This is a genomic window from Streptomyces sp. NPDC111628 (assembly GCF_055635195.1).
Genome location: NZ_JBVKBZ010000007.1, coordinates 1 through 453,774, shown reverse-complemented (window position 1 = coordinate 453,774; position 453,774 = coordinate 1). Strand labels below are relative to the sequence as shown.

Sequence of the window (453,774 nt, the reverse complement as noted above, 5' to 3'; positions counted from 1 at the left end):
GCTTCGCCTCCAACGCGCTGTGGTGGGCCGAGTCCGTCCGTGCGCGACGGGTCGTCGCCGCTCCCTTCGGCGACGTCGGAGTGCCGGTCGTCGACCCGGCGGACATCGCCGCGGTGGCGGCGGCCTGCCTGCTGGAGGACCGGCACACCGGCGGGGCCTACGAGCTGACCGGCCCGGAGGTGATCACTCCGCGCGGGCAGACGGAGGCCCTCGCCGCCGCGCTGGGCTCGCCCGTGGCCTTCCACGAGCTGACCCGGGAGGAGGCCAGGACCGCCATGGCCCAGAGCATGCCGGCGGAGCTCGCCGACGACACCCTCGACATCCTCGGCAACCCGAGCCCGGCGGAGCTGCGCGTCAGCCCGGACATCGAGCGGGTCCTGGGCCGGGCCCCGCGGCCCTTCGCCGACTGGGCGGCCCGCAACGCCGACGCGTTCCGCTGAGGGGCGCCGGTCCGGGGCGGCAGCGCGGTACTAGTAGGGCGCCCGGAAGTTGATGTAACCGAGCAGCACGATCACCGCGGCCACACAGCCGAGCACCACGACGGTGGACACCCACGACGACCGGCGCCGTGAGCCCACGTGGTCGGGTTCGGCGCGGAAGGGGACCGGGCCGGGAGGGTTCTCCTTCCAGCGCGCGGCGAGCATCCGGGCGCGCGCCGAGGGCTCCTTGTGCTCGGCACCCTCCGCCCACCTCAGGTCGTACTCGCGCTCCTCGTCGTCGCGATCCGGCATCTCCGGCACTCTCCCCGTCCCCCCGACGTCAATCCGACTCGAACAACCGTGTCAGTAGACATGATCCCGGCCCGTCCGCACGCTGTGAAGGGTTTTCGGCCACGCACGACGGCGCCCCCGCCCCCGGGAAACGGGGACGGGGGCGCCGGTCAGCCGGTCGGTTCACCGGTCGAGGGGTCGATCACACGTCGAAGTACATCTCGAACTCGTGCGGGTGCGGACGCAGCTGCAGCGGCGCGATCTCGTTGGCGCGCTTGAAGTCGATCCACGTCTCGATCAGGTCCGGCGTGAACACGTCGCCCTGGAGCAGGAACTCGTGGTCGGCCTCCAGGCGGTCGAGGACCGCGCCCAGCGAGGTCGGGACCTGCGCCACGTTCGCGTGCTCCTCGGGAGCCAGCTCGTAGAGGTCCTTGTCGATCGGCTCGGCCGGCTCGATCTTGTTCTTGATGCCGTCCAGGCCCGCGAGCAGCAGCGCAGAGAACGCCAGGTACGGGTTGCCGGAGGCGTCCGGGGCGCGGAACTCGACGCGCTTGGCCTTCGGGTTCGAGCCCGTGATCGGGATGCGCATCGCGGCCGAGCGGTTGCGCTGCGAGTACACCAGGTTCACCGGCGCCTCGAAGCCCGGCACCAGGCGGTGGTAGGAGTTCACCGTCGGGTTGGTGAAGGCCAGCAGCGACGGGGCGTGCTTGAGGATGCCGCCGATGTAGTAGCGGGCGGTGTCCGACAGACCGGCGTAGCCCTGCTCGTCGTAGAAGAGCGGCTCGCCGCCCGACCACAGCGACTGGTGGACGTGCATGCCCGAGCCGTTGTCACCGAAGATCGGCTTCGGCATGAAGGTCGCCGTCTTGCCGTTCTTCCACGCCACGTTCTTCACGATGTACTTGAAGAGCTGGAGGTCGTCCGCGGCCGCGAGCAGCGTGTTGAACTTGTAGTTGATCTCCGCCTGGCCGGCGGTGCCCACCTCGTGGTGCTGGCGCTCGACCTGGAGGCCGGACCGCTCCAGCTCCAGGGAGATCTCGGCGCGCAGGTCGGCGAAGTGGTCGACCGGCGGGACCGGGAAGTAGCCGCCCTTGTAGCGGACCTTGTAACCGCGGTTGTCCTCCAGCGCACCGGTGTTCCAGGCGCCGGCCTCGGAGTCGATGTGGTAGAAGGACTCGTTCTCGCGGGTGGCGAAGCGGACGGAGTCGAAGACGTAGAACTCGGCCTCGGGACCGAAGAACGCCGTGTCGGCGATGCCCGTGGACGCCAGGTACGCCTCGGCCTTCTTCGCCACGTTCCGCGGGTCGCGGGAGTACTGCTCACCCGTGATCGGGTCGTGGATGAAGAAGTTGATGTTGAGGGTCTTGTCCCGGCGGAACGGGTCGACGCGCGCGGTGGACAGGTCGGGGCGCAGGGACATGTCCGACTCGTGGATGGCCTGGAAGCCGCGGATCGAGGATCCGTCGAAGGCCTGCTCGGCGTCGGGGTCGAACGCCGTGGCGGGCAGCGTGAAGTGCTGCATGACGCCCGGCAGGTCGCAGAACCGGACATCGACGAACTTGACGTCCTCGTCCGCGATGAACTTCTTGACGTCGTCGGCGTTCTGGAACATCCAGCTCCTCCTACTCCCGACCGTCCCGCCGGGTTGGTAGATCGTTCGTGCGGCCAGTGCGGGTGGCACACGCTTCCTCGACCCTAGGGACGGGTGATTTCTCGGGCGTGACCCATTTGTTTCGCAGAAGTTAACCGGCTCCCTGCCCAGCCTAGGCCGGATCGGGGGCCCGCACACCCCGCCGTTCCCGGTACGTATACGGGCGCAGTACCGTGTTCGGGTGGACAACAGGCAAGCAATCGGATCGTGGCTCTCCGGCCCCCGCGCGGCCGTGGAAGAGGCCGGCGCCGATCTCGGGCACCGCGGCGAGCAGCTCGGTCTGCCCGCGGAGGGACCGGGTTCGATCGCCCGCCCGGGCAGGCGGCTCGGCGCCCTGGCCGTCGACTGGGCCCTGTGCTCCCTGATCGCATACGGCCTGATCACGGGCAGCTACGGGCAGACGGCGAGCAACTGGGCCCTGCTGATCTTCTTCGTGCTGAGTGTGCTGACCGTCGGCACGGTGGGCTTCACCCCGGGCAAGCGCCTGTTCGGCCTGCGCGTCGTGGACCTCGCCACGGGCCGCCCCAGCCCGCTGCGCGCCCTGCTCCGCTCGGTCCTGCTGTGCCTCGCGCTCCCGGCGCTGATCTGGGACCGCGACGGCCGGGGCCTGCACGACCGGCTGGCGCGCACCGTGGAAGTCCGGATCTGACACCCACGCACCCAAGACGCCGCCAAGCGCCACGACGCCGGTACGGCGATGGGGGCGGCCCGATCACTCGGGCCGCCCCCATCGCCGTACCGGCGTTTTGGAGTCCTACGGGTCGGCGCTGGTCAGCGCTGCTTGGGGTTGCCGCCCCTCGGCATCCGCATGCCCTTCGGCATCGGGCCCTTGGGCAGCGGCATGTTGCTCATCAGGTCGCCCAGGGCGCGCAGCCGGTCGTTGGTCACGGTGACCTGCGGGCCGCTCAGGACGCGCGGGAGCTTGAGCATGGTCGTGCGCAGCTTCTTCAGCTGGACCTGCCCCTCGCCGGTGCCCACGAGCAGGTCGTGCACGGGGACGTCGGCGACGATGCGGTTCATCTTCTTCTTCTCGGCCGCGAGCAGGGACTTCACCCGGTTCGGGTTGCCCTCCGCGACGAGCACGATGCCGGCCTTGCCGACCGCTCGGTGCACCACGTCCTGGTTGCGGTTCATCGCCACCGCGGGGGTCGTCGTCCAGCCCCGGCCGATGTTGTCCAGCACGGCCGCCGCAGCGCCCGGCTGTCCCTCCATCTGACCGAAGGCCGCCCGCTCGGCCCGGCGCCCGAAGACGATCGCCGTCGCGAGGAAGGCGAGCAGCACGCCCAGGATGCCGAGATAGATGGGGTGACCGATCAAGAAACCGATCGCGAGGAGGACACCGAAGACGACGATGCCGACACCCGCGAGCACAAGACCGATCTTCTTGTCGGCCTTGCGGGTCATCTTGTAGGTCTGAGCGATCTGCTTCAGTCGCCCGGGATTCGCAGCGTCCGCTGCAGGTTCCTTCCTCGCCATGGCACGAAGTCTACGTGCCCCCGAAAGCGCCGACGACGGCAGTGCCCGGCCGTGCCCGTCGGGGGTGGAGCGGGACGCGGTCAGGGACGGCCGGCGACGGACTGCCGCAGCGCGCGCTCGGTCTCGATCCGGTCCTTGGCGCGGCGGCGGTCCTCCAGGACGGAGTTCCAGGCGTTGCGCCGGGCGGTGCGCTGGCCGCCGCTCATCAGCAGCGACTCGACGGCCCGCAGGGCGGTGGTGAACGACGGGATGGCGGTGGCGCGGACGGCGGTGGGGCGAACGGGCGCGGCCTGCATCGTGGAGGTCCCCCCTCGGTACGGCTCCGGGTACGGAGACGGGTGTACGTGATGGTGTACGTGCTGTGATTCCAGGGTCACTGATTGGTGTTACCAGGGCGTGACCCGCCGGTCAAACGCACATGAAGCCGAGTCGCCGGGTCCCGGAACGGGCTCGCGGCCCCGACCGGTGCCCTCATCAGCGAGGACGGTCGGGGCCGCGGAGTATCGGCCATTACTGGCCAGTAGTGACTTGTGCGGGAATTCACACGGTGGCGGACCGGCGCTGCTCCATGGCCATTCCGTAGAGCCGTCCGGCCCGGTAGGACGAGCGGACCAGCGGGCCCGACATCACACCGGAGAAGCCGATCTGCTCGGCCTCCTCCTTCAGCTCCACGAACTCCTGCGGCTTGACCCAGCGCTCCACGGGGTGGTGGCGCACGGACGGACGCAGGTACTGCGTGATGGTGATCAGCTCGCAGCCGGCCTCGTGCAGCTGCTTCAGCGCCTCGCTGATCTCCTCACGGGTCTCGCCCATGCCGAGAATCAGGTTCGACTTGGTGATCAGGCCGAAGTCGCGGGCGTCCGTGATGACCTTCAGGGACCGCTCGTAGCGGAAGCCCGGGCGGATGCGCTTGAAGATCCGCGGGACGGTCTCGACGTTGTGCGCGAAGACCTCGGGGCGGGACTCGAAGACCTCCCGGAGCAGCTCCGGAACGGCGTTGAAGTCGGGGGCCAGCAGCTCGACCTTGGTGCGGCCGGCCTCGCGGCCGGCGGTCTGCTGGTGGATCTGGCGCACCGTCTCGGCGTACAGCCACGCGCCGCCGTCGGGGAGGTCGTCGCGGGCGACGCCGGTGATGGTGGCGTAGTTCAGGTCCATGGTGACCACGGACTCGCCGACGCGGCGCGGCTCGTCGCGGTCGAGCGCCTCGGGCTTGCCGGTGTCGATCTGGCAGAAGTCGCAGCGCCGGGTGCACTGGTCGCCGCCGATGAGGAAGGTCGCCTCGCGGTCCTCCCAGCACTCGTAGATGTTGGGACAGCCGGCTTCCTGGCAGACCGTGTGCAGGCCCTCGCCCTTCACGAGGTTCTGCATCTTGGTGTACTCGGGGCCCATTTTCGCCCGCGTCTTGATCCACTCGGGCTTGCGCTCGATGGGGGTCTGGCTGTTGCGGACCTCCAGGCGCAGCATCTTGCGTCCGTCGGGTGCGACTGCGGACACGACCGGCTCCCTAGCGTTTGATTCTTCGGCGCCTTTAAGCGTACGCCCGTTGATTTGAATGCCCGGCGAGGGTGCTGGCCTCTGGGGGCTGCCGCCCCCAGGCCCCCGCTTCGGCCCTGAACGGGCCTCGTCCTCAAACGCCGGACGGGCTGGTTTTATGCCGCCGGGGCCTTCTCGATCACCCGCGGCTTCAGGTCCGCGTTCTCCAGGACGTCGCGCAGGTGGCGCTCCGCCACCGGGAGGACCTCCTCGATGGTCACGTCGCGGCCGAGTTCGTTCGCCAGGGAGGCGACGCCCGCGTCGCGGATGCCGCAGGGGATGATCTTGTCGAACCACTTGTTGTCGGGGTTCACGTTCAGCGCGAAGCCGTGCATCGTGACGCCCTTGGCGACCCGGATGCCGATCGCGGCGATCTTGCGGTCCTCGCGGCGCTGGCCCGCGTTGGACGGGGCGTAGTCGGGGCCGTTGAGGCGGGGGTCGAACTCGTCGTCCGTCAGGCGCGGGTCGAAGTCCAGGGAGAGTCCGCCGAGCGCGGGACGCCGCTCGACCGGGTCGCCGAGGATCCAGACCCCGCTGCGGCCCTCCACCCGGGAGGTCTCCAGGCCGAACTCCGCGCAGGTGCGGATCAGGGCCTCCTCCAGGCGGCGGACGTGGGCCACCACGTCGACCGGGCGCGGGAGCTTCTGGATGGGGTAGCCCACCAGCTGGCCCGGGCCGTGCCAGGTGATCTTGCCGCCGCGGTCCACGTCGATCACCGGGGTGCCGTCCAGTGGACGCTCGCTGTCCTCGGTGCGCCGGCCGGCGGTGTAGACCGGCGGGTGTTCGAGGAGCAGCACGGTGTCGGGGACCTCGTCGACGAACCGCGCGGTGTGCACCCGGCGCTGTTCGTCCCACGCCTCCTGGTACTCGACGCGATCGGCACCGAACCCCATCCGGACGAAGCGCAGCTCACTCACGGCACGTGCCTCCCTGCAAGGTCGTAAGGCACGAAGCGTGCCCACGCCACTGTACGACCGCCCGCGCGCCGTCAGCCGGGCGGGCGATTCTCACACGATCGGATGAATGCCGGGCGAATTGTGCGATCGGGTGCTTACTCTCCGCTACATTCACGCCGTTCACGAGGCCATAAGGGCTGCTCACAGGCGCTCCGGGCAATCGAACGCCCGGAAGGCAGGAGACCGCACCGCACCATGACGGAACGACCCGCGCAGCGCACCCCCAACCGCCAGCTCGCCGCGCTCATCGCCGAAGCGGGGTTCTCGAACGCGGGTCTCGCGCGTCGCGTCGACCAGCTCGGACTCGAACACGGCCTGGACCTCAGATATGACAAGACGTCCGTCACCCGGTGGCTGCGCGGCCAGCAGCCCCGCGGCACCACCCCGGCCCTGATCGCCGAGGTCTTCACCCGGCGCCTGGGTCGCCGCCTGACCGCCCAGGACCTCGGCCTGGACGCCTGCGCGCCCGTCTACGCGGGCCTGGAGTTCGCCGGCAGCCCGGAGGAGGCGGTCGACATCGTCGGCGGTCTGTGGCGCAAGGACTCCGGCAGCCACGCCGAGCTGCGGAAGATCGCCTTCACCCCGGCCGGACTCGTCGTGCCCAGCCGCGACTGGCTGATCGGCCGGCCCGACGAGAAGGTGGCCCGCGTCGAGGTGCCCGTCCGGATTCCCGCGCAGGGCCGCCCGGCGACCCCGCGGCTCGCCGTCCCGCTCGACCCGTCCAGGCGCCGGGCCCCGGCCGACCGCGGCCCCGGCCAGAAGGTCAGCGGGGGCGACCTCGCCGCGCTGCGCTCCGTCGGCGAGCTGTTCCGCAGCCTCGACGACCGGTACGGCGGCGGACACGCCCGCCAGGCCCTCGTGCGCTATCTGGAGCACGAGCTGGAGCCGATGCTGCGCGGCACCTACGGCGAGCAGACCGGCCGCCGCCTCTTCGCCGCCGCCGCCGACCTGACCCGGCTCGCCGGCTGGACCTCGTACGACATCGCCGCGCACGGCCTCGCCCAGCGCTACTTCGTGCAGGCGCTGCGGCTGTCGCAGGCGGCCGGGGACCGGGCGTACGGCTCGTACGTGCTGGTCACCATGAGCCGGCAGGCCGTCTACCTGGGCCACGGGCGCGAGGCCGTGCAGCTCGCGCGGGTGGCGCAGCAGGGCGTGGGGACCTCCGCGCCGCCGGTCGTGCAGACCCTGCTGCACGCCGCCGAGGCGCGGGCGCACGGCCTGCTCGGCGAGGTGCGGGCCTGCACCGCCGCCCTCGTCCGGGCCGAGCGGGCGCTGGAGGCCGCCCGGCCCGGCGACGAGGTGCCGCACTGGGCGCGCTTCTTCGACGAGGCGCAGCTCGCCGACGAGTTCGGGCACTGCCACCGCGACCTCCAGCAGTTCCGCGCCGCCGCCCAGCACGCGGAACGCTCGCTGCAACTGCGCGCCCCCGTCTACGCCCGCAGCCGGCTGTTCTGCCGGGTCGTCCTCGCCACCGCCCGGCTCGGCCTCGGCGAGCTCGACCAGGCCTGCCAGCTGGCCGCCGAGGCGGCGGGGCAGGCCGCCGAGATGCGCTCGGTACGCGCCGCGGAGTACGTCCGCGACTTCGAGCGCCGCCTGGAGCCCTACCGGGACGCCGCCCCGGTACGGGGGTACCGCGACAAGGTGGCCGCCCTGGGGTAGCGCCGGTCCGGGCGGGACACCCTCTAGGCCGCGTGGGCCGTCGCCGTCGGCTCCGCCGAGTGCATCGGACGGCCCGCGCCGAGGTCCCTCAGGATCGCCGCCGAGGCCCGGTGGCCCGAGTGCAGGGCGCCCTGGGCGGTGCTGGTGTCGCGGTGGTCGCCGCACACGTACAGCCCGGCCAGCAGCCGTACCGGCCTGCGTGGATCGTGCGGCGGGCGCATCGCGGGCACCGCCTCGGGCGTGTGGTGCACGGCGAGGGTCTCCCAGCGGGCGGTCGGGGTGCCGTAGAGGCGGGACAGGTGGATGCGTACGGCGGTGTCCAGGTCGGGCGGGGGAGGGCCGAGGACCGTCGAGGAGACCAGGGTGCGGCCGGCGGGCGCGCGGGACGGGTCCACCTGGCTGACCTGTGCCGTGTGGGCCACCGGGCCGCCCCGGTCGGCGTCGAGCAGCAGGGCCGCGCCGGTGGTCGTCGGCTCGTCGGTCGTGTGGTGGACCACCGTCACCGGGTGGAAGTCCGGCACCCTCAGCCCCGGCAGCAGTCCGGCCGCGGCGCGGGCGTCGGTCGCCACGAGCACCGCCCGGCAGCGGACGACGCCGTGCTCCGCGGTGGTCACCGCGTTGGTCGCGACCGAGGTGACGCGGACTCCGGTGTGCACGGTGCCCGGCGGCAGGGACCGCGCCATGTGCTCCGGCAGGGCCTCGGCGCCGCCCTCGGGGAGCGCGAGCCGTCCGCCGGCGAAGGCGCGCAGCGCGAGGTCCGCGCACCGGCTGGACGTCGTGAGGTCCGGGTCGTACAGCAGGGCGGCGAGCAGGGGGCGCAGGAAGCCGTCGATCGTGCGGGCCGGCAGCCCGCGGGCCGCCAGCGCCCGGGCGGCGGGTAGCTCCGGCCGGGCCAGCAGCCGTTCGGCCGGCGTGTGCGCGAGCCGGGCCAGCGCGGCACCGAGCCGGGCCTGGTCCACGGCGGTGCCGAGCGGCGCGCCGGCGCGGGTGCGGGGCGCGGCGGCGGGCCTGCCGGACGTGCCGGGCGCGTTCACCGTGCGCCGGGGCGCGGGCATTGAGCGGGGGGCGCTCGCGAGGGCGCGCACCGCATGGAGTGCGCCCCGTGCGCTCCGTACGCCCGACGGGGCGCCCGCGTGATGGTGGCGGCCCTCGCTGTGCAGCAGGACCCCGGGGGCGAAGGGCAGCAGCGCGAGGCCGTCGAGCCCGGGGGTGCGGCGCAGTTCGGGATACGCCGTGGACAGCAACTGTCCGATTCTGTCGAGCCGGAAACCGTCGACCTTCTCGGTGGCCATCCGGCCGCCCACCGCATGGGCGGCCTCCAGGACCGTGGTCGTCACTCCTGCGCTGGTCAGCCGTTGCGCCGCGGCGAGTCCGGCGATCCCGGCCCCCACGACGACGACGTCCGCCTGGTACGCGGGCTCAAGCACGTGCCCCTCCTCGAGGTTGCGCGGCCGCTGGAGACGTCATGCCCCCAACCGGCTTGAGGAATACTCGAGTTCGAGACGAGGTTAGGGCGCGAAACGGTCAACGGGAATCGCCCGGGGGCAGCACACGGTCGCACAGCGGTCGCATGTGGGTGCGATATGGCTATCGAGCGGTCGGCGTGCGTCGGCGCGTGGATCACAGCGCCGCGCGGATCGCGCCGTCGATCTCCGGGAACGCGAAGCGGAAGCCCGACTCCACGAGGCGGGCCGGGAGGACCCGGGCGCTGCCGAGGACGTCGCCCGCCATCTCGCCGAGCGCGGCGCGCAGGACCGGCGCGGGCACCGCGAACGGCGCCGGGCGGTGCAGCACCCGGCCCATGGCCACCGTCACCTCACGGTTCGTCACCGGCTGAGGGGCGGTCAGGTTGAAGGGGCCGGAGAGGTCGTCCCGGTCCAGGAGATGCCGGATCGCCGCCACCTCGTCGTGCAGCGCGACGAAGGACCAGTACTGCGACCCGTCGCCCATCCGCCCGCCGAGCCCCGCCCGGAAGAGCGGGAAGAGCCGTCCCCAGGCGCCTCCCCGGCGCGCGACGACCAGACCCGTGCGCGTGAACACCGTCCGCACGCCCGCCTCCTGCGCGGGGGCCGCCGCGGCCTCCCACTCCACGCACAGGCCCGGCAGGAATCCCTCGCCCGGCGGCGCGCTCTCGTCCACGGGGCGGTCGCCGGTCTCCCCGTAGTAGCCCATCGCGCTGCCGTTCACGAAGACCCGCGGCGGCCGCTCCAGCGCGGCGACGGCCTCCGCGAGCGCCGTCGTGCCGTGCACCCGGCTGCTCCGGATGACGGTCTTGTACGCGTCGGTCCAGCGGCGGTCGCCCACCCCGGCCCCGGCCAGATTGACCACCGCGTCGCAGCCCTCCAGCGCGGCGGCGTCCACCCGCCCGTTCTCGGGGTCCCAGCGGACCTCGTCCGGGCCCTCGGGTGCGCGCCGCACCAGGCGCACCACCCGGTGCCCGTCCGCGGTCAGGGACCGCGCCAGGGCGCCGCCGATCAGACCGGACGCTCCGGCCACCGCGATGCGGGAACGGTCCCTGGCTGGGCGTCCGTTGTTCATGTGCCCACCGTTCTTGTGCTCGCCGTTCATGTGCTCACCGTTCATGTGGCCGCTGCCGGTGTGTCCGTCGTCCGTGTGCCCGTCGTCCATGTGCCTGCCATCCGTGTGTCCGTTGCCCATGTGTCCGTCGGCTATGTGTGCGCCGCCCACGTGTCTGTCCGCCGTGGGCCCATCCTGCCGGGTGGCCCCGGAAAATCCCCGGACCGGGCCCCGGCACCGCGTCGTACAGTGATCGCCATGCCAGCCCCGCACATACGCCGCGCCAGGTCCGAGGACGAGCACCCGCTGCGCCGGATCGACCTCGAGACCTGGTCCTACCTGCACGCCGTCTCGCCCCCGCCGGGACCGGACGACCCCTTCTTCCGTGACACCTGCGGGCCCGACGCCCACCTGGTCGCCGAACTCGACGGCGCCGTCGTCGGCTACGTCCGCCTCGGATTTCCGACCCCGCTGGCCTCCAACACCCACGTCCGCCAGATCCGCGGTCTCGCCGTCGCCGGCGCGGCCCGCGGCCACGGCGTGGGGCGGGCACTGGTCCGGGCCGCCGTCGAGGAGGCCCGGCACGAGGGCTTCCGCCGCATCACCCTGCGGGTCCTCGGCCACAACACGGCCGCCCGGGGCCTCTACGAGTCGGAGGGCTTCGTCGTGGAGGGCGTACAGCCCGAGGAGTTCCACCTCGACGGCCGGTACGTCGACGACGTGCTGATGGGACAGATGCTGACCGCGCTCACTTCGTGACCGCGCTCACGACGTGACCGGCTCGCCCGTGTCCACCGCCCGGGTGGCGTCCGCCGCGTCGCGTGCCTCGGGGGCCACCTCGGCCGCCGTCAGCGCGTAGCCGGTCTCCGCGTCGGAGGTGGAACGGGCGAACACCACCCCGTACACCCGGCCGTCGGTGGTCAGCAGCGGTCCGCCCGAGTTGCCGGGGCGGACCGTGGAACGGATCGAGTAGATCTCCCGGGTCACGTTCTCGTCGTTGTAGATGTTCTGGCCGGTGGCGCGGATCCGGTTGGCCACCGTCGCCGCCCGCAGATCCAGGTCGCCGTTCTGCGGATAGCCCGCCACCACCGCGGCGTCGCCCCGCGCGGCGTCCTGGTCGAACCGCAGCACCGGCGCGCTCAGGTCCGGGACGTACAGCACCGCCACGTCCTTGTCCGGGTCGAACAGCACCACCCGCGCCTCGTGCGCCGGGCCCACGCCGCCCACCCGCACACTCGGGTCGTCGATGCCCGCCACCACGTGGGCGTTGGTCATCACGTGCTCCGGCGCGTACACGAAGCCGCTGCCCTCCCGGCCCTGGGTGCCGGTCACGCCCTCCACCTTCACCGTGCTGAGCTTGGCCGCGCGGGTGGCCGCCGCCGTCACGCTGTCGCCGGAGGGTTCGGCGACCTCGGCGGCCGACTCGTTCTCGAACGGGTTGAAGACCTGCGGGAACCCGGCGTCGGCCAGCGCGGACGTCGCCCGGGCGAACCACGCCGGGGTGGTGTCCGGCATCACCCGCTGCACCGCCCCCAACAGCGTCGAGTCCCGGATCGCCGACGTGAGCAGCGAGGACGAGGAGGCCGCGAGCACGCTCGCCGCCACCCACGCCACGATCAGCGCCGCCGCCGAGTTCGCGACCGCGCCGCCGACCCCGTCGGCCACCCGGAGCGGGCCCGCGGCTATTTCTCCGCGCAGTCGCAGCGCGAGCCGCCCCGCCAGTTCGTGGCCCGCCATCGCAGGCAGCAGCACCGTGACCACCGCGACCACCGTCGCCGCCGTCGAGCCCCGCTCCACCAGGTCCATCACCCACGGCAGGACCCACACGCCGAGCGCCGCACCACCCACGAAGCCCGCCAGCGACACACAGCCGGCCACCAGGCCGCGCCGGTAGCCGGAGACCGCGTAGGCCAGCACCACCAGCGCCAGCACGATGTCGAGCAGGTCCACGCGAACCGCCTTTCTGCCGCCCCGGGACCCTCAGTACGTGCCGTACCGGGCCGATGATCAGCCTGATGCGCACGACTGTCCGGAAAGCGGCCACCTGTGCGAGCGAGTGTGTGCGGGCCGGTCAAGGGTGAAACGCCGTGCACCGGGACGATGGTTCCACCGGGTGGCACAGCACACATCGCGGACAGAGCGGATCCGCCGGACAGTAGGACCATGCGAGTCTTCCGAGGACCGCGCCGGGCCCGGGAGCGACGGGCCGCCCGCATACCTGGCGCCGTGCGTCTGCCGGCCGCCGTGCGGGCGCTGCTCGGCGCCCTGCCCGGGCTGGCCGCCGTCGCCGCGCTCTTCCTGTGCGCGAACGGTGTGGAACGGGCGGCGGACGCCGATGCCGAGGCCGTTCCGGCCGCCGCCACCGACCGGTACGCCGCGCCCCGGCCCGACATCGTGCCCCGGTCGGTCTGGCTGGGCGACGCCGCCCGCGCCCAGCCCGCCCCGCGCTACGACGACAAGGTGATCGCCGTCTTCGTCCACCACACGGACACGCCCAACGGCTACGACTGCGCCGACGTGCCGGCCATCCTCCGCGGGGTGTACCAGGGCCAGACCGGTGCCCGGGACTGGGACGACATCGGCTACAACTTCGTCGTCGACCGCTGCGGCACCGTCTACGAGGGCCGCGCCGGCGGCATCGACCGGCCCGTCACCGGCGCCCACACCCAGGGCTTCAACCACCGCACCACCGGGATCGCCGCCCTCGGCACCTACACCGCCGGGGTGCCCGTGCCCGACGAGCTGACCGACGCGATCGCCGCGGTGGCCGCCTGGAAGCTCGGCGAGACCGGCACCGACCCGCGCGCGAAGGTCGCCCTGGTCTCCAGCAACGGCCTCAGCCGCTACGCCGCGGGCGCCACCGCCACGCTGCCCGCCGTCGCGGGGCACGACGACGGCTACCAGACCAGCTGTCCGGGCGCGGCGCTCACCGCCCGCCTCGCGGACATCCGGGACACGGCGGCCCGCCTCCAGGGCCGGGCCTGACCGCCCGGTCGGGCGGTGCGCCCCGGTCCCCGCGTCACTCCGGTCCGAACCTCGCCCACACGCGGGGCAGGCGCTCGGCGAGGGCGCGGTCGTTCTCCAGGTCGATCGGTGCGCCCAGCGGTTCGGCGGGCGCGGGCGCGATGCCCAGGTCCGGGGCGACGGTGCCGGTGAGCTGCTCGTAGGCCTCGTCGGCCGCGTAGCCCAGCTCCTCGCCGTCGCCGTCCAGCTCCTCGTCGAAGTCGTCCAGCAGCTCGGCGAGCGAGTCGGGCTCGTGCACCGCGCCCTCGTACACCTCGCGGCCCTGGCCGATCAGCCAGCACCGGAAGAAGTCGAAGGCGTCGTCGCTCGCCCCGCCGAGCAGCACCCACGCGGCACCCCACAGGTCCCAGGTGCAGGCGCGGTTGTAGCGGGCCTCGAAGTGGCGGGCGAAGTCGAGCACCAGGTCCGGGTCCATGCCGAGCAGCCGCTCCACGAGCAGGTCGGCCTGGTCCTCGGGATCGCCGTCGGCGCGCTGCCGGGCGGCGTCGATCAGCTCCCAGAACTCCGTCTCGTCCATCACGGGTCCAGCATCGGCCCTGGGCGGGGGCGGCGCACGCGGAGTGCGGCGGATCGTTATGTGCCGGTCGTCACCGGCCGCTCGTCAGGTGCCCGCGGGGGACCCGCCCGCGTACAACCCCGCCAGCCGCCGCGCATCCCGCGCGAACCGCTCCCGCAGCCCCGCCGGCGCCAGCACCTCCACCTCCGGCCCCAACCCCCTGAGCTGCGCATGCGCGACCTCCTCCGACTCCACCGGAAGCGCCACCGTCACCCAGCCGTCCGCGTCCGGCGCGCCCGCCGCCTCCAGCGCCTCCCGGGCCGACAGCGCGTCGACCGCGTACGGCAGCCCGCGCACCCCCCGCTCCGACAGTCGCACCACGACCTCGGCCCGCAGGATCGACCGCGCGAACTGCTCGGCCCGCTCGGTCCAGAACGCGGGCAGGTCGAAGCCGTCGTCCCGGACGAAACGTTCCTCGGCCGCCTCCACCGCGGTGAACCGGTCGATGCGGTACACGCGGAAGGGTCCCTCGCCCGCCGATCCCGCGACCCGCGCGCACAGGTACCAGACCCCGGCCTTCAGCACGAGCCCGTACGGCTCCAGCTCCCGGACGACCTCGTCCGCCCCGCGCCGGTAGCGCGCGGCGACGCGCCGGTCGTCCCAGACCGCGTCCGCCACCGCGGGCAGCAGCTCGGGCGTCTCCGGCTCGCGGAACCAGTTCGGTGCGTCCAGGTGGAACCGCTGGGCCGCCGTACGGGAGGCGTCCCGCAGGGAGGGGAGCAGGGCCGCCGACACCTTCAGGCGGGCCGCCGAGGCCGCGTCCTCCAGGCCCATCTCGCGCAGCGCCCCGGGAACCCCGGACAGGAACAGTGCCTCCGCCTCGCCCCGGGCCAGCCCGGTCAGCCGGGTGCGGTAGCCGCCGACCAGACGGTAGCCGCCGGCCCGCCCCCGCTCCGCGTACACCGGCACGCCCGCCTCCGACAGCGCCTGCGCGTCCCGTGTCACGGTCCGCTCCGACACCTCCAGCTCCCGGGCCAGCTCGGCGGCGGTCATGGTCGGGCGGGACTGGAGGAGCAGCACCATCTTGATGAGGCGGGCAGCGCGCATTCCCACATGATGCAGGAGGCGCGGAAGGCCCCCGCCGGGGGCGGGGGCCTTCCGTTCGTCGTGACTCGCCGCTACAGGCCGTAGCGCTCGCGCGCCTCCTTCACGGCCGTCGCCTTCACCTCGCCCCGCCGGGCGAGCTGGGCCAGGGCCGCGACCACGATGGACTCGGCGTCCACGCCGAAGTGGCGACGGGCGGCGTCACGGGTGTCCGAGAGGCCGAAGCCGTCGGCACCGAGCGACGAGTAGTCCTGCTCGACCCACTGCGCGATCTGGTCCGGGACCTGGCGCATGTAGTCGGAGACCGCGAGCACCGGACTCTCGGCGCCCTGGAGCGCCCGGCGGACGTACGGCACCCGGTCCTCGCCGCGCAGCAGCGCCGCGTCGGCGTCCATGGCGTCCCGGCGCAGCTCCGTCCAGGAGGTCGCGGACCACACGTCGGCGGCCACGCCCCACTCCTCGGCGAGCAGCCGCTGCGCCTTGAGCGTCCAGTGGATCGCCGTGCCGGAGCCGAGGAGCTGGATGCGCGGGGCGTTCGCGGCCGGGGTCAGGCCCGCCGTCTCCGCGGTGTTGAAGCGGTACAGGCCCTTGACGATGCCCTCGTCCACACCGGACGGCTTGGCCGGCTGCGGCATCGGCTCGTTGTAGACCGTCAGGTAGTAGAAGACGTTCGGGTCCTCGCCCGGGGCCGCCTCGCCGTACATGCGGCGCAGACCGTCCTTGACGATCGCCGCGATCTCGTACGCGAACGCCGGGTCGTAGGAGAGGGCGGCGGGGTTGGTCGCCGCGATGGCGGGGGAGTGGCCGTCCGCGTGCTGGAGGCCCTCACCGGTGAGGGTGGTGCGGCCCGCGGTGGCGCCCACCAGGAAGCCGCGGCCGAGCTGGTCGCCGAGCTGCCACATCTGGTCGGCCGTGCGCTGCCAGCCGAACATCGAGTAGAAGATGTAGAACGGGATCATCGCCTCGCCGTGCGTCGCGTACGCGGTGGACGCGGCGATGAAGTCGGCCATCGAGCCGGCCTCGGTGATGCCCTCGTTGAGGATCTGGCCGTTCTTGGCTTCCTTGTAGTACATCAGCTGGTCGCGGTCGACCGGCTCGTACGTCTGGCCCTTGGGCGAGTAGATGCCCAGGGACGGGAAGAGGCTCTCCATGCCGAAGGTACGGGCCTCGTCCGGGACGATCGGCACCCAGCGCTTGCCGGTCTCCTTGTCGCGGACCAGGTCCTTGACCAGGCGGACGAAGGCCATGGTCGTCGCGACGTTCTGCGAGCCGGAGCCCTTGTCGAAGGACGCGAACGCCTTGTCGGCCGGGGCGGGCAGCGGTGCGAGGGGGTGCACGCGGCGGGCCGGGGCGGGACCGCCGAGGGCGGCGCGGCGCTCCTGGAGGTAGCGGACCTCGGGGGAGTCGGCGCCCGGGTGGCCGTAGGGGACCACGCCGTCGACGAAGGCGCTGTCCGCGATCGGCAGGCCGAGCAGGTCGCGCATGTCCTTGAACTCGTCCACCGAGAGCTTCTTCATCTGGTGGTTGGCGTTCTTGGACGCGAAGCCGCGGCCGAGGGTGTGGCCCTTGACCGTCTGGGCCAGGATCACGGTCGGCGCGCCCTTGTGGGCGAGCGCGGCGCGGTAGGCGGCGTACACCTTGCGGGACTCGTGACCGCCGCGGGAGAAGTGGAAGCAGTCGAGGATCTTGTCGTCGGACAGGAGCTTCGCCATCTCGGCGAGCTGCGGGTCCTTGTTGAAGAAGTCCTCGCGGATGTAGGCGGCGTCGCGGGTCTGGTACGTCTGGACCTGTGCGTCCGGTACCTCGCGCAGGCGGCGTACGAGGGCGCCGGTGGTGTCGAGCTGGAACAGCTCGTCCCAGGCCGTGCCCCACAGCGACTTGATCACGTTCCAGCCGGCGCCGCGGAACTGGGCCTCCAGCTCCTGCACGATCTTGAAGTTGGCGCGGACCGGACCGTCGAGGCGCTGCAGGTTGCAGTTGATGACGAAGGTCAGGTTGTCCAGGCCCTCGCGGGAGGCGAGGGTGAGCGCGGTGGTGGACTCCGGCTCGTCCATCTCGCCGTCGCCGAGGAACGCCCACACGTGGGAGTTCGACAGGTCCTTGATGCCGCGGCTGGTCAGGTAGCGGTTGAACCGCGCCTGGTAGATCGCGGAGATCGGGCCGAGACCCATGGAGACGGTGGGGAACTCCCACAGCCAGGGCAGCCGGCGCGGGTGCGGGTAGGACGGCAGGCCGTTGCCGCCGGCCTCGCGGCGGAAGTTGTCCAGCTGCTCCTCGGACAGGCGCCCGTCGAGGAAGGCACGGGCGTAGATGCCGGGGGAGGCGTGGCCCTGGACGTAGAGCTGGTCGCCGGAGCCGTCACCCTCCTTGCCCTTGAAGAAGTGGTTGAAGCCCGTCTCGTAGAGCCAGGCCGCGGAGGCGAAGGTGGCGATGTGGCCGCCGACGCCGTACTTGCTGCCGCGGGTCACCATCGCCGCCGCGTTCCAGCGGTTCCAGGCGGTGATCCGCTGCTCCATCGCCTCGTCGCCGTCCACGGTGGGCTCGTCGGCGGTCGGGATGGAGTTGACGTAGTCGGTCTCCAGCAGCTTCGGCAGCGCCAGGCCCGCGCCCTCGGCGCGCTCCAGCGTGCGGCGCATCAGGTACGCGGCACGGTGCGGCCCGGCCGCCTGGGTGACGGCGTCCAGGGAGGCCTGCCACTCGGCGGTCTCCTCGGGGTCGCGGTCCGGGAGCTGGTCGAGCTCGCTCGGCTGGATGGCTTTGGGGTCGGTCGTCATGTCGCCGCCTTCCTCAGTCGAAGGGGGTTCCCTCATCGGCAAGGGTTCGGGGGTGCCCTAGGTCTTTGGCAGGACAGGGCTGTGGGCTTGGGTGGAAGCCCGTCTGTGACTGTAACTCGCTGATCGATGATCGATCAAAGGGTTGAGGGGCAAAACCTCTTGATCACGAGAAAGTCGGCACGGGGTGCCTCCGGCGGTGGCACGGGGTGACCTTGAAGTCGGGGGTTTGTGCAGGTGAGCGCGGTGCAGCTCGGGTGGTTCGGCTGTGTGGCGGCTGCGCCCCTGGGAACGGCTGCGCCGTTCTCCAGGAGCGCGGGGAACTGCGCAAACCGGGGGTCTGGGGGCGGAGCCCCCAGGGACGGGACGGGAAGGGGCGGCGGGGGCGAAGAAGAACTAGGGGCGCGGCGCGCAGCCCAGGACGTGGGACTTGACGATCTCCGGGATCCGGGGGTCCCGGCGGCGAAACGCAGCCACCAGCTCCTCGTGCTCCTCCGCGTACGACTGCTGCACCGTCCCCAGCCACCGTATCGACAGCGCCGTGAACACCTCGATCCCCAGCCCCTCCCACGTGTGCAGCAGCACCGAGTTGCCCGCCGCCCGCACCAGCTCCCGGTGGAAGCCCACCGTGTGCCGCACCTGACCGGTGCCGTCGGAGACCCGGTCGGCCTCGTACAGCGCGGCGACGTGCGGCTCCAGGGCCGAGCAGTCCAGGGCGAGCCGGTCCGCCGCCAGCTCGGCCGCGATGGCCTCCAGGCCGGCCCGGACGGGGTAACTCTCCTCCAGGTCGGCGGCGGTCAGGTTCCGCACCCGCACGCCCTTGTTCGGCGCCGACTCGATCAGCCGCAGCGACTCCAGCTCCCGCAGCGCCTCCCGCACCGGCGTCTGGCTGACCTCCAGCTCGGTCGCGATCCGCCGCTCCACGATCCGCTCGCCCGGCTGCCAGCGCCCGCTGATGATCCCTTCCAGGATGTGCTCGCGGATCTGTTCGCGCAGCGAGTGGACGACGGGCGCGGTCATGAGAGCTCCTTCGGGAGAGGGCCCCTTCGGCCCCCTGGGGGACTGACGTTTAGACAATACGGTCGTCACGGGGGGCGGGAAGGGCGCACGGGGGCGCTTTGACGCAGGTGAGACGAGACTTACACAGCGTGCCCCGGTCGAAACACGGCGGTGCCCCCGCCCGGAAAGCTCCGGGCGGGGGCACCGTACAGGCCCACTGGCGAGGGTGACTACAGGCCGAGCTCGACCTCGAACTCGCCCGCCTCCAGGATCGCCTTGACCGCCGTCAGGTAGCGGGCGGCGTCGGCGCCGTCCACCAGACGGTGGTCGTAGGACAGGGTCAGGTACGTCATGTCGCGGACGCCGATGACCGGGCCGTCCTCCGTCTCGATGACCGCCGGACGCTTGACCGTGGCACCGATGCCGAGGATGGCGACCTGGCCCGGCGGCACGATGATCGTGTCGAACAGCGCGCCGCGCGAACCGGTGTTGCTGATGGTGAAGGTCGCACCGGCCAGCTCGTCCGGGCTGATCCTGCTGGCCCGCACCTTGCCCGCCAGTTCGGCGGTCGCCTTGGCGATGCCGGCCAGGTTCAGGTCACCGGCGTGCTTGATGACCGGGGTCATCAGGCCCTTCTCGGAGTCCACCGCGATACCGATGTTCTCGGTGTCGAAGTAGGTGATGGTCCCCTCGGCCTCGTTGATCTTGGCGTTGACCGGGGCGTGGGCCTTGAGGGCCTGCGCCGCCGCCTTGACGAAGAACGGCATCGGCGAGAGCTTGACGCCCTCGCGCGCCGCGAACGCGTCCTTGGCACGGGCGCGCAGCTTCATCAGACGCGTGACGTCGACCTCGACGACCGACGACAGCTGGGCCTGCTCGTGCAGCGCCTTGACCATGTTGTCGCCGATGACCTTGCGGATGCGTGGCATCTTGACGGTCTGGCCACGCAGCGGGGAGGCCTCCAGGACGGGAGCCTTCTTCGCCGCGGGCGCGGCCGGGGCGGCGGCCGGAGCCGGGGCGGCCTTCGCGGCCTCGGCGGCCGCGACGACGTCCTGCTTGCGGATACGGCCACCGACGCCGGTGCCCTTGACGGTGGACAGGTCGACGCCGTTCTCGGCGGCGAGCTTGCGCACCAGCGGGGTGACGTAGGCGCCGTCGTCCACCGGCTGGGCGGCGGCCGGGGCAGCCGGAGCGGCGGCCGGGGCCGGCGCGGGCGCCGGGGCGGCGGGCTGCGGAGCCGAAGCCGGCGGCGCCTGCGGGGCAGGGGCGGCCGGAGCCGGAGCGGCCTGCGCGGGAGCCGGGGCCGCCGGAGCCGGGGTGGGCTCGGGCTGGGCCGGGGCCGCGGGGGCTGCCGGGGCAGCCGCCGGAGCGGCACCCGCGGCACCGATGACGGCGAGCTTGGCGCCGACCTCGGCCGTCTCGTCCTCGCCGACCACGATCTCCAGCAGGGTGCCGGAGGCGGGGGCCGGGATCTCGGTGTCGACCTTGTCGGTCGAGACCTCGAGCAGCGGCTCGTCCTCCTCGACGCTGTCACCGACCGACTTCAGCCAGCGGGTGACGGTGCCCTCGGTGACGGACTCGCCGAGCGCGGGCAGGACCACGTCCGTGCCCTCGGCGGAGCCGCCGGCCGCGGCGTCGGCGGTGGGAGCGGGCGCCGGGGCGGCCTGCTCGGTGGAGGGCGCGGCCGCGGCGGGCTCGGGGGCCGGCTCGGCCGCCTCAGCCACAGGCCGGGTGGCGTCAGCCGCACCGGAGCCGTCGTCGATCAGCGCCAGCTCGGCGCCGACCTCGACGGTCTCGTCCTCGGCGACCTTGATGGAGGACAGCACGCCGGAGGCAGGGGCCGGGATCTCGGTGTCGACCTTGTCGGTCGAGACCTCGAGCAACGGCTCGTCGGCCTCGACGCGCTCACCCTCGGCCTTCAGCCAGCGGGTGACGGTGCCCTCGGTGACGCTCTCGCCGAGCGCCGGAAGGGTTACGGAAACCGCCATGGTTTCGGTTGCTCCTTACGAAATTGCGGAAGTCTGTGTCGTCGCGCCCGAAGACCGAAGCGGTCAGTCGTGCATGTGGAGCGGCTTGCCGGCCAGCGCCAGGTGGGCCTCGCCGAGCGCCTCGTTCTGCGTCGGGTGGGCGTGGATGAGCTGGGCCACCTCGGCCGGCAGCGCCTCCCAGTTGTAGATCAGCTGCGCCTCGCCGACCTGCTCGCCCATGCGGTCGCCGACCATGTGGACGCCGACCACGGCACCGTCCTTGACCTGGACCAGCTTGATCTCGCCCGCGGTCTTCAGGATGCGGCTCTTGCCGTTGCCACCGAGGGGGAACTTGATGGAGACGACCTTGTCCGCGCCGTAGACCTCCTTCGCCCTGGCCTCGGTGAGACCGACGGAGGCGACCTCCGGGTGGCAGTACGTCACCCGCGGCACGCCGTCGTAGTCGACCGGGACGGTCTTCAGGCCGGCGAGCCGCTCCGCCACCAGGATGCCCTCGGCGAAGCCGACGTGCGCGAGCTGGAGGGTGGGGACGAGGTCACCGACGGCGGAGACGGTCGGGACGTTGGTCCGCATGTACTCGTCGACGAGGACGAAGCCGCGGTCCGTCGCGACGCCGTTCTCCTCGTAGCCCAGGCCCTGCGAGACCGGGCCGCGGCCGATGGCGACGAGCAGGACCTCGGCCTCGAACTCCTTGCCGTCGGCGAGGGTGACCTTGACGCCGTCCTGGGTGTACTCGGCCTTCTGGAAGAAGGTGCCCAGGTTGAACTTGATGCCCCGCTTGCGGAAGGCGCGCTCCAGGAGCTTGGAGCTGTTCTCGTCCTCGACCGGGACGAGGTGCTTCAGGCCCTCGATGACCGTGACCTCGGAGCCGAAGGACTTCCACGCGGAGGCGAACTCGACGCCGATGACGCCGCCGCCCAGCACGATCGCGGACTTCGGCACGCGGTCGAGCGTGAGGGCGTGGTCCGAGGAGATGATCCGGTTGCCGTCGATCTCCAGGCCCGGCAGCGTCTTCGGCACGGAGCCGGTCGCCAGCAGGATGTGGCGGCCCTCGACGCGCTGACCGTTGACATCGACCGAGGTGGGGGAGGAGAGCCGGCCCTCACCCTCGATGTAGGTGATCTTGCGGGAGGCGACCAGACCCTGCAGCCCCTTGTACAGGCCGGCGATCACCTCGTCCTTGTACTTGTGCACACCGGCCATGTCGACGCCCTCGAAGGACGTCTTGACGCCGAACTGCTCGCTCTCGCGGGACTGGTCGGCGACCTCGCCCGCGTGGAGCAGGGCCTTGGTGGGAATGCAACCGTTGTGCAGGCAGGTGCCGCCGAGCTTGTTCTTCTCGATCAGGGCGACGTCCAGGCCCAGCTGCGCCCCGCGCAGTGCCGCGGCATAACCACCGCTGCCACCGCCGAGGATCACTAGGTCGAAAACGGTGCTGGCGTCGTTCGCCACGTCACGTCCTCCATGCATGTGCGCCACGCCGGTCTCCAGTGACCGGTCGGCGGCTGGTGTCCGGCCGCTCATTGTTCTCGGCCCTTGGGTGGGCCCTGTCCTGCCGGGCTCCATCTTCGCACTTGTGAGAGGCGAACGAGACGTGGGGCCGGGGTGTGAGACGCCCCACGTTCAAGCTCGTCCCCCACACTATGACCGGCTCCCCGCCCGAACTGTGACGGACCCCCGACCCACGACCCCACCGGCCCGCGCTCCCTCTTCGCCGACGCCGGGGCAGCCGACCAAGGGGCGCGGGGCTGTGTCCGATCTGCGGCTCCGCCGCGTGGGCGCGACAGTCAGCGGTACTTCTTGGCCGACGCCGGGACAGCCAACCAAGGGGCGCGGGGCTGTGTCCGATCTGCGGCTCCGCCGCGTGGGCGCGACAAGCCACGACGGGCCCGCAGCCGCACAACCACCCGCACCCCCGAGTTCTCAGGCGTACGTCAGCCGAGATCGCCGAGGGCAACCCGCTCGGCAACCCGCACCAGCGTCCGCACCGCCGTCCCCGTACCGCCCTTCGGGGTGTACCCGAACGGCCCGCCCTCGTTGAAGGCCGGACCCGCGATGTCCAGGTGCGCCCAGGTGATGCCCTCGCCGACGAACTCCCGCAGGAACAGACCGGCCACCAGACCGCCGCCCATCCGCTCGCCCATGTTCGCGATGTCCGCGGTCGGCGAGTCCATGCCCTTGCGCAGGTGCTCCGGCAGCGGCATCGGCCACGCCGGCTCGCCGGACTCCTCCGCCGCCTCGTGCACCGCGGAGCGGAACGCGTCGTCGTTCGCCATGATCCCGTACGTGCGGCTGCCCAGCGCCAGCATCATCGCGCCCGTCAGCGTCGCCACGTCGATGATCGCGTCCGGCTTCTCCTGCGAGGCCGCCCACAGCGCGTCGGCGAGCACCAGGCGGCCCTCCGCGTCGGTGTTGAGCACCTCCACCGTCTTGCCGCTGTACATGCGCAGCACGTCGCCCGGGCGCGTCGCGGAGCCCGACGGCATGTTCTCGGCCAGCGCCAGCCAGCCGGTCACGTTGACCTCGAGGCCGAGCCGCGCGGCGGAGACCACCGCGGCGAACACGGCGGCGGCACCGGCCATGTCGCACTTCATCGTCTCGTTGTGCCCGGCCGGCTTCAGCGAGATGCCGCCCGAGTCGTACGTGATGCCCTTGCCGACGAAGGCGAGGGACTTCTTCGCCTTGGGCGAGGTGTACGACAGCTTCACCAGCCGCGGACCCGACGCCGAACCGGCGCCGACGCCGAGGATGCCGCCGTAGCCGCCCTTGGTGAGCGCCTTCTCGTCGAGCACCTGCACCTTGATGCCGTGCTCCTTGGCGGCCGCCTGCGCCACCGCCGCGAAGGCCTCCGGGTCGAGGTCGTTCGGCGGGGTGTTGACCAGGTCGCGGGCGCGGTTCAGCTCCTCCGCGACGGCCGCGGCGCGCTCGATCGCCGCCTTGTACGCCTTGTCGCGGGGCTTGCCGCCGAGCAGCGCGGCCTCCGCCAGCGGGGCCTTGCCGTTGCCGTTGGCCTTCGCCTTGGCACCCTTGGCCTCCGTGGCCGACGCCTTGTACGCGTCGAAGGAGTACGCGCCGAGCAGCAGGCCCTCGGCGACGACACCGGCGTCGGCGGCGTCGGCGAGCGGCAGGGCGAAGGCGGCCTTCTTGGCACCGGCCAGGGCGCGGGCGGCCGCGCCGGCGGCCCGGCGCAGCGCCTCGGGGTCGAAACCGGCGTCCTTCTCGGGCTCGGCACCGAGGCCCACCGCCACCACGACGGGCGCCTTGAAGCCGGACGGAGCGGGCAGCTTCGTCACCTCGCCCTCGGCACCGGAGGCGCCGAGGGTCTCCAGGACGGCGGCGAGCCGGCCGTCGTACGCCTTGTCCACGGCCTCGGCGCCCGGGGCGACGGACGGGCCGCCTGCGCCCTTGGCGACGCCGATCACGATCGCGTCGGCCCGGAGGCCGGGCGCCGCGGCGGTGGAGAGAGTGAGAGCAGTCACGGTGGTGAAATCTCGCTTCCGTATGAAGTCTGGTGTGGCCGAATGCGGGTGGGTCGACCGGGCCCGACATCCGACCCTAGATCCCTCCTGCGATGCGGTCCTCGCCTGGGCAGGCGAACACTCGGCACGAGCCTACGCTCGCGCCCGGCCGCGCTCCCTCCCGCGGGGCCGTGGTTTCCTCGCGGCTGTGCGGGTGGGAGATCATTCCGGGGGCATGCCGCCCGCCCCTCCCGCACCCTGGAGCACTTCCCGTGAGACGCCCGGTCCTGCCGACAGCCCTTCTCCTGCTGCTGCTTGCCGGCTGCACGTCGGACCCCGGCGGTGACGGCGGTGACGGCGACGGCGAGGCCGCCGGCCACTGGCGGCCGACGCCCGGCACCGCCTGGCAGTGGCAGCTCAGCGGCAGGCTCGACACCTCCGTCGACGTACCGGTCTACGACATCGACGGCTTCGACCACGGCAAGGCCACGGTCGCGGGCCTGCACGAGGACGGGCGCAAGGTCGTCTGCTACGTCTCCACCGGCGCCTGGGAGGACTTCCGGCCCGACGCCGACGCGTTCCCGGCGGCGGTGCTGGGCAAGGGCAACGGCTGGGAGGGCGAGCGGTGGCTGGACATCCGTGCGACGGACGTCCTGGAGCCGCTGATGGCCGAGCGCCTCGACATGTGCCGCGACAAGGGCTTCGACGCCGTGGAGCCGGACAACATGGACGGCTACAAGAACGACACCGGCTTCCCGCTCACCGGCGACGACCAGCTCCGCTACAACCGGCTGATCGCGAAGCTCGCCCACGACCGCGGGATGGCCGTCGGCCTGAAGAACGACCTGGACCAGATCCCGGAACTGGTCGACGACTTCGACTTCGCCGTCAACGAACAGTGCGCCCAGTACGGCGAGTGCGCCGACAACCAGCCGTTCATCGACGCGGACAAGGCGGTCTTCCACGTCGAGTACGAGCTGCCGACCGAGCGCTTCTGCGCCGACTCGCGCGAGCTGCGGCTCAGTTCGATGCTGAAGAAGTACGCACTGGATGCGTGGCGGGAAGCCTGCTGAGCCCGTGAGCCCGTGAGCCCGCGGCTCAACCGAGGACGAGGACCACGAGCGCGGTGGTGGCGGCCGTCTCCGCGACGCCGCCGAAGACGTCGCCCGTGACGCCGCCGAAGCGGCGGACGCAGTGGCGCAGCAGGAGTTCGGCGGCGGCGACCGCGCATCCGACGGCGAGCGCCGTGCGCAGTGCGTCGTACGGGCCCAGGTACGCGCCCGCGGCTGCGCCTGCCAGCGTGACGGCCGCCGTCGCGGCCAGCGCCCCGCCGGCCGGGACCACCCCGGCGACCGCCGCGCCCAGGCCCTCCGGGCGGGCGGCGGGTACTCCGGTCCGGGCCGCGGTCGTGAGCGCCAGCCGGGCGGCGGTCGCCGACACCACGGCGGCGAGCGCGCCCCGCGCCCATGAGCCGTCGTAGGCCTGCGCGAGGGCGGCCACTTGGGCGAGGAGCGTGAACAGCAGGGTGAGCACGCCGAACGGTCCGATGTCCGACTGCTTCATGATCCGCAGGGCGTCCTCGGCGGGCTTGCCGCTGCCCAGTCCGTCGGCGGTGTCGGCCAGTCCGTCCAGGTGCAGTCCACGCGTGAGTACGGCGGGAACGGCGGCCGTGGCGACGGCGGCGAGCAGGCTCCCCGCGCCCAGGGCGAGCAGCAGCAGCCCGAGGCCCGCCGCGGCGACGCCCACCGCCAGTCCGGCCAGCGGCGCGCACAGCATGCCGCCGCGCGCGGCGTCCCGGTCCCAGCGGGTCACCTTGACCGGGAGCACGGTGAGGGTGCCGAAGGCGAAACGGAGGCCGTCGGGGGAGGGGGTCCTGAGCACCGGCGCAGACTACCCGGCGGTCGGCGGGGTGTGGGCGGGCGCTGGGGATAAAGTGCGCATATGGGAGATTGGTGGCAGCGCAACATCATGGAACCGGGCAAGCTGCCGCTGCTCCTCGCACTGGCGGCGTTCGTGCTGACGTTCGCGATCACCCGGGTCATCACCCGTCTGATCCGGGCGGGCAAGGGGCCCTTCGGGAACGTCAAGGCGGGCGGGGTGCACATCCACCACGTCGTCCCGGGGGTCGTGCTCACCGTCGTCGGCGGCTTCGGCGCGGTCGCGGGGGGCCGGCACGGGGTCTGGTCGGCGCTCGCGGCGGTGGTCTTCGGCATCGGGGCGGGGCTGGTGCTGGACGAGTTCGCGCTGATCCTGCACCTCGACGACGTGTACTGGAGCGAGGCCGGGCGCAAGAGCGTGGAGGTCGTGGTGGTCACCGCGGCCCTGGTCGGGCTGGTCCTCGCGGGCTTCACGCCCTTCGGCGTCGACGGCATGTCCCAGGACGAGTTGCAGGACCGTACGAACGTCATCGCGACGGTCGCGGGGAACTTCCTGTTCTCCCTCCTCGCCCTGGCCAAGGGCAAGGCACGGCTGGCGATCTTCGGGGTGATCGTGCCCCTGATCGCCCTGATCGGCGCGGTTCGCCTGGCCCGGCCCGGCTCTCCGTGGGCCCGCCGGTTCTACGCCCGCCGGCCGCGGGCCCGCGCGCGGGCCCGGCTGCGCGCCGCCCGCCACGACCGCCGCTGGTCCGGCCCACGCCGCGTGGTCCAGGACTGGATCGGCGGCCGCCCGGACCCCCGGTGACGACCCCTGGGCCGGGCAGCCGCCGCCCCCCCCACTGCGGGCAGTCGCCGCCCACCCCCCGCCGCCGCTGCGGGCAGTCGTGCCGCTGGGGCGGCACGGGTGGGCGCAGCGGCACCCCGTAAGCGCCGGGCCGCGTCAGCCTCGCGCCCGCACCCACGCCCGGGCACCGGGTGCAACGCCGGGCGCGCGACCCACGCCGGGGGACCAAGCCACCCCGGTCCACCGAACCGCGTTCACTCGCCCCCGGTCGCGGCCTCACCGTCGGAGACCTGCGGCAGCTCTGCCGCCAAGGACGCCGCCGCCTGGACCAGGGGCAGCGCCAGCAGTCCACCCGCGCCCTCGCCCACCTTCACGCCCTGGGACAGCAGCGGCTCCATCGCCATCCGGTCCAGCGCCTTGGCCTGGCCCGGCTCCCCGCTGTCGTGCGCGGCCAGCCACCAGTCCGGCGCCCGGAAGGCGACCCGCTGTCCGACCAGCGCGCACGCGGCCGTCACGACGCCGTCCAGGATCACCGGCACCTTCCGCACCGCGCTCTGCAACAGGAAGCCCGTCATGGCGGTGAGGTCCGCGCCGCCGACCGTGGCGAGGAGCTGCAACTGGTCGCCGAGGACCGGACGCGCGCGGCGCAGCGCGTCGCGGATCGCCGCGCACTTGCGCATCCAGGCCAGGTCGTCGATCGGCAGCCCGCCCCGGCCGGTGACGACCGACGCGTCCGTCCCGCACAGCGCGGCCACCAGCGTCCCCGCCGCCGTCGTACCGCCCACGCTCACGTCGCCCAGCACCACCAGGTCGGTGCCCGAGTCCGCCTCCTCGTCGGCCACCGCCATCCCGGCGCGGAAGGCGGCCTCCGCCTCATCGAGGGTCAGCGCGTCCTCGATGTCGATACGCCCCCCGGCCCGGCGCACCCGGTGCCCGGCGACCTCCGCCGGCAGCTTCTCCGGGTCGCAGTCCAGGGCCATGTCGACGACCCGCACGGGTACGTCCAGGCGCCTGGCCAGCACCGACACCGGACGGCCGCCCTCCAGCACCTCGCGCACCAGCTCACCGGCACCGCCCGCGGGCCGCGCCGACACGCCCAGCTCGGCGACCTTGTGGTCGCCGGCGAAGAGCACCACCCGGGGACGTACGACGGGGCGTACCGGTACGGCGGACTGGGCCGCCGACAGCCACTCGCCCAGGTCGTCGAGGCGGCCCAGCGATCCGGGCGGGACGACCTGACGCTCCCGGCGCGCCTCAGCGTCGCGACGTACCCCGCCGTCGGGGCGCTCGATCAGGTCGGTGAAGTCGTCGAGATTCAGCGAGCTCATTCGCCGAACAGTACCGGCCCCGGTCGAACGCGAAGGAGGGCCCGTGGGCGGGACGTCCGGGCGGCGTCGTTGCGCCCCGGATCGCGCTCACCTACGTAACGTTTTGCCTGGAATGTCTTACGTGCCCGTGTACGTCTCGTGTCGGGAGCCGCTCGTGTCCGCAACCTCCGCCCCCTCGGTGCCTCCCGTCCCCCCGTACGGGCCGTACCGCGAGGACTGCCCCTGGTGCGGCTCGCGGCGGCTGCGGGCCCGGCTGCGCGGTGACGGGCCGCGGCAGGGAGCACCCCACCGGTCTCCGGTCGAGCGGTGTGCGGACTGCCGGCACGTCTTCCGGAACCCGCCGCTCACCCCCGGCCCCGAGCACCCCCTGGTCCGGGCCGGTGTCCGGCTCAGACACCGGCTGGCCGCCCGTGCGCTGTTGCGCCACTGTCCCGAGCCCGAGAGCTGGCTGGACATCGGCACCGGGGACGCCGACTTCCCCCGGACCGCCCGTACGTACTTCCCGTACACCGCGTTCGACGGCCTGGACGTCACCCACCGCGTGCTGCGGGCCCGTGCCGTCGAGCGGGTCGAGGAGGCGTTCGTCGGGCGGCCGGCGGATCCGCACATCGCGGCCCGGCTGCGGGAACGCTACGACGTCGTGAGCCTCTTCCAGTATCTGGAGCGCGTTGCCGACCCCCGGGCGGAGCTGCGGGCCGCGCTGCGGGTGCTGCGGCCCGGCGGGCATCTGCTCGTCGACGTGGCCGACCCGCGTCGGCTGCTGCCCGTCCACCCCGTCGGACTGGGCGCCGAACTCGTGGCCCAGGGCTGCACGGTCCTCACGGGCGCCCGGGGGCACCGCGTCGTCGCGCGCAAGGACGGCTCAGCCCCGTAGCACCAGCGCCTGGCCCGCCACCACCAGCAGCACCTGCTCGCACTCGGCCGCGAACGCCGCGTTCAGGCGGCCGAGTTCGTCGCGGTAGCGGCGGCCGGACGCCGTGGCCGGGACGATGCCCGAACCGACCTCGTTCGACACCGCCACCAGCGTGCGGCGGGTGGTGCGGACCGCCTCCGTCAGTTCCCGCACCCGGTCCCTCAGCGCCCGTTCGCCACCGTCGGCCCACTCCTCGTCGTCCCACGCGCCGACCGTGTCCATCGCGTCCGTCAGCCACAGGGACAGGCAGTCGACGAGGAGGGGCGGGCCCTCGTCCTTCAGGAGGGGGACCAGGTCGCAGGTCTCGGCGGTCCGCCAGGAACCGGGGCGGCGCTCCCGGTGCGCGCCGACCCGGGCCGCCCATTCGGTGTCGCCGTTCCGGGAGCCGCCGGTGGCCACGTAGAGAACGCCGGGAAAGGACTCCAGCCGGCGTTCCGCCTCCACCGACTTGCCCGACCGGGCACCGCCCAGGACGAGGGTGCGCCGCGGGACGTCGGGCACGTCCTCGTACGAGCCCACCGCCAGCGTCGTGCCGTCCGGCACCGCCCGCGCGCCCGCCGCCGCGAGCCGCCGCGCCAGCTCCCGGCCCGGCGGCACGTCGTGGTCCAGGTGGACGGCGACGACGTCCGTCGTCGGGCCCGCCGCTCCCACCGCCCGCAGCCGCGCCAGCGCGTCCGGCCGCCCCACGACGTCCGCGAGGACCAGGTCGTACGGCTCCGCGGGCTCCTCCAGGCCCGCCGGGGCGCCGCCCGGCGGCACGTAGAGGAGCCGCCCGCCGTCGGGTCCCGTCACGGCGTAACCCGTGCCCGGCGCGTCCAGCGCCACCGCCCGCACCCGGTGCCCGGTCAGCAGCGCCAGCTCCCGGCCGTCCGGCACCCGGCCCGGCTGCGGCAGCCCGGCCGGCACCTCCACGGCGGGGCCGTCGTGCGGGTGGGAGAGCAGCACCTGCCGTACGCCGGCCAGGGAGTGCCCGGCCCTCGCGGCGGCGAACGCGGCGCCGGGCGTCAGGTCGAGCAGCAGCGCGCCGTCCACCAGCAGCGCGGTCGCCGCACGCGCGTCCTCGCCCTGCGCCGCGGCACAGGCCGCGCAGGGACAGTCGGGGCGGGGGAGTCCCGCGGGGGCACCGGTGCCGAGCAGAGTCACGTCCACGCACCGATTTTCGCCGGTCGCCGGGCGACATGCGCGCCCGAGTCCCCCGAGGAGCGGGCGCCGCGACCGTTCTCGTCCCCGGGGTCCCCCTCCGGGGCCTTCTCCCCGGGCCTTCTACGGTGCGCCCGGTTCAGCGCATAGGCTGCGGGCGGAGAGCGGATCAAGATCCGGCTTCCGCTCTGCATGTGCTCACATCTTGGAGGCGTACATGGCGGCATGGACGTGGCGGTTCGAGACGGCCGACGGGACGGAGGTCCAGCCCGCGGTGCAGCCCGAGGAGTTCACCACGCAAGGGGACGCCGAGTCCTGGATCGGGGAGCAGTGGAAGGACCTCCAGGCGGGCGGCACCGACCAGGTGCGGCTCTTCGAGGACTCCACCGAGATCTACGGCCCGATGAGCCTGCACGCCGAGGAGGCGGAGGCCGATGCCGAGGCCGAGGCGGGGACCGAGGCCTGAGGCCCGGGGGCGGGGGCGGCTCCGCCCCCGTCACTGCTCGCCGAGCGTCACCTCGGCGGTGTGCTCCTTGCCGTCCCGGGTGTACGTCACCTTCGTCCGGTCGCCCGGCCGCATCGACGCCAGCGCCTCGGACAGCGAGGTGATGGTGGTGATGTCCGTGTCCCCGAGCTTGACGACGACGTCCCCGGGACGCAGCCCGGCGTCGTCGGCGGCCCCGCCGTCACTCACCTCCACGACGGCCACCCCGGCCGGGCGGTAGCTGTCGTCGACGACCGTACGGGCGGTGATGCCCAGCGCGGCGCGGCCGGAGTCGGTCACCTTGCCGTCCTTGACGATCTGCCCGGCCACCGTCGACACCATCGACGCCGGGATCGCGAACCCGATGCCGGGCGCCGCGCTGTCGCCGAGGCCCGGGTCGGTCGCCGCCAGCGTCGGGATGCCGATCACCTGCCCGTCCAGGTTCACCAGGGCGCCCCCGCTGTTGCCGGGGTTGATGGCCGCCGACGTCTGCACCATGTTGGCGATGGTCGCGCCCGTGCCGCCCCCGCTGCTGCCCTCCGTCACGGTCCGCCCGGTCCCCGACACGATGCCCTGCGTCACGCTGGAGGACAGACCGAGCGGCGAACCCATCGCCAGCACGATCTGCCCGACCTCGACCTTCGCGGAGTCCCCGAAGCGGGCCGGCTTCATGCCCTCGGGCACCTTGTCCAGCTTGATGACCGCCAGGTCCTGCTCCGGGTAGGAGGAGACCAGCTTCGCGGTCAGGGCGCCCTCGGCGCGGGCCGTCGTCACCCGGAAGGACTTGCCGTCCCCGACGACGTGCGCGTTGGTGACGACGTGCCCCTTGTCGTCGTACACGACCCCCGACCCCAGGGAGTCGCCCGCCTGGATCTGTACGACCGACGGCAGTACGTCCTTGATCACCCGCTCGTAGTCGGCCTCCAGCTCACTGGCCGCGCGCGGCGCCGCGGCCTGCGCCGTGTCGCCCTCCCGCGCGCTGCCCGAACCCCGGTCCGCCCCCGCACCGGCGTCGGAACAGCCGGTCGCGAGCAACAGGGCGCAGGCCGGAACGGCCACCGGAGCGAGCAGACGGCGCAGACGGGTGCGGGAAGTGTCCATGGCCCGAGTCTCACCGCGCCCCCGGCGCCCGGCGCCCGGTGCACACCCGAACGGGCGCCGCGGCCGGGCGGGTGGTGGTGCCTCGCCCTCGTCTGCCTCGCAGCTGCACGCCCCCCGCTCGGGTCGGCAGCAAGGCACTGTCGCCCCGAGCCGGCCCGATCCGGACGACAGCCCCTAGCCGCGCACCCCGCACAGGTGCAGCAGCGCCGCGACCGAGCGGTACGGGTCCGTCCTGCCGGCCCGCTCCTCGGCGGCCAGCAGGGCCTCGAGGCCGGCGGGGGGCGCGGCCCCGTCGGGCGCCGTGTCCGTGAAGACCCGTACGCCGTACCAGGTGTGCAGCGGTGCGCCGATGCCCGCGAGCTTCGCCGTCAGCGTCGCCAGCCGGTCCGCGCGGACGTCGAGGCCCAGGCGGTTGCGGTAGTTCGTGGTGTCGAAGGCGGCCAGCGCGCCCGGCCAGTCGCCGTGCAGGCCGGGGCGCAGCGCGAGCGCGTCGCCGTTGCGCACCACGAGCGACAGCAGGCCGCCGGGTGCGAGCATCCGGGCCAGCCCCGCCAGCAGCGGGTCGGGTTCCTCGACGTACATGAGCACGCCGTGGCACAGCACCACGTCGAAGCTGCCCGGCAGGAAGTGCACGCCGGTGTCCCGGCCGTCGCCCTCGACGATCCGCATCCGCTCCCGGATGCCCTCGGGCTGGCCGGCCAGGGCGTCGCGCGCGGCGGCGATCATCGTCGCGTCCCGCTCCACGCCGGTCACCTGGTGCCCGGCCCGTGCCAGCCGCAGCGCCTGGGTGCCCTGGCCCATTCCGACGTCGAGCACGCGCAGCCGCCGGCCGACGGCGAAACGCCCGGCTATCTGCTCGTCCAGCTGCCGGGCCACCAGCTCCTGCCGTACGACGTTGCGGAGCCCGGACAGTCCCGCTGTCCAGGTCTCGGCCGCGCCCTCGGTGAACGGCGTCGTGCTCAGGGCCGCTCCCCGCGCTTGACCTGGGGCTTGGGCAGCCGCAGCCGGCGCATCTGGAGCGAGCGCATCAGCGCGTACGCGACCGCACCGCGGCGGCGCTCGTCCGGGAAGCGCTCGGCGAGCCGCTTCTTCAGCCGGAAGCCGGTGACGATCGAGTCCACCACGATCAGCACGATCACGACCAGCCACAGCAGCAGCGCGACGTTCTGCAGGGAGGCCACGCGGATCATGCTCAGCACGAGGATGATCACGGCCATCGGCAGGAAGTACTCCGCGATGTTGAACCGCGAGTCGACGAAGTCGCGGGCGAACTTGCGGACCGGGCCCTTGTCGCGGGCCGGCAGGTACCGCTCGTCGCCCTTCGCGAGGGCCTCGCGCTGCCGGGCCATCGCGGTCCGCCGCTCCTCGCGCTGGCGCTTGGAGGCGTCCTTGCGGGTCATCGGCGTATTGGCGACGCTGCGGCGCTGGGACTGGGCCGCACTGCGCTTGGGCGTGGGCCTTCCCTTGGGGGCCTGCGGGTCACGGGGCTGATTGGAGTCGGTCACCTGCGCGCTGACGGCGCTCTGGGCCTTCTCATCCTTGGCACGGCTACGGAACACAAAACCCAAGGGTACGGGGTGCGGGGGTGTGGACCCCAGTCCGGCGGGGAACGATCCGGCAACGCCGGTCGTCTGTATGGGGACAGAGCGGATGTACGGAGCGGATGCCGCGTACAACCCGGGACACCGGGATTTTCCGGACAACCCCGGGGAGCACCTACTCCCTGCGCCGGACGGGGAACGTACGCAGTCGTCCTTGGGGATGAGCGCATCCGTCCCCGAACAGTGCGGTAATGGATGCAGGGCCCGTACTGTGGGTTCTGTTGCAGTCGCTGGAGCTGGAGTCGGTCAGAAGGGGGCGCGCGAAGCCCATGAGCGGTGTCATGAAGCGTATGGGGATGATCTTCCGCGCGAAGGCCAACAAGGCCCTTGACCGGGCCGAGGACCCGCGCGAAACCCTCGATTACTCGTACCAGAAACAGCTGGAGCTGCTGCAGAAGGTGCGCCGCGGCGTCGCCGACGTGGCGACCAGCCGCAAGCGACTGGAGCTGCAGCTCAACCAGCTCCAGTCCCAGTCGGGCAAGCTGGAGGACCAGGGCCGCAAGGCGCTGGCGCTGGGCCGCGAGGACCTGGCCCGCGAGGCGCTCTCCCGGCGCGCCGCGCTCCAGCAGCAGGTCACCGACCTGGAGACGCAGCACGCCACCCTCCAGGGCGAGGAGGAGAAGCTCACCCTTGCGGCCCAGCGCCTCCAGGCCAAGGTGGACGCCTTCCGCACGAAGAAGGAGACCATCAAGGCCACCTACACGGCGGCCCAGGCGCAGACCCGCATCGGCGAGGCGTTCTCCGGCATCTCCGAGGAGATGGGCGACGTCGGCCTGGCCATCCAGCGGGCCGAGGACAAGACCGCCCAGCTCCAGGCCCGGGCCGGCGCCATCGACGAGCTGCTCGCCTCCGGCGCCCTCGACGACCAGTCCGGCATGCACAAGGACGACATCCAGGCCGAGCTGGACCGGCTCTCCGGTGGTACGGATGTAGAGCTGGAACTGCAGCGGATGAAGGCCGAGCTGGCCGGGGGCTCCACCTCCGACCGCCAGGCCATCGAGGGCGGCCAGGGAGAGGGCCAGGCCTCCTCGCAGTCCCAGCAGCAGCCGCAGGACACCCCGCGCTTCGACAAGCAGTAGCCCACGGCTAGGAGGGCCGACATGATCGTACGGATCATGGGGGAGGGACAGCTGACGCTGGCCGACGGCCGGCTCGGTGAGCTGAACAAGCTGGACGACGAACTCCTGGCCGAGATGGAGAACGGCGACGGCCCCGGCTTCCGCGCGACCCTCCAGGCCCTCCTGGCCAAGGTCCGCGAACTGGGCGAGCCGCTCCCGGACGACACCCTGGAGCCGTCCGACCTCATCCTCCCCTCCCCGGACGCCACCCTGGAGGAGGTCCAGGAGCTCCTGAGCGACGACGGCCTCATCCCGGGCGGCGCGTGAGGGACACGGGTGGTTGGTTCTGCGCCTGGTGACGCAGGTCGGCAATCACAGCCCGTCCGGCGTTTGAGGACGAGGCCCTGCAGGCCGAAGCGGGGGTCCGGGGGCGCAGCCCCCGGCCAACGCCCACTGAATGCGGGCCCACTCAAAAGACACCCCGACTCCAGCTACCGTAAAAAACCGTGAGCACCCTCGCCAGAGCCCGCTGCGTCTTCGGCGCCCATCCCTCCACCATGGACACCGCCCTCGCGGTGGTCGTCCTGGTCTGCATGGTCGCCGGTTCCTTCGTGGACCCGCACGGACCGGAGGGCGTCAGCTGGGGGCTGCGCACCCCCGACGCGCTCAGTCTCGCCCTCATGACCGCCGGCGCGGCCGCGCTCGCCTTCCGGCGCCGCCAGCCGATGGCGGTCCTCGTCGTCACGGGCTGCGTCTCCGTCGTCGAGAGCACCACCGGCGACCCGCGCGCCCCGGTGGTCATGTCGGCCGTCATCGCCCTCTACACCGTCGCCGCCTCCACCGACCGGCCCACCACCTGGCGGGTCGGCCTGCTCACCATGACCGTGCTCACCGGCGCCGCCATGCTGGCCGGCCCCCTGCCCTGGTACGCGCAGGAGAACCTCGCCGTCTTCGCCTGGACCGGCATCGGCGCCACCGCCGGGGACGCCGTCCGCAGCCGCCGCGCCTTCGTGCAGGCCATCCGGGACCGGGCGGAGAAGGCCGAGCGCACCCGGGAGGAGGAGGCGCGCCGCCGGGTGGCCGAGGAACGGCTGCGCATCGCCCGCGACCTGCACGACGTGGTCGCCCACCACATCGCCCTGGTCAACGTGCAGGCCGGGGTCGCCTCGCACGTCATGGACAAGCGGCCCGACCAGGCCAAGGAGGCGCTCGCCCACGTACGGGAGGCCAGCCGTTCCGCGCTGGACGAGCTGCGGGCCACCGTCGGTCTGCTCCGCCAGTCGGGCGACCCGGAGGCACCGACCGAGCCCGCCCCGGGCCTTGCCCGCCTCGACGACCTCGTCGGCACCTTCCACCACGCCGGACTGCGGGTCGAGGTGGCCCGCACCGACCAGGGCACCGAACTGCCCGCCGCCGTCGACCTGGCCGCCTACCGCATCATCCAGGAGGCGCTGACCAACGTGCAGAAGCACGCGGGTCGGCAGGCGAAGGCCGAGGTCAGCGTCGTACGGGTCGGGCCGGACATCGAGGTGACCGTGCTGGACGACGGCACCTCGGAGGGCGAGGCCGCCGATCTCCCCGCCGAGGGCGGCGGACACGGGCTGCTCGGCATGCGCGAGCGCGTCACCGCCGTGCGCGGCACCCTCACCACCGGTCCCCGCTACGGAGGCGGTTTCCGCGTGCATGCGATCCTTCCGGTCAGGAACCGCACCGACGCCGCCACCGACGCCACCAAGGACCCCGTATGACGATCCGTGTCCTGCTCGCCGACGACCAGGCGCTGCTGCGCAGCGCCTTCAGGGTGCTGGTCGACTCCGAGCCCGACATGGAGGTGGTGGGGGAGGCGTCCGACGGCGCGGAGGCGGCCCGGATGGCCGCCGAGCAGCGGGCCGACGTGGTGCTGATGGACATCCGGATGCCCGGCACGGACGGTCTCGCCGCCACCCGCATGATCAGCGCCGACCCGTCCCTCGCCCACGTCCGCGTGGTCATACTGACCACCTTCGAGGTCGACGACTACGTGGTGCAGTCGCTGCGCGCCGGCGCCTCCGGCTTCCTCGGCAAGGGCTCCGAGCCCGAGGAACTGCTCAGCGCGATCCGGGTCGCGGCCGGGGGCGAGGCGCTGCTGTCGCCGACCGCCACCAAGGGGCTGATCGCCCGCTTCCTCGCCCAGCAGGACACCACCGACGAGGACCGCGACCCGGCCCGCGCCGAGCGTCTCGAGTCACTCACCGTGCGTGAGCGCGAGGTCCTGGTCCAGGTGGCCGGCGGGCACTCCAACGACGAGATCGCCGAGCGCCTCGAGGTCAGCCCGCTCACCGTGAAGACCCACGTCAACCGGGCCATGGCCAAGCTGGGCGCCCGCGACCGGGCCCAGCTGGTCGTCATCGCCTACGAATCCGGGCTGGTCCGTCCAAGGGTGGAGTGACCTCTACCCGCGTGTACTGCGGAGGGAGTAGGCGCGGGATAAGGAAATGGACCTGGGGCCTAGGGATACGGGGCCACCCATGGCCCAGGGTGTTGGGGTGGGCGCTCAGCTGTGTGCCCGCGACCGGCGCTGCCATGTGCCCCGTCCCCCGCTCGGCCACAGAAGAGAGACCCTGATCCATGTCCTGGCTGTCGAGATTCAGCCTCGCGCAACGGGCCCTGATAGGCCTGATGTCGATCGTCGCGCTCGTCTTCGGCGCGATCGCCATCCCCCAGCTCAAGCAGCAGCTGCTGCCCACCATCGAACTGCCCATGGTGTCCGTGCTGGCTCCGTACCAGGGCGCCTCGCCGGACGTGGTCGAGAAGCAGGTCGTCGAGCCGATCGAGGACAGCCTCGAGGCCGTCGACGGGATCTCGGGCGTCACCTCCACGGCCAGTGAGGGCAACGCCGTCCTCATGGCGTCCTTCGACTACGGCCCGAACACCCAGCAGCTCGTCGCCGACGTCCAGCAGGCCGTGAACCGGGCCCGTGCCCAGCTCCCGGACGACGTGGACCCGCAGGTCATCTCCGGCTCGACGGACGACATCCCGACCGTCGTCCTCGCCGTGACCTCGGACCAGGACCAGCAGGCGCTGGCCGACCAGCTCGACAAGACGGTCGTCTCCGAGCTGAAGGACATCGACGGCGTCGCCCAGGTCGTCGTCGACGGCGTCCGCGACGTCCAGGTCACGGTCACGCCGGACCCGGCGAAGCTGGCCGCGGCCGAGGTGGGCCCGCAGGCGCTCGCCCAGTCCCTCCAGGCGGGCGGCGCGACCGTCCCGGCCGGTTCCTTCGACGAGGGCGGCGCCAACCGCACCGTCCAGGTCGGCGGCGGCTTCACCTCCGTGAAGCAGATCCAGGACCTCATGATCACCGGCGAGGGCGTCGACAAGCCGGTCCGCCTCGGCGACGTCGCCACCGTCAAGGAGGAGGAGGCCAAGGCCGACTCCCTGACCCGCACCAACGGCAAGCCGTCCCTCGCGGTCGCCGTGACGATGGACCACGACGGCAGCGCGGTCTCCATCTCGAACGCCGTCGAGGACAAGCTCCCCGACCTGCGCGAGCAGCTCGGTTCCGGCGCGACCCTCACGGTCGTCAGCGACCAGGGCCCGGCCGTCTCCAAGGCCATCTCCGGCCTGACCACGGAGGGCGGGCTCGGTCTGCTCTTCGCCGTGCTGGTCATCCTGGTCTTCCTGGCGTCGATCCGCTCCACCCTGGTCACCGCGGTCTCCATCCCGCTGTCGGTGGTGCTGGCGCTGATCGTCCTGTGGACGCGCGACCTGTCGCTCAACATGCTGACGCTGGGCGCGCTGACCATCGCCATCGGCCGCGTCGTCGACGACTCGATCGTGGTCCTGGAGAACATCAAGCGGCACCTCGGCTACGGCGAGGAGCGCAAGGACGCCATCCTGGGCGCCGTCCGCGAGGTCGCCGGAGCGGTCACCTCGTCCACGCTCACCACCGTCGCCGTGTTCCTGCCGATCGGTCTGGTCGGCGGCATGGTCGGCGAGCTGTTCGGCTCCTTCAGCCTCACCGTCACCGCGGCGCTCCTCGCGTCCCTGCTGGTGTCGCTGACGGTCGTCCCGGTGCTGTCGTACTGGTTCCTGCGGCCCCCGAAGGGCACCCCCGAGGACGCGGCCGAGGCCCGCAGGCTGGCCGAGGAGAAGGAGGCCAAGAGCCGCCTCCAGCGCTTCTACGTCCCCGTGCTGCGCTTCGCCACCCGCCGCCGCCTGACCAGTGTGGCCATCGCGATCGTCGTGCTGGTCGGCACCTTCGGCATGGCGCCGCTGCTGAAGACCAACTTCTTCGACCAGGGCGAGCAGAAGGTCCTCAGCGTCAAGCAGGAGCTGAAGCCCGGCACCAGCCTCGGCGCGACCGACGAGCAGGCCGCGAAGGTCGAGAAGCTCCTCGGCGACACCGAGGGCGTCAAGGACTACCAGGTCACCATCGGCTCGTCCGGCTTCATGGCCGCCTTCGGCGGCGGCACGGACACCAACCAGGCCTCGTACCAGCTGATGCTGGAGGACTCGGCGAACGCCGAGGACGTCCAGGACCACATCGAGGACGGGCTGGCGAAGCTCGGCGACGGCATCGGCACCACCACGATCGCCGCCGGTGACGGCTTCGGCAGCCAGGACCTGAGCGTCGTCGTCAAGGCGGCCGACGGGCAGGTGCTCCGCAACGCCGCCGAGCAGGTCCGCAAGACCGTCGCGGGCCTCGACGACGTCACCGACGTCACCAGCGACCTGGCGCAGAGCGTGCCGCGCATCTCGGTCAAGGCCAACGCGAAGGCCGCCGACGCCGGGTTCACCGACCAGACCCTCGGCGCGGCCGTCGCCCAGGCGGTGCGCGGCACCCCGGCGGCCAAGGCGACCCTGGACGACACCGAGCGTGACGTCGTCATCAAGTCGGCGCAGCCCGCCCGGACGATGGCCGAGCTGAAGGCCCTGAACCTGGGCCCGGCCAGGCTCGGCGACATCGCCACCGTGCAGTTGGTGGACGGCCCGGTCTCGATGACCCGCATCGACGGACAGCGTGCGGCGACCATCACCGCCAAGCCGACCGGCGACAACACCGGCGCGGTCGGCGCGGACCTCCAGTCGAAGATCGACGGCCTGGACCTGCCGGCCGGCGCCACCGCCGAGATCGGCGGCGTCACCGCGGACCAGGACGAGGCCTTCGTCAACCTGGGCCTGGCCATGCTCGCGGCGATCGCCATCGTGTTCATGCTGCTGGTCGGCACCTTCCGGTCGCTGGCCCAGCCGCTGATCCTGCTGGTGTCCATCCCGTTCGCGGCGACCGGCGCGATCGGCCTGCTGATCGCCACGGGCACCCCGATGGGCGTCCCGGCGATGATCGGCATGCTGATGCTGATCGGCATCGTGGTCACCAACGCGATCGTGCTGATCGACCTGATCAACCAGTACCGCAAGCAGGGCTACGGCGTCGTCGAGGCCGTCGTCGAGGGCGGCCGCCACCGCCTCCGCCCGATCCTCATGACGGCCCTGGCGACGATCTTCGCCCTCCTCCCGATGGCGCTGGGCGTCACCGGCGAGGGCGGCTTCATCGCCCAGCCGCTCGCGGTGGTGGTGATCGGCGGCCTGATCACCTCGACCCTGCTGACCCTCCTCCTGGTCCCGACCCTCTACGCGATGCTGGAGCTCCGCAAGGAGCGCCGCGCGAAGAAGCGGGCCGCGAAGAAGGGCGGCGGCGACGTGCCGCCGCAGCCGGAGGCGTCGGACGAGCCGGAGCCGGCGCAGGTCTGACGGCGGCGGCAGAACGCAGGAGGGTGTCCCCACCGTCCGGTGGGGACACCCTCCGTGCTTCTCGCGCGGCAGGAACCGCCTACGGCAGCGCCAGCATGCGCTCCAGGGCCAGCTTCGCGAAGGCCTCGGTCTCCTTGTCGACCTCGATGCGGTTGACCAGGGTGCCCTCTGCGAGGGACTCCAGCGTCCAGACCAGGTGGGGGAGGTCGATGCGGTTCATGGTCGAGCAGAAGCAGACCGTCTTGTCGAGGAAGACGATCTCCTTGTCCTCGTCGGCGAAACGGTTCGCCAGGCGGCGGACCAGGTTCAGCTCGGTCCCGATGGCCCACTTGGAACCGGCCGGGGCCGCCTCCAGGGCCTTGATGATGTACTCGGTCGAGCCGACGTAGTCCGCCGCCGCGACGACCTCGTGCTTGCACTCCGGGTGCACCAGGACGTTCACGCCCGGTATGCGCTCGCGCACGTCGTTGACCGAGTCGAGGCTGAAGCGGCCGTGCACCGAGCAGTGGCCCCGCCACAGGATCATCTTCGCGTCGCGCAGCTCCTCGGCCGTCAGCCCGCCGTTCGGCCGGTGCGGGTTGTAGACGACGCAGTCCTCCAGGGACATGCCCAGGTCCCGCACCGCCGTGTTGCGGCCCAGGTGCTGGTCGGGCAGGAAGAGGACCTTCTCGCCCTGCTCGAACGCCCAGTTCAGGGCGCGCTCGGCGTTGGAGGAGGTGCAGATGGTGCCGCCGTGCTTGCCGGTGAACGCCTTGATGTCCGCCGACGAGTTCATGTACGACACGGGCACGACCTGCTCGGCGATCCCGGCCTCGGTCAGCACGTCCCAGCACTCGGCGACCTGCTCGGCGGTGGCCATGTCGGCCATGGAGCACCCGGCCGCCAGGTCGGGCAGGACCACCTTCTGGTCGTCCGAGGTCAGGATGTCGGCCGACTCCGCCATGAAGTGCACACCGCAGAAGACGATGTACTCGGCCTCCGGACGCGCCGCCGCGTCCTTGGCCAGCTTGAAGGAGTCGCCCGTGACGTCGGCGAACTGGATGACCTCGTCGCGCTGGTAGTGGTGACCGAGCACGAAGACCTTGTCACCGAGCTTCTCCTTGGCCGCACGGGCGCGGGCGACCAGGTCCGGGTCGGAGGGCGAGGGCAGGTCACCGGGACACTCCACACCGCGCTCGCTCCTCGGGTCGGCCTCGCGGCCGAGCAGCAGCAGGGCGAGGGGCGTCGGCTGTACGTCGAGCTCCTGGGTTTGGGCGGTGGTCACGACACGCACCCTTTCTACTTTCGTCGACCCTTTTCGTCGAACTGACGCTATATATCATAACCGGTTCACGTCACTTTGACGATGCCGATAGTGTCGGTGTGACATGAATCCCGGTGCCCGGGCGGCCTTCCACAGCCGCTGACCGTCTGCGCGGGCATGTGCGAGCATGAAGGGAACGCCGAGGACAAAGACTCGGTCCCGCCCGGAATGAATCCGCGGCTCCGTCGGTTGAACCGTCGGCAAGCAGTCTCCGTACAACCCGGGAGAGATGTAGATGTCCGTATCGGACGAGACCACCACCGTCACCGACGGCATCATCCTGACCGACGCCGCCGCGTCGAAGGTCAAGGCGCTGCTCGACCAGGAAGGCCGCGACGACCTCGCGCTGCGCGTCGCCGTCCAGCCCGGCGGCTGCTCCGGCCTGCGTTACCAGCTCTTCTTCGACGAGCGTTCCCTCGACGGCGACGTGGTCAAGGACTTCGGCGGCGTCAAGGTCACCACCGACCGCATGAGCGCCCCGTACCTGGGCGGCGCCACCGTCGACTTCGTGGACAGCATCGAGAAGCAGGGCTTCACGATCGACAACCCGAACGCGACCGGCTCCTGCGCCTGCGGCGACTCCTTCAGCTGACAAGCCGAGCCGGGCGGGCACCCGCCTGCGAGAAGGGCGGCGGCCCGGGGTTCCTCCCCGGGCCGCCGCCCTTCTGCTCTGTCACGTCGTGGGTGTCACCGGGCCCCGGACGGCGCCGGCAGCCGCGCGCCCGGCTTGTGCACCGGGACGTCCTTGCCGTCCGAGCCCACGACCGTCCGGTCGCCGAGCGGCTCGTCGAGCGGCACCGTCCGCTCGTACTCCTTGGCGATCAGGATGCAGACCTGGTCCGGATGCGGGGTCTCGGTCACCGTGACGGTCACCTTCCCGCCGCTCTCCTTCGCCTTCGCGTCGTAGTCGGAGCACACGCCGCCCGTGAAGTGCACGGTCAGCTCGCCGTCCGCGGCCGTGTAGCCGCTCACGTGGACGTCCCGCGGCTCCCCGGGCCTGGCGGTCGGCTCGTCCGGGGCCGACGGGGAGGTGGGTGGCGTGGCCGGGGCCGCCGTGGTCAGGAACCTCGGCTCGACCGCCGGATACGTGACCGTTACCGCGTCCCGCGCCCCCGGCGCCCGCACCTCGAACAGCCAGGACGGCACCAGCGTCTGCTGTCCCCGTACCGGATGCGCGGCCAGCCCGAACACCGCGTCCTCGACCGTGGCGGTCTGCCGCTTCCCCGTCCCGGGCTGCTCCGGAGCACTGGCCGGCGGCCCGCAGGGCGTGTCCGCCCCGTCCTGATGCGGTACGGGACTCGCGCAGCCGCCGATGCCCCCGACCCCACCGGCGCCCGCACCGGATCCGGCACCCGGCGTGTTCAGCAGCGCCAGCGTCTCCTCCGCGTTCAGGACGGGGTACGTGTCCCCCTTGACCGGCGCCTTCACCCGGCCGCTGCCGCCGACCACCTCGCCCTGCGCCCCGACGACGATCCCCGTCGTCCAGCCGTACGAGGGCAGCCCGCCCACCTCGGGTTCCGCGTTCACGGCCCGCCCGGCGCCCATGACCTGGCTCGCGTCGAGCTTGGCGTCGTCCTGGCCCAGCGCCTTCAGCACCGGTGCCGCCGCCTTCTTCGCGGCCGCCTCGCCCACCGGGTTCCCGTCGGCGGAGGGAGCCTTGCAGACGGGCCCCTTCCTGCAGTTGTCGGTGCCGGGTGCGTAGCGGTGGAAGGTCCAGGTGCCCGGCGCCTGACGGCTCACCGTGAGCAGCGGCCCGGACCCGTCCTTCGCGTTGCCGACCTTCCACGCCTCGCCCTGGGTGCGGGGCGCGCCCTCGACGCCCAGCGCCTCGGCCAGCCGGGCCACCTCGGCCTCGGTGACGTCGCCCTTCGCCCGGTACACGGGCGCCGAGCCGGGTCCCTCGGGGAGCGGCCCGTCGGCGCGGTAGGTGACGCCGTACGGGTCGGGCTCGCCCGGCGCGATGCCGTTCGAGCCGCCCTCCGGGGACGACGCTCCGTGGTCGTCCAGGGGGAGCGGCGGGGGAGTGCCGTCGCCCGAGGCTCCGGACGCCGTACCGCCGTCCGGGTCACCGTCGGCGGCGGACGTGGCCACGTAGGCACCGCCGGCCCCGACGAGCAGCACCGCGGCGGCGACCGACGCGACCGCGACCGCCCGGGGGCGCCGCCGCGCGGGACGCCCGCCGCCCGCCTCGTCGGCGGCGTCGTCGTTGTCGGGTCGCTCGGTGTTCACCGCATCGCTCCTTCGGCTGTTACTGGGGACAGCGATGGGACGCGGTGGGGCGGGATCCGGTTCCCGGCGACGGCACGCGTCGCCCGAACGGCCGTGCGGCAGCCCGGCGGCGCTCAGTCGCCGTAGTCGGACATCGCGTCCAGCAACCGGGCCGAGGCCGGCGGCACCCGGACGCCGTGGATGAGGGCGAGCGGCACCGGCCGGGCGGCGGCGCCGGCCGGCGCCGACCAGCGCGGAGTCATCCGGGCGCAGTCACCGCGCAGCGACGCCAGGTCGCCGTCCAGGTCGGCCGGAGCGGGGTCGACGGTCCTCAGGTTCGTCATAACAGAACCGTAGGCACGTCCCGTGTCGCGAAGAAAGTTGTACTACCGGGTAGTTTCGCCTGCTTCAGCCTGGCGGCGCCGCCGGGTAGCGTGAACCGTCAACCCGCCTCCCCTCAGGAGAGAGTCCACGCCGTGCGCATCGCAGTCACCGGCTCCATCGCCACCGACCACCTCATGACCTTCCCCGGCCGCTTCTCGGACCAGCTCGTCGCGGACCAGCTGCACACGGTCTCGCTCTCCTTCCTGGTCGACCAGCTGGACGTACGCCGGGGCGGCGTAGCCGCGAACATCGCCTTCGGCATGGGTCAGCTCGGCACCCGGCCGGTCCTGGTCGGCGCGGCCGGCTCGGACTTCGACGAGTACCGGGCCTGGCTGGACCGGCACGGCGTCGACACCGGCTCGGTCCGCATCTCCGAGACCCTGCACACCGCCCGCTTCGTCTGCACCACGGACGCCGACCACAACCAGATCGGCTCCTTCTACACGGGCGCGATGAGCGAGGCCCGCCTCATCGAGCTGAAGACCGTCGCCGACCGGGTGGGCGGCCTCGACCTGGTCTCCATCGGCGCCGACGACCCGGAGGCGATGCTCCGGCACACCGAGGAGTGCCGCACCCGGTCCATCCCCTTCGCCGCCGACTTCTCCCAGCAGATCGCCCGGATGAACGGCGACGAGATCCGGATACTGCTGGACGGGGCGACCTACCTCTTCTCCAACGAGTACGAGAAGGGGCTCATCGAGACCAAGACCGGCTGGAGCGACGCCGAGATCCTCGACCGGGTCGGCCACCGCGTCACCACCCTCGGTGCGCGGGGCGTGCGCATCGAGCGGGCCGGCGGGGAGACCATCGAGGTCGGCGTCCCCGACGAGGAGCGCAAGGCCGACCCCACGGGCGTCGGCGACGCCTTCCGCGCGGGGTTCCTGTCGGGACTGGCGTGGGATGTCTCGCTGGAGCGGGCGGCGCAGATCGGCTGCATGCTGGCGACGCTCGTCATCGAGACGGTCGGTACGCAGGAGTACCAGCTGCGGCGCGGGCACTTCATGGAGCGGTTCACGAAGGCGTACGGGGACGAGGCCGCGGGGGAGGTTCAGGCGCACCTGGGCTGAATTCGGGGGGGGGCGACTATTCGGTTGCCTCGCGGGGAGCGTTGTCGTGTGCGGGTGCGTGGGGGCTGGTCGCGCCCACGCGGCGGAGCCGCACATCGACAGGGCCCCGCGCCCCTTAGGGGCGTCAGCTGACCCGGCGAACCAAGTACGCGCTTCCCCGTTCCGTCTTCTCCTCGCCCACGTACTCCTGGCCCCGCATCTCGCACCACGCCGGGATGTCCAGGCGGGCCGCCTCGTCGTCGGAGAGGACGCGGACGATGCCGCCGACGGGGACGTCACCGATGACCTTGGCGAGTTCGATCACCGGGATGGGGCAGCGCCGGCCGATCGCGTCCACGACGAGGTCGCCCCCGGTCCGCGGGGCGGCCTCCGTGGCCGCCGGCGCCCCCAGCTTCTCGCGCACCGCGGCCACCGTGCCCGGCAGCACCTCCAGGAACCGCTCGACGTCCTCGGCCGGGGTCCCCTGCGGCAGCGACACCCGGACGTTGCCCTCGCTGAGCACCCCCATCGCCCGCAGGACGTGGCTCGGCGTCAGCGTGCTGCTCGTGCAGGACGATCCGGACGACACGGAGAAGCCGGCACGGTCCAGCTCGTGCAGCAGGGTCTCCCCGTCGACATAGAGACACGAGAAGGTGACGACGCCGGGCAGCCGGCGCGAGGGATCGCCGACCACCTCCACGTCCGGCACCAGCTCAGGCACCCGGGACCGGATCCGCTCCGTCAGCTCCCGCAGCCGGGCCGCCTCCGCCGCCGCCTCGGCCCGCACCGCCCGCAGCGACGCCGCCGCGGCCACGATCGCCGGCAGGTTCTCGAACCCGGGCGCCCGCCCCGACTCCCGCTCGTCCCCGGGCCCTTGGGGCGCGAACCGGACCCCCTTGCGCACGGCGAGCAGCCCCACTCCCGAGGGTCCGCCCCACTTGTGGGCGCTGCCCGTCAACAACGACCAGTCGCCCTCCACCCGCCCCCAGCCCAGCGACTGGGCCGCGTCCACCAGCAGCGGCACCCCAGCCGCCCGGCAGGCCTCCGCCACCCGGGACACCGGCTGCTCGGTGCCCACCTCGTGGTTGGCCGACTGGAGACAGGCCAGCGCCGTGTCCTCGCGCAGGGCCGCCGCGTACGCCTCGGGATCCACCGCGCCCGTGCGGTCCACGCCCACCTGCGTGACACTCCCGCCGTCGGCCTCGTGCGCCTCGGCCGCATGCAGTACGGAGGAGTGTTCGACGGCTGACACGATCAGGTGGCGTCCGACGCGCCGCCGCCCGGCCAGCGCCCCCGCCACCCCTGAATGCACCGCCCGCGTCCCCGAAGGAGTGAACACCAACTCGTCCGGCCGACACCCCACGCACTCGGCCGCCGCCTCCCGAGCGGCATCGAGCAACAACCGCGCCCGCCGCCCCTCGCGGTACAGCCGAGCAGGATCGGCCCACCCCTCGTCAAGAGACGCCAACAGCGCCTGCCGGGCGACGGGATGAAGGGGAGCAGCGGAAGCAGCATCGAAGTAGGCCACACGCCAACGCTAGAACGCCGGGGACTGCATCGCCCCGTGAGGGGCGCGGGGAACGGCGCGAACAACCACGACGTACCGTCAGCCGCCAACGAAACCGCACCTCCCCGCCCCGTAGGCGCCCCCGTCCCACCCTTTCCGGGTGACCCCCGGCGCGTATGCCACCCTCCCCGCGACCCCCCGGAGGGCGTCGGCTAGGGTTTGGTCCGCATAAACATCAAACCCCTGCCCGACGCAGGGCGGCGACCGACCAGCGAGAAGGCAGGCCGCAGCCAACCGCGCGGGCGAGACTCTCGGGAAGGCGCTACGTGAGTCCCAACGGCTCCGACCGCTCGCCGCGGCGCCCGATGCGGCGGAAGCTGCTGCAGGCACTGACCGCGGGCCTGGTCCTGGCGACCGCCACCGGTTGCACATACGAGGACTTCCCCCGCCTCGGCATGCCCACCCCCACCACGGAAGAGGCTCCGCGGATCCTCTCCCTGTGGCAGGGCTCATGGGCAGCCGCGCTGGCCACCGGCGTGCTGGTGTGGGGCCTGATCCTGTGGAGTGTCTTCTTCCACCGGCGCAGCCGCACCAAGGTCGAGGTCCCTCCGCAGACCAGGTACAACCTGCCCATCGAGGCGCTGTACACCATGGTTCCGCTCGTCATCGTCTCGGTGCTGTTCTACTTCACCGCGCGTGACGAGTCCGATCTCATGAGCCTCAAGAAGAAGCCCGACCTCACGGTCAACGTGGTCGGCTTCCAGTGGAGCTGGTGCTTCAACCACATCGAGGACGTCCCGGGCTCCACCGGCGACGCCAAGACCTCCAAGGAACTGGCCGGCATCCCGGACCGGTTCATCGAGGACTTCCCGGCCGACGCCGGCGGTGTCTACGACTGCGGTACCCCCGGCACGGAGAACCCGCAGACCGGCAACCCCGGCCCGACCCTCTGGCTCCCCAAGGGCAAGACGGTCCGCTTCGTCCTGACCTCGCGTGACGTCATCCACTCCTTCTGGGTGGTGCCGTTCCTCATGAAGCAGGACGTGATTCCGGGCCACACCAACGCCTTCGAGGTGACCCCCAACAAGGAGGGGACCTTCCTGGGCAAGTGCGCCGAACTGTGCGGCGTGGACCACTCCCGGATGCTGTTCAACGTCAAGGTCGTCTCCCCGGAGCGCTACGAGCAGCACCTCCAGGACCTCGCGAAGAAGGGGCAGACCGGTTACGTTCCCGCGGGCATCGCTCAGACGAGCCACGAGAAGAACCGGGAGACGAACAACCTGTGAGCATCCTCAACGAACCCCAGGGTGCCTCGGCAGCGGAGGACTCGTACGAGAACGAGCTGCCGGTACGGCGCAAGCAGCCCGGCAACGTGGTCATCAAGTGGTTGACGACCACCGACCACAAGACGATCGGCACGCTGTATCTGGTGACGTCGTTCGCGTTCTTCGTGATCGGCGGCGTCATGGCGCTCTTCATGCGCGCCGAACTCGCTCGGCCCGGTCTGCAGATCATGTCGAACGAGCAGTTCAACCAGGCGTTCACGATGCACGGCACGATCATGCTGCTGATGTTCGCGACGCCGCTGTTCGCGGGCTTCACGAACTGGATCATGCCGCTGCAGATCGGCGCGCCCGACGTGGCGTTCCCCCGGCTGAACATGTTCGCCTACTGGCTGTACCTGTTCGGCTCGACCATCGCGGTGGGCGGGTTCCTGACCCCGCAGGGCGCGGCCGACTTCGGCTGGTTCGCCTACTCGCCGCTGTCCGACGCGGTGCACTCGCCCGGTATCGGCGGTGACCTGTGGATCATGGGTCTGGCCTTCTCCGGCTTCGGCACCATCCTCGGCTCGGTCAACTTCATCACCACGATCATCTGCATGCGTGCCCCCGGCATGACCATGTTCCGCATGCCGATCTTCACCTGGAACGTCCTGCTGACCGCGGTGCTGGTCCTGCTGGCCTTCCCGGTGCTGGCCGCGGCCCTGTTCGCGCTGGAGGCCGACCGCAAGTTCGGCGCCCACATCTTCGACGCGTCCAACGGCGGAGCCTTGCTGTGGCAACACCTCTTCTGGTTCTTCGGGCATCCAGAGGTGTACATCATCGCCTTGCCGTTCTTCGGCATCGTCAGTGAGATCATCCCGGTCTTCTCCCGCAAGCCGATGTTCGGCTACATGGGTCTGATCGGCGCGACGATCGCGATCGCGGGTCTGTCGGTGACGGTGTGGGCCCACCACATGTACGTCACGGGCGGCGTGCTATTGCCGTTCTTCTCCTTCATGACCTTCCTGATCGCGGTCCCGACCGGCGTGAAGTTCTTCAACTGGCTCGGCACCATGTGGAAGGGATCGTTGTCCTTCGAGACACCGATGCTCTGGTCCGTCGGCTTCCTGATCACCTTCCTCTTCGGTGGTCTGACCGGCGTCATCCTCGCCTCGCCGCCGCTGGACTTCCACGTCTCGGACTCGTACTTCGTGGTGGCGCACTTCCACTACGTGGTGTTCGGCACCGTGGTGTTCGCGATGTTCGCCGGCTTCCACTTCTGGTGGCCGAAGTTCACCGGCAAGATGCTGGACGAGCGTCTCGGCAAGATCACCTTCTGGACGCTGTTCGTCGGCTTCCACGGCACGTTCCTGGTCCAGCACTGGCTGGGCGCCGAGGGCATGCCGCGCCGCTACGCCGACTACCTGGCGGCGGACGGCTTCACCGCCCTGAACACGATCTCGTCGATCAGCTCGTTCCTGCTGGGCATGTCGATACTGCCGTTCTTCTACAACATCTGGAAGACCGCCAAGTACGGCAAGAAGATCGAGGTCGACGACCCCTGGGGCTACGGCCGTTCGCTGGAGTGGGCGACCTCCTGCCCGCCGCCGCGGCACAACTTCCTCACGCTGCCGCGCATCCGCAGCGAATCGCCCGCGTTCGACCTGCACCACCCCGAGATCTCCGCGATCGACCAGCTGGAGAACGTCGGCCACGGTGAGAAGGCCCTCGCCGGCGGCAAGGAGGCCGGGAAGTGAAGATCCAGGGCAAGCTCTTCATCTGGCTGAGCGTCTTCATCCTCGCCGTGGCGGTCGTCTACGGCTACTGGTCCAAGGAGCCGGCCGGCACCACGGCGCTCTTCCTGGCCTTCGGCCTGGCCATCATGATCGGCTTCTACCTCGCCTTCACGGCGCGGCGGGTCGACGTCGGTGCCCAGGACAACCTGGAGGCGGACGTCGCGGACGACGCCGGCGAGGTCGGGTTCTTCAGCCCGCACAGCTGGCAGCCGCTGGCGCTCGGCCTGGGCGGCGCACTCGCCTTCCTGGGTGTCGCCGTCGGCTGGTGGATCATGTACTTCTCGGCACCGGTGATCCTGGTCGGCCTGTTCGGCTGGGTCTTCGAGTACTACCGCGGTGAGAACCGCACCCAGTAGCACACGGACCCAGTAGCACGCGTCGAGCACGAAGGGGCCCGGACACTCCGCAAGGAGCGTCCGGGCCCCTTCGTCTGCCGTACGGTCTCTCACCCTTCCGGCTTACCCACCGCGCCGCCGTTGACGTCTCTCCCTAGCGTGAGGCCATGAGCAACACGGTTCACTTCCAGGCGCGGGGGCGTACGGTCGTCGGCTGCACCCTGCTGGTGATCGCCCTCGGCGCGAGCGTCACCGCCTGCCTCGGCGACGACGACAACCCGCTGTCCGCCACGCCCTACGACGCGGCCGGCCAGATCTCCTTCAACGGCCCCACGGACGCCGGGAAGAAGGCAGACCCGGACAAACCCCTGGAGGTGGTCGCCGAGGGCGCCGACGGGCGCATCACGGACGTCACGGCCATGGATGCGGCCGGACGCCACGTCGCGGGCGAGCTGTCCGCCGACGGCGCCCGCTGGCACAGCACCTCGCCGCTGGCGGCCAACGCCAGCTACACGGTGCGCGTCAGCACCGAGGACGGGGACGGCGCGCCCGGCCGCAAGGTGCTCACCTTCGAGACCGGCAAGCCCGGCGCGAAGAAGACCCTGGACGTCACCTTCGGGCCCAAGGCGGGCGCGTACGGCGTCGGTCAGCCCATCACGGCGGAACTGAGCCAGCCGGTCAGGGACCCGGCCCAGCGGGCCATAGTGGAGCGCGCCCTGAAGGTCGACTCCACCCCCGCCGTGCGGGGCGCCTGGTACTGGGTGGACGACAAGAAGCTCCACTACCGGCCCGAGGAGTACTGGCCCGCCCACGCCACCGTCAAGGTCCACAGCACCCTGGACGGCATCAAGATCGGCGACCGGATGTGGGGCGGCAAGGCCAAGCCCCTGAAGATCACCACGGACGACCGGGTCGTGGCCGTCACCGACGCCGCCGCGCACACGCTGACGGTCTACCAGGACGGCGAGGCGATCCGGGAGATCCCGGTCACCACCGGCAAGCCCGGCTTCGAGACCCGCAACGGCGTCAAGGTCGTCCTCGGCAAGGAATCCTTCGTACGCATGCGCAGCAGCACCGTCGGCATCGCCGAGGGCTCCTCGGAGTCGTACGACCTGCCGGTCTACTGGGCCACCCGGGTGACCTGGAGCGGCGAGTACGTGCACGCCGCCCCCTGGTCCGTCGGCTCCCAGGGCATCGCCAACGTCAGCCACGGCTGCGTCGGCATGAGCACCGACAACGCGGAGTGGTTCTTCAAGGCGGTCCAGGAGGGCGACCTGGTCGAGGTCGTCAACTCCGGCGGCGAAACGATGGAACCCTTCGGCAACGGCTTCGGCGACTGGAACATGGACTGGACCAAATGGCGCACCGGCAGCGCCCTGACCGGCGGCACCGGGGCGTCGAACAACCAGGAGACGGCAAGGCTGCGGCCGACGGCGGTGTAGCGCCCCGAAAGGGGCGCGGGGCTGTGCCGATATGCGGCTCCGCCGCGTGGGCGCGACAAGCCACGACGGCGCAGCACTCGCCATAAGGACCCGCACCCCCGAGCTGGAAGGCGCCCCTAGACGCCCTGCAGCCTCTTCTCCCGCAGCAGCGCGGCCAGCGCACCCGCGAACTCCACCGGCTCCACCGGCAGCGTCACAGTCGCCTCCGCCCGGCTCCACGTGGCCAGCCACGCGTCCTGCGGCCGGGCGATGAGCAGCAGCACCGGCGGGCACTGGAAGACCTCGTCCTTGATCTGGCGGCACATGCCCATGCCGCCCATGGGCACGGCCTCGCCGTCCAGGACGCAGACGTCGATCCCGCCCCGGTCCAGCTCCTTGAGCACGGCGGCCGGAGTGGCACACTCCACGAACTCGACCACGGGCACGTCCGGAGCCGGCCGGCGGCCGGTCGCGAGCCGCACCTGTTCGCGGGTGTTGGAGTCGTCGCTGTAGACCAGCACCGTGGCGGTCGCCTGCATGCTTCCTCCGATACGCGGTGAGACCGGTGAAGGCTGTCGTAGCCCGTTGGGGCGGATGCTACTCCCTCGAACGTCCCGTCAGCACTGGTTCGGACAGGCCTTCGACAGGCCTCCGACGGGCCGTTCGATGGGCCATCCGGGCCGTACAAGCAGGGGGAACACACCGAACGGCACCCCCCGGGGTGAGGGCGGGATAAGCGACCGACATAATGTCGGTCGTGGCGACAGCAACGACAGTAGAAACCGGGCACGCGCACCCGTCGGTCAACCGGCCGAACCTCACCAGCGTCGGAACCATCATCTGGTTGAGTTCCGAGCTGATGTTCTTCGCGGCCCTCTTCGCGATGTACTTCACCCTGCGATCGGTGACCGGCCCGGACTTCTGGTCCGAGAAGGCCGACGCGTTGAACATCCCGTTCTCCGCGACGAACACCACGATCCTGGTGCTCTCCTCCCTCACCTGCCAGCTCGGCGTGTTCGCCGCCGAGCGCGGTGACGTGAAGAAGCTCCGGATGTGGTTCATCGTCACCTTCGTGATGGGTGCGATCTTCATCGGCGGTCAGGTGTTCGAGTACACCGAGCTGGTCAAGCACGACGGGATCTCACTCTCGTCGGACCCGTACGGCTCGGCGTTCTACCTGACCACCGGCTTCCACGGACTGCATGTGACGGGCGGACTGATCGCCTTCCTGCTGGTCCTCGGCCGCACTTATGCGGCCCGGAGGTTCACCCACGAGCAGGCGACCGCCGCCATCGTCGTGTCCTACTACTGGCACTTCGTCGATGTGGTCTGGATCGGCCTGTTCGCCACGATCTACCTGATCAAGTAGTCGCGGCGCGCACCCGCGCAACACCAGAAGCATCGACAGCATCGACGCAGAAGATCCTGACACCGGGGTAATCCGTGAAAAAGCTCTCCGCACGACGACGCCATCCGCTGGCGGCCCTCGTCGTCCTACTCCTCGCGCTGGCATGCACAGGGGGGCTGTACGCCGCGTTCGCACCCGCGAGTAAGGCGCAGGCCGATGAATCCGCCCAGTCCCTCGCCATCGACGAGGGCAAGAAGCTCTACGCCGTCGGCTGTGCCAGTTGCCACGGCACCGGAGGGCAGGGCACCAGTGACGGTCCGAGCCTGGTCGGCGTGGGCGCCGCGGCCGTCGACTTCCAGGTGGGCACCGGCCGCATGCCGGCCCAGCAGCCCGGCGCGCAGGTCCCGAAGAAGAAGGTCATCTACTCCCAGGCGGAGATCGACCAGCTCGCGGCCTACATCGCGTCGCTGGGTGCCGGTCCGGCGATCCCCTCGGAGGAGAAGTACGGCCCCGAGGGCGCGGACATCGCCAAGGGCGGTGAGCTGTTCCGCACCAACTGCGCGCAGTGCCACAACTTCACCGGCAAGGGCGGCGCCCTGACGCACGGCAAGTACGCGCCGAGCCTCGAGGGCGTCGACCCGAAGCACATCTACGAGGCCATGCAGACCGGCCCGCAGAACATGCCCTCCTTCCCCGACACCACGCTGTCGGAGCAGAACAAGAAGGACATCATCGCCTACCTGGACGCGGTCAACGGTGACGACACCGAGAGCCCCGGTGGTCTCAGCCTCGGCGGACTCGGCCCGGTCAGTGAGGGTCTGTTCGCCTGGGTGTTCGGACTGGGCGTGCTGATCGCCGTCGCCGTCTGGGTCGCCGCTCGGACCGCAAAGGCCAAGAAGTCATGAGTAGCCAAGACATTCCAGAAGAGAACCTGCCGGCAGAGCAGGACCGCCCGCACGGCGCGGCCGCCCGGCCCGCGGACGAGACGAACCCGTTCGCCGACCCGGGTCTGCCGCCCCACGAGCCGCGGGTCCAGGACGTCGACGAGCGGGCCGCCAAGCGGTCCGAGCGCACCGTCGCCCTGCTGTTCACGCTGTCGATGCTGGCCACCGTCGCCTTCATCGCCGCGTTCGTGGCGATCGACGTCGACAAGTCGGTCTACATCTTCCCGCTCGGTCACATCAGTGCGCTGAACTTCGCGCTCGGCATGACGCTCGGCGTCGCGCTGTTCGCCATCGGCGCGGGCGCGGTCCACTGGGCCCGCACCCTGATGTCCGACGAGGAGGTCGCCGACGAGCGACACCCGATCGAGGCGTCCCCCGAGGTCCGTGCCAAGGTCCACGCGGACTTCAAGCAGGGCGCCAAGGAGTCCGTGATCGGGCGCCGCAAGCTGATCCGCAACACGATGCTGGGCGCGCTCACCCTGGTGCCGCTCTCCGGCGTCGTCCTGCTGCGCGACCTCGGTCCGCTGCCCGGGACCAAGCTCCGCCACACCCTGTGGTCCAAGGGCAAGCTCCTCGTCAACATGAACACCAACGAGCCGCTGCGTCCCTCCGACGTCGCGGTGGGCTCGCTCACCTTCGCCATGCCCGAGGGCCTGGAGGAGCACGACGAGGACTTCCAGAACGAGATCGCCAAGGCCGCCCTGATGATCATCCGGCTGGAGCCGGACTCCATCAAGGACAAGCGCGAGCTCGAGTGGTCGCACGAGGGCATCGTGGCGTACTCGAAGATCTGCACCCACGTCGGCTGCCCGATCTCCCTGTACGAGCAGCAGACGCACCACGCGCTCTGCCCCTGCCACCAGTCCACCTTCGACCTTGCCGACGGCGCCCGGGTCATCTTCGGTCCCGCCGGTCACGCCCTGCCGCAGCTGCGCATCGGCGTGAACGACGAGGGTTACCTCGAAGCGCTCGGCGACTTCGAAGAGCCCGTCGGTCCTGCTTTCTGGGAGCGCGGATGAGTACTGCAGCCAACGAAGCGCCCCGCTCACGCGGGAAGGCACCGGCCGGCGAGCGCGTCGCCGACTGGGCCGACGGCCGGCTGGGGATCTACTCCCTGGCCAAGGCCAACATGCGCAAGATCTTCCCCGACCACTGGTCGTTCATGCTGGGTGAGGTCTGCCTCTACAGCTTCATCATCATCATCCTCACGGGTGTGTACCTGACGCTGTTCTTCCACCCGTCGATGGCCGAGATCGAGTACCACGGCTCGTACGTGCCGCTCCAGGGCCAGATGATGAGTGAGGCCTACGCCTCCACTCTGGACATCAGCTTCGACGTCCGCGGCGGTCTGCTGATCCGGCAGATCCACCACTGGGCCGCGCTGATCTTCCTGGCCGGCATGTTCGTGCACATGATGCGCGTCTTCTTCACCGGCGCGTTCCGCAAGCCGCGCGAGGTCAACTGGCTGTTCGGCTTCCTGCTGCTCGTCCTCGGCATGTTCACCGGCTTCACCGGTTACTCGCTCCCGGACGACCTGCTCTCGGGCACCGGCATCCGCTTCATGGAGGGCGCGATCCTGTCCGTGCCGATCGTCGGCACGTACATCTCGTTCTTCCTCTTCGGCGGCGAGTTCCCCGGCCACGACTTCGTGTCCCGGTTCTACTCGATCCACATCCTGCTGCTGCCGGGCATCATGCTCGGGCTGCTGGTGGGCCACCTGATCCTGGTCTTCTACCACAAGCACACGCAGTTCGCGGGCCCCGGCAAGACGAACAAGAACGTCGTCGGCATGCCGCTGCTGCCGGTGTACACGGCGAAGGCCGGAGGCTTCTTCTTCCTGGTCTTCGGTGTGATCTCCGTCGTGTCGGCCATCGCCACGATCAACCCGATCTGGGCCATCGGGCCCTACCGGCCCGACCAGGTCTCCACCGGCGCCCAGCCGGACTGGTACATGGGCTTCTCCGAGGGCCTGATCCGTGTGATGCCTGGCTGGGAGATCAACTTCTGGGGCCACACCCTCGTCCTGGGTGTGCTGATCCCGCTGATCATCTTCCCGCTGGTCCTGGCGGCGATCGCGGTCTACCCGTTCATCGAGTCCTGGGTCACCGGCGACAAGCGCGAGCACCACATCCTGGACCGCCCGCGCAACGCCCCGACCCGTACGGCCTTCGGTGTCGCCTGGCTGACCGTCTACTTCGTGCTGCTGATCGGTGGCGGCAACGACCTGTGGGCCACGCACTTCCACCTGTCGATCAACGCGATCACCTGGTTCGTCCGCATCGCGTTCTTCGTCGGACCGGTCGTCGCCTTCATCGCCACCAAGCGGATCTGCCTCGGCCTGCAGCGCCGGGACAAGGACAAGGTGCTGCACGGACGCGAGTCCGGCATCATCAAGCGCCTGCCGCACGGTGAGTTCATCGAGGTGCACGAGCCGCTCAGCCAGGAGCAGCTGCACACGCTCACGGCGCACGAGCAGTACCAGCCGGCCGAGATCGGCCCGACGGTCGACGAGAACGGCGTCGAGCGCAAGGTGAGCGGCACGCAGAAGCTCCGTGCCAAGCTCAGCGAGTCGTACTACGGCGAGGAGTCGCAGATTCCGAAGCCGACCGTCGAGGAGTACAAGGAGATCACGAGCGGCCACGGCCACCACTGACCCTCCAGCGTCGCCACACCACGGTCGAAGGGCCCCGTTCCGGTCTGCGGACGGGGCCCTTCGCCGTGCCCGGGGCTGGATAGGGTGGGACCCACATCCCCTACTCGACGACCCATACGATTCAGGAGCGGCTGATGAGCGCTGTGACCCCCGCTGGAGGCGACACCACGGCGGACCGCTCCTGGCCCGCCCTGCTGAACGGACTGCTGGACGGCCGCGACCTGAGCGCGGACGACACCGCCTGGGCGCTGGACGTGATCATGCGCGGCGAGGCGACCGACGTGCAGATCGCCGGGTTCGCGGTGGGCCTGCGGTTCAAGGGGGAGACGGTCGAGGAGATCTCCGGGCTGGTCCGCACCATGTACGAACACGCCAACGTGATCGAGGTGCCGGGCAAGACCGTCGACATCGTCGGCACCGGCGGCGACGGCGCCAAGACGGTCAACATCTCCACCATGTCGGCGATCGTCCTGGCCGGCACGGGGGCGAAGGTCGTCAAACACGGCAACCGGGCCGCCTCCTCGGCGTCCGGAGCCTCCGACGTCCTGGAGAAGCTCGGGGTCAACCTGGAGCTGACGCCGCAGCGGGTGGCCGAGGTCGCCGAGGAAGCCGGCATCACCTTCTGCTTCGCCGTGAAGTTCCACCCGGCGCTGCGCCACGTGGCGACGGCCCGCGGTCAGCTCGGCATCCGTACGGTGTTCAACTTCCTGGGTCCGCTGACCAACCCCGCCCGGGTGAAGGCCCAGGCGGTCGGGGTCGCCCACGCCCGGATGGCACCGATCGTCGCCGGTGTCTTCGCCGAGCGCGGCCACTCGTCGCTGGTCTTCCGCGGCGACGACGGGCTCGACGAGCTGACCACGACCTCCACCTCCCGGGTCTGGGTCGTGCGCGACGGCCGGGTCACCGAGGAGACCTTCGACCCGCGGGACGTCGGTATCGAGCTGGTGCCGGTCGAGGCGCTGCGCGGGGCCGACGCCTCCTACAACGCCGACGTCGCCCGCCGCCTGCTGGCCGGCGAGCGGGGTCCGGTGCGGGACGCGGTCCTGCTGAACTCGGCGGCGGCCCTGGTGGCCCTGGAGCCCGGTGAGGGTCCGCTGGCGGCGCAGTTGCGGGCCGGGATGGACCGGGCGGCCGAGGCGATCGACTCCGGGGCGGCCCGGCGGGTGCTGGAGCGCTGGGTGGCCGTGAGCCACGCGTAGCGGCCCTGGTGTGTGACGTGCGTCCCGCGATCCGGACCCGGGTTGCGGGACGCCGATCATTTCCCCTAGGTTTTTCGACAGGTCATGAGTGACAGTCATGAGGCCCCGGCCGACTGTCCGGCAACCCTCCGTCCGTGGCGGGGTGCCCCGGGTGAAGACCAGGTCGTGGACAGCAAGGTCCACGGCAAGCGCGGACCCCTCGCGGAACCAGGGGTCCTGGGTCGTCCGAGGGAGTCTCCCGTGAACCAGCGAATGCGATAGGGCCTGTCCTTCGGACCGGCCCGACGCCCCCGAAGCGGTGCCTTCATCCCCCGGTGTGCGTGCCAGGCCCCGCAGCCCCGGGCCGGGCCGAAGGACAGGCCCTTGGCCGCAGAGCCCGCCTCCGCACGCCTTTCCTCACTTCACTTCACAGCGCCCTTCTGCGTGCTGGTCCTCACGGGAGTCCGTCATGTCCGTACCCACTGCTGTCGCCGCCCCGCTGTCCGTGCTCGGCCGGGACGTCAGCGTCCCGCTCGTCACCGGCGGTCAGGTCACCTACGCCGCGCTCGACTACGCCGCCAGCGCGCCCGCGCTCCAGCGGGTCTGGGACGACGTGGCCGCCTACGCCCCGTACTACGGCAGCGTGCACCGGGGCGCCGGGTACCTCTCGCAGCTGTCGACCGACCTGTTCGAGAACGCCCGCACAACCGTCGCCGGGTTCCTCGGCTGCCGGGACGACGACCAGGTGGTCTTCACCCGGTCCACCACCGACTCCCTGAACCTGCTCGCCGCCGCGCTGCCCGCCGACTGCCGGGTCTTCGTCTTCGAGACCGAGCACCACGCCTCGCTGCTGCCCTGGCGGGACGCCGACGTCACCTACCTCGACGCCCCGCGCACGCCCGCGCAGGCCGTCGAGACCCTGGAGCGGGCCCTCGCCGCCCGCGAGCCGTACGGGCCCGCCCTGGTCTGCGTCACCGGCGCCTCCAACGTCACCGGCGAGCTGTGGCCGGTGCGGGAACTGGCCGCAGCCGCGCACGCGCACGGCGCCCGGATCGTGCTGGACGCCGCCCAGCTGGCCCCGCACCACCCGGTGAGCGTGCGCGACCTGGACGTGGACTGGGTCGCCTTCTCCGGGCACAAGCTGTACGCGCCCTTCGGCTCCGGCGTGCTGGCCGGGCGGGCCGACTGGCTGCGCGAGGCCGAGCCGTACCTGGCCGGCGGCGGCGCCAGCCGCAGTGTCTCCCGGCGCGCGGACGGCGGCGTGGACGTCCAGTGGCACGACAGCGCGGCCCGCCACGAGGCCGGGTCGCCCAACGTCATCGGCGTCCACGCGATCGCCTCCGCCTGCAAGGCGCTCACCGAGGCCGGGTTCGACACGCTGGTCGCCCGCGAGGAGTACCTGATCCGGAAGGTGCGCGAGGGCCTCGCCGAGGTGCCCGAGGTGCGGATCCTCTCCCTCTTCGGCGACGACGCGCCGCGTGTCGGGGTGCTCTCCTTCGTCGTCGAGGGCTGGAACAGCTCGCACTTCGCCGCCGCGCTCTCCGCCGAGTACGGCATCGGGGTGCGCGACGGCCTGTTCTGCGCCCACCCGCTGGTGCGCACCCTGCTCGGCAGCGACCCGCAGACGCAGGGCGAGTGCGGCGCGCCCGAGGCGGCGCCCGGCGAGAAGTCCCTCAACGCCATCCGCGTCAGCTTCGGCGCGGGCACCCCGGACGAGCACGTGGAGCGGTTCGTGAGCGCCGTCCGGGAGCTGGTGAGCGACGGCGCCCGCTGGAACTACCGCACCGAGGACGGGCGCTGCGTGCCCGACACGACGTCCGGCGACACGCTGCCGGTGACCGGCACCGGCACCGCCGCCTGAGCCGTCCCGCCCGGCAACCGGGCCCCCAGCAGCACCATCCGCAGCGCCCGTTCCGTGGCGTCCGTGAGGAGCTCGGAGGCGCGCAGCAACGCGTCCGCCAGGGCCATCGGCGCCGGCATGATCCCGTGGCAGGCGTCCACCCCCGGCACGTCGTGCGCGCCCTCGCCGAGCGTGCCCGCCAGGGCGAGGACGGGCCTGCCGGAGAGCTTGGCGCGGCGGGCCACCTCGGCCGGGACCTTGCCGCGCGGCGTCTGGTGGTCCAGGGCGCCCTCGGCGGTGAGCACCAGGTCGGCCCGGGCGAGCCGGGCGTCCAGGTCGAGGTGGCCCAGGAGCACGTCGAAGCGGGGCAGCAGCCGGGCCCCGACGGCGGCGAGCCCCGCGCCGAGACCGCCGGACGCGCCGGTGCCGGACCCCGTCCACAGGTCGGTGCCGACGACGCCGAGGTCGCGGGTGAGGACGCGCGCCCAGTTCTCCAGCCCGGCCGACAACTCCTCGACCTGCGCGGGCGTCGCCCCCTTCTGCGGCCCGAACACCCGGGCCACGCCCCGCTTGCCGCACAGCACGTTGTACGGGTTGCAGGCGACGAGCAGCTCGGTGTCCTTCAGCCGGGCGTCGAGACCGGACGGGTCGATGCGGACGAGGCGGTTCAGCTCCCGTCCGCCGGGGCCGAGTTCGAAGCCGTCCGCGTCCAGCAGCCGGGCCCCGAGCGCCTGGAGCGCGCCCGCGCCCCCGTCGGACGTACCCGAGTCGCCGCAGCCGACCAGGACGCGCCGCACCCCGGTGTCGAGGGCGGCGCGGATCAGCTCGCCGACGCCGTACGTGGTGGTGGCGCCGGGGTCGCGCAGGGCGCGGGGGACCAGGGACAGGCCCGCGACGGCCGCCATCTCCACCACCGCCGTGTCCCCGGTGCCGAGCAGCGCGAAGTGGGTGCCGACGGGGTCGCCGACCGGGCCGGTGGCGGCCAGCGCCACCAGCCGCCCGCCGGTCGCCTCCGCCAGCGCCACGGCGGTGCCCTCGCCGCCGTCCACCAGCGGGATGCGGTCGATCTCGGCGTCCGGCAGCACCCGGCGGACGCCCGCCGCGATGGCGTCGGCGGCGGCCCGCGCGGACAGGGACTCCTTGAATCCGCTGGGGGCCACGACCACACGGTTCAGCACAGGGGACGGAGAAGACATGGTGGGCTCCTTCAGCGGGTCACGGGCACGCCGAGCAGCGGCCAGACCGCGGCGGCGAAGAACAGCACGAGCAGGGCGGTCAGCGGCGCCAGTACGGCGGACAGCCGCAGCAGGTCGCGCGGGGTGTAGGTGGGGACGCCGGGCACGTCGGCGAAGAGCGTGACCGGCTTGGCGGAGGCCGGGAGCGTGTGGCAGAACCCGGCCGCCGCCGTCGAGGCGAGCGCGGCGGCGACCGGGTTGACCCCGGCGCCGACGGCCGCGGCGATCACCAGCGGGACCAGCATGGAGGAGCGGGCGGAACGGGACTGGAGGACCAGGTGGGCCGCCGTGCTCACCGCGACCACCACGCCGAGGAAGACCGCCGGGGCGACGTTCGCGGGCAGGCCCGACACCAGCCACTTCGCCGCTCCGGAGTCGGCCAGCGCCACGCCCATCGCCATCGTCGCCGCCATGAACAGCAGCAGCGACCACGGCACGGTCCTCAGCGCGTCCTTGAGCCGTACGGTGCCCAGCGCGGGGGAGGAGGCGACGACCGCGCCGATCAGCGCCACCACGGCCGGGGACACCCGGTGCAGGGGCTCGCTGCACCACAGGGCCACCACCGTGGCCAGCAGCAGCGCGCAGCGTTTCTCGGCCTGCGTCCAGGGGCCGGTGACCGGGCTCTCGCTGTGCCGCTGTATCTCCTCGGCGGTGATGCGGACGGGCCCCGCGCGGTCCGTGCGGCGCGTGGTCGTCAGCAGGACCGTCTCGGCGGCGAGGTGGGAGGAGGCCACCGCCAGCGGCAGGCCGAGCAGCAGCCACTGGGTGAAGCCGATCCGGTCCCCGGTCGCCTCCCACAGCACCGACACCGTGATCAGATGCGCACCCGCACCGATCAGGGTCGCCACCGCCGACAGCAGGATCACGGTCGGGAACAGCAATGCCAGCATCACGACCAGTCGTTTCCGGTCGGCGAGCGCCTTGGCGAGGGCGAGGAACACCGGCAGCGCGAGCGCCGCCCGGCCCGAGGTGGCCGGTACCGCGAAGGCCGTGACGACCAGCGCGGCCGTCGTCAGGTGCACCAGCTGCCGCACCGTGCGCGCCCCGCCCACCAGGAACGCCGCGGCCCGCCCCGCGAGCCCGGTCCGGGCGACCGCGGCCGCGAGCACGAAGGCGCAGATCAGCAGCCACACCGTGTCGTCACCGAGGGTGCCGAACAGCGTGTCGCTGCTGATCACACCGGTCGCGGTCAGCGCGAGCCCGGCACCCAGCGCGATGTACGTGTCGTCGATCGGCGTACCGATCCAGGCGCAGGTGGCCAGCGCGAACACGGCGAGGGTGAGGCGCGCGTCGCCGCCCAGGGCGGGGAAGTTGGCGGGGACCGCCAGCAGCGCGCACAGGGACAGCGCGGCGCACAGGGCCGCCGCGAGGCGGAGGTTCAACGTCACGCCTCGAGCGTCCACGGGCGCGGTGAGCCCTCAATGAGGGTCACATGAAGGAAACTTCACCGGGCCGCGCGGGCTGCGGGCCTCACCAGGCCGGCAGCCGGTACCCCATCCCGCGCACGGTCTCCACCTGCTGCGCGCCGAGCTTCTTGCGCAGGGCCCGCACGTACACGTCCACGATGTTGGAGCCCGGGTCGAAGTCGTAGCCCCACACGTGCGACAGGATCTGCTCGCGGGACAGTACCTGCCCCGGGTGGCGCAGGAACAGCTCCAGGAGCACGAACTCACGGGCCGTCAGGTCCACGGTGCGCCCCTCGGCGCGGGCGCGGCGGGTGCGCAGGTCGAGGCTGAGCGCCCCCGACTTCAGCACCGTCACCTCCGGTGCCCTGGCCGCCGTCCGCAGGCGCAGCCGGACCCGGGCGAGCAGCTCCTCGAAGCGGAACGGCTTGGTCATCCAGTCGTCGGCGCCGCCCTCCAGACCTGCCACCGTGTCCCGTACCGAGTCCCGTGCCGTCAGCACGATCACCGGGGTCGTCACCCGGGCCTCGCGCAGCTCGCGCAGCACCGTGAAGCCGTCCCGGCCGGGCAGCCCGATGTCCAGGACGACGAGGTCGAAACCGCCGGTGAGGGCGTACTCGTAGGCGGCGTCGCCGTCGGCGACCGCGGTGGTGGTGAAGCCGTTGGCGCGCAGGCCCTTCTGGACGAAGGAGGCGATGCGGTCCTCGTCCTCGACGATGAGGATGCGGTTCATGGTCGTGCCTCTTCCAGAGTGAGTACGAAGGTGGCGCCGCCGCCCCCGGTGGTGCGCAGGTCGACCCGGCCGCCGTGGCCCTCGGCGATCGCCCGCACGATGGACAGCCCGAGCCCGGCGCCCGTGCCGCGCACCCCGCGGCGGGCCGTGCCGCGGCGGAACCGCTCGAAGATCACCTCGGCGTCCTGCGGCTGGACGCCGGGTCCCGAGTCGGCGACGTACAGCTCGATGCGCGAACCGTCGGCGCGGGAGCCTATGCGGACCCGCTGACCGGCCGTGGTGTGCTGCACGGCGTTCTGCGCGAGCTGCACCATGGCCTGGGTGATCCGCTGCGGGTCGAGGTGCGCCTCCCGGTCGGCGACCGAGTCCAGCACCCACTCCCGGTCGCCGAGGGTGCGGGCCTTGACGTAGACGTCGGCGGTGAGTTCGGCGAGCTGCACCGGCTCGGGGGTGACGAAGTCGGGGCGTTCGGCCTTGGCGAGCAGCAGCAGGTCCTCGACGATGCGGCTCATCCGGTCCAGTTCGTCGGTGACGAGCCGGACGGTCTCCTCGCGCTCGGCCGGATCGTCGCCCATCAGCTCCAGGTGGCCGCGCACGATGGTGATCGGGGTGCGCAGCTCGTGCCCCGCGTCGTCGACGAACCTGCGCTGGGTGGCGAAGGCGCGCTCCAGGCGGTCCAGCATGGCGTTGAACGTCTCGGCCAGGGCCGCCACGTCGTCGTGGCCGTGCACCGGGATGCGCCGGGTCAGGTCCTGCTCGGTGAGCTGGGCGGCGGTCGTGCGCACCAGCCGCACCGGCTTCAGGATGCGGCCCGCCACCACCCAGGCGATGCCGGTCGTCATCAGCAGGGCGACGCCGGAGATGGCGAGCAGGACGCGGAACACCTCGTCCGCGCGCGCCTGTTCGCGCCCCGGGTGGAAGGCGACCACGAACGCGGCCGCCGGTTCGCCGCCGTAGCGGGCCACGGTGACCTTGGCCCAGCGGATCTCGCCCTCGGGCCGGTCCAGGGTGCCCGAGGAGTCGGGGGAGGCGTAGATGCGGCGCCGGGCGTCGGAGTCCTCGTGCAGGGGCCGGCCGACCGGGATCTCGCGCTGCTGGATGATCTGCGTGGGCCGGCTGCCCACCTCGCCCACCAGGCCGACCAGTTCCTCGTCCAGGTCCGCGTACTGCCGCTCCAGGAACACCCGCAGCAGCCGGCCCGGATCGGTGAACGGGCGGCCCGTCTCCGGATCGAAGCCCTGCTCCTCGAAGTTGGCGAACTCGCCCGCCTCCTGGGCGAGCAGACCGTTGATCCGCTGGTCGGTGTCGCGCAGCAGGATCGAGCGGGTGGTCGCCGCCACCGAGGCCAGGGCGACCGCCATCACGAGCAGCAGCCACAGCAGGATGCGGACCCGGGCCGAGATCCGGCGGCGCTCGCGCTCACCCGTCGCCGGGTCCGTCGTCCCCGGCCGTGTCGTCCGCGGAGTCCGCGGGTTCCCCGGCGTCCCGGCCGCCCCGGTCGTCGTCATCGTCGTCATCCGAAGGGCCGTCGGTGACCGGCGGCCGCGTCACCACCTGGTCGCTGGGCGTCGGCTCGGGCGAGGAGGAGGTCGGCGCCGGGGTGGGGGAGCCGCTCTCCAGCTCCACCTTGGCGGGGACCTTGGGCTCCTGCGGGCTGTCGGTCAGGGCGAAGCTGGTCGCGGCGATGCCGAGTGGGATGAGGACGACGGCCGCGAGGGCCGCCATCCGGCGGGAGAAGACCATGCGGTGGATTCTGCGCGGGGTATCCGGTGGGCCGGATGAGCCCTGGATGAAGAAGCCTTCATCTGCATCTGCCCGTTGTCGGATCAGTGCCGGTCCGCCGTGGCTGGTCGCGCAGTTCCCCGCGCCCCTTCGGGGGCGCTTCCCACTCGCCGGCGTCTCAGTTGTCCAGGCCGATCGCGAACGCCGCCTCCAGGTCGTGCTGGGAGTAGGTGCGGAACGCCACGTGGGTGTCCGTGCCCTCCACGCCCGGGATCTTGCTGATCCGGCCGGGGATGACGTCGGCCAGGTCCTCGTGCTTGCTCACCCGCACCATGGCGATCAGGTCGTAGGTGCCGGTGACGGAGAAGACCTCGCTGACACTCTCCAGCGCGGCGATCTGCTCCGCGATCTCGGGAATGCGGTCCACGCTGGTCTTGATGAGGACGATCGCGCTGATCACGGCTGGTTCTCTCCCTCGGGCGCCGCCACTGGAACGCCACCAACTCTAGTCGCACGTCCGAACCGCACCCAGGCGAAGGCGAAGCCCAGGCCGAAGCCCACCAGGTGCGCCAGGTACGCCACCCCTGGACCGTCACCGGCCCGCCCCGCCGCCAGCCACTGAAGGGAAACCCAGAACGGCAGCACGACCCAGGCCGGGAAGCGCAGCGGCAGGAAGAAGAGGAAGGGCAGCAGGCTGGTCACCCGGGCCCGCGGGAAGAGGAACAGGAACGCGCCGAGGACCGCGGAGATCGCCCCCGAGGCGCCGACCAGGGACTCCTGGGAGTGGGCGTTGGCGCCCGCGTAGCCCACCAGGGCCAGGTAGCCGCAGCCGAGGTAGAACAGGGCGAACTGGAGCCGGCCCATCCGCTCCTCCGTCATGGCGCCGAAGACGTAGAGGAAGAGCATGTTGCCCAGCAGGTGCACCCAGCTGCCGTGGACGAACAGTGCCGTGGCCGGGGTGAGCGCCGACCCGGGGGAGTCCTCGAACAGTTGTGCGGGGATCACGCCCCAGCGCCGGAAGTAGGCGCGCTGCGCCGCCAGCACCTCCTCCCCGGTGCCGTACACCGGATTCAGGCCCGCCGCCGGGCTGATCAGGAACAGCAGACAGCACAGCGTGATCAGCGTGTACGTCACCGGCGCCGCCCGGCGCCGCGACGAGCGGGCCCCGACCAGCGCCCCGACCGCGGAGACCGTTGTGCGGACCGCCTTGCTCCAGTTGCGGATCATGGACACAGAGCATGACGTAACGGGCGCGAGGGCTCATAGCGCCTCGCCGCCGTGGACACGCGGGCGTCGGGTACCCGCCAGGCCGTAGGGTTACGTGCCACACGCACCGGGGGAGCCCGGCGCGTCACCGACACTGGAAGAGAGTGAACAGCCACGATGACGGTTCCCCTGCCGACCGACACGACGCGGTGGCGCTGCACCCTCTGCGGCAACCTCACCCGCTTCGACGTGACCCGGGCCTCGAAGGTCGTCGAGTACGTGCACCTCGACCTGGCCGGTGAGCCGACGGTCGAGGAGCGCGAGGTGCTCAGTGAGACCATCGAGTCGGTGCGGTGCCGCTGGTGCAACGCCGTGGACCAGGTGGAACTCGTGGACAGGCCGGGTGCCGCCTCCTGAGGGGAGCGGCCCCGCACCAGGCGATTCCGGCCCGGGATCGCCCTGAGACATTGGGGTGACGGATGGTGGAGACACACGGCGGGGGGCCGGGCGACGGCGCCGCTGAGGTGCTCGACCGCCCGCTGCCCGACGGCGTGCGCCGCCGGGTCGTGCAGATCGTGTCCGACGGCTTCGGCTCGCTCACCCTGGGCGAGCTGCCCGCGCAGCTGAGGCAGTACGCCAGGTTCGCCCCGAACCGCCGGGCCAAGTTCGCCGGCAACGCCATGGCCGCCGCGGTGGAGACCGACCCGCTCTTCCGCCAGCGCATCGGCGAGAAGTTCCGCGAGGTCCAGCCCGAGCTGGCGGACGCGCTGGACGCCGGGTCCGCGCTGCCGGCCGCCGACCCGCTGGACGTGGCCGCCGCGGCCTACGTACTGCGCCCGCACGGCTGGGTGAAGCTGGTCACCGCCGCCGGTGAGGAGGCGCAGCGCGCGGACGCCGAGCGTGCCGACGAGGAGAGCCGCGCGGAGCTGGAGCGGCTGCACGAGGAGCTGGCCCGGGCCCGGGAGCACACCAGGACCGAGACCGAGCGGCTGCGCGGCGAGCTGGACACGGCGAAGCGGGAGACCGAGTCGCTGCACCGCAAGCTGCGCTCCGCCCTCAGCGACGTCAAGCGCGGCGAGGCGGCGCTGCGCAAGGTCCAGGCCGAGCTGGACGCCGTACGGGCCGAGGGGCAGACCCAGGTGTCCGCGGCCGAGAGCGAGACCCGGCGGCTCAAGGCCCGCCTGGGGGAGGCCGAGGCGGCCCTGGAGACCACCCGCAAGGCCGCCCGCGAGGGGCGCAGCGTCGAGGACATGCGGGTACGGCTGCTCCTGGACACCCTCCTCGACGCCACCCAGGGGCTGCGCCGCGAGCTGGCGCTGCCCCCGGTGTCCGTGCGGCCCGCCGAGACCGTGGACGCGGTCGAGCCCGGCCGGATGACGCCGAAGGACATCGCCAACCGGGCCCTGTCGGAGAACGACCCGGCGATCCTCGACCAGTTGCTGGCGTTGCCCCAGGCGCACCTGGTCGTCGACGGCTACAACGTCACCAAGACCGGCTATCCGCAGATGCCCCTGGAGAAGCAGCGGCTCAGGCTGCTCGGCCAGCTCTCCCAGCTCGCCGCGCAGACCGGCGCCGAGATGACCTGCGTCTTCGACGGGGCCGAACTCGTCGCTCCGGTGCTGCTCGCGCCGCCGCGCGGGGTGCGGGTGCTGTTCTCCAAGCCGGGTGTCACCGCCGACGAGCTGATCCGCCAGCTGGTGCGGGCCGAGCCGCCGGGCCGGCCGGTCATCGTCGTCTCCACCGACCGCGAGGTCGCCGACGGCGTGGCGCGCGCGGGCGCACGCCCGGTGGCGTCCGTGGTGCTCCTCAAGCGGCTTTCCTAGCCCCTCGTTCACTTCCGTACCAACCGCAACGTAGGCGCCCTATGCCCGAATTGACGGAACCATCACGCAACGTAGTGTCAGGCGGGCGTCACTGCAGGTGAGTTGTGGCGGAAAACGCGGTGCGTAACCGTGATTTTTCGGCGGAGGATTTGAACTGATCACGAGTGGGTCACTAGGGTCACCCTTCGAACCCTCGAACGGGTGATCCCTCTCAAGAAGGAGCTCGTCTCCGTGGCGTCCCACCGTCGTCCCAAGCAGCCGAGCCGCACGCGCGTGACCGTGCTCACCACCGCTGCCGCCGCCGCTGTCGTTCTCAGCTCCCAGGCCGCCAACGCCGCCCCGAGCGAGAAGCCGAGCAAGGACGAGGTCAAGGCCAAGGTCGACAAGCTCTACGAGGAGGCCGAGCAGGCCACCGAGAAGTACAACGGCGCCAAGGAGAAGCAGGAGAAGCTCCAGAAGGAGATCTCCACCATCCAGGACAACGTCGCCCGCGGCCAGGAGGAGCTCAACGAGCTGCGCGACGGCCTCGGTTCGATGGCCAGCGCCCAGTACCGCTCCGGCGGCATCGACCCCTCCCTCCAGCTCTTCCTGTCCGCCGACCCGGACAACTACCTGGACAAGGCCTCCACCCTCGACCAGCTGAGCGGCCAGCAGGTCGAGGCGCTGAAGAAGATCCAGGTCAAGCAGCGCGACCTCGCGCAGCAGCGCTCCGAGGCCTCCGAGAAGCTCAAGGACCTCTCCGCCACCCGCACCGAACTGGGCAAGAAGAAGAAGGAAGTCCAGGGCAAGCTCTCCTCCGCGCAGAAGCTGCTCAACACGCTCACCGCGCAGGAGAAGGCCGCCCTCCAGGAGGAGCAGCAGCGCTCCAACCGCGCCAGCGAGCGCCAGGTCCTCACCGGCGGCAAGTCCACCCCCGCCTCCGGCCGCGCGGGGGCCGCCTTCGCCGCCGCCCAGGGCAAGATAGGCACGCCCTACGTCTACGGCGCCACCGGCCCGTCCTCCTTCGACTGCTCGGGCCTGACCTCCTGGGCGTACGCGCAGGCCGGTGTCGGCATCCCGCGCACCTCCCAGGCGCAGGCCAACTACGGCACGCGCATCTCCTCGTCGAGCCAGCTGCAGGTCGGCGACCTCGTGTTCTTCTTCAGCGACCTGCACCACGTCGGCCTCTACGCCGGCAACGGCCAGGTCCTGCACGCGCCGCGCACCGGCACGAACGTCCGCTACGAGTCGATGAGCACCATCGGCGGTCCGTTCATGTTCGGCGTACGGGTCTGACCGTGCTCCCCGTCCGGGCCCGACCCGGACGACCCGCGCCACCCGAAGTCACCCCCACCCTGCCGCCCGTTCGGGCGAATCACGTCCGGGTCCTGTGACCCCCCGCCCCGCCGGTGACCTGCGTCAGCGGCGGGGCGTCGTGTTGCGCGGCGCCGGAGGTCGTTGGCCGGTGCCCCGCCGGGGGGTTACTGTCTGCCGCGTTTCCCCGTCCGCCAGCGGAAGGAGTGCGGCTTCCCGTGGGGTCCCATCGCCGCCTTGCACCATCCGGGTTCGACCGCGGCTCCACCGCCGCCGTCGGCCTGCTCTCCGTGGCCGCCGCGCTCCTGGGCGCCGTACCGGCCGCGGCCGCCCCGCACGACGACCGGCGGGCGGAGGTGGACCGGCTCCACACCGAGGCGGAGCAGGCGACCGAGGCCTACAACAAGGCCGACGCGCGCACCGACGCGCTGCGCGAGCAGGTCTCGACCGCGCAGGAGTCCATCGCCCGGCAGCAGGAGCGTGTCAACACCATGCGGGACGCGCTCGGTTCGCTGGCCGGGGCCCAGTACCGCTCCGGCGGCATCGACCCGTCGCTGGCGCTGCTGCTCTCCGCCGAACCGGACGACTACCTCGACCGGGCCTCCGTGCTCGACCGGATCACCACCCGCCAGGCGGGTGAGCTGCGGGAACTCCAGCAGGCGATGCGCGACCTCGCGCAGGACCGTGCCGAGGCGGCCCGCAAGCTCACCGAGCTGGAGCAGGGCCGCAAGGCCGTCGCCGCCCACAAGACGACCGTGGAGCGCAAGCTGGCCAAGGCCCGCGCGCTGCTCGCCGCCCTGCCGGACGACGAACGCGCCGCCTACGGGCGGGGCTCCCGCTCCGGCCGCGAGGACCTGACCGCCCTCGCCGGTGCCGCGGCTCCCGCCTCCGGCCGGGCCGGAGCCGCCTTCGCCGCCGCCCGCTCCGCCCTCGGCAAGCCCTACGTCTGGGGCGCCAACGGGCCCTCCGGCTTCGACTGCTCGGGCCTGACCCAGTGGGCCTACGCGCAGGCCGGAGTGGGCATCCCGCGCACCTCCCAGGCGCAGTCCGGCGCCGGGCGGCACGTGTCCCTGGCCGAGGCGCGCCCCGGCGACCTGGTCGCCTACCGCGACGACGCCAGCCACATCGGCATGTACGCAGGCAACGGCCAGGTGATCCACGCGCCCTACCCCGGCGCGCCGGTGCGCTACGACCCGGTCGGCATGATGCCGGTCTCCTCGGTCACCAGGGTGTGACCCCACGGCCCTTCCGGCCCGCCGCGTCCACCGCGTCCGCAGTGCCCGGTGCCTTCCGCGGCCCGGCGCCCGTACGATCGGGAAGGTGGCTGGTCGAAGGCGGGTGTCGGGGTTCTCGGTGGTGGCGCTGTGCCTGCTGCTGGTCGCCCTCGTGGGCTGCGGCGGCCGGACCGCGACCGACCCGTCCACGACCGACGTCCAGCGGGTGCTCGACCGGCGGGCGGCGGCCGTCCTCGCCCACGACGCGGCCGCCTACGCGCGCACCGGCACCGGCACCGACACCGGCTTCGGCAACCTGAGCGCGATCCCGCTCGCCGCCTGGTCCTACCGGGTGCGGGACGTGGAGCGCACCGGCGACACCGCCACCGCCGACGTCGAGCTGCGCTACCGCGTCGAGGGCTACGACCGGGGTCCGGTCTCCGCGGGCCGCACCGTCCGGCTGAGCCGCGACGGCACGAGAGGGACCTGGGCCGTCGCATCCGACCGCCCCGCCGAGGAGTCCGGCCAGCAGCCCTGGGACCAGGGCGCGGTCCGGGTCGTGCGCGGCACGCACAGCCTCGTCCTCGGCGTCGGGCAGTCCACCGCCGCCCTGGGCCGTTTCGCCGACCTGGCCGACCGGGCGGTGCCCGCCGTCTCGGACGCCTGGGACGGCGACTGGTCCCGCCGGGTGGTCGTGGTCGTCCCCCGGTCGCTGGAGGGCATGGCGGGCCTGCTCGGCTCGCCCGCCTCGTCCTACCGGGGCATCGCCGCCGTCACCACCGGGGAGACGGGCGGCCGGGAACACGCCCCCGCGGACCGGATCATCGTCAACCCCGACGCGTACGGCCTGCTGGGCAGCCTGGGCAAACAGGTCGTGCTCACCCACGAGACGACCCACGTCGCCACCCGCGCCGACACCACCTCCGCCACCCCGCTGTGGCTCTCCGAGGGCTACGCCGACTGGGTGGGCTACCGCGGCAGCGGACGCACCGCCGCCCAGGCCGCCCCCGAACTGGCCGACGCGGTCGCCGAGGGCCGGGTGCCCACGCGGCTGCCGACCGACGAGGACTTCGGTTTCACCGCCGACGCGGAGGCACTGGCCCGCGCCTACGAGGGCGGCTGGCTGGCCTGCCGGATGATCGCCGAGCAGTGGGGCGAGGACCGGCTGGACGCGTTCTACCGCTCCGTGGGCACCCACGACGACCGCGCCGGCGCGGTGGAAGCCGCACTGCACGAGGTGCTCGGAACAACACCGGACGACTTCACGGCACGCTGGCGGACATACCTGCGCGCGCAACTCGGATGAGCCGGGCGGCCTCTCCGGCCGGGTCGGGGCGGCGCCGGCGTCGTGCCGCGTCCCGGTAGGGGGCGCGGGCGGCGAGGTGGCCGGTGTGTGGGGTGGTCGGGGTGGCGTTGGAGGGGGTCAGGGGGCCCCGGCGGGCGTGTCCGTGGGCGTGGGCCGGTCGATGGGGGCGGGTCTTGCGGCCGGGGTCCCGCGGTGCCGCGTGCTCCGCCACAGGGCGCGGGCGGCGAGGAGGGTGGCGGCCACCAGCAGGCCGTTGCGGACGAACAGGAGCGTGATGCCGAAGGGGGTGCTCGCCACCACGTCCGCGAACAGGAGCGGGAACTCGAGCAGCGTCAGCGGGGTCGCCGCCAGCACCAGGGCGACCGGCACCCGCATCCGGCTCGCCCGGAAGCACCGGCAGACCGCACCGAGGCCCACCAGCCACACCAGGTACTGCGGGCTGATCACCCGGCTGGTCACCGTGAACATCAGCACCGCCACGAAGGCCGCGTCCGCCGCCGTGTGCGCCGCGAACCGGTGGGACGCCGACCGCGAGGCCCGCACCCGCCACACCAGCAGCCAGCCGAACGCCACCGCGCTCAGCCCCAGCGAGACCGTGCCCACCGTGTCCACGTGCGGGCCCAGGAACTCCATCGAGCCGTAGTTCAGCAGCACTCCGCCCTCCCAGCCGAAGTGCCGGGCGACGTGGAAGACCAGCGAGCCCAGCGACTCCACCTCGACGCCCCGCTCGCGCTGGAACGTCAGGAACGCGAACGCCCCCGGCATCGACACGGCGAACAGCGCGGCCAGCCCGGCCGCGCTCACCGCGGCGGCGACCCACGGGCCGCGCCCCCGCATCCCGACGAGCACCAGCGCAGGCCACACCTTCAGCAGCGCCCCGACCGCCGCCAGGGCCCCCGCCACGCGCGGATGCCGCCCGGCGGCGAGCAGCGCGGCCACCGCGACGGCCGTGACCATCACGTCGTAGCGGGCGTACACCGTGGGGCCGAGCAGCGGCACGCCCGCCACCCACACCCACGCCCCGCGCGGCGACCGCCCCGCCCCCCGGCCGGCCTGCCACAGCAGCGCCAGGACAGCCGCGTCCGTGACACACGCGAGGACGAAGAAGGCCGTCGCGTACTCCAGGAAGGGCAGCAGGCCGGGGGAGAGGACCGCGAAGGCCGCCGCCGGCGGATACTGCCAGGTGACGTCGTCCAGCGGAAACGTTCCGGTGCGCAGCACGTCGGCCCAGTCCCGGTAGATGACGGCCACGTCGCTCGTGACGTCCGGACCCGGGAAGACCACGACCTTCAGCACGAACAGCAGCAGCACCAGCCGCGTGGTGCCCCAGGCCGTCAGCAGCCACAGCGGTGACCGCCCCGCGTCCCTCGTCTCCACCTGCTACCTGCCCGTCCGTGCCCGCCTCGTACCTGCCCGTCCCCGCCCCGCACCTGCTTGTCCGCCGGTGCGGCCATGATGACCCGGACACCTGTGGGCGTGCCACAGGACGCGGCCGGGGCCCGGCACCCCGAGGCCGGTTCGGTAGGGTCGGCGGCGTGCGCAAGACCTTGATCGTGACAAACGACTTCCCGCCCCGCCCGGGCGGCATCCAGGCCTTCCTGCACAACATGGCGCTGCGCCTGGACCCCGAGCGGCTGGTCGTCTACGCCTCCACCTGGAAGCGCGGCCGCGAGGGCATCGAGGCCACCGCCGCCTTCGACGCCGAGCAGCCCTTCACCGTCGTACGCGACCGCACGACGATGCTGCTGCCGACGCCGGGCGCCACCCGGCGGGCGGTGGGGCTGCTGCGCGAGCACGGCTGCACGTCGGTGTGGTTCGGGGCGGCCGCACCCCTCGGCCTGATGGCCCCGGCCCTGCGGAAAGCGGGCGCCGAGCGCCTCGTCGCCACCACCCACGGCCACGAGGCGGGCTGGGCCCAGTTGCCCGCCGCCCGGCAACTGCTGTGCCGGATCGGGGAGTCGACGGACACGATCACCTACCTCGGCGAGTACACCCGCTCCCGGATCGCGGGCGCGCTCACGCCCGAGGCCGCCGCCCGGATGGTGCAACTGCCGCCCGGTGTCGACGAGAAGACCTTCCACCCGGCCAGCGGCGGCGACGAGGTGCGCGCCCGCCTCGGCCTCACCGACCGCCCCGTCGTGGTCTGCGTCTCCCGCCTGGTCCCGCGCAAGGGCCAGGACACCCTGATCCGGGCGATGCCGCGCATCCTCGCCGCCGAGCCGGACACCGTCCTGCTGATCGTCGGCGGCGGCCCCTACGAGAAGGACCTGCGCCGCCTCGCCGAGGAGACCGGCGTCGCCCGCTCCGTCCACTTCACCGGCGCCGTGCCCTGGTCCGAACTGCCCGCGCACTACGGCGCCGGGGACGTCTTCGCCATGCCCTGCCGCACCCGCCGGGGCGGCCTCGACGTGGAGGGCCTCGGCATCGTCTACCTGGAGGCCTCCGCGACCGGCCTGCCCGTCGTCGCCGGCGACTCGGGCGGCGCACCCGACGCGGTGCTCGACGGAGAGACGGGCTGGGTCGTCCGCGGCGAGGACCCGAACGAGTCCGCCGACCGCGTCACCGCCCTCCTCGCCGACCCGGAACTCCGCCGCAGGATGGGCGAACGGGGCAGGGCGTGGGTGGAGGAGAAGTGGCGCTGGGACCTGCTGGCCGAGCACCTGAAGGCCCTGCTGTAACGCGGGGCGCCTTCGCAGCACCGGGGACTGAAGACACCTAGGGGCGCGGGGCTGTGACATTTGCGGCTCCGCCGCGCGGGCGCGAGTAGCCACGACGAACCCGCACCCGCCCACGGCGCCAAGGGGGCACCCCACTAGGCGCCCTACTTGGCGTAAATCGCCTCGATCTCGTCCGCGTAGTCCTTGGCGACAACGTTCCGCTTCAGCTTCAACGACGGAGTCAGATGCCCCGACTCCTCGGTGAACTGCGCCCCCAGCACCCGGAACTTCCGCACCGACTCCGCCTTGGACACCGCCGCGTTCCCGTCGTCGATCGCGTCCTGGATCGCCGCGAGCAGATCCGGGTCCTCCCGCAGCGACACCGCACTCGAACCGGCCGGCTTCCGGTGCTCCGCGCACCAGCGTCCCAGGAACTCCTCGTCGAGGGTGACCAGCGCGCCCACGAAGGGCCGCCCGTCGCCGACCACCATGCACTCCGCGACCAGCGCGTGCGCGCGGATGCGGTCCTCCATGACGGCCGGGGCGACGTTCTTGCCGCCGGCGGTGACGATGATCTCCTTCTTGCGGCCGGTGATCCGCAGGTACCCGTCCTCGTCCAGGGTGCCGATGTCGCCGGTGTGGAACCAGCCGTCGGCCAGCGCCTCCGCGGTCGCGCCCGGGTTGTTCCAGTACTCCTTGAACAGGTGCTCGCCGTGCAGCAGCACCTCGCCGTCGTCCGCGATGCGCACCACCGAGCCGGGCAGCGGCTGGCCCACCGTGCCGATCTTCTGCCGGTCCCAGGGGTTGAAGGCGGTGGCCGCGCAGGACTCGGTCAGGCCGTAGCCCTCCAGGACCGTGAAGCCGATGCCGCGGAAGAAGTGACCGAGGCGCTCGCCGAGCGGGGCGCCGCCGGAGATGGCGTACTCGCCGCGCCCGCCGAGGACCGTGCGGAGCTTGCTGTAGACGAGCTTGTCGAAGACCTTGTGCTTGATCTTCAGGCCGACGGACGGGCCCGACGGCGTGTCCAGGGCCTTGCTGTACGCGATCGCGGTGTCGGCGGCCTTGTCGAAGATCTTGCCCTTGCCGTCCGCCTGGGCCTTGGCGCGTGCCGAGTTGTACACCTTCTCGAAGACGCGCGGCACCCCGAGGATCAGCGTGGGCCGGAAGGCGGCCAGCTCGTCGGTGAGGTTCTTGATGTCGGGGACGTTGCCCAGCTTGATCGGCGCGATCATCGGCGCGACCTGCACCAGGCGCCCGAAGACGTGGGCGAGCGGCAGGAAGAGGAGGACCGAGCACTCACCGGTGCGGAAGAGCGGGCGCAGCCGTTCCACCACGTTCCCGCACTCCGCGAAGAAGCTGCGGTGGGTGAGGACGCAGCCCTTGGGGCGGCCCGTGGTGCCCGAGGTGTAGACGATGGTCGCGGGGTCGTCGGCCTTCGCGATCGAGCCGCGCTCCTCGACGGTCCGGTCCGTGACGTCCTGGCCCAGCCGCCCCAGCTCCTCCACGGCGCCGGCGTCGATCTGCCAGACGTTCTTGAGGGCGGGCACCTGCTCGCGCACCGACTCGACGGCGGCGGCGTGCCCGGCCGACTCCACGACGCACGCCGTGGCGCCCGAGTCGCTGAGGATCCACTGCACCTGCTCCGGCGAGCTGGTCTCGTACACCGGCACGGTGATCGCGCCCGCACTCCAGATCGCGAAGTCCAGCAGCGTCCACTCGTAGCGCGTGCGGGACATCAGGCCGACCCGGTCGCCCGGCTGGACACCGGAGGCGATGAGGCCCTTGGCGGCGGAGTGCACCTCGGCGAGGAAGGCGCGCGCGGTGACGTCCTGCCAGGCCCCGCCCACCTTGCGGGCGATGACGGCGACGTCCGGATGCTGCGCGGCGTTTCTGCGGACGATGTCGGTCAGGTTTCCGTCCGCGGGGACCTCGTACAAGGCCGGAAGGCTGAACTCGCGCAAGACTGCTGCTCCTCATAGGGCGCCGGCGCCACGACGTTGTGTGATGCGACGGTGCGGTCCAAGGCTCGGGCTGTGGCTCCGGAGGACTCATGCGGGATTCACATGTTGAAATCCAGAGCACGACTGGACTGCCCGGACGTTACCCGCCGGTATGCGTTCTCCGACAGGGGGTCCCCGCGAGATGTTCGCTGCGTCACACGGATGGGGTTTGCTTTGCGCACAGTAGTCGACGGATCAACGGACCAGCCAGTAACCGCAGGTCCGACCGCCACTGTTCACAGCACGCGCGCGCTGCTTACGCTTGATCGCCATGGCACCCACACCGCCCCGTAACACGAGCACGCGCGTCCACGTGGTCAGCGACGTCCATGGCAACGCCCGCGACCTGGCCAGGGCAGGCGACGGCGCCGACGCCCTGATCTGCCTCGGGGACCTGGTCCTCTTCCTCGACTACGCCGACCACTCGCGCGGCATCTTCCCCGACCTGTTCGGCGTCGCGAACGCCGACCGGATCGTCGAGCTGCGCACCGCCCGGCGCTTCGCCGAGGCCCGGGAGTTCGGCAGGCGGCTGTGGGCGGAGACCGGCGGGGAACCGCGCGAGCTGATCGAGCGGGCGGTGCGCAAGCAGTACGCCGAGCTGTTCGCCGCCTTCCCCACCCCGACGTACGCCACCTACGGCAACGTCGACGTGCCCCCGCTGTGGCCCGAGTACGCCGGGCCCGGCACCACCGTGCTCGACGGGGAGCGGGTGGAGATCGGCGGCCGCGTCTTCGGCTTCGTCGGCGGCGGCCTGCGGACCGCGATGAACACGCCGTACGAGATCAGCGACGAGGAGTACGCCGCGAAGATCGAGGCCGTCGGCGAGGTGGACGTGCTGTGCACCCACATCCCGCCCCAGGTGCCGGAACTGGTCTACGACACGGTGGCCCGGCGCTTCGAGCGGGGCAGCCTCGCGCTGCTGGACGCGATCCGCCGCACCCGTCCCCGCTACTCCCTGTTCGGGCACGTGCACCAGCCGCTGGCCCGGCGGATGCGCGTCGGGGCGACCGAGTGCGTGAACGTCGGCCACTTCGCGTCGACGGGACGGCCGTGGGCGCTGGAGTGGTGAGCGTGTGCGGCGAACCCGCGCAGGTGGGTGGTGGCATGCGCCGTCCCCGTGCGCGATAGCCTTCACGCGGCACACACGTAGCGGCCCGCATCCGGAGGAGCCACGGCGATGGCGGAACACACCAGCTCGAGCATCACCATCGAGGCGGCCCCGGCCGACGTCATGGCGGTGATCGCCGACTTCGAGCGCTACCCGGACTGGACGGGCGAGGTGAAGGAGGCGCAGGTCCTCGCGGCCGACGCGCAGGGCCGTGCCGAGCAGGTCCGGCTCGTCATGGACGCCGGTGCGATCAAGGACGACCAGACGCTGGGCTACACCTGGACCGGCGAGCACGAGGTCTCCTGGACGCTGGTGAAGTCCCAGATGCTGCGCTCCCTCGACGGCTCCTACCTCCTCCGCCCGGCGGGCACCGGCACGGAGGTCACCTACCGCCTCACGGTGGACGTCAAGATCCCCATGCTCGGCATGATCAAGCGCAAGGCGGAGAAGGTCATCATCGACCGAGCCCTGGCAGGCCTGAAGAAGCGGGTCGAGTCCAAGTAGCACAGCCGCGGGCAGCCGACCCCGCCACAGCCGCGGGCAATCGCCGCCGCCCCAGCCACGGGCAGTCGCCGCCGCCTCAGCTGCGGGCAGTCGCCGCCGCCGTAGCCGCGGGCAGCCGACGCCGCCGTAGCTGCGGGCAGCCGCCGCCGCCGTAGCTGCGGGCAATCGTGCCGCAGGGCGGCACGGGTGGGCGCAGCGGCACCCGGCCGGCGCCGGCCCGCGAACCCACGCTCACCCCAGCGCCGGTCCAGAGCCCAACCGGCGGAGCCCCCAGGTACCGTTCACCCCCATGCGCACCCTCCTGATCACGGGCCCCGGCGGCACCGGCCGTACCACCGTCGCCGCCGCCACCGCGCTCACCGCCGCCCGCGAGGGCACCCGCACCCTCCTCCTCGGCACCGACCGCGACGACACCCTCGGCGCCGCACTCGGCGTGCGCACCGGCCCGGCGCCGACCCCCGTCGAACCCGGCCTCACCGCCTGGCGCCCCGACGCCGCCCAGGGCTTCCGGGACGCCCTCGCCGCCCTCCAGGACCGCGCCGCCTCCGCGCTCGACCTCCTCGGCGCCTCCCGCCTCGACCCCGAAGAGCTGACCCCGCTCCCCGGCGCCGACGACCTCGCCCTGCTGCGTGCCCTGCGCGAGGCCGCCCTCGCCGAGGCGCACGACCTCCTCGTCGTCGACCTCCCGCCCGCCCCGCGCGCCCTCGCCCTGCTCGCCGCGCCCGAGGAACTGCGCCGCGGCCTGCGCCGCCTGCTCCCGCCCGAGCGGCAGGCCGCCCGCGCCCTGCGCCCGGTCCTCGGCCGGCTCGCCGGCGTCCCCATGCCGACCGAGGCGCTGTACGAGGCCACCGCCCGCTGGGACCTGGAGCTCGCCGCCGCCGAGTCCGTCCTGGCCGACCGGAACATCGTCGTACGGCTGGTCGCCGAGCCCGGACCGGCCGGCGCCGACGCCGTCCGCGCCACCACCCTCGGCCTGGCCCTGCGCGGCCTGCGCACCGAGCTGCTGGTCGCCAACCGCGTGCTGCCCGAGGACACCCCCGCGGACAGCTGGCTCAGCGGCCCCCTCGCCCAGCAGCGCAAGACCCTGGAGGAGTGGCGGGGGGCGTACGACGTCCGCGCCGTCGCCCATCTCGGCCACGACCCGCGCGGCACGGACGACCTCGCGGCCCTCGACGTGCCGGGCGTCAACCCGGACACCTCCCCGGTCGAGTGGCCCGTCACCGACCGGCTGGCCGAGGACGGCGTGCTGGTCTGGCAGATCCCGCTGCCCGGCGCCGTACGCGAGGAGCTCGACCTGGTCCGCCGCGGCGACGAACTGGTCGTCGCCGCCGGGCCGTTCCGCCGCACCGTCCCGCTGCCGTCGGCGCTGCGCCGCTGCACCGTCGACGGGGCCGCCCTGCGCGACGGCACACTCGCCGTCCGGTTCGCGCCCGACCCGGAACTGTGGCCGCGGGGGCGATGACCCGGCGGGACCCCCGGAGCACGGGCCCGTTCGGGTAACGTCGTAAGGACGAACCGTAGTCAGGAGTCCGTCATGAGCGAAGAGCTCCCCCCGTCCGAGGCCCCCCGCCCCGACGAGGCCGACGCGGTCGACGAGACACGAGCGACCGACGAGACGCGCAGGGCGGCAGAGGAGCCGCGGGCGAGCGACGCCGACGCCTGGGCGACCGCGTGCGCCGAGGACCTGGAGGCCGAGAAGGCCCGCCGCCGGGCCGCGTACGGGCCGCCGCCCGGCTCGGCCGCCGAGGAGCTGCGCCGGCTCGTCGACACCGTCGCGGACAAGCTGTCCGGTCTCCAGTCCCCGCTGCTCGGCCAGGTCGCCGGACCCGCCGCCCAGCAGGTGGTCCGGCAGGTCGTCCAGCAGGCCAAGGCCGCCGTCGAACCGGTCATCGAGCGCAACCCGGACCTGTTCGACCACCTCGCCGCCGCCGGTGGTGAACTGCTCGCCGCCTACCGCTCCGCCGTCCAGAACCAGGAGCGCCGCTGGACCACCGGGGACACCCCGCCCAAGGACCCGCGCGACCCCCGTGACCTGGACGAACGCGGCACCGACGGCCGCGACGAGGACGACGGGGGCACCGGCCCGGGGCAGCGCATCGACCTGGACTGAGCCCCGCCTCGGGTACGGTTGCCCTTAGCGGGGCTCGACCGAACTGAGGGATTCATGGGACTCACCATCGGCGTCGACATCGGCGGCACGAAGATCGCGGCCGGCGTGGTCGACGAGGAAGGCAACATCCTCTCGACCCACAAGGTGCCGACCCCCACCACACCCGAGGCCATCGTGGACGCCATCGCCTCCGCGGTGGAGGGCGCACGCGTGGGGCACGAGATCGTCGGCGTCGGAATCGGTGCCGCCGGATACGTCAACCGCCAGCGCTCCACGGTCTACTTCGCGCCCAACATCGACTGGCGCCAGGAGCCGCTCAAGGAGAAGGTCGAGGCCCGCGTCGGCCTCCCGGTCGTGGTGGAGAACGACGCCAACGCCGCGGCCTGGGGCGAGTACAAGTTCGGCGGCGGCAAGGGCCACCGCAACGTCATCTGCATCACCCTCGGCACCGGCCTCGGCGGCGGCATCATCATCGGCAACAAGCTGCGCCGCGGTCACTTCGGCGTGGCCGCCGAGTTCGGCCACATCCGCATGGTGCCCGACGGCCTGCTGTGCGGCTGCGGATCGCAGGGCTGCTGGGAGCAGTACGCGTCGGGCCGGGCGCTGGTGAGGTACGCCAAGCAGCGCGCCAACGCCACCCCCGAGCGCGCCGAGGTGCTGCTCGCGCTCGGCGACGGCACCCCCGACGGCATCGAGGGCAAGCACATCTCGGTCGCCGCCCGCCAGGGCTGCCCGGTCGCCGTCGACTCCTACCGGGAGCTGGCCCGCTGGGCCGGTGCCGGCCTCGCCGACCTGGCCTCGCTCTTCGACCCGTCCGCCTTCATCGTCGGCGGCGGCCTCTCGGACGAGGGCGACCTGGTCCTCGACCCGATCCGCAAGTCCTACAAGCGCTGGCTGGTCGGCGGCAACTGGCGCCCGGTCGCCGACGTGATCGCCGCCCAACTCGGCAACAAGGCCGGCCTGGTAGGCGCCGCCGACCTGGCGAGAGAACCCGACCCGATCATGTGACGATCACTTCCCGACTCCGGGAGCTGCGCTCACCCGAGGGGCGCGGGGAACTGCGCGACCAGCCACGACGAACCGGCAGTCGCCCACGAACCCCGCGCCCCGACCCATGAGGCGCCTGATCATGCGTTCCCGTAAATTGACGGCATGGCAACATCCCTCCCGGCGCTCCCCAACTCCCGCACCGAACCCGACGGTTCCGCGGTCGTCCGCGTCCTGAGCTACAACATCCGCTCGCTGCGCGACGACACCGACGCCCTCGCCCGCGTCGTCAAGGCCTGCGCGCCCGACCTCGTCCTCCTCCAGGAGGCCCCCCGCTTCTTCCGCTGGCGCAAGAAGATCACCCGGCTGGCCCGCGCGGCGGACCTGGTGCTCCTCTCCGGCGGCGCCACCGCCGCAGGCCCCGCGCTGCTCTGCTCCCTGCGGGCCACCGTGGAGCGCACCGAGGACGTGCTGCTCCCGCTCACCCCCGGCCGGCACCGCCGGGGTCTCGCCACCGCCGTGGTCCGGATCGGCGGCGCCCGCATCGGCGTACTCAGCTCCCACCTGTCCCTGGACGCGGACGAGCGGCACGCACAGGCCGGGCTGCTCCTCGATCACCTGGCCACCCTCGGCGTGCAGCACGCCGTGGCGGGCGGCGACCTGAACGAGCGCCCCGGCGGCCGCACCTTCCGGCGGCTCGGGGACGGGCTGCGCGACTGCTGGACCGCCGCGCCCTGGGGCGGCGAGTACACCTTCCCGGCCACCGCCCCGGACCGCCGTATCGACGCGGTCTTCGTCACCGAGGGCATCGAGGTGCTGGGCTGCGGGGTGCCGTCGGGACTGGCCGGGGTGGCCGAGGACGACCTGAGGGCGGCCACGGACCACCTACCGGTCCTGACCGCCCTCCGCGTGCCCGCGACCGCCTGACCCCGGGGCCCGGCCGGCCACCCGGCTACACCACCGCGCCCCGCCCCGGATCGTCGTCGTCCTCGTCGCCCGTGCGCATCCGCACGACCAGGGTGGCGAAGCCGCCGAGGAAACCGCCGATGCTCAGCGTCGTCAGCCACCAGGTCATGTCCCAGCCCAGCACCACCGCCAGCAGGAGCAGCACCGGGCCGCCGACCACGCCCAGCCAGGCGAACTTCGAGGTGGGGTCGGTCTCGGGCAGCGGCGGCGGCTCGGGCGGCACGAAGTGGCCCTCGTCGTCCGCGTCGAAGTCGTCGTCGGACGGCTCGGCGGGCGTGTGGTCGCGGGGGCCGATGCCGGGCGCGAACGCGACGGAACTCCCCAGCGGCCGGTCCGAGGAGGGCCGGTCCGCCGAGGGCTTCTCGTCGTTCACCTCGGGCTCGAGCAGCGCCAGGCCCTCGACCGACTTGAACGGCTTCGCGCCCGGCGGGTCCGGGGGCTCCTCCCCGTACCCGGCGACGATCGAGGCCCAGGCGGCGTCCTCGTCGAAAGGCGCGTCCTGCGCCTCGGACCCGCCGTCCGCCGCGCGCTCCCGTCCCTCGCGGTGCTCCCGCTCCAGGTCCCGCTCCTCGCGGTCCTCGCGGTCGGAGTCGTGCTCAGCCACCTGCGGTCGTCCCTTCCTTGCCGAGACCGGGATCCGGTTCCCCTACGGAACCGGGCGCGAGCCGGCCGATGAACGCGACGCTCTCCGCGAAGATCCGGTCCGCATCGTGGTCCAACGTCGCCACGTGGTAGCTCTGTTCCAGCAGGATCTCCGTCACGTCCGTCGACGACACCCGGCCCAGGATCCGCGCCGAGTCGGCCGGCGGCACCACATGGTCCCGCGGGCTGCGCAGCAACAGCAGCGGCTGCGTCACCTGCGGCAGGTCGCCGTCGGTGAGACGGAAGAAGGCGCGCAGCGAGTGCGCCGAGTGCAGCGGCACCCGGTCGTACCCCAGCTCCGCGCTGTTCGGTTTGGCGATGTCGCTCGCGATGCCCTTCGTCGCGGGCACCAGGTGGCGCAGGACCGGAAGGGCGTGCTGGGCGACGCCGTGCATCCGGTTCGCCGGGTTGACGACGACGACGCCCGACACCGCGTCCCCGTGCTTGGCGGCCAGCCGCAGCGCCAGCGCGCCGCCCATGGACAGACCGGCCACGAAGACGCGCTCGCAGCGCTCGCGCAGGGTGCGCAGCTCGCGGTCCACCTCCGCGTACCAGTCCTGCCACCCGGTGACCTGCATGTCCTGCCAGCGCGTGCCGTGCCCGGGCAGCAGCGGCAGCGTCACGGTCAGGCCGCGCGCGGCAAGGTACCGGGCCCAGGGACGCAGCGACTGCGGGGAACCGGTGAAACCGTGACAGAGAAGGACGCCGACCGCACCGCCCTCGTGGCGGAACGGCTCTGCTCCGGGCAGGACCGACACGTCTCGGTCTCCTGTCGTCAGGGGTACTCGCGGGTCTTTCACCGTACGCGACCGCACGGACACCGACCAGGGCCGTCGGGGCCATTGACGGTGTCCCGGGATAAGGTCTGACCCACGGACACGGGAGGCACTGGGTTGTTGTACGGCGCGATGAAGGTCACCGTCGGGGGGTCGCTGAAGCTCGCCTTCCGGCCCTGGGTGGAGGGCCTGGAGCACATCCCGGCCGACGGCCCCGCCATCCTGGCGAGCAACCACCTGTCGTTCTCCGACTCGTTCTTCCTGCCGGCCGTCCTCGAGCGCAAGGTGACCTTCATCGCCAAGGCCGAGTACTTCAACACCCCCGGCGTCAAGGGCCGGCTGACCGCCGCCTTCTTCAAGGGCGTGGGCCAGCTCCCGGTGGACCGCTCCGGAGCGCGCGGCGCGGGGGAGGCCGCCATCAAGAGCGGCATAGCGGTCCTGGAGCGCGGCGAGCTGTTCGGGATCTATCCCGAGGGCACCCGCTCCCCGGACGGCCGCCTCTATCGCGGCAAGCCGGGCGGGCTGGCGCGCGTGGCCCTCGCCACCGGCGCACCCGTCGTCCCGGTCGCCATGATCGACACCGAGAAGATCCAGCCGCCCGGCCAGGTGATGCCGAAGCTGATGCGGCCCGGCATCCGCATCGGCAAGCCGCTGGACTTCGCCCGCTACCAGGGCATGGAGCACGACCGCTTCGTGCTCCGCGCGGTGACCGACGAGGTCATGTACGAGATCATGAAGCTCTCCGGCCAGGAGTACGTCGACATGTACGCGACCGCCATGAAGCGGCAGCTCGCGGAGGCGGCCAAGGCCGAGAAGGCGGAGAAGGCGGCCAAGGCGGAGCAGGCCGAGCAGGCCGAGCAGGCCGAGAAGGACCGGGCCGGGACGTAGGCCCGGGGAGGGGGGACATGGCCAGGCGCGAGAGAGTCATGAGGATGTCGGTCGAGCAGCCGCTGTGGCGCGCGCTCGCCGGCTACCGCGTGCTCACCATGCTGTACGCGATCGGCTTCTTCGCCACCGCCTGGTCCGGCTTCGCCCGCCCCTGGCTCGCCGTCGCCTACTACGCGGTCCTCTTCGTCTGGACCCTGGCCACCCTCCCCAAGGTCGCGAACGCGGCGAGCTGCACCAAGCGGTTCCTCACCGCCGACCTCACCGTCGCGCTGGCCGGCATCCTGCTCACGCCCCTCGCCGACGCCCACGAACGCGTCGCGGACGGCGGCCCGACCCTGCCGTCGATATGGACCGCCGGGTCCGTGCTGGCCTTCGCCATCAAGGGCGGCTGGCGCTGGGCGGCCGTCGCCTCCACCCTCGTCGCCGCCGCCAACCTGGTCGAACGCGGCACACCGGCCCGCGACACCGTCCACAACGTCATCCTCGTCTGGGTCGCCTCCATCGCCATCGGCTACGTCGTCGAGGTCGCCCGCGCCTCCGAGCGCACCCTCGCGCGCGCCCTGGAGATCGAGGCGGCGACCAGGGAACGCGAGCGGCTGGCCCGGGACATCCACGACAGCGTCCTTCAGGTGCTGGCGATGGTGCAGCGCCGGGGCGCCGTCATCGGCGGCGAGGCGGCCGAACTGGGCCGGCTGGCCGGTGAGCAGGAGGTGGCCCTGCGCACCCTGGTCTCCGGCGGCCTGGTGCCCGTCTCCCGCGTGTCCGAGGACGCCGCCGACGGCGCGGTCGTACGGGTGGTGGAGGAACGGGAGGGGGCGGGCCCGGACGGTCCCGTCGACCTGCGTGCCCTGCTCGCCCCGTACGCCGGCTCCCTGGTGAACCTCGCCGAGCCGGGCGCCCCGGTCCTCCTGGCCCCGGGTGCCGCGCGGGAGCTGGCCGCCGCCGTGGGCGCCGCGCTGGACAATGTCCGCGAGCACGTCGGCGAGCGGGCCCGCGCCTGGATCCTGGTCGAGGACGAACCGGACGAGGTGATCGTCACCGTCCGCGACGAGGGTCCGGGCATCCCGCCGGGGCGGCTCGCCCAGGCCGAGGGCGAGGGACGGCTCGGCGTGGCCCTGTCGATCCGCGGCCGGCTGCGCGACCTCGGCGGCACGGCCGAGCTGATCTCGGTGCCCGGACAGGGCACGGAGGTCGAACTGAAGGCACCGAAGAAGAACGCCGGTACCACCGCACGGGGGAAGGCAGCGGACCATGAGTGAGCGACAGAACACCGAACGGCATGACGCGATCAGGGTCATGGTGGTCGACGACCACCCGATGTGGCGCGACGCGGTCGCCCGGGACCTCGCCGAGTCCGGCTTCGACGTGGTCGCCACCGCGAGCGACGGCGACCAGGCGGTGCGCCGCGCCCGGGCCGCCGCCCCCGACGTCCTCGTGCTCGACCTCAACCTGCCCGGCAAGCCCGGCGTCCAGGTCTGCAAGGAGGTCGTCGGCACCGACCCGAAGCTGCGCGTGCTCGTGCTCTCGGCGAGCGGGGAGCACGCCGACGTACTGGAGGCGGTCAAGTCTGGCGCCACCGGCTACCTGCTGAAGTCCGCCTCCACCGAGGAGCTGCGGGACGCGGTGCGCCGCACGGCCGCGGGCGACCCGGTCTTCACCCCTGGGCTCGCCGGCCTCGTCCTCGGCGAGTACCGCCGCCTGGCCTCCGAACCCGCGCCCGCCGCGGGCACCGACGACCCCGGCGCGCCCCGGCTCACCGACCGGGAGACCGAGGTGCTGCGCCTGGTCGCCAAGGGCCTGAGCTACAAGCAGATCGCCGAACGGCTCGTCATCTCCCACCGCACCGTGCAGAACCACGTCCAGAACACCCTCGGCAAGCTCCAGCTGCACAACCGGGTGGAGCTGGTGCGGTACGCGATCGAACGGGGTCTGGACGACGCCTGACCCCACGCGGGACAGTGGCCTCAACCACCCACCCTGGCAAAGGGGTTGTGCGATGAAGGTCGGAGTACTGACCGGAGGCGGCGACTGCCCCGGGCTCAACGCCGTCATCCGGGCCGTCGTCCGCAAGGGCGTCCAGGAGTACGGCTACGACTTCACCGGCTTCCGGGACGGCTGGCGCGGCCCCCTGGAGGGCGACACCGTCCCGCTCGACATCCCGGCCGTCCGCGGCATCCTGCCCCGCGGCGGCACCGTCCTCGGCTCCTCGCGCACCAACCCGCTCAAGCAGCGGGACGGCATCCGGCGCATCAAGGACAACCTCGCCGCACTCGGCGTCGAGGCCCTGATCACCATCGGCGGCGAGGACACCCTCGGCGTCGCCACCCGGCTCGCGGACGAGTACGGCGTGCCCTGCGTCGGCGTCCCCAAGACCATCGACAACGACCTGTCCGCCACCGACTACACCTTCGGCTTCGACACCGCCGTCGGCATCGCCACCGAGGCCATCGACCGGCTGCACACCACCGCCGAGTCCCACATGCGCGTCCTGGTCGTCGAGGTCATGGGCCGGCACTCCGGCTGGATCGCCCTCCACTCGGGCCTGGCCGGCGGCGCCAACGTCATCCTCATCCCCGAGCAGCGCTTCGACGTCGAGCAGGTGTGCGCCTGGGTGACCTCCCGCTTCCGGGCCTCCTACGCCCCGATCGTGGTCGTCGCCGAGGGCGCGATGCCGCGCGACGGCGACATGGTGCTCAAGGACGAGTCGCTGGACTCCTACGGGCACGTCCGGCTGTCCGGGGTCGGCGAGTGGCTGGCCAAGCAGATCGAGAAACGCACCGGCAAGGAGGCCCGCACCACCGTCCTCGGCCACGTCCAGCGCGGCGGCACCCCCAGCTCCTTCGACCGCTGGCTCGCCACCCGCTTCGGACTGCACGCCATCGACTGCGTGCACGACGGGGACTTCGGCAAGATGGTCGCCCTGCGCGGCACGGACATCGTCCGGGTCCCGATCGCCGAGGCCACGGCCCGGCTGAAGACCGTCGACCCGGCGCTGTACGAGGAGGTCGGTGTCTTCTTCGGCTGACCGCGGCTGACCGGCGACGGTGGGCCGAGGGTCGTATATTCGGCCCGGAGCCCACCACGACGGGAGCGGTCATGGAGATCCTTGCCTTCGGCGTCCAGGCCGACGAGAAGCCCCTGATCGAGCGGGCCTTCCGCGACCACGGGGACGTCCGCTGCCTGGACGTCTTCCTCAACGAGGACACCGCCCCCATCGCGGCCGGACACGAGATCGTCTCCACGTCCGTCAACGCCGACCTCGGCGCGGCCGTCCTGGAGATCCTCGCGGCCGGCGGCACCCGGATGGTGGCCCAGCGCTCCACCGGCTTCAACAACGTCGACCTGGACACCGCCGACCGGCTCGGCATGACCGTGGCCCGGGTGTCGTACTACTCGCCCCACTCGGTCGCCGAGTTCGCCTGGGCCCTCGCCATGGCCGTCAACCGGCGGATCGTGCGCGCCTCCATCCGCACCCGCGACTTCGACTTCCGGCTCGACGGACTGATGGGCCGCGACCTGCACGGCCGCACCGCCGGCGTCCTCGGCACCGGCAAGATCGGCGAGGCCTTCGCCCGGATCGCCCACGGCTTCGGCATGCGCCTGCTCGGCTGGGACGTCGCCGAGAACCCGGCCTGCGCCGAACTGGGCATGCGCTACGTCCCGAAGGACGAGCTGCTGGCCCGCTCCGACCTGATCACCCTGCACGTCCCGCTGATGGCCGAGACCCGGCACCTGATCGACGCCGCCGCGCTGAAGGCGATGCGCGACGACGCCATCCTGATCAACTCCAGCCGCGGCGGCCTGATCGACACCGCGGCCCTGGTCGGCGAACTGCGCGCGGGCCGCTTCGCGGGCGTCGGCCTGGACGTGTACGAGGCGGAGGCGGGCCTGTTCTTCCTCGACAGGTCCCTGGAGGCCGTCGAGGACGACACCCTGGCCCGCCTCGTCACCTTCCCGAACGTGCTGGTCACCTCGCACCAGGCGTACTACACCGAGGACGCCGTCGGCCAGATCGTCGACACGACGGTGCGCAACGTCCTCGACTACCGGGAGGGCCGCCGCTCCGAGAACGTGCTCGTCCCGCGCAGCTGACCGGCCAGCTCCCGCACGATCGCGGCGCCGTTCAGGCTCAGCACCGACTCGGGGTGGAACTGCACCCCCGCGAAGCCCTCGCCGCGCAGCGCGTGCACCTCGCCGCCCGCCGAGCGGCTCACCTCGACGCCGTGCGCGGCCAGTTCGGCGGCCGCCGCGTCGTCGCAGCGCGCGGTGAAGCTGTTGTAGAAGCCGACCGTCTCCGGCCGCCCGAACAGGTCGATCCCGGTCTGCGCACCCTGGTACGGGACCTCCTTGCGGACGATGTCCAGCCCCAGCTCCGCCGCGATCAGCTCATGCCCGAGGCAGACGCCGAGGACGCCGTGCCGGTTCGCCCCGAGCACCTCGGCGGTCAGGGACCGCAGGAAGCGCATCTTCGGGTCGGCCGGGTCCGAGGGGTCACCGGGACCCGGCCCCAGCACCACCGGGCCGCCCTCGTGCCCGAGCACCGCCTCGCGCAGCCCCGGCCCGTCGTAGCGCCGGACGCTCACCGCGAGCCCCGAGGAGCGCAGCACGTGCGCGAGCATCGCCGTGAAGGTGTCCTCCGCGTCGACGACCAGGGCGTGCCCGGACAGCTCGGCCGACGGCTCCTGCATCCGCAGCCAGAACGGGGCCAGGGAGGCGCGGCGCCCGTCCAGCGCGGCCCGCACCCGGGGATCGTCGGCCAGCCGCGGACGCCCCGCCTCCGTACGCGGCCGGGCCGGGCGTACGCCCAGCGCCGCCAGCACGCCGGCCGCCTTGGCGTGGGTCTCCGCGACCTCGCCCGCCGGGTCCGAGCCGCGCACCAGCGTGGCGCCGACCGGCACCCGCAGCCGCCCGGCCGCGTCGATGTCGGCGGTGCGGATCAGGATGGGGGAGTCGAGCGTCTGCGGTCCGTCCGCCCGCCCCGGTCCGGCACCCGGGTCCCGGCCGAGCAGCGCCAGCGCGCCCGCGTAGTAGCCCCGTCCGCCGGTCTCGTGCCGCTCGATGACCCGGCAGGCGTTCTGCACCGGCGAGCCGGTGACCGTCGCCGCGAACATGGTCTCCCGCAGTACCTCCCGCGCGTCCAGGGAGGACTTCCCGCGCAGCTCGTACTCGGTGTGCGCGAGGTGCGCCATCTCCTTGAGCCGCGGGCCGACGACCACCCCGCCCATGTCGCCGACGGTGCACATCATCTTCAGTTCCTCGTCGACGACCATCGACAGCTCCTCGATCTCCTTGCCGTCGGCGAGGAAGTCGAACAGGTGCTCGGGCGTCGGCCCCTCGGCGGGGTAGCGGTACGTGCCGCTGATCGGGTTCATGACGACCGTGCCCCCGGACATCCGCACATGCACCTCCGGACTGGCCCCCACCAGCGTGCGGTCCCCGGTGTGCACCACGAACGTCCAGTACGCGCCCCGCTCGCCCTCGAGGAGCCGCCGGAACAGCGCCAGCGCGTCGTCCCGCCCGAACCCGCGGATCCGCCCCTCGTACGTCCGCCGGATCACGAAGTTGGCGCCCTCGCCCCGCCCGATCTCGTCGTCGAGCACCCGGCCGACGATCCCCGCGTACTCCTCGTCGCCGACGTCGAAGCCGCCGCCCTCGACCCGGACCTCGTGCGCGGGCAACTGCGCCAGCGCCTCGGCGAGCGGGATGTCGTACCGCTCCTCGGGGGTGAGCATCAGCAGGGGTGTGCCGTCGTCGCGGACGTCGAAGCCGCGCTCGCGGATCTGCCGGAAGGGGACGAGCGCCAGCCCCTCGTCGGGCAGGTCGGCGAGTCTGTCGTGCTCGGTGACCGGGCCGAGCAGCAGTTCCACGAGGTCGTGATCGTGGCCCGGGGCGCGGCGGCGGAGCAGGGCGAACGGGCGGGGGTCGGCCAGGAGGCCGTCGAGCGGAGTCATGGTCCGGGTCCTTCTCGGTTGTCGGAGAGGAACGGACCCGGGCTCAGAAACACCGAAGGCCGCCCCTCGGGCGGCCTTCGCGAGTCTCGAGTCGCGCGCAGTCAGCGGGCCGCCGGATGAGCGGTCCACCACCAGTTCTGGATCGAGTGCGCGAACATACGGCGCAGCGTACCCCACCGGGGCCCACCGTCCACAGGGCGTTACGCCTGTCTCACTCCCTGGGCATGCGGCGAAGGGCGGTCATCCGACCCCGTAGTGTTGAGGCCGTGACCGTGAACGCTAAGACCAGCCCGAGCGCTGGCAACACCTGGCGAGACCTGCCCGCGGCGCAGCAGCCCGAGTACCCCGACACCGAGGCTCTGCGCGCAGTGATCGCGGACCTCGAGTCGTATCCGCCGCTCGTCTTCGCGGGCGAGTGCGACCAGCTGCGCGCCCGGATGGCGGCCGTCGCCAAGGGAGAGGCGTTCCTCCTCCAGGGTGGCGACTGCGCCGAGGCCTTCGACGCGGTGTCCGCGGACCACATCCGCAACAAACTCAAGACCCTCCTCCAGATGGGCGCCGTCCTCACCTACGCCGCGTCCGTGCCCGTGGTGAAGGTCGGCCGGATCGCGGGCCAGTACTCCAAGCCGCGTTCCAAGCCGACCGAGACCCGCGACGGCGTGACGCTGCCGACCTACCGCGGCGACTCCGTCAACGGCTTCGACTTCACCGAGGCGGCCCGGATCCCGGACCCCGAGCGGCTCAAGCGCATGTACCACGCCTCGGCGTCCACGCTGAACCTGGTGCGCGCCTTCACCACCGGCGGCTACGCCGACCTGCGCCAGGTGCACGCCTGGAACCAGGACTTCGTGAAGTCCTCCCCCTCCGGCCAGCGCTACGAGCAGCTCGCCCGGGAGATCGACAACGCGCTGAACTTCATGCGGGCCTGCGGGACGGACCCGGCCGAGTTCCAGACGGTCGAGTTCTTCTCCTCGCACGAGGCGCTGCTGCTCGACTACGAGTCGGCCCTCACCCGCGTCGACTCGCGCACCGGGCAGCTGTACGACGTATCCGGCCACATGGTGTGGATCGGTGAGCGCACCCGGCAGCTGGACCACGCGCACATCGAGTTCGCCTCGCGGATCCGCAACCCGATCGGCATCAAGCTCGGCCCGACGACGACGGCCGAGGAGGCGCTGCAGTACATCGAGCGTCTGGACCCCGAGCGCGAGTCCGGGCGGCTGACCTTCATCGTCCGGATGGGCGCGGACAAGATCCGCGACAAGCTCCCGGAGCTGGTGGAGAAGGTCACCGCCTCCGGCGCCACCGTCGCCTGGATCACCGACCCGATGCACGGCAACACCTACGAGGCGGCCTCCGGTCACAAGACCCGCCGCTTCGACGACGTGCTCGACGAGGTCAAGGGCTTCTTCGAGGTGCACAAGTCGCTCGGCACCCACCCGGGCGGCATCCACGTGGAGCTGACCGGCGACGACGTCACCGAGTGCGTGGGCGGCGGCGACGAGATCTTCGTCGACGACCTGCACCAGCGCTACGAGACGGCCTGCGACCCGCGGCTCAACCGCAGCCAGTCGCTCGACCTGGCGTTCCTGGTGGCGGAGATGTACCGGGACCAGTGACGTTCCGCTCCCGCGGGCATGATCGCGGGGCGGTGAAATGGGGCGCGGGTCACACGGGATCCGCGCCCCTCCCACTTTTGCCGGCCTGGCGCGATGGGTAAGGTTAGGTTTGCCTCACCGATCAGTCGGGCCCTCCGGTCGTCGGTACGGCACGACCTTGTACCCCGCCCGGGAGGTGAACCGCGTGTTCGTCTGCAGCTGCTTCGGTGTCACCGAGGAACAGGTGAAGAGCCACGCGGAGGCCGGCGCGTGCACGCCCCGGCAGATCGCCTCCGCCTGCAAGGCGGGCACCGACTGCGGCGGCTGCGTACGGCGCATCCAGGCCCTGCTCGGGCGCGGCGCCTGCCCCCGTCGGCAGCTGGCCGACCAGGGCGCCCCGGTCCTCTCGGAGCTTCCCGAGGCGGCCTAGACCCCCCGTTAGTGGGATCCCGGTCCCGACGGGTCCGGCTGCGTCTGCTCGATGACCGTCGACAGGTACAGCGACTCGCCCAGCTTCTCGATCAGGTCGAGCTGGGTCTCCAGGTAGTCGATGTGGTGCTCCTCGTCGGCGAGGATCGCCTCGAAGACGTTGGCCGACGTGATGTCGTGCTTGGCCCGCATCACCTCGATGCCCCGGCGCAGCCGGTCGATCGCCTCCAGCTCGATCTCCCGGTCGGCCTGGAACATCTCGGTCACGCTCTGGCCGACCCGCACGTGGAAGAGCCGCTGGTAGTTCGGCAGGCCGTCCAGGAGCAGGATGCGGTCGGTGAGCACCTCGGCGTGGCGCATCTCGTCGAAGGACTCCGCGCGCGTGTACTTCGCGAGCTTGGTCCAGCCCTTGTGGTCCTGCAGCTTCGCGTGCAGGAAGTACTGGTTGATGGCCGTGAGCTCGGCGGTCAGCTGCTCATTGAGGAACTCGATGACTTCCGGGTCGCCCTGCATCGCTTGACGCTCCTTCGAACGGGAACAGGCGTGTTGCGCGGCATGATTGCACCGGCATCGAAGATCGTCCAGTAAGTCTTGACTTAGTAAGTAAGTGCAGGCTTAGTCGGCTTGGTCGGCATTGTGGGCTTTTGCCCGAATGTAAGTGGGGTGGGTCAGGGGCATCGGTCCGGGTCTGTCAGGATGGAGGTATGGGTCAGCCGGTGGAACACGGATCGGGAGAAGACGGTTCGCAAGGAGCGTCGCGGTTCGAGCTCCCGCCCGGGCAGCGGCTGCAGCGCGGCTGGCCCGTCACGCACTACGGGCCGGTTCCCAAGTTCCGCCCCGAGCGCTGGGAGTTCCGGGTCTTCGGCGCCACCACCGACGACGAGAAGCACGGCTGGACCCACGACGAGTTCAGCGCCCTGCCCTACACCACGGTCGTCGCCGACCTGCACTGCGTCACGAAGTTCAGCATGCTCGGTGCCGAGTGGGGCGGCGTCCCGGCCGCCACGATCCTTCGGCTGGCCCCGCCCGCGCCCGCCGTCACCCACGTGATGGTGTGGGCCGAGTACGGCTTCAGCTCCAACCTCAGGCTGTCCGACTTCGCCGCCGGGCGCACCCTCTTCGCCACCCACAAGGACGGCGAGCTGCTCACCGCCGAGCACGGCTTCCCGCTGCGGCTGGTCGTGCCGCACCTGTACGCCTGGAAGGGCCCGAAGTGGGTGCGCGGCATCGAGTACATGACCGCCGACCGGCGCGGCTTCTGGGAGGAGCGCGGCTACCACAACATCGGCGACCCCTGGCGGGAGCAGCGCTACTCCTACCAGGAGGAGCCCGGAGACGGCCCCGAGCCGTGACCCGCCGTACGGCACCCGCGGGTCAGCCGTCGCGCAGTTTCTTCAGCCGCGCCACGTCCGCCGCGTGCCCCTCCTTGCCGCCGGGCGTCTCGATGACCAGCGGCACGCCCTCGGTCGCCGGGTGCGTCATCAGCGCGCGGAACGGATCCTCGCCGATGTGACCGGCGCCGATGTTCTCGTGCCGGTCCTTGTGGGCTCCGGCCACGTCCTTGGAGTCGTTGGCGTGGATCAGCTTCAGCCGGCCCTCGCCGACGGTGTCCACCAGCAGGTCGAGGGTCTGGTGCATGCCGGAAGGGCCGGTCAGGTCGTGGCCGGCCGCGAAGATGTGGCAGGTGTCCAGGCACACGCCCAGCTTCGGATGGGCGTCCAGCGCCTCGAAGTACGGCCCGAAGTCCCAGGTCCGCGAGCACAGGGAGGCGCCCTGCCCCGCCGTCGACTCCAGCAGCAGGTACGGGTCGTCGTCGTGGGTCAGCTCGTCCAGCAGCGGCAGCAGGTGCTCGCGCACCTGCTTCAGCGCCACCGACCTCTCCCGTCCGCCGGTCGCGCTCCCGGTGTGCACCACCACGCCGAGCGCCCCGATGGCCCGCCCGCGCCGCAGCGAGTGCCGCAGCGACTCGACCGACCGCTCCACGGTCGCCTCGGTGTGCGAGCCGAAGTTGATCAGGTACGGCGCGTGCACGTACGCCGGGACCGACCCGGCCGCGCAGGCCTCGCGGAAGGCCTCGTCCTGCTTCGGGTTGCCGGCCGGGGTGGCCCAGCCGCGCGGGTTGGCGACGAAGACCTGCACGGTCTCCGCCTTCAGCTCACGGGCGTAGGACAGACCGACGGAGTGCAGCCCGCCGGCCACGGGGACGTGGCCGCCGACGGGGTTGCGCGGCACGGGGGAGGAGGATGCGGATGCGGTGCTCATGTCCGCACCAAGGATGCCAGGACGTGTGGACGGACCCCGGATCAGGGTACGACTGCACCAGCGCACCGGCGCTGCCGAGCCTGGGGAGGGTGCACATGGGGGACGTCGTCAGCTTCGCGCTGCCGGACGGCGGCCGGGTCCTGGTCGAACCGGCCGACGAGGACGTCTACGGACTCCAGGAGATCTCGGTCAACGGGAGCACGGTCGTCCGGCGCGCCCAGGAGGGCCTCGGCGAGGCCCTCGACGGCATCCGGCGCATGGCCGCCGAGGCGCACACCCGCATGACGTCCCTCGACGTCGCCCCGAAACGGCTGGAACTGGAGTTCGGGGTGAAGCTGAGCGGGGAGGCGGGTGCCGTCGTGGCCAAGGCGACGGGAGAGGCCCACCTGATCGTGCGTGCCGTGTGGGAAAGCTAGGTCCTGTCCAAGGGGGCGTCGGGCCCGGGGGACCGGACCGGAGCGGGTGTCCGGATCCGGCCGCGGGGGAGCGAGGCCCTCTCCCGCACCGCACCCGGATCCGCCTACCATGCACTGGCGGCGGTGTGCCGCGGCGCGGGGCCGGATGCCGGACGTCCCGGACGCAGGAGGGGGCCGAGGCGTGGAAGAGACCACGGGGGTCGAGTGCGCACTGCCCGACATCGCCGGATGCACCGTCGACGAACTGCGCGCGCTCCCCGGTTCCGTACTCGCGGTGGCCCTGGAGCGGCTGCAGACGGAGGCCGCCCAGTCCCATGACGACGAATACACCAGCTGGCAGGCGAGCGCCTGACCGACCCGCGGTCGACGTCGCGGCACTCCTGGACGAGGGCTGGCGGCCGGTCCCGCTGCGCCAGTTCGTCCTCAAGACCCGCAGCCGGTGCAACCTGGCCTGCGACTACTGCATCATCTACGAGCACGGCGACCGCACCTGGCGGCGCCAGCCCCGCGCCATGAGCCCCGCGACCCTGCGCCGTACGGCCGAGCGGATCGCGGAGCACGCCCGTGCCCACGGGCTGCGGCGGGTCCGGATCGTGCTGCACGGCGGCGAACCCCTGCTGGCCGGGCCCCAGGGGGTCGCCGAAGCCGTGCGGACCGTCCGCGACACCGTCCAGGAGACGGGCACCGAGGCCGAGTTCACCGTCCAGACCAACGGCACCCTCCTCGACACCCGCATGCTGGACACGCTGGCCGAGCACCGGGTGCGGGTCGGTGTCAGCGTGGACGGCGACCGGCAGGCGCACGACGCGCACCGCCGTACCCGCGGCGGACAAGGCTCCTACGACGACGTGCTGGCGGGACTGCGGCTGCTCTCCGGCTCCTACCCCCAGCTGTACGCCGGGCTGCTGTGCACCGTGGACGCGGCCAGGGACCCGGTCGCCGTCTACGAGTCGCTGCTGGCGAGCGGGCCGCCGCTGATCGACTTCCTGCTGCCGCACGGCCACTGGGGCGCACCGCCGCCCGCACCGGCCGGGGCGTACGGGCGCTGGCTGGCCGCCGTCTTCGACCGCTGGGCCGGCGCGCCGCGCAAGGAGACCTCCGTGCGGATCCTCGACGAACTGCTGCACACGGTGCTCGGCGGGCACAGCAGGCTCGACTGGGTCGGCGTGACCAGCAGCGTCTCCGTGTTCGTCGAGGCCGACGGCTCCGTCCACCAGAACGACACGCTGCGCACCGGGCCCGACGGCTCCTCCGAGAGCGGCCTGGACGTCTTCCGGAACTCCTTCGACGAGGTCCTGCTGCACCCGGGGTTCGCCGCCCGGCAGGCCGGGGAGCGCGCCCTGTCCGAGCAGTGCCTGCGCTGTCCGGAGCTGTCCGTGTGCGGCGGCAGCGAGTACGGGCACCGCTACCGGCCCGGCTCCGGCTACCGCGCGCCCACCGTCTACTGCGCGGACCTGCTCCTGCTCATCGGGCACATCAGACGCCGGCTCGCCCGCACCGCGGCGCCGACGTGATCGGCCCCTGCGTCCTGCCGGACGACGTCTTCGACGCCCTGGCCGCGGGGGAGGGCGGCCGGTCCGCGGTGCTCCTGCTGCGGCGCGCCCGGCGCAGCCGCAACCTCCTGCTGCTGCGGCGCGCGCTGGACGGACCGTGCGGCGGGACCGCCGAAGCGGCGGCGGACCTGCTGGCGGGCGTCGAACGCGTCAACCCCGAGGCGGCCCGGTCGGTGGTCGACGGCCCCGCCTTCGGCACCTGGGCCGCCCGCACCCTGCGGGACTGCCCGGCGCACCGCCGGGGCGGGTGCGCCGGCCGGGACCTCGCCGCCCTCGCGGTCCTCGCCGCGGTCCGCGCGGCCCACCCGGCCCGGATCACCGTGCCGGTGCGGGAAGGGCGGCTGGCGCTGCCCGGCCTCGGCACGGTCACCGGGCTCGGCGCGGCGCCCGAGGCCCTGGTCGTCGTCGAGGCACCGGCGGGCCCCGAGGGGGCTCCGGACACCTCGGCCGGGTGCTGCCGGGTGCGCGTCCTGACCGCCGCCGGGGAACGCGTCCTGCCGCGCGACCCGTCCCGCCCGGGGCACGGCTGGCAGCCCGTCGCCGTGCTCCACACCCGGCACCGGGGGCTGACGCTCCGGCTGCCGCTGGAGACCGCCGCGCCGGAACTGCCCGCACTGGAGACGGCCAGCGCCGGTCCCGCGGCCTGGCGCGAACTCCTGCGGCAGGCCTGGGAACTGCTCGTCGAGAACCATCCGCGCCGGGCCGGGGAACTCGCCGCCGGACTGAACGGCATCGTGCCCCTGCCCGCCCCGGCGCGCGGCGTCGCCTCCGCCACCTCACGGCACGCCTTCGGCACGGTGCTCACCTCCTGGCCGGCCGACCCCGAGCGGCTGGCGCTGACCCTGCTGCACGAGTTCCAGCACAGCAAGCTCAGCGCCCTGACCGACCTGGTCACCCTGTACGAGCCCGGCGGCAGCCCCCGGCTGTACGCGCCCTGGCGGCCCGACCCGCGGCCCCCCGGCGGACTGCTCCAGGGCATCTACGCCCACCTCGGCGACCTGGCGTTCTGGCAGGACCTCAGCGGCAGCCGGCGCGGGCCCGCACAGGCCGACGCGGCCTGGCGCCTGGCACAGACCCGGGCCCACGTCGAGCGCGGCCTGACGGAGGCGGCGTCCCACGTCCGCCTCACCGCCCTCGGCACCCGCTTCCTCGACCGGCTCGCCCGGACCGTGCGGGACGGGGACGGGGACGGGGACGGGGGCGGTGGTGAACGGCTCGTGCGGGCCGTCGCCCGGGTGCAGGCGGGCGACGAGGCCGTCTGGCGGCTGCGCTGGGCGGCCGCCGACGACGCCGGGACCGACCGCCTGGCCGCGCTGTGGCGGTCCGGCCGCCCGGCCGGACAGCTGCCCGCTGCGGACGTACGCCCGGCCACCGGCGCCGTGGCCGGGCCGGGCCCGGAGTTCGGGCGCTGGGCGGCACGGCAGCGGGGCGCCGAACGGGCCCGGCCGGCCCGCGAGGCCGCGGACGCGGTGCTCGCCGCGCCGCACGGTACGCAGGGGTGGGCGGAACTCGCCGCCGCGGCCGCCGAGGAGGGGCGACCCGGCGCGGACGTCCTGCGCACCCGCACCGAACTCGTCCGCGCCCTCCTCCTACGGCTCACCGCCCAACCGACCGCGACACCGCCCCGCGCACCCGACCCGCTGTCCCTGGCGGCCTGGCTGGCGGACGATGCCGCCGACACGGACCCCACCGGCGTGGCCCCGGCCGCGGACGAGGAGGCGGCCGCCGCGAGGAACCCCCAGCCCCGACCGGCTCACCCGACCCAGGGCCTCGGGCGCCCGGACCGGGGGGAACCCGCCGAGGCGGAGACCGGTGAAGGCGGGCAGGCCGGTCAGAAGACCGGGGTTTCGATGTCGCAGAACGCGCGCTCGCCCCTGGCGAAGACCTCGGCGACCGGGTAGTCCCGTCCCAGGGTCCGGGCGAAACGGGTCAGGACGTCGTCGAGGAGCGTCTCGGCCTCCGCGTCCCGGCCCAGCGCGCGCAGGTCGTGCGCCAGGTTGCCGCCGCAGACCAGGGTCACCGGGTGATCCGGCCTGACGGTGGCCCGCAGCGCCTCCAGGTGCCGGCCGTCCGCCTGCGCCGCCTCCTCGTGGCGGCCCGCCGAGTGCAGGTCGTTGGCGAGGTTGACCCCGCAGCGCAGCGTGCAATTGTGCTCGGGACCGAAACGGGCCGCCAGCTTCTCGTACGCCGTCAGGTTCAGGGAGAGCGCCCGCTCGTGCTCGCCCAGCGCGCTGAGGACCAGGGCGTGGTTGGTCTCGGTCATCGGCAGGTACGGGTGGTCCGCGCCGAACAGCTGCTCGTACCCGGCCACGGTCTGCGCGGCCAGCCGCTCGGCGTCCTCCAGCTCGCCCCGCAGCAGCAGGTCGATGGCGTAGTTGCCCACCGCCGCCAGCGTGTTGAGGTCGCCCTCGCCGTACCGGGCCCGGTAGCGCTCCACCGTCCGCGAGGACCGGTCGTACGCCTCCTCGTAGGCGCCCATCGCACGCAGCGAGACCGCGAGGTTCTTCGCCACGTCCAGGGTGGACGGGTGCTCGCGGCCCTGCCGGTCCCGCAGCTTCGGGTACAGCGCCCGCAGCGACTCGGTGGAACCCCGGTAGTCGCCCAGCTCCCGCTGGTCGCGCGCGTAGTTGGCCGCCACCACCAGGGTGACCGGATCGTCGGGGCCGAAGATGCGCACCCGCCGCTGGTAGGTGTCCGCGTCCAGCTCCAGAGCCTCCTGGAACCGGCCGAGCAGCCGCAGGTCCAGCGCGTGGTTGGCGGCCGACATCAGCGCCAGCGGATAGTCCCGGCCGAAGCTCCGCGTCAGCCGCTCCAGGGTGTCGGCGTCCCGCTCCGTGGCCTGCTCGAAGTCGCCCAGCACCCGCAGGTCCGCCGCGTTGCTGTTGGCGATGGCCAGCGTCTCCTCGTGGTCCTCGCCGAACACGCGGCGGGCCCGCACCAGCAGCTGGGCGTTCAGCTCCCGGGCCTCGTCGAAACGGCCGAAGTTGCGGATCAGCGTGGCGTAGGAGCGGGTGGTGCGCATCGTCTGCGGATGGTCGTCGCCCAGCCGCTGCTGCCACTCCTTGCGGGCGAATTCGGCCAGTTCCGTGCCGCCGGTGTAGTCGCCGTGCAGGTACAGGTAGCGGATCTCGTTGATGACCAGGTCCCGCACCTCCCGGTGGTCGCACTCGACGGCCCGGGTGGGCCGGATGTGCGGCCGCAGCTCCGAGTAGCGGCGCCAGTTGTCGTTGTCCTCCGGCTCCTGCGGGTCGGCGGCGGCCAGCAGGACGTGGGTCAGGTGGAAGGTGTCCTCCTGCTCCTGCTCCGACATCTGGTTGAAGAGCACCGCCTGCACCAGCCGGTGCATCTGGAGGCTGTTGCTGCGGTGGTCGATCCGGGCCAGGGCGAGCCGGCCGATCTCCCGGGTGGCCAGGCCCAGTTCGACGGGATCGCGCAGCGCCTCGGCGAGCGGCGAGGGCAGCGGGGCGAACGCGGCGCTGCGCAGCATGGCCCAGCTGATCGGCTCCGGCGCCATGCAGGAACACAGCCGCAGCAGTTGTACGGCCGCGGGACTGCGCCGCTCCAGGCGCTCCATCGCCAGGTTCCAGGTCGCCACCACGGAGTGCGGGTACCCCGAGGGCACGGAGGTGTCCAGCAGCCGGTCCGCGTGCTCGCGCAGCAGCTCCAGGTACTCGTCGACCGACATCGCCGTCTCCGCGTGCCAGGCACCGGCCTGCTCCACCGCGAGCGGCAGGTCGCCCAGCGCCTCCGCGAGGCGGGAGGCGTCCTGCGCGGGCATGCCGGGCACCCGGCGCTGCAGGAAGCGGACCGACTCCTCGCGGGAGAAGACGTCCACCGAGACGGGGTGCGCGTGACCGGCCCAGCTCTGGTTGCGGGAGGTGATCAGGATGTGTCCCTCGCCGGAGGGGAAGTACTCCTCCAGGTCCTCGGGCCGGTCGGCGTTGTCGAAGACCAAGAGATACCTGCGGTAGGGAGAGCCCCGGCGCAGCGCGTCGAGGACGAGCGGAAGCGCCTCGTCACCACTGGGCCCGGCCTCCAGGCCCAGGTGCGGCGCGAGAGCGGCGATGGCGGAGCGGACCAGGGCCGGGTCCTCGGCGTTGATCCACCAGATCAGCTGGTACTGGGACTGGTAGCGGTAGATGTACTCCACGGCCAGCTGTGTCTTGCCCACGCCGCCGAGACCGAAGAAGGCCTGCGGCACGATGGCCGCGCGACGGTCGGCAAGACGGTCGTGCAACTGGGTGATCAGCTCGCTGCGCCCGGTGAAGTTGTGGTTGCGCGGCGGGATGCGCCGGCCCCACACCTGCGGCACGGTCTCCTCGAACCGCATCGGACGGGTGAGCGTCGGAAGCGCGCCCGTCGGCGCCTGCGCGGTCTTCGGGGGGCCGTTGACGCCGACCGGGTGAGAGGCGGACTCGGCCACGGATGGATCCCTTCCCGCTGTGTGCCGTGACTGTTCCCCCGTCGGCGCGGACGTCCCCCCGGTCCGGGTGCCGGGACCGGCCGGACGGGGGCGGCCGGCGCCCGTTTCGATGGCTCCGCTGGCGGATGTGGTGTCAGTCACACCGTCATCGTATGGCGACTTTGCGTCACCATCTCCCCCGGGCCGGTGCTGCCGGGAGATGAGGTCCCGCAGCTCGCGCGCGCGGGCCGCGAAGCCGCCGCCCAGGGCGTCGGCGACCGCCGCGTCGACCTTGGCGAAGGGCAGGCTCTCGACGCTGATCCGGGAGGGCAGCCCCCGCGAGGGATCGGTGAGCGTGGCGTCGAAGCGGTACGGCGCCGAGGAGTGCTCCGCCAGATAGCCCGACACGGCCGTCAGGACCCGGCGGCTCTCCTGCCGGTGCAGCGAACCCAGCAGCAGCGACCGCACGGTCTCGGGAAAGTCGAACTCGGTCTGTTCGGCCGGACGGGGCTGCGCCGGCACCGGGTGCAGCAGGCCGGACAGGAAGACCTCCGCCAGATGCGAGGGGGTCGTGCGCGGCGCCATGACCTGCTGCACCAGGCGCATCACCGGCAGGAACAGCGGCGCGGCGGCGAGATATCCGGCCAGTTCGAACGCCTGGGGCGAGGCCTCCGCGCGAAACGCCAGCACCCGGTCGAGGGGCGACAGCCGCTCGTCCCGCACCGAAGGCCCGGGACCGTCCGGCCCCGGACCGCCCGCACCCGGACCGCCCGGCCCCGGCCCCGGCTCCGGGCGCGGGACGGCGTCGGCCCGTACCGCGTACCCCTGGAACGGCGAGGACTCCGGGCGCGCGACCAGCCGTGCCCACATCTGCAGGGCCGCCGGGGCGAGTTCGACCACCGGCACCAGCAGTCCCGGCCGGTGGGCGTCCGCGCGCAGGTCCGCGTTGGGGATGCCGGGCCGGGAGGCCTTGAGCGCGACGGGGAGCGGGCGCAGCGCGGTGCGGTGCCACAGCCGCCGGTCGAGCGGCTGCACCAGCGCCGTCGGGCCGCCGCGCGCCCAACGGGCCAGCAGCCGGTGCACCGCGCCGGAGCCCCACCCGGGGCCGATCGCGTCACTGAGGACCAGGACCGCGCCGCGCGGGGAGCGGTGCAGCCGTCGGTCCGCGCCGGTGGCGGTCCGCGGGGCGCCGCCGTCCGGCCACGGCGGCGGCGTGGTGCGCACCGTCACGGAGCCGCCCGGCAGGTGCTCCAGCCAGCGCACGGCGAGGGAGCGGAAGGCACCCACCCGGCGCAGCACCGCGCGCAGTTCGGCCACCGCGCCGTCCCACAGCACCATCGACTCGCCGGTGTCCACCACGAGTACCAGGTCCAGCCAGGGTTCCTCCGCCGGGACCAGCACCGGCTCCCAGACGTCGGTCTCGGCCGCCCGGTCGGCCGTCGCCTCCTCGTCCAGCCGGTGCCGGACGCTGGACGCGGCCCGCCGCCGCAGCGGCCGCAGGGCCTTGGCCAGCTCCGCCGTCCGGGCCAGCGGCCGCACCCCCGGGGAGCGCACCAAAAGCGCCGGTACGGGGGCGCCCGTACGGCCGTCCGGCGCGCCGCTGCTCCGCACGTGCAGCCGGGGCTCCCCGGCCCCCGGCGCGGCCCCCTCGGGCCAGGTGTCCTCCGGCGCCGGCCCCGGCGGGTCCGCCGGGTCCCGGACACCCGGCCGGCGGCGCGGTGAGCCCGGCTCCAGCTGGCCCGCGATCCCGGACAGCCGGGGTGCGCCACTGGCCGGCCGGGCGGGCTCCGGGTCGTGGGGCGCGTGCGCCAGCCGCGCCGCGAGCCACAGGACCTCGGCGATCTCCCGGGCGTCCGGAGCGGGTCGCTCCGGAGGTTCGTACGGCATCAGGGCCCCGTCTCCAGGTGCCGCCACAGGGTGCGCAGCAGGTCCTGCCACTGCTCCGGGTCCTCGTCGGCGCCGGCCCGCGCCAGCTGGATGGCGCTCAGCAACTGGTCCACGGCGACGCTCCCGTTGCCCTGCTCCGCGAGGAACGCCTCCACCAGAGGTGCCGCCTCCTCCAGCGCGTCGGCGCCCAGGTGCGCGGCGACGATCGCCGCCAGCCGGTCGGGACCCGGCTGCTCGATGTCGTAGCGCAGGCAGCGCCGGGCGAAGGCCGCGGGGAACTCCCGCTCCTCGTTGGAGGTGATCACCACGAACGGGAAGGCCCAGCACTCCACCTCGCCGTCCGTCACCGGGGCGCTCTGCCCGTCCGCCGTCCGCACCGGGACGGTGCGCTGCTCCGGCGGCAGCCGCAGCAGCTCCTCGACGGTGAAGCGGCCCTCCTCGAACACGGTGAGCAGGTCGTTGGGCAGATCGATGTCGCTCTTGTCCAGCTCGTCGACGAGCAGGACCCGCGGCCGGTGGCGGGGCAGCAGTGCCGTGCCCAGCGGCCCGAGCCGCAGGAAACGGCCGATGTCGCCGGTGCCGCCCCCGGTCTCCAGTCCGGCGCGGCGCAGGTTGGCCTCGTGCAGCCGGCCGATGGCGTCGTAGGCGTACAGGCCGTCCCGCAGGGTGGTGCGCGAGGTCACCGGCCAGTGCAGGACGGGGCCGAGGCCCAGCTCGTAGGCGACCGCGTGCGCGAGGGTGGACTTGCCGGTGCCCGGGCGCCCGGTCAGCAGCAGCGGGCGGCGCAGCAGCAGGGCCGCGTTGACCGCGTCGACCAGGCCGTGGTCCACCTGGAAGACCCGCCCGCGCCGGGTGTCGGCGGGCTGCGGTGGCACGGGCTCGTCCTGCGGCGGCATGCCCTGTTGCAGCGGGCGCCAGCTCGGCGGGTCGGGCAGCCGTTCGATGCCGTTGTGCGGGACACCGTCACCGCGGTAGATCCACCACGCCGGCGGCTGCGGGGCTGCGGGCTCGGTCACGACGGGGCACCTCCGGGAGCGGGAGCTGGTGGGGTCAGGGGCGTGTGCGGGGGCAGCCGGTCGAACGGGTCCCACAGGAAGCCCAGGCGCAGCCCGCCCCCGACCCGCGGCCGGGCCGCACCGGGCCGGGACGACCACTCCCCGCGGCGGGCCCGCAGCACCTCCCCGGGCAGCGTGCGCGCCCCGGCGGTCCGCAACCGGTCCGGCAGGTCGGCGGCGACGGACGGCCCGTCCTCCTCGTCGTGCGCCCACACCAGGGCGGGCACCCCCGCGTCCAGCGCCGCGTCGAACTCGGCGTCGGGGGCCCGCCTGCGCGGCACCCGTGGCGGGAACCCGAGGACCAGGGCCAGCGGTCCGTCGTCCGCGTACAGGGCGGAGAACAGGGCCTCGTAGGACGAACCGTCCTGGTTCCGGGCGGGGACCACCGCGACCACGCCCTCTCCGGAGAGTGCGGACAATGCCTTCATCCTGTCCCACTTACGGGACCAGTTATGCCCCCAGTCGACCCATTCCGACGCGTTCTGGCGCTCGAGGCTGCGCACGGCGACCGGGTGCACCACCCCCAGACGCACCTCCGCGCCGCTCGGCGTCGTGATCGGCAGGCCGTCGACCGGCCGGCCCAGCAGCTCGCGGGGCAGGACGAACTCCACGAACAGGTCCGGGGAGTCGATGGCCTTCTCCCGGCGCATCCGGATGATCTCGTCCACCACGAGCCGCTCCAGCCGCCCCAGCCGCATGGCCTCGGTGTACTGCTGCACGGCCTCCCGCGGGGCGCCCTCGTGCTGCCGGAAGACGTCGAGCAGGTAGTGCCGGCCCGGCGAGGCCGGAGTGACCCGGAAGGTGGCGTACGTCCACCGGGTGCCCGCCCCGCCGGGACGCACCCGGCGCTCAAGGAGCGGACCGGGATCGACGGCGGGGGTGCAGTGCCCCGCCCGCCCGCGCACCCAGCGGGCCAGCTCCTGCCCGCGGGGCCCGGGGACCCGCCGGGACAGCGCGGCGACGAAGGTCAGCAGCGGCGGCACCGGCCGGCCCGCCTGGGCGATGTGCCGCAGGTCGTGCACGATGCCGAGGATGTCCTCGGGGGAGCCCTGCCAGGGGCGGCGCACCGGCCCGAGCGCGTCGTCGCGCAGGGCCACCAGACCGGGCATCGCGAGCCGGCCGTCGAGCAGCAGCCGGTAGAGGTCGTCCATGGCCTCGTCGTCGAACGGGCCGTCGTCCGGGTCCGGCGTCCCCGGCGCGGGCAGCGGCGCGACACGGTCGCCGGACAGCGCCAGCGCCGCCCGTAACGGGGGCCAGTCGCGGGCCAGCCGCTCCAGCGGGATCATCCAGGTCACGCCCGCCTCGGGCGACTTGTCGCGCAGTACGGCGAGCCCGGCGACGCGGGACGTCGTGGCGTCCCGGACCCCGCAGCCGCTGTAGCCGCGGGCCACCCGGCGGCCGGTGTCCGGCGCGTCGTTCAGCTGGATCAGCGCGGACTCCGGGCCGCCCCGGCCGGCCATCAGGCAGTCCGCCCACACCCCGTGCGGCTGGCCCTGTGGATAGCCGTACACCTGCATGGGCCGCTTGGCGGCGTAGCCGCCGGTGGAGAGATGGGCGTGCGAGGTGGGGAAGCGGCCGCCCGCCTGCCCCAGGTCGCCGTGCAGGGTGAGCACCGAGACGTCCTCGTGGTAGGTCCCGCCGGTGTAGCGGTGCCCGCCGCCCGGGGAGCCGGTCAGCTTCAGCCCGCTGCTGAGGGTCACCGTGACGGTGGCGTGCGGGTCGTCCTCCAGGCGTCCGCCCATGGCCGACGTCACGACGTGGGCGCAGGTCAGCACGTAGCGGGGCGGGACGATGACCCCGCCGCCGACCGGGTTGCCGGCCGGGCCGAGGATGCTCACCTGCCAGTCGTCGGTGACGGCCGTCCGTACGACCGGTTCCGCCGTCAAGACGCCCTCCCCCCGTCCGCCACCGCAGGCCCCGACCGTCTGCGGAGCCGCCATAGTAGCGGTCCCCGCCGGGGGAAGCAGAGGGGGCAACAGCCCTTTGCGCACGCCCCGTTGACCAGGTGTCCGGCCTGATCGGCCGCCGGGTCAGCGGATCGTGATGGTGACCGTCGACCCCTCGGGAGCCGAGTCCCCGCCGTCCACGGACTGCTCCTTCACGGTGTCGCCGAACAGCCCGAGCAGCCCGCGGTCCTCGTCCACCTCGAAGCCCGCGTCCTCGAGCTTCTGCTTGGCGTCGTCCACGCTGTCCCCGACCACGTCCGGGACCTCGATCATCCGGGGCCCCTTGGACACCGTGAGCGTCACCGTGTCCCCCTCGGCGGCCCGGCCGCCCGGCTCCGGCGTCTGCCGGGCCACCTGGCCGCTGTCGTACTCCGAGTTCACCCGCTCGTCGGCGACCTTCACCTTCAGGCCGGCCCCCTCCAGCTCGGCCCGTGCCTCGTCCAGGTCGTCGCCGGTGACGTCCGGGACGTCGACGGGGCTGCCCTTGCTGACGACCAGGGCGACCGCCGAGCCCGCGCGCACCGTGGTGCCGGACCCGGGCTTGGTGGAGATCACGAAGCCCTTGGCCACCTCGCCGCTGAACGCCCGGGTCACCATGCCCGGCTCCAGCCCCTCGTCCTCGAGCAGCGTCCGGGCCTTGTCCAGCCGGTAGCCCGTCACGTCCGGCAGCTTCACGGTGTCGGGGCCGTCGGAGACGGTGAGCGCCACCGAGTCGTTCTTCCGGATGCGGTCGCCCACCCCGGGGTCGGTGCTGATGACCTTGCCGCGCTCCACGGTGTCGCTGTAGGCGTGCCGCACCTTGCCGACGTCGAGACCGGCGTCGTCCAGCCGGTCCCGGGCCTGGGCCTCGGTCTTGGACAGCAGCGGCGGCACCTTGGTGAACTGGCCGGAGTTGATGTACCAGACGCCCGTGCCGACCCCGAGCACCAGCAGGACGGCCACGACGATCGTCAGCGGCCCGCGGCGCAGCCGCAGCCGCCGGGACGGGGAGGGAGCCGGCGGGGGAGCGGCGAGCCGGCTGGTGTGGTTGATCCCGTCCGAGGCGAAGCGGCCGTCCGGGCCGGCGGACTCGTCGTCCTCGTTGACGGGCAGCGGCCGGGGCATCGTCAGCGCGCGCGGGATCACGCTCGTGCGGTCGTCGGCGTTGTCGTGCTCCGCGGCGAGCGCCTGCGGCGGCACCGCGTCCAACTGGGCCGCGCTCAGCGACTCACGCGCCTCGCGGGTCCGCGCGAGCAGCGCCACGGCGTCGTGCGGCCGGATCTCCGGGTTGCGCGCGGTCGCCGCGGCCACCAGCTCGTCCAGCTCGTACGCCATCTCCGGCACGGCGGCCGACGGCGGCGGCACGTCCTCGTGGAGGTGCTTGTAGAGCACCGCAGCGGGGGAGTCCCCGTCGTGCGGCTTGGCGCCGGTCAGCATCTCGTACAGCACGACACCGCACGCGTACACGTCGACCCTGGGGTCGGCGGTGCCGTGCTCGATCTGCTCGGGCGCCAGGTAGGAGACGGTGCCGAGGACGGCACCGGTGGTGCTGGTCACGGTGTCCACGGCGCGGACCAGGCCGAAGTCGGCGACCTTGACCCGGCCGTCGTCACCTATCAGCACGTTCTCCGGCTTCATGTCCCGGTGCACGAACCCCGCGCGGTGCGCGGCGCCGAGGGCGGCCAGGACCGGCTCCACGATGTCCAGCGCGGCCCGCGGCCTGAGCGCCCCGCGCTCGCGCAGCACGTCGCGCAGGGTGCAGCCCGCGATGTACTCCATCGCCAGGTAGACGTACGCCCCCTCGGCCCCCTGGTCGAAGACCTGGACGACATTGGGGTGGTCGAGCCGGGCCACCGACTTGGCCTCGCGGATGAACCGCTCGACGAAGGTGGCGTCGGTCGCGAGCGTCGGGTGCATCACCTTCAGCGCGAGCACGCGGTCCAGGCGGGTGTCCACGGCCCGGTAGACCGTGGCCATCCCGCCGACCGCGATCCGCGCCTCGACGCGGTACCGGCCGTCGAGCACCTGCCCGACGAGAGGGTCCTGAAGGGTCGTGTCCACGCAGGTGAGTGTACGAGCCACCACGGACACCCCGCCTCGCCGAACGGAATAGGACCGGTACTGCAGCGCATCTGTGACGCTTCCCACGCACCGTGCGCCGCCGACGGTGAGGCACCACGACGGGTCGGGCCACCTCTTGGCCGGAAACGGGTGGTGCGCGGGTGGGAGACAAAACCTCAGTACAGCGCAGGCTCACTGAAAGGCGGGCCGCTCCGGATCCAGCACCGCCAAGCCCTCCGCAGGAGACGACGCCTCGGCGAAATGCCGCCGCGGAATCCGCCCGGCCCGCCGGGCCAACCGCCCCGCCTCCACCGCGGAGCGCATCGCGGAAGCCATCAGCACCGGCTCCTGCGCCCGCGTCACCGCCGAGGCCAGCATCACACCCGCGCACCCCAGCTCCATCGCCAGCGCCACGTCCGACGCCGTACCGGCCCCGGCGTCCAGGATCACCGGCACGCGCGCGTGCTCCACGATCAGCTGGAAGTTGTGCGGGTTGCGGATCCCGAGCCCGGACCCGATCGGCGAGCCCAGCGGCATGATCGCCGCGCACCCGACGTCCTCCAGCTTCCGCGCGAGCACCGGGTCGTCGTTGGTGTACGGCAGTACGGTGAACCCGTCGTCCACCAGCGTCTCCGCCGCGTCCAGCAGCTCGACCGGGTCCGGCAGCAGGGTGCGCTCGTCGGCGATGACCTCCAGCTTGACCAGGTCCGTGCCGAGCGCCTCGCGCGCGAGGCGGGCGGTGAGCACCGCCTCCCCGGCCGTGAAGCAGCCGGCCGTGTTCGGCAGCACCCGGATGCCGAGCCGCTCCAGCACGGACAGCACGGAGCCGTGCACCGAGGCGTTCACCCGCCGCATCGCGACGGTCGTCAGCTCCGTCCCGGAGGCCACCAGCGCGCGCTCCAGCACGTCCAGGCTGGGCGCCCCGCCCGTACCCATGATCAGGCGGGACGCGTACGTCGTGCCGCCGAGGACGAAGGGATCGTCGGCCATGGTCAGCCTCCTTGGACGGCGGTGAGGATCTCGACACGGTCGCCGTCGGCCAGGGCGGTGGCGGACCACCGCGCGCGCGGGACGACGGTCTCGTTCAGGGCGGCGGCCACCCCGGACGGGGCCGCGGTGAGCGTGCCCACCAGCGCGCCCAGGGCGGTCCCGGGAGCCACCTCGCGCGGCTCGCCGTTGACGGAGATGTTCATGCGGGCTGCTCCGAGAGGTGCGGGAGTGGGGAAGGCGCGGCGTCGGCACCGAAGCGCCGGGGCGTGAAGGGGCGGGCCTCCTCCGGCAGCTCCCCGGTGGTCAGGGCGTGCGCCATGACGTCGCCGGTGACGGGGGTGAGCAGGACGCCGTTGCGGTGGTGACCGGTGGCCAGCAGCAGGCCGTCCAGAGCGGTCGGGCCGAGCAGCGGGGCGTTGTCCGGGGAGCCGGGACGCAGACCCGCGCGGGTCTCCGTCAGGGGCAGCTCCGTGATGCCGGGCACCAGCTCGTGCGCGTCGCGCAGCAGTTCGTAGACGCCGCCCGCGGTGACCGTCGTGTCCCAGCCCAGCTCCTCGCTGGTCGCGCCGACGACCAGCTCGCCGCTCTCCCTGGGCACCAGGTAGACGTGGTTGCCGCGCACCACGGCGCGCACGGTCCGGTTCAGCAGCGGCGCCCGCACCGCCGTCCGCGGCATGGTCAGCCGCAGCACCTGCCCCTTCACCGGCCGCACCGGCGGCAGTACGGCCTCCGGCACGCCCTCGAGCCGCCCGCTCAGGCTGCCCCCGGCCAGCACCACCTGCCCGGCCTCCAGGGCGGTGCCGGCGGCGGTGACGACGCCCGTGGCCCGGTCCCCGCGCCCGACGGTGAGCCGCTCGGCCCACACCCGGTGGAAGACCACGCCCTGGCGTTCGCAGGCGGCCACCAGTGCGTGGGCGAGGCGGCGCGGGTCGATCTGGTGGTCGCCGTCCACCCGGAGCCCCCCGCGCACGCCCGGCGCGAGCATCGGCTCCAGGCGCCGGCACTCGCGCCCCGACAGCCACTCGGACTCCAGGCCGGACCGCTGTTGGAGCGCGTGCAGTTCGCGCAGGTGGGCGCGGTCGTCGGCGTCCAGCGCGACGGCGAGCGTGCCGCAGCGCCGGTAACCGAGGTCGTGACCGGTCAGCTCGGTCAGCTCGGCCGCGAACTCCGGGTAGCGGCGGGCCGAGGCGAGGTTCAGCGCGAGCAGCGTCTCCTCGCCGTAGTGCAGCTCCGTGACGGCGGCCAGCATCCCGGCCGCCACCTGGGCCGCCCCGCCGCCCGGCTCGGGGTCCACGAGGGCGGTGACCAGCCCGCGGCGCGCGGCCCGCCAGGCGGTGACGAGCCCGATGATCCCGCCGCCGACGACGAGCACGTCGGGTGTACGGGGTGTACGAGGCGGGTGCGGAGGTGTGTGTGATGAAGACGACAACGGAGACGACATGGGCGTCCAGCCCCTCCCTTCGCCGGCATGACCCGGATCAGGTTCGTACGGTCGGAGGCCGCCAGCCTCCCTCTCAGCCCGGTGCGTCCGGGCTCCCGCGAGTGCCTTGCGTCGGCCACCCTAGCCCGCGGCGCGTCGCACGGGTAAGGGAGCCTCACCGACCGGAGGAACGCCGGGTGTCTATGGTGATCGGGTGAGCGAGCAGACGCGGGAACGGGGTCGAGGACGGCGGCCGGCGGCGGACGCGGAGCGCCGGGTGGTCGTGGTGGGCGCCGGGATGGCGGGCGTGCAGACCGCGGTCGCCCTGCGGGAACAGGGCTTCACCGGCCCGGTGACCCTGATCGGCGCGGAGCCGCACCAACCGTACGACCGCCCCCCGCTGTCCAAGGCCGTCCTGCTCGGCACCGCCGAGGGCTCCGCCTTCGACGTCGACTTCGAGGCCCTCGGCATCACCCTGCGGCTGGGCTGCGAGGCCCTGGGCGTCCGCCCCGCGGAGCACGTCCTGGACACCTCCGAGGGGCCCGTGCCCTACGACGTCCTCGTCCTGGCGACCGGCGCCGAACCGGTCCGGCTCCCCGGCGCCGAGGGCGTGCCCGGCGTGCACCTGCTGCGCACCCTGGACGACGCGGAACGGCTGCGTCCGGTGCTCGCCCGGCAGCACGACGTCGTGGTCGTCGGCGCGGGCTGGATCGGCGCCGAGTTCGCCACCGCCGCGCGCGAGGCGGGCTGCGCGGTGACCGTGGTGGAGGCCGCCGACCGGCCGCTGGCCGACGCGCTGCCCGCCGAGGTCGCCGCACCGATGACCGCCTGGTACGCCGACGCAGGCGCCGAACTGCGCACCCACGCGCGCGTGGAGCGCGTCGAGCCCGGCGGCCCCGGTGAGTCCGGCAGGGTCGTCCTCGCCGACGGCACCCGGCTGCCCGCCGACGCGGTCGTCGTCGGCATCGGCGCCCGCCCGGCCACCGGCTGGCTCGCCGGGTCCGGCATCGCCCTCGGTGCGCACGGCGAGGTCCTGGCCGACGACCGTCTGCGCACCTCCGCGCCGGACGTCCACGCGGTCGGCGACTGCGCCTCCTTCCCCTCCGCGCGCTACGGCGAGCGGCTGCTGGTGCACCACTGGGACAACGCCCTCCAGGGCCCGCGCACGGTCGCCGCCGACATCGTCGGCGCCCCGGGCGGCGAGGTCCCGGCGGCCTACGACCCGGTGCCCTACTTCTGGTCCGAGCAGTTCGGCCGCTTCGTCCAGTACGCCGGTCACCACACCGCCGCCGACACCACCCTGTGGCGCGGCGACCCCGCGAGCCCGGCGTGGACGGTCTGCTGGCTGCGCGAGGGCCGCCTGATCGCCCTGCTCGCGGTGGGCCGCCCCCGCGACCTGGCACAGGGCAGGCGCCTGATCCAGGCGGGTACGCCGATGGACCCGGAGCTGCTGGCCGACCCGGCGAAGCCGCTGAAGGCGGCGACGGCGGCCACGGCGTAGCCAGGTTTCCGACTGTCAGTGCCAGGTGGCAGGCTGGAGGCGTGACCGAGATTGACGCAAAGACCGATGCTCTCGTGCCCGCCTGGCTCACCGTTCCCGACATCGCCGAGATGCTCGGCGTCGAGGTGACCCGGGTACGCCAGCTGATCAAGGAGGGCCAGCTCATCGCCGTACGCCGTGGTGAGAACCGCGCGCTGCACATCCCGGCGGCCTTCATCGACGAGGACAAGGTCGTCAAGGGCCTGGTCGGGACCCTGACGCTGCTGCGGGACGACGGCTTCACGGCCGAGGAGATGCTGGAGTGGCTCTTCACGCCCGACCCGAGCCTGCCCGGCACCCCCGCCCAGGCGCTGAGTGAGAATCGCGGTACGGAGGTGAAGCGCCGCGCCCAGGCGCTCGCCGTCTGACCTCCACCACCGATCCGGCACCACCGATCCGCCACACCGCCCGGCGTGCGGGCCACGCACGCCGGGCGCCGTGCCCGTACGCCACCGTCGTGGGGCCCGTCACGGGCCCACGCCACCGAACGACCGGGGGACCACCCGCATGCCCGACACCGCCCCGACCGCCGCCCGCGCCCGGCTCGCCGACGCCCGGCTCTACCTGTGCACGGACGCCCGCCGGAGCCAGGGCGACCTGCCCGAGTTCCTGGACGCCGTGCTCGCCGGCGGCGTCGACATCGTGCAGCTGCGGGACAAGGGAATGGAGGCGGCGGAGGAACTGGAGCACCTGGCGGTCTTCGCCGAAGCCTGCGCCCGCCACGGCAAGCTCCTCGCGGTCAACGACCGCGCGGACGTCGCGCACGCGGCCCGCGCCGACGTGCTCCACCTCGGCCAGGGCGACCTGCCGGTGCCCGCCGCCCGCGCGATCCTCGGCGACGAGGTGCTGATCGGCCGCTCCACGCACGCCGAGTCCGAGGCCGCCGCCGCGGCGGCCCAGGAGGGCGTGGACTACTTCTGCACCGGTCCGTGCTGGCCGACCCCCACCAAGCCCGGCCGCCACGCACCCGGCCTCGACCTGGTCCGCCGCACGGCCGCGCTGGGCACCGACCGCCCCTGGTTCGCGATCGGCGGCATCGACCTCGGCAATCTGGACGAGGTGCTGGAGGCGGGCGCCCGGCGCGTGGTCGTCGTCCGCGCGATCACCGCCGCCGAGGACCCGGGCGCGGCGGCGGCCGAGTTCGCGAAGCGGCTGCGGCAGGTCCCGGCACAGGGGTAGCCGCACGTCGTCGCGGGGCGTCGCCCCTGCGGGCAGGCAGGCGGGCAGGCGGGCAGGTGTCCAAAGGATGGACAACAACTCGACAATGTGGACAAAAGTCCCGCATCCGGTTGGGTGACCGCCGCACCCTGGCTAACCTGCCCATATGGCCCTCGGAACCGCAAGCACGAGGACGGATCGCGCCCGCACGGTGCGTGACATCCTCGCCACCGGCAAGGCGACGTACTCGTTCGAGTTCTCCGCGCCGAAGACGCCCAAGGGCGAGAAGAACCTCTGGAGCGCGCTGCGGCGGGTGGAGGCCGTGGCCCCCGACTTCGTCTCCGTGACCTACGGCGCCGGCGGCTCCACGCGCGCGGGCACGGTCCGCGAGACCCAGCAGATCGTCGCCGACACCACGCTGACACCGGTGGCCCATCTCACCGCCGTCGACCACTCCGTCGCCGAGCTGCGCAACATCATCGGCCAGTACGCCGACGCCGGGATCCGCAACATGCTGGCCGTGCGCGGCGACCCGCCCGGCGACCCGAACGCCGACTGGATCGCGCACCCCGAGGGCCTGACGTACGCGGCCGAACTGGTCAGGCTCATCAAGGAGTCGGGCGACTTCTGCGTCGGCGTCGCGGCCTTCCCCGAGATGCACCCGCGCTCCGCCGACTGGGACACGGACGTCACGCACTTCGTCGACAAGTGCCGGGCCGGCGCCGACTACGCCATCACCCAGATGTTCTTCCAGCCCGACTCCTACCTCCGGCTGCGCGACCGGGTCGCCGCGGCCGGCTGCGCGACCCCGGTCATTCCCGAGGTCATGCCGGTGACCAGTGTGAAGATGCTGGAGAGGTTGCCGAAGCTCAGCAACGCCTCGTTCCCGGCGGAGCTGAAAGAGCGGATCCTCACAGCCAAGGACGATCCGGCCGCTGTACGCTCGATCGGAATCGAGTTTGCCACGGAGTTCTGCGCACGGCTGCTGGCCGAGGGAGTGCCCGGACTGCACTTCATCACGCTCAACAACTCCACGGCGACGCTGGAAATCTACGAGAACCTGGGCCTGCACCACCCACCGCGGGCCTAGACCGGCCGCACGTATTTGCGACACACTGCGTAACGGCCACTGGGAGAGGGGCGTACATGGGCTGGACGGTCCTCTACATCGCGTTCGGCGGCGTCGCGCTGTGGCTGCTCGGCGAGGTGCTGCTGCAGTACAAGGCGCGGCTGCGCTGGCGGCTGCTGGCCTTCGCCGGCTTCGTCGGCGTCGTGGCCGGTGTGCTGATGTCGAACGTGCTCGTCATCGGCGTCGGCGCCGCCGCCTTCGCGGTCGGCCAGACCTACGTCACCCTGTCGTTCCGCCGCGGCTTCGAGGCCGGCTGGGCGGTCAACGCCCCGGCGAGCCTCGTCGGCAAGCGCGGACGTCCCGAACGGGGCCGCGAGGAACCGACGTTGGAGGTCTCCGGGCTCGAACCCGCCGAGGGCGGCCAGGACCACCACGACGGCTACGACGAGCGCGCCCAGGGCCACGCCCCGGGCCAGGACGACACCGGCTCGTACGGGCACGAGGACTACGACCGCGACGACGTCTTCACCCCGGCCCGCCCGGCCGACGCCATGGCCGCGGAGACCACCGCCGTCTACGCGCCGCAGCCCATGCCGGACGACACCGGTTCGTACGGCGTGTACGCCGACTCCGGGTACGGCACCGGCCAGCAGCCGGCGGCGGCCGCGACGGACGCCGACCAGTCCTACGCCTACGACTACTCGGGCTACGGACAGCAGCAGGGCTACGGCTACGACACCGGCGCCCAGCAGCAGTACGCCGCCTACTCGGACCCGTACATCGGCACCCACACCTACGGCGGCGGGGCGTACGACACGGGTGGCTACGACACGACCGGCGGGCAGCAGCAGTACGGCCAGCAGGGCCAGGGCTACGGGCAGGACCAGTACGCCACCGGCGCGCCCGGCGGCTACGGCGGCGAGACCCCGGCAGGCGGAGTGTGGGTGCCGCAGCAGCGCAGCACCGACGACCCCTACGGCGGCGAACTCCCGCCCGAGCAGCAGCCCTACCCCTACCAGGGCAACGGCCAGACACAGGGCCAGGGCCAGGGCTACGACGAGCAGTACCGCTTCTGAGGAACCCGGCCGCTCACTGGGAGCCGCGGAACTCCGGCCCCTCCACCACCAGTCCGGCGACCAGCGCGCCCGACATGCCCGCGTGCGGCAGACCCCCGCCCGGGTGCGACCAGCCGCCGACGGTGAACAGGCCGTCCGTGCGCGTGCCGTTCGCCGGGTGCAGCAGCCGTCCGTCGGCGCCCGCCAGCGACGGTGCCGGAATCGCCCCGTCCGCCGCACCGGTGTCCGCCGCGACCTCGGCCGGGGTGCGCACCTCGTGCCACAGAAGACGGTCGCGCAGGCCCGGTACCGCCCGCTCGGCGACGCTGATCAGCTGCTCGGCCCGCCGGGCGGACTCGTCGGTCGTGGCCCGCTCCGACTCGCCGCCCAGGGCGGGCACCACCGCGCTGAGCGTCACCGCCTCGTGGTCCGCGTCCGGGACCAGGGCCGGGTCGTCGGGCCGCAGGACGGTGACGGTCGGCCGCGCGGCCATCTGGGGAGCGGCGCCGAACAGGCGGTCCAACTCCGCGTCACGGTCCGCCGCGTGCACCACCGTGCGGTGCGCCGTGCCCGCCGGACGGCTGCCGCGCAGTGCCAGCAGCACCGTCAGCCGGCTCGCCCCACCGCGCTGCGGCGGCACCTCGTCCGCGCCGCGCACCGGCGTCCCACCGCACAGGCGGTCCAGCACGCCCGGCGCCACGCCGGAGACGACCAACTCGGCCTCCGCCACGGCCCCTTCGGCCAGCTCCACGCCCGCCACCCGGCCGTCCTTCTCGACGACCCCGGTGACCTCGGCATCGAAGCGGAACTCGACCCGGCGGGCCAGACACCGCTCGTACACCGCCCGCGCCAGCTCCCGCAGACCGCCGCCGCGCACGTACCAGACCCCGAACGCGTACTCCATGTACGGCAGGACCGCGGCGTTCGCCGGGGTGGTGCGGGGATCCAGGCCGTGGGCGAGCGCGTGGCTCTCCAGCAGGGCGGCGAGCCGGGCGTCGCGCAGCTCCCACGCGCCGACCTCGGCGAGCGTGCCGGCCCGTCGGGTGCGCAGCAGCCGCTTGTGCGGGACCGCCGGATAGGGCTCGCGCTCGGCCAGCACCCGCCAGTCGGGCCACAGGGGCTCCTCCAGGAGGGGACGGCGGGTGCGGTCCCAGGTCTCCCGGGCCCGCACCAGGAAGTCGCCCCAGCGCCGCCCGGCGCCCGCACCGAGCGCCGCGTCCAGGGCGGCGACGACACCCGCCCGCGAGGCGTTCGGCAGCGAGACCTCGGTGCCGTCCGCGAACACGTGCCGGGACGACGGGTCGACCTGGACCAGCTCGACGCGGGACTCCAGCGGCTCCTTGCCGGTCTTCACGAACAGATCGCGCCAGACCGCGGGCAGCGGGAGCAGGCCGGGGCCGGTGTCGAAGCGGAACCCGTCCCGCTCGAAGCGGCCCAGGGCTCCGCCGTAGGTCCGCGCCCGCTCGTACACCACCACCCGGTGGCCCGCGACGGCCAGCCGGGCGGCCGCCGCCATGGCGCCCGTCCCGGCGCCGATCACCGCAATCCGTGCCATGCCAGGGACTTTATCCGCCGCCACCGACACCCCCGTGCGAGGGCTGAGCACCGGAACGGACGTCCATGTGACCGGTCGGCGGCGCCGCGCCGTGGGGCCGGGTGCGCAGGACTGAGTAGCTGTACCTAGTGCGGCGGATGAGTACGCGCGCGGATGGCCCCCGACCTGCGGGAACGAGAGAGTGGAGACACGGAGAGGGGCACGGCTCCGGCACCGGCGGCACGGGGCGCCGGAACGGAGCCGGGCCCGCGATCCGCTCCTTCCGCCGGCTGTGGCCGGCGGGAGCGAGACACGGGGGAGCCCGGAGGGACGACCGGTGACGGGAGTCCCGACGAGGGGACGTACGGGGGAGCAGGAGAAGGCGCCGGTCCGACGGCGGCCCGCGGGGGACGCGGCCACCACGGACCGGCGTTCTTCGTGCACCGTCCTTGTCCGCCGGCCGGCTTGGGCCCTCGGCTCCGGCCGCTCAGCCCCGGCCGCTCACGCGTCCCTGGAGCAGCCGGGACAGCGCGGCGTGCACGTCTTCGAGCGAGCGCTCCGGCTGGAACGCCTTCCAGTCCAGCGCCGCCACCAGGACCATGCCGACCAGCGCGGCGGCGGTCAGCGGCACGTCGATGTCCTCACTGAACTCACCGCTCGCCACGCCTTCGCGCAGGACGCCCTCCACGACCGCCACGGCCTCCTGCCGGACCACCAGCAGCGTGGACTGCCAGGCCCGGTTGGTGCGCCACAGCTCGGCGACGTACAGCTGGGTGAAGGCCGGGTAGCGGTCGATGAAGACGAGCCCCGCGCGGATCATCGCGTCCAGGGCGTCGACCCGGCCGCGGCCCTCCCGGGCGGTCCGTTCCGCGGCCTGCCGCAGCGAGGCGGTCAGGAGGCCGACGCCGTGCCGCAGCAGCTCCTCGAAGAGGACGGACTTGCTGGCGAAGTTGTAGTAGACCGTGCCCTTCGCGACCCCGGCGCGCTCGGCGATCTCGTCCACGGTGGTGGCGGAGAAGCCCTGCTCGGCGATGAGGGTGACCGCCGCCTCGTAGAGCTTCTGCCGGGTGGCCTCGCGACGGCTGCCGCTCTGCGAGGCGGTGCTGCTGCTTTCCATGGTCCCGATTCTCACAGCACCCCGCGCGGCGGCGTCACCGCAGGCCCGCGCACGACCGGAACCGAACGGCCGATCGAATCGAAAGTCCAGGTCAGAACGGATTGTCAGTGCCATACCTCACGATGGGCACATACGGCACCTCCTGCCAGGACGTGCCGTCACGGAGACGACAGGAGGATCGTCATGGCCCACTCGTCCGCAGCCGCCGCCCGGCGGCCCCGCGCAGCCGGCCCTGCACCCTCACTGACCGGACCGGCGAGCGACGTGCACCCCGTGCTCCGCCGCACGACAGCCCCGCCCGCCGCCCTCGACCTGCTCGCCCAGGCCAGGGCCGGGCTGGAGGAGGCCACCGCCCTCGAAACGCCGAACGAGCGCTACGCGACGGCCCACCTCGCCGCCCTGCGCACCGCAGCCGCGGTGCTGGCCGCGCGCGGCCGCCCCGAGACCGGCCCACGGGCCAGGGCCCGCATCCGCAGCGCCTGGGAGGTGCTGCCCGAGATCGCGCCCGAGCTGTCCGACTGGAGCGCGCTGTTCGCCTCCGGCGCGCGGCGCCGGGCCCGCGCCGAGGCGGGCATCCGGGGCGCGGCGGGCAGCCGGGACGCCGACGACCTGATACGCGACGTGGCGATGTTCCTGCGCCTGGTGGAGCGGATGCTGGTCCTCCAGCCGGTCCTGCCCCAGCCACGCCCCGACGCGGACCCACCGGGCGCCGAGCGGCCCCGGCGTTCCGACGCCGGTCACCCGGGCCGGGACCTGCCGGACGCCGGATGAGCGGGAGACGAACGGGTGCCCGGTGCGCGCGGCGCAGGCAATAGGGTGGGAGTCGCCTGAAGCCTCCCCTCCCCGCACCGGGCGGGGGCGGCAGCCCGTTCGCTCCGCCCGTGTCCGAGGCGGTGCCGCGCCGAGGAGTCAACTGCCGTGTCGGACCCGATGCGCCCGCCCGCCTCCCACCCCCGACCGCACACGGCGGCTCCCCGCTCCGAGCCCGCTCGTTCCCGGGCCGCCCTGCGCACCGCCGTGGTCTGGGACGTCCTCCAGGACGCGCTGGACCGCCGGGTGAAGGCCACGGGCCGGCCGACGCTGGACGTCCTCGACACCGGCGGCGGCAGCGGCAACTTCGCGGTGCCCGTGGCCGGGCTCGGCCACCGCGTCACCGTCGTGGACCCGAGTCCCAACGCCCTGTTCGCCCTGGAGCGCCGGGCCGCCGAGGCCGGTGTCGCCGACCGCGTGCGAGGCGTTCAGGGCGACGCCCGCGGCCTCTTCGACGTGGTCGAGCGCGGCGGCTACGACGCGGTGCTGTGCCACGGCGTCCTGGAGTACGTCGACGACCCCGCGGAGGGCGTCCGCAACGCGGTGGCGGCACTGCGCGAGGACGGCGTCCTCAGCCTGCTCGCCGCGGGCCTGGGCGGGGCCGTGCTCGCGCGCGCCCTCGCCGGCCACTTCACGGAGGCCCGGCAGGCCCTGGCCGACCCGGACGGCCGCTGGGGCACGGGTGACCCGGTGCCGCGCCGGTTCACCGCCGAGCAGCTCACCGGGCTGGTCGAGGCCGCCGGGCTGCGGATCGGTGCCGTGCACGGCGTGCGGGTCTTCGCCGACCTCGTGCCCGGCGTGCTGGTGGACACCGAGCCCGGCGCGATGGACGCCCTGCTGAAGCTGGAGGCCGCGGCGGCCGAACTCGCCGCGTTCCACTCCGTGGCCACCCAGCTCCATGTGCTCGGCGAGACGCGAGGGGCCGACGAGGCCTGAGCGCCCGGTGGGGTAAGGCGCTGATCAGCGACGCGACTGCAGATGGAGTACGCCACAGGCCCCCCGAACGGGGGGCAGTCGCCGTATGATCGAGGGAGACGGCCCGGCATGACGGGTCGGCCGCTGGGGAATGGGAACTTCAGCGAGCCGGTACGGCCATGACGGAGTCCGGTTGGTCAATTGGCGCAGAGGGGCGGGTTTCACGGGGGCGATTCCCTGCCTATCCTGAAGGGACCCCCCGGGTCGCCCCGGCGACTGCACGATGAGGAGGACTCCGTGCCGCTCTCGGAGCACGAGCAGCGCATGCTCGAGCAGATGGAGCGAGCGCTGTACGCCGAAGATCCCAAGTTCGCGACAGCGCTCGAGGGAAGCGGGCTGCGTACGTACACCCGGCGACGGGTCTACCAGGCGGTCGCGGGCTTCCTCGTAGGTATTGCGCTCCTCATGGCCGGTATGGTCGCCCAGCAGGTGTGGCTCAGCGTGGTGGGCTTCCTGGTCATGCTGGGGTGCGCGGTGCTCGCCGTGACCGGCTGGCGCAAGGCCCCCAAACCGGGCGAGCAGCAGCAGGCGGCCGGTGCCGGACCGCAGGCGGCCCGCCGCCAAGGACGACAGAAACGCTCGATGATGGACCGCATCGACGAGCGCTGGCAGCGCCGCAGGGACGAGCAGCAGGGCGGCCAGTAGCGCCGTCCGAGCAGCCGCTCACCAGCACATGCGCGTGAGGGGGTGACCACCGTCCGGGTGGTCACCCCCTCACGCGTACCCATGAGCGCCCGTCGACGAGCGCCCGTCGACGCGCCGAGACACCGGCCCGGGGCGCCGACCCGAGGTGGGGTCGGCGCCCGTTCGGCTCAGCCCTCCTGGTCCGACGTCCTGCGCCACTCCGGCCGGGCGGCCGCGGCCCGCCGTTTCAGCGCCGTCCACCGGGCAGACACCGTCCAGGTCACCCGGACGGCCGAACGCGGGGCGAACCGTGCGCGCAGCCGCGTTCCGCGGCCGACCGTGGCCCGCAGCCCGGCGGTCGCCAGCCGCACATCCTCCGCCAGCCCCGCGACCGGACGCGGGCGGGGCGCGTAGAGGACCTGCTCCACGGCGTCCGCGACCCGGTGCACCGCCTGTGCGGCCGTCGGCTCGAGCCGGCCCAGCCGGACGATGCGGGCCGCCGCCTTGCGCGGGGTCTGCGAGTCCTGCGGCAGGATGCCGAGGTCCCACGCGGCGTCGGTCAGCTCCTGCCACACCGCGAGGGTGTGCGGGCCGACGTCCGCCGCACCGCGGCCGTGCGCCCCGAGCCGTACCGCCCTGGCGCGCAGCCGCCACAGCATCGGTGCCAGCGGGAGCAGCAGCACCACGAGCCCGGCCAGGGCCCAGGCCAGCAGCGCGTACCACTTCGGTCCGTCGCCGCCGGTGACGGGCACGGCCACCGCGGACTCGGTGGAGCAGGCGTCCAGCTTCTTGTCCTGCGGGGAGCAGGTGTCGCTCGACGAGGGGGCCGCGGACGGCTCCGTCTGTGCGCTCTGCGACGGCAGGGCCGGGTCCGGCACCGAGCTGCCCGGCCGGTCCGTGATGGTGTACGACGGGGTCGAGCCACGCGTCGGCGTCGGCTCGAAGCGGGTCCAGCCCACGCCCTCGAAGTACACCTCGGGCCACGCGTGCGCGTCCCGCAGCCCCACCGAAACCGAGCCGTCCGCCTGCGGGGAGCCCGGCGCGAAGCCGACCGCGACCCTGGCCGGAATGCCCAGGGAACGGGCCATCGCCGCCATGGCGAAGGAGAAGTGGACGCAGAAGCCCTCCTTGTCCTTCAGGAACCGGGCGATCGCCTCCGAGCCGCTGCCGACCTTGACCTGGGTGTCGTACTCGAAGCCGCCGTTGACCGCGAAGTACTCCTGGAGCTTGACCGCCTGCTCGTAGGGGTTCGCGGCGCCGGCGGTGACCTCCCGGGCGGTCCGGGAGACCACGTCGGGCAGCGAGTCCGGCAGCTGCGTGTACTCGCGTGTGAGTGCCGCCGACGGCGGTGGTGCCGCGGCGAGCTGCTCCGCCGTCGGCTGCACGTTCAGGCTGCGTACCTCGTACTTCAGCCCGCGGGTGTTCTGGCCGTGGTCGCCGACCAGGGTCATGCCGACGGGTTCGAAGCGCCAGTTGCCCGCGACGCGCACGCCGCTGGGCGGGTAGGGCATCGGCAGCCAGTCCTGCGCGTACCAGTCCGCGGCCGAGACCAGGGCCCGGGTCTCCGTGCGCTTGATGTCGGGGCCGAGGCCGGCCGGGGTGGGGAAGGTGCCCTCCGGCACGGCGGTGATGCGCCGCTTGGACGGCTTCCACGTGGTGCCGTCGAAGTCGTCCAGGGACACGATGCGCAGGTACAGGTCGGACAGGTCCTCGGAGTCCGTCTGGACGGAGAGGACCTGCCGGTCCTCGTTCACGTTCAGGCTGTCCCGCAGGGAGACCAGCGGGTTCACCGCCGAGATCGTGCCGCCGCCACCGGTGCCGGAGCCCACGCCGCCGCCGGCGCCGTCCAGCAGCCCGCCGTCCATCGCGGGCAGGGCGAGCGGCACCACCAGCGCGATGCCCAGCGCGAAGGCGCCGATGCGCCGTCCGGTGCGGACCGGGGCCAGGGCGCGCCCCTGCTCCGGGCCCGGTGGGCGCGAGGAGCCGCCGAAGACCCGGCCCCACTGCGAGAGCCGGTCACGTCCCTCGGCCAGGAGCAGCATCAGATAGCCGACCGCCGCGACCAGGAACCAGAGCCAGTCGGCGCCGCCCTCGGACAGCCCCGCGGCCACCGAGTAGAGGGCGAGCAGGGGCAGGCCGGCCGGGGCGGCACTGCGGAAGGTCACCGCGAGGGTGTCCACCAGCAGCCCGATCACCAGAACGCCGCCGACCAGCATCAGCCGGATGCCGTCGGACTCCAGCGGCGCCGGGATCGCGTACCGGGCGATGTCGTCGCCGCCCTGCTGGAGCAGGTCGGCGAAGCGCTGGAAGGCCTGCGGGCCGGGGATCAGACCGGCGAGCGCCTGCTGCCGGGCGAAGACCAGGGTCAGCAGTACCAGCGTGACCACGGCCTGCGCCGCGATGGTCAGCGGCCGGGCCAGCGGCACCCGCCGGGCCACCGCGCCCACCCCCGACTGCACCGCCAGCAGCACCGCCGCCTGGAGGATCCACGTGGCCGGTTCGACCAACGGCAACAGCGCACAGGCGGCCATCAACGTGGCCGCCCACGCGCACACCGCCAACCGCGCGCGCCCGCTCATCACGCCCCCTCCGAGCCGGCCGGTGTCGCGAGGGTGGTGCGTTCGTGGTCGGCCAGCCGCCACACTTCCTCCACGGTGGCACCCCGGGGGACCGCCACGGCGGTCCAGCCCGCCTCGCGGAGCATCCGCAGCCGCTCGTCGCTCCCGGCCGACGGGCCGGGCACGTCGGCCGGTTCCCGGGCCCACGTCTCGCTGTCCAGGACGAAGGCGACGGCGCCGCCGCCCCGCTGCCGCATCTTCGCCACCACCGTGGCCTGCTCCTCGTCCAGGTCGCCGAAGAACGCCACCAGCAGCCCCTCGTTCCCGCCGCGCAGCATGTCGTACGCCCGCGACAGGCTCGTGTCGTCCGAGTGGTCGATCACGGCGAGGGTGTCCATCATCAGACCGGCCGCGTCGGCCGTCCCCTGGCTCGCGCCCGCGAAGCCGTCGGCGCCCTCGCCCGGCACCGCGTCGCCGGAGCCGGTGAGCAGCCGGACGGAGAAGCCCCGCTCCAGCATGTGCACCAGCACGGACGCCGCGCCCGACACCGCCCACTCGAAGGCCGAGTCGGGGCCCGCGCCCTCGAAGGCCACGACCCGGGTGTCGAGCAGCACCGTGCAGCGGGCCCGCTGCGGCTGCTCCTCGCGGCGCACCATCAGCTCGCCGTAGCGCGCGGTGGAGCGCCAGTGCACGCGGCGCAGGTCGTCGCCGTACCGGTACCCGCGCGGGATCACGTCGTCGTCACCGGCCAGGGCGAGCGAGCGCTGCCGTCCCTCGCCGTACCCCTTCGCCTCCCCGCTCAGCCGCACCGGCGGCAGCGCCTCCACCCGCGGGATCACGGTCAGGGTGTCGTACGTCGAGAAGGAGCGGGTCAGCTCGCACAGGCCGAACGGGTCGGTCAGGCGCAGCTGCAACGGGCCCAGCGGGAAGCGGCCGCGCAGGTCGGAGCGGACCCGGTAGGACACCTCGCGGCGACCGCCCGGCTCCACCCGGTCGAGCACGAAGCGGGGCCGCGGACCGAGTACGTAGGGCACCCGGTCCTGGAGCATCAGCAGACCGGTGGGCAGCCGGGAGACGTTGTCGACGCGCAGATGCACCCTGGCCTCGCTGCCCGCGGGCACCCGCCCGGGGGAGAGCCGGCGACTGCCCGCGACCCGGTAGCGCGTGCGGTAGAGCACGGCCGCGCAGACCAGCGGCAGGGCGCCCAGGAGCAGCCCGACGCGCAGCAGGTCGCTCTGGCCCAGGACGTACGCGCAGACCGCGGCCGCGATGCCGGCGGCCAGGAAGGAGCGCCCGCGGGTGGTCAGACCGGAAAGAGCGGTCCGGATGCCGCCGCCCTCGCCCCGGTCGGCCTCGGACCGGTCCGTCCCCCCGGCGTCCATCACAGCCTCCGCGGCGGCTGCTGACCGTACGCCGACGTGCCGCGGCCCATGCCGAAGCCCGTCTGCTGCTGAGGCTCCGCGGGCACCGCGGTGCGCTGCAGGATCTCCTGGACGACCTGCTCGGCGGTGCGGCGGTTGAGCTGGGCCTGCGCGGTCGGCAGCAGCCGATGGGCCAGGACGGCGACCGCGAGGGCCTGCACGTCGTCCGGCAGCGCGTAGTCCCGGCCGCTCAGGGCGGCGGACGCCTTCGCCGCGCGCAGCAGGTGCAGCGTGGCACGCGGCGAGGCGCCGAGTCTGAGGTCCGGGTGGGTGCGGGTGGCGGCGACCAGGTCCACCGCGTACCGCCGGACCGGATCCGCCACGTGGACGCCGCGGACCGCCTCGATCAGCTTCAGGATGTCGTGCGCGTGCGCCACCGGCTGGAGGTCGTCCAGCGGACTGGCCCCGCCGTGCACGTCCAGCATCTGCAACTCGGCCTCCGGGCTCGGATAACCGATGGAGACCCGGGCCATGAAACGGTCCCGCTGGGCCTCCGGAAGGGGGTAGGTCCCCTCCATCTCGACCGGGTTCTGCGTCGCCACCACCATGAAGGGACTGGGCAGCTCGTAGGTCTGGCCGTCGATGGTGACCTGACGCTCCTCCATCGACTCGAGCAGCGCCGACTGCGTCTTCGGCGACGCGCGGTTGATCTCGTCGCCGATCACCACCTGCGCGAAGATCGCGCCCGGCTTGAACTCGAAGTCCCGCCGCTGCTGGTCCCAGATCGACACCCCGGTGATGTCCGAGGGCAGCAGGTCCGGCGTGAACTGGATCCGGCGCACGGAACAGTCGATGGACCGCGCCAGCGCCTTGGCCAGCATGGTCTTGCCGACGCCCGGCACATCCTCGATCAGCAGGTGCCCCTCGGCCAGCAGCACGGTCAGCGAGAGCCGTACGACCTCGGGCTTGCCCTCGATCACGTCCTCCACCGAACCGCGGACCCGCTCGACCACAGCGGTCAGATCTTCCCCCACGCTCCCGTACGCTCGCGCGGCGGTGCCTCCACGGCTCGCCTGATCGTCATAGGTCGTCACCCGGCCCTCCTCGGCCTTTCCCCGCACTCCCTGGGGAGTGGGGGTACCCCAACTTGCCGGCCGGCCCCGCACCGCGGACCGGCCCACCCCGAATCACGGACACCGAGCGGAAAAAGTTCCGCGCGACACCACTTCCCGCATTCTTGCCGCCGTTACCGATTCGTGTCACTCGCCTGTGGACAACTGGCCGCGATATGTCGGCCCTTACGGCCTTTGCGGAGCTTGCACGGCGGGAGCGTCGGGGCGGACCGCCGGATCAGGCGGGGTCGACCTCGCGCAGCAGCCCGGTCTTCACGTCGAAGACGAAACCGCGCACGTCCTCGGTGTGCAGCAGGAACGGCGAGGTGCGCACCCGCTCGATCGACTGCCGCACGTCCTGGTCGGCGTCCCGGAAGGCCTCCACCGCCCACGCGGGACGCTGGCCCACCTCCAGCTCCAGATCGTGCCGGAACTCCTCGGTGATGGTCTCCATGCCGCAGCCCGTGTGGTGGATGAGGGCCACGCTGCGGGTGCCGAGCGCCCGCTGGCTGATGGTCAGGGACCGGATCACGTCGTCGGTGACGACACCGCCCGCGTTGCGGATCGTGTGGCAGTCGCCGAGCTTCAGGCCGAGCGCGGCGTGCAGGTCCAGGCGTGCGTCCATGCAGGCCACGACGGCGACGCGCTGTACGGGGCGGGCATCCATGCCGGGGTCGGCGAACGCCGCGGCGTAGCGTTCGTTCGCCTCGACGAGCCGGTCGGTGACGGTGTGGTCGGCCGCTATGGCGGATTCGGAGGCGGCGGGTACCGATGCAGAAGTCGTCATATCCATGACGTTACTGGCCGTCCCGGCCCGTGGCCCGCTGTGAAGCGGGACAAAGAACGTCATCGAGGCTTGTTGTGAGCCAACCCACAGGGTGGTGGGATTGCGGCCGTACGAGTGAAAAGCCGTGCGATGCCGGTTTGCTGACACCGGTGTCCGCGACGCGCAGGCCGGTTGATTGACCGGGCGACACCGTGGACTAAAGTGACGCGAAGCGGGAGGCGAGGTCCTCCCTGCTGGACTGAATTCCCCGGAGACCTGGGCGACGTCCCGCCAGATCTCCCCACGTGCGCGGCGCGTACGTACGGCTCGGCCTCCTCCCGCTCCCGGCCGGCCGACGCTTTTGGCGCCGGCAGGCCTCCCCTTCAGATGCGAGCGGGAGGGGACCCGGCAGTGCGTGACGCCGCGCCGGACCTGAGAGGCCGCCCCACTTGAGCCAGAGTCGACACGTCCCGGTGATGCTCCAGCGGTGTCTGGACCTGCTGGCACCCGCCCTGACGGAGCCGGGAGCCGTGGTCGTCGACTGCACGCTGGGACTCGGCGGGCACAGCGAGGCGCTCCTCGAACGCTTCCCCGAGGCCCGGCTCGTCGCCCTCGACCGCGACAAGGAGGCCCTGCGCCTGTCCGGCGAGCGGCTCGCCCCGTACGGCGAACGCGCCACCCTCGTGCACGCCGTCTACGACGAGCTGCCCGACGTGCTCGACCGGCTCGGCGTCCCCCGCGTCCAGGGCGTGCTGTTCGACCTCGGCGTCTCCTCCATGCAGCTCGACGAGGCCGACCGCGGCTTCGCCTACGCCCAGGACGCCCCGCTCGACATGCGGATGGACCAGAGCACCGGCATGAGCGCCGCCGAGGTCCTCAACACCTACCCGCCCGGCGAACTCGTCCGCATCCTGCGGGCGTACGGCGAGGAGAAGCAGGCCAAGCGGATCGTGTCCGCCGTCGTGCGCGAGCGCGAGAAGGAGCCGTTCACCAACAGCGCCCGCCTGGTGGAGCTGATCCGCGCGGCACTGCCGCAGGCCGCCAAGCGCACCGGCGGCAACCCGGCCAAGCGCACCTTCCAGGCCCTGCGCATCGAGGTCAACGGCGAGCTGTCCGTCCTGGAGCGGGCGATCCCGGCCGCCGTCGAGTCGGTCGCGGTCGGCGGGCGGATCGCCGTGCTGTCGTACCACTCGCTGGAGGACCGGCTGGTCAAACAGGTGTTCGCGGCCGGTGCCGCCAACACCGCGCCGCCCGGCCTGCCCGTCGTCCCCGAGCAGTACGCACCGCGGCTCAAGCTGCTCACCCGCGGTGCCGAACTCCCCACCGAGGAGGAGATCGCCGAGAACCGGCGCGCGGCACCGGCACGGCTGCGCGGCGCCGAGCGCATCAGGGAGTCCCTCGGGTGAAGGGAGTCCCTCGGGCGGAGCGAGCGAGGCAGGCCGGGCACCGGTGCGGACGACACCCCCTAGGGGAGGGCGTGTGAGCAGGAAACCCGAACTGAAGGGCAGGGCGGCCCGACTGGCCCGGCTCCTGCCCATCGGCGGCCCCCGGGGCCAGGCGGCCCGGGCGCCGTTCGTCCTCCTGGTCGTCGTCCTCCTCGGCGGCGGCCTCATCGGGCTCCTCGTGCTGAACTCCGCGCTGAGCGAGGGCTCCTTCCAGCTGGACGACCTCAAGCAGCGGACCAAGGAGCTCACCGACGAGGAACAGGCGCTCCAGCGGGACATCGACGCCTACTCCGCCCCCCGGGCCCTCCAGCGCCGCGCCCGCGAACTGGGCATGGTGCCCGGCGGCGACCCCGCCTTCCTCGACCCCGACGGCAAGGTCAAGGGCTCGCCCAGCCCGGCCCCCGCCGCGGCCGCCCCGCTCGTCCTCGCTCCCGAGGCGCTGGCCTCGACGTCCGCCGGCGCGTCCACGGTCACGCCGTCCCCCTACACCGAGCCCTCCGGCCCGGCCCCCACGCCCACCACCGCGGCCGCATCCGGCACAGCCGTCACCCCCACCACCGCGGCGCCGCCCACCCCGACCCCGACTCCCGGTAGGTGACGGAAGTGTCCGACAGGGAACCGCCGCGCCGCCGGGTGCCCGGACCCGCGAGGCCCGTCCGCTCCGGCGGCGGGCGCCGCCCGGGGCCCGGCGCCCGGCCGGCCCGCAGGCCGGGACCGCCCCGCCCGGCGCCCCGCGCCTTCCGGCTGGGCAGCCCGCGCCCCCGGCTGCGCATGATCGGCCTCGCGCTGACCCTGGTGCTGGCCGCGTTCGTCGTACGGCTCCTCCAGGTGCAGGCCGTGGACGCCGGCACCTACTCGGCGAAGGCCGAGCAGAACCGCTACGTCGTACACACCCTGCCCGCCGAGCGCGGCGGGATCACCGACCGCAACGGGGTCTCCCTCGCGAGCACCGTGGACTCCTACGACATCACCGCCGACCCCACGATGTTCACCCGCGAGCAGCTGAAGGTCGACGACGGACCCGAGCAGGCGGCGGCGCTCCTCGCGCCGATCCTCGGCCAGGACCAGGAGCAGCTGGCCAAGGTGCTCCGTCCGAAGAACAAGGAACTGCGCTACGTCCGCCTCGCGCGCCGGCAGACCCCCCAGGTCTGGAACCAGATCAAGGACCTGAAGACCGCGCTCACCACGAAGGCGGAGACCGACAGGTCGACGGTCAACGTGCTCGCGGGCGTCTTCGCCGACCCCAGCAGCAAGCGGGTGTACCCGGGCGGCGACCTCGCCGCCGGCATCCTCGGCTGGGTCGGCGCCGACGGCAAGGGCGGCGGCGGCCTGGAGCGGAAGCTGGACAAGACGCTGGCCGGCGAGGACGGCAAGATCCGCTACGCCCAGTCCGGCGGGCGCCAGGTGCCCACCGCCGGGTCCACCGAGACGCCCGCCGTGCCGGGCAGCGACGTCGAGCTGACCATCGACCGCGACATCCAGTGGGCCGCGCAGCACGCCATCAGCGAGCAGGTGGAGAAGTCCAAGGCGGACGGCGGCTACGTCATCGTCCAGGACACCACCACCGGCGAGATCCTCGCCATGGCCAACTCGCCCGGCTTCGACCCGGGCGACCTCGCCCACGCCGACCCCGCGGCGCTGGGCAACGCCGCGCTCCAGGACGCCTTCGAACCGGGCTCCACCGCCAAGGTGCTGTCCATGGCGGCCGTGCTGGAGGAGAACGTCGCCACGCCGGGCACCCACATCACCGTCCCCAACCGGCTCAAGCGCGGCGACCGGCTCTTCAAGGACGACATCGACCACCCGACCTGGTACCTCACGCTCAACGGCGTGCTCGCCAAGTCCAGCAACATCGGCACGATCATGGCCACCGGAGAGCTGGGCAAGACCCAGGCCGAGGCCAACAAGGTGCTCTACTCCTACCTGCGCAAGTTCGGCCTCGGCGGCTACAGCGGGCTCGGCTTCCCCGGCGAGACCAAGGGCATCCTCGCGCCGCCCGACCAGTGGTCGACCTCGCAGCAGTACACGATCCCTTTCGGCCAGGGCGTCTCCGTGAACGCGCTCCAGGCGGCCTCCATCTACTCGACCGTCGCCAACGGCGGCGTCCGCATCGAACCCACGCTGGTCCGCGGCACGAAGGGCGCCGACGGACGCTTCACTCCGGCCCCGGAACCCAAGAAGACCCGCGTGACCAGTGAGAAGACCGCGAAGACCCTCTCGCAGATGCTGGAGTCCGTCGTCGACGACGAGGAGGGCACCGGCACCAAGGCGCGCATCCCCGGCTACCGGGTGGCGGGCAAGACGGGCACGGCCAACCGGGTGGATCCGGCCACCGGCAAGTACCACGGCTACACCTCGTCGTTCGCCGGGTTCGCCCCCGCCGACAAGCCTCGCGTCACCGTCTACTGCGCCATCCAGAACGCCACCGAGGGCAGCTACTTCGGCGGCCAGATCTGCGGCCCCATCTACAAGCAGGTCATGGAGTTCGCCCTGAAGACCCTCCAGGTGCCGCCGACCGGGGCCGCCCCCGCGAGGCTCCCGGTCACCTTCAAACCCTGAGCCGTACCGCCCCTCCCCCCCCCCGCACCGAGCCCGTACCGAGCCAGCGCCGATTCAGTACCGAGCCACCAGGAACCACCCGTGACGACGATCACCCCCGACCCCGGGAACCAGAGCACCCCCCAGGCCTCGTCCCAGCCCTCGCTTCGCCCCCAGGCGGGTACTGCCGGTACGCTCACCGCCGTGCCACACCCTGATCAGTCCCAAACCACCCAGAAGGGCCACCCCGTGACATACCCGGGACCGCCCCGGCCGGTGCGGATCTCCGCCACACCCCTCGCGGAACTCGCCGATCAACTGGGTACCTCCGCGCCGGACGGCTCCGCCGAGGTCACGGGCATCACCCACGACTCGCGCGCCGTCCGCCCCGGCGACCTGTACGCAGCCCTCCCCGGAGCCCGCGCCCACGGCGCCGACTTCGTCACCCAGGCCGCGGGCCTCGGTGCCGCGGCCGTGCTGACCGACCCGGCCGGCGCGGAGCGCGTCGCCGCCACCGGTCTGCCGGCGCTCGTCGTCGACGACCCGCGCGCGCGGATGGGCGAGCTGGCGGCCACGATCTACGGCCACCCCGGCCGCGACCTGCTCCAGATCGGCATCACCGGCACCTCCGGCAAGACCACCACCGCCTACCTCGTCGAGGGCGGCCTGCGCACGGCGAAGTCCACCGGGCTGATCGGCACGGTCGAGATGCGCATCGGCGACGAGCGCATCAAGTCCGAGCGGACCACGCCCGAGGCCACCGACCTCCAGGCGCTGTTCGCGGTGATGCGCGAGCGCGGCACCGACGCGGTCGCCATGGAGGTCTCCAGCCACGCCCTGGTGCTCGGCCGCGTCGACGCCTGCGTCTTCGACATCGCGGTCTTCACCAACCTCAGCCCGGAGCACATGGAGTTCCACTCCGGCATGGAGGACTACTTCCAGGCCAAGGCGCAGCTCTTCACCCCCGAGCGCAGCAAGCTCGGCGTGGTCAACGTCGACGACGAGTACGGGCGCCGCCTCGCGGGCGAGGCCACCGTCCCGGTCGTCACCTACTCCGCCGAGGGCCACCCCGACGCCGACTGGCGCGCCGACGAGGTCGAGGTCGGCCCGCTGGACTCCGCGTTCACCGTGCTCGGGCCGAAGGGCGAGCGGATCGCCGCCAAGTCGCCGCTGGCCGGGCCGTTCAACGTGGCGAACACCCTCGCCGCCATCGTCGCCCTGGCCGCCGCCGGGCTCGACCCGCAGAGCGCCGCCGACGGCGTCGCCGCCGTACCGGGCGTGCCGGGCCGCCTCGAGCGCGTGGACGAGGGCCAGCCCTACTTCGCGGTGGTCGACTACGCCCACAAGACCGACGCCGTCGAGTCGGTCCTGCGGGCCCTGCGCAAGGTCACCGAGGGCAAGCTGCACGCCGTGCTCGGCTGCGGCGGCGACCGGGACACCACCAAGCGGGAGCCGATGGGCGCCGCCGTGGCCCGGTTCGCCGACACCGCCGTACTGACCTCCGACAACCCGCGCTCCGAGGACCCCCTCGCGATCCTCGCCACCATGCTCCAGGGCGCGGCGTCGGTGCCCGCGCACGAGCGCGGTGAGGTGCAGGTCTTCGAGGACCGGGCCGCCGCGATCGCCGCCGCCGTCGCCCGGGCCGAGCCCGGCGACACCGTGCTGGTGGCGGGCAAGGGCCACGAGCAGGGCCAGGACATCGCCGGGGTCGTCCGTCCCTTCGACGACCGCGAGGTGCTGCGCGAAGCCATCAAGAAGACCCAGGGACGAGATCCCGAATGATCCCGGGGACGAGATCCCGAATGATCCAGCCGATCCTGATCCTGATCCAGGGGACGAACTTGTGATCACCCTCTCACTCGCCGAGATCGCAGAAGTCGTCGGCGGGCGGATGCACGACATACCGGACCCGTCCGCCGAGGTCGCCGGGCCGGTCGTCCGGGACTCCCGGGAGGCCGGGCCCGGCAGCCTCTTCGTCGCCTTCGTCGGCGAACGGGTCGACGGCCACGACTTCGCCGCGCAGGTCGTCGAAGCGGGTGCGGTGGCCGTCCTCGGCTCCCGCCCCGTCGGCGTGCCCGCGATCGTCGTGGACGACGTCCAGGCCGCCCTCGGCGCCCTCGCCCGGCACGTCGTGCGACGCCTCGGCACCACCCTCGTGGCCCTCACCGGGTCGGCCGGCAAGACCAGCACCAAGGACCTGATCGCCCAGGTACTGCGCCGCAAGGCGCCCACGGTGTTCACGCCCGGCTCCATGAACAACGAGGTCGGGCTGCCGCTCACCGCGCTCACCGCCACCGACGAGACCAGGTTCCTCGTCCTGGAGATGGGCGCCCGCGGCATCGGCCACATCCGGTACCTCTGCGAGCTGACGCCGCCGAGGATCGGCCTCGTCCTGAACGTCGGCTCCGCGCACATCGGCGAGTTCGGCGGCCGGGAGCAGATCGCCCGGGCCAAGGGCGAGCTCGTCGAGGCGCTGCCGCCGGCCGAGGAGGGCGGCACCGCGGTCCTCAACGCGGACGACCCGCTCGTACGGGCCATGGCCTCCCGAACGAAGGCGAAGGTGATCCTTTTCGGAGAGTCCGGCGAAGCGGACGTTCGAGCCGAGAACGTGCGACTCACGGACACCGGACAGCCTTCCTTCAGCCTTCACACACCCTCCGGTGCAAGCGATGTGACCATGCGCCTGTACGGTGAGCACCACGTGTCGAACGCGCTCGCCGCGGCCGCCGTCGCCCACGAGTTGGGCATGTCCGCAGACGAGATCGCCACCGCGCTCTCCGAGGCGGGCTCCCTCTCCCGCTGGCGGATGGAGGTCACCGAGCGCCCGGACGGCGTGACGGTCGTCAACGACGCCTACAACGCGAACCCCGAGTCCATGAAGGCCGCGCTGCGTGCGCTCGTCGCCATGGGAAAGGGGCGCCGTACGTGGGCGGTGCTCGGCAAGATGGCCGAGCTCGGGGACGAGGCGCTCGCCGAGCACGACGCGGTCGGACGGCTCGCCGTCCGGCTCAACGTCAGCAAGCTCGTCGCGGTCGGGGGCAGGGAAGCCCAATGGCTGCAACTGGGCGCATATAACGAGGGTTCGTGGGGTGAGGAGTCGGTGCACGTGTCCGACGCACAGGCGGCGGTCGACCTGTTGCGCAGCGAGTTGCGCCCAGGAGACGTCGTGCTCGTGAAGGCGTCCCGTTCGGTGGGTCTGGAAAGCGTCGCCACGGCGCTCCTCGAGACCGGCGCCGAGGGTGAGGTTGCCGCCCGATGATGAAGCAGATCCTGTTCGCAGGAGTCATTGGCCTCTTCCTCACGCTGGTCGGCACCCCGCTGCTGATCAAGCTCCTGGCCCGCAAGGGCTACGGCCAGTACATCCGCGACGACGGACCGCGCGAGCACGCCAGCAAGCGCGGTACGCCGACCATGGGTGGTATCGCCTTCATCCTGGCGACGGTCGCCGCGTACTTCCTCGCCAAGGGCATCACCAGCTATCTGGACCCCGACATCGACGCGGGGCCGACCTTCTCCGGTCTGCTGGTGATCGGCCTGATGGTGGGCATGGGCCTGGTCGGCTTCCTCGACGACTACATCAAGATCGTCAAACGGCGTTCGCTGGGCCTGCGGGCCAGGGCGAAGATGATCGGCCAGCTCACCGTCGGCATCGCCTTCGCCGTGCTCTCGCTGCAGTTCGCGGACAACCGGGGCAACACCCCGGCGTCCACGAAGCTGTCGTTCATCACCGACTTCGGCTGGACCATCGGCCCGGTGCTGTTCGTCGTCTGGGCGCTGTTCATGATCCTCGCGATGTCGAACGGCGTGAACCTGACCGACGGCCTGGACGGCCTGGCCACCGGCGCCTCCGTCCTGGTCTTCGGTGCCTACACCTTCATCGGCGTCTGGCAGTTCCAGGAGTCCTGCGCCAACGCGCTGACCCTGACCAACCCGGGCGCCTGCTACGAGGTGAGAGACCCGCTCGACCTCGCGGTGGTCGCGTCCGCGCTGATGGGTTCCTGCCTCGGCTTCCTGTGGTGGAACACCTCGCCGGCCAAGATCTTCATGGGCGACACCGGTTCGCTCGCGCTCGGCGGGGTGCTCGCGGGTCTGGCGATCTGCTCGCGCACCGAACTGCTGATGGCCATCCTCGGCGGCCTGTTCGTGCTGATCACCATGTCGGTGGTCATCCAGGTCGGATCCTTCCGCCTCACCGGCAAGCGGGTCTTCCGGATGGCGCCACTCCAGCACCACTTCGAACTCAAAGGCTGGTCCGAAGTCCTTGTCGTGGTCCGTTTCTGGATCATCCAGGGCATCTGTGTGATCGTCGGACTCGGCCTCTTCTACGCGGGATGGGCAACGGACAAGTGACCTCCTCGGTGCCTTCGGAATTCAGCGGCAAGCACGTCACCGTCGCCGGACTCGGCGTCTCCGGCGTCCCGGCGGCCAAGGTGCTGCACGGGCTCGGCGCGCACGTCACCGTCGTCAACGACGGCGACGACGAGAGGGCCCGGACGCAGGCGGCGGAGCTGGAGCCGCTCGGCGTCACCGTGCGCCTCGGCGACGGCGACACCCTGCCCGAAGGCACCGAGCTGATCGTCACCGCACCCGGCTGGAAGCCCACCAAGCCGCTGTTCACGGCGGCCGGACAGGCCGGCGTCCCGGTCTGGGGCGACGTGGAACTGGCCTGGCGGCTGCGCGGCCTGGACGGCCGGAAGCCGGCGCCCTGGCTCGCCGTCACCGGCACCAACGGCAAGACCACCACCGTCCAGATGCTCGCGTCGATCCTGAAGGCGGCCGGTCTGCGCACCGCCGCCGTCGGCAACATCGGCGTCTCCCTGCTGGACGCGGTCACCGGCGACACCGAGTACGACGTGCTCGCGGTCGAACTGTCCAGCTACCAGCTCCACTGGGCGCCCTCGCTGCGTGCCCACTCCGCGGCCGTGCTCAATCTCGCCCCGGACCACCTCGACTGGCACGGCTCGATGGAGGCCTACGCCGCCGACAAGGGCCGCATCTACGAGGGCAATCGCGTCGCCTGCGTCTACAACGTCGCGGACCGGGCGACCGAGGACCTGGTCCGCGCCGCCGACGTCGAAGACGGCTGCCGGGCGGTCGGCTTCACCCTCGGCACGCCCGGGCCCTCCCAACTCGGCGTCGTGGAGGGCCTCCTGGTCGACCGCGCCTTCGTCGAGGACCGGCAGAAGAACGCCCAGGAGCTGGCCGAGGTCTCGGACGTCAACCCGCCGGCCCCGCACAACATCGCCAACGCCCTTGCCGCCGCCGGACTCGCCCGCGCCTTCGGCGTCTCCGCCGCCGCCGTACGGGACGGGCTGCGCGCCTTCACACCGGACGCCCACCGCATCGCGCACGTCGCCGACGTGGACGGGGTGGCCTACGTGGACGACTCCAAGGCCACCAACACGCACGCCACCGAAGCCTCCTTGGCGGCCTACGAGCCGATCGTGTGGATCGCCGGCGGACTGGCCAAGGGCGCGACCTTCGACGAGCTGGTCGCGGGTGCGGCGAAGCGGCTGCGCGGCGCCGTCCTCATCGGCGCCGACCGCGCCCTGATCCGCGAAGCCCTGGCGCGACACGCCCCCGAAGTACCCGTGGTCGACCTCGACCGGACCGACACTGGTGCGATGCTCCAGGCCGTCCAGGAGGCGCGGCGGCTCGCCCGGCCCGGTGACACGGTGCTGCTGGCCCCGGCCTGTGCCTCCATGGACATGTTCACCAACTACAACCAGCGCGGTGACGCGTTCGCGCAGGCCGTTCGCGAACTCGGCGCCTGACCCGGCCGCCTCCTGCCGCCGGGTGAACTCGGGAGGACGCGTGGGACGGTCCATGCCGACGTACAGCGGAGGCCGCGATGCCCGGTAGTCCCCAGAGCCGTACCGGACGTCCGCCCGTGCAGCGGACCGTCAAGCGACCCGCCACCCCCGGGCCGCCGCACGACAACGGCGTGCTCCGCCTCTACCACCGGCTGCGCCGCGCCTGGGACCGGCCGCTGACCGCCTACTACCTGATCTTCGGCGGCAGTGCGCTGATCACCGTGCTCGGCCTGGTGATGGTCTACTCGGCGTCCCAGATCACCGCGCTCCAGCTGTCGCTGCCCGGCTCGTACTTCTTCCGCAAGCAGGCCCTCGCCGCGCTCATCGGCGCCGGTCTCCTGGTCGCCGCGATGAAGATGCCGGTCAAACTGCACCGGGCGCTGGCCTATCCGATCCTCGCCGGAGCCGTCTTCCTGATGATCCTGGTCCAGGTGCCGGGGATAGGAGTGGCGGTCAACGGCAACCAGAACTGGATCGCGCTGGGCGGCTCCTTCCAGATCCAGCCCAGCGAGTTCGGCAAGCTGGCCCTGGTGCTGTGGGGAGCGGACCTGCTCGCCCGCAAGCACGACAAGAAGCTGCTGACCCAGTGGAAGCACATGCTGGTGCCGCTGGTGCCGGCCGCGTTCATGCTGCTCGGGCTGATCATGATCGGCGGCGACATGGGGACCGCGATCATCCTGACGGCGATCCTGTTCGGCCTGCTGTGGCTGGCCGGCGCGCCCACCCGGCTGTTCGCGGGCGTGCTCTCGATCGCCCTGCTGCTCGGCTTCATCCTCATCAAGACCAGCGCGAACCGGATGGCCCGGCTCAACTGCCTCGGTGCCACCGACCCGGGCCCCGGCGACTCCTGCTGGCAGGCCGTGCACGGCATCTACGCCCTGGCCTCCGGCGGACTGTTCGGTTCCGGGCTCGGTGCCAGTGTGGAGAAATGGGGCCAACTCCCCGAGGCGCACACCGACTTCATCTTCGCCGTCACCGGTGAGGAACTGGGCCTGGCGGGGACGCTGTCGGTGCTCGCCCTGTTCGCGGCTCTAGGCTATGCGGGTATCCGCGTGGCCGGACGCACGGAGGACCCCTTCGTGAGGTATGCCGCGGGAGGCGTGACCACCTGGATCACGGCCCAGGCCGTGATCAACATCGGTGCGGTCCTCGGGCTGCTGCCGATCGCCGGTGTCCCGCTCCCGCTGTTCTCCTACGGGGGCTCCGCCCTGCTGCCGACCATGTTCGCCATCGGTCTGCTGATCGCCTTCGCGCGTGACGAACCCGGTGCGCGGGCGGCGCTTGCGTTGCGGCAACCTCGCTTTGGTAGAAAGCGGGGAGCCAGGGGACCCGCGGCCAAGCGGAGCCCTGGGAGTTGGAACACGATGCGACGGCGCGCCTCGAAGGCGCGCTCGTCCGGAGAGCGGTGAATTTCGGTGCATGTCGTACTCGCCGGCGGAGGAACCGCGGGCCACATCGAGCCCGCGCTCGCCCTCGCGGACGCCCTGCGCAGGCAGGATCCGACCGTGGGGATCACGGCCCTGGGCACGGAACGCGGCCTGGAGACCCGCCTGGTGCCCGAGCGGGGTTACGAGCTGGCGCTGATCCCGGCCGTACCGCTGCCGCGCAAGCCCACCCCCGAGCTGATCACCGTCCCGGGCCGGCTGCGGGGGACGATCAAGGCGACCGAGCAGATCCTGGAGCGCACCAAGGCGGACGCCGTGGCCGGCTTCGGCGGTTACGTGGCGCTGCCCGCCTACCTCGCGGCCAAGCGGCTCGGCGTGCCGATCGTCGTCCACGAGGCCAACGCCCGCCCCGGCCTGGCCAACAAGATCGGCTCGCGCTACGCCGCCCAGGTCGCCGTCTCCACTCCCGACAGCAAGCTGCGCAACTCCCGCTACATCGGCATCCCGCTGCGCCGCTCCATCGCCACCCTCGACCGCGCCGCCGCGCGCCCCGAGGCCCGGGCGATGTTCGGTCTCGACCCCAACCTGCCGACGCTGCTGGTCACCGGCGGCTCGCAGGGCGCCCGCCGGCTCAACGAGGTCATCCAGCAGGTCGCGCCCTGGCTCCAGCAGGCCGGCATCCAGATCCTGCACGCGGTCGGACCCAAGAACGAACTGCCGCAGGTTCACCAGATGCCGGGAATGCCCCCGTACATCCCGGTAAGTTATCTGGACCGGATGGACCTCGCGTACGCCGCCGCCGACATGATGCTCTGCCGCGCGGGCGCGATGACCGTCGCCGAACTCTCCGCCGTCGGGCTCCCGGCCGCCTACGTCCCGCTGCCCATCGGCAACGGCGAACAGCGGCTCAACGCCCAGCCGGTGGTCAAGGCCGGCGGCGGGCTGCTGGTCGACGACGCGGAACTCACGCCGGAGTGGCTCCAGCAGAACGTCCTGCCCGTGCTCGCCAACCCGCACCGGCTGTACGAGATGTCCCGCGCCGCCGCCGAGTTCGGCCGCCGGGACGCCGACGACCTCCTCGTCGGCATGGTGTACGAGGCGATCGCCGCCCGTGCGCGCCGCTAGACACGTCTGACGGAAGGCAGGGGAGCGTGGCCGGACCGACCACCGCCGAGCGCGGTGCACGCCAGCAGGAGTCGTCCGGCCCGCCCCGGGTACGCCGGTTCCGCCCGCCCCGCCTTCGTACGATCATCATCCTTGCCGTGGCGCTCGCGCTCGTCGCGGGCGGCGCCGTCTGGGTCCTCTACGGCTCGAACTGGACACGCCTGGAACAGGTGTCGGTCTCGGGAACACGCGTCCTGACGCCCGCGCAGGTGCGCGAGGCCGCCGACGTGCCGGTCGGGGACCCGCTGATTTCGGTCGGCACGGAGACGGTCGAGGCCCGACTGCGCCGGAAATTGCCCCGCATTGACGAGGTCGCCGTGGAGCGTTCCTGGCCGCACGGAATCGAGCTGAAAGTGACCGAGCGTACTCCGGTCCTGATTGCCCAAAAGGGCCGAAACTTCGTGGAAGTGGACGATGAAGGCGTCCGTTTCGCCACGGTTTCCAAGGCCCCGAAAGGCGTGCCCACGCTGGAATTGGAACCCGCCCGTTCCGGCTCCGCCGCGGCGAGCCTGCGCCGCTTCGACGACGACCGCCTGGTGCGCGAGGCGGTACGGGTGGCCGGCCGGCTCCCGGACCGGGTCGCCCGGGACACACGGGTCGTCAAGGTCCGTTCCTACGACGACATCTCGCTGGAGTTGAGCGGCGAGCGGACCGTGTCGTGGGGGAGCGGTGAGCAGGGTGTGCAGAAAGCCCGCGCACTCACCGCGCTCATGAAAGCGACCCCCGACGCGCGGCACTTCGACGTGAGCGTTCCCACCGCCCCGGCGTCATCCGGGAGTTGACGGGTATACGCGCAGGCCAGCACCCTGGTTGGGCAGCGCTACGGCTGATCACATAGGGTGAAAAGAAAAACGGGAGGTTCGGCGTGTTCGTTGAACGTGCGCCACTTGTCGACTTAGTGTCCTGTTCGGAAGAGTCCAAGGAACAGACACACTGGTAACCCTAAACTTCAGCGTTAGGGTTCGGGTCGGCGCTACGGACCGTCCCAATCGGCATCAGTCGTCGGGTCGCGGGGGCATCAGTGCTTCGGCGGTCGGGCGACACGTAACTCGAGGCGAGAGGCCTTCGACGTGGCAGCACCGCAGAACTACCTCGCAGTCATCAAAGTCATCGGTGTCGGCGGCGGTGGTGTCAATGCCATCAACCGGATGATCGAGGTCGGTCTCAAGGGCGTCGAGTTCATCGCCATCAACACCGACGCACAGGCGCTGTTGATGAGCGACGCCGACGTCAAGCTCGACGTCGGCCGCGAACTCACCCGCGGACTCGGCGCCGGAGCCAACCCGGCCGTCGGCCGCAAGGCCGCCGAGGACCACCGCGAGGAGATCGAGGAGGTCCTCAAGGGGGCCGACATGGTCTTCGTGACAGCCGGAGAAGGCGGCGGCACCGGCACCGGCGGCGCGCCCGTCGTGGCCAACATCGCCCGCTCGCTGGGCGCCCTCACCATCGGCGTGGTCACCCGCCCGTTCACCTTCGAGGGACGGCGCCGGGCCAACCAGGCCGAGGACGGCATCGCGGAACTCCGCGAAGAGGTCGACACCCTCATCGTCATCCCCAACGACCGGCTGCTGTCCATCTCGGACCGCCAGGTCAGCGTGCTCGACGCGTTCAAGTCCGCCGACCAGGTGCTGCTGTCCGGTGTGCAGGGCATCACCGACCTCATCACCACCCCCGGCCTGATCAACCTGGACTTCGCCGACGTGAAGTCGGTCATGTCCGAGGCGGGTTCGGCCCTCATGGGCATCGGCTCGGCACGCGGCGACGACCGTGCGGTGGCCGCCGCCGAGATGGCGATCTCCTCGCCGCTGCTCGAGGCGTCCATCGACGGCGCCCGCGGCGTGCTGCTCTCCATCTCCGGCGGCTCCGACCTCGGCCTGTTCGAGATCAACGAGGCCGCCCAGCTGGTCAGCGAGGCCGCCCACCCCGAGGCCAACATCATCTTCGGCGCGGTCATCGACGACGCCCTCGGCGACGAGGTGCGGGTCACCGTGATCGCGGCCGGCTTCGACGGGGGCCAGCCGCCGTCCAAGCGGGACAACGTCCTCGGGTCCTCCTCGGCCAAGCGCGAGGAGCCCACCCCGGCCCGGCCGTCCGAGAGCCGCCCGTCCTTCGGCTCGCTCGGCAGCGTGAAGCCCAAGGAGGAGCCCGAGCAGGCGCCCGCGCCGGAGCCGGTGGCCGACCTGCCGGTCTCCCCGCCGCCGGTCCCGCCGTCGCGGACCTACTCGGACAGCGCGGCCGAGGAACTGGACGTGCCGGACTTCCTGAAGTGATAGGACAGCGCGACACCGTGAACGGCGCGCACTTCGGCTTCACCGACCGGTGGGGCGGAGTGAGCGCCGTTCCGTACGAGGAGCTCAACCTCGGCGGCGCGGTCGGCGACGACCCCGGCGCCGTCACGGCCAACCGCGAGCTGGCCGCCAAGTCGCTGGGCGTCGACCCGGACCGGGTGGTCTGGATGAACCAGGTGCACGGCGCCGACGTCGCCGTGGTCGACGCCCCCTGGGGTGACCGCCCGGTCCCGCGGGTCGACGCGGTCGTCACCGCCGAGCGCGGTCTCGCCCTCGCCGTCCTCACCGCCGACTGCGTTCCGGTCCTGCTCGCCGACCCCGTCTCCGGCATCGCGGCCGCGGCCCACGCGGGCCGGCCGGGCCTGGTCGCCGGGGTGGTCCCCGCCGCCGTACGGGCCATGGCCGAACTCGGGGCGGAACCCGCCAGGATCGTCGCCCGCACCGGGCCCGCCGTGTGCGGCCGGTGCTACGAGGTGCCCGAGGAGATGCGCGCCGAGGTGGCCGCCGTCGAGCCGGCCGCGTACGCCGAGACCAGTTGGGGCACTCCGGCCCTCGACGTGAGCGCCGGAGTGCACGCGCAGCTCGAGCGCCTCGGGGTGCACGACCGGGCGCAGTCGCCGGTGTGCACCCGGGAGTCGGCGGACCACTTCTCGTACCGACGCGACCGCACCACCGGGCGGCTCGCGGGCTATGTGTGGCTGGACTGATGGGGCATGACGGACCGTAAGCACGAACTCGCCGCGAACCTGGCGAAAGTGGAAGAGCGCATCACCGCCGCGTGCGCGGCCGCGGGCCGCCCGCGCCGGGACGTGACCCTCATCGTGGTCACCAAGACCTACCCGGCGGACGATGTGCGCATTCTCTCGGAACTCGGGGTGCGCCACGTCGCGGAGAACCGCGACCAGGACGCGGCGCCCAAGGCCGCCGCCTGCTCGGATCTGCCGCTTTCGTGGCATTTCGTCGGGCAGTTGCAGACCAACAAGGTGCGGTCCGTGGTCGGTTACGCGGATGTCGTGCAGTCCGTCGACCGGGCCCGGCTGGTCACGGCTCTGTCGAAGGAGGCCGTGCGGACCGGTCGTGAAGTGGGCTGTCTCCTCCAGGTGGCGCTGGACGCGGGGGAGGGCGGGCGCGGGGAGCGCGGCGGTGTCCCGCCCGCCGGAATCGAAGAGTTGGCCGACCTGGTCGCCGGATCGGAGGGGCTCCGCCTCGGCGGACTGATGACGGTGGCGCCGCTCACCGGCGAGTACGCCGGACGCCAACAGGCGGCGTTCGAGCACCTCATGGATTTGTCGACCCGCGTGCGCCGGACCCATCCGGCTGCGAACATGGTCTCCGCGGGGATGAGTGCGGACCTCGAACAGGCCGTGGCCGCCGGAGCGACACATGTACGCGTCGGCACTGCGGTACTCGGAGTCCGACCCAGGCTCGGGTAACGTCGCCAAGAAGTCGGACCACAGCAGAAAATATGGTCATTACCGCCGAAAGGCGGACGCAACGACCTCGTGGATCGCAGGCACTTGGAGTCGTCAGCAGATCCACCACAGAGCGGAGGACTCAGAGCATGGCCGGCGCGATGCGCAAGATGGCGGTCTACCTCGGCCTCGTGGAGGACGATGGGTACGACGGCCGGGGGTTCGACCCCGACGACGACTTCGAACCCGAACTGGACCCGGAACCCGAGAGGGATCACCGGCGCCACGAACCCGCGCACCAGCCGCATGGTGCGCATCAGTCCCAAAGGGACGAAGAGGTACGAGTCGTACAACCGCCCGCGCAGCGCGAGCCGATGCCCCGTTCCGCTTCGCTCGCGGCGGAATCGAGTCGTCCGGCGCGCATCGCGCCCGTGGCGTCCATCACACAAGAACGCGCAAGCCTGGAAAAGAGCGCACCGGTCATCATGCCCAAGGTCGTGTCCGAACGAGAGCCCTACCGGATCACCACACTTCACCCCCGGACCTACAACGAGGCCCGTACCATCGGGGAACACTTCCGTGAGGGCACGCCGGTGATCATGAACCTCACTGAGATGGATGACACAGATGCGAAGCGACTTGTCGACTTTGCGGCCGGTTTGGTGTTTGGTCTTCACGGCAGTATCGAGCGGGTGACGCAGAAGGTGTTCCTGCTGTCTCCTGCTAACGTCGATGTCACGGCGGAGGACAAGGCCCGCATCGCAGAGGGCGGGTTCTTCAACCAGAGCTGAGACGCACCACCGGTACAGAGCAAGAACACGGGCCCGGGACAGGGTCCGAGAGATGGTTCAGGGGAGAGGGAAGCACAGGTCATGAGCGTGGTCCTGGATGTCGTCTACATCGCGCTGATGTGCTTCCTCATCGTGCTCATCTTCCGGTTGGTCATGGACTACGTCTTCCAGTTCGCCCGCTCGTGGCAACCCGGCAAGGCGATGGTGGTCGTTCTGGAGGCCACCTACACTGTCACCGATCCACCGTTGAAGCTTCTGCGGCGGTTCATCCCGCCGCTGCGTCTCGGGGGCGTGGCGCTCGACCTGTCCTTCTTCGTACTGATGATCATCGTCTACATCCTGATCTCGATCGTGAGCCGGCTGTGATCGATGAGAGAGATACGGGCTTGCCGAATGCCGACGACAACGTTGAGGTGAAGAGATGCCGTTGACCCCCGAGGACGTGCGGAACAAGCAGTTCACGACCGTCCGCCTCCGAGAAGGCTATGACGAGGACGAGGTCGATGCCTTCCTCGACGAGGTCGAAGCCGAACTGACCCGGCTGCTCCGCGAGAACGAGGACCTGCGCGCCAAGCTGGCCGCGGCCACGCGTGCGGCCGCGCAGAACCAGCAGAACATGCGCAAGCCTCCGGAACCTCCGCAGGATCAGCAGCCGCCGCAGCACCAGGGGCACCCCCCGCAGCAGGGCGGTATGCAGCAGGGTGGTATGCCGCAGCAGGGCATGCGAGGTCCCGGCGCTCCGGTGCCCGCCGGCATATCGGGCCCGCCGCAGCAGCAGATGGGTGGCCCCATGGGTGGTCCGCCCCAGCTGCCGAGCGGTGCCCCGCAGCTGCCCGCCGGTCCCGGCGGACAGGGTGGCCCGCAGGGTCCCGGCCCGATGGGTCAGGGTCCGGGGCCGATGGGCCAGGGCCCGGGTCCGATGCAGGGCCAGATGGGTCCCGGTCCGATGGGCGGCCCCATGGGCGGCCCGCAGGGCCCCGGTGGCCCTGGTGGTCCCGGCATGCCCGGTCAGGGCGGCCCCGGCGGCGACAGCGCCGCCCGCGTGCTCTCGCTGGCCCAGCAGACCGCCGACCAGGCGATCGCCGAGGCCCGTTCCGAGGCCAACAAGATCGTCGGCGAGGCGCGTTCGCGTGCCGAGGGTCTGGAGCGGGACGCCCGTGCCAAGGCGGACGCCCTGGAGCGGGACGCGCAGGAGAAGCACCGCGTCGCGATGGGCTCCCTGGAGTCCGCCCGCGCCACGCTGGAGCGCAAGGTCGAGGACCTGCGCGGCTTCGAGCGCGAGTACCGGACGCGACTGAAGTCGTACCTGGAGTCGCAGCTGCGCCAGCTGGAGACCCAGGCGGACGACTCGCTCGCCCCGCCGCGCACGCCCGCGACGGCTTCCCTGCCGCCGTCCCCGGCGCCCTCGATGGCACCGGCCGGCGCCAGCGCCCCGTCCTACGGCGGCAACCAGTCGATGGGTGGCGGCCCGAGCCAGTCCGGTCCGTCCTACGGCGGGCAGCAGCAGATGTCGCCCGCGATGACCCAGCCGATGGCACCGGTGCGGCCCCAGGGGCCGTCGCCGATGGGGCAGGCGCCTTCGCCGATGCGCGGGTTCCTGATCGACGAGGACGACAACTGAGCTGCTTCGGACTGACGTCCGGTAGGTAGTACGGCGTAGCCTTCGGCAACGTTCAGGGCGGGCCCCGGGTTTCTGAACCCGGGGCCCGCCCTTTGGTGTACCTAGCTGCGGGCAGTCGTGCCGCTGGGGCGGCACGGGTGGGCGCAGCGGCACCCTGGCAAGCGCCAGTGAGCGAACCCCACCCTTGGCCCACACCGACAGACAGCACTGGGCCCGGCTCCCCTCACGCGAGGGAGGCCGGGCCCAGGTGCTGCCAGGTGGCTACTGCTTGCGCAGGCGGAACACCAGGGACAGGCCCTCGTCCGTGAACGGCGCCCCGTACGTGTCGTCCGCCTCCCCCTGTGCGAAGTCCGTCGCCAGGACCTCGTCGGCGATCAGACCCGCGTGGCCGATCAGGGCGGCGATCGTCGCCGGGTCCGTGGCCGTCCAGCGCAGGGCGATCCGGTCGGCGACGTCGAGGCCGCTGTTCTTGCGGGCCTCCTGGATCAGGCGGATCGCGTCCCGCGCGAGACCGGCCCGGCGCAGCTCCTCCGTGATCTCCAGGTCGAGCGCCACCGTCGCGCCCGAGTCGGAGGCGACCGACCAGCCCTCGCGCGGCGTCTCCGTGATGATCACCTCGTCCGGAGCGAGGGCGACCGTCTCGCCGTCGACCTCCACCGAGGCCGTGCCCTCGCGCAGGGCGAGGGACAGCGCGGCGGCGTCCGCGGCCGCGACGGCCTTCGCCACGTCCTGGACCCGCTTGCCGAACCGCTTGCCCAGCGCCCGGAAGTTGGCCTTCGCGGTCGTGTCGACCAGGGAGCCGCCGACCTCGCTCAGCGACGCGAGGGACTCGACGTTCAGCTCCTCCGTGATCTGCGTGTGCAGTTCCGGGGAGAGCGCGCCGAAGCCCGCCACCGCGATCAGCGCCCGGCTGAGCGGCTGCCGGGTCTTGACGCCGGACTCCGCGCGCGTGGCACGGCCCAGCTCGACCAGGCGGCGGACCAGGACCATCTGCTTCGACAGCTCCGGGTCGATCGCCGTCAGGTCGGCCTCGGGCCACGAGGACAGGTGGACCGACTCCGGCGCACCCGGGGTGACCGGCGCGACCAGGTCCTGCCAGACCCGCTCGGTGATGAACGGGGTCAGCGGCGCCATCAGTTTGGTGACCGTCTCGACGACCTCGTGCAGGGTGCGCAGCGCGGCCTTGTCGCCCTGCCAGAAGCGGCGGCGGGAACGGCGCACGTACCAGTTGGACAGGTCGTCGACGAACGCGGACAGCAGCTTGCCGGCCCGCTGGGTGTCGTACGCGTCCAGCGACTGCGTGACCTGGTCGGTGAGCGCGTGCAGCTCGGAGAGCAGCCAGCGGTCCAGGACCGGGCGGTCGGCCGGGGCCGGGTCGGCCCCGCTCGGGGCCCAGCCCGTGGTGCGGGCGTACAGGGCCTGGAAGGCGACCGTGTTCCAGTACGTGAGGAGCGTCTTGCGGACGACCTCCTGGATGGTGCCGTGGCCGACCCGGCGGGCCGCCCACGGGGAGCCGCCGGCCGCCATGAACCAGCGGACCGCGTCGGCGCCGTGCTGGTCCATCAGCGGGATCGGCTGCAGGATGTTGCCCAGGTGCTTGGACATCTTGCGGCCGTCCTCGGCGAGGATGTGGCCGAGGCAGACCACGTTCTCGTAGGACGACTTGTCGAAGACCAGGGTGCCGATCGCCATCAGCGTGTAGAACCAGCCGCGGGTCTGGTCGATGGCCTCGGAGATGAACTGCGCCGGGTAGCGGCTCTCGAACAGCTCCTTGTTCTTGTACGGGTAGCCCCACTGCGCGAACGGCATCGAACCCGAGTCGTACCAGGCGTCGATGACCTCCGGCACGCGCACCGCTTCGAGGGAGCAGCCCTCGTGGGTGCAGGCGAAGGTCACGTCGTCGATGAACGGGCGGTGCGGGTCCAGGGCCGACTGGTCGGTGCCGGTCAGCTCGGTCAGCTCCGCGCGGGAGCCGACGACCGTGAGGTGGTCCTCCTCGCAGCGCCAGATCGGCAGCGGGGTGCCCCAGTAGCGGTTGCGGGAGAGCGCCCAGTCGATGTTGTTGTTCAGCCAGTCGCCGTACCGGCCGTGCTTGACCGCGTCCGGGAACCAGTTGGTCTTCTCGTTCTCCTGGAGGAGACGGTCCTTGATCGCCGTGGTGCGGATGTACCAGGACGGCTGCGCGTAGTAGAGCAGCGCCGTGTGGCAGCGCCAGCAGTGCGGGTAGCTGTGCTCGTACGGGATGTGCTTGAAGAGCAGGCCCCGGGTCCCCAGGTCCTCGGTCAGCTTTTCGTCGGCCTTCTTGAAGAAGATGCCGCCGACCAGCGGGACCTCCTCCTCGAAGGTGCCGTCCGGGCGGACCGGGTTGACCACGGGCAGTCCGTACGCGCGGCAGACCTTGAGGTCGTCCTCACCGAAGGCGGGGGACTGGTGGACGAGGCCGGTGCCGTCCTCGGTGGTGACGTAGTCGGCGTTCACCACGTAGTGGGCGGGTTCCGGGAACTCCACCAGCTCGAACGGGCGCTGGTACGTCCAGCGCTCCATCTCGGCGCCGGTGAAGGACTGGCCGGTGGTCTCCCAGCCCTCGCCGAGCGCCTTGGCGACCAGGGGCTCGGCGACGACCAGCTTCTCCTCGCCGTCGGTGGCGACGACGTAGGTGACGTCGGGGTGCGCGGCGACCGCGGTGTTGGAGACCAGGGTCCACGGGGTCGTCGTCCAGACGACCAGCGCGGCCTCGCCGGCCAGCGGGCCGGAGGTCAGCGGGAAGCGGACGTAGACGGACGGGTCGACGACCGTCTCGTAGCCCTGGGCCAGCTCGTGGTCGGACAGGCCGGTGCCGCAGCGGGGGCACCAGGGGGCGACGCGGTGGTCCTGGACCAGCAGGCCCTTGTCGAAGATCTCCTTCAGCGACCACCAGACGGACTCGATGTACTCCGGGTCCATCGTGCGGTACGGGTCCTGGAGGTCGGCCCAGTAGCCCATACGGGTCGTGAGCTCTTCGAAGGCGTCGGTGTGGCGGGTCACCGACTCGCGGCACTTGGCGTTGAACTCGGCGATGCCGTACGCCTCGATGTCCTGCTTGCCGGAGAAGCCCAGCTCCTTCTCGACGGCGAGCTCCACCGGCAGGCCGTGGCAGTCCCAGCCGGCCTTGCGGCCCACGTGGTAGCCGCGCATCGTGCGGAAGCGGGGGAAGACGTCCTTGAAGACGCGCGCCTCGATGTGGTGGGCGCCGGGCATGCCGTTGGCGGTGGGCGGGCCCTCGTAGAACACCCACTCGGGGCGGCCCTCGGACTGCTCCAGGCTCTTGGCGAAGATCTTCTGCTCGCGCCAGAAGTCGAGCACCGCGTGTTCGAGCGCGGGCAGGTCGACCTGGGCGGGTACCTGGCGGTACTGAGGCGTTGTCATCAGCGAGCTTCCTCCGGCGGACGTGCTGCCTTCCGTCGGAGGGACGAGAGGCGTGCTCCCGCGGTACCACCCTCCTTGGCCCGGCCGGTGCGTCGTGTGCTCCGGTGAGCCCCCTCATTGGGGTCGCGAGCCGGTTCTACTCGCCGCGGCTGTCCTGCCACGGCTTTCTTCCGGCGGCTCCGGGGTGATCTTCACGTCGGGCTCGCCCCCGGGCTCACACCGTCCCCGGGTCGCTCTGGGCTGCTGCCGCCGCTACTCGTCCCCATCCATGCTTTTCGCTGCGCCCAGTGTACGGCGCCGCGCGGACAACGGCCGACCGGTTTTGGCGTGACCCGAATGCCGCCGTCCGGGGGCCGGTCCCCGCACCGGCGGCCCGGGGGGCGTTCCGGCGGATTACCGGGCGGGGAGCTGGGCACAACGCATGCATGCTCGCCGCGTGGCGCACGGTGGGCGGGCGAATCGGGCGGCGTGCCCCGTTGCCGCGGGACCGGAGTCGATTTATCGTCCCAGCACGATTCGCGCGCAAGATCACAATATGTGAAGGGGCCGCGGCCATGGTGGCGAAGAAGAAGACGACGGCCGCGAAACAGAGCGCCGCCGAGGAGAGCGCCGCCGAGCAGGACCCGGCGAAGAAGACGGCGGCAGGGAAGAGCCCGGCAAAGAAGACCGCGGCGAAGAAGAGCACGGCCAAGAAGAGCACGGCGAAGAAGAGCACGGCCAAGAAAGTGGGCGCGGCCGAGGCCGCGGAGCAGACGGGAGCCACGACGGTGGTTGCGAAGAAGACTCCTGGCACGGCCACGGCGGCCAAGACCGCTGTTCCCAAGGCCCGCGGCACCGCCGCCGCGGACCCCGGCGACCTCGCGGTACGGCCCGGCGAGGAACCCTGGACCCCGCAGGAGGTCGAGGAGGCGCGCGGCGGGCTGCAGTCCGAGGCGGACCGGCTGCGCACCGAGATCGACTCCTCCGAGCGGTCGCTGCAGGGCATGATGCGCGACTCCGGCGACGGCGCGGGCGACGACGAGGCGGACACCGGCAGCAAGAACATCACGCGCGAGCACGAACTGGCGCTGGCCGCCACCGCGCGCGAGGTGCTCACCCAGACCGAGCGGGCCCTGGAACGCCTGGACGCGGGCACCTACGGCCTGTGCGAGAACTGCGGCAACCCGATCGGCAAGGCGCGGATGCAGGCCTTCCCGCGAGCCACCCTGTGCGTCGAGTGCAAGCAGAAGCAGGAGCGCCGGTACTGAGCCGCAGCCGGGACGGGAAGTGTGCCGTACCCTCGTGCTCAGTCAAGGACCTAGGCTGAGGGACTCACGTGGCAGAGGCGGAGCGCATCATCGGTACTCCGGAGACCCCGGACGCGGCGGGGGAGGGGCAGGAGCGGCCCGACGCCGAGCCGGAGCGGGAGCAGCAGGAGCAGGCTCCTGAGCGCACTCGGGGCAAGCGGCGGGTCGCCGTGCTGTTCGCGGTCGCCCTGTTCGCGTACCTGCTCGACCTGGGCAGCAAGATGCTGGTGGTCGCCAAGCTGGAGCACCACGAGCCGATCGAGATCATCGGCGACTGGCTGCGGTTCGCCGCGATCCGCAACGCGGGTGCGGCCTTCGGCTTCGGCGAGGCGTTCACGATCATCTTCACGGTGATCGCCGCTGCCGTGATCGTCGTCATCGCCCGCCTCGCGCGCAAGCTGCACAGCCTGCCCTGGGCGATCGCGCTCGGCCTGCTGCTCGGTGGCGCCCTCGGCAACCTCACCGACCGGATCTTCCGGGCCCCCGGGGTCTTCGAGGGCGCGGTCGTGGACTTCATCGCGCCCAAGCACTTCGCCGTCTTCAACCTCGCCGACTCGGCGATCGTGTGCGGCGGCATCCTGATCGTGATCCTCTCCTTCCGGGGCCTGGACCCGGACGGGACCGTCCACAAGGACTGACTCCGCCGGTCCGGTAGTCCACAGGGGCCGGTTGTCCACAGGGGCCGGGCGCGCGTTCGGGAGTGTCCGGTCCGTCCGGCATACTCGACGGGTGAGCACGATTCCCGAGATCCGTACCCTGCCCGTGCCGGACGGCCTGGAGGGCGAGCGCGTCGACGCCGCCATCTCCCGCATGTTCGGCTTCTCCCGTACCAAGGCCGCGGAGCTCGCCGCGGCGGGCAAGGTGCAGGTCGACGGATCGGTGGTCGGCAAGTCCGAACGCGTCCACGGCGGCGCCTGGCTCGAGGTCGAGATGCCGCAGGCGCCCGCGCCCGTGCAGGTGGTCGCCGAGCCCGTCGCGGGCATGGAGATCGTGCACGACGACGAGGACGTGGTCGTCGTCGTCAAGCCGGTGGGCGTCGCGGCGCACCCGTCCCCGGGGTGGAGCGGGCCGACGGTCATCGGCGGACTGGCCGCCGCCGGGTACCGCGTCTCCACCTCCGGCGCCGCCGAGCGCCAGGGCATCGTGCACCGCCTCGACGTCGGCACCTCCGGCCTGATGGCGGTGGCCAAGTCGGAGCGCGCCTACACCTCGCTCAAGCGCCAGTTCAAGGAACGCACGGTCGACAAGCGCTACCACACGCTCGTCCAGGGCCACCCCGACCCGACCAGCGGCACCATCGACGCCCCCATCGGCCGCCACCCGCAGCACGACTACAAGTGGGCCGTCACCGCCGAGGGCAAGCCCTCCGTCACGCACTACGACCTGATCGAGGCCTTCCGCGCCGCCTCCCTGCTCGACGTGAAGCTGGAGACCGGCCGCACCCACCAGATCCGCGTCCACATGGCGGCCCACCGCCACCCCTGCGTCGGCGACCTGACCTACGGCGCGGACCCCACCCTCGCCAAGCGGCTGCGGCTGACCCGCCAGTGGCTGCACGCCGTGCGGCTCGGCTTCGAGCACCCCGGCACCGGCGACTGGGTCGAGTACGCCAGCGACTACCCCGAGGACCTCCAGCAGGCCCTCGACCTGGTCCGCGAGGAGACCTACGGATGAGCACCCCGAGCCCGGCCCCGGCCCCGGCCTACGAGGTGCGCGTCGCCGAGGACCCCGCCGACCGCGAGGCCTGCTTCGCGGTGCGCAAGGACGTCTTCGTCGCCGAGCAGCAGGTCCCCGAGGACATCGAGTACGACGCCTACGACGCCGATGCCGTGCACGTCCTGGCCGTCCGCGAGGACGGCGTGCCGCTCGGCACCGGCCGGCTGCTGCACGGTGCGGCCGCCGCCGCGAAGAACGGCGACGGCGATCCGGCCGTCGGCTCCCTGGGCCGGCTCGCGGTGACCGCCGCGGCCCGCGGCCTCGGTGTCGGGGCCGCGCTGGTGCGGGCCGTCGAGGACGCCGCACGCGCGCGGGGACTCACCGCCGTGGACCTGCACGCGCAGACCCACGCCCTGGGTTTCTACGAGCGACTGGGGTACCAGGCGTACGGACCCGAGTTCCCCGACGCCGGGATCCCCCACCGCGCGATGCGGCGCTCCTGGTAGCGGGGGCGGCGCACCGGCCGGTGGGACCGGTGGCGTGGCAGGCTTGGGGTTCGCCGGGTGAACGCCCAGACCACAGCCCCTAGACCCCACCGGAGCGGTGACCGTGGATCAGCTGGCCCTGTTGTTCATGCTGTTGCTCGGGGCCCTGCTGAGCGTACCGATCGGTGCCCGGCTCGGGCTGCCGGCGCCGGTGCTGATGACGCTCCTCGGGATCGTCCTGGCGCTGCTCGACTTCGTGCCCAACGTCGACATCCCGCCCGAACTGATCCTGCCCGGACTGCTGCCGCCGCTGCTGTACGCCGCCGTGCGGCGCACCTCCTGGCGGCAGTTCGCGGCCAACAAGCGCCCCATCTTCCTGCTGGCCGTCGCGCTGGTCTTCGTCACCATGGTGTGCGTGGCCTCCGTGGCCCACGCGATCGTGCCGGGGCTGCCGATCGCCGCCGCCTTCGCGCTGGGCGCGCTGGTGGCGCCGCCCGACCCGGTCGCCGCGACCGCCGTCGCCGGACAACTGGGGCTGCCGCGGCGCCTGGTGTCGATCCTGGAGGGCGAGGGGCTCTTCAACGACGTGACGGCCATCGTCCTGTACCACGTGGCCATCGCCGCGGCGGTCGGCGGCTCCTTCTCACCGTGGCGGGCCGGGTTCGACCTCGTGCTCTCCGCCGTCGTCGCCGTCGCGATCGGGCTCGCCCTGGGCTGGGGCTCCAACAAGCTCATGAGCGTGCTCGGCGACCCGACGCTGCAGATCGGGCTGACTCTGCTGGTGCCGTTCGTGAGCTACGTCGCCGCCGACGAACTGCACGGATCGGGCGTGCTCGCCGTGCTCACCACCGCCATGTTCCTCGCCGAGTACGCCTCGGACGCCGACGACGTGATGACCCGGCTCGGCGGCCACACCGTCTGGGACGTGGTCGACACCCTGGTCACCGGGGTGGCCTTCGGCCTGATCGGACTGGAACTGCACAACGCCGTCCGCACCGCCTCCGGCCGGTGGACGGAACTGCTCGGCTGGGCGGCGGCGATCCTCGTCGTCGTCGTCCTGGTCCGGCTGCTGTACCTGCTGCCGGCCACCTGGCTGACCCAGCGGCTGCACGCCAGGCGCGACCAGGACGAGGACATCCCGACCAGCTGGCGCGAGACGGTGGTCATGTGGTGGGCGGGGATGCGCGGCGTGGCCTCGGTCGCGCTGGCCCTGGCGATCCCGCTCCAGACGGACGACGGGGCGCCCTTCCCGCACCGGGACGAGATCGTCTTCATCGCCTTCGGGGTGATCATGGGCACGCTGCTGCTGCAAGGGCTGACGCTGCCCTGGCTGGTGGGCAGGCTGGGCGTACGGGCGGACACCGAGCGGGAGCAGGAGTTCGAGCGGGGCCTGGCCCTCAGGGCGGCCCGGGCGGCCAAGCAGCGGCTCAAGGAGATCGAGTCGGTGGAGGAACTGCCGGAGGAGCTGTCCGAGCAGATGCTGCGGCGCGCCTTCGACATCGGCGTACGCATCAGCCCGGACCTCGGGGACGAGGAACGGCGGGAGGCGCAGGAGCAGCGGGCCCGGCGGTTCAAGCGCGTCCGGCGCATCCAGGGCGAGATGCTGAGTGCCGCCCGGCACGAGGTGCTGGCCGCCCGCAGCGAACCCGGCGCCGACCCGGAGATCGTCGACCGGGTCCTGCGCCACCTGGACGTGCGCAGCCTGCGCTGACCCCCGCCTGCGCTGCCCCCGCCCGCACCCGCGGGCCCGCGGTCACAGGCTCTTGGCCGGCCGGCCCGGGAAGCGGCGGGAGTCCGTCCCGGAAGGGTGGCGGGAGTCCTCGGCGGCGGAGCGCCGGGCGTGCGGGAAGCCCTCGTGGGGCGGGCGCAGTGCCGCGTCCGCCGTGTTGACCCGCGGCAGCGCGTACGGGTGCTCGTCGGTCAGCCAGCGGAGCATCCCCTCGCGCACCGTGACCCGCACCGTCCAGATGTCGTCCGCGTCCTTCGCCGTCACCAGGGCCCGCACCTCCATGGTGGTCGGGGTGGTGTCCGTGACGGTCAGGTTGTAGTTGCGTCCGTCCCAGGCCGGGCACTCGCGCAGGATGTCGCGCAGCCGCTCGCGCATCAGGTCCATCGGCGCCGAGTGGTCGAGGTGCCAGAACACCGTCCCGGTCATCTGCGGGGTGCCGCGCGACCAGTTCTCGAACGGCTTGGAGGTGAAGTACGACACCGGCATCGTGATCCGGCGCTCGTCCCAGGTACGCACGCTCAGATACGTCAGCGTGATCTCCTCGACCGTGCCCCACTCCCCGTCCACCACGACGGTGTCGCCCATGCGCACCATGTCGCCGAAGGCGATCTGGAACCCGGCGAACAGGTTGCCCAGCGTGGACTGGGCCGCCACACCGGCGACGATGCCGATGATGCCGGCCGAGGCCAGCAGCGAGGCGCCCGCCGCCCGCATCGCCGGGAAGGTCAGCAGCATCGACGACACGGCGACCACGCCGACGACCGCCGTGACCACCCGCATGATCAGCGACACCTGGGTCCGCACCCGGCGCACCCGGGCCGGATCCCGCTCGGCGTGCGCGTGCGCGTACCGCGAGTAGGACGTCTCGACGACCGCCGCCGCGATCCGGACCACCAGCCAGGCCGCCGAGCCGATCAGCAACAGTGTCAGCGTCCGGCCGACCCCGGTCCCGTGCTCGGGGAACACCCCGGCCTCGACGTAGGACCCTCTCAGCAGGCCCGCGCAGAGCACGATCTGGTAGGGCAGGCGGGCGCGCCGCAGCAGCCCCCACAGCGGTGTCTCGGGGTGGCGTCCGTCGGCCTTGCGCAGCAACAGGTCGGTGGCCCAGCCGATGACCACGGTCAGCAGCACCGAGCCGCCGACCACGATCAGCGGGCGGAGTATCGTCTCCATCCCTCGAACGTAACCGGCCGCGCGGCGCTGTGAACCTGTGACGTACGTCCCGCACCGGGTATCTCCGCACGCGGCCCTGTCACACCCGGCTGGCACCATGGCCTCATGAACATCGTGCTCTTTCACTCGACCCTCGGCCCGAGGCCCGCGGTGCGGCAGGCCGCCGACCGGCTGCGCGACGCAGGGCACCAGGTGTGGACCCCGGACCTCTTCGAGGGCCGTACCTTCGACACGGTCGAGGAGGGCATGGCCCACCAGGACGGGATCGGCCGCGAGGAGCTGCTGAAGCGGGCCGTGCTGGCCGCCGCGCCCTACTCGGAGCGCGGGCTGGTGTACGCCGGGTTCTCGCTCGGCGCCTCCATCGCCCAGACCCTCGCCCTCGGCGACCACCGGGCGCGCGGGCTGCTGCTCCTGCACGGCACCTCGGACCTCGCGCCCAACGCCTCGGTCGACGAGCTCCCGGTCCAGCTGCACGTGGCCGAGCCGGACCCCTTCGAGACGGACGACTGGCTCAGCGCCTGGTACCTCCAGATGGGCCGGATCGGCGCCGACGTCGAGGTGCACAGATACGCCGGGGCCGGTCACCTGTACACCGACCCGGAGCTGGACGACTACGACGCGGAGGCGGCCGAGGCCACCTGGCGGGTGGCGCTCGGCTTCCTCGAGTCCCTCCGGGAGGCTCAGACGGGGGCGTAGACGCGCTCGACGCGCTGCGTGCCGCTGCGCGTGCGGTAGGAGCGGGCCCAGGCGGACGTGGCCGCCGCGTCGGTGCGGTCGGAGACCACGTAGTAGTCCATCTGCGCCCGGTCCGCGGTGATGTCCAGCACGCCGTAGCCGTGCCGGTCCGTGTCGACCCAGCGCACGTGCCGGTTCGCGGCCCGGATCACCGGCGCGGCGATCGCCGAGACGGTGCCCTCGGGGACCTTCACGATGTCGTCGAGGTTGTCGGAGGTCACCGATGTCACGACGAACTCCGTGGCCGCGGAGGCGGACAGCGGGTAGGTCCCGGCGTTGTACGGCACGTCGTTGGCCCAGGCCATGTGGATGTCGCCGGTCAGGAACACGGTGTTGCGGATCGCGTGCGCGCGCAGGTGGGCCAGCAGCTCGCGGCGGTCGTCGGTGTAGCCGTCCCACTGGTCGGTGTTGAGGGCGATGCCCCCCTTCGGCAGCCCGAGCAGTTCGGCGAGCGGCCCGAGCAGCGACGCGGGGAGCGAGCCGACCGCGAACGGCGAGATCATCACCGGGTTGCCGACCAGCCGCCAGGCGGCGTCGGAGGAGGCGAGATGCGCCTTGAGCCAGTCGAGCTGGGCGCGGCCGGTGAGGGTGCGGTCCGGGTCGTCGACCTCGCCGTTGCCCAGCGCCACCTGCTGCGAACGGAAGGAGCGCAGGTCGAGCAGCGAGAGGTCGACGAGCTTGCCGAAGCGCAGCCGTCGATAGGTGGTGCCCGCGATCGCCGGGCGCACCGGCATCCACTCGAAGTAGGCCCGCTTGGCCGCGCTCTGCCGCTCCGCCCAGCTCCCCTCGGCGCCCTCGGTGTGGTTCTCGGCGCCGCCCGACCAGGTGTCGTTGGCGATCTCGTGGTCGTCCCAGATCGCCACCACCGGCGCCGTGGCGTGCAGGGCCTGGAGGTCGGGGTCGGTCTTGTAACGGCCGTGCCGGATCCGGTAGTCGGCGAGGGTGAGGATCTCGTGGGCCGGCGCGTGCGGGCGCACGACGGTGTCGCGGGTGCCGTACTCGCCGGTGCCGTACTCGTAGATGTAGTCGCCCAGGTGCAGCCAGGCGTCCAGGTCGCCGCGGGCCGCGAGATGCCGGTACGCGGAGAAGTACCCGGCCTCCCAGTTGGCGCAGGAGACCACGCCGAAGCGCAGGCCGGAGACGGCCGCGTCGTGCGCGGGGGCGGTGCGGGTGCGGGCGACGGGGGAGCCGGTGGGGCCCGCGGAGAAGCGGAACCAGTAGTCCGTGGCGGGCGCGAGGCCGCGGACGTCCGCCTTGACGGTGTGGTCGGAGGCGGCCGTCGCGGTGACGGAGCCCTTGGCGACGACGTTCGTGAGGGCCCTGTCCGTGGCGACGACCCAGCTCACCTCGGTGTCCGGGCCGGTTCCGGAGCCCGGTATGGCCTCGGGCACCGGTGTCACCCGGGTCCACAGCAGGATCCCGTCGGGCAGGGGATCGCCGGAGGCGACGCCGTGCAGGAAGGCGGGGGCCGCGTCGGCGGCACCGGCGGGCAGCGCCGCGGCGAGGGGGGCGGCGAGCACGGCACCGGCCGCCGCGGCCTTGACGACCGTACGGCGGCTCGGGGTACGGGAGTTCTCGGAGGCTCTGTGTCGACTGGTCACGGCCGATCAGGTTACTGATCGGTACACGCGTGAGTGGGCGAACTCGCAAAAGTTCGCCCACTCGTCAGACGACGATCACCGGGTCACTTGGTGACGCCCGCGTCCTTCAGCGCCTTCTGCCACGCGTCGGGCGTGCTCGGGGTCTCGACCACCTTGTCGTTGATCTTGATGGTCGGGGTCGACTCGACGCCCTCGGCCTTGTCGAAGGACTTGCTCATCCGCATCGCCCAGGCGTCGTAGGTGCCCTTCTCCACGGCGTCCTGGAACTTCTTGTTGCCCTTCAGGGCGTCGACCGAGTCCGCCACCTTGATCAGGTAGTCGTCCTTGGCGAACTCGTCGGTCGACTCCTCGGGGTGGTACTTCGTGGAGTAGAGCGCGGTCTTGTAGTCGACGAACGCCTCGGGGCTCACGTTCAGCGCGGCGCCCAGCGCGCTCAGCGCGTTCTTGGAGCCCTCGCCGCCCAGGTTGCCGTCGAGGAAGGTGCCGACGGTGAAGGAGAGCTTGTAGTCGCCGTCCTCCATGCCCTTGTTGACGGTCTCGCCGATGCTCTGCTCCATCGCCGCGCAGCCCGGGCAGCGCGGGTCCTCGTAGAGGTGGATGACGTTGTCGGACTTGGACTCGCCCATGACGACGGTGGTGCCGTCCTTGCCGGAGGTGTTGGCCGGGGCCACCACCTTCGCCTCGGCGGCCTTGTCCCAGCCGCTGGGCTTGTTGCCCTGCACGACGGCGTAGCTGATGCCGCCGGCTATCGCGAGCACGCCGACGATGGAGGCGGCCACGATGACCTGGCGCCTGACCTTGTCACGCTTGGCCTGGCGCTCGCGCTCCTGGCGCAGGCGCTCACGGGCCGCCGTCTTCGCCGCCTGGCTGTTCCGCTTGCTCATGATGATGATCTCTCCGGGGACGCGCACACGGGGGTGTGCGGAAGTTCGTATGGGGGACTGCCGTGCTCGGTGGTGCTCGTGCCGACTCGGCCGGGGCCGGGTCAGACGAGGGCGACGACCGGGTGCGGCGGTCCGCGACGTCCCAGGGAGTGCGTGAGGATCCGCTCGCGGGCGCCGGCGGCGCGGCGGACCGGGGGAGCCGGGCGGCGCACCGCCGGGGCCCGGCGTACGCCCACCGCCGCGACGGCGAGCAGCAGCGGCCGGAAGGTGGTCGCGGCCACCGCGCCGAGCAGCTGGGCCAGCGCCCGCTCGCCGCGCCGCAGCCAGGCCGCCGCCAGCAGCCCGACCCCGACGTGCGCGGCAAGGAGCAGCCAGGCGGTGCCGGGATCGGCCTGGGCCAGCACCGACGCCATCCGGTCGGTCTCGGCCCCGGTCACCCGGGTCAGCGGCGCGGTCACCCCGGCGTGGATGCCGGTCCCGTCGCCGCACAGCACGTCGAAGCCGACCGAGCGCAGCGGACCCGCGACCGGGCCGCCCGCCCGGCCGTAGCAGACGTGCTGGCCGGTGGTGAAGACCGTGTCGGCGGCCAGCTCCAGCGGGATCAGCAGGGCGGCGATCCGCCCGAAGCCGCGCTCGCGCCGCCCGGCCAGGGCGTACGCGATCAGGAACACGGCGGCCGCGACGGCGGCCACCGTGGGCAGCGGCAGCGGAACCCCGGACAGCAGCACGTGCGACGCGGTGCTGAGGGTCACGGCGAGTGCCGTGAACAGCGCCGCGCGTACGGCTCTGAGCGGGGTTCCGGATATGTCCATAGCAGTAGAAGAGTGTGTCACGGGGTCCGGTAAGAGACCCCTAAAGGGTTCCTGTGAGACGGCCGACGGTTACCGAACCGGAATGGTCACAGACCCGGGATCCGGCCGTTGCGGAACAGGTCGACGAAGGTCTGGTGGTCACCGCGCGCGCGTGCGCCGTAGCGGTGCGCGAAGTCGACCAGCAGCGGCGCGAAGCCCTCCTCGTCGGCCGCGATCGCCGCGTCGATGGCCCGCTCGGTGGAGAACGGCACCAGGGACTCCCCGGACTGGTCGTCGGCCGCCGCGTGCATGGTCGCGGTGGCCCGGCCCAGGTCGGCGACGACCTCGGCGATCTCCTCCAGGTCGTCGATGTCGCCCCAGTCCAGGTCGACGGCGTACGGCGAGACCTCGGCGACCAGCTGCCCGGCGCCGTCCAGCTCGGTCCAGCCCAGCCACGGGTCGGCGTGTGCCTGGAGGGCGCGCTGGGAGATCACCGTGCGGTGGCCCTCGTGCTGGAAGTAGTCCTGGATGGCCTGGTCGGTGATGTGCTGGGAGACGGCCGGGGTCTGGGCCTGCTTGATGTAGATCACGACGTCGTTCTCCAGGGCGTCGCTGTTGCCCTCGAGCAGGATGTTGTACGACGGCAGGCCGGCCGAGCCGATGCCGATGCCCCGGCGGCCGACGACGTCCTTCACGCGGTAGGAGTCCGGGCGGGCCAGGGAGGACTCGGGGAGCGTCTCCAGGTAGCCGTCGAAGGCCGCGAGCACCTTGTAGCGGGTGGCGGCGTCCAGCTCGATGGAGCCGCCGCCGGGGGCGAAGCGGCGCTCGAAATCACGGATCTCGGTCATCGAGTCCAGCAGCCCGAAGCGGGTCAGCGAGCGGGCCACCCGCAACGCGCCGAGCAGCGGACCCTCCGCGGTGTCCAGCGTGAAGGGCGGCACCTCGTCGCTCTTGGCGCCGGTGGCCAGGGCGTGGATCCGCTCGCGGTACGCGCCCGCGTACACCCGCACCAGCTCGCTGATCTGCTCGTCGCTGAACGCCTTCGCGTACCCGATCAGCGCGACGGAGGCGGCGAAGCGCTTGAGGTCCCAGGTGAAGGGGCCGACGTAGGCCTCGTCGAAGTCGTTGACGTTGAAGATCAGCCGGCCGGTGGAATCCATGTACGTGCCGAAGTTCTCCGCGTGGAGATCGCCGTGGATCCACACCCGGGAGGTCCGCTCGTCCAGGTAGGCGCCGCCGTGCTGGTCACCGAAGTCCGGATCCTCGGTCAAATCGCGGTAGAAGAGACCTGCGGTGCCGCGGTAGAACGCGAAGGCGGAGGCCGCCATCTTCCGGAACTTCACGCGGAACGCCGCGGGATCCGCGGCCAGCAGCCGGCCGAAGGCGGTGTCGAAGACGGCGAGGATCTCCTCGCCGCGGTGCTCCTCGTTGAGCTGCGGGACCGACATGCCTGGTGCCTCCTGGTGCGGGTGGTGCCTCACGGATGGAGCGGATCTCCACTCGGGCCAACGTTCGAAGGGGTGCGGGAGTGCCCGCCCCAGAAGGTACGCGTGGGGAGCCTTCGAGTGTCAGTGGTGAGGCATAGACTTCGACGCTGACCCCCCGGATCGACCGCCGCCAGTCGTCCCCAGTTTTCTCAGGAGGCCGCACGTGTCAAAGCCGCCGTTCACGCACCTGCACGTCCACACCCAGTACTCGCTGCTGGACGGTGCCGCGCGGCTCAAGGACATGTTCGACGCGTGCAACGAGATGGGCATGTCGCACATCGCCATGTCCGACCACGGCAACCTGCACGGGGCGTACGACTTCTTCCACTCCGCGAAGAAGGCCGGCGTCACCCCGATCATCGGGATCGAGGCCTACGTCGCGCCCGAGTCCCGGCGCAACAAGCGCAAGATCCAGTGGGGCCAGCCGCACCAGAAGCGGGACGACGTGTCCGGTTCCGGTGGTTACACCCACAAGACCATGTGGGCGACGAACAGCAAGGGTCTGCACAACCTCTTCCGCCTCTCCTCCGACGCCTACGCCGAGGGCTGGCTGCAGAAGTGGCCGCGGATGGACAAGGAGACCATCAGCCAGTGGTCCGAGGGCATCGTCGCCTCCACCGGCTGCCCCTCCGGCGAGGTGCAGACCCGGCTGCGCCTGGGCCACTTCGACGAGGCCCTGAAGGCGGCCGCCGACTACCAGGACATCTTCGGCAAGGACCGGTACTTCCTGGAGCTGATGGACCACGGCATCGAGATCGAGCACCGGGTCCGCGACGGACTCCTGGAGATCGGCAGGAAGCTCGGCATCCCGCCGCTGGTGACGAACGACTCGCACTACACCTACGCGCACGAGGCGACCGCCCACGACGCCCTGCTGTGCATCCAGACCGGCAAGAACCTCTCCGACCCGGACCGCTTCCGCTTCGACGGCACCGGCTACTACCTGAAGTCGACGGACGAGATGTACGCCATCGACTCCTCCGACGCCTGGCAGGAGGGCTGCGCCAACACGCGCCTGATCGCCGAGATGATCGACACCACCGGCATGTTCGAGAAGCGCGACCTCATGCCGAAGTTCGACATCCCCGACGGCTTCACCGAGGTCACCTGGTTCCAGGAGGAGGTCCGCCGCGGCATGGAGCGCCGCTTCTCGGGCCAGGTCCCCGAGGACCGCCAGAAGCAGGCCGAGTACGAGATGGACGTCATCATCCAGATGGGGTTCCCGGGGTACTTCCTGGTGGTCGCCGACTTCATCATGTGGGCCAAGAACCAGGGCATCGCGGTCGGCCCCGGCCGAGGCTCCGCGGCCGGCTCGATCGTGGCCTACGCGATGGGCATCACCGACCTCGACCCCATCCCGCACGGCCTGATCTTCGAGCGCTTCCTCAACCCCGAGCGCGTCTCCATGCCCGACGTCGACATCGACTTCGACGAGCGCAGGCGCGTCGAGGTGATCAGGTACGTGACCGAGAAGTACGGCGCCGACAAGGTCGCCATGATCGGCACCTACGGCAAGATCAAGGCCAAGAACGCCATCAAGGACTCCGCGCGCGTGCTGGGCTACCCGTACGCGATGGGCGACCGGCTGACCAAGGCCATGCCCGCCGACGTCCTCGGCAAGGGCATCGACCTCAACGGCATCACCGACCCGACGCACCCGCGCTACAGCGAGGCCGGCGAGATCCGCTCGATGTACGAGAGCGAGCCGGACGTCAAGAAGGTCATCGACACCGCCAAGGGCGTCGAGGGCCTGGTGAGGCAGATGGGCGTGCACGCGGCCGGCGTGATCATGTCCAGCGAGCCCATCGTCGACCACGCCCCGATCTGGGTCCGGCACACGGACGGCGTGACCATCACGCAGTGGGACTATCCGCAGTGCGAGTCGCTCGGCCTGCTGAAGATGGACTTCCTCGGCCTGCGCAACCTCACGATCATGGACGACGCCGTCAAGATGGTGAAGTCCAACAAGGGCATCGACCTCGACCTGCTGTCGCTGCCGCTGGACGACCCTACGACCTTCGAACTGCTGCAGCGCGGCGACACGCTCGGCGTCTTCCAGTTCGACGGCGGCCCGATGCGCTCCCTGCTGCGGCTGATGAAGCCCGACAACTTCGAGGACATCTCCGCCGTCTCCGCGCTCTACCGCCCCGGCCCCATGGGCATGGACTCGCACACCAACTACGCGCTGCGCAAGAACAACCTCCAGGAGATCACGCCGATCCACAAGGAGCTGGAGGAGCCCCTCCAGGAGGTCCTCGCGGTCACCTACGGCCTGATCGTCTACCAGGAGCAGGTGCAGAAGGCCGCCCAGATCATCGCGGGCTACTCGCTCGGCGAGGCCGACATCCTGCGCCGCGTGATGGGCAAGAAGAAGCCCGACGAACTGGCGAAGAACTTCGTCCTCTTCCAGGCCGGAGCCAGGAAGAACGGCTACAGCGACGAGGCCATCCAGGCCCTGTGGGACGTGCTGGTCCCCTTCGCCGGCTACGCCTTCAACAAGGCGCACTCGGCCGCGTACGGCCTGGTCTCGTACTGGACCGGCTACCTGAAGGCGAACTACCCGGCCGAGTACATGGCCGCCCTGCTCACCTCGGTCAAGGACGACAAGGACAAGTCGGCCGTCTACCTGAACGAGTGCCGGCGCATGGGCATCAAGGTGCTGCCGCCCAACGTCAACGAGTCCATGTCGAACTTCGCCGCGCAGGGCGACGACGTGATCCTCTTCGGCCTCTCCGCCGTGCGCAACGTCGGCACCAACGTCGTCGAGTCGATCATCAAGTGCCGCAAGGCCAAGGGGAAGTACGCGTCCTTCCCCGACTACCTGGACAAGGTGGAGGCGGTCGTCTGCAACAAGCGGACGACGGAGTCGCTGATCAAGGCCGGCGCCTTCGACGAGATGGGACACACCCGCAAGGGCCTCACCGCGCAGTACGAACCGATGATCGACAACGTGGTCGCGGTCAAGCGCAAGGAGGCTGAGGGCCAGTTCGACCTCTTCGGCGGCATGGGCGACGAGCAGAACGACGAGCCCGGCTTCGGACTCGACGTGGTCTTCGGCGAGGACGAGTGGGACAAGACCTATCTGCTCGCCCAGGAGCGGGAGATGCTCGGTCTCTACGTCTCCGACCACCCGCTCTTCGGCCTGGAGCACGTGCTGTCCGACAAGGCCGACGCGGGCATCTCCCAGCTCACCGGCGGTGACTTCGGCGACGGCGCGGTCGTCACCATCGGCGGCATCATCTCGGGCCTCCAGCGCAAGATGACCAAGCAGGGCAACGCCTGGGCCATCGCCACCGTCGAGGACCTCGCCGGCTCGCTGGAGTGCATGTTCTTCCCGGCGACGTACCAGCTGGTGTCCACGCAACTGGTCGAGGACGCCGTGGTGTTCGTCAAGGGGCGCCTCGACAAGCGGGAGGACATCCCCCGGCTGGTCGCGATGGAGCTGATGATCCCCGACCTGTCCAACGCGGGCACCAACGCACCCGTCGTCCTCACCATCCCGGCCACCCGCATCACGCCGCCGATGGTCAGCAGGCTCGGTGAGATCCTCACCCACCACCGGGGCGACAGCGAGGTGCGGATCAAGCTCCAGGGGCCCACGAAGACGACGGTGCTGCGCCTGGACCGGCACCGGGTGAAGCCCGATCCGGCGCTGTTCGGCGACCTCAAGGTGCTGCTCGGGCCGTCCTGCCTGGCGGGCTGAGCGGAGAAACGAGCGAGGGGCGCCCCCGGTTGCCGGGTGCGCCCCTCGTCGTGGACGTCAGTTGTGGCCGAAGCGCTTCTGCCGCTTGCGGGAGGCCGCGTCGCCGGGCGTCGTCAGCTGCGGGGAGTGCTGCTCCTCGCGGTCCAGTACGGCCGACTCGGAGGCCTGCGGGGAGCGCTCGGCCTGCGGGTGCTTACGATCACGGTTGTTCTTGTTCTTGGCCATGGTGATCTACCTCCTGAGGGGGATCTGGGGACCAGGACCGAAACCAGATTCACATAGGCCAACAAAGAACGCATATCGGGCAATTACCGTCCGTGACGCGGTCCGAGCGGTCGCGGGGTGCCGAAACGCCACGCCGAAGATCGAGTTCGGGCCGTTAACCTCCGCGTGGTCGGGCAGACTCGAAGGAAGCCCGAAGCAAACCTCCCGGAAAGAGGGTGGACCGCGTGGACCGCTGCATCGTCCTGGTGGACGCCGGGTATCTGCTGGGGGCCGCCGCGAGTCTCCTGGCGGGGGAACCCTCGCGTTCGCGCATCACCGTCGACCACGCCGCCCTCATCCAGGGGTTGCGCGACCGCGCCGAGTCCGACACGCAACAGCCCCTGCTGCGCATCTACTGGTTCGACGGCGCCCCCGACCGCGTCCCGCAGCCCGAGCACCGGCGGCTGCGCGTGATGCCCCGGGTCACCGTCCGGCTCGGCGCCCTCACCCGCAGCGACGGACGGTGGGCGCAGAAGGGCGTGGACGCCGCCATGCACGCCGAACTGACCGAACTGGCCCGCAACCGCGCCTGTTCCGACGTCGTCCTGGTGACCGGCGACGGCGACCTGCTGCCCGGCATGATGGCCGCCAAGGAACACGGCGTCGCCGTCCACCTGTGGGCCGTGCAGGCCGCCGACGGCGACTACAACCAGTCCGAGGACCTGGTCGCCGAGGCCGACGAACGCCGCGTCCTGGACCGTACGTGGATCACGAAGGCCGTACGCGCCAAGGAACTCGGCGGCATCTGCGCGCCGCCGCCCGTGCCCCGCCCCGAGATCGCCGCGATCCTCTCCGCGCCGCTGCCCGAGTCCGCGCTCTCCGCCGCCCAGCGGCCCGCCGAGGCGCCCGAACACCCCACCACGGCCGCCGCGGGACCGGCCGGCACCGAGGAACGGGTACCGCCCGCCAAGGGTGTCCCCACCCCCAAGGACCTCGCCGCCCTGCGCGCCCCCGGCGCCCACCCCGCCCCGCAGCCCGCCAACGCCACCCTGCGCTGGTCCTCCGACAAGGGCTGGGTCGACCGTCCCGCCGCCGAGCCCTCCGAGGTCGCCACCCTGCCGACGCTGGCCCAGCTCACCACGGCCGAGCAGCGCTGGGCCGACCGCGAGGAGGACATCACCACGGTCGGCGGCGACCCGTACGAGGTGGGGCAGGTCTTCGCCCGGCGCTGGCTGGAACGGCTCGGCGACCACGGCCACCTGCAGAAACTGTCCGGGATGTACCCGCGCATCCCGCACCGCGTCGACGGTGAGCTGCTGCGCTACGCGGCCCGCTTCGGACTGCTCGCGCACAAGGACGACCAGATCGACGAGCACGACCGGTACGCCATCCGGGCCGGGTTCTGGCGGGAGATCGACGTGCGCACGGCGACCGAACGCACGCCCGCCGCCGAGTGAGACGCCCCGGCGTCCCCGGTACTCCCCGGCGCTCCCGGGCCGAACCGACACCTGCTGAATCGACACTTATGGGCGGACCCGGAAGCGGGCCTAGGGGACCGACCCCGTAGTCTCCTCCCTTGTGAGTACGCGCGCGGCACAGGCACCTCGACCCGGTGGCGATGCCGTGTGCGTGGTGCGCGCACTGACCAAGACCTATCCCGCGGTGCGCGGCAGGCGCGGCGTACCCGCCACTCCCGAGGTGCGGGCCACCGACGACGTCACCCTGGACATCCGCCGCGGTGAGATCTTCGGACTGCTCGGACCCAACGGCGCCGGCAAGTCCACCCTCGTCCGCCAGCTCACCGGGCTGATGCGGCCCGACAGCGGCAGCGTGGAGATCCTCGGGCACGACATCGTGCGCCACCCGGAGCGGGCCGCGCGGATCCTCGCCTACCTGGGGCAGGAGTCCAGCGCCCTGGACGAGCTGACCGTGTCGCTCGCCGCCGAGACCACCGGGCGGCTGCGCGGCCTCGAGGTGCGCCGGGCCCGCGCCGAGCGGGACGCCGTGCTCGAGGAACTGGGCCTGACCGGGCTCGCCGCCCGCCCGATCAAGAAGCTCTCCGGCGGCCAGCGCCGCCTGGCCTGCTTCGCCGCCGCACTGGTGGGGGAGCGGCCGCTGCTCGTGCTGGACGAGCCGACCACCGGCATGGACCCGGTGGCCCGGCGCGCGGTGTGGTCGGCCGTCGACCGGCGGCGCGCCGAGCACGGCGCCACCGTGCTGCTCGTCACCCACAACGTCATCGAGGCCGAGACCGTGCTCGACCGGGTCGCCGTCCTCGACCGGGGACGAGTGATCGCCTGCGACACGCCCGCCGGGCTCAAGGAGCAGGTCGCCGGCGAGGTCCGCGTCGACCTGGTGTGGCGCGAGAGCGCGCCGCTGAACGTCCCGGAGGTCGCCGCCCTGCGCGACCGCGTCGTCGAGTCGGGACGCCGCTGGACCCTGCGGCTCGCTCCCGAGGAGGCCCGCGCGGTCGTCGCCACCGTCACCGGCGGCGCCGCCTTCGCCGCCCTGGACGACTTCACCCTGGCCACGCCCAGCCTGGAGGACGTGTACCTGGCGCTGGGCGGCGCCGCGCGGCAGGGGCTGGTGAGGACGTGAGCACGCGAGCGCTGAGAACACCGGCCGCCGCATCCGTACCCGTCGGGGCGACCGCCTCCGCCGGGGCGACCGCTTCGAACGACCCGAGCGAAGGGGAGCTGCGCGACGTGAGTGTCGTACCTGCCGATGCCCTGCGGGGTGCCGCCCCGGCGGCCGAGGGGCGGCGCGTGGCCGGTCCGGCCGAGCTCGGGCCGAAGGCACGGCTGTGGCCCTCCCTGGTGGCCGTGTACCGGGCGCAGCTGTCCCGGGCGCGGGTCGCGCGCATCCCGCTGCTGTTCGTGGCGACCTTCCAGTCCGTCGGCATCATGATCCTCATGCGCGGCGTCGTCGACGGCGGCGGCGAGGCACGGGCCGTGGTCGCCGGGTCCGCGGTGCTCGTCGTGGCCTTCGTCGCGCTGAACCTCCTCGCCCAGTACTTCGGCCAGCTGCGCGCCAGCGGCGGCCTCGACCACTACGCGACGCTGCCGGTGCCGCCGGCCGCGGTGGTGCTGGGCGCGGCGGGCGCCTACGCGTCCTTCACCGCGCCCGGGACCGTGGTGACCGCGGTGTTCGGATGTCTGCTGTTCGGGCTGCCGATGACCCACCTGTGGGTGCTGGTGGCCGTGATTCCGCTGGCGGGCGCCGCCCTCGCCGGACTGGGCGCGGCGCTGGGGCTGCTCGCCCCCCGGCCCGAGTTCGCCACCCTCCTCGGCCAGCTCGGCATGTCGGCGGCGCTGCTGCTCGGCGTGCTGCCGCCCGAACGGATGCCGCAGGTGGTCCGTCTGGCCCGGGACCTGCTGCCCTCCACCTACGGGGTGGAGGCCCTCGCGCGCACCTTCGGCGAGCGGCCCGACTGGGGCTTCGTCCTCGGCGACCTCGCCGTGTGCGCCGCGGTCGGGGTGATCTCGCTGGCCGTGGCCACCTGGGCGTACCGCCGGGCCGCCGTCCGGTGACGCGCCGCACAGGCGGGTTTGGCACGATGGCACGGTGACCGCACCCTTGACCCCGCCACCGCCGCCGAACGAACGCCCGTCGTACCAGGGCGGGCCGGTGCCGCCGCCCGTCGGCGCGCACGCGGCGGGACCCGCGCCCGGCGGTTCTCACGACCCTTACGGCCCGTACGGCGAACAGGACGGCCCCGGGATGTTGACCGAACTGCGGCAGGCCGCCGTGACCGTGTTGGCGGTCGCGCTCTCCGGTGCGCTGCTGGGCGTGCTGTGGTGGAAGCTGGCACCGAGCGTGCCGCTGGTGGGCGAGATCCTCGACGACAGCTGGGTCGTCTACCTCAAGGACTCCGAGGGCGAGCAGGCGATCGGCGTCGACGGAACGTTCACGCTGCTCGCGCTGGCCTTCGGGGCGCTCAGCGCGGTCGTGGTGTTCCTGCTGCGGCGGCGCGGGGGTGTGCCGCTGGTGGCGGCCCTCGGTGTCGGCGGCCTGCTCGGATCGCTGCTGGCGTGGCGGCTCGGGGTGTGGCTCGGGCCGACGCAGGACGTGATCGCGCACGCGAAGGACGTGGGCAAAGGGGTGACGTTCTCCGCCCCGCTCAAGCTGGGCGCCAAGGGTGCGCTGCTGGCGTGGTCGCTCGCGGCACTGGTGGTCCACCTGGGGCTGACCGGACTGTTCGGGCCCCGGGACCCGGAGCCCGACCCCTGGCCGGCACCGGGGCAGTACCCGTCGGCGCCGTACGGGGACAAGCCGGCTTAGGACCTGTCCGGCGGATCATGCCGCAGACGCGGGGTCCTGACCCGCCGGACAGGCCCTAGGCCGGGCGGCGGCCGTGGTTCGCCCGGCCCTTTCTGGTGCGCCAGCGGCGTTTGCGCGTTCGCTTCGACATGTCCTGTCTGATTAGCCGACGACAGGCGCCCTGTCGAGGGGTCAGGCGCGGCCGATCCGGGCGATCACCGCGTCCGTGAGCCTGGCCAGGTCGTCGGGGGACAGCTCGACCTCCAGGCCCCGGCGGCCCGCCGAGACGCAGATCGAGCCGTGCTCGGAGGCCGACGCGTCCAGGACCGTCGCCAGCCGCTTGCGCTGGCCCAGCGGGGAGATGCCGCCGCGCACATAGCCCGTGGTGCGCTCGGCCAGGGCCGGATCGGCCATCGCCGCGCGCTTGCCGCCCACCGCGGCCGCCAGCGCCTTGAGGTCCAGCTGGCCCGCCACCGGCACCACCGCGACCGTCAGGGCGCCGTCGACGTCGGCCACCAGCGTCTTGAACACCCGCTCCGGCGACACGCCCATCGCCTCGGCCGCCTCCTCGCCGTAGGACGGGTGGGCCGGGTCGTGTTCGTAGGCGTGGACCGTGTACGTCACCCCGGCCGCCGTGAGTGCCACCGTCGCGGGCGTGCCGCCCGGCTGCTGCTTCTTCGCCTTGCTCGGCCTGTTCGGCTTCTTCGCCATGCGGGGCAGTACCTCAGTTGAGACTCGTCGGGCCGCGCGTCAGTTCCGACGCCGGCAGGGACGGCAGCGTACGGATGATGGAGGTCTCGGAGCGAAGGAGTTTCAGCTCGTCCCGCAGCCGCGAGGCGGTGTCCGGGGCCTGGAGCAGGCGCTGCTTCGTCGGCGTGTCCAGCATCATCGCGGCGGCGACCAGGTAGGAGACCACACCCGGTTCGTCGGGCAGGTCGGCGCCGGTCGCCAGTGACCGTTCGCGGGCCCCCGCCAGCCGCTTCTGGTACTGCCGGAAGGACCGCAGCACGCCCTCCGCCAGGGCGCCGGCCTCGTCGCCGGGCTCCTCGGGCAGCGGCTCCAGCTCGGCCGTCAGGAACGGCCCCGAGGCCTCCACCGAGAGCAGCCGCATCCGGGTCGTGCCGGTCGCCAGCACCTCGAAGGTGCCGTCGGCCCGCTCCCGGACCGTCGCCGCGTCCGCGACGCAGCCCACCTTGTGGAACGCCTTGAGCGGGTCGCTCCCGAACCCGGCCGTCGGACCGCGCTCAAGGGTGGCCGTGGGGTCGGGCAGGCCGGGGGCGGTCTGGGCCACCTCGAAGCCGTCGCGGATCGCCACGACGGCGAACCGGCGTGGTTCGTCCTCGGGGGTCTTCAGCAACTCGCGCATCATGGCGCGATAGCGCTCCTCGAAGATGTTGAGCGGGAGCACCAGCCCCGGGAACAGGACCGAGTTCAGGGGGAAGAGGGGGAGCCGGACGGTGGTCACGACGCAGAAGCCTAATGGTCGCCGGGGCGGACGCGTTCGCCGTGCCCGTTCCGTGGGCGACCCGGAGCCGCCCCACCGGTCGCGGGGGACGCTTCCCCGGGGTGCGCACGGACGTCCGCACGCACCCGCAGGAAGCCGCCGAGCGGGTCGTCCGTGTCCCGGTCCCACGGGAAGGACGTGACGTACGGGCCGGTCAGCCGCAGCTGCTCCGCCGCGTCCTGACGGCGTTCCAGGCGTACGAGGACGTAGACGAGCAGGTTCCGCAGTTCCGCCGCCCAGGGATCGGCCGCCGGGTGGGCCGCCGAGAGGGTGATCGCACGGTCGGCGGCGGCGTCCAGACGGGGGCGGCGGGCGCGTACGGCGGCCGTGGTCGCGCGGCCGGGGCGGGCGGCGTTGCCGGTGCCGGTGTCGGTGGCAGTCAGACAGGCGAAGGCCGCGTGCAGCGGCAGCGCCCGTACGAGCGCCTCCTCGGGGGCCTCCTGGGCGGCCGTCTCCGCGAAGTCGAGGCACTCGCCGTGGGCGTCGGGCGAGGCGGCGGCCAGGTACTCCAGGGCGGCGACATGACTGCCGTAGTGGTGCGGGGAGCGGCGGACCGCCTGCTCCCACAGGCGCTCGAACTCGGCGTGTTCGGCGCCCGCGCCCCGTGCGGCGTCCAGCGCGGTCCGCCACGGCACCGGGTCGGCGGGGCCGGCGGCCTCGGCGGCGGCGACCACGGTGGGGATCACCTGGCGCAGGAGTTCGGTGCGGGCCGGTGAGTCCCAGTGGCGGTGGACCGCCAGGCGGGCCGCGACCAGCAGGGCGTCCGGGTCGTCCGGGGCGCCGGCGCGCCAGGTGTCGAGCCACTCGGAGCGGAAGCGCGCGAAGGCGGCCAGCCGGGTCGCGTAACGGTCGCGGTGGTCCCATTCGGCGTTGTCGCGGGTACCGGCGAGGAGGCGTGCCGCGGGGCCGTGCTCGCCGTGGGCCGCGGCGACGAGGGCCGGGGCGAGACGGTCGTCGGGGGCGTCGAGGAGCACGTCGTCGTCTGGGGCGGGCCGGGGCGACCGGGAGCGGGCCCGGGCAGCCGCGGTCCGCAGGAACGCGCGCAGCATGGCCAGTACGACGGCCGAGAGTTCGGGATGGTTGTGCGACCCCGGCTCCGCCCTCGGCCGTTCGGGTCCTTTCGCCGTGAGCGGGCCGTGTTCGTCCCCGGAGGGGTCAGCTCCGGCGGAGCAGGCGGGTGGCGCCCGCTGCCACGGTGGTCGCCAGGACCCAGCCCAGCAGGACCAGGGCCGTCGACAGCCACTGCCAGCCGCCGTGGAGCTGCCAGGAACCGGCCTGGCCCAGATCGATCACCGGGAGGAGGAGGTCGAGGGCGAAGAGGGCCGGGTTCCAGTCCGGGTGTTCGCCGCTCTTCAGCGGGGGCGGGTCCGCGCGGGCGAAGGCGAGGGAACCGGCCGCCCACAGGACCGCCATCCACACCGCCGCCCGGCCCGGTCGGTATCCGTAGGCGACCGTCCAGTCCTGGGCGTAGCCCACCAGCTTCGCGGCGACCGGCAGGCTCTCGCGGCGCCTGCGGTGCTTGGCGAGCAGCACCTCGCGGGCGTCCTCGTCCTCGCCGCCGGCCCGCAGCACGGCGGCGAGGCGCTCGTACGGCTCCGGGTGGTACTCGGCGGTCGCGGCGCCCACCCAGCGCAGCCGCTTGGCCAGCGGGAACGGCCCGCGCGGCACCAGGTTCTCGTAGGCGAAGCCGCCCATGTGCAGCCGGCCGGGGCCCGGCCAGCTGTCCGCCCGGTCCATCAGGTTGACCACCCGCGCCCCCGACAGCACCACCCGCCCGCGCGCCGGACGCTCGCCCAGGAAGCGCAGCTCGGGCGTCTGCACCCGGCGCAGCGACAGCTCCTGGTCGTCGGTGAAGGTGAACCGGGCGTGCTCCAGGTCCAGCGCGTCGCCGAACCGCCCGTCGTCGAGCCGCACCCCGCCCTCGCACTCGAAGCGCTGGATCCTGGTGCCCTGCGCGGGCGTGGTGCCGCGCAGCAGCGGGCTGCCCAGGCCCGCCGGGGTCAGGTACAGGGTGCGCTCCACCGTCAGCTGCGGGGCGTTCAGCGCGTGCCGCGTGTACGGGTTGAGCAGCCGGGCGCCGCGCAGGCTCAGCGACACGCCGACCTGGGCGCTGCGCAGGCTCACCTCGCCGTGCGACTCCAGCATCTCGGCCTGGAGGTCCTGCCCCACCGTCATGCCGTCCGCGGCGATGGAACGGCCGCTGCGGTCCCGGTGCACGATCGCCTGGTTGAGCAGCAGGTCGGTGCCTATCTGCGCGTCCGTGAGCCGGATGCCGCCCGGGAAGCGGGAGCGCGGCAGGTGCAGGTCGCCCTCGGTGTGCAGCCGGGCCGCCTCCAGGCGCGGCACCGCGCAGTCCACCAGCCGCACCGTCGTGAACCGGGTCTCCGGCAGCAGCACCTCCCGCTCGAAGCGGCAACGGCGCAGCTCCACGTAGGGCACCACCGTGCCGCCCGCCAGATCCATCGTGTCGCTGATCCGCACGCCCACGAGCTGCAGCGAGGACACCCGGCCCGCGAGCGCCGGCGGACCGTCGAGAAGCAGCCAGCACACGACGCGGGCCCGCACGGTCCGCTCCGGCCCCCACGGATGCCCGCCGTGCGGGTCGTCGACCAGTGCGTCGCCGCTGCTCAGGTCGTACACGCTGCCGTTGCGGAAGGCCTGCCACATGCCCGCCTCGGCGGTGGTCAGGTCGTCCGGCAGCTCTCCGTCACGGTGGCCGGCCCCCTCGGTCACGGCGCTTCACTCCCTCCCCAACTACTCGCCGGTCGCTCACTCTTCGTACAACCGTTCATGCCCACTGCGTGACCTTCTGAACACTCAAAGTGAGCACGGATCGCCCGAGTTCACCGTGGGACGTGAGGTCCGTCGCGTTCTGTATCAGCCATTGATACGCGCGGACCGTGCCGGACGCGGGTCTGAGAGAATTGGTTCCGTGATCTCCCGAATCGATCTGCGCGGCGACGCCCTCCCCGAGGACCCCGCCCTGCGCGACCTGCTGCCCCGAGCCGACTTCGACGTCTCGGTCGCCCTGGAGAAGGTGCGTCCGATCTGCGAGGCCGTGCATCATCGCGGGGACGCGGCGCTGATCGACTACACCGAGCAGTTCGACGGCGTCCGGCTGGAGCGGGTGCGGGTCCCGGCCGAGGAGCTGACCCGCGCGCTGGAGGGCCTGGACCCGGCCGTGCGCGCCGCGCTCGAGGAGTCCGTCCGCCGCGCCCGCCTCGTCCACCGCGAGCAGCGCCGCACCACGCACACCACGCAGGTCGTGCCCGGCGGCTCGGTCACCGAGAAGTGGGTGCCGGTCGAGCGGGTCGGGCTCTACGTGCCCGGCGGCCGGTCGGTCTACCCGTCGTCCGTGATCATGAACGTGGTGCCCGCGCAGGAGGCCGGGGTCGGCTCGGTCGCGCTCGCCTCGCCCGCGCAGGCCGAGTTCGGCGGCATCCCGCACCCCACCATCCTGGCCGCCTGCGCCCTGCTCGGCGTCGACGAGGTGTACGCGGCGGGCGGCGCCACCGCCGTCGCGATGTTCGCCTACGGCACCGAGTCCTGCCCGCCCGCCAACATGGTCACCGGCCCCGGCAACATCTGGGTCGCCGCCGCCAAGCGCTTCTTCACCGGGAAGATCGGCATCGACGCCGAGGCCGGACCGACCGAGATCGCCGTCCTGGCGGACTCGACCGCCGACCCGGTGCACGTCGCCTCCGACCTGATCAGCCAGGCCGAGCACGACCCGCTGGCCGCCGCCGTCCTGGTCACCGACTCCGTGGAGCTGGCCGACGCGGTGGAGAAGGAGTTGCAGCCGCAGGTCGAGGCGACCAAGCACATCGAGGACCGGATCCGTCCGGCCCTGGCCGGGCGCCAGTCCGCGATCGTCCTCGTCGACGGCCTGGACGAGGGCCTGCGCGTCGTCGACGCCTACGGCGCCGAGCACCTGGAGATCCAGACCGCCGACGCCGCCGCCGTCGCCGACCGCGTCAAGAACGCCGGCGCGATCTTCGTCGGCCCCTGGGCGCCCGTCTCGCTCGGCGACTACGCGGCCGGGTCCAACCACGTCCTGCCCACCGGCGGCTGCGCCTGCCACTCCTCGGGCCTGTCCGTGCAGTCCTTCCTGCGCGGCATCCACATCGTCGACTACACGCGCGACGCGCTCGCCGAGGTCGCGCGGCACGTGGTGACGCTGGCCGAGGCCGAGGACCTGCCCGCGCACGGCGCGGCGATCAAGGCGAGGTTCGAGTGGAAGGTCCCGGAAAGCAAGTGACGTTCGGCATCGACGATCTCCCCGTACGGGACGAGCTGCGCGGCAAGTCCCCCTACGGTGCGCCCCAACTGGACGTGCCGGTACGGCTGAACACCAACGAGAACCCCTACCCGCTGCCCGAGGCGCTGGTCGAGCGGATCACCGAGCGGGTCCGCGAGGCCGCCCGCGACCTCAACCGCTACCCCGACCGGGACGCGGTCGAGCTGCGCACCCAGCTGGCCCGGTACCTGACGGACACCTCCGGACACCCGCTGGACGTGAGCAACGTCTGGGCGGCCAACGGCTCCAACGAGGTCATCCAGCAACTGCTGCAGACCTTCGGCGGCCCGGGCCGCACCGCGATCGGCTTCGAGCCGTCGTACTCGATGCACGGCCTCATCGCGCGCGGCACCGGCACCGGCTGGATCTCCGGGCCCCGCCACGAGGACTTCACCATCGACGTGCCCGCCGCCGAGCGGGCGATCGCCGAGCACCGCCCGGACGTCGTCTTCGTCACCACCCCCAACAACCCCACCGGCAACGCGGTCCCCGCCGAGACGGTCCTCGCCCTCTACGAGGCCGCCCAGGCGGCGAAGCCGTCGATGGTCGTGGTCGACGAGGCGTACATCGAGTTCAGCCACGGCGCCTCGCTGCTGCCGCTCCTCGACGGCCGGCCGAACCTGGTCGTCTCCCGCACCATGTCGAAGGCGTTCGGCGCGGCGGGCCTGCGCCTCGGCTACCTCGCCGCGCACCCGGCCGTCGTCGACGCCGTCCAGCTCGTACGGCTGCCGTACCACCTGTCGGCCGTGACGCAGGCGACCGCGCTGGCCGCCCTGGAGCACACGGACACGCTGCTGAAGTACGTCGAGCAGCTGAAGACCGAGCGGGACCGGCTGGTCGCCGAACTGCGCGCCATCGGCTACGAGGTGACCGAGTCCGACGCCAACTTCGTCCAGTTCGGGCGGTTCGCGGACTCGCACGCGACCTGGCGGAAGATCCTCGACCGGGGCGTCCTGGTCCGGGACAACGGCGTACCGGGGTGGCTGCGGGTCACCGCCGGCACCCCGGAGGAGAACGACGCGTTCCTCGACGCGGTACGTGAAGTCAAGAAGGAGCAGTACACATGAGCCGCGTAGGGCGCGTGGAGCGCACCACCAAGGAGACCTCGGTCCTCGTCGAGATCGACCTCGACGGCACCGGCAAGACCGACATCGCCACCGGCGTCGGGTTCTACGACCACATGCTCGACCAGCTCGGCCGGCACGGTCTGTTCGACCTGACCGTGAAGACCGACGGCGACCTGCACATCGACTCCCACCACACCATCGAGGACACCGCCCTCGCGCTGGGCGCCGCCTTCAAGCAGGCCCTCGGCGACAAGGTGGGCATCTACCGCTTCGGCAACTGCACGGTCCCGCTGGACGAGTCCCTCGCCCAGGTCACCGTCGACCTGTCCGGCCGCCCCTACCTCGTGCACACCGAGCCCGAGAACATGGCGCCGATGATCGGCGAGTACGACGTGACGATGACCCGGCACATCCTGGAGTCCTTCGTCGCCCAGGCCCAGGTCGCCCTGCACGTGCACGTGCCCTACGGGCGCAACGCGCACCACATCGTCGAGTGCCAGTTCAAGGCGCTGGCCCGGGCCCTGCGCTACGCCTCCGAGCGCGACCCGCGCGCGGCCGGCATCCTGCCTTCCACGAAGGGCGCGCTGTAACCCATGAACGGTACGTCCACCGCACTGATCGTCGTAGGTCTGTTCCTCCTCGGCGGCATCTACTCCTTCGCCAAGCAGCAGATGCCCAAGGGGCTGATCGTGCTGCTCTCCATCGGCGCCGGGATGTGTCTGTTCGCCGGTGTCCTGAGGCTGGAGGTCTGGAGTTGACCGCCGCCGCTGCCAAGAAGGTCGTCGTCTTCGACTACGGTTTCGGCAACGTCCGCTCCGCCGAGCGCGCCCTCGCGCGCGCGGGAGCCGACGTCGAGATCACCCGTGACTACGACCGGGCCATGAACGCCGACGGGCTGCTGGTCCCCGGCGTCGGCGCCTTCGCCGCCTGCATGGACGGCCTGAAGGCAGCCCGCGGCGACTGGATCGTCGACCGTCGGCTGGCGGGCGGCCGTCCGGTCATGGGCATCTGCGTCGGCATGCAGATCCTCTTCTCGCGCGGCATCGAGCACGACGTGGAGGCCGAGGGCCTGGACGAGTGGCCCGGCACGGTCGGGCCCCTCCAGGCCGACGTCGTGCCCCACATGGGCTGGAACACGGTCGAGGCACCGGCCGACTCCCAGCTCTTCGCCGGTCTGGACGCCGACGCCCGCTTCTACTTCGTGCACTCCTACGCCGTCCACGAGTGGACCCAGGAGTCGCACAACCCGCTGATCGCCGAGCCCAGGGTCACCTGGTCCACGCACGGCAGGCCCTTCGTGGCCGCCGTGGAGAACGGCGCGCTGTGGGCCACCCAGTTCCACCCCGAGAAGTCCGGCGACGCCGGTGCCCAGCTCCTCAGCAACTGGATCGAGACCCTCTAGAGATGAGCCCGGTAGAGATGAGCAAGCTCGAACTCCTCCCCGCCGTCGACGTCCGCGACGGCCAGGCCGTCCGCCTCGTGCACGGCGAGTCGGGCACCGAGACCTCCTACGGCTCCCCGCTGGAGGCCGCCCTCGCCTGGCAGCGCTCCGGGGCCGAGTGGCTGCACCTGGTGGACCTGGACGCGGCGTTCGGGACCGGGGACAACCGCGCGCTGATCGCCGAGGTCGCGAAGGCCATGGACATCAAGGTGGAGCTGTCCGGCGGCATCCGCGACGACGACACCCTCGCCGCCGCCCTCGCCACCGGCTGCACCCGGGTGAACCTGGGCACGGCCGCCCTGGAGACCCCCGAGTGGGTCGCCAAGGTCATCGCCGAACACGGCGACAAGATCGCGGTCGGCCTGGACGTACGGGGCACCACGCTCCGCGGCCGCGGCTGGACCCGCGACGGCGGCGACCTCTACGAGACGCTGGACCGCCTGAACAAGGAGGGCTGCGCCCGGTACGTCGTCACCGACATCGCCAAGGACGGCACCCTGCAGGGCCCCAACCTGGAGCTCCTGAAGAACGTCTGCGCGGCCACCGACCGCCCGGTCGTGGCGTCGGGCGGCGTCTCCTCCCTGGACGACCTGCGCGCGATCGCCGGGCTCGTCCCGGCCGGTGTCGAGGGGGCCATCGTCGGGAAAGCCCTCTACGCGAAGGCGTTCACCCTGGAAGAGGCCCTGGAGGCTGTGTCCACATGACATCCGAAGCCGTACGGCGCGTGCAGAGCGGAAGTCCCTGGGAAGAGTCCTTCGGTTTCGCACGGGCCGTGGCGGCGGGTGACCGTGTCATCGTGGCGGGCACCACCGCCTTCAAGGGCGACATGCTCTACGGCGAGGGCGACCCGTACGAGCAGACCAAGGTGGCCTTCGGCACCGCCGTCGAGGCGATCGCCGAGTTCGGGCTCGGCATCGAGTCCGTGATCCGGACCCGTGTGTACCTGGCACATTCGCGTGATGTCGATGAGGTGGGCCGCGCCCACAGGGAGCTGTTCGACTCCGTACGCCCTGCCACGACCCTGCTGGTCGTGGAGGGCTTCATCGACTCGCGGGTCCTCGTGTCGGTCGAAGTGGAAGCGTATAGAGGAGCCGTGGATTCATGACCCTGGCGGTCCGAGTCATTCCCTGCCTGGACGTGGACAACGGCCGGGTCGTCAAGGGCGTCAACTTCCAGAACCTGCGCGACGCGGGCGACCCCGTCGAGATGGCCAAGGTGTACGACGCCGAGGGCGCCGACGAGCTGACCTTCCTGGACATCACCGCCTCGTCGGGCAACCGCGAGACGACCTACGACGTGGTGCGCCGCACCGCGGAGCAGGTGTTCATCCCGCTGACCGTCGGTGGCGGGGTGCGCACCGCCGAGGACGTCGACAAGCTGCTGCGGGCCGGTGCGGACAAGGTGGGCGTCAACACCGCCGCCATCGCCCGCCCGGAGCTGATCCGTGAGATCGCCGAGCGCTTCGGGCGCCAGGTCCTCGTGCTGTCGGTCGACGCCCGCCGCACCGAGGCGGGCACCTTCGAGGTGACCACCCACGGCGGCCGGCGCGGCACCGGCATCGACGCGGTGGAGTGGGCGCACCGGGCCGCCGAGCTGGGGGCGGGGGAGATCCTGCTCAACTCGATGGACGCGGACGGTACGAAGGACGGTTACGACCTGGAGATGATCGAGGCGGTCCGTAAGCACGTGACCGTCCCGGTCATCGCCTCGGGCGGCGCGGGCAGCCTCGCCCACTTCGCCCCGGCGGTCCAGGCGGGCGCGGACGCGGTCCTGGCGGCGTCCGTCTTCCACTTCGGCGACCTGCGGATCGGCGAGGTGAAGAACACCCTGCGGGGGGCGGGTCACCCCGTCCGGTAGGAGAACCGAGATACGAAGGAAAAGTTGCGCAACAATTATTGCGCAACTTTCCTTTCGTAATTTAGCCTGGGTGCATGCCGAGCCGGGAGAACCACCCCATCACCGACCTGGGCACCCTCAAGGCCCTGGCGCATCCCTTGCGGATGCAGCTCTATCGGGGTCTCTGCGTCGCGCGCACCGCGACCGCCTCGCAGCTTGCCGAGCAGGTGGACGAGGCCGTCTCGCTGGTCAGCTACCACCTGCGCAAGCTGGCCGAGCACGGGCTGGTCGAGCAGGCCGAACCCCAGAGCGCGGACGGCAGGGAGCGGTGGTGGCAGCCCTCCTCGAACGGGGTCAGCATCCGCGACGAGAACTTCCGCGACGCCCCCGAGCGGGCCGCGGCCCACCTCGCGGCCACCCGGCTCTTCCACGAGCAGCGCGCCGACATGTACCGCCGCTACCTCGACGAACGCCCCACCTGGGGCCCGGAGTGGAACTCCGCCGCCCCCGACAACGAGTCCCTGCTCCGGCTCACCCCCGCCGACCTGAGCGAACTGGGCGAGGAGCTGCTCGCCCTGGCGAGGAAGTACGACGAGCGGGGCCGCGCCGCTGAGGCCGCCGGTGACACCGAAGGGCGCGAGAACGTCGCGCTGCACGTGTACGGGTTCCCGTTCCGTGGCTGAGGGGACCGCGCCGCCGTCGGCCGCACTCGTACCCCCGGTCGCCGCCCCGGGCCGTCCCGCCCACCGGGACGGCAACGTGCTGCGCTGGGCGGCCGCCTACACCGCGTCGATGCTCGGTGACAGCGTCTTCTTCCTCGCGCTGTCCTGGGCCGCCGTGCGGCAGGGCAGTCCCGCCGAGGCCGGGATCGTCACCGCGGTCAGCGCGGTGCCACGGGCGCTGCTCATGCTCGGCGGGGGAGTGGTCGTCGACCGGCTGGGACCGCGCAGGGTCGTCATCGGCAGCGACGCCGTACGGTGCGCCGCGGTCCTCACGGTGGCCGCGCTGCTCTTCGCCACCGACCCCGGACTGTGGCTCCTGGCCCTGCTCGCCCTCGTCTTCGGTGCGGTCGACGCCCTCTTCATGCCGGCCGTCGGGGCGCTCCCCGCACGCATCACCGCCAAGGACCAGCTCGCCCGCGTCCAGGGCATGCGCGGCCTCGCCGTCCGCCTGTCCTCCGTCGTGGGCGCCCCGCTCGGCGGGCTCGGCGTGGCGGTCGGCGGCGCGGCGGCGGCCTTCGCCCTCGCCGGTGTGCTGATCGCCGTGTCGGTGCCGCTGCTGGTCTCCGTACGGATGCGCGAGCTGCCCCCCGACGACACGGCCGCCGAGGGCGGCACCGCGTGGCGGGACCTGCGGGACGGGCTCCGGTACATTCGCCGGCACCGCGTCCTCGGACCGCTGATGCTGGTCATCGCCCTCGGCGACCTCGGCTTCGTCGGTCCGCTCAACATCGGCCTGACCCTGCTCGCCGACGAACGCGGCTGGGGAGCCGCCGGCATGGGCTGGGTACTCGCCGGGTTCGGGGTCGGCGCCGGGACGGCCGCCCTGCTGCTGACCGTCCGGGGACGCGTGCCGCACGCCGGGTACGTCGTCGCCGGCGCCCTCGTCCCCGGCGCGGTCGCGATCGGCGCGCTGGCGCAGGCCCCCGTCCTTCCGGTGGCCGTCGGGACGGCGCTGCTCATCGGGCTGCTCGCGGGCCTCAGCGGCGCGCTGTGCGGGGCCCTGCTCCAGACGCAGTCCGCGCCCGCTCTCCTCGGCCGCGTCACGGCGGTCTCCGGCATCGTCAGCCTGGGAATCGCCCCGTTGAGCATGCCCCTGTCCGCCGCCGCCATCGGCGTCTGGGGCACCGGACCGGTCTTCGCCGTCAGTGCCGTGGTGTGCGGGCTCGGCGGGGTCGTCGCCCTGTGCGCGCCGGGCGTGCGGCGGGCCGAGCTGCCGAAGTGAGCGGCGGAGGTCAGATGCCCAGCTGCTTCGTCTCCCGCAGCTTGGCGATCGCGTTCTCCTCGCCCTCCAGCTCCACCTTCGCGGCGCCCTGCCGGCCGTACGCGAACAGCAGCAGCTCGGACGGCTCGCCCGTCGCCGTCACCACCGGCGTTCCCCGGTGGGCGACCGTGGTCTGGCCGTTCGGACGACGCAGCACCAGGCCCGTCGGGATGCCGCGGCCCATCAGGCGGGCGGCCCGCTCCAGGCGGGACCACAGGGCGTCCTGGAAGACCGGGTCCAGCTCGCGCGGCGACCAGTCGCTCCGAGCCCGGCGGACGTCCTCGGTGTGGACGTAGAACTCGACCGTGTTCGCCGCCTCGTCGACCTGCTTGAGCTGGAAGGGGGAGAAGCGGGGCGGGCCGGTGCGGATCAGCTGGAGCAGCTCCTCGTACGGCTTGGCGCCGTACTCCTCCATCACCCGGTCGAGGCGGGACGCCAACGGCTTGATCAGGGTGCCCCCGGCCGCGTCCGGACGCCGCTCGCGCACCACCACGTGCGCGGCCAGGTCACGGGTCCGCCAGCCCTCGCACAGGGTGGGGGCGTCCGGACCCGCCGTCTCCAACAGATCCGCGAGCAGAAGTCGTTCACGCTTGGCGAAAGTCGACATGCGGTCAGCCTACGGCGGCGGACCGGGTCCGCCCAATGGACGTCCCGGGGGCGTGTCCTTCCCGCGCGGCACAATGGGCGCATGACCAGCAGCTCCCCCACCGGCGGCAGCCCCCGGCGCCCCGGCCCGCTCGCCCCGGAGATCGCCGACCGCCTCAAGCGCAGCGCCGACGGCCTCCTGCCCGCCATCGCCCAGCAGTACGACACCGGAGAGGTGCTGATGCTCGGCTGGATGGACGACGAGGCGCTGCACCGCACGCTGACCACCGGCCGCTGCACCTACTGGTCGCGCAGCCGCCGGGAGTACTGGGTCAAGGGCGACACCTCGGGTCACTTCCAGTGGGTGAAGTCCGTCGCCCTGGACTGCGACGCCGACACCGTCCTCGTCAAGGTCGACCAGGTGGGCGCCGCCTGCCACACCGGGACCCGCACCTGCTTCGACACCGACGTGCTCCTCGCCGAGGGCGCCGAGGACACCGAGGGCGCCGCGGCCGCCGACGCGCCCGGCGCGGGTCAGTAGGGTCTGCCGCCATGGACGTCACGCCTGACATGGACCTCGACACCTTCCGCAAGCTGGCCGCCGACCGCCGGGTGATCCCGGTCAGCCGCAAGCTCCTCGCCGACGGCGACACCCCCGTGGCCCTGTACCGCAAGCTCGCCGCCGAGCGCCCCGGCACCTTCCTGCTGGAGTCCGCCGAGAACGGCAGGTCCTGGTCCCGGTACTCCTTCGTCGGCGTCCGCAGCGCCGCCACCCTCACCGAGAAGGACGGCCAGGCCCACTGGCAGGGCACCGCGCCCGTCGGCGTCCCCACCGACGGCGACCCGCTCGCCGCCCTGCGCGCCACCGTCGAGGCCCTGCACACCCCGCGCGACCTCGCCCACGACCTGGGCCTGCCGCCCTTCACCGGCGGCATGGTGGGCTACCTCGGCTACGACATCGTGCGCCGCCTGGAGAAGGTCGGCCCGGGGGAGCGCGACGACCTGAAGCTGCCCGAGCTGACCATGCTGCTCACCAGCGACCTCGCCGTCATGGACCACTGGGAGGGCTCGGTCCTGCTGATCGCCAACGCGATCAACCACAACGACCTGGAGACCGGCGTCGACGAGGCCTACGCCGACGCGATCGCCCGGCTGGACGTCATGGAGGCCGACCTCACGCGCGCCGTCGCCCAGCCCCCGGCCGCGCTGCCGCCGTCCGAGCTGCCCGAGTACACCGCGCTGTGGGGCGGGCCCGACTTCCAGGACGCCGTCGAGGACATCAAGGAGCGCATCCGCGCGGGCGAGGCCTTCCAGGTCGTCCCCTCCCAGCGCTTCGAGACGCCCTGCACGGCGAGCGCGCTCGACGTGTACCGGGTTCTGCGGGCCACCAACCCCTCCCCGTACATGTACCTGCTCCGCCTCGACGGCTTCGACGTCGTCGGCTCGTCCCCCGAGGCGCTGGTCAAGGTCGAGGACGGGCACGCCCTGGTGCACCCCATCGCCGGCACCCGCCCGCGCGGCGCCACCCCGCAGGAGGACCAGGCCCTCGCCGACGAACTGCTCGCCGACCCCAAGGAGCGCGCCGAGCACCTGATGCTCGTCGACCTCGGCCGCAACGACCTCGGCCGCGTCTGCGAGCCCGGCTCCGTCGAGGTCGTCGACTTCATGTCCGTCGAGCGGTACTCCCACGTCATGCACATCGTCTCGACGGTCACCGGACGCGTCGCCGAGGACCGCACCGCCTTCGACGTCCTCACCGCCTGCTTCCCGGCCGGCACCCTCTCCGGCGCGCCCAAGCCGCGCGCCCTGCAGATCATCGACGAACTCGAACCCTCCCGGCGCGGCCTGTACGGCGGCTGCGTCGGCTACCTCGACTTCGCCGGCGACTCCGACACCGCCATCGCCATCCGCACCGCCCTGCTGCGCGACGGCACCGCCTACGTCCAGGCGGGCGCGGGCGTCGTCGCCGATTCCGACCCGGTCGCCGAGGACACCGAGTGCCGCAACAAGGCGGCGGCCGTGCTGAGGGCCGTACACACGGCCAACCGGCTGGCGCAATAGGGCCAACCGGTCGGACCGGTGGGGCAATTCTCACGCCCCCAATACGAACCCCGGGTGACGGTTCGCCCGGGGTTCGGGTGATAGTGGAGTACGTGACAGCCGTTCCTCACCCCCGTACCCCAGCCGCAGGACCCGCCCGGGCCGGCCGCCGGAGCCTCGCCGTCGCCCTGCTGTGCGGCGCGCTCGGCGCCGCCGTCGCCCTGCTCGCCACCCGGCAGGAGTGGGCGGAGGGCACCGCGACGGTGGCCGGCGGCGCGTTCACCCTGACCGCCAAGGGCAGCGACGTCACGGGCGTACCCGCGTCGCTCGCCATAGTCGGCCTCGCCGCGCTCGTCGCCGTCTTCGCCGTCCGCCGGGCCGGCCGCTTCGCCGTCGCCGCGCTGCTCGCGCTGAGCGGCGCGGGCACCGTCGCCGCCGCCCTGGCCGGCGCCTCCGACAGCTCCGCCCTCGACGACCAGGCCGCGAAGGCGGCCGGGGACACCTCGGCCACCGTCGACGCGCTCTCGCACACCGCCTGGCCGTACGTCGCGGCCGTGGGCGGCGCCCTGCTCCTGCTGGCCGGGCTGCTCGCGCTGCGCTACGGCCGCCAGTGGCCCGCGATGTCCGGACGCTACGAACGCAACGGCGCCCCGCGGCGCAGGCCGCAGACCGTCGACCCGGACCGCCCCGAGGACCTGTGGAAGGCCATCGACCGGGGCGAGGACCCCACCAGCGCCTGACCGCCGTTCACCCACTGGAGCACCCCCGCTCACGGCGCGTGCCCCCGTGCGGGACAATGGGTGCGAGCGTCCTGCTCAGACTTGGCACACAGCAACGAGGAGCAAGCAATGGCGGGCAGCAGCCACGGTCACACCCCGGCCGCCTGGACCGGTGTCATCATCGCCTTCATCGGTTTCTGCATCGCGGGCATGTTCATGGTGGCGGCCCAGCCGTGGGGCTTCTGGGCCGGCCTCGCGGTCGTGCTCCTCGGTGGTGTCATCGGCTACATCATGCGCATGATGGGCCTCGGCCAGCCGAAGAAGAACCACCCCGTGCACCAGGTCGCGGGCGAGCGTGCGGAGGCCGGCGCCAAGGGCTGACCCGGGCACGGACTTCCCGAGGGGCGGGTCGGCACCACGTGCCGGGACCGCCCCTCAGGTGCGGGAGGATGCCGCCGGGGGCAGAATGCGGGCGTGGACGTCGAGAGCGGGAAACCCGGCCGGACCAGCATCCCCCTGCCCCGCGGCGCGGCCCTGCGCCTCGCCGTCCCGGCCGGAGTGCTCGCGGCCGTCGCCGGGGCCTTCGCCTACGTGGGGAGCGTGGATCCCTACGAGCCCGGCCACTACCCCGTCTGCCCGCTGCTGCGCTTCACGGGCGTCTACTGTCCCGGCTGCGGCGGCCTGCGCAGCGCCCACGCCTTCGTGCACGGCGACCTGACGGCCGCGCTGCACGCCAACGCGCCCGCCGTCCTCGCCTATCTGGGCTTCGCCGTTCTGTGGACCGTCTGGGTGATCCGCGCGGCCCGGGGCCGTCCCGTACGCATCGATCTCGGACCGGTCCACCTGTGGACGCTGGGGACGTTGCTGCTGGTCTTCACCGTTGTCCGGAACCTGCCGTTCGGTGGCTGGCTCCTGCCTTGATCGTCCACGGGACGTCCAGGTACTGGGACGGGGATCGGGCGGATGCGGGGCCGGTGCCCCGCTGCGGATACCATCACAGTGACCACACGTTTTGCCGTCTGAAAGGGGGCCGCTCGCGTGAGTGTGCTCGACGAGATCATCGACGGAGTCCGTGCCGACCTCGCGGAGCGGCAGGCGCGCGTCAGCCTCGACGAGCTCAAGGAGCGCGCGGCCAAGGCTCGCCCCGCCAAGGACGGCGTGGCCGCGCTGCGCGGCGACGGCGTCAAGGTCATCTGCGAGGTCAAGCGCTCCAGCCCCTCCAAGGGCGCGCTGGCGGCCATCGCCGACCCGGCCGGACTCGCCGCCGACTACGAGGCGGGCGGCGCCGCCGTCATCTCCGTCCTCACCGAGGAGCGCCGCTTCGGCGGCTCGCTGGCCGACCTGGACTCGGTCCGCGCGCGCGTGGACATCCCCGTGCTGCGCAAGGACTTCGTCGTCACCTCGTACCAGCTGTGGGAGGCCCGCGCCCACGGCGCCGACCTCGTGCTGCTGATCGTCGCGGCCCTCGATCAGCCGGCCCTGGAGTCGCTGATCGAGCGCGCCGAGTCCATCGGACTCACCCCGCTGGTCGAGGTGCACGACGAGGACGAGGTCGAGCGCGCCGTGGACGCGGGCGCCAAGGTCATCGGCGTCAACGCGCGCAATCTGAAGACGCTCGAGGTCGACCGCGGCACGTTCGAGCGGGTCGCCCCGGAGATCCCCGCGCACATCGTCAAGGTCGCCGAGTCCGGCGTCCGCGGCCCGCACGACCTCATCGCCTACGCCAACGAGGGCGCCGACGCCGTGCTGGTCGGCGAGTCCCTGGTCACCGGCCGCGACCCGAAGACGGCGGTCTCCGACCTGGTGGCGGCCGGCGAACATCCCGCACTCCGCCACGGCCGGGGCTGACCCCCGGTAGGCTGACCCCGATGACCTCCGCACTCACTCCGGCCCCCCGGGACCCGTACGCCCGCCTCGCGCGCGGCTGCCGGCCCCGGGGCTGCCGCGCCCCCGCACGCCGGGTGCACGGCCGCCGGGTGCGGTACGTCATCGGAGACGAACCGGGCCAGGTCAACGGCATGCGATGGCTCACGCGCCCCACAGGGGCGCGGGGCCCCGTTGAATTTGCGACTCCGTCGCGTGGGCGCGACCAGCCCACCCACGGCCGGTAGCCGACAATTGGTCCCCGCCCCCACGGCGATTAGTCCAAACCAGACACTCACCGTGAGGTACACGCATGCCCAGTAACTTCTTCATTCCCGACCCGGAGGGTCAAGTCCCCTCCGCCGAGGGCTACTTCGGCGCCTTCGGGGGCAAGTTCATCCCCGAGGCCCTCGTCGCGGCGGTCGACGAGGTCGCCGTCGAGTACGACAAGGCCAAGTCCGACCCGGAGTTCGCCCGCGAGCTGGACGACCTCCTCGTCCACTACACCGGCCGCCCCTCGTCCCTCACCGAGGTCCCCCGCTTCGCCGAGCACGCCGGCGGAGCCAGGATCTTCCTCAAGCGCGAGGACCTGAACCACACCGGCTCGCACAAGATCAACAACGTGCTCGGCCAGGCCCTGCTCACCAAGCGCATGGGCAAGACCCGCGTCATCGCCGAGACCGGCGCGGGCCAGCACGGCGTGGCCACGGCAACGGCCTGCGCCCTCTTCGGCCTCGACTGCACCATCTACATGGGTGAGATCGACACCCGCCGCCAGGCGCTCAACGTGGCCCGCATGCGCATGCTCGGCGCCGAGGTCATCGCCGTGAAGTCCGGCAGCCGCACGCTGAAGGACGCGATCAACGAGGCCTTCCGCGACTGGGTCGCCAACGTCGACCGCACCCACTACCTGTTCGGCACCGTCGCCGGGCCCCACCCCTTCCCGGCGATGGTCCGCGACTTCCACCGCGTCATCGGCGTCGAAGCCCGGCGCCAGCTCCTGGAGCAGGCCGGACGCCTGCCCGACGCCGCGATCGCCTGCGTCGGCGGCGGCTCCAACGCCATCGGCCTCTTCCACGCCTTCATCCCCGACGCGGACGTCCGCCTCATCGGCTGCGAGCCCGCCGGGCACGGCGTGGAGACCGGCGAGCACGCGGCCACCCTGACCGCGGGCGAGCCCGGCATCCTGCACGGCTCCCGGTCCTACGTCCTCCAGGACGACGAGGGCCAGATCACCGAGCCGTACTCGATCTCGGCCGGTCTGGACTACCCCGGCATCGGCCCGGAGCACGCCTACCTCAAGGACTCCGGCCGCGGCGAGTACCGCGCGGTCACCGACGACGCCGCCATGCAGGCCCTGCGCCTGCTGTCGCGCACCGAGGGCATCATCCCGGCCATCGAGAGCGCCCACGCGCTGGCCGGCGCCCTGGAGGTCGGCCAGGAGCTGGGCAAGGACGGGCTGCTCGTCGTCAACCTGTCCGGCCGCGGCGACAAGGACATGGACACCGCCGCCCGCTACTTCGGGCTGTACGACACCGACGCCGAGGTCGCCGCCGACGAGACCGGTGCCGCGGAGATCGAGGGGGACGCCAAGTGAGCGGGAACGTACAGCTGCTGAACGACACGCTCGCGGCGGCCAGGTCGGAGGGTCGTGCCGCCCTGATCGCCTACCTCCCGGCCGGGTTCCCGACCGTGGACGGCGGCATCGCGGCGATCAAGGCCGCGCTCGACGGCGGCGCCGACGTCGTCGAGGTGGGCCTGCCGCACAGCGACCCGGTGCTCGACGGCCCCGTGATCCAGACCGCCGACGACATCGCCCTGCGTGGCGGCGTGAGGATCGCCGACGTGATGCGTACGGTCCGCGAGGCGCACGAGGCCACCGGCAAGCCGATCCTCGTCATGACGTACTGGAACCCGATCGACCGCTACGGCGTGGAGCGCTTCACCGCCGAGCTGGCCGAGGCGGGCGGCGCCGGGTGCATCCTGCCCGACCTGCCGGTCCAGGAGTCGGCGCTGTGGCGGGAGCACGCGGACAAGCACGGGCTCGCCACGGTCTTCGTGGTCGCGCCCAGCAGCAAGGACGCGCGGCTCGCCGAGATCACCGCGGCCGGCAGCGGCTTCGTCTACGCCGCCTCCCTCATGGGCGTCACCGGCACGCGTGAGTCGGTCGGCGCGCAGGCCGAGGACCTGGTGCGCCGCACCCGCGCCACCACCGACACCCCGGTCTGCGTCGGCCTCGGCGTCTCCAACGCGGCCCAGGCCGCCGAGGTGGCCGGGTTCGCCGACGGCGTGATCGTCGGCTCGGCCTTCGTCAAGCGGATGCTGGACGCGCCCGACGACGCGGCCGGTCTGGAGGGCGTCCGCGCGCTCGCCGCCGACCTGGCGAAGGGCGTGCGCGGACAGGCGTGAGCACCAGCAGGTGACAGAGGTCCCTCGTACGAGTGGACCTGGGACCGGGGAGGCGCGCTGCGCCTCCCCGGTTCGTTCTGCGGGGTGTGAGCGAGAAGAACCGACAGGGAAAGCGCGGCGCCCGCGAGAAGCTGGCGGCCGAGCGCGAGAAGCAGAAGTCCAGGGACAAGCGCCGCCGTGCGCTGATCGTCGGCGCGAGCGTGGTCTGCGTCCTGGGCCTGGCGGCGGTGATCGGCGTGGTCGCCGCGAACGCGGGCAAGGACGACGGCAGCGAGTCGGCCGGTCCGGTCGTGGCGCCCTCGGGGGCGCAGGGCAAGGACGGCCTCGCGATCCCCGTCGGCGAGGAGAGCGCCAAGTCCACGCTCACCATCTGGGAGGACTTCCGCTGCCCGGCCTGCAAGGCCTTCGAGCTGGCGTACCGCAACACCATCCACGAGCTGACCGACGCCGGGCAGCTCAAGGTCGAGTACCACCTGGCGACCATCATCGACGGCAACATGGGCGGCACCGGCTCCCGCAAGGCGGCCAACGCCGCCGCCTGCGCCCAGGACGCCGGAAAGTTCCCGCCGTACCACGACGTGCTGTACGACAACCAGCCGCCGGAGACCGACGACGCCTTCGCCGACGAGGACAAGCTGCTCGACCTGGCGGGCAAGGTCGACGGCCTCGACACCACCCTGTTCCAGGAATGCGTGAAGAACGGCAAGCACAACAGCTGGGTGGAAAAGTCCAACAAGGCCTTCCAGAACGGCGGCTTCAGCGGCACCCCGACCGTGCTCCTGGACGGCAAGAACATCTACCAGGACCGCTCCATGACCCCGGCCAAGCTCAAGCAGATGGTGGAGGACGCCAACAAGTAGCGCACCCGCTCGTTACGGACCCGTAGCCGGGCTGCCCGCCGCGCCCCCCGTCCGACACGGTAGCGTCGACCCTGCCATGGAACTTGCCTTCATTCCCAGCCCGTCGCGCGGGGTGCTGCACCTCGGTCCCATCCCGCTGCGCGGCTACGCGTTCTGCATCATCATCGGCGTCTTCGTTGCCGTCTGGCTCGGCAACAAGCGCTGGATCGCCCGGGGCGGGCGGTCGGGCACGGTGGCCGACATCGCGGTCTGGGCCGTTCCCTTCGGCCTGATCGGCGGCCGCCTCTACCACGTGATCACGGACTACCAGCTGTACTTCAGCGAGGGCCGTGACTGGGTCGACGCCTTCAAGATCTGGGAGGGCGGCCTCGGCATCTGGGGCGCCATCGCGTTCGGCGCGGTGGGCGCCTGGATCGGCGCCCGCCGCCGGGGCGTCCCGATGCCCGCCTACGCCGACGCCGTCGCCCCCGGTATCGCCCTCGCGCAGGCCATCGGCCGCTGGGGCAACTGGTTCAACCAGGAGCTGTACGGCAAGGCGACCGACCTGCCGTGGGCCGTGGAGATCACCTCGACGGCCGACGGACGGCTGCCGGGCACGTACCACCCGACCTTCCTGTACGAGTCGCTGTGGTGCATCGGTGTCGCGCTCCTCGTCATCTGGGCCGACCGCCGCTTCAAGCTCGGCCACGGGCGCGCCTTCGCCCTGTACGTGGCGGCGTACTGCGCGGGCCGCTTCTGGATCGAGTACATGCGCGTCGACGACGCCCACCACATCCTGGGTCTCCGGCTGAACAACTGGACCGCGCTCTTCGTGTTCCTGCTCGCCGTGCTGTACATCGTGCTGTCGGCACGGAAGCGGCCGGGCCGGGAGGCCGTGGTGGAGCCGGGCGCGCAGTCCGCCGCCGGTGACACCGGGTCCGCAGCGGACAAGGACGCCAAGGACGCCAAGGGCACCAAGGACACCGAGAACGACGCGGACGCCGCGGAGAAGACCGATGCCACCGAGGCCGCGGAGGACACGTCGGCCGCGGACGAAGCCGACGTGGACGAAGCAGACGACGCGGACGACGCGAAGGACGCCGAGGGCGTGACGAACGGCGCCGACTCCGCCAAGAAGGGCTGACCCGCCCGCAAGGTACGCCGCCGAGGGCGCCCGGGATTCTTCGGGCGCCCTCGGCGTATGCCGGGCCGGGCTCAGGACAGGGTGGGCCGCCGGGCCAGCGACAGCGTCCGCCGGGCCGTCGCCACCACCGCCGCGTCGATGAACCGGCCGTCCGGCAGCGCCTGCGCACCCGGCTGGACCGTGGCCGCCTTGACGATCGTCTCCGCCTCCTCCAGCTCCCGTTCGGTGGGCAGATAGGCCCGCTCGATGATCGGCAGCTGACGCGGGTGGATCGCGGCCCGCCCCAGGAAGCCCAGGGCGCGGCCGTGGGCACAGGACGCCGCCAGGCCCTCCAGGTCCCGGGTGTCCGGATGCACCGTCTGGGACGGCGGCGCCAGGCCCGCCGCCCTCGCGGCCACGACCACGCGCGAGCGCGACCAGTCCAGGCCGGCGTCCCCGCGCACGCCCAGGTCGGCACGGAGGTCCGCCTCACCGAGGGCGATCCCGCGCAGCGCCGGATGGGCCGCGGCGATCCGGTACGCCCGCTCCACCCCCAGGGCCGTCTCCAGCAGGGCGTACAGCGGCGGTCCGCCGGTCAGCGCGGCGACGCCGGTCACCTGCTCCGGCGAGGTCACCTTGGGCAGCCGCAGCCCCGACAGACCCGGCAGCGCGGCCAGCGCCGCCAGGTCCCCGGCGGCGAGCGGACCGTCCAGGGCGTTGACGCGGACGTGCACCGGCACCGGCTGCGGCTCGGCGAGCAGCTCGGCCGTGGCGTCGCGGGCGTACTCCTTGCGGTCGGCGGCGACCGCGTCCTCCAGGTCGACGACCACCACGTCGGCACCGGCGGCCAACGCCTTGGCGACCACCGGGGGCCGGTCACCCGGCACGTAGAGCCAGGTCAGCGGGGGTGTGGTCATACGACGCCGTCCTCACGCAGCTCCTTGACGTCCGCCGGGGTGAGCCCCAGGCCGGTCAGCACCTCCTCGGTGTCGGCGCCGTGCGGGCGGCCCGCCCAGCGGATCGCGCCCGGGGTGGCGGAGAGCCGGAAGAGGACGTTCTGCATGCGCAGCGGACCCAGCTCCGGATCGTCGACCGTGGTGACGGTGTCGAGGGCCTGGTACTGCGGGTCGGCCATCACGTCCCGCACGTCCTGGACCGGCGCGACGGCCGCCTCGGCCTTCTCGAACGCGGCGAGCACGTCCGCGCGGGAGTGCCGGGCGATCCAGTCGCCGACCGCCGCGTCCAGCACGTCGGTGTGCCGGGCCCGGTCGGCGCCCGTCGCGAACCAGGGCTCGTCGATCAGCTCCGGGCGGCCCACCAGCCGCATCACCCGCTCGGCGACCGACTGGGCCGAGGTGGAGACGGCGACCCAGGTGCCGTCGGCGGTGCGGTAGGTGTTGCGCGGGGCGTTGTTCTGCGAGCGGTTGCCGGTGCGCGGCTGGACGTGGCCGAGCTGGTCGTACCAGAGGGGCTGCGGGCCGAGCACGGTCAGGATCGGCTCGATGATCGCCATGTCGACGACCTGGCCCTCGCCGGTGCGCTCCCGGGCGGCCAGCGCGGTCATCACGGCGTACGCCGTCGCCAGCGCCGCGATCGAGTCGGCGAGGCCGAACGGCGGCAGCGTCGGCGGCGCGTCCGGCTCGCCGGTCATCGCGGCGAAACCGCTCATGGCCTCGGCGAGGGTGCCGAAGCCGGGACGGCGCGCGTACGGCCCGAACTGGCCGAAGCCGGTGACCCGGGTCAGGACCAGGCGCGGGTTGACGGCGGACAGCTCGTCCCAGCCCAGGTCCCACCTCTCCAGGGTGCCCGGCCGGAAGTTCTCGACGACCACGTCGGCGGTGGCGGCGAGCCGGAGCAGGGTGGTGCGCCCGGCGGGTTTCGACAGGTCCAGGGTGATCGTGTGCTTGTTGCGGCCCAGCAGCTTCCACCACAGGCCCACACCGTCCTTCGAGGGGCCGTGTCCCCGGGACGGGTCGGGCCGGGTGGGGTGCTCGACCTTGATCACTTCGGCGCCGAAGTCGCCGAGCATGGTGGCGGCGAGCGGTCCCGCGAAGAGGGTGGCGAGGTCGAGGACGCGCAGGCCGGTCAGGGGAGCGGAGACGGGGCGAGGGGCGGCGGGCTCGGGCATGGGCGGGTGGCCTCCCGGTGGGTGAGCTGGGCGAGGGTGTCGAAGCCGGTGCCGTCGAAGTCGCCGACGGAGGTGGCGAGGCGGTTCTTCAGCGGGGCCGTCCAGTGCTCGGGCAGCGCGGCGGGGGAACCGGCGAGCAGTCCGGCGACGCCGCCCACGGTGGCCCCGTTGGAGTCGGTGTCCCAGCCGCCGGAGACGACGCGGGAGAGCGAGCCGGTGAAGTCGCCGTCCGCGTGGGTGAGCGCGGCGGCGATCAGGGCGGTGTTGGGAATGGCGTGCACCCAGTGGTGGGCCGGGGAGTGGACGGCGTGGAGCCGGTCCACGACCGTGTCGAAGTCGTCGTGCGCGCCCGCGAGCCGTACGGCGTGCCGGACGGCCCCGGCCAGGCGGGAACCGGGCGGGACGACCGCGAGTCCGGCGCGCAGACAGGCGTGGACGTCCGGTGCGTCGGCGGGGGCGGCGGTGGCGACGACGGCCGCCGCGAACATGGCCGCGTAGACACCGTTGGCGGTGTGGCTGAGGGTCGCGTCGCGGTGCGACTGCGCCGCGGCGGCGCCCGGGTCGCCCGGGTTGGTCCAGCCGTGCAAGTCGGCGCGGATCAGGGCACCGATCCACTCGCGGAACGGGTTGCGGTGGCGGGCGGTGTACGGGGGTTCGAGGCCGGTGAGGAGGTTGCGCAGGGCGACGCGTTCGGCGGTGAAGGTGCGGCCGGGCGGGAGTTCGTCGAGCCAGACGCGGGCCACGTCGTCGGTGGTGAAGGCCCTGCCGTGGCGCCGCAGGAGCAGGAGAGCGAGCAGCGGGTAGTTGAGGTCGTCGTCCTCCGGCATGCCGTCGATGTTCTCGGCGAGGGAGGTCGGCGCGGAGCGGCGGTTCCAGGGGTATGCGGTGAGCAGGTCGCGGGGGACGCCCCGGGCGGTGAAGTACGCGGTCGGGGGCCAGTTGCCGGCGGCCCGGCCGAGCAGCCGGATACCGGTGAGGGGGAGCTTCTCGACGGGTTTGCCGAGGAGGCAGCCGACGGCGCGACCGAGCCAGGCGGCCTCCAGCCGGGCGGGCGCCACACGCGCTCCGGGGTGCGGGGCGGGCCAGTCGGGGCACAGTGCCCTGATCCGGTCGAGTTCCGTCGGCTCGGCCTCCGCCAGGGGAGCGGGCAGGCCGGCCAGTTCGTCCAGGAGGTCCTCCGCCAGGCGGCGCAGGCGGGGGGAGGCGGGCCCCGGCGAGGCGCCCGCCCGGGCCGGTGCCTCGCCACCGCCCGCCGCGCGCCAGCGGGCCGCGACCGCCGACGCGTCGCGGCCGTCCAGCCGTGCCTGGCGCAGTTCGTGGCCGACCAGGTCCTCGGGCTGGACCCAGGTCACTCGGAGCATCCCGCGCCCCCGATCGCGGCGAACGCCTCCTCGTGGGCCCGGCGGCGTCGCACGTCACGCGCGAAGACCTCCCGCGCGACCGCGGTGAGCGCCGCCGCCGGTGCCCACAGGTCCAGGCGGCTCGCCTCCGCGACGGTCTTCGCCCAGTCCTCCGGGACCGGTGATCCCAGCGCCCCGGCCAGCGCGCCCGCCATGGTGGCGATGGAGTCGCAGTCGCGGCCGTAGTTGACCGCGCCGAGCACCGCGTGCCGGAAGTCGCCGCCGGAGACGAGCAGCATGCCGAGGGCGACGGGCAGTTCCTCGATCGCGTGCAGGCGCGAGGGCCGGCGGGCGCCGAGCGAGGGCGCGCGGTAGTCGGGGCCCACCGTGTCGTACGGGGCCACCGCCGCCCGCAGCGGCGCCAGCGCCGACTCGAAGTCCGAGTGGCGCGCGGCCACCTCGCACACGGCCTCGATCGCGGCCCGGGTGCCGTCCTTCGCCAGGGACAGACAGGCGGCGACCACCGAGTCCGGGGTCGCGCCCGGCGCGCAGGCCGCGGCCACCGCCGCCGCGAGGACACCGGCCGCCTCCCGGCCGTACGACGACTGGTGCGCGCCCGCGACGTCCAGCGCCTCGGCGTAGGCGGCCGCGGGGTGGGCCGCGTTGACCAGGCCGACCGGGGCCGTGTACATCGCGGCACCGCAGTTGACGATGTTGCCGGTACCCGCCTCGCGCGGGTCCACGTGTCCGTAGTGGATCCGTGCGACCAGCCACTTCTCGGCGAGGAAGATGCGCTGGAGCGGCAGCGCCTCGGCCTCCAGTTCCGGGATCCAGCGCGGGTTCGTGATCAGGTCCGGGACCAGGTGTTCGGCGACCGCGTAGGCGTCGAGGTGGTCGCGGACCGTGCCGTAGACCCGGACCAGCGCGTGCGTCATCAGGGTGTCGTCGGTGACGTGGCCGTCGCCCTTGTGGTACGGGGCGACGGGGCGGGCGGTGCGCCAGGCGTCGCCGTTCCAGGGGCCGACGACGCCGTGGACGCGGCCGCCGTGGCGTTCGACGATCTGCTCGGGGGAGTAGCCCTCGACGGGACCGCCGAGCGCGTCGCCGACGGCCGCGCCGACGAGAGCGCCGGTGACGCGCTCGTCGAGGGATGCGGTGGTGCTGTGGTCCGGGGTCAGGGGGGTCATGGCGTGGTGCCTCGTCCTTCCGGTCGGGACGGTTGCGTGGCGTGCAGGAGACCGGCGAGTTCGACCAGGTCGGTGCCGGTGAGCCGGGGCAGTACGCAGCCGGGCAGGGTGCGGCAGGCGTCCCGCCAGGAGGCGGGGACCGACGCGCCGCCGCCGAGCGCGCCGGTGAGGGCGCCGGCCAGCGCGGGTGCGGAGTCCGCGACCCGGGACAGGCACGCTGCCGCCGGTACGGCATCGGCGACGCGGCCACCGGCGGCGGTGGCCAGGGCGAGGGCGACCGGGACGGTCTCGGCGGCGGCGATGCCGTAGCTGTAGACGTGGTCGACGATGCGGTGCTCCAGGAGCGGCACCAGGGCGAAGGTGCTCTCGGCGGCCGCCGCGAGGGCCAGGGCCTGGCGGGCGTTGCGGCCGATCTCCGTCGCCTCGGGCAGTTCGGCGAGCGCGGCCGCCACGCAGGCGTCCACGTCGGCGCCGTCCAGGGCGCGGGCCAGGGCCGCCGCCATGGCCCGCGCGCCGTGCACGCCGTCGCCGTCCTGGGTGTAGCGGGCGTCGAACTCGGCGAGGTCGGCGGCGGGGCGCGGGGCGCCGGGGTGGGCGACGGCGAGGACGCAGGCCCGCACGCAGGCGGCGTCGTCGAAGTAGTGCGGGTTGTCGTGGCCGGTGGCGGGCGGACGCAGCCCGGCGGCGAGGTTGCCGAGCCCCGCCCGCACCGAGATGCGGGCACGCAGCGGCAGCACCGCGGACTCGGCCTCCGGGGCGCGCTCCGTGGCGGCGGCGACCTCGCTGGCGACGGCGTTCCAGGTCAGGTCGATCGCGGCGCGCATCCGGCGGTCCCGGCTCAGGTCCCCGAGCACACTGTCGTCGCCCGCCCGCAGCAGGGCCTCCGCGGCGAACGCCGCCCACTCGGCGTCGTCCGAGGGGCCGAGGCGCAGCGGCTCCGGGGGCTGGTTCAGGGCGATCGGGACGGGGAGGGTGGTGGTCGCGTTCTGCTCGGCGAAGGTGTCCAGTTCGCGGGTGAGCCGCCGCGTCCACTGCGGCATGCGAGCGGCCCGGTGCCGGGCGGCGGGCCAGCCGGCGGCGTCTCCCGCGGCGAGCCCGAGGAGGAGCCCCTCGATGCGGTCGGAGAGCGGCACCGCACGGGACGCCGCGGCCGGCTCCGGCTCGGTCCCCGGCCGGTGCCCGCTCCCACTGGACCCGCTCGCCACCGGCACACCGGGCCCTTCGACATACGCCGTGGTGCCCGTCGCCCCGACCGCGCCACGAGCGCGGCTCACGGCCCCACCTCCGCCGCGTGGGCGTCCGCGGCGGGTGGATGCGCGGCCGGGTCGGACGGCGGCGGCCTGCCGCCGGGGTCGGTGTCGGCGGGCGGTCCGCCCGGGACGGTGCGTGCAGCCGTACCGGAACCCCGCGTCACCCGCACCGGTTCCTCCGCCACCTCCCCCGGTGCTCGCCCGGCGGCCCCCGGCACCCACGGCGCATCGCCCGGCACCCGGGTCGCGCCCGGCGGTACGCGTCCCGCGTTCCGGTGTGCTCGTTCCGCGTCCGGCGGTGCCGGTGCCGGTGCCGTGGACGTGGCCGTGTTCGACGGTGTTGGCACCGCGGACGGTGGCAGGGCTTCCGTGCCCGGCCGTACGCGGGCCGGGTCGGACGGCAACCCCTCCGGGTGCCGGGCGATCCGCTCCGGGGCCACCTGCCCCCGCTCCGAGTGCGGCGGAGCCGGTCGGGCCGCCCGGGTCAGGAGGTCCGCCACCTCCAGTACGTGGTGTCCGGCCATCGTCGGCAGGCAGGAGCCGCGGGCCGGGCCGATGGCGCCCGCCCAGTCGGCCGGGATGGCGTGGACGCCCCGGGTCGCGCCGGCCAGGGCGCCGGCCACCGCGGCCGTGGTGTCGGCGTCGCGGCCCATGTTGACGGCCGTCAGCACGGCGTCCGTGAAGTCGCCGTCGGCCGCCGCGTACGCGCCGAAGGCGAGGGCGACCGCCTCGGGGGCCAGGTCGGTCCACGGGTAGCCGCCGATGACCACCGCGGAACGCACCGCGCGTTCGCCGCGGTGGGCCGCCGTCAGCGCGCGGCGCAGACAGCGCGCCGTCCAGGAGTCGTCCGGGACGACGGCCAGCGCGGAGGCCACCACCGCGACGGTCGACGCCCCGGCCATCGCCGCCGCGACGCCCGCCGCCACCGCCTGGCCGCCGTAGATGCCCTCGCCCTCGTGGCTGACCGAGCCGTCGATCGCCGCCAGCCGGGCCGCCTCGGCGGGCCGCCCGGCCGCGAACACGCCGTGCGGCGCGGCCCGCATGGCCAGTCCGTCGCTCCAGGCGTGCCGGTGCTGGGCGGAGATCGGGGCGGCCAGACCCCGGCGCAGGTTCTCCAGGGTGCCGCGTTCACTGAAGCCCGCGCCCCGGAACGGGCCCTCCTCCCGGTCCGCGATCCACTCGTGCCACGCCGCCTCCACGTGGGCCTGGGTGAGCGCGCTGCCGTGGCGGGCCAGCAGCAGGCCCGAGAAGATCGCGTACTCCGTGTCGTCCGTACCGGCGGGCCGGTCGGCCACGTACCCCGTGATGCGGCCCCAGCGGGCGCGGATCTCCGAGGGCTTCATGTTCTCGGCCGGCGCCCCGAGGGCGTCCCCGACGGCCAGTCCGAGCAGCGCGCCCCGGGCCCGGTCGCGGAGCCCGACGGCGTCCTCGGTCGCGGGGGCCGGGGGAATGCAGGCGGTGGATGCCATGCGGCCTCTCCTCTCCCTCCGCACATCTGTCCCCGGTGCGGTGTGCACCGCAGCCGAACCGGGGCGCGTGTCACCCGGTCGACATATGAGCAGGCAAGATCACGAATGAGTGCGAGGAGGTAAAACCGCAGGTAAGCCCAGCCTTTCCTTGCTGGCGGGACGGAAATGATCGGCGTAGATTGGGTGTTGTTAAAAAGTGGAATGAGTCCAGACTAGCTTTCCCGGGGGAACCCTCATGGCCATCATCGAGACCGAGGCGGCGCTGCACGAGGCGCACCGCGACAACCACACCCACCGCGACGTGAACGGCGGCTGGCTGCGCCCCGCCGTCTTCGGCGCGATGGACGGACTGGTCTCCAACCTCGCCCTCATGACCGGCGTCGCGGCCGGTACGGCGAGCCAGCAGACCGTGGTGATCAGCGGGCTCGCCGGGCTGGCCGCCGGCGCCTTCTCCATGGCCGCCGGCGAGTACACCTCCGTCGCCTCCCAGCGCGAGCTGGTCGAGGCCGAGCTGGACGTGGAGCGCCGCGAGCTGCGCAAGCACCCGGCGGACGAGGAGGCCGAGCTGGCCGCGCTCTACGAGGCGCGCGGCGTCGAGCCGGAGCTCGCCCGCGAGGTGGCCCGCCAGCTGTCCAGCGACCCCGAGCAGACGCTGGAGATACACGCCCGCGAGGAGCTGGGCATCGACCCCTCCGACCTGCCCTCGCCGACCGTCGCGGCCGTGTCGTCGTTCGGATCCTTCGCGCTGGGCGCCCTGCTCCCCGTCCTGCCGTTCCTGCTCGGCGCCAGTGCGCTGTGGCCCGCGGTGCTGCTCGCGCTGGCCGGGCTGTTCCTGTGCGGCGCGGTGGTCGCCAAGGTCACGGCCCGCAGCTGGTGGTACAGCGGCCTGCGGCAGCTCGCCCTCGGCGGTGCGGCGGCCGGTGTGACGTATCTCCTGGGCAGCCTGTTCGGAACGGCCGTAGGATAGTCCGGCTCGAACTTATGCGACGGGCCGCATAAGTAGCCGTTACTCGCTGGTTTCGAGTGCGTAATCTCCGGGCATGAGCCGTAAGCGCTGCGGGCAACGAAGCCTGCCGTGCACGCGCGGAGTGGGCGACGACGCCCCTTCCGCTCCCCCGGACCGACGGACACCGATCTGTCCGCCTCGGTCTCCATAGCTTCCACCGCAGGTGCGGAACCCCCACCGCACCCCGTCGGTGTCCGCATGCTGGAACGGATTGTCCCGTTTACCGAGAACCAATCCATCATGTAACCTGCACCAAATTTTTCAGCCACTGATGCACCCACCGCAGAGGGCCAACGTCGTCCCTCGGCACTTGCCACATGCCAGATGACGACGACGGGAGAGCCGATGCGTACGCCGCGCCAGCCGTCCCAGCACTCCGAGAGTGGCCAGAACTGGTCCTTCATGGATGCTCGCCCTGCCGCGCAGGGTATGTACGACCCCCGCAACGAACACGACGCGTGCGGCGTCGGTTTCGTCGCCACCCTCACCGGCGAGGCGTCCCACACCCTGGTCGACCAGGCGCTCACCGTGCTGCGCAACCTGGAACACCGCGGCGCCACCGGCTCCGAGCCCGACTCGGGCGACGGCGCCGGCATCCTCTCCCAGGTGCCCGACGCGTTCTTCCGCGAGGTGGCCGGATTCGAGCTGCCGGAGGCCGGGGCGTACGCCGTCGGCATCGCCTTCCTGCCGGTCGACGGCACCGAGGACGCCGTCTCGCGCATCGAGACGATCGCGCACGAGGAGGGCCTCACCGTCCTCGGCTGGCGCGAGGTCCCGGTCGCCCCGCAGATGCTGGGCGCGACCGCCCGCTCGACCATGCCGGTCTTCCGCCAGATCTTCGTGAGCGACGGCACCTCGCAGGGCATCGCCCTGGACCGCCACGCCTTCGCGCTGCGCAAGCGCGCCGAGCGCGAGGCCGGTGTCTACTTCCCGTCGCTGTCCGCGCGGACCATCGTCTACAAGGGCATGCTGACCACCGGCCAGCTGGAGCCGTTCTTCCCGGACCTGTCCGACCGCCGCTTCGCCTCCGCGATCGCGCTCGTGCACTCCCGGTTCTCCACCAACACCTTCCCGTCGTGGCCGCTCGCCCACCCGTACCGCTTCGTCGCGCACAACGGCGAGATCAACACGGTCAAGGGCAACCGCAACTGGATGCGCGCCCGCGAGTCCCAGCTCGCCTCCAACCTGTTCGGCTCGTCCGCGGACCTGGAGCGGATCTTCCCGATCTGTACGCCGGACGCCTCGGACTCCGCCTCCTTCGACGAGGTCCTGGAGCTGCTCCACCTCGGTGGGCGCTCGCTGCCGCACTCCGTGCTGATGATGATCCCGGAGGCGTGGGAGAACCACGCCTCCATGGACGCGGACCGGCGCGCCTTCTACCAGTTCCACTCCACGATGATGGAGCCCTGGGACGGTCCGGCCTGCGTCACCTTCACCGACGGCACCCAGGTCGGCGCGGTCCTCGACCGCAACGGTCTGCGCCCCGGCCGCTACTGGGTCACCGACGACGGCCTCGTCGTCCTCGGCTCCGAGGTCGGCGTCCTCGACATCGACCCCGCCAAGGTCGTCCGCAAGGGCCGCCTCCAGCCCGGCCGCATGTTCCTCGTGGACACCGCCGAGCACCGCATCATCGAGGACGACGAGATCAAGGCCCAGCTCGCCGGCGAGCAGCCGTACGGCGAGTGGATGGAAGCCGGCGAGATCGAGCTGTCCGACCTGCCCGAGCGTGAGCACATCGTGCACACCCACGCCTCGGTCACCCGCCGCCAGCAGACCTTCGGGTACACCGAGGAGGAGCTGCGCGTCCTCCTCGCGCCGATGGCCAAGGCGGGCGCCGAGCCGATCGGCTCCATGGGCACCGACTCGCCGATCGCCGCGCTCTCCGAGCGCCCCCGGCTGCTCTTCGACTACTTCACCCAGCTCTTCGCCCAGGTCACCAACCCGCCGCTGGACGCCATCCGCGAGGAACTGGTCACCTCGCTGCGCTCCTCGCTCGGCCCCCAGGGCAACCTGCTGGACCCGACGGCCGCCTCGTGCCGCAGCGTCCTGCTGCCCTTCCCGGTGATCGACAACGACGAGCTGGCCAAGCTCATCCACATCAACGCCGACGGCGACATGCCCGGCTTCAAGGCCGCGACCCTCTCCGGCCTCTACCGGGTGCACGGCGGCGGCGACGCGCTGGCCGCGCGCATCGAGGAGATCTGCGCCGAGGCCGACGCCGCCATCGAGAACGGCGCCCGGCTGATCGTCCTGTCCGACCGCCACTCGGACGCCGAGCACGCGCCGATCCCCTCGCTGCTGCTCACCGCCGCCGTCCACCACCACCTCATCCGCACCAAGCAGCGCACCGAGGTGGGCCTGCTGGTCGAGGCCGGCGACGTCCGCGAGGTCCACCACGTCGCCCTGCTCATCGGCTTCGGCGCCGCCGCGGTCAACCCGTACCTCGCGATGGAGTCCGTCGAGGACCTGGTCCGGGCCGGCACCTTCCTGCAGACCGACGACGGCGAGCCCGAGCAGGCCATCCGCAACCTGATCTACGCCCTCGGCAAGGGCGTCCTCAAGGTCATGTCCAAGATGGGCATCTCCACCGTGGCCTCCTACCGCGGCGCCCAGGTCTTCGAGGCCGTCGGCCTGGACGAGGAGTTCGTCGCCGAGTACTTCAACGGCACCGCCACCAAGATCGGCGGCGTCGGCATCGACGTCGTCGCCAAGGAGGTCGCCGCCCGCCACGCCAAGGCCTACCCGGCCAGCGGCATCGCGCCGGCCCACCGCACCCTGGACATCGGCGGCGAGTACCAGTGGCGCCGCGAGGGCGAGCCACACCTGTTCGACCCCGAGACGGTCTTCCGCCTCCAGCACTCCACGCGCTCCGGCACGTACGACATCTTCAAGAAGTACACCGAGCGCGTGAACGAGCAGTCCGAGCGGCTGATGACGCTGCGCGGCCTGTTCGGCTTCAAGAGCGGCGCCGACGGCCGGCAGCCGATCCCGCTCGACGAGGTCGAGCCCGTCTCCGAGATCGTCAAGCGCTTCTCCACCGGCGCCATGTCGTACGGCTCCATCTCGCAGGAGGCGCACGAGACCCTCGCCATCGCCATGAACCAGCTGGGCGGCAAGTCCAACACCGGTGAGGGCGGCGAGGACCCGGAGCGCCTGTACGACCCGGCGCGCCGGTCCAGCATCAAGCAGGTCGCCTCCGGCCGCTTCGGCGTCACCTCCGAGTACCTGGTCAACGCCGACGACATCCAGATCAAGATGGCCCAGGGCGCCAAGCCCGGCGAGGGCGGCCAGCTGCCCGGCCACAAGGTGTACCCCTGGGTCGCCAAGACCCGGCACAGCACCCCCGGTGTCGGCCTGATCTCCCCGCCGCCGCACCACGACATCTACTCCATCGAGGACCTGGCCCAGCTGATCCACGACCTGAAGAACGCGAACCCGCAGGCGCGGATTCACGTCAAGCTGGTCTCCGAGGTCGGCGTCGGCACGGTCGCGGCGGGCGTGTCCAAGGCGCACGCGGACGTGGTGCTGATCTCCGGCCACGACGGCGGCACGGGTGCTTCGCCTCTGACGAGTCTCAAGCACGCGGGCGGCCCCTGGGAGCTGGGCCTCGCCGAGACCCAGCAGACGCTGCTGCTCAACGGCCTGCGCGACCGCATCGTCGTCCAGACCGACGGCCAGCTCAAGACCGGCCGCGACGTCGTCATCGCCGCGCTGCTCGGTGCCGAGGAGTTCGGTTTCGCCACCGCGCCGCTCGTCGTCTCCGGCTGCGTCATGATGCGCGTCTGCCACCTGGACACCTGCCCGGTCGGCATCGCCACCCAGAACCCGGTCCTCAGGGAGCGCTTCTCCGGCAAGGCCGAGTACATCGTGAACTTCTTCCGGTTCATCGCCGAAGAGGTCCGCGAGATCCTCGCCGAGCTGGGCTACCGCTCCATCGAGGAGGCCGTCGGCCACGCCGAGACCCTCGACGTGACCCGCGCGGTCGACCACTGGAAGGCGCAGGGCCTCGACCTCGAGCCGCTGTTCCACGTGCCCGCACTGGCCGAGGGCGCGGTGCGCCACCAGGCCGTCGCCCAGGACCACGGCCTGGAGAAGGCGCTCGACAACCAGCTGATCAAGCTCGCCTCCGACGCGCTGGCCGCCGCGGACGCCACCCAGGCCGCCCCCGTGCGCGCCCAGGTCGCCATCCGCAACATCAACCGCACGGTCGGCACCATGCTCGGCCACGAGGTCACCAAGAAGTTCGGCGGCGGCGGGCTGCCCGACGACACCGTCGACATCACCTTCACCGGCTCCGCGGGACAGTCCTTCGGCGCCTTCGTGCCGCGCGGCATCACGCTGCGCCTGGAGGGCGACGCCAACGACTACGTCGGCAAGGGCCTCTCCGGCGGCCGCGTGATCGTCCGCCCCGACCGGGGCGCCGACCACCTCGCCGAGTACTCCACCATCGCCGGCAACACCATCGGCTACGGCGCCACCGGCGGCGAGATGTTCCTGCGCGGCAAGGTCGGCGAGCGCTTCTGCGTCCGCAACTCCGGCGCGCTGGTCGTCTCCGAGGGCGTCGGCGACCACGGCTGCGAGTACATGACCGGCGGCCACGCGGTCGTCCTCGGCGAGACCGGGCGCAACTTCGCGGCCGGCATGTCCGGCGGCATCGCCTACGTCGTCGACCTCGACCGCGACAACGTCAACGTCGGAAACGTCGACGCGGTCCAGGCCCTGGACGACGCCGACAAGGACTGGCTGCACGACGTGGTGCGCCGCCACGCCGAGGAGACCGGGTCCACGGTCGCCCAGAAGCTGCTCGCCGACTGGACCGTCGCCGTGGAGCGCTTCAGCAAGATCATCCCCAGCACGTACCAGGCAGTGCTCGCCGCCAAGGACGCCGCCGAGCGAGCCGGTCTCTCCGAGACCGAGACCACCGAGAAGATGATGGAGGCGGCGACCAATGGCTGATCCCAAGGGCTTTCTGAACCACGGACGCGAGGTCGCCAGGACCCGCCCCGTCGACGAGCGCGTCAAGGACTGGAACGAGGTCTACGTCCCCGGCTCCCTGCTGCCGATCATCAGCAAGCAGGCCAGCCGCTGCATGGACTGCGGCATCCCGTTCTGCCACAACGGCTGCCCGCTCGGGAACCTGATCCCCGAGTGGAACGACTACGCCTACCGCGAGGACTGGTCGGCGGCGTCCGAGCGCCTGCACGCCACCAACAACTTCCCGGAGTTCACCGGCCGCCTGTGCCCGGCCCCGTGCGAGTCGGCGTGTGTGCTCGGCATCAACCAGCCGCCGGTCACCATCAAGAACGTCGAGGTCTCGATCATCGACAAGGCGTGGGAGACCGGGGACGTCGCCCCGCGCATCCCCGAGCGCCTGTCCGGCAAGACCGTCGCCGTCATCGGCTCGGGCCCGGCGGGCCTGGCCGCCGCCCAGCAGCTCACCCGGGCCGGTCACACCGTCGCCGTCTACGAGCGCGCGGACCGCGTCGGAGGCCTCCTCCGGTACGGCATCCCCGAGTTCAAGATGGAGAAGCGGCACATCAACCGCCGCATAGAGCAGATGCGCGCCGAGGGCACCCGCTTCCGCACCGGCGTCGAGATCGGCCGCGACCTCAAGGCGACCGACCTGAAGAAGCGCTACGACGCCGTCGTCATCGCCGCCGGCTCCACCACCGCCCGCGACCTGCCGGTCCCCGGCCGGGAACTCAAGGGCATCCACCAGGCGATGGAGTACCTGCCGCTGGCCAACAAGGTCCAGGAGGGCGACTACGTCACCGCCCCCCTGACCGCCGAGGGCAAGCACGTCGTCGTCATCGGCGGCGGCGACACCGGTGCCGACTGCGTGGGCACCGCCCACCGCCAGGGCGCGGCCTCCGTCACCCAGCTGGAGATCATGCCCCGGCCGGGCGAGGAGCGGGACGCGGTGCGCCAGCCGTGGCCGACCTTCCCGATGCTGTACAAGGTCACCAGCGCCCACGAGGAGGGCGGCGAGCGGGTCTACGCCGTCTCCACGACCCACTTCGAGGGCGACGAGGACGGCAACGTCCAGTGGCTGCACATGAGCGAGGTCGAGTTCGTCGACGGGAAGCTCACGTCGAAGCCGGGCACCGAGCGGAAGATCCCGGCCCAGCTGGTCACCCTCGCCATGGGCTTCACCGGCACCGACAAGGAGAACGGTCTGGTCGACCAGTTCGGCCTGGAGCTCGACGAACGGGGTAACATCGCCCGGGACGCCGACTTCCAGACCAATGTGCCGGGTGTGTTCGTCGCCGGTGACGCCGGCCGCGGGCAGTCGCTCATCGTCTGGGCGATCGCCGAGGGCCGCTCGGCCGCGCGCGGCGCCGACCGCTTCCTGACCGGGGCCAGCGAACTGCCGGCCCCGATCCGCCCGACCGACCGCGCCCTCGCGGTCTGACGGACGGAACAACCGTCCCCACGGACGGAACAACCGAAGAACGTCCCGCACAAAGGCGTGCGGAACACTGATGGCGCCTGCCCCGTCCCCGACCGGACCAAGGGCAGGCGCTGTCGCATGCTCAGGGCACCCGGTAGGTGTCCCCGTACACCTCCCACACCAGCGGCGTCGCCAGCTTCAGGTTCCCGGCCGTCAGGAACCGGCGCTGGGCCGTGTCGACGCGGGAGGTGTCGATGCCCGGTCGCTTGTCCCGCATGGCCTGCTCGCGGACGTCCAGGAAGGTGTCCAGGTAGGCCTTCTCCGAGCCGCCCTGCCCCGGCGTCTTCGCCTGCGCCATGGCCCGCTCGCGCAGCCCGTAGAAGCCCTCGGCGTCGGTGTCGGGGCCGTGGAAGACCATCGCGTCGTAGTAGACGAACTGGCCGAGCGTGCCCAGACCGTCCAGCTTGGCCAGGCGCACCGCCGGTTCGAAGTAGACCCGGTCGCGCTCCTCCTCCTGGGCCTCGCGGAACGCCGGGACCTCCGCCTCCGCCTTCCAGGCCGCCGTGAAGCCCGGGTCCAGGCCCTCGTGCGAGTCGCTGCCGTCCACCTCGCGCAGGGCGGGCAGGTACGTCGCCAGGCCGTTGTCCGGGTGGGCCTCGGTGTAGCGCTCGACCAGCATGAGCAGGTCGTGGGTGCCGGTGCAGAAGCCGATGATGCCCGCGGTGTACCCGTCGCCGTCCCCGACGTCCTCGATGCTGCCGTAGGCGGTGCGCCACTTCGTGGTCGAGTTCTCGGCGCTGGACACCAGCTGCTGGGCCAGCTCCTTCTTGGCCGGTGCGGCGAGCCCCGGCGGCAGGTCCGCGATGAGCGCGTCGTCCGCCTCCCGCTCCTTCTCGGCCCGGTCCTTGGCGTCGTCGCGGGTCGACCGGGCGGTGGCCGAGGACGACGAGGAGGCGGCGGCCGCGGTGTCCGCCGGGTCCGCCGAGTCGTCCGGCACGGCGAAGTACACGCCCGCGGCGATCACGGGAAGCGCCCCGAGGAGCAGCACTCCGGCACGTTTCATTGGGGGGACACCTCTCATAGGGGAACACTTCCGCCGGTCAGTTCCGACACCCTCACCGCCGCCGTCACCGCCAGCAGCACCACCAGCGCGGCACCCGCCCCGGCCTGCACCGCCACCCGGCGCCCGTCCCGGGGCGCGTACGCCAACGCCAGGGCCAGCGCGCCGCCCACCAGCAGGCCGCCGAGATGACCCTGCCACGAGGTGAACCAGGCGGACACCACCAGCCACAGCAGCAGCCCGGCCACGAAGCGGTTGACCCGCCCGGTGTCGGCGCCCAGCCGCCGGTGCAGCACGTAGTACGCGGCGCCCACGCCGAAGACCGCGCCGGACGCGCCGACCGAGGCCTGCCCGGGGTCGGTGAGGACCAGCTCCAGGACGGAACCGCCGAGCGCCGACAGCAGGTACAGGACGGCGAAACGGAACCGGCCGAGCATCAGCTCCACCACCCGCCCCAACTGCCACAGCACGATCATGTTCACCGTGATGTGCAGGATCCCGAACGTGCCCTCGAAGGGCGACTGGTGGAGGAACGCGCCGGTGAGCATCCGCTCCCACTCGCCCCCGGCGACACCCTCCACCCGCAGGGGCCCGGAGGTCAGGAAGACGCCGTCGCCGACCAGCGGGGTGCCGTCCGGAGCGACCAGCCGCGAACCCACCATGGCGAACCGGTCCACCAGCCCCGGCCGCACCACCTCCGCCAGATACGCCAGCACGTTCAGCGCGAACAGCACGTACGTCACCACGGGCGTCGTCGAGATCCGGCCCCCGACGAGGGTCCGGGCCTGCCGGACCGACCGCGCCCCCTCCTTCACGCACTCCGGACACTGGTGGCCGACGGGCGCCTCCCGCATGCAGTCCGGGCAGATGTACCGCTCGCAGCGGGTGCAGCGGACGTGGCACGCCACCGCGGGATGGCGGTAGCAGGTGGTGGCGGTGGACTCGGAATCCACGGGGCCGGCTCCTCGGGACGGGCGGACGGTGAGCCGGTGGGGTCGGCGGCGAACAAAATAGCGAATGCCGGGGGACCGGCCGAGCGGCGGGGGTGCGCCGTGCCGTAGCCTCGGCACCCGGATGCCGCAGGGCACGGGTGACGGGGGGGAGTCCGCATGACCGCGATCAGTCTCACCAAGGTGCGGGAGACGGCGCCCGCGCTGGTCGATCTGTACAAGACCGCCGGGGTGTCGCTCACCAAGCACGGCATGGAGGGGACCCGGGCCGCGGTCTACCTCGTCGTCGACTACTCCGGCTCGATGAAGCCGTACTACAAGGACGGCAGCGTGCAGGCGCTCGCCGACCGGGTGCTGAGCCTGTCCGCGCACCTCGACGACGACGGCACCGTGCCGGTGGTGTTCTTCTCCACCGACGTCGACGCGGTCACGGAGATCGCGCTCGCCGACCACCAGGGCCGGATCGAGCGCATCGTGGCCGGTCTCGGGCACATGGGCAAGACCAGCTACCACCTGGCCATGGACGCCGTCATCGACCACTACCTGGACAGCGGCGCCCGCCACCCCGCCCTGGTCGTCTTCCAGACCGACGGCGGTCCGATCAACCGGCTCGCGGCCGAGCGGTACCTGTGCAAGGCGGCGCCGCTGCCGCTGTTCTGGCAGTTCGTCGGCTTCGGCGACCCGGACAGCCGCCAGTTCGAGTACCTGCGCAAGCTCGACGAACTCGCGGTGCCCGGCAAGCGGGTGATCGACAACGCCGGCTTCTTCCACGCGGGCCGCGACCCGCGGAAGGTGACCGACACCGACCTGTACGACCGGCTCGTGGGCGAGTTCCCGCAGTGGCTGGCGGCCGCACGCGCCCAGGGGATCGTGCGGCCCTCCTGAAGGCGCCCTCCTGAAGGCGCCCGAGCGCGGCGGTCAGTGCCGCAGGGAGAAGCCCAGCACGACCCGGGCCGACACCTCCACCGCGCCCGGAGCCAGCGCGCCGGGCGGGCCGCCGCCCGCGGAGGCACGGAACGCGGCGACGGGCTCCGACTCCACGTCCTGGATGTGCAGTACCGGCCCCAGCCGCGCGTCCGCCGCCTCCGCGTACACCTGGGCCTTGCGCCGGGCCGCGGCCACGGCCCTGCGCCGTGCCTCGTCGAGCAGCGCCGGCCTGTCGCGCACGTCGAACTCCACGCCGTCGATCCGGTGCGCGCCCGCCTCGACCACGTCCGCGATCAGCAGCTCGAGGCCGTCCAGCGCCCCGGTCTCCACCGAGTACGAGGCCTGGCACCGGTACCCGAGCAGCCTCCGGCCGCCGCCGTGACCGTCGTACTCCGAGCTGAGGCCCAGCCGGGAACCCGACACCGAGGCGTCCGGCACGCCGTGCCGCCGCAGCACCTCCCGCAGCCGGGCGACGGCCTCCCCGGCCTGCCGGAAGGCCTGCTCCGGCGACGGTTCCAGCACGTCCACCGCCGGCCGCACCCGAGCGAGCGACGGCTCGGCCCGCACCGTGCCCGAGCCGAACACGCTGATGCCCCACGGTTCTTCGATGGCCTGTGTCATAAGGGCATTGAAGCAGTGCCCCCGCACCCCGCGCGGCGACTCAGGTGTCGCACTCCAGCACCGTCCGGCACAGCCCGCACCGCGCCCGGACCCGCCCCCGCACCGGAACCCTGATCCGCTGGTGGCAGGTCGGGCAGGGGAACGACACCCGGAGCTGTCCGGGCGGCTGGGCGGTGAAGGAGTAGGGGTCGCCGGCCGCCGCCGCCCCGGCGGCGTGCGGGTCCTGCGCGTGCCGGCGGTCCCGGGCGTAGCGGCGGCGGCCCGCCCAGCCGGCCGCGGTCAGCGGCGGCTGCTGCTCGTCCCGGCGCGCCCGGGCCAGGCCCTTGCCGTACGCCGTGTAGGCCTGCGGACTCGTGAACCACACCGACGGGTCCTCGCCGAACACCAGCGCCCGCTTGGCCAGGACGTAACCGAACTCCTCCGGGGTCAGGTACCCCAGCTTCTGCGAGGTCGCCGCGTCCTCCCGGTAGGCGTCGAGGAGCAGCCAGCCGGCGCCCAGGTACGTCGTCGCCGTGTCGGTGAGGATCTCGTTGTCCCGGGTGGAGGGGAAGGCCAGGTCGAGGCGGTGCAGGTACACGTGCATCACCTCGTGCGCCAGGGCCGCGCCGATGTCCCGGCGATGGGTGCGGAAGCGGTCGTTCAGCTCGATGAAGTACTCCGGGCCCGCGGTGAGTTCCACGTTCGCCGCGTGGGTCATCTCGCGGAAGGAGACGATCATGCGGGCGTCGGGCAGCCGGTAGTGCCGCACCAGCTCGTGGGCCACCCGCTGCGTGCCCAGGTACAGGTCGTCCGTGTCGCAGAACGCCACGTCCACCGGGGCCACACTGGCCGAGAACGTCCGGACGGTGTCGTACGACAGCCGCCGGTACAGCGCCGTGACCGCCGCCCGCACCGTCTCCAGGTGCGGGAACCCGTGCTCGACCGGTCCGCCGTTCGCCACGTCCGACCCCCAAGACGCCTGAACCCTGCCTCCTGAACCTCCCCCCACTGTACGAGCCGTACGACGACCGTACGGCGTTCAGCGCCTGAGACGGTCTGCGACGGCCGGGCCCCCGCCCGTAGGGTGTGCGCCCATGACCACCAGCAACACCGGTACCGGTGCCGTCGAACCCGCCGTCCGCGAGGAGCTGGCCCGGCTGCGGGACAGCATCGACAACATCGACGCGGCCGTCGTCCACATGCTCGCCGAGCGCTTCAAGTGCACCCAGCAGGTCGGCCACCTCAAGGCCCGCCACCAGCTGCCGCCCGCCGATCCGGCCCGTGAGGCCCAGCAGATCGCCCGGCTGCGCACCCTCGCCGAAAGCGCCAAGCTCGACCCGGCGTTCGCCGAGAAGTTCCTGAACTTCATCGTCGCCGAGGTGATCCACCACCACGAGCGCATCGCGGAGAGCAACGCTGCCGGCGGCGCACCGGCCACCGACTGAGAACGGGTGCGCCCCCGCCCACGGGGGCGCACGCCCAGGGAGTGCGACGACCGGCGCGGCGGACGGGACATATGGCGCGTACCGAACCGCCTCTGTGCCCTGCCCACCGCATCAGGCAGCATGTCGTGCATGTCCGTACTGACGCGCGACGAAGCGCAGACCCGTTCCCGGCTCCTCGACGTCCACCACTACGCGATCGACCTCGATCTGACCCGTGGGGACGAGACCTTCGACTCCCGGACCGTGATCCGGTTCACCGTCCGCGGCGACACGGACAGCACGGACACGTTCGTCGAGGTCAAGCCCGCGGAGCTGCGCGCCGTCACCCTGGACGGAGAACCCCTGGACCCGGCCGCGCTCGACGAGAACCGGCTGGCGCTGAAGAACCTCGCGCCCGGCGAGCACGAGCTGCGCGTCGACGCCGCCATGCGGTACTCCCGCACCGGCGAGGGCATGCACCGCTTCACCGACCCCAGCGACGGCGAGACCTACGTCTACACCCAGCTCTTCATGGACGACGTCCAGCGCGTCTACGCCGCCTTCGACCAGCCCGACCTCAAGGCCGTCTTCGACCTCGCCGTGACCGCGCCCGAGGGCTGGACCGTCCTCGCCAACGGAGTCACCGAGCACACCGGCGACGGCCGCTGGAAGGCCGCCACGACCCCGCTGATCTCCACCTACCTCGTCGCCGTCGCCGCCGGCCCCTGGCACTCCGTGCGCACCGAGCACCGCGGCCTGCCCTTCGGCATCCACTGCCGCCGCTCGCTCGCCCCGCACCTGGACGCCGACTCCGACGAACTCTTCGACGTCACCCGGGCCTGCTTCGACCGCTACCACGAGAAGTTCGACGAGCCCTACCCCTTCGACTCCTACGACCAGGCGTTCGTCCCCGAGTTCAACGCCGGCGCGATGGAGAACCCTGGCCTGGTCACCTTCCGCGACGAGTTCGTCTTCCGGTCCGCCGTCACCGACACCCAGCGCCAGACCCGCGCCATGGTCATCGCCCACGAGATGGCCCACATGTGGTTCGGCGACCTCGTCACGCTGCGCTGGTGGGACGACATCTGGCTGAACGAGTCCTTCGCCGAGTACATGGGCTACCAGACCACCGCCGAGGCCACCCGCTTCACCGACACCTGGACCGACTTCGGCGTCACCCGCAAGGCCTGGGGCTACGACGCCGACCAGCGCCCCTCCACCCACCCCGTCGCCCCCGAGAACGTCGAGGACACCGCCTCCGCGCTGCTCAACTTCGACGGCATCTCCTACGCCAAGGGCGCCTCCGCCCTGCGCCAGCTCGTCGCCTGGCTCGGCGAGAAGGACTTCCTGGCCGGCATCAACATCCACTTCGAGCGGCACAAGTTCGCCAACGCCTCCCTCGCCGACTTCATCGACTCCCTGGCCGCCGCCACCGACCGCGACGTGCACGCCTGGGCCGACGCCTGGCTGCGCACCACCGGCGTCGACGTCCTCGTCCCGAGCGTCAGCGGCGAGAACGGCAGCCGCGCCCTCACCGTCCGGCGCACCGGCGAGCGCCCCCACCGCATCGCCGTCGGCCTCTACGACCAGAACCCGGACCACGAGGGCCGCCTCACCCCGCGCGAACGCCTCGACATCGACGTCCCCCAGGCCGAGCCCCGGCCCATCGGCAAGCTCCCCGCCCTGGTCGTGCTCAACGACGGCGACCTGAGCTACGCCAAGATCCGCTTCGACGCCGACTCCTTCCGGACCGTCCGCGAGAGCCTGTCCGGGCTGCCCGACCCGCTCACCCGGGCCGTCGTCTGGAACGCCCTCAGGGACGCCGTCCGCGACGGCGAACTCCCCGCCGCCACCTACCTCGACATCGCCCGCGCCCACCTCCCGCACGAGACCGACCTCGCGCTCGTCGACGGTGTCCTCGCCTTCGCGGCCGGCCAGGTCGCCGACCGCTACGTCACCGCCGAGCAGCGGCCCGCCGCCCTGCACACCCTCGCCGACCTCTGCCGCGACCTCATCCGCCGCACCGAGGACGGCGACCACCCCGGGCTGCGCCTGATCGCCGTACGGCACCGCATCGCCACCGCCGCCCACCCCGACACCATCGCCGCCTGGCTCGCCGACGGCACCGTGCCCGGCGGGCCCGAACTCGACCCCGAGCTGCGCTGGCGCATCCTCACCCGGCTCGCCGTCCTCGGCGCCACCGACGAGGCCGCCATCGCCGCCGAGCTGGCGAACGACCCGAGCGCCACCGGCCAGGAGGGCGCCGCCCGCTGCCGCGCCGCGCTGCCGGACGCCGAGGCCAAGGCCCGCGCCTGGGAGGCCATGTTCGCCTCCGACGACCTCTCCAACTACCTGTTCACCGCCACCGCCCAGGGCTTCTGGCAGCCCGAACAGGCCGATCTGGTCAGGGACTACGTACCGCGCTACTACACCGAGGCCGTCGCGCTCGGCGCCCGCCGCGGCCCCGCCATGGCCGACGCCGCCGGCCGCTGGGCCTTCCCCGCCCACGCCGTCGACGCCGACACCCTGCGCCTGGGCCAGGAGTGCCTCGCCGACGCCGATCCGATCCCCGCCCTGCGCCGCAAGCTCACCGACCAGCTCGACGACCTGGCACGCGCCCTGCGGGTACGGGAGGCGAACACGGACTGACCCGGCCGCGGCCGGTCCCCCTCGCACGGCGCGGCGGGACCGGTCGCGTCCCCGGTCGAGTCCCCGGTCGAGGGCCGCCGGGATACCCCTTTCGGGTTGTGATCACTGAGCTGTCCGGGCGTACGCGCCCCTGCACGTGGAAGCTGGAACCCCAGCTCCCCCGTGCCCGGAGGACAGCTCATGGGCATGCCGCCCCTCGCCTCGGGCCCGCACGGCAGCGACGCCCTGCGGCCCCTGCTCGACACCGTGCGCGACGCCCTGCGCGCCGGCACGGCCGCACGCGGCGGCCCGCTGCCCGTCGGCGGCCCCGGCGCCGTCGCCGCCCGGGTGGCCGACGCGGCCGGTGAGATCCTGCCCGGCCGGGGGGAGCCCGAGGCGCTCCGCGTCCTGGTCACCGCGCTCGCCGAGGGCGCCGCCGACCCCGCCCACCCCCTGTGCGCCGCCCACCTGCACGCACCGCCGCTCGCCGTCGCGGCCGCCGCCGACCTCGCCGCGAGCGTCCTCAACCCGTCCCTCGACTCCTGGGACCAGGCACCCGCCGCCTCCGCGCTGGAAGCCCTCGTCACCCGCGCCCTCGTCCGGGAGACCGGCGCCGCCGACGCCCTCGTCACCACCGGCGGCACCGAGTCCAACCAGCTCGCCGTCCTGCTCGCCCGCGAGCGGCACGGCGCGGGCCTGCGGCTGGTCCACGGGGCGGGCGCCCACCACTCGCTGCCCCGCGCCGCCTGGCTGCTCGGCCTGCCCGAGCCCGTCGTCGTCCCCGCTCCCGCCGGCACCCTCGACCCCGCCGCCCTGGACGAGGCCCTCACCCAGGTCCCCGGCCCGCACCTGGTCGCCGCCACCGCGGGCACCACCGACGCCGGGCTCATCGACCCGCTGCCCGAGATCGCCGCCCGCTGCGCCGCCCACGGCGCCCGCCTCCACATCGACGCCGCCTACGGCGCGGGTCTCCTCTTCAGCGACCGGCACCGCGCCCGGCTCGCGGGACTGGAGGCCGCCGACACCGTCGCCCTGGACCTGCACAAGCTCGGCTGGCAGCCGATCCCCGCCGGGTTCCTCACGGTCACCGACGCCGACGACCTCGCCGCCCTCCACCACCGCGCGGACTACCTCAACGCCGACGACGACACCGACGCGGGCCTGCCCGACCTCCTCGGGCGCTCCCCGCGCACCAGCCGCCGCCCCGACATCCTCAAGGTCGCCGTCACTCTCAAAACCCTGGGCCGCGCCGGACTGGGCGCCCTCGTCGACGCGGTCTGCGCGCTCGCCCAGGAGTTCGCCGGGCTGGTCGAGACCCACCCCGGGTTCGAACTGCACGCCCCGCCCACCATCAGCACGGTCCTGTTCCGGCCCGCCGGAGCGAGAGACGACGCCGTGGCCGCCGTACGCCGCACGCTGCTCACCACCGGCCGCGCCGTCCTCGGCCGGGCCCACGCCGACGGCCGGCTGTGGCTCAAGGCGACCCTCCTGAACCCGCACACCCGCCCAGACGACCTCGCAGCACTCCTGACGCTCGTGGAAGGACACGTCCCGCGATGAACACCCCGGCACACCACACCCCCGACGCCCCCCGCGACCTCGTCGGCATCGGCGTCGGCCCCTTCAATCTCTCCCTCGCGGCCCTCGCCGACCCCCTCACCGGCCTCGACGCCGTCTTCTACGACCAGCGCCCCGACTTCCGCTGGCACCCCGGACTGCTCATCGACGGCGCACGCGTCCAGGTGCCCTTCCTCGCCGATCTGGTCACCCTCGTCGACCCGGCGAGCCCCTGGACCTTCCTCAACCACCTCAGGGCCAGGGAACGCCTCTTCCCGTTCTACTTCGCCGAGCGCTTCCACATCGAGCGCGCCGAGTACGACGCCTACTGCCGCTGGGTCGCCGAACGACTGCCCGCCCTCCACTTCCACCACCAGGTCGACGCGGTGCGCTGGAACCCCGAACGCGACCTCTTCGAGGTCGACTACACCCAGCTCGACGCCCACGGGGAGGCCGAGGCCCTGGGCCGCACGTACACCCGCAACGTCGTCCTCGGCGTAGGCACCGAACCGCACGTCCCCGATCCGCTCAGACCCCTCGTCGAGGACCCCGCCGTCCCCGTCGTCCACGCGGCCGACTACCTCCGCCACCGCGACACGCTCCTGGCCGCCGGACACGTCACGGTCATCGGCACCGGCCAGTCCGGCGCGGAGGTCTTCCTCGACCTGCTCCGCCACCGCCCCGCCGGACGGGAGCGGCTGCACTGGCTCGGCCGCACCGGGGCCCTCGCGCCCATGGAGTACTCCAAGCTCGGCCTGGAGCACTTCACCCCCGACTACACCCGCTACTTCCACGGCCTGGCCGAACCGGTCCGCGACCGCCTCGTCGCCGCCCAGTGGCAGCTGCACAAGGGCATCGACGCCGACACCACCGCCGCCATCCACGACGAGCTGTACCAGCGCACCCTCGACGGCGGCTGGCCCGACACCACGCTCACCCCCGGCGTCCACGTCCGCACCGCCGGACGCCTCGCCGCCACCCAGGTCGAGCTCCACCTGGAGCACGAGCAGCAGAAGACCCGCTCGCGCCTCACCACCGACGCCGTCGTCCTCGCCACCGGCCACCGCGAACGCCCCCTGGGCCGCCTCCTCGCCGGTCTCGACCCCTACATGCGCCGCGACAGCTCCGAACGCCCCCGCGTCGACGACCGCCACCGCCTCGTCCTCGACCCCTCCGTCACCGGCTCCGTCTACGTCCAGAACGCCGAGACGCACACCCACGGGGTCGGCACGCCCGACCTGGGCCTCGCCGCCTGGCGCAGCGCGACCATCCTCAACGACCTCACCGGGCGGGAGCCGTACCCGCTGCCCGCCCGCACCGCCTTCACCACCTTCGGCCTGGACGGCGGCCTGCCCCAGATCCCGTCCGCGCGCCACCACCGGGCACTCACCCCCCTGGTGGACGGGATCTAGGGATCCAGGGCCGCCTCGGGCCCGTGCGTCAGAACACGGGCACGCCGTCGCGCGTCAGCGACCAGTCCGCGGACGCGAAGTCCTTCGGGTCCAGCACACCCTTGGCGGTCGCCCACTCGGCGATCCGGGTGCGGATCTCTGTCGACTCCGACCACAGTTCCTTGGCCGACGCCACGTGCGGGAAGGCGCCGCCGCCGTTGGCCCGGTAGTTGTTCACGGCCAGCACGAACTGCTGGGCGTCGTCCAGCGGGGCACCGTCGTAGGTCAGGTTCCTGATCCGTGAACCGGCCGCCTGCGCCACGTCGATCTCGTACTTCAGCCCCGACACGTAGTCGTAGTTGTAGTCCGGGCGGCCGTTCGCGTTCGTCAGCTTGTCCACGTCCACCGGCGCACCGGCGGCCGTCCGTACGTAGTACTCCGCCGAGTACTCCAGGTACGCCCGCAGCTGCGCGCCCGTCAGCAGCTTCGCGACCAGCGTGTTGTCGTACACGTACAGGCTCGACAGGTCCCGGATCGTCACGTCGCCGGCCGGGATCTCGGAGGTCCGCGAGAAGGGCGACGCCTGCGCGAGGACCGGCAGCGCGGCGTACTCCGTGCCCGCAAGCGCCTCCTTGACCACGTCCTCCTGCACCTTGGTGATCAGGTCGATGATCGGGGCGTCCTTGTACCGCGCCTCGACCGTCGTCAGCGTCTCGGTGGCGGTGCCCACCACCTGGTTGACGTAGGCCACGACCTTCTCGTGCTCGTCCGCCAGCAGCTTCGTGATCCTCGGGTCGTCCTCGACCGCGTTGGAGTTGCGCAGCGACGCCTTCACCGACTCCACGTGCCAGCGGCCCCGCTCGAAGACCAGCTCGAAGTCGAACAGGGTGAGCCGCTCGGCGAAGCACAGCGGCTCCGACAGCACGACCGTCTTCCCGGTCTCCTCGTTGACGACCTTCAGCTCGGCGATCTCCTCGTGCGCGTGCCCGACCAGGATCGCGTCGATGCCCGGCACCTGCCGGGCCACGTTGGCCGCCGCGTTCTCGACGTAGGGGACCTGGTCGCCGTAGGAGGACGTGCCCGACGAGCCCGAGTGCGCCGAGACGACCACGACGTCCGCGCCCATCGAACGCAGCTTCGGCACCCACTTGGCCGCCTGCTCCTCGAGCCCCGGGAAGGCCAGCTTGCCCTGCACGTAGGCCTTGTCCCAGATCGCGATGCCCGGGTTGGTCAGCCCCAGCACCGCCACCTTCACCGGCGGCGCGCCCTTCACCCGGAACGTCTTCATGAAGTACGGCGGGAAGGCGGGCTTCAGGGTCTTGGCATCCACCGCGTTGGCGCCGAGCAGCGGGAAGTCGCACTGCTCCTCGAACCTGCGCAGCGTCTCGATGCCGTAGTTGAACTCGTGATTGCCGAGCGCCACCGCGTCGTAGCCGATGGCGTTCATCGCCTGTGCCATCGGGTGCACCGGACCGCCCTCGGCGGTGATCGGGTCCACCTTCGCGTAGTAGTACGTCAGCGGGGTGCCCTGGATGGTGTCGCCCGCGTCCACCAGCAGGGTGTTGCGGCGGCCCTTCTCCTCGCGGACCTGGTTCACCAGGGTGGAGATCCGGCCGAGGCCCTGGGCGTTGCCCGCCGTGTCCGTGTACTCGGCGTCCTTGAAGTAGTCCCAGTTGAAGACGTGTCCGTGCAGGTCGGTGGTGCCGAGCACGGTGAGCGCGTACCGCTTGGGCCGGTGATGGCCCCGGTGCGCCGGGGCCGCGGCCTCGGCCGCCGGAGCCGCCGCAGCACCGGCCAGGGCGACCCCCGCCCCCGTCACGGCGGACCTGCTCAGGAACTTCCGGCGGTTCAACGGCATGGCTGTTTCTCCTCGATGACCCGTACCCACACTGGCGACGCGCGTAGATTCTGTCCTGAACATGCCTCCTGTCAAGGGGTGGCGGACCATCCGAATGCTCATCGGAGCGGCGGCGCGCACAATTCAACACTTGTCAATAACCCTTTACTCAAAGGTTGTTGAGTGGTCATGCGTGGCCAATTCGCTACCCGGCAGTAAGTCATAGGCTCGACTCATGCGCCGAGCAAAGATCGTCTGCACTCTTGGGCCCGCCACCGACTCGTACGACCAGATCAAGGACCTGGTCGACGCCGGAATGGACATCGCCCGCTTCAATTTCAGCCACGGCACCCACGCCGAACACGAAGAGCGTTATCGCCGTGTCCGCAAGGCGTCCGACGAGACCGGCCGCAGCGTCGGCGCCCTCGCCGACCTTCAGGGTCCGAAGATCCGCCTCGGCCACTTCGGTGAAGGACCCGTACTCCTTGAACGCGGCGACAGCTTCACCATCACCGTCGAGGAGGGCGTCGAGGGCGACCGCCACATCTGCGGCACCACCTACGCGGGCCTGGCCGAGGACGTCACCCCCGGTGAGCACGTCCTCGTCGACGACGGCAAGGTCTGCCTGGAGGTGACCGGGGTCGACGGGACCCGGGTGCGGACGCGGGTGGTCGAGGGCGGCATGGTCTCCGACCACAAGGGCCTCAACCTGCCCGGCGTCGCGGTGTCCGTGCCCGCCCTGTCGAAGAAGGACGAGGACGACCTGCGCTGGGCGCTGCGGGCCGGCTTCGACGTGGTCGCGCTCTCCTTCGTGCGCAGCGGACGCGACGTCCTCGACGTGCACCGCATCATGGACGAGGAGGGCCGCCGCCTCCCCGTCATCGCCAAGGTCGAGAAGCCGCAGGCCGTGGAGAACATCGAGGACATCGTCGCGGCCTTCGACGGGATCATGGTCGCCCGGGGCGACCTCGGCGTCGAGATGCCCCTGGAACAGGTGCCGATCGTCCAGAAGCGCGCCGTCAAGCTGGCCAAGCGCAACGCCAAGCCGGTCATCGTCGCCACCCAGATGCTCGACTCGATGATCGACAACGCCCGCCCGACCCGCGCGGAGGCCTCCGACGTCGCCAACGCGGTCATCGACGGCACCGACGCGGTGATGCTCTCCGGCGAGACCAGCGTGGGCAAGCACGCCACCGACACCGTGCGCACGATGGCCCGGATCGTCGAGGCGGCCGAGGAGGACATCCTGGCCAAGGGGCTGCCCCCGCTGACCGAGCGCAACAAGCCCCGCACCCAGGGCGGTGCGGTCGCCCGTGCGGCGGCGGAGATGGGCGACTTCCTCGGCGCGAAGTTCCTGGTCGCCTTCACCCAGTCCGGCGACACCGTCCGCCGTCTGTCCCGCTACCGCTCGCCCATCCCGCTGCTCGCCTTCACCCCGGAACCGGCGACCCGCTCCCAGTTGAGCCTGACCTGGGGGGTGGAGACCTTCCTCGGGCCGCACGTGGACTCCACGGACGCGATGGTCGACCAGGTGGACGAACTGCTCACCAAGTACGGCCGCTGCGAGAAGGGTGACGTCGTGGTCATCACGGCCGGCTCGCCGCCGGGGGTGTCCGGCACGACGAACCTGGTGCGGGTGCACCACATCGGGGAGGACGACCGCTGAATGGGTGTCCCCCGCAGGTGCATCGGGATGCCTTCGAAAGGAAGGGAAAGTGCCCCGGGTGGGACTCGAACCCACACTGAATGCCTTTTGAGGGCATCGTCTCTGCCGATTGGACTACCGGAGCCTCTTCGAACCGAAGGTCAGTGTAGCCCCTCGGTGACTCAAACATACAGGAGCTAGGTAGGCTCTTGTCAGCAGTACCCCTGCCCCGAACGAGGAGCCCACGTGACCGCCCCCGAGTCGCCCCAGCCCGTAGACGACGTGCCCGACGACGACCAGTCGCACGTTCCTCCGCTGACGACCCGCGTCGTCATCGCCGAGGACGAGGCGCTCATCCGGCTGGACCTCAAAGAGATGCTGGAGGAGGAGGGGTACTCCGTCGTCGGCGAGGCCGGTGACGGTGAACAGGCCGTGGAGCTGGCCCGCGAGCACCGGCCCGACCTGGTGATCCTCGACGTCAAGATGCCCAAGCTCGACGGCATCTCCGCGGCCGAGAAGATCGCCGAGGAGTCCATCGCGCCGGTCCTGATGCTGACCGCCTTCTCGCAGCGCGACCTGGTGGAGCGGGCCCGGGACGCCGGGGCCATGGCGTACCTCGTGAAGCCGTTCAGCAAGAGCGACGTCGTGCCGGCGATCGAGATGGCCGTCTCGCGGTTCACCGAGCTGAAGGCGCTGGAGAAGGAGGTCGCCGACCTCAGCCTCCGCCTGGAGACCCGCAAGCTGGTGGACCGCGCCAAGTCGGTGCTCCAGACGGAGTACGGCCTGACCGAGCCGGCCGCCTTCCGGTGGATCCAGAAGACCTCCATGGACCGGCGGATGTCGATGCAGCAGGTGGCCGAGGCGGTCATCCAGGACGCCGAGGAGAAGAAGGCGTCCAAGGGCTGACGGGCACGACCGAGGCCCGCGTCCCCGGTGCGGGGGCGCGGGCCTTTGCCGTACGGGCCGTCAGGGGGCGTCAGTCCTCGCCCAGGTAGGCCTTGCGGACCGACTCGTCGTGCAGCAGGTCCTGGCCGCTGCCGGACAGGACGATGTTGCCGACCTCCATGACGTGGCCGTGGTCGGCCAGGGACAGGGCGGCCTGGGCGTTCTGCTCGACGAGCAGGATGGTGGTGCCCTCGGACTTCAGCTCGGCGATCGTCGCCATGATCTTCTGCATCATGATCGGGGAGAGGCCCATGGAGGGCTCGTCGAGCATGAGCAGCTTGGGCTGGGACATCAGGGCACGGCCCATGGCGAGCATCTGCTGCTCACCGCCGGACAGGGTGCCCGCGGCCTGCTTGCGGCGTTCACCGAGGATCGGGAAGAGGTCGTAGGCGCGCTGGATGTCCTTGTCGATGCCCGGCCGGTCGTTGCGCAGGAAGGCGCCGAGGCGCAGGTTGTCCTCGATCGTCATGCGCGGGAAGATGTGCCGCCCCTCGGGCGAGTGGGCCAGGCCCAGCGAGACGATCTGGTGCGCGGGGACCTTCTTGAGCGACTTGCCGCCGAACTTGATCTGGCCGCCGACCGGCTTCAGCAGCCCGGACAGGGTGCGCAGCGTCGTGGTCTTCCCGGCGCCGTTGGTGCCGATGAGGGTGACCACCTCGCCGGCGTCGACCTTGAAGGAGATGCCCTTGACGGCCTCGATCTTGCCGTAGGCGACGCGGAGGTCCTCGACCTCGAGCAGTGCGGTCATCGGTCGTTCTCCTTGCCGGCCGCGGTGTCCGTGGTGGTGTCGGCCCGGGCGGCTTCGGCCTGCGCGGCTTCGGCGGCCTCCACCTCGGCCGCCTCCGCGGCGCCGGGGTCGTCGGCGAGGGGTTCGCCGAGGTAGGCGGCGACGACGCGTTCGTCGCCCTGCACCGTGGCACTGTCGCCCTCGACGAGCTTCTCGCCCTGGACGAGTACGGCGACGCGGTCGCACAGGTTGAAGATGAACCGCATGTCGTGCTCGATGACGAGGACGGCGATGCCCTGGTCGCGGATGGCGAAGACCAACTCCTCGGTGGCCCGCGTCTCCTGGGGGTTCATACCGGCCGTCGGCTCGTCCAGGAGCAGCAGCCCCGGCTCGCTGGCCAGCGCGCGGGCGATCTCCAGCTTGCGCTGCTCGCCGTAGGGCAGGTTGCGGGCGAGGTGGTCGGCCTTGGGCGCGAGGCCCACGAACTCCAGCAGTTCCATGGCGCGTTCCCGGGACGCCTTCTCCGCCCGGTGGAAGCCGGGCCCGCGCAGCACGGCCGACCAGAAGCCCTCCTTGGTCCGGGTGTGCCGGCCGACGAGCACGTTCTCCAGGACCGTCATGTTGGCGAACAGCCGGATGTTCTGGAAGGTACGGGCGATGCCGGCGGCGGTCACCTTGAAGGACTTGGCCGGCAGGACCCGGTCCTTGTAGCGGACCTCGCCCTCGGTTGGGATGTAGAGGCCGGTCAGGCAGTTGAAGAAGGTCGTCTTGCCGGCGCCGTTGGGCCCGATCAGGCCGACGATCTCGCCGCCGTTCACGGTGAGGTCGACGCCGTTCACGGCGGTCAGTCCGCCGAAGCGCATCGTGACACCGCGCGCGTCGAGGATGGTGGTGCCGGGGGCGGGGGCGCCCGGTGCGGTGTCCTTGGTGGTGGTGTCGGTGGTCATGGTGGTCAGGCCCCTGTCTTGCTCAGGACTGCGGGCGCTTCGTCCTCTTCGTGGAACTCCAGCTTGCGGCGCCGGTTGGCGATGAGGCCCTCCGGGCGGAAGCGCATCAGCAGGACCAGCGCGAGCCCGAAGGCGAGGAGCTGGTAGTCGTCGAGGAACTGGAGCTTGTTGGGAATCAGGAAGAGCAGCGCCGCACCGATGAGCGGGCCGGCGATGGTGCCCATGCCGCCGAGCACGACCGCGGCGAGCAGGAAGGCCGAGTTGGGCGGCGTGGTGCCGGCGAACAGGTACTGCTCGGGCGTGACGGTGTAGGTGACGTGCGCCTGGACGGTGCCGGCCAGTCCGGCCAGCGAGGCGCCGACGGCGAACGCGATGAGCTTGACGCGGAAGCCGTTGATGCCCATGGCGAGCGCGGCGGTCTCGTCCTCGCGGATGGCGACCCAGGCGCGGCCGATGCGGGAGTCGCCGCTGCGCCGGAAGACGAGGACGACGACGGCCGTGATGACGAGCATCAGCAGGAAATAGTTGGCGAACCGGCCGAGGGTGAAGCCGCCCATGTCGTGCGCGACACCGAGGTCGAAGCCGAGGATCTTGAGGTCGGGGATGGACGAGATGCCGTTGGAGCCGTTGGTGACGTCCGGCCCCGAGGTGCCGTCCAGGTTGTTGGCGGTGATCCGGAAGATCTCACCGAAGCCGAGGGTCACGATGGCGAGGTAGTCGCCGCGCAGCCGCAGCGTGGGCGCGCCGATCAGGACGCCGAACACCAGGGAGGCGGCGGCGCCGACCAGGACCGCGGCCCAGAAGGGCAGGTGCAGGTCGAAGGGCGAGCTGGGGGAGCCGGAGACCATGGAGGCGGCGTAGGCGCCGACCCCGAGGAAGGCCACGTAGCCGAGGTCGAGCAGGCCGGCGAGGCCGACGACGATGTTCAGGCCGAGCGCCACCGTGGCGAAGATCAGGATGTACACGCCGAGGGTGGCGTACTGGTCGTCGGACTGCGTGAAGGGGAAGCAGGCCGCCGCGATGAAGCCGCCGCAGACGGTGATGTTCTGGTGCCGTGCGGTGATCTCGGTGATGTGGCTGATCAGCCCGGACCGGTGGAGGGCGGTGAAGCCGAAACCGGCGACGATCAGGAAGCCGATGAACAGTTCGTCGTACTCGGTGCCGATGCCGTAGGTGAAGACCAGCAGGGCCACGGCGAGGGTCGCGACGATGACGAGGATCTCGACGTACGAGGGGAGCGCACGCACGGGCCGCGGCTCTTTGGAGGCGAAGGCCGCCCGGACGGTCTGCCAGTTCTGCGAGCTGGTGTGCTTGAACTGGTCCCAGCCGGTGTCGTCGGGGTCGAAGGGGTCGGGCTCGGGGCGCTCGAAGGGCAGCGCGAGGGCGCCCAGGAACGCGACGAGGGTGACGACCGCGGCGATGTAGCCGCCGGGTTCGAGGTTGACGAGGCCGCCGAGCTTGGTGCTGATCGCGAGGACCGTGTACCAGGTGGTGGCGAAGGCGGCGAGCGCGGCGAACTTGAGCGCGGCGTCGGCACCGGCCGGTGCGAGCCAGCCGAGCCCCTTGACGCCGTACGACGCGAGGCCGAACAGGGCGGTGAGGGCGCCGGCGATCAGCACCAGGACCTGGAGGCCGCCGGGGTAGCCGTAGACGGTCAGGTCGCCGGGGAACTCGGCGGTCCAGGTCCAGGCGAGGAAGGTGGAGACGACGGTGAGGACGCCGCCGCCGGTGGCGAGGGCACGGCCGAGGTTCGCGGGTATGCCGATGAGGCCGGAGTCGGCGCCCGGTGCGGGGGCGCCGGTGTTCTTCGGCGCGGTGGTCTGTGTGGTCATCGGTGTCACGCCCTGTCCGCAACGCGTTCGCCGAGCAGGCCCTGTGGCCTGAACAACAGCACGAGGATGAGGAGGATGAAGGCCCAGACGTCCGCCCAGGACTGGCTGCCGAACTTGTCCAGGCCGGGGATGTCGGCGATGTAGGCGGTGGCCAGGGTCTCGGCGACGCCGAGGACGACACCGCCGATCATGGCGCCGTAGATGTTGCCGATGCCGCCGAGGACCGCCGCGGTGAAGGCCTTGAGACCGAGGATGAAGCCCATCTTGAACTCGATCTGGCCGTACCTGAGGCCGTAGGCGACGCCTCCGACGGCGGCGAAGACGGCACCGAGGGCGAAGGCGATCACGATGATGCGGTCCGTGTTGACGCCCATCAGCTTGGCGGTGTCCGGGTCCTGCGCGGTGGCCTGCATACCCCGTCCGGTGCGGGTGCGCATCACGAAGAAGCCGAGGATGGCCATGCTCACCGGGGCGACGACGAACAGGAAGATGTCGCCGGTCTGCAGGGTGACGTTGCCGATGTGGAAGGGCCCGCCGTCGATCTGCGGGAAGGGCCGCGCGGACTTCGCGTCCGGGTACCAGGCCCACACCGCCTGCTGCAGGGCGAGGGAGAGACCGATCGCGGTGATGAGGGGCGCGAGCCGGGGTGCGCCGCGCAGGGGACGGTAGGCGAACCGTTCCGCCCCGACGGCGACGGTGGTGGAGACGATCACCGCGCCGATGAGCATCAGGGGCAGGGCGATCAGCATGGAGGTGCCGTCGGGCAGGATGTACATGTAGACCGTGAGTGCGCCGAAGGCGCCGGTCATGAAGATCTCGCCGTGGGCGAAGTTGATGAGCTGGACGATGCCGTAGACCATTGTGTAGCCGATGGCGACGAGCCCGTACATGGATCCCAGTAGCAGGCCGTTGACCAGCTGCTGCGGCAGTTCGTTCACCGCATGTCCTCCGAGACATTCGGACGTTCGACGGATGGTGTGGCCGGATGCGAGTCCGCGCGGGGCGCCAGTGGAACAGCGCCCCGCGCGGCTCGTGGGCAGTGGTGCGGTCGGTCAGCCGGTGTAGGTACCGGACTTGACGGACTTGAAGGCTCCGTTCTCGACGGAGTAGACGGTGAGCTGCTTGTTGGTCGCGTCACCGAACTCGTCGAAGGAGACCTTGCCGGTCACACCGTCGAAGGAGACGTTCTGCATGGCCTCGGTGACCTTGGCGCGGGCGTCGTCGGGAAGCTTCCCGCCGTTGTCCTCGACGACCTTCTTGACGGCCTCGATGATCGCCCAGGCGGAGTCGTAGGAGTAGCCGCCGTAGGCCGCGTAGTCCTCCTTGTAACCCTCCGTCTTGTAGTCGGCCACGAACTTCTTGGCCGACGGGAGTTCCTCGACGGGCGCGCCGACGGAGGTGGCGAGGTCGCCGTTGGCGGCGGAGCCGGCCAGCTTGATGAAGGTGTCGTCCTTGATGCCGTCGCCGCCGACCAGCGGAATCTTGGCGCCGGTCTCCTTGATCTGCTTGCTCAGCGGGCCGGCCTGCGGGTACTCGCCGCCGTAGTAGACGACGTCGGCGCCGGAGTTCTTCACCTTGGTGGCGACCGAGGAGAAGTCCTTGGTGTCCGGGTTGATGTGCTCGGTGCCGACCACCTGGCCGCCGAGCTTCTTGAACTCGTCGGTGAAGGTGCCGGCGAGGCCCGCGCCATAGGTCTTCTTGTCGTCGATGACGAAGACCTTCTTCTTCTTGGCGTCGTTGTAGACGTACTGCGCGGCGAACGGGCCCTGAATGGCGTCCGTGGTCGCGGTGCGGAAGTACGACTTGTACGGGCGGACCTTCTTGGTACGCCAGTCCGGGCCCTGGGTGAGGGAGGGGCCGGTGTTGGCCGGGGAGACCTCGACCAGCTTGGCGGTGTCGAAGACCTTCTGCATGGACTCGCCGACCGAAGAGTTCAGCGGGCCGACGACGCCGAGGACGTCCTTGTTGGCGACGAAGCTGCTGGCGTTCTGCTGGCCGACGGAGGGCTGGCCCTGGTCGTCGAGCGCCTCGACCTTGAAGGTGACGCCGTCGACGGTCTTGTTCTTGTTGGCCGTCTTGGCCGCGAGGTCCGCCGAGTTCTTGATGCCGAGGCCGAGCGCGGACAGGTCGCCGGTCAGCGGGGCGTCGACACCGATGACGACGGTGGTGCCACCGCCGCCGTTGCCGGAGTCCGAGCCGCCGTCGTCGTCGCGCGAGCCGCAGGCGGTGAGGGTGAGCGCTCCCGCCGCCAGAGCGGCGGTGATGGCGATGAGCGAACGTTGACGCACGATCAGTCCTTTCCCTGGCACGGCCGCTTCCCCGTGGAGGCGGTCGAGTCGAGCGCGGGGCCGAAATGACAATCCGACGGCGCGGTGACTGGCCGTGACTCTAAGCGTGTGTGGGGAAGGTGGAGGAGGGTCTGACTGAGGCTGTGACTCTCTTGTTATGACACCGGGTATTGCAGAGCGGTACTGGCTGGGAAGAAGGGCTGAATTCAGGCCGATTCGCCCTGTCCGCATGCTGAGAACCCGCAGGACGGAACGGACCGGTTCAGGCGTCTGGGACGTTTTGGTGATTACCTCGAATCGTTGCTGCAGGCGACCTCAAGGGCCCGGGAGAGGTCCTGCGCATAGCGCGACCCCAGGATGAAACTGTGGGCTTCTATTGCGCGCACATTACGCAGCGTTACATCCAGGAAAGGGAGTCCGGGATTCCGGGGCGCTTTTTCACATTCCGTCACCCGTAGCGTGACAATGATCTTGCGGGCGGAATGCGAATTTGTCTGGAAAGGTGCCGCGGGGGAGGTGGTCACCGTCAGGCCGTCGTAGGGCTGGGTCAGCCGCGTCACGGTGACGGGCGGCCCGCTGCGCACGCTCAGCAGCACCGTGAAGCTGTAGCCGGCGGCCCGGCTCCCGGGCGAGCCGGTCACGGGGGCCCCGTAGACCAGGTCGACCGCCTGGGACGGGTAGGGCGGCGGGGGAGCGGGGCGCGGCTGCGGGCGGCTCGCGTACAGGTAGCCGCCGCCCGACAGGACGACGAGGGCGGCGGCGGAGACGAGGACGGTGCGGCGGTGGCGGTCGTAGCGCAGGGCCAGGGGGCCGCGCGGGCGGGGGTGCGGGACGTCCCGGACGTGGGTGTCCTCGCCCGGCTCGACCGGTCCGACGCCGCTCATCGCTGCCACGGCCCGACGCTCGGACCGCCGTCGCGGTACCGCTCGGCACATGTCCGGCGCACCTGACGGACGATCAACTCTCCTGCGGCGCGGGCGCCTTGCTTCCGCCTCGCGGTCCGTGCCGCGTCCACGACCTCCCGCAGGATGTCGTACTGCCGGTTGGACAGCCCCATCGACTGATAGTCGCCGTAGGGCACGGCGCCGTCCAGTATCTCGCGCGCCCAGTACCCGACGGCGCTCACGCACAACTCGGCGCCCGACAAGGGGCGCGGGGGCCCGGACGACGCGCCCGAGGGGGACGAGGGGGACGAGGGGGGCGCGCTGGGCGCGGTATCGGCGGGACCGCCCGCCCGGTCGTCGGGGCCGTCACCGCACCCGGCGGCGAAGACGCCGATCAGCAGCGTCAGAGCCAGGGTCCGGGCCAAGACCCGGGCACGATGCGGAGTTGGGGTCGCGGGAGCCCGTACGCCCCCTCCGGGCACGGCCCGGCCCCGCACGACACGGCGCCGAAGCGCCGCCGCCCCCGGCCGAGGGCCCCCTCCCCGTCCCATGCCCCGACGCTAGAGCGCCCGGCGGCAGGGGGCAATGCCCGTGGCCGGGGCGGAGGGTGCCGTGGGCGCCTCGGACCTCGCGTGTCGGATCCGGCGGCTGCGCCTGCGGCATGATCCGCCGGACAGGCCTCAGCCCGCCGTGGCCGTCCGGGCTCCGTCGCCGGGGTTCACGTCCCGCAGCAGGCAGGTCAGCCGGGCGGTGCACACCCGGCGGTCCTGCTCGTCGCTGATCACGACCTCGTACGTCGCCGTCGACCGGCCGCGGTGCACCGGCGTCGCCACCCCGGTGACCAGGCCGGAGCGGGCCCCGCGGTGATGGGTGCAGTTCAGGTCGACCCCGACGGCGATCTTGGAGGCGCCGCCGTGCAGCATCGAGCCGACCGACCCGAGCGTCTCGGCCAGCACGGCCGAGGCGCCCCCGTGCAGCAGTCCGTACGGCTGGGTGTTGCCCTCCACCGGCATCGTGCCGACGACCCGGTCGGCGGACGCCTCGACGATCTGGACACCCATGCGCGTCCCCAGATGTCCGGCGGAGAACAGCGCGGGCAGGTCGACGCCGAGCGCGGCGTACTCGTCGATGACCTCCTGCGGGAACTGCACCTGCTGCTGCTCGCCCATGGGCCGGCTCCGTTCGTCGCTACGACTGCGTGTCCGCCGGCCGGCCGCTCGGGGCGTCGGCCGGCCGCTTCGCTGAGCAAACGCTCAGTCGGTCGCCGATTGTTCCAGACGGACGACCACGGACTTGCTGGCCGGGGTGTTGCTGGTGTCCGCGGTGGCGTCCAGCGGCACCAGCACGTTGGTCTCCGGGTAGTACGCCGCCGCGCAGCCCCGGGCCGTCGGATACCGCACCACGCGGAAACCGGGCGCCCGCCGCTCCACCCCGTCCCGCCACTCGCTCACCAGGTCGACGTACGAGCCGTCCTCGACGCCCAGCTTCCGGGCGTCCTCCGGGTTGACCAGGACGACGCGGCGGCCGTTCCTGATCCCCCGGTAACGGTCGTCCAGGCCGTAGATCGTGGTGTTGTACTGGTCGTGCGAGCGCAGCGTCTGCAGCAGCAGCCGCCCCTCGGGCAGTTCGGGGAACTCGACCGGCGCGGCGGTGAAGTTGGCCTTCCCGGTGGCCGTCGGGAAGCGGCGCTCGTCGCGCGGGGCGTGCGGCAGGGCGAAGCCCCCGGGGTGCGCCACGCGCGCGTTGAAGTCCTCGAAGCCCGGCACGACACGCCCGATGCGGTCGCGGATCGTGGCGTAGTCCTTCTCGAACTCCTCCCACGGCGTGCGGCTCTCCTCGCCCAGCACCCGCCGCGCCAGCCGGCACACGATCGCGGGCTCGGACAGCAGTTGCGGGCTCGCCGGCTCCAGGCGGCCGCGCGAGGCGTGCACCATGCCCATGGAGTCCTCGACGGTCACGAACTGCTCGCCGCCGCCCTGCAGATCACGCTCCGTTCGGCCCAGGGTCGGCAGGATGAGCGCCCGCGCGCCCGTGACCGCGTGCGAGCGGTTCAGCTTCGTCGACACGTGCACCGTGAGCCGGGCGCGGCGCATGGCCGCCTCGGTGACCTCCGTGTCGGGGGAGGCGGAGACGAAATTGCCGCCCATGGCGAAGAAGACCTTCGCCTCGCCGTCGCGCAGCGCGCGGATCGCCCGTACGACGTCGTACCCGTGCTCGCGCGGCGGGGCGAAGCCGAACTCCTTCTCCAGGGCGTCCAGGAAGGCGGGCGCGGGCCGCTCGAAGATGCCCATCGTGCGGTCGCCCTGCACGTTGGAGTGGCCGCGCACCGGGCAGACGCCCGCCCCCGGGCGGCCGATGTTGCCGCGCAGCAGCAGGAAGTTCACCACTTCGCGGATCGTGGGCACCGAGTGCTTGTGCTGGGTCAGGCCCATCGCCCAGCACACGATGGTGCGCTCCGAGGCGAGCACCATCCGCAGCGCTTCTTCGATCTCCGCGCGCGTGAGACCGGTCGCCGCGAGCGTGTCGTCCCAGTCGGCGGCGCGGGCGGCCGCCGCGAACTCCTCGTAGCCGTGCGTGTGTTCCTCGACGAAGGCCTCGTCGACCGCGCCCTCCGTCTCGAGGATCAGCTTGTTGAGGAGGCGGAACAGGGCCTGGTCGCCGCCGAGGCGGATCTGCAGGAACAGGTCGGTCAGGGAGGCGCCCGCGGTGAGCCCCTTGGGGGTCTGCGGGTTCTTGAAGCGCTCCAGACCGGCCTCGGGCAGCGGATTGACGCTGATGATCCGCGCGCCGTTCGCCTTCGCCTTCTCCAGGGCCGAGAGCATCCGCGGGTGGTTGGTGCCCGGGTTCTGGCCCGCCACGATGATCAGGTCGGACTTGTACAGGTCCTCCAGCAGGACGCTGCCCTTGCCGACGCCGATCGTCTCGGACAGCGCCGAGCCGGACGACTCGTGGCACATGTTGGAGCAGTCCGGCAGGTTGTTGGTGCCCAGCTCGCGCGCGAAGAGCTGGTAGAGGAACGCCGCCTCGTTGCTGGTGCGCCCCGAGGTGTAGAAGACCGACTCGTCGGGCGAGTCCAGCGCGGTGATCTCCTCCGCGACGATGCCGAAAGCGCGCTCCCAGGTGACCGGCTCGTAGTGCTCACCGCCCTCCGGCAGGTACACCGGGTGCGTCAGCCGGCCCTGCTGGCCCAGCCAGTAGCCGCTGCGGGTCGCGAGGTCGGCCACGGGGTGCGCGGCGAAGAACTCCGGGGTGACCCGGCGCAGCGTGGCCTCCTCGGCCACCGCCTTCGCGCCGTTCTCGCAGAACTCCGCCTTGTGCCGGTGGTCGCCCTCCGGCCAGGCGCAGCCCGGGCAGTCGAAGCCGTCCTTCTGGTTGACGCTCAGCAGCGTCAGCGCCGTCCGCCGCACACCCATCTGCCGCTGCGCGATCCGCAGGGTGTGGCCGATGGCCGGGATACCCGCCGCCGCGTGCTGGGGCTCCGAGACCTGCGGCGCGTCCTGAACCGGATCACCCTTGGGCGGCTTGGTCGCCATCGCGCGCTCCTTCGCTTACGCGTTGTGAAGTACGTCTCCGATCCTCGCACGCGCCGGTGACAGCGAGGCCGCCCGGGCGGGGCACATCTACTGACGCCGGGCGGGAGCCACGCCCTGAGGGGCGCGGGGCTCTGCTCGATGTGCGGCTCCGCCGCGTGGGCGCGACCAGCCACAACGCACCCGCAGCATGACACCGCGCCCGTGCCGCCGGCTATCGCGGCACCGACTGTCAGTGGCACATGGCAGGATCGGAGTCGTGGCGAAGACAGCATCGAAGAAGACCGACAGCACCTCCGGCGGCCGACCGCGGCTGATGCTCATGGACGGGCACTCGCTGGCGTACCGCGCGTTCTTCGCGCTGCCCGCGGAGAATTTCACGACCGCGACGGGCCAGCCGACCAACGCGATCTACGGGTTCGCGTCGATGCTGGCCAACACCCTGCGTGACGAGGCGCCCACGCACTTCGCGGTGGCGTTCGACGTCTCCCGCAAGACCTGGCGGTCCGAGGAGTTCACCGAGTACAAGGCGAACCGCTCCAAGACCCCGGACGAGTTCAAGGGTCAGGTGGAGCTGATCGGCGAGCTGCTCGACTCCATGCACGTGCCCCGGTTCGCCGTCGAGGGCTTCGAGGCGGACGACGTCATCGCCACCCTCGCCACCCAGGCCGAGGCCGAGGGCTTCGACGTCCTGATCGTCACCGGCGACCGGGACTCCTTCCAGCTGGTCAGCGAGCACACCACGGTCCTCTATCCGACCAAGGGCGTCTCCGAGCTGACCCGCTTCACTCCGGAGAAGGTCTTCGAGAAGTACGGGCTGACCCCCGCCCAGTACCCCGACTTCGCGGCGCTGCGCGGCGACCCGTCCGACAACCTGCCGGGCATCCCGGGCGTCGGCGAGAAGACCGCCGCGAAGTGGATCAACCAGTTCGGGTCGTTCGCGGAGCTGGTCGAGCGCGTCGACGAGGTCAAGGGCAAGGCCGGGCAGAACCTGCGCGACCACCTGGAGTCCGTGCAGCTCAACCGCCGGCTCACCGAGCTGGAGCGGCGGGTCGAGCTGCCCAGGACCGTCACCGACCTGGAGCGGACGGCGTACGACCGCAAGGGCGTCGCGGTGATCCTGGACACCCTGGAGATCCGCAATCCCTCGCTGCGCGAGCGGCTCTACGCCGTCGACCCGGGCGCCGAGGAGGCCGAGGCCACCCCGGTGGTCGCGGACGGCGTGGAGCTGGACGGCACCGTGCTGGGCACGGGCGAGCTGGCCGGCTGGCTCACCGAGCACGGCGACCGGCCGCTCGGCGTGGCCACCGTCGACACCTGGGCCCTGGGCACCGGCTCGGTGGCCGAGGTCGCGCTCGCCGCGTCCGACGGGAACGCCGCCTGGTTCGACCCGACGGAGATCGACGAGGCCGACGAGACGGCGCTGCGGACCTGGCTCTCCGACCCGGACCGGCCGAAGGTCTTCCACAACGCCAAGGGCGCGATGCGCGTCTTCGCCGAGCACGGCTGGAGCGTCGCCGGCGTGGGCATGGACACCGCGCTGGCCGCCTACCTGGTCAAGCCGGGCCGCCGCTCCTTCGACCTGGACGCGCTGTCCCTGGAGTACCTGCACCGCGAGCTGGCCCCCGCCGCCGCGGCCGACGGGCAGCTCGCCTTCGGCGCGGACGAGGGCGCCGAGGCCGAGGTGCTGATGGTGCAGGCCCGCGCCATCCTCGACCTGGGGGAGACCTTCGAGGGCCGCCTGGCGGACGTCGGCGCCGCCGACCTGCTGCGCGACATGGAGCTGCCCACGTCCGCGCTGCTGGCCCGCATGGAGCGGCACGGCATCGCGGCCGACCGGGAGCACCTCCAGGCCATGGAGCAGATGTTCGCGGGCGCCGTCCAGCAGGCGGTCAAGGAGGCCCACGCCGCTGCCGGACGCGAGTTCAACCTGGGCTCGCCCAAGCAGCTCCAGGAAGTCCTCTTCGGCGAGCTGAACCTGCCGAAGACCAAGAAGACCAAGACCGGCTACACCACCGACGCCGACGCCCTGGCCTGGCTCGCCGCCCAGACGGACAACGAGCTGCCGGTGATCATGCTCCGCCACCGCGAGCAGGCCAAGCTGCGCGTCACGGTGGAGGGCCTGATCAAGACGATCGCCGCGGACGGCCGCATCCACACCACGTTCAACCAGACGGTCGCCGCGACCGGCCGTCTCTCGTCCACGGACCCGAACCTGCAGAACATCCCGGTCCGCACCGACGAGGGCCGCGCCATCCGCCGCGGCTTCGTGGTCGGCGAAGGATTCGAGTCCCTGATGACGGCCGACTACAGCCAGATCGAGCTGCGGGTGATGGCCCACCTGTCCGAGGACGCGGGCCTGACCGAGGCGTTCACCTCCGGCGAGGACCTGCACACCACCGCGGCGGCCCAGGTCTTCTCCGTCGAGCAGTCGGCCGTGGACGCGGAGATGCGCCGCAAGATCAAGGCCATGTCCTACGGACTCGCGTACGGGCTGTCCGCCTTCGGCCTCTCCCAGCAGCTGAACATCGAGGCGGCCGAGGCCCGCGGCCTGATGGACGCCTACTTCGAGCGCTTCGGCGGCGTGCGCGACTATCTGCGCCGGGTCGTCGACGAGGCACGGGCCACGGGCTACACGGCGACCCTCTTCGGCCGCCGCCGCTACCTCCCCGACCTCAACAGCGACAACCGCCAGCGCCGCGAGGCGGCCGAGCGCATGGCCCTGAACGCGCCGATCCAGGGCACCGCGGCCGACATCGTCAAGATCGCCATGCTCAACGTGGACAAGGCGCTGCGCGAGGCCGACCTCAAGTCCCGCATGCTTCTCCAGGTCCACGACGAAATCGTCCTGGAGGTCGCTCCGGGCGAGCGCGCCGCGGCGGAGGAACTGGTCCGCCGCGAAATGGCCGACGCCGTGCAGCTCAGGGTCCCCCTGGGCGTCTCGGTGGGCGCGGGACCGGACTGGGAATCAGCAGCGCACTAGCCGCCCCCCGCCCCCGCCGCTGCGGGCAGCCGCCCCGGCCCCGCCGCCGCTGCGGGCAGTCGTGCCGCTGGGGCGGCACGGGTGGGCGGTGGGGGTACCTCCCGCTCGAGCGAAGCCGAGAGTGGGGGAGGCACCCCGCACCGCCGGGCTGCGCACCCCCCGCCCCGCCCACGCCGGTCACCCCGTCGGCGCCGGGCTGCGCACCCGTCCCCAGCGCCGCCCGGCCCACCCCGTCACTCCGCTGGCCCCCGAGGAAACGCCCCCGCCCCGGTCTCCCGTGAGGATGCGGGCATGGGTATACGCATGCTCCACCACCGGACGACACCGGCACGGGCACGCACCGACGGACCCGCCCGCGTGCCACTCCTCCCGGTCCCGGTCTTCGCACCGGGCGCAAGTACCGGCCGCATCCCCGCCACCGTCACGACGGTCCTGCACCGCACCTCGACGGACCTCCGCCGCAGGCTCGCCCACCGGGCCCCCGCGGCCGCCGCCCCGCACGGAACACCCGCCTGGCAGCTCTGGGCCGACCTTTCCCGCGGTTACCTCGCGCTGGCCCTCTCCCTGCTGCCGCGGCCCCGACCCGCCCACACCTTCACCGTGTTCGTCGCGCCCGCCGACACCCACGGCGCCCGACCCGGCGGTCCGGCTCCGTACTGACGGCGGCCCCGGACGGCACGCCTGCCGCATGACCGAGGGCGAACGGCAACAGAACGCCTCATATGGCCAAGTGGTGAATGTCGGGCAGGAACGGGTGCCCGTGCAAAGAAAGTTGCCGTAGGGTCGCCTGCGGCACCGTGCTGGTCGAACAGACGACCACGGTGCTCGGAGGACGGCGGTGCAACCGTCCGCGCCGGTCGCTCGTCACTACAGGGCGGATACAGCGGGTACGACGGGCGAGCACGACAGCAGAAAACGGACGGAGACGGACGCGCGGGCGTCCAGGGGAGGGGTTCACTCTATGGCGGCGCATTTCGACAGGAGGCTCCGCAAGGCGGCGCTCACCACCACCGTGGCGGCGGTCGCGGTCGCGGCCCTGTCCGCGTCCCAGGCCCCCGACGTCACGGCCGACGGCAACGGCAGACGGACCACCGCCGACAACGCGCCGACGTCCGACACGCCCCCCGAAGAGAGCGCCACCGGCAACTCGCGCTACTACACCGACCTGCCACCCCTCAACAGCCCCAGCCCCGCCCCGACCACGGGCACCCCCTCCTCCCCGGGCGCGTCCGAGGCAGGCATTCCCGCGACCGTGCTCGACGCCTACAAGAAGGCCGAGTCGGAACTGCGCCAGTCCAAGCCCGGCTGCAACCTGCCGTGGCAACTCCTCGCCGCGATCGGCAAGGTGGAGTCCGGTCAGGCCCGCGGTGGGCGCGTCGACGCCTACGGCACCACCATCGGCCGCATCATCGGCCCGCAGCTCGACGGCAACGGCTTCGCGCTCATCATGGACACCGACAACGGCGTCTACGACGGCAACAGCAGCTACGACAACGCCGTCGGCCCCATGCAGTTCATCCCCTCCACCTGGGCGTGGTCGGGCCGCGACGGCAACGGCGACGGCAAGGAAGACCCCAACAACGTCTACGACGCCGCCCTCGCCGCCGGCCACTACCTGTGCCGCAACGGCTGGGACCTGGCCGACCAGGCCGACCTGAAGCGCGCGATCCTCAGCTACAACAACTCGCAGGACTACCTGCACACGGTCCTGTCGTGGCTGGACTACTACCGCAAGGGCACCCACGAGATCCCGGACGGCACCGGCAGCCTCCCGGTCGGCCGCAGCGACGACCCCACCACCGGCACCGGTTCCCCGGGGCGCGGCACGGGTGCGAGCAGCCGGCCCCAGACGCCCGGCACGGCGACGCCCAGTCCGGGCCACAGCCCGAGCAAGCCGCCGACGTCGGGCAGCCCCACCGATCCCGGAGGCCCCAGCACCAGCCCCTCCACGCCGCCCACGGAACCGGCGCCGCCGACCGAGACCCCCACGCCCACCGATACCGTTCACCACCTGGAGAACGCCGGCACCACGGGGTTCAGCGCGATCGCGGGCGACACGTTCGCCAAGAAGATCAGCACCCGCGCCGAGACCAAGGCCGGAGAGGCCGTCGGCAAGGTACGCATCCGCTTCACCGTCCTGGGCGACACGGACGCCACCTTCACCGGCGGTGAGAAGGTTGCCGCGGTCACCACCGACGCCTCAGGCGTGGCCGTCGCGCCCGCGCTGGTGGCGGGCGAGCAGACCGGCGGGTTCACCGTCCGCGCCACCGTCATCGGCCGTACCGTCCCGGGCCTCGACTACAAGGCCACCGTCACCGAGCGCGTCGCCGACGCCCTCACCAGCACCGGCGAGACCGAGCTGACGTGCACGCCGGGCGGCGAGTTCGCCGACCCGATCGAGGTGAAGGCCACGCTCAAGGGTGCCGTCGCGGACAAGGTCGCCGTCACCGCGACCCTCATCAAGTCCAAGGACGACCCGGCCGAGAACGACAAGGGTCCCTACTTCAAGGACGCCGACGGAAAGGCCGTCCGTACGCTGACCGGCCGGAAGACCGACGCCAAGGGCCTGCTGGAGCTGCCGAAGCTGTACGCCGACGACGCGGAGGGCACGTACGTCCTGCGCCTCACCACGCCGGGCGGCGCCGCGCTCGACATCACCCTGAAGGTGGCCAAGGCGGCCGACCCGACGCCGGACCCGTCGACCGATCCGTCGACCGCTCCCTCCACCGAGCCGTCGACCGAACCTGAGGCGTAGGCACCGCCACTGTCTGTCCGCCCGGCGAGGCGCTCCACGCCCCGCCGGGCCGCGGTCACTTGCCGAGCCGGGCCTTCGTGTACCGGGTCGGCTCCGCCGTGGCCGGGTCCTCGGGCCACGGATGCTTCGGGTACCGGCCGCGCAGCTCCGCCCGTACGCCGGTGTAACCGTCCTTCCAGAACGAGGCCAGGTCGGCGGTGACCGCGGCGGGACGGCCGGCGGGGGACAGGAGATGCACCAGGAGCGGCACCCCGGCGATCTCGGGCGACCGCTGGAGCCCGAACATCTCCTGCAACTTCACCGCGAGCACGGGCTGTTCGGGGTCGCCGTAGTCGATCCGGATCCTGGACCCACTGGGGACGAGGATCCGCTCGGGGGCCAGCTCGTCGAGCCGCGCCGCCTCCCCGGAGGCCCAGGGCAGCAAGCGCGTCAGCGCCTGCCCGGCGTCGATCCGCCCCAGGTCGGCCCGCCGCCGGGCGCGGCTCAACTCGGGCTCCAGCCAGTCGTCCGCGCGCGCGAGCAGCGCGTCGTCGGTGACGTCCGGCCAGGGCTCGCCCAGATGGCGCCGCAGGAACGCGAGCCGCTTGCGCAGCAGATCGGCGTCGGCCGAACGCCGCAGCAGCCCGAACCCCTCCCGACGCAGCCCCTCCAGCAGGGCGCCCCGCACGAGCGCGGGGTCGGCGTCGGGGAGGGGACGCGCCGCGAGTTCCACCGCCCCGAGCCGCTCGACCCGCCGGGCCACCACGTCACCGTCGGCCCAGTGCACTTCGTCGCGCTCCGTCATTAGCGCCCCCGCCGCGAGCCGGGCCGTCTCCTCGTCGATGGCCGCGCCGAGCTGCACGCGCGCGTGCCCCCTTCCCACGGGCCGGTCCGCCACGGCGACGGCGATCCACGGCGCCCCGCGCAGTGCCGACGCCTGCGGAAGTTCCGCCCGGGTGCCGGAGACCATCAGATACGAACCGCCGTCCTTCCTGGCCACCCGCTCCGGAAACGCCAACGCGGCGACCAGCCCCGCGAGAACGTCCTCACCAACCCGCTCCCCCCACCCGCTGTCACCACCCTCCCCGGCAACCCGCCGTCCCCGCCGGCTGTCGCCCCCTCCGACGGCGCCCCGCTGTCCCCGTCCGCCGGCGTCACCTTCCGCGGTGCCGTGCTGTCCCTGCCGGCTGTCGTCACCTTCGACGGCGACGTGCTGTCCCGGCCCGCCGGCGGCACCTTCCGCGGTGGCGCGCTGGCCCCGTCCACCGTCGCCATCCTCCGCGGTGGCGCGCTGTCCCCGGCCACCGTCGCCGCCCTGCACGGCGGTCCGCAGCCGCCGCACCTCCGCCCGCCAGCGTGCTCCGTACGCGTCCCCTCCGCGCCGGGCCGCCCGCAGTACGGACACGAGATCGTCTCCGTACTCCCGCGGCGCCTCCTCGCTCAGCAGACCCACCACCTCGGCCACCACCTCGGCGTGTCGCGGTGCCGAGGTCGCCGTCGGCGAGGCGGCCCGGGGCGAAACCCCCGCACTCAGCTCCGCCGCGTCCAGGAGTGCCCGGCCCAGCCGGGGGTGCAGGCCGAGGCGGGACAGGCGTACGCCCCGCTCCGTCGCCCGCCCCGCGGAGTCCACGGCACCGACCGCCTCCAGCACCGACCGGGCGGCCGTCATCGCCCCGCCGGGCGGTGGGTCGAGCAGCGCCAGACCGGACGCGTCCGGATCGCCCCAGCAGGCGGTCTGCAGCGCGAACGCCGTCAGGTCGGCCACCTTGATCTCCGGCGCCGGGAACCGTGGCAGACGGGCGTCCTCCGCCTCCGCCCAGCAGCGGTACACCACCCCGGGCGCCTCGCGTCCGGCCCGGCCCGCCCGCTGCCGCGCCGCCGCCCGCGAGGCCCGTACCGTCGTCAGCGCGCTCAGCCCGCGCGAGTGGTCCACCCTCGGCTCCCGCGCCAGCCCCGCGTCCACGACCACCCGCACGCCCGGGACCGTCAGCGACGACTCGGCCACCGAGGTCGCCAGCACCACCCTGCGCCGCGCCCCGGGCGCCAGCACCGCGTCCTGCACGGCAGCGGGCGCCCGCCCGTGCACCTGAAGCACATCGACGCCCGCCAGTGGCCCGAGCCGACCGGCGACGCGGGAGATCTCGCCCACCCCCGGCAGGAAACACAGGACGTCCCCGTCCCGCTCGGCCAGCGCCCGCCGCACCACCGAGGCCACGTGGGCGAGCAGCTCCGGGTCCACCCGCATCCCGTGCGGCGGCCGCACCGGACGCGCCGGCGGCGCCCACACGGCCTCGACGGGATACGACACGCCCTGCGCCTCGACGACCGGCGCGCCGCCCAGCAGCCGGGACCAGCCCTCCGCGTCCGTCGTGGCCGACGCGGCCACCAGCCGCAGCTCGGGCCGCAGGGCCTGCCGTACGTCCCACAGGAACGCCGCCGACGTGTCCGCGTCCAGATGCCGCTCGTGGCATTCGTCCAGCACCACCACGTCGACGCCCGTCAGCTCCTGGTCGCGCTGGAGCCGCTGCAACAGCACGCCCGTCGTGACGACCTCCACGCGTGCGTGGCGCCCCACGACCCGCTCCCCGCGCACGGTGTACCCGACACTCGCGCCCGGCTTCTCACCCAGCAGCCACGCCATACGCCGGGCCGCCGCCCGCGCGGCGATCCGGCGCGGCTCGGCCACGACCACGCGCCGCGCGGGATCCCCCTCCCCGCCCAGCAGCCCGGCCAGCGCCAGCGGGACCAGCGTCGTCTTGCCGGTGCCGGGCGGCGCGACCAGCACCGCCGTGCCGTGCCCCTCCAGGGCGTCGTGCAGCGCGGGCAGGGCGCCGCGCACGGGCAGCGCGTCCAGGGCGTCGTAACGGATCACGCCCCCAGTGTCGTACGTCCGCGAAAGCGCCCTCCACGCGCGCGGGCACCCGCCTCCCGGTACGGTCAGTCGCGCTCGCAGACGAAGATCGCCGTCCCCGGGATCAGATGCCCGCGCAGCGGCGACCAGCCGCCCCACTCCGAGGTGTTCCAGTCCGGCCACTCCGGCTCCACCAGGTCCACCAGCCGGAACCCGGACGTCGCCACGTCCCGCACCCGGTCACCGAGCGTCCTGTGGTGCTCGACGTAGACCGCGAGGCCCTCGTCGTCCTGCTCGACGTACGGGGTCCGGTCGAAGTAGGAGGCGGAGACCGACAGCCCCTCGGGGCCCGGCTCGTCCGGGAACGCCCAGCGCAGCGGGTGCGTGACCGAGAAGACGAAGCGGCCGCCGGGCCGCAGCACCCGGCGCACCTCCCGCAGCACCAGCCGCGGGTCGGCGACGAACGGCAGCGCCCCGTACGCCGAGCAGGCCAGGTCGAACGAGCCGTCCGCGAAGGGCAGCACCGACGCGTCGGCACACACCAGGGGGAACGAGACGCCGATGCGCAGGGCGTGCTGGAGCTGGCGGTGGGAGAGGTCGAGGGCCACCGGACGGGCACCCTGGGCGGTCAGCCAGCGCGAGCACTGGGCCGCGCCGGCGCCGATCTCCAGGACGTCCTTGCCCTTCAGGTCCTCCGGCGGGCCGAGCAGCTCGGCCTCCACCTCGTCCAGGCCCTCGGGACACCACACGAAGCGGTCGTCGCCGAGGAAGGTGCCGTGCTCGGTCTGGTACTCGTCCGCGTTCCGGTCCCACCAGCCGCGGTTGGCGCGGGAACTCTCCGTGACACCGGCGGCACGCCGGGTGGCCTCGGGTTCTTCTGCTCCGGCCTCGGACGTTACGGGCTCTTGGATGACCGGCTCCCTCGTACTAGTCTGCGGGCTCTTCCGTGCCGCCCGCCCCTCGTGTCACGCAAGAGGCATCCAGGGGTCCGTGTGGCCTCGGGAGACGGCTTTTGTGCCGGGTATGCGACGATCCGCCCCGGGTGTGCGGCTTCGCGCATTGACCCTGCCCGGCTGCCCCCGTATGCTACAAGTTGCGCTGCGGGCCTGCGCACCTCAGACGTAGCAGGTCGCGCTCGCATCTGTTGTATGTCCCCTCGGTTCTCGAGGCGTCACCAGTGGATTTCGGTGACGCTTCCTTGGCTGTCCGGCTTCTGCAGAGCGAAACGGGCTCCCGGCGTAAGCAGTACCTACGACTTCAATGTCCGTACCGGAGCCCTTTCCCACATGACGAGCAGCACCGAGACCACCGCCACCACCCCGCAGGTTGCGGTCAACGACATCGGTAACGAGGAAGCCTTCCTCGCCGCGATCGACGAGACGATCAAGTACTTCAACGACGGCGACATCGTCGACGGCGTCATCGTGAAGGTCGACCGGGACGAGGTCCTGCTCGACATCGGTTACAAGACCGAAGGTGTCATCCCGAGCCGCGAGCTCTCGATCAAGCACGACGTCGACCCCAACGAGGTCGTCGCCGTCGGTGACGAGATCGAGGCCCTTGTTCTCCAGAAGGAGGACAAGGAAGGCCGCCTGATCCTCTCGAAGAAGCGTGCCCAGTACGAGCGGGCCTGGGGCACCATCGAGAAGATCAAGGAAGAGGACGGCATCGTCACCGGTACCGTCATCGAGGTCGTCAAGGGTGGTCTCATCCTCGACATCGGCCTCCGCGGCTTCCTCCCGGCCTCCCTGGTCGAGATGCGCCGCGTCCGCGACCTCCAGCCCTACGTGGGCAAGGAGCTCGAGGCGAAGATCATCGAGCTGGACAAGAACCGCAACAACGTGGTCCTGTCCCGCCGTGCCTGGCTGGAGCAGACCCAGTCCGAGGTCCGCCAGACGTTCCTCACGACCCTCCAGAAGGGTCAGGTCCGTTCCGGCGTCGTCTCCTCGATCGTCAACTTCGGTGCCTTCGTGGACCTGGGTGGCGTCGACGGTCTGGTCCACGTCTCCGAGCTGTCCTGGAAGCACATCGACCACCCGTCCGAGGTTGTCGAGGTCGGCCAGGAGGTCACCGTCGAGGTCCTCGACGTCGACATGGACCGCGAGCGTGTCTCCCTGTCGCTGAAGGCGACCCAGGAAGACCCGTGGCAGCAGTTCGCCCGCACCCACCAGATCGGCCAGGTCGTGCCCGGCAAGGTCACGAAGCTGGTGCCGTTCGGTGCGTTCGTCCGCGTGGACGAGGGCATCGAGGGTCTGGTCCACATCTCCGAGCTGGCCGAGCGCCACGTGGAGATCCCGGAGCAGGTCGTCCAGGTCAACGACGAGATCTTCGTCAAGGTCATCGACATCGACCTCGAGCGCCGCCGCATCAGCCTCTCGCTGAAGCAGGCCAACGAGGCCTTCGGTGCCGACCCGTCCACGGTCGAGTTCGACCCGACCCTGTACGGCATGGCCGCGTCCTACGACGACCAGGGCAACTACATCTACCCCGAGGGCTTCGACCCCGAGACCAACGACTGGCTCGAGGGCTACGAGACCCAGCGCGAGGCCTGGGAGACGCAGTACGCCGAGGCCCAGCAGCGCTTCGAGCAGCACCAGGCGCAGGTCATCAAGTCCCGCGAGGCGGACGAGAAGGCCGCTGCCGAGGGTGTCGACACCGCGGGTGCGGCTCAGGCCGCGTCCGGCAGTGGCGGCGGTGGCGGCGGCTCGTACTCCTCCGAGGGTGGCGACAACTCCGGCGCCCTGGCGTCGGACGAGGCGCTGGCCGCGCTGCGCGAGAAGCTGGCCGGCGGCCAGAGCTGAAGCTCTGCGCACCGGCCGCTGACACACAGCGGCTGAAGCACAGCGGTTGACTGAGGGGCCGCACCTTTCGAGGTGCGGCCCCTCAGTGCTTCCCTCCGGGAATGCCCCACCCCACAAGGGTGTTGTGACATACGAACACGAGGAGGGGAGCGGTCACTGTGCTTGATCCGCAGGATTTGTACGCCTGGGAGCCGAAGGGCCTTGCCGTCGTCGACATGGCACTCGCCCAGGAATCGGCCGGACTGGTCATGCTGTACCACTTCGACGGATACATCGACGCCGGGGAGACCGGCGACCAGATCGTCGACCAGGTGCTCGATTCGCTGCCCCACCAGGTCGTCGCCCGTTTCGACCACGACCGGCTCGTGGACTACCGGGCCCGTCGTCCGCTGCTGACCTTCAAGCGGGACACCTGGACGGACTACGAGGAACCCACCATCGAGGTGCGGCTCGTCCAGGATGCCACCGGGGCGCCCTTCCTGTTCCTGTCCGGCCCCGAGCCGGACGTGGAGTGGGAGCGCTTCGCCGCGGCCGTGGGGCAGATCGTGGAGCGCCTGGGCGTCCGCCTGTCGGTGAGCTTCCACGGCATTCCCATGGGCGTCCCGCACACCCGGCCCGTCGGCATCACCCCGCACGGCAGCCGCACCGACCTCGTGCCGGGCCATCGCAGCCCCTTCGAGGAGGCGCAGGTCCCCGGCAGCGCGGAGGCGCTCGTCGAGTACCGGCTCGCGCAGGCCGGCCACGACGTGCTCGGCGTCGCCGCGCACGTCCCGCACTACGTCGCCCGCTCCGCGTACCCGGACGCGGCGCTGACCGTCCTGGAGGCGATCACCGCGGCGACCGGCCTGGTGCTGCCGGGCATCGCGCACTCCCTGCGCACGGACGCCCACCGCACCCAGACGGAGATCGACCGGCAGATCCAGGAGGGCGACGAGGAACTCATCGCCCTCGTCCAGGGCCTCGAGCACCAGTACGACGCGGCCGCCGGTGCCGAGACCCGGGGCAACATGCTCGCCGAACCCGTCGAGATCCCCTCCGCCGACGAGATCGGCCGCGAGTTCGAACGGTTCCTCGCCGAGCGGGAGGGCGACGGCTGACGCCGTGACCGGCACCCTCTAAGCTTCCGCTCATGCTGAGGGTTGGCCTGACCGGCGGGATCGGCGCCGGCAAGAGCGAGGTGTCACGGCTCCTCGTCGAGCACGGTGCCGTACTGATCGACGCCGACAGGATCGCGCGCGAGGTCGTCGCCCCCGGAACACCGGGGCTCGCCGCGGTCGTGGCGGCGTTCGGCGAGGACGTCCTCGCCGGGGACGGCAGCCTGGACCGGCCGAAGCTCGGCTCGATCGTGTTCGCCGACCCCGCGAAGCTGGCCGTCCTGAACGGCATCGTGCACCCCCTGGTCCGCGAGCGCTCCAGTGCCCTGGAGGAGGCCGCCGCCGAGGACGCCGTCGTCGTCCACGACGTCCCCCTGCTCACGGAGAACGGCCTGGCGCCGCTGTACGACCTCGTGGTCGTCGTGGACGCCGCTCCCGCCACCCAGCTCGACCGGCTGGTGCGGCTGCGCGGCATGACCGAGCAGGATGCCCGGGCCCGCATGGCCGCCCAGGCGACACGCGAGCAGCGCCGGGAGATCGCGGACGTGGTCGTCGACAACGACGTACCGCTGGAGGAGCTGCGGCGGCGCGTCAAGGAGGTCTGGGACGAACTGGTGCGCGGGGCGCACACGGAATAGCGGGTCCGGCGCGTGCGTTGATCCCTTCCAGCGAGGGAAGGACTCAGCCGTGCCCGAGACAAGCGGTCCGACCGGACGTACTCCGGAGACGGATGTCATCGACTTCCGTGCCGCCGAGCAACTGCTCGCGGCGCGGGATCCGCGCGGCGCGGTGAAACTGCTCGACGGTGTCATCGGCGCCCATCCCGAGAACACGGCCGCACGGCTGCTGCGCGCGCGTGCCTTCTTCGCGGCGGCGCAACTGCGTCCGGCCGAGCTGGAGTTCACCATCGTCCTGGAGCGCGAGCCGGACAACGCGTTCGCGCACTTCGCCCTCGCCCGCACCTACGAGCGCCGGGGCTGCCCCGGCCAGGCCCGGCGCCACTTCCGGCTGGCGGCGGCCCTGGACCCGAACCCGGAGTACCTGCAGCAGGCGCGCTTCGACTCCTGACGGCGGACTCCCGGCGGTCGGCTTCTCGCGGTCGGCTCCTGCGGTCGGCTCCCGGGGTCAGCGCCTCGGTGGCAGGTACGGCGGGATGTTGCGGCCCGGCTGGTAGTGCGGGCCCTGGCGGAGGTGCCGGAGGATCACGGTCAGGTCGGCCGTGACGACGAGCCACAGCACCCCGCAGGCGAGCGCCCAGCCGAAGTGCCCCGTGAGCGCGAACACGGCCGTGCCGAAGACCGCCCAGACCAGCCCCCACACGCTCAGCCAGAACCGCGCCCGCAGGGCACTGCGCGCGGTGGCCGGTTCACTGCCCGTACGCATCGGTTCACCACTCCTGTATCGAACGTACTGCGGCACACGCCGAGGGGGAAACGAGGCGCTTCGACATACCGACCGCACTGCGGGAGGGGCCGCGTTCACTCGGTCGGGTGAACCGAGGGGGAGGGGGAACGGGTGTGCGGGAGCGGCCGTTGGACGGGTATGGAGCTGAGCATGCGAGAGGGACACCAGGGGACAGGACCCGGAGCCATCACCCCCGACGGCTGCGCGGTCGAGCTCTATTCACGGCTGCCGGTCGGAGCCGAGCCGGACATCGTCGCCGCCGCCGTGCCCGAGGGCGCGCGGATACTCGAGCTGGGCAGCGGGGTGGGGCGGATGACGCACCCCCTGCTGGAGAGGGGGTTCGGGGTCACCGCGGTGGACGAGGCCGCCGAGATGCTGGAGCGCGTGCGCGGGGCACGCACCATATGCGGCCCGATCGAGGCCCTCGACCTCGGCGAGCGCTTCGACGCCGTGATGCTGGCCTCGTTCCTCGTGCACACCGGGGACGTGGAGGTGCGGCGGGGCCTGCTGCGCACCTGCGCCCGGCACGTGGCGGAGGACGACTGTGTGCTGATCCAGCGGGAGGGGGCGGATTACCACACGAATCTGCCGCGTGAGCGGGTGGACCCCAGCGGCTTCACCGTCCGCATCCTGTCGGCGGACCCGGTGGGCGACGGCGTCAACTCGGTCCGGGCGGAGTACGAGTTCCCGGACGCGGTCTGGACCCAGACCTTCCGGGCCCGGCCGCTGACCAGGGAGCAGTTCGAGGAGGCACTGGGGGAGGCGGGACTCGCGGTGGACCGGTATCTCACCGACGACGGGACGTGGGTGAGGGCCGTGCCCGTGCGGCAGGGGTAGCGGCAAGGGCAGGCGGCCCGGCCGGCCCGGCAAGGGTGGAGTCGGGGCCCGGTCCGGCGATGAGTTCCGGGGCGGCGGGGGGTCTGAATCCCGACAGCAGCACGGACCGCTCGCCTCAGGAGACCGCCATGGCCGAAACCACCGCTTCCCCCGCCGCCACCGTCCCGGCCCGCGCGCGCGGCCTCCGGGTAGCCCTGCGCGTCGTGCAGGTGCTCCTCGCGTTGTTCTTCGCCGTCGCGAGCGCCCTGCCCAAGCTGATCGCGCACTCCTCGGCGGCCGACACCTTCGCCGAGATGGGCTGGGGCGACGCGGGCATGTACGCGATCGGTGTGCTCGAGCTGACGGGAGCGGTCGCCCTGCTCGTCCCGGTGCTGCAGTCGGTGGCGGCGACGGCGCTGAGCGCGCTGATGGTGGGCGCGTTCGTCGTCCAGCTCACCTATTTCGACGGTGCGAACGCGGCGACACCGCTGATCCTGATGGTGCCGCTCCTGATCGTCGCCCGGGCCCGCCGCGGGCACAACGAGGAGCTGCGCCGACTGCTGCGCGCCCGGGTCCGACGTGGCTGACCGGGCGTGACCCGTGCACCTGACCGGGCGTGCCCGGTGCACGGACGGCTCAGGGCCCGGTCCCGGCGTCCCTCCGGGAGCTGCTCAGGCCCTCCAGCCCGCGCAGCCGGTCCATCTCGCGGCGGTCGCGCTTGGTCGGGCGGCCTGCGCCGCGGTCCCGGATGCCGGCCGGGGCGACGGCTTCGCGGGGCGGGGGCGGCGGCGAGTTGTCGATGTAGCACTGGACGGCGACCGGGGCACCGACGCGCTTGCGGATCAGCCGTTTCACGACGACGACCCGTTCCCGGCCCTCCTGCCGCAGGCGTACCTCGTCGCCGACGCGGAGCGAGTACGCGGGCTTCACCCGCTCGCCGTTCACCCGGACATGGCCGCCGCGGCAGGCGGTCGCGCCGAGGGAACGGGTCTTGATCAGGCGGACGGCCCAGATCCAGCTGTCCACGCGGACGCTCTCGCCGTTCTGCGGCCCGGCCGCCTCGGCGGCGGCGATCGCCGCCGCCGTCTTCGGGTCCGGTGTCCCGGCCGCGGCAGCGGCGCCGTCCTGCGGGGCGGCCACCGGGCCGCTCCCGCCTTCGTCATGCTCGGAAGCCATGGTTCGACCCTAACCGCCCGGCACGGCGTGGCGGGCCGCAATTTCGGCGGGCCACGACGGCCTTCGCGGACGGGGGAGCACCCAGGGGCTCGCGCGTCCCGCCCGTGCCGGAGAGGGTCTTACGGTGGAGGCATGGACACCGGTGGCCTCCCCGTACTCGACCAGCGCATCGCGGGGTGCCGGGCCTGCCCGCGGCTGGTCGAGTGGCGGGAAGAGGTGGCCCGTACCAAACGGGCCGCCTTCGCCGACTGGACGTACTGGGGGCGGCCCGTGCCCGGCTTCGGCCCGCCGGACGCGCGGCTGCTGATCGTCGGACTGGCGCCCGCGGCCCACGGCGGCAACCGCACCGGCCGGATGTTCACCGGCGACCGCTCCGGCGACGTGCTGTACCAGGCGCTGTACGACGTGGGCCTCGCCTCACAGCCCACCGCCGTCCGCGTGGACGACGGGCTGGAGCTGTACGGCGTGCGCGTCACCTCGCCCGTGCACTGCGCCCCGCCCGCGAACAAGCCCACCCCCGCAGAGCGGGACACCTGCCGTTCCTGGCTCGTCCAGGAGCTGGGGCTGCTGCGGCCGACGCTGCGGGCGGTGGTCGTCCTCGGGGCCTTCGGCTGGCAGGCGGCGCTGCCCGCGTTCGCCGGGGCGGGCTGGACCGTACCCCGCCCCCGTCCGGCCTTCGCCCACGGCGCGCGGGTGACGCTGGACGCCGCCGACGGGCCCGGCCTGCACCTCTTCGGCTGCTTCCACGTCAGCCAGCGCAACACCTTCACCGGCCGGCTCACCCCCGAGATGCTGCGCGAGGTGCTGCGCACGGCGGCGGACACGGCGGGGCTGCCCACCCGGTGAGGCTCGCCCCGCAAAATGGGGATGATCGCCAGGGGCAGCCCCGCTACGGTGCTCCGATGGGCCTGTATCCGGAGATCGAACCGTACGACCACGGCATGCTCGACGTCGGGGACGGCAACCACGTCTACTGGGAGACCTGCGGGAACCCGCACGGCAAGCCCGCGGTGGTGCTGCACGGCGGACCCGGCAGCCGGGCGAGTCCGGGACACCGGCGCTACTTCGACCCAGCCGCCTACCGGATCGTCCTCCTCGACCAGCGCGGCGCCGGGCGTTCGCTGCCCCGCGCGAGCGCCCCCGACACCGACATGAGCGTCAACACGACCGACCACCTCATGGCGGACCTGGAGCGGCTGCGGGCCCACCTGGGCATCGAGCGCTGGCTGGTGTGGGGCGTGTCCTGGGGCTCGGTCCTGGGCCTGCGGTACGCGCAGACGCATCCCGGCGTGGTGACCGAGCTGGTGCTGACCGGGGTCGCCACCGGCTCCAACGCCGAAGTGGCCCTCCTGACGCGAGGGTTGGGGAAGATCTTCCCCGAGGCCCACGAGCGGTTCCTCGCCGAGCTGCCCCCGGACGCCCGCGACGGGAACCTGCCCGCCGCCTGCAACCGCCTGCTGGAGTCCCCGGACCCGGCGGTCCGCGAGCGGGCCGCGCGTGCCTGGACCGACTGGGAGACGGCGACCATCCCCGCGCCGCCCGGCTCGGTCGCCCGCTACGCGGACCCGGACTTCCGCATGGGCTTCGCCCGTACCGTCACGCACTACTGGGGCAACGACCACTTCCTCGGCGACGGCAACGACGAGGGCGTGGTCCTCAGGGACGCGCATCTGCTGAAGGGAATCCCCGGCACCCTGGTCCAGGGCAGCCTCGACTTCGGCAACCTCCTCGGCATCGTCTGGCGGCTCCACCACGCCTGGCCCGACAGCGACCTGGTGATCGTGGACGAGGCCGGACACGACGCCGGGGCGATCGGCGACGAGGCCCTGCTGGCGGCGACGGACAAGTACGCCCGCGGTCACACCGCGGAATGACGGATCAAGGCCGCCACTCGTAGCGCACGTCCGGTTCCCGCTCCTCGTTCCGGTCGCCGTCCGTCCACTCCACGGCCCGGAACCCGTGCCGCTCGTAGAAGCGCCGCGCGGGCGCGTTGACCTGGAAGGTCCACAGCGACAGCCCGTCCGGCCGGCGCTCCTTGGCCAGGGCGGCGAACCGGTCCCCGAGTCCGCAGCCGCGCCGCTCGGGGGAGAGGTACAGCTGCGACAGCTCCTCGCCCTCGAGCACCATCACACCGGCCACCGCGCCGTCGGCCCCCTCCGCCACCCAGGTCTCGTGGCGCTCCACCACCACGTGCCGGAAGTACGCACGGACCTCGGAGTCGGAGCGGGGCCGGACCACGGTCGGCAGCGCGGCGGCGAAGGAGCGCGGCCAGACGTCGGCCGCCGCACGCGCGTCGACGGCCCGGGCGCGCCGCAGGACCACGGTCCCGGTACCCGACTCGGCACCCGGCTCCCGGCTCACGGGTGGCTCGTCTCCGGCACGACCGCGGTCGCGGTGATCTCCACCAGCTGTCCCGGGTAGCCGAGGCAGCTCACGCCGAGCAGCGTCGAGGAGTGCGGACCGGTGCTGAGCCCGGACGCCTCGACCACGTCCCAGACGGCGGACAGCGCGGCGGTCTCGGCGCTCACGACGTACACATCGGTCGACAGCACGTGCTCAAGGCCGCTCCCGACGGCACGCAGCTGCTCGGTGAGGTTCGCGAGCACCTGCTCGGCCTGACGGACCGGATCGCCCTCGCCGACCAGCTTCCCCTCCGCGTCGAGCGGGACGGAACCGGCGAGGAACGCGAGCCTGGTCCCGGCCTCGACGACGGAGGCGTGGGAGTAGACGGGCGGCGGGAAGAGGCCGGGCACGGTGACGCGCTGGATCACGTGGACTCCTGGAAGACGGGCGGGCAACCTCCCGATCGTCCGTTCTCCGCCCGCGCCGCGCACCCGAATTTCGCTCGCGGCCCGCACGCCGGCCGCCTAGGCTCCCCGGCGTCGGCCCGTCCCCCGCCCACCCCACCGTCAGGAGCCCCCGCCAGTGCCCACGCCCACCCTCACGGACCAGGCCTTCCTCGACACCGCGGCCGACCGGCTCGCCGCCCTGCCCGCGGTCCGCGCGGTCACCCTCGGCGGCTCCCGGGCACAGGGCACCCACGGACCGGACAGCGACTGGGACCTGGCGGTCTACTACCGGGGCGCCTTCGACCCCGAGGACCTGCGCGCCGTCGGCTGGCCGGGCGAGGTCTCGGAGCTCGGCGCCTGGGGCGGCGGAGTCTTCAACGGGGGCGCCTGGCTGACGATCGACGAACGCCGGGTCGACCTGCACTACCGCGACCTCGACGTGGTGGAGCACGAGATGGCGGAGGCGGAGGCGGGCCGCTTCGGCATCGAGCCGCTGATGTTCCACCTGGCGGGCATCCCGACCTACCTCGTGGTCGCCGAGCTGGCGATCAACAAGGTGCTGCGCGGCGACCCGCCCCGCCCGGCCGCCTACCCGGAGGCCCTGCGCACCACCGCGCCCGAACGCTGGTACGGCACGGCCACCGCCACCCTCGCCTACGCCAAGGCGGGCCACGCCCCCAGGGGAGCCCTCACCCAGGTCGCCGGCGCGCTCGCCCTCGCCACGACCCAGACGGCCCACGCGGTGCTGGCGGCGCGGGGGGAGTGGGTGACGAACGAGAAGGGGCTGGTCCAGCGGGCCGGGCTGGACGGGATCGACGCCCTGCTGGTGGAGTCGACCCCCCGGCCCGACGCCCTGGAACGGTCCGTGACACGGGCCGAGACACTGCTGCGCGAGGCCATGGAGGCCGTCGGCCACTGAGCGCACCGCGGGTGCGGAGTGGCGCTCAACGGCCGTCATCCGCCCGAAACAGGCCCGTTTCCCCGGCTTCGAAAACCCGTCGTACGCTGGACGGCGCACCGCCCAGCCCGGCCACCGTCGCCCGAAGGCTCACCACCGCCTCGCCCGGACGACAGGAGCCCCGCACCCCGTGTTCCGCACCGCCGCCCACGCGCTCCCGCCCTGGCTCGGCCACGCCCTGAACGCCCAGCGCGGCCCCGTGCCCTGGAACGCGGTGGTCCGGGGCGCGCTGGCCGGCGGGCCGCTGCTGCTCGCCGCCCTGGTCGCCGGGCGGGCCTCCCTCGGGGTGGTCGCCGCGATCGCCGCCATGCTGGCCGGCATCAACGACCGGCCGGGCAGTCGCCGTACCTCCGTGCGGCGGATCGGCGTACCCGCGCTCGCGGGGGCGCTCGGGCTGCTCGTCGGGACGTACGCCGGGCAGCACCTCGGGGCCGTGGCGCTGACCCTGGTGCTGACCGGGCTCGGACTGGTCGCCGGGTGCGTCAGCGCCGTAGGGCCCGTGGCCTCCGGGACGGGGACGCAGCTGCTGGTCACCGCGGCCGTGGGGGCCGGGATGCCGCTGCCCGACCCCGGGTGGCGGAGCGTCCTCGCCTTCCTCGCCGGTGCCGGATGGCTGCTCCTGCTGCGGCTGGTCCTGCCCACACCCACCTCCCTCACCGGCGACCTCCGTCTCGGCTTCCGCTTCGACGGGGAGCGGGCGGCCGTCGCCGACGTCTACGAGGCCGTCGCCGCGCTCCTCGACGCGGTCGGCACGGAGCACGCCGTGGCCCGACGGGCCGCGCTCACCGCCGCCCTCGACCACGCGCAGGACGCGCTCGCCGGACCCCGGCTGCGGCGCCGCGCCTCCACCGCCGCCGAACGGCGACTGCACGCCCAGTACGCCGCCGCGCTGCCCCTCGGCGAGGCCGCGACCGCGCTCGCGTGGGCGGAGCAGGCGGTGCCCGCCCGGGCCGGCGAAGGCCCGCGGCGGCTCGCCGCGGCCGTCCGCCGCAACACCCACGCCGGGCCGCTGCCCGCCCCCAGCCGGACCGATCCCGCCCTGCGCGCCCTGGACGACGCCCTGCTGCACGCGGCGCAGGCCTTCGACCGGGGCAGGGGCCCCGACCTGCACGTCCGGAGGCGATCACCCCGCTCGGTGGCGCGGGCGGTGCTCGGCGCGGGCGGGCGGGAGTACGGGCTGCGGGTCGGGCTGTGCTTCGGCGCCAGTGCCGCCGTCGCGCAGGCGTTGCACCAAGGTCACTGGTACGGCTCCCACCAGCACTGGTACTGGCTGCCCGCCACCGCGGTCTTCCTCGTCAAGCCCGACCTCGGCCCGCTGGTGTCGCGGGTGCTGTGCCGGGCGGCCGGGACGGTGCTCGGGGCGCTGCTGTTCGCCGGGTTCGCGGCCGTGCTGCCCCGGCCCGAGGGGCTGGTCGTCCTCGTCGCGGTCTGCGGTGCCCTGGTGCCGGTCGCCGCGCGGCACTTCGCCGCCCAGACCACTGTCGTCACCGTTCTCGTCCTCGCCCTGGTCATGGTCGGCGGCGAACCGCAGGCCTCCGCGGGCCGTATCGGGGAGACGCTGCTGGCCTGCGCGATCGTGCTGGTGGCCGGGCACCTGCCGATGCCGGGACAGCGGGGCGCCGGCATCCGGGCGGGCGTCGACGCCGCCGACGCCGCCGCGCACGCCTACCTCACGCACGTACTGAGCGAGTCCGACGACCGTGCCGCCCGGTGGACGCTGCGCCGGGAGGCCTACCGCACGCTCGCCGAGGCCCGCGCCGCCATCGCGCGTGGCGCCGCCGAACTGCCCGCCCTCGCCCGGCACTCCGAGGGCACCGACGAGGTCGCGGCGGTCCTCGAACGGCTCGTCGACACCACCACCGCCTGCGCCGTGCACCTCGACGACACCGGGCGGCTCACACCCCGACACACCGAACGGCTCGCCGCGCTGCGGGACGAACTCGCCGAGAGGCGCGGACGCGTGGGACGGCACCGTACGTTGGCGTGATGACGCCTCCTTCACCCGCGCCCGCCGAGCCCGCCGCGCCCGCCGATCTCGTCATCACCGGCTGCACCGTCCTCGTGCACGACGACCGCGAACGGATCGGCTTCGAGCAGGACGCGGCCGTCGTCGTCCGCGACGGGGTCGTCGAGTCCGTGACGACCGCCGCGGCCGGGGCCGCCGTGCCCGCCGCCGACCGCATCGACGCACGCGGTCAGGTCGCCCTCCCCGGACTGGTCAACTGCCACACGCACGCGCCGATGGTCGCCCTGCGCGGCCTCGCCGAGGACCTGCCCACCGAGGAATGGTTCAACGACGTCGTCTGGCCCGTCGAGTCCAACCTCACGGTGCGGGACGTCATCCTGGGCGCCCGGCTGGCCTGCGCCGAGATGATCCGCGCGGGCGTCACGACCTTCGCGGACAGCTACTTCCACATGGACGCCGTGGCCGCGGTCGTCGACCAGTGCGGGATGCGGGCGCAGTTGGGGCAGGCGTACTTCTCCTCGCAGGGGCCGGAAGGACGGGAGGCGTCGCTGGAGTTCGCGCTGCGCCGCCGCGACTCCGCCGGCGGCCGGATCACCACCGCCCTCGCCCCGCACGCCCCCTACACGGTGACCGACGCCGACCTCGGCGCGACCGCTGAACTCGCCCGCGAGCACGGCCTGTCCGTGCACATCCACGCCGCCGAGAACCGCGACCAGACCGACACGAGCCTGGCCCGGCACGGGGTCACCCCCATCGGGGTCCTGGAACGCACCGGCGTCCTCGACACCGACGTGCTCATCGCCCACGGCACCGGCATCACCGAGGACGACCTGCCGCTCCTCGCGCGCGCGGGCGGCCGTACGGCGGTGGCGACCGCGCCCCGCGGCTACCTCAAGTTCGCCTGGCCCGGCACCACACCGGTGCGCGCGCTGCGGGACATCGGCGTCCCCGTGGGGCTCGCCACGGACGGGGCCGCGTCCAACAACTCCCTCGACGTGTGGGAGTCGATGGCGCTCACCTCCCTCATCCAGAAGTCCACCGAGGGCGACCCGCGCTGGCTGACCTCCCGCCAGGCCCTCCACCACGCCACCGTGCAGAGCGCCCGGGCGGTCGGCCTCGGGGACGCCGTGGGCCGCATCGCGCCGGGGCGGCGGGCGGACCTGATCCTCGTCGACCTCACCGGACCGCACACCCAGCCCGTGCACGACCTCGCCGCCACCCTGGTGCACAGCGCGCGCTCCGCCGACGTGCGCACGACCGTCGTCGACGGACGCGTCCTCATGCGGGACCGCGAACTGCTCACCGTGGACGTGCCCGAGGTGGTCCGGGAACTGGGGGAGCGGCTGCCCGCCCTGACCGACCGCGGGCACGGCCGGCGCATCCAGGAGTACGACACCTGAAAGGCCTGTTCAGAGACTGTTCAGCGACCTGTTGAAAAGAATCTTGCCGGGCAGCGATGAGTTCCGCTCCGCCCTTCGGTCACCACCCGGACGGCCCGACCCGTTCCGGACCGTCGGCCGTCGGACCGGAACACGACGCGCGAAGCACGTCGCACAGGAGGCTGGAGCCATGTCGCTGCCCGAGATCGTCACCCGCGCGGACTGGCGCGCGGCGCGTGAGGCCTTACTGGCCAAGGAGAAGGCGGCCACCCGCGCGCGTGACGCCCTCAACGCCGAGCGGCGCGGGCTGCCCATGGTGGAGGTCGACAAGGAGTACGTGTTCGAGGGCGGCGACGGCAAGGCCACCCTGCTCGACCTCTTCGAGGGCCGGGAGCAGCTCGTCGTCCAGCACTTCATGTTCGCGCCCGAGTGGGACGCCGGCTGCCGCAGCTGCTCGGCGTTCCTGGACCAGATCGGCCACCTCGCGCACCTCAGGGCCCGCGGTACGTCCTTCGCGGCGGTCTCCCGGGCGCCGTATCCGAGGATCCTGCCGTTCAAGGCGCGGATGGGCTGGACACTGCCCTGGTACTCGTCGTACGTCAGCGACTTCAACACCGACTTCGAGGCGACCCTGGAGCACGAGGGCGAGCTGGTCGAGCGGCCGGGGCTCAGCTGCTTCCTGCGGGACCGCGAGCGGGTCTTCCACACCTACTCGACGTACGAGCGCGGCCTCGACGGGCTCGGTTCCACCACCAGCCTGCTCGACCTGACCGCGCTCGGCCGGCGGGAGCCGTGGGAGAAACCGGAGGGGCGCGCGTCGGCTCTCGGTGCGCCCGCGGGCAGTGGGAGAGTGCGCTATCACGACGAGTACGAGGACTGAGACGCTCGGTTGCGAAAACGGCCGGACGGCTGAGGCGCCGCTCACACTTTGCGGTGAACGGGTGTCAACTATGTCTCAGTACCATCACCGGGCGAGGCGTCCGCTCCATGGTTGGCGTTTAACTCTACGAGTACAGCGCTACATGGAGGTGCGGAGTGAACGGGCGAACGGTGCTCGAACGCTTTCCCGCCGGTGGACCGCGGGGATCCTGGCCGGCGGAGGAGTTCGCACAGGCGCGGCGTCTGGAAGGTATGCCCGCCGAGGTCGTGATGGACCTCGCGACGGACATGTTCCTGGTCGTCGTGCGCCGCGACACCGCGGGTGACGCGGCGGCCTGACGCGCCGCCGCCCGGCTCCTACGCGCTCACCGTCCGCGACCAGGTGGGCGTCGTGTTCGTCAGCCGGCACAGGGCCAGGTACAGCGGGATCGGCGGCGTGTAGGGAACCGTGCCGTCCGAGCGGTGGATGAGGGCGGGCAGGCTCGTGGAGCCCGGTACGACCGCACCGGTCGCGTAACGCGCGGGGGCGGGCCACTCCAGCGCGTAGTCGGAGTCGGACGGAACGATCCACCACCAGTGCGTCTCATCGGCGTAGACGCACCCCACGCGCGGCAGCCGGGGCAGCACCTGCTGGCCGAGGCGGGCGGGAACCGCCACCGCGTCGCAGCCCAGCGGCGCCGTCATACCGTCCGGCACGGGCAGTCTCCGAGGTGTTCCGGTGGTGTGCCGTCCGCGCTGGAGGCGGACCATCGTGTCCAGACCGAGCGGTCGGACGCCGGACGCGGCCCTCATAGCCATTCGGTCCCCGTTCCACGGAGTGTTTCCCGGCCCTTGCGGATCTCTGTGGTCCCCCGGGGCTCTGTGGTCCCCCGGGCCTCGCGCGGCCGGTGGTCTTCCCGACGGCGGGACTCGGCCTCGCTCTCGTCCCCCGTGTCATCCGTGGGGGTGGGTTTCGGGCGGGCGCCCCAGCCCAGGTCGTTGTGGGGCTCCGCGGGGTCGCGAGGTTCGTCGGCCTTGCGCGGCAGCTCCGCCCAGACCAGCAGTCCGGGACCGTGCTCGTGGGCTCCCCAGGCCTCGCACAGGGCGTCGACGAGGATCAGGCCCCTGCCGTGCTCGTCCTCGGGCTGCTGATCGGCCGAGGGGTGGGGCTGGCCCGGGGCGCAGCCCTCGTCGCGCACGGCTATGCGGACCAGGTCGTCGGCGTCGTGCAGCTCGCACACTATGTGTCTGCTCGCCGTGTGCACGATCGCGTTGGTCACCAGTTCGGAGACCACCAGGGCCGCGGTGTCACAGGTGTCCTCGCACACGGCCCAGCCGCTCAGCCGGGCCCGTGTCAGGCGTCTGGCCTGTGAGGGAGAACCCGGATGAGCGGCCAGCTCGAAACGGAACCGGCGCTCGGCGGCGGCGGCTCCCGAAGCGCCGGCTCCCATGGCGGCACCGAGGCCCAGGGAGCCCGCGGCGGCGTCTGTTCCTAAGGGCGCGGACGGAATCACGCTTGCCACTATCGCCCCGCCGTGAACACTTGGCAAGTGTCACTCTGAAAAATGCAGAGTGCTGTGTGACGTTCTGGACGGCCGTGGCACACTGCTCGCAACAGCACGTCGAGCGGCGCCACTTCAGGCCGTACGAGGACCTCGCCAGGTTTTCGAACGGATCTTCGAATGGCGCCGCCGGGCTGTCCGCACCAGGACACGCCGGGCCTCGCCGAGGCTGTCTGTACGGGAAACAGGGACGCAAGGACTCTGGCACGCAGGGAATCTTTCGGGACTCTTCAGGAGGTGGGCGGTGAGCGAGCCGCGGTCCGCGCCGACGGTCGGCCAGGTCGTACTCGGCCGGCGCCTGCTGGACCTGCGGGAACGTGCCGGTCTCAAGCGCGAGGAAGCCGCCCGCATCCTGCGCGTCGCCCCCGCCACGGTCCGCCGCATGGAGATGGCCGAGGTCGCCCTCAAGATCCCGTACCTCCAGCTCCTGCTGAAGGCCTACGGCGTCGGCGACGAGGAGGCCGACGCCTTCGTCCAGCTGGCCGAGGACGCCAACAAACCGGGGTGGTGGCAGCGCTTCCACGACATCCTCCCCGGCTGGTTCTCGCTGTACGTCAGCCTGGAGGGCGCGGCCTCCCTGATCCGTGCCTACGAGCCCCACTTCGTCCCCGGGGTGCTGCAGACCGAGGACTACGCACGCGGTGTGCTGCGCTCGGGCGCCATCGGGCAGACCCGGCCCGACGACATCGAGCGCCACGTCGACCTGCGCATGCAACGCCAGGAACTGCTCACCCGTAAGGACGCACCCCGGCTGTGGGTCGTGATGGACGAAACCGCGCTGCGCCGCCCCGTCGGGGGGCCGGAGGTGATGCGTGCCCAGATCGACCGGCTGCTCGAGGCCACGAAGCTGCCCAACGTGACGCTGCAGATCGCTCCGTTCTCGAGCGGGCCGCACCCCGGCACGTACGGGCCCTTCGTGCTGTTCCGATTCGCCATGCCGGAACTGCCGGACATGGTCTACAGCGAGTACCTGACCGGCGCCGTCTATCTCGACGCGCGCGCCGAGGTGGCGACCCACCTCGAGGTCATGGACCGCATGGCGGCGCAGGCCGCCACGGCACATCGCACGAAGGAGATCCTCCGGGATCTCCGCAAGGAGCTGTGAATGAATCGCATCAAGCCCCAGCGCTCGCCACTCAACCGCGCCGAGCGGATCTACAACGGCATGCCCGCCCGTGACCTGGGCAGCGAGGGCTGGCACAAGCCGTGGAGCGGAGGCAACGGAGGCAACTGCCTGGAGGCCATGAAGCTCGCCGACGGCCGGATCGCGGTGCGGCAGTCCACCGACCCGGACGGGCCGGCGCTGATCTACACCTCGGCCGAGATGACAGCCTTCATCGAGGGAGCGAAGGCGGGAGAGGCGGACTTCCTTCTGTCCTGAAACGTGCACCCCCTTTGATTGTTGTTTTTAAGCTGTTTGGCACTGATTTTTGATCACCGTTCCGATCGCGCCCCGCGCGGATGCACCCCGGTCAGGCCGTCATCGGCCGGTCGTACGGGCTGACCGGGGCCGGCAGCCGGGTGCTGCCGCCGGACAGGTGGCGGTCGACGGCCGCCGCCACCGCCCGCCCCTCCGCGATCGCCCAGACGACGAGTGACTGCCCGCGCCCCGCGTCCCCGGCGGCGAACACCCCCGGGACATTGGTCGCGAAGCCCCCGTCCCGGGCGATCGTGCCACGGGGCTCCATGTCCAGTCCCAGTCCGTCGACGAGCCCGTCCCGCCGGTCGGGCCCCGAGAAGCCGAGGGCGAGGAGGACCAGGTCCGCGGGGAGCGACCGCTCGCTGCCGGGCAGCGGACGGCGCCCGGCGTCCACCCCGACCAGGTGCAGCGCACGCACATGCCCCCGCCCGTCGCCGGTGAAGCGGAGCGTGGACGCCGCGAACAGCCGCGCGTCCGCGTCCGCCGCCGGCGCGGACCGCAGGTCGCGTGCCTCCTCGTGCGCCGCCGACAGCCGGTACAGGCGCGGATAGGTCGGCCAGGGATCGGCCTGCTCGTCGCGCTCCGCACCCGGCTGCGCGTAGATGTCCAGCTGCGTCACGGACGCAGCCCGCTCCCGCACCGCCGTACCGAGACAGTCCGCGCCCGTGTCGCCACCACCGACGATGACCACGTGCCGCCCGGCGGCGGACAGCGGGGAGCACTCGAGGTCGCCCTCGCACACCCGGTTGGCCAGCGGCAGGTACTCCATCGCCTGATGCACGCCCGCCAGCTCCCGGCCGGGCACGGTCAGCTCGCGCCACGCCGTCGCCCCGGTGGCGATCACCACCGCGTCGTAGCGAGCCCGCAGCCCGGCGGCGTCCACGTCCCGTCCGACCGCCGTCGACGTACGGAACCGCGTCCCCTCCGCCCGCATCTGGCCGACGCGCCGCTCCAGGTGCCGCTTCTCCATCTTGAACTCCGGGATCCCGTACCGCAGCAGCCCGCCGATCCGGTCGTCCCGCTCGTACACCGCGACCGTGTGCCCGGCCCGGGTCAACTGCTGCGCCGCAGCGAGACCCGTCGGTCCCGAACCGATCACCGCCACCGTCCTCCCCGACAGCCGCTCCGGCGGCCGGGGCGGGACGAAGCCCTCCTCCCAGGCCACGTCCGCGATCGCGCACTCGACGTTCTTGATGGTGACGGCGGGCTGGTTGATGGCGAGCACACAGCCCGCCTCGCACGGCGCCGGGCACAACCGGCCGGTGAACTCCGGGAAGTTGTTCGTGGCGTGCAGCCGCTCGCCCGCCGCCCGCCAGTCCGACCGGGAGACCAGGTCGTTCCACTCCGGGATCAGGTTGCCCAGCGGACAGGCCTCGTGGCAGAAGGGGACACCGCAGTCCATGCACCGGTCGGCCTGCCGGCCGACGATCGGCAGCAGCGCTCCCGGGACATACACCTCGTCCCAGTCCCGGACCCGCTCTCCGGCCGGTCTGCGGGGCCACTCCTCGCGGGGCGTCGTCAGAAAACCCTTGGGATCGGCCATGGCCGTCTTCCTTGCGTGCGCGGTGGCTGGCCGTGCGCCTGGGTGCGGCGCTCTCGCGCTCCACGATACGACCGGTCCGCTCCGCGCGCAGAGCGCCGGACGGCCCCTCACCCGGGCCGGACCACGCCCGGTCGGTGCGCAGCCCGAGCCGCGGCCGGCTCAGGCGAGGGCCAGCACATACGCCACCGCCGCGGCGGCCGAGGCAACCCCACGCACGTGGTTCCAGGCCGTCCATTCCCGCACATAGGCCGGCCAGCGCTCGGCCGCCTCCGCGGAGCCCGGCTCCAGCCGGAGCAGCGCGGCGTTGCGCGGCACGTTGGCCGCCACGGTCACTCCGAACGACCCGACCAGGTACAGCCCGCTGCCCAGCAGCAGCTCCACCGCCGCCTCCTCCGGCCACAGCACCAGTGTGACCACGGCGATCACCGCGGTCAGCACCGCCGTCCCGAGGAACACGGACATGAAGGCCGGCCGCACCGCGGCCGTGTTGATCGCGTTCATCGCGGCGACCCCCCGGGCGGGCGGCAGCGCGGCGAGCCCCCGCATGACGAAGGTGGAGAAGGCACAGAAGACACCAGCGGTCACACCGGTCCCGAGCGCGCCCAGTACCGTCAGTACGAAGTACGGTCCCTCGCCCATGTCGCGTCAACTCCCACCCGTCGAGTAACTGTCGGTCCGGTGCACGCCCTCCCGGCGCCACCGCCCGTCGATCACCCCAAGTCAACCGCCGCACCGGCACGGTGACCATGGCCCAGCGCCGCGGGCCCATGCGCGAGCGTCCAGGAGGGCGAGGCGCTGTCCGGCGCGGCAACCGTCGTGTCGACCGACACGGAAGCTGACGCATCATGGGCGGGTGCGACTGGAAGCGATCACCTGGGACCGGCTCGGCGACCGGCTCGCCGAGCGACTGCTCGACCTGGAGCCCACCGACGGCGGTGCCTGGACGCGCGTCGCCCTCGACGGCGCCCCCGCCGCCCGCCCCGGCGACCTCGCCGAACGGGTCGGTGAGGCGTTGCGGGTGCGCGGACGCCCCTCCCTCGTCGTCGGAACGGAGGGCTTCCTGCGACCCGCCTCGCTCCGTCTGGAGTACGGGCACCAGGACGCCGAGTCCTACTACAACGGCTGGTACGACACCGGTGCCCTGTGGCGCGAGGTCTTCGACCCCGTCTCTCCCGGCGGCGACGGGCGGGTCCTGCCCGACCTGTGGGACCCGGTCACCGACCGAGCCACCCGCAGCCCCTACGCCCGACTCCCTCCCGGCGGTGCGCTGCTGCTCCACGGTCCCTTTCTGCTCCGTCACTGGTTCCCCCTCGATCTGAGCGTCCATCTCGTCCTCACTCCGGGCGCCCTGCGTCGCCGCACCCCCGAGACCGAGCAGTGGACCCTGCCCGCCTTCGAGCGCTACGACGAGGAGACCGACCCGTCGGGCACCGCCGACGTCCTGGTACGCGCCGACGATCCACGGCATCCCGCCTGGAGTGGCTGAACTGGCTGGCCGACCTGGAGCGGCCGCCCCCTCAGAGCCAGCCGTTGCGCCGGAAGCCCCGGTGCAGCGCCAGGCAGGCGACGGCTATCACGCCGATGACGAGGCCGTAGCCGTACCGCCAGCCCAGTTCCGGCATGTGGTCGAAGTTCATGCCGTACACGCCGCAGACCATCGTGGGCACCGCGACGATGGCGGCCCAGGCCGTGATCTTCCGCATGTCCTCGTTCTGCGCGACCGTCACGCGGGCCAGGTGTGCCTGGAGGATGGAGTTGAGGAGTTCGTCGAACGCCGCGATCTGCTCGGTGGCCCGCAGCAGATGATCGGCGACGTCGCGGAAGTAGGCCTGTATCTCCGGCTCGACCACCCGGAACGGGCGGGTGGCCAGCTCCTCCAGCGGCCGGCCGAGCGGCACCACGGCCCGTCGCAGCTCCAGGAGTTCACGCTTGAGCTGGTAGATGCGCCCCGGGTCGACCCGCGCGCCGTTCTCCGCGAACACCTCCGTCTCGACGTGGTCGATGTCCTCCTGGACCGACTCGATGACGCTCAGGAAGTCGTCCACCACATGGTCCGCGATCGCGTGCAGCACCGCCGACGGTCCCTTGGCGAGCTGGGCCGGATCGGACTCCAGCCCTTCGCGCAGCGGTCCCAGCGAGCCGTGCCGCCCGTGCCGCACGGTGATCACGAAGTCCGGCCCGGCGAACACCATGATCTCGCCGGTGCTCACCACCTCGCTCGTCGCCGTCAGTTCCTCGTGCTCCACGTAGCAGACCGTCTTGAACACGGCGAAGAGCGTCTCTCCGTACCGCTCCACCTTGGGCCGCTGGTGGGCCTCGATCGCGTCCTCGACCGCCAGCGGATGCAGCTCGAAGAGCTCTGCGACACCCGCGAACTCCTGGTCCGTCGGCTCGTGCAGACCGAGCCACACGAAACCCGCCCCGCGCCTGCGCATTCGCGCCACGACATCGACCGGATCGCCGGCCTCGGGCATGCGGACACCGTCCCGGTAGGTCACGCAGTTCACCACCGAGGAGCCCAGCGGGGAACGCGCGGGGTGACTGAGGTCCACCCGCGGCCGTCGCCGGGCCAGCCGTGCCACCTTCCGCAGGCCGCCGACCCCGCCCAGCCCCGTGACCTTCCGCAGATTGCCCGCCATCGTCATCCGAGTCTCCCCGCGTATGTCCCCTCGCGCTGTGCTTCCCGCGCCCTGGCAGGTCAGTTTGCCAGGCCGGCGGAGACGGCGAACGGGCCTGTGGAAACGGGGGATTCCGCTTTGTTCCCGCCTGTGGACGGACCGCTCGGGCCCGCATGCCTCGTCCCGAACCGCCCGGCCGTCGCGGAGGGGGCCCGCGTGCCGGAGCGTCGCCCCCTTCGGGCAAGCGGGACAACTGGGATGATCGCAGCATGACGCGAACCGACGGATACCTCCTCGACAACGGGCAGTCCGAGGCGGCGGAGCGCTTCGACGCCTTCGCCACGCTCTTCGACCCCACGACGTTCCGGCACCTGGAGGCACTCGGCGTCGGCCCCGGCTGGCGCTGCTGGGAGGTCGGAGCCGGAGGCACATCCGTGGCGTCGTGGCTGGCCAAGCGGGTGGGGCCGACCGGCAGGGTCCTCGCGACGGACATCGACACCTCGCGGGTCGCCCCGGCCGGCCGGCCGCCGGTCGAGGTGCGCGTGCACGACGTGGGGACGGAGGAACCGCCCGGGGAGGGCTTCGACCTGGTCCACGCCCGACTCGTCCTCGTCCATGTCCCGGACCGGGACAGGGCGTTGCGGTCGATGATCAAGGCCCTGCGTCCCGGTGGCCGCCTCCTGGTCGAGGACGCCGACCCGGCACTCCAGCCGCTGCTCTGCCCCGACGAGCACGGACCCGAGCAGGAGCTGGCGAACCGGCTCCGGCACGGCTTCCGCCAACTGCTGTCCGGTCGCGGCGCCGACCTCTCCTACGGCCGCCGACTGCCCCGGCTGCTCCGGGAGGCGGGACTGCGCAGAGTGGAGGCCGACGCCTACTTCCCGGTCACCTCGGCCGCGTGCGCCGCGCTGGAGTCCGCGACGGTACGACAGATCCGTGACCAGCTGGTCGCCGCCCAGGTGGCCACCCACGACGACATCGACCGCCACCTCGCGAACGTCGCGGCCGGCGGCATGGACCTCGCGACGGCGCCGATGATCTCGGCGTGGGGACGCAAGGGGTGACCCCTGAGCCCCGCTAACCGCCGCCCGGTCCCCGGCCGGCCGCTCGTGGCGGTCTCCCGCCCACCCGTTCGACCGCCCGTGCGCCCGCCCGGCACCCGGCGGCCGTGGCCTCCTCGGCCTCCGCGCCCGCGAGCAGTGCGGCGAGGAACGCTCCGGTGAAGGCGTCACCGGCGCCCGTACTGTCCCGCGGTGCCGCCGTGACCGCGGCGACCCGTGCGCCCACGGTGCCGGACCGCGCCACCAGGGCCCCCTTCGCCCCCTGCTTGACGATCACCAGCGGTACGTGCCGGCTGAGCTTCGCCGCCGCGTCCGCCACGTCGGGCAGGCCGGTGAGCAGACACGCCTCGTCACGACTGGGCAGCAGCACGTCCACGCCCTCGACCAGGCCGAGGAAACGGTCGACGCCCAGCGCGGTGAGGAACCCGGCCGACGCCGGGTCCAGACTGACCGGCACCCCACGCGCACGGGCCGCCGCCAGGGCGACCGACACCAGGGCCCGGCCCGGCTCCGAGAAGAGGAGGTAGCCCGAGAGGTGCAGCCGGCCCACGCCGTCGAGCAGCGGGTCCGACCAGTCGCCAGGCCCGATCCGCAACGCCGCCCCGCTGTCCGTGAGGAACGTCCGCTCGGCCGAGTCGGCGGTGTCGACCAGGCAGATCACCGTCCCCGTGGGCGCCGCCGAGTCGACGACGAGGAGCGGACGCACCCCGCACGCCGTCAGCTCCCGTTCGTGCCACGCGGACGCGTCGGTACCCACCCGGCCCAGCAGCCGCACGTCCCCGCACCCCTCGTACGCGGCCCAGCAGGCCACGTTGGCGCCCGCCCCGCCGGGCAGCCGCCGCACCGCGGCGGAGGTGTCCGTGCCCGGGGCCAGCGGGCCCCGATGCCGGGCGACGATGTCGGTGACCACGTCCCCGACTACCAGCAGCGCACCGCCCGGGGCCAGGCTCATGCCGCGGTCCAGGCCGCCGCGATCCGGGCCGCCAGCCGCACGTTCCCCCGTACCGCCGCCAGGTTGGCGTTCAGCGAGGCGCCGTCGGTGAGCCGCACCAGGCGTTCGAGCAGGAACGGCGTGACTGCCTGGCCCGTGACACCCTCCGCCTCGCAGGCGCGCAGCGCGTCGGCGAGCACGCGCGCGTGGAGAGCGGGATCGAGCTGCTCCTCCTCGGGAACGGGGTTGGCGACCACGAGTGCGGACCGCGGCCCGTCCAGCGCTTCCTGCGCCCGCATGACCGCCGCCACCTGCCCCGGGTCGTCCAGTGTCCAGTCCACCGGATGCCCCGAGTCGGACAGGTAGAAGCCGGGGAAGCGGTCCGTCCCGTAACCGGCCACCGCGACCCCCAGCGTCTCCAGCCGCTGCAGGGTCGCCGGGACGTCCAGGATGGACTTCACGCCCGCGCAGACCACCGTGATCCGGGTGCGGGCCAGCAGGCCCAGGTCGGCCGACTCGTCCTGCGTCACCGTCCACTCCCGGTGGACGCCGCCCAGCCCTCCGGTTGCGAACACCCGTACGCCCGCGAGGTCCGCCAGCAGGGCGGTCGCCGACACGGTGGTCGCCCCGCTCGCGCCGGAGGCCACCGCGAGCGGCAGGTCCCGGTGTCCCAGCTTGCGGATGCCGTCCTCGTTGGCGACCCGTTCCAGCTGCTCCTTGTCCAGACCGACATGCGGCCGGCCGTCCAGCACGGCGATCGTCGCCGGTACGGCGCCCTCCCGCCGCACAGCCTCCTCCAGCTCCCGCGCCACCCTCAGATTGCGCGGGCGGGGCAAGCCGTGCGCGATGATCGTGGACTCCAGGGCCACCACGGGGCGACGCGCGTCCATCGCCTCCCGCACCTCTTCCGACACCACCAACATCACGCGCCTGCCTCCTGTCCGACGGTTCTCCTTCGGCTCCGGTCTCCCTCATCCCTGGCGGGTGCGGGACCGGGTCAAACCCCGACGGCGCCGGAACGGGCCTCTTGCGGCCCCCGGAGCCGACCATGAGCCTGGAGCCATGACGGACAACACGACACGTCTCGACCACATCGTCCTCTGGGTGCGCGACCCGGTCGCCGCGGCCGGCTTCTACGAGAAGAACCTGGGCCTCGAGCCCCTGCGGGTCACCGAGTACGCCGCCGGGACCGTGAGCTTCCCCTCCGTGCGCCTCAACGACGAGACCATCCTCGACCTCGCACCGCACGCCATGGCCGACCGCATGCGCATGGTCCCCGGCGCCGACGCCAGCGCCGGGCACCCCGTCAACCACGTCTGCGTGTCCCTGTCCCCGCACGACTTCGACGCCCTGCGCACCCGCCTGGAGGAGCAGTCCGTCCCGGTCTCGGACCTCTCGTACGACTCCTACGGCGCCCGCGGCATGGCCAGGCGAAGCTTCTACTTCGGCGACCCGGACGGCAACATCATCGAGGCCCGGCACTACGAGTAGCCCCGCCCGGCCGCTGTCCGCCCCTCAGAACAGCGGCTCGGGCAGCACACCCTCCAGCGCCAGCAGCCGCCGCTTGGTGTCCACGCCGCCGCCGAATCCGCCGATGCCGCCGTCGCTCTCCACGACCCGGTGGCACGGCACGACGACCGGCAGCGGATTGGCCCCCATGGCCATGCCCACCGCCTGGGCGGCACCCGGCTGCCCCACCCGGCCGGCCAGGTCGCCGTAGCCGACGACCGAGCCGTAGGGGACGCCGGACGCCAGCTCGCGCAGCACCTGCCGGTTGAAGCCCGAGATCAGCGACCAGTCCAACGCCAGCTCGAAGCCGCGCCTCCGGCCCGCGAAGTACGCCTCGACCTGGCGTATCGCCTCGGCCAGCAGCGGGGAGCCGGGCGCCTCGACGGGCTCCGTGCCCAGCCGGGCCGCGAGCCTTTCGAGCGCCCGGTCGCGCGTGGCGTCGGTGGCGTGGAACACGACGTTGACGAGACCGTCGGGGGTGGCGGCGAGCAGCAGCGGACCTATGTCGGTGCCGACGACGGTCCACACGACCTGCTGCTCGTACTGCCCGTGGCTGTCCATGGACCCACCGTACGACCCGCCACTGACAACGCCCGGGTCAGTCCACGGCGTCCCGCACCACGTCGGGCTTGTTGGTGATGATGCCGTCGACGTCGTACCCGGCGACCCGGCGCGCGGTGTCGGCGTCGTTCACCGTCCAGGTGAGGACCTCCAGCGGCCTGCCGTGCGGTCCGGTGAACGCGTGGACCGCGGACACGTAGCTCATGGAGAGGGAGCCGTACGACGGGTTGATCTGGTCGGCGAACTCCGCGTACGCCGGCAGCTCCGACACGGCCGGGGTGCCGAGGAACCCCGTCTTGACGGCGGGCTTGAGGTCGTGGACCGTCCGGATGCTGTCGGCGTCGAAGCTCTGCACGACCAGCCGTCCCGCCACGTGCCGCCGGTCGAGCCAGCCCTCGTTGGCGAGGACCTTGAGGGTCTCCCGTTCGATGCCCGGGTACAGCCCCGGGCTCTTAAGCTCCAGCAGCAGCTTCTGGTGGTGGTGCTCCACGCGGTGCACGTACTGCTCCAGTGTCGGCACGCGCGCGCCCGCGTACTCGGACCCGAACCAGCTCCCCGCGTCCAGCCGCGCGATCTCGGCGGCCGTGAAGTCCTTCACCTTCCAGGGCGCGCGGTCCGGGAAGACCTCCTCCACGTCGGTCGTACGCTCCAGGCTCTCGTCGTGGAGGACGACCAGTTCGCCGTCCCGGGTGCGCTGGACGTCGTTCTCCACCCAGCGGATGCCCAGCTCGGCCGCCCGGTCGACGGCGGCCAGCGTGTTCTCCGGCGCGTACCCGGAAGCACCCCGGTGGGCCACGACCGTGGGCCCGTCGCCCCCCGCCCCGTCCGCTCGCGCGTGCGAGAGCGGAGCCGTGAGGGCGACTCCAAGAAGGGCGGTGGTCGTGACGGCTACTGCGCGCACGTGCATGCGTACTCCTCGCGTCGGACGATCACGGACAGCACCACTGTGACATCAGAGAGTCAACGAAAGGGGGGTGCGGAGTGGCCACAGGCTGAATGGAGTTGCTCAACTACGCTCACGGGGGCGGCACAACTGGGGCGAGACCGTGATTCTTTGCCGGAGAATCGTTCGACCATTCCGGTGGACGCCATACTCTCTGCCTCGACCCTGAATCGTTCGCGCGGTCCTGGGAGGGGGCGCACATCAGGAGAATCCGGGACACCACCGGGGCGTAAGAAGGCGGAAAGGCAGCCGCACATGCACAGCACGGTCCACGGATTCAGCTACGGACTCGTCACACCGCTGGTGGCCTACCTCATGGCCTGTCTCGGCGGCGCCCTCGGTCTGCGCTGCACCGCCAGGGCCATGCTGGTCAGCCGTTCCTGGCGCCCCGGCTGGCTCGCCCTCGGCTCGGCGGCGATCGGCTCCGGCATCTGGACCATGCACTTCGTCGCGATGATGGGCTTCACGATCGAGCACACCCCGATCCGCTACGACTGGCTGATGACCTTCGCCAGCCTGGCCGTCGCCATCGTCATGGTGGGTGTCGGGATCTTCATCGTCGGCTACCGGGGCGCGCGCGGGACCGCCCTGTTCACCGGCGGCACCATCACCGGCCTGGGTATCGCCTCGATGCACTACCTGGGAATGGCCGGTATGCACCTGGACGGACAGCTGACGTACAACACGTTCACCGTCGCCGTGTCCGTCGTCATAGCCATGGCCGCCGCCACCGCCGCCCTGTGGGCGGCCGGACAGGTCCGTGGCTTCCTGTGGAGTGTGGGCGCGGCGCTGATCATGGGACTGGCCGTCACCGGCATGCACTACACGGGAATGGCCGCGGTCGAGGTCCACCTCAGCGGCACGGCCGAACCCTCCGTCGGCGGATCGTCCGCCGAACTGCTCGCCCCCATGCTGATCGGTCCCCTCGCTTTCCTCCTCCTGGCCGGCGTCGTCGTCATGTTCGACCCGCAGATGGTGATGGGAAGGCCCGCCGTGGTCCCCGCCGAGCGGAAGCCGGGCATCCCCGCCCACACCGAGGCCCCGCGCACGATCCGCCACCCGGTACACCACCCCGCCCGCCGCACCCGCCGCCCCCTGGTCCACCGGCGCCCCCGCACCCCGCAGAACCGCTGACCGGGACCCGTTGTCAGTGCGGGGTCGTACGGTGGAACCCATGCGGCCCGTTTCCCAGATCGAACGCACGGTGGCGCCCTTCGAGGTCGTCAGCCCCTACCAGCCGAGCGGCGACCAGCCGACGGCCATCGCCGAGCTGGCCCGGCGCGTCCAGGCAGGCGAGAAGGACGTCGTCCTGCTCGGCGCGACCGGCACCGGCAAGTCCGCCACCACCGCGTGGATGATCGAGAAGCTCCAGCGCCCCACCCTGGTGATGGCGCCGAACAAGACCCTGGCCGCCCAGCTGGCCAACGAGTTCCGCGAGCTGCTGCCCAACAACGCCGTCGAGTACTTCGTCTCGTACTACGACTACTACCAGCCCGAGGCCTACGTCCCCCAGTCGGACACCTACATCGAGAAGGACTCCTCGATCAACGAGGAGGTGGAGCGCCTGCGCCACTCCGCCACCAACTCGCTGCTCACCCGCCGTGACGTCGTCGTGGTCGCCTCCGTGTCCTGCATCTACGGCCTCGGCACCCCGCAGGAGTACGTGGACCGCATGGTCCCGCTGCGCGTCGGCGAGGAGCACGACCGGGACGAGCTGCTGCGCCGCTTCGTCGACATCCAGTACACGCGCAACGACATGGCCTTCGCGCGCGGCACCTTCCGGGTGCGCGGCGACACCATCGAGATCTTCCCGGTCTACGAGGAGCTGGCCGTCCGCATCGAGATGTTCGGCGACGAGATCGAGGCCCTGTCCACGCTCCACCCGGTCACCGGCGAGATCATCAGCGACGACCAGCAGCTGTACGTCTTCCCGGCCTCCCACTACGTCGCCGGGCCCGAGCGCCTGGAGCGTGCGGTCAACGACATCGAGAAGGAGCTGGTCGAGCGCCTGACCGAACTGGAGAAGCAGGGCAAGCTCCTCGAGGCCCAGCGGCTGCGGATGCGCACCACCTACGACATCGAGATGCTCCGCCAGATCGGCTCCTGCTCCGGCGTGGAGAACTACTCGATGCACTTCGACGGCCGCTCACCCGGCTCCCCTCCGAACACCCTGCTCGACTACTTCCCGGACGACTTCCTGCTCGTCATCGACGAGTCGCACGTCACCGTCCCGCAGATCGGCGCCATGTACGAGGGCGACGCCTCCCGCAAGCGAACCCTGGTCGACCACGGCTTCCGGCTGCCCTCCGCCCTCGACAACCGCCCGCTGAAGTGGGAGGAGTTCCAGGAGCGCATCGGCCAGACCGTCTACCTCTCGGCGACCCCGGGCGCCTACGAGCTCTCCCGTTCGGACGGCGCCGTCGAGCAGATCATCCGCCCCACGGGCCTGGTCGACCCGGAAGTCGTCGTCAAGCCCACCGAGGGCCAGATCGACGACCTGGTGCACGAGATCCGCCGGCGGACCGAGAAGGACGAACGCGTCCTGGTCACCACCCTCACCAAGAAGATGGCCGAGGACCTCACCGACTACTTCGTGGAGCTCGGCATCCAGGTCCGCTACCTCCACAGCGACGTCGACACGCTGCGCCGGGTCGAGCTGCTGCGCGAGCTGCGCGCCGGCGAGTACGACGTCCTGGTCGGCATCAACCTGCTGCGCGAGGGCCTCGACCTGCCCGAGGTGTCCCTGGTGGCGATCCTCGACGCCGACAAGGAGGGCTTCCTGCGTTCCGGCACCTCCCTGATCCAGACCATCGGCCGCGCGGCGCGCAACGTCTCCGGCCAGGTCCACATGTACGCGGACAAGATCACGCCGGCGATGGAGAAGGCCATCGACGAGACCAACCGCCGCCGCGAGAAGCAGGTCGCGTTCAACAAGGCGAACGGCGTCGATCCGCAGCCGCTCCGCAAGAAGATCAACGACATCGTGGCGCAGATCGCCCGCGAGGACGTCGACACCGAACAGCTCCTCGGCTCGGGCTACCGCCAGACGAAGGAGGGCAAGGGCGCCAAGGCTCCCGTGCCCGCGCTGGGCGGCCAGAAGACGGGCGGAGCCAAGGCCGCCAGGGGCAGGGCCAAGGAGACGGCGGTGACCGACCGTCCCGCGGCGGAGCTGGCCGAGCAGATCGAGGACCTCACCACCCGGATGCGGGCGGCCGCGGCCGACCTCCAGTTCGAGATCGCGGCCCGGCTGCGCGACGAGGTCTCCGAAATGAAGAAGGAACTGCGCCAGATGCGGGAGGCGGGCCTGGCCTGACGGCCCGTCCGGGCACGCTCTGTGTTGCAAGACCGACACAAAGCGCGGACCGGGGTGGGGCACTGTCGGTGCCCCTGCGTAGGGTTCTGGTCAACCGCGGAGACCTGCGGCAACAGGGGACAGTTCGAGAGGGGATCAGCGCGTGACCGTCAACATGACCAAGGGTCAGGCCATCAGTCTGCAGAAGAGCGACGGCGGCAGCCTGACGTCGGTGCGGATGGGTCTCGGCTGGCAGGCGGCTCCCCGGCGCGGCCTGTTCGGTTCGCGCACCCGGGAGATCGACCTGGACGCCTCCGCGGTCCTCTTCGCGGACAAGCAGCCGGTCGACGTCGTCTTCTTCCGCCACCTGGTGAGCGACGACGGTTCGGTGCGCCACACCGGGGACAACCTCGTCGGCGGTGTCGGCCAGGGCGGCGACGACGAGGCCATCCTCGTCGACCTGCAGCGCATTCCGGTCCACATCGACCAGATCGTCTTCACGGTGAACTCCTTCACCGGCCAGACCTTCCAGGAGGTGCAGAACGCCTTCTGCCGCCTGGTCGACGAGACCAACGGCCAGGAACTCGCCCGCTACACACTGGCCGGCGGCGGAGCCTACACGGCCCAGATCATGGCCAAGGTGAACCGTGCGGGCCAGGGCTGGGCGATGACCGCCATCGGCACCCCGGCCAACGGCCGCACCTTCCAGGACCTGATGCCGGCGATCCTGCCGGTCCTGTAGCAGCCGGCCTGCGGCAGTCCGGCCCGAGTCCGACACGAACCGGCCGGTCCCCGTGCGGGACCGGCCAGACCCGCACGACGCCTTGCGGGTGACAGACGAATGACACAGGGGGAAGGCGATGACGGCCGAGCTGACGCGGGGACAGAACCACCCGCTGCCCCGGGCTCGTCTCGAGATCCGGGTCTCGGCCGGTACGCCGGTCGTGGCCGGGGCCACGCTCGGCGACGAGAACGGCACGATCCACGGCGTTGAACGGGTGGTCCACCCCGGTGCGCCCACCCTGCCGGGCCTGGAAGTCTCCCGGCAGGCCGCCGCCGACCACCGTCTCGCGGTGGACCTGGACGCCGTGCCGGACGCCGTGCACCGCGTCAGCGTACTGCTCGCCCTGCCCATCGGCGGGCGGGGCCCGGCCAGCTTCGGGGTCGTCGCCGCCCCCTTCGTCGCCGTCACGGACCTCGACGGCGACGAGGTCGCCAGCTACACCATCACCGGTCTGGAGGCCGAGTCCGCCGTCGTCGCCCTGGAGCTCTACCGGCGCCAGGGCGCCTGGAAGGTGCGTGCCGTCGGCCAGGGCTACGCGGGCGGCCTCGCCGAGCTTCTCGCCGACCAGCAGCTGTCCCAGGCCCACCAGCTCGCGGCGAGCATCCACGAGGCGGTGGCGAGCGGACTGGCCCGTTCGATACCGGCCCCGCCGGCCGCCGCCCCGGCGCACCGTCCGGACCACGGCACCGCGCCCGGGACCGGCTCCGGCGGTCCCGTCCCGCCGGCGTCCCCGTACGACCCCCAGGCAGCTCCTGCTCCCGGCGCACAGGCGCCCGGGGTGCCGGGACGCCCCGGGGGACAGCAGCCGTACCCGGGCGGGCCGGGGGAGCCCGCCACCACCGGCCAGCCGTCCGCACCCGCCGCAGGCGCCCCGATCGACTACAGCCACCCGCGCCGGCAGAACGCGGCGCCGCCCCCGCCCCCGCCTGCCGCACCCCCGGCCGAACCGGGTCGGCCGGCCCGGCCCGTCGCCGGTGACGCCACCGGCTGGTCCATGGAGGAGCGGCTCTACAACCAGGTGTGGGGCATGTTCGAGGACCTGGCCCGCACCACGGCCGCCTACCGCAGCGCCGTCGACTTCGCCGACTCCCGCATGGAGAAGGAGCTCGACCAAGTCCTGTCCGACCCCCGCAGCCGGATCGGCGGTCAGGGCGACGCAGCCCGGGAAGCGGCGCGCGCCCGGCACGGCCAGCTGGTGTCCCAGGCCAGGGAGGTCCTGGACCGGGACGTCGCCCAGCTCGTCGCCGAGGCCGAGGTCGTCGAGCCCGCGTTGCCGACGGCCTTCGCCCGCTGGGACAACCCCGTCTGGCACGCCTACCGCGTCCCCATGGAGATCCCGATGGCCCTGCGGCTGGGCGATCTCCATCTGCCGGAGGCCGACCGCATCCGCATCCCGATGCTGATCCGGCTGCCGCTCGAGCGCGGCCTGTGGATCGACAGCGGGCGCTCCGCCTCGCTCGACGGGTCGTTCGCCGACTCCCACGAGATGCGGCGCCTGGGCCTGGAGACGGCCGTCTCCCACGCGGCCCGGCTGCTCGCCGTCTACCCGGCGGGGGAGTTCACCGTGCACGTCATCGACCCGGCCGGCTCCGGGGCGCAGGCCCTGATGCCGCTGGTGCACAGCGGGGTGCTCGCCGCGCCGCCCGCCCAGGGCGCCGCCGGGGCGGCGGACGTACTGGCCCGTCTCACCCAGCGCGTCGACCTGGTCCAGATGGCGTTGCGCGGAGGTGCGCCCGACGCGCTCCCGCCCGGCCTCGACACCTCGCAGCAGCTGTTGATCGTCAACGACTTCCCGCACGGCTTCGACGACCGCGCCGTCAACCAGCTGCGCTACCTCGCCGATGAGGGACCGGCCGTCGGCGTCCACCTGATGATGGTCGCCGACCGCGAGGAGTCCGCCGGGTTCGGACCACTGCTCGACCCGCTGTGGCGTTCGCTGCTGCGGCTGACGCCGGTGGCCGACGACCACCTCGCCGACCCGTGGGTCGGGCATGCCTGGACGTACGAGCCTCCGCTCGTGCCGCCCGGCAGCCAGGTGCTCCAGCAGGTGCTCGCCCAGGTCGCCGCCGCCCGCCGTTCATGGGATCGCTGACCGGCTCCGAGCTGGCTTTTTGAGCTTTATTTGCAAATCTCTTTACCTTCTCTTGGTGATTGGGGTACTGTCTTCCGTACGGAGGGGAGTACTCCCTGTCTGTGCGGCGTACCCGTCAATACGGATCAGGCCAGATCCCGGGGCGTCGGCCCGTGGTTCCGGGCGCATCACGCGTCCCGGTCACCTGGGTGGAAGAGACCTCCGGCAGCGACGACGCTGACATCTGCCGTGTGACGTACTGCCGGAGGCGTAGTGGAAGTTTCGGTGACCCTGTGGGTCCTGACCATCGTGGGCCTTGCCGCCCTCATCGCGGTCGATTTCTTCATCGGCCGCAAACCGCACGACGTATCGATCAAGGAAGCCGGTATCTGGACCGGCGTCTGGATCGCCCTGGCGGGCCTCTTCGGGCTCGGCCTGCTCCTCTTCAGTGGCGGTGAGCCCGCCGGCGAGTTCTTCGCGGGTTTCATCACCGAGAAGTCGCTGAGCGTGGACAACCTCTTCGTCTTCGTCCTGATCATGGCGAAGTTCGCGGTGCCCTCGCAGTACCAGCAGCGGGTCCTGCTCATCGGTGTCCTCATAGCCCTGGTCCTCAGGGCCATCTTCATCGCCGCGGGTGCCGCGATCCTGGCCAGCTTCGCCTGGGTCTTCTACATCTTCGGTGCCTTCCTCATCTACACGGCCTGGAAGCTCATCCAGGAGGCCCGGGCCGACGAGGAGGACGAGGAGTTCGAGGAGAACAAGCTCCTCAAGGCCGCCGAGCGCCGCTTCGGTGTCGCCGACCGATACCACGGCACCAAGCTGTGGATCGAGGAGAACGGCAAGCGGATCATGACGCCGATGCTGGTCGTGATGCTTGCGATCGGCACCACCGACGTGCTCTTCGCGCTCGACTCCATCCCGGCGATCTTCGGGCTGACGCAGGACCCGTACATCGTGTTCACTGCCAACGCGTTCGCGCTGATGGGTCTGCGACAGCTGTACTTCCTCATCGGCGGTCTGCTGAGGAAGCTGGTCCACCTGTCCTACGGCCTGTCCGTGATCCTGGGCTTCATCGGCGTCAAGCTGGTGCTGCACGCCCTGCACGAGTCGGGCGTCCACGTCCCCGAGATCAGCATTCCGGTCTCGCTCGGCGTGATCTGCTCCGTCCTGATCGTCACCACGATCACCAGCCTCCGCGCCTCGAAGAAGCAGGCCGCGGCGGAAGCGGCGGCCGCCGGGGGCGACGACGCCCGGAAGGACAGCATCGAGGCCTGACCCACTCGGGCCCGGGAGCGGCGAACGGCGCGGAGCCGTTCGCCGCTCCTCCCGTGCCCGGCGGCCCCGGCGCGGCGGGCGCGCTCGGTGGGCGAAGGCCCCAAGACCCGGAGTGCGGCGCCCGTCGCCCTCTGCGACGATCACCGCATGGTCACCGGTCCCAGGGCGCTCCTCGCACAGTGGACGACCGTCACGCCCGTGCTCGCGGTCGTACTACTGGCCCTCACCTGGGGCCGCTCACTGCCCGGCGCGGTCGTCGCGCTGCTCACGATCGTCCTGGCGGCCTCCGTCCTGGCCGCCGTGCACCATGCCGAGGTGGTCGCCCACCGGGTGGGCGAGCCCTTCGGCTCCCTGGTCCTCGCCATCGCGGTCACGGTCATCGAGGTCGCGCTCATCGTGACCCTGATGGTGGACGGCGGCGACAAGAGCGCGACCCTGGCCCGGGACACGGTCTTCGCGGCCGTCATGATCACCTGCAACGGCGTCGTCGGACTCAGCCTCCTGGTCGCCTCCCTGCGACACGGGACCGCGGTGTTCAACCCGGAGGGCACCGGCGCCGCCCTCGCGACGGTGGCGACCCTGGCCACCCTCAGCCTGGTGCTGCCGACCTTCACCACCAGCGCGCCCGGCCCGGAGTTCTCCACCGTGCAGCTGACCTTCGCGGCACTGTCCTCGCTCGTCCTCTACGGCCTGTTCATCGCGACCCTGACCGTGCGGCACCGCGACTACTTCCTGCCCATCACGCGGCAGGGCGAAGTGATCACCTTCGAGGAGCACGCCGACGCACCGTCCTCCCGCACGGCCCTGATCAGCCTGGGAATGCTGGGCCTGGCACTCGTCGGGGTCGTCGGCCTCGCGAAAGGGGTGTCGCCGACCATCGAGGACGGGGTGGCGGCCGCCGGACTCCACCACGCCGTCGTCGGCGTCATCATCGCGCTGCTGGTCCTGCTCCCCGAGACCATCGCCGCGGTGCGTTCCGCGCGCCGCGACCGGGTCCAGACCAGCCTGAACCTGGCGCTCGGCTCCGCCATGGCCAGCATCGGACTGACCATCCCCGCGGTGGCCCTGGCCTCCGTGTGGCTCGCCGGGCCGCTGGTCCTCGGCCTCAGCCCCGTCCACATGGTGCTGCTCGCCCTGACCGTGGTGGTGGCGTCCCTGACGGTCGTACCGGGCCGGGCCACGCCCTTGCAGGGAGGCGTCCACCTGGTGCTGTTCGCGGCGTACCTGGAACTGGCCGTCAATCCGTAGGCCGAACGGGGCACCGGCGCACCGTGATAGACCGGGGACCGAGCGGTGGTCGCGCAGGGACCGCCGCACCCTCACGGACCGGAGGAACCGTGCCCCGCAGCCTGGCCAACGCCCCGATCATGATCCTCAACGGCCCCAACCTGAACCTGCTCGGCCAGCGCCAGCCGGAGATCTACGGCTCCGACACCCTCGCCGACGTCGAGGCACTGTGTGTGAAGACGGCGGCCGCGCACGGCGGCACGGTGGACTTCCGGCAGTCCAACCACGAGGGCGAACTGGTCGACTGGATCCACGAGGCCCGGCTGAACCACTGCGGGATCGTGATCAACCCCGCCGCGTACTCGCACACGTCCGTAGCCATCCTGGATGCGCTCAACACCTGCGACGGGCTGCCGGTGGTGGAGGTCCACATCTCCAACATTCACCAGCGGGAGCCGTTCCGGCACCACTCCTATGTCTCGCAGCGAGCCGACGGCGTTGTCGCGGGGTGCGGCGTGCAGGGGTACGTCTTCGGTGTGGAGCGGATCGCGGCCCTGGCCGGGGCGGGCTCGGCCAGGGCCTGAGGCGCCGGGGCCGCCGGCCGAGGGCGGGGATCGGGGGCCGGCGGCCCGTGCCGCCCAGGAGCCGTCGTTCCTGTGCGGGGCTGCCACCAGTCGACCGCGCCGCACCGGTGCGCGGGGAGCGGGTGCGGCCCGCGGGTGTGTGCGAACGCTTCACACGGGGCGCGGACGCCGGGCGGGAGGGCGCGGGCGCGTACCTGACGCGCCCGCCCGTCACCAGCCCCGCGCCCGCCCGTCACCAGCCCCGCGCCCGCCCGTCACCAGCCCCGCGCCCGCCCGTCACCAGCCCCGCGCCCGCCATTCCGGCAGGTGCGGCCGCTCGGCGCCGAGCGTCGTGTCGTTGCCGTGCCCGGGATAGACCCACGTCTCGTCCGGGAGCGTGTCGAAGACCTTGGTCTCCACGTCGTGAATGAGGCGGGCGAAGGCCTCCGGATCCTTGAAGGTGTTCCCCACACCGCCCGGGAACAGGCAGTCGCCGGTGAACACGTGGGGATGCCCGTGGGGGTCGTCGTAGACCAGGACGACGGACCCCGGTGTGTGGCCGACGAGGTGGCGTGCGGTGAGCTCCACCTGCCCCACCCGGATCGTGTCGCCGTCGTCGACCAGGACGTCGGTCGGCACCGGGATGCCCTCGGCGTCGTGCCGGCCCGCGTGGGTGCGGGCGCCGGTGGCCGCGACGACCTCGGCGAGCGCCTGCCAGTGGTCGCCGTGGCGGTGGGTGGTGACGACCGACGCGATGCCGTCGTCACCGATCGTGCCGAGCAGGGTGTGCGCGTCGTTGGCGGCGTCGATCAGCAGTTGCTCGTCGGTGGCCCGGCAGCGCAGCAGATAGGCGTTGTTGTTCATCGGGCCGACCGCGACCTTGGTGATCATCAGATCCTTGAGCTCGTGCACGTCGGCGGGCCCGCCGACCGTCACCTCTCCGCTGTACGTCATGACGGCCAGCCTAGCGCCGGGAGGCGGCCCGCAGGCTGCCTCCCGCCTGCCTTCCGGGGTCTACAGCGGAGGCAGCGCCGGCAGCGGGCCGCCCTCCACCGTGAGCGCGGAGCCCGCACGGCGACCGGCGAGCCAGCCGAGCAGATCGGCCGGGGGGCCGGTGACGGTCACCGCGGGAGCGTCCGCCTCCCGTCCCGTGGTCCACGCGCGCGTGCCGTCCGTGAGCCGGGTCGGCGGCACCTCGGGGTGACCGGCGAACCGGGCGGCGAGAAAGTCGGTCTCCCGCCCGGTGAACTCCGCCGGGAGGTCCTCCAGCTCGTACCCGATGCCCAGGTCCACGTGGTGCAGTTCCACCTCGGCCCACCGCCGGAACGGCACCCTGGAGGCCGAGTCCGTGATCCCGTTGCGCAGCTCCACGGTGCGCGACCAGTCCGCGGGGACGGCCGAGGCGTCCTGGAACCGGGCGGCGCTCTCGCGCACGTCCGCGAGCTGTGCGTCCAGCGGGCGCGGGGCGTCCCGCTCGATGTCGGCGTCCCGGGCCTCGCCGGAGACGTACATGGGGCGCCCTTCGAGGACGTTCACGAGGGCGTCGGCGTTGCGGGCGAGGTGGGCGAGGACGTGGCCGCGACTCCAGCCGGGAAGCCGTGACGACTCCGTCACGGACGCGTTGTCCAGTTTCCCGACCGCGGTGAGCAGCCGCTCGGTCGCGTCACGTACAGACGCCAGGTCATGAGCGTGATCAATCATGCTGCTGACCCTAGACCGCGCCACACCTTCGGGTGAAGGTTGTGGACGACCCCCGCAATTCGAATGCACGTGCTATAAGGTCGACTGCGGCGTCGGGCATGCTGGGAAGTCGGGGTTTGTTGACAACCGGTGAATCGACCGGCGTTGTCAGTGGCTCCCCCTAGTCTGAGAAAGACGGGGGCCCCGCCCCTGTCACTTCTCTCAAGAAAGGTGCGGACCGGCGTGGCCGACCGTCTCATCGTCCGTGGCGCGCGCGAGCACAACCTGAAGAACGTCTCGCTCGACCTGCCTCGTGACTCGCTCATCGTCTTCACGGGCCTGTCCGGGTCGGGCAAGTCCTCCCTGGCCTTCGACACCATCTTCGCCGAGGGCCAGCGGCGCTACGTGGAGTCGCTCTCCTCCTACGCCCGGCAGTTCCTCGGCCAGATGGACAAGCCGGACGTCGACTTCATCGAGGGCCTCTCCCCGGCGGTCTCCATCGACCAGAAGTCGACCTCGCGCAACCCGCGCTCCACGGTCGGCACCATCACCGAGGTCTACGACTACCTGCGCCTGCTCTTCGCCCGCATCGGCAAGCCGCACTGTCCCGAATGCTCCCGGCCGATCTCCCGCCAGTCGCCGCAGGCCATCGTGGACAAGGTCCTGGAGCTGCCCGAGGGCAGCCGCTTCCAGGTGCTGTCGCCGCTGGTGCGCGAGCGCAAGGGCGAGTTCGTCGACCTCTTCGCCGACCTCCAGACCAAGGGCTACTCCCGCGCGCGGGTGGACGGCGAGACCGTCCAGCTGTCCAACCCGCCCACGCTGAAGAAGCAGGAGAAGCACACCATCGAGGTGGTCGTCGACCGCCTCACCGTGAAGGACTCCGCCAAGCGGCGCCTGACCGACTCCGTGGAGACCGCGCTCGGCCTGTCCGGCGGCATGGTCGTGCTCGACTTCGTCGACCTCCCCGCGGACGACCCCGAGCGCGAGCGGATGTACTCGGAGCACCTGTACTGCCCGTACGACGACCTGTCCTTCGAGGAGCTGGAGCCCCGCTCCTTCTCCTTCAACTCGCCCTTCGGCGCCTGCCCCGACTGCTCCGGCATCGGCACGCGCATGGAGGTCGACCCCGAGCTGATCGTCCCCGACGAGGACAAGTCCCTCGACGAGGGCGCCATCCACCCCTGGTCGCACGGGCACACCAAGGACTACTTCGGCCGCCTCATCGGCGCCCTCGCGGACGCGCTCGGCTTCCGTACGGACATCCCCTTCGCGGGCCTGCCGCTGCGCGCCCGCAAGGCCCTGCTGTACGGCCACAAGACCCAGGTCGAGGTCCGCTACCGCAACCGGTACGGCCGCGAGCGCCGGTACACCACGGCCTTCGAGGGCGCGATCCCCTTCGTCAAGCGTCGGCACAGCGAGGCGGAGAGCGACGCCAGCCGTGAGCGCTTCGAGGGCTACATGCGCGAGGTGCCCTGCCCCACCTGTGAGGGCACCCGCCTCAAGCCGCTCGTCCTCGCGGTCACCGTCATGGGCAAGTCGATCGCCGAGGTCTCGGCGATGTCCATCAGCGACTGCGCGGACTTCCTGGGCGAGCTGACCCTGAACGCCCGGGACAAGAAGATCGCCGAGCGCGTGCTGAAGGAGGTCAACGAGCGACTGCGGTTCCTGGTCGACGTCGGCCTGGACTACCTCTCGCTGAACCGCGCGGCGGGCACCCTCTCCGGCGGCGAGGCCCAGCGTATCCGGCTGGCCACCCAGATCGGCTCCGGACTCGTCGGCGTGCTGTACGTCCTCGACGAGCCGTCCATCGGCCTGCACCAGCGCGACAACCACCGGCTGATCGAGACCCTCGTCCGGCTCCGGGACATGGGCAACACGCTGATCGTCGTCGAGCACGACGAGGACACCATCAAGGTCGCCGACTGGATCGTCGACATCGGCCCCGGCGCGGGCGAGCACGGCGGCAAGGTGGTGCACAGCGGCTCCGTCAAGGAGCTGCTCGACAACGCCGAGTCGCAGACCGGCCTGTACCTGTCCGGCCGGAAGGCCATCCCGCTGCCCGACATCCGGCGCCCGCAGGACCCCTCCCGGCGGCTGACCGTGCACGGCGCCCGGGAGAACAACCTCCAGGACATCGACGTGTCCTTCCCGCTGGGTGTCTTCACGGCCGTCACCGGCGTCTCGGGATCCGGCAAGTCGACGCTGGTCAACGACATCCTGTACACCCACCTGGCCCGCGAGCTGAACGGCGCGCGCAACGTCCCGGGCAGGCACACGCGCGTGGACGGCGACGACCTCGTCGACAAGGTCGTCCACGTCGACCAGTCGCCCATCGGCCGCACCCCGCGGTCGAACCCGGCGACGTACACCGGCGTCTTCGACCACATCCGCAAGCTGTTCGCCGAGACGACGGAGGCGAAGGTCCGGGGCTACCTGCCGGGCCGGTTCTCCTTCAACGTCAAGGGCGGCCGCTGCGAGAACTGCGCGGGCGACGGCACGATCAAGATCGAGATGAACTTCCTGCCGGACGTCTACGTCCCGTGCGAGGTCTGCCACGGCGCCCGGTACAACCGGGAGACCCTGGAGGTCCACTACAAGGGCAAGTCCATCGCCGACGTGCTGAACATGCCGATCGAGGAGGCGACCGACTTCTTCGAGGCGGTCCCCGCCATCTCCCGGCACATGAAGACCCTGAAGGACGTCGGCCTCGGCTACGTCCGGCTCGGCCAGTCCGCGACCACCCTGTCCGGCGGCGAGGCCCAGCGCGTCAAGCTCGCCAGCGAGCTGCAGCGCCGCTCCACCGGACGCACGGTCTACGTCCTGGACGAGCCGACCACCGGTCTGCATTTCGAGGACATCAGCAAGCTGCTGACGGTCCTCGGCGGCCTGGTCGACAAGGGCAACACGGTCATCGTCATCGAGCACAACCTCGACGTGATCAAGACCGCCGACTGGGTCGTCGACATGGGCCCCGAGGGCGGCGCCGGCGGTGGCCTGGTGGTCGCCGAGGGCACGCCCGAGCAGGTCGCGGGCGTCCCCACCAGCCACACCGGCAAGTTCCTGCGGGACGTCCTGGGCGCCGACCGGGTCAGCGACGCCGCCCCGGTGACCAGGCCGCGCAAGACGGCGAAGACGGTCGCGACCAAGGCCACCGCCAAGAAGACCGCCACCAAGACGGTCACGGGCACGGCGGCCAAGAAGGCGACCGCCACCAAGACGGCCAAGACAGCGGCCAAGAAGGCCGCCAAGCCCGCCGCGAAGAAGACCACGCGGACGAGCAAGGCCTGAGTCCGACGGCGCCGGGCCCCACGGGATCATCCGTGGGGCCCGGCGCCGTCCGCCCTGCCAGGCCTTCAGGCGTCGGCGGGCTCCACGAACCGCCTGTCGAGCGGGATCTTCACGACCTCTCCCAGCGGCCCCGGCGCGAGGTCCGGGCCGTACCGGCCGGTTTCCGTCAGACGGCGACCTCATGGGCGTACGGCGGTTCCGCGCCCGCACGGGAACAGGTGACCGCCGCCGCGCGGGCGGCGAAGCCCAGCAGCCGGGCCCAGCCGTCCGGACCCAGGGCGGCCAGGTCCGCGTCGCCGAGAGCGTCCCGCGCCGCGAGGCCGTGCAGGAGCGCCGCGTTCACCGTGTCGCCCGCCCCGATCGTGTCCACCACCTCGACACGCTCACCCGGCACCGTGTACTCGCCCCCGTCACGGGTGAAGGCGGTCAGCCCTGCACCGCCCCGGGTCACCACGACCGCGGCCGGTCCCGCCGCGAGCCACTCCCGGGGCGTACCGCCGAGCCACTCGGCGTCCTCGGCGGACAGCTTCAGCAGCGACACCGACGGCAGCCAGCTCTTGAACCGGGCCCGGTAGGCGTCCGGGTCCGGGATCAGCCCGGCCCGGATGTTCGGGTCCAGCGCGGTGAACACACCCCGCGCGGCCGTCTCGCGCAACAGTGCCTCGTACGCGCTCGCGCCGGGCTCCAGCACCAGCGAACAGGTCCCGAAGGAGACGGCCCGGGTACCGGACGGCAGCGCGGCGGGCAGCGCGAACATCCGGTCGGCCGTCCCGTCCACGTAGAAGGAGTACGCGGCCGAGCCGTCCGGGTCGAGCGACGCCACGGCGAGAGTCGTCGGCTCGGCCCCGCGCTGCACCGGGGAGACGTCGACGCCGGTCTCGCGCAGCCGGTCGAGCAGCGCCTCGCCGAAGGCGTCGGACGACACCCGCGAGCAGAACGCGGCGGGGGAGCCGAGGCGGCCCAGCGCGACGGCCGTGTTGTACGGACCGCCGCCGAGCGCGGGCCGCAGCGCGGCGAGGGCGCCCGTGCCCTGCGGTACCAGGTCGATCAGTGCCTCACCGGCGACGACGATCACGGGAGGGTCCTTTCGTGGGCCTTGGTGTGGGCTTCCCCGGACGGCTCGGAGGCGTGCCCGGACTTCTCGGAGCGCGGTCCGGGCTGCTCGGCGCAACCGCATGAGCCGCGGTGGACGAAGGTGCAGGGCAGCCGCAGGGTCCGCGCGGGCCGGTCCGGCGCGGCGAGGCGTTCGAGGAGCAGGCGGACGGCCCGCGCCCCGATGTCCCTGCTGGGCTGGGCGACGGCGGTGAGCCGGGGGGAGAAGAGGTCTGCCCAGGCGAAGTCGTCGAAGCAGCACAGGGCGAGGTCATCGGGTACCGACAGGCCCCGGCCCCGCAGGGCGCGCAGGGCGCCGATGGTCATCGCGTTGTTGGCGGTGACCAGCGCGGTGGGCGGCACCGCCAGGGACAGCAGGTCGGCCGTGGCCCGTTCGCCGCCCGCCGCCTCGGAGTCGCCGTGGACCAGCAGCCGCTCGTCGAAGGGCAGGCCGGCGGCGGCGAGACCGTGCCGGTACCCGGTGATCCGCTCGCGGGTCGTGCTGAGGCCCGGCCGGCCCGCGACCAGCCCGATCCGGCGGTGGCCCAGCCCGGCGAGGTGGCCCACCAGTCCGGCCGTCGGCTCGGCGCCCTCGGCGCCGATCTGGTCGAAGCGCGGGGCGTCCTCACTCTCCGGCACGTCCACGATCCGGTCGAGGAACACGGCCGGCACCCGGTGGCGGGTGAGGTAGGCGACGAGCTCCCGGGGCTCGGCGGAGGGCGCGACGATCATGCCGTCCACCCGCCGCTCGTGCAGCAGCTGGACGACCTTGCGTTCGTGTCCGGGGTCGTCGTGCGGATCGGCGATGAGCAGGCTGTAACCGTGTTCCAGGGCACTGGCCTCGACGCCCTGGAGGATCTCCGTGAAGTACGGGTTGCTGATGGCCGAGACCGCGAGCCCGATGGAGCGGGTGCGGGAGGTCACCAGGGAGCGGGCGAGGGTGTTCGTGGTGTAGCCCAGTTCCTCGACGGCGTCCAGCACCGCCTGGCGGGTGTGCGGCAGCACCGGACGGGTGCCGTTGAGCACGTGCGAGACGGTCGCCACCGAGACCCCGGCACTCCGCGCCACATCGGCCATGGTCGCCACCGGCGTACCCCCTTCGCGTGCGGTCGCGCTGTTGCCGGACCGTACCCCATGGCCCCGTACCGCGTAAACGCTTGCGCAAGCGTTTACGCGGTCTCCGGCGGAGAGCTCGCCGGAGATCCTCGCCCCCGGGCCACCCGGCCCCCGCAACCGCCGGGGCCGCCGGATATCGTCGCCCTGCACCCACCCCCACAACCGCACCCCCCGGCCCTGCCCGCCCCGACCAGTGGAGAACCCATGCCCGGCCGTCCCGCCCCGAGCCGCCGTACCGTCCTGCGTTCGGCGGCCGCCACACCCGTCGCCGGGCTCGGCCTGGCCGCCTGCTCCCCGGGCGACGACGGTGCCGCGCCGGCCAGGCCGACCGCGCCCGTGGACCTCGGCGCGGACGGCGACGTCGCCAAGGGCGCGACGAAGCTCTTCCCGGACGGGAACGTGGTGGTCAGCCGGGCCGCGGACGGCTCCCTGAAGGCGTTCAGCACGGTGTGCACGCACGCGGGGTGCCCCATCAAGAAGCTGGAGGGGACCAAGCTCGTCTGCAACTGCCACGGCAGCGAGTTCGACGCCCGTACCGGCGAGGTGCTGCACGCCCCCGCGACCGTGCCGCTCGTCGAGCTGCCGGTCGAGGTCGAGCAGGGCCGGATCGTCGTGAGCCCGGGGACCTGACCGGGACGGGCCGCGTCCTACTCCCAGTCCCAGCCGATCCCCAGCATCCCCGACCTGACCCGCGGCTCCACGAGGTGCACCGAATGGTGCTGCCCGCTGAGCACCAGTTCCTGCCGGCCGCCGCGCGGTGCCGCCGGAGAGTGCTGCGTGAAGCGGTGGCAGCGCACCGGAAGCGCCGCGGCGTCGAACCGCACCTGGAGCGCGTACTGCCCGCCCGCCGTACCGAACCCGCGGACGTACTCGCGCGACACACCGGCCGTGGCGTCCTCGACGCCGTAGCGGAAGAGATGGGTGTCGCCGGCCCCCAGCCGCGTGTCGAAGAGCAGCTCGGTGAGGAGCACACCCGTTTCCTGGTGGGTGCGGACACGGCCCGTGCGGCAGTTCTCCAGCGCGTGGACGGTCATCCGCGCGGGAACGCATCCCGGATCGCCGTAGTGGACCGCGACGAAGCGGTCCACGCCGTCGCGGTGGGCACGGACGATGAGGTGCGACTCGCGTTCCGCCAGCTCACGGCGGGGACCGACCCGGATCCGTTCGTGATGCCCCAGGGTGTGCACCCCGCCGTCCGGCGACGGGTACCCCAGTTCGGTCAGCAGCTGGTCCAGGACACCCGACGCCGCCAGGTGGGCGCGGTAGGAGCGGCCCGCGGGCCGTCGCTCCACGGGTTCCGCGTCGGCCTCGGCCAGCAGGCGTATCAGCGACTCCTCCGGCAGCTGGAGTATCTCCTCCAGGGCCCGCACCGCCCGCAGGGACTCAGGGCGCTGCGGACGGCGGGCGCCCTGCTGCCAGTAGCTCAGACTCGTGACGCCCACCTTCACCCCGTGGCGCGACAGATGGTGCTGCACGCGCTGCAGCGGCAGTCCGCGGGCGGCGATCGCGGCCCGCAGGGCGACGTGGAAGGGACCACCGCGCAGGGCCGAGTCGAGTTGCGCGGTGGCGACGTCCGCGTGCTGTGTGGCGTGCGGCATGCAGGGGCCCTTCTGTGAAGTTCACGACGGCTGGTCAGGCCGTCGCACGGATCGGCCGGGGCCGCCCGCCCCCCGGTCGCGGCGCAGAGGTCTTCACATCCGTACGCCGCGCTTCAGGGCCCCGAGTCCCCCCGCATTGAAGCGTGTTGACCTAGTCCGGACAACACCTGGCGCCCGACCGCCACACGCTCCTGGCCGAGAACGCACGGGCCCGCAGCCCCGGGGGCCACCCGCCGTGACCGACCGGCCCCGCACTGTCGTCTCCGGCCTCTCCCGCCGGCTGTCCACAGGGGCCCCGGCCCGTCGTCCACAGGCCCGCCGAAGTGTCGGTCCGCGCCAGTAGGGTGTGAGTCATGGCCGACCCCTCCAGCTACCGCCCCAGGCCGGGAGAGATCCCGGACTCCCCGGGGGTGTACAGGTTCCGTGACGAGCACCGCCGGGTGATCTACGTCGGAAAGGCGAAGAGCCTGCGCCAGCGCCTGGCGAACTACTTCCAGGACCTGGCGCACCTGCACCCGCGCACCCGCACCATGGTCACGACGGCCGCCTCCGTGGAATGGACGGTGGTGTCCACGGAGGTCGAGGCGCTGCAGCTGGAGTACTCCTGGATCAAGGAGTACGACCCCCGGTTCAACGTCAAGTACCGCGACGACAAGAGCTACCCGTACCTCGCGGTGACGATGAACGAGGAGTTCCCGCGCGTCCAGGTGATGCGCGGCCAGAAGAAGAAGGGCGTGCGCTACTTCGGGCCGTACGGGCACGCCTGGGCCATCCGCGACACCGTCGACCTCCTGCTGCGCGTCTTCCCGGTGCGCACCTGCTCCGCGGGCGTCTTCAAGAACGCCGCCCGCACCGGCCGCCCCTGTCTGCTCGGATACATCGGCAAGTGCTCCGCGCCCTGCGTCGGCCGTATCACCCCCGACGACCACTGGGACCTGGCCGACGAGTTCTGCGACTTCATGGCCGGCCGCACCGGTACCTACCTGCGCCGCCTGGAGCGGCAGATGGCCGAGGCGGCCGAGGAGATGGAGTACGAGCGGGCGGCGCGCCTGCGCGACGACATCGGAGCCCTCAGGAAGGCGATGGAGAAGAGCGCGGTCGTCCTCGCCGACGCCACCGACGCCGACCTGATCGCGGTCGCCGAGGACGAGCTGGAGGCGGCCGTCCAGATCTTCCACGTGCGCGGCGGACGCGTGCGCGGTCAGCGCGGCTGGGTCACCGACAAGGTGGAGGAGATCACCACCGGCGCCCTCGTCGAGCACGCCCTCCAGCAGCTGTACGGCGAGGAGAGCGGGGACGCCGTCCCCAAGGAGGTCCTGGTCCCCGCCCTGCCCGACCCGGTCGAGCCCGTCCAGCAGTGGCTGACCGAGCGCCGCGGGTCGGGAGTGTCGCTGCGCATCCCGCAGCGCGGCGACAAGAAGGCGCTGATGGAGACCGTCCAGCGCAATGCCCAGCAGGCCCTCGTCCTGCACAAGACCAAGCGTGCCTCCGACCTGACGACGCGCTCGCGCGCGCTGGAGGAGATCGCCGGGGCCCTCGACCTGGACAGCGCCCCGCTGCGGATCGAGTGCTACGACATCTCGCACCTCCAGGGCGACGACGTCGTGGCCTCCATGGTCGTCTTCGAGGACGGGCTGGCCCGCAAGAGCGAATACCGGCGGTTCCAGATCAAGGGCTTCGAGGGACAGGACGACGTCCGTTCCATGCACGAGGTCATCACCCGCCGCTTCCGCCGCTATCTCGCCGAGAAGGAGAAGACCGGCGAGTGGGCGGACGGCGAGGGACTGACCGACGGCGCCCGGCACCCGGACGGCGACGCCGCCCCGGACGACGGCGCGGCCCTCACGGACGGACGGGAGCTCACGGACGGACGGGAGCTCACGGGCGGGCGAGAGGTCACGGACGGACAGGAGCTCACGGACGGCCCCGCGCTCAAGGACGACGACGGCCGGCCCAAGCGCTTCGCCTACCCGCCGCAGCTCGTCGTCGTCGACGGCGGGCAGCCGCAGGTCGCGGCCGCCCAGCGGGCGCTGGACGAGCTGGGCATCGACGACATCGCCGTGTGCGGTCTCGCCAAGCGCCTGGAGGAGGTCTGGCTGCCCCGCGAGGACGACCCGGTCGTCCTGCCCCGCACCAGCGAGGGCCTCTACCTGCTGCAGCGGGTCCGCGACGAGGCCCACCGCTTCGCGATCACCTACCAGCGCGCCAAGCGCGCCAAACGCTTCCGCGCCGGCCCGCTGGACGACGTGCCCGGCCTGGGAGAGACCCGCAAGCAGGCGCTGATCAAGCACTTCGGTTCGGTGAAGAAGCTGCGGTCGGCGACGATCGACCAGATCTGCGAGGTGCCCGGCATAGGCCGCAAGACGGCCGAGACGGTCGCCGTGGCCCTCGCCCGGGCCACCCCGGCCGCACCCGCCGTGAACACGGCGACCGGAGAGATCATGGATGACGACGACGGGGTACCCGAGACGACGGCGGATGCCCCGGGGGAGCCCGTGTCCGCGGGCACCCCGGACGAACGACGGGGGCAGGAGAGATGACCGAGCACGAGGCACAGCCCGCAGCGGAGCGAGAACAGACGCAGGACGACGGAGCACAGGTGAGTACGGGCAAGGAAACGGCCGGGGCGCACGAGGCGGCCATCCCCGAGCTGGTGATCATCTCCGGCATGTCCGGGGCCGGCCGCTCGACGGCCGCCAAGTGTCTGGAGGACCTGGGCTGGTTCGTCGTCGACAACCTCCCGCCCGCGCTGATCCCCACCATGGTGGAGCTCGGCGCCCGCTCCCAGGGCAACGTGGCCCGCATCGCGGTGGTCGTCGACGTCCGCGGCCGGCGCTTCTTCGACAACCTGCGGGAATCCCTCGCGGACCTCGACGCCCGCGGCGTCACCCGCCGGATCGTCTTCCTGGAGTCCTCCGACGACGCCCTGGTGCGCCGCTTCGAGTCGGTGCGCCGCCCGCACCCCCTCCAGGGTGACGGCCGCATCGTCGACGGCATCGCCGCCGAGCGCGAGCTCCTGCGCGAGCTGCGCGGCGACGCCGACCTGGTGATCGACACCTCCAGCCTCAACGTGCACGAGCTGCGCGCCAAGATGGACGCCCAGTTCGCCGGCGAGGAGGAGCCCGAGCTGCGGGCCACGGTGATGTCCTTCGGCTTCAAGTACGGCCTCCCGGTCGACGCCGACCTGGTCGTCGACATGCGCTTCCTGCCCAACCCGCACTGGGTCCCGGAGCTGCGCCCCTTCACCGGCCTCAACGAGGAGGTGTCGAGCTACGTCCTCAACCAGCCCGGGGCCAAGGAGTTCCTCGACCGCTATGCCGAGCTGCTCCAGCTGATCGCCGCGGGCTACCGTCGGGAGGGCAAGCGCTATGTGACCGTCGCCGTCGGCTGCACCGGCGGCAAGCACCGGTCCGTGGCCATGTCGGAGAAGCTCGCCGCCCGGCTCGCCGCCGAGGGCGTGGAGACGGTGGTCGTCCACCGGGACATGGGACGGGAATGACAGGGGAATGACAGGACGTACTCCGCGGCTGAGCAGGCTGCGCCGGGTGGTGCCCGAGGGACGCGGGGGCAGACCCGCCGACGCCCGCGCCGCCCGGCCCGAACAGGCGCGCGGCGGCAAGCCGCGCCGCCGGGGCGCCCAGCCCAAGGTCGTCGCCCTCGGCGGCGGCATGGGCCTGTCCGCCTCGCTCGCCGCGCTGCGCCGGATCACGGGCGACCTCACCGCCGTCGTCACCGTCGCCGACGACGGCGGCTCCAGCGGGCGTCTGCGCGACGAGCTGGGCGTCCTGCCGCCCGGCGACCTGCGCAAGGCGCTGGCCGCGCTGTGCGGCGACGACGACTGGGGCCAGACCTGGGCCCGCGTCATCCAGCACCGCTTCCAGTCCGAGGGCGACCTGCACGAACACGCGGTCGGCAATCTGCTGATCGTCGCCCTGTGGGAGCAGCTCGGCGACCACGTCCAGGCGCTGGACCTGGTGGGCAAGCTGCTCGGCGCGCACGGGCGGGTGCTGCCCATGTCCGCCGTCCCGCTGGAGCTCCAGGCCCTGGTCAGGGGCCACGACCCGGAGCGGCCCGACGAGGTGGACACCGTACGGGGGCAGGCGACCGTGGCGCTCACGCCCGGCGAGGTGCAGTCCGTGCACCTGGTGCCCAGCGACCCGCCGGCCGTCCCGGAGGCGGTCGACGCCGTCCTGGACGCCGACTGGGTGGTGCTGGGCCCCGGCTCCTGGTTCTCCTCGGTCATCCCGCACCTGCTCGTGCCGGATCTGCTCGACGCGCTGGTCGAGACGAAGGCGCGCCGGGTGCTCTCGCTGAACCTCGCCCCCCAGCCCGGAGAAACTGAGGGCTTCTCCCCGCAGCGTCATTTGGAGGTTTTGGGACGACACGCCCCTAAACTCGCCCTGGACGTGGTGCTGGCCGACGAGGCCGCCGTGCCCGACCGTGACTCGCTCACCGACGCCGCGAAACGGTTCGGTGCCGCGGTCGAGCTGGCTCCGGTCGCCCGGACCGACGGGACCCCGAGGCACGACCCGGAGCTGCTGGCCGCCGCGTACGACCGTATTTTTCGGATGCATGGAAGGATCGGCCCATGGCGATGACGGCAGCGGTGAAGAGCGAGATCTCCCAGCTCCCCGTCACCCGGACCTGCTGCAGAAAGGCGGAGGTCTCCGCCGTCCTGCGGTTCGCCGGCGGCCTCCACCTGGTGAGCGGACGCATCGTGATCGAGGCGGAGCTGGACACCGGGAACGCGGCGCGACGGCTCAAGCGGGACATCCTGGAGATCTTCGGGCACAGCTCGGAGCTGATCGTGATGGCGCCGGGCGGGCTGCGCCGCGGTTCGCGTTTCGTGGTCCGGGTGGTCGCGGGCGGTGACCAGCTGGCCCGGCAGACCGGGCTGGTGGACGGCCGGGGCCGCCCGATCCGGGGCCTGCCGCCGCAGGTGGTCTCGGGGGCCACCTGCGACGCCGAGGCGGCCTGGCGCGGGGCGTTCCTCGCGCACGGCTCGCTCACCGAGCCCGGCCGCTCCTCCTCCCTGGAGGTGACCTGCCCGGGCCCCGAGGCGGCGCTCGCCCTGGTCGGCGCCGCCCGCCGGCTGTCGATCCCGGCCAAGGCCCGCGAGGTGCGCGGCGTGGACCGGGTCGTGGTCCGCGACGGGGACGCGATCGGCGCGCTGCTCACCCGGCTCGGCGCCCACGACTCGGTGCTGGCCTGGGAGGAGCGCAGGCTGCGGCGCGAGGTCCGCGCCACCGCCAACCGGCTCGCCAACTTCGACGACGCCAACCTGCGCCGCTCCGCCCGCGCGGCCGTCGCCGCCGGTGCCCGGGTGCAGCGCGCCCTGGAGATCCTCGCCGACGACGTGCCCGAGCACCTCGCCGCGGCGGGACGGTTGCGCATGGAGCACAAGCAGGCGTCCCTGGAGGAGCTGGGCGCCCTCGCCGACCCGCCGCTGACCAAGGACGCCGTCGCCGGACGCATCCGCCGCCTGCTGGCCATGGCCGACAAGCGGGCCTCGGACCTCGGCATCGCCGGTACGGACGCCAACCTCGGCGAGGAGGAGATGGCCGACAACCTCGTCGGCTGACCGGACGCCCCCGTGGCCCCGAGCCGTACGGAACGAGGACAACCAGCCGGTGCCGGCGCCCACTTGGGTGACCGGCACCGGCTTTCGCGTGTCCTTGCCGCACTCTTGACTCGATCATGAGCTGTCATGAGCCTGGCATCTGTTCGCTGCTGTGGCGGACCCAGGCCTGTCGGACAGGCCCCATCTAGGGGGGTTCATGAGACGAAGAGCGAGATCGATCCTCGCTGTCGGCGCGCTCCTGATCGGCGGAGCGAGCTTCGCGCCCATCGCCCAGGCACAACCCGCGGACCCGGGGACCCCGGACGCGAACGAAGTGAAGGTCTTCCGCGCCGACGTCACCAAGGAGCAGGTACCCCTGCTGCTGGCCACCGGCCAGGACGGCCACGAACTCGGCGAGCAGGTACCCGACCGGGGAACCGCCGCCGTCGAGCTGTACCTCACCGAGAAGCAGGCCGGCACGCTGGAGAAACAGGGTGTCGACCTCACCGAGCACACCCTGTCCACCCAGGCCGAGAAGCGGGTCGAGACCGCCGCCGACGGCGTCTTCCGCCCGTACAGCGGCAGCGGCGGCCTGCGCGAGGAGATCCTGCGGACCGCCCAGGAGAACCCCGGCCTCACCAAGGTCGTCTCCATCGGGAAGACCGTGAACGGCCAGGACATCCTGGCGCTCAAGCTCACCAAGCACGCGAAGAAGTCGAAGGACGGCTCCAAGCCCTCCGTCCTCTACATGTCCAACCAGCACGCGCGTGAGTGGATCACTCCGGAGATGACCCGGCGGCTGATGCACCACTACCTGGACAACTACAAGAAGGACCGGCGGATCAGGGAGATCGTCGACTCCACCGAGCTGTGGTTCGTCCTGTCGGCCAACCCCGACGGCTACGACTACACCTTCGAGAGCACCGACAACCGCCTCTGGCGCAAGAACCTGCGCGACGTCAACGGCGACGGCACCATCAGCACCGGCGACGGCGTCGACCTCAACCGCAACTTCGCCTACAAGTGGGGCTACGACGACGAGGGCTCGTCCCCCAACCCCACCAGCGAGACCTACCGCGGCGCGAGCCCGGGCTCCGAGCCCGAGACCAAGGCGCTGGACGCCTTCCAGAAACGCATCGGCTTCACGTACGGCATCAACTACCACTCCGCCGCCGAACTCCTCCTCTACGGCGTCGGCTGGCAGGTGGCCACCAACACCCCGGACGACGTCCTCTACAAGGCGCTGGCCGGCACCCCCGACAACTCGGCGATCCCCGGCTACCACCCGCAGGTCTCCTCGGAGCTGTACACCACCAACGGCGAGGCCGACGGGCACGCGGCCAACGTCAACGGCATGGCGATGTTCACCCCGGAGATGTCGACCTGCAAGACGGCCTCCGACGTGGACCCCGACGACCAGTGGAACGCGCGCGACTGCCAGTCCGGCTTCAACTTCCCCGACGACGAGAAGCTGATCCAGCAGGAGTTCGCCAAGAACGTCCCGTTCGCGCTCTCCGTCGCCGAGACCGCCGCGCACCCCGACCGGCCGTCCTCCTCGGTGGGCCTGGACGCCGCCGACTTCACCCCCGCTCCCTTCACCACCTCCTACGCGCGCGGCGCCGACCAGGAGGTCTCCGTCGTCGTCCGCAAGTCCGTGCGCGACAAGGAGCTGAAGTACCGCGTCAACGGCGGACGCACGCACGACGCGACGCTGCGGCCCTGGCGGGGCGGCGAGACGTACGGCGGTGAGGACAACCTCTACTTCGACGAGTACCGGGCCAAGGTCAGGGGCGCCGACCCCGGCGACCGCGTCGAGGTCTGGTTCACCGGCGAGACGCCGCGCGGCACCCACGACCGGCACGGCAAGCACGGCAAGCGCACCGAGAGCGAGCACTTCACGTACAAGGTCGCCGAGCGCTCCCGCGCCGACGTCCTCGTCCTTGCCGAGGAGGGCGCGAAGGCCACGCAGACCCAGACGTACGTGGACGCCCTCAAGGCCAACGGCCAACGCGCCGCCGTCTGGGACGTCGCCACCCAGGGCGCCCCCGACGCGCTCGGCGTCCTCGGCCACTTCGGCACCGTCGTCCATTACACGGGCGCCGCGGTTCCCGGCAACGCCACCCAGCTCCAGCTGCGCGCCTTCCTCAACGAGGGCGGCAAGCTGATCGAGGCGGGCGAGCAGGCCGGCGGCGACGTCGACCTCGGCGGCGGCACCCTCTCCGACGACTTCAGCCAGTACTACCTGGGCGCCTACACCCGCACCGCCACCTCCGGCGCCACCGGGTTCACCGGCTCGGGCAAGCTCGACAGGGCCGACGGCACCCTCGGCGACGCGCCCGGCAACCCGCTGGACGCCGCCGGCGCGTACAGCGTGACCTCCGACGAGCTCGACCCCGGCACCTACCCGCAGTTCGCGAGCGCGGGAGCCGGTAAGTTCGCCGGGACGGTCAACCCGTACGGTCCCTACGCGGGGGAGTGGATGGCCGCCGCCGTCCACACCGACGACGCCTACAAGCGCCTCACCCGCACCGTCGACCTCACCGGAGTCACCGCTTCCGAACGCCCCACGCTCCGCACCCAGCTGCTGTGGGACACCGAGCGCGGCTACGACAACGCCCTCGTCGAGGCGCACACCACCGGCGCCGACGACTGGACCACGCTGCCCGAGGCGAACGGCGCCACCGGCACGGCCGTACCCGCCGAGTGCGCGGCCGGGTTCTACCTGGCCGGGCACCCCTGGCTGGCGCACTACCTGACCCTGTCCGACGAGGGCTGCACCGCGACCGGCAGCACCGGGCAGTGGAACAGCCTCACCGGCTCCTCCGGCGGCTGGAAACAGGTCGAGTTCGACCTGAGCGCCTACGCCGGAAAGTCCGTGGAGCTGTCGATCGCCTACGTCACCGACCCCGGCAGCGGCGGCCGCGGCGTCCTCGCCGACGAGGCCTCCCTGGTCGTCGGGGGCACGGCGACGCAGACCGAGGGCTTCGAGACCTCGCTGGGCGCCTGGCAGGCATCCGGCCCGCCCGCGGGCAGCCCCGCCGTCCTGAAGGACTGGACCCGCACCGGGACCCTGTTCCAGACCTACGGCGCCGTCACCACGGACGACACCGTGCTGCTCGGCTTCGGCCTGGAGCACCTCGCCGAACCGGCCGCCCGCGCGGCACTGGTCCGGCAGGCGCTGCATGCCCTGGACGAGTGAACTCCGGCGTGCGGAGGACTGACCCGGTGTAACCACATCGGGTGAACGGTCCCCGACGCCCAGGGCGGTCCGTACCCCTACTGGCGGGTACGGACCGCCCTGCCGGGTATGGGGCGTCTCGATGTCACCCCCGACGCCGTAGGGAGGTAGGGTCGGAGGTGGTCGGGGACATCCCAAATACAGCTCGCCGGCACATCGGGCCGGCGTACCAACGAGGAGATCGGTTCGTGACGATCCGCGTAGGCATCAACGGCTTTGGCCGCATCGGTCGTAACTACTTCCGCGCGCTGCTGGAGCAGGGTGCGGACATCGAGATCGTGGCTGTCAACGACCTGGGTGACACCGCGACCACCGCCCATCTGCTGAAGTACGACACCATCCTCGGCCGCCTCAAGGCGGAGGTCTCGCACACCGAGGACACCATCACCGTCGACGGCAAGACCATCAAGGTCCTGTCCGAGCGCAACCCGGCCGACATCCCGTGGGGCGAGCTGGGCGTCGACATCGTGATCGAGTCGACCGGCATCTTCACGAAGAAGGCGGACGCGGAGAAGCACATCGCCGGTGGCGCGAAGAAGGTCCTCATCTCGGCTCCGGCCAAGGACGAGGACATCACCATCGTGATGGGCGTCAACCAGGACAAGTACGACCCGGCGAACCACCACGTCATCTCCAACGCCTCCTGCACCACCAACTGTGTGGCGCCGATGGCCAAGGTCCTCGACGAGAACTTCGGCATCGTCAAGGGCCTGATGACGACGGTCCACGCGTACACGAACGACCAGCGCATCCTGGACTTCCCGCACAAGGACCTGCGCCGCGCCCGTGCCGCCGCGGAGAACATCATCCCGACCACCACGGGCGCCGCCAAGGCCACCGCGCTGGTGCTGCCGCAGCTCAAGGGCAAGCTCGACGGCATCGCGATGCGCGTCCCGGTCCCCACCGGCTCGGCCACCGACCTGGTCGTGGAGCTCCAGCGCGAGGTCACCAAGGACGAGGTCAACGCCGCGTTCAAGAAGGCCGCCGACGACGGCGACCTCAAGGGCTTCCTGTTCTACACCGAGGACGCGATCGTCTCCTCGGACATCGTCGGCGACCCGGCCTCCTGCACCTTCGACTCGTCCCTGACCATGGTCCAGGACGGCAAGTCGGTGAAGATCCTCGGCTGGTACGACAACGAGTGGGGCTACTCGAACCGCCTCGTCGACCTCACGGTCTTCGTCGGCAACCAGCTCTGATCGACTTCAGCAAGGCACCTCGATGCGGTAGCAGGGCTCGGGCAGCGCAAGGTCGCGCTGCCCGGGCCCTGCGTCGCGTCCGCCGCCACCAGCCCTCGTAGGATCACGAGCGATCCGAGAACCCAGGAGCCCTCTTGAAGACGATCGACGAACTGCTCTCCGAAGGCGTCGCGGGCAAGCGCGTCTTCGTCCGCGCCGACCTGAACGTCCCGCTGGACGGCACCACCATCACCGACGACGGCCGCATCCGTGCGGTAGTGCCCACCGTCAAGGCGCTGGCCGACGCGGGCGCCCGCGTGATCGTCGCCTCGCACCTGGGCCGCCCCAAGGGCGCCCCGGACCCCGCCTTCTCCCTCGCCCCGGCCGCCGCCCGCCTCGGTGAACTGCTCGGCGCCGACGTCGCCTTCGCCGAGGACACCGTCGGCACCTCCGCCGAGGCCGCCGTCTCCGGCCTCGCCGACGGCGGTGTCGCCGTCATCGAGAACCTGCGCTTCAACGCGGGCGAGACCAGCAAGGACGACGCCGAGCGGGCCGCCTTCGCCGACAGGCTGGCCGGCCTCGCGGACGTCTACGTCGGCGACGGCTTCGGCGCGGTGCACCGGGGGCACGCGTCCGTCTTCGACCTGCCGAAGCGGCTCCCGCACTACGCCGGGTACCTCATCGCCACCGAGGTCGGCGTCCTCAAGAAGCTCACCGACGAAGTGAAGCGCCCGTACGTGGTCGCACTCGGCGGCGCCAAGGTCTCCGACAAGCTCGCCGTCATCGACCAGCTGCTCGGCAAGGCCGACCGGATCCTCATCGGCGGCGGCATGGCGTACACCTTCCTCAAGGCCAAGGGGTACGAGGTCGGCATCTCCCTCCTCCAGGAGGACCAGATCCCGGCCGTCAAGGAGTACATGGAGCGCGCCGAGAAGAACGGCGTCGAGCTGGTCCTGCCCGTCGACGTCGTGGTCGGGCCCGAGTTCCCGGACCTGAAGACCAAGGCACCGGCCAACGCCACCACCGTCGCCGCGGACGCCGTCCCGGCGGACCGGATGGGCCTGGACATCGGTCCGGAGTCCCGCAAGCTGTACGCGTCCAAGCTCGCCGACGCCGGCACCGTCTTCTGGAACGGTCCCATGGGCGTCTTCGAGCACCCCGACTACGCCGAGGGCACCAAGACGGTCGCCCAGGCCCTCGTCGACGCCCCGGGCTTCACCGTGGTCGGCGGCGGCGACTCCGCCGCGGCCGTCCGCACCCTCGGCTTCGACGAGAACGCATTCGGCCACATCTCGACCGGCGGCGGCGCCTCCCTCGAATACCTCGAGGGCAAGACGCTCCCCGGCCTCGCCGCACTGGAGGACTGACCCCGATGACCACCCGCACGCCGCTGATGGCGGGCAACTGGAAGATGAACCTCAACCACCTGGAGGCCATCGCCCACGTCCAGAAGCTCGCCTTCGCCCTCGCGGACAAGGACTACGACGCCGTCGAGGTCGCCGTCCTCGCCCCCTTCACCGACCTGCGCTCCGTGCAGACCCTGGTCGACGGGGACAAGCTCAAGATCAAGTACGGTGCCCAGGACATCTCCGCGTACGACGGCGGCGCCTACACCGGCGAGATCTCGGGCCCGATGCTGGCCAAGCTGAAGTGCGCGTACGTGGCCGTCGGCCACTCCGAGCGCCGGCAGTACCACGCCGAGACCGACGAGGTCGTGAACGCCAAGGTCAAGGCCGCCTACAAGCACGGTCTGACCCCGATCCTGTGCGTCGGCGAGGAGCTGGACGTCCGCGAGGCGGGCAACCACGTCGAGCACACCCTCGCCCAGGTCGAGGGCGGCCTGAAGGACCTCCCGGCCGAGCAGGCCGAGTCCGTCGTGATCGCCTACGAGCCCGTGTGGGCCATCGGTACCGGCAAGGTCTGCGGCTCCGACGACGCCCAGGAGGTCTGCGCGGCGATCCGCGGCAAGGTCGCCGAGCTGTACTCCCAGGAGCTGGCCGACCAGGTCCGCATCCAGTACGGCGGCTCCGTCAAGTCCGGCAACGTCGCCGAGATCATGGCGAAGCCCGACATCGACGGCGCCCTGGTCGGCGGCGCCTCGCTGGACTCGGACGAGTTCGTCAAGATCGTCCGCTTCCGCGACCAGTAGCCGGTGCCTGGTCGAGAGGCAGATCGACCAGTGAGTATGCGCTAGCGGCGATACGTCGTACCCTTGCGGGGGCATGGTGGCCTGCTGTCACCGTGCCCCCGTCGTCCATCCGAATCCGAGGAAGTTGGTCCAGCCGTGGTTTTGGGGTTTTCGATCGCCCTGATCGTCTTCAGCGGGCTGCTGATGCTGCTGGTGCTGATGCACAAGGGGAAGGGCGGCGGCCTCTCCGACATGTTCGGTGGCGGCATGCAGTCCTCCGTCGGTGGCTCTTCGGTCGCCGAGCGCAACCTCGACCGGATCACCGTCGTGGTCGGTCTGTGCTGGTTCGCGTGCATCATGGTGCTCGCCCTGCTCATGAAGGCCAACAACTGAGGGGTCCGGTCGCCCCGTCACACACTTGTGCACGTAAAGCCCCATGTCCGGTACGCGCCTCGGCGCGCCGCCTATCATGGGGCTTGCGTCTGTGCAGTGGAGCTTGTAACTCCAAATACTGGACGCGCGTTGGGCCTTACGTAGACTGAGGCGCTCGCAGCGAAGCGAAACGCCGACTCGCTTTGCGGCACCATCACGCAGGGAGTTACGACCGTGGCAAGTGGCAACGCGATCCGGGGAAGCCGGGTCGGGGCGGGGCCGATGGGCGAGGCCGAGCGTGGCGAGTCCGCGCCGCGTCTGCGCATCTCCTTCTGGTGCTCCAACGGACACGAGACACAGCCGAGCTTCGCGAGCGACGCCCAGGTCCCGGAGACCTGGGACTGCCCGCGCTGCGGCTTCCCCGCCGGACAGGACCGGGACAATCCCCCGGACCCGCCGCGCACCGAGCCCTACAAGACCCACCTCGCGTACGTGCGCGAACGCCGCAGCGACGCGGACGGCGAGGCGATCCTCGCCGAGGCACTCGCCAAACTGCGCGGCGAGATCTAGCTCCGTACACCGTCGGTTTCCGTCTCCGTCGGTCGCCTTCACTCCTGATCACTTAGGTTGGAACAGCTGTACAGCCGGGACAGCTGGGACACCCAAGGAAGAAGGCTGACGTCCGACATGAACGCAGACGGCCGTACCAGGCTCCACCAGACGCCCGAATGGGCCGCGCTGGTCAAGCACCGCGAGCAGCTCGGCGAGGTGCGGCTGCGCGAGCTGTTCGCCGCCGACCCGGGGCGCGGCACCGGCTGGACGCTGCGCGTGGGAGACCTGCACGTCGACTACTCGAAGAACCTCGTCACCGACGAGACGCTGGCGCTGCTCCAGGAGCTGGCCGCCGCGACCGGCGTGTCCGGGCTGCGTGACGCGATGTTCCGCGGTGAGCGCATCAACATCACCGAGGACCGGGCGGTGCTGCACACGGCGCTGCGCGCCCCGCGGGACGCGGTGATCGAGGTCGACGGCGAGAACGTCGTCCCCAAGGTGCACGCCGTGCTGGACAAGATGGCCGGCTTCGCCGACCGGGTCCGCTCCGGCGAGTGGACCGGGCACACCGGCAAGCGCATCAAGAACGTCGTCAACATCGGCATCGGCGGCTCCGACCTCGGTCCGGCGATGGCCTACGAGGCGCTGCGGGCCTTCACCGACCGCTCGCTGACCCTGCGCTTCGTGTCCAACGTGGACGGCGCGGACCTGCACGAGGCGGTCCGGGACCTGGACCCGGCCGAGACGCTGTTCATCATCGCCTCCAAGACCTTCACCACCATCGAGACGATCACCAACGCCACCTCGGCGCGCTCGTGGCTGCTGGCCGCGCTCGGTGACGAGGCCGCGGTCGCGAAGCACTTCGTGGCCCTGTCGACCAACGCCGAGAAGGTCTCCGGATTCGGCATCGACACGGCCAACATGTTCGAGTTCTGGGACTGGGTCGGCGGCCGGTACTCCTTCGACTCGGCCATCGGGCTGTCCCTGATGATCGCCGTCGGCCCGGACCGCTTCCGGGAGATGCTCGACGGCTTCCACCTGGTCGACGAACACTTCCGCACCGCCCCCGCCGAGTCCAACGTGCCTCTGCTGATGGGCCTGTTGGGGGTTTGGTACGGCGACTTCCTGGGCGCGCAGTCGCATGCGGTGCTGCCGTACTCGCACTACTTGTCGAAGTTCACCGCGTATCTCCAGCAGCTCGACATGGAGTCCAACGGCAAGTCCGTGGACCGGGACGGGAATCCGGTTCAGTGGCAGACCGGGCCGGTGGTGTGGGGCACGCCGGGCACCAACGGGCAGCACGCGTACTACCAGCTGATCCACCAGGGTACGAAGCTGATCCCGGCGGACTTCATCGGCTTCGCGCGGCCGGTGGGCGAGCTGAGCGAGGAGCTGAAGGCCCAGCACGACCTGCTGATGGCCAACTTCTTCGCGCAGACCCAGGCCCTCGCCTTCGGCAAGACCCCGGACGAGGTACGCGCGGAGGGAGTGCCCGAGGAACTGGTCCCGCACAAGACCTTCCGCGGCGACCACCCCACCACGACCGTCCTGGCCGCCGAGCTGACCCCCTCCGTACTCGGCCAGCTCGTCGCGCTGTACGAGCACAAGGTGTTCGTGCAGGGTGCGATCTGGAACATCGACTCCTTCGACCAGTGGGGTGTCGAACTCGGCAAGGTGCTCGCCAAGCGGATCGAGCCCGCGCTGACCGAGGGCGCGGAGGTGCCCGGCCTCGATCCGTCCACGGCCGCGCTGGTGGCCGTCTACCGGGAGTTGCGCGGGCGGGCGTGAACGTGCCGAAGGGGCGGCGGGAGGTTTTCGCCCCCGCCGCCCCTTCCCGTTCCCTTCCCTGGGGGCTGCCGCCCCCAGACCCCCGCTTTCGGCCTGAACGGCCTCGTCCTCAAACTCCCCCAGAGGGGGCACCCCCAACGGGCTGATTAGGCCGACGCCGGTGGGTAGAGGGATCTCGGCAGTTGTGATGCCGCCGCCGAGTCCAGGAGCCACAGGGTGCGGGCGCGGCCCCGGGCGCCCGCTGCCGGGGCCTGGATCTCGCCCGCGCCCGACAGGGCCATCGCCACCGCGTTCGCCTTGTCCTCGCCCGCCGCGAGCAGCCACACCTCACGGGCGGCGCGGATCGCGGGCAGGGTCAGGGAGATGCGGATGGGCGGCGGCTTGGGGGAGCCGTGGACGCCGATCACCGTGCGCTCCGTCTCCCGGACTCCCGGGTGCTCCGGGAAGAGCGACGCCACATGGGTGTCCGGGCCGACGCCGAGGAGCAGGACGTCGAAGGACGGGACCGCGGCGTGGTTCTCGGGGACGGAGGCCGTGGCCAGCTCCTGCGCGTAGGCCGCCGCTGCGGCCTCCACGTCCGAGCCGTAGGGGCCGTCGGAGGCCGCCATCGCGTGCACCCGCTTCGGGTCCAGCGGCACCGCGTCGAGGAGCGCCTGGTGCGCCTGGGTGACGTTGCGCTCCGGATCGCCCTCCGGCAGGAACCGCTCGTCGCCCCACCACAGGTCGAGGCGGCTCCAGTCGATCGCGTCCCGGGCCGGGGAGCCGGCCAGCGCCGCGAGCAGGCCGTTGCCGTTGCGGCCGCCGGTGAGGACCACGGACGCGCTGCCCCGGGAGGCCTGCGCGTCCACGATCTTCGTGATCAGGCGGGCCGCCGCGGCCTCGGCCATCAGCTCCTTGTCACGGTGCACGACCAGCTGCGGGGTGTCGCTCATTTCGCCGCCGCCTTCCTCACCGGTGTCTTCTCCTGCGCCGCGTCCTTCGCGGGAGCCTTCGCGACCGCCCCGACGGGAGCGGCGACCGCGAGGGCGCCCTCGTCGGCCCGGTCTCCTTTGGCCGGCGCGTTCAGCCGGTCCACGCCGTACCGCAGCGCCGAGGCGTACGTGTCGTCCGGGTCCAGGCGGCGCAGCTCCTCCGCGATCAGCTCGGCCGTCTCGCGGCGCTTGAGGGCGACCGCGCGGGCCGGCTGGCCCTGGATGGAGAGGTTCGCCAGCGTCCCGTCGGCCCGGTCCAGGACGACCGGACCGCAGTCGGTGTCCAGGCGGACCGCGGTCAGACCCGGGCCGCTCGACACCGTGCGCTTCACCGGCACGTCCAGCCGGTCGGCGAGCCACATCGCCAGCAGCTCACAGCTGGGGTTGAACTCCTCGCCCTCCACCTCGACCGACTGCACCTCGCAGTCGACCTGGTCCAGGGCCGCCGCCAGCATCGAGCGCCACGGCGTGATGCGCGTCCACGACAGGTCGGTGTCCCCCGGCGCGTAGGCGTCGGCGCGGGCCACCAGCTCCCGTATCGGCTCCTCGCAGGCGTAGGTGTCGGTGACCCGGCGCTGCGCGAGGGCGCCCAGCGGGTCCTTCGCCGGGTCGAGCGGCGCGTTCACCGGCCACCAGACCACGACCGGCGCGTCCGGCAGCAGCAGCGGCAGGACCACCGACTGGGCGTGGTCGACGACGTCGCCGTACAGCCGCAGCACGATCGTCTCGCCGGTGCCCGCGTCGGCGCCGAGGCGCACCTCGGCGTCGAGCCGGGACCGGGTGCGGTCCCGCGGCGAGCGCGAGACCCGCTTGATCACGACGAGCGTGCGCGAGGGGTGCTCGTGCGCGGCGTCGCTCGCGGCCTTCAGCGCGTCGTACGCGTTCTCCTCGTCGGTGACGATGACCAGGGTGAGCACCATGCCGATGGCCGGGGTGCCGATCGCCCGGCGGCCGAGCACCAGCGCCTTGTTGATCTTGCTGGCCGTGGTGTCCGTCAGGTCGGTCTTCATGGCCGGCGCCAGCTCCGTCCGTCTCGTTCCAGCATGTCGTCCGCCTCGACGGGCCCCCAGGTGCCGGCCGGGTACTGGGCCGGGGTGCCGTGCTCGTCCCAGTACTCCTCGATCGGGTCGAGGATCTTCCAGGACAGCTCGACCTCCTCGGTGCGCGGGAAGAGGTTGGCGTCGCCCAGGAGGACGTCCAGGATCAGGCGCTCGTACGCCTCCGGGCTGGACTCGGTGAAGGACTCGCCGTACGCGAAGTCCATCGACACGTCCCGGATCTCCATCGACGTGCCGGGCACCTTGGAACCGAAGCGGACGGTGACGCCCTCGTCGGGCTGCACGCGGATGACGATCGCGTTCGAGCCGAGTTCCTCGGTGGCCGTCGTGTCGAAGGGGGAGTGCGGGGCCCGCTGGAAGACGACCGCGATCTCCGTGACGCGACGGCCCAGACGCTTGCCGGTGCGCAGGTAGAAGGGGACGCCCGCCCAGCGGCGGTTGTCGATGCCCACCTTGATCGCGGCGTAGGTGTCGGTCTTCGACTTGGGGTCGATGCCGTCCTCTTCGAGGTAGCCGACGGCCTTGGCGCCGCCCTGCCACCCGGCCGCGTACTGGCCGCGCACGGTGTCCCGGCCCAGGTCCTTGGGGAGCCGGACCGCGCCGAGCACCTTGGTCTTCTCCGCCGCCAGCGCGTCCGCGTCGAAGGAGGCGGGCTCCTCCATCGCGGTCAGCGCGAGCAGCTGGAGGAGGTGGTTCTGGATGACGTCGCGCGCCGCGCCGATGCCGTCGTAGTAGCCGGCCCGGCCGCCGATGCCGATGTCCTCGGCCATGGTGATCTGGATGTGGTCGACGTAGGACCGGTTCCAGATCGGCTCGAACATCGTGTTGGCGAAGCGCAGCGCCAGGATGTTCTGGACGGTCTCCTTGCCCAGGTAGTGGTCGATGCGGAAGACCTGGTCGGAACCGAACACGTCGTGGACGATCGCGTTCAGCTCCTCGGCCGACTTCAGGTCGTGGCCGAACGGCTTCTCGATCACCGCGCGGCGCCAGGAGCCGCTCGACTGGTCGGCCAGCCCGTGCTTCTTCAGCTGCTGGATGACCACCGGGAAGGACTTCGGCGGCACCGACAGGTAGAAGGCGAAGTTGCCGCCCGTGCCCTGTGCCTTGTCCAGCTCCTCGATGGTGCCGCGCAGCCGCTCGAAGGCGTCGTCGTCGTCGAAGGTGCCCTGGACGAAGCGCATCCCCTGGATGAGCTGCTGCCAGACCTCCTCGCGGAACGGTGTGCGGGAGTGTTCCTTGACGGCGTCGTGCACGACCTGGGCGAAGTCCTCGTGCTCCCAGTCGCGGCGGGCGAACCCGACGAGCGAGAAGCCCGGCGGCAGCAGACCCCGGTTGGCGAGGTCGTACACGGCGGGCATGAGCTTCTTGCGGGACAGATCGCCGGTGACGCCGAAGATGACCAGACCCGACGGCCCCGCGATACGCGGGAGCCGTCGGTCTGCGGGGTCACGCAGCGGGTTGCTGCTTGACAATTCTCAGCCCTTCGAGGGAGCGAGGCGCTTGAGCTCCGCCTCCGTGGACTTCAGCAGGTCGTTCCAGGCCGCCTCGAACTTCTCGACGCCCTCGTCCTCCAGGAGCTGGACCACCTCGTCGTAGGAGATCCCGAGCTTCTCGACCGCGTCGAGGTCCGCGCGGGCCCGCTCGTACGACCCGGCGACGGCGTCACCGGTGATCTCGCCGTGGTCCTCGGTGGCGAACAGGGTCGCCTCCGGCATGGTGTTGACCGTGTTCGGCGCGACCAGGTCGGTGACGTACATGGTGTCGCTGTACGCCTTGTCCTTCACGCCGGTCGACGCCCACAGCGGACGCTGCTTGTTGGCGCCGGCCTTCTCCAGGGCGGCCCAGCGGTCGGTGCCGAAGACCTCCTCGTACGCCTGGTAGGCGAGGCGTGCGTTGGCGACGGCGGCCTTGCCGCGCAGCGCCTTGGCCTCGTCGGTGCCGAGCGCGTCGATCCGCTTGTCGATCTCGGTGTCCACGCGGGACACGAAGAAGGACGCCACCGAGTGGATCTGCGACAGGTCCAGGCCGCGCTCCTTGGCCTTCTCCAGGCCGGTCAGGAAGGCGTCCATGACCTTGCGGTAGCGCTCCAGGGAGAAGATCAGCGTGACGTTGACGCTGATGCCCAGGCCGATGGTCTCGGCGATGGCCGGCAGGCCCGCCTCGGTCGCCGGGATCTTGATGAAGGTGTTCGGCCGGTCCACCAGCCACGCCAGCTGCTTGGCCTCGGCCACCGTGGCGTGGGTGTTGTGCGCCAGACGCGGGTCCACCTCGATGGAGACCCGGCCGTCCTTGCCGCCGGTGTTGTCGTAGACCGGGCGCAGGATGTCGGCGGCGTCGCGGACGTCCGCCGTGGTGATCATGCGGATGGCCTCTTCGACCGTGACCCCGCGCACCGCGAGGTCGGCGAGCTGCTGGTCGTAGCCGTCGCCCTGCGAGATCGCCTTCTGGAAGATCGACGGGTTGGTGGTGACGCCCACGACGTGCTGCTGGTCCATCAGCTCGGCGAGGTTGCCGGACGTGATCCGCTTGCGCGACAGGTCGTCCAGCCAGATCGCGACGCCTTCATCGGAGAGGCGCTTGAGTGCGTCTGTCATGGAAAATGCATCTCCTACGTGTCGTATACGAGCGTCAGCGCTGGGCCGCGGCGAGAGATTCCCGCGCGGCGGAGGCCACGTTCTCGGCGGTGAAGCCGAACTCCTTGAAAAGCACCTTGGCGTCCGCCGAAGCACCGAAGTGCTCCAGGGAGACGATGCGGCCGGCGTCTCCCACGTACTTGTGCCAGGTCAGGCCGATCCCGGCCTCCACCGCGACCCGGGCCTTCACGGACGGGGGCAGGACGCTGTCCCGGTACCCCTGGTCCTGCTGCTCGAACCACTCCACGGACGGCATGGACACCACCCGGGTCGGCACACCGTCGGCCTGGAGCTGCTCGCGCGCCCCGACGGCGACGTGCACCTCGGAACCGGTCGCGATGAGCACGACCTGCGCCTCGCCGCCTTCGGCGTCGAAGAGCACGTAGCCGCCCTTGGCCGCGTCCTCGTTGGGCTCGTACGTCGGCACGCCCTGGCGGGTCAGCGCCAGACCGTGCGGCTGGCCCTTGCCGAACTCCTTCGTCCAGCGGCGCAGGATCTCCCGCCAGGCGATCGCCGTCTCGTTGGCGTCGGCCGGCCGGACCACGTTCAGACCCGGGATGGCGCGCAGCGAGGCCAGGTGCTCGACCGGCTGGTGCGTCGGGCCGTCCTCGCCCAGACCGATGGAGTCGTGCGTCCACACGTACGTCACCGGCAGGTGCATCAGCGCCGACAGACGCACCGCGTTGCGCATGTAGTCGGAGAAGACCAGGAACGTTCCGCCGTAGATGCGGGTGTTGCCGTGCAGCGCGATGCCGTTCATCTCCGCGGCCATCGCGTGCTCGCGGATGCCGAAGTGGATGGTGCGGCCGTACGGGTCGGCCTCCGGCAGCGGGTTGCCCGCGGGGAGGAAGGACGACGTCTTGTCGATCGTCGTGTTGTTCGAACCCGCGAGGTCGGCCGAGCCGCCCCACAGCTCCGGGATCACCGCGCCGAGCGCCTGGAGCACCTTGCCGGACGCGGCACGGGTCGCCAGGCCCTTGCCCGCCTCGAAGACCGGGATCTTCTCCTCCCAGCCCGTGGGCAGCTCGCCCTTGGCGACGCGGTCGTACTCGGCGGCGCGCTCCGGGTTGTTGTCCCGCCACTGCTGGAAGGACTTCTCCCACACCGCGCGGGCCGCCTGGCCCTTCTCCAGCGCCTTGCGGGTGTGCTCGATGACCTCGTCGGAGACCTCGAAGGACTTCTCCGCGTCGAAGCCCAGGACCCGCTTGGTCGCCGCGACCTCGTCGTCGCCGAGCGCCGAGCCGTGCGCGGCCTCGGTGTTCTGCGCGTGCGGGGCGGGCCAGGCGATGATCGAACGCATGGCGATGAAGGACGGCCGGTCGGTGACCTTCTTCGCCTCCTCGATCGCGTCGTAGATCGCGTTCGGGTCCAGGTCGCCGTCCGGCTTCGGGGCGACACGCTGGACGTGCCAGCCGTACGCCTCGTACCGCTTGCAGGTGTCCTCGGAGACGGCGGTCTCGGTGTCGCCCTCGATGGAGATGTGGTTGTCGTCCCACAGGAGCACCAGGTTGCCGAGCTTCTGGTGACCGGCCATCGAGGACGCCTCGGAGGAGATGCCCTCCTGGAGGCAGCCGTCACCGGCGATGCAGTAGACGAAGTGGTCGAACGGGGACTCGCCCTCGGCGGCCTCCGGGTCGAACAGGCCGCGCTCGTAGCGGGCGGCCATCGCCATGCCCACCGCGTTGGCGACACCCTGGCCCAGCGGGCCGGTCGTGGTCTCCACGCCCGTGGTGTGGCCGTACTCCGGGTGGCCGGGGGTCTTGGAGCCCCAGGTGCGGAAGGACTCCAGGTCCGCCAGCTGAAGGCCGAAACCGGCCAGGTACAGCTGGGTGTAGAGGGTCAGGGACGAGTGCCCCGCGGACAGCACGAAACGGTCGCGCCCGACCCAGTTCGCGTCGGCGGGGTCGTGCCGCATCACCTTCTGGAAGAGGGTGTAGGCGGCGGGCGCCAGGCTCATCGCCGTACCCGGATGGCCGTTGCCAACCTTCTGTACGGCATCGGCGGCCAGGACGCGGGCGGTGTCCACGGCCCGCTGGTCCAGTTCGGTCCACTCGAGGTCTGTGGTGGTCGGCTTGGTGCTCACCCTGAGTCAGGGCTCCTCTCCACATGTCGGTTGCCGGTGCACGAGTGCACCGGCTGCCGGCGCGTCCGTGAGTCGGCCGGCCATGGCCGAGCCTACCCCCGTAAGTACGTGCGTTTTTCCGATGGAAACCAGACTGCCGGGACTCTTGTGGATCCGCCTGTCGACTGGGCGAAACCGCATTCGGCAAGTGAATACGGAGCCGCTCATCTGACTGCTCAATCGACTCTCCGAACGCACGTCGGAGCGGCCTCGCCAACACGAGCCCACCCCCGCGAAGGCCGAGGTATGGGCAACGTCTAAAGTGGCGTGGTACGCGCGAGCCTTTACCGCCACTTCACACGGGGAGGCTTGCTGGGATGTCTCTGTCAGGGGTGTGCGTGACGGCCGTTGAATCCCGTCCTGCGGGGGTTATCGGGACGAACCAGAGCCCGAGTCACCGGCCGTTCGGGGCCCGTGTCAAGGCGTTCGTGGCGCTGACCAAGCCGCGGATCATCGAGCTTCTGCTGATCACCACCGTTCCGGTGATGTTCCTCGCCGAACAGGGTGTTCCGAATCTGAAGCTGGTGCTGCTGACCTGCGTCGGCGGTTATCTGTCGGCCGGCGGCGCCAACGCGCTGAACATGTACATCGACCGCGACATCGACGCGCTGATGGACCGGACCTCGCAGCGCCCGCTGGTGACCGGCATGGTCAGCCCGGTGGAATGCCTCGTCTTCGGCATCACCCTGGCGATCGTCTCCACGCTGCTGTTCGGCCTCACCGTCAACTGGCTCTCGGCCTGGCTCTCGCTCGGCGCGCTCCTCTTCTACGTGGTCGTCTACACGATGATCCTGAAGCGCCGCACCTCGCAGAACATCGTCTGGGGCGGCATCGCGGGCTGTCTGCCGGTGCTCATCGGCTGGTCGGCCGTGACCAACTCGATGTCCTGGGCGCCGGTCATCCTCTTCGGGGTGATGTTCTTCTGGACGCCGCCGCACTACTGGCCGCTGTCCATGAAGGTCAAGGAGGACTACGCGCGCGTCGGCGTGCCGATGCTCCCGGTGATCGCCTCCAACAAGGTCGTCGCCCGGCAGATCGTCATCTACAGCTGGGTGATGGTCGTGGTGTCGCTGCTGCTGCAGCCGCTCGGCTACACCGGCTGGTTCTACACGGCGGTGGCCCTGGCCGCCGGCGGCATGTGGCTGTGGGAGGCGCACGGGCTGCAGAACCGCGCCAAGGCCGAGGTGACCGGCGGCAAGCTCAAGGAGATGCGGCTGTTCCACTGGTCCATCACCTACGTGTCGGTGCTGTTCCTGGCGATCGCGGTGGACCCCTTCCTGCGCTGAGCACTTCTCGTGAAGCCGTCCGACGGGCGGGGCGCGTGGTCAAGGCCACGCACCCCGCCCGTCGCCGTTTGATCTACCCGTCGGTAGCATCCTGGTCATGGCAGACACGCAGCAGGTGGACACGGAGCAGTCCGGCGCGAAGGGTGGCTGGGCCGACCGGTGGGCCGCGTACGAGGTGACCCGGACGGCCGGGCGGATCGGCTCCTTCGCCAAGGCCCACGGCGGCGCCGAGGCCCAGGTGGCGTACCTCGGCGAGCGCGGCGCCCGGATCGTCCTCGTCGGCGCGGACGGCGCCTGGGGCGACCTGGTCGCGCGCACCCACGCGAGCGCGCTGAAGGCCGTCGAGCAGTCCGGGATCACCGTCCACGAGGACTTCGACGGCGAGTTCGCGGCCAAGGTCACCACGGGCCGCTACGAGTGGTCGCGCATGGCCGGCATCCAGGTCGGGGGCCCGAGCAACACCTGAGGGCGGGTTCACCCGTTAGGACCGTAGGAAGCCGCGAGGCACGCGGACCGCGAGTCGTGCGGGCCGCGAGGCACACGAGCCGCGCGGCGCACGGTCCCAGCGCGGGGAGCCCGGATGATCGAAACGCCGTCCCTGGTGGACCAGTACTGCCACGGCGTCCTGAGAACGGAGCTGGGCCTCGGCACCTTCGAGGCCCAGCTGGCCCGCACCGAGGGCCCGCCCGCCCCGGGCACCACCCTCTTCGACACCCAGACCGGCTTCGCGGTACGCCGCTGGTGCCCGCCCCTGCTCGGTCTGGAACCGCACTGCCCGCCCGCCCGCTACCTGGCCCGGCGCCGTGAACTGGGCGTCATGGAGGCCGACCGCAGACTCCTGCGCGGCAGCGGCATCACCACCTACCTGGTCGACGCGGGACTGCCCGGAGACCTCACAGGACCCACCGAGATGGCCACCGCCGCGGACGCGGACACGCGTGAGGTCGTGCGCCTGGAGTTGCTCGCCGAGCAGGTCGCCGACACCTCGGGCACCGTCGAGTCCTTCCTCGCCAACCTCGCCGAGGCCGTGCACGGCGCCGCCGCGAACGCGGTCGCCTTCACCTCCGTCGCCGGGGTACGGCACGGCCTGGCCCTCGCCCCGGAGCCGCCGGGCCCCGGCGAGGTGCGCGGGGCCGCCGCCCGCTGGCTGACCGGGCGCGAGGTCGGCGGGGAGCTGAGCGACCCGGTCCTGCTGCGCCACCTGCTGTGGATCGCCGTCGCCTCCGGCCTGCCGCTCCAGCTGCACGCGGGCCTCGGCGAACCGGGCCTGCGCATCGACCGCACCGACCCGGTCCTGCTCACCGACTTCGTACGGGCCACCGCCGGACTCGGCACCGACCTGGTCCTGCTGCACGGCTATCCCTACCACCGCCACGCCGCCCACCTGGCCGGGGTCTTCCCGCACGTCTACGCCGACTCGGGCGCCGCCCTCGTACGCACCGGCGCCCGGGCCGCCACGGTCCTCGCGGAGATCCTGGAGCTGGCCCCCTTCGGCAAGATCCTGTTCTCCAGCGGTGCCCAGGGCCTGCCCGAACTGCACGTCGTCGCCGCCCGGCTGTTCCGCGAGGCCCTCGGGCGGGTGCTGGGCGCCTGGGTGGCCGAGGGGGCGTGGTCGCTCGGGGACGCGCAGCGGGTCGCGGGGATGATCGCCTCGGGGAACGCGGCGCGGGTGTACGGGCTGGAGTGACGGGTGTACACACCGGCAGGGCTCGTCGAGACTGGGCGCATGCCGACCGACACCCTGCTCGACCGTTTCCTCACCGGCCTCACGCCCCTCGACCCCGTCGCCGTCTGGGCCCACGGTTCACTGGGCGCGGGCGACTACCAGGAGGGCCGCAGCGACCTGGACCTGATCGCGGTCCTGCCCCGGCCGGCCACGGCGCGCACGGCCTGGCGGCTCGGGCTGCTCCACGCCCGCCTGCGCGCCGAGCCCCTGGCCGGGCTGCTGCACTGCACCTACCTGTCGCCCGACACGGTCGCCGACGCTGACCAGCGGCATCTGACCTGGGCCCACCAGCAGCTCTTCAAACGGACGGTCACCCCGGTCACCCGGCGCGAACTCCACAGCTTCGGCCGCGTCCTGCACGGCGAGTCGCCCGAGCGGCTGATGCCGCCGGTGCCGGACCCGGAACTGGACGCCTTCGTCCTCCGTGACCAGCGGGAGTTCTGGCGTCCGCACGTGCGCAGGGCGGAGCTGTGGTCGCAGGACGTCTGGGTCGACCTGGGCCTGATCACCTTCGCCCGCGCCACCGTCACGCTGCGCGAGGGCCGCCTGATCACCAAGCGGGAGGCACTGGACGAGCTGCCCGCGCTGGGCGCGCCCGGCGAGGTCGTCGAGGACATCACCGAACGGCGGTACGGGACCCGGCCGCGACCCGCGGCCACGGGGGAGTGGACCGCCCGCCGCGCCGAGCTGACCCGGAGCTACCTGGGACCGGCGATCGACACGCTGGTGGCGTCGTACTCCTGAGCGGGCAGCCCCGGCGCCGTCTCCTCGGGCCGCTCGCGCAGCGCCAGCAGCACCCGCAGCACCGCGATCCACACCAGGCACGAGCCGAACATGTGCAGGCCGACCAGGACCTCGGGCAGGTCGGTGAAGTACTGGACGTACCCGATGACCCCCTGGGCGAGCAGCACCAGGAACAGGTCGCGGGTGCGGGCCAGTGGGCCCTTGGGCGCGTCGACCGCCTTCAGCACGAACCACAGGGCGAACGTCAGCGTCACCACGATCCACGCCAGGACGGCGTGCGCCTTGCTGATCATCTCCCAGTCGACCGGCATCCGCGGCACGTCGCTCGAGTCGCCCGCGTGCGGTCCCGCGCCGGTGACCACGGTGCCGACCACGACCAGCAGCGCGGAGACGACGACCATCACCCACACCAGCTGCTGCACGGACTTGCCGACCAGCGGGCGCGGTGCCGTGTCGCCCTCCCGGGTGCGCTGCCACATCACCGTGGCCAGGGTCAGCAGCGCCGTCGTCGCCACGAAGTGCGCCGCGACCGTGTACGGGTTGAGGCCGACGAGCACGACGATGCCACCGAGCACGGCGTTGCTCATCACGACCCAGAACTGCGCCCACCCCAGCAGGGTGAGGCTGCGCCGGTAGGGCTTCTGCGAGCGGGCGGCGATGATCGCCCAGCCGACGGCGGCACACAGCACGTAGGTCAGCATGCGGTTGCCGAACTCGATGATGCCGTGGAAGCCCATCTCGCTCGTGGTGGTGAGCGAGTCGTCGGTGCACTTGGGCCAGGTCGGGCAGCCGAGGCCCGAGCCGGTGAGCCGGACGGCGCCGCCGGTGACGACGATGACCACGGACATCACGAGGGGCGCGAGGGCCGCCCGCTGGACCGTCCGGGGGGTCGGGGTCCAGCGCGCGGCGATGAAGGCGAGCGGGTTGCGCACGGCGGCTACGGCGTCGGCACGGGTCACGTTTGGCACGCCGTCCATCGTAGGCGCCCGCTTGTGCACGCTTTCACGAGGGTCGGTCCGTGGCATGTGTTCCTACTCCCAGCGGAAGAACTTCCCCGCGGCCGCGAGCCCCACGACCGCCCACCCGGCGAGGATCCCCAGGTCGCCCCAGGGCATCGCCGCCCCGTGCTGGAGGACGTCCCGGAGTCCGTCCGACAGGGCGGAGATGGGCAGCAGCCCCAGCACGTCCTGCGCCGCGTCCGGGAACTTGTCCAGCGGCACGATCACCCCGCCGCCCACGAGGAGCAGCAGGAAGACCAGGTTGGCGGCGGCCAGCGTGGCCTCCGCCTTCAGGGTGCCCGCCATCAGCAGCCCGAGCCCGGAGAAGGCGGCGGTGCCGAGGACCAGGAGCAGCAGCACGGCCGCCGGGTTGCCGTGCGGCGACCAGCCCAGGGCGAGGGCGATCACCGTCAGCAGCACGATCTGGAGCACCTCGATGACCAGCACCGACGCCGTCTTCGCGGTCATCAGGGCCCAGCGCGGCAGCGGGGAGGCGGCCAGCCGCTTCAGCACCCCGTACCGGCGCTCGAAGCCGGTGGCGATGGCCTGCCCGGTGAACGCCGTCGACATCACGGCCAGCGCGAGGATGCCGGGGGTGAGGAAGTCGACCGCCTCCCCGGCTCCGGTGTCGATGATGTCCACGGAGCTGAACAGGACGAGCAGCAGGGTCGGGATGATCACCGTCAGCAGCAGCTGCTCGCCGTTGCGCAGCAGCATCTTCGTCTCGAGCACGGCCTGCGCCGCGATCATGCGCCCGAGCGGAGCGGCGCCGGGCCTGGGCGCGTACGTCCCCGCGGCGCCGGGCGTGCCCGTGTCCCCCGGTGTCCCTGTGGTCGTGGTCACCCGCGCAGCTCCTTGCCGGTCAGCTCCAGGCTGTGTCCTCCCGGGGGGCAACCCCCGGACCCCCGGCCGTCCTCGGTTTCGACCGAAATCATGAGCGCAGCTCCTTGCCGGTCAGCTCCAGAAAGACGTCCTCCAGTGTGTGCCGCTCCACCGAGATGCGGTCCGGCATCACCCCGTGCTGGGCGCACCAGGAGGTCACCGTCGCCAGCAGCTGCGGGTCGACCTTGCCGTTCACCCGGTAGGAGCCCGGGGTCAGCTCGGCGGCGGCGGAGTCCGGGGGCAGCGCCTTGAGCAGGGACGCGACGTCCAGTCCCGGGCGGCCCGTGAACCGCAGGGTGTTCTCGGCGCCGCCGCGGCACAGCTCCTCCGGGGTGCCCTGGGCGACGACCCGGCCGGTGTCGACGATGGCGACGTCGTCGGCCAGCTGCTCGGCCTCGTCCATGTGGTGCGTGGTGAGGATCACCGAGACCCCGTCGCCGCGCAGGTCCCGCACGAGGTCCCAGGTGCCGCGGCGGGCCTGCGGGTCGAGGCCGGCGGTCGGCTCGTCCAGGAAGACCAGCTCCGGGCGGCCGACCACGGCCATCGCGAGGGCGAGCCGCTGCTGCTGCCCGCCCGAGAGCCTGCGGTACGTGGTGCGGCCGCACGAGCCGAGACCGAGCCGCTCGATCAGCGCGTCGACGTCCAGCGGGTGGGCGTGCAGCTTCGCGACGTGGCGCAGCATCTCGTCCGCGCGGGCGCCGGAGTAGACGCCGCCGGACTGGAGCATCACGCCGATCCGCGGGCGCAGCTCGGCGCTCTGCCGCACCGGGTCCAGGCCCAGGACGCGCACCGTTCCGGAGTCCGGTCTGCGGTATCCCTCACAGGTCTCGACCGTGGTCGTCTTGCCCGCCCCGTTGGGGCCGAGCACGGCGGTGACGCCCGTGCGGGCCACCAGGTCGAGGCCGTTCACCGCGGTCTTCGTGCCGTACCGCTTCACCAGGGCCTGGACCTGGAGCACGGGCTCGCTTCGCATGGGTCACGAGTCTAGGGAGACGGACGAGCGGCCGGGCGCGGGGGTGTGGAAAACCGTGGGTAACCTCTTCCGGCCCGGAGCGGGGCTCACTCGCGGGGGCGGTGCAGCGGCAGCCACCGTTCGGCGTAGGCGACCGCGTCCGGCAGGGAGAACAGGCGCACGTCGGCCGCGCCGACCCTGCCGCGCACGACGGGACGGTCGCGTTCGAAGTCGTGGCCCAGTTCGTCGAAGCGCTCCGACGTGATCGACACCTCGGTCACTCGTTCCCAGCCCACCGGCCCCGGGCGCCCCACCTCCACCAGCGGGGCGGGGATCCGGTACTCGGCGAGGTGGAAGGCGGTGCACGCGTCGTAACCCGCGCCGAGCAGCAGGACCCGGGCGTCCAGCCGCTCCAGCGTGGCCAGCGGGCTGCGCTCGCCCAGCCGGCAGTCGGTCGCGTGCCCGGCGACCACCTCGGCGGCGCGGGCGCCCAGGGCCGCGAAGGAGGTCTGCGGATGGGCGCTGCGCCGGGCGCCGGGCCAGGTGCGGACCGTCTCCGGGACCACGCCGACGCCGCGCGAGGGCGTGATCAGCGGGTCGTACGGGGGCGTCGCCGCGCGGACGGCCTCCCACCACGCCTCGGGCACCGGCGGGCTGGTCCACAGGGCCGGGTCCGAGAGGTCGCCCGTCTGCGTCGGGACCACCAGGGTGCCGCCCGGGCCGAGCACGTCGAGCAGCGCCTGGACGACCGCGACAGGGCCCCCGCAGACCCAGCCGAGCGAGCTGAGGGAGGAGTGCACGAGGAGGGTGTCGCCGGTGCGCACACCCAGTTCGCGCAGCCCGGCGGCGAGCGTGCCGCGGGTGACGAGTGGGCCGGTCGCAGGGGGCGTGGGCATGCGGGGGAGTGTTCCGGAAGCCGGTCGCGGACGCCAGTGGATTGCCCGGCGTCCGATCGATCAAAGATCGTTTCCGCAGGTCACCTTAGGTATGCCTAAGTGACGCAGGGCACCGTCCGATGATCCGGACGCGGCTTGCCCGTCCCGGAGGAATTACGCAACAATGGCGTTGTGAAAAACGTCGGTGAGGCTCCGCAGGAGGAACTCGCGACCGGTGAGCGGTCCACCCGCAACCGGGTCGCGCGCTCCATCCTGGACCACGGGCCCTCGACCGTCGCCGAGCTCGCCGGGCGCCTGGGCCTGACCCAGGCCGCCGTCCGGCGCCACCTCGACGCCCTGGTCGCCGACGACGTGGTCGAGGCCCGCGAGCAGCGGGTCTACGGCGCGCGCACGCGCGGGCGGCCCGCCAAGGTCTTCGCGCTGACCGACTGCGGCCGGGACGCCTTCGACCAGTCGTACGACAAGCTGGCCGCCGACGCCCTGCGCTGGATCGCCGAGCAGGAGGGCGGGGAGCAGGCGATCGCCGCCTTCGCCCGCGCCCGCATCGCCGCCCAGTCGGGCGCGTACCGCGCGGCCGTCGAGTCCGTCCCCGCCGAAAAGCGCGCCGAAGCGCTGGCCAAGGCCCTGAGCGAGGACGGGTACGCTGCTACCGCGCGGAGCGCACCCCACCCCCAGCAGGGCGAGCAGCTGTGCCAGCACCACTGCCCGGTCGCCCACGTCGCGGAGCAGTTCCCGCAGCTGTGCGAGGCGGAGACGGAATTTTTCGCCGAGCTGCTCGGTACGCATGTACAGCGTCTGGCGACCATCGCGCACGGCGACGGGGTCTGCACCACGTTCATTCCGAAGACTTCGCACGCGCCACCCCCGGCGCGCGCGCCCCAGAACACTGCTAACGCATCTGCAAGCACGGCCGGGAGGAACCCCGCATGACTCTCCCCACGGAGACTGCTCACCCCGAGCTCGAGGGCCTGGGCAAGTACGAATACGGCTGGGCCGACTCCGACACGGCCGGCGCCTCTGCCAAGCGCGGCATCAACGAGGACGTCGTCCGCGACATCTCCGCGAAGAAGAACGAGCCGGAGTGGATGACCAAGCTCCGTCTCAAGGGCCTGCGCCTCTTCGAGAAGAAGCCCATGCCGAACTGGGGCTCGGACCTGTCGGGGATCGACTTCGACAACATCAAGTACTTCGTGCGCTCCACGGAGAAGCAGGCGGAGTCCTGGGAGGACCTGCCCGAGGACATCAAGAACACGTACGACAAGCTCGGCATCCCCGAGGCGGAGAAGCAGCGCCTCGTCGCCGGTGTCGCCGCGCAGTACGAGTCCGAGGTCGTCTACCACCAGATCCGCGAGGACCTGGAGGAGCAGGGCGTCATCTTCCTGGACACCGACACGGCCCTGAAGGAGCACCCGGAGCTCTTCAAGGAGTACTTCGGCACCGTCATCCCCGTCGGTGACAACAAGTTCGCCTCGCTGAACAGCGCCGTGTGGTCCGGCGGCTCCTTCATCTACGTGCCGAAGGGCGTGCACGTCGAGATTCCGCTCCAGGCCTACTTCCGTATCAACACGGAGAACATGGGCCAGTTCGAGCGGACCCTGATCATCGTCGACGAGGGTGCCTACGTGCACTACGTCGAGGGCTGCACCGCGCCGATCTACAAGTCGGACTCGCTGCACTCCGCGGTCGTCGAGATCATCGTCAAGAAGAACGCCCGCTGCCGCTACACGACCATCCAGAACTGGTCGAACAACGTCTACAACCTGGTCACCAAGCGCGCCGTGGCGTACGAGGGCGCGACCATGGAGTGGATCGACGGCAACATCGGCTCCAAGGTGACGATGAAGTACCCGGCCGTCTACCTGATGGGCGAGCACGCCAAGGGCGAGACCCTGTCCATCGCCTTCGCGGGCGAGGGCCAGCACCAGGACGCCGGCTCCAAGATGGTCCACATGGCGCCGAACACCTCCTCCAACATCGTCTCGAAGTCCGTGGCGCGCGGCGGCGGCCGCACCTCCTACCGCGGTCTCGTCGAGATCGGCGAGGGCGCCCACGGCTCCAAGTCGAACGTGCTGTGCGACGCGCTGCTGGTCGACACCATCTCCCGCTCCGACACGTATCCCTACGTGGACGTCCGCGAGGACGACGTGTCCATGGGCCACGAGGCGACCGTCTCCAAGGTCTCCGAGGACCAGCTCTTCTACCTGATGAGCCGCGGTCTGAGCGAGTTCGAGGCGATGGCGATGATCGTGCGCGGCTTCGTCGAGCCGATCGCGAAGGAGCTGCCCATGGAGTACGCCCTCGAGCTCAACCGGCTGATCGAGCTGCAGATGGAGGGCGCGGTCGGCTGACCCCCGCCCCCACCGCAGTCACCAGATCCAGGAACGTAGGAAGAGAGCAGACCGACAGCCATGGCTGAGGCTCAGAACATCCCCGTGGGGTCCACCACCGCGGGCCAGATCGCGGTGGCCGCCGAGTCGACCGTCGCCACGCGCATGAGCGCACCCGCGTCCTTCGACGTGGCGGACTTCCCGGTCCCCCACGGCCGCGAGGAGGAGTGGCGGTTCACCCCGCTGGAGCGGCTGCGCGGGCTGCACGACGGCACCGCCGTCGCCACCGGCGACGGCGTGAAGGTCGACATCGAGGCGCCCGAGGGCGTCGTCGTCGAGACCGTCGGCCGCGACGACGCGCGCATCGGCCGGGCCGGGACCCCCGTGGACCGGATCGCCGCCCAGGCCTACTCGGCGTTCGAGAAGGCCGGCGTGATCACCGTCCCCAAGGAGACGGTCCTCACCGAGCCGATCCGCATCGCCGTGCACGGCGAGGGCGGCACCGCCTACGCCCACCAGGTCGTCGAGCTGGGCGCCTTCGCCGAGGCCGTGGTCGTCATCGACCACACCGGCGACGCGGTGCTCGCCGCGAACGTCGACTACGTCCTGGGCGACGGCGCCAAGCTGACCGTCGTGTCCGTCCAGGACTGGGACGACAAGGCGGTCCACGTCGGCCAGCACAACGCCCTGGTCGGCCGCGACGCGACCTTCAAGTCCTTCGTGGTCACCTTCGGCGGAGACCTGGTCCGGCTGCACCCGCGCGTGGCCTACGCCGGACCCGGCGGCGAGGCCGAGCTGTTCGGCCTGTACTTCACCGACGCCGGCCAGCACCAGGAGCACCGCCTCCTGGTCGATCACAACGTCCCGCACTGCAAGTCGAACGTCGTCTACAAGGGCGCGCTCCAGGGCGACGACGCGCACGCGGTGTGGATCGGCGACGTGCTGATCGAGGCCGCGGCCGAGGGCACCGACACCTACGAGATGAACCGCAACCTCGTCCTCACCGACGGCGCGCGGGTCGACTCCGTGCCGAACCTGGAGATCGAGACCGGCGAGATCGTCGGCGCCGGTCACGCCTCCGCCACCGGCCGCTTCGACGACGAGCAGCTCTTCTACCTGATGGCCCGCGGCATCCCCGAGCTGGACGCCCGCCGCCTGGTGGTCCACGGCTTCTTCGCCGAGCTGGTCCAGCAGATCGGCGTCGAGGACATCCAGGAGCGCCTGCTCAGCAAGATCGCACAGGAGCTGGAGGCGTCGGTCGCATGACCTTCGTACGCGTCTGTGGAGCGGACGAGCTGGAGGAGGACACCCCCAAGCGGGTGGAACTCGACGGCACGCCCATCTCCGTCGTGCGGACCGAGGGCGAGCTCTTCGCGATCCACGACATCTGCTCGCACGCGAACGTCTCGCTGGCCGAGGGCGAGGTCGACGACTGCCACATCGAGTGCTGGCTGCACGGCTCGCGCTTCGACCTCCGCTCCGGCAAGCCCGACAGTCTTCCGGCGACGCGCCCCGTCCCCGTATACCCCGTAAAGATCGAAGAGGGCAGCGTCCTCGTTGACGTACGCGCCTCCCTCACCCAGGAGTCCTGAGGCACCCATGGCAACGCTTGAAATCCGAGACCTGCACGTCACCGTCGAGGCCGACAACGCCACGAAGGAGATCCTCAAGGGCGTCGACCTCACCGTGAAGCAGGGCGAGACGCACGCCATCATGGGCCCGAACGGCTCCGGCAAGTCGACCCTCGCCTACTCGCTGGCGGGTCACCCCAAGTACACGATCACCGGCGGCACCGTCACCCTCGACGGCGAGGACGTCCTGGAGATGTCCGTCGACGAGCGCGCCCGCGCCGGCCTGTTCCTCGCCATGCAGTACCCGGTCGAGGTCCCCGGCGTCTCGGTCTCCAACTTCCTGCGCACCTCCGCCACCGCCGTCCGCGGCGAGGCCCCCAAGCTGCGGCACTGGGTCAAGGAGGTCAAGGAGGCCATGGAGCGCCTCAACATGGACCCCGCCTTCGCCGAGCGCAACGTCAACGAGGGCTTCTCCGGCGGTGAGAAGAAGCGCCACGAGATCCTCCAGCTGGAGCTGCTCAAGCCGAAGGTCGCGATCCTCGACGAGACCGACTCCGGCCTGGACGTCGACGCCCTGCGCGTCGTCTCCGAGGGCGTCAACCGCGTCCGCGAGTCCGGTGAGGTCGGCACCCTGCTGATCACGCACTACACGCGCATCCTGCGCTACATCAAGCCCGACCACGTCCACGTCTTCGCCAACGGCCGCATCGCAGAGTCGGGCGGCGCCGAGCTGGCCGACAAGCTGGAGGCCGAGGGCTACGAGGCATACACGAAGGGCGGCGCATCCGAGTGACACAGCTGCCGGGCCTCCTCGACACCGAGGCGATCCGCAAGGACTTCCCCATCCTGGACCGCCAGGTCCACGACGGGCACAAGCTCGTGTACCTGGACAACGCGGCGACCAGTCAGAAGCCGCGACAGGTGCTGGACGCGCTCAGCGAGTACTACGAGCGCTACAACGCCAACGTCCACCGCGGCGTGCACGTCCTCGCCGAGGAGGCCACGGCGCTGTACGAGGGCGCGCGTGACAAGGTCGCGGAGTTCGTCAACGCGCCCTCGCGCGACGAGGTGATCTTCACCAAGAACGCCTCGGAGTCCCTCAACCTGGTCGCGAACATGCTGGGCTGGGCCGACGACCCCTACCGCGTGGACCACGAGACCGAGATCGTCATCACGGAGATGGAGCACCACTCCAACATCGTGCCGTGGCAGCTGCTCTCGCAGCGCACCGGCGCGAAGCTCCGCTGGTTCGGTCTCACGGACGACGGCCGCCTGGACCTGTCCAACATCGACGAGGTCATCACCGAGAAGACGAAGATCGTCTCCTTCGTGCTGGTCTCCAACATCCTGGGCACCCAGAACCCGGTCGAGGCGATCGTGCGCCGCGCCCAGGAGGTCGGCGCGCTCGTGTGCATCGACGCCTCCCAGGCCGCGCCGCACATGCCGCTGGACGTGCAGGCCCTCCAGGCCGACTTCGTGGCCTTCACCGGCCACAAGATGTGCGGCCCGACCGGCATCGGCGTCCTGTGGGGCCGCCAGGAGCTGCTCGAGGACCTCCCGCCGTTCCTCGGCGGCGGCGAGATGATCGAGACCGTCTCGATGCACTCCTCCACCTACGCCCCGGCCCCGCACAAGTTCGAGGCGGGCACGCCCCCCATCGCGGGCGCGGTCGGCCTGGGCGCGGCGATCGACTACCTGAACTCCATCGGCATGGACAAGATCCTCGCCCACGAGCACGCGCTGACCGAGTACGCGGTCAAGCGCCTGCTGGAGGTCCCGGACCTGCGCATCATCGGCCCCACCACGGCCGAGGAGCGCGGCGCGGCGATCTCCTTCACGCTGGGGGACATCCACCCGCACGACGTGGGCCAGGTCCTCGACGAGCAGGGCATCGCGGTCCGGGTCGGCCACCACTGCGCCCGCCCCGTCTGCCTGCGCTACGGAATTCCTGCGACCACGCGAGCGTCGTTCTATCTGTACTCCACGCCGGCCGAGATCGACGCGCTGGTCGACGGCCTGGAGCACGTACGGAACTTCTTCGGCTGACGGGACGAGCGAAGAGCATGAAGCTGGACTCCATGTACCAGGAAGTCATCCTGGACCACTACAAGAACCCGCACGGGCGGGGCTTGCGGGATGGCGACGCCGAGGTCCACCACGTCAACCCGACATGCGGCGACGAGATCACGCTCCGCGTGAAGTACGACGGCACGACGATCAGCGACGTCAGCTACGAGGGCCAGGGCTGCTCCATCAGCCAGGCGAGCGCCTCCGTGCTGAACGACCTGCTGGTCGGCAAGGACCTCGCCCAGGCGCAGCGCATCCAGGAGACCTTCCTGGAGCTGATGCAGTCCAAGGGCAGGATCGAGCCCGACGACGCGATGGAGGAGGTCCTGGAGGACGCGGTCGCGTTCGCCGGGGTCTCGAAGTACCCGGCCCGGGTCAAGTGCGCCCTGCTGAGCTGGATGGCCTGGAAGGACGCGACCGCCCAGGCGCTGGACGGCGCCGACGCCGAGAAGGAGACGACGGCATGAGCGAGACCCTGGAGATGAAGCCGGCCTCGGAGGAGGAACTCCGCGAGGCCCTGATGGACGTCGTGGACCCCGAGCTGGGCATCGACGTCGTCAACCTCGGCCTGATCTACGGCATCCACGTCGACGACGCGAACATCGCGACCGTCGACATGACCCTGACGTCGGCGGCCTGTCCGCTGACCGACGTGATCGAGGACCAGGCCAAGTCCGCCACGGACGGCCTCGTCAGCGAGCTGCGCATCAACTGGGTCTGGATGCCGCCGTGGGGCCCCGACAAGATCACGGACGACGGCCGCGAGCAACTGCGCGCGCTGGGGTTCAACGTCTGAGCCACATCGGCAGCACTGCTTTTCGGGAACGGCGGCACCTCCGGGTGTCGCCGTTCCCGTGTTCGCACCCGCCCGCGCCCCGCGTTATGTACGCTCGTACACATGGGATATCTGCTCCTGGCCGGAGCCATCGCCGCCGAGGTCGCCGGCACCACCGCCATGAAGTACAGCGAGGGCTTCAGCAGACTCGTGCCGTCCCTGCTGACGGCACTCGCCTACGTCCTCTCCTTCGCGCTGCTCGCCCAGACCCTGAAGATCCTCGCCGTCGGCACGGCCTACGCCATCTGGGCCGGGGTGGGCACCGCCGCCATCGCCACCATCGGCGTCGCCTTCATGGGCGAGGGGATGACGCTCACCAAGGCCGCCGGCATCGCGCTGATCATCATCGGCGTCGTCGTCCTCAATCTGGGCGGAGCGCACTGATGCCCCGCCGCCACGATCCGGAGCGCCGTCAGCGCCTCATCGACGCGGCGATCAGGGTCGTCGGGCAGAAGGGCATCGCGGGCCTCAGCCATCGCACCGTCGCCGCCGAGGCGGACGTCCCGCTCGGCTCCACGACCTACCACTTCGCCACCCTCGACGACCTCATGGTCGCCGCCCTGCGCCAGGCCAACGAGGGCTTCGCCAGGGTCGTCGCGGCGCACCCGGCCCTGTCCGACCCCGACGCCGACCTGCCCGGCGAACTCGCCCGCGTCCTCGGTGCATGGCTGGGCGGCGACCGCACCGGCGTGGAGCTGGAGTACGAGCTGTACCTCGCCGCCCTGCGCCGCCCCGCGCTGCGCCCGGTCGCCGCCGAGTGGGCCGAGGGCGTGGGCGCCCTGCTCGCCGCCCGCACGGACCCCGTGACGGCCCGCGCCCTGGTCGCCGTACTGGACGGCATCTGCCTCCAGGTGCTGCTGACGGACACGCCGTACGACGAGGAGTACGCCCGGGAGGTGCTGACCCGGCTGATCCCCGCGCCCGGCACGCGAGACGCCTCCGGGCCCGGCTCGCATCGGCGGGCGGCGGCCGGTTAGGTTGCCCTCATGACCGACACGACTGCTCCCCGCACCACCGGCGCCGTGGCCGCCGGCCTCGCCACGATCGCCGCCGACGGCACCGTCCTCGACACCTGGTTCCCGGCCCCCGAACTGTCCGACGAGCCCGGTCCCTCCGGCACCGAGCGCCTCACCGCCGAACAGGCCGCCGAACTCCTGGGCGGCGGCGCGACCGCCGCGGTCGGTCCGGACACCCGCCGCGGCGTCGAGGTGGTCGCGGTCCGCACGGTCATCTCCTCGCTGGACGAGAAGCCGGTCGACACGCACGACGTCTACCTGCGCCTGCACCTGCTCTCCCACCGCCTGGTCAAGCCGCACGGCCAGAGCCTGGACGGCATCTTCGCCCACCTCGCCAACGTCGCCTGGACCTCGCTGGGTCCGGTCGCCGTGGACGACATCGAGAAGGTCCGCCTCAACGCCCGCGCCGAGGGCCTGCACCTCCAGGTCACCTCGATCGACAAGTTCCCCCGCATGACGGACTACGTCGCCCCCAAGGGCGTCCGCATCGCCGACGCCGACCGCGTCCGGCTCGGCGCGCACCTGGCCGAGGGCACCACGGTCATGCACGAGGGCTTCGTCAACTTCAACGCCGGGACGCTGGGCACCTCGATGGTCGAGGGCCGCATCTCCGCGGGCGTCGTCGTCGGCGACGGCTCCGACATCGGCGGCGGCGCCTCCACCATGGGCACCCTCTCCGGCGGCGGCAACGTCCGCATCGTCATCGGCGAGCGCTGCCTGGTCGGCGCCGAGGCGGGCGTCGGCATCGCCCTGGGCGACGAGTGCGTGGTCGAGGCCGGCCTCTACGTCACCGCGGGCACCCGCGTCACGATGCCCGACGGCCAGGTCGTCAAGGCCCGCGAACTCTCCGGCGCCTCCCACATCCTCTTCCGCCGCAACTCGGTCACCGGCACGGTCGAGGCCCGCCCGAACAACGCGGTGTGGGGCGGCCTGAACGAGGTGCTGCACAGCCACAACTGAGCCGACGCAGGCTCGCCGAGCGCCCTTTCCCGCCCTCGCGGGGAGGGCGCTCAGGTGTCTGCGGGGGAGGTCTTGGGGGAGGCTTTGGCGGTGGCGTCCTCCTGTTGGCGGCGGACGATCTCCGTGATCCAGGCAGGAGCGTACGGGGAGGTGCAGCCCGGGGGAGTGGGGTAGTCCTTCAGGACGCCGAGGCGTTCGCCGACGGCGAGGGCGCGGGGGCGGTGTTCGGGGTGGTCGATGCCGATCCGGGCCAGGCAGTGGTTCATCGCCCACTGGAGGCGGTCCGGGGCGTCCTTCATCTCGGACTCGACGGTGTCCAGGAGGGCCGTGAGGTCGAGACCCGCCGGTCTCCTCGTCACGCGTTCGGTGGTGAGCGCCCAGCCGGCGCTCGCGACCACCGGGTCCGGGTCGGCGGTCCAGGCCACGCGCAGTTCCTCGGCGTGCGGGTTCTTCTTCACCACGTAGGCGACGAGCCAGTCGTGCACCTTGGGGGTGCGGGCCTGGCGCAGCATGGTGTCCAGCTCGTCGCGGTCGTAGGACTTGGGGCGGCAGACCAGGAGGGCCAGCAGGCGTGCGGCGGTGTCGTCCGTGGCCCAGAGGCTGCGGGCGAGTTCGGGCTGTGTCCTCAGGCGCTTCGCGAGCGCGCGCAGCCTGGTGAGGTTCACACCGTGGTCGTCGCCGTGCTTCTCGTTCACGGCCCGGATCCGCGGGTCCTCGAGCCCGGCCAGCTCGGTCATCACCTCGGCCACCGTCGGCGCGGCCTGCGTCCTGTCCGGTGTCCTCTCCGGCATCTCGGCCGCCTCCTGTCGCCGCCTGTCGGTCTCCTGTGCGCGCCCAGCCTACGGGGCTCACCGTTTCAGGGCCCGGTACCTCTTCAGCAGTGCGGTGACGCGAGCCTGGTCGGCCGCGCCGTTCAGCTCGGTCAGGAGGTCGTCGGGGCACAGCTCGTAGAGGTCGCCCCACCAGCGGCGGCCCCTGGTGTCCCAGATCCGGTATCCGCCCGGGACACCCCGGGCCACGTAGCGTCTTCTGCTCATCGCGCGCACCGTAACCCGCACGTACGGATGACCGCCCGTGACTTTCCGGTGGTCTTGGCGGATGAACGGGTGGACGCAGAGTCCGATCAGACGCCGATCCGACGAGACGAGGACCTGGGATGACGCCTGAGAACACGCCCGAGACGCCGAACGAGCGGGTGAGGGCCGCGGCGCGCCGCCTGCTGGCCGGGGCGGGGGCCGCGGTGCTGGTGTGCTGCGGGTCGGTGTGGGCCGCGGGCGCCGCGCACGCCGACGAGACGACGACCGGTTCGCACAACGGCCCCCGGGTGGGGCTCCTCAACGTCCACGTCGGCCAGATCGACGACCCGGCGGAGGACGTACTGGAGCACACCCTGCTGTTCGGCGACGGTTACGCCTGGGACTGACCGGCGTCGGCGGCCAGTTCCTCGTAGGCCGCCAGCAGCGAGGCCGTGGTCTCCCGGTCCGCGGACCGCAGCGGTGCGCGGACCGGGCCGGCCGGCAGGCCCAGCGCGCCGAGGAGGGCCTTGGCGGTGACCGTGCCGGGCAGGCCGGCCGCCATCATCGACTCGACGAGCGGGACCGTCCGCCGCTGGAGCAGGGCGGCCCGGCCGGTGTCGCCCGCGTCGAAGGCGTCGAGGACGGCCCGGAACAGCTCCGGCACGACGTTGGCGACGGTGCTGACGTACCCCGCCGCTCCGATCGCGTACAGGGGGAGGACCTGTTCGTCGCAGCCCGCGTAGTACGCCAGACCGGTGCGGGACAGCACCTTCTGGGTGCCGAGGAGGTCGTACGAGCAGTCCTTGACGGCCACGATCCGCGGGTGACCGGCGAGCCGGACGACGGTGGCGGGTTCGATACGGGTGCCGGTGCGGCCCGGGATGTCGTACAGCATCACGGGCAGGCCGCTCGCGTCGGCGACCTCGCGGAAGTGCGCCTCCAGGGCGTCCTGCGGCGGCCTGCTGTAGTACGGCGCGACCACCAGCACCCCGTCCGCTCCGGCCTTCTCGGCGGCCAGGGCCAGTTCCACGGTGTGCCGGGTGTCCGCGGTGCCGACCCCGGCGACGAGTGCCGCACGGTCCCCGACCGCCTCCCGGACGGCCGTCACCAGCGCCGCCTTCTCGGCGTCCGTGGTGGTCGGCGACTCGCCCGTGGTGCCGGCCAGCACCAGGCCGTCACAGCCCCGCGCGACCAGCCGGTCGGCGAGCCGCTGGGCGCCGTCGAGGTCGAGCGCGCCGGAGCCGGTGAAGGGCGTGACCATGGCGCACAGGGCGCGGCCGAAGGGGGCGGAGTCGTCGTCTGTCGTCATGGGAGTAGTGTCGGCGGCCGAACAGTGTAGCTCCACTTAATTCTGCTACGAGGTATCTGTAAGGAATGCTTCGGAGTGGAGAGGGGAGTCAGGGTCGGCGACGGTGCGGGTGAGGGCAGGGGTAGTGCCGCTCGGCCCGGGGTACCCGGGGTGCTCCGAACCGAGAGGAGGCGGGAACACCGTGACCGGAACCATGCACACCAGGCCGGTGCGCGACGAGCAGCACTCCGTGGGCGAACTCGTCGGGCAGGCCACCGAACAGCTCTCCCGGCTCGTGCGCCAGGAAGTGGCCCTCGCCAAGATGGAACTGGCCGAGAAGGGCAAGCGTGCGGGGCGCGGCGGCGGAATGCTCGGTGCCGCGGGCGCCATCGCCTACGTGGGCCTGTTCGCCCTGGCCGGCACGGCCGCCGCCGCGCTCTCGCTGGTACTGCCCGTGTGGGCGGCGGCGCTCATCGTGACGGCGGCGCTCTTCGTGATCGCCGGCGTACTGGCCATGACCGGTCGCGCCCAGCTCCGCCGGGCCGTGCCACCCAAGCCCGAGGAGACCCTCGGCAGCGTCCGGGCCGACGTGGATCAGATCAGGGAAAGGGCACATCGATGACCGACGCGACGAGCCGGGACGGTTCGAGGAGCGGCGCCACCGCGCAGCCGGTCGGCGGGGCCAAGGGCCCCGACGAGCTGCGGCAGCAGATCGAACAGACCCGCGGCCAGCTCGGCGACACCGTGGAGGAGCTGGCGGGCAAGGCCGACGTGAAGGGCCGCGCCAAGGCCCGGGCCGCCGACCTGAAGGACAGGGCCGGGGCCATGACCGTGCAACTGCGCAGCTCCGCCGCGCACGCCGGGCACGCCGTCCAGGACAAGGCGGGCCGGGCCGGGCACACCGCGCACGGCAAGGCCGCCCGGGCTCGGGACGACGGGGAGCGGCACGCGCGGCCCGGGCGGGCGCGCGGCACGGTGCGGGCCGGGCTCGGGCATCCGCGCGCCGTGCTGGCCGCCGGGGCCGTGGCGGGCGTGGTGGTCGCGGCGAGCCTCGTGCGGCGCCGGCAGCACGGGCACTGCTGAGAACAACGCTGCCGGGAGGGGCTTGACCTCAACCTTGGTCGAGGTCGGAGGGTGGTGCGTGCACCCACCGTGCGCGCACCACCCTCGCTGTGCGTCCGACGACCATCGACCACCGGAGGCCGGCATGACCCGCCGCACCGACGCCCATCCCCGGCTCGACCGCCCCGACGTTCTGGCACCCTTCTTCAGCACCTGGAGAGTGGGTACCCCCGAACGGCAGCGGCAGACCGTCGACGCCATCGCCCGCACCTGGGAGAGCCGGCCCTGGCCCGCCGAGGACCTGCGCGGCTACCACGTCTACACCGGGCACGACGGCAGCACGCTGCTGCACCACTCCCAGTGGGCGAGCGAGCAGGCGTACGAGGCCTTCGCGCTGCATCCGACAGCGGCTTCGCCGCGGGCGCACCGGCAGGAGCGCGTCGACGAGATCGACACCGCCGTGCCGGGCATCGAGCGGCTGAGGCTCGGCAGGTACCGGCGCTACCGCAGCGCCACCCGCGAGGACCGGGCGGCAGCCGCGGTCCCCGGCTGCATCGTGATCGTGGACGTCGAGTTCGAGGGGCCCGACCCCGACCGGCAGCGCGCCTGGGTCGACGCCGTCTTCGAGGCCCTGGAGAGCGAGCCGACACCGCGCCCGGGAGGCATCTCCGCCCACTTCCACCTCAGCACCGACGGCACGCGCGTGCTCAACTACGCCGAGTGGGAGAGCGCGCAGGCCCATCTCGACGCCCTGGCCGCACCCGGCGACGGTGTCGGCTCGACGACACCCCAGTGGGAGCGGGTGCGGAACTGGCCGGGCCTGACCGGGGGCGGCGGGGTCAGCCGCTACGACCACGCGCTGGGCCTCGTGCCCCGCTGACCCCCCGAACCCGCCCCCACCGGGGTCCTGTTACGGACGGAAGCGCAGCACCTGCGGGTCGTGGTCGCTGATCTGGTCGTGGAACTCGGCGTTGACGTGCACGCTGTCGTAGGACAGGTGTCCGGCGCGGCGCACCGACGGGCTGACCAGGATCTGGTCCAGGACCTGGCTGTTGCCCTGGTAGACGTACGAGTAGCGCTCGCTCCTCGGCAGCGACTTCACCGCCGACCACAGGGCCCCGTCACCCTCCAGGATGCGGGCGGTCCGGGAGAACTCGAAGTCGTTGATGTCGCCGAGCGCGACGACGTCCGCGTTCCTCTGGGCGGCCAGGATCTCCTTGACGAAGGTGTTCACCACCGTCGCCTGGGCGTGGCGCTGGGTCTCGGAGCCGCGCGACGGCGGCTGGTACTGCGCCGTCAGACCCTGGTCGCCGCCCTTGGAGTTGAAGTGGTTGGCGATCACGAAGACCGTCCGGCCGCGGAAGACGAACTCGCCGGCCAGCGGCTTGCGGCTGTCCTCCCAGGCCGCGTTCGCCGGGTCGACCCGGCCGGGGGAGAGGGTCAGCGCCGCCCTGCCGCGCACCTTTTGCACCCCGGTCGCGGTGGTCGCGTCGCCGCCCGCCCGGTCGGTGAAGGAGACCCGCTCGGGGTTGAACAGGAACGCCTGGCGGATGTTGCCGCCGGGCTCGCCGCCGTCCGCCTTGTCCACGGGGTCGATGCCGCGCCACTCGTAGCGCGGGCCGCCGGCCGCGACGATCGCGTCGATCAGCCTGGCGACCGTCGCGTCGGCCGCCACGGTGCCGTCGTCCGTGGCGCCGTTGTTGTCCTGGATCTCCTCCAGCGACACGATGTCGGGGGACTTCAGGTGGTGCACGATCGTTTCGGCGTGCGCGGCGAAGGTGTCGTCCGACGGGTCGAGGTTCTCGACGTTGTACGTGGCCACCGCCAGCTCGCGCGCGCTCTGCCGGCGCGTCGACTCGCGCTCCGTGCCGCCCCGCTCCAGGGCGCCGATCTCGCTCGCGACCAGCGTGTATCCGCCGTACTGGTTGTAGTCCAGCGGACCGGCGGTGGTGCCGGCGAGGGTGTCGCCCACGTTCGCGTCGGGGAAGTCGGCCGGCTTGCCCAGCGACTGGATCTGCAGCCGGCCGGTGTTCCGGTCGTCGTAGGAGCCGTAGACCGTGCCGCCGCGGCGGTTCGGGTTCTCCCAGGGCTTCACCGTGACCCACAGCTCGGTGTACGGGTCGGAGGCGCCGACCACCCGGGCGTCGGAGACCCGGACGTTCATGCCCTCCAGGGACTCGTAGTAGTCCAGGGCGTACGTCCTCGGCCGCAGGGTCAGGCCGTTGACCGAGCCGTTCGCCGCCTCGTCGCCCTCGGGGGCGTACGCGCGGGGCACGGAGCGGGCCGAGACGGTCGTCGCGGCCGGGACCGCGTGGCCGCCGGAGACGACGGTGACCGTCGGGCGGGTGATCTCGGTCAGCGACTGGTTCCCCGAGGACGTGCCGCCGGGGACGTACTCCGAGACCGTGCCGGAGACGGTGACCGCGTCACCGACGGCGACCTCGGGAGCCTTGCTCGTGAAGACGAAGACGCCCTCACTGGTGGCCGGGTCCGCGTCCGGCCGCGGGTCCTGGATCCAGAAGCCCTTGGAGGAGCCGTAGCCGCGGACGCCGGTGACGATTCCGGCCACGTCCGTGACCTGCCGGCCGGCGTACGGGGACAGCCTGGTGCTGCCCTGGACGTCGTGGATCCGCAGGGAGCCGGCTGGTGCGGGGCCGGCGTGCGCGGGCGCGGTGAGGACGACGGTGGACGCCGCCGAGCAGACGGCGGCGACGGTGAGCGCGGCGAGGCGCGCGGAGGACTTGCTGGCCAACGGATCCCTCCGGGGATGTGACGTGGCGCGGGACTCTACGCGCGTCAATCTCCTGCTTGGTCCGGCCAGTTGTCAAGGTTTCGGCCATGTACACCACCCGACGGGGAGATGAACCGGGCGGCATGGGTGGAAACCCGTCTAGGCTGGGCCGTTGAGCCGCAGGCAGTCCGGATGCGGCCGTACGGCGGTCAAGAGGCGCGCGAGGAGAAACTTCCGATGTCAGACAGCTCCACCCTGCCGCCCGCACGGCTGCGCCCCGACGCGGAGCTGGCCCGCGACGCGCTGTCCGCGCCGGTGCTCGCCCGGGCCGCGCGACTGGCCCGCTGGGCCGGTCCCGACACCCGCGTCGACGCCGGGGGCGGTCTCGTCGAGGAGCAGCTGCCCGCGGCGGCCGAGCAGCTCGGGCTGAGCGGGGACGACGCCGCCGCACACGCGAGCGAGGCCTGGCGGATCGCCGTGGACACCGGGCTCGTCGAGATCACCGACGAGGAGACGGGCGCCGTGGCCGCGGGCGAGGACCTCGCCCTGCTCACCGGCGGTTCCCCCCAGGACGTGCTCGGGGTCTGGCTCACCGCCCTGGAGGCCGTGCTCGCCGACGCGAGCGTGCCCGACCTCGACGACCTGGTCGACGCGATGGCCGAGGGCGGCGAGGTCGACCTCTCCTCCCTCGACTGGGACCCCGACGCCGAGTCCGAGTTCCTCGACGGCGTGCTCGGCAACCTCTACCTGCTCACCGTCGGCGAGGAGGGCCCCGGCGAGACTCCGGTGCCGCTGCCCGCGCTGGCCGCCTCCGTGATCGTGCCCAGCGACATGGGCGAGCCCAGCAACGAGGTCCTCGAGCAGGTGTCGGACGCGATGATGCGCCTGGACGACCAGTTCCGGCTCCTTGAACCGGTCGGCCTCGTCGCCTACCAGCCGGTCGACGAGGCGCTCATGGCCGACGCCGACGAGGAGCCCGCCGCCCCCGTCGACGAGGCCGACGTCAGCCGCTACGGCATGGTGCGGCTCACCCCGCTCGGACTGTACGGACTGCGCGCCCGGCTCCTGGACGCCGGCTTCGAGGCGCCCGCCGTGGGCGACCTCGCCGACAAGGGCGCCGACGCGCTTCTCGACAACACCGCGTCCTTCCCGCCGGCCGCGGCCCACGCCGAGACCGAGCTGTGGCTGGCCGGACGGAGCCCGCTCGACGCCGCCCGCGAACTGCTCGCGGCGGCCCGCGGCTCCGACCCCGGCGCTCCGCTGCGCCGGCTGCGCTGCCAGCAGGCGCTCTCCCTCGTCGGCGCGGAGGCCGAGCCCGCGCTGCGGGAGGTCCTCGACGATGCCGAACTGGGCGGCCTGGCCCGGGTCTGGCTCACCGAGCACGGGGCCCGGGACGTACCGGCGCCGCCGCAGGAGATGGTCTTCTGGCTGACCATCGACACCGTCGCCGCCCAGCTCGCCGCCGAGGGGAACTCCGAGGAACTGCGCGCCCTGGTGGAGGGCCTCGCCCGCCAGCACAGCGGCTTCTTCGACACGGTCTGGCGGGTCGAGCACCCGGCCACCCCGGAGGTCCTGGAGGCGATGGGTCGGCTGCACCCCGACAAGAAGATCGCCAAGGAGGCCCGCAAGGCGGCGTTCAAGGCACGCTCCCAGCAGGGCGGCTGAGCGCCGTACGGCGGCGCACGGGGCGGCAGGCGACTCGAGGGCGGGGGAGAGGTCTCCGCCAGTTCAACTTCCGTTCAGGCACCGGCGGGATCCCCGTTCAGGCGCGGGCGGAACCGTGACGCCGGATCGAGGTCCGCCACCCTCCACGGCTCGCCCACCGTCACAGGAGACACCATGTCGCTCACCCGCAGGGACTTCGCCAGCCGATCCGCGCTCACCGGCGCGGGGGTCGTGCTGGCGGGCAGCGTCGGCGCCCTCGCGACCGCCCCGAACGCCCTCGCGTCCACGGACACCGACCGCGTGGGGGAGGAGCACCGCCACGGACACGACGGTCACCACGACCACCAGGACCACCACGGTCACGGCGGGGTCGGCTACGGACCGCTGGTCCCCGACCCGGACGGCATCCTCGCCCTGCCCGCCGGCTTCCGGTACGAGATCATCACCTACTCCGGCCGGACCAAGCTGGAGTCCGGCGAGTACACCCCGTCCAACCACGACGGCACCGCCGCCTTCGACGGCCCGCGCGGCACCACCCTCCTCGTCAACAACCACGAACTCGGCGGCCACCGCGACGACTGGCCGCACCCCGTCCCCCTCACCGAGGGCCTCGTCTACGACCCGGCCGCCGCCGGCGGCTGCACCGTCGTGGAGGTCCGCCGCGGCGGCCACGTCGCCGAGTGGGTCGGCATCGCCGGCACCGCCACCAACTGCGCGGGTGGCAGCACCCCGTGGGGCACCTGGCTGACCTGCGAGGAGACCGAGGACAAGGCCGGCGAGGAGGGGATGACCAAGGACCACGGCTACGTCTTCGAGGTCGACCCCGAGGACCGCCGCGCCAACCGCGACCCCAGGCCCGTCAAGGCGCTCGGCCGCTACGCCCACGAGGCCGTCGTCATCGACCCCAGGCGCGGTCACGCCTACCTCACCGAGGACGCCTCGGGACCCAACGGCCTCCTGTACCGCTGGACCCCGCCGGAGCACTTCCGGCACGGCCGCGGCCGGCTGCGCGCCCTCGCCGACGACGCCGGGGTCCTCCAGGCCTTCAAGTGCTTCGACTCCGGCGGCAAGTTCGTCGACGACCTCTCCCGCGCCACGAAGACCGGCACCGTCTACGGCGTCGACTGGGTCGACGTCCCCGACCGCGACGCGAGGACCACCTCCGTGCGCAAGCAGTTCGCCGCCGGTGAGGTCACCCGCGCGCGCAAGCTGGAGGGCATGTGGTGGGCCGACGGCGGCACCTACATCGTCTCCTCGTTCGCCCGTGACGAGAGCCCCGGCCGCCCGCACGACGGCCAGGTCTGGTTCTACGACCCGAAGCGCCGCACCCTGACCCTGAAGGTCCTGCTCGGCGTCAACCCCGACCCGTCCGCCGACGGCGCCTTCGACGGCCCCGACAACATCACCGTCTCCCCGTACGGCGGCCTGGTCATCGCCGAGGACGGCGACGGCGTCCAGCACCTGTTCGGCGCCACCGACAGCGGCCGCACCTACCCCATCGCCCGCAACGAACTGAACCTGGGCACCGAGGACGACCCCGAATACAGCGAGTTCACCGGCGTCACCTTCTCGCCCGACGGCCGGACCCTCTACGCCAACATCCAGACGCCGGGCATCATGCTGGCGATCACGGGTCCGTGGAAGCGGCAGAAGCGCCGGTAACTAATTCGCTCGCCTGAACGACGGTCGCCCTTTTAGAGTGATGAACGTCCAGGTGCGAAGGCAGGACCTACTTCCACTCATAATGGGGCGGCCACGGGTTCGAGTCCCGTCACCGGCACAACGCGCCGGTGTAGCTCAGGGGTTAGAGCACCTTGTCGGTTCCGCCGACCTGAACTCTGGACACCCACAACTTCATGCACCTCCCGGTGCGCGGGCTGCGGCTACTTCTTCTCTCAAAAGAATCCCATGCCGCTGCCCACTTGATCTCGGGAGGCCCAGCAGTCGAAGGGTGCCCGGTGCGCAGGCAGCGGATACTTCCTTTGATCGGACGGTTGCGGGTTCGAATCCCGTCATCGACTTCGGGTCGGTGTAGCTCAATTCGGCAGAGCATCCGCACAGTCCCGTCGCCGATTCTGACCTCGGGCACCCTTCCGCTGCCGTGTCTCCCTCCGGAAATGTTCGAGATTTCGAGCTTTCGAGAATTCGGGGGAATTCACCATGGCGCGCTTCAACACCAGGACCGCGAAGGCGCAGCCCACCTCGCGCGTGACGTCGACGGGCCGCGTGCTGCGCACCTACGAGGGCGGCCGGGGCACCGAGCGCGACGCGCGCTCCGAGCTCTACCTGCTGTCGGTGGCCAACTTCGTGTCCCAGCAGACCTTCTACGAGTCCGGCGCCGCCCGCGACGACCGTTTCGCCGCGCTGGTGCGCGAACTCGCCGTCGCCGACCCGTCCTGGACGGCCGGCCTGCTCGGCTGGCTGCGCGGCGAGGGCAACCTGCGCACCGCCTCGATCGTCGGCGCCGCCGAGTACGTCAAGGCCCGCCTCGACTCCGGCGTCACCGATGGACCGTCCAACCGGCAGGTGATCGCCTCCGTCCTGCGGCGGCCCGACGAGCCCGGTGAGCTGCTCGCGTACTGGACCGCGACGTACGGCCGCGCCGTGCCCAAGCCGGTCAAGCGGGGGATCGCCGACGCCGTGCGGCGGCTCTACCACGGCAAGTCGCTGCTGAAGTACGACACCGCGTCCAAGGGCTACCGCTTCGGTGACATCCTCAACCTGGTGCACGCGGCGCCGGACCCGGACAAGCCGTGGCAGGGCGAGCTGTTCCAGTACGCCCTCGACCGCCGGCACAACCCGGACACCGCGGTGCCGCCCGCCTCGAACCGCATCCTGACCGCGCACCGCGAGCTGATGGCGCTGCCCGTCCCCGAGCGGCGAGCGGTGATCACGGCGCCCGACGGTGCCGAGCGGCTCGCGGCGGCGGGCATCACGTGGGAGATGCTGGCCGGCTGGCTCCAGGGCCCGATGGACAAGGCCGCATGGGAAGCGGTCATCCCGTCCATGGGTGCTATGGCCGTCGTCCGCAACCTGCGCAACTTCGACGAGGCCGGTGTCGCGGACGAGGTCGCCGCCCGGGTCGCGGCGCGGATCAGCGACCCGGCCGAGGTGGCGCGCTCGCGCCAGTTCCCCTTCCGCTACCTCGCCGCGTACCGGCACGCGCCGTCGCTGCGCTGGTCGTACCCCCTGGAGCAGGCGCTCGGCCACTCGCTGGCCAACGTGCCCGCGCTGGGCGGCCGGACGCTGGTCCTCGTGGACCGGTCGGGCTCGATGTTCTACTCGCGGATGTCGGACCGCTCCGAGCTGACCCGGGCCGACGCGGCGGCCGTCTTCGGCACGGCGCTGGCGCTGCGGGCGGCCGACGCGGACCTGGTCGAGTTCGGTTCGTCGAGCAACCGCGTGAAGTACCGCAGGGGCGAGTCGGTGCTGAAGATCCTGGAGCGCTTCGGCGACCTCGGCGGCACCGACACCACCGAGGCGGTGCGGCGCCACTACAAGAAGCACGACCGGGTGCTGATCGTCACCGACGAGCAGTACGCCCACAGCCGGTACGGCGACCCGACCGAGCAGGTCCCGGCGCACGTGCCCGTCTACACCTGGAACCTCGCCGGGTACCGGGCGGGCCACGGTCCGTCGGGCCGGGCGAACCGGCACACCTTCGGCGGGCTCTCCGACGCCGCGTTCCGGATGGTTCCGCTGCTCGAGGCGGGCCGGGACGCCGACTGGCCCTGGGACGCCCGTGACGAGCACGCGCGGTAGGGTGCCCGGAAGGTTGCCCGCTGTGCAGGGAGGGGCTGTGGCGCAGGTCAGGCCCATGCGGGCGGATGCCCGGCGTAATCGTGAGCGGTTGCTGGCGGTGGCGGCGGACGCGTTCGCCGAGCACGGTGAGGGTGCCTCCCTGGACGACATCGCCCGGCGTGCCGGGGTCGGCGTCGGCACCCTCTACCGGCACTTTCCGACGCGGCAGGCGCTGCTGGAGGCGGCCTACCTGGAGCGCCTGGAGGCGATCGCGGCCCGCGCCGACGTGATCGCCGCCGCGCGGCCGCCGGGCGCGGCGCTCATGGCGTGGCTCGACGAGCTGGCCGTCGGGATGCTCCAGGTGCGCGGCCTCAAGGCGCTGCTCGGCACGGCCGTCACCGGCGGCGGGCCCGCGTGCGGAGACTGTGTGCGGGGCGCGGCGACCCGGCTGGTGCGGGCCGCGCAGGAGGCCGGTGCGCTGCGGACGGACGTGGAGCCGGTCGAGGTGCTGAGACTGCTGCACGGCGTGGTGACGGCGGCCGAGGCGGCCGACGAGGTGGACGGCACGGCCGTACGGCGGTACCTGTCGCTGCTCATGGAGGGACTGGGGCGCGGTTAGGTCCCCAGGGGCGCCCGCGGTCGGGCGCCCCCAGGTGTCCTCCGGTCGCTTACAGCGCCTGCGCGGCCGGCTTCACCATGCCGCGGACCGTGCGGGACTTGACGAAGTCGCCCATGGCGGTCATCTCCCACTCGCCGGAGAACTGGCGGATCAGCTTCGCCATCATCACGCCGGTCTGCGGCTCGGCGCCGGTGAGGTCGAAGCGGACCAGCTCCTCGCCGCTCGCGGCGTCGATGAGGCGGCAGTAGGCCTTGGCAACCTCGGTGAACTTCTGGCCCGAGAACGAGTTCACCGTGAAGACCAGGCCGCTGACCTCCTGCGGGAGCCGGCCCAGGTCCACGACGATCACCTCGTCGTCCCCGCCGCCCTCACCGGTCAGGTTGTCGCCGGAGTGCTTGATCGCGCCGTTGACGATCGAGAGCTTGCCGAAGTAGCAGCTGTCGATGTGGTTGCGCTGCGGGCCGTAGGCGATGACGGACGCGTCCAGGTCGATGTCCTTGCCGCGGAACGCCGGCTCCCAGCCGAGGCCCATCTTGACCTGGGAGAGCACCGGCCGGCCGCCCTTGACCAGGGAGACGGTCTGGTTCTTCTGGAGGCTGACCCGGCCCTTGTCGAGGTTGATCTTGCCGGTGCCCGGGGCGGGGGCCGGCGGTGCGGCGGGCGCGGCGGGCGGAGCGGGCGGAGCGGCGGGCATCGTGGGCGCGGCCGCGGGGGGCGGCGGTGGCGTGACCGCCTGGGGCTGCGGCGGCGTCGCCGGGGCGGCCGGTTCCTCCACCGTGACGCCGAAGTCCGTGGCGATGCCGGCCAGCCCGTTGGAGTAGCCCTGGCCGACCGCGCGGGCCTTCCAGGCGCCGTTGCGCAGGTAGACCTCGACGATCACCAGCGCGGTCTCGGTGCCGAGCTGCGGGGGCGTGAAGGTGGCGAGCACCGAGTTGTCGTCCGCGTTGCGGATGGTGGCGGTCGGCTCGATGCCCTGGAAGGTCTGGCCGGCGGCGTCCGGGCTGGCGGTGACGACGATCTTCTCGATGCCCGGCGGGACGGCGGAGGTGTCGACCACGATCGCGTCCGGGGCGCTCCCGCCGCCGGAGCGGTAGGTCACGCCCTGGCCGGTGGGCTGGTTGTAGAAGATGAAGTCGTCGTCGGAGCGCACCTTGCCGTCGGCGGTGAGCAGCAGGCCCGATACGTCGAGCCGCACGGGTGCGGCGACGTCCACCGTCACGCGGGCGGCGGAGAGGGGGATGTTCGAGCCGGGGGTCATAGCTGTCATGCCGGGTGAACGAGCGAGGGCGTTTTACCGTTCCCTTACCCGGCGGCCAATCGGGTCGGCGGCCGGGGAACGCCGCTTCAGCGGCGGTTGCGGGGGTGATTGCGGGCCGTGCGTTCGTTGCCGTGCTTGTAGTTGCCCGTCCAGCGGGCCATGACGAGCTGGGGGTCGCCCGCGGTGACCTCTTCGAGGAAGCGGGCGGCTCGGGAGCCGTTGAGGGTGGCGGCGGGGTGGTTGTGGTGGGTGATGTGGACGGTGCCGGCTGAGGTCGCGGTGTAGGCGAAGCCGTTCGGTTTGGGCATGGCGGGATGGTAGGAGGCGGAGGTGGGGGCGGCCCAGTGGATTTCGCCCCCGCCGCCCCTTCCCGTCCCGTCCCTGGGGGCCGCCGCCCCCAGACCCCCGCTGTCGGCCTGAACGGCCTCGTCCTCAAACGCCGGACGGGCTAAAGAATCAACACCTACGGCACGACCACGATCTTGCGGCCCACGCCCGCCGCGAACTGCTCCAGGGCCTGCGGGTAGCGGTCCAGTTCGATGCGGTCGCTGATGAAGACGTCGGGGTCCAGGACGCCGTTCGCGAACAGCTCCGCCGCGCGCTCGTAGCTGTGGAGGACCGCCATCGAGCCCGTGATGGTGATCTCCTGGTTGTAGATGCGGTACGGGTCGATCTGGACGCGCGTCGCGTAGTCGGCGACGCCGAACTGGAGGAAGGTGCCGGCCTTGGCGACCCGGTCCAGGCCGTCCTGGATCGCCGCCGCGTTGCCGGTGGCGTCGATGACCAGGTCCCAGCCCTGCGGGCGGTCCAGCTCGTCGGGGGTGGCGGCGGAGGCCGAGACGCCGAGGCCGCGGGCGGTTTCCAGGCGGGCCGGGTTGAGGTCGACCATGTCGACGCTGGCCGCGCCGGTGCGCTTGGCCAGCTCCAGCATCATCAGGCCCATCGTGCCGGAGCCGTAGATCAGCACGTGGGCGCCGAGGCGGGACTGGAGGACGTCGTAGCCGCGGACGGCGCAGGAGAGCGGCTCGATCAGGGCCGCGTCCTGGGTGCGGACGTGCTCGGGGAGCTTCACGCAGTTCGCGACCGGCGCCACCGCGTACTGGGCCGCGCCGCCCGCCGTCGTCACACCGATGGCCGCCCAGCGTTCGCAGAGGTTGTTGTGGCCGGTGCGGCAGTAGCGGCACTCGTAGCAGTAGAGGGAGGGGTCGACGGCCACCTGGTCGCCGACCGCCACCTCCGTGACCTGGGCGCCGACGCCGACCACCGCGCCCGCGAACTCGTGGCCCGGCACGATCGGGAGCTTCGGCGCGAACTCGCCCTGGAGGATGTGCAGGTCGGTGCCGCACAGGCCGCAGGCGGCGACCTCGACGACGACCTCGCGCGGCCCTGGCGTCGGGTCCGGGACCTCGGTGACGACGGCGCGGCCCACGGACTCGATGACGGCGGCCTTCATTTCACGGCTCCCAACGACAGGCCCTGGACCAGTTTGTCCTGGGCGGCGAACCCCGCGGCGAGCACCGGCAGGGAGATGACGAGCGACGCGGCGCACACCTTGGCCAGGAAGAGGCCCTGGCTGGTGATGAAGCCGGTCAGGAAGACGGGGGCGGTCTCGGCGACCACGCCCGTCAGGACCCGGGCGAAGAGCAGTTCGTTCCAGCTGAAGATGAAGCAGATCAGGGACGTCGCCGCGATGCCCGGGAGGGCGATGGGGGCCACGACCCGGACCAGGATCGTGGGCAGCTTGGCGCCGTCCACCCGGGCCGCCTCGATGATCGCTACCGGGACCTCGGCCAGGAAGGACTGCATCATCCAGACCGCGATCGGCAGGTTCATCGAGGTGTAGAGGATGACCAGCAGCCAGATGTTGTCCAGCATGTCGGTGTTCTTGGCGAAGAGGTAGATCGGCAGCAGGCCCGCCACCACCGGCAGCATCTTGGTGGACAGGAAGAAGAACAGGACGTCGGTCCACTTCTTCACCGGGCGGATGGACAGGGCGTAGGCGGCGGGCAGGGCCAGGACCAGGACGAAGAGGGTCGAGGCGATCGACGCCACCGCCGAGTTGATCAGCGCGGGCCAGGGGCTGGCACCGCCGCCCGCGCCGAAGAACTCGCGGTAGCCGTCCAGGGTCAGCGACGCCGCGAAGGACGGCGGGTTGGTGGCCGCGTCCGACTCCGAGTGGAAGGAGGTCAGCGCCATCCAGGCGATGGGCAGGAAGAAGACGATCCCGACCAGCCAGGCCACCAGGCCGAGGCCGGCACCGGCCCTGCGGCGGGTGGGTGCGGGCTTGGCGTCGGTGACGACGGGGCGTACGGCGGTGGCGCTCATGCGCGGCCGACCTCCTCGCGGAACAGGGACGACACCACGCGCAGCGCGAAGGTGGCGATGATGATCGAGCCGATGACGACCAGGACGCCCGCGGCCGAGGCGAGGCCGTTCTCGTGGGCCTGGTAGAAGCTCTGGTAGACGGTGTAGGGCAGGTTGGCCGTGCCCAGGCCGCCGGACGTGATGGTGAAGACCGCGTCGAAGTTCTGGACGATGTAGATCGAGCCCAGGAGGGCGCCGAGCTCCAGGTAGCGGCGCAGGTGGGGGAGGGTGAGGTGGACGAAGATCTGCCAGTCGCCCGCGCCGTCCACCCGGGCGGCCTCGATCTGCTGCTGGTCCCGGCTCTGCAGTCCGGCCAGCAGGATGAGCATCATGAACGGCGTCCACTGCCACACCAGTGAGGCCTCGACCGCGAGCAGCGGGGTGTTGGAGATCCAGTCCGGCTGCGGTCCGCCGACGTAGTGCAACAGGCCGTTGAGCAGGCCGTACTCGGGGTTGTAGAGGACGTGCTTCCAGAGCAGGGCGGCCGCCACGGGGACCACCAGGAACGGGGCGATCAGGAGGGTGCGGACCACGCCGCGGCCCTTGAACCTCCGGTCGAGGAGCAGGGCGAGGGCCAGGCCGAGGACCAGGCTGGCCAGGACGACCGCCACGGTGAGCAGGATCGTCGTCCACACCGACTTGCGCAGGGCGGGGTCGCTGAGGACGTCGCCGTAGTTGGCGAAGCCGGTGAAGCTGCGGGCGTCCGGGTAGAGGGCGTTCCAGTCGAAGAAGGAGATCACCAGGGTCGCCACGAAGGGCAGCTGGGTGACCACGATCATGAAGATGAGGGCGGGGAGGAGCGGGGCGCGGGTGGCCCAGGCGCGCAGCCGGTTGGACGGCGGTCGGACGGCGGGGCGGGGGTGTTCGGGTGCGGCCGAGGGGGCCGTGGTCGTGGCGGTCATCGTCCCTCGTACTCCTCGGAGATCTGCTCGGCGAGCTGCTGGGACTTCTTCAGGGCCTCCTCGACGGACTGGCGTCCGGCGATGGCCGCGCTGATCTCCTGGGAGACCTTGGTACCGAGGTCGGTGAACTCGGGGATGCCGACGAACTGGATGCCGGGCGCGGGCCGCGGCTGCACGCCGGGATCCTTGGGCTTGGCGCCCTCGATGGCCTTCCTGGTCATCTCCTGGAAGGCGGCGGCCTCCTTGACGTAGGCCGGGTTCTCGTACGTCGAGGCGCGCTTGCCGGCCGGGACGTTGGACCAGCCGATCTCGTCGCCGACCAGCTGCTCGTACTCCTTGCTGGACGCCCAGGAGACGAACTTCCAGGCCTTGTCGGCGTTGCGGGAGGCCTTCTGGATGCCCCAGGCCCAGGTGTAGAGCCAGCCGGAGGAGTCCGTCTTCTCCACCGGGGCGGGCGCGTAGCCGATCTTGCCCTTGACCGGGGAGTCGGCGGCGTCCAGGGAACCGGCCGCGGAGGTGGCGTCGTACCACATGGCGACCTTGCCCTGCGTCATGTTGTTCAGGCACTCGGCGAAGCCGGACTGGGCGGCGCCGGACTCGCCGTGCTCGCGGACCAGGTCGACATAGAACTTCGTCGCCTTCTCCCACTCGGGGGAGTCGAGCCGGGCCTGCCAGTCCTGGTCGAACCAGGTGCCGCCGAAGGTGTTCACGACCGTCGTCAGCGGTGCCATCAGCTCGCCCCAGCCGGGCAGTCCGCGCAGGCAGATGCCCTTCATGCCGGGCTCGGACCCGTCGAGTTTCTCGGCGAAGGAGGCCACCTGGGTCCAGGTGGGGTGCTCGGGCATGGTCAGGCCCGCCTTCGCGAACAGGTCCTTGCGGTACATCAGGAAGGACGACTCGCCGTAGAAGGGCTGGCCGTAGAGCTTGCCGTCGTCGGCGGTGAGGGACTCGCGCATCGGGCCGAGGATGTCCTGCTCGTCGTAGGCCGGGTCCTTGGCGACGTAGGAGTCCATCTCGTGCAGCCAGTCGTTGCGGGCGTAGATCGGTATCTCGTAGTTGGACAGGGTGGCGGCGTCGTACTGGCCGGCCTGGTTGGCGAAGTCCTGGCTGATCTTGTCGCGGACGTCGTTCTCCGGCAGGACGGTGAAGTTCACCTTGATGCCGGTCTCCTTGGTGAAGTGGTCGGCGGTGAGCTTCTGCAACTCGACCATCTGCGGGTTGTTGACCATCAGGACGTTGATGGCGTTGCCGCCGGATCCGGCGCCGCCCGCCCCGACCCAGCAGCCGGTGAGCAGCGGGGCGAGCAGCGTCCCTGCGGCGGCCATGGCGAGCGTGGCTCGCGGCCTCCGTCGGCTCTGGGTTCGCATGGATCGCTCCTGAACGTATGGGGAGGTATAGGGAGGTAAAGGGCGGTGGAGGGGTGTGGGTGTGCCCGCGCGGGACGGGGCCGGGTGGTGCTCAGACGCGGATGATCTGGGGACCGAGCAGGGAGTAGCGGTGGGCCTCGGCCGAGGGCAGCAGCGTGCTGGTGACGATGGCCTCCAGGGCGCCGATCTCCGCGAAGCGGCAGAAGCTCACCGCCCCGAACTTGGTGTGCGCGCCGGCGAACACCGTGCGGCGGGCGGCCCGGACGGCCTGTGCCTTGACCTCGCTGACCGCGGGGTCCGGGGTGGTGAGGCCGTGCTCGCGGGAGATGCCGTTGGCGCCGATGTACGCCAGGTCGATGACGAAGCCGGCCAGCATCTTCGTGGTCCAGTGGTCGACGGTGGCCAGGGTGCCCGAGCGGACCCGGCCGCCGAGCAGCAGGACGGAGGTGTCGCCGGCCTCGGCCAGCGCGCCCGCCACCGGCAGGGACGCGGTGACCACGGTCAGCGGCCGGTCCCGGGGCAGGGCCTCGGCGATGAGCTGGGGGGTGAAGCCCTCGTCGACGAAGACCGTCTCCGCGTCGCCGAGCAGTTCGACGGCGGCGGACGCGATCCGGCGCTTCTCGGGCACGTGGCTGGTGGCGCGGAAGGCGAGCGTGGTCTCGAACCCGGCGCTCTCCACCGGGTAGGCGCCGCCGTGGGTGCGGCGGACCAGGCCGTGGTCCTCCAGGGCGCGCAGGTCCCGTCGTACGGTCTCCTTGGCGACGCCCAGTTCGGCGGCGAGCGCGGTGACGTCGACCGAGCCGGTGGCGCGGGCGACCCGCACGATCTCGTGCCGGCGTTCTTCCGTCGTCCTTGCCTGTGTGCCCATGCCGAACACCTGCCTCACCGCCTCGTCGCCGTGTGGTTGCCCGTTCGGGCCCGTGTCGCCCTTGGGGGAAGTTCTACAGCGGTCGTGCGGCACTGACCAGGCCTGTTGCGGACCCGATACTGCCCGGGTGTGCCCGTTTGTGCTGCCGGGCGCCCGTCTCGGACCTGGGGTTCGGCGCGGGGCGGGGTGAGAACGGGCAGCGCGGATGCCCGCATGCGGAAGCGGACGGGCCCGTTCGGTGCCCGTCCGCCTCTTCGGTGGTTCCCGCGTGGTCGTCTTCCGGTCAGTACGGCCAGATCGGTGGGTCGGTCACGAAGGGGCCGCCCAGGCACGCGTGCGCCGGGTTGCCGGGGTCGAGGTCGCCCTGCTCGGAGAGGAGCTTGTCGGCGTACGGCTCGGAGTCGTCCTGCGGCTCGTAACCGAGCGCCCGCGCGGAGGTCAGGTCCCACCACAGGCGGGTGTTGGCGGAGGAGCCGTGGACGACGGTGTGCCCCACGTTCTCGGCGGTGAGTGCCGCGTGGAAGAGGCGGGCGCCGTCCGCGGGGCTCATCCACACCGAGAGCATGCGCACGCTGGTCGGCTCGGGGAAGCAGGAGCCGATGCGGACGGAGACGGTCTCGATGCCGTGCTTGTCCCAGTAGAGCTGGGCGAGGTCCTCGCCGAAGCACTTGGACAGGCCGTAGAAGGTGTCCGGGCGGCGTGGCGTGTCGATGGGGATGAGGGGGTCGTCGCCCTGCGGCCGGGGGGTGTAGCCGACGGCGTGGTTGGAGGAGGCGAAGACGATGCGGCCGACGCCCTCCTCGCGGGCGGCCTCGTACAGGTTGTACGTGCCCTCGATGTTCGCCGCGAGGATCTTCTCGAAAGAGGCTTCCAGGGAGATGCCCGCGAGGTGGATGATCGCGTCGACGCCGCGGACCGCCTCGCGCAGGGCGTCCCGGTCGGCGAGGTCGGCCACGATCGCGTCCGGCTCGCCCTCGACCGGGAGCAGGTCGAGCAGGCGCAGCTGGTAGCCGTGGCCGGGGAGCAGTTCCCGCATCAGGGTGCCGAGGCCGCCGGCGGCGCCGGTGAGCAGGACGGTGCGGGGAGCGGGCATCCTCGGGACTCCTAGGTCGGTCTGGGAAAGCGGCAGGCGTGCGCATGCGTGCCGGTGTGTGCCTCACGTTCAGATGTGTGGACACGCTAAGGAGCAGGTGGTCAGGCGTCAAGAGGGCGCCTGCTTGACGGTGTTCGCGGGGCGGCTTAGCGTGGTCGCGTTCAGAAATGTGGACGCAGGTCATGAATATGATGACGCCCGTGAATCGACCCTGCACCTGGAATGGGGAGCGCCCGTGACCTCAGCCTCTCTCGTCGCCCGGCTCACCGCGCCCAGCGGCCCGCTGTTCTTCCCCGTCACGGCGTACGGACCCGACGGCGGACTCGACCTCGACGTCTACCGCACCCATGTGCGCCGCGGCATCGAGGCCGGTGCCGCCGCCGTGTTCGCCTGCTGCGGAACCGGCGAGTTCCACGCCCTCACGCCCGAGGAGTTCGCGGTCTGCGTCCGCGCGGCCGTCGAGGAGAGCGCGGGCCGGGTGCCCGTCCTCGCGGGCGCGGGCTACGGCACCGCCCTCGCCGTGCGCTACGCCCGCCTCGCCGAGGAGGCCGGGGCCGACGGGCTGCTCGCCATGCCGCCCTACCTGGTGCTCGCCGGGCAGGAGGGACTGGTGCGGCACTACCGGGAGGTGGCCGCCGCGACCCCGCTGCCCGTGATCGTCTACCAGCGCGACAACGCCGTGTTCACTCCTGAGAGCGTCGTCGAACTCGCCCGCACGGACGGCATCGTCGGCCTCAAGGACGGGCTCGGCGACCTCGACCTGATGCAGCGGATCGTCAGCGCGGTGCGCACGGAGCTGCCCGACGAGGAGTTCCTGTACTTCAACGGACTCCCGACCGCCGAACAGACCCAGCTCGCCTACCGCGCGCTGGGCGTCCCCCTGTACTCCTCCGCCGTGTTCTGCTTCGCCCCCGAGATCGCCGTCGCCTTCCACCGGGCGCTGCGCGAGGGCGACGACACCACGGCGCACCGCCTGCTGGACGGCTTCTACCGGCCGTTCGTCGAACTGCGCGCCCGGGGCCGCGGGTACGCCGTCGCCCTGGTCAAGGCGGGCGTACGGCTGCGCGGCCTGGACGTGGGGGAGGTGCGCACGCCCTTGCAGGAGCCGGCCGAGGACCATGTGAAGCAGCTCGCCCGGATCATCGAGCGGGGTCAGGAACTGCTCGGGGAAGGGGCCGGCCGGTGAGGGCCTCGGCGTTCGTCTACCCCTGGGACGTCAACGGCGACCCGGAAGCCCCCGCGCGCCTCGCGGACCTCGGCGTGGCGCAGGTGACGCTCGCCGCCGCCTACCACTCCACCCGCGCCCTCACCCCGCGCCATCCGCGCCACCGCGTCGTCACCGCCGAGCACGCCGCCGTCCTCTACCCGCCGGACACCGCCCGCTGGCAGGGCCGCACACTCCGCCCCTACGAGTCCGGCGACTGGGCACCCGGCGACGCGTACGGCGAGGCCGCCGCCGCCCTCGCGGAGGCGGGCCTCCAGGTGCACACCTGGGTAGTCCTCGCCCACAACTCCCGCCTCGGCGCCGAGCACCCGCACACCTCCGTCGTCAACGCCTACGGCGACCGCTACCCCTGGGCGCCCTGCATCGCGCAGCCCGCCACGCGCGCGTACCTCACCGACCTGGCCGCCGAGGCGGCGGTGCGGCCCGGGGCGCGCGGCACGGAACTGGAGTCGCTGGGCTGGTACGGGCTCGCCCACCTGCACGCCCACGACAAGACCGGCGGGGTGGGGCTCGGGGACGCCGGTCAGTACCTGATGTCGCTGTGCTTCTGCCCCGACTGCCGGGCGGGGTACGGCGGTCAGGGCCTCGACGCCGACGCGCTCGCCGCCGCCGTGCGCACCGCGCTGGAACCGGTGTGGCGGGGCGCGGCGCCCTCGGACGGGGGCTGGGCGGGCGTCGAGAAGCTCCTCGGTGCGGCGCCCGCGAACGCCACCCGCGCGTGGCGGGACGACCGGGCGCGCACGCTCCAGGAGGCGGCGGTCTCGGCGGTCCGCGCCGCCGCACCCGACGGCTTCCAGGTCCTGCTGCACGCCGATCCGGTGTCGTACCACTGCGGCGCCAACGCCGGTGTCGACCCCGCGCACATCCTCTCCGTCGCGGACGGCGTGATCGTCCCCTGCACGGGCGGCGCGGGCCTGCTGACGCCGTTCGCCGAACAGGCCGGTGACGGGAGCGTCCTCGCCGCCAACCTCACGGTGGTCTCGGGCATGGGCGGCAGCCCCCGCACCCTCGCCGCGGACGCCGCCCGCGCCCGGGACCTCGGGGCGACGGAACTGCGGCTGTACCACGCGGGGTTGGCTTCGGGCGGGGATCTGGAGGCGGTGCGGGCGGGGTTGCGGGCGGAGTGAGCGACGGCTCCCTGATCCGGTGCGGGTCGGTGCGGGCGCCGGTCGCGCGGCTCCCCACGGCCCCTTTCAGGGGCGTTCGGTGCGCCTGTCCGAGGGGGCTTCGGCCCATGGATGCCGGACCAGTGCCGCCGCCGTCGCCAGCAGGACCGCGCCCACGGCCGGCAGCAGCAGCCGCGGGCCGGTCGGCTCCACCAGGGCCGCGCCCGCGGCGAGCCCGAGCACGTTGGGCGCGAAGACCAGGGAGTTGGCCGTCGCCGTGACCCGGCCCAGCAGCGGCCCCGGCGTCTCGTGCTGGACGGCGGTCAGGGCGGCGATCAGCACCGCGGGCAGCCCCGCGCCGATGGCCGCACTGGTGGCGAGGACGACCGCGTCGTACGGTGCTGCACGCACCGCCACGGCCACGGCGAACAGGGCGATCCCCACGGCGGCGAACCGTCGCCCGCCCAGCCGCCGCAGGGCCGGTCCGGCGAGCAGCCCCACCACCACGGGCCCGGCGCCCTGGACGGCGTACAGTGCGCCGGCGTACGTGGGGGAGTGGCCGAGGGCGTCGACGACGGCGTAGGCCGTGGCGCCGTTCACGCCCGCGCACAGCATCGTGACGCCGCCCGCCAGGACGAGCGGGCGCAGCCCGGGGTGCCCCCACAGGTACCGGGCGCCCTCGGCGGTGCGCCGCCGCCAGTCCGACGCGGGGCGCCGCGCCGGCGCCTCGCGGACCCGCAGGGCGGCGTAGACGCCGGTGGCCAGCACGAACGTGGCCGCGTCCAGCAGTGCCACGCCCGGTCCGCCGTACGCCGCGTACAGGCCCGCCCCGGCCAGCGGCGCCACCAGCTTCATGCCCTCGTTGGCGGTCATGCGCAGCCCGTTGAAGTCGCCGAGCAGGCCCGGGTCGACGGCGGCGGCGACGAGCGCCGACTCCGCCGCGTCGTGGACGACGCCCGCCGCGCCGTACACGAGCAGCACCGCGAAGAGCAGCCACAGCGTGTCCCGCGAGTCCACGGCGAAGAGCGTGAGCAGCAGGCAGGACATCAGCAGGCTGGTGGCGATCAGCAGCGGCCTGCGGCGGACGCGGTCCGCCAGGGTGCCCAGCGCCGGACCCACGAGCGTCGGCGCCCACATCGCGAGCATGCACAGGGCCGCGAGCCCGTCCGAGCCGGTGAGGTCCTTCACCCACACACCGGCCGCCAGCCACAGCGCCGAGGTGCCGAAGCCGGACACCACCACCCCGCAGAGATACAGGGCCGCGTCGCGGTCGCGCAGGACGCGGACGAGGGGCCGGTGGCCGTGCCGGCCCGCGGAATGCTTCGTTCTTGCCGTCGTCATACCCGGTCAGCCTGGGCCTAAGGCCCGGGTGCGGGCATCGGGCAGCTGCCCCAGTACCGGCCCCGGCGGCCGATGAGTTTCGCGGGTGCGACCGGTCCACCTTCCGAGAGAACCGGCCACGCACATCCCGAGGAGCAGCACATGACCGCCGAGACCACCACCCTCGACCTGGGACCGCAGACGCGGATCCTCACCCGCCTCGCCGACGGCGTGCGCGAGGACCGGCTCGCGGACCCGACGCCCTGCCCCGACCTGGCGGTGCGCAACCTGCTCGGCCACCTGACCGGTCTCGCCGTCGCCTTCCGCGACGCCGCGCGCAAGGACCTCGGGCCCACCACGGACACCAGCCCCGAGGCGTCCGTGCCGGACGTCGGGCCCGGCTGGCGCGAGGAGCTCGCCGCCGCGCTCGGCGAACTCGCCGCGGCGTGGCGCGACCCCGCGGCGTGGACCGGCATGACCCGGGCCGGTGGCATCGACCTGCCCGGCGAGGTCGCGGGCGCCGTCGTCGCCGACGAACTGGTGATCCACGGCTGGGACCTGGCCCGCGCGACCGGCCAGGAGTACGCCCCCGACGCGGCCGCGCTGCGGGCGGCACACGGCCTGCTCGCCGCCGCCGCGGAGGAGCCCGAGCGGGACCAGGGCATGTTCGGGCCCGTGGTCGCCGTCCCCGCGGACGCGCCGCTGCTGGAGCGTGCGCTGGGGCTGAGCGGGCGTGACCCGGGCTGGACCCGCACCGTCTGACGCAGGCGGCATCCGGCACAACTTCCTTTGTCAGAAGCATTGACGTGGCCGCGCGCCCCTCTTACCTTCAACGCGTCGTACTCCGTACGTCATATATGAGACGCGATACGCGAGATCTGATGTCCGAGATCTGTCCGCGCATCCGACGCGAGATTCCGAGAGGCGCGCATGACCTCTGTGCCCACGCCGATCCCCTCCCGCACGCAGTACGTGCTGGAGGAGATCAAACGCCGCATCCTCACCGGCCGGCTGACGCCCGGCCAGGCTCTGGTCGAGACCGACCTCGCCGCACAGTTCGGGGTGTCCAAGACACCGGTGCGCGAGGCGCTCAAGACGCTGGCCGGTACCGGACTGGTCGTGATGAGCCAGTACAAGGGCGTCACCGTGCGCATGGTGGACGCGGACATGGCGCGCGAGGTCTACGACGTACGGCTCCTCCTGGAGCCCGAGGCGCTGAGGCGCGCCGTGCGCAGGGAGGCCTCCCTGGACGCCGCCCGCGAGGCCCTGACCCGGGCCGGCCGGGCCACGGACACGGCCGAACGGTCGCTGGCCAACCGCGAGTTCCACCGTGCCCTGTACGTGCCGTGCGGCAATCCGCTGCTCGGCCGGATGCTCGACGAGGTCCGCGACCAGGCGGCCCTCGTCTCCGCGGTCGCCTGGGCCGCCGACCCCTCCTGGGAGCGGGAGGCCGGCGAGCACCAGGAGATCCTGCGCCTCGCCCTCGCCGGTGACGCGGACGGCGCGGCCCGCGCCCTGCACGCGCACATCGCGTCCTTCGTCGAGCGGGCCTTCCCCGAAGCGGGGAACGCGGCCCAGGAAGAGGACGGTCAGGCATGACAGCGACGTTCGAGACCCAGCGGGCGGCCCTGGCCGACGTGGTGGCGATCCCGGTGACCCCGTTCGCCGAGGACGGCACCGTCGACCCCGCCACCTACCGGGCCCTGCTGCGTCGTCTCCTCGACGGTGGCATCACGACCCTCACCCCCAACGGCAACACCGGCGAGTTCTACGCCCTCTCCCCGGCCGAGCGCCGCCTCGTCACCGAGCTGACGATCGAGGAGACCGGCGAGCGCGCGGACATCCTGGTCGGCGTCGGCCACGACGTGCCGACCGCGGTCTCCTCCGCCCGGCACGCCCGCGACCTGGGCGCCTCCATGGTGATGGTGCACCAGCCCGTCCACCCCTACGTCTCCCAGGGCGGCTGGGTCGACTACCACCGCGCCATCGCCGAGGCCGTGCCCGAACTGGGCGTCGTGCCCTACATCCGCAACGCCCAGCTCACCGGCGCCCGCCTCGCCGACCTGGCCGACGCCTGCCCGAACGTGATCGGTGTGAAGTACGCCGTGCCGGACGCCTCGAAGTTCGCCGCATTCGCCCGCGACGCCGGGCTCGACCGTTTCGTCTGGGTGGCCGGGCTCGCCGAGCCGTACGCCCCCTCCTACTTCAGCGCGGGCGCCACCGGCTTCACCTCGGGCCTTGTGAACGTCGCCCCGGCCGTCTCGCTGAACATGATCGAAGCGCTTCGATCGGGCGACTACCCGGGCGCCATGAAGGTCTGGGAGCAGATCCGCCGCTTCGAGGAACTGCGCGCCGCCAACGGCTCCGCCAACAACGTCACCGTGGTCAAGGAGGCCCTCGCCTCGCTGGGCCTGTGCCGCCGGGAGGTCCGCCCGCCCAGCAAGCCGCTGCCCGAGAGCGAACGCGCCGAGGTCGCCGCCATCGCCGCGGGGTGGTCCATATGACCGCCAGGAAGTCCCCGGAGGAGCTGCGCAGCCACCAGTGGTACGGCACGGACGGCCTGCGCTCCTTCAGCCACCGCGCCCGCACCCGCCAGCTCGGCTACCTGCCCGAGGAGCACCTCGGCAAGCCCGTCATCGCGATCCTCAACACCTGGTCCGACATCAACCCCTGCCACGTCCACCTGCGCGACCGCGCCCAGGCGGTCAAGCGGGGAGTGTGGCAGGCGGGCGGCTTCCCGCTGGAGTTCCCGGTCTCGACGCTCAGCGAGACCTTCCAGAAGCCGACCCCGATGCTCTACCGCAACCTCCTCGCCATGGAGACCGAGGAGCTGCTGCGCTCCTACCCGGTCGACGGCGCCGTGCTGATGGGCGGCTGCGACAAGTCCACGCCCGCCCTGCTGATGGGCGCCGCCACGGTGGACCTGCCCGCGGTGTTCGTCCCCGCCGGGCCCATGCTCCCCGGGCACTGGCGCGGCGAGACCCTCGGTTCCGGCACCGACATGTGGAAGTACTGGGACGACAAGCGGGCCGGCCTCATTGGCGACTGCGAGATGCAGGAACTGGAAAGCGGCCTGGCCCGCTCGCCCGGCCACTGCATGACGATGGGCACCGCCTCCACCCTGACCGCCGCCGCCGAGGCCCTCGGCGTCACCGTCCCGGGTGCCTCCAGCATCCCGGCCGTCGACTCCGGGCACGACCGGATGGCCGCCGCGGCCGGACTGCGCATCGTCGAACTGGTCCACCGGGACCGCAAGCTGAGCGACATCCTCACCGCCGACGCCTTCGAGGACGCCGTCACCACCGTGCTCGGCCTCGGCGGCTCCACCAACGCCGTGATCCACCTGATAGCCATGGCGGGCCGCGCGGGCGTCACCCTCACCCTCGACGACTTCGACCGCATCGCCCGCACCGTCCCGGTGCTGGCCAACGTCCGCCCCGGCGGACAGACGTACCTGATGGAGGACTTCCACTTCGCCGGCGGACTGCCCGGCTTCCTCTCCCGCATCACCGACCTGCTCCACCTGGACCGGCCCACGGTCGCGCACGACACCCTGCGCGAGCAGCTGGACGGCGCCCTCGTCCACCACGACGACGTCATCAGGACCCGCGACAACCCGGTCGCGAGCGAGGGCGGGGTCGCCGTACTGCGCGGGAACCTGTGCCCGGACGGCGCCGTCATCAAGCACATCGCCGCCGAGCCGCACCTGCTCAAGCACACCGGTCCCGCCGTCGTCTTCGACGACTACCGGACCATGCAGCGCACCATCAACGACCCGGAGCTGGGCATCACCGCCGACAGCGTGCTGGTGCTCCGCAACGCCGGGCCCAAGGGAGGCCCCGGCATGCCCGAGTACGGCATGCTGCCCATCCCCGACCACCTGCTCAAGCAGGGCGTGCGGGACATGGTCCGGATCTCCGACGCCCGGATGAGCGGCACCAGTTACGGCGCGTGCGTACTGCACGTGGCCCCCGAGTCGTACGTCGGCGGACCGCTCGCCCTGGTGCGCACCGGCGACTCCATCACCCTCGACGTCGAGGCGCGCTCCCTCCGGCTGAACGTGGACGACGAGGAGCTGGAGCGCCGCAGGACCGCCTGGACACCGCCGCCCGCCCGCTACGAGCGCGGTTACGGCGCGCTCTACAACGAACAGATCACCCAGGCCGACACCGGCTGCGACTTCGAGTTCCTGGCCCGCCCCGGCAGGGTGCAGGACCCCTACGCCGGCTGAGCCCGCCGACGGCGGGACCCCGCACACCCCTGCCCAGCGAGAAAGCGCTTCCTGCTTCCTGTACGACCCCCGCACGCCGCACCAGAACGGAGAACTGTCATGGCCCAAGCCGCAGCCGTGGCGAAACCGCCCGCGCCACCCCGGCGGCGCCGTGCCTCGGCCACGCCGCGCAGGCTCCCTTACCTGCTGATCGGACCGGCCGCCCTGCTGATGCTGGGCTTCATCGCCTACCCGGTCATCAGCGTCTTCTACTACAGCCTGCAGGAGTACAACCCCACCAAGCCGTGGCGGAACGGCTTCGCGGGCTTCGACAACTTCGTCAAGATCTTCACCGAGGACCCGGTGTTCTGGGACACCCTTGTCTTCAGTGCCAAGTGGGTCTTCGTCGAGGTCGGACTGCAGCTGCTCTTCGGACTGGCGCTGGCGCTCATCGTCAACCTGACCTTCGTGGGCCGGGGCATCGGGCGGGCCATGGTCTTCTCCCCGTGGGCCGTCTCCGGCGTCCTGACCTCCGCGATCTGGGTGCTGCTCTACAACTCCCAGACCGGCGTCACCCGCTACCTCGCGGACATGGGCATCGGCTCGTACGGCACCAGTTGGCTCTCCGACACCTCGACGGTCTTCTCCGCGGCGGTGGTCGCCGACCTCTGGCGCGGCGTGCCCTTCTTCGCGATCCTCATCCTCGCCGACCTCCAGTCCGTCTCGAAGGACCTGTACGAGGCCGCCGAGGTCGACGGGGCGAGCCGGCTCAAGCAGTTCTGGCACATCACGCTGCCGCACCTGAAGGACGCCATCATCCTGTCCACCCTGCTGCGCGCGGTGTGGGAGTTCAACAACGTCGACCTGCTCTACACCCTGACCGGCGGCGGACCCGCGGGCGAGACCACGACGTTGCCCCTGTACATCGCCAACACCAGCGTCGACGCCCACGACTTCGGCTACGCGTCGGCCCTCACCACGGTCGCGTTCGTGATCCTGCTCTTCTGCTCGATCGTCTACCTGCGGCTGAGCAAGTTCGGAGGCGAGAACAAGTGATCACCAAAGAGGCCCCCGCGGCCGCCCCCGCCCCCGCCCCGGTCGCCCCCGCAGCGTCGCGGCCCGGCAAGAAGCGCCCGGCCTGGGACGAGGTGCCCCGCTGGCAGATCTACCTGCCGCTCGGGATCTACCTGGTCTTCACCCTGATCCCGTTCTACTGGATCCTGCTCTTCGCGCTGCGCCCGACCGGGTCGACCTCGCTCGTGCCCTGGCCGATGACCACCGAGCACTTCGAGAAGGTGTGGACCGACCGCGGCTTCGGCACCTACTTCACCAACAGCGTGTACGTCGGGCTCGCCACCCTGGTGATGACCACGCTGGTCGCCCTGGCCGGCGGCTACGCCCTCGCCCGGTTCGACTTCAAGATCAAGCGCGGCTTCATGCTCGCCCTGCTCTGCTCCCAGTTCGTGCCCGGCGCGCTGCTGCTCGTGCCGCTGTTCGAGATCTTCGCCGGACTCCAGATGATCAACTCGCTCGGCAGCGTCATCATCGCCGAGACGGTCTTCCAGCTGCCGCTGTCGATCATCCTGATCAGCAACTTCATCAAGAACGTGCCGTACTCCCTGGAGGAGGCCGCCTGGGTCGACGGCTGCGGCCGGTTCCGGGCCTTCCGGATCGTCGTACTGCCCCTGCTGCGGCCGGGACTGATCGCGGTGGGCTCCTTCGCCTTCGTGCACTCCTGGAACCACTTCCTGTTCGCCCTGATGTTCCTCAACAACCAGAGCAAGCAGACCATCCCGGTCGGCCTCAACTCCCTGATGAGCGCGGACAGCGTCGACCTCGGCGCGCTCGCCGCCGGCGGCATCGTCGCCGCCGTCCCCGTCGTGATCGTCTTCGCCTTCATCCAGAAGTGGCTGATCACCGGCTTCAGCGCGGGGGCGGTGAAGGGATGAGCCGGGTTCCCGTCGTCCTCGCCGGCGCCCGCGGCCACGGCCGCTGGCACGTCGCCAACATCCGCCGCCTGGAGCGGGCGGGACTGGTCCGGCTGGCCGGCATCTGCGAGCTGACCCCGCTGACCGAGCAGGAGGCCGGGGGCGAACTCCCCGAGCAGTCCGCCGACTTCGGCGCCCTGCTCGACTCCACCGGCGCCCGGATCGCGGTGATCTGCACGCCGATCCCCACCCACACCGACCTCGCGCTGACCGCCGCCCGGCGGGGCGTGCACCTGCTCCTCGAGAAGCCCCCGGCACCGTCGTACGCCGAGTTCCGGCGCATGGCCGACGGGGCCGCCGAGGCCGGCGTCGCCTGCCAGGTGGGGTTCCAGTCACTGGGCTCGCACGCCGTGCCGGCCATCCGCGAGCTGATCGCCCGGGGTGCGATCGGCGAGGTCGTGGGCATCGGCGGGGCCGGCGCCTGGGTGCGCGACGAGGCCTACTTCCGCCGGGCGCCCTGGTCGGGCAAGCGGCGGCTGAACGGCGCCGACGTCGTCGACGGTGCGCTGACCAACCCGCTGGCGCACGCCGTCGCCACCGCCCTCGCGCTCGGCGGCACCGCCCGCGCCGAGGACGTCACCGGCATCGAGACCGAGCTGAGCCACGCCAACGACATCGAGGCCGACGACACCTCCTGCGTGCGGATCGGCACCGCGCGCGGGCACCGCGTCACCGTCGCCGCCACCCTGTGCGCGGAGCGGGCCGACGAGCCGTACGTCCTGGTGCACGGGTCCAGCGGCCGCGTCACCTTCTGGTACAAGCAGGACCGGGTCCTGCTCCAGCGCGGCGGCCACGGCCCCGAGGAGTTCCACCACGACCGCACCGACCTGCTGGAGAACCTGGTCGACCACCTCATCACCGGTGCCCCGCTGCTGGTACCGCCGGACGAGACGGGCGCCTTCATGCGGGTGGTCGAGGCGATCCGCCGGGCGCCCGACCCGGAGCCGCTGCCCGCCGCCGCCTGGCGCCGCGTTCCCGGCGAGCGGCGCCGCGTGGTCCCCGGCATCGACGGCCTCGTGGCCGCCGCCGCCGACACCCTCTCCCTCTACTCCGAACTGGGCGCGCCCTGGGCGCCGCGCACCGAGCACCCGCGATACGAGGTGAGCACCCGATGACCGGCAACGACTCCCCGGTGCTGCGTGTGGCGGGCCGCCCCGTCGCCCGCTACGTGACCCGGCCCGAACTGCCTCACCGGCTCTCCCCGCGCCCCTACCTGCACCCCGTCGCCACCCTGGCCGGCACGGCCGTCACCGAGTTCAGCCCTGCCGACCACCTCCATCACCTCGGCGTCGGTGTCGCCGTTCCCGACGTCGAGGGGCACAACTTCTGGGGCGGGCGCACCTACGTCCGGGGCCGGGGGCCGACCGAGCTGGACAACCACGGCACCCAGCGGCACACCGCCTTCCAGCTCCGCGACCCCGACGGCTTCGTCGAGGAGCTGCGCTGGCTCGCCGCCGGCACCGAACTGCTGCGCGAGCGCCGCACGGTCGCCGCCACCGAACTCACGGGCACCGCCTGGGCGCTGGACTTCACCTTCTCCCTCACCAACGTCACCCCGGACCCGCTCACCCTCGGCAGCCCCGCCACCAACGGCCGCCCCGGCGCCGCGTACGGCGGCTTCTTCTGGCGCGCCCGCAAGGAGAGCACGGCGCCCGGCGTCTTCACCGCCGACCGGGAGGGCGAACGGGAGGTGCACGGCCGCAGCGCCGACTGGCTCGCCCTGACCGGACAGACCTGGTCGCTGGTGTTCGCCGGCGTCACCGAACGCACCCGGCGCGACCCGTGGTTCGTGCGCACCGAGGAGTACCCGGGCGTCGGCTCCTCGCTGGCCCACGACGACCGGGTGACCGTCGCCCCGGGCGACACCCTGGTCCGGCGGATCGTCACCGTCGTCGCCGACGGCCGCCTCGATGCCGACGGTGCCGCCGCCCTCGTCCGCAAGGCGGTGAGCCCGTGACCGCCGCCGAGACCGCCGCCGAGACCGCCACCGGGACCGAGGGGACGTACACCAACCCCGTCCTGAACGCCGACTGGTCCGACCCGGACGTCGTCCGCGTCGGCGACGACTTCTACCTGATCGCCTCCAGCTTCGGCCGCGCCCCCGGCCTGCCGCTCCTGCACTCCCGGAACCTGGTCGACTGGACCCTGGTCGGGCACGCCCTGGAGCGCCTGGAGCCCGAGCGGGAGTTCGCGCGGCCCCGCCACGACTGCGGCGTCTGGGCGCCGGCCCTGCGCCACCACGCGGGCCGCTTCTGGATCTTCTGGGGCGACCCGGACCAGGGCATCTTCCAGGTCAACGCCCCCGACATCCGGGGCCCGTGGACCGCGCCCCACCTGGTCAAGGCGGGCAAGGGCCTGATCGACCCCTGCCCCCTGTGGGACGAGGAGAGCGGCGAGGCATACCTCGTGCACGCCTGGGCCCGCTCCCGCTCCGGGATCAAGAACCGCCTCACCGGCCACCGCATGCACCCCGACGGCACCGGAATCCTCGACGACGGCAAGGTGATCGTCGACGCCGACCGGCTCCCCGGCTGGTTCACCCTGGAGGGCCCCAAGCTCTACCGGCACGACGGCTGGTACTGGATCCTCGCCCCCGCCGGATCGGTGGAGACCGGCTGGCAGGGCGCCTTCCGCTCCCGCGAGTTCTTCGGACCGTACGAGGAGAAGGTCGTCCTGGAACAGAAGGACACCGACGTCAACGGCCCCCACCAGGGCGGCTGGGTGCGCACGGCGTCCGGCGAGGACTGGTTCCTGCACTTCCAGCAGCGCGGCGCGTACGGGAGGGTGGTCCACCTCCAGCCGATGCGGTGGGGGACGGACGGCTGGCCGGTCCTGGGCGACGACGGCGCCCCGGTCACCGAGCACCGGCGTCCCGCCCTGCCCCCGCAGCCGCCCGCCGCGCCCGCCACCGACGACGACTTCCCCGGCGGACGGTTCGGCCGCCAGTGGTCGTGGACGGCCAACCCCCGGGCCGGCCGGGCCACCCAGCACGCCGGGGACGGACTGCGCCTCGCCTGCGTCCGCTCGGCCGACGCGCACGACCTGCGCCTGCTGCCGAGCGTCCTGACCCAGCGCTTCCCCGGCGAGCCCTCGGTGATCGAGGTCGACCTGCGCCTGGACAGCGGGGAACCCGGCGCGCGGGCCGGGCTCGCGGTGCTCGGCGACGCCTACCGCTGGATCGGGCTCCAGCGGGACACCGACGGGACGGTGCAGCTGGTGCACCGCTTCGCCGAGTCCGTGGCCGAGGCCGAGCGGGACGCCGACCGGCCCCGCCCCGCACCCGGGGGACGGGCCAGGCTGCGGATCGAGACGGTCCCCGGGGCGCGCTGCCGCTTCTCCTACGACCTCGGCGACGGAGACCCGGGCGACGGCCCGAACCCCGTCCCCGTCGGCCGGGAGTTCGCCGCCACCCCCTGGCGCTGGGTCGGCGCACTGCTCGGACTGTTCGCCCTCGCCCCCGCCGGCCAGGGACCCGCCGGCGCCGCCACCTTCACGCGGTTCCGCGTCGGGCCCCACTGAACCCCCACGTTGTCGTTCCACCGCTTTGTTCGATCCAGAAGATCCGGAAGAAGAGAGCCGACCAATGAGGATCAGCATGCTCAGCAGCAGAGACAAAGGCACAGTAAGGCGCCGGACGTCCGCCGCCGTCGCCCTGGGGGCCGTGCTCGCGCTGACCGCCACCGCCTGCGGTGACGACGGCAGCGGGGCGGGCGGCGACAAGGGGGCCGAGGGCAGCGGCAAGGGGAAGATCACCTTCTGGGACAACAACGGCGGTATCCGTACGGCCGTCTGGAAGGAGATCATCGCCGACTTCGAGAAGGCCAACCCGGACATCGACGTGGAGTACGTCGGCATCGCCGCCACCGAGTACCAGTCCAAGGTCGACACCGCCATCCAGGGCGGCGGCCTGCCGGACGTCGGCGGCGTGACGGCGTCGATGCTCGCGGGCTTCTCCGCCCAGGGCGCCCTGGAGCCGCTGGACGACCGGCTCACCAAGTCGCCCCTGAACGACAAGATCAACAAGGACATGGTCGAGTCCCTGAAGGCCGCCGGCGGCGGCGACGGCACCCTGTACTCGATGCCGACCTCCGCCAACAACGGCGTCCTCTACTACCGCACCGACCTGTTCGAGAAGGCCGGTCTCGACGCGCCGACGACGTGGGACAAGTTCTACGCCGCCGCAGAGAAGCTGACCGACGCGGGCAAGAACGAGTTCGGCTACACCATCCGCGGCGGCTCCGGCTCCATCGCCCAGGCGCTCGACGCGATGTACGGACAGTCCGGCATCACCTCGTTCTGGGACGCCGGCAAGAAGAAGACCACCGTCAACGACCCGAAGAACGTCGAGGCGCTGGAGAAGTACGCGGCCCTCTACAAGAAGGTCACACCGGCCGCCGACGTCAACAACGACTTCGCCAAGATGGTCGCCCAGTGGGACACCGGCACCATCGGCATGCTCAACCACAACCTGGGCTCCTACCAGGACCACGTGAAGGCGCTCGGCGTCGACAAGTTCCGCGGCATCCCGCAGCCGGTCGGCGCCTCCGGCAAGCGGGTCCAGGTGTCCAACCCGGTCGACGGGCTCGGCATGTTCAAGAGCTCGAAGAACAAGGAGGCCGCCTGGAAGTTCATCGAGTTCGCGACCTCGAAGGAGCAGAACTCGAAGTTCAACGAGTCGGCCGGGCAGGTGCCGTCCAGCACCGAGGCCGCGAACGACGCGTGGATCCAGAAGGCGGAGCCGACGAAGCTGGCGGCGCAGGCGCTGAACGACGGGTCTACGACCATTGTTCAGCTGCCGTACTACCTGCCGGACTGGAACACGCTGTCCAAGTCGGAGAGCGAGCCGGGGTTCCAGAAGGTGCTGCTGGGTGACATGAGCGCGAAGGACTTCCTGGACGGGCTGGCCGACAAGCTCAATGAGGCGCAGGCCGAGTGGACGGAACAGATGGGTTAGTCGGCGGTTTCGGTCTCGGTTTCGCCGTGGGCGGTCCGTGGTTCGTCGCGGGCTGCGGGCCGTCCGTGGCTTGTCGCGCCCACGCGGCGGAGCCGCAAATCGATACAGTCCCGCGCCCCTAGGTGTCCTTCCCAGCCCTTCGCCGAAAGGTACCCCGCGTGTCACTCAGCCGAAGACAGGTCGCTGCCGCCGCCGTCTCCGCCATTCCCCTGGCGTTCGCCGCCACCCAGACCGCCCACGCCGGCGGACGCCGCCACCCCCGCACCCTCTTCATCGCCGGGGACTCCACCGCCGCGCAGAAGTACGCCGACGCCGCTCCCGAGACCGGGTGGGGGATGGCGTTGCCGTTCTTCCTCCGCAAGGAGCTCCTGGTCGCCAACCACGCCGTGAACGGGCGGAGTTCCAAGAGCTTCGTCGACGAAGGGCGGCTCGATGTCGTCCTCGGCGCGATCCGGCCCGGTGACTTCCTGCTGATCCAGTTCGCGCACAACGACGAGAAGGACGAGGACCCCACCCGCTACACCGAGCCCTGGACGACGTACCAGCAGTATCTGCGGAGGTACGTCGAGGGGGCGCGGGCCCGCGGGGCGCGGCCGGTGCTGGCCACGCCCGTGGAGCGGCGGCGGTTCGACGCGGCGGGGAAGGCCGTGCCGAGCCACGGGGAGTACCCCGCGGCGATGCGGGCGCTCGCGCGGCAGGAGGGCGTGGCGCTGCTCGACGTGCAGGCGCTGTCGCTCGCGCTGTGGCAGCGGATCGGCGTCGAGGGGACCAAGGCGTACTTCAACTGGACCGCCACCGAGCAGGACAACACCCACTTCAACCCGCCGGGCGCGATCGCGGTCGCCCGGCTCGTCGCCCGGGAGCTGCTGCGCGGGCGCGTACTGGCGCACCGGGACGTGCGCCGGGTGGACGAGGAGATCCCCGGGTCCTGGATCAGCTGGCCCGCGCCGGCCACCGCGTAACACCGCCGGCCGACCGGCGCGCAACATCCCGCATACCACCCGAGAACAAGGGAGAGCCGCACCATGAGCACTCAGAGATGGCATGGGCATGCCACGAAGAGAACCGCCGCACTCGTCGGCTGCACCGCCCTCGTGCTGACCCTGACCGCCGCCACTGCCGAGGCCCGCCCCGGGCACCACCACTCCCGGGACACCGCCCGCCAGACGCTGCCCGCGGGCGACGGCTGGGCCTCGCACGGCACCGGCACCACCGGTGGGGCCGCCGCCGACGCGGAGCAGGTGTACACCGTCTCCACCTGGGCCGAGTTCAAGGCCGCCCTCGCCGCCGACGGCACCGCGCCCAGGATCATCAAGGTCAAGGGCACCGTCGACGCCGTCTCGGAGGGCTGCGAGGCCTTTGCCGCGCCCGGCTACGACTTCGACGCCTACCTGGAGAAGTACTCCCCGGAGAACTGGGGCATGGAGACCGACCTGAGCGCCGAGCCCGACGACAGCCCCGAGGGCCTGCGCCGCGTCTCCGCCGCACAGCAGGACCGGTCCATCAAGGCGAACGTCCCCTCCAACACCACCATCGTCGGAGTCGGCCGGGGCGCCGCGCTCAAGGGCGCCAGCCTCCAGATCAAGGACGTCGACAACGTCATCGTCCGCAACCTGACCTTCGAGAGCCCCGTCGACTGCTTCCCGCAGTGGGACCCCACGGACGGGGACAACGGCAACTGGAACTCCGAGTACGACAGCGCCGTCGTGTACGGGTCGACGCATGTCTGGCTGGACCACAACACCTTCACCGACGGCGAGCACCCCGACAGCGCGGCGCCCACCTACTTCGGCATGCTCTACCAGCAGCACGACGGCCAGCTGGACATCGTCAAGGGCGCCGACTACGTCACCGCCTCCTGGAACGTCTTCACCGAGCACGACAAGACCATCCTGATCGGCAACAGCGACAGCGAGTCCACCGCCGCGGTCGACCGCGGCCACCTGAAGGCGACGTTCCACCACAACCTGTTCAAGAACCTCGTCGAGCGCGCGCCCCGCGTCCGCTTCGGCCAGGTCGACGTCTACAACAACCACTTCGTGGCTTCGGACGACTACGCCTACAGCTTCGGCGTCGGCAAGGAGTCCGCCCTCGTCGCCGAGCACAACGCCTTCACCCTGCCGGCCGGCGTCAGCCCCGCGCAGGTGCTCAAGCGCTGGAACGACGCGCCGCTCAGCGCCGCCCACAACCGCGTCAACGGCCGCACCGTCGACCTGATCGCCGCCCACAACGCCGAGAACCCGGACGCCGTCCTCAGCTCCGGCGCGGGCTGGAGGCCCACGCTGCGCACCAAGGTCCTGCCGTCCTGGGCGGTCCCCTTCGTCGTCGACCACGGCGCGGGCGCCGGCCGCCTGCGCTGACACCCTCCCCCGAACCGGGCCGGGGCGCCCGCACCGCCCCGGCCCACCCCCCGAAGGAGCACCCGCATGCACCGACCCGCCCCGTCCCGCAGAGGCTTCCTCCTGGCGACCGCCGGCGCGGGCGCCGCCCTCGGCCTCGCGGCAGCCGGTCCCGCCGCCGCCGGCACCCGGCCGCACCCGCACCGGCGTCCCTTCGGCCGGTACGGCTCACCGGGCGCCCGCCGCACACCCAAGACCCTGTACGTCGACCCGCACGGCCGCGGCGACTTCACCTCCGTCCAGAGCGCGGTCGACGCCGCCGTGGGCGACGGCTGGACACTCGTCCTCGCCCCGGGCACCTACCGCGAAACGGTCTCCGTCGACGCCGAGCGCACCGGTGCGACCTGGATCGGAGCCTCCGGCGACCCGCGCGACGTCGTCATCGTCTACGACAACGCGGCCGGCACCCCCAAGCCGGACGGCTCCGGCACCTACGGCACCAGCGGTTCGGCCACCACCACCGTGCGCGCCGACGGCTTCACCGCCCGCGCCCTCACCTTCGCCAACGACTGGCTGCGCGCCGACCAGCCCGACTGGACCGGCACCCAGGCGGTCGCGATCAAGGTCATGGGCGACCGCTCCGCCTTCCACGACTGCCGCTTCCTCGGCCATCAGGACACCCTCTACGCCGACAGCCGCGACCTCTCCCTCTTCGCCCGCCAGTACTACGAGCGCTGCTACGTCGAGGGCGACGTCGACTTCGTCTTCGGCCGGGCGACCGCGGTGTACGAGCAGTGCCACTTCCGCACCCTGGTCCGCCCCGACCTCGACGCCGCCCCGTACGGCTTCGTGTTCGCGCCGTCCACGGCGGGCGCCAACCCGCGCGGCTACCTGGTGACCCGCGGCCGCGTCAGCAGCGAGGCCCCCGACGGCTACTACAAGCTGGCCCGCCCCTGGGTGCCCAGCTCCGACACCACCGCCCGTCCGATGCTGACCGTGCGCGAGAGCCACCTGGGCGCGGGCATCGACGCGGTGGTGCCGTACGCCAACATGCGCGACGCGTACCCCTGGCAGGAGCAGCGGTTCCGCGAGTACCGCAACACCGGCCCCGGCGCCGAGGTCACCGTCCCGGACAACCGGCCGCAGCTCACCCGCGCCGAGGCCGCCGCGCACACCCGGGAGGCCTACCTCGGCGACTGGCGTCCCAGGACTTGACCTGCTTGACGCGATCTTTGCCAGATACGGGGGCGCGGATCCGGCCACGGGTCTCGCGCTCACCCGGGTGACGCGCGTAGAAACCTGTGTCATGCATAAACCACCGCGTATCGCGACCGTCACCGCCGCCTGCGCCGTCGCCGGTGCCGTCCTGTACGGAACGGGCGCCGCCACCGCCGGCCAGTCGACGGCCAACTCCACCCACGAGCCGTACAACATCGGGGTGCTGGCCAAGGACATCGACGCCTACTACGGCACCACGCTCGACGCCGACGGCGTCTACCAGGCCTCCCCGGACAGCCCCTATGCCGCTGACCTGGCCCGCGTCGACGCCGCCGCGAAGAAGCAGATCGACCGGGCCGCCCGCACGGCGCACCACAAGCACAGCAGGCCCGCGGTCGTCTTCGACATCGACGACACACTGCTCCTCAGCCTCGACTACGAGAAGAAGAACAACTACGGCTACGACGGCGCCACCTGGGCCGCCTACGTCGACCGCGCCGACCGCCCGGCCGTCCCCGGCAGCCCCGAACTCGCCCGGTACGCCGAGAAGAAGGGCGTCGAGGTCTTCTACAACTCCGGCCTGAGCGAGGCGCAGCGCGCCGCCGCCGTCGAGAACCTGAAGAAGGTCGGCGCCGAGGTGAACCTCGACGCCGCCCACATGTTCCTCAAGGACAAGGCGAACCCGCCCTCCTACCTGGCCCACTGCGCCACCCCGGGCACCTGGACGTGCACCACCGTGCAGTACAAGGCGGGCACCCGCCGGCACATCGAGCGGGACCTCGGGTACGACATCGTCGCCAACTTCGGCGACCAGTACTCCGACCTCCAGGGCGGCTACGCGGACCGGACGTACAAGCTGCCCAACCCGACCTACTTCGTGGAGTAGCGCGCCGCGACGGCGGGGACGGACCCCAGGGTCGGCACGACCGGCTCGATCGTGCCGTCGGAGGCGAACTCCAGCCGGTCGATCGTGGTCTCCCGGTGGGTGCCGTCCCCGCCGGCCCTGCCGGGACCGTTCAGCGCGAACCGGTGGTAGACGATGTACCAGTCGTCGGTGCCGGGCGTGTTGACCACGGAGTGGTGGCCGGTGCCGAGGATGCCGTACTCCGGGCGCTTGGACAGGATCGTGCCGCGCTCGGTCCACGGGCCGAGCGGCGACGGGCCCGTCGCGTACGCCACGTGGTAGTTCTCGCTGCGCGTGTCGTCCTCGGACCACATGAAGTAGTAGGTCCCGTCGCGCTTCACCACGAAGGAGCCCTCGCGGAAGTTCTCCGGGGTGATGTCCTTCACCCGCGACGCGTCGAACGACACCATGTCGTCGTGGAGCGGGGCCACGTAACCGTGCCCGTTGCCCCAGTACAGGTACGACTGCCCGTCGTCGTCCGTGAAGACGGACGGGTCGATCATCTGGCCCTCGAACTGTCCCTTGGCGACCAGTGGCTTGCCCAGCGCGTCCGTGAAGGGACCGGCCGGGGAGTCGGCCACCGCGACGCCGATCTGCTGCTCGGCGCAGAAGTAGAAGTAGTACCTGCCGCCGCGTTCGGCGATCGCCGGGGCCCAGGCGTTCCTGTCCGCCCAGGACACGTCCGGCCCCAGGTCGAGGATGACGCCGTGGTCCTTCCAGTGGACCAGGTCCTTCGACGAGAACGCTTTGAACTGCGTGCCGCTCCAGCCGGGGAAGCCGTCCGTCGTCGGGTAGATCCAGTACCGGCCGTCCATGTACCGCACGTCGGGATCCGCGTACAGGCCGGGCAGGACCGGGCTGCGGGTGGGCACCGCCTCGACGGTCCAGGTGCGCTTGGTGCCGTCGGCGCCCGTCACCGTGTACCTCTGCGGCTTGCGGAAGTCGCGGCGCGTTCCGGACCGCGGGCTGACCGTCGCGCCCTCGCCGACCCACAGCTTCGGGGCGAGGTGGCGCAGGTTGGTGCGCGGCTCCATCGGCAGGACGACCTTGCCGGTCTCCTCGCTGACGACCGCGTACCCCTTCTGGCCGCGCGCCGTGGCGTCCACGACCGAGGCGGGGCTCGCCGGGTAGGCGGCCAGCAGCCGGTCGTACTCCGCCTGCGTCACCGGGATCACCGTGCCGTGCCGGGGGCTGGCGGGCAGCTGGTAGTCGGCCGAGGGCGTCCACCTGCCCGAGTCGAGGTCGGTGGTCTCGAAGGGGAGGTAGCCCCGGCCGCCGTACTCGTCGACGAACAGGTACCACTTCTCCTCGGTGTTCGACTTGAACACCGTCGGCCCCTCGCCCCGGTCCATCGCGCCGCTGCCGATGCAGTCGGAGACGAAGTCGTACGAGGTGTCGGTGAGCGACGTCGACTTCTCGCCGGTGATGAACTTCGAGCAGGGGGAGCCGGAGGACGGGTCGCGCTCGTCCTTGGTGTAGCGGTAGTACGTGCCCTCGTGCTCGACGACCGTCGAGTCGATGACCGAGTAGCCCGGGTCGTTCCAGACCTTCGGCTCGCTGAAGGTGCGGAAGTCCTTCGTGGTGGCGTACAGCATCCTGTTGTACGTCGAGCCCGTGTGGTCCGGGTCGTCGTCGGCGTAGAGCTTGGACGCCCAGAAGACGACGTACGCGTCCAGCTCGTCGTCCCAGTAGGCCTCCGGTGCCCAGGTGTTGCCCGCGTTGTCCGGGGACACCTCCACCAGGCGCTGGTCGGTCCAGTGGACCAGGTCGGTGGACTCCCACACCATGATCGACTTGCTGCCGTGCCGCTGGACCTCGTCCCAGCTGCCGCTGCTGTTCCGGTACATCCGCAGGTCGGTGGCGATCATGTAGAACCGGTCGCCCTCGGGGGAGCGGATGACGAACGGGTCGCGCAGGCCCTTCTCGCCGGTCGTGGAGGTCAGCACGGGCTCGCCCCCGTTCAACTCGCGCCAGTGCAGGGCGTCGTTGCCGCGGCTGAGGGCATAGCGGATCTGCTCGCCGTCGGCGGTGCCCTCGCCGGTGAAGTAGGCGAAGAGGTATCCGGCGTACGGGCTCTTCTGCGCGTGGGGTGCTCCCGGGTGTGCGGTGCCCGGAGGGGCGGCGAGCAGGGCGAGAAGGAGGGCGAGGAAGGGGACCAGAAGCGTGCGGCGAGCGGTGTGACGGCGCATGACACTTCCTGGGGGAGTCTGAGTGATTGTGTTGGATGGCGTGCACTTGAGTGTCGCCAGTGCCGGTCGGGGCGTCAACGGGACGGAGGCAGGAAAATTCGGCGGGTCGGGCGACGGTCGATATGTCGAATACTCTCGCCGGTCGTCGCCGGTCGGAACCGGTGCGGTACGGGCTGCCGGGTCTTCAGGAAGTCTTCACGAGTCGCCGTCGCGGGGCGCGAAGTCGCCCCGCACCGAGAGCTGTTCGGACGCGGCGGTGGCCGTCGCCGAGTAGCGGTCGCCGCGGGCGTCCCGGCCACCGCGCTCGTGGTTGTACTGGCCGGCGAACATCCACTCGCCCGCCGGGACCGTACGCCCCGGCTTGAGCGTCCACCGGTGGACGAGGAAACCGTCCCGTTCCTCGACCGTGAGCGTGAAGTCGCCCTCCGGCAGCGACCGCCAGGCCCCGGTGGAGGTGACCGACCCGGTCTGCGCCACCCACAGTTCGACGGTGAGCGCGGTCAGCGGGGCGCTCGCCTTGAGGGTGACGTTGCTCTGCGCCCAGAAGTCGTTGCTGTGCGGGTCCACCGAGCCGTCCGACCACAGCGGACCGTCCTCGACGCCGGAGGCGGCCGGCCGGCCCGTGGTGGCGTCCCCGGGTGACGGTGCGGGGGTCGGCGAGGTGGCGACCGAGCGCTGGGCGGGGGCCTCGTCCTTCACCGCGGAGGCGACCGCGTAGCCGCCGGCGACCAGGACGCCCGCCACCGCCGCCGTCGCACCGGCCACCCGGACCCAGCCCAGCAGCGGCGCACGGACCGACCGGTGCTGCCCGGGGCGGTCCTGGACCGGCATGCCGCGTTCGACCCGGGCCAGGATGCGGGCCCGGTCGGGCTGGTGCGCCCCGGCCGCCTCGCGCAGCCGGACACGCAGCTCCTCGTCCACGTCCCGCCGCCCGGTCATCGGTTCCCTCCCGCTGCCCCACCGCTGCGTGCGATCGCCGCGTGCACCTGCCGGGGAGCCGCCCGGGTGCCGAGCAGCCGCTGCAGTTCGGCCACTCCCTTCGACGTCTGGCTCTTCACCGTACCCACCGACACGCCCAGGGCGAGCGCCGTCTCCTTCTCGGACAGGTCGAACGCGTGCCGCAGCACCACGCACGCCCGCTTGCGGAACGGCAGCCGGCGCAGCGCCTCCCGCACGTCCACCACGCCGGCGACGTCCGGGTTCTCCGTCCGCTCCTCGCGCTGCGACCAGAACAGGGCGACGCGTCTGCGTTCGCGCACGGCGGTCCGGATGCGGGTGCGGGCGAGGTTGGCGACGACACCGCGGGCGTACGCCGTCGGGTGGTCTGCCGCGCGCACCCGGTCCCAGCGGTGCCACAGGGCCAGCAGGGCGTCCGCCGCGAGGTCGTCGGCGGCGTCCGGCTCGCCCGTCAGCAGCTGGGCGAGCCGGGAGAGTTCGGCGTAGTGACGCTCGAAGAAGGCGTGGAACTCGGCGGAGGCGGCGTCGTCGACGACTGTCCTCACGGCGGACTCTCCTCGCAGCGGCTTCCCGGGTGCCGAACACCGTACGGCAGACCGAACCGGAACGACCCCCGGAAAGTCAGCCCTTGAGCGCCGCCTCCATCATCGCCTTGGCCACCGGGGCCGCCAGGCCGTTGCCGCTGACCTCGCTGCGGGCCGCGTCGGACTGTTCGACGATGACCGCCACCGCCACCTCCTTGTCCGAGGTGTCGGACTTGGCGTACGACGTGAACCAGGCGTACGGCGTCTTGCTGTTGTTCTCGCCGTGCTGGGCCGTGCCCGTCTTGCCGCCGACGGTCGCTCCGGAGATCTGCGCGTTCGAGCCCGTACCGTCCTCGACGACGGTCTGCATGGCCGACTGCAACTGCTCGGCCGTGTTCGAGCTGACGATCCGCTTCGAGTCCGGGTCGGTGTGGTCCTCCAGGACGTCGCCGCCGCTGTCGGTGACCTGCGACACCATGTGCGGAGAGACCAGCTCGCCGCCGTTGGCGAGGGCCGCGGAGACCATCGCCATCTGGAGCGGGGTCGCCGTCACGTCGAACTGGCCGATACCCGTCAGGGCCGTCGACGACCGGTTCATGTCCTTCGGGTAGACGCTGGTGTACGCCCGTACCGGCACGTCCTGCGACTCGTCGTTGAAGCCGAACTTCTCGGCCGTGGCGCGCAGCTCGTCCTGGCCGAGGTCGACGGCCATCTTCGCGAAGACGTTGTTGCACGAGTACTGCAGCGCGGTGCGGATCGTGGCGTTCTCGCAGGGGGCGTTCGGATTCTCGTTGGTCAGGTCCGTCGTGGTGTCCGGGAGCGTGTACGGATCGGGGCTGTCGGTCTTCTCGTCCACCGAGCCGTACAGTCCGTTCTCCAGCGCGGCGGCCGCCACGACCAGCTTGAACGTCGAGCCCGGCGGCAGCGGCTGGCGCAGCGCCCGGTTGGTCAGCGGCTTCTCGGGGTCGCCGGTGAGCTTCTCCCAGGCCTCACCCGCGGTGTTGGCGTCGGTCAGCGACGTCGGGTCGTACGAGGGGGTCGACACGACCGAGAGGATCCTGCCCGTCTTCGGGTCGATCGCGACGGCGGCGCCCTTCTTGTCGCCCAGCGCGTCGAACCCGGCCTTCTGCACGTCCGGGTCGATGGTCGTCACCACGTTGCCCGGCTCGGCCCGGGTGCCGGTGACGGTGTCCATCACCGTCTTCAGTCGCGGATCGGTGCCGTTGAGCACGTCCTGGTAGATGCCCTCCAGCTGGGTCGGCGCGTACGCCTGCGAGGCGTAGCCCGTCACCGCCGCGTACAGCTTCCCCTTCTCGTACGTACGTTTGTACGCGAGGTCACCGCCCTCCGTCGGCGCCGAGCCGGTGACCGACCGGCCGCCCACGATGATGTTCCCGAGCGGCCCCGCGTACGTCTCGATCGCGTTCCGCCGGTTGTCCTTGCCGTCGGCGAGCGCCTGTCCCTCGTAGAACTGCACCCAGGTCGCCCTGACCAGCAGAGCGAACACCAGGAGCAGCGTGAAGACCGAGGCGCGCCTGATCGTCTTGTTCATCCCGTTCATCCCGCTGACAGGACGAACGGGCGGGCGGCGGTCGTTCCCGTCTGCCCCGTTTTCTCATCTTTCTCATCCCGTCTCATCGCCCGTTCATGAAGCCCGCCTCGTAGGCCCGGATCACCGCCTGGGTGCGGTCCCGGGCGCCGGTCTTCGCCAGCACCGCCGCCACATGGGTCTTCGCCGTGGCCGGACCCACCCCCAGCCGCCCGGCGATCTCCGCGTTGGTCAGCCCGGTCGCCATCAGGCGCAGCACCTCGCCCTCGCGTTCGGTGAGCCGCGCCACCCACGCCGGCGGGGCGGGATTCGCGCGCGCGTGCTCGGCCGCCAGCGTCCGTACCGCCGACGGGAACAGCAGCGTGTCGCTGTGCGCCACCAGCCGCACCGCCCCGACGAGGGTGTCGGCGTCGGCACGCTTGAGCAGGAAACCGGCGGCACCGGCGCGCAGGGCGTCGTAGACGTAGGAGTCGTTCTCGAAGGTGGTCACGACGACGACGCGGGGCGGTTCGGCGAGCGTGGCGAGGATCTGCTCGGTGGCGCGGATGCCGTCGACCCCGGGCATGCGGACGTCCATCAGGACCACGTCGGGCCGGACCTCCCGCACGACGGAGACGGCCTCGGCACCGGTGGCGGCCTCACCGACGACCTCCAGATCCGGTTCGGCGGCGAGGATGGCGCGCAAGGCGGTTCGGACCATGCGTTCGTCGTCGGCGAGGACGATCCTTGTCGGCGGGTGGGTCACGCGGTTCCCTTCAGCGGCAGTCGGACGTGCAGTCGCCACACCGGACCCTCGGGGCCCGCCTCGGCCGCTCCGCCCAGCAGCCGGGCCCGGTCGGCGATGCCGCGCAGGCCGTGGCCGCCCCCGGGGCGCGGGGCGGGGACGGAGCCGACGGGGTTCTCGACGGTGATCCGCAGATGCCGGTCCAGCACCTCGACGCGGAGCGTCACGGCGGCCTTCCCACCCGCGTGCCTGAGCGCGTTGCTCAACCCCTCCTGCACGATGCGGTAGGCCTCGCGGGAGACCGGCGGCGGCAGCGCCCGCGGGTCGGTGGCGACGGCGGCGACGGTGGCGTCCACGCGCAGTCCGCCCGCGCGGGTGCGGCGCAGCAGGCCGTCGAGGTCGGCGGCGAGCGTCGGCGCGGGCGCGGTGTCCCAGGGGTCACCGGGTGCGTCGCCGTCGCGCAGGACGCCCAGGACGGCGTCGAGTTCGCCGACCGTGCGACGGGTGGTGTCCTCGATCGCGGCGAGCGCCTCGCGGACGAACTCCGGGTCGCTGTCCAGGACCCGGCGGGCGGCGCTCGCCTGGAGGGTGACCGCGCTCAGCGCGTGGCCGACGGAGTCGTGCAGTTCGCGCGCGAGCCGGTTGCGGACGGCGAGGTCGGCGGCGCGTGCCTCGGCCGCCGCGACCCGGTCCGCCGCGGACGGGCCGAGCAGGTCCGGCGCCCAGCGGGCCAGCAGCGTGCCGCAGGCGGCGGCGCATCCGGCCAGCGCGACCAGCATGGCGGCGCCCGCGAGCGGCGAGAGGACGAGCGCCCAGGCGTGGTGGAAGAAGCCGGGCAGCCCCAGCCGCCCCTCGCGCAGCGCCGGCACGAGGGGCAGGACGATCAGCGTGCCAGCGAACGGCGGCACCGCCAGCGACATCCCCGCCACGATCCCGCCGGCCCCCAGGTGCAGCGTGAACCAGGCCGCCGTGCGCCCCTTCTCGCCCCTGGTCCGGGCGGGCCCGTACGCGAGCCGGTCGGCCTCCACCCCGCACAGCCACCGCACCACTCCCGACTCCAGCGGGCGGGTCAGCGGGAACAGCGAGGTGACGGCGGCGAGCGGCAACCCCAGGGCGAACGAGGCGAGTTGGAGGCCGAGCGAACCGAAGACGTTCGCGCCCCCGGCGACCGGGCCGACGACGACCGAGCCGACGAGGACGTACGGCATGGCGAGCGCGCCGCCGAGGATCAGGTGGATCCACCTCAGGCGCGCCCGCCGGCCGAACAGCAGCCGGGCGAGTGCGGTCACGGCCGGACGCGGGCGGCGGCCGACCGCCCCGCGAGGAAACGCGCGCCCGAGGCGGCGAGGAGGAGGCCGACGGTCATCTGGGCAGCGTAGGTGAGGATCATCAACTGTGCCGGGCGGTCGGCGGGTTCGTCCGGACCGATCAGGGAGGCGAGGAGCATCCAGCCGCCCCAGCAGGCCACGGCGCCGGAGCAGACCCAGGCCGCCGCGAGCGGCACGGCGACCGGCAGATCGCGGGCGCGGCGGAAGGCGAGCATCACACCGGCGGTGACGGCCAGGACGAGGAAGCCGACGTACAGGCCCTCCAGCACGTAGAAGTCACTGGTGCGGTCCGCCGCCCGGTCCGCACCGAGCCCGACGGTGGAGCCGCAGGCCCACAGCAGCCGGACCGCGAGCGGGAACAGCGCGAGCACGGCGGCCACGGCGGTCGCGGCCCGCGGCATCCCCCCGGTGACGGCGGCCGGCAGGTCCCGCGTCCGGCCGCGCCACAACCACCCCCAGCGGTCCCGGGCGTAGAGCACGAACAGGGCTCCCAGGGCGAGGCCCTGCACGATGAACCCGCCGTACACGACCCCGAAGACCCACTCGTGCAGGAAGGGCTCCCGCCGGGGGTCGGCGGCCGTGGCGACCCCGCCGGTGACCGCCCGCGCGAGGAGTTGCAGCGGGTACCCCGCCATGATCGGCGCGAGCAGTCCGGTGGCGATCCACACCGGGAACGCCAGCGACCAGGCGGGCACCCGGCGCCCCCAGGGCCGGGTCAGCACCAGCGCGAGCACGATCACGCAGCTGTCCAGCAGGACGGAGACGCCGTTGCCGACGATCAGGGCCACCCGGTGGTCGAGCAGCGAGCTGCCCTCCGGGATACCGACCCGGCTGCCGCCGATCCAGGCGACCTTGAGCGCCAGGTACGGCAGACAGGCCACGACGGCGACCGCCCGCAGCAACCGCCGGGGCCGGGTGGGACCCGCGGGCGGAGGCGGGGCGGGCGGGGCGGAGGCGGTGGCGAACGTCGGCGTCATGCGTCCACGCTCCCGCCCGCACGCCCCCGGCACGTCCTGCGCACCGACGATCCGCCTCCGCCGCACGGCGGAGACACACCGGCCCGGCGGACCACCGGTGCGGCCGGTGGCTCATTCCGCGAGGTGCAGCACGACCTCGTCGATCTCCGTGCCCCGGGCGGCCGCGAACCCCCGGGCCCGCGCGCTGGTCACGAAGCCGCACTTCTCCAGCACGCGCCGCGAGCCCGTGTTGTCGGCCGCCGCCCGCGCGTACAGCGGGCGGTCCCGGACCTCGGCGAGCAGGGCGCGCAGCGCGGCCGTCGCCACGCCCTGCCCCCAGTACGCCCGGTCCACCCAGTACGTCACCTCGCGCTCGCCCGGCTCCCCGTACACGGCCGTGCTGCCGACGACGTCACCGTCGCCGAGGATGGTGCGCACGACGTCGCGGGAGGCCCGGATCTTCGTCCAGTGGGCCGTGAACGCGTCCCAGTCGGCGGGGTCCTTGGGGGTGAAGGCCGCCATGCGCAGCGCCTCCGGATCGTTCATCTGCCGGAAGAAGACGGGCAGATCGCTGTCGTGAACCTCGCGCAGTGCGATGTGCATGGGTCAGAGCCTACGCGTGGCCAGTGTCAGCCGGTCCCGAGCGTCGAACAGAGCGTCCTTGACCATCTGTTCGTGCGCGGGCGTCAGCCGCGCCACCGGCACCGAGCAGCTGATCGCGTCCCGCGCGGGGGTGCGGTAGGGGACCGCCACGCCGAAGCAGCGCAGCCCCAGCGTGTTCTCCTCGCGGTCCACGGCGAAGCCCTGCTCCCGCACCAGGCGCAGCTCCTCGATGAGCTTCTCCCGGTCCGTGATGGTGTGCTCGGTCAGCGCCGGGAGGGTCTCCGGGAGCATCTTGCGCACCTGCTCGTCGCTGTACGTGCTCAGCAGCGCCTTGCCCAGCGAGGTCGAGTGCGCCGGCAGCCGGCGGCCGACCCGGGTGAACGGCCGCAGGTAGTGCTGGGACTGGCGGGTGGCCAGGTACACCACGTTCGTGCCGTCCAGGCGCGCGAGGTGGATGGTCTCCGTCGTGTCGTCGGAGAGCCGGTCCAGCGTCGGCCGGGCCGCCGCGACCACCTCGTCGCCGTCGATGTACGAGGTGCCGACCAGCAGCGCCCGCACCCCGATGCCGTACCGCGTGCCCGTGGCGTCCGTCTCCACCCACCCCAGCTCCACCAGCGTGCGCAGCAGCATGTAGAGACTGGACTTGGGATAACCGACGGCCTCCTGGACCGACGCGAGGGAGTGCATACCGGGGCGCCCGGCGAAGTACTCGAGCAGCTCAACCGTCCGCACCGCGGACTTGACCTGCGCTCCGCCCCCCGTCTCGACAGCCGACATCGCCCTTGACCCCTTCGTTCGACGAGAAGCTGAAGATATAGTCTGCGAACAGCATATTCATCAGTAGAGACAGCGTTCAGTATATCGAACAACTTCTGTGCAGAGCACGTGGAGGGACCCGCGGTGGCAGCAGCACCAGTCTGGAGTGTCGACCCCCGTACCGGGAAGCAGCGTGAACAGGTCGCCGTGGAAGCCACGGCCCAGGAGGTGGACGCCGCCGTCCGCGCCGCGCACGCCGCCCGGGACGCCCTCGCCGACCGCGCCGTCCGCGCGGCCTTCCTGCGGAGCGCCGCCGACGAGCTGAAGGCGGCCGAGAGCACCCTCGTCGAGGCCGCCGACGCGGAGACCGCACTCGGCCCGGTCCGGCTCACCGGCGAACTCGCCCGCACCTGCTACCAGCTGCGGGCCTTCGCCGACATCGTCGACGAGGGCGAGTTCCTCGGCGTGGTCGTCAACCACCCCGACGCCACGGCCACCCCGCCCATCCCCGACCTGCGCCGCTACAAGGTGCCGCTCGGCGTCGTCGCCGTCTACTCGGCCTCCAACTTCCCCTTCGCCTTCTCCGTCCCCGGCGGCGACACCGCCAGCGCGCTCGCGGCCGGCTGCCCGGTCGTCGTCAAGGCGCACCCCGACCACCCGGCCCTGTCCGAGCTGGTCGCCAAGGTGCTGCGCCGGGCCGCGGCCGCGCACGGCATCCCCGACGGCGTCCTCGGCCTGGTCCACGGCTTCGAGGCGGGCGTCGAACTGATCAAGCACCCGCTGGTCGCCGCGGCGGGCTTCACCGGGTCGATCCGCGGTGGCCGCGCGCTCTTCGACGCGGCGGCCGCGCGTCCGGTGCCGATCCCGTTCCACGGCGAGCTGGGCTCGCTGAACCCGGTCGTCGTCACGGAGGCGGCGGCCGTGGAGAGGGCGGAGGCGATCGGCGCGGGCCTGGCCGGTTCGATGACGCTGGGCGTCGGCCAGTTCTGCGTCAAGCCCGGCCTGGTGCTCGTACCGGCGGGCGACGCCGGTGACGGCCTGGTCAAGTCGCTCACCGACGCGGTCAGCGCCACCGACGCCGGTGTGCTCCTCGACCACCGCATGCGGGACAACTTCGTCGCGGGCGTCGCCGAGCGCGCCGCGCTGCCCGACGTGGACTCCCCCGTGACGCCCGGCTCGGGCGGCGAGCACACCGTCAGCGCCGGGTTCCTCACGGTGCCGGCGGCGCGGCTGGCGGCGGAGGGCGAGTACGACCTGCTCCTGGAGGAGTGCTTCGGGCCGGTCACCGTGGTGGCCCGCTATCAGGACGAGGGTGAGGTGCGGGGGGTGCTGTCGCGACTGCCGGGGAACCTCACGGCGACCGTGCAGCTCTCTGCCGAGGAGATGGCGGGGGAGGGTGCCGGGGCGGCGCTCCTCGCCGAGGTGACTCCGCTCGCGGGGCGGGTGCTGGTCAATGGCTGGCCCACGGGGGTTGCCGTGGCGGCGGCTCAGCAGCACGGGGGGCCTTACCCGGCGACCACGTCGACGTCCACGTCGGTGGGGGGTACGGCTGTCGAGCGGTGGCTGCGGCCGGTGGCTTATCAGGGGGTGCCTGAGGCGTTGCTGCCGGTGGAGTTGCGGGATGAGAATGCGCTGGGGCTGCCTCGGCGGTTCAACGGGGTGCTTGAGCGGTAGCGCGCCGCAGGGGTGCGGTTGTTTCGCCGGGTGCTGCGCCGTCGTGGCTGGTCGCGCGCACGCGGCGGAGCCGCAAATCGATACAGCCCCGCGCCCCTGAGGTACGTGCCCCGGGCCTGCGATGATCAGCGCATGAATCTTGAACTTCCCGAACTGCCGTTTTCCCTCCGCCCGTACGGACCCGAAGGTCACTGGTCCTACGCCGACGGTGTGCTCACCGGCGTCGCCGGGGCCCGGCAGGATCGGTTTGTGCCGCCCACCGGGGAGTCGCTGGAGCCGGTGTCCGACGCGCCGCGGTTGCTGGGGGCGCCCGACGGGGACTTTCAGCTGATCGCCCGTGTGTCCGTCGGGTTCCGGGGTGCCTTCGACGCCGGGGTGCTCTACGTGCACGTGGGGGAGCGGGCCTGGGCCAAGCTGTGTCTGGAGTACTCCCCGGACATGCCCACCGTCTGCACGGTGGTCACCCGGGGGCACTCCGACGACTGCAACTCCTTCACCGTGGAGGGGGACTCCGTCTGGTTCCGGGTCAGCCGGACCGGACGGGCCTTCGCCTTCCACGCCTCCCTCGACGGGGAGCGCTGGACCTTCGTACGCCTCTTCACGCTGGGCGATGAGAGGGAGACGGGGGCCGCGCTGGTCGGCTTCCTGGCGCAGGCGCCGACGGGGGACGGCTGCACCGTGACGTACGACCACCTGGAGTTCCGGCCGGGCCGGCCCGCGGACCTGCGGGACGGCAGCTGAGCGCGGGGCGGGAATGACACCCGCTGCTTGAACGTTCACGTACGGGGCGGAGAAGGCCTCCGCCGCCGTACGACCTGGAGAAGAGCCGAGACATGCGCGTCGAGATCTGGAGCGACATCGCCTGCCCCTGGTGCTACGTGGGCAAGGCCCGCTTCGAGAAGGCGCTCGCGGCCTTCCCGCACCGTGACGGCGTCGAGGTGGTCCACCGTTCGTTCGAACTGGACCCCGGGCGGGCCAAGGACGACGTGCAGCCGGTGCTGACGATGCTCACCGCCAAGTACGGCATGAGCGAGGCGCAGGCGCAGGCCGGTGAGGACAACCTCGGCGCGCAGGCCGCCGCCGAGGGCCTGGACTACCGCACCCGGGACCGCGACCACGGCAGCACCTTCGACCTGCACCGCCTGCTGCACCTCGCCAAGGAGCGGGGACGGCACGAGGCGCTCCTCGATGCCTTCTACCGGGGCAACTTCGCCGACGCGCGCTCCGTGTTCAACGACGACGAGCGGCTCGTGGAGCTGGCCGTCGGCGCCGGGCTCGACGCGGACGAGGTCCGCGCGGTGCTCGCCGACGCCGACGCCTATGCCGACGACGTGCGTGCCGACGAGCGGGAGGCCGCCCAGCTCGGGGCCACCGGGGTGCCGTTCTTCGTGCTCGACCGGGCCTACGGAGTCTCGGGCGCGCAGCCCGCCGAGGTCTTCACCCAGGCGCTGACCCAGGCGTGGGGCGAGCGCACGCCGCTGAAGCTGATCGACGACGGGGGCGCCGAGGCCTGCGGTCCGGACGGGTGCGCGGTGCCCCAGGAGTGACGGGCCGGCTGAAAGCCCAGGTGAGGGGCCGTTCATAAGCGATGCTTGGAGAATCCGCGTAGAAATACGCAATGGACGGGGAGGTCACGGGGCCGCACAGTGGTGCCATGGAGAGCTTCGAGAATCTCGTCCGTACCGAGTTCGCCCCGAAGACCACATACCTGAACACCGCCAGCACCGGCCTGCTCCCCGCCCGGAGCCTCGTGGCGATGCGTGACGCGGCGGCGTCCGCGGCGGAAGGGCAGCCGCTCGACATGTTCGCCGACGTCGAGGCGGCACGGGCCGCCTGTGCCCGGCTCATGGGGGTGCCCGCCACCCGGGTCGCGACCGGCGCGTCGGTCGCCACCTTCAGCGGGCTCGTCGCCGCGTCGCTGCCGACGGGGGCCGAGGTCCTCACCGCGGAGGGCGACTTCAGCTCCCTCGTGAACCCGCTGTACACGCGCGGCGACCTCAAGGTGCGCAGCGTGCCGCTGGAGCGGATCGCCGAGTCCGTGGGGCCGGACACCGCCCTCGTGGCGGTCAGCTCCGTGCAGTCCGCCGACGGTCGGATCGCCGACCTCGCCGCATTGCGGGACGCCGCCCGGGCGCACGGGGCGCGGACGCTGATCGACGCCTCCCAGGCGGGCGGCTGGCTGCCGACGGCCGCGGACGACTTCGACTACGTGACCGCCGTCGGCTACAAGTGGGTGCTCTGCCCGCGCGGCGTCGCCTTCCTCGTGGTCCCGGAGGACCTGGGAGCTGCGGCCGGGCTGACGCCGCTGTTCGCCGGGTGGGCGACCGGTGAGCACCCCTGGGACAGCTGCTACGGCCCCGTCGAGGAACTGGCGCACTCCGCCCGGCGGTTCGACGAGTCCCCCGCCCTGTTCTCCTACACCGGCGCCCGGCACTCGCTGGCCCTGATCGAGGAGTTGGGCGTCGACGCCGTGCACGCCCACGACACCGCTCTCGCCGGCCGGTTTTGCGAAGGGGTGCGCTCGCTGGGCCACGAGCCGGTGCCCGCGCCGGGCTCCGCGATCGTCTCCGTGCCGGGTCTCGGCCACCGGCAGGGCGAGCTGGGCAGGGCCGGCGTCCAGGTCTCCGACCGAGCGGGCAATCTGCGGGCCGCCTTCCACGTGTACAACACCGAAGCCGACGTGGACCGGCTGCTGGACGTGCTGGCGGGCTGAGAGAACGGGCTCCGAACAGCATCGGGCAGGGGCCTCCCGTCCCACACGAAAAGGCCCCTGCCCGAGATCAGATGCGGGTCACCTCACCGGGGTGAAGTCCCGCGCGCCGATGAAGTCCGGGCGCCGGATCGGTGCCGCGAACGGCTCGACCGCCGTGTTCTCCACGCTGTTGAACACGATGAACACGTTGCTGCGCGGGAAGGGCGTGATGTTGTCGCCCGACCCGTGCATGCAGTTGCAGTCGAACCAGGTCGCCGAGCCGGCCTTGCCGGTGAACAGCTTGATGCCGTACTCCGAGGCCATCTTCGTCAGGCCCTCGTCGGACGGCGTCCCCGCGTCCTGCATCTGCAGGGACTTCTTGTAGTTGTCCTTCGGCGTGGCCCCCGCGCACCCGAGGAACGTCTTGTGCGACCCCGGCATGATCATGAGACCGCCGTTGGTGTCGTAGTTCTCGGTGAGCGCGATCGAGACCGAGATCGTGCGCATGTTGGGCAGGCCGTCCTCGGCGTGCCAGGTCTCGAAGTCCGAGTGCCAGTAGAAGCCGCTGGCCCCGAAGCCCGGCTTGACGTTGATCCGCGACTGGTGGACGTAGACGTCCGAGCCGAGGATCTGCCGCGCCCGCCCGACCACGCGCTCGTCGCGCACCAGCTTGGCGAAGACCTCACTGATCTTGTGCACCTCGAAGACCGACCGGATCTCCTGGGACTGCGGCTCGACGATCGAGCGCTCGTCCGCGCGGATGGCCGGATCGGTGGTGAGGCGCTCCAGCTCGCGCTGGTACTCGCCGACCTCGTCCGGCGCGATCAGCTGGTCGATGGCGAGGAAGCCGTCGCGGTCCAGCGCCTGGAGGTCACCGGCCGCCACCGGACCGGGCGTGTCCGGGGAGCCCCAGACCACCGGGTCCTGCCGGGGAGTCGCCACCTCGGTGGCGCCGCGGGTGGGATAGAGATCAGTGACGTTCGTGGTCGTGGTCACGGTGACTCACACCTCCTCGGTGAGCAGCGGGTAGACGCCGTTCTCGTCGTGATCCTCCCGTCCGGTGACGGGCGGGTTGAAGACACAGATGCAGTGGAAGTCCTCCTTGACCTTGAGCGTGTGCCGCTCGTGGCCGTTGAGGAGATACATCGTGCCCGGCGTGATGTGGTACGTCTTCCCCGTCTCGCGGTCGGTCAACTCGGCGTCGCCCTTGGTGCAGACGACGGCCTCGATGTGGTTGGCGTACCACATCGACGTCTCCGTACCCGCGTACAGGATCGTCTCGTGCACGGAGAAGCCGACCTTCTCCTTGGCGAGGACGATCCGGGTGCTTTCCCAGGTGCCGGACGCGCTCTTCACGTGCCGGTCGGTGCCTTCGAACTCCTTGAACGAACGGACGATCACGGTGTTGCGATGCCTCCTAGGTGAGGGTGTGCAGGGGTCCCCGGCGCCTTCGGCCGCGCGGGCCGAAGGCGCCGGAAGCAGGGGGTGGTGCCGGACGGTCGGGCCGTCGGAAGGTCAGACCGTCACGCGGTCTCGCGTACGGCCCTGGCCAGGGTCTTCATGCCCTCGTCCAGCTCGTCGGGCGTGATGGTGAGCGCCGGCAGCAGCTTGACGACCTCGCTCTCGGGGCCGGACGTCTCGATGAGCAGCCCGAGCTCGAAGGCGCGCTTGGCGACGCGTCCCGCGCGGTCCTTGTCGTGGAACTCCAGGCCCCAGACCAGGCCGCGGCCCCGGTACTCCTTGACGTCGGCGAGGTTCTCCTCGGTGATGGCGATCATGTGCTGCTCGACCTGCTCGCCGCGCTTGCGGGTCTGCTTCTCCATCGCCGAACCGTCGGCCCAGTAGGCCTCCAGCGTGGCGGTCGCCGTGACGAAGGCCGGGTTGTTGCCGCGGAAGGTGCCGTTGTGCTCGCCCGGCTCCCAGACGTCCAGCTCCGGCTTGAACAGGGTCAGCGCCATCGGCATGCCGTAGCCGCTGATCGACTTGGAGACGGTGACGATGTCCGGCGTGATGCCCGCCTCCTCGAAGGAGAAGAAGGCGCCGGTACGGCCGCAGCCCATCTGGATGTCGTCGACGATGAGCAGCATGTCCTGGCGCTCGCACAGGTCGGCCAGGGCGCGCAGCCACTCGACCCGGGCGACGTTGATGCCACCCTCGCCCTGCACGGTCTCGACGATCACGGCGGCCGGCTTGTTCAGGCCGGAGCCCTGGTCCTCGAGCAGCCGCTCGAACCAGATGAAGTCCTCGACGGTGCCGTCGAAGTAGTTGTCGAACGGCATCGGTGTGCCGTGCACCAGCGGGATGCCGGCGCCGGCCCGCTTGAACGCGTTGCCGGTCACCGCGAGCGAGCCGAGCGACATGCCGTGGAAGGCGTTGGTGAAGGACACGATCGACTCGCGTCCCTTCACCTTGCGCGCCAGCTTCAGCGCGGCCTCGACGGCGTTGGTGCCCGTCGGGCCCGGGAACATGACCTTGTACGGCAGGTCGCGCTTGCGCAGGATGGTGTTCTGGAACGTCTCCAGGAACCGGCGCTTTGCGGTGGTCGACATGTCGAGCCCGTGCGTGACGCCGTCCCGCTCCAGGTAGTCGATGAGCGCGCGTTTCAGCACGGCGTTGTTGTGCCCGTAGTTGAGCGAGCCCGCTCCGGCGAAGAAGTCGAGGTACTCGTGGCCGTCCTCGTCGTACATGCGGCTGCCGACCGCACGGTCGAAGACGGTGGGCCAGCCGCGGCAGTAGCTGCGCACCTCGGACTCGACGGTCTCGAAGACGCTGAGGTCGGGCTGGGTGATGGTCACGACGAATCGCTCCTCGTGGGGTGAGGGTGGGAGAGGAAGGTCGTACGGTCCGGGGACCGGTGCGGTCCGCCGGGAAGTCTGTGGGGCCGGGCTGGCACGGGGTGCCGCGCCGCCCGGGCGGGCCGGTCGGTCAGCCGGCGGCGGACAGCGGGCCTATGCGGTACAGGACCTCGGGCTCGTGCGGTCCGTCGGGGAACAGCTCCGTGCCGAACAGCACCTCGCGCTCGAGCCGGGCGCCGCGGCGCTCGGCGAAGGAGGTGAACAGCCGCTGGGAGGCGGTGTTGTCGGGGGAGATGGTGGTCTCCAGGGTGGTCAGCCCGCATTCCGCGACGGTCCGCGCGGCCAGCCCGTCGAGCAGGGACGCGGCGAGCCGGCGCCCGCGGTACGCCTCGTCCACCGCCACCTGCCACACGAGCAGGGTGTCCGGGCGGTCCGGTCGTACGTATCCGGTGACGAAGCCGACCGGCTCACCGCGCTCGTCGCGGGCGACGGCCGACGTGGCGGCGAAGTCCCGGCACCAGAGCAGATAGCTGTAGGAGGAGTTGAGGTCGAGGACCTTGGAATCCCTCGCTATCCGCCACAGGGCGGCGCCGTCGGCCACTCTCGGGCGATCGATTTGCAGGTCTGCTTGGGCGGCAGTCATGCAAATTGAATTTACCCAGCGAAATTCGAAATTGCATCGCCGGACGGGGTTACGAATGGGCGCCTCGTGTGTTATCACGCGGGCGCGTGCCGCCGCGCGAGAGGGCGGCGGTTTGGGGTGATTTGACAGGGTCGTAAGCCGCAAAACGGGCGGCATGTGGATCGGGTCACAATCGCGTAACCCGTGCGAGACGTGTCCGAAATGTGAAGATCGGCTGTCGTGAAATCTTTGTGTTTAGGTCCGGGGAAAGCGGGCAGAAGAATACGGGAAGCTGCGCTGAGTGGAATTCCTTAATTCTGCTTGTGCGAGTATCGGGAATTCCCTCGAATTCACCCTTCCGAAAGGGCGGCGCCGGCCGGGCGCTCCCACGCCTCCTCGGCGGCCCGCCGGGCGGCCTCCGGGTCGGCCTTCATACCCCGCTCCACCAGCGCGGCACCCAGTGCCGCCAGGCAGCCCCGCACGGCCCCGGGCGTCGCGTCCGGACCGTAGTGGTTGACCCGGATCATCTCGCCCGCCAGCGCGCCGCCGCCCGCCGCCAGCGGCAGCGCCGGGTCGGACTCCAGGGCCCGGGCCACCAGCGCGGACGCGTCGACGTCCGACGGCGTGCGCAGTGTCGTCGCGACCGGCGCCGCGTCCCTCGCCTCGTACACGTACGGCTCCAGGCCGCCCAGCGCGAGCGCGCCGGCCCGGGTGGCCGCCGCGGCGGACGCGTGCCGCGCCATCACCGTCTGGGGGCCCTCCGCCTCGATGCGCTCGACGCAGGCCTCCAGCGCGAGCATCTCCAGCTGCGCCGGCGCGTGCAGCAGCGCCTTGCGCCCGCCGTCGATCCAGCGCTCCTTCCAGTCGAGGAGCGACAGGTACGACCGCCGCGGGGCGTTCGGATTCGCCGCCATCCGCGCCCAGGCCCGCTCGCTCACCGACACCGCCGAGACCCCGGCCGGACCGCCCATCGCCTTCTGCGCGCCGATCACGCACAGGTCCACGCCCCACGCGTCCGGCAGCACCGGCTCCGCGCCCACCGAGGCCACCGCGTCCAGGTAGAAGAGCGCGCCGTGTGCCCGGACCACCTCGCCGATCTCCGCGACCGGGTTGGTGTTGCCGGTCGCCGCCTCGGCGTGCACCAGGGACACGAAGTCGATCTCCGGGTGCTCGGCGAGGGCCTGGCCGATCTGCTCGGCGGAGACGGCCGTGTGGAACGGCACGGCGAGGTCGTGCACCCTGGCGCCGCAGTCCCGCAGCCAGTTCCCGAAGGTCTGCCCGTACGGCCCCGTGACCACGTTCAGCGCGACGGTGCCGGGCCCCGCCGCGGCGCGGATGGCGCCCTCCAGCGGCAGCAGCGCCTCGCCCTGCATGACCACCACGTCCTGGCCGGTACCGAGCAGGCGCGCGACCCGGTCCTCGATCGCGGCGAAACGTCCGGCGCTCAGCGGGGGGAGGTCCAGGAGGGGATGGGTCACGGCGGTGCTCTCTTCGGTGACGGCGGGTGTGCGGCGCGGGTACGCGGCGTACGGAGTCGAGAGTAACCATGGCGTCCGTCGGCACTCGCGCCGGAGTGCTTCCGTTGCGACACCCCCACGCCCGGAATCGTGGCTTCCGTCACAGCCGAAGCGATCACCGCCTGATGAACTGGCCCCGTGTTCCTCGTACTCCTGCTGGTCGTCCTGATCGCCGTGGTGTCCGCCGTCGGCCTGACCGGCCACGGCGCGAGCGTCCTAGCCGCCCGCCGCGCCCGCGGAACGGGTGCCGGACCGGCTCTGCACGCCCTCGCCGCCTTCGCCGGCGCCGCCGCCGTCGCGGTGTACGCCTGGGGGCTGCTGCACGTGACCGGCGCCGTCATGGAGTCCAACGGAGGTGCGGGCTCCGCACCGGCGCTGCCCTGCCGCACACCCGGGAACGAGGAGCGCGCCCTCCACGTCATCGACCAGTCGGTCTCCTTCCTGCCGCTGGGCTTCGTCTGCGAGACCACCGGCGGCGGCGAGTACACCAGCGACGACGTCCCCGGCTACGTCAACCCCGCCACCGCCGTCCTGGCCCTGACCGCCGTCGCGGGCGCCGTCGGGGCGGGGTGCGCGAGCGAGCTGCGCGCCCGCGCGGCAGCGCGCGGCGGGGGCGGGTGACCGGCCCGGACGGGTGTGCGGGCACCGTTTAGGGTGCGGGGCATGAGCGATCGCGCGGTGCTCCACGTCAAGGGTCGGGTGCTCGTCGGACCGGAGGAGGTCCGGGACGAGGTGTGGGTGATCGACGGCCGGATCTCCTACGACCGCCCCGCGGGCGCCGCCGACGTCCGCACCGTCGAGGGGTGGGCACTGCCCGGCCTGGTCGACGCACACTGCCACGTCGGCCTCGACCAGCACGGCGCCGTCCCCGCGGACGTCGCCGAGAAGCAGGCGCTGACCGACCGCGAGGCGGGCACCCTCCTCATCCGCGACGCCGGCTCACCCTCCGACACCCGCTGGATCGACGACCGCGAGGACCTCCCGAAGATCATCCGGGCCGGCCGGCACATCGCCCGCACCCGCCGCTACATCCGCAACTACGCCTGGGAGGTCGAGCCCGAGGACCTGGTCGCCTACGTCGCCCAGGAGGCCCGGCGCGGCGACGGCTGGGTGAAGCTGGTCGGCGACTGGATCGACCGCGACCTCGGCGACCTGTCGGCCTGCTGGCCGCGCGGCGCCGTCGAGGCGGCCATCGCGGAGGCCCACCGCCTGGGCGCCCGCGTCACCGCGCACTGCTTCGCCGAGGACTCCCTGCGCGACCTGGTCGAGGCCGGCATCGACTGCGTCGAGCACGCCACGGGACTGACCGACGACACGATCCCGCTCTTCGCCGAGCACGGCGTCGCCATCGTCCCCACCCTGGTCAACATCGCCACCTTCCCCGCGCTGGCCGACGGCGGCGAGTCCCGCTTCCCGCGCTGGTCGGCCCATATGCGCCGGCTCCACGAACGCCGTTACGACACCGTCCGGGACGCCTACGACGCCGGAATCCCGGTCTTCGTCGGCACCGACGCGGGCGGTGCCCTCGCCCACGGGCTGGCCGGGGCCGAGGTCGCCGAGCTGGTCACCGCGGGCATCCCGCCCGTCGAGGCCCTCGCCGCGACGACCTGGGCCGCGCGGCGCTGGCTGGGCCGCCCGGGCCTGGACGAGGGCGCGCCGGCGGACCTGGTGGTGTACGAGCAGGACCCGCGCGCGGACGTGCGCGTGCTCACCGCTCCGCGCCGGATCGTGCTCAACGGGCGGGTCGTCGGTTAACCGACGGGAGTGACGCCGGGGAACACCCGTGCCGGAAGATGCGACGAAGATTCGAATAGATCCGCCAAAACCCCACGAAGGGGTGAAGTGCCCCCGGTTCACTGACGGTTGGGCGGACGCGGGGACATTCTGTCCGGGTCCCAAGCACGTCGCTCATGCGTGCCCCGCACGCATGTCTCACTGGGGGTCCCACCACCTTGAACGGCAACACCTTCCGCCTGCCCGCACGCCGTCTCGCCACCGTCGCGGCGGCCACGGCCCTGGCCGCGGGCCCCGCCACCCTGGCCGGCGCGGGGTCCGCCCACGCGACCGGCGACCCCGGCCGCGCGAGCGCCACCGTGCTGCGCGCAGGGCTCGACGTCTCCCTGCTCAACAAGACCGTGAACGTCCCGCTCGCGGTCACCCTGAACGAGGTGCAGGCACCCGAGAGCGCCGAGAAGACCGCGCTCACCGCCCGGCTGGACGGCGTCGACGGCGGAAAGCCGTTCAGCGTCCTGCGCGCCGACGTGGCCGAGGCGAAGGCGACGGCCACCGCCGGGAAGAGCGAGGGCTCCACGACGCTGGCCCGCGCCCGGCTGCACGTTCCCGGCCTGCCGCTGCTGTCGGTGATCGAGGTCCAGGAGGTCACCTCCACGGCGACCTGCGAGGCCGGGAAGAAGCCGGTCGCCGACGCCAACCTCCTGGGCGCCGTGACCGTCCTCGGCAAGAAGGTCACGCTCACCACCGGCGGGCCGACGGACGTGAAGGTGCCCGGCGTCGGCGAGGTGCGCCTCGACCTCTCGAAGACGGAGACCACCTCCCGCACGGCCGCCGCCACCGCGCTCGAACTCAAGGTCTCCGTCAACCCCGGCGACCTGAACGTCGCCGAGGTCGACGGCACCGTCACCCTGGCCAGGGCGACCTGCGAGTCCCCGGCCGCCCCCGCGAACGAGGCCGAGCAGCCCCCGGCCGAGCAGCCCCCGGCCGAGCAGCCCCCGGCCGAGCAGAACGCGGGGCAGGAGGCCGACCCCGCCGCCGAACCGGCGGCCGACGTGAAGGCCCAGGGCGCCCGCACCGAGGCCGACCTGGCCGAGACGGGCGGCAGCTCCGCGACGCCGTACGTCGCGGCCGGCGCCGCGGCCCTGGTCCTGGCGGGCGGCGGGGCACTGCTTCTGGCCAGGCGCAGGCGCGACTGACGGCGAGGGGACCGGCCGGAGGGGGAGTGGGTCTCAGGACGGTTTCGGCGGCTTCAGGGCGTGCTCCAGCGCGCTCAGGAAGCCCTCCGTCGTCGCCCGGTCCCGTACCGCCAGGCGCAGCCACCCCTCGCCCAGCCCCGGGAACGTGTCCCCGCGCCGGACCGCGTACCCCAGGCCGCGCAACCGGTGCCGTACGGCCGCCGCCTCCGGGACGCCGACCAGGACGAAGGGACCCTCGGCGGGTGCGACGACCCGGAGCCCGGCACCGGCGAACGCCGCGAGCCCGGCGATCAGACGGTCCCGGTCGGCGGCGATGCGGTGGGCGGCGTGGGCGGCCTCCGCCAGCGCGCGCGGCGCCACGCACGCCTCGGCCGCCGCCAGCGCGGGCGTGGACACCGGCCACAGGGGCTGGGCGCGCTCCAGCTCGGTGATCGTCTCCGGGTCGGCCAGGACGTACCCGATGCGCAGCCCCGCCAGTCCCCACGTCTTGGTGAGGCTGCGCAGGACGACGAGCCCGGGTACGTCCGTCCGCCCGGCCAGCGCCTCCCGCTCGCCGGGCACCGCGTCCATGAACGCCTCGTCCACGACCAGCGTCCGCCCGGGCCGCGCCAGCGACGCGAGCACGCCCGCAGGGTGCAGCACCGAGGTCGGGTTCGTCGGGTTGCCGACCACCACCAGGTCGGCCTCCTCGGGGACGTCGGCAGGGCCGAGGAGGAAGCCGTCCGCCGCCCGCAGCAGCACCCGGCCGACCGTGTGCCCCGCGTCCCGCAGCGCCGCCTCCGGCTCGGTGAACTGAGGGTGCACCACGACCGGCCGGCGCACCTTCAGCGCCCGCGCCAGCAGCACGAACGCCTCCGCCGCCCCCGCCGTCAGCAGCACCCGCTCCACCGGCAGCCCGTGCCGCGCCGCCACCGCCGCCCGCGCGGCCCGCCCGTCCGGGTAGGCGGCGAGCGAACCGAGCGAGGCGGCGACGTGCTCCCGCAGCCAGGCCGGGGGAGTGTCCGCGCGGACGTTCACCGCGAGGTCCACCAGCGCCGCACCGTCGTCGCGCACCTCGGCGTCCCCGTGATGGCGCAGGTCGAGGCCGTCGGCCTCAGTGTGCATGGGAGTGTGCGTGTCCATGCCCGTGATGGTGCCCGTGGTGGTGATCGCCGTCGTCGTCGGGGTGGAAGTGCGGCTGCTGCGGCAGCCCCACCTTGTCCTCGAACCCCGGCAGCGCGATCCGGTACACGCAGCTGTCGCAGTTCATCCGCAGGTCGCCCTTGACGGCCTCCTCGTACCGCTCCCACACCAGGTCGAGCAGCTCCGGCTCCGGACCGATCACGTCCGCCGAGCGCACCTCGGTCTCCGGGTGCGCGGCGGCCCACTCCTCGGTCTGGTGCCGGACCCGGTCCGGGAGGATGCCGGTGAACAGGAAGTACGGCAGCACCACGACCCGCCGCGCCCCCAGCCGCACGCACCGGTCCAGGCCGCCCGGCACGTCCGGTTCCGCCAGCGACACGAACGCCGTCTCCACGCCCGCGTAACCGCGTCCCTCCCACAGCAGCCGCGCCGCCTTGAACACCTCGGCGTTGGCGTCCGGGTCCGTCGAACCGCGCCCGACCAGCAGCACCGTCACCTCGGACGGGTCCCAGGCCGGGCCGACCGCCTCCGCCAGGCGCCGCTCCAGCACCCGCAGCAGCGCGGGGTGCGGGCCCAGCGGGCGCCCGTACGTGTACGTGATGCCGGGGTGGCGCTCCTTCTCACGGGACAGCGCCGCCGGGATGTCGCCCTTGGCGTGCCCGGCGGACACCAGCATCAGCGGCACCGCCGCGAACCGGCGCACACCGCGCTCGACCAGCTCGGCGACCGCGTCGCCCAGCGGCGGCGGGGACAGCTCGATGAAGCCGCCCGCGACGGGCAGTTCGGGATGGCGTCGGCCCAGCTCGCGCACGAAGTCGCGGAACGCCTCGGCTCCGGCCTCGTCCCGGGTGCCGTGTCCGGCGATGAGCAGGGCGGGCGGGGTCGTCACAGGGTCTCCTCGGGTGTAGCGGATACGTCGGTTGTTGCGGACGAGTCGGTCATCTCGGCGGGCGGCGCGGCCTCGTGCGCCTGCCAGCGGTAGCCGCGCGGCGTCACCATGCGCCCGGCGATCTCCCGGGTCGCGGTGTTGCCCACCGTCACGACCGTCATCATGTCGACGGTCGCCGGGTCCAGGGCGGCGAGCGTGCACAGGCGGCTCGACTCGTCGGCGCGCGACGCGTTGCGCACCACACCCACCGGAGTCGTCGGCTCCCGGTGCTCCGCGAGGATCGCCAGCGCCTTGGGCAGCTGCCAGTCGCGGCCCCGGCTGCGCGGGTTGTAGAACGTCACCACGAGGTCCGCCTCCGCCGCCGCCCGCACCCGCCGCTCGATGACCTCCCACGGCGTGTGCAGGTCGGACAGGCTGATCGACACGTGGTCGTGGCCGAGCGGCGCGCCCAGCACCGCCCCGGCCGCCAGCGCCGCCGTCACGCCCGGCACCCCGACCACGTCGATGTCGTCGGACGCCTCGGCCAGCGCCGGGGAGGCCATGGCGTACACCCCGGCGTCCCCGCTGCCGATCAGCGCGACGGCGTGCCCGCGCCGCGCCTGTTCGACCGCCGTCCTGGCCCGCTCCTCCTCGGCGCCGAGCCTCGACTCCAGCACCCGGGTGCCGGGCCGCAGCAGATCGCGGATCTGGTCGACGTACTGGTCGAGCCCGACCAGCACCGACGCCCGCCGCAGCTCCGCCCGCGCCCGCGGCGTCACCAGGTCCCGGGCGCCGGGCCCGAGCCCGACCACCGCGAGCCGCCCGCGCCCGGGACGCCGTACGACCGCGCAGGTGGCCATCGCGGGCACCGCCGCCGACTTCCGCTTCGGCACGAGGAGTTCGCCCCCGCGCACCAGCGCCGCCGCCTCCGCGACCGACGGGGTGCCCACGGCCGCGAGCGGCGCGTCCGAGGGGTTGGGGACCTCGACGCCGGCCAACTCGTCGGCGGGGTACGTCACCAGGGGCACGCCCAGCCGCCCGGCGGCCCCGACGATCCCGGGCTCCTCCGCCTTGGCGTCCACGGTGGCCAGCTCGGCGACCGACGCGGCCGACAGCCCCGCCTCGCGCAGGACGGCCTCCACCAGGCCGAGCACCTCGTCCACCGGTGCGCCCCGGGACGCGCCGACCCCGACGACCAGGGACGGCGGCCGCAGGACGACCTCGCCCTCGGCCGGTTCCACCGCACGGTCCGTCACCCGGATCCCGTGCGCCCCTTCGGCGGTGACCGGCAGTGGCGGCAGCGGCCACGCCACCTCCGCCCGCAGCGCCACCGGCTCACCGTCCAGCAGAGCCCGCGACACTGCGGCGACATCGCCCTCGACGGGCAGCCCGAGCGTGTCCAGACCGGCCAGCCCGACCGCGTCGGTCGCCGTCGTCACCACCGGCTCGGCGCCCAGCACCTCGCCGACCGCGCGGGCCAGTTCGTTCGCGCCGCCCCCGTGCCCGCCGACCAGCGACACGGCGAACCGCCCGCCCTCGTCGACGCACACCACACCGGGGTCGGTCCGCTTGTCGTCCAGCAGCGGCGCCACCAGCCGGACCACGGCCCCGGTGGCCAGGAAGCACACCAGCCGCTCGCACTCGGCGAACGCGGCCCGCACGGAGTCCCCGACGGGACCCTCGTACACCCGCGTGCGGTCCGGCCACGCCGCGGCCAGCCGGTCCCGCGCCGCCGCTCCCGCCGCCGTGGCGGAAATGAGGCCGATCAAGGGGCAACTCCTTCGGTACGGCCGTGCGGCCTGACGCCCCACAGCAGGAAGACGGGATTGGTGGCCGCGAGCCGGGTCACGTCCCCCGGCAGCGGCGCGAGCCGCGAGGACTGCAACAGCACCCCGTCGCAGTCGAGACCGGCGCCGAGCAGCGCCTCCCGGGCCGCCGGCACCCGGTCGAGCGCGGCCACGGCGACGACCACGACGCGCCGGGCCCGCCGCGCGCACTCGGCGACGATCGCGGGCAGCTCGCGCCCCCCACCGCCCACGAACACCGCGTCCGGGACCTCGCCCAGCCCGGCCAGCACCGCGGGCGCCGCCCCGTGCACCACCCGCACGTCGACACCGTGCGCCGCGGCGTTGGCGCGGACCCGCCCGACACCGTCCGGCGTCCTCTCGACGGCGGTGACGGCGGCACCCAGCCGCGCGCACTCCACGGCCACGGACCCGGAACCGGCACCGACGTCCCACACCAGGTCGCCGGGGCGCGGCCCCAGACGGGCAAGGGCCAGCGCCCGCACCTCGAACTTGGTGATCATCGAGTCCCGGTGCGCGAACGCGTCCTCGGCCAACGCCCACCCGGCGGGCCCCGGGCGCGCCCCCGCGAGGGCCCGCACCGGCCCCAGCGCCCGCGCACCGTCCAGGCACAGCACCACACTCACCGCCGTCCCCCAGTCCCGGGCGGCGGCCTCGGCGGGCGTCACCCGCTCCACGCGCTCCTCGGCCGAGCCCAGCGCGGAGGCGACGACGAACACCCGCCCGTCGTCCCCCAACGCGGCCCCCAGCTCCGCCGGACCGGCCCCGGGACCGGTCAGCACGGCGACCTTCGGGTGCGCCCGGCACACATTCACCGCCGTCCGCAGGTCCCGCCCGTGCGCGCTCGCCACCACGGCGTCGTCCCACGGCAGCCCCACCCGCGCGAAGGCCGCCGCGACGGAGGACACCCCGGCCCGCACGTCCAGCCGCCCGGGACCGAACCGCTCGGCCAGCGCCCGCACGATCCCGAAGAACCCCGGATCACCGGAGGCCAGCACCGTCACCGGCCGCCCCTTCGCGAGATACTCCGCGACCGTGTCCAGGGCGGGCGCCAACGCCCCCAGGACCACCGTCCGGACCCCCTCCGGCACCCGTACGGCGTCCAGGTGCCGACGTCCGCCGACGACCAGTTCCGCGCCGTCGGCCACGTCCTCGGGCAGCGGGGAACCGGTCCCCGCCCCGACCACCGTGATCACGTGCTCGCACCCCGCGCGCGCAGCTCCCGGCGCGCCTCCGGGTCGGCCTTGCGATAGCCGTGGAAGTGCCCCGGGTGGTAGAGGTGCGAGCGGGTGCCGTGCGCGTCGAGGGCCGGGCCGACCAGGAACAGGGTGTGCTTCCAGAGCTTGTGCTCCTTGACCGTCTCCTCCAGCGTCCCGATCGTGCACCGCACGACCAGCTCCTCCGGCCAGGTGGCCTGGTAGGCGACGACGACCGGTGTCTCGGTCGGATAGCCGCCCTCCAGCAGCTCCCGCACCAGCTGGCCGCTGCGGGCCGCCGACAGGAAGACCGCCATCGTCGTGCCGTGCTTCGCGAACTCGCGGACCTCCTCCCCGGGCGGCATCGGCGTCTTGCCCCCGCCGAGCCGGGTGAGGACCACGGACTGCGCGACCTCCGGGATGGTCAACTCACGCTGCGCGAGCGCGGCCACGGCCGAGAAGGCGGAGACACCGGGCACCACCTCGGTCGCGACGCCGATCTCCGCGCACCGGTCGAGCTGCTCCTGCGTGCCGCCCCACAGCGCCGGGTCCCCGGAGTGGATGCGGGCCACCCGCAGCCCCTCCTCCCGGGCCCGCCGGTACACGGCGACGACGTCCTCCAGCGACATCGTCGCCGAGTCCAGCACCTCGGCGCCCTCCCGCGCGTGCTGGAGCACCTCCGCCTGGACGAGGCTCGCCGCCCAGATCACCACGTCCGCCTCGGCGATCGCCCGCGCCGCACGGAACGTCAGCAGGTCGGCGGCGCCGGGACCGGCACCGACGAAGGTCACCCTGGCCTCGGAATCCATCGTTTTCGGTCCTCTCCTGTGCATCCTGTTCCGGTGCGCCCTGCGCATATTTACTGCGGTTGCTGCTGTCGTACGCGCGTGAACGCGGGGTGATCGGATACCAAGGGCCCATGGCGGTCTTCGTCGCGCTCGGCGCGTTCCTGATGACGCTGGCCGGCGGCTGGACGGCACAGCGCGTGACCGACCGGCGTCACCTGGTCCTGGGCCTGGCCGGCGGCCTCATGCTGGGCGTGGTCGGCCTCGACCTGCTGCCGGAGGCCCTTCAGGCGGCGGGCGACGAGGTGTTCGGCGTACCCGCCGCACTGCTGCTCTTCGTCGCCGGATTCCTGCTCGCGCACCTGGTGGAACGCCTGCTGGCGGCCCGCCGCGCCGCACACGGCGCCGACGAGCACGGGCAGCGCTCGCCCGAGGTGGGCCTGACGGCCGCCGCCGCGATGGTCGGCCACAGCGCGATGGACGGTGTGGCGATCGGCGCGGCCTTCCAGGTCGGCGGCGGCATGGGCACGGCGGTCGCGATGGCCGTGATCGCCCACGACTTCGCGGACGGCTTCAACACCTACACACTGACCAGCCTGTACGGCAACGCCCGCCGCCGTGCCGTCGCGATGCTGGTCGCCGACGCGATCGCCCCCGTCGTCGGGGCCTCCTCCACCCTCCTCTTCACCATCCCGGAGGGCGCGCTCGGCGCCTATCTCGGCCTGTTCGGCGGCGTACTCCTCTACCTCGCCGCGGCCGAGATCCTCCCCGAGGCCCACCACGAGCACCCCGCCCGCTCGACCCTGCTGTGCACGGTCGCGGGCGCCGCGTTCATCTGGCTGGTGGTGGGCATCGCGGAGTGAGGACCCCGGGGTGTTCACAGCTTCCCGCCCCGCCCGCCCTCGCGCCGGGCGGGCGCGATGAGCGTCGACAGATACGGCAACGGCGCCCCGTCCAGCTCGCCGGCCGGCCGCACCGACTCCTCCGGCAGCCCCAGCGCCGACCCCCACACGGCGTCGTCGAGGCGCCCGCTCTCCCGCAGCGCCTCGGCCACCTCGGCCGCCTGCCGGCCGAACTTGTAGGCGACGACCGTGCCGGGCCCGTGCAACGCCTCCTTGAGCACCGCGGCCCCCGCGGTGACCGGCACCAGCGTCAACGGCTCCGTGCCCTCGGTCAGCACGGCCCCCGACCGCGCCGCGAGGTCCTGCATGGCGGTGATCCCGGGCACGGTCTCCACGACCGTCCCCGGCACCAGCGCGCCGACGGTCTGCGCGAGGTAGGTGAAGGTGGAGTACACGTTGGGATCACCGATGGTCGCGAAGGCGACGGCGGCATGCTCCCGCAGCAGCCCCGCCACGCGCTCCCCGGCCTCGTCCCAGGCCGCCTCGCGCCGCGCCCGGTCGGTGCGCTCGTTCAGCGCGAACACGACCCGTACGACCTTCTCGGCGCCCACGTAGTGCAGCACGGTCGCCTCGGCCCGGCCGCGCTCCCCGCCATCTTTTCCATCGGATGCAGCCATGACGGGCACGACCACGACATCGGCGTCCCGCAGCGCGTTGACGCCCTTCACGGTCACCAGCTCCGGATCCCCGGGCCCGACCCCGACCCCGATCAGCCTGCTGCTCATGACGTCCGGCACCTCTCCACGAACCGACGGGCGACACCGGGCTCGGCCGCCCAGTGCGTGTGCAGATAGCTCGCGTGCACACCGCGCTCCACAAATCCCTCGACGCGCCGCTCGGGGGCCCGCATCCCCCACGCCGCCACCGCCCCGGCCCCCGGCTCCACCACCGTCCGGTGGAACTCGTGCCCCCGCATCCGCGTCCCCGCCCCGGCCAGCACACTGTCGGACACGGCCACGGCGTCCCGGTAGCCCAGCGTCAGCCGCTCCGACATCCGCGCGGCGGCGTCCAGCACCCCGCACATCGGCAACCCGTCCAGCTCCCGGCACAGATACAGCAGCCCCGCACACTCGGCGGCGACGGGAGCACCGCTGAACGCCAGCTCGGCGACGGACTTCCGCAGCCCCTCGTTGGCCGACAGCTCGGAGGCGTACACCTCGGGGAACCCGCCGCCGATGACGAGCCCTTGAGTGCCCTCCGGCAGTTCCTCGTCCCGCAACGGGTCGAAGGTGACGACCTCGGCCCCGGCGGCGGCGAGCAGCTCGGTGTGCTCGGCGTAGGAGAAGGTGAAGGCGGCCCCACCGGCGACGGCGACGCGCTTGGGCGACCTCTTGTCCGACCGAGACGGGATGGGGGTCCCCCCGCGCGAGCGCATTCGAGCGTGGGGGAGGGTGGGCACAGGCCCGGGGGTCCAGGGGGCGGAGCCCCCTGGCAACGGCCCGGCAGCCCGCGCCAGCCCGACCAACGCCTCCAGGTCACACCCGCCGGCGACCTGCGCGGACATAGCCGCAACCGCGTCCAACGCCGCACCCCGCCGCTCGGCAACGGGAACCAGCCCCAGGTGCCGGGCGGGCACATCCACCTGCGGCGCCCGCCGCAACACCCCAAGCACCGGCACCCCGACGGAGTCCACCGCCTCCCGCAGCAACACCTCGTGCCGGTCCGACGCGACCTTGTTCAGGATCACGCCCCCGATCCGCACCTCCGGGTCCCAGGACACGAACCCGTGCACCAGCGCCGCCACCGACCGCGACTGCGAGGACGCGTCCACGACCAGCACCACCGGCGCCCGCAACAGCTTCGCGACCTGCGCGGTGGACGCCAGTTCGCCCTCCCCGGCGGCCCCGTCGTACAGCCCCATCACGCCCTCGACCACGGCGATGTCGCACCCGTGCGCCCCGTGCAGGAACAGCGGCCCGACCAGCTCGGGCCCGCACAGATACGCGTCGAGGTTGCGGCCCACCCGCCCGGTGGCGAGCGCGTGGTAGCCGGGGTCGATGTAGTCGGGCCCGACCTTGTGCGGGGACACGGCGAGCCCCCGCGCCGTGAGCGCGGCCATCAAGCCGGTGGCGACGGTGGTCTTGCCGCTCCCGGACGAGGGTGCGGCAATGACGAGCCGGGGAACGGCGGAGCCGGCGTCGGAGGAGGTCACCACTCGATGCCCCTCTGCCCCTTCTGCCCCGCGTCCATCGGGTGCTTGACCTTGGACATGTCGGTGACGAGATCGGCGAACTCCACGAGGGCGCCGGGCGCGTTCCGCCCGGTGATCACGACGTGCTGGGTCCCTGGCCGCTCGCGCAGCACCGACACCACCTCGTCGGTGTCGACCCACCCCCAGTGCATCGGATAGGCGAACTCGTCCAGCACGTACAGCTTGTACGTCTCGGCGGCCAGGTCCCGCTTGACCTGCTCCCAGCCCTCGCGGGCCTTCTCCTCGTTGTCCATCTGGGCGTCCCGCTGGACCCAGGACCAGCCCTCGCCCATCTTGTGCCAGTCGACGGACCCGCCCTCGCCGCCGGCGCCCAGCACCCGCAGGGCGTTCTCCTCGCCGACCTTCCACTTCGCCGACTTGACGAACTGGAACACCCCGATCGGCCACCCCTGGTTCCAGGCCCGCAACGCCAGCCCGAAGGCGGCGGTCGACTTGCCCTTCCCGATGCCCGTGTGCACCACGACCAGCGGACGGTTGCGTCGCTGACGGGTCGTCAGTCCGTCGTCCGGTACGACACTCGGCTTGCCCTGCGGCATTACGCGGCCCTCCTGCTGCTGCCCTGAACGTCCCTCACCAGACCGGCGATCGAGTCGGCCCGCAGCTCGTCCAGCGTCACCGCCGTACCGCCCAGCTCACCCGCGAGCCGCCCGGCGAGCCCGAGCCGGACCGGCCCCGACTCGCAGTCCACGACCACGGAGGCGACACCGTCGGCGGCGAACAGCCGCGCAGCCCGCCCCGCCAGCGCGACGGGCTCGGGACCACCCGTGGCCCGCCCGTCCGTCACCACCACGACCAGCGGCCGTCGCGCCGGATCCCGCAGCCGCTCCACCCGCAGCACCTCGTGTGCGCGCAGCAGCCCGGCGGCGAGCGGCGTACGCCCGCCCGTCGGCAGCGACTCCAGCCGCACCGCCGCCGCGTCCACCGACGAGGTCGGCGGCAGCGCGACATCCGCGGCCGAACCCCGGAAGGTCACCAGCCCCACCTTGTCCCGCCGCTGGTACGCGTCCAGCAGCAGAGACAGCACGGCGCCCTTGACGGCACTCATCCGCTGCCGTGCGGCCATCGACCCGGAGGCGTCCACGACGAACAGCACGAGGTTGCCCTCGCGCCCCTCACGCGTCGCCTGCCGCAGATCGTCCCGGCGCACCACCAACCCCGGCCCGCTGCGGCCCCGCGCCCGCTGGTGCGGTGCGGCGGCCTGCACGGTGGCGGCCAGGTGCAGCTTGGTCAGGGCGCCCTGCGGCCGCCGGGCGCCCGTGGTCCGCCCGTGCTCGGTCCGCGCCCGCGAACGCCGCCCGGCGGCACCCTCGCCCAGCCCCGGCACGCTCAGCACCTTGGTCCTGAAGGGCTCGGCGGCATGCGCGGGGGACTGCTCACCGGCACCACCGGAGGGCCGCGGCTCGTCGCCCTCCCCGGCCTCGGGCCGCGCGGCGGTGTCGCCCTCGCCCTGCGGCGCGTCGTCGGGCTCCGGCTGCCCACCGGGACCGCCCCCGGGGCCCGGATCGGGATCGTCGTCCCCGCCTCCGTCCCCGTCCTGCCCGCTGAACTCCTCCAGCGTCTCGTCCAGCTTGTCCTCGTCGAGCCCCGGCGCGTCGAACGGATTGCGCCGCCGCCGGTGGGGCAGCGCGAGCAGCGCCGCCTGCCGCACGTCCTCCGCGAGCACCTCCGTCCGCCCGGCCCAGGCCGCCAGCGCGGTCGCCGTCCGGGCCATCACGATGTCGGCCCGCATACCGTCCACCTCGAAGGCCGCGCAGGTCGCCGCGATCTGCCGCAGCGCCCCGTCGCCCAGGCGCACCGACGGCAGCAGCTCCCGCGCCCCCACGATCCGCGCCCGTACGGCGGCCTCCTCGTCGGCCCAGCGCGCGGCGAAACCGGCCGGGTCGTCGTCGTACGCCAGCCGGCGCCGGACGACCTCCACCCGCTGGTCGGGCTCGCGCGAGGCGGCGACCTCGACGGTGAGCCCGAACCGGTCGAGCAACTGCGGGCGCAGCTCGCCCTCTTCGGGGTTCATGGTCCCGACGAGCAGGAACTTCGAGGCGTGCCGCACGGACACGCCCTCGCGCTCGACGTAGGAGGCGCCCATCGCGGCGGCATCCAACAGGAGGTCGACCAAGTGGTCGTGGAGGAGGTTGACCTCGTCGACGTAGAGGATCCCGCGGTGAGCGTCGGCCAACAGCCCCGGCTCGAAGGCCTTCACGCCCTCTGCGAGTGCCCGCTCGATGTCGAGCGCGCCGACGAGCCGGTCCTCGGAGGCACCGACGGGCAGCTCGACCATCCGCGCAGGGCGCGAGGCGAAGGCACCCGGCTCGTGCGGGCCGTCCGGGCAGCCCGGGTCGGGGGAGTCGGGATCGCAGGAGAAACGGCACCCGGAGACGACGTCCACCTCCGGCATCAGCGCCGACAGCGCACGCACCGCCGTGGACTTCGCGGTGCCCTTCTCACCACGCACCAGCACTCCGCCGACCGCCGGGGAAACGGCGTTCAGCAGCAGCGCGAGCCGCAGGTCGTCCTGGCCCACGACGGCCGTGAACGGGAACGGGGTACTCACTTGTCGTCGCCCTCCAAGTCACCTTCGAGCTCCAGATAGGTGGCGCGCAGCCGCTCCAGCGTCTCCGCGTCCGGCTCCGCCCACAGCCCCCGGTCCGCGGCCTCCAGCAGCCGTTCCGTGATGCCGCGCAGCGCCCAGGGGTTGGACTTCTTCATGAAGTCCCGGTTCTCGGGGGCGAAGACGTACTCGGCGCTGAGCCGCTCGTACATCCAGTCGTCCACGACCCCGGCCGTGGCGTCGTAGCCGAAGAGGTAGTCCACGGTGGCCGCCATCTCGAAGGCGCCCTTGTAGCCGTGCCGCCGCATCGCCGCCATCCAGCGCGGGTTGACCACCCGCGCCCGGAAGACCCGGTGCGTCTCCTCGCCCAGCGTCCGGGTCTTCACCTGGTCCGGGGTGGCGGAGTCGCCCACGTACGCCTCCGGGCTCTCGCCCGTCAGATGCCGCACCATGGCGACCATGCCGCCGTGGTACTGGAAGTAGTCGTCGGCGTCCACGAGGTCGTGCTCGCGCGTGTCGACGTTCTTCGCCGCCACCGCGATCCGCCGGAACGCCGTCTCCATGTCGCCGCGCGCCGCCCGCCCGTCGAGCCCGCGCCCGTAGGCGTAGCCGCCCCACACCGCGTACACCTCGGCGAGGTCCGCGTCGCTGCGCCAGTTGCGGGCGTCGATCAGCGGCAGCAGACCGGCGCCGTACGCGCCCGGCTTGGAGCCGAAGATGCGGGAGGTCGCCCGGCGCCGGTCGCCGTGCTCGGCGGTGTCCTCGTCGGCGTGCGCCTTCACGAAGTTGGACGAGGCGGGCTCGTCCAGCTCCGCCACCGCCCGTACCGCGTCGTCGATCAACCCCACCACGTGCGGGAACGCGTCCCGGAAGAAGCCCGAGATGCGCACGGTCACGTCCACGCGCGGCCGGCCCAGCTCCGCCACCGGGACCACCTCGAAGCCCGTCACCCGGCGCGAGGCGTCGTCCCAGACCGGACGGCAGCCCAGCAGCGCCAGGATCTCGGCGATGTCGTCGCCCTGGGTACGCATCGCGGACGTGCCCCACACCGTGAGGCCGACGGACTTCGGGTACTCACCGGTGTCGCTCAGGTACCGCTGGATCAGCGAGTCCGCCAGCGACTGCCCGACCTCCCAGCTCAGCCGGGACGGGATCGCCTTCGGGTCGACGGAGTAGAAGTTCCGGCCGGTCGGCAGGACGTTGACCAGGCCGCGCGTCGGGGAGCCCGACGGCCCGGCCGGGACGTAACCGCCGTCCAGGGCCCGCAGGATGTGCCCGATCTCGTCCGTGGTCCGCGCGAGCCGCGGCACGACCTCCACGCAGGCGAACTCCAGCACCGCCACCGCGTCGCCGAGTTCGGTGCCGAGCACGTCCCGCACCAGGCCCGGAACGGCCGCCGGGTCCCACGCCCGCAGCTCCATGCCCTCCGCGAACCGTCGGCACAGCTGCTCGAGCAGGTCGATCGCGTCGGCCGCCGACCGCGCGGGGCCGTCGACCAGGTCCGTCAGTTCCACCGGCGCCTTCACCGGGGCGCCGGGCTCGGCCAGCAGGTCCTTCTCCACCAGCCCGAAGTGCTCGGCCAGACAGGCCCGCAGGCCCGGCAGCGCGTTCGCCTGCCCGCCCCACACCTGCGAGGCGCGCAGCACCGCGAGGACGAGGTTGACGCGCGGCTCGCCGACCGGGCCGCCGCCGAGGATGTGCAGGCCGTCGCGGATCTGCACGTCCTTGATCTCGCACAGGTAGCCGTCGATGTGCATGACGAACTCGTCGAACGCGTCGTCGTCCGGCTGGTCGTCCACGTGCAGGTCGTGGTGGAGCTCGGCCGCCTTGACCAGCGTCCAGATCTGCGCGCGGACCGCCGGCGCCTTCGTCGGATCCAGGTCGGAGACGAGGGCGTACTCGTCGAGCAGCTGCTCCAGCTTGGCCAGGTCGCCGTAGGTGTCGGCGCGCGCCATCGGCGGCACCAGGTGGTCGACGACCGTGGCGTGCCCGCGGCGCTTGGCCTGGGTGCCCTCGCCGGGGTCGTTGACGATGAAGGGGTAGATCAGCGGCAGATCGCCGAGCACGGCGTCGGGCGCGCAGCCCGCGCTCAGGCCGAGCCCCTTGCCCGGCAGCCACTCCATCGTGCCGTGCTTGCCCATGTGCACGATCGCGTCGGCGCCGAAACCCCCCTCCGATGTCGCAGCGTTCAGCCAGCGGTAGGCCGCCATGTAGTGGTGCGACGGCGGCATGTCGGGGTCGTGGTAGATCGCGATCGGGTTCTCGCCGAAGCCGCGTGGCGGCTGGATCATCACGACGACGTTCCCGAACCGGAGGGAGGCCAGCACGATGTCGTCGCCGTCGACGTACAGCGAGCCCGGCGGCTCGCCCCATGCCTCCCGCATGCCGTCCCGCAGTTCCGGGTCCAGCTTCTCGAACCAGGCCCGGTAGTCGGCCAGCGGCACCCGCGCGGGCGCCGCCGCCAGCTGGTCCTCCGTCAGCCACTCCACGTCGTGACCGCCCGCCTCGATCAGCCGGTGGATCAACTCGTCGCCCTCGGAGGGGTACTCGCTGACCCCGTACCCCGCCTCCCGCAGCGCGTCCAGGACCCGCACCGCGGACGCGGGGGTGTCGAGGCCGACGGCGTTGCCGACGCGGGAGTGCTTGGTCGGGTACGCCGTGAAGACCAGCGCCAGCTTCTTGTCGGCGTTCGGCTTGTGCCCGAGCGCCGCGTGCCGTACGGCGATCCCGGCGACCCGTGCGGCCCGCTCGGGGTCGGCGACGTAGACCGGCACCTCGTCCGGCCCCTGCTCCTTGAAGGAGAAGGGCACCGTGACGAGCCGTCCGTCGAACTCCGGGATCGCGACCTGCATCGCCGCGTCCATGGGGGACAGGGCGGCGTCGGAGGCCTCCCAGGCGGCCCGGGAGGAGGTGAGGCAGAGGCCTTGCAGCACCGGCACGTTCAGGTCGGCCAGCGCACCGATGTCCCACGCCTCCTCGTCACCGCCCGCCGAGGCCTGCGAGGCGTGCGTGCCGCCGGCCGCGAGGACCGTGGCGACGAGGGCGTCGGCCCGGCCCAGCAGCTCGTACAGCCCGGGGTCCGCGCCGCGCAGCGAACCGCAGTACACGGGCAGGGCGTTGGCGCCGCGCGCCTCGATCGCGTCGCACAGCGTGTCGACGAAGGCGGTGTTGCCGCTCAGCTGGTGGGCGCGGTAGAAGAGCACGCCGACCGTGGGACGGCCCTCGGTGTGGAGACGCTCGCCGTGGACGCCGTACTCCGGCATCTTCCGCGGCTCGTCGAAGCCCTCGCCGGTCAGCAGCACCGTGTCCGACAGGAAGCGCGCCAGCTGGGTGAGGTTGTCCGGGCCGCCCTCGACCAGGTAGCGCAGGGCCTCGGCCACCACCCCGGCCGGGACCGACGACTCGGCCATCAGCTCCGCGTCCGGCACGCTCTCGCCGCCCAGCAGGACGGTCGGGAGGCCGGCGGTCTTCAGCGCGGCGAGCCCGTCCTCCCAGGCGCGCTTGCCGCCGAGCAGGCGGACCACGGCGAGGTCCGCGCCCTCGACCAGCCCGGGCAGCTCCTCGCGGACGTCGACCCGGGTCGGGTTGCCGATCCGGTAGGCGGCGTCCGACGCGCGGGCCGCCAGCAGGTCCGTGTCGGCGGTCGACAACAACAGCACTGTGCTCATGCGGGCGCTCCCGGTGGAATGAAGGGCAGTCCTTGCGGAGCGCCGGACTCGATGAGCCGCCACAGCGCGTCCGTGTCCGCGTGGTGTTCGATCAGGTCGCCGAGCCGGTCGAGCTGCTCCTCGCGCAGCGCGGCGAACGAGGTGTCGGGGGCCGGCACGAAGCGGCGGCCCGCGGCGGCGGCCACCTCGCGCAGGAACGCCCGCCGGAAGCCGTCCGACTCCAGCGAGCCGTGCCAGTGCGTGCCCCAGGTCTGGCCGACCCGGCAGCCGTCCAGGCTGCGTCCTCTGTCATCAGAGATGAACGCATCACCCGCTACCACTTCGGCGACCCCGTGGTGGATCTCGTACCCCTCGACGCGCTCGCCGAGGGCCTCGCCCACCGGCCGGGTGAGGGTCTTGTCGCGGTCGAACCGCACCCGCACGGGGAGCAGTCCCAGCCCGTCCACGTGCCCGGCGCGGGACTCGACCTCGTCCTCGATGTGCTCGCCGAGGAGCTGGAAGCCGCCGCAGATGCCGAGCACGGGCCGCTGCTCGGCGACCCTCCGGACGAGCGCGTCCGCCAGCCCCCGCTCCCGGAGCCACTCCAGGGCCCGGACCGTCCCGCGCGTCCCCGGCACGATCACCAGGTCGGCGTCGGCCAGTTCCTCCGGCCGGTCCACGAACCGCACCACGACGCCCGGTTCGGCGGCCAGCGCGTCCACGTCCGTGAAGTTGGACATCAGCGGGACCGCGCAGACGGCGACCCGCAGCACGTCCTCGCCGACCGGCGGCGCGACGACGGACTCCCGCACGGTCCCGCGCAGGGAGACGCGCAGCCCGTCCTCCTCGTCGATGCCGAGCCCGTGCCGGAAGGGCAGCACGCCGTACGTCCGCCGCCCGGTGAGACCGTGCAGCATCTCCAACCCGGGCTCCAGGAGCGACACATCACCCCGGAACTTGTTCACCAGGAACCCGGCGACCAGAGCCTGGTCCTCGGGCGCCAGCAGCGCCACCGTGCCGAAGAAGGAGGCGAAGACGCCCCCGCGGTCGATGTCGCCGACGACGAGGACGGGGAGTCCGGCGCCCCGGGCGATCCCCATGTTCACGATGTCGGTGCGCCGCAGGTTGATCTCGGCCGGGCTGCCCGCGCCCTCGCAGATCACCGCGTCGTACGTGCCGCGCAGTTCGGCGAGCGAGTCGAGCACCGTGCCGAGCAACCGCTCCTGGCGCCCGCCGTGATAGCCGCGGGCGCTCATCTCGCCCACGGGCCTGCCGAGCAGCACGACCTGGCTGCTGCGCTCCCCGCCGGGCTTGAGCAGCACGGGGTTCATGTGCGCGGTCGGCTCCACCCGGCAGGCCTGGGCCTGCATGGCCTGGGCCCGCCCGATCTCGGCGCCGTCCCGGGTCACGAAGGAGTTGAGCGACATGTTCTGCGCCTTGAAGGGCGCCACCTTGACGCCCTGGCGCACCAGCCAGCGGCAGATCCCGGCGGTGACGACGCTCTTGCCGGCGTCGGAGGTGGTGCCCGCGACGAGGAGGCCACCGTTCATGACGTACGTCCCTTCGTGACACCCGGGTTCTTCGCGGTGGCCCCGCGCGCGAGCAGCCGCGCGCCCGCGCACACGCCCAGCGCCAGCAGGCCCACGCGCCGGGACAGCCGTACGGCACGGTCGATGTCGCCGGAACCGGCCCGTACGGCGCGTCCCGCCGCCCCGTTGAGGACGGGCCGGTGCTCGACCCGCCCGCCGTAGGAGAGCGTGCCGCCGAGCCGCACGCCGAGGGCGCCCGCGAAGGAGGCCTCCACGGGCCCGGCGTTGGGGCTCGGGTGCTGTGCGGCGTCCGCGCGCCAGGCCCGCAGGGCGCCGCGCGGGTCACCGCCCGCCACGGTGGTCAGCACGGCGGTGAGGCGGGCGCCCGGCCAGCCCGCGAGGTCGTCGAGGCGGGCCGAGGCCCAGCCGTAGCGGCGGTACCTGGGCGACTTGTGGCCGACCATCGCGTCCAGGGTGTTCACGGCCCGGAAGCCGAGCAGCCCGGGGACCCCGGCCACCGCGCCCCACACCAGGGCGCCCACCACCGCGTCGGAGGTGTTCTCGGCGACGGACTCCACGACGGCCCGGGCGATCCCGTCGGCGTCCAGCGCCTGCGGGTCCCGCCCGCACAGGTGCGGCAGCCGCGCCCGCGCCGCCTCGACGTCCCCGGCCCCCAGCGCACGGCCGATGGCAGTGGCCTCGCGGGCCAGCGAGGTGCCGCCGACGACCGACCAGGTGGCCGCGGCGGTCAGCGCGACGGAGGCGGCGGGGGAGCGGCGTACGGCATGCGCGGCGGCCGAGCCGAGGACGGCGGCGCCGCCGGCGCACACGACGGTGTGCAGGGCGCCCCGGCCCCGGTGGTCCCGCCACAGCACCTGTTCCACGGCGCCCGCGGCACGGCCGAACACGGCGACCGGGTGTCCGCGGCGAGGATCGCCGAGGAGGAGGTCACCGAGGAGGCCGGCGGCGGCGCCGTACGCGAAGACGCGTCCGGCACGCACGGCTCAACCGGCCGTGGGAAGGGGAAGTCGAAGCGTGTCGCTGGTGAGCCCGGAACGGCAGCCGCGCATGGCGATAGGTCCTCACTCAGGGTGTCCGCGCCCTGGTTCGAAGAGCACGGCGGCGAGAGTTCCTGGCTCCCGGGGATCCTGTCCCCGGTCACAGTGGCGGGACCGCGCCGGATTCGCACCGGGCTTCCTCTTCTGCCGCCGTAGATGGCCCCGGAAGTCCACCACGGCCCGCGAACACCCGTCAACCTGGCGTTGACCTGCGACGGGGGAGTGTGCGAAGGCCCACACCCGAGTGGTGTGCGCCGGCACGCGAAGAGGCGGGGCGCGGAACGGTTCGAGTCCGTCCCGCGCCCCGCCCCGGAGCGTGCGCGGTGGTGCGCAGGGCGCTCAGGCGACGATCAGATAGATCCCGTACGCCACCGCCGCCAGGCAGGCCGCGAAGCACGCGTACGCGCCGGTGACCGCGAGGGCCGCGGAGCCGCCCTGGGCGGCGGCCCGCTCCTGGCGGGAGAGGCCGACGATGCCGAGGGTGAACAGGCCCACCAGGGCCACCGTGACCACGAGGCTGACGCCGAAGACGGAGCCGAGGGCTGCCCAGTCGATGCTCATGGAGGTTCGCTTCCTTCGTACCCGGCAGGCGGGTTCAGACGGTGGTGGCGGCCGACGGGGCCTTGGGGTCGGGGGTGGTGGCCGGGGCGGGGACGGTGGCCGCCAGGTCCTCGGTGGCGCCCGTCGGGGGCGGCGACACGGCGGCCATCGCCGTGGTGACCACACCGGCGGGCTCGGGCTGCCCGGGCCCCTCGGTGTCCACCGGGTCGCCGTCGACGACGTTGGTGTGGTCGACGACCTCGCGGCGGGAGATCCGCCAGATCGCGAAGCTGGACGCGATCAGGAACACCGCGACGAGGGCCGTGCCCCAGTCGCCTGCGCGGCAGACCCACTCGGCGAGCGCGGCGACCAGGGCCGCGGCCGGCAGCGTCAGGCCCCAGGCGACGAACATCCGGGTGGCCGTGGACCAGCGGACCACGCCGCCCTTGCGGCCGAGGCCCGCGCCCATCACCGCACCGGAGACCGAGTGCGTGGTGGACAGCGAGAAGCCGAGGTGGGAGGAGGCCAGGATGACCGTGGCGGCGCTGGTCTGGGCGGCGAAGCCCTGCTGCGGCTGGAGGTCGGTCAGGCCCTTGCCCATGGTGCGGATGATGCGCCAGCCGCCCAGGTAGGTGCCGAGCGCGATGGCCAGGCCCGCGCTCAGGATGACCCACACGGGCGGGTCGGAGTCGGGGGCGAGCGAGCCGCCGGCGATCAGGGCGAGGGTGATGATGCCCATGGTCTTCTGGGCGTCGTTGGTGCCGTGGGCCAACGAGACCAGACCGGCGGAGGCGATCTGGCCGGCCCGGTAGCCCTTCTTGGCGGCCCTGCCGTCGGCCTTGCGGCCCAGCGAGTACGTCATCCGGGAGGCGAGCATCGCCGCGAGGCCGGCCACGATCGGGGCGGCGATCGCGGGCAGGAGCACCTTGGTGACGAGCACGTCGCCGTTGACCGCGCCGATACCGGCCGAGGCGACGGCGGCACCGATCAGGCCGCCCATCAGGGCGTGCGAGGAGCTGGACGGAAGCCCGACCAGCCAGGTCAGGAGGTTCCAGAGGATCGCGCCGACCAGGGCGGCGAAGATGACCTCGGGACGGATGCCGGTCTCGTCGACGAGACCCTTGGAGATCGTGTTGGCGACCTCCACCGAGAGGAAGGCGCCTACAAGGTTGAGGACGGCGGACATCGCCACCGCCACCTTGGGCTTGAGCGCACCGGTCGAAATGGTCGTTGCCATCGCGTTCGCGGTGTCGTGGAAACCGTTCGTGAAATCAAACGCGAGTGCGGTTACCACCACAATCGCGAGGATCAGCGAGAAGCTTTCCATTTACCCAGGCAATCGTTCGAGGTCGTTGGCGCGACGAACGTAGGTAACCAGGGTGAACGGAAGATGAACTGGGCAGGGCGTCACGGTGACCGGAAGCGGTGTCGCGGCCTCCCTCTGCGTGCCCGCTCCGGTGCTCTCCGGAGACGTCCCTGGCAGGATCACCGCGAGGGCGTTCGGCGACGGGACGTGAGGGGCGCGCGGGCGCCCCGGAGGAGTGGGTGACTGTGACGCAATCGCGGGCCGGGGGCGGGGAGACGGCCGGAACGACGGTTGGAAAGACCGCCGAGGAAGCGGCCTGGGCGGAACTCGTCGCGACGGCTCGCCGGACGGTGGCGGACGGGCTGGTGGTCGGCACCTCCGGCAACGTCTCGGTGCGCGTCGGCGACACGGTCCTGGTCACCCCGTCGGGCGTCCCCTACGACCGGCTGACTCCGGACGACGTGACCGGCGTCGACCTGGACGGACGCCGGCTGCTCGGCACGCTCGTCCCCACCAGCGAACTGCCCATGCACCTCGCCGTGTACCGCGCCGACCCCGGCGCCCGGGCCGTCGTCCACACCCACGCCGTGCACGCGACGGCGGTCTCGCTGCTCGTCCCCGAACTCCCGCCGGTGCACTACATGACCGCCGCCCTCGGCGGCCCCGTCCGGGTCGCCCCCTACGCGGCCTACGGCACCGCCGAACTCGCCCGCGGCATGCTCGACGCCCTCGCCGACCGCACCGGCTGCCTGCTCCGCAACCACGGCACGATCACCTACGGCACCTCCCTCGACCAGGCCTACGACCGCACCGCCCAGCTCGAGTGGATGTGCCGCCTGTGGCTGACCGCGTCCTCGGTGCCGGGCCACTCGCCGTCCCTGCTGACGCCGGCCCAGCTGGCGGAGGTGACGGAACGCCTGCGCGGGTACGGGCAGCGAAGCTGACGCGCGGGTGCGTGCCGGGCGGCTGCGGGGGTACCGGCTACGGGACACGAAGACCTCGTCACCCACTGTCACGCGTCCACTGGCCGCCCGAGGACTCCACCAGGAGACTGGCCCCATGCGCACTGTCACCGCAACGGCAGCCGCCGTCACCGCAGCACTGGCGACCGGAGCGGCGAGCGTCGCCGTCGGCCGACTCGCCAGCGACGCCGCGCTCAAGGCGCCCCCCGGCCGGCCCCTGCCCACCGAGCCCCGGCTCACCGTGCACGGCACCGCCGCCGGACAGATCACCCTCACCCGGGACCTGGCCGCCCTGCGCCCCGGCCGGTACGGGCTCGCCGGGGACGGCTCCCACGCGGTGGTCGGCCCGGTCCTGGACACCGCCGAGCACGGCGCCGACACCGTCGTACGCCGCCTCGAACGCGTCACGCACGGCACCCTCGAGACCGGTGACCGGGCCTGGTTCACGCCGAATCTGTACGTCGGGAACCCGGGCACGGCCCTCGACCTCGAGTACGCCGACGTCGAGGTCCCGGGAGAACTCGGTCCGCTCCCTGCCTGGTTCCTGCCCGGGGCCCGGCCGACCTGGATCATCGCCGTGCACGGCCTGGCCGCCACCCGCGAACACGCGCTGAACCTGATCGCTCCCCTGCACCGCCGCAACGTCCCGGTGCTCGCCCTCGCCTACCGCGGCGACGTCGGCGCACCGCCCTCGCCCGACGGCCTGCACCACTTCGGCGAGACCGAGTGGCGCGACGTGGACGCGGCCGTCCGCTACGCCCTCGACCACGGAGCCCGCCAGGTCGTCCTGCTCGGCTGGTCCACCGGCGCCACCATGGCGCTGCGCACCGCCGCGCTCTCCGGCGTGCGCGAGCGCATCGCGGGGCTCGTGCTGGACTCCCCGGTGCTCAGCTGGGAGACCACCCTGCGCGCCCTGGCCGCCGCCCGCCGCACCCCCGGCGCACTCCTGCCGCTCGCCGTCCGGGCCGCGCAGGGCCGCGCCGGGCTGCACGCCGACCGGGACACCGGCACGGCCGGCCTGTACCGCCCGGCCGTCCCCACCCTGATCTTCCACGGCCCCGGCGACGCGGTGGCCCCCTGGCGCCTCTCCCACCGCCTCGCCGACACCCACCCGCGCCTGGTCGCCCTGCACACCGTCCGGGACGCCCCGCACGGCGCCATGTGGAACGCCGACCCCGCGGACTACGAGGAGACCCTCCGCCGCTTCATGACCCCGCTGGTGTGACCCCCTCCCGCGCCCCCACGCCCTCCTGCCGCGTCCCCTTCGCCCGACCCGTGACGCCTGTCCGCGGGCGCGACGATCAGGTTCCGTTCAGCGCCGTACCACTGGCCTGATCCGATGCTTGGACGGTGCGCCGGGCCCCCGCGTCCCCCGTTCCGGGAGGCCGCCGGGGCATTCCGTTTGGGTTTTCGGACCGTCAACCGGAAGACTGCACCCGTGACGTCCCGTATCCCGCGCGACTCCAGGCTTCGACTCGTCCGCCCGCGACCCCTGGCCGCCGCCCCCCAAGCGATGAATCAGCGGCGTCCGCGCCGCCCCGCGCCGCGCCCCCCGGAAGGTACACCGGCCCGCTCGGAGCTGGCCGGAATGGCGCGCTCCGGCCTTGCCGACGCGGCCCGCGTCGCCCGCTGGGCCGACTCCGCACTCGGCCCCGGCCGCGGCAGTGCGACCGCCGACGGCAAGGCCACCCTGTCCGACGCCACCGCCGACCACGCGGCCCGCGAGCTGGGCCTGCCCGTGGCCAGGGTCCGCGCCGACTGGGACACGGCCCGCCTCGCCGGACTGGTCGAGGTGCACGGCGACACCGCCCGCCCCGGCTGGCGGCTGCGCGCCTGGAACCGGGACGACAGCGCCGTGCTGCGCGGCTGGGTCGCCCTCTTCGACGCCTGGTCGCTCGCCCACCCCGAGCCCGCCGGACAGGAGCCCGGCGCGGTCGCCGAGGTCGTCTCCGCGATGCCCCAGGTGCTCTCCTTCCTCCAGCTGTCCGCCGGACCCGTCCCGGTGGCGCAGCTCCTGGACCTGCTGGAGCAGCGCGTCACCGAGCTGCGCACCGAACGCTGCGAGGTGCCCTACGGCCCCCGGCTCGAACCCGGCACCCCGGGCGCCGAGCCGGACCCGGCCCCGGCCACCGACACCGCGCTCGCCCCCCTCCTCGACTGGGCCCTGCACGCCCTCGCCGCCGTCGGCGCCCTCACCTGCGGCGACGGACAGGCCACGCTCACCCCGCTCGGCAGCTGGGCGGTCTGGGTCAAGCTGGAGCAGATCTGCGTCGCCGCGCAGAGCCCGGCCGGCAATATCGAGCAGTCGGCCGAGGGCATGCTCCGCGGCTGCGGCCGGCTCCGCCCCAACGCCGCCCGCGCCGAGTACCGGGCCTGGCTCGCCGCCCGCCCCGTCGGCAGCGCCGTCGCCGAACTGCTCGGCGCCGCCCGCGGCGAGGACGCCCTGCTGCGCGGCCTCGCCTTCGAGGCGCTGCGCGTCGTCGGCGCACCCGCCGAGCCCGACGTCCGCGGCGTCCTGGACGAGCCGACGCTGAGGCCGTACGCCCTGCTGTGGCTGGCCGAGCACGACGGCGCCGACCCCGAGGACGCCCACGAGGTCCTCACCCGCCCCGAGGCCACCTGGCTGTGGGTCGACACCGCGGCCGCCGTCGCCGACCACGGGGAGGCCCCGCTGCTGGTGCGGCACCTGGAGTCGGCGGTGCAGGCCACCGTCCCGGCCCTGCTCGACGAGGTCCGCGCGGTCGGCCACCCCCGCACCGTGCAGGTCCTGGTGGCGCTGGCCGCCGCGCACCCGGACCCCGCCCTGGCCAAGGCCGTACGCCGGGCGGCCTTCCAGGTCCACACCGGGGGCAGCTGACCCGCCGGCCCCGACGGGCGAACCGCCGGAGGCTACCCGCGTACCTCCGGCGCGTACGTCCCGAAGCTCCAGACGTTGCCCTCCAGGTCGCGGGCCATGTAGTCGCGCGAGCCGTAGTCCTGGTCGGTCGGGGGCATCAGGATCTCCGCGCCGTGCTCCACCGCCCGCCGGTGATGGGCGTCGACGTCCGCCACCACCACGTACACCCCCGCGGGGCCTCCGCCCTTCATCGCCTCGTCGAAGCGGCCGCCCCTGCCCTTCGAACCGAGCATGACCGCGCCGTTGCCCTGGGCCAGCTCGGCGTGGGCCACCGAGCCGTCCTCGCCCTCGTACACCGCGAGTTCGGTGAAGCCGAAGGCCTCGGTGAGCTGTCGGATCGCCGCCTTGGCGTCCACGTACTGGAGCGTCGGGCAGATGCTCGGGCTGCCGCCCGCGTTGCCTGCCATGCCGATCACTTCCCTCTGATCCGGTGGTCCGTCCTGACTGACCGAGCCCGTGGCCCGAAGGGCGCTTTGGACTCGTTCGCCCAGTCTTGCACCGCCCACTGACAACGCCCGGCCGACGCCCGGCGGGGAAAAGCGGTTGCACCGCCCCGTTAGACTGGCCCTCATGGCCATTCTCCTCGTGCATTAGAGCGGCGGGAACCTCCACAGCCGCCCATCCCCGCCAACCACCCGCCCAGGAGTCTGACCGTGATCTCCGCCTCCGGCATCGAGCTGCGCGCCGGTGCCCGTGTCCTCATCGAGAGCGCCACCTTCCGCGTCGCCAAGGGCGACCGCATCGGCCTGGTCGGCCGCAACGGCGCCGGCAAGACCACCCTCACCAAGGTCCTGGCCGGCGAGGGCCAGCCCGCCGCCGGTGCCGTCACCCGCTCCGGCGAGGTCGGCTACCTCCCGCAGGACCCGCGCACCGGCGACCTCGACGTGCTCGCCCGCGACCGCATCCTGTCCGCCCGCGGCCTGGACACCCTGATCCGCAAGATGCGTGACAACGAACAGCGCATCGCCAGCGGCCAGGGCGCCACCCGTGAGAAGGCGCTCAGGCAGTACGAGCGTCAGGAGACCGAGTTCCTGACCAAGGGCGGATACGCCGCCGAGGCCGAGGCCGCCACCATCGCCGCCGCGCTCAACCTGCCCGACCGGGTGCTCGGCCAGCCCCTGCACACGCTCTCCGGCGGTCAGCGCCGCCGTATCGAGCTGGCCAGGATCCTGTTCTCGGACGCCGACACCCTGCTGCTCGACGAGCCGACCAACCACCTCGACGCCGACTCGATCATCTGGCTGCGCGACTACCTGAAGACCTACCGCGGCGGCTTCATCGTGATCTCCCACGACGTCGACCTGGTCGAGACGGTCGTCAACAAGGTGTTCTACCTGGACGCCAACCGCTCCCAGATCGATGTCTACAACATGGGCTGGCGGCTCTACCAGCAGCAGCGCGAGGCCGACGAGAAGCGCCGCAAGCGCGAGCGTCAGAACGCCGAGAAGAAGGCGTCCGCGCTGCACTCGCAGGCCGACAAGATGCGCGCCAAGGCCACCAAGACCGTCGCCGCGCAGAACATGGCCCGCCGGGCCGACAAGCTGCTGGCCGGCCTGGAGGCCGAGCGGAAGTCCGACAAGGTGGCCAAGCTGCGCTTCCCCGAGCCGTCCCCGTGCGGCAAGACCCCGCTCATGGCCGAGGGTCTGTCGAAGTCGTACGGATCGCTGGAGATCTTCACCGACGTCGACCTGGCCATCGACAAGGGTTCGCGCGTCGTCATCCTCGGCCTCAACGGCGCGGGCAAGACGACCCTGCTCCGTCTCCTCGGCGGCGCCGAGAAGCCCGACACCGGAGAGGTCATCGAGGGCCACGGACTCAAGCTCGGCTACTACGCGCAGGAGCACGAGACCCTCGACCCCGAGCGCACCGTCCTGGAGAACATGCGCTCGGCCAACCCCGACCTCGACCTCGTCGAGGTCCGCAAGACGCTGGGCTCGTTCCTGTTCTCCGGCGACGACGTCGACAAGCCCGCGGGTGTCCTCTCCGGCGGCGAGAAGACCCGCCTCGCCCTGGCCACCCTCGTGGTGTCCTCGGCGAACGTGCTGCTCCTCGACGAGCCCACCAACAACCTCGACCCGGCCAGCCGCGAGGAGATCCTCGGCGCGCTGCGCACCTACAAGGGCGCCGTCGTCCTCGTCACCCACGACGAGGGCGCCGTCGAGGCGCTCCAGCCGGAGCGGATCATTCTGCTTCCGGACGGCGTCGAGGACCTGTGGGGCGCCGACTACGCGGACCTCGTCGCCCTCGCTTGATCGAATGGATGATCCACTGGTTATGGATCATTCGGCCGATCCGTGATCCACCATCTGTGTGAGATCTCCTCATCAAGAGGTGTGTCCTACATCGAATTCGCGGCCGGGGCCCCCATTGCCGGGGCCTCGGCCGCGACGCCTTTCTGACCTGGAATTTCGCGGAGAAACCCGTTCGGCCGAACCCGCCCGATTCTCTGGAATCGCGGATTCCGTATGTGGGGACTCGCTCCTGTCGTCACAACCTTGTCTCATCGACCTTGCCGAATGGGTGGCCAGGAGGGCCTGGAGGGGTGATCATGAGGAGACCAGAGCGCACTTCCCATGAGGAGGCACGGGTGGCCGAGACTCTGAAGAAGGGCAGCCGGGTTACCGGCGCCGCGCGCGACAAGCTCGCGGCAGACCTGAAGAAGAAGTACGACGCCGGTGCGAGCATCCGGGCGTTGGCCGAGGAAACCGGCCGCTCGTATGGCTTTGTGCACCGCATGCTCAGCGAGTCGGGCGTCACGCTCCGAGGGCGTGGCGGGGCTACCCGGGGCAAGAAGGCCACTTCGGCCTGACGTCCCGGGCGGCCCCCGACTCCGAAAGTGACGGTGGCCACCCGGTCGGTCGTCCGACCGTCCGGGTGGTTACTGTGCAGTCACTTAGCCCTGCCGTCGCACGGCGCACCGTCCGGCGCGCGGCGGGGACGACGACCGCACCTTTCGGAGGCGCCCCATGGCTTCGCCCGCCCACGACCCCGGTCCCGCACTCGACCAGGACGGCGTGCGGCTCACCGTCGACGACGCGATCGCCACGGTGACGCTGACCAACCCGGCCAAACGCAACGCGCAGAGCCCCGCTCTGTGGCGGGCGCTCGCCGAGGCGGGCCGGCTGCTGCCGGGCTCCGTTCGCGCCGTGGTGCTGCGGGCCGAGGGCAAGTCCTTCTCGGCCGGGCTCGACCGGCAGGCGTTCACGCCCGAGGGCTTCGACGGCGAACCGTCGTTCATCGACCTCGCGCGGGGCGGCGACGCCGAGCTGGACGCGACCATCGCCGAGTACCAGGAGGCGTTCACCTGGTGGCGGCGCAGCGACCTCGTGTCGGTCGCCGCCGTGCAGGGGCACGCCATCGGGGCGGGCTTCCAGCTGGCCCTTGCCTGCGACCTGCGGGTCGTCGCGGACGACGTGCAGTTCGCCATGCGCGAGACCAGCCTGGGCCTGGTGCCGGACCTGACGGGCACGCATCCCCTGGTGTCCCTGGTCGGGTACGCCCGTGCGCTGGAGATCTGCGCGACGGGGCGCTTCGTCGCGGCCGAGGAGGCCGTGAGCACCGGCCTGGCCAACCTCGCCGTGCCCGCGGACCAGCTCGACCCCGCCGTGCACGACCTGGTGTCCGCGATCCTGGCCGCACCGCGCGACGCGGTCGTCGAGACCAAGGCGCTGCTCCAGGGCGCCCTGACGCGGGACTGGGAGACCCAGCGCACCGCCGAACGGGCCGCCCAGGGCCGCCGGCTGCGCGACCTGGCGGGGCTCGGCGAGTAACGGCGCCGACAACCTCTCAGCCGACGTCCGTCACCACCACCGCCACCGACGGCCGGTCCGGCAGCGCCTCGGACACCACCGCGCGGACCCGCCGGGCCACCTCGACGGCCCGGTGGTCCGCGTGCACCGCCAGCTCCACCCGGACATGGCGGCGCGGCAGGGCCCCTTCCTCCGTCGGCGGCTCCGTCACGTGCACCGGACGGCCCAGTACGCCCGTCAGCCGCACCACACCCGGCACCGTCAGCGCGGCCCGGGCGACGCGCCCCTCGTCGCCACTGCCGCCGCCTTTGTCATCCCTCTCACCGCCCGCCTCGTCGGACTCGTCGGGCTCGTCGGAGGGTCCCGGCCCGGGCCCGTCGCCCGCCTCCGGGCTCTGAGTCCCGTCGAGCAGGCCGGTCACCCGCAGGTCCACGTCCGGCACCGCGAGGCCGATCCGCGCTGCCGCCGCCTCCGTCAGTGCGCCTCGCAGGCGCGCGGCCGTCGCCGGCAGGGGCTCCGCGGACGCCGTCGGTCCCACCACCGCGGCGAAGTCGGCGGTCACCCGCAGCGGACCGGGCGGCAGGGCGCCCGGCGGGGACGGCACGGCGGGCTCCCGTACGGCGTCCGGGTCGGCCGAGCCGATCCGCAGGTCACCCGGACGCACCCCCGTCACACCCCGGGCCGCCGCCAGCAGCACTTCCCGGGCCGCCCGCTCGGCGATCCAGGCGCCGTCCCGCGGGCCGCCCAGCGGCAGCAGCCTGCCGAGACCCAGCTGCTCCCGCACCGCCCGCGTCCACCGGTCCGCCGTCGTCATTCCTCCAGCCTGCCGCATCCGTGGCGCGAGCCACCGCAACCCCGCCTAACGTGGGCACAGGACTACGACCGAAAGGGACGTACGGCGATGAGCGACATGGAGAGCCACCGGAGCGGGCAGGACACGATCGAGACCCCCGGTACGGCCAAGGGCCAGACGATGCGGCGCGGCGGCGGAGACCCCGGCACCCGGGGACGGACCACCATCGCCGACGGCGTCGTGGAGAAGATCACCGGAATGGCGGCCCGCGACGTCGCCGGTGTGCACGCGATGGGCAGCGGAATGTCGCGCACCTTCGGCGCCGTGCGCGACCGGGTGCCCGGCGGGACCAAGTCCGGGGTGACGCGCGGGGTGAAGGCCGAGGTCGGCGAGAAGCAGACCGCCCTCGACCTGGAGATCGTCGTCGAGTACGGCGTGTCGATCGCGGACGTGGCCCGGGACGTGCGGGAGAACGTGGTGGCGGCGGTGGAGCGGATGACCGGGCTGGAGGTCGTCGAGGTCAACATCGCGGTGAGCGACGTGAAGCTGCCCGACGAGGAGGACGAGGAACCGGAGCCCCGGATCAGGTGACACGGACGCTGACGGAACACGGACTGAACGCTGACTGATCGGTGAGTGAATCGGTGAATGAGGGGAGCGCACCATGAGCATGGCCGTGGTCGGCATGATCGCCGGCATGGCACTGGGCTTCGCCGGATACTTCGGCGGGTTCGGTGCCTTCCTGCTGGTGGCGGCCCTGGGGGCCGTCGGGTTCGTCGTCGGCCGCTTCCTGGAGGGGGACATGGACCTCGGTGACTTCTTCCGTACCCGCGACGACCGGCGGCGGTGACCGGCGTGAGCGATGGAGCCGGTGAGCTCCTCGAACCCCTGGCCCGCGTGGCACCGGGCGAGCGCGGCGCCACGCGGATCGCCGACCGGGTCGTCGCCAAGGTCGCCGCCCGGGCGGCCCGCGAGGCGCTCGGCCCGCTCCACCCGGACGCCGCACGGCCGTACGCCACCGTCGACGTCCACCACGACACCGCACACGTCCGGGTCCACCTCGAACTCGACTACCCGTGCGACATCGGCGCCCGCTGCGGCCAGGTGCGTCACCAAGTCGTCCAGCGGGTACGTGCGTTGGTGGGCATGGCGGTGCCGGAGGTCGCCGTCCAGGTGGAGCGGCTGCACCTGTCGGCGCAGTACGGCGCGAGGCACGGGAGGACGCGATGAGCGAGCCGCACGACTCCGGGACGGGAGAGGGCAGCACCCAGCGCCTGCCCGTCGTGGAACGCGGCAGCCGGCCGGGTGCGGCACCGCCGCCGGACCGGCACGAGCCCGGCCCCCCGGACGCGTCCGGGAGCGGACGGGCCGGCCGCTTCTGGTCCGTGCGCCGCGTCCCCGCCGGCCTCGTCGCGCTGCTGCTCCTGCTGCTCGCCGGGGCCTTCCTCTACGACGTCGCCGCCGTGCGCGCCGGCCGGTCCGCGCTCGGCTGGCGCCGCGACCTGGCCCGGCAGCTCGCCGAACGGCCCGTCGACGACACCTGGGTGCTGGTCGGCGCGGGCGTCGCCGCGGCCCTCGGGCTCTGGCTGCTCCTGCTGGCCCTCACCCCCGGACTGCGCCGGGTGCTGCCGATGCGGCGCACGCACCCGGACGTACGTGCCGGACTGCACCGGGACGCCGCCGCCACGGTGCTGCGCGACCGTGCCATGGAGGTCTCCGGGGTGCAGTCGGCGCGGGTGCGGATGCGCCGCCGCCGGGCCCGGGTACGGGCACTGTCGCACTTCCGGGAACTGGACGACGTACGGGCCGACCTCGACGGTGTGCTCGACGACGCGGTGCGCGGCCTCGGTCTGGCCCGGCCGCCCGCCGTGTCGCTGCGGGTGGCGCGCCCCGGACGGAAGGGGTGAACGCGGTGCTCAGGACGGTGAACCGGGTACTGACCGCACTGGCAGGGCTGGTCCTGCTGGCCCTCGGCGGCGCGGTGCTGGCCGTGGGGTTCGACGCCCCGGCACCCTCCTGGTGGGTCCACCAGGGGCCGCACGACGTGCTGCTGAGCAACGCCGAACGGACCCGGTGGCGGGAGGCCGGCTGGTGGTGGCCGGTCGTCATCGCCGCGCTCGCCGTCCTGCTGCTGCTCGCCCTGTGGTGGCTGGTCGCGGTGGTACGCCGGCGCAGGCTCACCGAGGTCCTCGTCGACACCGGGGACGGTGAGGGCGCCACGCTGCGCGGCAGGGCACTGGAGGACGTCCTCGCCGGTGAGGCGGACCGGGTGGACGGGGTCGAACGGGCCGGTGTCCGGCTCACCGGCCGCCGCGACGCCCCGGCGACCCGCGTCCGGCTGCTCCTGGCCCCGCACGTGGACCCCGGCACGGCCCTGCACGACCTCACCACCCGGGCCCTGGCCCACGCCCGCGACTCGGCGAACCTCACCTCCCTCCCGGCGGAGGTCCAGCTCCGTGGCGTCAAGCACGGGGCCGAGCGGGTCAACTGAGGGAGGCGGTCGGCGCGGACGTCGGTGCCGCCCGGGTCCTGCCCGGCCGGTTTCTCAGAACCCGTGCCGCACGCCGCCGTCCACCGGCAGCATCACGCCCGTGACGTACGAGGCCGCGGGGGAGAGCAGGAACGCGGACGCGCGGCCGAACTCCTCCGGGGCGCCGTAGCGGCGCAGCGGGATGCGGGACTCGGCGGCCGCCCTGGTCGCCGCCGGGTCCGCGGACAGCCCGTCCAGCTCGCGCACCCGGTCGGTGTCGACGCGGCCCGGCAGCAGGCCGACGACGCGGATGCCCCGCGGACCCAGCTCGTCGGCGAGGGACTTGGCGAAGCCCGCGAGACCGGGGCGCAGACCGTTGGAGATGGTCAGGCCCGGGATCGGCTCGTGCACCGAGCCCGACAGCACGAACCCGATCACCCCGCCGTCCGCCAGCTCGGCCGCCGCCGCCCGGGCCAGCCGCACCGCGCCGAGGAACACCGACTCGAACGCCGACTGCCACTGCTCGTCCGTGGTGTCGGCGACGAACCCGGGCGGCGGCCCGCCCACGCTGATCAGTACGCCGTCGAAACGCCCGAAGCGCTCACGGGCGGTGGCGATCAGCCGCCCCGCGGCCTCCGGGTCGGCGTTGTCCGCGGCCTCCCCGACCGCGTCCGGCCCCAGCGCCGAGGCCGCCTGAGCGACGCTCTTCTCGTCCCGCCCCGTGACGACCACCTTCGCCCCGTCGGCGACCAACTCGCGTGCGGCGGCGTTGCCCAGGCCCCGGGTGGCACCCGTGACGACGTACACCCGGTCCTTCAGTCCAAGATCCATGGCCCCTATCCTGCCCCCTCGCCCCCGAACAGGGCGAGGGCCGTGTTCACCAGGCCGACGTGGCTGAAGGCCTGCGGGAAGTTGCCGAGCTGGTGTCCGGCCACCGGGTCGTACTCCTCGGCCAGCAGTCCCACGTCGTTGGCGAGCCCCACCAGCCGCTCGAACAGCTCCCGGGCTTCCTTCGTCCGGCCGGTCGCGTGCAGCGCGTCCGCGTACCAGAACGAGCACACCAGGAACGTCCCCTCGCCGCCCGGCAGGCCGTCGACGGGAGCGCCCTCGGTGCTGTAGCGCCGCACCAGGCCGTCCCGGGTCAGTTCCGCGCCGATCGCGTCGACCGTGCCGACCACACGCGGGTCGTCCGGCGGCAGGAAGCCCACGCGCGGCACGAGCAGCAGCGAGGCGTCCAGCTCCCGTGAGCCGTAGTACTGGGTGAACGTGTTGCGCACCGGGTCGTAGCCCTTCTCGCACACCTCGCGATGCACCTCGTCGCGCAGCGCCCGCCAGCCGTCGAGGTCACCGCCGCCCAGCTCGGGACGGTCCTCCAGCGTGCGCACCGCCCGGTCCAGGGCCACCCACGTCATCACCTTCGAGTGCACGAACTGCCGGCGCCCGCCCCGCACCTCCCACAGCCCCTCGTCCGGCTCCCGCCACACCGTGGCCAGGAACTCCATCAGGGCGCACTGCAACTCCCACATCTGCGGCCGGGCACGCATCCCCGCCAGCCGGGCCAGCGACAGGGAGTCCATGACCTCGCCGTACACGTCCAGCTGGAGCTGGTTCACCGCGTCGTTGCCGATCCGTACCGGCGTGGACCCGGCGAAGCCGGACAGCCACGGCAGCTCGGACTCGGGCAGCCGCCGCTCGCCCGCGACGCCGTACATGATCTGCAGGTCCGCCGGGTTGCCCGCGACCGCGCGCAGCAGCCAGTCGCGCCACGCCTCGGCCTCCTGCAGGTAGCCCGCCGACAGCAGGGCGCCCAGGGTGAGCGTGGAGTCGCGCAGCCAGCAGAAGCGGTAGTCCCAGTTGCGCACGCCGCCCGGCTCCTCCGGCAGCGAGGTGGTGGGGGCCGCCACGATGCCGCCGGTGGGCTTGTACGTGAGTGCCTTCAGCGTGATCAGGGAACGGACCACGGCCTCCCGGTGCGGGCCGTCGTAGCGGCAGCGTGCCGCCCACTCGCGCCAGTCCTCGACGCTGTGCTCCAGCGACATGTACGGGTCGACCAGCGGCGGCCGGGGCTCGTGCGAGGGGTGCCAGGTCAGCACGAACGCGACCTTCTCGCCCGCGGCGACGGTGAACTCCGCGTGCGTCCCGAAGTCCTGGCCCCAGCTGTGCACCTCGGGCTCGCTGCGCAGCCACGCCGAGTCCGGCCCGGCGACGGCCACCCGGTGCCCGTCGGCCCTGCGCACCCACGGGACGATCGAGCCGTGGTCGAAGCACAGCCGCAGCACGCTGTGCACGGTGACCTCGCCGCTCAGTCCCTCCACGATGCGGACGAGGTCGGGGGCGCGGTCGCGCTGGGGCATCAGGTCGGTGACGCGGACCGCACCGTCCTCGGTCTCCCACTCGGTGTCCAGGACGAGAGTGTCCGGCCGGTAGGCGCGCCGAGTGCAGCGCTCCGCGCCCTTGGGGGCGACGCGCCAGTGGCCGTTGTCCTCGTCGCCGAGCAGTTTGGCGAAGCAGGCGGCCGAGTCGAAGCGGGGCAGGCACAGCCAGTCCACGGAGCCGTCCGTGGAGACCAGGGCCGCGGTCTGCTGGTCGCCGATGAGCGCGTAGTCCTCGATGCGGGGGTGCACGGGTTGACCTCTTCCCGGCCTCGGCCGGAGCAATCGGATTCGCCCGCGCGCTCCCGCCGCGCTGCTACACCGTCACGGGTTCCGCCTCCGCGGGCTCCACGTCCTCGGCGGCCTCCCGGTCGCGCCTCTCGCGGCGGACCAGGAACCACCAGCCGACCGGTACGGCCGCGGCGAACAGCCACCACTGGATCGCGTAGGCGAAGTTCAGCGCGGCGTTCTCGTTGCCGGGCTTGCCGATGGGCTCCGGAGTGTCGTTCGTCGGCTCCGGCGTCTCCAGGACGACGTATCCGCCGAGCACCCGGGCGTCCAGGCGCTCGGCCTGCTGCTCGCTGTTGATGAGCATGATCTGCCGGTCCGGGAGGCCCTCGAGGTCCTTGATGCCGCTCGCCTCGGTCGTCTCGTCGGGCATCAGCCGGCCGGTGAGGGTCAGCTCGCCCCGGGGCGGTGCCGGGACCTTCGGGAACGCGGTCTGGCTCGGGCCGTCCGCGGGGATCCAGCCCCGGTTGACCAGCAGGACCTTGCCGTCGTTCAGCACGAACGGGGTCAGTACGTGGTAGCCGATGTTGTCGTCGCCGTCGGTGCGGCGGCGGACGACGACCTCGCGGTCCGTGTCGAAGCGGCCCTCCGCGGTGACGGTGCGGTACCGCTCACGTGTGGTGATCTTCTTGCCGGGCGCGGTCAGCGACTCCACGGGCGCCGGCGAGGCTTCGAGCGCGCGCGCGACCAGGTCGTTCCGGGCGGTGCGCTCCTCGTAGCGGTGCATCTGCCAGAAGCCCAGCTTGATCATCGTGGGGATGAGCAGCACGGCGACCAGCGTGAGGATCACCCACTGGCGGGACAACAGGAAGCGGTACACCCCACGACGGTACAACTCGGTCGTGGGGCGTCACGCGGCGGGTACGGGCTCACGCCCGGCGGCGGAGCTCAGACCTTGTCGACGATCCCCGCCCTCCCCTCCGCGCGGGCGCAGTGGGCGCCGCAGAACCAGTGGCCCTCGACCTCGACGCCCTGGCCGATGATCTGCACCCGGCAGTGCTCGCAGAGGGGGGCCATCCGGTGGATCGCGCAGGAGAAGCAGTCGAAGACGTGCACCGCTCCCTGGGCGTGGACCTCGAAGGTCATTCCGTAGTTGTTGCCGCAGACTTCACATGTCGCCATGGGCCACAGGGTGGGCCGTCACCGCGACGCGGGCGAGCGGGCGCCGGGCGAGTCGCCCGGAATCACCCGTCCGCGGGGTCGACGTCCGCGAGCAGCTGCCCGAAGGCCGCCTCGTCCACCACCGGAGTGCCGAACTGGCGGGCCTTGACCACCTTGGAGGTGCCCGAGTCCGGGTCGTTGGTGACCAGCAGGCTGGTCAGCCGGGACAGGCTGGTCGCGACGTGCAGCCCCGCCTCGACGGCGCGGTCCTCCAGCAGGTCGCGCTCGACGGAGGTGTCACCCGAGAAGGCGACCCGCATGCCCTGCTTGAGCCGTTTGCCCTCTTCGTACCGGCCCGGGTTGGGATAGGGGCATGCGGGCCTTTTGCGGGAGGGGCGCCAACTGGTCGGCCGGTAGCTTCCGTAGCCCGCCTGCTGCCCGATCCGGGGCGCGGGCCGGTCCGACCACTCGGTCAGCGGCCGGCACTCGTGCAGGGGCAGCCGCACGTCCCCGGCCGCCGCGGCGAGCAGACTCGGCCGGAACGCCTCCGCCAGCACCCGGGCGTCGTCCAGCGCGTGGTGCGCCCGCTGCTGCACGACGCCGAAGTGCGCGGCCAGCGACTCCAGCTTGTGGTTGGGCAGCGGCAGGTCCAGCGCCTTGGACAGCGCGATGGTGCACAGGCGTTGACGCACCGGCGCCTCGCGCTCCGCGCGCGCGTACTCACGGGCGATCATCTGCCAGTCGAAGACCGCGTTGTGCGCGACGAGGACCCGCCCGTCGAGCCGGGCCGCGAACTCCTCGGCGACGTCCGGGAAGAGCGGCGCGTCCCGGAGTACGTCGCTGGTCAGACCGTGTATCCACACCGGGCCCGGATCGCGCTGCGGATTGACCAGGGTGTACCAGTGGTCCTCGACCTCGCCGCGGGCGTCCAGCCGGTAGACGGCCGCCGAGATGATGCGGTCGTCGCGGGCCAGGCCGGTGGTCTCCACGTCGACGACCGCGTACCCCTGGGGATACGCGGTCGGCCACGCCGTGGCGGGCGGCGCTGCGGTCGTGCGGTCTTCGAGCATGGTCAATGAGGATACGGGCCGGGACCGACACTCCGGTCCCGCAGGTGCCCCCGTCCGTCAAGTTCCGGGCGCCGGGGGAGGGTTGCGGCACCGTGCGGGCGCACTCACCAACGGATCGGCACCGGAAGGGCCGTCAGAAGCCCCGACACCGCCACCACCACGCCCAGCGCGACGACCTCCCCGCGCGCGGGGGAGCAGGCGGCCAGCGGGTCGGCCGCGCGGCTCAGCCGGATCCTGGCCCACAGCGCGAGGGCGGCGACGGCGGCCACCAGGAGCACCTTGGCCAGCAGGACCCGCCCGTAAGCGGTGTCCGTCAGCTGGTCCAGGATCGTGCCCGCCGGCATCCGGCGCAGCGAACTGCCCACCCCGGTGGCCGTGAGGGCCGCCAGCAGAACGGCCGCCACGCGCGCGTAGAGCCCCAGCAGGGCGGGCCCCGCCTCCGCCGCCCCCCAGCGCCGCAGGGTCCGCAGCACGTACAGCAGACCGCCCACCCACAGGGAGGCGCACGTCAGATGGACGAGGGTCAGTCCGGCGCCGAGCAGCGGGCTGTACTCGGTCGTGGGGTGGGCGCGCAGCGCGTCCGCGACGATCACCGCGGCCAGCGGCCACACCTGGAGTCCAGGCCGCCGCGAGGTCGCGCACAGCCAGGCCGCGAGGAATCCGTTGACCTCCAGCAGTGCGAGCTTGCCGTCGCGGGACTCGTAGAGACCACCGACGTCGATGTCGGCGACGGAGCCCGGGACCAGGTTGCCCGTGGCCACGACCGAGGCCAGCCCCAGCGCGGCGACGAGACCGACGGCGGCCGCGTACGGCGACCAGCTGCGGGGCCGGTCTCCGGGAGCGCCGGGCAGCGACCGGGCCAGCCGGTTCGCGAAGAGTTCGCCGAGCGGAACGCTCAGCGCGGCGAAGAGCACCGTGCGCAGCAGGGCGATGCCGCCGGTGCCGGGTGCCTCGGCCTCCCCGGTGCCGTGCAGGGCGGAGGAGGGGCCGAGCACGGGTATCAGCGCGCCCAGTGCCACCAGGACGAGTACGGCGACCGTCCGGCCGGTGCCGGAGGGCCGTGAGTGGCGTCCGGTGTCGGTGGTCCGGGACGGGGGTCGTATCGAGGTCACCCCAGGATCTTCACCAAGTCACCAGATCCGGGCAAGTTCCGCCGTCGCCCTCACGAGTCCCGTGCCGTGTCGGCCGCGGACGCGTCCTGCGGGTGGGAAGCGGCCGACCACCACAGCCGCACCTCCTTGCGCACGTCCGTGGGGCGCAGCTCCCACCCCTGGGCGAGGGCGACCTCGGCGACGTACCGTCCGCCGACGCCGCGGTAGACGCGTCGGGGTATCTCGCATTCCACGGGCGGCCGCGCCTTCTTCGGCTCGCGCGGGGCGGAGGCCTGCTCGGTCCAGATGCCGACGGCCTTGTCGACCCGCGCACGGTAGTGGGCGGTGTCGCCCTCGTGCCGCAGCTCGGGCCACGTCACACACCAGGAGCCCAGCCGGGCTATGCCACCGAGGACGTCGTCCATGAACCGCATGTAGCCGCGCCCGAAGCCCTCACTGACCGCGGCGATCCCGTCGGCGAACAGACCCACCACGAAGAGCACCGCTGCCACTGCCAGCCAGAACGCGCACAGCAGCGGAAAGAACAGGAGGGTCGCGACGAACCTCAGGGCCGGCGCCCAGCGGGGGCGCACCGGTTCGGGCCCCCAGGTGGCGGGATCCTCGTAAGTGTCCATGAGGAAGATACTGCCGCACGACGGGGACGGCGGCCCGGGTGGGAACCGGACCGCCGCCCCCGCATCACGCTCGGGTACGCCTACCGGTTACCAGGTCACCGCGTCCAGCGCGTCGGCCATGCCCCAGCCGTAGAAACCGTTGCGGTTCTTCGGGCCCTCGCACACCGCGTCGACCTTGCCGTCGCCGTCGATGTCATAGGGGTCGGTGCACGCCGTGGCGTCGGCCTCGGCGTACAGCAGGGCCTTCACCATGGCGGGGGAGGCGTACGGGTGCGTCGACTTGATGAGGGCGGCGACGCCCGCGACGTGCGGGGAGGCCATCGACGTACCGGCCATGTAGCCCCACTTGCCGCCGGGCAGCGTGCCCAGGATCAGGCCGCTCGTGGCGGGCGGCTCCGGCGTCTGGTAGGCCGTCGAGTCGCCGCCGGGCGCGGCGATGTCGATGACACCCAGGCCGTGGTTGGAGAAGGACGACTTGAGGCCCTTCGCACCGGTCGCCGCGACCGTCACGACGCCCGGCAGCTGGGTCGGGATGTCCAGGCACTTCGACGGGTCGACGGTCCGGTCGCCGGGCGTGGTGTCGTTGGGCGAGGACGGGTCGGTGATCTCGTCGGAGGTGAGGTCGTAGTTCTCGTTGCCGGCCGCGGCGACGTTGACCGCGCCCTTCTTCTCCGCGTACCGCGACGCCCGCGAGACCGCCTCGACGAGCGCCTTCTGGTCCGGGTCGTCCTTGCAGTTGAAGTACCACGGGTCGGTGTAATAGCTGTTGTTGGTCACGTCGACGCCGTGCTCGGCCGCCCACATGAAGCCGCAGACCACGGCCTCGGTGTAGAAGAAGCCGTCGGGGTTGGAGACCTTGATGCCGGCCACCTTCACCCCGGGCGCCACGCCGGTCATGCCGATGCCGTTCTTGGCGGCGGCTATCTCCCCGGCCACGTGGGTGCCGTGCGGGCTCTCCGCCGCGCTCGGCCGCCAGGCGCCGTCGGTGGTGTCCGGCTTGCCCGCCACACAGTTGACGGACGCCTGCCGGTCGAAGTTCGGGGCGATGTCCGGGTGGGTGTCGTCGACGCCGGTGTCGATGACGGCGACGGTCACCTTCTTGCTGCCCAGCGACTTCTCGTGCGCCTTGTCCGCCTTGATGGCGGGCAGGTCCCACTGGAGCGACTCCAGCGGGTCCTGGCCCTCGGCCTTCGCGGAGGAGGCCTTGGCGGCGGCCAGTTCCTCGCCGCCGAGCACCTGCGGCGCGCCCGTGTCGGTGGTGGCGGCCGAGGGCAGCGGCGCGGTGCGGGTGGCACCGGCCGACTGCACGCCGCGCACCTTGCGGACGGTCTTGGCGAAGTCGGGGTTGGCGGAGTGGACGACGATCACGCCGATCCGGTCGTACGACGTGACGATCGTGCCGCCCGCCTTGGCTATCGCCCGCCGCACGGTGGCCGAAGGACGGTGCCCGGGGGCGACGTTGACGACGTAGCTGAGCGAGGTCGCGTCCGCCGCCGTCGAAGGGGCGGCCTCCGCCGCGGGTGCCGCGGCGGCCGGGGTGCCCGGCAGGAACGCGAGCGAGGCGGCCACGGCCAGGCCGGCCGGGATCGCGAGGGCGCGGCGGTGACGCGAGAGGGGAGCGGTCATGCGTGGTGTCTCCAGTCCGTCGGGAAAACTCGGGAAACGAGCCGGCGTCTGGAGCGCGGATCGCGCGCGGAACGCAGATGATCCATGGGTTCTCCACATCATCCGGCAGAACGGCACCCGCCCGGGCACGGGTAATCGGGCAGGTACATGACGTAGTGGTGCAGGGTGAAGCTATCCCCCGAAGTCGCTGGCCAGCAATGACCCGCCGAGGGTGACTTCGGAAAGTGCCACGGGTGTTGAACCGGTCCCCGCGGGGCGCCGTGTCGTTGGACAGGGAGCCCGAGCACGATCAGCCCCCTGCGAGAACACCGAGGTCCAAGCCGTCATGTCCGTCGTACGAGGAGACTCCGTGGCCACCGACGCACCGCCCCCCTCGAAAGAGGAGCCCCCCTCGCAAGAGGAACACCGACTCCCCTCCGCCGAGGAGTTCTCCGAAGTGCAGCAGAGCGCCGAGTTCGCCGAACTGCGCCGCTCCTTCCGCTCCTTCGCGTTTCCGCTGACCGTCGCCTTCGTGGCCTGGTACCTGCTCTACGTGCTGCTGTCGAACTACGCCGGCGGCTTCATGGGCACCAAGCTGTTCGGCAACATCAACGTCGCGTTCGTCTTCGGCATCGCCCAGTTCGTCACCACGTTCCTCATCGCCTGGTGGTACTCGCGGCACGCCGCCGCGAAGCTCGACCCCAAGGCCGAGGCCATCAAGACCCGGATGGAGGGCGGCGCATGAGCCCCGCACAGTCCGTTTTCGCCGCCGAGCTGGCCGCCAACGAGGCCAGCGAGCACCGGCCGCTCATCATCACGCTCTTCGCGGTCTTCGTCCTCGCGACGCTCGGCATCACCGTCTGGGCGGGCCGCCAGACCAAGGACGCCGCCGACTTCTATGCGGGCGGCCGCCAGTTCAGCGCCTTCCAGAACGGCCTCGCCGTCTCCGGCGACTACATGTCGGCCGCGTCCTTCCTCGGCATCGCCGGCGCCATCGCCCTCTTCGGCTACGACGGCTTCCTCTACTCCATCGGCTTCCTGGTCGCCTGGCTGGTCGCCCTGCTCCTGGTCGCCGAGCCGCTCAGGAACTCCGGCCGCTACACGATGGGCGACGTCCTCGCCTACCGCATGCGCCAGCGCCCGGTGCGCACCGCCGCCGGCACCTCCACGATCGTCGTCTCGATCTTCTACCTGCTGGCCCAGATGGCGGGCGCGGGCATCCTGGTCTCGCTGCTGCTCGGCATCACCTCCGACGCCGGCAAGATCCTCATCGTCGCCCTCGTCGGCATCCTGATGATCGTGTACGTCACCATCGGCGGCATGAAGGGCACCACCTGGGTCCAGATGGTCAAGGCCGTGCTGCTGATCGGCGGCACCATCCTGATCACCTTCCTGGTGCTGCTGAAGTTCGACTTCAACATCTCCGACCTGCTCGGCAAGGCCGCGGAGAACAGCGGTGCGGGCTCCGCGTTCCTGGAGCCCGGCCTCCAGTACGGCGGGAGCGGCACCACCAAGCTGGACTTCATCTCCCTGGGCATCGCCCTGGTGCTCGGCACCGCCGGCCTGCCGCACATCCTGATCCGCTTCTACACGGTGCCCAACGCCAAGGCCGCCCGTAAGTCCGTGAACTGGGCGATCGGCATCATCGGCGCCTTCTACCTGATGACCATCGCCCTCGGCTTCGGCGCCGCGGCGCTCGTCGGCAAGGACGAGATCGTCGCGTCCAACCCGTCCGGCAACACGGCGGCGCCCCTGCTCGCGCTGCACGTCGGCGGCGTCGACTCGGCCTGGGGCGCGATCCTGCTCGCCACGATCTCGGCGGTGGCCTTCGCGACCATCCTCGCCGTCGTCGCGGGCCTCACCCTCGCCTCGTCCTCGTCCTTCGCGCACGACATCTACGCCAACGTCATCCGCAAGGGCCAGGCCACGGAGAAGGAGGAGATGCGGGCGGCCCGCTGGGCGACCGTCTTCATCGGCATCGTCTCCATCGCGCTCGGCGCCCTCGCCCGCGACCTGAACGTGGCCGGCCTGGTCGCCCTGGCCTTCGCCGTCGCCGCTTCGGCCAACCTGCCGACGATCCTCTACAGCCTGTTCTGGAAGCGGTTCACCACCCAGGGCGCCCTGTGGTCGATCTACGGCGGCCTGATCGTCGCCGTCGGTCTGGTGCTGTTCTCGCCCGTCGTCTCCGGCGACCCGAAGGCGATGTTCCCGGACGTCGACTTCGCCTGGTTCCCGCTGAAGAACCCGGGCATCATCTCGATCCCGTTCGGCTTCCTGATGGGCTGGCTCGGCACGGTCCTGTCGAAGGAGGAGCCCGACAAGGCGAAGTACGCGGAGCTGGAGGTCCGGTCCCTGACCGGCACCGGAGCGCACTGACGCCCTCGCCCGACCGGTATCGGCGCGGCCGCTCGTAGATCCCTACGACGCGGCCGCGTCGTGCGTCGTGGGATCGGGCGGCTGTCGATGTCGGACCGGTCACGTAGGCTCGACGGTGTCGGAGGAGAGAAGTGCTCCGCCGATCCGCGTCGAGGGAGGGGGCCCACGTGCTCATCGACACCTACGGCCGAGTGGCCACCGACCTGAGGGTCTCGCTCACCGACCGCTGCAACCTGCGCTGCACCTACTGCATGCCCGAAGAGGGCCTCCAGTGGCTCGCCAAGCCCGACCTGCTCACGGACGACGAGATCGTCCGCCTCATCGACATCGCGGTGACCTCCCTCGGCATCGAGGAAGTCCGCTTCACCGGCGGCGAGCCGCTGCTGCGCCCCGGTCTGGTCGGCATCGTCGAGCGCGTCGCCGCTCTGACCCCGCGCCCGCAGATGTCCCTCACCACCAACGGCATCGGCCTCAGGCGCACGGCCACGGCCCTGAAGGCAGCGGGCCTGGACCGGGTCAACGTCTCGCTGGACACCCTGCGCCCGGACGTCTTCAAGACCCTCACCCGCCGGGACCGCCACAAGGACGTCCTGGAGGGCCTGGAAGCCGCCCGCGAGGCCGGACTCACCCCCGTCAAGGTCAACAGCGTCCTGATGCCGGGGCTCAACGACGACGAGGCCCCCGACCTGCTCGCCTGGGCCGTCGAGCACGACTACGAACTGCGCTTCATCGAGCAGATGCCCCTGGACGCCCAGCACGGCTGGAAGCGCGAGGGCATGGTCACCGCCGGTGACATCCTGACCTCCCTGCGCACCCGCTTCGAGCTGACCGCCGAGGGCTCCGAGGAGCGCGGCTCGGCCCCCGCCGAACGCTGGCTGGTGGACGGCGGCCCGCACCGCGTCGGCGTCATCGCCTCCGTCACCCGCCCGTTCTGCTCGGCCTGCGACCGCACCCGCCTGACCGCCGACGGCCAGGTGCGCACCTGCCTGTTCGCCACCGAGGAGACCGACCTGCGCGCGGCCCTGCGCTCCGACGCCCCCGACGAGGAGGTCGCCCGCATCTGGCGCCTGGCCATGTGGGGCAAGAAGGCGGGCGCGGGCCTCGACGACCCGACCTTCGTCCAGCCCGACCGCCCGATGTCGGCGATCGGAGGCTAGAAGCAGGATCCCCTCAAGGCCTGCCGGAATCCTCCGGGGCTTCCCACTCGGCGAGCGGGACCACGTCCTTCAGGAAGTCCCGCACCCCGAGGAACTGGGACAGGTGCTCGCGGTGCTCGTCGCACGCGATCCAGGTCTTGCGGCGCTCCGGAGTGTGGATCTTCGGGTTGTTCCACGCCAGCACCCACACGGCGGGGGTGCGGCAGCCCTTGGCGGAGCAGATCGGGGTGGTTTCGTCACTCACGGTTTCGTCTCACAGGTCCACGCACGAGGGTCCGCACACAAGGCGACGCCGAGCAGCCACGGGGGGAGCTGCCCGGCGTCGGTCCGTCGCTCCGACGGGGGATGCGGAGCGCGTACGAAGTATGTCACGGCTCACCCATCGCCCGGCACCGGAACAACACGATTCATCTGAGCATTTCTTCGGCCTGGCGCGGAATCGACGCCGCCGCGCGGGAGGCGCCGCGGTCACGGTCGGCCGCGCTGCTCACCGGCCGCACCCGGCCCCGGATCGGCGGTCGCGCCCTCCGGGACGGATTCCGCCGCACCGTTCCCGGCCCGCGGCGGCATGATCATCGGCGGGGTCGGCGCCGTCACGAACGTCGACGGCAAGGATGGCGCGTTCTCGCGCCCGGCGTTGGCGATCACGACCGCGATGTACGGCAGGGCGGCCCCGACGATCAGGGCCACGATCGCGACGTGCCGTTCCACGTTCCACAGGCAGACCGCGAGGATCACCGAGGCCGTACGGATCGACATCGAGATGATGTACCGCCGCTGCCGCCCGCGGACGTCCTCCTGGAGGCCCGTCCGGGCCCCGGTGATCCGGAACACCTCGGCACTGCCGTCGGCACTCTGCTTCCGCATCTGGTTCCACCATCCGCCCGCATCGGACTCTCCCCGCCCCGCTCTCGTCCGCGGCCGCTCGGGGACTCCGGTCCCGGACAACTCTCCACGTTACGCCGCGCCTGCGCCGCTCACGAGACCGGGGCACCCCCGGTCCGGCCGGACCGCCTGCGCCACCCGGCCGGGCGCCGGTACCCCGTTCGGCCGTACGCGGCATGCGCCGTACGCGGTACGCCCGAACACTGGTGGCAATGCTCGCGTAGAGCCGGACGAGGAGGCAGCCATGGGCTGGTTGTGGGCGATCATCGTGGGATTCGTGCTCGGCTTGATCGCCAAGGCGATCATTCCCGGCAAGCAGCACATGCCGCTGTGGCTGACCACCATCTGCGGCATGATCGGCGCGATCATCGGCAACGCGATCGCCCGGGCGGCCGGTGTCGAGGCGACCTCCGGTATCGACTGGTGGCGGCACCTGTTCCAGCTGGTGGCGGCGATCATCGTGGTCGGCCTCGGCGACGCGGCCTACGCGTCGGTACGCGGCAACAGGCGACGCGAACGGGCCTGACCCCGCTCCGAACCCGTCCCGTACGGCGAAGGGGCGGTCTCCGGCGCCGTACGGCTGCCCGGAGACCGCCCCTCGCGCGTGCGCCCGTTCAGGCGCCGGTGATCTCCACCGCGGCCAGGTTCTTCTTGCCGCGGCGCAGCACCAGCCAGCGCCCGTGCAGCAGGTCCTCCTTGGCGGGGACGGCGTCCTCGCCGGTGACCTTGGCGTTGTTCACGTAGGCGCCGCCCTCCTTCACCGTGCGGCGGGCGGCGGACTTGCTGGCCACCAGGCCCACCTCGGCGAACAGGTCGACGACCGGGGCCGGCTCGGCGACCCGGACGTGCGGCAGCTCGGAGAGGGCCGCGGCCAGTGTCGCCTCGTCCAGCTCCGCCAGGTCGCCCTGGCCGAAGAGGGCCTTGGACGCGGCGATCACGGCGGCCGTCTGACCGGCGCCGTGCACCAGCGTCGTCAGCTCCTCGGCCAGCGCCCGCTGCGCGGCCCGGGCCTGCGGACGCTCCTCGGTCTGCCGCTCCAGCTCCTCCAGCTCCGCACGGGAGCGGAAGGACAGGATGCGCAGGTACGTCGAGATGTCCCGGTCGTCCACGTTCAGCCAGAACTGGTAGAACGCGTACGGCGTCGTCATCTCCGGGTCGAGCCAGACGGCGCCGCCCTCGGTCTTGCCGAACTTGGTGCCGTCCGCCTTGGTCATCAGCGGCGTCGCGTAGGCGTGCACCGACGCGTCCGGCTCCAGCCGGTGCAGCAGGTCGAGGCCGGCCGTGAGGTTGCCCCACTGGTCGCTGCCGCCCTGCTGCATCGTGCAGCCGTACCTCCGGTAGAGCTGGAGGAAGTCCATCGCCTGAAGCAGCTGGTAGCTGAACTCCGTGTAGCTGATGCCCTCGGAGGACTCCAGACGCCGGGCGACGGAGTCCTTGGTCAGCATCTTGTTGACCCGGAAGTGCTTGCCGATGTCCCGCAGGAACTCGATCGCCGACAGGCCCTCGGTCCAGTCGAGGTTGTTCACCATCACCGCGGCGTTCTCGCCCTCGAAGGACAGGAACGGCTCGATCTGGCCGCGCAGCCGCCGGACCCAGCCCGCGACGGTCTCCGGCGAGTTCAGCGTGCGCTCCGCGGTCGGGCGCGGGTCGCCGATCTGGCCCGTGGCCCCGCCGACCAGCGCCAGCGGCCGGTGCCCGGCCTGCTGGAGCCGGCGCACGGTGAGCACCTGCACCAGGTGCCCCACGTGCAGGGACGGCGCGGTCGGGTCGAAACCGCAATAGAACGTGACGGGACCGTCCGCGAGCGCCTTGCGCAAAGCGTCCTCGTCGGTGGACTGGGCGAACAGCCCGCGCCACTTCAGCTCGTCGACGATGTCCGTCACGGTTCTCGTGTCTCCTTGAGTGGTCTCGCGAAATCAGGTACGAGGTTATACGCCCTGACTGACAGAGCTCATATTGAAATCGGGGACCCGCAGCGCCGGCATCGCGGCCCTGGTGAACCAGTCGCCCCACTCCCTGGGCAGCGTCTTCTCCGTCCGCCCCGCCTCCGAGGCCCGCCCCAGCAGGCCCACGGGCGACTCGTTGAACCGGAAGTTGTTCACCTCGCCGACGACCTCCCCGTGCTCGACGAGATAGACGCCGTCCCGGGTCAGCCCGGTCAGCAGCAGCGTCGCCGGGTCGACCTCGCGGATGTACCAGAGGCAGGTCAGCAGCAGCCCGCGCTCCGTGCCCGCGACCATCTCGTCCAGGGACCGGTCGGGATCGCCGCCGTCCAGGATCAGGTTGCCGATCGCGGGTGCCACCGGCAGCCCGGTCAGCCCGGCGCTGTGCCGGGTGGTCGTCAGCCGGTGCAGCTCGCCGTCCCGGATCCAGTCGGTCGCCGCCACCGGCAGCCCGTTGTCGAACACCGACTGGTCGCCTCCCGAGGAGTGCGCGACCACGAACGGCGCGCTCTCCAGACCCGGCTCGTGCGGATCACTGCGCAGCGTCAGCGGCAGCGTGCCCAGCCGCTCGCCGACCCGGGTGCCGCCGGGCTTGGAGAACACCGTGCGCCCCTCGACCGCGTCCCGCCCGGAGGCCGACCAGTACTGGTAGATCAGCAGGTCCGCGACCGCGGTGGGCGGCAGCAGCGTCTCGTACCGTCCCGCGGGCAGCTCCACCCGGCGCTCGGCCCAGCCGAGTCGTACGGCCAGCTCGGCATCGAGGGCCGCCGGGTCGACGTCCTTGAAGTCCCGCGTGGCGTGTCCCGCCCACGCCGACCGGGTACGGTCCGGCGACTTGGCGTTCAGCTCCAGCGTCCCGTTCGGCTGGTCGTGCCGCAGCCTGAGCCCCGTCGAGGTGCCGACGTACGTCGAGGTCAGCTCGTGGTTCGCGAACCCGTACAGCTCCCGGCCGCCCGCACGCGCGCGGGCGAACGCCTCCCCGAGCGCCGGAGCGAAGTCGGCGAACACCGCCGACGAGGTCTCGGCGGGCGCGTCGGCGAAGTCCGGTGACCCCGGCCCGCCCGGAACCAGCGGCTGCGCGTCCTCCGCCGGACCGGCCCCCCGCGCGGCGGCCTCGGCGGCCCGCACCAGGGGCTCCAGCTCGTCCACGGTCACGGCCGAGCGCGACACGACCCCGGACGCCGTGCCCTCCCGCCCGTCCACGGTGGCGACGACCGTCAGCGTGCGCCCGCGCGTGACGCCGTTGGTGGTGAGCGCGTTGCCCGCCCAGCGCAGGTTGGCGGTGGACTCCTCGTCGGCGATGACGACGCACCCGTCGGCCCGGGACAGCTCCAGCGCCCGCTCGACGATCTCGTGCGGCTTGCTGCTGCGGACGCTCATCGACCGGCCTCCTGGGTGGTGTTCAGAATGTTGACTCCCTTGAAGAGGGCGGACGGGCAGCCGTGCGAGACGGCCGCGACCTGGCCCGGCTGGGCCTTGCCGCAGTTGAAGGCGCCGCCCAGGACGTACGTCTGCGGGCCGCCGACGGCCGCCATCGACCCCCAGAAGTCGGTGGTCGTCGCCTGGTACGCCACGTCCCGCAGCTGCCCGGCGAGCCGCCCGTTCTCGATCCGGAAGAAGCGCTGACCGGTGAACTGGAAGTTGTAGCGCTGCATGTCGATGGACCAGGACCGGTCCCCGACGACGTAGATCCCGCGGTCGACGCCCCCGATCAGGTCCTCGGTCGACAGCCCGCCCGGATCCGGCCGCAGCGACACGTTGGCCATGCGCTGCACCGGCACGTGCGCGGGGGAGTCGGCGTAGGCGCACCCGTTGGACCGCTCGAACCCGGTGAGCCGCGCGATCCGCCGGTCCAGCTGGTACCCCACCAGGGTGCCGTCCCTCACCAGGTCCCAGGACTGGGCCGCGACGCCCTCGTCGTCGTACCCGACGGTCGCCAGGCCGTGCTCGGCGGTGCGGTCGCCGGTGACGTTCATCAGCTCCGAGCCGTAGCGCAGCTTGCCGAGCTGGTCGAAGGTGGCGAAGGAGGTCCCGGCGTAGGCGGCCTCGTAACCGAGGGCGCGGTCCAGCTCGGTGGCGTGGCCGATGGACTCGTGGATGGTCAGCCACAGGTTCGACGGGTCGACGACCAGGTCGTACAGGCCCGCCTCGACGCTCGGCGCGCGCATCTTCTCGGCGAGCAGCTCCGGAATCTCGGCCAGCTCGGAATCCCAGTCCCAGCCGGTCCCGGTCAGGTACTCCCAGCCCCGCCCGGCCGGCGGCGCCAGCGTGCGCATGGAGTCGAACTCGCCGCTGGAGTCGTCCACCGACACGGCGGTGAGCACCGGGTGCAGCCGCACCCGCTGCTGAGTGGTCACGGTCCCGGCGGTGTCGGCGTAGAACTTGTTCTCGTGCACGGTGAGCAGCGAGGCGTCCACGTGGTCGACCCCGTCGGCCGCCAGCAGCCGTGCGCTCCAGTCGGCCAGCAGGGCCGACTTCTCCGCGTCCGGCACGGCGAAGGGGTCGATCTCGTACGCCGAGATCCAGGTCTGGTCGGCGTGCACGGGCTCGGCGGCCAGCTCGACCCTCTCGTCCGACCCGGCCGCCCTGATCACCTGCGCCGACAGTTTCGCCATCGCCACCGCCTGCGAGGCGACCTTGGCGGCCGCGTCCAGGGTCAGGTCCACGCCGGACGCGAAGCCCCACGTGCCGCCGTGCACCACCCGCACCGCGTACCCGAGGTCGGTGGTGTCCGAGGACCCGGCGGGCCGGGCGTCCCTGAGCCGCCAGGACGCGCTGCGCACCCGCTCCAGGCGGAAGTCGGCGTGCTCGGCGCCGAGGGCACGCGCACGGGCCAGGGCGGCGTCGGCGAGGGCGCGTAGGGGGAGTGCCGTGAAGGCTTGGTCGATGCTGTGAGGCACCTGCGTCTCTTTCTGTCGACGTGACCGGTCGTCTGCCGCGACACCGGGGGCTGCGCCGCATCATGTCGCGTCGGCGGTCCGGCGACCACAGCTTTCCCGCCGTACCCGGTGCCTTTCTGTAGGGACCCGACAGACAGCCCCGTAAGCCACTGTGGGTGCCCGAGTCTTTGACGGAGTCGGGGGACCGATAGATTTTCGAGGAAGCCGCCTGCCGTCGCCGTCCGCCGTACGGGTGACCGGGCGGGTGCGCCAGACTGCTATCGAAAGGGTGATCCGATGAGCCGCTCGGTTCTCGTCACCGGAGGAAACCGGGGCATCGGCCTCGCCATCGCCCGCGCCTTCGCCGACGCCGGCGACAACGTCGCGATCACGTACCGCTCGGGTGAGCCCCCGGAGGGCTTCCTGGCCGTCAAGTGCGACATCACCGACACCGAGCAGGTGGAGCAGGCCTACAAGGAGATCGAGGAGACACACGGTCCCGTCGAGGTCCTGGTCGCCAACGCCGGCGTCACCAAGGACCAGCTCCTGATGCGCATGTCGGAGGAGGACTTCACCTCCGTCGTCGAGACCAACCTCACCGGCACCTTCCGCGTCGTCAAGCGCGCCAACCGCGCCATGCTGCGCGCCAAGAAGGGCCGCGTCGTCCTCATCTCGTCGGTGGTCGGGCTGCTCGGCTCCGCGGGGCAGGCGAACTACGCCGCCTCCAAGGCCGGGCTGGTCGGCTTCGCGCGTTCCCTCGCCCGTGAGCTGGGGTCGCGCAACATCACCTTCAACGTCGTCGCGCCCGGCTTCGTCGACACCGACATGACCAAGGTGCTCACCGACGAGCAGCGGGCGAACATCGTGTCGCAGGTGCCGCTGGGGCGGTACGCGCGGCCGGAGGAGATCGCCGCCACGGTGCGGTTCCTCGCCTCGGACGACGCCTCGTACATCACTGGAGCCGTCATTCCCGTTGACGGCGGACTGGGAATGGGTCACTGATCACCATGAGCGGAATCCTCGAGGGCAAGCGCGTCCTGATCACCGGTGTGCTGATGGAGTCGTCCATCGCCTTCCACGCCGCCAAGCTGGCCCAGGAGCAGGGTGCCGAGATCATCCTGACCGCCTTCCCGCGGCCCACGCTGACCGAGCGCATCGCCAAGAAGCTGCCCAAGCCCACCAAGGTCATCGAGCTGGACGTCACCAACGACGAGCACCTCGCCCGGCTCGCCGACATCGTCGGCGAGGAGCTGGGCGGCCTCGACGGCGTCGTGCACTCCATCGGGTTCGCCCCGCAGGACGCGCTCGGCGGCAACTTCCTGAACACGCCGTTCGAGTCGGTCGCCACGGCCATGCACGTCTCGGCGTACTCCCTGAAGTCGCTGACCATGGCCTGCATGCCGCTGATGCAGAACGGCGGCTCGGTCGTCGGCCTCACCTTCGACGCGCAGTACGCCTGGCCGCAGTACGACTGGATGGGCCCGGCCAAGGCCGCGCTGGAGGCCACCAGCCGCTACATGGCCCGTGACCTCGGCAAGCAGAACATCCGCTGCAACCTGGTCTCGGCGGGCCCGATCGGGTCCATGGCCGCCAAGTCCATCCCGGGGTTCAGCGACCTGGCCGCCGTGTGGGACAGCCGTTCCCCGCTGGAGTGGGACCTGAAGGACCCGGAGCCGGCCGGCCGCGGCATCGTCGCGCTGCTGAGCGACTGGTTCCCGAAGACCACGGGCGAGATCATCCACGTCGACGGCGGTCTGCACGCCATCGGCGCCTGAGCGGACGCCACGCCCGAGGGCCCGCATCCCGTACGGGATGCGGGCCCCCGTGTCGTGACGGCAGGTGTGCCACCGGAGCGGCGCGCCGACAGGGAGCGCGGGCGGAGTGGCGCGGGCCAGCGGAGTGGGGCGGCAGCGGAGCGCGGGTCAGCGGCCCGCGGGCGGAGCGAACAGCGCCGGTCGGCACACGAAGGGATAGGCCGCCGCCTCCTCGGCCGCCGTCGCCGCGTCGCCCGCGCGGATCGCGTCCACCAGCCGGGCGTGATCCATGTGCATGGCCGGGGACATGCCCTCGCCCACGTCGCCGCGCAGCCAGTCCCGCATCACCTCGCCCAGGTCCGCGTACATCGCCGTCATCACGTTGTTGTGCGAGGCGGCCACGACCGCCAGGTGGAACGTGGCGTCCGCCGACACGAACGCCTCCGCGTCACCCGACTCCCAGGCCTCCTCCCGGCGCAGCAGCAGGCCGTCGATCTGCTTGAGGTCCTTCTCCGTGCGCCGCTCGGCGGCCAGGCGTGCGGCGGCGGACTCCAGCGTGGAACGCAGCTCGGCGATGTGCCGGGGGTCGGCGTCGGCGAAGCGGCGCTGCATCACGCCGGCCAGCTCGCTGGTCGCCACGACGTAGGTGCCCGAGCCCTGGCGGATGTCCAGCAGACCGTTGTGGGCCAGCGCGCGGACCGCCTCACGCACCGTGTTCCGGGCGACGCCGAGCTGCTCGACCAGCTCGGGCTCGGTGGGGATGCGGGAGCCGACCGGCCACTCGCCCGAGGCGATCTGCTGCCGCAGCGCCGCGATGACCTGCTCGGACAGTGCCGAACGACGGGGATGGCTCAGCGGCATGGCTCACCTTCGCACACATGGGGACGAGCGAGTGGACAATCAATCATCCCATGATTCTATGATGGGTCTCATGGCTAGTGACGAAACCCGGACGGAGACACGTACGCAGACGCGCACGGACACGGGTACGGGTACGGGTACGGGTACGGAGGCACGCACGCAGGGGCGTGCCGGGGGCGGCGGCGTGTCCGAGGTACCCGGCGAGGCGTCCGCCACGCGCGCGTGGACGACCTGGACGACCCGTCTGCTCATCCTCGGCATCGTCCTGGCCGCGGTGAACCTGCGCCCCGCCATCACGAGCCTGGGCGCCCTCCTGGAGGAGGTCCGCGACGGGCTCGGCATGAGCGGCAGCGTCGCCGGACTGCTCACCTCCGTGCCCCCGCTCTGTTTCGCCGTCTTCGGCGTCACCGCCCCCCGGCTGGCCCGCCGCTTCGGGGCCGGCGCCGTGGTCTGCGCCGGCATGGTCGCCATCACCGCGGGCCTGCTGATCCGCCCCTACGCCGGCGGCACGGGCGGCTTCCTGGCCGCCACCGCCCTGGCACTGATGGGCATCGCGGTCAGCAACGTCCTGATGCCGGTCATCGTCAAGCGCTACTTCCCCGACCGCGTCGGTTCCATGACCGGCCTCTACTCGATGGCCCTCGCCTTCGGCACCTCCGTCGCCGCGGCGGCGACCGTGCCCCTGACCGACGCGCTGGGCGGTCACTGGCAGCCCGGCCTCGCCGTCTGGGCCGTGCTGCCCGCGCTGGCCGTCCTGCCGTGGATCCCCTTCGTGCGGAACCGGAAGGCGCCGGCCTCCACGGCGCCGTCCACGCCGCGCCCGGAGGGCGAGCGGTCCGCCGGGAAGCCCGCGGAACAGCCCCCGCTGCGGATCACCCGCAGCCGCACGGCCTGGGCGCTCGCCGTCTTCTTCGGTCTCCAGGCCACCGCCGCCTACATCACGATGGGGTGGATGGCGCAGATCTTCCGGGACTCGGGCGTCTCCGCCGGTACCGCCGGGCTGCTGCTCGCCGTGATCATGGTGATGGGCGTGCCGCTCGCCTTCGTCATCCCGCGCGTGGCGACCCGCCTGCCCCACCAGGGCCCGATCGTGGTGGTCCTGGGCGTGTGCGGGCTCGCCGGATACGCCGGTCTGTACTTCGCGCCGGTCGGCGGCGCCTGGGCCTGGGCCCTGCTGCTCGGCGTCTCCAACTGTGCCTTCCCGCTGGCGCTGACCATGGTCGGGATGCGGGCCAGGACCGGGGCGGGCGTCGCCCAGCTGTCCGCCTTCGCGCAGAGCACCGGCTACCTGATCTCCATCCCCGGTCCGCTCCTGGTGGGCGTGCTCTACCAGCACAGCGGCGGCTGGGGGCTGCCGATCGCGCTGATGAGCGCGCTGATGGTGCCGCAGATCGTGGTGGGCGTCCTGGCGGGGCGCAACCGCACGGTGGAGGACGAGGCGGCCCGCTGACCGGTCGGGCGGCGCGCTGACCGGTCGGGCGGCGCGCCGGTCCCGGTCGGTGGCCCGCCGGGAGTGGCCCGCGCGGGGGATGCGAGACTTGCCGTATGCCAGTCCTCGACCCGAATCCCCAGCACGGCCAGAAGAAGATGCTGCTCGTCTTCGGCGCCTTCCTCGCGATCTTCGTGATCATCGGCATCATCGCGACGATCGCCTCGCCGTGACCCCGCCCGCCGCGACCCGGTGGTGGGGTTAACCCCCCATCCCTTAGGGGGTGAGGGTCAGGGTCAAGTGGGTGGACCTCCGGATGGGTTGGGCCCCGCGGATTCCGTAACTTCGAGATGTGCCCGCCACAGGCGGGCCGCGGAGCACGGACCAGGGACGCCCGAAGACCAGCGGAGGCAATCATGTCGGCCACTACCCACACCCGGCCTCCCCAGTCGACCCGGGGCGGCGTCGACACCCGGCTGCCCTGGTGGGCCCTCGCCCTGCCCGTGCTCGCCTTCTGCGCGCTGCTCCTGCTGATACTCAATCCCGCCGACGCCCACGCGGCCGCGGAGCAGCCCGCGACGGCCCACCTCCTGGAGCGGCTGGAGCAGCTGACCGGGCGCTGAGCGCCCACCTCGGGCTTCCGCACGCGTCCCGCGGTGAGTCCGCATGTCAACTCCCAGAGCCCCATGGCCTGTTTCATGCGAAGCTGGAAGACATGAGCGTCGCAGAACCCCGCAGGATTGTTCTCTTCCGGCATGCGAAAGCCGACTGGCCACAGGTGACCGACCACGAGCGGCCGCTCGCCGACCGGGGCCGCATGGACGCCGCGGAGGCCGGGCGCCGGCTCGCGGATACCGGCGTGCCCTTCGACCAGGCCCTGTGCTCCACCTCGGCCCGGACCCGCGAAACCTGGAAGCTCGCCGTCCAGGAGTTCCCGCACCGGCCGAAGACCGTCTACGAGGAGCGGATCTACGAGGCCTCGCCCGGCGAGCTGATCGCCGTGCTCAACGAAACCCCCGACGACCTGCGGAACGTGCTGGTGATCGGCCACAACCCGGGCATGGAGGCGCTGACCGAGATCCTGGCCGGCTCGGCCGAGGACGAGGTCCGCGAGCGGATCAACCGCCGGGGCTTCCCGACCGCCGCCTTCGCCGTCCTCACCTTCACGGGCTCCTGGAAGGACGTGGAACCCGGCCGGGCCGCCCTGGTCGACTACTGGGCACCGACCGACTGACCCACCGCCCCCACGCAACAAGGGCCCGGCACCCTCGCGGTCCGGGCCCTCGTCGTGCCGGGCGTCCCCGAGTTCCTCCGCCGGCTCAGAGCCGCTCGGCGGGCAGGCCGAGGCCGTCGCCGAGATCGTCGGCCAGCGTGTCCGCGGCCTCGACCTCCTCGCGGGTGATGCCCAGCAGATAGAGCACCGTGTCGAGGAACGGCACGTTCACCGCGGTGTGCGCCGCCTCGCGCACCACCGGCTTGGCGTTGAAGGCGACCCCGAGTCCGGCCGCGTTCAGCATGTCCAGGTCGTTGGCACCGTCACCGATCGCCACGGTCTGCGACAGCGGTACGCCCGCCGCGGCGGCGAACCGGCGCAGCAGCCGCGCCTTGCCCGCCCGGTCCACGATCTCCCCCGTGACCCGCCCGGTCAGCCTGCCGTCGACGATCTCCAGCGTGTTGGCCTGCGCGAAGTCCAGCCCCAGCTGCTCCTGCAAGGCGTCGGTGACCTGGGTGAAGCCGCCGGAGACGACGCCCACCTGGTAGCCGAGCCGCTTCAGCGTGCGGATCAGGGTGCGGGCACCCGGCGTCAGCCGCACCTCGGCACGCACCTTGTCCACCACCGAGGCGTCAAGCCCCGCCAGCAGGGCCACGCGGGCGTGCAACGACTGCTCGAAGTCCAGCTCCCCGCGCATCGCGGCCGCCGTCACCTCGGCGACCTCGTCCTCGCAGCCGGCGTGCGCGGCGAACAGCTCGATGACCTCGTCCTGGATCAGCGTGGAGTCCACGTCCATCACGACCAGGCGCTGCGCCCGGCGGTGCAGCCCCGCCGCGACGACCGCGATGTCCACCCCGAGCGCCGCGGCCTCGGTGGCCAGCGCCGTGCGCAGCGGTTCGGTCTCCACGCCGGAGACCGCGAACTCGACGGCGGTCACCGGGTACTTGGCCAGCCGGAAGATACGGTCGATGTTGCTCCCGGACTCGGTGATCCGGGCCGCTATGGCGGCGGTCGCCTCCGCGGTGAGCGGGTGTCCGAGCACCGTGACCAGGGAGCGGCCGAACCCGCGCGGCCGGTTGTCGCCGATGCCGGAGATGATCTCCGCCTGCAGCTTCAGCGACTCCGCCCAGCTGTGGACGGTCGCCCGCAGATCGCCCTCCAGACCACGGGGCGGCTCGGTCACGAGCGCGCACAGCACGATCCGGCCACGGGTGACGACCTGCTCGATGTCGACGACATCGACCGAGTACGCGGCGAGAGTGTCGAACAGGCCGGCCGTGATGCCGGGCCGGTCCTTGCCGAAGATCTTGACGAGGAGAGTGGGAACGTCAGAGGTCTGCGAAGCGCTCATGGTGCTCCAACCGTATCCGGCACCCCGTGCCGCCCGCGCCTCAGGTCCGACTGGCGGACAGCAACGGCGCTCCTTCCCCCCTGGGCGGCGCCGGAGCGGGGCAGACCGGTGCTAGCCGTCGCGGGGGCGCCGTGGCGGTGCGGGTGGCGGGGGCGGCGGGGGAGGAGGGCCCTCGCCCCAGGGCCGGGGCCGCGGGGGCCGTTCTCCCGGCCCCGGCGGCCGGCGCGGCGTCCCCGGGGGCGGACCCAGCGGCCCGGCCACCGTGGGGGCGCCGTACACGTCGCCGTCGGACCGGCGATCCGTCCCGCCGTCCTCCCGGCCCGCCTCGTCGCCGTACTGTCCGGGGCCACCGCTCCGACGGCCCGCGCCGCCGCCTCCCCGCCGCGCCGGGTCCGCCTGCCCCCGCCCCGTGCCGCCGGGCGGCTGTGCGCCGGGCGCCGTATGCCCGGGCCCCGGCGGGGACCCGGCGTCGCGCGGTGGCGGGGCCGACCCCGCCGGGCGGGCGTCTTCGGGTCCGCCCGTTCCCGGTGCCGTGCCGGACCCCGGCCGTCCCGCCCCCTCCCGTGACCGCAGGTAGGGATTGGCGTCCGGGGCGGGCGGCCGGTGCGGCGTACCCGGCCGGTACGGCCCCGAGGCCGGGCCCGCATACGCCCCGTCCCCCGCGCCGCCGCCCTCCCGCCCCGCCCCGGCACTGAGTGCCAAGCCCGTCGCCCGGGCCCCCGCCGCCCCGCTCGCGCACGCCAGCAGCGCCCCCGCGGCACCCGCACCCGCGCCCCAGACGGCACCCAGCAGCAGGGCCGCACCGAGGTGTCCGTGCAGGTCGATGCCCGCGCCGAAGGCGTCGATGCCGAGCACCGACAGGGAGGCGTCCACGGAGACCTCCGTCAGCCGGGCCGACAGCGGCAGCGTCACCGCGGTGGCGACGCCCAGCCGCAGCGCACAGCGCCCGGCGAAGGCGAGGGGACGTGCGGCACCGGGCCCCATCGGCGTCCGCACCGCAGTCAGCACCCCGGCCAGCAGCATCATCAGTGCCGCGGCCACCCCCAGCAGCCACATCCGCCCGTCCAGCTCCGCCAGCCGTCCCAGCGTGACCGGCGTTTCGGTGCCGGAGCCGAGCAGGTCGTCGAGGGGAGCCGGGAGCACCCCGACCAGCTGACCGGTGGCCCGCCCGTCCCACGGCACGAACAGGCCGAGCGGGACGCCGAGCCAGACGCCGTTCGGCGCGCCCAGCAGCGCGGCCCCCGCGATCCGCCGGGGGTGGTCGTCGCCGGTCGCCGCGTACGCCGCCGCCGCGAGACCGGCCGCCACCGCCGTCAGCGCCACCGTGACCAGGGCGGACACGGCCGGCCGCACCACCCGGTGCACGGCCTCGCAGCCGCGCGGCAGGGGAGTGCGGCGCGAGGCCAGCAACGCGATCAGCAGCACCCCCGCGGACCAGACAAGACCGCCCAGCAACGTCGGCGCGGCGTCGACGGTGAACCCGACGGCGGCCCGGGCATCCACGAGGTCACCGACCCGGTCGGGCAGCAGCCCGCCGATGTCGCCGACGTCACCCAGCCCCGGAATCTCCAGCCCGCCGCTCCCGCCCCCGCCGGGCAGGCCGTCGAGCCCGAGCGAGGTGCCGTCGATCGTCACGACGTCGTGCCCCGCCCAGGCCAGGCCACCCGTCATCGCCACGAACAACGCGACCACCGCGCCCGCGCGCGCCAGGAGTTCGGCGGGAGAGACGACGACTCCGGCCGCCCGCAGGGACCGCAGGAAGAAGAACGACAGGAACAGCGCACCGACCAGGCCCACCCCCAGTGGCGTGATCTCGATGGCAGTGTGCGCCTCGGCCCCTTTCAGACCGAACGCGGACACATCACCGGCCGGTGTGACCGAACCACCCGCCCCGAGCGCCACGACCGCCGCGGTCATCGGCCCGAGCGAGCCCGCCGCGTCCGCGTCCAGCAGATGCAGGCCGAGCGCCGCCGTTCCCGCCATGCCGATCAACGCCCAGCTCACGGAGGCGATCGCGGACAGCAGTACGTCGCCCCACGGCACACGGGTGCCGCAGCCCTCGGTTCCGACGCTCGTGGACGCGCTCATGGCAGACCCCCCGATCCGCTGCGCGGTCAGGTTGCCGCGCATGTCCCCCTCGCGTGGAATACCACTCTCCGGGCAGGTTTCAACCCCGTCAACGGGAACGGCCGATGGGTGCCTACGTACTTTTCACAAGGCCCGACTTTCGGTCAGGGCCCCGAGCCTGAAATAGTTCCCCCCGATGTTCGACATCCCTAGACTCCCCGCGACGGGAGCACATCGGGGGACAACTCAGTGGGGCTGGAGTGCCGGAACTCGTACTGGAATCCAATGGACGGACCTGGACGCTCGATCCGTCCCGGTCATACGCGCTAGGACGCGATCCGCAGGGGGAGCTTGTTTTCGACGACGCCAGGGTCTCCTGGCGGCATGCCACGATCAGTTTCAACGGCCGCGGTTGGGTGGTCGAGGACCACGGCAGCACCAACGGCACGTTCGTGCACGGGCAGCGGGTCCAGCAGATGGAGCTCGGCGCCGGCTCGGTGCTGAACCTGGGCAACGCGACCGACGGGCCACGCGTGAGCCTGACCGGCGCACAGGCCCCGGCCGGCGCGCCGCAGGCCCAGCCGCAACACCAACAGCAGCAGCCGTACGCCGCGCAGGGAGCCAACGCGGGCTGGGCCCAGCAGGCGCCGCCCGCGCAGGAGCCGTTCCAGCAGCAGGCGCCGCCGCAGCAGGCACCGCAGCACGGGCAGCAGCACCAGGCCCAGCAGGCCGGCTGGCAGCAGCAACAGCCGCCGCAGCAGGTAGCGCCGCAGCCGCAGCAGGCCGCGCCGCACTTCCCCCAGCAGCAGGGACCAGGCGGCGCGGCGGGGGCGCCACCGGTCCACGGGGACCGCAGCCCGACCACGTTCCACCAGTTCTCGCTCGGCCGCGTCATGCGCATCGGCCGTGCCCTGGAGAACGACCTGGTCGTCTCGGACCTCCAGGTCTCCCGCAACCACGCGGAGTTCCACTCGACGCCCGACGGGCGCATGGAGATCCGCGACCTCGGCTCGCACAACGGCACGTACGTCAACGGTCAGCCGATCGCCAAGGGCGGCTCCCAACTGCTCGGCCCGACCGACATCGTCGGCGTCGGTCACTCGACGTTCCAGATCGTCGGCGACCGGCTCGAGGAGTTCGTCGACACCGGTGAGGTCTCCTTCTCCGCCCGGCACCTGACCGTCACGGTCGACGGCGGCAAGCAGATCCTCAAGGACGTCTCCTTCGGCGTGCCGGAGAAGTCGCTGATCGCGGTCATCGGCCCGTCCGGATCCGGCAAGTCGACCCTGCTCAAGGCGCTGACCGGCTACCGGCCCGCCGACCAGGGCGAGGTCCTCTACGACAACCGGAACCTGTACAAGCAGTTCGCCGAGCTGCGACAGCGCATCGGTCTGGTCCCGCAGGACGACATCCTGCACAAGGAGCTGACCGTCAAGAAGGCCCTGAAGTACGCGGCGAAGCTGCGCTTCCCGGCCGACACCACGGGCGCCGAGCGTGACGCCCGCATAGACGAGGTGCTGCGCGAGCTCAAGCTCGACATCCACAAGGACAAGAAGGTCACGTCCCTGTCCGGCGGTCAGCGCAAGCGCGTCTCCGTCGCCCTGGAGCTGCTCACCAAGCCGTCGCTGATCTTCCTGGACGAGCCGACCTCCGGTCTCGACCCGGGCATGGACCGTGACGTCATGCAGCTGCTGCGCGGTCTCGCCGACGACGGCCGTACCGTCCTCGTCGTCACCCACTCGGTGGCCGAGCTGGCGACCTGCGACAAGCTCCTTGTGATGGCGCCGGGCGGTTCCGTGGCCTACTTCGGCCCGCCCGAGGAGGCGCTGAACTTCTTCGGCTACGACACCTGGGCCGACGTCTTCTCCGCCTTCGAGAACTACCGCGACTACGACTGGGCGGGCCGCTGGAAGGGCTCGCAGCACTACCAGATGTACGCCGCGGACCTCGACGCCGTCGCACCGCAGTCCGTACAGGTGCCGCCCATGCAGGCGATGCGGCCGCCGAAGCCGCAGGGCTGGATGTCGCAGTTCGTCACGCTGGTGCGGCGTTACACGTCGGTGATCGCCTCCGACAAGGGCTTCCTGGCCCTGATGGTGATCCTGCCGGCCGTGCTGGGCGCGGTGAGCCTGCTCATCGACGCGGACAAGGGCCTGCTGCCCAACCCCGCGAACCCGCAGACCGGCCGGATCATCCCGAACGGCACCGCCACCACGGTCCTGCTGATCCTCGCGGTCGGCGCCTGCTTCGCCGGTGCCGCGAACTCGGTCCGTGAGCTGATCAAGGAACGGGTGATCTACGAGCGGGAACGCGCGACGGGCCTGTCCCGGTCCGCGTACCTGATGTCCAAGGTCTTCGTGCTCGGCGTGATCACGGTGTTCCAGGGCCTGCTGGTCGGCGTGATCGGCTTCGTCAACCGCGAGATCCCGAAGGAGGGGCTGGTCCTCGGGGGGATGACACTCGTCGAGCTGTCCCTGCCGATCATGGCCCTCGGCTTCACCTCGATGATGTTCGGCCTGGTCATCTCCTCGCTGGTGAAGACCGCCGAGAAGACCATGCCGCTGCTGGTGATGTTCGCGATCATCCAGGTCGTCTTCACCGGCTGCCTCTTCGCCCTGAACGGCGCGGTCGGCGTCAACCAGTTCTCGTACCTGATGCCCTCGCGCTGGGCGGTCGCCGCGGCCGGTGCCACGCTGGACTTCAACAAGATCAGCCCGCCCGAGAAGGGCGCCGAGGCCGACCCGCTGTGGGAGCACACCGTGGGCGCCTGGGGCATGGACATGGCCGCGCTGATCGTCCTCGGCGTGATCTGCGGCTTCTTCGTCGCCCGCTTCCTGCGCCGGCACGAACCCGAGGTCATGCGCAAGTAGGCCGAGGTCCGGCGGGCCCGCAGGCCCGGCCCGCACGCCCCGAAGGGCGGCACCCCGTCAGGAGGGTGCCGCCCTTCGGCGTACGGTGCGGCGTCGGCGACGTCGTGAAGAGGTCCGCGCCGACCTCAGTACGCGCTGTCGACGTTGTCCATGGTGCCGTACTTGTCCGCGGCGTAGTTGCACGCGGCGACGATGTTGGCGACCGGGTCGTAGATGTTCTTCGAGGTGCCGGCGACGTGGTAGGCCGCGAACGTCGGCGGGATGACCTGGAGCAGGCCCTTCGACGGGATGCCGTTGATGGCGTTGATGTCCCAGTCGTTGATGGCCTTCGGGTTGCCGGAGGACTCCCGCATGATGTTGCGGTGGATGCCCTCGTAGGTTCCGGGGATGCCGTGCTTCTTCATGATGGCCCGGGCCTCGCGGATCCAGCCGTCGAGGTTGTTCGGGTAGGACTTCGGCGCGGCCTTCTTGACCTCGGTGCGCTGGGCGGAGCGGCTGGTGCTCTCCTTCGCCTCACGCTTGGCGGCGGCCTTCTTGGCAGCTGCCTTCTTCTCGGCGGTCGTCTTCTTGGCGGCCGCCTCCTTCTTGGCCTCGATGGCGGCGACCTTCTGGCTCGCGCCGGCGAGCTGGCCGGTGACACCGGCGTGCACGTCCTGGATCTGCTTGGTGCTGTACGCCACCTTGGCCGTCGGAGCGGCCTCGCTCGTGGTCGTCGTCTGGCCGCTGGCCGGGACGGCGGTGAGGGCGACGGCGGCGGCGCCGAGCGCGCCGACACCGGCGATCGCGGCCTTCTGGGTGCGGTTCAGGGAACGACTGCGACCACGGGGAAGGATGTTCTTGAGCATGGCGGGATAGACCTCTTCGAATAGCGCGGAGGTCGCTCTCGTCCGGCGGGGACAGTTGGTGCTTCCGGCACAAACGCCGCGGGGGAGAACCCACGGCGCTGAGCGACGAGAGCAATTGTTAGCGGCCGCAAAATCCGGAGGCAAAGGTGTGACGTACGAAGCCGGGTAGTGGATCAGGGAACGGCAAAGCGGGGCAGACTGGACCATCTGCCCCGCTCAAAACGGACGAGTCGTTCTCCTACTCCCCTTCGTACGTGACGTGCGCCCTATGCTCGGGCTCACATCGACCCCCCACTTTTCTCACTGTTAGTTGCTGAAGCAATGCGATGTGTGAGTGGGTGTGCGCCGCCCTCCTACGGCAGGAGGAGATGGGCGTCCCCGAACTCGTGCCACAGGTAGCGCCGCCGCACCGCCGCCTCGTACCCGCGGTCGATCGCCGCCCGCCCGGCCACCGCCTCCAGCATCAGCAGGTGCGAGGCCTCGGGCTCGTGCAACCCCGTCAGCAGGCCGTCCACCACCCGCACCCCGCGCTCCGGCGTCACCACCAGATCGGTCCACCCGGCCCGCGCCCGTACGACTCCGTCGGCCCCGGCCGCCGACTCCACCGCGCGCACGGCCGTCGTCCCCACCGCCACCACCCGCCCGTCACCGGCGCGCACGGCGTTGATCAGCCGTGCCGACGCCCGAGACACGGCGAACCGCTCCGGATAGGGCGGCTCGTGCGACTCGGCCGAGGCCACCCCCGTGTGCAGCGTCACCGGCGCGAACTGAACCCCGCGGCTCACCAGCTCCGCCACCAGCCGCGCCGTGAAGGGCCGCGCCGCGCTCGGCATCTCCGCACTGCCCGTCCCGTCCGCGTACGGCAGCGCGAACACCGTCTGGTAGACGGACAGCGGCTGGTCCCGCTCCGTGTAGGAGTACCGAATGGGCCGCCCGTGCTCCCGCAGCAGCGCGGGCACCTCCGTCCCCGACACCCGCGCCCACCACAACCGCTCCCCGCGCGCACTCAGCGGCTCCTCCAGCACCAGTCGCGCACCACCCGGCAGGCGCACCTTCGTCCCCGCCGGGCCACCGCACCCGCGTGCCTCCACACCCTCCGCACGCGCGCGCGGGACGCCCGTCACCTCCGCTGCTTCCGCACGCGCGCGCGTGGTGCCCCTCCCGTCCGGTTCCCGCAGCTCCACCGCCCACCGGCCGTCGTCCGCGCGCGTGGAGAAGTGCACCACCACGCGCGCGTGCCCGACCCGGCCGTCCACCGCGGCGGCCAGCGTGGGCGACGTGTTCACCACCAGCAGATCACCGGCCCGCAGCAGACCCGGCAGCTCCGCGAACCCGTGGTGCGACACCTCCGTGCCCCGCGACACCAGCAGCCGTACGCCGTCCCGGTCGAGCCCCGTCCCCCGCTGCTCGACCGGCACCCGGGCCGACAGCTCCTCCGGTACCCGCACCGCCAGGGGCGACATCACCGCGCCTCCAGCAGCGCCGGAGCCCCGTAGCGCCCGCTCGCCGGACGCTCGTCCAGCAGCCGCAGCAGCCCCGGCACGACACTCGCCGGATCCGGCCGCGGGTCCTCGTCGTCCGGCACGGCGGCCGCGTACAGATCCGTGGCCATGTCCCCCGGATCCACCGCCCAGACCCGCAGCCCCGGCTCCTCGGCCCCCAGCACCGCCGCCAGCTGGTCCAGGGCCGCCTTGGACGCCCCGTAGCCGCCCCACGTCTCGTACGCCTCGGCGGCCGCGTCCGAGCTGATCGTGACGACCGCGCCCGCGGGGGCCGCCCGCAGCAGCGGCAGCGCCTCACGGATGAGGCCCAGCGCGGCCACCACGTTCACCTCCAGGGCACGCCGTAGCCCTTCCAGGGGCAGCTCCGCCAGCCGCACCAGCGGCTCGGCACCCAGCGCGCTCGCGTTGCTGACCAGCAGATCCACGCCGCCCAGCCGCCGGGCCTCCGTCACCAGCCCCGTCCGGTGCCAGGAGTCGCTGACGTCGCCGGGCAGCGCAGCCACGCGCGTGCCGTACACCTCCAGCCCCCTCGCCGTCTCCTTGAGAACCTCGGGACTCCTGGCGTCCAGCACCAGGTCCCACCCCCGTGCCGCCAGGGCCTCGGCGAGTGCCCGGCCCAGCCCCTTGGACGCCCCCGTGATGATCGCAACCGGCATGACACCCGTCCCCTTCGTCGTTCCCGCCGTCCGTTCGGCCGGCGGGATCCTCAACGTAGGAACCGGCCGCCGCCCCCCGCCTCGGGCACGGGCCGCAACGTCCAGGGGCCCTTCGGCCTAGGCCCGACGGACGGGACTCCGGACCTAGTCCCACCGCCCTAGGCGAGGCCCGTCACCGGGCCGATCCCACCCCCACCCGCCGCGGGTACCGTGAGGACATGAGCCACGGCCCCCGGTCCGGCCTCACCGCGGTGAGTTCCGCGCTGCTGGCCATGAGCAGGCATCTCGAGGTGCGCGACGTCCTCAAGACGATCGTCGCCTCGGCCCGCGAGCTGCTCGACGCCCAGTACGCAGCCCTCGGCGTCCCCGACGACCACGGCGGCTTCGCCCAGTTCGTGGTCGACGGCGTCAGCGACGAGCAGTGGAAGGCCATCGGCCCGCTGCCGCGCCAGCACGGCATCCTCGCCGCGATGCTCCACGAGGCCACCCCCGAACGTCTCGGCGACGTCCGCAAGGACCCCCGCTTCGGCGGCTGGCCCTCCGCCCACCCCGACCTGGTCGACTTCCTCGGCCTGCCGATCCGCGACGGCGACGAGGTCATCGGTGCCCTGTTCCTGGCCAACAAGCTGCGCCCTGTGGGGGGAGACCCCCCACACCCCCCGTGTCCGAAGCCGGAAGGCACCTGCGGCTTCACCCAGGACGACGAGGAACTGCTCGGCATCCTCGCCCAGCACGCCGCGATCGCCCTCACCAACGCGCGCCTGTACGAGCGCAGCCGTGAGCTGACCATCGCCGAGGAACGCTCCCGCCTCGCCCACGAACTGCACGACGCGGTCAGCCAGAAGCTCTTCTCCCTGCGCCTGACCGCCCAGGCAGCCACCGCCCTGGTCGACCGCGACCCCGCGCGCGCCAAGGACGAGCTGCACCAGGTCGCCACCCTGGCCGCCGAGGCCGCCGACGAGCTGCGCGCCGCCGTCGTCGAGCTGCGCCCCGCCGCCCTGGAGGAGGACGGCCTGGTCGCCACCCTGCGCACCCAGATCCAGGTCCTCGACCGGGCCCACGCCGCCCGCGTCACCTTCACCGGCCACGGCGTCAAAGCCCTGCCGGCCGCCCAGGAGGAGGCCATGCTGCGCGTGGCCCAGGAGGCACTGCACAACGCACTGCGCCACTCCGGGGCCGAACAGGTCGAGGTGACCCTGCACCGGCGGGGCACCGGAACCGTCCTGCGCGTCACCGACGACGGCGGCGGCTTCGACCCGCGCACGGTACGCCGCGCCGGACGCCACCTCGGCCTGGTCTCGATGCGTGACCGGGCCAGCGGCACCGGCGGCCGGCTCACCGTGCGGTCCGCGCCCGGCGAGGGCACCACGATCGAGATGGAGGTTCCCGGTGGCTGACGTGATCAAGGTGCTGCTCGTCGACGACCACCAGGTGGTCCGCCGGGGACTGCGCACCTTCCTGGAGGTACAGGACGACATCGAGGTGGTCGGCGAGGCGGCGGACGGCGCCGAGGGCGTCGACCGCGCCCAGGAGCTGAAGCCCGACGTGATCCTCATGGACGTCAAGATGCCGGGCATGGACGGCGTCGACGCGCTGCGCAGGCTCCGGGAGCTGGACAACCACGCGCGCGTGCTGGTCGTCACCAGCTTCACCGAGCAGCGCACCGTGGTCCCGGCCCTGCGGGCGGGAGCCGCCGGGTACGTGTACAAGGACGTCGACCCCGACGCGCTGGCCGGCGCCATCCGCTCCGTCCACGCCGGGCACATCCTGCTCCAGCCCGAGGTCGCGGGCGCCCTCCTGAGCCAGGAGGAGAGCAGCTCGGGGCCGGGCAGGGCGGGCTCCCTCACGGAGCGGGAGCGCGAGGTGCTGGGCCTGATAGCGGACGGCCGCTCCAACCGGGAGATCGCGCGTGCGCTCGTCCTCTCCGAGAAGACGGTGAAGACCCACGTCTCGAACATCCTGATGAAACTCGACCTCGCGGACCGCACCCAGGCCGCCCTGTGGGCCGTGCGCCACGGTGTGGCCGGCTGACCGCGACCGACTGCCCCGGTACGCGGCACGGCGGCGGAGGGTTCCCCTCCGGTCGGAGATTCATACCGTCGTGGGAATGTCCCCCATATGGCGCATCCTTCGAGGGGCCCGGCCGTTCTCCAGTGCGTGCTGCGGCGACTGCCGCGGCGATCGCAAGGAGGGCTTGTAAGTGAAGAACCTGAAGAAGGCAGCGGCCGTGACGATGGTGACCGGCAGCCTGATCGCCGCCGGCGCGGGCATGGCCTCCGCCACCGACGGCGGCGCCCACGCCCACGGCAAGGCCGTCGGCTCCCCGGGCGTCGCCTCCGGCAACCTGGTCCAGGCGCCGATCCACATCCCGGTCAACGCCGTAGGCAACAGCGTCAACGTCATCGGCCTCCTGAACCCGGCCTTCGGCAACCTGGGCGTCAACCACTGACGTCGGTCGCAAACGATGCCTGCGGCCTCCCGGGACCACTGGGAGGCCGCATCGGCATGACACAGCCCGTCCGGCGATTGAGGACGAGGCCGTTCAGGCCGAAAGCGGGGGTCCGGGGGCGCAGCCCCCGGGACGGTCACACCAGCACGGAGCACAGGCCGGAGAAAGGGTCACCGCATCCCCCGCTCCACCACAACGGAGTTGTACGCCGCGACCTGCGCCCGCCGAGCCACCCGCTCCACCGGCCTGAGCGCATCCCCCCGCGCCGCCATCTCGGACGCGCTCACCGCACCCCCGTGCCCGTTCTCGGACGCCAGCGACACCAGCACCCCCACCCGCTGCGCCAACTCCAGCACCCGCACCGCCCGCGGCGGATACCCCGGCGCCAGCACCTCGCGCCCCCGCTCCGCCCGCGCCCGGTAAGCAGCGACCGCCGCCTCCGCCACCGGCCCCGACCCGGCGACATCCAGCCGCGTCAGCACCTCCGTGGCGTCCCGCAGCGCCTCCGCCAACTCCCGCTCAGCCTCCCCGAGCGAGGGCACGTCCGCCGGCGGCGCCTCCCGCACCGGCAGGCAGTGCCAGACGACCTCGACGTGCACGTCCCCCTCGGGCCCCGCCTCGTACACCTCCGGCACCAGCCCCAGCGCGGCCCCCTCACAGATCACCGCCTCCTCGGCCTCCAACGCCCGCGCGTTGAACTCCGGCGGCCCGCTCAGCCCCAGCGGATGCCCCGGCGCGGGCAGCGCGACCCGCAGCCCGGCCGCCCCGAGCGCCCGCAGCCGCCCCAGCGCCAGCGTGAGACCGACCGGCGCGTCTTCACCCGGCAGCCCCTCCACCCGGTGCACCGCGTCCTCGCCCACGATCGCGACCGCGGCGTCGTCCGGCGAGACCATATGGGCAATAAGGGCATTTCCCCAGGCGGCAAGGCGCCCTGCGCGTGGTTCCGAGAGCATGCCCCCACCCTAAGGACCGGACCGATGGAACGGTTACGCCGACCGGTGGCGTAGATTTCCTGGAGGGGCCTGCGCCCACCGGCGCCGCGGCCCGAGTCACAGGTGTACGCGACAGCCGAGACCGGCCACAATGCAAGGGGAGACAACGCGCTCATGAGCGATGTTCTGGAGCTTCAGGACGTAACCGTGGTCCGCGAGGGCCGGGCTCTGGTGGACCAGGTCTCCTGGTCGGTCAAGGAGGGCGAGCGCTGGGTCATCCTCGGTCCCAACGGCGCCGGCAAGACCACCCTCCTCAATGTCGCGTCCAGCTACCTCTACCCGAGCAGCGGCACCGCCACCATCCTCGGCGAGACCCTCGGCAAGCCCGGCACCGACGTCTTCGAACTGCGCCCGCGCATCGGCGTCGCCGGCATCGCCATGGCCGACAAGCTGCCCAAGCGCCAGACCGTCCTGCAGACCGTGCTCACCGCCGCGTACGGCATGACCGCCGGCTGGCAGGAGGAGTACGAGGACATCGACGAGCAGCGCGCCCGCGCCTTCCTCGACCGCCTCGGCATGACCGAGTACCTGGACCGCAGGTTCGGCACCCTCTCCGAGGGCGAGCGCAAGCGCACCCTGATCGCCCGCGCCCTGATGACCGACCCCGAGCTGCTCCTCCTCGACGAGCCCGCCGCCGGCCTCGACCTCGGCGGCCGCGAGGACCTCGTCCGCCGTCTCGGCCGACTGGCCCGCGACCCCATCGCGCCCTCCATGATCATGGTGACCCACCACGTGGAGGAGATCGCGCCGGGCTTCACCCACGTCCTGATGATCCGTCAGGGCAAGGTCCTGGCCGCCGGACCACTCGAGCTCGAACTCACCTCCCGCAACCTGTCCCTCTGCTTCGGACTCCCGCTCGTCGTCGAGCAGGCCGGGGAGCGGTGGACCGCCAAGGGGCTTCCGCTGTCCTGACCCGCCCCACGTGCGCCCTGTCCCCGGCGTCCCCGTCGGATCTACCATGACAGCGTGAACGACATCGACGCATGGGTGTGGTGGCTCGTCGCCGCGGCAGCGCTCGGGATTCCGCTAGTCGTGACCGCGATGCCGGAGTTCGGGATGTTCGCCGTCGGCGCGGTCGCCGCCGCCGTCGCCTCCGGACTGGGCGCGGACCTCGTCGTCCAGGTACTCGTCTTCGTCATCGTCTCGGTCGCCCTCATCGCCGTCGTGCGGCCCATCGCCGCCCGGCACCGCTCCCAACAGCCCCAACTGGCCACGGGAGTGGACGCCCTGAAGGGCAGACAGGCCGTCGTCCTGGAGCGGGTCGACGGTGCCGGCGGCCGGATCAAACTCGCCGGGGAGGTCTGGTCGGCACGCGCCCTGGACACCGGGCGCGCCTTCGAGCCGGGCGAGGAAGTGGACGTGGTGGAGATCGACGGGGCCACGGCCGTCATCATGTGACCCCGCCGTGCACAAGTGGCCCGAACGGCCTCCGCGTCGCGCGACGGTCTGTCAGACTCGACCAGCAAGATCCTCAACAGTCGTAAGATCAGCAGTAGTCAGGGTCAGCCAGGTCAACGGATCTGGTCAATAGGATCTGCCGGAGCGCCGAGGCGGAGAAGGGGACGGACACCCACGATGGAACCGGTCATCATCGTCCTGATCATCCTGGTGGTGTTGGTCTTCATCGCCCTGATCAAAACCATCCAGGTCATCCCGCAGGCCAGCGCCGCCATCGTCGAGCGCTTCGGCCGCTACACGCGAACCCTCAACGCGGGCCTCAACATCGTGGTCCCGTTCATCGACACCATCCGCAACCGCATCGACCTGCGCGAACAGGTCGTCCCCTTCCCGCCGCAGCCGGTCATCACCCAGGACAACCTGGTCGTCAACATCGACACCGTCATCTACTACCAGGTGACCGACGCCCGCGCCGCGACCTACGAGGTCGCCAGCTACATCCAGGCCATCGAGCAGCTCACCGTCACCACCTTGCGCAACATCATCGGTGGCATGGACCTGGAACGGACCCTGACCTCCCGCGAGGAGATCAACGCGGCCCTGCGCGGCGTCCTCGACGAGGCCACCGGCAAGTGGGGCATCCGCGTCAACCGCGTCGAACTCAAGGCCATCGAACCGCCCACCTCCATCCAGGACTCGATGGAGAAGCAGATGCGCGCCGACCGTGACAAGCGCGCCGCGATCCTCCAGGCCGAAGGTGTCCGGCAGTCCGAGATCCTGCGCGCCGAGGGCGAGAAGCAGTCCCAGATCCTGCGCGCCGAAGGTGAGGCCAAGGCCGCCGCCCTGCGCGCGGAGGGCGAGGCCCAGGCCGTCCGCACGGTCTTCGAGGCCATTCACGCCGGCGACCCGGACCAGAAGCTGCTCTCCTACCAGTACCTCCAGATGCTCCCGAAGATCGCGGAGGGCGACGCCAACAAACTCTGGATCGTCCCCAGCGAAATCGGCGACGCCCTCAAGGGCCTCTCCGGCGCCATGGGCAACCTCGGCGGCCTGGGCGGCGGTTCGGGCAGCGGCAACGGCGGCGCGAGCGTCCCGGCCCAGGAACGCCGAGAGAAGCCGACGATCGACTGACGGCACTCACTGGATGCCGGGCGACTGACGCGCCCCTTAAGGGGCGCGGGGCTGTGTCGATGTGCGGCTCCGCCGCGTGGGCGCGACCAGCCACGAACGGCCCGCACTCGGGGCAGAAAACCCAGGCCCCGACGGCCCAGCCGTCACGCAGCGTCCAGAACCAACCACTCCGGCAGCGCAGCGAAGTCGTCCCGAGCCAGCGCCAGCAACATCGCATCGGCGGGAGTCGGCTCGAACGGCTCCCGAAGCAACGGCATCCCCGCCTGCTCCGGCGTCCGGTTCGCCTTGCGGTGATTGTCCTCCGCACACGAGGCCACCGTGTTCAGCCAGGTGTCCTGACCCCCGTGCGACCGCGGCACCACGTGGTCGACGGTCGTCGCCCGCCGCCCGCAGTACGCGCACCGGTGCCGGTCCCGGACCAGCACCCCCCGCCTCGACCACGGAGCCCGTCTTCGGAACGGCACCCGCACGTACTGGCACAGCCTGATCACCCGCGGCGCGGGTATGTCGAGCGCGGCTCCGCGCATGCGCAGCGAGGGGTGGGCCTGCTCGACGACGGCCTTGTCCTGGAGCACCAGAACGACGGCTCGATTCAACGTCACCGTCGACAACGGCTCGAAGCTCGCGTTCAGCACCAGCGTGTCCCGCATACCAGCCCACCTCCCGTGCGCACCGGCCCACCCCCTGGCGGGCTGGGATCAACTCTGGCCGGGCACGCCGAGATGGACAACGCAATATAAAGATGCCCGCCCCTGATCCATTCCAAGACCAGGGGCGGGCAAACGTTCCATGAACGCTCAGCTGGGTCAGCTGTCGGCGGGCACCTCGTACTCACCGATCAGGTGGGCGCGCGCGATCGTGTGGAACCGCAGATTGAAGCCGACGAAGGCGGGGGTGCCGTCCGCGTCCGGTCCGAGCTTCTCCTGGTCCACGGCGTACACCGTGAACACATACCGGTGCGGGCCGTCCCCGGGCGGCGGCGCGGCCCCGCCGAAGTCCTTGCTGCCGTAGTCGTTGCGCGCCTGTACGGCACCCGGCGGCAGCCCCTCGAACGTGCCACTGCCCGCCCCCGCCGGCAGCTCGGTCACCGAGGCCGGGATGTCGAACACCACCCAGTGCCAGAACCCGCTGCCCGTCGGGGCGTCCGGGTCGTAGCACGTCACGGCGAAGCTCTTGGTCTCGGCCGGGAAACCTTCCCACCGCAGCTGCGGCGAGGTGTTCCCGGCCGCGTGGACCTGAGCGTCCTTGAGCGTCCCGCCCTCCTGCACGTCCTCACTCGTGACGGTGAACGACGGGACGGGCGGGTGGAAGTCATGGGGGAGCGGACGCCGCTTCAGCTCGGTCACCTCGGTACCTCCTGAATGGTCTGGTGCAGAGATGACCGAGCCTAGATCTTCTAGAACCAGTTGCGCTTGCTGCCGACCTCGGAGAGCCACTGGTTGAGGTACGCCGTCCAGTCGGTGCCCTGGTAGTCGTTCAGCCCGACCTTGAAGGAGCGGAACGTGTCGCTGCCCTCGCTGAACAGTCCGGGCTTCTTGTCCATCTCCAGCACGACGTCCATCGCCTGCGCGTCGGCCACGAAGCTCAGCTCGACCTGGTTCAGCCCGCGGTACTGCTGCGGCGGGAAGAACTCGATCTCCTGGTAGAAGGGCAGCTGCTGCCGCGTACCCCGGATGTGGCCCCGCTCCATGTCCGCGCTCTTGAAGCGGAAGCCCAGGCCGATGAACGCGTCCAGGATCGCCTTCTGCGCCGGCAGCGGATGCACGTTGATGGCGTCCAGGTCACCGGAGTCCACGGCGCGCGCGATCTCCAGCTCCGTGGTGACGCCGATGTTCATCCCGCGCAGCGACTGCCCGTCGATCATGGTGATCGGCGTCTCCCACGGGATCTCGAGCCCGAAGGGCACCGCGTGCACCACTCCGGCCTTCAGCTCGAAGGCACCACCGAGGCGCACCTTGGTGAACTCGATGTCCTGCTTGTACTCCTGGTCGCCGCTCTCCACCTCGACCTTGGCCTGGAGCCCGACCGACAGCCCCTCGATCTCCTGGTCGACGGACCCTCCCTGGATCCGCACCTCGCCCTGGACGACACCCCCCGGGACGACGTTGCCCTCGCTCAGCACGGTCTCGACGGAAGCCCCGCCGGCCCCCAGGCTCGCGAGCAGCTTCTTGAACGCCATGTCTCTCCCTCTCCAGGCTTACGTGTGGATCCTCGACCCATACAAACGCGATCCGACCGTGGCCGGTTCCGCGCCCCACACCCTGGCAAGGCGGACGCTCCCTGACCACCCCGCGCACGGTCCCGGCTGCGTTACGCTCGGACGGCATGATCGCGAGCCCCGACCGTACGCCCCTGCCCAGGGAATTCTTCGACCGCCCCGTCCTCGAGGTGGCCCCCGACCTCCTGGGCCGCATCCTGGTGCGCACCACCCCGGACGGTCCGATCGCCCTCCGCCTGACGGAGGTGGAGGCCTACGACGGTCAGAACGACCCCGGCTCCCACGCCTACCGCGGTCGCACCCCTCGCAACGAGGTGATGTTCGGTCCTCCCGGACATGTGTACGTCTACTTCACCTACGGCATGTGGTTCTGCATGAACCTGGTGTGCGGTCCAGAGGGCAGGTCGAGCGCGGTTCTGCTCCGTGCCGGCGAGATCATCGAGGGGGCCGAGCTGGCCCGGACCCGTCGGCTCTCCGCCCGCAATGACAAGGAACTGGCCAAAGGCCCGGCCCGTCTCGCCACCGCCCTGGGCGTGGACCGCGCGTTGAACGGCACGGACGCGTGCACGTCCCAAGAGACGCCTCTGCGCATCCTGACGGGTACCCCCGTACCCGGTGAGCAGGTACGGAACGGGCCCCGTACCGGTGTGGCCGGCGAAGGCGGCGTGCACCCCTGGCGCTACTGGGTCGCCGACGACCCGACGGTCAGCCCGTATCGGGCCCATGTCCCGAGGAAGCGCCGAAGTTGACTCTCCTTTGGGAGACGCGTAACGTAGCCCGAGCCGCTTGACCCGGGTACGGCAATCGCCTGCAGCCGGAAGCGGCCAACCCACTACTTACGACTTCCCTCAGCGGGAGCGAATTCGGCATGTCCGCATGCCTGAATTCAACTCGCGGGACTCGATTATGAGTCCACGGAGAGATCGGCTAACGTAGTGAATGTCGAAAGGCCGACGAGCGAAAGCGCGAAGGCATCGACAAATCCCGCCGACAGGGAATCGGATCGAAAAGGATCTGATAGAGTCGGAAACGCAAGACCGAAGGGAAGCGCCCGGAGGAAAGCCCGAGAGGGTGAGTACAAAGGAAGCGTCCGTTCCTTGAG

General features: G+C 72.3%; 412 protein-coding genes, 2 tRNA genes, 2 pseudogenes and 3 riboswitches (1 of these 419 only partly in view). Of the genes and pseudogenes, 233 read left to right on the top strand and 183 right to left on the bottom strand.

Annotation, left to right across the window (positions count from 1 at the left end):
• Window positions 1-440, top strand: partial view of an SDR family oxidoreductase gene (locus ACZ7MF_RS34650; RefSeq protein ID WP_471482159.1) — the 3' portion only. It extends 400 nt beyond the left edge of the window; the window shows 440 of its 840 coding nt (coding positions 401-840); the start codon falls outside the window, past its left edge; it ends in the stop codon at window positions 438-440.
• 30 nt (window positions 441-470) lie between these two features.
• Here the strand turns inward: ACZ7MF_RS34650 and ACZ7MF_RS34645 are convergent, their stop codons facing one another.
• Both ACZ7MF_RS34645 and glnA read right to left on the bottom strand, forming a co-directional pair.
• Window positions 471-731 carry an SCO2583/SCO2584 N-terminal domain-containing protein gene (locus ACZ7MF_RS34645; protein ID WP_471482158.1) on the bottom strand — a complete coding sequence of 87 codons (261 nt, stop codon included), beginning with the start codon at window positions 729-731 and terminating at the stop codon, window positions 471-473.
• A 181-nt stretch (window positions 732-912) separates the two neighbouring features.
• Complete coding sequence (gene glnA / locus ACZ7MF_RS34640; protein WP_003976617.1) at window positions 913-2,322, bottom strand: type I glutamate--ammonia ligase; 1,410 nt, start codon at window positions 2,320-2,322, stop codon at window positions 913-915.
• Between the two features lie 220 nt (window positions 2,323-2,542).
• Between glnA and ACZ7MF_RS34635 the strand changes: the two genes are divergently transcribed.
• Entirely contained in the window at window positions 2,543-3,010 is a 468-nt protein-coding gene (locus ACZ7MF_RS34635; RefSeq protein ID WP_361007326.1) for an RDD family protein, read from the top strand.
• Between the two features lie 122 nt (window positions 3,011-3,132).
• Here the strand turns inward: ACZ7MF_RS34635 and ACZ7MF_RS34630 are convergent, their stop codons facing one another.
• From ACZ7MF_RS34630 to lipB, 4 genes are all read right to left on the bottom strand, one after another.
• Window positions 3,133-3,837, bottom strand: coding sequence for a DUF4191 domain-containing protein (locus ACZ7MF_RS34630; RefSeq protein WP_385363189.1), 705 nt, complete (start codon window positions 3,835-3,837; stop codon window positions 3,133-3,135).
• An 80-nt stretch (window positions 3,838-3,917) separates the two neighbouring features.
• A complete protein-coding gene (locus tag ACZ7MF_RS34625; protein ID WP_398913917.1) occupies window positions 3,918-4,133 on the bottom strand; it encodes an SCO2195 family GlnR-regulated protein in 216 nt (71 codons plus the stop codon).
• Between the two features lie 244 nt (window positions 4,134-4,377).
• Entirely contained in the window at window positions 4,378-5,331 is a 954-nt protein-coding gene (lipA, locus tag ACZ7MF_RS34620; protein WP_356865993.1) for a lipoyl synthase, read from the bottom strand.
• Between the two features lie 155 nt (window positions 5,332-5,486).
• Complete coding sequence (lipB, locus tag ACZ7MF_RS34615) at window positions 5,487-6,287, bottom strand: lipoyl(octanoyl) transferase LipB (RefSeq protein WP_471482157.1); 801 nt, start codon at window positions 6,285-6,287, stop codon at window positions 5,487-5,489.
• A 234-nt stretch (window positions 6,288-6,521) separates the two neighbouring features.
• Here lipB and ACZ7MF_RS34610 point away from each other — a divergent pair, with 234 nt between their 5' ends.
• Window positions 6,522-7,985 (top strand): regulator, encoded by a 1,464-nt coding sequence (locus tag ACZ7MF_RS34610; RefSeq protein ID WP_471482156.1) that lies wholly within the window; start codon window positions 6,522-6,524, stop codon window positions 7,983-7,985.
• 23 nt (window positions 7,986-8,008) lie between these two features.
• Here the strand turns inward: ACZ7MF_RS34610 and ACZ7MF_RS34605 are convergent, their stop codons facing one another.
• Window positions 8,009-9,412, bottom strand: coding sequence for an NAD(P)/FAD-dependent oxidoreductase (locus tag ACZ7MF_RS34605; RefSeq protein WP_471482155.1), 1,404 nt, complete (start codon window positions 9,410-9,412; stop codon window positions 8,009-8,011).
• 193 nt (window positions 9,413-9,605) lie between these two features.
• A complete protein-coding gene (locus ACZ7MF_RS34600) occupies window positions 9,606-10,523 on the bottom strand; it encodes a TIGR01777 family oxidoreductase (RefSeq protein ID WP_471482342.1) in 918 nt (305 codons plus the stop codon).
• Between the two features lie 237 nt (window positions 10,524-10,760).
• Between ACZ7MF_RS34600 and ACZ7MF_RS34595 the strand changes: the two genes are divergently transcribed.
• Window positions 10,761-11,261, top strand: a complete 501-nt coding sequence (locus ACZ7MF_RS34595) for a GNAT family N-acetyltransferase (RefSeq protein ID WP_037667418.1) — start codon at window positions 10,761-10,763, stop codon at window positions 11,259-11,261.
• 6 nt (window positions 11,262-11,267) lie between these two features.
• On the opposite strand, the gene ACZ7MF_RS34590 is transcribed toward ACZ7MF_RS34595, so the two are convergent.
• A complete protein-coding gene (locus tag ACZ7MF_RS34590) occupies window positions 11,268-12,452 on the bottom strand; it encodes a MarP family serine protease (RefSeq protein WP_471482154.1) in 1,185 nt (394 codons plus the stop codon).
• Window positions 12,453-12,560: 108 nt separating this feature from the next.
• Here ACZ7MF_RS34590 and ACZ7MF_RS34585 point away from each other — a divergent pair, with 108 nt between their 5' ends.
• Complete coding sequence (locus tag ACZ7MF_RS34585) at window positions 12,561-13,487, top strand: peptidoglycan recognition protein family protein (protein WP_471482341.1); 927 nt, start codon at window positions 12,561-12,563, stop codon at window positions 13,485-13,487.
• A gap of 34 nt (window positions 13,488-13,521) precedes the next feature.
• Here ACZ7MF_RS34585 and ACZ7MF_RS34580 read toward each other — a convergent pair whose 3' ends face one another.
• The 7 genes from ACZ7MF_RS34580 to ACZ7MF_RS34550 all read right to left on the bottom strand — a co-directional run bounded on the left by ACZ7MF_RS34580 (window position 13,522) and on the right by ACZ7MF_RS34550 (window position 24,363).
• The gene (locus tag ACZ7MF_RS34580; RefSeq protein ID WP_356866035.1) at window positions 13,522-14,043 is read right to left on the bottom strand and encodes a DUF4240 domain-containing protein; all 522 of its coding nucleotides are present in this window, start codon (window positions 14,041-14,043) and stop codon (window positions 13,522-13,524) included.
• A gap of 84 nt (window positions 14,044-14,127) precedes the next feature.
• Window positions 14,128-15,129 carry a helix-turn-helix transcriptional regulator gene (locus tag ACZ7MF_RS34575; protein WP_471482153.1) on the bottom strand — a complete coding sequence of 334 codons (1,002 nt, stop codon included), beginning with the start codon at window positions 15,127-15,129 and terminating at the stop codon, window positions 14,128-14,130.
• 71 nt (window positions 15,130-15,200) lie between these two features.
• Window positions 15,201-17,900: a pyruvate dehydrogenase (acetyl-transferring), homodimeric type gene (aceE, locus tag ACZ7MF_RS34570; RefSeq protein WP_471482152.1), complete on the bottom strand. Its 2,700-nt coding sequence runs from the start codon at window positions 17,898-17,900 to the stop codon at window positions 15,201-15,203.
• A 393-nt stretch (window positions 17,901-18,293) separates the two neighbouring features.
• On the bottom strand, window positions 18,294-18,917 hold the full coding sequence (locus ACZ7MF_RS34565; RefSeq protein ID WP_003976633.1) for a GntR family transcriptional regulator: 624 nt from the start codon (window positions 18,915-18,917) through the stop codon (window positions 18,294-18,296).
• A 209-nt stretch (window positions 18,918-19,126) separates the two neighbouring features.
• Window positions 19,127-20,884 carry a 2-oxoglutarate dehydrogenase, E2 component, dihydrolipoamide succinyltransferase gene (gene sucB, locus ACZ7MF_RS34560; RefSeq protein WP_471482151.1) on the bottom strand — a complete coding sequence of 586 codons (1,758 nt, stop codon included), beginning with the start codon at window positions 20,882-20,884 and terminating at the stop codon, window positions 19,127-19,129.
• 63 nt (window positions 20,885-20,947) lie between these two features.
• Window positions 20,948-22,336 carry a dihydrolipoyl dehydrogenase gene (gene lpdA, locus ACZ7MF_RS34555; RefSeq protein ID WP_356866011.1) on the bottom strand — a complete coding sequence of 463 codons (1,389 nt, stop codon included), beginning with the start codon at window positions 22,334-22,336 and terminating at the stop codon, window positions 20,948-20,950.
• 482 nt (window positions 22,337-22,818) lie between these two features.
• Window positions 22,819-24,363, bottom strand: a complete 1,545-nt coding sequence (locus ACZ7MF_RS34550) for a leucyl aminopeptidase (RefSeq protein ID WP_471482150.1) — start codon at window positions 24,361-24,363, stop codon at window positions 22,819-22,821.
• 251 nt (window positions 24,364-24,614) lie between these two features.
• On the opposite strand from ACZ7MF_RS34550, the gene ACZ7MF_RS34545 reads away from it, so the two are divergent.
• Window positions 24,615-25,415 carry an endo alpha-1,4 polygalactosaminidase gene (locus tag ACZ7MF_RS34545; protein ID WP_471482149.1) on the top strand — a complete coding sequence of 267 codons (801 nt, stop codon included), beginning with the start codon at window positions 24,615-24,617 and terminating at the stop codon, window positions 25,413-25,415.
• A gap of 25 nt (window positions 25,416-25,440) precedes the next feature.
• On the opposite strand, the gene ACZ7MF_RS34540 is transcribed toward ACZ7MF_RS34545, so the two are convergent.
• Entirely contained in the window at window positions 25,441-26,223 is a 783-nt protein-coding gene (locus ACZ7MF_RS34540) for an adenosylcobinamide-GDP ribazoletransferase (protein ID WP_471482148.1), read from the bottom strand.
• A gap of 60 nt (window positions 26,224-26,283) precedes the next feature.
• On the opposite strand from ACZ7MF_RS34540, the gene ACZ7MF_RS34535 reads away from it, so the two are divergent.
• Entirely contained in the window at window positions 26,284-27,024 is a 741-nt protein-coding gene (locus tag ACZ7MF_RS34535; protein ID WP_471482147.1) for a hypothetical protein, read from the top strand.
• Between the two features lie 233 nt (window positions 27,025-27,257).
• Here the strand turns inward: ACZ7MF_RS34535 and cobT are convergent, their stop codons facing one another.
• On the bottom strand, window positions 27,258-28,331 hold the full coding sequence (cobT, locus tag ACZ7MF_RS34530; RefSeq protein WP_471482146.1) for a nicotinate-nucleotide--dimethylbenzimidazole phosphoribosyltransferase: 1,074 nt from the start codon (window positions 28,329-28,331) through the stop codon (window positions 27,258-27,260).
• 112 nt (window positions 28,332-28,443) lie between these two features.
• Here cobT and ACZ7MF_RS34525 point away from each other — a divergent pair, with 112 nt between their 5' ends.
• The gene (locus ACZ7MF_RS34525; RefSeq protein ID WP_471482145.1) at window positions 28,444-29,205 is read left to right on the top strand and encodes a class I SAM-dependent methyltransferase; all 762 of its coding nucleotides are present in this window, start codon (window positions 28,444-28,446) and stop codon (window positions 29,203-29,205) included.
• Here the strand turns inward: ACZ7MF_RS34525 and ACZ7MF_RS34520 are convergent.
• Complete coding sequence (locus tag ACZ7MF_RS34520) at window positions 29,194-30,393, bottom strand: bifunctional adenosylcobinamide kinase/adenosylcobinamide-phosphate guanylyltransferase (RefSeq protein ID WP_471482144.1); 1,200 nt, start codon at window positions 30,391-30,393, stop codon at window positions 29,194-29,196. The genes ACZ7MF_RS34525 and ACZ7MF_RS34520 overlap by 12 nt on opposite strands.
• Window positions 30,394-30,601: 208 nt before the next feature.
• Between ACZ7MF_RS34520 and ACZ7MF_RS34515 the strand changes: the two genes are divergently transcribed.
• Window positions 30,602-30,850, top strand: a complete 249-nt coding sequence (locus ACZ7MF_RS34515) for a hypothetical protein (protein ID WP_356866027.1) — start codon at window positions 30,602-30,604, stop codon at window positions 30,848-30,850.
• 30 nt (window positions 30,851-30,880) lie between these two features.
• On the opposite strand, the gene ACZ7MF_RS34510 is transcribed toward ACZ7MF_RS34515, so the two are convergent.
• The 3 genes from ACZ7MF_RS34510 to ACZ7MF_RS34500 form a co-directional block, all read right to left on the bottom strand.
• The gene (locus ACZ7MF_RS34510) at window positions 30,881-31,969 is read right to left on the bottom strand and encodes a S1C family serine protease (RefSeq protein ID WP_471482143.1); all 1,089 of its coding nucleotides are present in this window, start codon (window positions 31,967-31,969) and stop codon (window positions 30,881-30,883) included.
• A 174-nt stretch (window positions 31,970-32,143) separates the two neighbouring features.
• Window positions 32,144-32,845 carry a class I SAM-dependent methyltransferase gene (locus ACZ7MF_RS34505; protein ID WP_471482142.1) on the bottom strand — a complete coding sequence of 234 codons (702 nt, stop codon included), beginning with the start codon at window positions 32,843-32,845 and terminating at the stop codon, window positions 32,144-32,146.
• A gap of 83 nt (window positions 32,846-32,928) precedes the next feature.
• Complete coding sequence (locus ACZ7MF_RS34500; protein WP_356864464.1) at window positions 32,929-33,606, bottom strand: DUF3043 domain-containing protein; 678 nt, start codon at window positions 33,604-33,606, stop codon at window positions 32,929-32,931.
• A 245-nt stretch (window positions 33,607-33,851) separates the two neighbouring features.
• Here ACZ7MF_RS34500 and ACZ7MF_RS34495 point away from each other — a divergent pair, with 245 nt between their 5' ends.
• From ACZ7MF_RS34495 to ACZ7MF_RS34475, 5 genes are all read left to right on the top strand, one after another.
• Window positions 33,852-34,649 carry a PspA/IM30 family protein gene (locus ACZ7MF_RS34495; protein ID WP_471482141.1) on the top strand — a complete coding sequence of 266 codons (798 nt, stop codon included), beginning with the start codon at window positions 33,852-33,854 and terminating at the stop codon, window positions 34,647-34,649.
• A 21-nt stretch (window positions 34,650-34,670) separates the two neighbouring features.
• Window positions 34,671-34,955, top strand: a complete 285-nt coding sequence (pspAA, locus tag ACZ7MF_RS34490) for a PspA-associated protein PspAA (protein WP_003976649.1) — start codon at window positions 34,671-34,673, stop codon at window positions 34,953-34,955.
• Between the two features lie 179 nt (window positions 34,956-35,134).
• On the top strand, window positions 35,135-36,376 hold the full coding sequence (locus ACZ7MF_RS34485; RefSeq protein ID WP_471482140.1) for a sensor histidine kinase: 1,242 nt from the start codon (window positions 35,135-35,137) through the stop codon (window positions 36,374-36,376).
• Window positions 36,373-37,056, top strand: coding sequence for a response regulator transcription factor (locus ACZ7MF_RS34480; protein ID WP_356864457.1), 684 nt, complete (start codon window positions 36,373-36,375; stop codon window positions 37,054-37,056). Before ACZ7MF_RS34485 ends, ACZ7MF_RS34480 begins: the two co-directional genes overlap by 4 nt.
• Before the next feature lie 179 nt (window positions 37,057-37,235).
• Window positions 37,236-40,361 carry an efflux RND transporter permease subunit gene (locus tag ACZ7MF_RS34475; RefSeq protein ID WP_471482139.1) on the top strand — a complete coding sequence of 1,042 codons (3,126 nt, stop codon included), beginning with the start codon at window positions 37,236-37,238 and terminating at the stop codon, window positions 40,359-40,361.
• A gap of 79 nt (window positions 40,362-40,440) precedes the next feature.
• On the opposite strand, the gene nadA is transcribed toward ACZ7MF_RS34475, so the two are convergent.
• Window positions 40,441-41,625, bottom strand: a complete 1,185-nt coding sequence (gene nadA, locus ACZ7MF_RS34470; protein ID WP_471482138.1) for a quinolinate synthase NadA — start codon at window positions 41,623-41,625, stop codon at window positions 40,441-40,443.
• Between the two features lie 274 nt (window positions 41,626-41,899).
• On the opposite strand from nadA, the gene ACZ7MF_RS34465 reads away from it, so the two are divergent.
• Window positions 41,900-42,256 carry a HesB/IscA family protein gene (locus ACZ7MF_RS34465; RefSeq protein WP_031030770.1) on the top strand — a complete coding sequence of 119 codons (357 nt, stop codon included), beginning with the start codon at window positions 41,900-41,902 and terminating at the stop codon, window positions 42,254-42,256.
• Between the two features lie 95 nt (window positions 42,257-42,351).
• Here ACZ7MF_RS34465 and ACZ7MF_RS34460 read toward each other — a convergent pair whose 3' ends face one another.
• Window positions 42,352-43,893 carry a hypothetical protein gene (locus ACZ7MF_RS34460; RefSeq protein ID WP_471482137.1) on the bottom strand — a complete coding sequence of 514 codons (1,542 nt, stop codon included), beginning with the start codon at window positions 43,891-43,893 and terminating at the stop codon, window positions 42,352-42,354.
• A gap of 113 nt (window positions 43,894-44,006) precedes the next feature.
• Window positions 44,007-44,216, bottom strand: a complete 210-nt coding sequence (locus ACZ7MF_RS34455) for a hypothetical protein (protein ID WP_471482136.1) — start codon at window positions 44,214-44,216, stop codon at window positions 44,007-44,009.
• Between the two features lie 132 nt (window positions 44,217-44,348).
• On the opposite strand from ACZ7MF_RS34455, the gene ACZ7MF_RS34450 reads away from it, so the two are divergent.
• Window positions 44,349-45,323, top strand: a complete 975-nt coding sequence (locus tag ACZ7MF_RS34450) for a carbohydrate kinase family protein (RefSeq protein WP_356864452.1) — start codon at window positions 44,349-44,351, stop codon at window positions 45,321-45,323.
• Window positions 45,324-45,447: 124 nt separating this feature from the next.
• Here ACZ7MF_RS34450 and ACZ7MF_RS34445 read toward each other — a convergent pair whose 3' ends face one another.
• Complete coding sequence (locus ACZ7MF_RS34445) at window positions 45,448-46,830, bottom strand: aminotransferase class V-fold PLP-dependent enzyme (RefSeq protein ID WP_471482135.1); 1,383 nt, start codon at window positions 46,828-46,830, stop codon at window positions 45,448-45,450.
• Window positions 46,831-47,135: 305 nt separating this feature from the next.
• Between ACZ7MF_RS34445 and ctaC the strand changes: the two genes are divergently transcribed.
• The 4 genes from ctaC to ACZ7MF_RS34425 all read left to right on the top strand — a co-directional run bounded on the left by ctaC (window position 47,136) and on the right by ACZ7MF_RS34425 (window position 51,644).
• Window positions 47,136-48,095, top strand: coding sequence for an aa3-type cytochrome oxidase subunit II (ctaC, locus tag ACZ7MF_RS34440; protein WP_386901544.1), 960 nt, complete (start codon window positions 47,136-47,138; stop codon window positions 48,093-48,095).
• Window positions 48,092-49,828 carry an aa3-type cytochrome oxidase subunit I gene (ctaD, locus tag ACZ7MF_RS34435; RefSeq protein WP_471482134.1) on the top strand — a complete coding sequence of 579 codons (1,737 nt, stop codon included), beginning with the start codon at window positions 48,092-48,094 and terminating at the stop codon, window positions 49,826-49,828. Before ctaC ends, ctaD begins: the two co-directional genes overlap by 4 nt.
• Window positions 49,825-50,223, top strand: coding sequence for a cytochrome c oxidase subunit 4 (locus tag ACZ7MF_RS34430; protein WP_356864448.1), 399 nt, complete (start codon window positions 49,825-49,827; stop codon window positions 50,221-50,223). The genes ctaD and ACZ7MF_RS34430 overlap by 4 nt, the downstream gene beginning before the upstream one ends.
• A 146-nt stretch (window positions 50,224-50,369) precedes the next feature.
• Window positions 50,370-51,644, top strand: a complete 1,275-nt coding sequence (locus tag ACZ7MF_RS34425; protein WP_471482133.1) for a L,D-transpeptidase — start codon at window positions 50,370-50,372, stop codon at window positions 51,642-51,644.
• 116 nt (window positions 51,645-51,760) lie between these two features.
• On the opposite strand, the gene ACZ7MF_RS34420 is transcribed toward ACZ7MF_RS34425, so the two are convergent.
• Complete coding sequence (locus ACZ7MF_RS34420; protein ID WP_471482132.1) at window positions 51,761-52,162, bottom strand: response regulator; 402 nt, start codon at window positions 52,160-52,162, stop codon at window positions 51,761-51,763.
• Between the two features lie 209 nt (window positions 52,163-52,371).
• Between ACZ7MF_RS34420 and ctaE the strand changes: the two genes are divergently transcribed.
• The 6 genes from ctaE to ACZ7MF_RS34390 all read left to right on the top strand — a co-directional run bounded on the left by ctaE (window position 52,372) and on the right by ACZ7MF_RS34390 (window position 59,607).
• A complete protein-coding gene (gene ctaE, locus ACZ7MF_RS34415; protein WP_356864446.1) occupies window positions 52,372-52,992 on the top strand; it encodes an aa3-type cytochrome oxidase subunit III in 621 nt (206 codons plus the stop codon).
• Between the two features lie 74 nt (window positions 52,993-53,066).
• Window positions 53,067-53,876 carry a cytochrome bc1 complex diheme cytochrome c subunit gene (gene qcrC, locus ACZ7MF_RS34410; RefSeq protein ID WP_121712751.1) on the top strand — a complete coding sequence of 270 codons (810 nt, stop codon included), beginning with the start codon at window positions 53,067-53,069 and terminating at the stop codon, window positions 53,874-53,876.
• A complete protein-coding gene (gene qcrA, locus ACZ7MF_RS34405) occupies window positions 53,873-54,934 on the top strand; it encodes a cytochrome bc1 complex Rieske iron-sulfur subunit (protein ID WP_361007385.1) in 1,062 nt (353 codons plus the stop codon). The genes qcrC and qcrA overlap by 4 nt, the downstream gene beginning before the upstream one ends.
• Complete coding sequence (gene qcrB, locus ACZ7MF_RS34400) at window positions 54,931-56,568, top strand: cytochrome bc1 complex cytochrome b subunit (protein WP_471482131.1); 1,638 nt, start codon at window positions 54,931-54,933, stop codon at window positions 56,566-56,568. The genes qcrA and qcrB overlap by 4 nt, the downstream gene beginning before the upstream one ends.
• Before the next feature lie 134 nt (window positions 56,569-56,702).
• The gene (trpD, locus tag ACZ7MF_RS34395; protein ID WP_471482130.1) at window positions 56,703-57,767 is read left to right on the top strand and encodes an anthranilate phosphoribosyltransferase; all 1,065 of its coding nucleotides are present in this window, start codon (window positions 56,703-56,705) and stop codon (window positions 57,765-57,767) included.
• 80 nt (window positions 57,768-57,847) lie between these two features.
• Window positions 57,848-57,964, top strand: a riboswitch (SAM riboswitch).
• Window positions 57,965-58,215: 251 nt separating this feature from the next.
• On the top strand, window positions 58,216-59,607 hold the full coding sequence (locus ACZ7MF_RS34390) for an aminotransferase class V-fold PLP-dependent enzyme (protein ID WP_471482129.1): 1,392 nt from the start codon (window positions 58,216-58,218) through the stop codon (window positions 59,605-59,607).
• On the opposite strand, the gene ACZ7MF_RS34385 is transcribed toward ACZ7MF_RS34390, so the two are convergent.
• The 7 genes from ACZ7MF_RS34385 to ACZ7MF_RS34355 all read right to left on the bottom strand — a co-directional run bounded on the left by ACZ7MF_RS34385 (window position 59,523) and on the right by ACZ7MF_RS34355 (window position 65,906).
• A complete protein-coding gene (locus ACZ7MF_RS34385) occupies window positions 59,523-60,782 on the bottom strand; it encodes a glycerate kinase (RefSeq protein ID WP_471482128.1) in 1,260 nt (419 codons plus the stop codon). The two genes, ACZ7MF_RS34390 and ACZ7MF_RS34385, sit on opposite strands and share 85 nt — an antisense overlap.
• A gap of 11 nt (window positions 60,783-60,793) precedes the next feature.
• Window positions 60,794-62,209: an SLC13 family permease gene (locus ACZ7MF_RS34380; RefSeq protein ID WP_471482127.1), complete on the bottom strand. Its 1,416-nt coding sequence runs from the start codon at window positions 62,207-62,209 to the stop codon at window positions 60,794-60,796.
• An 82-nt stretch (window positions 62,210-62,291) separates the two neighbouring features.
• Complete coding sequence (locus tag ACZ7MF_RS34375; RefSeq protein ID WP_471482126.1) at window positions 62,292-62,957, bottom strand: response regulator transcription factor; 666 nt, start codon at window positions 62,955-62,957, stop codon at window positions 62,292-62,294.
• Window positions 62,954-64,318 (bottom strand): sensor histidine kinase, encoded by a 1,365-nt coding sequence (locus ACZ7MF_RS34370; RefSeq protein ID WP_471482340.1) that lies wholly within the window; start codon window positions 64,316-64,318, stop codon window positions 62,954-62,956. The genes ACZ7MF_RS34375 and ACZ7MF_RS34370 overlap by 4 nt, the downstream gene beginning before the upstream one ends.
• Before the next feature lie 58 nt (window positions 64,319-64,376).
• Window positions 64,377-64,700: a small secreted hydrophilic protein gene (locus ACZ7MF_RS34365; protein ID WP_471482125.1), complete on the bottom strand. Its 324-nt coding sequence runs from the start codon at window positions 64,698-64,700 to the stop codon at window positions 64,377-64,379.
• 157 nt (window positions 64,701-64,857) lie between these two features.
• Entirely contained in the window at window positions 64,858-65,139 is a 282-nt protein-coding gene (locus ACZ7MF_RS34360; RefSeq protein ID WP_007448778.1) for an Lrp/AsnC family transcriptional regulator, read from the bottom strand.
• Complete coding sequence (locus ACZ7MF_RS34355; protein ID WP_471482124.1) at window positions 65,136-65,906, bottom strand: rhomboid family intramembrane serine protease; 771 nt, start codon at window positions 65,904-65,906, stop codon at window positions 65,136-65,138. Before ACZ7MF_RS34355 ends, ACZ7MF_RS34360 begins: the two co-directional genes overlap by 4 nt.
• Window positions 65,907-66,062: 156 nt before the next feature.
• Here ACZ7MF_RS34355 and ACZ7MF_RS34350 point away from each other — a divergent pair, with 156 nt between their 5' ends.
• From ACZ7MF_RS34350 to ACZ7MF_RS34330, 5 genes are all read left to right on the top strand, one after another.
• A complete protein-coding gene (locus ACZ7MF_RS34350; RefSeq protein WP_052841425.1) occupies window positions 66,063-66,302 on the top strand; it encodes a hypothetical protein in 240 nt (79 codons plus the stop codon).
• A gap of 62 nt (window positions 66,303-66,364) precedes the next feature.
• Window positions 66,365-67,708, top strand: a complete 1,344-nt coding sequence (locus tag ACZ7MF_RS34345; RefSeq protein ID WP_471482123.1) for an NYN domain-containing protein — start codon at window positions 66,365-66,367, stop codon at window positions 67,706-67,708.
• 231 nt (window positions 67,709-67,939) lie between these two features.
• Window positions 67,940-68,983, top strand: a complete 1,044-nt coding sequence (locus ACZ7MF_RS34340) for a C40 family peptidase (RefSeq protein WP_471482339.1) — start codon at window positions 67,940-67,942, stop codon at window positions 68,981-68,983.
• A gap of 236 nt (window positions 68,984-69,219) precedes the next feature.
• Window positions 69,220-70,236, top strand: coding sequence for a C40 family peptidase (locus ACZ7MF_RS34335; RefSeq protein ID WP_471482122.1), 1,017 nt, complete (start codon window positions 69,220-69,222; stop codon window positions 70,234-70,236).
• An 85-nt stretch (window positions 70,237-70,321) separates the two neighbouring features.
• On the top strand, window positions 70,322-71,521 hold the full coding sequence (locus ACZ7MF_RS34330; protein ID WP_471482121.1) for a hypothetical protein: 1,200 nt from the start codon (window positions 70,322-70,324) through the stop codon (window positions 71,519-71,521).
• Between the two features lie 117 nt (window positions 71,522-71,638).
• Here the strand turns inward: ACZ7MF_RS34330 and ACZ7MF_RS34325 are convergent, their stop codons facing one another.
• Window positions 71,639-72,898, bottom strand: coding sequence for a glycosyltransferase 87 family protein (locus tag ACZ7MF_RS34325; RefSeq protein WP_471482120.1), 1,260 nt, complete (start codon window positions 72,896-72,898; stop codon window positions 71,639-71,641).
• A gap of 158 nt (window positions 72,899-73,056) precedes the next feature.
• Between ACZ7MF_RS34325 and ACZ7MF_RS34320 the strand changes: the two genes are divergently transcribed.
• Window positions 73,057-74,199 carry a glycosyltransferase family 4 protein gene (locus ACZ7MF_RS34320; protein WP_471482119.1) on the top strand — a complete coding sequence of 381 codons (1,143 nt, stop codon included), beginning with the start codon at window positions 73,057-73,059 and terminating at the stop codon, window positions 74,197-74,199.
• Between the two features lie 143 nt (window positions 74,200-74,342).
• On the opposite strand, the gene ACZ7MF_RS34315 is transcribed toward ACZ7MF_RS34320, so the two are convergent.
• Window positions 74,343-76,139, bottom strand: coding sequence for an AMP-dependent synthetase/ligase (locus tag ACZ7MF_RS34315; protein ID WP_471482118.1), 1,797 nt, complete (start codon window positions 76,137-76,139; stop codon window positions 74,343-74,345).
• A 310-nt stretch (window positions 76,140-76,449) separates the two neighbouring features.
• On the opposite strand from ACZ7MF_RS34315, the gene ACZ7MF_RS34310 reads away from it, so the two are divergent.
• From ACZ7MF_RS34310 to ACZ7MF_RS34285, 6 genes are all read left to right on the top strand, one after another.
• Window positions 76,450-77,247: a metallophosphoesterase family protein gene (locus ACZ7MF_RS34310; RefSeq protein ID WP_471482117.1), complete on the top strand. Its 798-nt coding sequence runs from the start codon at window positions 76,450-76,452 to the stop codon at window positions 77,245-77,247.
• A 108-nt stretch (window positions 77,248-77,355) separates the two neighbouring features.
• Window positions 77,356-77,790 (top strand): SRPBCC family protein, encoded by a 435-nt coding sequence (locus tag ACZ7MF_RS34305; protein WP_356864428.1) that lies wholly within the window; start codon window positions 77,356-77,358, stop codon window positions 77,788-77,790.
• Between the two features lie 289 nt (window positions 77,791-78,079).
• Window positions 78,080-79,252: an ArsA family ATPase gene (locus tag ACZ7MF_RS34300; protein ID WP_471482116.1), complete on the top strand. Its 1,173-nt coding sequence runs from the start codon at window positions 78,080-78,082 to the stop codon at window positions 79,250-79,252.
• Between the two features lie 72 nt (window positions 79,253-79,324).
• Entirely contained in the window at window positions 79,325-79,900 is a 576-nt protein-coding gene (locus tag ACZ7MF_RS34295) for a carbon catabolit repression protein (RefSeq protein WP_471482115.1), read from the top strand.
• Between the two features lie 54 nt (window positions 79,901-79,954).
• Window positions 79,955-80,908, top strand: coding sequence for an ROK family glucokinase (locus ACZ7MF_RS34290; protein ID WP_007448618.1), 954 nt, complete (start codon window positions 79,955-79,957; stop codon window positions 80,906-80,908).
• Between the two features lie 144 nt (window positions 80,909-81,052).
• On the top strand, window positions 81,053-81,814 hold the full coding sequence (locus tag ACZ7MF_RS34285) for an endonuclease/exonuclease/phosphatase family protein (protein WP_471482114.1): 762 nt from the start codon (window positions 81,053-81,055) through the stop codon (window positions 81,812-81,814).
• Window positions 81,815-81,839: 25 nt separating this feature from the next.
• On the opposite strand, the gene ACZ7MF_RS34280 is transcribed toward ACZ7MF_RS34285, so the two are convergent.
• Window positions 81,840-82,457 (bottom strand): hypothetical protein, encoded by a 618-nt coding sequence (locus tag ACZ7MF_RS34280; protein WP_471482113.1) that lies wholly within the window; start codon window positions 82,455-82,457, stop codon window positions 81,840-81,842.
• Window positions 82,450-83,253 carry an alpha/beta hydrolase gene (locus tag ACZ7MF_RS34275; protein WP_471482112.1) on the bottom strand — a complete coding sequence of 268 codons (804 nt, stop codon included), beginning with the start codon at window positions 83,251-83,253 and terminating at the stop codon, window positions 82,450-82,452. The genes ACZ7MF_RS34280 and ACZ7MF_RS34275 overlap by 8 nt, the downstream gene beginning before the upstream one ends.
• 150 nt (window positions 83,254-83,403) lie before the next feature.
• On the opposite strand from ACZ7MF_RS34275, the gene ACZ7MF_RS34270 reads away from it, so the two are divergent.
• From ACZ7MF_RS34270 to ACZ7MF_RS34250, 5 genes are all read left to right on the top strand, one after another.
• Window positions 83,404-84,159, top strand: coding sequence for a lysophospholipid acyltransferase family protein (locus ACZ7MF_RS34270; protein ID WP_471482111.1), 756 nt, complete (start codon window positions 83,404-83,406; stop codon window positions 84,157-84,159).
• Window positions 84,160-84,176: 17 nt separating this feature from the next.
• A complete protein-coding gene (gene macS, locus ACZ7MF_RS34265) occupies window positions 84,177-85,418 on the top strand; it encodes a MacS family sensor histidine kinase (protein ID WP_471482110.1) in 1,242 nt (413 codons plus the stop codon).
• Window positions 85,411-86,103: a response regulator gene (locus ACZ7MF_RS34260; protein WP_471482109.1), complete on the top strand. Its 693-nt coding sequence runs from the start codon at window positions 85,411-85,413 to the stop codon at window positions 86,101-86,103. The genes macS and ACZ7MF_RS34260 overlap by 8 nt, the downstream gene beginning before the upstream one ends.
• A 52-nt stretch (window positions 86,104-86,155) precedes the next feature.
• A complete protein-coding gene (locus ACZ7MF_RS34255; protein ID WP_471482108.1) occupies window positions 86,156-87,184 on the top strand; it encodes a 6-phosphofructokinase in 1,029 nt (342 codons plus the stop codon).
• A gap of 71 nt (window positions 87,185-87,255) precedes the next feature.
• On the top strand, window positions 87,256-88,251 hold the full coding sequence (locus tag ACZ7MF_RS34250) for a 2-hydroxyacid dehydrogenase (RefSeq protein ID WP_471482107.1): 996 nt from the start codon (window positions 87,256-87,258) through the stop codon (window positions 88,249-88,251).
• Here the strand turns inward: ACZ7MF_RS34250 and ACZ7MF_RS34245 are convergent.
• Both ACZ7MF_RS34245 and ACZ7MF_RS34240 read right to left on the bottom strand, forming a co-directional pair.
• A complete protein-coding gene (locus ACZ7MF_RS34245) occupies window positions 88,203-90,110 on the bottom strand; it encodes an anthranilate synthase family protein (protein ID WP_471482106.1) in 1,908 nt (635 codons plus the stop codon). The two genes, ACZ7MF_RS34250 and ACZ7MF_RS34245, sit on opposite strands and share 49 nt — an antisense overlap.
• Window positions 90,111-90,211: 101 nt before the next feature.
• Window positions 90,212-90,268 (bottom strand): trp operon leader peptide, encoded by a 57-nt coding sequence (locus ACZ7MF_RS34240; protein WP_079033853.1) that lies wholly within the window; start codon window positions 90,266-90,268, stop codon window positions 90,212-90,214.
• A gap of 108 nt (window positions 90,269-90,376) precedes the next feature.
• Between ACZ7MF_RS34240 and ACZ7MF_RS34235 the strand changes: the two genes are divergently transcribed.
• Together ACZ7MF_RS34235 and ACZ7MF_RS34230 are read left to right on the top strand one after the other, a co-directional pair.
• On the top strand, window positions 90,377-91,729 hold the full coding sequence (locus tag ACZ7MF_RS34235; protein WP_471482105.1) for a class II 3-deoxy-7-phosphoheptulonate synthase: 1,353 nt from the start codon (window positions 90,377-90,379) through the stop codon (window positions 91,727-91,729).
• 175 nt (window positions 91,730-91,904) lie between these two features.
• The gene (locus ACZ7MF_RS34230) at window positions 91,905-92,138 is read left to right on the top strand and encodes a (2Fe-2S)-binding protein (RefSeq protein ID WP_164883559.1); all 234 of its coding nucleotides are present in this window, start codon (window positions 91,905-91,907) and stop codon (window positions 92,136-92,138) included.
• Window positions 92,139-92,146: 8 nt separating this feature from the next.
• Here the strand turns inward: ACZ7MF_RS34230 and bfr are convergent, their stop codons facing one another.
• Window positions 92,147-92,650 carry a bacterioferritin gene (gene bfr / locus ACZ7MF_RS34225; protein ID WP_471482104.1) on the bottom strand — a complete coding sequence of 168 codons (504 nt, stop codon included), beginning with the start codon at window positions 92,648-92,650 and terminating at the stop codon, window positions 92,147-92,149.
• 191 nt (window positions 92,651-92,841) lie between these two features.
• Between bfr and ACZ7MF_RS34220 the strand changes: the two genes are divergently transcribed.
• Entirely contained in the window at window positions 92,842-93,489 is a 648-nt protein-coding gene (locus ACZ7MF_RS34220) for a sulfite oxidase-like oxidoreductase (protein ID WP_356864415.1), read from the top strand.
• A 22-nt stretch (window positions 93,490-93,511) separates the two neighbouring features.
• Here the strand turns inward: ACZ7MF_RS34220 and ACZ7MF_RS34215 are convergent, their stop codons facing one another.
• Complete coding sequence (locus ACZ7MF_RS34215) at window positions 93,512-94,399, bottom strand: deoxyribonuclease IV (protein ID WP_471482103.1); 888 nt, start codon at window positions 94,397-94,399, stop codon at window positions 93,512-93,514.
• Window positions 94,400-94,494: 95 nt separating this feature from the next.
• Between ACZ7MF_RS34215 and ACZ7MF_RS34210 the strand changes: the two genes are divergently transcribed.
• The 4 genes from ACZ7MF_RS34210 to ACZ7MF_RS34195 all read left to right on the top strand — a co-directional run bounded on the left by ACZ7MF_RS34210 (window position 94,495) and on the right by ACZ7MF_RS34195 (window position 98,269).
• Window positions 94,495-94,815 carry a CU044_2847 family protein gene (locus ACZ7MF_RS34210; RefSeq protein WP_471482102.1) on the top strand — a complete coding sequence of 107 codons (321 nt, stop codon included), beginning with the start codon at window positions 94,495-94,497 and terminating at the stop codon, window positions 94,813-94,815.
• Window positions 94,816-94,996: 181 nt separating this feature from the next.
• Window positions 94,997-95,167, top strand: a complete 171-nt coding sequence (locus ACZ7MF_RS34205; protein WP_161379870.1) for a hypothetical protein — start codon at window positions 94,997-94,999, stop codon at window positions 95,165-95,167.
• The gene (locus ACZ7MF_RS34200) at window positions 95,130-96,329 is read left to right on the top strand and encodes an FxsB family cyclophane-forming radical SAM/SPASM peptide maturase (protein ID WP_471482101.1); all 1,200 of its coding nucleotides are present in this window, start codon (window positions 95,130-95,132) and stop codon (window positions 96,327-96,329) included. Before ACZ7MF_RS34205 ends, ACZ7MF_RS34200 begins: the two co-directional genes overlap by 38 nt.
• On the top strand, window positions 96,326-98,269 hold the full coding sequence (locus ACZ7MF_RS34195) for an aKG-HExxH-type peptide beta-hydroxylase (RefSeq protein WP_471482100.1): 1,944 nt from the start codon (window positions 96,326-96,328) through the stop codon (window positions 98,267-98,269). Before ACZ7MF_RS34200 ends, ACZ7MF_RS34195 begins: the two co-directional genes overlap by 4 nt.
• On the opposite strand, the gene fxsT is transcribed toward ACZ7MF_RS34195, so the two are convergent.
• The 7 genes from fxsT to thiO all read right to left on the bottom strand — a co-directional run bounded on the left by fxsT (window position 98,200) and on the right by thiO (window position 110,129).
• On the bottom strand, window positions 98,200-102,657 hold the full coding sequence (gene fxsT / locus ACZ7MF_RS34190) for an FxSxx-COOH system tetratricopeptide repeat protein (protein ID WP_471482099.1): 4,458 nt from the start codon (window positions 102,655-102,657) through the stop codon (window positions 98,200-98,202). The genes ACZ7MF_RS34195 and fxsT overlap by 70 nt on opposite strands.
• Window positions 102,657-103,673, bottom strand: a complete 1,017-nt coding sequence (locus ACZ7MF_RS34185; protein ID WP_471482098.1) for an AAA family ATPase — start codon at window positions 103,671-103,673, stop codon at window positions 102,657-102,659. Before ACZ7MF_RS34185 ends, fxsT begins: the two co-directional genes overlap by 1 nt.
• Window positions 103,670-105,598 (bottom strand): VMAP-C domain-containing protein, encoded by a 1,929-nt coding sequence (locus ACZ7MF_RS34180; protein WP_471482097.1) that lies wholly within the window; start codon window positions 105,596-105,598, stop codon window positions 103,670-103,672. Before ACZ7MF_RS34180 ends, ACZ7MF_RS34185 begins: the two co-directional genes overlap by 4 nt.
• Window positions 105,599-105,742: 144 nt before the next feature.
• The gene (gene pknB / locus ACZ7MF_RS34175; protein WP_471482096.1) at window positions 105,743-107,698 is read right to left on the bottom strand and encodes a Stk1 family PASTA domain-containing Ser/Thr kinase; all 1,956 of its coding nucleotides are present in this window, start codon (window positions 107,696-107,698) and stop codon (window positions 105,743-105,745) included.
• A 192-nt stretch (window positions 107,699-107,890) separates the two neighbouring features.
• A complete protein-coding gene (locus tag ACZ7MF_RS34170) occupies window positions 107,891-108,688 on the bottom strand; it encodes a thiazole synthase (RefSeq protein ID WP_471482095.1) in 798 nt (265 codons plus the stop codon).
• Between the two features lie 2 nt (window positions 108,689-108,690).
• Window positions 108,691-108,891, bottom strand: a complete 201-nt coding sequence (gene thiS, locus ACZ7MF_RS34165) for a sulfur carrier protein ThiS (protein ID WP_356864406.1) — start codon at window positions 108,889-108,891, stop codon at window positions 108,691-108,693.
• Complete coding sequence (gene thiO / locus ACZ7MF_RS34160; protein WP_471482094.1) at window positions 108,888-110,129, bottom strand: glycine oxidase ThiO; 1,242 nt, start codon at window positions 110,127-110,129, stop codon at window positions 108,888-108,890. Before thiO ends, thiS begins: the two co-directional genes overlap by 4 nt.
• A riboswitch (TPP riboswitch) is annotated at window positions 110,127-110,238 on the bottom strand. It overlaps the preceding gene by 3 nt.
• Before the next feature lie 84 nt (window positions 110,239-110,322).
• On the opposite strand from thiO, the gene ACZ7MF_RS34155 reads away from it, so the two are divergent.
• From ACZ7MF_RS34155 to ACZ7MF_RS34135, 5 genes are all read left to right on the top strand, one after another.
• Window positions 110,323-111,609, top strand: a complete 1,287-nt coding sequence (locus ACZ7MF_RS34155; RefSeq protein WP_471482093.1) for an NAD(P)/FAD-dependent oxidoreductase — start codon at window positions 110,323-110,325, stop codon at window positions 111,607-111,609.
• Window positions 111,610-111,650: 41 nt separating this feature from the next.
• Window positions 111,651-112,016, top strand: coding sequence for an Rv2175c family DNA-binding protein (locus tag ACZ7MF_RS34150; protein WP_087809829.1), 366 nt, complete (start codon window positions 111,651-111,653; stop codon window positions 112,014-112,016).
• A gap of 139 nt (window positions 112,017-112,155) precedes the next feature.
• Window positions 112,156-112,827, top strand: coding sequence for a thiamine phosphate synthase (gene thiE / locus ACZ7MF_RS34145; protein WP_471482092.1), 672 nt, complete (start codon window positions 112,156-112,158; stop codon window positions 112,825-112,827).
• Window positions 112,828-112,972: 145 nt separating this feature from the next.
• Entirely contained in the window at window positions 112,973-113,896 is a 924-nt protein-coding gene (gene metF / locus ACZ7MF_RS34140) for a methylenetetrahydrofolate reductase [NAD(P)H] (RefSeq protein WP_356864402.1), read from the top strand.
• Window positions 113,897-113,952: 56 nt separating this feature from the next.
• A complete protein-coding gene (locus tag ACZ7MF_RS34135) occupies window positions 113,953-114,951 on the top strand; it encodes an SCO2102 family sporulation regulator (RefSeq protein ID WP_471482091.1) in 999 nt (332 codons plus the stop codon).
• Window positions 114,952-114,964: 13 nt separating this feature from the next.
• On the opposite strand, the gene ACZ7MF_RS34130 is transcribed toward ACZ7MF_RS34135, so the two are convergent.
• The gene (locus ACZ7MF_RS34130) at window positions 114,965-116,485 is read right to left on the bottom strand and encodes a phytoene desaturase family protein (RefSeq protein ID WP_471482090.1); all 1,521 of its coding nucleotides are present in this window, start codon (window positions 116,483-116,485) and stop codon (window positions 114,965-114,967) included.
• A 466-nt stretch (window positions 116,486-116,951) separates the two neighbouring features.
• Window positions 116,952-117,581, bottom strand: coding sequence for a TetR/AcrR family transcriptional regulator (locus tag ACZ7MF_RS34125; RefSeq protein WP_471482089.1), 630 nt, complete (start codon window positions 117,579-117,581; stop codon window positions 116,952-116,954).
• 183 nt (window positions 117,582-117,764) lie between these two features.
• Here ACZ7MF_RS34125 and ACZ7MF_RS34120 point away from each other — a divergent pair, with 183 nt between their 5' ends.
• The 3 genes from ACZ7MF_RS34120 (at window position 117,765) to ACZ7MF_RS34110 (ending at window position 120,011) form a co-directional block, all read left to right on the top strand.
• Complete coding sequence (locus ACZ7MF_RS34120; RefSeq protein ID WP_471482088.1) at window positions 117,765-118,352, top strand: SAV_6107 family HEPN domain-containing protein; 588 nt, start codon at window positions 117,765-117,767, stop codon at window positions 118,350-118,352.
• Between the two features lie 147 nt (window positions 118,353-118,499).
• On the top strand, window positions 118,500-119,327 hold the full coding sequence (locus ACZ7MF_RS34115; RefSeq protein WP_471482087.1) for a methyltransferase: 828 nt from the start codon (window positions 118,500-118,502) through the stop codon (window positions 119,325-119,327).
• A 276-nt stretch (window positions 119,328-119,603) separates the two neighbouring features.
• The gene (locus tag ACZ7MF_RS34110) at window positions 119,604-120,011 is read left to right on the top strand and encodes a spore wall synthesis complex protein (protein ID WP_011028137.1); all 408 of its coding nucleotides are present in this window, start codon (window positions 119,604-119,606) and stop codon (window positions 120,009-120,011) included.
• Between the two features lie 167 nt (window positions 120,012-120,178).
• Here ACZ7MF_RS34110 and ACZ7MF_RS34105 read toward each other — a convergent pair whose 3' ends face one another.
• The 4 genes from ACZ7MF_RS34105 to ACZ7MF_RS34090 form a co-directional block, all read right to left on the bottom strand.
• Entirely contained in the window at window positions 120,179-122,569 is a 2,391-nt protein-coding gene (locus tag ACZ7MF_RS34105) for a transglutaminase TgpA family protein (protein ID WP_471482086.1), read from the bottom strand.
• Window positions 122,569-123,930 (bottom strand): DUF58 domain-containing protein, encoded by a 1,362-nt coding sequence (locus ACZ7MF_RS34100; RefSeq protein ID WP_471482085.1) that lies wholly within the window; start codon window positions 123,928-123,930, stop codon window positions 122,569-122,571. Before ACZ7MF_RS34100 ends, ACZ7MF_RS34105 begins: the two co-directional genes overlap by 1 nt.
• Window positions 123,930-125,003: an AAA family ATPase gene (locus ACZ7MF_RS34095; protein ID WP_398287168.1), complete on the bottom strand. Its 1,074-nt coding sequence runs from the start codon at window positions 125,001-125,003 to the stop codon at window positions 123,930-123,932. Before ACZ7MF_RS34095 ends, ACZ7MF_RS34100 begins: the two co-directional genes overlap by 1 nt.
• A gap of 256 nt (window positions 125,004-125,259) precedes the next feature.
• Window positions 125,260-125,814: a beta-class carbonic anhydrase gene (locus tag ACZ7MF_RS34090; RefSeq protein WP_162833066.1), complete on the bottom strand. Its 555-nt coding sequence runs from the start codon at window positions 125,812-125,814 to the stop codon at window positions 125,260-125,262.
• 422 nt (window positions 125,815-126,236) lie between these two features.
• Here ACZ7MF_RS34090 and rsmH point away from each other — a divergent pair, with 422 nt between their 5' ends.
• The 16 genes from rsmH to divIVA all read left to right on the top strand — a co-directional run bounded on the left by rsmH (window position 126,237) and on the right by divIVA (window position 144,244).
• Window positions 126,237-127,193 carry a 16S rRNA (cytosine(1402)-N(4))-methyltransferase RsmH gene (gene rsmH, locus ACZ7MF_RS34085; protein ID WP_356864393.1) on the top strand — a complete coding sequence of 319 codons (957 nt, stop codon included), beginning with the start codon at window positions 126,237-126,239 and terminating at the stop codon, window positions 127,191-127,193.
• A 73-nt stretch (window positions 127,194-127,266) separates the two neighbouring features.
• Window positions 127,267-127,830: a cell division protein FtsL gene (gene ftsL, locus ACZ7MF_RS34080; RefSeq protein ID WP_471482084.1), complete on the top strand. Its 564-nt coding sequence runs from the start codon at window positions 127,267-127,269 to the stop codon at window positions 127,828-127,830.
• Window positions 127,827-129,791 (top strand): cell division protein FtsI, encoded by a 1,965-nt coding sequence (gene ftsI, locus ACZ7MF_RS34075; protein WP_471482083.1) that lies wholly within the window; start codon window positions 127,827-127,829, stop codon window positions 129,789-129,791. Before ftsL ends, ftsI begins: the two co-directional genes overlap by 4 nt.
• Before the next feature lie 228 nt (window positions 129,792-130,019).
• Window positions 130,020-131,552 carry a UDP-N-acetylmuramoyl-L-alanyl-D-glutamate--2,6-diaminopimelate ligase gene (locus tag ACZ7MF_RS34070; RefSeq protein ID WP_471482082.1) on the top strand — a complete coding sequence of 511 codons (1,533 nt, stop codon included), beginning with the start codon at window positions 130,020-130,022 and terminating at the stop codon, window positions 131,550-131,552.
• Between the two features lie 61 nt (window positions 131,553-131,613).
• Entirely contained in the window at window positions 131,614-133,029 is a 1,416-nt protein-coding gene (locus ACZ7MF_RS34065; RefSeq protein WP_471482081.1) for a UDP-N-acetylmuramoyl-tripeptide--D-alanyl-D-alanine ligase, read from the top strand.
• Window positions 133,029-134,120, top strand: a complete 1,092-nt coding sequence (gene mraY, locus ACZ7MF_RS34060) for a phospho-N-acetylmuramoyl-pentapeptide-transferase (RefSeq protein WP_356864462.1) — start codon at window positions 133,029-133,031, stop codon at window positions 134,118-134,120. Before ACZ7MF_RS34065 ends, mraY begins: the two co-directional genes overlap by 1 nt.
• Before the next feature lie 8 nt (window positions 134,121-134,128).
• Window positions 134,129-135,544, top strand: coding sequence for a UDP-N-acetylmuramoyl-L-alanine--D-glutamate ligase (murD, locus tag ACZ7MF_RS34055; protein ID WP_471482080.1), 1,416 nt, complete (start codon window positions 134,129-134,131; stop codon window positions 135,542-135,544).
• Window positions 135,545-135,621: 77 nt separating this feature from the next.
• On the top strand, window positions 135,622-136,992 hold the full coding sequence (gene ftsW, locus ACZ7MF_RS34050; RefSeq protein ID WP_471482079.1) for a putative lipid II flippase FtsW: 1,371 nt from the start codon (window positions 135,622-135,624) through the stop codon (window positions 136,990-136,992).
• Window positions 136,993-136,998: 6 nt separating this feature from the next.
• Window positions 136,999-138,093, top strand: a complete 1,095-nt coding sequence (gene murG, locus ACZ7MF_RS34045; RefSeq protein WP_109031827.1) for an undecaprenyldiphospho-muramoylpentapeptide beta-N-acetylglucosaminyltransferase — start codon at window positions 136,999-137,001, stop codon at window positions 138,091-138,093.
• A 26-nt stretch (window positions 138,094-138,119) separates the two neighbouring features.
• Window positions 138,120-138,914 (top strand): cell division protein FtsQ, encoded by a 795-nt coding sequence (gene ftsQ, locus ACZ7MF_RS34040; protein WP_471482078.1) that lies wholly within the window; start codon window positions 138,120-138,122, stop codon window positions 138,912-138,914.
• Between the two features lie 288 nt (window positions 138,915-139,202).
• Window positions 139,203-140,402 (top strand): cell division protein FtsZ, encoded by a 1,200-nt coding sequence (gene ftsZ / locus ACZ7MF_RS34035; RefSeq protein ID WP_109031829.1) that lies wholly within the window; start codon window positions 139,203-139,205, stop codon window positions 140,400-140,402.
• Complete coding sequence (pgeF, locus tag ACZ7MF_RS34030) at window positions 140,399-141,127, top strand: peptidoglycan editing factor PgeF (RefSeq protein WP_356864376.1); 729 nt, start codon at window positions 140,399-140,401, stop codon at window positions 141,125-141,127. Before ftsZ ends, pgeF begins: the two co-directional genes overlap by 4 nt.
• Before the next feature lie 6 nt (window positions 141,128-141,133).
• Window positions 141,134-141,853: a YggS family pyridoxal phosphate-dependent enzyme gene (locus ACZ7MF_RS34025; RefSeq protein ID WP_471482077.1), complete on the top strand. Its 720-nt coding sequence runs from the start codon at window positions 141,134-141,136 to the stop codon at window positions 141,851-141,853.
• Between the two features lie 128 nt (window positions 141,854-141,981).
• Window positions 141,982-142,623, top strand: coding sequence for a cell division protein SepF (locus ACZ7MF_RS34020; protein ID WP_471482076.1), 642 nt, complete (start codon window positions 141,982-141,984; stop codon window positions 142,621-142,623).
• 81 nt (window positions 142,624-142,704) lie between these two features.
• Window positions 142,705-142,989, top strand: a complete 285-nt coding sequence (locus tag ACZ7MF_RS34015) for a YggT family protein (RefSeq protein ID WP_007448661.1) — start codon at window positions 142,705-142,707, stop codon at window positions 142,987-142,989.
• A 55-nt stretch (window positions 142,990-143,044) separates the two neighbouring features.
• Entirely contained in the window at window positions 143,045-144,244 is a 1,200-nt protein-coding gene (gene divIVA / locus ACZ7MF_RS34010) for an apical growth/hyphal branching protein DivIVA (protein ID WP_471482075.1), read from the top strand.
• Between the two features lie 261 nt (window positions 144,245-144,505).
• Here divIVA and ileS read toward each other — a convergent pair whose 3' ends face one another.
• The gene (gene ileS, locus ACZ7MF_RS34005; RefSeq protein ID WP_471482074.1) at window positions 144,506-147,649 is read right to left on the bottom strand and encodes an isoleucine--tRNA ligase; all 3,144 of its coding nucleotides are present in this window, start codon (window positions 147,647-147,649) and stop codon (window positions 144,506-144,508) included.
• 554 nt (window positions 147,650-148,203) lie between these two features.
• Between ileS and ACZ7MF_RS34000 the strand changes: the two genes are divergently transcribed.
• The 5 genes from ACZ7MF_RS34000 (at window position 148,204) to ACZ7MF_RS33980 (ending at window position 152,787) form a co-directional block, all read left to right on the top strand.
• Entirely contained in the window at window positions 148,204-148,896 is a 693-nt protein-coding gene (locus ACZ7MF_RS34000) for a TraR/DksA family transcriptional regulator (RefSeq protein ID WP_471482073.1), read from the top strand.
• Window positions 148,897-148,964: 68 nt separating this feature from the next.
• Entirely contained in the window at window positions 148,965-149,573 is a 609-nt protein-coding gene (gene lspA / locus ACZ7MF_RS33995; protein WP_471482072.1) for a signal peptidase II, read from the top strand.
• 91 nt (window positions 149,574-149,664) lie between these two features.
• The gene (locus ACZ7MF_RS33990) at window positions 149,665-150,609 is read left to right on the top strand and encodes an RluA family pseudouridine synthase (RefSeq protein ID WP_356864362.1); all 945 of its coding nucleotides are present in this window, start codon (window positions 149,665-149,667) and stop codon (window positions 150,607-150,609) included.
• Entirely contained in the window at window positions 150,606-151,097 is a 492-nt protein-coding gene (locus ACZ7MF_RS33985; RefSeq protein ID WP_471482071.1) for a GNAT family N-acetyltransferase, read from the top strand. Before ACZ7MF_RS33990 ends, ACZ7MF_RS33985 begins: the two co-directional genes overlap by 4 nt.
• A gap of 103 nt (window positions 151,098-151,200) precedes the next feature.
• Window positions 151,201-152,787 (top strand): Na+/H+ antiporter, encoded by a 1,587-nt coding sequence (locus ACZ7MF_RS33980; protein WP_471482070.1) that lies wholly within the window; start codon window positions 151,201-151,203, stop codon window positions 152,785-152,787.
• 42 nt (window positions 152,788-152,829) lie between these two features.
• Here the strand turns inward: ACZ7MF_RS33980 and ACZ7MF_RS33975 are convergent, their stop codons facing one another.
• Entirely contained in the window at window positions 152,830-153,978 is a 1,149-nt protein-coding gene (locus ACZ7MF_RS33975; RefSeq protein WP_471482069.1) for a mechanosensitive ion channel family protein, read from the bottom strand.
• Between the two features lie 105 nt (window positions 153,979-154,083).
• Between ACZ7MF_RS33975 and ACZ7MF_RS33970 the strand changes: the two genes are divergently transcribed.
• Entirely contained in the window at window positions 154,084-154,674 is a 591-nt protein-coding gene (locus ACZ7MF_RS33970; RefSeq protein WP_356864332.1) for a dienelactone hydrolase family protein, read from the top strand.
• Here ACZ7MF_RS33970 and ACZ7MF_RS33965 read toward each other — a convergent pair.
• The 4 genes from ACZ7MF_RS33965 to ACZ7MF_RS33950 all read right to left on the bottom strand — a co-directional run bounded on the left by ACZ7MF_RS33965 (window position 154,659) and on the right by ACZ7MF_RS33950 (window position 159,437).
• A complete protein-coding gene (locus ACZ7MF_RS33965; RefSeq protein ID WP_471482068.1) occupies window positions 154,659-156,314 on the bottom strand; it encodes an alkaline phosphatase D family protein in 1,656 nt (551 codons plus the stop codon). The two genes, ACZ7MF_RS33970 and ACZ7MF_RS33965, sit on opposite strands and share 16 nt — an antisense overlap.
• An 83-nt stretch (window positions 156,315-156,397) precedes the next feature.
• On the bottom strand, window positions 156,398-157,198 hold the full coding sequence (locus ACZ7MF_RS33960) for a DsbA family protein (RefSeq protein ID WP_471482067.1): 801 nt from the start codon (window positions 157,196-157,198) through the stop codon (window positions 156,398-156,400).
• Between the two features lie 101 nt (window positions 157,199-157,299).
• The gene (locus tag ACZ7MF_RS33955) at window positions 157,300-158,010 is read right to left on the bottom strand and encodes a hypothetical protein (RefSeq protein WP_356864326.1); all 711 of its coding nucleotides are present in this window, start codon (window positions 158,008-158,010) and stop codon (window positions 157,300-157,302) included.
• Between the two features lie 86 nt (window positions 158,011-158,096).
• The gene (locus ACZ7MF_RS33950; RefSeq protein WP_471482066.1) at window positions 158,097-159,437 is read right to left on the bottom strand and encodes a DUF2252 domain-containing protein; all 1,341 of its coding nucleotides are present in this window, start codon (window positions 159,435-159,437) and stop codon (window positions 158,097-158,099) included.
• Between the two features lie 202 nt (window positions 159,438-159,639).
• Here ACZ7MF_RS33950 and dnaE point away from each other — a divergent pair, with 202 nt between their 5' ends.
• Window positions 159,640-163,179 (top strand): DNA polymerase III subunit alpha, encoded by a 3,540-nt coding sequence (gene dnaE / locus ACZ7MF_RS33945; protein ID WP_471482065.1) that lies wholly within the window; start codon window positions 159,640-159,642, stop codon window positions 163,177-163,179.
• A gap of 57 nt (window positions 163,180-163,236) precedes the next feature.
• Here dnaE and ACZ7MF_RS33940 read toward each other — a convergent pair whose 3' ends face one another.
• Window positions 163,237-163,404, bottom strand: coding sequence for a hypothetical protein (locus ACZ7MF_RS33940; protein ID WP_471482064.1), 168 nt, complete (start codon window positions 163,402-163,404; stop codon window positions 163,237-163,239).
• Window positions 163,405-163,628: 224 nt separating this feature from the next.
• On the opposite strand from ACZ7MF_RS33940, the gene ACZ7MF_RS33935 reads away from it, so the two are divergent.
• The 4 genes from ACZ7MF_RS33935 to ACZ7MF_RS33920 all read left to right on the top strand — a co-directional run bounded on the left by ACZ7MF_RS33935 (window position 163,629) and on the right by ACZ7MF_RS33920 (window position 167,664).
• Window positions 163,629-164,840 carry an NYN domain-containing protein gene (locus ACZ7MF_RS33935; protein ID WP_471482063.1) on the top strand — a complete coding sequence of 404 codons (1,212 nt, stop codon included), beginning with the start codon at window positions 163,629-163,631 and terminating at the stop codon, window positions 164,838-164,840.
• 166 nt (window positions 164,841-165,006) lie between these two features.
• Window positions 165,007-165,981 carry an ABC transporter ATP-binding protein gene (locus tag ACZ7MF_RS33930; RefSeq protein ID WP_471482338.1) on the top strand — a complete coding sequence of 325 codons (975 nt, stop codon included), beginning with the start codon at window positions 165,007-165,009 and terminating at the stop codon, window positions 165,979-165,981.
• Between the two features lie 107 nt (window positions 165,982-166,088).
• Entirely contained in the window at window positions 166,089-166,913 is an 825-nt protein-coding gene (locus ACZ7MF_RS33925) for an ABC transporter permease (protein WP_471482062.1), read from the top strand.
• A gap of 34 nt (window positions 166,914-166,947) precedes the next feature.
• A complete protein-coding gene (locus tag ACZ7MF_RS33920; protein WP_471482061.1) occupies window positions 166,948-167,664 on the top strand; it encodes an AAA family ATPase in 717 nt (238 codons plus the stop codon).
• Window positions 167,665-167,835: 171 nt separating this feature from the next.
• On the opposite strand, the gene ybaK is transcribed toward ACZ7MF_RS33920, so the two are convergent.
• From ybaK to ACZ7MF_RS33900, 4 genes are all read right to left on the bottom strand, one after another.
• Window positions 167,836-168,354: a Cys-tRNA(Pro) deacylase gene (ybaK, locus tag ACZ7MF_RS33915; protein ID WP_471482060.1), complete on the bottom strand. Its 519-nt coding sequence runs from the start codon at window positions 168,352-168,354 to the stop codon at window positions 167,836-167,838.
• Window positions 168,355-168,367: 13 nt separating this feature from the next.
• Window positions 168,368-169,108, bottom strand: coding sequence for an LON peptidase substrate-binding domain-containing protein (locus tag ACZ7MF_RS33910; RefSeq protein ID WP_356864312.1), 741 nt, complete (start codon window positions 169,106-169,108; stop codon window positions 168,368-168,370).
• 11 nt (window positions 169,109-169,119) lie between these two features.
• Window positions 169,120-170,196 (bottom strand): hypothetical protein, encoded by a 1,077-nt coding sequence (locus tag ACZ7MF_RS33905; protein ID WP_471482059.1) that lies wholly within the window; start codon window positions 170,194-170,196, stop codon window positions 169,120-169,122.
• A 106-nt stretch (window positions 170,197-170,302) separates the two neighbouring features.
• Entirely contained in the window at window positions 170,303-171,880 is a 1,578-nt protein-coding gene (locus tag ACZ7MF_RS33900) for an oxidoreductase (RefSeq protein ID WP_356864308.1), read from the bottom strand.
• Between the two features lie 199 nt (window positions 171,881-172,079).
• Here ACZ7MF_RS33900 and hisD point away from each other — a divergent pair, with 199 nt between their 5' ends.
• The 10 genes from hisD (at window position 172,080) to ACZ7MF_RS33850 (ending at window position 179,732) form a co-directional block, all read left to right on the top strand.
• Complete coding sequence (gene hisD, locus ACZ7MF_RS33895; protein ID WP_471482058.1) at window positions 172,080-173,405, top strand: histidinol dehydrogenase; 1,326 nt, start codon at window positions 172,080-172,082, stop codon at window positions 173,403-173,405.
• Window positions 173,402-174,511, top strand: coding sequence for a histidinol-phosphate transaminase (locus ACZ7MF_RS33890; protein ID WP_471482057.1), 1,110 nt, complete (start codon window positions 173,402-173,404; stop codon window positions 174,509-174,511). The genes hisD and ACZ7MF_RS33890 overlap by 4 nt, the downstream gene beginning before the upstream one ends.
• Window positions 174,508-175,101, top strand: coding sequence for an imidazoleglycerol-phosphate dehydratase HisB (gene hisB, locus ACZ7MF_RS33885; RefSeq protein WP_030186039.1), 594 nt, complete (start codon window positions 174,508-174,510; stop codon window positions 175,099-175,101). The genes ACZ7MF_RS33890 and hisB overlap by 4 nt, the downstream gene beginning before the upstream one ends.
• Window positions 175,102-175,104: 3 nt before the next feature.
• Window positions 175,105-175,269, top strand: coding sequence for a hypothetical protein (locus tag ACZ7MF_RS33880; protein ID WP_356864300.1), 165 nt, complete (start codon window positions 175,105-175,107; stop codon window positions 175,267-175,269).
• Window positions 175,260-175,913 (top strand): imidazole glycerol phosphate synthase subunit HisH, encoded by a 654-nt coding sequence (hisH, locus tag ACZ7MF_RS33875; protein WP_471482337.1) that lies wholly within the window; start codon window positions 175,260-175,262, stop codon window positions 175,911-175,913. The genes ACZ7MF_RS33880 and hisH overlap by 10 nt, the downstream gene beginning before the upstream one ends.
• Before the next feature lie 17 nt (window positions 175,914-175,930).
• Window positions 175,931-176,656: a bifunctional 1-(5-phosphoribosyl)-5-((5-phosphoribosylamino)methylideneamino)imidazole-4-carboxamide isomerase/phosphoribosylanthranilate isomerase PriA gene (gene priA, locus ACZ7MF_RS33870; RefSeq protein ID WP_087809875.1), complete on the top strand. Its 726-nt coding sequence runs from the start codon at window positions 175,931-175,933 to the stop codon at window positions 176,654-176,656.
• A complete protein-coding gene (locus tag ACZ7MF_RS33865; RefSeq protein WP_471482056.1) occupies window positions 176,653-177,057 on the top strand; it encodes a RidA family protein in 405 nt (134 codons plus the stop codon). The genes priA and ACZ7MF_RS33865 overlap by 4 nt, the downstream gene beginning before the upstream one ends.
• A complete protein-coding gene (gene hisF / locus ACZ7MF_RS33860; RefSeq protein ID WP_471482055.1) occupies window positions 177,054-177,809 on the top strand; it encodes an imidazole glycerol phosphate synthase subunit HisF in 756 nt (251 codons plus the stop codon). The genes ACZ7MF_RS33865 and hisF overlap by 4 nt, the downstream gene beginning before the upstream one ends.
• 74 nt (window positions 177,810-177,883) lie before the next feature.
• On the top strand, window positions 177,884-178,471 hold the full coding sequence (locus tag ACZ7MF_RS33855) for an ArsR/SmtB family transcription factor (RefSeq protein WP_471482054.1): 588 nt from the start codon (window positions 177,884-177,886) through the stop codon (window positions 178,469-178,471).
• Complete coding sequence (locus ACZ7MF_RS33850) at window positions 178,464-179,732, top strand: MFS transporter (protein ID WP_471482053.1); 1,269 nt, start codon at window positions 178,464-178,466, stop codon at window positions 179,730-179,732. The genes ACZ7MF_RS33855 and ACZ7MF_RS33850 overlap by 8 nt, the downstream gene beginning before the upstream one ends.
• Before the next feature lie 10 nt (window positions 179,733-179,742).
• On the opposite strand, the gene ACZ7MF_RS33845 is transcribed toward ACZ7MF_RS33850, so the two are convergent.
• A complete protein-coding gene (locus ACZ7MF_RS33845) occupies window positions 179,743-180,378 on the bottom strand; it encodes a TIGR03085 family metal-binding protein (RefSeq protein WP_471482052.1) in 636 nt (211 codons plus the stop codon).
• 81 nt (window positions 180,379-180,459) lie between these two features.
• On the opposite strand from ACZ7MF_RS33845, the gene hisI reads away from it, so the two are divergent.
• The 10 genes from hisI to lgt all read left to right on the top strand — a co-directional run bounded on the left by hisI (window position 180,460) and on the right by lgt (window position 189,370).
• A complete protein-coding gene (gene hisI, locus ACZ7MF_RS33840; protein WP_471482051.1) occupies window positions 180,460-180,897 on the top strand; it encodes a phosphoribosyl-AMP cyclohydrolase in 438 nt (145 codons plus the stop codon).
• 29 nt (window positions 180,898-180,926) lie between these two features.
• Window positions 180,927-182,417: an anthranilate synthase component I gene (locus tag ACZ7MF_RS33835; RefSeq protein WP_471482336.1), complete on the top strand. Its 1,491-nt coding sequence runs from the start codon at window positions 180,927-180,929 to the stop codon at window positions 182,415-182,417.
• Window positions 182,418-182,500: 83 nt separating this feature from the next.
• Window positions 182,501-183,136 carry a TIGR02234 family membrane protein gene (locus ACZ7MF_RS33830; RefSeq protein ID WP_471482050.1) on the top strand — a complete coding sequence of 212 codons (636 nt, stop codon included), beginning with the start codon at window positions 182,501-182,503 and terminating at the stop codon, window positions 183,134-183,136.
• Between the two features lie 108 nt (window positions 183,137-183,244).
• Entirely contained in the window at window positions 183,245-183,496 is a 252-nt protein-coding gene (locus ACZ7MF_RS33825) for an HGxxPAAW family protein (RefSeq protein ID WP_471482049.1), read from the top strand.
• A 93-nt stretch (window positions 183,497-183,589) separates the two neighbouring features.
• A complete protein-coding gene (locus ACZ7MF_RS33820; RefSeq protein WP_361007547.1) occupies window positions 183,590-184,036 on the top strand; it encodes a DUF2752 domain-containing protein in 447 nt (148 codons plus the stop codon).
• Window positions 184,037-184,153: 117 nt separating this feature from the next.
• Window positions 184,154-184,963 (top strand): indole-3-glycerol phosphate synthase TrpC, encoded by an 810-nt coding sequence (trpC, locus tag ACZ7MF_RS33815; RefSeq protein WP_052841514.1) that lies wholly within the window; start codon window positions 184,154-184,156, stop codon window positions 184,961-184,963.
• A gap of 328 nt (window positions 184,964-185,291) precedes the next feature.
• On the top strand, window positions 185,292-186,575 hold the full coding sequence (trpB, locus tag ACZ7MF_RS33810; RefSeq protein ID WP_471482048.1) for a tryptophan synthase subunit beta: 1,284 nt from the start codon (window positions 185,292-185,294) through the stop codon (window positions 186,573-186,575).
• Window positions 186,572-187,387, top strand: a complete 816-nt coding sequence (trpA, locus tag ACZ7MF_RS33805) for a tryptophan synthase subunit alpha (protein WP_471482047.1) — start codon at window positions 186,572-186,574, stop codon at window positions 187,385-187,387. The genes trpB and trpA overlap by 4 nt, the downstream gene beginning before the upstream one ends.
• Window positions 187,388-187,473: 86 nt before the next feature.
• Entirely contained in the window at window positions 187,474-188,247 is a 774-nt protein-coding gene (locus tag ACZ7MF_RS33800) for a DsbA family protein (protein ID WP_471482046.1), read from the top strand.
• Window positions 188,248-188,323: 76 nt separating this feature from the next.
• Entirely contained in the window at window positions 188,324-189,370 is a 1,047-nt protein-coding gene (gene lgt, locus ACZ7MF_RS33795; protein ID WP_471482045.1) for a prolipoprotein diacylglyceryl transferase, read from the top strand.
• Between the two features lie 71 nt (window positions 189,371-189,441).
• Here the strand turns inward: lgt and ACZ7MF_RS33790 are convergent, their stop codons facing one another.
• The 6 genes and pseudogenes from ACZ7MF_RS33790 to ACZ7MF_RS33765 all read right to left on the bottom strand — a co-directional run.
• Entirely contained in the window at window positions 189,442-190,266 is an 825-nt protein-coding gene (locus ACZ7MF_RS33790; protein ID WP_471482044.1) for an HpcH/HpaI aldolase/citrate lyase family protein, read from the bottom strand.
• Window positions 190,263-191,477 carry a CaiB/BaiF CoA transferase family protein gene (locus ACZ7MF_RS33785; RefSeq protein ID WP_471482043.1) on the bottom strand — a complete coding sequence of 405 codons (1,215 nt, stop codon included), beginning with the start codon at window positions 191,475-191,477 and terminating at the stop codon, window positions 190,263-190,265. Before ACZ7MF_RS33785 ends, ACZ7MF_RS33790 begins: the two co-directional genes overlap by 4 nt.
• Window positions 191,435-192,838, bottom strand: coding sequence for an ADP-ribosylglycohydrolase family protein (locus tag ACZ7MF_RS33780; RefSeq protein ID WP_471482042.1), 1,404 nt, complete (start codon window positions 192,836-192,838; stop codon window positions 191,435-191,437). The genes ACZ7MF_RS33785 and ACZ7MF_RS33780 overlap by 43 nt, the downstream gene beginning before the upstream one ends.
• Window positions 192,826-194,004 (bottom strand): ADP-ribosylglycohydrolase family protein, encoded by a 1,179-nt coding sequence (locus ACZ7MF_RS33775; RefSeq protein ID WP_471482041.1) that lies wholly within the window; start codon window positions 194,002-194,004, stop codon window positions 192,826-192,828. The genes ACZ7MF_RS33780 and ACZ7MF_RS33775 overlap by 13 nt, the downstream gene beginning before the upstream one ends.
• Window positions 194,001-195,278 carry an ADP-ribosylglycohydrolase family protein gene (locus ACZ7MF_RS33770; RefSeq protein WP_471482040.1) on the bottom strand — a complete coding sequence of 426 codons (1,278 nt, stop codon included), beginning with the start codon at window positions 195,276-195,278 and terminating at the stop codon, window positions 194,001-194,003. Before ACZ7MF_RS33770 ends, ACZ7MF_RS33775 begins: the two co-directional genes overlap by 4 nt.
• 455 nt (window positions 195,279-195,733) lie before the next feature.
• Window positions 195,734-196,723, bottom strand: a pseudogene (locus ACZ7MF_RS33765) (ADP-ribosylglycohydrolase family protein); the annotation flags it as partial.
• A 235-nt stretch (window positions 196,724-196,958) separates the two neighbouring features.
• Here ACZ7MF_RS33765 and ACZ7MF_RS33760 point away from each other — a divergent pair.
• The 3 genes from ACZ7MF_RS33760 (at window position 196,959) to ACZ7MF_RS33750 (ending at window position 204,141) form a co-directional block, all read left to right on the top strand.
• Window positions 196,959-197,690 (top strand): VIT1/CCC1 transporter family protein, encoded by a 732-nt coding sequence (locus tag ACZ7MF_RS33760; RefSeq protein WP_471482039.1) that lies wholly within the window; start codon window positions 196,959-196,961, stop codon window positions 197,688-197,690.
• Between the two features lie 384 nt (window positions 197,691-198,074).
• Window positions 198,075-202,685 carry a glutamate synthase large subunit gene (gene gltB, locus ACZ7MF_RS33755; protein WP_471482038.1) on the top strand — a complete coding sequence of 1,537 codons (4,611 nt, stop codon included), beginning with the start codon at window positions 198,075-198,077 and terminating at the stop codon, window positions 202,683-202,685.
• Window positions 202,678-204,141: a glutamate synthase subunit beta gene (locus ACZ7MF_RS33750; protein ID WP_471482037.1), complete on the top strand. Its 1,464-nt coding sequence runs from the start codon at window positions 202,678-202,680 to the stop codon at window positions 204,139-204,141. Before gltB ends, ACZ7MF_RS33750 begins: the two co-directional genes overlap by 8 nt.
• Before the next feature lie 121 nt (window positions 204,142-204,262).
• Here ACZ7MF_RS33750 and ACZ7MF_RS33745 read toward each other — a convergent pair whose 3' ends face one another.
• Window positions 204,263-205,183, bottom strand: coding sequence for a chitosanase (locus ACZ7MF_RS33745; RefSeq protein WP_471482036.1), 921 nt, complete (start codon window positions 205,181-205,183; stop codon window positions 204,263-204,265).
• Between the two features lie 14 nt (window positions 205,184-205,197).
• A complete protein-coding gene (locus ACZ7MF_RS33740) occupies window positions 205,198-206,133 on the bottom strand; it encodes a rhomboid family intramembrane serine protease (RefSeq protein WP_471482035.1) in 936 nt (311 codons plus the stop codon).
• A gap of 156 nt (window positions 206,134-206,289) precedes the next feature.
• On the opposite strand from ACZ7MF_RS33740, the gene ACZ7MF_RS33735 reads away from it, so the two are divergent.
• The gene (locus ACZ7MF_RS33735; protein ID WP_356864252.1) at window positions 206,290-207,015 is read left to right on the top strand and encodes a vWA domain-containing protein; all 726 of its coding nucleotides are present in this window, start codon (window positions 206,290-206,292) and stop codon (window positions 207,013-207,015) included.
• 33 nt (window positions 207,016-207,048) lie between these two features.
• On the opposite strand, the gene ACZ7MF_RS33730 is transcribed toward ACZ7MF_RS33735, so the two are convergent.
• Together ACZ7MF_RS33730 and ACZ7MF_RS33725 are read right to left on the bottom strand one after the other, a co-directional pair.
• Entirely contained in the window at window positions 207,049-207,678 is a 630-nt protein-coding gene (locus ACZ7MF_RS33730) for an SIMPL domain-containing protein (protein ID WP_471482034.1), read from the bottom strand.
• Window positions 207,679-207,718: 40 nt separating this feature from the next.
• The gene (locus ACZ7MF_RS33725) at window positions 207,719-208,618 is read right to left on the bottom strand and encodes a hypothetical protein (RefSeq protein WP_471482033.1); all 900 of its coding nucleotides are present in this window, start codon (window positions 208,616-208,618) and stop codon (window positions 207,719-207,721) included.
• 133 nt (window positions 208,619-208,751) lie between these two features.
• Between ACZ7MF_RS33725 and ACZ7MF_RS33720 the strand changes: the two genes are divergently transcribed.
• From ACZ7MF_RS33720 to ACZ7MF_RS33705, 4 genes are all read left to right on the top strand, one after another.
• Window positions 208,752-209,102 (top strand): chorismate mutase, encoded by a 351-nt coding sequence (locus ACZ7MF_RS33720; RefSeq protein ID WP_003976797.1) that lies wholly within the window; start codon window positions 208,752-208,754, stop codon window positions 209,100-209,102.
• A 129-nt stretch (window positions 209,103-209,231) separates the two neighbouring features.
• On the top strand, window positions 209,232-211,730 hold the full coding sequence (pepN, locus tag ACZ7MF_RS33715) for an aminopeptidase N (RefSeq protein WP_471482032.1): 2,499 nt from the start codon (window positions 209,232-209,234) through the stop codon (window positions 211,728-211,730).
• 180 nt (window positions 211,731-211,910) lie between these two features.
• Window positions 211,911-213,269, top strand: a complete 1,359-nt coding sequence (locus ACZ7MF_RS33710) for a pyridoxal phosphate-dependent decarboxylase family protein (protein ID WP_471482031.1) — start codon at window positions 211,911-211,913, stop codon at window positions 213,267-213,269.
• Entirely contained in the window at window positions 213,266-214,678 is a 1,413-nt protein-coding gene (locus tag ACZ7MF_RS33705) for a lysine N(6)-hydroxylase/L-ornithine N(5)-oxygenase family protein (protein WP_471482030.1), read from the top strand. Before ACZ7MF_RS33710 ends, ACZ7MF_RS33705 begins: the two co-directional genes overlap by 4 nt.
• Window positions 214,679-214,706: 28 nt before the next feature.
• Here ACZ7MF_RS33705 and ACZ7MF_RS33700 read toward each other — a convergent pair whose 3' ends face one another.
• Window positions 214,707-216,515: a bifunctional metallophosphatase/5'-nucleotidase gene (locus ACZ7MF_RS33700; protein ID WP_471482029.1), complete on the bottom strand. Its 1,809-nt coding sequence runs from the start codon at window positions 216,513-216,515 to the stop codon at window positions 214,707-214,709.
• Window positions 216,516-216,729: 214 nt separating this feature from the next.
• Between ACZ7MF_RS33700 and pyk the strand changes: the two genes are divergently transcribed.
• The gene (gene pyk, locus ACZ7MF_RS33695; RefSeq protein ID WP_471482028.1) at window positions 216,730-218,160 is read left to right on the top strand and encodes a pyruvate kinase; all 1,431 of its coding nucleotides are present in this window, start codon (window positions 216,730-216,732) and stop codon (window positions 218,158-218,160) included.
• Between the two features lie 50 nt (window positions 218,161-218,210).
• On the opposite strand, the gene ACZ7MF_RS33690 is transcribed toward pyk, so the two are convergent.
• A tRNA-Leu gene (locus tag ACZ7MF_RS33690) sits at window positions 218,211-218,284 on the bottom strand.
• 101 nt (window positions 218,285-218,385) lie between these two features.
• On the opposite strand from ACZ7MF_RS33690, the gene ACZ7MF_RS33685 reads away from it, so the two are divergent.
• Window positions 218,386-219,045 (top strand): ANTAR domain-containing response regulator, encoded by a 660-nt coding sequence (locus ACZ7MF_RS33685; protein WP_059299131.1) that lies wholly within the window; start codon window positions 218,386-218,388, stop codon window positions 219,043-219,045.
• Window positions 219,046-219,115: 70 nt separating this feature from the next.
• Here the strand turns inward: ACZ7MF_RS33685 and ACZ7MF_RS33680 are convergent, their stop codons facing one another.
• From ACZ7MF_RS33680 to ACZ7MF_RS33640, 9 genes are all read right to left on the bottom strand, one after another.
• Entirely contained in the window at window positions 219,116-219,832 is a 717-nt protein-coding gene (locus ACZ7MF_RS33680) for an ABC transporter ATP-binding protein (RefSeq protein WP_356864234.1), read from the bottom strand.
• On the bottom strand, window positions 219,829-220,758 hold the full coding sequence (locus ACZ7MF_RS33675; protein ID WP_471482027.1) for an ABC transporter ATP-binding protein: 930 nt from the start codon (window positions 220,756-220,758) through the stop codon (window positions 219,829-219,831). Before ACZ7MF_RS33675 ends, ACZ7MF_RS33680 begins: the two co-directional genes overlap by 4 nt.
• A 5-nt stretch (window positions 220,759-220,763) precedes the next feature.
• Window positions 220,764-222,590: a branched-chain amino acid ABC transporter permease gene (locus ACZ7MF_RS33670; RefSeq protein ID WP_471482026.1), complete on the bottom strand. Its 1,827-nt coding sequence runs from the start codon at window positions 222,588-222,590 to the stop codon at window positions 220,764-220,766.
• A gap of 5 nt (window positions 222,591-222,595) precedes the next feature.
• The gene (locus ACZ7MF_RS33665; protein ID WP_003976808.1) at window positions 222,596-223,528 is read right to left on the bottom strand and encodes a branched-chain amino acid ABC transporter permease; all 933 of its coding nucleotides are present in this window, start codon (window positions 223,526-223,528) and stop codon (window positions 222,596-222,598) included.
• A gap of 114 nt (window positions 223,529-223,642) precedes the next feature.
• A complete protein-coding gene (locus ACZ7MF_RS33660; protein WP_471482025.1) occupies window positions 223,643-224,878 on the bottom strand; it encodes a branched-chain amino acid ABC transporter substrate-binding protein in 1,236 nt (411 codons plus the stop codon).
• A 287-nt stretch (window positions 224,879-225,165) separates the two neighbouring features.
• Window positions 225,166-225,762 (bottom strand): Tat pathway signal sequence domain protein, encoded by a 597-nt coding sequence (locus ACZ7MF_RS33655; RefSeq protein WP_471482335.1) that lies wholly within the window; start codon window positions 225,760-225,762, stop codon window positions 225,166-225,168.
• Window positions 225,759-226,187 (bottom strand): hypothetical protein, encoded by a 429-nt coding sequence (locus ACZ7MF_RS33650; RefSeq protein ID WP_471482024.1) that lies wholly within the window; start codon window positions 226,185-226,187, stop codon window positions 225,759-225,761. Before ACZ7MF_RS33650 ends, ACZ7MF_RS33655 begins: the two co-directional genes overlap by 4 nt.
• Window positions 226,188-226,442: 255 nt before the next feature.
• Window positions 226,443-226,931 (bottom strand): PaaI family thioesterase, encoded by a 489-nt coding sequence (locus ACZ7MF_RS33645; protein WP_471482023.1) that lies wholly within the window; start codon window positions 226,929-226,931, stop codon window positions 226,443-226,445.
• An 84-nt stretch (window positions 226,932-227,015) separates the two neighbouring features.
• A complete protein-coding gene (locus tag ACZ7MF_RS33640; protein ID WP_471482022.1) occupies window positions 227,016-229,295 on the bottom strand; it encodes an FdhF/YdeP family oxidoreductase in 2,280 nt (759 codons plus the stop codon).
• Between the two features lie 256 nt (window positions 229,296-229,551).
• On the opposite strand from ACZ7MF_RS33640, the gene polA reads away from it, so the two are divergent.
• From polA to ACZ7MF_RS33625, 3 genes are all read left to right on the top strand, one after another.
• Window positions 229,552-232,275, top strand: a complete 2,724-nt coding sequence (gene polA, locus ACZ7MF_RS33635; RefSeq protein WP_471482021.1) for a DNA polymerase I — start codon at window positions 229,552-229,554, stop codon at window positions 232,273-232,275.
• Between the two features lie 291 nt (window positions 232,276-232,566).
• Entirely contained in the window at window positions 232,567-232,935 is a 369-nt protein-coding gene (locus ACZ7MF_RS33630; protein ID WP_471482020.1) for a hypothetical protein, read from the top strand.
• Between the two features lie 301 nt (window positions 232,936-233,236).
• Window positions 233,237-235,030, top strand: a complete 1,794-nt coding sequence (locus ACZ7MF_RS33625; protein ID WP_471482019.1) for a lytic transglycosylase domain-containing protein — start codon at window positions 233,237-233,239, stop codon at window positions 235,028-235,030.
• 55 nt (window positions 235,031-235,085) lie between these two features.
• On the opposite strand, the gene ACZ7MF_RS33620 is transcribed toward ACZ7MF_RS33625, so the two are convergent.
• A complete protein-coding gene (locus tag ACZ7MF_RS33620; protein ID WP_471482018.1) occupies window positions 235,086-237,881 on the bottom strand; it encodes an ATP-dependent RNA helicase in 2,796 nt (931 codons plus the stop codon).
• A 65-nt stretch (window positions 237,882-237,946) separates the two neighbouring features.
• Window positions 237,947-238,771, bottom strand: a complete 825-nt coding sequence (locus ACZ7MF_RS33615) for a class I SAM-dependent methyltransferase (protein WP_356864343.1) — start codon at window positions 238,769-238,771, stop codon at window positions 237,947-237,949.
• Window positions 238,772-239,146: 375 nt separating this feature from the next.
• Between ACZ7MF_RS33615 and rpsA the strand changes: the two genes are divergently transcribed.
• From rpsA to ACZ7MF_RS33595, 4 genes are all read left to right on the top strand, one after another.
• On the top strand, window positions 239,147-240,661 hold the full coding sequence (rpsA, locus tag ACZ7MF_RS33610) for a 30S ribosomal protein S1 (RefSeq protein ID WP_471482017.1): 1,515 nt from the start codon (window positions 239,147-239,149) through the stop codon (window positions 240,659-240,661).
• Between the two features lie 158 nt (window positions 240,662-240,819).
• Window positions 240,820-241,758 carry a PAC2 family protein gene (locus ACZ7MF_RS33605; protein ID WP_356864212.1) on the top strand — a complete coding sequence of 313 codons (939 nt, stop codon included), beginning with the start codon at window positions 240,820-240,822 and terminating at the stop codon, window positions 241,756-241,758.
• 32 nt (window positions 241,759-241,790) lie between these two features.
• Window positions 241,791-242,393, top strand: coding sequence for a dephospho-CoA kinase (gene coaE / locus ACZ7MF_RS33600; protein WP_471482016.1), 603 nt, complete (start codon window positions 241,791-241,793; stop codon window positions 242,391-242,393).
• A 49-nt stretch (window positions 242,394-242,442) separates the two neighbouring features.
• On the top strand, window positions 242,443-242,823 hold the full coding sequence (locus tag ACZ7MF_RS33595; RefSeq protein WP_003976823.1) for a tetratricopeptide repeat protein: 381 nt from the start codon (window positions 242,443-242,445) through the stop codon (window positions 242,821-242,823).
• A 57-nt stretch (window positions 242,824-242,880) separates the two neighbouring features.
• Here ACZ7MF_RS33595 and ACZ7MF_RS33590 read toward each other — a convergent pair whose 3' ends face one another.
• Window positions 242,881-243,138, bottom strand: coding sequence for a DUF6343 family protein (locus ACZ7MF_RS33590; protein WP_471482015.1), 258 nt, complete (start codon window positions 243,136-243,138; stop codon window positions 242,881-242,883).
• A 171-nt stretch (window positions 243,139-243,309) separates the two neighbouring features.
• On the opposite strand from ACZ7MF_RS33590, the gene ACZ7MF_RS33585 reads away from it, so the two are divergent.
• Together ACZ7MF_RS33585 and ACZ7MF_RS33580 are read left to right on the top strand one after the other, a co-directional pair.
• On the top strand, window positions 243,310-243,996 hold the full coding sequence (locus tag ACZ7MF_RS33585) for a class I SAM-dependent methyltransferase (protein WP_471482014.1): 687 nt from the start codon (window positions 243,310-243,312) through the stop codon (window positions 243,994-243,996).
• Window positions 243,997-244,124: 128 nt separating this feature from the next.
• A complete protein-coding gene (locus ACZ7MF_RS33580; RefSeq protein ID WP_471482013.1) occupies window positions 244,125-244,562 on the top strand; it encodes a DoxX family protein in 438 nt (145 codons plus the stop codon).
• Between the two features lie 49 nt (window positions 244,563-244,611).
• On the opposite strand, the gene ACZ7MF_RS33575 is transcribed toward ACZ7MF_RS33580, so the two are convergent.
• Window positions 244,612-245,151 (bottom strand): RNA-binding S4 domain-containing protein, encoded by a 540-nt coding sequence (locus ACZ7MF_RS33575; protein ID WP_356864203.1) that lies wholly within the window; start codon window positions 245,149-245,151, stop codon window positions 244,612-244,614.
• A 132-nt stretch (window positions 245,152-245,283) separates the two neighbouring features.
• Here ACZ7MF_RS33575 and ACZ7MF_RS33570 point away from each other — a divergent pair, with 132 nt between their 5' ends.
• Both ACZ7MF_RS33570 and pip read left to right on the top strand, forming a co-directional pair.
• Window positions 245,284-245,997: a uracil-DNA glycosylase gene (locus ACZ7MF_RS33570; RefSeq protein WP_471482012.1), complete on the top strand. Its 714-nt coding sequence runs from the start codon at window positions 245,284-245,286 to the stop codon at window positions 245,995-245,997.
• A gap of 56 nt (window positions 245,998-246,053) precedes the next feature.
• Window positions 246,054-247,025: a prolyl aminopeptidase gene (gene pip, locus ACZ7MF_RS33565; protein ID WP_471482011.1), complete on the top strand. Its 972-nt coding sequence runs from the start codon at window positions 246,054-246,056 to the stop codon at window positions 247,023-247,025.
• 4 nt (window positions 247,026-247,029) lie between these two features.
• Here pip and ACZ7MF_RS33560 read toward each other — a convergent pair whose 3' ends face one another.
• Window positions 247,030-247,512 (bottom strand): GNAT family N-acetyltransferase, encoded by a 483-nt coding sequence (locus ACZ7MF_RS33560; protein ID WP_471482010.1) that lies wholly within the window; start codon window positions 247,510-247,512, stop codon window positions 247,030-247,032.
• Entirely contained in the window at window positions 247,509-247,922 is a 414-nt protein-coding gene (locus ACZ7MF_RS33555; RefSeq protein ID WP_471482009.1) for a RidA family protein, read from the bottom strand. The genes ACZ7MF_RS33560 and ACZ7MF_RS33555 overlap by 4 nt, the downstream gene beginning before the upstream one ends.
• 154 nt (window positions 247,923-248,076) lie before the next feature.
• Between ACZ7MF_RS33555 and ACZ7MF_RS33550 the strand changes: the two genes are divergently transcribed.
• From ACZ7MF_RS33550 to ACZ7MF_RS33530, 5 genes are all read left to right on the top strand, one after another.
• Complete coding sequence (locus tag ACZ7MF_RS33550) at window positions 248,077-248,859, top strand: nucleotidyltransferase domain-containing protein (protein WP_471482008.1); 783 nt, start codon at window positions 248,077-248,079, stop codon at window positions 248,857-248,859.
• A gap of 169 nt (window positions 248,860-249,028) precedes the next feature.
• The gene (locus ACZ7MF_RS33545; protein WP_471482007.1) at window positions 249,029-250,885 is read left to right on the top strand and encodes an FUSC family protein; all 1,857 of its coding nucleotides are present in this window, start codon (window positions 249,029-249,031) and stop codon (window positions 250,883-250,885) included.
• On the top strand, window positions 250,885-252,264 hold the full coding sequence (locus ACZ7MF_RS33540) for an amidohydrolase (protein ID WP_471482006.1): 1,380 nt from the start codon (window positions 250,885-250,887) through the stop codon (window positions 252,262-252,264). The genes ACZ7MF_RS33545 and ACZ7MF_RS33540 overlap by 1 nt, the downstream gene beginning before the upstream one ends.
• A 169-nt stretch (window positions 252,265-252,433) precedes the next feature.
• Window positions 252,434-253,123: a DUF899 domain-containing protein gene (locus ACZ7MF_RS33535; protein ID WP_471482005.1), complete on the top strand. Its 690-nt coding sequence runs from the start codon at window positions 252,434-252,436 to the stop codon at window positions 253,121-253,123.
• A gap of 155 nt (window positions 253,124-253,278) precedes the next feature.
• Window positions 253,279-253,461, top strand: a complete 183-nt coding sequence (locus ACZ7MF_RS33530) for a hypothetical protein (protein ID WP_003976837.1) — start codon at window positions 253,279-253,281, stop codon at window positions 253,459-253,461.
• 18 nt (window positions 253,462-253,479) lie between these two features.
• Here the strand turns inward: ACZ7MF_RS33530 and ACZ7MF_RS33525 are convergent, their stop codons facing one another.
• Together ACZ7MF_RS33525 and ACZ7MF_RS33520 are read right to left on the bottom strand one after the other, a co-directional pair.
• Window positions 253,480-253,920 carry a hypothetical protein gene (locus tag ACZ7MF_RS33525; protein WP_471482004.1) on the bottom strand — a complete coding sequence of 147 codons (441 nt, stop codon included), beginning with the start codon at window positions 253,918-253,920 and terminating at the stop codon, window positions 253,480-253,482.
• The gene (locus ACZ7MF_RS33520; protein WP_471482003.1) at window positions 253,911-254,624 is read right to left on the bottom strand and encodes an ATP-binding protein; all 714 of its coding nucleotides are present in this window, start codon (window positions 254,622-254,624) and stop codon (window positions 253,911-253,913) included. The genes ACZ7MF_RS33525 and ACZ7MF_RS33520 overlap by 10 nt, the downstream gene beginning before the upstream one ends.
• 283 nt (window positions 254,625-254,907) lie before the next feature.
• Between ACZ7MF_RS33520 and ACZ7MF_RS33515 the strand changes: the two genes are divergently transcribed.
• Together ACZ7MF_RS33515 and ACZ7MF_RS33510 are read left to right on the top strand one after the other, a co-directional pair.
• Window positions 254,908-255,768, top strand: a complete 861-nt coding sequence (locus ACZ7MF_RS33515) for a helix-turn-helix domain-containing protein (protein WP_003976840.1) — start codon at window positions 254,908-254,910, stop codon at window positions 255,766-255,768.
• Complete coding sequence (locus ACZ7MF_RS33510; RefSeq protein ID WP_003976841.1) at window positions 255,769-256,044, top strand: DUF397 domain-containing protein; 276 nt, start codon at window positions 255,769-255,771, stop codon at window positions 256,042-256,044.
• A 91-nt stretch (window positions 256,045-256,135) separates the two neighbouring features.
• Here ACZ7MF_RS33510 and ACZ7MF_RS33505 read toward each other — a convergent pair whose 3' ends face one another.
• Together ACZ7MF_RS33505 and ACZ7MF_RS33500 are read right to left on the bottom strand one after the other, a co-directional pair.
• Window positions 256,136-257,626, bottom strand: coding sequence for a glutamate synthase subunit beta (locus ACZ7MF_RS33505; RefSeq protein ID WP_471482002.1), 1,491 nt, complete (start codon window positions 257,624-257,626; stop codon window positions 256,136-256,138).
• Between the two features lie 159 nt (window positions 257,627-257,785).
• Window positions 257,786-258,265, bottom strand: coding sequence for an anthrone oxygenase family protein (locus ACZ7MF_RS33500; protein ID WP_471482001.1), 480 nt, complete (start codon window positions 258,263-258,265; stop codon window positions 257,786-257,788).
• 214 nt (window positions 258,266-258,479) lie between these two features.
• On the opposite strand from ACZ7MF_RS33500, the gene ACZ7MF_RS33495 reads away from it, so the two are divergent.
• A complete protein-coding gene (locus ACZ7MF_RS33495; RefSeq protein WP_471482000.1) occupies window positions 258,480-259,112 on the top strand; it encodes a nucleoside/nucleotide kinase family protein in 633 nt (210 codons plus the stop codon).
• A 31-nt stretch (window positions 259,113-259,143) separates the two neighbouring features.
• Here the strand turns inward: ACZ7MF_RS33495 and ACZ7MF_RS33490 are convergent, their stop codons facing one another.
• Window positions 259,144-260,271, bottom strand: a complete 1,128-nt coding sequence (locus tag ACZ7MF_RS33490; RefSeq protein ID WP_471481999.1) for a magnesium and cobalt transport protein CorA — start codon at window positions 260,269-260,271, stop codon at window positions 259,144-259,146.
• 242 nt (window positions 260,272-260,513) lie between these two features.
• On the opposite strand from ACZ7MF_RS33490, the gene ACZ7MF_RS33485 reads away from it, so the two are divergent.
• Window positions 260,514-261,308 (top strand): methyltransferase domain-containing protein, encoded by a 795-nt coding sequence (locus ACZ7MF_RS33485; RefSeq protein WP_471481998.1) that lies wholly within the window; start codon window positions 260,514-260,516, stop codon window positions 261,306-261,308.
• Window positions 261,309-261,321: 13 nt separating this feature from the next.
• Here the strand turns inward: ACZ7MF_RS33485 and ACZ7MF_RS33480 are convergent, their stop codons facing one another.
• Window positions 261,322-262,257: a carbohydrate kinase family protein gene (locus ACZ7MF_RS33480; protein ID WP_471481997.1), complete on the bottom strand. Its 936-nt coding sequence runs from the start codon at window positions 262,255-262,257 to the stop codon at window positions 261,322-261,324.
• On the bottom strand, window positions 262,254-263,159 hold the full coding sequence (locus tag ACZ7MF_RS33475; RefSeq protein ID WP_471482334.1) for a pseudouridine-5'-phosphate glycosidase: 906 nt from the start codon (window positions 263,157-263,159) through the stop codon (window positions 262,254-262,256). Before ACZ7MF_RS33475 ends, ACZ7MF_RS33480 begins: the two co-directional genes overlap by 4 nt.
• A 139-nt stretch (window positions 263,160-263,298) precedes the next feature.
• Here ACZ7MF_RS33475 and ACZ7MF_RS33470 point away from each other — a divergent pair, with 139 nt between their 5' ends.
• On the top strand, window positions 263,299-263,727 hold the full coding sequence (locus ACZ7MF_RS33470; protein WP_471481996.1) for a VOC family protein: 429 nt from the start codon (window positions 263,299-263,301) through the stop codon (window positions 263,725-263,727).
• 24 nt (window positions 263,728-263,751) lie between these two features.
• Here the strand turns inward: ACZ7MF_RS33470 and ACZ7MF_RS33465 are convergent, their stop codons facing one another.
• Both ACZ7MF_RS33465 and ACZ7MF_RS33460 read right to left on the bottom strand, forming a co-directional pair.
• Entirely contained in the window at window positions 263,752-264,306 is a 555-nt protein-coding gene (locus ACZ7MF_RS33465; protein ID WP_471481995.1) for a methylated-DNA--[protein]-cysteine S-methyltransferase, read from the bottom strand.
• Between the two features lie 37 nt (window positions 264,307-264,343).
• Window positions 264,344-265,213, bottom strand: coding sequence for a glycerophosphodiester phosphodiesterase (locus tag ACZ7MF_RS33460; RefSeq protein ID WP_471481994.1), 870 nt, complete (start codon window positions 265,211-265,213; stop codon window positions 264,344-264,346).
• Window positions 265,214-265,504: 291 nt separating this feature from the next.
• On the opposite strand from ACZ7MF_RS33460, the gene ACZ7MF_RS33455 reads away from it, so the two are divergent.
• The 7 genes from ACZ7MF_RS33455 to aroQ all read left to right on the top strand — a co-directional run bounded on the left by ACZ7MF_RS33455 (window position 265,505) and on the right by aroQ (window position 274,482).
• Window positions 265,505-266,383, top strand: a complete 879-nt coding sequence (locus ACZ7MF_RS33455) for an MHYT domain-containing protein (protein ID WP_471481993.1) — start codon at window positions 265,505-265,507, stop codon at window positions 266,381-266,383.
• Between the two features lie 40 nt (window positions 266,384-266,423).
• Entirely contained in the window at window positions 266,424-268,562 is a 2,139-nt protein-coding gene (gene uvrB / locus ACZ7MF_RS33450; protein WP_471481992.1) for an excinuclease ABC subunit UvrB, read from the top strand.
• Between the two features lie 142 nt (window positions 268,563-268,704).
• On the top strand, window positions 268,705-269,283 hold the full coding sequence (locus tag ACZ7MF_RS33445; RefSeq protein ID WP_356864162.1) for a TerD family protein: 579 nt from the start codon (window positions 268,705-268,707) through the stop codon (window positions 269,281-269,283).
• Between the two features lie 118 nt (window positions 269,284-269,401).
• The gene (locus ACZ7MF_RS33440) at window positions 269,402-271,417 is read left to right on the top strand and encodes a TerD family protein (RefSeq protein ID WP_471481991.1); all 2,016 of its coding nucleotides are present in this window, start codon (window positions 269,402-269,404) and stop codon (window positions 271,415-271,417) included.
• 252 nt (window positions 271,418-271,669) lie between these two features.
• Window positions 271,670-272,671, top strand: coding sequence for a TerC/Alx family metal homeostasis membrane protein (locus tag ACZ7MF_RS33435; protein ID WP_356864158.1), 1,002 nt, complete (start codon window positions 271,670-271,672; stop codon window positions 272,669-272,671).
• 147 nt (window positions 272,672-272,818) lie between these two features.
• Complete coding sequence (locus ACZ7MF_RS33430) at window positions 272,819-273,919, top strand: calcium:cation antiporter (protein ID WP_471481990.1); 1,101 nt, start codon at window positions 272,819-272,821, stop codon at window positions 273,917-273,919.
• A gap of 89 nt (window positions 273,920-274,008) precedes the next feature.
• A complete protein-coding gene (gene aroQ / locus ACZ7MF_RS33425) occupies window positions 274,009-274,482 on the top strand; it encodes a type II 3-dehydroquinate dehydratase (RefSeq protein WP_471481989.1) in 474 nt (157 codons plus the stop codon).
• Between the two features lie 276 nt (window positions 274,483-274,758).
• Here aroQ and ACZ7MF_RS33420 read toward each other — a convergent pair whose 3' ends face one another.
• A complete protein-coding gene (locus ACZ7MF_RS33420; protein WP_361007680.1) occupies window positions 274,759-275,415 on the bottom strand; it encodes an MBL fold metallo-hydrolase in 657 nt (218 codons plus the stop codon).
• A gap of 60 nt (window positions 275,416-275,475) precedes the next feature.
• Window positions 275,476-276,162, bottom strand: coding sequence for a maleylpyruvate isomerase family mycothiol-dependent enzyme (locus ACZ7MF_RS33415; protein WP_471481988.1), 687 nt, complete (start codon window positions 276,160-276,162; stop codon window positions 275,476-275,478).
• Window positions 276,163-276,384: 222 nt separating this feature from the next.
• Between ACZ7MF_RS33415 and uvrA the strand changes: the two genes are divergently transcribed.
• Window positions 276,385-279,429 carry an excinuclease ABC subunit UvrA gene (gene uvrA / locus ACZ7MF_RS33410; protein WP_471481987.1) on the top strand — a complete coding sequence of 1,015 codons (3,045 nt, stop codon included), beginning with the start codon at window positions 276,385-276,387 and terminating at the stop codon, window positions 279,427-279,429.
• Between the two features lie 166 nt (window positions 279,430-279,595).
• Here the strand turns inward: uvrA and ACZ7MF_RS33405 are convergent, their stop codons facing one another.
• Window positions 279,596-280,504: a carbohydrate kinase family protein gene (locus ACZ7MF_RS33405; RefSeq protein ID WP_471481986.1), complete on the bottom strand. Its 909-nt coding sequence runs from the start codon at window positions 280,502-280,504 to the stop codon at window positions 279,596-279,598.
• Window positions 280,501-281,607 carry a LacI family DNA-binding transcriptional regulator gene (locus tag ACZ7MF_RS33400; RefSeq protein WP_471481985.1) on the bottom strand — a complete coding sequence of 369 codons (1,107 nt, stop codon included), beginning with the start codon at window positions 281,605-281,607 and terminating at the stop codon, window positions 280,501-280,503. The genes ACZ7MF_RS33405 and ACZ7MF_RS33400 overlap by 4 nt, the downstream gene beginning before the upstream one ends.
• Before the next feature lie 234 nt (window positions 281,608-281,841).
• Here ACZ7MF_RS33400 and ACZ7MF_RS33395 point away from each other — a divergent pair, with 234 nt between their 5' ends.
• The gene (locus ACZ7MF_RS33395) at window positions 281,842-282,267 is read left to right on the top strand and encodes a Rieske (2Fe-2S) protein (RefSeq protein WP_471481984.1); all 426 of its coding nucleotides are present in this window, start codon (window positions 281,842-281,844) and stop codon (window positions 282,265-282,267) included.
• Between the two features lie 17 nt (window positions 282,268-282,284).
• Here the strand turns inward: ACZ7MF_RS33395 and ACZ7MF_RS33390 are convergent, their stop codons facing one another.
• On the bottom strand, window positions 282,285-283,235 hold the full coding sequence (locus tag ACZ7MF_RS33390) for a hypothetical protein (protein WP_471481983.1): 951 nt from the start codon (window positions 283,233-283,235) through the stop codon (window positions 282,285-282,287).
• 353 nt (window positions 283,236-283,588) lie between these two features.
• On the opposite strand from ACZ7MF_RS33390, the gene uvrC reads away from it, so the two are divergent.
• From uvrC to pgi, 11 genes are all read left to right on the top strand, one after another.
• Entirely contained in the window at window positions 283,589-285,775 is a 2,187-nt protein-coding gene (gene uvrC / locus ACZ7MF_RS33385; protein WP_471481982.1) for an excinuclease ABC subunit UvrC, read from the top strand.
• Window positions 285,772-286,734: an RNase adapter RapZ gene (gene rapZ, locus ACZ7MF_RS33380; RefSeq protein ID WP_471481981.1), complete on the top strand. Its 963-nt coding sequence runs from the start codon at window positions 285,772-285,774 to the stop codon at window positions 286,732-286,734. Before uvrC ends, rapZ begins: the two co-directional genes overlap by 4 nt.
• Window positions 286,735-286,741: 7 nt before the next feature.
• A complete protein-coding gene (locus ACZ7MF_RS33375) occupies window positions 286,742-287,833 on the top strand; it encodes a gluconeogenesis factor YvcK family protein (protein WP_471481980.1) in 1,092 nt (363 codons plus the stop codon).
• Window positions 287,824-288,816 (top strand): DNA-binding protein WhiA, encoded by a 993-nt coding sequence (whiA, locus tag ACZ7MF_RS33370; RefSeq protein WP_059300230.1) that lies wholly within the window; start codon window positions 287,824-287,826, stop codon window positions 288,814-288,816. The genes ACZ7MF_RS33375 and whiA overlap by 10 nt, the downstream gene beginning before the upstream one ends.
• Before the next feature lie 196 nt (window positions 288,817-289,012).
• Window positions 289,013-291,994 carry a M14 family metallopeptidase gene (locus tag ACZ7MF_RS33365; protein ID WP_471481979.1) on the top strand — a complete coding sequence of 994 codons (2,982 nt, stop codon included), beginning with the start codon at window positions 289,013-289,015 and terminating at the stop codon, window positions 291,992-291,994.
• A gap of 227 nt (window positions 291,995-292,221) precedes the next feature.
• Window positions 292,222-293,232 carry a type I glyceraldehyde-3-phosphate dehydrogenase gene (gene gap / locus ACZ7MF_RS33360; RefSeq protein ID WP_471481978.1) on the top strand — a complete coding sequence of 337 codons (1,011 nt, stop codon included), beginning with the start codon at window positions 292,222-292,224 and terminating at the stop codon, window positions 293,230-293,232.
• A 134-nt stretch (window positions 293,233-293,366) separates the two neighbouring features.
• Entirely contained in the window at window positions 293,367-294,578 is a 1,212-nt protein-coding gene (locus ACZ7MF_RS33355; RefSeq protein ID WP_471481977.1) for a phosphoglycerate kinase, read from the top strand.
• 5 nt (window positions 294,579-294,583) lie between these two features.
• Window positions 294,584-295,360 carry a triose-phosphate isomerase gene (tpiA, locus tag ACZ7MF_RS33350; protein WP_471481976.1) on the top strand — a complete coding sequence of 259 codons (777 nt, stop codon included), beginning with the start codon at window positions 294,584-294,586 and terminating at the stop codon, window positions 295,358-295,360.
• 135 nt (window positions 295,361-295,495) lie between these two features.
• Window positions 295,496-295,732, top strand: coding sequence for a preprotein translocase subunit SecG (gene secG, locus ACZ7MF_RS33345; protein WP_471481975.1), 237 nt, complete (start codon window positions 295,496-295,498; stop codon window positions 295,730-295,732).
• Window positions 295,733-295,945: 213 nt separating this feature from the next.
• On the top strand, window positions 295,946-296,281 hold the full coding sequence (locus ACZ7MF_RS33340) for an RNA polymerase-binding protein RbpA (RefSeq protein WP_003976875.1): 336 nt from the start codon (window positions 295,946-295,948) through the stop codon (window positions 296,279-296,281).
• Window positions 296,282-296,398: 117 nt separating this feature from the next.
• Window positions 296,399-298,051 (top strand): glucose-6-phosphate isomerase, encoded by a 1,653-nt coding sequence (gene pgi, locus ACZ7MF_RS33335; protein WP_471481974.1) that lies wholly within the window; start codon window positions 296,399-296,401, stop codon window positions 298,049-298,051.
• A 146-nt stretch (window positions 298,052-298,197) separates the two neighbouring features.
• Here pgi and pgl read toward each other — a convergent pair whose 3' ends face one another.
• From pgl to tkt, 5 genes are read right to left on the bottom strand one after another with little or no spacing between them, the layout of a single operon-like run.
• The gene (pgl, locus tag ACZ7MF_RS33330; protein WP_087809983.1) at window positions 298,198-298,983 is read right to left on the bottom strand and encodes a 6-phosphogluconolactonase; all 786 of its coding nucleotides are present in this window, start codon (window positions 298,981-298,983) and stop codon (window positions 298,198-298,200) included.
• Window positions 298,980-300,032, bottom strand: a complete 1,053-nt coding sequence (opcA, locus tag ACZ7MF_RS33325; protein WP_471481973.1) for a glucose-6-phosphate dehydrogenase assembly protein OpcA — start codon at window positions 300,030-300,032, stop codon at window positions 298,980-298,982. Before opcA ends, pgl begins: the two co-directional genes overlap by 4 nt.
• Window positions 300,029-301,552, bottom strand: a complete 1,524-nt coding sequence (zwf, locus tag ACZ7MF_RS33320) for a glucose-6-phosphate dehydrogenase (RefSeq protein WP_356861699.1) — start codon at window positions 301,550-301,552, stop codon at window positions 300,029-300,031. The genes opcA and zwf overlap by 4 nt, the downstream gene beginning before the upstream one ends.
• Window positions 301,553-301,555: 3 nt before the next feature.
• Window positions 301,556-302,674, bottom strand: a complete 1,119-nt coding sequence (gene tal, locus ACZ7MF_RS33315; RefSeq protein ID WP_471481972.1) for a transaldolase — start codon at window positions 302,672-302,674, stop codon at window positions 301,556-301,558.
• A gap of 34 nt (window positions 302,675-302,708) precedes the next feature.
• Complete coding sequence (tkt, locus tag ACZ7MF_RS33310) at window positions 302,709-304,796, bottom strand: transketolase (RefSeq protein ID WP_471481971.1); 2,088 nt, start codon at window positions 304,794-304,796, stop codon at window positions 302,709-302,711.
• A gap of 356 nt (window positions 304,797-305,152) precedes the next feature.
• Between tkt and ACZ7MF_RS33305 the strand changes: the two genes are divergently transcribed.
• From ACZ7MF_RS33305 to ACZ7MF_RS33290, 4 genes are all read left to right on the top strand, one after another.
• The gene (locus ACZ7MF_RS33305; RefSeq protein WP_471481970.1) at window positions 305,153-306,121 is read left to right on the top strand and encodes a heme o synthase; all 969 of its coding nucleotides are present in this window, start codon (window positions 305,153-305,155) and stop codon (window positions 306,119-306,121) included.
• 97 nt (window positions 306,122-306,218) lie between these two features.
• Complete coding sequence (locus tag ACZ7MF_RS33300; RefSeq protein ID WP_471481969.1) at window positions 306,219-306,587, top strand: hypothetical protein; 369 nt, start codon at window positions 306,219-306,221, stop codon at window positions 306,585-306,587.
• Window positions 306,588-306,701: 114 nt separating this feature from the next.
• Entirely contained in the window at window positions 306,702-307,808 is a 1,107-nt protein-coding gene (locus ACZ7MF_RS33295) for an amidohydrolase family protein (RefSeq protein ID WP_471481968.1), read from the top strand.
• Between the two features lie 39 nt (window positions 307,809-307,847).
• The gene (locus ACZ7MF_RS33290) at window positions 307,848-308,591 is read left to right on the top strand and encodes a nucleotidyltransferase (protein ID WP_471481967.1); all 744 of its coding nucleotides are present in this window, start codon (window positions 307,848-307,850) and stop codon (window positions 308,589-308,591) included.
• Here the strand turns inward: ACZ7MF_RS33290 and ACZ7MF_RS33285 are convergent.
• From ACZ7MF_RS33285 to ACZ7MF_RS33270, 4 genes are all read right to left on the bottom strand, one after another.
• Window positions 308,546-309,568, bottom strand: a complete 1,023-nt coding sequence (locus ACZ7MF_RS33285; protein ID WP_471481966.1) for a COX15/CtaA family protein — start codon at window positions 309,566-309,568, stop codon at window positions 308,546-308,548. The two genes, ACZ7MF_RS33290 and ACZ7MF_RS33285, sit on opposite strands and share 46 nt — an antisense overlap.
• A 54-nt stretch (window positions 309,569-309,622) precedes the next feature.
• Window positions 309,623-310,432, bottom strand: a complete 810-nt coding sequence (locus ACZ7MF_RS33280; RefSeq protein WP_471481965.1) for an ABC transporter permease — start codon at window positions 310,430-310,432, stop codon at window positions 309,623-309,625.
• Between the two features lie 88 nt (window positions 310,433-310,520).
• A complete protein-coding gene (locus ACZ7MF_RS33275) occupies window positions 310,521-311,444 on the bottom strand; it encodes an ABC transporter ATP-binding protein (protein ID WP_471481964.1) in 924 nt (307 codons plus the stop codon).
• Between the two features lie 86 nt (window positions 311,445-311,530).
• A complete protein-coding gene (locus tag ACZ7MF_RS33270) occupies window positions 311,531-312,319 on the bottom strand; it encodes an AAC(3) family N-acetyltransferase (RefSeq protein WP_471481963.1) in 789 nt (262 codons plus the stop codon).
• Window positions 312,320-312,490: 171 nt separating this feature from the next.
• Here ACZ7MF_RS33270 and ACZ7MF_RS33265 point away from each other — a divergent pair, with 171 nt between their 5' ends.
• The 11 genes from ACZ7MF_RS33265 (at window position 312,491) to dapD (ending at window position 321,095) form a co-directional block, all read left to right on the top strand.
• Window positions 312,491-313,249 (top strand): helix-turn-helix transcriptional regulator, encoded by a 759-nt coding sequence (locus tag ACZ7MF_RS33265; protein ID WP_356861679.1) that lies wholly within the window; start codon window positions 312,491-312,493, stop codon window positions 313,247-313,249.
• A complete protein-coding gene (gene sufB, locus ACZ7MF_RS33260; RefSeq protein WP_003976894.1) occupies window positions 313,246-314,667 on the top strand; it encodes a Fe-S cluster assembly protein SufB in 1,422 nt (473 codons plus the stop codon). The genes ACZ7MF_RS33265 and sufB overlap by 4 nt, the downstream gene beginning before the upstream one ends.
• Before the next feature lie 60 nt (window positions 314,668-314,727).
• A complete protein-coding gene (gene sufD, locus ACZ7MF_RS33255) occupies window positions 314,728-315,912 on the top strand; it encodes a Fe-S cluster assembly protein SufD (RefSeq protein WP_471481962.1) in 1,185 nt (394 codons plus the stop codon).
• A complete protein-coding gene (locus tag ACZ7MF_RS33250; protein WP_471481961.1) occupies window positions 315,909-316,238 on the top strand; it encodes a non-heme iron oxygenase ferredoxin subunit in 330 nt (109 codons plus the stop codon). The genes sufD and ACZ7MF_RS33250 overlap by 4 nt, the downstream gene beginning before the upstream one ends.
• 7 nt (window positions 316,239-316,245) lie before the next feature.
• Entirely contained in the window at window positions 316,246-317,010 is a 765-nt protein-coding gene (gene sufC, locus ACZ7MF_RS33245; protein ID WP_115741523.1) for a Fe-S cluster assembly ATPase SufC, read from the top strand.
• Window positions 317,007-318,263: a cysteine desulfurase gene (locus ACZ7MF_RS33240; protein WP_007448281.1), complete on the top strand. Its 1,257-nt coding sequence runs from the start codon at window positions 317,007-317,009 to the stop codon at window positions 318,261-318,263. Before sufC ends, ACZ7MF_RS33240 begins: the two co-directional genes overlap by 4 nt.
• A 17-nt stretch (window positions 318,264-318,280) precedes the next feature.
• Complete coding sequence (sufU, locus tag ACZ7MF_RS33235) at window positions 318,281-318,751, top strand: Fe-S cluster assembly sulfur transfer protein SufU (protein WP_030868583.1); 471 nt, start codon at window positions 318,281-318,283, stop codon at window positions 318,749-318,751.
• Window positions 318,748-319,080 carry a metal-sulfur cluster assembly factor gene (locus ACZ7MF_RS33230; RefSeq protein WP_003976900.1) on the top strand — a complete coding sequence of 111 codons (333 nt, stop codon included), beginning with the start codon at window positions 318,748-318,750 and terminating at the stop codon, window positions 319,078-319,080. The genes sufU and ACZ7MF_RS33230 overlap by 4 nt, the downstream gene beginning before the upstream one ends.
• Before the next feature lie 102 nt (window positions 319,081-319,182).
• On the top strand, window positions 319,183-319,503 hold the full coding sequence (locus ACZ7MF_RS33225) for a DMT family transporter (protein ID WP_003976901.1): 321 nt from the start codon (window positions 319,183-319,185) through the stop codon (window positions 319,501-319,503).
• A complete protein-coding gene (locus tag ACZ7MF_RS33220; RefSeq protein WP_471481960.1) occupies window positions 319,503-320,096 on the top strand; it encodes a TetR/AcrR family transcriptional regulator in 594 nt (197 codons plus the stop codon). Before ACZ7MF_RS33225 ends, ACZ7MF_RS33220 begins: the two co-directional genes overlap by 1 nt.
• 9 nt (window positions 320,097-320,105) lie before the next feature.
• A complete protein-coding gene (gene dapD, locus ACZ7MF_RS33215; RefSeq protein ID WP_471481959.1) occupies window positions 320,106-321,095 on the top strand; it encodes a 2,3,4,5-tetrahydropyridine-2,6-dicarboxylate N-succinyltransferase in 990 nt (329 codons plus the stop codon).
• A 50-nt stretch (window positions 321,096-321,145) separates the two neighbouring features.
• Here dapD and ACZ7MF_RS33210 read toward each other — a convergent pair whose 3' ends face one another.
• Window positions 321,146-321,886: a DNA alkylation repair protein gene (locus tag ACZ7MF_RS33210; protein WP_471481958.1), complete on the bottom strand. Its 741-nt coding sequence runs from the start codon at window positions 321,884-321,886 to the stop codon at window positions 321,146-321,148.
• 57 nt (window positions 321,887-321,943) lie between these two features.
• The gene (locus ACZ7MF_RS33205) at window positions 321,944-322,132 is read right to left on the bottom strand and encodes a hypothetical protein (protein ID WP_471481957.1); all 189 of its coding nucleotides are present in this window, start codon (window positions 322,130-322,132) and stop codon (window positions 321,944-321,946) included.
• Between the two features lie 119 nt (window positions 322,133-322,251).
• Here ACZ7MF_RS33205 and ACZ7MF_RS33200 point away from each other — a divergent pair, with 119 nt between their 5' ends.
• Window positions 322,252-322,518, top strand: a complete 267-nt coding sequence (locus ACZ7MF_RS33200; RefSeq protein ID WP_003976906.1) for a membrane protein — start codon at window positions 322,252-322,254, stop codon at window positions 322,516-322,518.
• On the opposite strand, the gene dapA is transcribed toward ACZ7MF_RS33200, so the two are convergent.
• Window positions 322,503-323,420: a 4-hydroxy-tetrahydrodipicolinate synthase gene (gene dapA, locus ACZ7MF_RS33195; protein WP_471481956.1), complete on the bottom strand. Its 918-nt coding sequence runs from the start codon at window positions 323,418-323,420 to the stop codon at window positions 322,503-322,505. The genes ACZ7MF_RS33200 and dapA overlap by 16 nt on opposite strands.
• A gap of 181 nt (window positions 323,421-323,601) precedes the next feature.
• Between dapA and ACZ7MF_RS33190 the strand changes: the two genes are divergently transcribed.
• From ACZ7MF_RS33190 to ACZ7MF_RS33180, 3 genes are all read left to right on the top strand, one after another.
• Complete coding sequence (locus ACZ7MF_RS33190; protein ID WP_226030390.1) at window positions 323,602-324,021, top strand: phage holin family protein; 420 nt, start codon at window positions 323,602-323,604, stop codon at window positions 324,019-324,021.
• The gene (locus tag ACZ7MF_RS33185; RefSeq protein WP_471481955.1) at window positions 324,018-324,482 is read left to right on the top strand and encodes a DUF3618 domain-containing protein; all 465 of its coding nucleotides are present in this window, start codon (window positions 324,018-324,020) and stop codon (window positions 324,480-324,482) included. Before ACZ7MF_RS33190 ends, ACZ7MF_RS33185 begins: the two co-directional genes overlap by 4 nt.
• A 124-nt stretch (window positions 324,483-324,606) precedes the next feature.
• Complete coding sequence (locus tag ACZ7MF_RS33180) at window positions 324,607-325,341, top strand: antibiotic biosynthesis monooxygenase (RefSeq protein ID WP_471481954.1); 735 nt, start codon at window positions 324,607-324,609, stop codon at window positions 325,339-325,341.
• 30 nt (window positions 325,342-325,371) lie between these two features.
• Here the strand turns inward: ACZ7MF_RS33180 and ACZ7MF_RS33175 are convergent, their stop codons facing one another.
• The gene (locus tag ACZ7MF_RS33175; RefSeq protein WP_471481953.1) at window positions 325,372-327,213 is read right to left on the bottom strand and encodes an endonuclease/exonuclease/phosphatase family protein; all 1,842 of its coding nucleotides are present in this window, start codon (window positions 327,211-327,213) and stop codon (window positions 325,372-325,374) included.
• A 216-nt stretch (window positions 327,214-327,429) separates the two neighbouring features.
• On the opposite strand from ACZ7MF_RS33175, the gene ACZ7MF_RS33170 reads away from it, so the two are divergent.
• The 5 genes from ACZ7MF_RS33170 to ACZ7MF_RS33150 all read left to right on the top strand — a co-directional run bounded on the left by ACZ7MF_RS33170 (window position 327,430) and on the right by ACZ7MF_RS33150 (window position 333,217).
• Complete coding sequence (locus ACZ7MF_RS33170) at window positions 327,430-328,857, top strand: hypothetical protein (protein ID WP_471481952.1); 1,428 nt, start codon at window positions 327,430-327,432, stop codon at window positions 328,855-328,857.
• A gap of 174 nt (window positions 328,858-329,031) precedes the next feature.
• Entirely contained in the window at window positions 329,032-330,519 is a 1,488-nt protein-coding gene (locus ACZ7MF_RS33165) for a PhoX family protein (protein WP_471481951.1), read from the top strand.
• 45 nt (window positions 330,520-330,564) lie between these two features.
• Window positions 330,565-330,634: transfer RNA gene (locus ACZ7MF_RS33160), tRNA-Met, on the top strand.
• Window positions 330,635-331,017: 383 nt separating this feature from the next.
• On the top strand, window positions 331,018-332,619 hold the full coding sequence (locus tag ACZ7MF_RS33155) for a TROVE domain-containing protein (RefSeq protein WP_471481950.1): 1,602 nt from the start codon (window positions 331,018-331,020) through the stop codon (window positions 332,617-332,619).
• Window positions 332,620-332,656: 37 nt separating this feature from the next.
• Entirely contained in the window at window positions 332,657-333,217 is a 561-nt protein-coding gene (locus ACZ7MF_RS33150) for a TetR/AcrR family transcriptional regulator (protein ID WP_471481949.1), read from the top strand.
• Between the two features lie 49 nt (window positions 333,218-333,266).
• Here ACZ7MF_RS33150 and ACZ7MF_RS33145 read toward each other — a convergent pair whose 3' ends face one another.
• The 8 genes from ACZ7MF_RS33145 to ACZ7MF_RS33110 all read right to left on the bottom strand — a co-directional run bounded on the left by ACZ7MF_RS33145 (window position 333,267) and on the right by ACZ7MF_RS33110 (window position 341,069).
• Entirely contained in the window at window positions 333,267-334,475 is a 1,209-nt protein-coding gene (locus ACZ7MF_RS33145) for a TerD family protein (protein ID WP_471482333.1), read from the bottom strand.
• Between the two features lie 86 nt (window positions 334,476-334,561).
• Window positions 334,562-334,783, bottom strand: a complete 222-nt coding sequence (locus ACZ7MF_RS33140; RefSeq protein ID WP_471481948.1) for a hypothetical protein — start codon at window positions 334,781-334,783, stop codon at window positions 334,562-334,564.
• A 155-nt stretch (window positions 334,784-334,938) separates the two neighbouring features.
• Window positions 334,939-335,928 (bottom strand): zinc-dependent alcohol dehydrogenase family protein, encoded by a 990-nt coding sequence (locus ACZ7MF_RS33135; protein WP_007448217.1) that lies wholly within the window; start codon window positions 335,926-335,928, stop codon window positions 334,939-334,941.
• The gene (locus tag ACZ7MF_RS33130) at window positions 335,925-336,800 is read right to left on the bottom strand and encodes a carbohydrate ABC transporter permease (protein WP_356861649.1); all 876 of its coding nucleotides are present in this window, start codon (window positions 336,798-336,800) and stop codon (window positions 335,925-335,927) included. Before ACZ7MF_RS33130 ends, ACZ7MF_RS33135 begins: the two co-directional genes overlap by 4 nt.
• Window positions 336,797-337,741: a carbohydrate ABC transporter permease gene (locus ACZ7MF_RS33125; protein ID WP_356861647.1), complete on the bottom strand. Its 945-nt coding sequence runs from the start codon at window positions 337,739-337,741 to the stop codon at window positions 336,797-336,799. Before ACZ7MF_RS33125 ends, ACZ7MF_RS33130 begins: the two co-directional genes overlap by 4 nt.
• On the bottom strand, window positions 337,738-339,108 hold the full coding sequence (locus ACZ7MF_RS33120) for an ABC transporter substrate-binding protein (protein ID WP_471481947.1): 1,371 nt from the start codon (window positions 339,106-339,108) through the stop codon (window positions 337,738-337,740). The genes ACZ7MF_RS33125 and ACZ7MF_RS33120 overlap by 4 nt, the downstream gene beginning before the upstream one ends.
• A 91-nt stretch (window positions 339,109-339,199) precedes the next feature.
• Window positions 339,200-339,976 (bottom strand): DeoR/GlpR family DNA-binding transcription regulator, encoded by a 777-nt coding sequence (locus ACZ7MF_RS33115; RefSeq protein ID WP_471481946.1) that lies wholly within the window; start codon window positions 339,974-339,976, stop codon window positions 339,200-339,202.
• A 283-nt stretch (window positions 339,977-340,259) separates the two neighbouring features.
• Complete coding sequence (locus ACZ7MF_RS33110; RefSeq protein ID WP_471481945.1) at window positions 340,260-341,069, bottom strand: NAD-dependent epimerase/dehydratase family protein; 810 nt, start codon at window positions 341,067-341,069, stop codon at window positions 340,260-340,262.
• A 235-nt stretch (window positions 341,070-341,304) separates the two neighbouring features.
• On the opposite strand from ACZ7MF_RS33110, the gene ACZ7MF_RS33105 reads away from it, so the two are divergent.
• The gene (locus ACZ7MF_RS33105) at window positions 341,305-342,255 is read left to right on the top strand and encodes a 5-dehydro-4-deoxyglucarate dehydratase (RefSeq protein ID WP_471481944.1); all 951 of its coding nucleotides are present in this window, start codon (window positions 341,305-341,307) and stop codon (window positions 342,253-342,255) included.
• On the top strand, window positions 342,252-343,421 hold the full coding sequence (locus ACZ7MF_RS33100; protein WP_471481943.1) for a hypothetical protein: 1,170 nt from the start codon (window positions 342,252-342,254) through the stop codon (window positions 343,419-343,421). The genes ACZ7MF_RS33105 and ACZ7MF_RS33100 overlap by 4 nt, the downstream gene beginning before the upstream one ends.
• A gap of 66 nt (window positions 343,422-343,487) precedes the next feature.
• On the opposite strand, the gene ACZ7MF_RS33095 is transcribed toward ACZ7MF_RS33100, so the two are convergent.
• Window positions 343,488-344,741 carry an MFS transporter gene (locus ACZ7MF_RS33095; protein ID WP_471481942.1) on the bottom strand — a complete coding sequence of 418 codons (1,254 nt, stop codon included), beginning with the start codon at window positions 344,739-344,741 and terminating at the stop codon, window positions 343,488-343,490.
• Between the two features lie 141 nt (window positions 344,742-344,882).
• Here ACZ7MF_RS33095 and ACZ7MF_RS33090 point away from each other — a divergent pair, with 141 nt between their 5' ends.
• The 14 genes from ACZ7MF_RS33090 to ACZ7MF_RS33025 all read left to right on the top strand — a co-directional run bounded on the left by ACZ7MF_RS33090 (window position 344,883) and on the right by ACZ7MF_RS33025 (window position 360,315).
• Complete coding sequence (locus ACZ7MF_RS33090) at window positions 344,883-345,482, top strand: TIGR03086 family metal-binding protein (protein WP_471481941.1); 600 nt, start codon at window positions 344,883-344,885, stop codon at window positions 345,480-345,482.
• 168 nt (window positions 345,483-345,650) lie between these two features.
• The gene (locus ACZ7MF_RS33085; protein ID WP_356861631.1) at window positions 345,651-346,319 is read left to right on the top strand and encodes a GntR family transcriptional regulator; all 669 of its coding nucleotides are present in this window, start codon (window positions 345,651-345,653) and stop codon (window positions 346,317-346,319) included.
• Complete coding sequence (locus tag ACZ7MF_RS33080) at window positions 346,316-347,224, top strand: dihydrodipicolinate synthase family protein (protein ID WP_471481940.1); 909 nt, start codon at window positions 346,316-346,318, stop codon at window positions 347,222-347,224. The genes ACZ7MF_RS33085 and ACZ7MF_RS33080 overlap by 4 nt, the downstream gene beginning before the upstream one ends.
• Window positions 347,221-348,951: an L-arabinonate dehydratase gene (gene araD / locus ACZ7MF_RS33075; RefSeq protein WP_471481939.1), complete on the top strand. Its 1,731-nt coding sequence runs from the start codon at window positions 347,221-347,223 to the stop codon at window positions 348,949-348,951. The genes ACZ7MF_RS33080 and araD overlap by 4 nt, the downstream gene beginning before the upstream one ends.
• A gap of 99 nt (window positions 348,952-349,050) precedes the next feature.
• Complete coding sequence (locus tag ACZ7MF_RS33070; RefSeq protein ID WP_471481938.1) at window positions 349,051-349,986, top strand: carbohydrate ABC transporter permease; 936 nt, start codon at window positions 349,051-349,053, stop codon at window positions 349,984-349,986.
• The gene (locus ACZ7MF_RS33065) at window positions 349,983-350,879 is read left to right on the top strand and encodes a carbohydrate ABC transporter permease (RefSeq protein ID WP_471481937.1); all 897 of its coding nucleotides are present in this window, start codon (window positions 349,983-349,985) and stop codon (window positions 350,877-350,879) included. Before ACZ7MF_RS33070 ends, ACZ7MF_RS33065 begins: the two co-directional genes overlap by 4 nt.
• Window positions 350,876-352,033, top strand: coding sequence for a Gfo/Idh/MocA family protein (locus ACZ7MF_RS33060; protein WP_471481936.1), 1,158 nt, complete (start codon window positions 350,876-350,878; stop codon window positions 352,031-352,033). The genes ACZ7MF_RS33065 and ACZ7MF_RS33060 overlap by 4 nt, the downstream gene beginning before the upstream one ends.
• On the top strand, window positions 352,030-352,875 hold the full coding sequence (locus ACZ7MF_RS33055) for a DUF6807 domain-containing protein (protein ID WP_471481935.1): 846 nt from the start codon (window positions 352,030-352,032) through the stop codon (window positions 352,873-352,875). Before ACZ7MF_RS33060 ends, ACZ7MF_RS33055 begins: the two co-directional genes overlap by 4 nt.
• Entirely contained in the window at window positions 352,872-354,437 is a 1,566-nt protein-coding gene (locus ACZ7MF_RS33050; RefSeq protein WP_471481934.1) for a glycoside hydrolase family 43 protein, read from the top strand. The genes ACZ7MF_RS33055 and ACZ7MF_RS33050 overlap by 4 nt, the downstream gene beginning before the upstream one ends.
• Before the next feature lie 64 nt (window positions 354,438-354,501).
• On the top strand, window positions 354,502-355,872 hold the full coding sequence (locus ACZ7MF_RS33045) for an ABC transporter substrate-binding protein (protein ID WP_471481933.1): 1,371 nt from the start codon (window positions 354,502-354,504) through the stop codon (window positions 355,870-355,872).
• A 158-nt stretch (window positions 355,873-356,030) separates the two neighbouring features.
• The gene (locus ACZ7MF_RS33040) at window positions 356,031-356,834 is read left to right on the top strand and encodes a rhamnogalacturonan acetylesterase (protein WP_471481932.1); all 804 of its coding nucleotides are present in this window, start codon (window positions 356,031-356,033) and stop codon (window positions 356,832-356,834) included.
• A 63-nt stretch (window positions 356,835-356,897) separates the two neighbouring features.
• Window positions 356,898-358,232: a pectate lyase family protein gene (locus ACZ7MF_RS33035; RefSeq protein ID WP_471481931.1), complete on the top strand. Its 1,335-nt coding sequence runs from the start codon at window positions 356,898-356,900 to the stop codon at window positions 358,230-358,232.
• A gap of 66 nt (window positions 358,233-358,298) precedes the next feature.
• Window positions 358,299-359,426 (top strand): pectinesterase family protein, encoded by a 1,128-nt coding sequence (locus ACZ7MF_RS33030; RefSeq protein WP_471481930.1) that lies wholly within the window; start codon window positions 358,299-358,301, stop codon window positions 359,424-359,426.
• A 91-nt stretch (window positions 359,427-359,517) separates the two neighbouring features.
• Window positions 359,518-360,315 (top strand): HAD family acid phosphatase, encoded by a 798-nt coding sequence (locus ACZ7MF_RS33025; protein WP_471481929.1) that lies wholly within the window; start codon window positions 359,518-359,520, stop codon window positions 360,313-360,315.
• Here ACZ7MF_RS33025 and ACZ7MF_RS33020 read toward each other — a convergent pair.
• The 9 genes from ACZ7MF_RS33020 to ACZ7MF_RS32980 all read right to left on the bottom strand — a co-directional run bounded on the left by ACZ7MF_RS33020 (window position 360,300) and on the right by ACZ7MF_RS32980 (window position 369,940).
• Window positions 360,300-362,522: a glycoside hydrolase family 43 protein gene (locus ACZ7MF_RS33020; RefSeq protein ID WP_471481928.1), complete on the bottom strand. Its 2,223-nt coding sequence runs from the start codon at window positions 362,520-362,522 to the stop codon at window positions 360,300-360,302. The genes ACZ7MF_RS33025 and ACZ7MF_RS33020 overlap by 16 nt on opposite strands.
• Before the next feature lie 195 nt (window positions 362,523-362,717).
• On the bottom strand, window positions 362,718-363,461 hold the full coding sequence (locus ACZ7MF_RS33015) for a hypothetical protein (RefSeq protein ID WP_471481927.1): 744 nt from the start codon (window positions 363,459-363,461) through the stop codon (window positions 362,718-362,720).
• The gene (locus tag ACZ7MF_RS33010) at window positions 363,458-364,024 is read right to left on the bottom strand and encodes a SigE family RNA polymerase sigma factor (protein ID WP_356861601.1); all 567 of its coding nucleotides are present in this window, start codon (window positions 364,022-364,024) and stop codon (window positions 363,458-363,460) included. Before ACZ7MF_RS33010 ends, ACZ7MF_RS33015 begins: the two co-directional genes overlap by 4 nt.
• Before the next feature lie 76 nt (window positions 364,025-364,100).
• A complete protein-coding gene (locus tag ACZ7MF_RS33005) occupies window positions 364,101-365,555 on the bottom strand; it encodes a peptidoglycan D,D-transpeptidase FtsI family protein (RefSeq protein ID WP_471481926.1) in 1,455 nt (484 codons plus the stop codon).
• Between the two features lie 82 nt (window positions 365,556-365,637).
• The gene (locus ACZ7MF_RS33000) at window positions 365,638-366,297 is read right to left on the bottom strand and encodes a response regulator transcription factor (protein WP_356861597.1); all 660 of its coding nucleotides are present in this window, start codon (window positions 366,295-366,297) and stop codon (window positions 365,638-365,640) included.
• A complete protein-coding gene (locus ACZ7MF_RS32995; protein ID WP_471481925.1) occupies window positions 366,294-367,565 on the bottom strand; it encodes a sensor histidine kinase in 1,272 nt (423 codons plus the stop codon). Before ACZ7MF_RS32995 ends, ACZ7MF_RS33000 begins: the two co-directional genes overlap by 4 nt.
• Window positions 367,562-368,581 carry a hypothetical protein gene (locus ACZ7MF_RS32990; RefSeq protein ID WP_471481924.1) on the bottom strand — a complete coding sequence of 340 codons (1,020 nt, stop codon included), beginning with the start codon at window positions 368,579-368,581 and terminating at the stop codon, window positions 367,562-367,564. The genes ACZ7MF_RS32995 and ACZ7MF_RS32990 overlap by 4 nt, the downstream gene beginning before the upstream one ends.
• 111 nt (window positions 368,582-368,692) lie before the next feature.
• Window positions 368,693-369,163 (bottom strand): GNAT family N-acetyltransferase, encoded by a 471-nt coding sequence (locus ACZ7MF_RS32985; protein ID WP_361007810.1) that lies wholly within the window; start codon window positions 369,161-369,163, stop codon window positions 368,693-368,695.
• Between the two features lie 3 nt (window positions 369,164-369,166).
• Window positions 369,167-369,940: an IclR family transcriptional regulator gene (locus ACZ7MF_RS32980; RefSeq protein WP_358742624.1), complete on the bottom strand. Its 774-nt coding sequence runs from the start codon at window positions 369,938-369,940 to the stop codon at window positions 369,167-369,169.
• Window positions 369,941-370,063: 123 nt separating this feature from the next.
• Here ACZ7MF_RS32980 and ACZ7MF_RS32975 point away from each other — a divergent pair, with 123 nt between their 5' ends.
• The 4 genes from ACZ7MF_RS32975 to ACZ7MF_RS32960 all read left to right on the top strand — a co-directional run bounded on the left by ACZ7MF_RS32975 (window position 370,064) and on the right by ACZ7MF_RS32960 (window position 374,306).
• Complete coding sequence (locus ACZ7MF_RS32975) at window positions 370,064-371,593, top strand: aldehyde dehydrogenase (NADP(+)) (RefSeq protein WP_471481923.1); 1,530 nt, start codon at window positions 370,064-370,066, stop codon at window positions 371,591-371,593.
• A gap of 132 nt (window positions 371,594-371,725) precedes the next feature.
• Window positions 371,726-372,334 carry a DUF1349 domain-containing protein gene (locus tag ACZ7MF_RS32970; protein ID WP_471481922.1) on the top strand — a complete coding sequence of 203 codons (609 nt, stop codon included), beginning with the start codon at window positions 371,726-371,728 and terminating at the stop codon, window positions 372,332-372,334.
• A 92-nt stretch (window positions 372,335-372,426) separates the two neighbouring features.
• A complete protein-coding gene (locus ACZ7MF_RS32965; RefSeq protein ID WP_471481921.1) occupies window positions 372,427-373,140 on the top strand; it encodes a DsbA family oxidoreductase in 714 nt (237 codons plus the stop codon).
• A gap of 71 nt (window positions 373,141-373,211) precedes the next feature.
• Window positions 373,212-374,306, top strand: a complete 1,095-nt coding sequence (locus tag ACZ7MF_RS32960) for an aminotransferase class V-fold PLP-dependent enzyme (protein WP_471481920.1) — start codon at window positions 373,212-373,214, stop codon at window positions 374,304-374,306.
• A gap of 78 nt (window positions 374,307-374,384) precedes the next feature.
• Here the strand turns inward: ACZ7MF_RS32960 and thpD are convergent, their stop codons facing one another.
• The 5 genes from thpD to ACZ7MF_RS32935 all read right to left on the bottom strand — a co-directional run bounded on the left by thpD (window position 374,385) and on the right by ACZ7MF_RS32935 (window position 379,180).
• On the bottom strand, window positions 374,385-375,281 hold the full coding sequence (thpD, locus tag ACZ7MF_RS32955; protein WP_471481919.1) for an ectoine hydroxylase: 897 nt from the start codon (window positions 375,279-375,281) through the stop codon (window positions 374,385-374,387).
• A gap of 6 nt (window positions 375,282-375,287) precedes the next feature.
• Window positions 375,288-375,686 carry an ectoine synthase gene (locus tag ACZ7MF_RS32950; RefSeq protein WP_217162780.1) on the bottom strand — a complete coding sequence of 133 codons (399 nt, stop codon included), beginning with the start codon at window positions 375,684-375,686 and terminating at the stop codon, window positions 375,288-375,290.
• Window positions 375,687-375,808: 122 nt separating this feature from the next.
• A complete protein-coding gene (gene ectB / locus ACZ7MF_RS32945; protein WP_356861579.1) occupies window positions 375,809-377,080 on the bottom strand; it encodes a diaminobutyrate--2-oxoglutarate transaminase in 1,272 nt (423 codons plus the stop codon).
• 130 nt (window positions 377,081-377,210) lie between these two features.
• Window positions 377,211-377,723 carry a diaminobutyrate acetyltransferase gene (gene ectA / locus ACZ7MF_RS32940; RefSeq protein ID WP_356861577.1) on the bottom strand — a complete coding sequence of 171 codons (513 nt, stop codon included), beginning with the start codon at window positions 377,721-377,723 and terminating at the stop codon, window positions 377,211-377,213.
• A 329-nt stretch (window positions 377,724-378,052) separates the two neighbouring features.
• Complete coding sequence (locus ACZ7MF_RS32935; RefSeq protein ID WP_471481918.1) at window positions 378,053-379,180, bottom strand: pyridoxal-phosphate-dependent aminotransferase family protein; 1,128 nt, start codon at window positions 379,178-379,180, stop codon at window positions 378,053-378,055.
• Between the two features lie 177 nt (window positions 379,181-379,357).
• Between ACZ7MF_RS32935 and ACZ7MF_RS32930 the strand changes: the two genes are divergently transcribed.
• The 3 genes from ACZ7MF_RS32930 to ACZ7MF_RS32920 all read left to right on the top strand — a co-directional run bounded on the left by ACZ7MF_RS32930 (window position 379,358) and on the right by ACZ7MF_RS32920 (window position 382,149).
• Window positions 379,358-379,840: a hypothetical protein gene (locus ACZ7MF_RS32930; RefSeq protein ID WP_471481917.1), complete on the top strand. Its 483-nt coding sequence runs from the start codon at window positions 379,358-379,360 to the stop codon at window positions 379,838-379,840.
• 42 nt (window positions 379,841-379,882) lie between these two features.
• Window positions 379,883-380,974, top strand: coding sequence for an amidohydrolase family protein (locus tag ACZ7MF_RS32925; RefSeq protein WP_471481916.1), 1,092 nt, complete (start codon window positions 379,883-379,885; stop codon window positions 380,972-380,974).
• Window positions 380,975-381,171: 197 nt separating this feature from the next.
• Window positions 381,172-382,149 (top strand): SCO1860 family LAETG-anchored protein, encoded by a 978-nt coding sequence (locus ACZ7MF_RS32920; protein WP_471481915.1) that lies wholly within the window; start codon window positions 381,172-381,174, stop codon window positions 382,147-382,149.
• A gap of 33 nt (window positions 382,150-382,182) precedes the next feature.
• On the opposite strand, the gene cobC is transcribed toward ACZ7MF_RS32920, so the two are convergent.
• The 5 genes from cobC to cobM are packed head-to-tail and all read right to left on the bottom strand — an operon-like array spanning window position 382,183 to window position 387,949.
• Window positions 382,183-383,271 carry an Rv2231c family pyridoxal phosphate-dependent protein CobC gene (cobC, locus tag ACZ7MF_RS32915; protein WP_471481914.1) on the bottom strand — a complete coding sequence of 363 codons (1,089 nt, stop codon included), beginning with the start codon at window positions 383,269-383,271 and terminating at the stop codon, window positions 382,183-382,185.
• Window positions 383,243-384,160 (bottom strand): sirohydrochlorin chelatase, encoded by a 918-nt coding sequence (locus tag ACZ7MF_RS32910; protein WP_471481913.1) that lies wholly within the window; start codon window positions 384,158-384,160, stop codon window positions 383,243-383,245. The genes cobC and ACZ7MF_RS32910 overlap by 29 nt, the downstream gene beginning before the upstream one ends.
• Window positions 384,157-385,908 (bottom strand): precorrin-3B C(17)-methyltransferase, encoded by a 1,752-nt coding sequence (gene cobJ, locus ACZ7MF_RS32905; protein ID WP_471481912.1) that lies wholly within the window; start codon window positions 385,906-385,908, stop codon window positions 384,157-384,159. Before cobJ ends, ACZ7MF_RS32910 begins: the two co-directional genes overlap by 4 nt.
• A complete protein-coding gene (gene cbiE, locus ACZ7MF_RS32900; protein ID WP_471481911.1) occupies window positions 385,905-387,140 on the bottom strand; it encodes a precorrin-6y C5,15-methyltransferase (decarboxylating) subunit CbiE in 1,236 nt (411 codons plus the stop codon). The genes cobJ and cbiE overlap by 4 nt, the downstream gene beginning before the upstream one ends.
• Window positions 387,137-387,949: a precorrin-4 C(11)-methyltransferase gene (cobM, locus tag ACZ7MF_RS32895; protein ID WP_471481910.1), complete on the bottom strand. Its 813-nt coding sequence runs from the start codon at window positions 387,947-387,949 to the stop codon at window positions 387,137-387,139. The genes cbiE and cobM overlap by 4 nt, the downstream gene beginning before the upstream one ends.
• A gap of 110 nt (window positions 387,950-388,059) precedes the next feature.
• Between cobM and ACZ7MF_RS32890 the strand changes: the two genes are divergently transcribed.
• Window positions 388,060-388,788 carry a ZIP family metal transporter gene (locus ACZ7MF_RS32890; protein WP_471481909.1) on the top strand — a complete coding sequence of 243 codons (729 nt, stop codon included), beginning with the start codon at window positions 388,060-388,062 and terminating at the stop codon, window positions 388,786-388,788.
• Window positions 388,789-388,802: 14 nt separating this feature from the next.
• Here ACZ7MF_RS32890 and cobI read toward each other — a convergent pair whose 3' ends face one another.
• The 9 genes from cobI to pitH all read right to left on the bottom strand — a co-directional run bounded on the left by cobI (window position 388,803) and on the right by pitH (window position 401,685).
• On the bottom strand, window positions 388,803-389,552 hold the full coding sequence (cobI, locus tag ACZ7MF_RS32885) for a precorrin-2 C(20)-methyltransferase (protein ID WP_471481908.1): 750 nt from the start codon (window positions 389,550-389,552) through the stop codon (window positions 388,803-388,805).
• Complete coding sequence (locus tag ACZ7MF_RS32880) at window positions 389,549-390,979, bottom strand: cobyrinate a,c-diamide synthase (protein ID WP_471481907.1); 1,431 nt, start codon at window positions 390,977-390,979, stop codon at window positions 389,549-389,551. Before ACZ7MF_RS32880 ends, cobI begins: the two co-directional genes overlap by 4 nt.
• Entirely contained in the window at window positions 390,976-391,575 is a 600-nt protein-coding gene (gene cobO, locus ACZ7MF_RS32875) for a cob(I)yrinic acid a,c-diamide adenosyltransferase (protein WP_471481906.1), read from the bottom strand. Before cobO ends, ACZ7MF_RS32880 begins: the two co-directional genes overlap by 4 nt.
• Window positions 391,575-393,587, bottom strand: a complete 2,013-nt coding sequence (locus tag ACZ7MF_RS32870) for a putative cobaltochelatase (protein ID WP_471481905.1) — start codon at window positions 393,585-393,587, stop codon at window positions 391,575-391,577. The genes cobO and ACZ7MF_RS32870 overlap by 1 nt, the downstream gene beginning before the upstream one ends.
• Window positions 393,584-397,252 (bottom strand): cobaltochelatase subunit CobN, encoded by a 3,669-nt coding sequence (cobN, locus tag ACZ7MF_RS32865; protein ID WP_471481904.1) that lies wholly within the window; start codon window positions 397,250-397,252, stop codon window positions 393,584-393,586. Before cobN ends, ACZ7MF_RS32870 begins: the two co-directional genes overlap by 4 nt.
• On the bottom strand, window positions 397,249-398,781 hold the full coding sequence (locus tag ACZ7MF_RS32860) for a cobyric acid synthase (RefSeq protein ID WP_471481903.1): 1,533 nt from the start codon (window positions 398,779-398,781) through the stop codon (window positions 397,249-397,251). The genes cobN and ACZ7MF_RS32860 overlap by 4 nt, the downstream gene beginning before the upstream one ends.
• Window positions 398,778-399,761, bottom strand: a complete 984-nt coding sequence (locus ACZ7MF_RS32855; protein ID WP_471481902.1) for a cobalamin biosynthesis protein — start codon at window positions 399,759-399,761, stop codon at window positions 398,778-398,780. Before ACZ7MF_RS32855 ends, ACZ7MF_RS32860 begins: the two co-directional genes overlap by 4 nt.
• Window positions 399,762-399,867: 106 nt before the next feature.
• Window positions 399,868-400,008, bottom strand: a riboswitch (cobalamin riboswitch).
• A gap of 149 nt (window positions 400,009-400,157) precedes the next feature.
• Window positions 400,158-400,379: a hypothetical protein gene (locus ACZ7MF_RS32850; RefSeq protein ID WP_356861543.1), complete on the bottom strand. Its 222-nt coding sequence runs from the start codon at window positions 400,377-400,379 to the stop codon at window positions 400,158-400,160.
• A 34-nt stretch (window positions 400,380-400,413) separates the two neighbouring features.
• Window positions 400,414-401,685 (bottom strand): low-affinity phosphate transporter PitH, encoded by a 1,272-nt coding sequence (gene pitH, locus ACZ7MF_RS32845; protein ID WP_471481901.1) that lies wholly within the window; start codon window positions 401,683-401,685, stop codon window positions 400,414-400,416.
• Between the two features lie 224 nt (window positions 401,686-401,909).
• Between pitH and ACZ7MF_RS32840 the strand changes: the two genes are divergently transcribed.
• The 3 genes from ACZ7MF_RS32840 to ACZ7MF_RS32830 all read left to right on the top strand — a co-directional run bounded on the left by ACZ7MF_RS32840 (window position 401,910) and on the right by ACZ7MF_RS32830 (window position 405,483).
• Window positions 401,910-402,608: a class II aldolase/adducin family protein gene (locus ACZ7MF_RS32840; RefSeq protein ID WP_471482332.1), complete on the top strand. Its 699-nt coding sequence runs from the start codon at window positions 401,910-401,912 to the stop codon at window positions 402,606-402,608.
• A gap of 115 nt (window positions 402,609-402,723) precedes the next feature.
• The gene (locus ACZ7MF_RS32835; protein WP_471481900.1) at window positions 402,724-403,851 is read left to right on the top strand and encodes an alpha/beta hydrolase family protein; all 1,128 of its coding nucleotides are present in this window, start codon (window positions 402,724-402,726) and stop codon (window positions 403,849-403,851) included.
• A 213-nt stretch (window positions 403,852-404,064) separates the two neighbouring features.
• A complete protein-coding gene (locus ACZ7MF_RS32830; RefSeq protein ID WP_471481899.1) occupies window positions 404,065-405,483 on the top strand; it encodes a hypothetical protein in 1,419 nt (472 codons plus the stop codon).
• Window positions 405,484-405,515: 32 nt separating this feature from the next.
• Here the strand turns inward: ACZ7MF_RS32830 and ACZ7MF_RS32825 are convergent, their stop codons facing one another.
• Window positions 405,516-405,929: a VOC family protein gene (locus tag ACZ7MF_RS32825; protein ID WP_471481898.1), complete on the bottom strand. Its 414-nt coding sequence runs from the start codon at window positions 405,927-405,929 to the stop codon at window positions 405,516-405,518.
• 246 nt (window positions 405,930-406,175) lie between these two features.
• Between ACZ7MF_RS32825 and ACZ7MF_RS32820 the strand changes: the two genes are divergently transcribed.
• The 3 genes from ACZ7MF_RS32820 (at window position 406,176) to ACZ7MF_RS32810 (ending at window position 409,292) form a co-directional block, all read left to right on the top strand.
• The gene (locus ACZ7MF_RS32820; protein ID WP_471481897.1) at window positions 406,176-407,774 is read left to right on the top strand and encodes an ABC-F family ATP-binding cassette domain-containing protein; all 1,599 of its coding nucleotides are present in this window, start codon (window positions 406,176-406,178) and stop codon (window positions 407,772-407,774) included.
• Between the two features lie 335 nt (window positions 407,775-408,109).
• Window positions 408,110-408,331 carry a helix-turn-helix domain-containing protein gene (locus tag ACZ7MF_RS32815; RefSeq protein WP_003976983.1) on the top strand — a complete coding sequence of 74 codons (222 nt, stop codon included), beginning with the start codon at window positions 408,110-408,112 and terminating at the stop codon, window positions 408,329-408,331.
• Window positions 408,332-408,488: 157 nt separating this feature from the next.
• Window positions 408,489-409,292, top strand: coding sequence for an enoyl-CoA hydratase/isomerase family protein (locus ACZ7MF_RS32810; RefSeq protein WP_471481896.1), 804 nt, complete (start codon window positions 408,489-408,491; stop codon window positions 409,290-409,292).
• A 16-nt stretch (window positions 409,293-409,308) separates the two neighbouring features.
• Here ACZ7MF_RS32810 and ACZ7MF_RS32805 read toward each other — a convergent pair whose 3' ends face one another.
• Window positions 409,309-410,085 (bottom strand): nucleopolyhedrovirus P10 family protein, encoded by a 777-nt coding sequence (locus ACZ7MF_RS32805; RefSeq protein ID WP_471481895.1) that lies wholly within the window; start codon window positions 410,083-410,085, stop codon window positions 409,309-409,311.
• Window positions 410,086-410,172: 87 nt separating this feature from the next.
• Between ACZ7MF_RS32805 and ACZ7MF_RS32800 the strand changes: the two genes are divergently transcribed.
• The 5 genes from ACZ7MF_RS32800 (at window position 410,173) to amaP (ending at window position 412,555) form a co-directional block, all read left to right on the top strand.
• Entirely contained in the window at window positions 410,173-410,655 is a 483-nt protein-coding gene (locus ACZ7MF_RS32800) for an Asp23/Gls24 family envelope stress response protein (protein ID WP_388513898.1), read from the top strand.
• A gap of 73 nt (window positions 410,656-410,728) precedes the next feature.
• A complete protein-coding gene (locus ACZ7MF_RS32795; RefSeq protein WP_104635968.1) occupies window positions 410,729-410,914 on the top strand; it encodes a hypothetical protein in 186 nt (61 codons plus the stop codon).
• Window positions 410,911-411,294, top strand: a complete 384-nt coding sequence (locus ACZ7MF_RS32790) for a hypothetical protein (protein ID WP_356861526.1) — start codon at window positions 410,911-410,913, stop codon at window positions 411,292-411,294. Before ACZ7MF_RS32795 ends, ACZ7MF_RS32790 begins: the two co-directional genes overlap by 4 nt.
• Window positions 411,291-411,971: a DUF6286 domain-containing protein gene (locus ACZ7MF_RS32785; protein ID WP_471481894.1), complete on the top strand. Its 681-nt coding sequence runs from the start codon at window positions 411,291-411,293 to the stop codon at window positions 411,969-411,971. Before ACZ7MF_RS32790 ends, ACZ7MF_RS32785 begins: the two co-directional genes overlap by 4 nt.
• On the top strand, window positions 411,968-412,555 hold the full coding sequence (amaP, locus tag ACZ7MF_RS32780; RefSeq protein ID WP_356861522.1) for an alkaline shock response membrane anchor protein AmaP: 588 nt from the start codon (window positions 411,968-411,970) through the stop codon (window positions 412,553-412,555). The genes ACZ7MF_RS32785 and amaP overlap by 4 nt, the downstream gene beginning before the upstream one ends.
• A gap of 54 nt (window positions 412,556-412,609) precedes the next feature.
• Here the strand turns inward: amaP and ACZ7MF_RS32775 are convergent, their stop codons facing one another.
• From ACZ7MF_RS32775 to ACZ7MF_RS32740, 8 genes are all read right to left on the bottom strand, one after another.
• The gene (locus tag ACZ7MF_RS32775; protein ID WP_471481893.1) at window positions 412,610-413,365 is read right to left on the bottom strand and encodes an SDR family oxidoreductase; all 756 of its coding nucleotides are present in this window, start codon (window positions 413,363-413,365) and stop codon (window positions 412,610-412,612) included.
• Between the two features lie 5 nt (window positions 413,366-413,370).
• On the bottom strand, window positions 413,371-415,158 hold the full coding sequence (locus tag ACZ7MF_RS32770; RefSeq protein ID WP_471481892.1) for a glycoside hydrolase family 15 protein: 1,788 nt from the start codon (window positions 415,156-415,158) through the stop codon (window positions 413,371-413,373).
• Window positions 415,159-415,222: 64 nt separating this feature from the next.
• On the bottom strand, window positions 415,223-416,014 hold the full coding sequence (locus tag ACZ7MF_RS32765; RefSeq protein WP_471481891.1) for an SURF1 family cytochrome oxidase biogenesis protein: 792 nt from the start codon (window positions 416,012-416,014) through the stop codon (window positions 415,223-415,225).
• Between the two features lie 68 nt (window positions 416,015-416,082).
• Window positions 416,083-416,316 (bottom strand): hypothetical protein, encoded by a 234-nt coding sequence (locus ACZ7MF_RS32760; RefSeq protein ID WP_115741443.1) that lies wholly within the window; start codon window positions 416,314-416,316, stop codon window positions 416,083-416,085.
• Window positions 416,317-416,378: 62 nt separating this feature from the next.
• Window positions 416,379-417,365: a DEDDh family exonuclease gene (locus ACZ7MF_RS32755; RefSeq protein ID WP_356861511.1), complete on the bottom strand. Its 987-nt coding sequence runs from the start codon at window positions 417,363-417,365 to the stop codon at window positions 416,379-416,381.
• A gap of 104 nt (window positions 417,366-417,469) precedes the next feature.
• Window positions 417,470-418,477: a CopD family protein gene (locus ACZ7MF_RS32750; RefSeq protein WP_471481890.1), complete on the bottom strand. Its 1,008-nt coding sequence runs from the start codon at window positions 418,475-418,477 to the stop codon at window positions 417,470-417,472.
• Between the two features lie 50 nt (window positions 418,478-418,527).
• Window positions 418,528-419,091 carry a hypothetical protein gene (locus ACZ7MF_RS32745; protein ID WP_471481889.1) on the bottom strand — a complete coding sequence of 188 codons (564 nt, stop codon included), beginning with the start codon at window positions 419,089-419,091 and terminating at the stop codon, window positions 418,528-418,530.
• 87 nt (window positions 419,092-419,178) lie between these two features.
• Window positions 419,179-420,717, bottom strand: a complete 1,539-nt coding sequence (locus tag ACZ7MF_RS32740; RefSeq protein ID WP_471481888.1) for a S8 family peptidase — start codon at window positions 420,715-420,717, stop codon at window positions 419,179-419,181.
• 349 nt (window positions 420,718-421,066) lie between these two features.
• On the opposite strand from ACZ7MF_RS32740, the gene ACZ7MF_RS32735 reads away from it, so the two are divergent.
• From ACZ7MF_RS32735 to moaA, 3 genes are all read left to right on the top strand, one after another.
• Window positions 421,067-421,441, top strand: coding sequence for a DUF485 domain-containing protein (locus ACZ7MF_RS32735; RefSeq protein ID WP_003976999.1), 375 nt, complete (start codon window positions 421,067-421,069; stop codon window positions 421,439-421,441).
• Window positions 421,438-423,072, top strand: coding sequence for a solute symporter family protein (locus tag ACZ7MF_RS32730; protein ID WP_471481887.1), 1,635 nt, complete (start codon window positions 421,438-421,440; stop codon window positions 423,070-423,072). The genes ACZ7MF_RS32735 and ACZ7MF_RS32730 overlap by 4 nt, the downstream gene beginning before the upstream one ends.
• Before the next feature lie 167 nt (window positions 423,073-423,239).
• Entirely contained in the window at window positions 423,240-424,229 is a 990-nt protein-coding gene (gene moaA / locus ACZ7MF_RS32725; protein WP_471481886.1) for a GTP 3',8-cyclase MoaA, read from the top strand.
• A gap of 13 nt (window positions 424,230-424,242) precedes the next feature.
• On the opposite strand, the gene ACZ7MF_RS32720 is transcribed toward moaA, so the two are convergent.
• Window positions 424,243-424,473, bottom strand: a complete 231-nt coding sequence (locus ACZ7MF_RS32720; RefSeq protein WP_356861499.1) for a hypothetical protein — start codon at window positions 424,471-424,473, stop codon at window positions 424,243-424,245.
• Between the two features lie 224 nt (window positions 424,474-424,697).
• Window positions 424,698-425,096 (bottom strand): DUF3099 domain-containing protein, encoded by a 399-nt coding sequence (locus tag ACZ7MF_RS32715; RefSeq protein ID WP_471481885.1) that lies wholly within the window; start codon window positions 425,094-425,096, stop codon window positions 424,698-424,700.
• Between the two features lie 262 nt (window positions 425,097-425,358).
• Here ACZ7MF_RS32715 and ACZ7MF_RS32710 point away from each other — a divergent pair, with 262 nt between their 5' ends.
• Complete coding sequence (locus ACZ7MF_RS32710; protein ID WP_471481884.1) at window positions 425,359-425,640, top strand: GlsB/YeaQ/YmgE family stress response membrane protein; 282 nt, start codon at window positions 425,359-425,361, stop codon at window positions 425,638-425,640.
• An 88-nt stretch (window positions 425,641-425,728) separates the two neighbouring features.
• On the opposite strand, the gene tyrS is transcribed toward ACZ7MF_RS32710, so the two are convergent.
• From tyrS to ACZ7MF_RS32695, 3 genes are read right to left on the bottom strand one after another with little or no spacing between them, the layout of a single operon-like run.
• Complete coding sequence (tyrS, locus tag ACZ7MF_RS32705) at window positions 425,729-426,997, bottom strand: tyrosine--tRNA ligase (RefSeq protein ID WP_356861493.1); 1,269 nt, start codon at window positions 426,995-426,997, stop codon at window positions 425,729-425,731.
• Window positions 426,998-427,042: 45 nt separating this feature from the next.
• Complete coding sequence (locus tag ACZ7MF_RS32700; protein WP_471481883.1) at window positions 427,043-428,437, bottom strand: metallopeptidase TldD-related protein; 1,395 nt, start codon at window positions 428,435-428,437, stop codon at window positions 427,043-427,045.
• Entirely contained in the window at window positions 428,434-429,957 is a 1,524-nt protein-coding gene (locus ACZ7MF_RS32695) for a TldD/PmbA family protein (RefSeq protein ID WP_471481882.1), read from the bottom strand. The genes ACZ7MF_RS32700 and ACZ7MF_RS32695 overlap by 4 nt, the downstream gene beginning before the upstream one ends.
• Window positions 429,958-430,233: 276 nt before the next feature.
• On the opposite strand from ACZ7MF_RS32695, the gene fabG reads away from it, so the two are divergent.
• Both fabG and fabI read left to right on the top strand, forming a co-directional pair.
• Entirely contained in the window at window positions 430,234-430,938 is a 705-nt protein-coding gene (fabG, locus tag ACZ7MF_RS32690; RefSeq protein ID WP_115741432.1) for a 3-oxoacyl-[acyl-carrier-protein] reductase, read from the top strand.
• 5 nt (window positions 430,939-430,943) lie between these two features.
• Window positions 430,944-431,711 carry an enoyl-ACP reductase FabI gene (gene fabI / locus ACZ7MF_RS32685; RefSeq protein ID WP_388513927.1) on the top strand — a complete coding sequence of 256 codons (768 nt, stop codon included), beginning with the start codon at window positions 430,944-430,946 and terminating at the stop codon, window positions 431,709-431,711.
• Between the two features lie 147 nt (window positions 431,712-431,858).
• Here fabI and ACZ7MF_RS32680 read toward each other — a convergent pair whose 3' ends face one another.
• A complete protein-coding gene (locus ACZ7MF_RS32680) occupies window positions 431,859-432,551 on the bottom strand; it encodes a FadR/GntR family transcriptional regulator (protein WP_471481881.1) in 693 nt (230 codons plus the stop codon).
• Between the two features lie 58 nt (window positions 432,552-432,609).
• Here ACZ7MF_RS32680 and ACZ7MF_RS32675 point away from each other — a divergent pair, with 58 nt between their 5' ends.
• The 4 genes from ACZ7MF_RS32675 to ACZ7MF_RS32660 all read left to right on the top strand — a co-directional run bounded on the left by ACZ7MF_RS32675 (window position 432,610) and on the right by ACZ7MF_RS32660 (window position 435,214).
• Window positions 432,610-434,001: a CynX/NimT family MFS transporter gene (locus ACZ7MF_RS32675; protein ID WP_471481880.1), complete on the top strand. Its 1,392-nt coding sequence runs from the start codon at window positions 432,610-432,612 to the stop codon at window positions 433,999-434,001.
• Between the two features lie 95 nt (window positions 434,002-434,096).
• The gene (locus ACZ7MF_RS32670; protein ID WP_356861481.1) at window positions 434,097-434,213 is read left to right on the top strand and encodes an SGM_5486 family transporter-associated protein; all 117 of its coding nucleotides are present in this window, start codon (window positions 434,097-434,099) and stop codon (window positions 434,211-434,213) included.
• 183 nt (window positions 434,214-434,396) lie between these two features.
• Window positions 434,397-434,603: a hypothetical protein gene (locus ACZ7MF_RS32665; RefSeq protein ID WP_471481879.1), complete on the top strand. Its 207-nt coding sequence runs from the start codon at window positions 434,397-434,399 to the stop codon at window positions 434,601-434,603.
• A 92-nt stretch (window positions 434,604-434,695) separates the two neighbouring features.
• Window positions 434,696-435,214: a SixA phosphatase family protein gene (locus tag ACZ7MF_RS32660; protein ID WP_159330301.1), complete on the top strand. Its 519-nt coding sequence runs from the start codon at window positions 434,696-434,698 to the stop codon at window positions 435,212-435,214.
• A gap of 85 nt (window positions 435,215-435,299) precedes the next feature.
• Here the strand turns inward: ACZ7MF_RS32660 and serB are convergent, their stop codons facing one another.
• Window positions 435,300-436,544: a phosphoserine phosphatase SerB gene (gene serB, locus ACZ7MF_RS32655; RefSeq protein WP_356861475.1), complete on the bottom strand. Its 1,245-nt coding sequence runs from the start codon at window positions 436,542-436,544 to the stop codon at window positions 435,300-435,302.
• 111 nt (window positions 436,545-436,655) lie between these two features.
• Window positions 436,656-438,632: a streptophobe family protein gene (locus ACZ7MF_RS32650; protein ID WP_471481878.1), complete on the bottom strand. Its 1,977-nt coding sequence runs from the start codon at window positions 438,630-438,632 to the stop codon at window positions 436,656-436,658.
• 239 nt (window positions 438,633-438,871) lie between these two features.
• Between ACZ7MF_RS32650 and ACZ7MF_RS32645 the strand changes: the two genes are divergently transcribed.
• Window positions 438,872-441,481 carry an ABC transporter ATP-binding protein/permease gene (locus tag ACZ7MF_RS32645; protein WP_471481877.1) on the top strand — a complete coding sequence of 870 codons (2,610 nt, stop codon included), beginning with the start codon at window positions 438,872-438,874 and terminating at the stop codon, window positions 441,479-441,481.
• A gap of 125 nt (window positions 441,482-441,606) precedes the next feature.
• Here the strand turns inward: ACZ7MF_RS32645 and ACZ7MF_RS32640 are convergent, their stop codons facing one another.
• From ACZ7MF_RS32640 to ACZ7MF_RS32630, 3 genes are all read right to left on the bottom strand, one after another.
• Window positions 441,607-442,326, bottom strand: coding sequence for a transglycosylase SLT domain-containing protein (locus ACZ7MF_RS32640; protein ID WP_471481876.1), 720 nt, complete (start codon window positions 442,324-442,326; stop codon window positions 441,607-441,609).
• A 353-nt stretch (window positions 442,327-442,679) separates the two neighbouring features.
• A complete protein-coding gene (locus ACZ7MF_RS32635; protein ID WP_471481875.1) occupies window positions 442,680-443,789 on the bottom strand; it encodes an S-adenosylmethionine:tRNA ribosyltransferase-isomerase in 1,110 nt (369 codons plus the stop codon).
• A complete protein-coding gene (locus tag ACZ7MF_RS32630) occupies window positions 443,789-444,484 on the bottom strand; it encodes an SDR family NAD(P)-dependent oxidoreductase (protein WP_471481874.1) in 696 nt (231 codons plus the stop codon). Before ACZ7MF_RS32630 ends, ACZ7MF_RS32635 begins: the two co-directional genes overlap by 1 nt.
• 218 nt (window positions 444,485-444,702) lie before the next feature.
• On the opposite strand from ACZ7MF_RS32630, the gene ACZ7MF_RS32625 reads away from it, so the two are divergent.
• The 3 genes from ACZ7MF_RS32625 to chpE all read left to right on the top strand — a co-directional run bounded on the left by ACZ7MF_RS32625 (window position 444,703) and on the right by chpE (window position 446,933).
• Complete coding sequence (locus tag ACZ7MF_RS32625) at window positions 444,703-445,881, top strand: GAF domain-containing sensor histidine kinase (RefSeq protein ID WP_471481873.1); 1,179 nt, start codon at window positions 444,703-444,705, stop codon at window positions 445,879-445,881.
• Window positions 445,874-446,515, top strand: a complete 642-nt coding sequence (locus tag ACZ7MF_RS32620) for a response regulator (RefSeq protein ID WP_003977021.1) — start codon at window positions 445,874-445,876, stop codon at window positions 446,513-446,515. The genes ACZ7MF_RS32625 and ACZ7MF_RS32620 overlap by 8 nt, the downstream gene beginning before the upstream one ends.
• Window positions 446,516-446,684: 169 nt before the next feature.
• Complete coding sequence (gene chpE, locus ACZ7MF_RS32615; protein WP_356861459.1) at window positions 446,685-446,933, top strand: chaplin ChpE; 249 nt, start codon at window positions 446,685-446,687, stop codon at window positions 446,931-446,933.
• Window positions 446,934-447,103: 170 nt separating this feature from the next.
• Here chpE and ACZ7MF_RS32610 read toward each other — a convergent pair whose 3' ends face one another.
• Window positions 447,104-447,886, bottom strand: a complete 783-nt coding sequence (locus ACZ7MF_RS32610; protein ID WP_471481872.1) for a hypothetical protein — start codon at window positions 447,884-447,886, stop codon at window positions 447,104-447,106.
• 153 nt (window positions 447,887-448,039) lie between these two features.
• Here ACZ7MF_RS32610 and ACZ7MF_RS32605 point away from each other — a divergent pair.
• From ACZ7MF_RS32605 to ACZ7MF_RS32595, 3 genes and pseudogenes are all read left to right on the top strand, one after another.
• A pseudogene (locus ACZ7MF_RS32605) lies at window positions 448,040-448,570 on the top strand (ABC transporter ATP-binding protein); the annotation flags it as partial.
• A 321-nt stretch (window positions 448,571-448,891) separates the two neighbouring features.
• Window positions 448,892-449,323: an NfeD family protein gene (locus ACZ7MF_RS32600; protein WP_164270377.1), complete on the top strand. Its 432-nt coding sequence runs from the start codon at window positions 448,892-448,894 to the stop codon at window positions 449,321-449,323.
• A gap of 177 nt (window positions 449,324-449,500) precedes the next feature.
• The gene (locus ACZ7MF_RS32595) at window positions 449,501-450,454 is read left to right on the top strand and encodes an SPFH domain-containing protein (RefSeq protein WP_356861453.1); all 954 of its coding nucleotides are present in this window, start codon (window positions 449,501-449,503) and stop codon (window positions 450,452-450,454) included.
• A 143-nt stretch (window positions 450,455-450,597) separates the two neighbouring features.
• Here the strand turns inward: ACZ7MF_RS32595 and ACZ7MF_RS32590 are convergent, their stop codons facing one another.
• From ACZ7MF_RS32590 to ACZ7MF_RS32580, 3 genes are all read right to left on the bottom strand, one after another.
• Window positions 450,598-451,104, bottom strand: coding sequence for an HNH endonuclease (locus tag ACZ7MF_RS32590; protein ID WP_007388340.1), 507 nt, complete (start codon window positions 451,102-451,104; stop codon window positions 450,598-450,600).
• 156 nt (window positions 451,105-451,260) lie between these two features.
• Window positions 451,261-451,800, bottom strand: coding sequence for a YbhB/YbcL family Raf kinase inhibitor-like protein (locus ACZ7MF_RS32585; protein ID WP_471481871.1), 540 nt, complete (start codon window positions 451,798-451,800; stop codon window positions 451,261-451,263).
• A gap of 50 nt (window positions 451,801-451,850) precedes the next feature.
• The gene (locus ACZ7MF_RS32580) at window positions 451,851-452,633 is read right to left on the bottom strand and encodes a sporulation protein (RefSeq protein ID WP_471481870.1); all 783 of its coding nucleotides are present in this window, start codon (window positions 452,631-452,633) and stop codon (window positions 451,851-451,853) included.
• Window positions 452,634-452,779: 146 nt separating this feature from the next.
• Between ACZ7MF_RS32580 and ACZ7MF_RS32575 the strand changes: the two genes are divergently transcribed.
• Window positions 452,780-453,421 carry a DNA-3-methyladenine glycosylase gene (locus ACZ7MF_RS32575; RefSeq protein WP_471481869.1) on the top strand — a complete coding sequence of 214 codons (642 nt, stop codon included), beginning with the start codon at window positions 452,780-452,782 and terminating at the stop codon, window positions 453,419-453,421.
• The last annotated feature ends 353 nt before the right edge of the window (window positions 453,422-453,774 follow it).

What these genes read in the sequence shown, in the direction of transcription:
- ACZ7MF_RS33835 (WP_471482336.1), top strand. Translation starts at nt 180,927, where the DNA reads ATGGACCTCGACACCTTCCGCAAGCTGGCCGCCGACCGCCGGGTGATC.
- ACZ7MF_RS34510 (WP_471482143.1), bottom strand. Translation starts at nt 31,969, where the DNA reads ATGGACACTTCCCGCACCCGTCTGCGCCGTCTGCTCGCTCCGGTGGCC.
- ACZ7MF_RS34255 (WP_471482108.1), top strand. Translation starts at nt 86,156, where the DNA reads ATGAAGGTCGGAGTACTGACCGGAGGCGGCGACTGCCCCGGGCTCAAC.
- sufC (WP_115741523.1), top strand. Translation starts at nt 316,246, where the DNA reads ATGGCAACGCTTGAAATCCGAGACCTGCACGTCACCGTCGAGGCCGAC.
- ACZ7MF_RS34580 (WP_356866035.1), bottom strand. Translation starts at nt 14,043, where the DNA reads ATGGACGAGACGGAGTTCTGGGAGCTGATCGACGCCGCCCGGCAGCGC.
- tal (WP_471481972.1), bottom strand. Translation starts at nt 302,674, where the DNA reads ATGACAGACGCACTCAAGCGCCTCTCCGATGAAGGCGTCGCGATCTGG.
- ACZ7MF_RS33275 (WP_471481964.1), bottom strand. Translation starts at nt 311,444, where the DNA reads ATGCGAAGCGAGCCCGTGCTCCAGGTCCAGGCCCTGGTGAAGCGGTAC.
- ACZ7MF_RS33670 (WP_471482026.1), bottom strand. Translation starts at nt 222,590, where the DNA reads ATGACCACACAGACCACCGCGCCGAAGAACACCGGCGCCCCCGCACCG.
- ACZ7MF_RS32850 (WP_356861543.1), bottom strand. Translation starts at nt 400,379, where the DNA reads ATGAGCATCGACTGGGCAGCCCTCGGCTCCGTCTTCGGCGTCAGCCTC.
- ACZ7MF_RS34130 (WP_471482090.1), bottom strand. Translation starts at nt 116,485, where the DNA reads ATGGCACGGATTGCGGTGATCGGCGCCGGGACGGGCGCCATGGCGGCG.
- pitH (WP_471481901.1), bottom strand. Translation starts at nt 401,685, where the DNA reads ATGGAAAGCTTCTCGCTGATCCTCGCGATTGTGGTGGTAACCGCACTC.
- ACZ7MF_RS33950 (WP_471482066.1), bottom strand. Translation starts at nt 159,437, where the DNA reads ATGTCGGTCCCGCAGCTCAACGAGGAGCACCGCGGCGAGGAGATCCTC.
- ACZ7MF_RS32810 (WP_471481896.1), top strand. Translation starts at nt 408,489, where the DNA reads ATGGCTTCGCCCGCCCACGACCCCGGTCCCGCACTCGACCAGGACGGC.
- ACZ7MF_RS33985 (WP_471482071.1), top strand. Translation starts at nt 150,606, where the DNA reads ATGAGCACCCCGAGCCCGGCCCCGGCCCCGGCCTACGAGGTGCGCGTC.
- ACZ7MF_RS34355 (WP_471482124.1), bottom strand. Translation starts at nt 65,906, where the DNA reads ATGATCCGCAACTGGAGCAAGGCGGTCCGCACAACGGTCTCCGCGGTC.
- ACZ7MF_RS33470 (WP_471481996.1), top strand. Translation starts at nt 263,299, where the DNA reads ATGACGGACAACACGACACGTCTCGACCACATCGTCCTCTGGGTGCGC.
- trpB (WP_471482048.1), top strand. Translation starts at nt 185,292, where the DNA reads ATGCCCAGTAACTTCTTCATTCCCGACCCGGAGGGTCAAGTCCCCTCC.
- cobC (WP_471481914.1), bottom strand. Translation starts at nt 383,271, where the DNA reads ATGGACACGCACACTCCCATGCACACTGAGGCCGACGGCCTCGACCTG.
- ACZ7MF_RS34310 (WP_471482117.1), top strand. Translation starts at nt 76,450, where the DNA reads ATGGCACCCACACCGCCCCGTAACACGAGCACGCGCGTCCACGTGGTC.
- ACZ7MF_RS33640 (WP_471482022.1), bottom strand. Translation starts at nt 229,295, where the DNA reads ATGGCGACCAAGCCGCCCAAGGGTGATCCGGTTCAGGACGCGCCGCAG.
- ACZ7MF_RS33720 (WP_003976797.1), top strand. Translation starts at nt 208,752, where the DNA reads ATGACCACCAGCAACACCGGTACCGGTGCCGTCGAACCCGCCGTCCGC.
- ACZ7MF_RS33115 (WP_471481946.1), bottom strand. Translation starts at nt 339,976, where the DNA reads ATGGGCACACAGGCAAGGACGACGGAAGAACGCCGGCACGAGATCGTG.
- ACZ7MF_RS33700 (WP_471482029.1), bottom strand. Translation starts at nt 216,515, where the DNA reads ATGCCGTTGAACCGCCGGAAGTTCCTGAGCAGGTCCGCCGTGACGGGG.
- ACZ7MF_RS32925 (WP_471481916.1), top strand. Translation starts at nt 379,883, where the DNA reads ATGAGCGATCGCGCGGTGCTCCACGTCAAGGGTCGGGTGCTCGTCGGA.
- ACZ7MF_RS33780 (WP_471482042.1), bottom strand. Translation starts at nt 192,838, where the DNA reads ATGCTCCGAGTGACCTGGGTCCAGCCCGAGGACCTGGTCGGCCACGAA.
- ACZ7MF_RS33185 (WP_471481955.1), top strand. Translation starts at nt 324,018, where the DNA reads ATGACCGACGCGACGAGCCGGGACGGTTCGAGGAGCGGCGCCACCGCG.
- ACZ7MF_RS32965 (WP_471481921.1), top strand. Translation starts at nt 372,427, where the DNA reads ATGCGCGTCGAGATCTGGAGCGACATCGCCTGCCCCTGGTGCTACGTG.
- ACZ7MF_RS34020 (WP_471482076.1), top strand. Translation starts at nt 141,982, where the DNA reads ATGGCCGGCGCGATGCGCAAGATGGCGGTCTACCTCGGCCTCGTGGAG.
- ACZ7MF_RS32775 (WP_471481893.1), bottom strand. Translation starts at nt 413,365, where the DNA reads ATGGATCTTGGACTGAAGGACCGGGTGTACGTCGTCACGGGTGCCACC.
- ACZ7MF_RS33570 (WP_471482012.1), top strand. Translation starts at nt 245,284, where the DNA reads ATGGACACCGGTGGCCTCCCCGTACTCGACCAGCGCATCGCGGGGTGC.
- serB (WP_356861475.1), bottom strand. Translation starts at nt 436,544, where the DNA reads ATGAGCGCTTCGCAGACCTCTGACGTTCCCACTCTCCTCGTCAAGATC.
- ACZ7MF_RS32630 (WP_471481874.1), bottom strand. Translation starts at nt 444,484, where the DNA reads ATGCCGGTTGCGATCATCACGGGGGCGTCCAAGGGGCTGGGCCGGGCA.
- ACZ7MF_RS33080 (WP_471481940.1), top strand. Translation starts at nt 346,316, where the DNA reads ATGACAGCGACGTTCGAGACCCAGCGGGCGGCCCTGGCCGACGTGGTG.
- ACZ7MF_RS33225 (WP_003976901.1), top strand. Translation starts at nt 319,183, where the DNA reads ATGGGATATCTGCTCCTGGCCGGAGCCATCGCCGCCGAGGTCGCCGGC.
- ACZ7MF_RS33220 (WP_471481960.1), top strand. Translation starts at nt 319,503, where the DNA reads ATGCCCCGCCGCCACGATCCGGAGCGCCGTCAGCGCCTCATCGACGCG.
- ACZ7MF_RS32715 (WP_471481885.1), bottom strand. Translation starts at nt 425,096, where the DNA reads ATGCGGAAGCAGAGTGCCGACGGCAGTGCCGAGGTGTTCCGGATCACC.
- ACZ7MF_RS34200 (WP_471482101.1), top strand. Translation starts at nt 95,130, where the DNA reads ATGACGACGAATACACCAGCTGGCAGGCGAGCGCCTGACCGACCCGCG.
- ACZ7MF_RS33430 (WP_471481990.1), top strand. Translation starts at nt 272,819, where the DNA reads ATGGTCACCGGTCCCAGGGCGCTCCTCGCACAGTGGACGACCGTCACG.
- ACZ7MF_RS33140 (WP_471481948.1), bottom strand. Translation starts at nt 334,783, where the DNA reads ATGCCCAAACCGAACGGCTTCGCCTACACCGCGACCTCAGCCGGCACC.
- ACZ7MF_RS33025 (WP_471481929.1), top strand. Translation starts at nt 359,518, where the DNA reads ATGCATAAACCACCGCGTATCGCGACCGTCACCGCCGCCTGCGCCGTC.
- ACZ7MF_RS34370 (WP_471482340.1), bottom strand. Translation starts at nt 64,318, where the DNA reads ATGGCGGTCGCCCTGGCCTCGGTGGCGGCGACCACCCGCTCGATCCTG.
- ACZ7MF_RS33415 (WP_471481988.1), bottom strand. Translation starts at nt 276,162, where the DNA reads ATGATTGATCACGCTCATGACCTGGCGTCTGTACGTGACGCGACCGAG.
- ACZ7MF_RS33785 (WP_471482043.1), bottom strand. Translation starts at nt 191,477, where the DNA reads ATGCCCGAGCCCGCCGCCCCTCGCCCCGTCTCCGCTCCCCTGACCGGC.
- ACZ7MF_RS34385 (WP_471482128.1), bottom strand. Translation starts at nt 60,782, where the DNA reads ATGTCTTCTCCGTCCCCTGTGCTGAACCGTGTGGTCGTGGCCCCCAGC.
- ACZ7MF_RS33745 (WP_471482036.1), bottom strand. Translation starts at nt 205,183, where the DNA reads ATGAAACGTGCCGGAGTGCTGCTCCTCGGGGCGCTTCCCGTGATCGCC.
- ACZ7MF_RS34365 (WP_471482125.1), bottom strand. Translation starts at nt 64,700, where the DNA reads ATGGTCTTCTCCCGCCGGATGGCGGCCCTCGCGGCCGTCGTCCTCATC.
- ACZ7MF_RS34120 (WP_471482088.1), top strand. Translation starts at nt 117,765, where the DNA reads ATGGCCCACTCGTCCGCAGCCGCCGCCCGGCGGCCCCGCGCAGCCGGC.
- ACZ7MF_RS33865 (WP_471482056.1), top strand. Translation starts at nt 176,653, where the DNA reads ATGACATCCGAAGCCGTACGGCGCGTGCAGAGCGGAAGTCCCTGGGAA.
- sucB (WP_471482151.1), bottom strand. Translation starts at nt 20,884, where the DNA reads ATGGCGGTTTCCGTAACCCTTCCGGCGCTCGGCGAGAGCGTCACCGAG.
- cobT (WP_471482146.1), bottom strand. Translation starts at nt 28,331, where the DNA reads ATGAGCTCGCTGAATCTCGACGACTTCACCGACCTGATCGAGCGCCCC.
- ACZ7MF_RS33485 (WP_471481998.1), top strand. Translation starts at nt 260,514, where the DNA reads ATGACGCGAACCGACGGATACCTCCTCGACAACGGGCAGTCCGAGGCG.
- ACZ7MF_RS34495 (WP_471482141.1), top strand. Translation starts at nt 33,852, where the DNA reads ATGAAGCGTATGGGGATGATCTTCCGCGCGAAGGCCAACAAGGCCCTT.
- ACZ7MF_RS32785 (WP_471481894.1), top strand. Translation starts at nt 411,291, where the DNA reads ATGAGCGAGCCGCACGACTCCGGGACGGGAGAGGGCAGCACCCAGCGC.
- ACZ7MF_RS34105 (WP_471482086.1), bottom strand. Translation starts at nt 122,569, where the DNA reads ATGAGCGGGCGCGCGCGGTTGGCGGTGTGCGCGTGGGCGGCCACGTTG.
- fabI (WP_388513927.1), top strand. Translation starts at nt 430,944, where the DNA reads ATGAGCGGAATCCTCGAGGGCAAGCGCGTCCTGATCACCGGTGTGCTG.
- divIVA (WP_471482075.1), top strand. Translation starts at nt 143,045, where the DNA reads ATGCCGTTGACCCCCGAGGACGTGCGGAACAAGCAGTTCACGACCGTC.
- thiE (WP_471482092.1), top strand. Translation starts at nt 112,156, where the DNA reads ATGCCCGACACCGCCCCGACCGCCGCCCGCGCCCGGCTCGCCGACGCC.
- ACZ7MF_RS34630 (WP_385363189.1), bottom strand. Translation starts at nt 3,837, where the DNA reads ATGGCGAGGAAGGAACCTGCAGCGGACGCTGCGAATCCCGGGCGACTG.
- ACZ7MF_RS34525 (WP_471482145.1), top strand. Translation starts at nt 28,444, where the DNA reads ATGTCTTACGTGCCCGTGTACGTCTCGTGTCGGGAGCCGCTCGTGTCC.
- ACZ7MF_RS34610 (WP_471482156.1), top strand. Translation starts at nt 6,522, where the DNA reads ATGACGGAACGACCCGCGCAGCGCACCCCCAACCGCCAGCTCGCCGCG.
- ACZ7MF_RS33180 (WP_471481954.1), top strand. Translation starts at nt 324,607, where the DNA reads ATGACCCGCCGCACCGACGCCCATCCCCGGCTCGACCGCCCCGACGTT.
- ACZ7MF_RS32610 (WP_471481872.1), bottom strand. Translation starts at nt 447,886, where the DNA reads ATGCTCTCGGAACCACGCGCAGGGCGCCTTGCCGCCTGGGGAAATGCC.
- ACZ7MF_RS33285 (WP_471481966.1), bottom strand. Translation starts at nt 309,568, where the DNA reads ATGGACGGCGTGCCAAACGTGACCCGTGCCGACGCCGTAGCCGCCGTG.
- ACZ7MF_RS34345 (WP_471482123.1), top strand. Translation starts at nt 66,365, where the DNA reads ATGGTGGAGACACACGGCGGGGGGCCGGGCGACGGCGCCGCTGAGGTG.
- ACZ7MF_RS34015 (WP_007448661.1), top strand. Translation starts at nt 142,705, where the DNA reads ATGAGCGTGGTCCTGGATGTCGTCTACATCGCGCTGATGTGCTTCCTC.
- ACZ7MF_RS33655 (WP_471482335.1), bottom strand. Translation starts at nt 225,762, where the DNA reads ATGAGCGGCGTCGGACCGGTCGAGCCGGGCGAGGACACCCACGTCCGG.
- ACZ7MF_RS33465 (WP_471481995.1), bottom strand. Translation starts at nt 264,306, where the DNA reads ATGGACAGCCACGGGCAGTACGAGCAGCAGGTCGTGTGGACCGTCGTC.
- ACZ7MF_RS34250 (WP_471482107.1), top strand. Translation starts at nt 87,256, where the DNA reads ATGGAGATCCTTGCCTTCGGCGTCCAGGCCGACGAGAAGCCCCTGATC.
- ACZ7MF_RS33645 (WP_471482023.1), bottom strand. Translation starts at nt 226,931, where the DNA reads ATGGGCGAGCAGCAGCAGGTGCAGTTCCCGCAGGAGGTCATCGACGAG.
- ACZ7MF_RS34025 (WP_471482077.1), top strand. Translation starts at nt 141,134, where the DNA reads ATGACGGACCGTAAGCACGAACTCGCCGCGAACCTGGCGAAAGTGGAA.
- ACZ7MF_RS33705 (WP_471482030.1), top strand. Translation starts at nt 213,266, where the DNA reads ATGAACACCCCGGCACACCACACCCCCGACGCCCCCCGCGACCTCGTC.
- ACZ7MF_RS34090 (WP_162833066.1), bottom strand. Translation starts at nt 125,814, where the DNA reads ATGGATATGACGACTTCTGCATCGGTACCCGCCGCCTCCGAATCCGCC.
- ACZ7MF_RS33855 (WP_471482054.1), top strand. Translation starts at nt 177,884, where the DNA reads ATGCCGAGCCGGGAGAACCACCCCATCACCGACCTGGGCACCCTCAAG.
- priA (WP_087809875.1), top strand. Translation starts at nt 175,931, where the DNA reads ATGAGCAAGCTCGAACTCCTCCCCGCCGTCGACGTCCGCGACGGCCAG.
- ACZ7MF_RS34425 (WP_471482133.1), top strand. Translation starts at nt 50,370, where the DNA reads ATGAGCAACACGGTTCACTTCCAGGCGCGGGGGCGTACGGTCGTCGGC.
- ACZ7MF_RS32590 (WP_007388340.1), bottom strand. Translation starts at nt 451,104, where the DNA reads ATGCGGGACACGCTGGTGCTGAACGCGAGCTTCGAGCCGTTGTCGACG.
- ACZ7MF_RS34000 (WP_471482073.1), top strand. Translation starts at nt 148,204, where the DNA reads ATGGTGGCGAAGAAGAAGACGACGGCCGCGAAACAGAGCGCCGCCGAG.
- ACZ7MF_RS33970 (WP_356864332.1), top strand. Translation starts at nt 154,084, where the DNA reads ATGAACATCGTGCTCTTTCACTCGACCCTCGGCCCGAGGCCCGCGGTG.
- macS (WP_471482110.1), top strand. Translation starts at nt 84,177, where the DNA reads ATGGCCAGGCGCGAGAGAGTCATGAGGATGTCGGTCGAGCAGCCGCTG.
- glnA (WP_003976617.1), bottom strand. Translation starts at nt 2,322, where the DNA reads ATGTTCCAGAACGCCGACGACGTCAAGAAGTTCATCGCGGACGAGGAC.
- ACZ7MF_RS33395 (WP_471481984.1), top strand. Translation starts at nt 281,842, where the DNA reads ATGCCCGGCCGTCCCGCCCCGAGCCGCCGTACCGTCCTGCGTTCGGCG.
- ACZ7MF_RS33625 (WP_471482019.1), top strand. Translation starts at nt 233,237, where the DNA reads ATGGCGGCGCATTTCGACAGGAGGCTCCGCAAGGCGGCGCTCACCACC.
- ACZ7MF_RS33060 (WP_471481936.1), top strand. Translation starts at nt 350,876, where the DNA reads ATGAGCCGGGTTCCCGTCGTCCTCGCCGGCGCCCGCGGCCACGGCCGC.
- ACZ7MF_RS33250 (WP_471481961.1), top strand. Translation starts at nt 315,909, where the DNA reads ATGACCTTCGTACGCGTCTGTGGAGCGGACGAGCTGGAGGAGGACACC.
- ACZ7MF_RS34300 (WP_471482116.1), top strand. Translation starts at nt 78,080, where the DNA reads ATGCGCACCCTCCTGATCACGGGCCCCGGCGGCACCGGCCGTACCACC.
- pyk (WP_471482028.1), top strand. Translation starts at nt 216,730, where the DNA reads ATGCGCCGAGCAAAGATCGTCTGCACTCTTGGGCCCGCCACCGACTCG.
- ACZ7MF_RS33120 (WP_471481947.1), bottom strand. Translation starts at nt 339,108, where the DNA reads ATGCGAACCCAGAGCCGACGGAGGCCGCGAGCCACGCTCGCCATGGCC.
- ACZ7MF_RS33975 (WP_471482069.1), bottom strand. Translation starts at nt 153,978, where the DNA reads ATGGAGACGATACTCCGCCCGCTGATCGTGGTCGGCGGCTCGGTGCTG.
- cobN (WP_471481904.1), bottom strand. Translation starts at nt 397,252, where the DNA reads ATGAGCACAGTGCTGTTGTTGTCGACCGCCGACACGGACCTGCTGGCG.
- ACZ7MF_RS34420 (WP_471482132.1), bottom strand. Translation starts at nt 52,162, where the DNA reads ATGCAGGCGACCGCCACGGTGCTGGTCTACAGCGACGACTCCAACACC.
- trpD (WP_471482130.1), top strand. Translation starts at nt 56,703, where the DNA reads ATGAGCGCTGTGACCCCCGCTGGAGGCGACACCACGGCGGACCGCTCC.
- ACZ7MF_RS33440 (WP_471481991.1), top strand. Translation starts at nt 269,402, where the DNA reads ATGACGGCCGAGCTGACGCGGGGACAGAACCACCCGCTGCCCCGGGCT.
- ACZ7MF_RS32740 (WP_471481888.1), bottom strand. Translation starts at nt 420,717, where the DNA reads ATGACCGCTCCCCTCTCGCGTCACCGCCGCGCCCTCGCGATCCCGGCC.
- ACZ7MF_RS32800 (WP_388513898.1), top strand. Translation starts at nt 410,173, where the DNA reads ATGAGCGACATGGAGAGCCACCGGAGCGGGCAGGACACGATCGAGACC.
- aceE (WP_471482152.1), bottom strand. Translation starts at nt 17,900, where the DNA reads ATGACGACCGACCCCAAAGCCATCCAGCCGAGCGAGCTCGACCAGCTC.
- ACZ7MF_RS33710 (WP_471482031.1), top strand. Translation starts at nt 211,911, where the DNA reads ATGGGCATGCCGCCCCTCGCCTCGGGCCCGCACGGCAGCGACGCCCTG.
- ACZ7MF_RS33420 (WP_361007680.1), bottom strand. Translation starts at nt 275,415, where the DNA reads ATGACGTACAGCGGAGAGGTGACGGTCGGCGGGCCCGCCGACGTGCAC.
- ACZ7MF_RS32640 (WP_471481876.1), bottom strand. Translation starts at nt 442,326, where the DNA reads ATGCTCAAGAACATCCTTCCCCGTGGTCGCAGTCGTTCCCTGAACCGC.
- pip (WP_471482011.1), top strand. Translation starts at nt 246,054, where the DNA reads ATGGGCCTGTATCCGGAGATCGAACCGTACGACCACGGCATGCTCGAC.
- ACZ7MF_RS32675 (WP_471481880.1), top strand. Translation starts at nt 432,610, where the DNA reads ATGATGGGTCTCATGGCTAGTGACGAAACCCGGACGGAGACACGTACG.
- ACZ7MF_RS34135 (WP_471482091.1), top strand. Translation starts at nt 113,953, where the DNA reads ATGGGCTGGACGGTCCTCTACATCGCGTTCGGCGGCGTCGCGCTGTGG.
- qcrB (WP_471482131.1), top strand. Translation starts at nt 54,931, where the DNA reads ATGAGTACTGCAGCCAACGAAGCGCCCCGCTCACGCGGGAAGGCACCG.
- cobM (WP_471481910.1), bottom strand. Translation starts at nt 387,949, where the DNA reads ATGGATTCCGAGGCCAGGGTGACCTTCGTCGGTGCCGGTCCCGGCGCC.
- ybaK (WP_471482060.1), bottom strand. Translation starts at nt 168,354, where the DNA reads ATGGCGAAGAAGCCGAACAGGCCGAGCAAGGCGAAGAAGCAGCAGCCG.
- ACZ7MF_RS33305 (WP_471481970.1), top strand. Translation starts at nt 305,153, where the DNA reads ATGTCTCTGTCAGGGGTGTGCGTGACGGCCGTTGAATCCCGTCCTGCG.
- ACZ7MF_RS32595 (WP_356861453.1), top strand. Translation starts at nt 449,501, where the DNA reads ATGGAACCGGTCATCATCGTCCTGATCATCCTGGTGGTGTTGGTCTTC.
- ACZ7MF_RS32825 (WP_471481898.1), bottom strand. Translation starts at nt 405,929, where the DNA reads ATGGCAGGCAACGCGGGCGGCAGCCCGAGCATCTGCCCGACGCTCCAG.
- ACZ7MF_RS34170 (WP_471482095.1), bottom strand. Translation starts at nt 108,688, where the DNA reads ATGGCCGACGATCCCTTCGTCCTCGGCGGCACGACGTACGCGTCCCGC.
- ACZ7MF_RS32760 (WP_115741443.1), bottom strand. Translation starts at nt 416,316, where the DNA reads ATGGCGACATGTGAAGTCTGCGGCAACAACTACGGAATGACCTTCGAG.
- ACZ7MF_RS32635 (WP_471481875.1), bottom strand. Translation starts at nt 443,789, where the DNA reads ATGTCGCCCCTGGCGGTGCGGGTACCGGAGGAGCTGTCGGCCCGGGTG.
- ACZ7MF_RS34575 (WP_471482153.1), bottom strand. Translation starts at nt 15,129, where the DNA reads ATGCGCGCTGCCCGCCTCATCAAGATGGTGCTGCTCCTCCAGTCCCGC.
- ACZ7MF_RS33155 (WP_471481950.1), top strand. Translation starts at nt 331,018, where the DNA reads ATGGCGCGCTTCAACACCAGGACCGCGAAGGCGCAGCCCACCTCGCGC.
- ACZ7MF_RS32730 (WP_471481887.1), top strand. Translation starts at nt 421,438, where the DNA reads ATGAGCCCCGCACAGTCCGTTTTCGCCGCCGAGCTGGCCGCCAACGAG.
- ACZ7MF_RS33230 (WP_003976900.1), top strand. Translation starts at nt 318,748, where the DNA reads ATGAGCGAGACCCTGGAGATGAAGCCGGCCTCGGAGGAGGAACTCCGC.
- ACZ7MF_RS33960 (WP_471482067.1), bottom strand. Translation starts at nt 157,198, where the DNA reads ATGAGCAAGCGGAACAGCCAGGCGGCGAAGACGGCGGCCCGTGAGCGC.
- ACZ7MF_RS34480 (WP_356864457.1), top strand. Translation starts at nt 36,373, where the DNA reads ATGACGATCCGTGTCCTGCTCGCCGACGACCAGGCGCTGCTGCGCAGC.
- ftsW (WP_471482079.1), top strand. Translation starts at nt 135,622, where the DNA reads ATGCCCGGTAGTCCCCAGAGCCGTACCGGACGTCCGCCCGTGCAGCGG.
- ACZ7MF_RS32650 (WP_471481878.1), bottom strand. Translation starts at nt 438,632, where the DNA reads ATGAGCGCGTCCACGAGCGTCGGAACCGAGGGCTGCGGCACCCGTGTG.
- ACZ7MF_RS33580 (WP_471482013.1), top strand. Translation starts at nt 244,125, where the DNA reads ATGGCCGAAACCACCGCTTCCCCCGCCGCCACCGTCCCGGCCCGCGCG.
- ACZ7MF_RS33525 (WP_471482004.1), bottom strand. Translation starts at nt 253,920, where the DNA reads ATGGCTATGAGGGCCGCGTCCGGCGTCCGACCGCTCGGTCTGGACACG.
- ACZ7MF_RS32580 (WP_471481870.1), bottom strand. Translation starts at nt 452,633, where the DNA reads ATGGCGTTCAAGAAGCTGCTCGCGAGCCTGGGGGCCGGCGGGGCTTCC.
- ACZ7MF_RS33880 (WP_356864300.1), top strand. Translation starts at nt 175,105, where the DNA reads ATGAACGGTACGTCCACCGCACTGATCGTCGTAGGTCTGTTCCTCCTC.
- sufB (WP_003976894.1), top strand. Translation starts at nt 313,246, where the DNA reads ATGACTCTCCCCACGGAGACTGCTCACCCCGAGCTCGAGGGCCTGGGC.
- fxsT (WP_471482099.1), bottom strand. Translation starts at nt 102,657, where the DNA reads ATGCCGTACGAACCTCCGGAGCGACCCGCTCCGGACGCCCGGGAGATC.
- thiS (WP_356864406.1), bottom strand. Translation starts at nt 108,891, where the DNA reads ATGAACATCTCCGTCAACGGCGAGCCGCGCGAGGTGGCTCCCGGGACC.
- ACZ7MF_RS33295 (WP_471481968.1), top strand. Translation starts at nt 306,702, where the DNA reads ATGATCGAAACGCCGTCCCTGGTGGACCAGTACTGCCACGGCGTCCTG.
- ACZ7MF_RS33790 (WP_471482044.1), bottom strand. Translation starts at nt 190,266, where the DNA reads ATGACCACACCCCCGCTGACCTGGCTCTACGTGCCGGGTGACCGGCCC.
- ACZ7MF_RS34215 (WP_471482103.1), bottom strand. Translation starts at nt 94,399, where the DNA reads ATGAGCACCGCATCCGCATCCTCCTCCCCCGTGCCGCGCAACCCCGTC.
- ACZ7MF_RS33270 (WP_471481963.1), bottom strand. Translation starts at nt 312,319, where the DNA reads ATGCCCACGCCCCCTGCGACCGGCCCACTCGTCACCCGCGGCACGCTC.
- ACZ7MF_RS32970 (WP_471481922.1), top strand. Translation starts at nt 371,726, where the DNA reads ATGAATCTTGAACTTCCCGAACTGCCGTTTTCCCTCCGCCCGTACGGA.
- qcrA (WP_361007385.1), top strand. Translation starts at nt 53,873, where the DNA reads ATGAGTAGCCAAGACATTCCAGAAGAGAACCTGCCGGCAGAGCAGGAC.
- ACZ7MF_RS33030 (WP_471481930.1), top strand. Translation starts at nt 358,299, where the DNA reads ATGCACCGACCCGCCCCGTCCCGCAGAGGCTTCCTCCTGGCGACCGCC.
- ACZ7MF_RS34565 (WP_003976633.1), bottom strand. Translation starts at nt 18,917, where the DNA reads ATGACCGCGCCCGTCGTCCACTCGCTGCGCGAACAGATCCGCGAGCAC.
- ACZ7MF_RS34220 (WP_356864415.1), top strand. Translation starts at nt 92,842, where the DNA reads ATGGGTCAGCCGGTGGAACACGGATCGGGAGAAGACGGTTCGCAAGGA.
- bfr (WP_471482104.1), bottom strand. Translation starts at nt 92,650, where the DNA reads ATGCAGGGCGACCCGGAAGTCATCGAGTTCCTCAATGAGCAGCTGACC.
- ACZ7MF_RS32835 (WP_471481900.1), top strand. Translation starts at nt 402,724, where the DNA reads ATGCGCACTGTCACCGCAACGGCAGCCGCCGTCACCGCAGCACTGGCG.
- ACZ7MF_RS32575 (WP_471481869.1), top strand. Translation starts at nt 452,780, where the DNA reads ATGATCGCGAGCCCCGACCGTACGCCCCTGCCCAGGGAATTCTTCGAC.
- ACZ7MF_RS32680 (WP_471481881.1), bottom strand. Translation starts at nt 432,551, where the DNA reads ATGCCGCTGAGCCATCCCCGTCGTTCGGCACTGTCCGAGCAGGTCATC.
- ACZ7MF_RS34475 (WP_471482139.1), top strand. Translation starts at nt 37,236, where the DNA reads ATGTCCTGGCTGTCGAGATTCAGCCTCGCGCAACGGGCCCTGATAGGC.
- ACZ7MF_RS33365 (WP_471481979.1), top strand. Translation starts at nt 289,013, where the DNA reads ATGAGACGAAGAGCGAGATCGATCCTCGCTGTCGGCGCGCTCCTGATC.
- ACZ7MF_RS33575 (WP_356864203.1), bottom strand. Translation starts at nt 245,151, where the DNA reads ATGGCTTCCGAGCATGACGAAGGCGGGAGCGGCCCGGTGGCCGCCCCG.
- ACZ7MF_RS33475 (WP_471482334.1), bottom strand. Translation starts at nt 263,159, where the DNA reads ATGTTGGTGGTGTCGGAAGAGGTGCGGGAGGCGATGGACGCGCGTCGC.
- ACZ7MF_RS33055 (WP_471481935.1), top strand. Translation starts at nt 352,030, where the DNA reads ATGACCGGCAACGACTCCCCGGTGCTGCGTGTGGCGGGCCGCCCCGTC.
- ACZ7MF_RS33590 (WP_471482015.1), bottom strand. Translation starts at nt 243,138, where the DNA reads ATGCGTACGGGCAGTGAACCGGCCACCGCGCGCAGTGCCCTGCGGGCG.
- ACZ7MF_RS32670 (WP_356861481.1), top strand. Translation starts at nt 434,097, where the DNA reads ATGCCAGTCCTCGACCCGAATCCCCAGCACGGCCAGAAGAAGATGCTG.
- ACZ7MF_RS33005 (WP_471481926.1), bottom strand. Translation starts at nt 365,555, where the DNA reads ATGAACAAGACGATCAGGCGCGCCTCGGTCTTCACGCTGCTCCTGGTG.
- hisB (WP_030186039.1), top strand. Translation starts at nt 174,508, where the DNA reads ATGAGCCGCGTAGGGCGCGTGGAGCGCACCACCAAGGAGACCTCGGTC.
- gltB (WP_471482038.1), top strand. Translation starts at nt 198,075, where the DNA reads ATGCGTACGCCGCGCCAGCCGTCCCAGCACTCCGAGAGTGGCCAGAAC.
- ACZ7MF_RS33375 (WP_471481980.1), top strand. Translation starts at nt 286,742, where the DNA reads ATGACAGGACGTACTCCGCGGCTGAGCAGGCTGCGCCGGGTGGTGCCC.
- ACZ7MF_RS33020 (WP_471481928.1), bottom strand. Translation starts at nt 362,522, where the DNA reads ATGCGCCGTCACACCGCTCGCCGCACGCTTCTGGTCCCCTTCCTCGCC.
- ACZ7MF_RS34625 (WP_398913917.1), bottom strand. Translation starts at nt 4,133, where the DNA reads ATGCAGGCCGCGCCCGTTCGCCCCACCGCCGTCCGCGCCACCGCCATC.
- ACZ7MF_RS33955 (WP_356864326.1), bottom strand. Translation starts at nt 158,010, where the DNA reads ATGGACATATCCGGAACCCCGCTCAGAGCCGTACGCGCGGCGCTGTTC.
- ACZ7MF_RS33490 (WP_471481999.1), bottom strand. Translation starts at nt 260,271, where the DNA reads ATGACGATGGCGGGCAATCTGCGGAAGGTCACGGGGCTGGGCGGGGTC.
- metF (WP_356864402.1), top strand. Translation starts at nt 112,973, where the DNA reads ATGGCCCTCGGAACCGCAAGCACGAGGACGGATCGCGCCCGCACGGTG.
- ACZ7MF_RS34515 (WP_356866027.1), top strand. Translation starts at nt 30,602, where the DNA reads ATGGCGGCATGGACGTGGCGGTTCGAGACGGCCGACGGGACGGAGGTC.
- ACZ7MF_RS33290 (WP_471481967.1), top strand. Translation starts at nt 307,848, where the DNA reads ATGCCGACCGACACCCTGCTCGACCGTTTCCTCACCGGCCTCACGCCC.
- ACZ7MF_RS34290 (WP_007448618.1), top strand. Translation starts at nt 79,955, where the DNA reads ATGGGACTCACCATCGGCGTCGACATCGGCGGCACGAAGATCGCGGCC.
- ACZ7MF_RS34285 (WP_471482114.1), top strand. Translation starts at nt 81,053, where the DNA reads ATGGCAACATCCCTCCCGGCGCTCCCCAACTCCCGCACCGAACCCGAC.
- ACZ7MF_RS34100 (WP_471482085.1), bottom strand. Translation starts at nt 123,930, where the DNA reads ATGGACGCCGGGGGGACGGACCGGTCCGAGGCCGACCGGGGCGAGGGC.
- pepN (WP_471482032.1), top strand. Translation starts at nt 209,232, where the DNA reads ATGTCCGTACTGACGCGCGACGAAGCGCAGACCCGTTCCCGGCTCCTC.
- thiO (WP_471482094.1), bottom strand. Translation starts at nt 110,129, where the DNA reads ATGTCGTCTCCGTTGTCGTCTTCATCACACACACCTCCGCACCCGCCT.
- ACZ7MF_RS33015 (WP_471481927.1), bottom strand. Translation starts at nt 363,461, where the DNA reads ATGACCGGGCGGCGGGACGTGGACGAGGAGCTGCGTGTCCGGCTGCGC.
- ACZ7MF_RS33630 (WP_471482020.1), top strand. Translation starts at nt 232,567, where the DNA reads ATGGGTATACGCATGCTCCACCACCGGACGACACCGGCACGGGCACGC.
- ACZ7MF_RS33505 (WP_471482002.1), bottom strand. Translation starts at nt 257,626, where the DNA reads ATGGCCGATCCCAAGGGTTTTCTGACGACGCCCCGCGAGGAGTGGCCC.
- sufU (WP_030868583.1), top strand. Translation starts at nt 318,281, where the DNA reads ATGAAGCTGGACTCCATGTACCAGGAAGTCATCCTGGACCACTACAAG.
- ctaE (WP_356864446.1), top strand. Translation starts at nt 52,372, where the DNA reads ATGTCGGTCGTGGCGACAGCAACGACAGTAGAAACCGGGCACGCGCAC.
- ileS (WP_471482074.1), bottom strand. Translation starts at nt 147,649, where the DNA reads ATGACAACGCCTCAGTACCGCCAGGTACCCGCCCAGGTCGACCTGCCC.
- ACZ7MF_RS33035 (WP_471481931.1), top strand. Translation starts at nt 356,898, where the DNA reads ATGAGCACTCAGAGATGGCATGGGCATGCCACGAAGAGAACCGCCGCA.
- ACZ7MF_RS33135 (WP_007448217.1), bottom strand. Translation starts at nt 335,928, where the DNA reads ATGAAGGCCGCCGTCATCGAGTCCGTGGGCCGCGCCGTCGTCACCGAG.
- mraY (WP_356864462.1), top strand. Translation starts at nt 133,029, where the DNA reads ATGAAGCAGATCCTGTTCGCAGGAGTCATTGGCCTCTTCCTCACGCTG.
- ACZ7MF_RS32805 (WP_471481895.1), bottom strand. Translation starts at nt 410,085, where the DNA reads ATGACGACGGCGGACCGGTGGACGCGGGCGGTGCGGGAGCAGCTGGGT.
- uvrC (WP_471481982.1), top strand. Translation starts at nt 283,589, where the DNA reads ATGGCCGACCCCTCCAGCTACCGCCCCAGGCCGGGAGAGATCCCGGAC.
- ACZ7MF_RS33730 (WP_471482034.1), bottom strand. Translation starts at nt 207,678, where the DNA reads ATGACACAGGCCATCGAAGAACCGTGGGGCATCAGCGTGTTCGGCTCG.
- ACZ7MF_RS34270 (WP_471482111.1), top strand. Translation starts at nt 83,404, where the DNA reads ATGAAGGTCACCGTCGGGGGGTCGCTGAAGCTCGCCTTCCGGCCCTGG.
- ACZ7MF_RS33760 (WP_471482039.1), top strand. Translation starts at nt 196,959, where the DNA reads ATGGCCATCATCGAGACCGAGGCGGCGCTGCACGAGGCGCACCGCGAC.
- tpiA (WP_471481976.1), top strand. Translation starts at nt 294,584, where the DNA reads ATGACCACCCGCACGCCGCTGATGGCGGGCAACTGGAAGATGAACCTC.
- ACZ7MF_RS33085 (WP_356861631.1), top strand. Translation starts at nt 345,651, where the DNA reads ATGACCTCTGTGCCCACGCCGATCCCCTCCCGCACGCAGTACGTGCTG.
- ACZ7MF_RS33110 (WP_471481945.1), bottom strand. Translation starts at nt 341,069, where the DNA reads ATGCCCGCTCCCCGCACCGTCCTGCTCACCGGCGCCGCCGGCGGCCTC.
- ACZ7MF_RS32990 (WP_471481924.1), bottom strand. Translation starts at nt 368,581, where the DNA reads ATGACGCCGACGTTCGCCACCGCCTCCGCCCCGCCCGCCCCGCCTCCG.
- araD (WP_471481939.1), top strand. Translation starts at nt 347,221, where the DNA reads ATGACCGCCAGGAAGTCCCCGGAGGAGCTGCGCAGCCACCAGTGGTAC.
- ACZ7MF_RS33390 (WP_471481983.1), bottom strand. Translation starts at nt 283,235, where the DNA reads ATGCCGCACGCCACACAGCACGCGGACGTCGCCACCGCGCAACTCGAC.
- ACZ7MF_RS33750 (WP_471482037.1), top strand. Translation starts at nt 202,678, where the DNA reads ATGGCTGATCCCAAGGGCTTTCTGAACCACGGACGCGAGGTCGCCAGG.
- pgi (WP_471481974.1), top strand. Translation starts at nt 296,399, where the DNA reads ATGAACGCAGACGGCCGTACCAGGCTCCACCAGACGCCCGAATGGGCC.
- lgt (WP_471482045.1), top strand. Translation starts at nt 188,324, where the DNA reads ATGGAACTTGCCTTCATTCCCAGCCCGTCGCGCGGGGTGCTGCACCTC.
- ACZ7MF_RS34305 (WP_356864428.1), top strand. Translation starts at nt 77,356, where the DNA reads ATGGCGGAACACACCAGCTCGAGCATCACCATCGAGGCGGCCCCGGCC.
- ACZ7MF_RS32745 (WP_471481889.1), bottom strand. Translation starts at nt 419,091, where the DNA reads ATGGACACTTACGAGGATCCCGCCACCTGGGGGCCCGAACCGGTGCGC.
- ACZ7MF_RS33675 (WP_471482027.1), bottom strand. Translation starts at nt 220,758, where the DNA reads ATGACCACCGACACCACCACCAAGGACACCGCACCGGGCGCCCCCGCC.
- ACZ7MF_RS34375 (WP_471482126.1), bottom strand. Translation starts at nt 62,957, where the DNA reads ATGAACCGCATCCTCATCGTCGAGGACGAGGACCGCATCGCCTCCTTC.
- ACZ7MF_RS32960 (WP_471481920.1), top strand. Translation starts at nt 373,212, where the DNA reads ATGGACGGGGAGGTCACGGGGCCGCACAGTGGTGCCATGGAGAGCTTC.
- ACZ7MF_RS32660 (WP_159330301.1), top strand. Translation starts at nt 434,696, where the DNA reads ATGAGCGTCGCAGAACCCCGCAGGATTGTTCTCTTCCGGCATGCGAAA.
- ACZ7MF_RS32985 (WP_361007810.1), bottom strand. Translation starts at nt 369,163, where the DNA reads ATGCACATCGCACTGCGCGAGGTTCACGACAGCGATCTGCCCGTCTTC.
- ACZ7MF_RS33070 (WP_471481938.1), top strand. Translation starts at nt 349,051, where the DNA reads ATGGCCCAAGCCGCAGCCGTGGCGAAACCGCCCGCGCCACCCCGGCGG.
- ACZ7MF_RS33130 (WP_356861649.1), bottom strand. Translation starts at nt 336,800, where the DNA reads ATGAGCGCCACCGCCGTACGCCCCGTCGTCACCGACGCCAAGCCCGCA.
- pgl (WP_087809983.1), bottom strand. Translation starts at nt 298,983, where the DNA reads ATGAGCGACACCCCGCAGCTGGTCGTGCACCGTGACAAGGAGCTGATG.
- ACZ7MF_RS33535 (WP_471482005.1), top strand. Translation starts at nt 252,434, where the DNA reads ATGTCGCTGCCCGAGATCGTCACCCGCGCGGACTGGCGCGCGGCGCGT.
- ACZ7MF_RS34125 (WP_471482089.1), bottom strand. Translation starts at nt 117,581, where the DNA reads ATGGAAAGCAGCAGCACCGCCTCGCAGAGCGGCAGCCGTCGCGAGGCC.
- ACZ7MF_RS32710 (WP_471481884.1), top strand. Translation starts at nt 425,359, where the DNA reads ATGGGCTGGTTGTGGGCGATCATCGTGGGATTCGTGCTCGGCTTGATC.
- ACZ7MF_RS34260 (WP_471482109.1), top strand. Translation starts at nt 85,411, where the DNA reads ATGAGTGAGCGACAGAACACCGAACGGCATGACGCGATCAGGGTCATG.
- ACZ7MF_RS33905 (WP_471482059.1), bottom strand. Translation starts at nt 170,196, where the DNA reads ATGCTGCGCGCGTTCCTGCGGACCGCGGCTGCCCGGGCCCGCTCCCGG.
- hisF (WP_471482055.1), top strand. Translation starts at nt 177,054, where the DNA reads ATGACCCTGGCGGTCCGAGTCATTCCCTGCCTGGACGTGGACAACGGC.
- ACZ7MF_RS33125 (WP_356861647.1), bottom strand. Translation starts at nt 337,741, where the DNA reads ATGACCGCCACGACCACGGCCCCCTCGGCCGCACCCGAACACCCCCGC.
- sufD (WP_471481962.1), top strand. Translation starts at nt 314,728, where the DNA reads ATGGCTGAGGCTCAGAACATCCCCGTGGGGTCCACCACCGCGGGCCAG.
- ACZ7MF_RS34455 (WP_471482136.1), bottom strand. Translation starts at nt 44,216, where the DNA reads ATGACGAACCTGAGGACCGTCGACCCCGCTCCGGCCGACCTGGACGGC.
- ACZ7MF_RS33845 (WP_471482052.1), bottom strand. Translation starts at nt 180,378, where the DNA reads ATGTCGACTTTCGCCAAGCGTGAACGACTTCTGCTCGCGGATCTGTTG.
- whiA (WP_059300230.1), top strand. Translation starts at nt 287,824, where the DNA reads ATGGCGATGACGGCAGCGGTGAAGAGCGAGATCTCCCAGCTCCCCGTC.
- ACZ7MF_RS33500 (WP_471482001.1), bottom strand. Translation starts at nt 258,265, where the DNA reads ATGGGCGAGGGACCGTACTTCGTACTGACGGTACTGGGCGCGCTCGGG.
- ACZ7MF_RS33300 (WP_471481969.1), top strand. Translation starts at nt 306,219, where the DNA reads ATGGCAGACACGCAGCAGGTGGACACGGAGCAGTCCGGCGCGAAGGGT.
- ectA (WP_356861577.1), bottom strand. Translation starts at nt 377,723, where the DNA reads ATGACTGCCGCCCAAGCAGACCTGCAAATCGATCGCCCGAGAGTGGCC.
- ACZ7MF_RS32700 (WP_471481883.1), bottom strand. Translation starts at nt 428,437, where the DNA reads ATGAGCGTCCGCAGCAGCAAGCCGCACGAGATCGTCGAGCGGGCGCTG.
- ACZ7MF_RS32795 (WP_104635968.1), top strand. Translation starts at nt 410,729, where the DNA reads ATGAGCATGGCCGTGGTCGGCATGATCGCCGGCATGGCACTGGGCTTC.
- rapZ (WP_471481981.1), top strand. Translation starts at nt 285,772, where the DNA reads ATGACCGAGCACGAGGCACAGCCCGCAGCGGAGCGAGAACAGACGCAG.
- ACZ7MF_RS33205 (WP_471481957.1), bottom strand. Translation starts at nt 322,132, where the DNA reads ATGAGCAGAAGACGCTACGTGGCCCGGGGTGTCCCGGGCGGATACCGG.
- ACZ7MF_RS33455 (WP_471481993.1), top strand. Translation starts at nt 265,505, where the DNA reads ATGCACAGCACGGTCCACGGATTCAGCTACGGACTCGTCACACCGCTG.
- cobI (WP_471481908.1), bottom strand. Translation starts at nt 389,552, where the DNA reads ATGAGCAGCAGGCTGATCGGGGTCGGGGTCGGGCCCGGGGATCCGGAG.
- rpsA (WP_471482017.1), top strand. Translation starts at nt 239,147, where the DNA reads ATGACGAGCAGCACCGAGACCACCGCCACCACCCCGCAGGTTGCGGTC.
- cobO (WP_471481906.1), bottom strand. Translation starts at nt 391,575, where the DNA reads ATGCCGCAGGGCAAGCCGAGTGTCGTACCGGACGACGGACTGACGACC.
- hisI (WP_471482051.1), top strand. Translation starts at nt 180,460, where the DNA reads ATGACCAGCAGCTCCCCCACCGGCGGCAGCCCCCGGCGCCCCGGCCCG.
- opcA (WP_471481973.1), bottom strand. Translation starts at nt 300,032, where the DNA reads ATGAAGACCGACCTGACGGACACCACGGCCAGCAAGATCAACAAGGCG.
- ACZ7MF_RS33585 (WP_471482014.1), top strand. Translation starts at nt 243,310, where the DNA reads ATGCGAGAGGGACACCAGGGGACAGGACCCGGAGCCATCACCCCCGAC.
- ACZ7MF_RS33680 (WP_356864234.1), bottom strand. Translation starts at nt 219,832, where the DNA reads ATGACCGCACTGCTCGAGGTCGAGGACCTCCGCGTCGCCTACGGCAAG.
- ACZ7MF_RS32890 (WP_471481909.1), top strand. Translation starts at nt 388,060, where the DNA reads ATGGCGGTCTTCGTCGCGCTCGGCGCGTTCCTGATGACGCTGGCCGGC.
- ACZ7MF_RS33200 (WP_003976906.1), top strand. Translation starts at nt 322,252, where the DNA reads ATGACGCCTGAGAACACGCCCGAGACGCCGAACGAGCGGGTGAGGGCC.
- ACZ7MF_RS34350 (WP_052841425.1), top strand. Translation starts at nt 66,063, where the DNA reads ATGACGGTTCCCCTGCCGACCGACACGACGCGGTGGCGCTGCACCCTC.
- ACZ7MF_RS34595 (WP_037667418.1), top strand. Translation starts at nt 10,761, where the DNA reads ATGCCAGCCCCGCACATACGCCGCGCCAGGTCCGAGGACGAGCACCCG.
- ACZ7MF_RS34465 (WP_031030770.1), top strand. Translation starts at nt 41,900, where the DNA reads ATGTCCGTATCGGACGAGACCACCACCGTCACCGACGGCATCATCCTG.
- ACZ7MF_RS33145 (WP_471482333.1), bottom strand. Translation starts at nt 334,475, where the DNA reads ATGACCCCCGGCTCGAACATCCCCCTCTCCGCCGCCCGCGTGACGGTG.
- ACZ7MF_RS33540 (WP_471482006.1), top strand. Translation starts at nt 250,885, where the DNA reads ATGACGCCTCCTTCACCCGCGCCCGCCGAGCCCGCCGCGCCCGCCGAT.
- ACZ7MF_RS34245 (WP_471482106.1), bottom strand. Translation starts at nt 90,110, where the DNA reads ATGACTCCGCTCGACGGCCTCCTGGCCGACCCCCGCCCGTTCGCCCTG.
- ACZ7MF_RS33940 (WP_471482064.1), bottom strand. Translation starts at nt 163,404, where the DNA reads ATGGCCAAGAACAAGAACAACCGTGATCGTAAGCACCCGCAGGCCGAG.
- pspAA (WP_003976649.1), top strand. Translation starts at nt 34,671, where the DNA reads ATGATCGTACGGATCATGGGGGAGGGACAGCTGACGCTGGCCGACGGC.
- ACZ7MF_RS33825 (WP_471482049.1), top strand. Translation starts at nt 183,245, where the DNA reads ATGGCGGGCAGCAGCCACGGTCACACCCCGGCCGCCTGGACCGGTGTC.
- ACZ7MF_RS33510 (WP_003976841.1), top strand. Translation starts at nt 255,769, where the DNA reads ATGAATCGCATCAAGCCCCAGCGCTCGCCACTCAACCGCGCCGAGCGG.
- ACZ7MF_RS32755 (WP_356861511.1), bottom strand. Translation starts at nt 417,365, where the DNA reads ATGCTCGAAGACCGCACGACCGCAGCGCCGCCCGCCACGGCGTGGCCG.
- dapA (WP_471481956.1), bottom strand. Translation starts at nt 323,420, where the DNA reads ATGACGACAGACGACGACTCCGCCCCCTTCGGCCGCGCCCTGTGCGCC.
- ACZ7MF_RS33460 (WP_471481994.1), bottom strand. Translation starts at nt 265,213, where the DNA reads ATGCACGTGCGCGCAGTAGCCGTCACGACCACCGCCCTTCTTGGAGTC.
- ACZ7MF_RS32860 (WP_471481903.1), bottom strand. Translation starts at nt 398,781, where the DNA reads ATGAACGGTGGCCTCCTCGTCGCGGGCACCACCTCCGACGCCGGCAAG.
- ACZ7MF_RS33095 (WP_471481942.1), bottom strand. Translation starts at nt 344,741, where the DNA reads ATGACGACGGCAAGAACGAAGCATTCCGCGGGCCGGCACGGCCACCGG.
- coaE (WP_471482016.1), top strand. Translation starts at nt 241,791, where the DNA reads ATGCTGAGGGTTGGCCTGACCGGCGGGATCGGCGCCGGCAAGAGCGAG.
- uvrB (WP_471481992.1), top strand. Translation starts at nt 266,424, where the DNA reads ATGCGGCCCGTTTCCCAGATCGAACGCACGGTGGCGCCCTTCGAGGTC.
- ACZ7MF_RS32625 (WP_471481873.1), top strand. Translation starts at nt 444,703, where the DNA reads ATGAGCCACGGCCCCCGGTCCGGCCTCACCGCGGTGAGTTCCGCGCTG.
- ACZ7MF_RS32980 (WP_358742624.1), bottom strand. Translation starts at nt 369,940, where the DNA reads ATGTCGGCTGTCGAGACGGGGGGCGGAGCGCAGGTCAAGTCCGCGGTG.
- ACZ7MF_RS34390 (WP_471482129.1), top strand. Translation starts at nt 58,216, where the DNA reads ATGTCCGTACCCACTGCTGTCGCCGCCCCGCTGTCCGTGCTCGGCCGG.
- fabG (WP_115741432.1), top strand. Translation starts at nt 430,234, where the DNA reads ATGAGCCGCTCGGTTCTCGTCACCGGAGGAAACCGGGGCATCGGCCTC.
- ACZ7MF_RS33090 (WP_471481941.1), top strand. Translation starts at nt 344,883, where the DNA reads ATGACCGCCGAGACCACCACCCTCGACCTGGGACCGCAGACGCGGATC.
- ACZ7MF_RS33170 (WP_471481952.1), top strand. Translation starts at nt 327,430, where the DNA reads ATGTCAGACAGCTCCACCCTGCCGCCCGCACGGCTGCGCCCCGACGCG.
- ACZ7MF_RS34295 (WP_471482115.1), top strand. Translation starts at nt 79,325, where the DNA reads ATGAGCGAAGAGCTCCCCCCGTCCGAGGCCCCCCGCCCCGACGAGGCC.
- ACZ7MF_RS34600 (WP_471482342.1), bottom strand. Translation starts at nt 10,523, where the DNA reads ATGAACAACGGACGCCCAGCCAGGGACCGTTCCCGCATCGCGGTGGCC.
- ACZ7MF_RS34535 (WP_471482147.1), top strand. Translation starts at nt 26,284, where the DNA reads ATGGGAGATTGGTGGCAGCGCAACATCATGGAACCGGGCAAGCTGCCG.
- dapD (WP_471481959.1), top strand. Translation starts at nt 320,106, where the DNA reads ATGACCGACACGACTGCTCCCCGCACCACCGGCGCCGTGGCCGCCGGC.
- ACZ7MF_RS33480 (WP_471481997.1), bottom strand. Translation starts at nt 262,257, where the DNA reads ATGAGCCTGGCCCCGGGCGGTGCGCTGCTGGTAGTCGGGGACGTGGTC.
- ACZ7MF_RS33165 (WP_471481951.1), top strand. Translation starts at nt 329,032, where the DNA reads ATGTCGCTCACCCGCAGGGACTTCGCCAGCCGATCCGCGCTCACCGGC.
- ACZ7MF_RS34210 (WP_471482102.1), top strand. Translation starts at nt 94,495, where the DNA reads ATGGGGGACGTCGTCAGCTTCGCGCTGCCGGACGGCGGCCGGGTCCTG.
- ACZ7MF_RS33735 (WP_356864252.1), top strand. Translation starts at nt 206,290, where the DNA reads ATGACCGCGATCAGTCTCACCAAGGTGCGGGAGACGGCGCCCGCGCTG.
- ACZ7MF_RS33045 (WP_471481933.1), top strand. Translation starts at nt 354,502, where the DNA reads ATGAGGATCAGCATGCTCAGCAGCAGAGACAAAGGCACAGTAAGGCGC.
- ACZ7MF_RS33775 (WP_471482041.1), bottom strand. Translation starts at nt 194,004, where the DNA reads ATGACCCCCCTGACCCCGGACCACAGCACCACCGCATCCCTCGACGAG.
- ACZ7MF_RS33210 (WP_471481958.1), bottom strand. Translation starts at nt 321,886, where the DNA reads ATGCCGGAGAGGACACCGGACAGGACGCAGGCCGCGCCGACGGTGGCC.
- ACZ7MF_RS32665 (WP_471481879.1), top strand. Translation starts at nt 434,397, where the DNA reads ATGTCGGCCACTACCCACACCCGGCCTCCCCAGTCGACCCGGGGCGGC.
- ACZ7MF_RS34645 (WP_471482158.1), bottom strand. Translation starts at nt 731, where the DNA reads ATGCCGGATCGCGACGACGAGGAGCGCGAGTACGACCTGAGGTGGGCG.